The organism is Pseudomonas khavaziana, assembly GCF_036704165.1.
GTDB lineage: Bacteria > Pseudomonadota > Gammaproteobacteria > Pseudomonadales > Pseudomonadaceae > Aquipseudomonas > Aquipseudomonas khavaziana.
This window is the reverse complement of record NZ_CP129946.1, coordinates 5828308-6282323: the sequence shown is the minus strand read 5'-3', so window position 1 is coordinate 6282323 and position 454016 is coordinate 5828308. Positions and strand designations below refer to the sequence as shown.

Annotated in this window: 425 protein-coding genes, 7 tRNA genes, 3 rRNA genes, 1 other RNA gene, 4 pseudogenes and 1 riboswitch (2 of these 441 only partly in view); of the genes and pseudogenes, 255 read left to right on the top strand and 185 right to left on the bottom strand. The window is 59.8% G+C overall.

Annotated elements, in window-relative coordinates; translation table 11 throughout:
• Positions 1-77: the beginning of a transporter substrate-binding domain-containing protein gene (locus tag QYQ93_RS28175; protein WP_338475964.1), read on the bottom strand. It extends 709 nt beyond the left edge of the window; 77 of the gene's 786 nt are visible here — the first part of the coding sequence; its start codon is at positions 75-77; the stop codon falls past the left edge of the window.
• A gap of 254 nt (positions 78-331) precedes the next feature.
• Here QYQ93_RS28175 and QYQ93_RS28170 point away from each other — a divergent pair, with 254 nt between their 5' ends.
• From QYQ93_RS28170 to QYQ93_RS28135, 8 genes and pseudogenes are all read left to right on the top strand, one after another.
• Positions 332-1027 carry a FadR/GntR family transcriptional regulator gene (locus tag QYQ93_RS28170; RefSeq protein WP_043046941.1) on the top strand — a complete coding sequence of 232 codons (696 nt, stop codon included), beginning with the start codon at positions 332-334 and terminating at the stop codon, positions 1025-1027.
• Between the two features lie 119 nt (positions 1028-1146).
• Positions 1147-1476, top strand: a complete 330-nt coding sequence (gene trxA / locus QYQ93_RS28165) for a thioredoxin TrxA (RefSeq protein ID WP_003213989.1) — start codon at positions 1147-1149, stop codon at positions 1474-1476.
• A 367-nt stretch (positions 1477-1843) separates the two neighbouring features.
• Positions 1844-2227 carry a hypothetical protein gene (locus QYQ93_RS28160; RefSeq protein ID WP_338475963.1) on the top strand — a complete coding sequence of 128 codons (384 nt, stop codon included), beginning with the start codon at positions 1844-1846 and terminating at the stop codon, positions 2225-2227.
• A 239-nt stretch (positions 2228-2466) separates the two neighbouring features.
• Positions 2467-2636: pseudogene (locus QYQ93_RS28655) on the top strand (ISL3 family transposase); the annotation flags it as partial.
• A 549-nt stretch (positions 2637-3185) separates the two neighbouring features.
• Positions 3186-4445 carry a transcription termination factor Rho gene (rho, locus tag QYQ93_RS28150; RefSeq protein ID WP_003176825.1) on the top strand — a complete coding sequence of 420 codons (1260 nt, stop codon included), beginning with the start codon at positions 3186-3188 and terminating at the stop codon, positions 4443-4445.
• 155 nt (positions 4446-4600) lie between these two features.
• The gene (locus QYQ93_RS28145) at positions 4601-6583 is read left to right on the top strand and encodes an acyltransferase family protein (RefSeq protein ID WP_043046944.1); all 1983 of its coding nucleotides are present in this window, start codon (positions 4601-4603) and stop codon (positions 6581-6583) included.
• Between the two features lie 59 nt (positions 6584-6642).
• Positions 6643-8109 carry a 4-hydroxy-3-polyprenylbenzoate decarboxylase gene (gene ubiD / locus QYQ93_RS28140; RefSeq protein WP_057022754.1) on the top strand — a complete coding sequence of 489 codons (1467 nt, stop codon included), beginning with the start codon at positions 6643-6645 and terminating at the stop codon, positions 8107-8109.
• On the top strand, positions 8109-9077 hold the full coding sequence (locus tag QYQ93_RS28135) for a CDP-6-deoxy-delta-3,4-glucoseen reductase (RefSeq protein WP_338475962.1): 969 nt from the start codon (positions 8109-8111) through the stop codon (positions 9075-9077). Before ubiD ends, QYQ93_RS28135 begins: the two co-directional genes overlap by 1 nt.
• 58 nt (positions 9078-9135) lie before the next feature.
• Here QYQ93_RS28135 and QYQ93_RS28130 read toward each other — a convergent pair whose 3' ends face one another.
• The gene (locus QYQ93_RS28130; protein ID WP_043046947.1) at positions 9136-9618 is read right to left on the bottom strand and encodes a sn-glycerol-3-phosphate transporter; all 483 of its coding nucleotides are present in this window, start codon (positions 9616-9618) and stop codon (positions 9136-9138) included.
• Between the two features lie 422 nt (positions 9619-10040).
• Between QYQ93_RS28130 and QYQ93_RS28125 the strand changes: the two genes are divergently transcribed.
• Positions 10041-10694 carry a gamma-glutamylcyclotransferase gene (locus QYQ93_RS28125; RefSeq protein WP_338475960.1) on the top strand — a complete coding sequence of 218 codons (654 nt, stop codon included), beginning with the start codon at positions 10041-10043 and terminating at the stop codon, positions 10692-10694.
• On the opposite strand, the gene glpT is transcribed toward QYQ93_RS28125, so the two are convergent.
• A complete protein-coding gene (gene glpT / locus QYQ93_RS28120; protein ID WP_043046949.1) occupies positions 10691-12028 on the bottom strand; it encodes a glycerol-3-phosphate transporter in 1338 nt (445 codons plus the stop codon). The two genes, QYQ93_RS28125 and glpT, sit on opposite strands and share 4 nt — an antisense overlap.
• 292 nt (positions 12029-12320) lie before the next feature.
• A complete protein-coding gene (locus tag QYQ93_RS28115) occupies positions 12321-13298 on the bottom strand; it encodes an NADPH:quinone oxidoreductase family protein (protein WP_338475958.1) in 978 nt (325 codons plus the stop codon).
• A gap of 150 nt (positions 13299-13448) precedes the next feature.
• Here QYQ93_RS28115 and QYQ93_RS28110 point away from each other — a divergent pair, with 150 nt between their 5' ends.
• Positions 13449-13856, top strand: coding sequence for a flagellar basal body-associated protein FliL (locus QYQ93_RS28110; protein ID WP_043046951.1), 408 nt, complete (start codon positions 13449-13451; stop codon positions 13854-13856).
• A gap of 117 nt (positions 13857-13973) precedes the next feature.
• Here the strand turns inward: QYQ93_RS28110 and QYQ93_RS28105 are convergent, their stop codons facing one another.
• The 4 genes from QYQ93_RS28105 to QYQ93_RS28090 form a co-directional block, all read right to left on the bottom strand.
• Positions 13974-15092, bottom strand: coding sequence for an ABC transporter permease (locus tag QYQ93_RS28105; RefSeq protein WP_338475957.1), 1119 nt, complete (start codon positions 15090-15092; stop codon positions 13974-13976).
• Positions 15092-17809 carry a ribosome-associated ATPase/putative transporter RbbA gene (gene rbbA, locus QYQ93_RS28100; RefSeq protein ID WP_338475956.1) on the bottom strand — a complete coding sequence of 906 codons (2718 nt, stop codon included), beginning with the start codon at positions 17807-17809 and terminating at the stop codon, positions 15092-15094. Before rbbA ends, QYQ93_RS28105 begins: the two co-directional genes overlap by 1 nt.
• On the bottom strand, positions 17806-18771 hold the full coding sequence (locus QYQ93_RS28095; protein ID WP_043046954.1) for an HlyD family secretion protein: 966 nt from the start codon (positions 18769-18771) through the stop codon (positions 17806-17808). Before QYQ93_RS28095 ends, rbbA begins: the two co-directional genes overlap by 4 nt.
• Before the next feature lie 69 nt (positions 18772-18840).
• A complete protein-coding gene (locus QYQ93_RS28090) occupies positions 18841-19290 on the bottom strand; it encodes an EVE domain-containing protein (RefSeq protein ID WP_338475955.1) in 450 nt (149 codons plus the stop codon).
• Between the two features lie 194 nt (positions 19291-19484).
• On the opposite strand from QYQ93_RS28090, the gene QYQ93_RS28085 reads away from it, so the two are divergent.
• The gene (locus QYQ93_RS28085) at positions 19485-19634 is read left to right on the top strand and encodes a hypothetical protein (RefSeq protein WP_010207387.1); all 150 of its coding nucleotides are present in this window, start codon (positions 19485-19487) and stop codon (positions 19632-19634) included.
• Positions 19635-19647: 13 nt separating this feature from the next.
• Here the strand turns inward: QYQ93_RS28085 and QYQ93_RS28080 are convergent, their stop codons facing one another.
• The 4 genes from QYQ93_RS28080 to QYQ93_RS28065 form a co-directional block, all read right to left on the bottom strand.
• Positions 19648-20277, bottom strand: coding sequence for a 5-formyltetrahydrofolate cyclo-ligase (locus QYQ93_RS28080; RefSeq protein ID WP_338475953.1), 630 nt, complete (start codon positions 20275-20277; stop codon positions 19648-19650).
• Positions 20278-20334: 57 nt separating this feature from the next.
• A non-coding RNA gene (ssrS, locus tag QYQ93_RS28075) (6S RNA) lies at positions 20335-20513 on the bottom strand.
• A 30-nt stretch (positions 20514-20543) separates the two neighbouring features.
• Positions 20544-20861: a cell division protein ZapA gene (locus tag QYQ93_RS28070; RefSeq protein ID WP_034116333.1), complete on the bottom strand. Its 318-nt coding sequence runs from the start codon at positions 20859-20861 to the stop codon at positions 20544-20546.
• Entirely contained in the window at positions 20858-21067 is a 210-nt protein-coding gene (locus QYQ93_RS28065) for a TIGR02449 family protein (protein WP_003177365.1), read from the bottom strand. Before QYQ93_RS28065 ends, QYQ93_RS28070 begins: the two co-directional genes overlap by 4 nt.
• 138 nt (positions 21068-21205) lie before the next feature.
• Here QYQ93_RS28065 and QYQ93_RS28060 point away from each other — a divergent pair, with 138 nt between their 5' ends.
• The 8 genes from QYQ93_RS28060 to gcvH all read left to right on the top strand — a co-directional run bounded on the left by QYQ93_RS28060 (position 21206) and on the right by gcvH (position 30188).
• On the top strand, positions 21206-21763 hold the full coding sequence (locus tag QYQ93_RS28060) for a YecA family protein (protein ID WP_043046957.1): 558 nt from the start codon (positions 21206-21208) through the stop codon (positions 21761-21763).
• A gap of 20 nt (positions 21764-21783) precedes the next feature.
• On the top strand, positions 21784-23106 hold the full coding sequence (gene pepP / locus QYQ93_RS28055; RefSeq protein WP_338475952.1) for a Xaa-Pro aminopeptidase: 1323 nt from the start codon (positions 21784-21786) through the stop codon (positions 23104-23106).
• A complete protein-coding gene (gene ubiH, locus QYQ93_RS28050) occupies positions 23103-24290 on the top strand; it encodes a 2-octaprenyl-6-methoxyphenyl hydroxylase (protein ID WP_338475951.1) in 1188 nt (395 codons plus the stop codon). The genes pepP and ubiH overlap by 4 nt, the downstream gene beginning before the upstream one ends.
• Positions 24291-24351: 61 nt before the next feature.
• Positions 24352-25569 (top strand): 2-octaprenyl-3-methyl-6-methoxy-1,4-benzoquinol hydroxylase, encoded by a 1218-nt coding sequence (locus QYQ93_RS28045; protein WP_338477299.1) that lies wholly within the window; start codon positions 24352-24354, stop codon positions 25567-25569.
• Between the two features lie 162 nt (positions 25570-25731).
• On the top strand, positions 25732-26736 hold the full coding sequence (locus QYQ93_RS28040) for an extracellular solute-binding protein (protein ID WP_043046961.1): 1005 nt from the start codon (positions 25732-25734) through the stop codon (positions 26734-26736).
• 160 nt (positions 26737-26896) lie between these two features.
• A complete protein-coding gene (locus tag QYQ93_RS28035) occupies positions 26897-28513 on the top strand; it encodes an iron ABC transporter permease (protein ID WP_338475950.1) in 1617 nt (538 codons plus the stop codon).
• A 156-nt stretch (positions 28514-28669) separates the two neighbouring features.
• Positions 28670-29752, top strand: a complete 1083-nt coding sequence (gene gcvT / locus QYQ93_RS28030) for a glycine cleavage system aminomethyltransferase GcvT (RefSeq protein WP_043046963.1) — start codon at positions 28670-28672, stop codon at positions 29750-29752.
• 52 nt (positions 29753-29804) lie between these two features.
• On the top strand, positions 29805-30188 hold the full coding sequence (gene gcvH, locus QYQ93_RS28025; protein WP_217880805.1) for a glycine cleavage system protein GcvH: 384 nt from the start codon (positions 29805-29807) through the stop codon (positions 30186-30188).
• A 122-nt stretch (positions 30189-30310) separates the two neighbouring features.
• On the opposite strand, the gene QYQ93_RS28020 is transcribed toward gcvH, so the two are convergent.
• The 6 genes from QYQ93_RS28020 to QYQ93_RS27995 all read right to left on the bottom strand — a co-directional run bounded on the left by QYQ93_RS28020 (position 30311) and on the right by QYQ93_RS27995 (position 35567).
• Positions 30311-31453: a DegT/DnrJ/EryC1/StrS family aminotransferase gene (locus QYQ93_RS28020; protein WP_043046965.1), complete on the bottom strand. Its 1143-nt coding sequence runs from the start codon at positions 31451-31453 to the stop codon at positions 30311-30313.
• Positions 31454-31613: 160 nt separating this feature from the next.
• A complete protein-coding gene (locus QYQ93_RS28015; RefSeq protein WP_034116324.1) occupies positions 31614-31928 on the bottom strand; it encodes a DUF2388 domain-containing protein in 315 nt (104 codons plus the stop codon).
• Between the two features lie 68 nt (positions 31929-31996).
• Entirely contained in the window at positions 31997-32443 is a 447-nt protein-coding gene (locus QYQ93_RS28010) for an NfeD family protein (RefSeq protein ID WP_043046967.1), read from the bottom strand.
• A 10-nt stretch (positions 32444-32453) separates the two neighbouring features.
• The gene (locus QYQ93_RS28005) at positions 32454-33374 is read right to left on the bottom strand and encodes an SPFH domain-containing protein (protein WP_003195285.1); all 921 of its coding nucleotides are present in this window, start codon (positions 33372-33374) and stop codon (positions 32454-32456) included.
• A gap of 76 nt (positions 33375-33450) precedes the next feature.
• Positions 33451-35145: a GspE/PulE family protein gene (locus QYQ93_RS28000; protein ID WP_043046968.1), complete on the bottom strand. Its 1695-nt coding sequence runs from the start codon at positions 35143-35145 to the stop codon at positions 33451-33453.
• An 83-nt stretch (positions 35146-35228) separates the two neighbouring features.
• Positions 35229-35567 (bottom strand): hypothetical protein, encoded by a 339-nt coding sequence (locus QYQ93_RS27995; protein ID WP_338475948.1) that lies wholly within the window; start codon positions 35565-35567, stop codon positions 35229-35231.
• Positions 35568-35694: 127 nt separating this feature from the next.
• On the opposite strand from QYQ93_RS27995, the gene QYQ93_RS27990 reads away from it, so the two are divergent.
• The gene (locus QYQ93_RS27990; protein WP_043046970.1) at positions 35695-36165 is read left to right on the top strand and encodes an Lrp/AsnC family transcriptional regulator; all 471 of its coding nucleotides are present in this window, start codon (positions 35695-35697) and stop codon (positions 36163-36165) included.
• A 127-nt stretch (positions 36166-36292) separates the two neighbouring features.
• On the opposite strand, the gene QYQ93_RS27985 is transcribed toward QYQ93_RS27990, so the two are convergent.
• A complete protein-coding gene (locus QYQ93_RS27985) occupies positions 36293-37660 on the bottom strand; it encodes an inorganic triphosphatase (RefSeq protein ID WP_043046971.1) in 1368 nt (455 codons plus the stop codon).
• 158 nt (positions 37661-37818) lie between these two features.
• On the opposite strand from QYQ93_RS27985, the gene argE reads away from it, so the two are divergent.
• Together argE and argA are read left to right on the top strand one after the other, a co-directional pair.
• Positions 37819-38967 (top strand): acetylornithine deacetylase, encoded by a 1149-nt coding sequence (argE, locus tag QYQ93_RS27980; RefSeq protein WP_043046972.1) that lies wholly within the window; start codon positions 37819-37821, stop codon positions 38965-38967.
• 133 nt (positions 38968-39100) lie between these two features.
• On the top strand, positions 39101-40399 hold the full coding sequence (argA, locus tag QYQ93_RS27975; RefSeq protein WP_043046973.1) for an amino-acid N-acetyltransferase: 1299 nt from the start codon (positions 39101-39103) through the stop codon (positions 40397-40399).
• A gap of 101 nt (positions 40400-40500) precedes the next feature.
• Here the strand turns inward: argA and tauA are convergent, their stop codons facing one another.
• On the bottom strand, positions 40501-41487 hold the full coding sequence (gene tauA, locus QYQ93_RS27970; RefSeq protein ID WP_043046974.1) for a taurine ABC transporter substrate-binding protein: 987 nt from the start codon (positions 41485-41487) through the stop codon (positions 40501-40503).
• A 369-nt stretch (positions 41488-41856) separates the two neighbouring features.
• Between tauA and QYQ93_RS27965 the strand changes: the two genes are divergently transcribed.
• From QYQ93_RS27965 to QYQ93_RS27930, 8 genes are all read left to right on the top strand, one after another.
• Entirely contained in the window at positions 41857-43197 is a 1341-nt protein-coding gene (locus QYQ93_RS27965) for an OprD family porin (protein ID WP_217880812.1), read from the top strand.
• Between the two features lie 274 nt (positions 43198-43471).
• A complete protein-coding gene (locus QYQ93_RS27960; RefSeq protein ID WP_338475946.1) occupies positions 43472-44110 on the top strand; it encodes a peroxiredoxin in 639 nt (212 codons plus the stop codon).
• Positions 44111-44432: 322 nt separating this feature from the next.
• Positions 44433-45026: an NADPH-dependent FMN reductase gene (gene ssuE / locus QYQ93_RS27955; protein ID WP_043046976.1), complete on the top strand. Its 594-nt coding sequence runs from the start codon at positions 44433-44435 to the stop codon at positions 45024-45026.
• Between the two features lie 95 nt (positions 45027-45121).
• Positions 45122-46090 carry a sulfonate ABC transporter substrate-binding protein gene (locus tag QYQ93_RS27950; RefSeq protein WP_338475945.1) on the top strand — a complete coding sequence of 323 codons (969 nt, stop codon included), beginning with the start codon at positions 45122-45124 and terminating at the stop codon, positions 46088-46090.
• 25 nt (positions 46091-46115) lie between these two features.
• A complete protein-coding gene (gene ssuD / locus QYQ93_RS27945) occupies positions 46116-47264 on the top strand; it encodes an FMNH2-dependent alkanesulfonate monooxygenase (protein ID WP_005792361.1) in 1149 nt (382 codons plus the stop codon).
• Between the two features lie 9 nt (positions 47265-47273).
• Positions 47274-48062: an aliphatic sulfonate ABC transporter permease SsuC gene (gene ssuC, locus QYQ93_RS27940; RefSeq protein ID WP_043046979.1), complete on the top strand. Its 789-nt coding sequence runs from the start codon at positions 47274-47276 to the stop codon at positions 48060-48062.
• Entirely contained in the window at positions 48059-48865 is an 807-nt protein-coding gene (ssuB, locus tag QYQ93_RS27935; protein WP_043046980.1) for an aliphatic sulfonates ABC transporter ATP-binding protein, read from the top strand. The genes ssuC and ssuB overlap by 4 nt, the downstream gene beginning before the upstream one ends.
• 28 nt (positions 48866-48893) lie before the next feature.
• Positions 48894-49109 carry a TOBE domain-containing protein gene (locus tag QYQ93_RS27930; protein ID WP_003176783.1) on the top strand — a complete coding sequence of 72 codons (216 nt, stop codon included), beginning with the start codon at positions 48894-48896 and terminating at the stop codon, positions 49107-49109.
• A 136-nt stretch (positions 49110-49245) separates the two neighbouring features.
• On the opposite strand, the gene QYQ93_RS27925 is transcribed toward QYQ93_RS27930, so the two are convergent.
• The gene (locus tag QYQ93_RS27925; protein WP_338475944.1) at positions 49246-49875 is read right to left on the bottom strand and encodes a TetR/AcrR family transcriptional regulator; all 630 of its coding nucleotides are present in this window, start codon (positions 49873-49875) and stop codon (positions 49246-49248) included.
• Positions 49876-50103: 228 nt separating this feature from the next.
• Positions 50104-51480 carry a glutamine synthetase family protein gene (locus tag QYQ93_RS27920; protein WP_003213894.1) on the bottom strand — a complete coding sequence of 459 codons (1377 nt, stop codon included), beginning with the start codon at positions 51478-51480 and terminating at the stop codon, positions 50104-50106.
• Positions 51481-52089: 609 nt separating this feature from the next.
• Here QYQ93_RS27920 and QYQ93_RS27915 point away from each other — a divergent pair.
• From QYQ93_RS27915 to QYQ93_RS27885, 7 genes are all read left to right on the top strand, one after another.
• A complete protein-coding gene (locus QYQ93_RS27915; protein ID WP_003195249.1) occupies positions 52090-53448 on the top strand; it encodes a glutamine synthetase family protein in 1359 nt (452 codons plus the stop codon).
• A 58-nt stretch (positions 53449-53506) separates the two neighbouring features.
• Positions 53507-54871 carry an aspartate aminotransferase family protein gene (locus QYQ93_RS27910; protein ID WP_338475943.1) on the top strand — a complete coding sequence of 455 codons (1365 nt, stop codon included), beginning with the start codon at positions 53507-53509 and terminating at the stop codon, positions 54869-54871.
• Positions 54872-55067: 196 nt separating this feature from the next.
• Positions 55068-56162, top strand: coding sequence for a polyamine ABC transporter substrate-binding protein (locus QYQ93_RS27905; RefSeq protein ID WP_043047043.1), 1095 nt, complete (start codon positions 55068-55070; stop codon positions 56160-56162).
• Between the two features lie 240 nt (positions 56163-56402).
• The gene (locus tag QYQ93_RS27900) at positions 56403-57497 is read left to right on the top strand and encodes a polyamine ABC transporter substrate-binding protein (protein WP_338475941.1); all 1095 of its coding nucleotides are present in this window, start codon (positions 56403-56405) and stop codon (positions 57495-57497) included.
• A gap of 66 nt (positions 57498-57563) precedes the next feature.
• Positions 57564-58706 (top strand): ABC transporter ATP-binding protein, encoded by a 1143-nt coding sequence (locus QYQ93_RS27895; RefSeq protein WP_043046984.1) that lies wholly within the window; start codon positions 57564-57566, stop codon positions 58704-58706.
• Positions 58703-59623, top strand: coding sequence for an ABC transporter permease subunit (locus tag QYQ93_RS27890; RefSeq protein ID WP_043046985.1), 921 nt, complete (start codon positions 58703-58705; stop codon positions 59621-59623). Before QYQ93_RS27895 ends, QYQ93_RS27890 begins: the two co-directional genes overlap by 4 nt.
• Positions 59620-60504: an ABC transporter permease subunit gene (locus QYQ93_RS27885; RefSeq protein ID WP_003195236.1), complete on the top strand. Its 885-nt coding sequence runs from the start codon at positions 59620-59622 to the stop codon at positions 60502-60504. The genes QYQ93_RS27890 and QYQ93_RS27885 overlap by 4 nt, the downstream gene beginning before the upstream one ends.
• 130 nt (positions 60505-60634) lie before the next feature.
• Here QYQ93_RS27885 and QYQ93_RS27880 read toward each other — a convergent pair whose 3' ends face one another.
• Positions 60635-61276, bottom strand: coding sequence for an HD domain-containing protein (locus QYQ93_RS27880; protein WP_338475940.1), 642 nt, complete (start codon positions 61274-61276; stop codon positions 60635-60637).
• A 228-nt stretch (positions 61277-61504) separates the two neighbouring features.
• Between QYQ93_RS27880 and QYQ93_RS27875 the strand changes: the two genes are divergently transcribed.
• Entirely contained in the window at positions 61505-62470 is a 966-nt protein-coding gene (locus QYQ93_RS27875) for a GlxA family transcriptional regulator (RefSeq protein ID WP_217880817.1), read from the top strand.
• On the opposite strand, the gene QYQ93_RS27870 is transcribed toward QYQ93_RS27875, so the two are convergent.
• Positions 62448-62801 carry a carboxymuconolactone decarboxylase family protein gene (locus QYQ93_RS27870; protein ID WP_034128991.1) on the bottom strand — a complete coding sequence of 118 codons (354 nt, stop codon included), beginning with the start codon at positions 62799-62801 and terminating at the stop codon, positions 62448-62450. The genes QYQ93_RS27875 and QYQ93_RS27870 overlap by 23 nt on opposite strands.
• A gap of 99 nt (positions 62802-62900) precedes the next feature.
• Between QYQ93_RS27870 and QYQ93_RS27865 the strand changes: the two genes are divergently transcribed.
• Positions 62901-63809 (top strand): AraC family transcriptional regulator, encoded by a 909-nt coding sequence (locus QYQ93_RS27865; protein ID WP_338475936.1) that lies wholly within the window; start codon positions 62901-62903, stop codon positions 63807-63809.
• Between the two features lie 108 nt (positions 63810-63917).
• Here QYQ93_RS27865 and QYQ93_RS27860 read toward each other — a convergent pair whose 3' ends face one another.
• A complete protein-coding gene (locus QYQ93_RS27860) occupies positions 63918-66272 on the bottom strand; it encodes a penicillin acylase family protein (protein WP_338475935.1) in 2355 nt (784 codons plus the stop codon).
• Between the two features lie 26 nt (positions 66273-66298).
• The gene (locus QYQ93_RS27855; RefSeq protein WP_338475933.1) at positions 66299-66874 is read right to left on the bottom strand and encodes a DUF6436 domain-containing protein; all 576 of its coding nucleotides are present in this window, start codon (positions 66872-66874) and stop codon (positions 66299-66301) included.
• Positions 66875-66973: 99 nt separating this feature from the next.
• Here QYQ93_RS27855 and QYQ93_RS27850 point away from each other — a divergent pair, with 99 nt between their 5' ends.
• The gene (locus tag QYQ93_RS27850) at positions 66974-67915 is read left to right on the top strand and encodes an alpha/beta hydrolase (protein WP_338477298.1); all 942 of its coding nucleotides are present in this window, start codon (positions 66974-66976) and stop codon (positions 67913-67915) included.
• Between the two features lie 105 nt (positions 67916-68020).
• Here QYQ93_RS27850 and QYQ93_RS27845 read toward each other — a convergent pair whose 3' ends face one another.
• A complete protein-coding gene (locus QYQ93_RS27845) occupies positions 68021-68773 on the bottom strand; it encodes a DUF2059 domain-containing protein (protein WP_338475932.1) in 753 nt (250 codons plus the stop codon).
• Positions 68774-68904: 131 nt separating this feature from the next.
• Here QYQ93_RS27845 and QYQ93_RS27840 point away from each other — a divergent pair, with 131 nt between their 5' ends.
• Entirely contained in the window at positions 68905-69537 is a 633-nt protein-coding gene (locus QYQ93_RS27840; RefSeq protein ID WP_338477297.1) for a 2OG-Fe(II) oxygenase, read from the top strand.
• A gap of 132 nt (positions 69538-69669) precedes the next feature.
• On the opposite strand, the gene QYQ93_RS27835 is transcribed toward QYQ93_RS27840, so the two are convergent.
• Entirely contained in the window at positions 69670-70164 is a 495-nt protein-coding gene (locus tag QYQ93_RS27835) for a transporter substrate-binding domain-containing protein (protein WP_338475931.1), read from the bottom strand.
• A 134-nt stretch (positions 70165-70298) separates the two neighbouring features.
• On the opposite strand from QYQ93_RS27835, the gene QYQ93_RS27830 reads away from it, so the two are divergent.
• Complete coding sequence (locus QYQ93_RS27830; protein ID WP_043046994.1) at positions 70299-70739, top strand: DUF4399 domain-containing protein; 441 nt, start codon at positions 70299-70301, stop codon at positions 70737-70739.
• Positions 70740-70803: 64 nt separating this feature from the next.
• Here the strand turns inward: QYQ93_RS27830 and serA are convergent, their stop codons facing one another.
• Positions 70804-72033: a phosphoglycerate dehydrogenase gene (gene serA, locus QYQ93_RS27825; RefSeq protein ID WP_034116292.1), complete on the bottom strand. Its 1230-nt coding sequence runs from the start codon at positions 72031-72033 to the stop codon at positions 70804-70806.
• A 205-nt stretch (positions 72034-72238) separates the two neighbouring features.
• Here serA and QYQ93_RS27820 point away from each other — a divergent pair, with 205 nt between their 5' ends.
• Together QYQ93_RS27820 and QYQ93_RS27815 are read left to right on the top strand one after the other, a co-directional pair.
• The gene (locus QYQ93_RS27820) at positions 72239-73633 is read left to right on the top strand and encodes an FAD-binding oxidoreductase (protein ID WP_043046995.1); all 1395 of its coding nucleotides are present in this window, start codon (positions 72239-72241) and stop codon (positions 73631-73633) included.
• A gap of 21 nt (positions 73634-73654) precedes the next feature.
• On the top strand, positions 73655-74320 hold the full coding sequence (locus QYQ93_RS27815; protein WP_043046996.1) for a fumarylacetoacetate hydrolase family protein: 666 nt from the start codon (positions 73655-73657) through the stop codon (positions 74318-74320).
• A 74-nt stretch (positions 74321-74394) separates the two neighbouring features.
• Here QYQ93_RS27815 and QYQ93_RS27810 read toward each other — a convergent pair whose 3' ends face one another.
• Positions 74395-74619 (bottom strand): hypothetical protein, encoded by a 225-nt coding sequence (locus tag QYQ93_RS27810; RefSeq protein WP_338477304.1) that lies wholly within the window; start codon positions 74617-74619, stop codon positions 74395-74397.
• On the opposite strand from QYQ93_RS27810, the gene QYQ93_RS27805 reads away from it, so the two are divergent.
• Together QYQ93_RS27805 and QYQ93_RS27800 are read left to right on the top strand one after the other, a co-directional pair.
• Positions 74567-75493 carry an SdiA-regulated domain-containing protein gene (locus QYQ93_RS27805; protein WP_338475929.1) on the top strand — a complete coding sequence of 309 codons (927 nt, stop codon included), beginning with the start codon at positions 74567-74569 and terminating at the stop codon, positions 75491-75493. The genes QYQ93_RS27810 and QYQ93_RS27805 overlap by 53 nt on opposite strands.
• A gap of 120 nt (positions 75494-75613) precedes the next feature.
• The gene (locus QYQ93_RS27800) at positions 75614-76522 is read left to right on the top strand and encodes an SdiA-regulated domain-containing protein (RefSeq protein WP_043046998.1); all 909 of its coding nucleotides are present in this window, start codon (positions 75614-75616) and stop codon (positions 76520-76522) included.
• On the opposite strand, the gene QYQ93_RS27795 is transcribed toward QYQ93_RS27800, so the two are convergent.
• A complete protein-coding gene (locus tag QYQ93_RS27795) occupies positions 76523-78469 on the bottom strand; it encodes an autotransporter domain-containing protein (protein ID WP_338475928.1) in 1947 nt (648 codons plus the stop codon).
• Between the two features lie 323 nt (positions 78470-78792).
• Positions 78793-79464, bottom strand: a complete 672-nt coding sequence (gene rpiA / locus QYQ93_RS27790; protein ID WP_032878877.1) for a ribose-5-phosphate isomerase RpiA — start codon at positions 79462-79464, stop codon at positions 78793-78795.
• 137 nt (positions 79465-79601) lie between these two features.
• On the opposite strand from rpiA, the gene ilvA reads away from it, so the two are divergent.
• Entirely contained in the window at positions 79602-81116 is a 1515-nt protein-coding gene (gene ilvA, locus QYQ93_RS27785; protein ID WP_043047000.1) for a threonine ammonia-lyase, biosynthetic, read from the top strand.
• 41 nt (positions 81117-81157) lie between these two features.
• Entirely contained in the window at positions 81158-81571 is a 414-nt protein-coding gene (locus QYQ93_RS27780; RefSeq protein WP_043047001.1) for a DUF2269 family protein, read from the top strand.
• A gap of 110 nt (positions 81572-81681) precedes the next feature.
• Here the strand turns inward: QYQ93_RS27780 and QYQ93_RS27775 are convergent, their stop codons facing one another.
• A complete protein-coding gene (locus tag QYQ93_RS27775; RefSeq protein WP_338475927.1) occupies positions 81682-82338 on the bottom strand; it encodes an HAD family hydrolase in 657 nt (218 codons plus the stop codon).
• A 143-nt stretch (positions 82339-82481) separates the two neighbouring features.
• Between QYQ93_RS27775 and QYQ93_RS27770 the strand changes: the two genes are divergently transcribed.
• Positions 82482-82961: an RNA pyrophosphohydrolase gene (locus QYQ93_RS27770; protein WP_003176750.1), complete on the top strand. Its 480-nt coding sequence runs from the start codon at positions 82482-82484 to the stop codon at positions 82959-82961.
• A 22-nt stretch (positions 82962-82983) separates the two neighbouring features.
• Positions 82984-85263 (top strand): phosphoenolpyruvate--protein phosphotransferase, encoded by a 2280-nt coding sequence (ptsP, locus tag QYQ93_RS27765; protein WP_043047003.1) that lies wholly within the window; start codon positions 82984-82986, stop codon positions 85261-85263.
• Positions 85264-85388: 125 nt separating this feature from the next.
• Here the strand turns inward: ptsP and QYQ93_RS27760 are convergent, their stop codons facing one another.
• Entirely contained in the window at positions 85389-86135 is a 747-nt protein-coding gene (locus tag QYQ93_RS27760) for an NRDE family protein (protein ID WP_043047004.1), read from the bottom strand.
• A gap of 217 nt (positions 86136-86352) precedes the next feature.
• Between QYQ93_RS27760 and lgt the strand changes: the two genes are divergently transcribed.
• Together lgt and QYQ93_RS27750 are read left to right on the top strand one after the other, a co-directional pair.
• Complete coding sequence (gene lgt / locus QYQ93_RS27755; protein WP_043047005.1) at positions 86353-87165, top strand: prolipoprotein diacylglyceryl transferase; 813 nt, start codon at positions 86353-86355, stop codon at positions 87163-87165.
• 58 nt (positions 87166-87223) lie between these two features.
• Positions 87224-88057, top strand: a complete 834-nt coding sequence (locus QYQ93_RS27750; RefSeq protein ID WP_043047006.1) for a thymidylate synthase — start codon at positions 87224-87226, stop codon at positions 88055-88057.
• A gap of 203 nt (positions 88058-88260) precedes the next feature.
• On the opposite strand, the gene cadR is transcribed toward QYQ93_RS27750, so the two are convergent.
• Positions 88261-88701, bottom strand: coding sequence for a Cd(II)/Pb(II)-responsive transcriptional regulator (cadR, locus tag QYQ93_RS27745; RefSeq protein WP_043047007.1), 441 nt, complete (start codon positions 88699-88701; stop codon positions 88261-88263).
• 85 nt (positions 88702-88786) lie between these two features.
• Here cadR and QYQ93_RS27740 point away from each other — a divergent pair, with 85 nt between their 5' ends.
• The 10 genes from QYQ93_RS27740 to QYQ93_RS27695 all read left to right on the top strand — a co-directional run bounded on the left by QYQ93_RS27740 (position 88787) and on the right by QYQ93_RS27695 (position 99272).
• Positions 88787-91087: a heavy metal translocating P-type ATPase gene (locus QYQ93_RS27740; protein ID WP_338475926.1), complete on the top strand. Its 2301-nt coding sequence runs from the start codon at positions 88787-88789 to the stop codon at positions 91085-91087.
• 16 nt (positions 91088-91103) lie between these two features.
• Positions 91104-91967: a LysR family transcriptional regulator gene (locus QYQ93_RS27735; RefSeq protein ID WP_005792324.1), complete on the top strand. Its 864-nt coding sequence runs from the start codon at positions 91104-91106 to the stop codon at positions 91965-91967.
• A gap of 247 nt (positions 91968-92214) precedes the next feature.
• Positions 92215-93279, top strand: a complete 1065-nt coding sequence (locus QYQ93_RS27730; protein WP_043047009.1) for a putative 2-aminoethylphosphonate ABC transporter ATP-binding protein — start codon at positions 92215-92217, stop codon at positions 93277-93279.
• A gap of 1 nt (position 93280) precedes the next feature.
• Positions 93281-94993, top strand: a complete 1713-nt coding sequence (locus tag QYQ93_RS27725) for a putative 2-aminoethylphosphonate ABC transporter permease subunit (RefSeq protein WP_338475925.1) — start codon at positions 93281-93283, stop codon at positions 94991-94993.
• A 22-nt stretch (positions 94994-95015) separates the two neighbouring features.
• Positions 95016-96029, top strand: coding sequence for a putative 2-aminoethylphosphonate ABC transporter substrate-binding protein (locus QYQ93_RS27720; RefSeq protein ID WP_043047011.1), 1014 nt, complete (start codon positions 95016-95018; stop codon positions 96027-96029).
• 123 nt (positions 96030-96152) lie between these two features.
• A complete protein-coding gene (locus QYQ93_RS27715) occupies positions 96153-97283 on the top strand; it encodes a TIGR03364 family FAD-dependent oxidoreductase (RefSeq protein ID WP_338475924.1) in 1131 nt (376 codons plus the stop codon).
• A gap of 112 nt (positions 97284-97395) precedes the next feature.
• Positions 97396-97953 (top strand): hypothetical protein, encoded by a 558-nt coding sequence (locus QYQ93_RS27710; RefSeq protein WP_043047013.1) that lies wholly within the window; start codon positions 97396-97398, stop codon positions 97951-97953.
• A gap of 228 nt (positions 97954-98181) precedes the next feature.
• Complete coding sequence (locus QYQ93_RS27705) at positions 98182-98517, top strand: hypothetical protein (RefSeq protein WP_338475923.1); 336 nt, start codon at positions 98182-98184, stop codon at positions 98515-98517.
• On the top strand, positions 98486-98737 hold the full coding sequence (locus tag QYQ93_RS27700; protein ID WP_338475922.1) for a hypothetical protein: 252 nt from the start codon (positions 98486-98488) through the stop codon (positions 98735-98737). The genes QYQ93_RS27705 and QYQ93_RS27700 overlap by 32 nt, the downstream gene beginning before the upstream one ends.
• A 4-nt stretch (positions 98738-98741) precedes the next feature.
• Positions 98742-99272, top strand: coding sequence for a hypothetical protein (locus QYQ93_RS27695; protein WP_338475920.1), 531 nt, complete (start codon positions 98742-98744; stop codon positions 99270-99272).
• 3 nt (positions 99273-99275) lie between these two features.
• On the opposite strand, the gene QYQ93_RS27690 is transcribed toward QYQ93_RS27695, so the two are convergent.
• Positions 99276-100643: a DUF3482 domain-containing protein gene (locus QYQ93_RS27690; RefSeq protein ID WP_043047015.1), complete on the bottom strand. Its 1368-nt coding sequence runs from the start codon at positions 100641-100643 to the stop codon at positions 99276-99278.
• On the bottom strand, positions 100636-102015 hold the full coding sequence (locus QYQ93_RS27685; protein ID WP_338475917.1) for a DUF2868 domain-containing protein: 1380 nt from the start codon (positions 102013-102015) through the stop codon (positions 100636-100638). The genes QYQ93_RS27690 and QYQ93_RS27685 overlap by 8 nt, the downstream gene beginning before the upstream one ends.
• A 69-nt stretch (positions 102016-102084) precedes the next feature.
• Between QYQ93_RS27685 and QYQ93_RS27680 the strand changes: the two genes are divergently transcribed.
• Together QYQ93_RS27680 and QYQ93_RS27675 are read left to right on the top strand one after the other, a co-directional pair.
• The gene (locus QYQ93_RS27680; RefSeq protein ID WP_043047017.1) at positions 102085-102597 is read left to right on the top strand and encodes a dihydrofolate reductase; all 513 of its coding nucleotides are present in this window, start codon (positions 102085-102087) and stop codon (positions 102595-102597) included.
• A pseudogene (locus tag QYQ93_RS27675) lies at positions 102575-102697 on the top strand (outer membrane lipoprotein carrier protein LolA); the annotation flags it as partial. The gene QYQ93_RS27680 and the pseudogene QYQ93_RS27675, both read left to right, overlap by 23 nt.
• A 12-nt stretch (positions 102698-102709) precedes the next feature.
• Here the strand turns inward: QYQ93_RS27675 and QYQ93_RS27670 are convergent.
• On the bottom strand, positions 102710-104101 hold the full coding sequence (locus QYQ93_RS27670; RefSeq protein WP_217880842.1) for an L-cystine transporter: 1392 nt from the start codon (positions 104099-104101) through the stop codon (positions 102710-102712).
• Positions 104102-104343: 242 nt separating this feature from the next.
• On the opposite strand from QYQ93_RS27670, the gene QYQ93_RS27665 reads away from it, so the two are divergent.
• The 4 genes from QYQ93_RS27665 (at position 104344) to QYQ93_RS27650 (ending at position 109668) form a co-directional block, all read left to right on the top strand.
• Positions 104344-105405 (top strand): haloacid dehalogenase-like hydrolase, encoded by a 1062-nt coding sequence (locus QYQ93_RS27665; RefSeq protein ID WP_338475915.1) that lies wholly within the window; start codon positions 104344-104346, stop codon positions 105403-105405.
• A gap of 206 nt (positions 105406-105611) precedes the next feature.
• Positions 105612-106145 (top strand): RNA polymerase sigma factor, encoded by a 534-nt coding sequence (locus tag QYQ93_RS27660; protein ID WP_043047020.1) that lies wholly within the window; start codon positions 105612-105614, stop codon positions 106143-106145.
• Positions 106142-107089, top strand: a complete 948-nt coding sequence (locus QYQ93_RS27655) for a FecR family protein (protein WP_338475914.1) — start codon at positions 106142-106144, stop codon at positions 107087-107089. Before QYQ93_RS27660 ends, QYQ93_RS27655 begins: the two co-directional genes overlap by 4 nt.
• Before the next feature lie 131 nt (positions 107090-107220).
• A complete protein-coding gene (locus tag QYQ93_RS27650) occupies positions 107221-109668 on the top strand; it encodes a TonB-dependent siderophore receptor (protein ID WP_338475913.1) in 2448 nt (815 codons plus the stop codon).
• 189 nt (positions 109669-109857) lie between these two features.
• Here QYQ93_RS27650 and ilvD read toward each other — a convergent pair whose 3' ends face one another.
• Positions 109858-111699: a dihydroxy-acid dehydratase gene (ilvD, locus tag QYQ93_RS27645; protein ID WP_043047023.1), complete on the bottom strand. Its 1842-nt coding sequence runs from the start codon at positions 111697-111699 to the stop codon at positions 109858-109860.
• Positions 111700-112108: 409 nt separating this feature from the next.
• Here ilvD and QYQ93_RS27640 point away from each other — a divergent pair, with 409 nt between their 5' ends.
• Complete coding sequence (locus QYQ93_RS27640) at positions 112109-112567, top strand: REP-associated tyrosine transposase (RefSeq protein WP_043047024.1); 459 nt, start codon at positions 112109-112111, stop codon at positions 112565-112567.
• A 129-nt stretch (positions 112568-112696) separates the two neighbouring features.
• On the opposite strand, the gene QYQ93_RS27635 is transcribed toward QYQ93_RS27640, so the two are convergent.
• On the bottom strand, positions 112697-113893 hold the full coding sequence (locus QYQ93_RS27635) for a class I SAM-dependent rRNA methyltransferase (protein ID WP_015886370.1): 1197 nt from the start codon (positions 113891-113893) through the stop codon (positions 112697-112699).
• A gap of 310 nt (positions 113894-114203) precedes the next feature.
• On the opposite strand from QYQ93_RS27635, the gene QYQ93_RS27630 reads away from it, so the two are divergent.
• A complete protein-coding gene (locus QYQ93_RS27630; protein WP_200893555.1) occupies positions 114204-115016 on the top strand; it encodes an HDOD domain-containing protein in 813 nt (270 codons plus the stop codon).
• Positions 115017-115037: 21 nt separating this feature from the next.
• Complete coding sequence (mutM, locus tag QYQ93_RS27625; RefSeq protein WP_057014188.1) at positions 115038-115850, top strand: bifunctional DNA-formamidopyrimidine glycosylase/DNA-(apurinic or apyrimidinic site) lyase; 813 nt, start codon at positions 115038-115040, stop codon at positions 115848-115850.
• A gap of 137 nt (positions 115851-115987) precedes the next feature.
• On the opposite strand, the gene QYQ93_RS27620 is transcribed toward mutM, so the two are convergent.
• The 5 genes from QYQ93_RS27620 to QYQ93_RS27600 form a co-directional block, all read right to left on the bottom strand.
• Positions 115988-116239 carry a YfhL family 4Fe-4S dicluster ferredoxin gene (locus QYQ93_RS27620; protein ID WP_003195146.1) on the bottom strand — a complete coding sequence of 84 codons (252 nt, stop codon included), beginning with the start codon at positions 116237-116239 and terminating at the stop codon, positions 115988-115990.
• Between the two features lie 102 nt (positions 116240-116341).
• On the bottom strand, positions 116342-116821 hold the full coding sequence (gene coaD / locus QYQ93_RS27615; RefSeq protein ID WP_003176711.1) for a pantetheine-phosphate adenylyltransferase: 480 nt from the start codon (positions 116819-116821) through the stop codon (positions 116342-116344).
• Between the two features lie 103 nt (positions 116822-116924).
• Positions 116925-118520: a GMC family oxidoreductase gene (locus tag QYQ93_RS27610; RefSeq protein WP_338475912.1), complete on the bottom strand. Its 1596-nt coding sequence runs from the start codon at positions 118518-118520 to the stop codon at positions 116925-116927.
• 37 nt (positions 118521-118557) lie between these two features.
• Complete coding sequence (locus tag QYQ93_RS27605) at positions 118558-119103, bottom strand: hypothetical protein (RefSeq protein ID WP_043047029.1); 546 nt, start codon at positions 119101-119103, stop codon at positions 118558-118560.
• 29 nt (positions 119104-119132) lie between these two features.
• Positions 119133-120560 (bottom strand): coniferyl aldehyde dehydrogenase, encoded by a 1428-nt coding sequence (locus QYQ93_RS27600; protein ID WP_338475911.1) that lies wholly within the window; start codon positions 120558-120560, stop codon positions 119133-119135.
• A 145-nt stretch (positions 120561-120705) separates the two neighbouring features.
• Between QYQ93_RS27600 and QYQ93_RS27595 the strand changes: the two genes are divergently transcribed.
• The gene (locus QYQ93_RS27595; protein ID WP_005792294.1) at positions 120706-121377 is read left to right on the top strand and encodes a TetR/AcrR family transcriptional regulator; all 672 of its coding nucleotides are present in this window, start codon (positions 120706-120708) and stop codon (positions 121375-121377) included.
• Between the two features lie 33 nt (positions 121378-121410).
• Positions 121411-122265 (top strand): sulfurtransferase, encoded by an 855-nt coding sequence (locus tag QYQ93_RS27590; protein ID WP_043047031.1) that lies wholly within the window; start codon positions 121411-121413, stop codon positions 122263-122265.
• A gap of 120 nt (positions 122266-122385) precedes the next feature.
• On the opposite strand, the gene QYQ93_RS27585 is transcribed toward QYQ93_RS27590, so the two are convergent.
• The 4 genes from QYQ93_RS27585 to QYQ93_RS27570 form a co-directional block, all read right to left on the bottom strand.
• Entirely contained in the window at positions 122386-123381 is a 996-nt protein-coding gene (locus tag QYQ93_RS27585; protein ID WP_217880849.1) for a hydrolase, read from the bottom strand.
• 115 nt (positions 123382-123496) lie between these two features.
• Positions 123497-124102 (bottom strand): 16S rRNA (guanine(966)-N(2))-methyltransferase RsmD, encoded by a 606-nt coding sequence (gene rsmD, locus QYQ93_RS27580; protein ID WP_043047033.1) that lies wholly within the window; start codon positions 124100-124102, stop codon positions 123497-123499.
• Positions 124102-125592: a M16 family metallopeptidase gene (locus QYQ93_RS27575; protein WP_043047034.1), complete on the bottom strand. Its 1491-nt coding sequence runs from the start codon at positions 125590-125592 to the stop codon at positions 124102-124104. The genes rsmD and QYQ93_RS27575 overlap by 1 nt, the downstream gene beginning before the upstream one ends.
• Positions 125585-126940, bottom strand: coding sequence for a M16 family metallopeptidase (locus tag QYQ93_RS27570; protein ID WP_043047035.1), 1356 nt, complete (start codon positions 126938-126940; stop codon positions 125585-125587). The genes QYQ93_RS27575 and QYQ93_RS27570 overlap by 8 nt, the downstream gene beginning before the upstream one ends.
• Before the next feature lie 338 nt (positions 126941-127278).
• Between QYQ93_RS27570 and ftsY the strand changes: the two genes are divergently transcribed.
• The 4 genes from ftsY to rpoH all read left to right on the top strand — a co-directional run bounded on the left by ftsY (position 127279) and on the right by rpoH (position 131326).
• Positions 127279-128655: a signal recognition particle-docking protein FtsY gene (gene ftsY, locus QYQ93_RS27565; protein ID WP_338475908.1), complete on the top strand. Its 1377-nt coding sequence runs from the start codon at positions 127279-127281 to the stop codon at positions 128653-128655.
• Positions 128652-129323 (top strand): cell division ATP-binding protein FtsE, encoded by a 672-nt coding sequence (ftsE, locus tag QYQ93_RS27560; protein WP_003195112.1) that lies wholly within the window; start codon positions 128652-128654, stop codon positions 129321-129323. The genes ftsY and ftsE overlap by 4 nt, the downstream gene beginning before the upstream one ends.
• Positions 129320-130342 carry a permease-like cell division protein FtsX gene (ftsX, locus tag QYQ93_RS27555; RefSeq protein ID WP_043047037.1) on the top strand — a complete coding sequence of 341 codons (1023 nt, stop codon included), beginning with the start codon at positions 129320-129322 and terminating at the stop codon, positions 130340-130342. The genes ftsE and ftsX overlap by 4 nt, the downstream gene beginning before the upstream one ends.
• A 129-nt stretch (positions 130343-130471) precedes the next feature.
• Positions 130472-131326, top strand: a complete 855-nt coding sequence (gene rpoH, locus QYQ93_RS27550) for an RNA polymerase sigma factor RpoH (protein WP_003176698.1) — start codon at positions 130472-130474, stop codon at positions 131324-131326.
• A 123-nt stretch (positions 131327-131449) separates the two neighbouring features.
• Here rpoH and mtgA read toward each other — a convergent pair whose 3' ends face one another.
• The gene (gene mtgA / locus QYQ93_RS27545; RefSeq protein WP_338475907.1) at positions 131450-132172 is read right to left on the bottom strand and encodes a monofunctional biosynthetic peptidoglycan transglycosylase; all 723 of its coding nucleotides are present in this window, start codon (positions 132170-132172) and stop codon (positions 131450-131452) included.
• Between the two features lie 74 nt (positions 132173-132246).
• Here mtgA and QYQ93_RS27540 point away from each other — a divergent pair, with 74 nt between their 5' ends.
• The 4 genes from QYQ93_RS27540 to trmB all read left to right on the top strand — a co-directional run bounded on the left by QYQ93_RS27540 (position 132247) and on the right by trmB (position 134485).
• Positions 132247-132621 (top strand): DUF423 domain-containing protein, encoded by a 375-nt coding sequence (locus QYQ93_RS27540; protein WP_043047039.1) that lies wholly within the window; start codon positions 132247-132249, stop codon positions 132619-132621.
• Positions 132622-132700: 79 nt separating this feature from the next.
• Entirely contained in the window at positions 132701-132901 is a 201-nt protein-coding gene (gene thiS, locus QYQ93_RS27535; RefSeq protein WP_032878918.1) for a sulfur carrier protein ThiS, read from the top strand.
• Positions 132902-132955: 54 nt separating this feature from the next.
• Positions 132956-133750, top strand: a complete 795-nt coding sequence (locus QYQ93_RS27530) for a thiazole synthase (protein WP_032884143.1) — start codon at positions 132956-132958, stop codon at positions 133748-133750.
• A 9-nt stretch (positions 133751-133759) separates the two neighbouring features.
• Positions 133760-134485: a tRNA (guanosine(46)-N7)-methyltransferase TrmB gene (trmB, locus tag QYQ93_RS27525; RefSeq protein ID WP_032878921.1), complete on the top strand. Its 726-nt coding sequence runs from the start codon at positions 133760-133762 to the stop codon at positions 134483-134485.
• A gap of 1139 nt (positions 134486-135624) precedes the next feature.
• Here the strand turns inward: trmB and QYQ93_RS27515 are convergent.
• The 9 genes from QYQ93_RS27515 to QYQ93_RS27475 all read right to left on the bottom strand — a co-directional run bounded on the left by QYQ93_RS27515 (position 135625) and on the right by QYQ93_RS27475 (position 142352).
• Entirely contained in the window at positions 135625-135948 is a 324-nt protein-coding gene (locus QYQ93_RS27515) for a DUF3392 domain-containing protein (protein ID WP_043046299.1), read from the bottom strand.
• 20 nt (positions 135949-135968) lie between these two features.
• Complete coding sequence (gene hemW, locus QYQ93_RS27510; protein WP_043046298.1) at positions 135969-137171, bottom strand: radical SAM family heme chaperone HemW; 1203 nt, start codon at positions 137169-137171, stop codon at positions 135969-135971.
• Positions 137168-137761: an RdgB/HAM1 family non-canonical purine NTP pyrophosphatase gene (rdgB, locus tag QYQ93_RS27505; RefSeq protein WP_338475905.1), complete on the bottom strand. Its 594-nt coding sequence runs from the start codon at positions 137759-137761 to the stop codon at positions 137168-137170. Before rdgB ends, hemW begins: the two co-directional genes overlap by 4 nt.
• On the bottom strand, positions 137758-138195 hold the full coding sequence (locus QYQ93_RS27500; RefSeq protein ID WP_043046296.1) for a DUF4426 domain-containing protein: 438 nt from the start codon (positions 138193-138195) through the stop codon (positions 137758-137760). The genes rdgB and QYQ93_RS27500 overlap by 4 nt, the downstream gene beginning before the upstream one ends.
• Positions 138196-138216: 21 nt before the next feature.
• A complete protein-coding gene (gene metW, locus QYQ93_RS27495; RefSeq protein WP_005792273.1) occupies positions 138217-138837 on the bottom strand; it encodes a methionine biosynthesis protein MetW in 621 nt (206 codons plus the stop codon).
• Positions 138838-138862: 25 nt separating this feature from the next.
• Positions 138863-140005: a homoserine O-succinyltransferase MetX gene (metX, locus tag QYQ93_RS27490; RefSeq protein WP_043046295.1), complete on the bottom strand. Its 1143-nt coding sequence runs from the start codon at positions 140003-140005 to the stop codon at positions 138863-138865.
• A gap of 194 nt (positions 140006-140199) precedes the next feature.
• Positions 140200-140787 carry a YggT family protein gene (locus tag QYQ93_RS27485; protein ID WP_003195087.1) on the bottom strand — a complete coding sequence of 196 codons (588 nt, stop codon included), beginning with the start codon at positions 140785-140787 and terminating at the stop codon, positions 140200-140202.
• A gap of 25 nt (positions 140788-140812) precedes the next feature.
• A complete protein-coding gene (gene proC, locus QYQ93_RS27480) occupies positions 140813-141631 on the bottom strand; it encodes a pyrroline-5-carboxylate reductase (protein WP_338475904.1) in 819 nt (272 codons plus the stop codon).
• Positions 141632-141665: 34 nt separating this feature from the next.
• On the bottom strand, positions 141666-142352 hold the full coding sequence (locus QYQ93_RS27475) for a YggS family pyridoxal phosphate-dependent enzyme (protein ID WP_043046293.1): 687 nt from the start codon (positions 142350-142352) through the stop codon (positions 141666-141668).
• Between the two features lie 57 nt (positions 142353-142409).
• On the opposite strand from QYQ93_RS27475, the gene QYQ93_RS27470 reads away from it, so the two are divergent.
• The gene (locus QYQ93_RS27470; RefSeq protein ID WP_338475903.1) at positions 142410-143444 is read left to right on the top strand and encodes a type IV pilus twitching motility protein PilT; all 1035 of its coding nucleotides are present in this window, start codon (positions 142410-142412) and stop codon (positions 143442-143444) included.
• Positions 143445-143584: 140 nt separating this feature from the next.
• Here QYQ93_RS27470 and QYQ93_RS27465 read toward each other — a convergent pair whose 3' ends face one another.
• Positions 143585-144223, bottom strand: a complete 639-nt coding sequence (locus QYQ93_RS27465; RefSeq protein ID WP_338475902.1) for a C40 family peptidase — start codon at positions 144221-144223, stop codon at positions 143585-143587.
• A 249-nt stretch (positions 144224-144472) separates the two neighbouring features.
• Between QYQ93_RS27465 and QYQ93_RS27460 the strand changes: the two genes are divergently transcribed.
• Positions 144473-144901 (top strand): TM2 domain-containing protein, encoded by a 429-nt coding sequence (locus QYQ93_RS27460; protein ID WP_124379799.1) that lies wholly within the window; start codon positions 144473-144475, stop codon positions 144899-144901.
• A gap of 155 nt (positions 144902-145056) precedes the next feature.
• Here QYQ93_RS27460 and QYQ93_RS27455 read toward each other — a convergent pair whose 3' ends face one another.
• From QYQ93_RS27455 to gshB, 7 genes are all read right to left on the bottom strand, one after another.
• The gene (locus QYQ93_RS27455; protein ID WP_338475901.1) at positions 145057-146328 is read right to left on the bottom strand and encodes a dihydroorotase; all 1272 of its coding nucleotides are present in this window, start codon (positions 146326-146328) and stop codon (positions 145057-145059) included.
• A complete protein-coding gene (locus tag QYQ93_RS27450; RefSeq protein WP_034116232.1) occupies positions 146325-147329 on the bottom strand; it encodes an aspartate carbamoyltransferase catalytic subunit in 1005 nt (334 codons plus the stop codon). Before QYQ93_RS27450 ends, QYQ93_RS27455 begins: the two co-directional genes overlap by 4 nt.
• 24 nt (positions 147330-147353) lie before the next feature.
• Positions 147354-147860, bottom strand: a complete 507-nt coding sequence (gene pyrR / locus QYQ93_RS27445) for a bifunctional pyr operon transcriptional regulator/uracil phosphoribosyltransferase PyrR (RefSeq protein WP_043046285.1) — start codon at positions 147858-147860, stop codon at positions 147354-147356.
• A gap of 148 nt (positions 147861-148008) precedes the next feature.
• Positions 148009-148446 (bottom strand): Holliday junction resolvase RuvX, encoded by a 438-nt coding sequence (gene ruvX / locus QYQ93_RS27440; protein ID WP_003195067.1) that lies wholly within the window; start codon positions 148444-148446, stop codon positions 148009-148011.
• A complete protein-coding gene (locus tag QYQ93_RS27435) occupies positions 148446-149015 on the bottom strand; it encodes a YqgE/AlgH family protein (protein ID WP_043046282.1) in 570 nt (189 codons plus the stop codon). The genes ruvX and QYQ93_RS27435 overlap by 1 nt, the downstream gene beginning before the upstream one ends.
• A 215-nt stretch (positions 149016-149230) precedes the next feature.
• On the bottom strand, positions 149231-150136 hold the full coding sequence (locus QYQ93_RS27430) for an energy transducer TonB (protein WP_338475900.1): 906 nt from the start codon (positions 150134-150136) through the stop codon (positions 149231-149233).
• Positions 150137-150213: 77 nt separating this feature from the next.
• Positions 150214-151167 carry a glutathione synthase gene (gene gshB / locus QYQ93_RS27425; protein WP_043046278.1) on the bottom strand — a complete coding sequence of 318 codons (954 nt, stop codon included), beginning with the start codon at positions 151165-151167 and terminating at the stop codon, positions 150214-150216.
• A 239-nt stretch (positions 151168-151406) separates the two neighbouring features.
• Here gshB and pilG point away from each other — a divergent pair, with 239 nt between their 5' ends.
• The 7 genes from pilG to QYQ93_RS27390 all read left to right on the top strand — a co-directional run bounded on the left by pilG (position 151407) and on the right by QYQ93_RS27390 (position 163041).
• A complete protein-coding gene (pilG, locus tag QYQ93_RS27420; RefSeq protein WP_043046275.1) occupies positions 151407-151814 on the top strand; it encodes a twitching motility response regulator PilG in 408 nt (135 codons plus the stop codon).
• 46 nt (positions 151815-151860) lie between these two features.
• Positions 151861-152226, top strand: coding sequence for a twitching motility response regulator PilH (pilH, locus tag QYQ93_RS27415; RefSeq protein WP_014720320.1), 366 nt, complete (start codon positions 151861-151863; stop codon positions 152224-152226).
• An 11-nt stretch (positions 152227-152237) separates the two neighbouring features.
• A complete protein-coding gene (locus tag QYQ93_RS27410) occupies positions 152238-152762 on the top strand; it encodes a chemotaxis protein CheW (RefSeq protein WP_124413237.1) in 525 nt (174 codons plus the stop codon).
• Positions 152759-154810, top strand: coding sequence for a methyl-accepting chemotaxis protein (locus tag QYQ93_RS27405; RefSeq protein WP_338475899.1), 2052 nt, complete (start codon positions 152759-152761; stop codon positions 154808-154810). Before QYQ93_RS27410 ends, QYQ93_RS27405 begins: the two co-directional genes overlap by 4 nt.
• 160 nt (positions 154811-154970) lie before the next feature.
• Positions 154971-160784 (top strand): Hpt domain-containing protein, encoded by a 5814-nt coding sequence (locus QYQ93_RS27400; protein WP_338475898.1) that lies wholly within the window; start codon positions 154971-154973, stop codon positions 160782-160784.
• Positions 160777-161232, top strand: a complete 456-nt coding sequence (locus tag QYQ93_RS27395) for a chemotaxis protein CheW (RefSeq protein ID WP_043046267.1) — start codon at positions 160777-160779, stop codon at positions 161230-161232. Before QYQ93_RS27400 ends, QYQ93_RS27395 begins: the two co-directional genes overlap by 8 nt.
• 138 nt (positions 161233-161370) lie before the next feature.
• On the top strand, positions 161371-163041 hold the full coding sequence (locus QYQ93_RS27390; protein ID WP_419178660.1) for a BCCT family transporter: 1671 nt from the start codon (positions 161371-161373) through the stop codon (positions 163039-163041).
• Positions 163042-163205: 164 nt separating this feature from the next.
• On the opposite strand, the gene QYQ93_RS27385 is transcribed toward QYQ93_RS27390, so the two are convergent.
• Positions 163206-163928: a 3'-5' exonuclease gene (locus QYQ93_RS27385; protein WP_422394035.1), complete on the bottom strand. Its 723-nt coding sequence runs from the start codon at positions 163926-163928 to the stop codon at positions 163206-163208.
• On the bottom strand, positions 163925-165805 hold the full coding sequence (locus tag QYQ93_RS27380) for a DUF294 nucleotidyltransferase-like domain-containing protein (RefSeq protein WP_043046263.1): 1881 nt from the start codon (positions 165803-165805) through the stop codon (positions 163925-163927). Before QYQ93_RS27380 ends, QYQ93_RS27385 begins: the two co-directional genes overlap by 4 nt.
• 227 nt (positions 165806-166032) lie before the next feature.
• Here QYQ93_RS27380 and QYQ93_RS27375 point away from each other — a divergent pair.
• Positions 166033-166458, top strand: a pseudogene (locus QYQ93_RS27375) (Na+/H+ antiporter NhaA); the annotation flags it as partial.
• Between the two features lie 130 nt (positions 166459-166588).
• Here the strand turns inward: QYQ93_RS27375 and QYQ93_RS27370 are convergent.
• A complete protein-coding gene (locus tag QYQ93_RS27370) occupies positions 166589-166876 on the bottom strand; it encodes a HigA family addiction module antitoxin (RefSeq protein WP_080888978.1) in 288 nt (95 codons plus the stop codon).
• A gap of 14 nt (positions 166877-166890) precedes the next feature.
• On the bottom strand, positions 166891-167169 hold the full coding sequence (locus QYQ93_RS27365; protein WP_043046259.1) for a type II toxin-antitoxin system RelE/ParE family toxin: 279 nt from the start codon (positions 167167-167169) through the stop codon (positions 166891-166893).
• Between the two features lie 508 nt (positions 167170-167677).
• On the opposite strand from QYQ93_RS27365, the gene QYQ93_RS27360 reads away from it, so the two are divergent.
• The 10 genes from QYQ93_RS27360 to madM all read left to right on the top strand — a co-directional run bounded on the left by QYQ93_RS27360 (position 167678) and on the right by madM (position 175320).
• Positions 167678-167932, top strand: a complete 255-nt coding sequence (locus QYQ93_RS27360) for a DUF6124 family protein (RefSeq protein WP_043046258.1) — start codon at positions 167678-167680, stop codon at positions 167930-167932.
• Positions 167933-168198: 266 nt separating this feature from the next.
• A complete protein-coding gene (mdcA, locus tag QYQ93_RS27355) occupies positions 168199-169869 on the top strand; it encodes a malonate decarboxylase subunit alpha (protein ID WP_338475897.1) in 1671 nt (556 codons plus the stop codon).
• Positions 169870-170703 carry a triphosphoribosyl-dephospho-CoA synthase gene (locus QYQ93_RS27350; protein ID WP_043046256.1) on the top strand — a complete coding sequence of 278 codons (834 nt, stop codon included), beginning with the start codon at positions 169870-169872 and terminating at the stop codon, positions 170701-170703. It begins immediately after the preceding gene.
• Positions 170703-171002, top strand: coding sequence for a malonate decarboxylase subunit delta (locus tag QYQ93_RS27345; RefSeq protein ID WP_043046255.1), 300 nt, complete (start codon positions 170703-170705; stop codon positions 171000-171002). The genes QYQ93_RS27350 and QYQ93_RS27345 overlap by 1 nt, the downstream gene beginning before the upstream one ends.
• Positions 170995-171837 carry a biotin-independent malonate decarboxylase subunit beta gene (locus tag QYQ93_RS27340; protein ID WP_043046253.1) on the top strand — a complete coding sequence of 281 codons (843 nt, stop codon included), beginning with the start codon at positions 170995-170997 and terminating at the stop codon, positions 171835-171837. The genes QYQ93_RS27345 and QYQ93_RS27340 overlap by 8 nt, the downstream gene beginning before the upstream one ends.
• A complete protein-coding gene (gene mdcE, locus QYQ93_RS27335; RefSeq protein ID WP_338475896.1) occupies positions 171834-172604 on the top strand; it encodes a biotin-independent malonate decarboxylase subunit gamma in 771 nt (256 codons plus the stop codon). The genes QYQ93_RS27340 and mdcE overlap by 4 nt, the downstream gene beginning before the upstream one ends.
• The gene (locus tag QYQ93_RS27330) at positions 172598-173194 is read left to right on the top strand and encodes a malonate decarboxylase holo-ACP synthase (protein WP_043046250.1); all 597 of its coding nucleotides are present in this window, start codon (positions 172598-172600) and stop codon (positions 173192-173194) included. The genes mdcE and QYQ93_RS27330 overlap by 7 nt, the downstream gene beginning before the upstream one ends.
• Entirely contained in the window at positions 173191-174090 is a 900-nt protein-coding gene (mdcH, locus tag QYQ93_RS27325) for a malonate decarboxylase subunit epsilon (RefSeq protein WP_338475894.1), read from the top strand. The genes QYQ93_RS27330 and mdcH overlap by 4 nt, the downstream gene beginning before the upstream one ends.
• A gap of 67 nt (positions 174091-174157) precedes the next feature.
• A complete protein-coding gene (madL, locus tag QYQ93_RS27320) occupies positions 174158-174550 on the top strand; it encodes a malonate transporter subunit MadL (protein WP_043046248.1) in 393 nt (130 codons plus the stop codon).
• Between the two features lie 5 nt (positions 174551-174555).
• Positions 174556-175320 carry a malonate transporter subunit MadM gene (gene madM / locus QYQ93_RS27315; protein ID WP_217880874.1) on the top strand — a complete coding sequence of 255 codons (765 nt, stop codon included), beginning with the start codon at positions 174556-174558 and terminating at the stop codon, positions 175318-175320.
• A gap of 223 nt (positions 175321-175543) precedes the next feature.
• Here the strand turns inward: madM and QYQ93_RS27310 are convergent, their stop codons facing one another.
• Complete coding sequence (locus QYQ93_RS27310; RefSeq protein ID WP_043046247.1) at positions 175544-176458, bottom strand: LysR family transcriptional regulator; 915 nt, start codon at positions 176456-176458, stop codon at positions 175544-175546.
• 146 nt (positions 176459-176604) lie between these two features.
• On the opposite strand from QYQ93_RS27310, the gene trhA reads away from it, so the two are divergent.
• Positions 176605-177222 carry a PAQR family membrane homeostasis protein TrhA gene (gene trhA, locus QYQ93_RS27305; protein ID WP_043046246.1) on the top strand — a complete coding sequence of 206 codons (618 nt, stop codon included), beginning with the start codon at positions 176605-176607 and terminating at the stop codon, positions 177220-177222.
• Positions 177223-177330: 108 nt separating this feature from the next.
• On the opposite strand, the gene QYQ93_RS27300 is transcribed toward trhA, so the two are convergent.
• A complete protein-coding gene (locus tag QYQ93_RS27300; RefSeq protein WP_043046245.1) occupies positions 177331-178233 on the bottom strand; it encodes a LysR family transcriptional regulator in 903 nt (300 codons plus the stop codon).
• Between the two features lie 108 nt (positions 178234-178341).
• Between QYQ93_RS27300 and QYQ93_RS27295 the strand changes: the two genes are divergently transcribed.
• Genes QYQ93_RS27295 through QYQ93_RS27285 form a run of 3 tightly spaced genes read left to right on the top strand, consistent with a single transcriptional unit; the run spans position 178342 to position 180871 of the window.
• Positions 178342-179583, top strand: coding sequence for a D-amino acid dehydrogenase (locus QYQ93_RS27295; protein WP_043046243.1), 1242 nt, complete (start codon positions 178342-178344; stop codon positions 179581-179583).
• Positions 179584-179593: 10 nt separating this feature from the next.
• Positions 179594-179944 carry a RidA family protein gene (locus QYQ93_RS27290; RefSeq protein WP_043046241.1) on the top strand — a complete coding sequence of 117 codons (351 nt, stop codon included), beginning with the start codon at positions 179594-179596 and terminating at the stop codon, positions 179942-179944.
• Positions 179945-179968: 24 nt separating this feature from the next.
• Positions 179969-180871 carry a transporter substrate-binding domain-containing protein gene (locus QYQ93_RS27285; protein WP_043046239.1) on the top strand — a complete coding sequence of 301 codons (903 nt, stop codon included), beginning with the start codon at positions 179969-179971 and terminating at the stop codon, positions 180869-180871.
• A gap of 9 nt (positions 180872-180880) precedes the next feature.
• Here the strand turns inward: QYQ93_RS27285 and QYQ93_RS27280 are convergent, their stop codons facing one another.
• Both QYQ93_RS27280 and QYQ93_RS27275 read right to left on the bottom strand, forming a co-directional pair.
• Complete coding sequence (locus tag QYQ93_RS27280) at positions 180881-181600, bottom strand: 16S rRNA (uracil(1498)-N(3))-methyltransferase (protein ID WP_338475893.1); 720 nt, start codon at positions 181598-181600, stop codon at positions 180881-180883.
• Between the two features lie 134 nt (positions 181601-181734).
• On the bottom strand, positions 181735-183141 hold the full coding sequence (locus QYQ93_RS27275) for an adenosylmethionine--8-amino-7-oxononanoate transaminase (protein WP_043046236.1): 1407 nt from the start codon (positions 183139-183141) through the stop codon (positions 181735-181737).
• 272 nt (positions 183142-183413) lie between these two features.
• Here QYQ93_RS27275 and QYQ93_RS27270 point away from each other — a divergent pair, with 272 nt between their 5' ends.
• Together QYQ93_RS27270 and QYQ93_RS27265 are read left to right on the top strand one after the other, a co-directional pair.
• Positions 183414-183965 (top strand): cytochrome b, encoded by a 552-nt coding sequence (locus QYQ93_RS27270; RefSeq protein ID WP_056782984.1) that lies wholly within the window; start codon positions 183414-183416, stop codon positions 183963-183965.
• Positions 183966-183997: 32 nt separating this feature from the next.
• Positions 183998-184597, top strand: coding sequence for a YceI family protein (locus QYQ93_RS27265; RefSeq protein ID WP_043046234.1), 600 nt, complete (start codon positions 183998-184000; stop codon positions 184595-184597).
• A gap of 146 nt (positions 184598-184743) precedes the next feature.
• On the opposite strand, the gene QYQ93_RS27260 is transcribed toward QYQ93_RS27265, so the two are convergent.
• From QYQ93_RS27260 to ahcY, 5 genes are all read right to left on the bottom strand, one after another.
• Entirely contained in the window at positions 184744-186633 is a 1890-nt protein-coding gene (locus QYQ93_RS27260) for a DEAD/DEAH box helicase (protein WP_043046232.1), read from the bottom strand.
• A gap of 222 nt (positions 186634-186855) precedes the next feature.
• On the bottom strand, positions 186856-187659 hold the full coding sequence (locus tag QYQ93_RS27255; RefSeq protein WP_043046230.1) for a substrate-binding periplasmic protein: 804 nt from the start codon (positions 187657-187659) through the stop codon (positions 186856-186858).
• A 63-nt stretch (positions 187660-187722) separates the two neighbouring features.
• Entirely contained in the window at positions 187723-188805 is a 1083-nt protein-coding gene (locus QYQ93_RS27250; protein ID WP_043046228.1) for a hypothetical protein, read from the bottom strand.
• Between the two features lie 78 nt (positions 188806-188883).
• Positions 188884-189729, bottom strand: coding sequence for a methylenetetrahydrofolate reductase [NAD(P)H] (metF, locus tag QYQ93_RS27245; protein WP_043046227.1), 846 nt, complete (start codon positions 189727-189729; stop codon positions 188884-188886).
• Positions 189730-189907: 178 nt separating this feature from the next.
• On the bottom strand, positions 189908-191317 hold the full coding sequence (gene ahcY, locus QYQ93_RS27240) for an adenosylhomocysteinase (RefSeq protein WP_043046226.1): 1410 nt from the start codon (positions 191315-191317) through the stop codon (positions 189908-189910).
• Between the two features lie 21 nt (positions 191318-191338).
• A riboswitch (S-adenosyl-L-homocysteine riboswitch) is annotated at positions 191339-191445 on the bottom strand.
• Between the two features lie 198 nt (positions 191446-191643).
• On the opposite strand from ahcY, the gene QYQ93_RS27235 reads away from it, so the two are divergent.
• The 3 genes from QYQ93_RS27235 (at position 191644) to QYQ93_RS27225 (ending at position 195027) form a co-directional block, all read left to right on the top strand.
• Positions 191644-192048 carry an acyl-CoA thioesterase gene (locus QYQ93_RS27235; protein WP_043046224.1) on the top strand — a complete coding sequence of 135 codons (405 nt, stop codon included), beginning with the start codon at positions 191644-191646 and terminating at the stop codon, positions 192046-192048.
• 100 nt (positions 192049-192148) lie between these two features.
• Complete coding sequence (locus tag QYQ93_RS27230; RefSeq protein ID WP_338475891.1) at positions 192149-194068, top strand: patatin-like phospholipase family protein; 1920 nt, start codon at positions 192149-192151, stop codon at positions 194066-194068.
• A 71-nt stretch (positions 194069-194139) separates the two neighbouring features.
• Entirely contained in the window at positions 194140-195027 is an 888-nt protein-coding gene (locus tag QYQ93_RS27225) for a formate/nitrite transporter family protein (protein ID WP_043046222.1), read from the top strand.
• Here QYQ93_RS27225 and QYQ93_RS27220 read toward each other — a convergent pair.
• Positions 195021-196280, bottom strand: a complete 1260-nt coding sequence (locus QYQ93_RS27220; protein WP_043046221.1) for a cation:proton antiporter — start codon at positions 196278-196280, stop codon at positions 195021-195023. The two genes, QYQ93_RS27225 and QYQ93_RS27220, sit on opposite strands and share 7 nt — an antisense overlap.
• A gap of 103 nt (positions 196281-196383) precedes the next feature.
• On the opposite strand from QYQ93_RS27220, the gene QYQ93_RS27215 reads away from it, so the two are divergent.
• On the top strand, positions 196384-197217 hold the full coding sequence (locus QYQ93_RS27215; RefSeq protein WP_338475890.1) for an EamA family transporter: 834 nt from the start codon (positions 196384-196386) through the stop codon (positions 197215-197217).
• A gap of 31 nt (positions 197218-197248) precedes the next feature.
• Entirely contained in the window at positions 197249-197635 is a 387-nt protein-coding gene (locus QYQ93_RS27210; protein ID WP_043046220.1) for an MAPEG family protein, read from the top strand.
• Between the two features lie 125 nt (positions 197636-197760).
• Here QYQ93_RS27210 and QYQ93_RS27205 read toward each other — a convergent pair whose 3' ends face one another.
• Complete coding sequence (locus QYQ93_RS27205) at positions 197761-198951, bottom strand: murein transglycosylase A (protein ID WP_043046218.1); 1191 nt, start codon at positions 198949-198951, stop codon at positions 197761-197763.
• A 129-nt stretch (positions 198952-199080) separates the two neighbouring features.
• On the opposite strand from QYQ93_RS27205, the gene QYQ93_RS27200 reads away from it, so the two are divergent.
• Positions 199081-199530, top strand: a complete 450-nt coding sequence (locus QYQ93_RS27200) for a c-type cytochrome (RefSeq protein ID WP_043046216.1) — start codon at positions 199081-199083, stop codon at positions 199528-199530.
• A 6-nt stretch (positions 199531-199536) separates the two neighbouring features.
• Here QYQ93_RS27200 and QYQ93_RS27195 read toward each other — a convergent pair whose 3' ends face one another.
• The 4 genes from QYQ93_RS27195 to QYQ93_RS27180 all read right to left on the bottom strand — a co-directional run bounded on the left by QYQ93_RS27195 (position 199537) and on the right by QYQ93_RS27180 (position 203950).
• Entirely contained in the window at positions 199537-199932 is a 396-nt protein-coding gene (locus QYQ93_RS27195; RefSeq protein WP_338475889.1) for a DUF1090 domain-containing protein, read from the bottom strand.
• A gap of 36 nt (positions 199933-199968) precedes the next feature.
• Positions 199969-201633: an NAD-dependent DNA ligase LigB gene (gene ligB / locus QYQ93_RS27190; protein ID WP_338475888.1), complete on the bottom strand. Its 1665-nt coding sequence runs from the start codon at positions 201631-201633 to the stop codon at positions 199969-199971.
• 111 nt (positions 201634-201744) lie between these two features.
• A complete protein-coding gene (metK, locus tag QYQ93_RS27185) occupies positions 201745-202935 on the bottom strand; it encodes a methionine adenosyltransferase (RefSeq protein ID WP_338475887.1) in 1191 nt (396 codons plus the stop codon).
• A gap of 19 nt (positions 202936-202954) precedes the next feature.
• Positions 202955-203950 carry an ArsR/SmtB family transcription factor gene (locus QYQ93_RS27180; protein ID WP_043046209.1) on the bottom strand — a complete coding sequence of 332 codons (996 nt, stop codon included), beginning with the start codon at positions 203948-203950 and terminating at the stop codon, positions 202955-202957.
• Between the two features lie 259 nt (positions 203951-204209).
• Between QYQ93_RS27180 and tkt the strand changes: the two genes are divergently transcribed.
• The 6 genes from tkt (at position 204210) to fba (ending at position 210603) form a co-directional block, all read left to right on the top strand.
• Complete coding sequence (gene tkt / locus QYQ93_RS27175) at positions 204210-206207, top strand: transketolase (protein WP_043046207.1); 1998 nt, start codon at positions 204210-204212, stop codon at positions 206205-206207.
• Positions 206208-206376: 169 nt separating this feature from the next.
• Positions 206377-207432 carry an erythrose-4-phosphate dehydrogenase gene (gene epd, locus QYQ93_RS27170; protein ID WP_043046205.1) on the top strand — a complete coding sequence of 352 codons (1056 nt, stop codon included), beginning with the start codon at positions 206377-206379 and terminating at the stop codon, positions 207430-207432.
• A gap of 17 nt (positions 207433-207449) precedes the next feature.
• Positions 207450-208613 carry a phosphoglycerate kinase gene (locus QYQ93_RS27165; RefSeq protein ID WP_338475885.1) on the top strand — a complete coding sequence of 388 codons (1164 nt, stop codon included), beginning with the start codon at positions 207450-207452 and terminating at the stop codon, positions 208611-208613.
• Between the two features lie 31 nt (positions 208614-208644).
• Entirely contained in the window at positions 208645-208872 is a 228-nt protein-coding gene (locus tag QYQ93_RS27160; protein ID WP_338475884.1) for a hypothetical protein, read from the top strand.
• Between the two features lie 63 nt (positions 208873-208935).
• A complete protein-coding gene (locus QYQ93_RS27155; protein WP_217880894.1) occupies positions 208936-209268 on the top strand; it encodes an MliC family protein in 333 nt (110 codons plus the stop codon).
• 270 nt (positions 209269-209538) lie between these two features.
• Positions 209539-210603, top strand: a complete 1065-nt coding sequence (fba, locus tag QYQ93_RS27150) for a class II fructose-bisphosphate aldolase (RefSeq protein ID WP_003177554.1) — start codon at positions 209539-209541, stop codon at positions 210601-210603.
• Between the two features lie 156 nt (positions 210604-210759).
• Here fba and QYQ93_RS27145 read toward each other — a convergent pair whose 3' ends face one another.
• The gene (locus tag QYQ93_RS27145; RefSeq protein WP_124421788.1) at positions 210760-211071 is read right to left on the bottom strand and encodes a hypothetical protein; all 312 of its coding nucleotides are present in this window, start codon (positions 211069-211071) and stop codon (positions 210760-210762) included.
• 333 nt (positions 211072-211404) lie between these two features.
• On the opposite strand from QYQ93_RS27145, the gene QYQ93_RS27140 reads away from it, so the two are divergent.
• On the top strand, positions 211405-211860 hold the full coding sequence (locus QYQ93_RS27140) for a hypothetical protein (protein WP_338475883.1): 456 nt from the start codon (positions 211405-211407) through the stop codon (positions 211858-211860).
• 308 nt (positions 211861-212168) lie between these two features.
• On the opposite strand, the gene QYQ93_RS27135 is transcribed toward QYQ93_RS27140, so the two are convergent.
• Positions 212169-212834 carry a polysaccharide lyase family 7 protein gene (locus tag QYQ93_RS27135; RefSeq protein WP_043046198.1) on the bottom strand — a complete coding sequence of 222 codons (666 nt, stop codon included), beginning with the start codon at positions 212832-212834 and terminating at the stop codon, positions 212169-212171.
• A gap of 310 nt (positions 212835-213144) precedes the next feature.
• Here QYQ93_RS27135 and QYQ93_RS27130 point away from each other — a divergent pair, with 310 nt between their 5' ends.
• The 3 genes from QYQ93_RS27130 to QYQ93_RS27120 are packed head-to-tail and all read left to right on the top strand — an operon-like array spanning position 213145 to position 216107.
• Entirely contained in the window at positions 213145-215250 is a 2106-nt protein-coding gene (locus QYQ93_RS27130) for a putative bifunctional diguanylate cyclase/phosphodiesterase (protein WP_043046197.1), read from the top strand.
• A 42-nt stretch (positions 215251-215292) separates the two neighbouring features.
• Positions 215293-215793 (top strand): M48 family metallopeptidase, encoded by a 501-nt coding sequence (locus QYQ93_RS27125; RefSeq protein ID WP_032879017.1) that lies wholly within the window; start codon positions 215293-215295, stop codon positions 215791-215793.
• Positions 215794-215810: 17 nt separating this feature from the next.
• Positions 215811-216107, top strand: a complete 297-nt coding sequence (locus tag QYQ93_RS27120) for a winged helix-turn-helix domain-containing protein (protein ID WP_043046195.1) — start codon at positions 215811-215813, stop codon at positions 216105-216107.
• A 100-nt stretch (positions 216108-216207) separates the two neighbouring features.
• Here QYQ93_RS27120 and QYQ93_RS27115 read toward each other — a convergent pair whose 3' ends face one another.
• Positions 216208-216660 (bottom strand): GNAT family N-acetyltransferase, encoded by a 453-nt coding sequence (locus QYQ93_RS27115; RefSeq protein WP_043046194.1) that lies wholly within the window; start codon positions 216658-216660, stop codon positions 216208-216210.
• A 198-nt stretch (positions 216661-216858) separates the two neighbouring features.
• Here QYQ93_RS27115 and QYQ93_RS27110 point away from each other — a divergent pair, with 198 nt between their 5' ends.
• Positions 216859-217596, top strand: coding sequence for a substrate-binding periplasmic protein (locus QYQ93_RS27110; RefSeq protein ID WP_338475880.1), 738 nt, complete (start codon positions 216859-216861; stop codon positions 217594-217596).
• Between the two features lie 94 nt (positions 217597-217690).
• Here the strand turns inward: QYQ93_RS27110 and yccS are convergent, their stop codons facing one another.
• From yccS to betI, 10 genes are all read right to left on the bottom strand, one after another.
• The gene (yccS, locus tag QYQ93_RS27105) at positions 217691-219874 is read right to left on the bottom strand and encodes a YccS family putative transporter (RefSeq protein ID WP_043046190.1); all 2184 of its coding nucleotides are present in this window, start codon (positions 219872-219874) and stop codon (positions 217691-217693) included.
• A 216-nt stretch (positions 219875-220090) separates the two neighbouring features.
• A complete protein-coding gene (locus QYQ93_RS27100; RefSeq protein ID WP_217880901.1) occupies positions 220091-221269 on the bottom strand; it encodes an NAD(P)/FAD-dependent oxidoreductase in 1179 nt (392 codons plus the stop codon).
• A 158-nt stretch (positions 221270-221427) separates the two neighbouring features.
• Positions 221428-222765, bottom strand: a complete 1338-nt coding sequence (dbpA, locus tag QYQ93_RS27095; protein WP_231501119.1) for an ATP-dependent RNA helicase DbpA — start codon at positions 222763-222765, stop codon at positions 221428-221430.
• A 130-nt stretch (positions 222766-222895) separates the two neighbouring features.
• Positions 222896-224323, bottom strand: coding sequence for a multidrug transporter subunit MdtD (gene mdtD / locus QYQ93_RS27090; protein WP_124402158.1), 1428 nt, complete (start codon positions 224321-224323; stop codon positions 222896-222898).
• A 36-nt stretch (positions 224324-224359) separates the two neighbouring features.
• Positions 224360-225250 carry an alpha/beta fold hydrolase gene (locus QYQ93_RS27085; RefSeq protein WP_043046186.1) on the bottom strand — a complete coding sequence of 297 codons (891 nt, stop codon included), beginning with the start codon at positions 225248-225250 and terminating at the stop codon, positions 224360-224362.
• A 170-nt stretch (positions 225251-225420) separates the two neighbouring features.
• Entirely contained in the window at positions 225421-226737 is a 1317-nt protein-coding gene (locus QYQ93_RS27080; protein ID WP_338475879.1) for a TldD/PmbA family protein, read from the bottom strand.
• Positions 226737-228179 carry a TldD/PmbA family protein gene (locus tag QYQ93_RS27075; protein WP_338475878.1) on the bottom strand — a complete coding sequence of 481 codons (1443 nt, stop codon included), beginning with the start codon at positions 228177-228179 and terminating at the stop codon, positions 226737-226739. The genes QYQ93_RS27080 and QYQ93_RS27075 overlap by 1 nt, the downstream gene beginning before the upstream one ends.
• 252 nt (positions 228180-228431) lie before the next feature.
• On the bottom strand, positions 228432-230135 hold the full coding sequence (betA, locus tag QYQ93_RS27070; RefSeq protein WP_043046183.1) for a choline dehydrogenase: 1704 nt from the start codon (positions 230133-230135) through the stop codon (positions 228432-228434).
• 142 nt (positions 230136-230277) lie between these two features.
• Positions 230278-231750: a betaine-aldehyde dehydrogenase gene (gene betB, locus QYQ93_RS27065; RefSeq protein ID WP_043046181.1), complete on the bottom strand. Its 1473-nt coding sequence runs from the start codon at positions 231748-231750 to the stop codon at positions 230278-230280.
• A gap of 110 nt (positions 231751-231860) precedes the next feature.
• Positions 231861-232454: a transcriptional regulator BetI gene (gene betI, locus QYQ93_RS27060; protein WP_043046178.1), complete on the bottom strand. Its 594-nt coding sequence runs from the start codon at positions 232452-232454 to the stop codon at positions 231861-231863.
• A 388-nt stretch (positions 232455-232842) separates the two neighbouring features.
• On the opposite strand from betI, the gene QYQ93_RS27055 reads away from it, so the two are divergent.
• The gene (locus QYQ93_RS27055) at positions 232843-234777 is read left to right on the top strand and encodes a BCCT family transporter (RefSeq protein ID WP_338477295.1); all 1935 of its coding nucleotides are present in this window, start codon (positions 232843-232845) and stop codon (positions 234775-234777) included.
• A gap of 186 nt (positions 234778-234963) precedes the next feature.
• Here QYQ93_RS27055 and choV read toward each other — a convergent pair whose 3' ends face one another.
• The 3 genes from choV to QYQ93_RS27040 all read right to left on the bottom strand — a co-directional run bounded on the left by choV (position 234964) and on the right by QYQ93_RS27040 (position 238000).
• Positions 234964-236142 (bottom strand): choline ABC transporter ATP-binding protein, encoded by a 1179-nt coding sequence (choV, locus tag QYQ93_RS27050; RefSeq protein ID WP_043046175.1) that lies wholly within the window; start codon positions 236140-236142, stop codon positions 234964-234966.
• The gene (choW, locus tag QYQ93_RS27045; protein ID WP_043046173.1) at positions 236139-236984 is read right to left on the bottom strand and encodes a choline ABC transporter permease subunit; all 846 of its coding nucleotides are present in this window, start codon (positions 236982-236984) and stop codon (positions 236139-236141) included. Before choW ends, choV begins: the two co-directional genes overlap by 4 nt.
• A gap of 68 nt (positions 236985-237052) precedes the next feature.
• Positions 237053-238000 carry a choline ABC transporter substrate-binding protein gene (locus QYQ93_RS27040; RefSeq protein WP_043046171.1) on the bottom strand — a complete coding sequence of 316 codons (948 nt, stop codon included), beginning with the start codon at positions 237998-238000 and terminating at the stop codon, positions 237053-237055.
• A gap of 413 nt (positions 238001-238413) precedes the next feature.
• Between QYQ93_RS27040 and QYQ93_RS27035 the strand changes: the two genes are divergently transcribed.
• Both QYQ93_RS27035 and QYQ93_RS27030 read left to right on the top strand, forming a co-directional pair.
• A complete protein-coding gene (locus QYQ93_RS27035; protein ID WP_043046169.1) occupies positions 238414-239790 on the top strand; it encodes an L-serine ammonia-lyase in 1377 nt (458 codons plus the stop codon).
• A gap of 505 nt (positions 239791-240295) precedes the next feature.
• Positions 240296-241399 (top strand): GlxA family transcriptional regulator, encoded by a 1104-nt coding sequence (locus QYQ93_RS27030; RefSeq protein ID WP_043046168.1) that lies wholly within the window; start codon positions 240296-240298, stop codon positions 241397-241399.
• Positions 241400-241509: 110 nt separating this feature from the next.
• Here QYQ93_RS27030 and QYQ93_RS27025 read toward each other — a convergent pair whose 3' ends face one another.
• The 5 genes from QYQ93_RS27025 to QYQ93_RS27005 all read right to left on the bottom strand — a co-directional run bounded on the left by QYQ93_RS27025 (position 241510) and on the right by QYQ93_RS27005 (position 245509).
• Entirely contained in the window at positions 241510-241773 is a 264-nt protein-coding gene (locus QYQ93_RS27025; protein ID WP_043046167.1) for a hypothetical protein, read from the bottom strand.
• A gap of 252 nt (positions 241774-242025) precedes the next feature.
• Complete coding sequence (locus QYQ93_RS27020) at positions 242026-242502, bottom strand: thioesterase family protein (protein WP_043046165.1); 477 nt, start codon at positions 242500-242502, stop codon at positions 242026-242028.
• A 12-nt stretch (positions 242503-242514) separates the two neighbouring features.
• On the bottom strand, positions 242515-243480 hold the full coding sequence (locus QYQ93_RS27015) for an L-carnitine dehydrogenase (RefSeq protein ID WP_043046163.1): 966 nt from the start codon (positions 243478-243480) through the stop codon (positions 242515-242517).
• A gap of 124 nt (positions 243481-243604) precedes the next feature.
• On the bottom strand, positions 243605-244492 hold the full coding sequence (locus QYQ93_RS27010) for a 3-keto-5-aminohexanoate cleavage protein (protein ID WP_124379727.1): 888 nt from the start codon (positions 244490-244492) through the stop codon (positions 243605-243607).
• 72 nt (positions 244493-244564) lie between these two features.
• Positions 244565-245509 (bottom strand): choline ABC transporter substrate-binding protein, encoded by a 945-nt coding sequence (locus QYQ93_RS27005; RefSeq protein WP_338475877.1) that lies wholly within the window; start codon positions 245507-245509, stop codon positions 244565-244567.
• Positions 245510-245703: 194 nt separating this feature from the next.
• Here QYQ93_RS27005 and QYQ93_RS27000 point away from each other — a divergent pair, with 194 nt between their 5' ends.
• The 3 genes from QYQ93_RS27000 to QYQ93_RS26990 all read left to right on the top strand — a co-directional run bounded on the left by QYQ93_RS27000 (position 245704) and on the right by QYQ93_RS26990 (position 248515).
• Positions 245704-246648, top strand: a complete 945-nt coding sequence (locus QYQ93_RS27000) for a GlxA family transcriptional regulator (RefSeq protein ID WP_043046157.1) — start codon at positions 245704-245706, stop codon at positions 246646-246648.
• Positions 246649-246716: 68 nt separating this feature from the next.
• Entirely contained in the window at positions 246717-247895 is a 1179-nt protein-coding gene (locus tag QYQ93_RS26995) for an AAA family ATPase (protein WP_338475875.1), read from the top strand.
• Between the two features lie 191 nt (positions 247896-248086).
• A complete protein-coding gene (locus tag QYQ93_RS26990; RefSeq protein WP_043046155.1) occupies positions 248087-248515 on the top strand; it encodes a hypothetical protein in 429 nt (142 codons plus the stop codon).
• A 6-nt stretch (positions 248516-248521) separates the two neighbouring features.
• On the opposite strand, the gene QYQ93_RS26985 is transcribed toward QYQ93_RS26990, so the two are convergent.
• Positions 248522-248938 carry a DUF3010 family protein gene (locus QYQ93_RS26985; protein ID WP_043046154.1) on the bottom strand — a complete coding sequence of 139 codons (417 nt, stop codon included), beginning with the start codon at positions 248936-248938 and terminating at the stop codon, positions 248522-248524.
• A 41-nt stretch (positions 248939-248979) separates the two neighbouring features.
• The gene (locus tag QYQ93_RS26980; RefSeq protein WP_043046153.1) at positions 248980-249381 is read right to left on the bottom strand and encodes a lysozyme inhibitor LprI family protein; all 402 of its coding nucleotides are present in this window, start codon (positions 249379-249381) and stop codon (positions 248980-248982) included.
• 218 nt (positions 249382-249599) lie between these two features.
• Here QYQ93_RS26980 and QYQ93_RS26975 point away from each other — a divergent pair, with 218 nt between their 5' ends.
• From QYQ93_RS26975 to QYQ93_RS26950, 6 genes are all read left to right on the top strand, one after another.
• Positions 249600-250577 carry a dipeptidase gene (locus QYQ93_RS26975; RefSeq protein WP_338475874.1) on the top strand — a complete coding sequence of 326 codons (978 nt, stop codon included), beginning with the start codon at positions 249600-249602 and terminating at the stop codon, positions 250575-250577.
• A gap of 75 nt (positions 250578-250652) precedes the next feature.
• Positions 250653-251183, top strand: coding sequence for a DUF5943 domain-containing protein (locus QYQ93_RS26970; RefSeq protein WP_003194877.1), 531 nt, complete (start codon positions 250653-250655; stop codon positions 251181-251183).
• 15 nt (positions 251184-251198) lie between these two features.
• The gene (gene dgcA, locus QYQ93_RS26965) at positions 251199-253259 is read left to right on the top strand and encodes a dimethylglycine demethylation protein DgcA (protein WP_043046149.1); all 2061 of its coding nucleotides are present in this window, start codon (positions 251199-251201) and stop codon (positions 253257-253259) included.
• A 172-nt stretch (positions 253260-253431) separates the two neighbouring features.
• Positions 253432-255375 (top strand): dimethylglycine demethylation protein DgcB, encoded by a 1944-nt coding sequence (gene dgcB, locus QYQ93_RS26960; protein WP_338475873.1) that lies wholly within the window; start codon positions 253432-253434, stop codon positions 255373-255375.
• Entirely contained in the window at positions 255375-256595 is a 1221-nt protein-coding gene (locus QYQ93_RS26955; RefSeq protein WP_338475872.1) for an electron transfer flavoprotein subunit alpha/FixB family protein, read from the top strand. The genes dgcB and QYQ93_RS26955 overlap by 1 nt, the downstream gene beginning before the upstream one ends.
• 10 nt (positions 256596-256605) lie before the next feature.
• Positions 256606-257376 (top strand): electron transfer flavoprotein subunit beta, encoded by a 771-nt coding sequence (locus QYQ93_RS26950; protein WP_338475871.1) that lies wholly within the window; start codon positions 256606-256608, stop codon positions 257374-257376.
• A gap of 93 nt (positions 257377-257469) precedes the next feature.
• Here the strand turns inward: QYQ93_RS26950 and QYQ93_RS26945 are convergent, their stop codons facing one another.
• A complete protein-coding gene (locus QYQ93_RS26945; protein WP_338475870.1) occupies positions 257470-258981 on the bottom strand; it encodes a lytic polysaccharide monooxygenase in 1512 nt (503 codons plus the stop codon).
• Positions 258982-259741: 760 nt separating this feature from the next.
• On the bottom strand, positions 259742-261037 hold the full coding sequence (gene gbcA / locus QYQ93_RS26940; RefSeq protein ID WP_043046145.1) for a glycine-betaine demethylase subunit GbcA: 1296 nt from the start codon (positions 261035-261037) through the stop codon (positions 259742-259744).
• A 281-nt stretch (positions 261038-261318) separates the two neighbouring features.
• Here gbcA and gbcB point away from each other — a divergent pair, with 281 nt between their 5' ends.
• Entirely contained in the window at positions 261319-262419 is a 1101-nt protein-coding gene (gbcB, locus tag QYQ93_RS26935) for a glycine-betaine demethylase subunit GbcB (protein ID WP_043046144.1), read from the top strand.
• A 159-nt stretch (positions 262420-262578) separates the two neighbouring features.
• A complete protein-coding gene (locus QYQ93_RS26930; protein ID WP_338475869.1) occupies positions 262579-264393 on the top strand; it encodes a flavin monoamine oxidase family protein in 1815 nt (604 codons plus the stop codon).
• A gap of 90 nt (positions 264394-264483) precedes the next feature.
• On the opposite strand, the gene QYQ93_RS26925 is transcribed toward QYQ93_RS26930, so the two are convergent.
• Positions 264484-264684 (bottom strand): hypothetical protein, encoded by a 201-nt coding sequence (locus QYQ93_RS26925; RefSeq protein WP_338475868.1) that lies wholly within the window; start codon positions 264682-264684, stop codon positions 264484-264486.
• Positions 264685-264867: 183 nt separating this feature from the next.
• Positions 264868-265908, bottom strand: a complete 1041-nt coding sequence (locus tag QYQ93_RS26920) for a threonine aldolase family protein (RefSeq protein WP_043046138.1) — start codon at positions 265906-265908, stop codon at positions 264868-264870.
• A 90-nt stretch (positions 265909-265998) separates the two neighbouring features.
• Here QYQ93_RS26920 and QYQ93_RS26915 point away from each other — a divergent pair, with 90 nt between their 5' ends.
• The 8 genes from QYQ93_RS26915 to fdhA all read left to right on the top strand — a co-directional run bounded on the left by QYQ93_RS26915 (position 265999) and on the right by fdhA (position 276006).
• Positions 265999-266727, top strand: a complete 729-nt coding sequence (locus QYQ93_RS26915) for a TraX family protein (protein ID WP_338475867.1) — start codon at positions 265999-266001, stop codon at positions 266725-266727.
• Between the two features lie 237 nt (positions 266728-266964).
• Positions 266965-268218: a serine hydroxymethyltransferase gene (gene glyA / locus QYQ93_RS26910; RefSeq protein ID WP_043046135.1), complete on the top strand. Its 1254-nt coding sequence runs from the start codon at positions 266965-266967 to the stop codon at positions 268216-268218.
• Between the two features lie 22 nt (positions 268219-268240).
• Entirely contained in the window at positions 268241-269491 is a 1251-nt protein-coding gene (locus QYQ93_RS26905) for a sarcosine oxidase subunit beta (protein ID WP_010207084.1), read from the top strand.
• Between the two features lie 156 nt (positions 269492-269647).
• Positions 269648-269950: a sarcosine oxidase subunit delta gene (locus QYQ93_RS26900; protein WP_338475866.1), complete on the top strand. Its 303-nt coding sequence runs from the start codon at positions 269648-269650 to the stop codon at positions 269948-269950.
• Positions 269947-272964 carry a sarcosine oxidase subunit alpha gene (locus tag QYQ93_RS26895; RefSeq protein ID WP_217880923.1) on the top strand — a complete coding sequence of 1006 codons (3018 nt, stop codon included), beginning with the start codon at positions 269947-269949 and terminating at the stop codon, positions 272962-272964. The genes QYQ93_RS26900 and QYQ93_RS26895 overlap by 4 nt, the downstream gene beginning before the upstream one ends.
• Before the next feature lie 52 nt (positions 272965-273016).
• Positions 273017-273646, top strand: a complete 630-nt coding sequence (locus QYQ93_RS26890; RefSeq protein ID WP_338475864.1) for a sarcosine oxidase subunit gamma — start codon at positions 273017-273019, stop codon at positions 273644-273646.
• 126 nt (positions 273647-273772) lie between these two features.
• Entirely contained in the window at positions 273773-274630 is an 858-nt protein-coding gene (purU, locus tag QYQ93_RS26885) for a formyltetrahydrofolate deformylase (RefSeq protein ID WP_005792124.1), read from the top strand.
• Between the two features lie 176 nt (positions 274631-274806).
• Positions 274807-276006, top strand: coding sequence for a formaldehyde dehydrogenase, glutathione-independent (fdhA, locus tag QYQ93_RS26880; protein WP_005792122.1), 1200 nt, complete (start codon positions 274807-274809; stop codon positions 276004-276006).
• 53 nt (positions 276007-276059) lie between these two features.
• Here fdhA and QYQ93_RS26875 read toward each other — a convergent pair whose 3' ends face one another.
• Together QYQ93_RS26875 and QYQ93_RS26870 are read right to left on the bottom strand one after the other, a co-directional pair.
• Complete coding sequence (locus tag QYQ93_RS26875) at positions 276060-276440, bottom strand: hypothetical protein (protein ID WP_043046127.1); 381 nt, start codon at positions 276438-276440, stop codon at positions 276060-276062.
• Between the two features lie 276 nt (positions 276441-276716).
• Positions 276717-277175 carry an anti-sigma factor domain-containing protein gene (locus QYQ93_RS26870; RefSeq protein ID WP_043046125.1) on the bottom strand — a complete coding sequence of 153 codons (459 nt, stop codon included), beginning with the start codon at positions 277173-277175 and terminating at the stop codon, positions 276717-276719.
• A 136-nt stretch (positions 277176-277311) separates the two neighbouring features.
• Between QYQ93_RS26870 and QYQ93_RS26865 the strand changes: the two genes are divergently transcribed.
• Together QYQ93_RS26865 and QYQ93_RS26860 are read left to right on the top strand one after the other, a co-directional pair.
• Positions 277312-277884 (top strand): DUF2780 domain-containing protein, encoded by a 573-nt coding sequence (locus tag QYQ93_RS26865; RefSeq protein WP_043046123.1) that lies wholly within the window; start codon positions 277312-277314, stop codon positions 277882-277884.
• A gap of 197 nt (positions 277885-278081) precedes the next feature.
• Entirely contained in the window at positions 278082-279182 is a 1101-nt protein-coding gene (locus tag QYQ93_RS26860) for a hypothetical protein (RefSeq protein WP_338475863.1), read from the top strand.
• A 261-nt stretch (positions 279183-279443) separates the two neighbouring features.
• Here the strand turns inward: QYQ93_RS26860 and QYQ93_RS26855 are convergent, their stop codons facing one another.
• A complete protein-coding gene (locus QYQ93_RS26855) occupies positions 279444-280322 on the bottom strand; it encodes an acyltransferase (protein ID WP_043051705.1) in 879 nt (292 codons plus the stop codon).
• 173 nt (positions 280323-280495) lie between these two features.
• On the opposite strand from QYQ93_RS26855, the gene QYQ93_RS26850 reads away from it, so the two are divergent.
• The 4 genes from QYQ93_RS26850 to creD are packed head-to-tail and all read left to right on the top strand — an operon-like array spanning position 280496 to position 284513.
• Positions 280496-280996, top strand: coding sequence for an ATP-dependent zinc protease (locus tag QYQ93_RS26850; RefSeq protein ID WP_043051706.1), 501 nt, complete (start codon positions 280496-280498; stop codon positions 280994-280996).
• 8 nt (positions 280997-281004) lie between these two features.
• Positions 281005-281673 (top strand): two-component system response regulator CreB, encoded by a 669-nt coding sequence (creB, locus tag QYQ93_RS26845; RefSeq protein ID WP_043051707.1) that lies wholly within the window; start codon positions 281005-281007, stop codon positions 281671-281673.
• Positions 281673-283112 (top strand): two-component system sensor histidine kinase CreC, encoded by a 1440-nt coding sequence (creC, locus tag QYQ93_RS26840; RefSeq protein ID WP_338475862.1) that lies wholly within the window; start codon positions 281673-281675, stop codon positions 283110-283112. The genes creB and creC overlap by 1 nt, the downstream gene beginning before the upstream one ends.
• Positions 283113-283163: 51 nt before the next feature.
• On the top strand, positions 283164-284513 hold the full coding sequence (gene creD, locus QYQ93_RS26835; protein WP_338475861.1) for a cell envelope integrity protein CreD: 1350 nt from the start codon (positions 283164-283166) through the stop codon (positions 284511-284513).
• A 65-nt stretch (positions 284514-284578) separates the two neighbouring features.
• On the opposite strand, the pseudogene QYQ93_RS26830 reads toward creD, so the two are convergent.
• The 9 genes and pseudogenes from QYQ93_RS26830 to QYQ93_RS26790 form a co-directional block, all read right to left on the bottom strand.
• Positions 284579-284668: pseudogene (locus QYQ93_RS26830) on the bottom strand (outer membrane lipoprotein carrier protein LolA); the annotation flags it as partial.
• A 22-nt stretch (positions 284669-284690) separates the two neighbouring features.
• A complete protein-coding gene (locus tag QYQ93_RS26825; protein WP_043051711.1) occupies positions 284691-285320 on the bottom strand; it encodes a glutathione S-transferase N-terminal domain-containing protein in 630 nt (209 codons plus the stop codon).
• Between the two features lie 161 nt (positions 285321-285481).
• Positions 285482-285664, bottom strand: coding sequence for a hypothetical protein (locus QYQ93_RS26820; RefSeq protein WP_043051712.1), 183 nt, complete (start codon positions 285662-285664; stop codon positions 285482-285484).
• On the bottom strand, positions 285661-286764 hold the full coding sequence (locus QYQ93_RS26815) for a PepSY-associated TM helix domain-containing protein (RefSeq protein WP_338475860.1): 1104 nt from the start codon (positions 286762-286764) through the stop codon (positions 285661-285663). Before QYQ93_RS26815 ends, QYQ93_RS26820 begins: the two co-directional genes overlap by 4 nt.
• A gap of 62 nt (positions 286765-286826) precedes the next feature.
• Positions 286827-289265: a TonB-dependent siderophore receptor gene (locus QYQ93_RS26810; RefSeq protein WP_338475859.1), complete on the bottom strand. Its 2439-nt coding sequence runs from the start codon at positions 289263-289265 to the stop codon at positions 286827-286829.
• 218 nt (positions 289266-289483) lie between these two features.
• On the bottom strand, positions 289484-290452 hold the full coding sequence (locus QYQ93_RS26805) for a FecR domain-containing protein (protein ID WP_217880935.1): 969 nt from the start codon (positions 290450-290452) through the stop codon (positions 289484-289486).
• The gene (locus tag QYQ93_RS26800; protein ID WP_043049751.1) at positions 290449-290967 is read right to left on the bottom strand and encodes an RNA polymerase sigma factor; all 519 of its coding nucleotides are present in this window, start codon (positions 290965-290967) and stop codon (positions 290449-290451) included. Before QYQ93_RS26800 ends, QYQ93_RS26805 begins: the two co-directional genes overlap by 4 nt.
• A 218-nt stretch (positions 290968-291185) precedes the next feature.
• Positions 291186-291893 (bottom strand): 3'-5' exonuclease, encoded by a 708-nt coding sequence (locus QYQ93_RS26795; RefSeq protein ID WP_043049750.1) that lies wholly within the window; start codon positions 291891-291893, stop codon positions 291186-291188.
• Positions 291890-293812: a putative nucleotidyltransferase substrate binding domain-containing protein gene (locus tag QYQ93_RS26790; RefSeq protein ID WP_043049749.1), complete on the bottom strand. Its 1923-nt coding sequence runs from the start codon at positions 293810-293812 to the stop codon at positions 291890-291892. Before QYQ93_RS26790 ends, QYQ93_RS26795 begins: the two co-directional genes overlap by 4 nt.
• A gap of 243 nt (positions 293813-294055) precedes the next feature.
• On the opposite strand from QYQ93_RS26790, the gene QYQ93_RS26785 reads away from it, so the two are divergent.
• A complete protein-coding gene (locus QYQ93_RS26785) occupies positions 294056-294502 on the top strand; it encodes a response regulator (RefSeq protein ID WP_043049748.1) in 447 nt (148 codons plus the stop codon).
• 161 nt (positions 294503-294663) lie between these two features.
• On the opposite strand, the gene QYQ93_RS26780 is transcribed toward QYQ93_RS26785, so the two are convergent.
• Positions 294664-296841: a malate synthase G gene (locus QYQ93_RS26780; RefSeq protein WP_338475858.1), complete on the bottom strand. Its 2178-nt coding sequence runs from the start codon at positions 296839-296841 to the stop codon at positions 294664-294666.
• A gap of 267 nt (positions 296842-297108) precedes the next feature.
• On the opposite strand from QYQ93_RS26780, the gene QYQ93_RS26775 reads away from it, so the two are divergent.
• On the top strand, positions 297109-297621 hold the full coding sequence (locus tag QYQ93_RS26775; protein WP_043049746.1) for a glycine cleavage system protein R: 513 nt from the start codon (positions 297109-297111) through the stop codon (positions 297619-297621).
• A gap of 222 nt (positions 297622-297843) precedes the next feature.
• Here QYQ93_RS26775 and rarD read toward each other — a convergent pair whose 3' ends face one another.
• The 5 genes from rarD to QYQ93_RS26750 form a co-directional block, all read right to left on the bottom strand.
• Positions 297844-298728 carry an EamA family transporter RarD gene (gene rarD / locus QYQ93_RS26770; protein WP_043049745.1) on the bottom strand — a complete coding sequence of 295 codons (885 nt, stop codon included), beginning with the start codon at positions 298726-298728 and terminating at the stop codon, positions 297844-297846.
• Between the two features lie 192 nt (positions 298729-298920).
• Positions 298921-299895: a serine/threonine protein kinase gene (locus tag QYQ93_RS26765; protein WP_034116112.1), complete on the bottom strand. Its 975-nt coding sequence runs from the start codon at positions 299893-299895 to the stop codon at positions 298921-298923.
• 168 nt (positions 299896-300063) lie between these two features.
• The gene (locus QYQ93_RS26760) at positions 300064-301962 is read right to left on the bottom strand and encodes a PhoX family protein (RefSeq protein ID WP_043049744.1); all 1899 of its coding nucleotides are present in this window, start codon (positions 301960-301962) and stop codon (positions 300064-300066) included.
• 79 nt (positions 301963-302041) lie between these two features.
• Entirely contained in the window at positions 302042-302806 is a 765-nt protein-coding gene (locus QYQ93_RS26755) for a TOBE domain-containing protein (protein WP_043049755.1), read from the bottom strand.
• Between the two features lie 57 nt (positions 302807-302863).
• On the bottom strand, positions 302864-303601 hold the full coding sequence (locus QYQ93_RS26750) for a ComF family protein (RefSeq protein ID WP_338475857.1): 738 nt from the start codon (positions 303599-303601) through the stop codon (positions 302864-302866).
• 91 nt (positions 303602-303692) lie between these two features.
• Here QYQ93_RS26750 and bioB point away from each other — a divergent pair, with 91 nt between their 5' ends.
• The 6 genes from bioB (at position 303693) to QYQ93_RS26720 (ending at position 308603) form a co-directional block, all read left to right on the top strand.
• Positions 303693-304748, top strand: coding sequence for a biotin synthase BioB (bioB, locus tag QYQ93_RS26745; RefSeq protein ID WP_043049742.1), 1056 nt, complete (start codon positions 303693-303695; stop codon positions 304746-304748).
• A gap of 79 nt (positions 304749-304827) precedes the next feature.
• A complete protein-coding gene (bioF, locus tag QYQ93_RS26740; protein ID WP_338475856.1) occupies positions 304828-306009 on the top strand; it encodes an 8-amino-7-oxononanoate synthase in 1182 nt (393 codons plus the stop codon).
• Entirely contained in the window at positions 306002-306733 is a 732-nt protein-coding gene (locus QYQ93_RS26735; protein ID WP_338475855.1) for an alpha/beta fold hydrolase, read from the top strand. The genes bioF and QYQ93_RS26735 overlap by 8 nt, the downstream gene beginning before the upstream one ends.
• Positions 306726-307538, top strand: coding sequence for a malonyl-ACP O-methyltransferase BioC (bioC, locus tag QYQ93_RS26730; RefSeq protein WP_043049739.1), 813 nt, complete (start codon positions 306726-306728; stop codon positions 307536-307538). The genes QYQ93_RS26735 and bioC overlap by 8 nt, the downstream gene beginning before the upstream one ends.
• Positions 307535-308215 (top strand): dethiobiotin synthase, encoded by a 681-nt coding sequence (bioD, locus tag QYQ93_RS26725; protein WP_043049738.1) that lies wholly within the window; start codon positions 307535-307537, stop codon positions 308213-308215. The genes bioC and bioD overlap by 4 nt, the downstream gene beginning before the upstream one ends.
• A 106-nt stretch (positions 308216-308321) precedes the next feature.
• On the top strand, positions 308322-308603 hold the full coding sequence (locus QYQ93_RS26720; protein WP_338475854.1) for a pyrroloquinoline quinone biosynthesis protein PqqE: 282 nt from the start codon (positions 308322-308324) through the stop codon (positions 308601-308603).
• 67 nt (positions 308604-308670) lie between these two features.
• Here QYQ93_RS26720 and QYQ93_RS26715 read toward each other — a convergent pair whose 3' ends face one another.
• Complete coding sequence (locus tag QYQ93_RS26715; RefSeq protein ID WP_338475853.1) at positions 308671-308868, bottom strand: hypothetical protein; 198 nt, start codon at positions 308866-308868, stop codon at positions 308671-308673.
• A 52-nt stretch (positions 308869-308920) separates the two neighbouring features.
• Here QYQ93_RS26715 and QYQ93_RS26710 point away from each other — a divergent pair, with 52 nt between their 5' ends.
• The 4 genes from QYQ93_RS26710 to QYQ93_RS26695 all read left to right on the top strand — a co-directional run bounded on the left by QYQ93_RS26710 (position 308921) and on the right by QYQ93_RS26695 (position 316094).
• Complete coding sequence (locus QYQ93_RS26710; RefSeq protein WP_043049735.1) at positions 308921-310726, top strand: phenylacyl-CoA dehydrogenase; 1806 nt, start codon at positions 308921-308923, stop codon at positions 310724-310726.
• Between the two features lie 317 nt (positions 310727-311043).
• Entirely contained in the window at positions 311044-312333 is a 1290-nt protein-coding gene (locus tag QYQ93_RS26705) for a GGDEF domain-containing protein (protein WP_338475852.1), read from the top strand.
• Positions 312334-312423: 90 nt separating this feature from the next.
• A complete protein-coding gene (locus QYQ93_RS26700; RefSeq protein ID WP_338475851.1) occupies positions 312424-314196 on the top strand; it encodes an acyl-CoA dehydrogenase C-terminal domain-containing protein in 1773 nt (590 codons plus the stop codon).
• 119 nt (positions 314197-314315) lie between these two features.
• Positions 314316-316094 carry an acyl-CoA dehydrogenase C-terminal domain-containing protein gene (locus QYQ93_RS26695; RefSeq protein WP_338475850.1) on the top strand — a complete coding sequence of 593 codons (1779 nt, stop codon included), beginning with the start codon at positions 314316-314318 and terminating at the stop codon, positions 316092-316094.
• A 226-nt stretch (positions 316095-316320) separates the two neighbouring features.
• Here QYQ93_RS26695 and QYQ93_RS26690 read toward each other — a convergent pair whose 3' ends face one another.
• Positions 316321-317220, bottom strand: a complete 900-nt coding sequence (locus tag QYQ93_RS26690; protein ID WP_043049731.1) for a LysR family transcriptional regulator — start codon at positions 317218-317220, stop codon at positions 316321-316323.
• Positions 317221-317429: 209 nt separating this feature from the next.
• Here QYQ93_RS26690 and QYQ93_RS26685 point away from each other — a divergent pair, with 209 nt between their 5' ends.
• The gene (locus QYQ93_RS26685) at positions 317430-318698 is read left to right on the top strand and encodes an aspartate aminotransferase family protein (RefSeq protein ID WP_338475849.1); all 1269 of its coding nucleotides are present in this window, start codon (positions 317430-317432) and stop codon (positions 318696-318698) included.
• Positions 318699-318879: 181 nt separating this feature from the next.
• Positions 318880-319038 (top strand): YqaE/Pmp3 family membrane protein, encoded by a 159-nt coding sequence (locus QYQ93_RS26680; protein WP_003194776.1) that lies wholly within the window; start codon positions 318880-318882, stop codon positions 319036-319038.
• 5 nt (positions 319039-319043) lie between these two features.
• On the opposite strand, the gene pqqE is transcribed toward QYQ93_RS26680, so the two are convergent.
• The 14 genes from pqqE to rpsU form a co-directional block, all read right to left on the bottom strand.
• Positions 319044-320174 (bottom strand): pyrroloquinoline quinone biosynthesis protein PqqE, encoded by a 1131-nt coding sequence (pqqE, locus tag QYQ93_RS26675; protein ID WP_043049729.1) that lies wholly within the window; start codon positions 320172-320174, stop codon positions 319044-319046.
• Positions 320167-320442, bottom strand: coding sequence for a pyrroloquinoline quinone biosynthesis peptide chaperone PqqD (gene pqqD, locus QYQ93_RS26670; protein WP_338475847.1), 276 nt, complete (start codon positions 320440-320442; stop codon positions 320167-320169). The genes pqqE and pqqD overlap by 8 nt, the downstream gene beginning before the upstream one ends.
• Positions 320439-321191, bottom strand: coding sequence for a pyrroloquinoline-quinone synthase PqqC (pqqC, locus tag QYQ93_RS26665; protein ID WP_043049727.1), 753 nt, complete (start codon positions 321189-321191; stop codon positions 320439-320441). The genes pqqD and pqqC overlap by 4 nt, the downstream gene beginning before the upstream one ends.
• Before the next feature lie 11 nt (positions 321192-321202).
• Positions 321203-322114, bottom strand: a complete 912-nt coding sequence (gene pqqB / locus QYQ93_RS26660) for a pyrroloquinoline quinone biosynthesis protein PqqB (RefSeq protein WP_014720194.1) — start codon at positions 322112-322114, stop codon at positions 321203-321205.
• A 71-nt stretch (positions 322115-322185) separates the two neighbouring features.
• Complete coding sequence (gene pqqA, locus QYQ93_RS26655; RefSeq protein WP_003194766.1) at positions 322186-322260, bottom strand: pyrroloquinoline quinone precursor peptide PqqA; 75 nt, start codon at positions 322258-322260, stop codon at positions 322186-322188.
• Positions 322261-322418: 158 nt separating this feature from the next.
• A complete protein-coding gene (pqqF, locus tag QYQ93_RS26650; RefSeq protein WP_338475845.1) occupies positions 322419-324794 on the bottom strand; it encodes a pyrroloquinoline quinone biosynthesis protein PqqF in 2376 nt (791 codons plus the stop codon).
• Between the two features lie 48 nt (positions 324795-324842).
• On the bottom strand, positions 324843-325637 hold the full coding sequence (locus tag QYQ93_RS26645; protein WP_043049726.1) for a carbon-nitrogen hydrolase family protein: 795 nt from the start codon (positions 325635-325637) through the stop codon (positions 324843-324845).
• Positions 325638-325647: 10 nt separating this feature from the next.
• Positions 325648-327330, bottom strand: coding sequence for a flavin monoamine oxidase family protein (locus QYQ93_RS26640; RefSeq protein ID WP_043049753.1), 1683 nt, complete (start codon positions 327328-327330; stop codon positions 325648-325650).
• A 167-nt stretch (positions 327331-327497) separates the two neighbouring features.
• Positions 327498-327944, bottom strand: coding sequence for an Lrp/AsnC family transcriptional regulator (locus QYQ93_RS26635; protein ID WP_338475844.1), 447 nt, complete (start codon positions 327942-327944; stop codon positions 327498-327500).
• 111 nt (positions 327945-328055) lie between these two features.
• A tRNA-Ile gene (locus QYQ93_RS26630) sits at positions 328056-328132 on the bottom strand.
• Positions 328133-328147: 15 nt separating this feature from the next.
• The gene (locus tag QYQ93_RS26625) at positions 328148-331891 is read right to left on the bottom strand and encodes an EAL domain-containing protein (RefSeq protein WP_338475843.1); all 3744 of its coding nucleotides are present in this window, start codon (positions 331889-331891) and stop codon (positions 328148-328150) included.
• 121 nt (positions 331892-332012) lie between these two features.
• Positions 332013-333863, bottom strand: a complete 1851-nt coding sequence (gene rpoD / locus QYQ93_RS26620; protein ID WP_046069802.1) for an RNA polymerase sigma factor RpoD — start codon at positions 333861-333863, stop codon at positions 332013-332015.
• Between the two features lie 67 nt (positions 333864-333930).
• A complete protein-coding gene (gene dnaG / locus QYQ93_RS26615; protein ID WP_043049722.1) occupies positions 333931-335901 on the bottom strand; it encodes a DNA primase in 1971 nt (656 codons plus the stop codon).
• 443 nt (positions 335902-336344) lie between these two features.
• The gene (rpsU, locus tag QYQ93_RS26610; RefSeq protein ID WP_002551877.1) at positions 336345-336560 is read right to left on the bottom strand and encodes a 30S ribosomal protein S21; all 216 of its coding nucleotides are present in this window, start codon (positions 336558-336560) and stop codon (positions 336345-336347) included.
• A gap of 203 nt (positions 336561-336763) precedes the next feature.
• On the opposite strand from rpsU, the gene tsaD reads away from it, so the two are divergent.
• Positions 336764-337789: a tRNA (adenosine(37)-N6)-threonylcarbamoyltransferase complex transferase subunit TsaD gene (gene tsaD / locus QYQ93_RS26605; RefSeq protein WP_043049720.1), complete on the top strand. Its 1026-nt coding sequence runs from the start codon at positions 336764-336766 to the stop codon at positions 337787-337789.
• Between the two features lie 32 nt (positions 337790-337821).
• Here the strand turns inward: tsaD and plsY are convergent, their stop codons facing one another.
• Complete coding sequence (gene plsY, locus QYQ93_RS26600) at positions 337822-338391, bottom strand: glycerol-3-phosphate 1-O-acyltransferase PlsY (RefSeq protein ID WP_043049719.1); 570 nt, start codon at positions 338389-338391, stop codon at positions 337822-337824.
• A 74-nt stretch (positions 338392-338465) separates the two neighbouring features.
• Between plsY and folB the strand changes: the two genes are divergently transcribed.
• Together folB and folK are read left to right on the top strand one after the other, a co-directional pair.
• A complete protein-coding gene (folB, locus tag QYQ93_RS26595) occupies positions 338466-338819 on the top strand; it encodes a dihydroneopterin aldolase (RefSeq protein WP_043049718.1) in 354 nt (117 codons plus the stop codon).
• Complete coding sequence (gene folK, locus QYQ93_RS26590) at positions 338810-339328, top strand: 2-amino-4-hydroxy-6-hydroxymethyldihydropteridine diphosphokinase (RefSeq protein ID WP_043049717.1); 519 nt, start codon at positions 338810-338812, stop codon at positions 339326-339328. The genes folB and folK overlap by 10 nt, the downstream gene beginning before the upstream one ends.
• Before the next feature lie 72 nt (positions 339329-339400).
• Here folK and QYQ93_RS26585 read toward each other — a convergent pair whose 3' ends face one another.
• From QYQ93_RS26585 to QYQ93_RS26535, 11 genes are all read right to left on the bottom strand, one after another.
• Entirely contained in the window at positions 339401-340633 is a 1233-nt protein-coding gene (locus QYQ93_RS26585; protein ID WP_338475841.1) for a multifunctional CCA addition/repair protein, read from the bottom strand.
• Between the two features lie 63 nt (positions 340634-340696).
• Positions 340697-342262: a SpoVR family protein gene (locus QYQ93_RS26580; protein WP_338475840.1), complete on the bottom strand. Its 1566-nt coding sequence runs from the start codon at positions 342260-342262 to the stop codon at positions 340697-340699.
• On the bottom strand, positions 342259-343530 hold the full coding sequence (locus QYQ93_RS26575; protein WP_034116083.1) for a YeaH/YhbH family protein: 1272 nt from the start codon (positions 343528-343530) through the stop codon (positions 342259-342261). The genes QYQ93_RS26580 and QYQ93_RS26575 overlap by 4 nt, the downstream gene beginning before the upstream one ends.
• A 113-nt stretch (positions 343531-343643) precedes the next feature.
• Positions 343644-345566, bottom strand: a complete 1923-nt coding sequence (locus tag QYQ93_RS26570; protein ID WP_003194732.1) for a PrkA family serine protein kinase — start codon at positions 345564-345566, stop codon at positions 343644-343646.
• 285 nt (positions 345567-345851) lie between these two features.
• Entirely contained in the window at positions 345852-346181 is a 330-nt protein-coding gene (gene glpE, locus QYQ93_RS26565) for a thiosulfate sulfurtransferase GlpE (RefSeq protein WP_043049714.1), read from the bottom strand.
• Positions 346182-346190: 9 nt separating this feature from the next.
• Positions 346191-347042 (bottom strand): symmetrical bis(5'-nucleosyl)-tetraphosphatase, encoded by an 852-nt coding sequence (locus QYQ93_RS26560; RefSeq protein WP_338475838.1) that lies wholly within the window; start codon positions 347040-347042, stop codon positions 346191-346193.
• The gene (gene apaG / locus QYQ93_RS26555) at positions 347042-347422 is read right to left on the bottom strand and encodes a Co2+/Mg2+ efflux protein ApaG (protein WP_043049712.1); all 381 of its coding nucleotides are present in this window, start codon (positions 347420-347422) and stop codon (positions 347042-347044) included. The genes QYQ93_RS26560 and apaG overlap by 1 nt, the downstream gene beginning before the upstream one ends.
• Before the next feature lie 213 nt (positions 347423-347635).
• Entirely contained in the window at positions 347636-348448 is an 813-nt protein-coding gene (gene rsmA / locus QYQ93_RS26550) for a 16S rRNA (adenine(1518)-N(6)/adenine(1519)-N(6))-dimethyltransferase RsmA (RefSeq protein ID WP_043049711.1), read from the bottom strand.
• Positions 348445-349434, bottom strand: coding sequence for a 4-hydroxythreonine-4-phosphate dehydrogenase PdxA (gene pdxA, locus QYQ93_RS26545; RefSeq protein ID WP_338475837.1), 990 nt, complete (start codon positions 349432-349434; stop codon positions 348445-348447). The genes rsmA and pdxA overlap by 4 nt, the downstream gene beginning before the upstream one ends.
• Entirely contained in the window at positions 349431-350765 is a 1335-nt protein-coding gene (locus QYQ93_RS26540; protein WP_152625184.1) for a peptidylprolyl isomerase, read from the bottom strand. The genes pdxA and QYQ93_RS26540 overlap by 4 nt, the downstream gene beginning before the upstream one ends.
• Positions 350746-353547 carry an LPS-assembly protein LptD gene (locus QYQ93_RS26535; protein ID WP_338475836.1) on the bottom strand — a complete coding sequence of 934 codons (2802 nt, stop codon included), beginning with the start codon at positions 353545-353547 and terminating at the stop codon, positions 350746-350748. The genes QYQ93_RS26540 and QYQ93_RS26535 overlap by 20 nt, the downstream gene beginning before the upstream one ends.
• A gap of 130 nt (positions 353548-353677) precedes the next feature.
• Here QYQ93_RS26535 and QYQ93_RS26530 point away from each other — a divergent pair, with 130 nt between their 5' ends.
• From QYQ93_RS26530 to QYQ93_RS26520, 3 genes are read left to right on the top strand one after another with little or no spacing between them, the layout of a single operon-like run.
• On the top strand, positions 353678-354703 hold the full coding sequence (locus tag QYQ93_RS26530) for an aminoglycoside phosphotransferase family protein (protein WP_124421786.1): 1026 nt from the start codon (positions 353678-353680) through the stop codon (positions 354701-354703).
• Complete coding sequence (murU, locus tag QYQ93_RS26525) at positions 354700-355374, top strand: N-acetylmuramate alpha-1-phosphate uridylyltransferase MurU (RefSeq protein ID WP_338475834.1); 675 nt, start codon at positions 354700-354702, stop codon at positions 355372-355374. The genes QYQ93_RS26530 and murU overlap by 4 nt, the downstream gene beginning before the upstream one ends.
• A 1-nt stretch (position 355375) precedes the next feature.
• A complete protein-coding gene (locus QYQ93_RS26520) occupies positions 355376-356143 on the top strand; it encodes a TerB family tellurite resistance protein (protein ID WP_338475832.1) in 768 nt (255 codons plus the stop codon).
• Positions 356144-356288: 145 nt separating this feature from the next.
• On the opposite strand, the gene QYQ93_RS26515 is transcribed toward QYQ93_RS26520, so the two are convergent.
• Positions 356289-357263 carry an alpha/beta hydrolase family protein gene (locus tag QYQ93_RS26515; RefSeq protein ID WP_338475831.1) on the bottom strand — a complete coding sequence of 325 codons (975 nt, stop codon included), beginning with the start codon at positions 357261-357263 and terminating at the stop codon, positions 356289-356291.
• A gap of 227 nt (positions 357264-357490) precedes the next feature.
• On the opposite strand from QYQ93_RS26515, the gene QYQ93_RS26510 reads away from it, so the two are divergent.
• The 4 genes from QYQ93_RS26510 (at position 357491) to trpE (ending at position 361762) form a co-directional block, all read left to right on the top strand.
• Complete coding sequence (locus tag QYQ93_RS26510) at positions 357491-358639, top strand: iron-containing alcohol dehydrogenase (RefSeq protein ID WP_338475830.1); 1149 nt, start codon at positions 357491-357493, stop codon at positions 358637-358639.
• A gap of 83 nt (positions 358640-358722) precedes the next feature.
• A complete protein-coding gene (gene rpe, locus QYQ93_RS26505) occupies positions 358723-359397 on the top strand; it encodes a ribulose-phosphate 3-epimerase (protein WP_043051161.1) in 675 nt (224 codons plus the stop codon).
• Positions 359394-360212 (top strand): phosphoglycolate phosphatase, encoded by an 819-nt coding sequence (locus QYQ93_RS26500; protein WP_338475829.1) that lies wholly within the window; start codon positions 359394-359396, stop codon positions 360210-360212. Before rpe ends, QYQ93_RS26500 begins: the two co-directional genes overlap by 4 nt.
• 68 nt (positions 360213-360280) lie before the next feature.
• Positions 360281-361762, top strand: a complete 1482-nt coding sequence (gene trpE / locus QYQ93_RS26495; RefSeq protein ID WP_217880970.1) for an anthranilate synthase component I — start codon at positions 360281-360283, stop codon at positions 361760-361762.
• Between the two features lie 122 nt (positions 361763-361884).
• Here the strand turns inward: trpE and estP are convergent, their stop codons facing one another.
• Entirely contained in the window at positions 361885-363807 is a 1923-nt protein-coding gene (gene estP / locus QYQ93_RS26490; protein ID WP_338475828.1) for an esterase EstP, read from the bottom strand.
• A 410-nt stretch (positions 363808-364217) separates the two neighbouring features.
• Here estP and QYQ93_RS26485 point away from each other — a divergent pair, with 410 nt between their 5' ends.
• From QYQ93_RS26485 to QYQ93_RS26470, 4 genes are all read left to right on the top strand, one after another.
• Positions 364218-364811, top strand: a complete 594-nt coding sequence (locus QYQ93_RS26485) for an aminodeoxychorismate/anthranilate synthase component II (RefSeq protein ID WP_043051165.1) — start codon at positions 364218-364220, stop codon at positions 364809-364811.
• 9 nt (positions 364812-364820) lie between these two features.
• Positions 364821-365870 (top strand): anthranilate phosphoribosyltransferase, encoded by a 1050-nt coding sequence (gene trpD / locus QYQ93_RS26480; RefSeq protein ID WP_043051166.1) that lies wholly within the window; start codon positions 364821-364823, stop codon positions 365868-365870.
• Positions 365867-366703 carry an indole-3-glycerol phosphate synthase TrpC gene (gene trpC, locus QYQ93_RS26475; RefSeq protein WP_043051167.1) on the top strand — a complete coding sequence of 279 codons (837 nt, stop codon included), beginning with the start codon at positions 365867-365869 and terminating at the stop codon, positions 366701-366703. The genes trpD and trpC overlap by 4 nt, the downstream gene beginning before the upstream one ends.
• A gap of 142 nt (positions 366704-366845) precedes the next feature.
• Positions 366846-367541, top strand: coding sequence for a lipoate--protein ligase family protein (locus tag QYQ93_RS26470; RefSeq protein ID WP_338475826.1), 696 nt, complete (start codon positions 366846-366848; stop codon positions 367539-367541).
• Here the strand turns inward: QYQ93_RS26470 and crp are convergent.
• Entirely contained in the window at positions 367538-368182 is a 645-nt protein-coding gene (gene crp, locus QYQ93_RS26465) for a cAMP-activated global transcriptional regulator CRP (RefSeq protein WP_043051169.1), read from the bottom strand. The two genes, QYQ93_RS26470 and crp, sit on opposite strands and share 4 nt — an antisense overlap.
• 244 nt (positions 368183-368426) lie before the next feature.
• Here crp and QYQ93_RS26460 point away from each other — a divergent pair, with 244 nt between their 5' ends.
• Positions 368427-368849 (top strand): OsmC family protein, encoded by a 423-nt coding sequence (locus tag QYQ93_RS26460; RefSeq protein WP_043051170.1) that lies wholly within the window; start codon positions 368427-368429, stop codon positions 368847-368849.
• Between the two features lie 69 nt (positions 368850-368918).
• Here the strand turns inward: QYQ93_RS26460 and coq7 are convergent, their stop codons facing one another.
• The 6 genes from coq7 to hemJ form a co-directional block, all read right to left on the bottom strand.
• Positions 368919-369566 (bottom strand): 2-polyprenyl-3-methyl-6-methoxy-1,4-benzoquinone monooxygenase, encoded by a 648-nt coding sequence (gene coq7 / locus QYQ93_RS26455; protein WP_043051171.1) that lies wholly within the window; start codon positions 369564-369566, stop codon positions 368919-368921.
• A gap of 85 nt (positions 369567-369651) precedes the next feature.
• Entirely contained in the window at positions 369652-369990 is a 339-nt protein-coding gene (locus tag QYQ93_RS26450) for a histidine triad nucleotide-binding protein (RefSeq protein WP_043051172.1), read from the bottom strand.
• 46 nt (positions 369991-370036) lie between these two features.
• On the bottom strand, positions 370037-370825 hold the full coding sequence (locus tag QYQ93_RS26445) for an SDR family NAD(P)-dependent oxidoreductase (RefSeq protein WP_043051173.1): 789 nt from the start codon (positions 370823-370825) through the stop codon (positions 370037-370039).
• Between the two features lie 63 nt (positions 370826-370888).
• On the bottom strand, positions 370889-371851 hold the full coding sequence (locus QYQ93_RS26440) for a DUF805 domain-containing protein (protein WP_338475825.1): 963 nt from the start codon (positions 371849-371851) through the stop codon (positions 370889-370891).
• A gap of 68 nt (positions 371852-371919) precedes the next feature.
• Positions 371920-372882 carry a nitronate monooxygenase family protein gene (locus tag QYQ93_RS26435; RefSeq protein ID WP_338475823.1) on the bottom strand — a complete coding sequence of 321 codons (963 nt, stop codon included), beginning with the start codon at positions 372880-372882 and terminating at the stop codon, positions 371920-371922.
• A 24-nt stretch (positions 372883-372906) separates the two neighbouring features.
• On the bottom strand, positions 372907-373335 hold the full coding sequence (gene hemJ / locus QYQ93_RS26430; protein ID WP_043051176.1) for a protoporphyrinogen oxidase HemJ: 429 nt from the start codon (positions 373333-373335) through the stop codon (positions 372907-372909).
• Between the two features lie 135 nt (positions 373336-373470).
• Here hemJ and argC point away from each other — a divergent pair, with 135 nt between their 5' ends.
• Positions 373471-374505 carry an N-acetyl-gamma-glutamyl-phosphate reductase gene (gene argC, locus QYQ93_RS26425; protein ID WP_043051177.1) on the top strand — a complete coding sequence of 345 codons (1035 nt, stop codon included), beginning with the start codon at positions 373471-373473 and terminating at the stop codon, positions 374503-374505.
• A 165-nt stretch (positions 374506-374670) separates the two neighbouring features.
• A complete protein-coding gene (erpA, locus tag QYQ93_RS26420) occupies positions 374671-375021 on the top strand; it encodes an iron-sulfur cluster insertion protein ErpA (RefSeq protein ID WP_003176443.1) in 351 nt (116 codons plus the stop codon).
• A 75-nt stretch (positions 375022-375096) separates the two neighbouring features.
• Here the strand turns inward: erpA and QYQ93_RS26415 are convergent, their stop codons facing one another.
• Complete coding sequence (locus QYQ93_RS26415) at positions 375097-376188, bottom strand: anhydro-N-acetylmuramic acid kinase (protein WP_338475822.1); 1092 nt, start codon at positions 376186-376188, stop codon at positions 375097-375099.
• Between the two features lie 3 nt (positions 376189-376191).
• A complete protein-coding gene (locus tag QYQ93_RS26410) occupies positions 376192-377604 on the bottom strand; it encodes a peptidoglycan DD-metalloendopeptidase family protein (RefSeq protein WP_338475820.1) in 1413 nt (470 codons plus the stop codon).
• A gap of 209 nt (positions 377605-377813) precedes the next feature.
• On the opposite strand from QYQ93_RS26410, the gene tyrS reads away from it, so the two are divergent.
• The 55 genes from tyrS to bfr all read left to right on the top strand — a co-directional run bounded on the left by tyrS (position 377814) and on the right by bfr (position 420309).
• Positions 377814-379013 carry a tyrosine--tRNA ligase gene (tyrS, locus tag QYQ93_RS26405; RefSeq protein WP_043051180.1) on the top strand — a complete coding sequence of 400 codons (1200 nt, stop codon included), beginning with the start codon at positions 377814-377816 and terminating at the stop codon, positions 379011-379013.
• A 496-nt stretch (positions 379014-379509) separates the two neighbouring features.
• A 16S ribosomal RNA gene (locus tag QYQ93_RS26400) occupies positions 379510-381046 on the top strand.
• Between the two features lie 83 nt (positions 381047-381129).
• Positions 381130-381206 (top strand) — tRNA-Ile (locus tag QYQ93_RS26395).
• Between the two features lie 30 nt (positions 381207-381236).
• A tRNA-Ala gene (locus QYQ93_RS26390) sits at positions 381237-381312 on the top strand.
• Positions 381313-381559: 247 nt separating this feature from the next.
• Positions 381560-384451 (top strand): 23S ribosomal RNA (locus tag QYQ93_RS26385).
• Between the two features lie 157 nt (positions 384452-384608).
• Positions 384609-384724: ribosomal RNA gene (gene rrf, locus QYQ93_RS26380) — 5S ribosomal RNA — on the top strand.
• The 16S, 23S and 5S rRNA genes sit together here with 2 tRNA genes alongside, the layout of an rRNA operon.
• A gap of 161 nt (positions 384725-384885) precedes the next feature.
• Positions 384886-385845: a bifunctional biotin--[acetyl-CoA-carboxylase] ligase/biotin operon repressor BirA gene (gene birA / locus QYQ93_RS26375; protein ID WP_043050072.1), complete on the top strand. Its 960-nt coding sequence runs from the start codon at positions 384886-384888 to the stop codon at positions 385843-385845.
• Positions 385835-386584 (top strand): pantothenate kinase, encoded by a 750-nt coding sequence (locus tag QYQ93_RS26370; RefSeq protein ID WP_043050071.1) that lies wholly within the window; start codon positions 385835-385837, stop codon positions 386582-386584. Before birA ends, QYQ93_RS26370 begins: the two co-directional genes overlap by 11 nt.
• Positions 386585-386591: 7 nt before the next feature.
• A complete protein-coding gene (locus tag QYQ93_RS26365) occupies positions 386592-387038 on the top strand; it encodes a hypothetical protein (protein WP_043050070.1) in 447 nt (148 codons plus the stop codon).
• A 141-nt stretch (positions 387039-387179) separates the two neighbouring features.
• Positions 387180-387264 (top strand) — tRNA-Tyr (locus QYQ93_RS26360).
• Between the two features lie 23 nt (positions 387265-387287).
• Positions 387288-387361, top strand: a tRNA-Gly gene (locus QYQ93_RS26355).
• Positions 387362-387387: 26 nt separating this feature from the next.
• A tRNA-Thr gene (locus QYQ93_RS26350) sits at positions 387388-387463 on the top strand.
• A 163-nt stretch (positions 387464-387626) separates the two neighbouring features.
• Positions 387627-387702, top strand: a tRNA-Trp gene (locus QYQ93_RS26345).
• 45 nt (positions 387703-387747) lie between these two features.
• Complete coding sequence (gene secE, locus QYQ93_RS26340) at positions 387748-388116, top strand: preprotein translocase subunit SecE (RefSeq protein WP_003194658.1); 369 nt, start codon at positions 387748-387750, stop codon at positions 388114-388116.
• A 9-nt stretch (positions 388117-388125) separates the two neighbouring features.
• Positions 388126-388659 (top strand): transcription termination/antitermination protein NusG, encoded by a 534-nt coding sequence (nusG, locus tag QYQ93_RS26335; RefSeq protein ID WP_003176436.1) that lies wholly within the window; start codon positions 388126-388128, stop codon positions 388657-388659.
• A gap of 117 nt (positions 388660-388776) precedes the next feature.
• Complete coding sequence (gene rplK, locus QYQ93_RS26330; RefSeq protein ID WP_003176435.1) at positions 388777-389208, top strand: 50S ribosomal protein L11; 432 nt, start codon at positions 388777-388779, stop codon at positions 389206-389208.
• Entirely contained in the window at positions 389208-389903 is a 696-nt protein-coding gene (gene rplA / locus QYQ93_RS26325; protein ID WP_003176434.1) for a 50S ribosomal protein L1, read from the top strand. Before rplK ends, rplA begins: the two co-directional genes overlap by 1 nt.
• Positions 389904-390102: 199 nt before the next feature.
• Positions 390103-390603: a 50S ribosomal protein L10 gene (gene rplJ, locus QYQ93_RS26320; RefSeq protein ID WP_003232405.1), complete on the top strand. Its 501-nt coding sequence runs from the start codon at positions 390103-390105 to the stop codon at positions 390601-390603.
• A gap of 78 nt (positions 390604-390681) precedes the next feature.
• Entirely contained in the window at positions 390682-391047 is a 366-nt protein-coding gene (gene rplL / locus QYQ93_RS26315; RefSeq protein WP_003176432.1) for a 50S ribosomal protein L7/L12, read from the top strand.
• A gap of 219 nt (positions 391048-391266) precedes the next feature.
• Entirely contained in the window at positions 391267-395340 is a 4074-nt protein-coding gene (gene rpoB, locus QYQ93_RS26310; RefSeq protein WP_046069767.1) for a DNA-directed RNA polymerase subunit beta, read from the top strand.
• Positions 395341-395404: 64 nt separating this feature from the next.
• On the top strand, positions 395405-399604 hold the full coding sequence (gene rpoC / locus QYQ93_RS26305) for a DNA-directed RNA polymerase subunit beta' (RefSeq protein WP_005791982.1): 4200 nt from the start codon (positions 395405-395407) through the stop codon (positions 399602-399604).
• A 216-nt stretch (positions 399605-399820) separates the two neighbouring features.
• Complete coding sequence (gene rpsL, locus QYQ93_RS26300; RefSeq protein ID WP_002555494.1) at positions 399821-400192, top strand: 30S ribosomal protein S12; 372 nt, start codon at positions 399821-399823, stop codon at positions 400190-400192.
• 118 nt (positions 400193-400310) lie between these two features.
• Entirely contained in the window at positions 400311-400781 is a 471-nt protein-coding gene (gene rpsG / locus QYQ93_RS26295) for a 30S ribosomal protein S7 (protein WP_002555493.1), read from the top strand.
• A gap of 30 nt (positions 400782-400811) precedes the next feature.
• Complete coding sequence (gene fusA / locus QYQ93_RS26290; RefSeq protein ID WP_043050068.1) at positions 400812-402917, top strand: elongation factor G; 2106 nt, start codon at positions 400812-400814, stop codon at positions 402915-402917.
• 30 nt (positions 402918-402947) lie between these two features.
• Entirely contained in the window at positions 402948-404141 is a 1194-nt protein-coding gene (gene tuf, locus QYQ93_RS26285) for an elongation factor Tu (protein WP_003176426.1), read from the top strand.
• Between the two features lie 159 nt (positions 404142-404300).
• A complete protein-coding gene (gene rpsJ, locus QYQ93_RS26280) occupies positions 404301-404612 on the top strand; it encodes a 30S ribosomal protein S10 (RefSeq protein WP_003186070.1) in 312 nt (103 codons plus the stop codon).
• An 81-nt stretch (positions 404613-404693) separates the two neighbouring features.
• Complete coding sequence (gene rplC / locus QYQ93_RS26275; protein ID WP_003176425.1) at positions 404694-405329, top strand: 50S ribosomal protein L3; 636 nt, start codon at positions 404694-404696, stop codon at positions 405327-405329.
• A gap of 12 nt (positions 405330-405341) precedes the next feature.
• A complete protein-coding gene (gene rplD, locus QYQ93_RS26270) occupies positions 405342-405944 on the top strand; it encodes a 50S ribosomal protein L4 (protein ID WP_003176424.1) in 603 nt (200 codons plus the stop codon).
• Positions 405941-406240, top strand: a complete 300-nt coding sequence (rplW, locus tag QYQ93_RS26265) for a 50S ribosomal protein L23 (protein ID WP_002555488.1) — start codon at positions 405941-405943, stop codon at positions 406238-406240. The genes rplD and rplW overlap by 4 nt, the downstream gene beginning before the upstream one ends.
• 14 nt (positions 406241-406254) lie before the next feature.
• Positions 406255-407079 (top strand): 50S ribosomal protein L2, encoded by an 825-nt coding sequence (gene rplB, locus QYQ93_RS26260; RefSeq protein WP_003210080.1) that lies wholly within the window; start codon positions 406255-406257, stop codon positions 407077-407079.
• 16 nt (positions 407080-407095) lie between these two features.
• Positions 407096-407371 carry a 30S ribosomal protein S19 gene (gene rpsS, locus QYQ93_RS26255; protein ID WP_002555486.1) on the top strand — a complete coding sequence of 92 codons (276 nt, stop codon included), beginning with the start codon at positions 407096-407098 and terminating at the stop codon, positions 407369-407371.
• Positions 407372-407382: 11 nt separating this feature from the next.
• On the top strand, positions 407383-407715 hold the full coding sequence (gene rplV, locus QYQ93_RS26250; protein ID WP_003103908.1) for a 50S ribosomal protein L22: 333 nt from the start codon (positions 407383-407385) through the stop codon (positions 407713-407715).
• A 13-nt stretch (positions 407716-407728) separates the two neighbouring features.
• Complete coding sequence (gene rpsC / locus QYQ93_RS26245; RefSeq protein ID WP_003176422.1) at positions 407729-408415, top strand: 30S ribosomal protein S3; 687 nt, start codon at positions 407729-407731, stop codon at positions 408413-408415.
• Positions 408416-408427: 12 nt separating this feature from the next.
• Complete coding sequence (rplP, locus tag QYQ93_RS26240; RefSeq protein ID WP_003176421.1) at positions 408428-408841, top strand: 50S ribosomal protein L16; 414 nt, start codon at positions 408428-408430, stop codon at positions 408839-408841.
• Positions 408841-409032, top strand: a complete 192-nt coding sequence (gene rpmC / locus QYQ93_RS26235; RefSeq protein WP_002555481.1) for a 50S ribosomal protein L29 — start codon at positions 408841-408843, stop codon at positions 409030-409032. Before rplP ends, rpmC begins: the two co-directional genes overlap by 1 nt.
• 2 nt (positions 409033-409034) lie before the next feature.
• Positions 409035-409301: a 30S ribosomal protein S17 gene (rpsQ, locus tag QYQ93_RS26230; RefSeq protein WP_003444370.1), complete on the top strand. Its 267-nt coding sequence runs from the start codon at positions 409035-409037 to the stop codon at positions 409299-409301.
• Between the two features lie 23 nt (positions 409302-409324).
• On the top strand, positions 409325-409693 hold the full coding sequence (rplN, locus tag QYQ93_RS26225; protein WP_002555479.1) for a 50S ribosomal protein L14: 369 nt from the start codon (positions 409325-409327) through the stop codon (positions 409691-409693).
• Positions 409694-409704: 11 nt separating this feature from the next.
• Entirely contained in the window at positions 409705-410019 is a 315-nt protein-coding gene (gene rplX, locus QYQ93_RS26220; protein ID WP_003176416.1) for a 50S ribosomal protein L24, read from the top strand.
• 22 nt (positions 410020-410041) lie between these two features.
• Entirely contained in the window at positions 410042-410581 is a 540-nt protein-coding gene (rplE, locus tag QYQ93_RS26215; RefSeq protein ID WP_003194642.1) for a 50S ribosomal protein L5, read from the top strand.
• A 13-nt stretch (positions 410582-410594) separates the two neighbouring features.
• The gene (gene rpsN, locus QYQ93_RS26210) at positions 410595-410900 is read left to right on the top strand and encodes a 30S ribosomal protein S14 (protein ID WP_003176414.1); all 306 of its coding nucleotides are present in this window, start codon (positions 410595-410597) and stop codon (positions 410898-410900) included.
• 208 nt (positions 410901-411108) lie between these two features.
• The gene (gene rpsH, locus QYQ93_RS26205) at positions 411109-411501 is read left to right on the top strand and encodes a 30S ribosomal protein S8 (protein WP_003176413.1); all 393 of its coding nucleotides are present in this window, start codon (positions 411109-411111) and stop codon (positions 411499-411501) included.
• Positions 411502-411513: 12 nt separating this feature from the next.
• Complete coding sequence (gene rplF / locus QYQ93_RS26200; protein ID WP_003194640.1) at positions 411514-412047, top strand: 50S ribosomal protein L6; 534 nt, start codon at positions 411514-411516, stop codon at positions 412045-412047.
• A gap of 10 nt (positions 412048-412057) precedes the next feature.
• Entirely contained in the window at positions 412058-412408 is a 351-nt protein-coding gene (rplR, locus tag QYQ93_RS26195; protein ID WP_003186037.1) for a 50S ribosomal protein L18, read from the top strand.
• Positions 412409-412411: 3 nt separating this feature from the next.
• Positions 412412-412912, top strand: a complete 501-nt coding sequence (gene rpsE, locus QYQ93_RS26190; protein WP_003176409.1) for a 30S ribosomal protein S5 — start codon at positions 412412-412414, stop codon at positions 412910-412912.
• A gap of 2 nt (positions 412913-412914) precedes the next feature.
• Positions 412915-413091, top strand: coding sequence for a 50S ribosomal protein L30 (gene rpmD / locus QYQ93_RS26185; protein ID WP_003176408.1), 177 nt, complete (start codon positions 412915-412917; stop codon positions 413089-413091).
• 3 nt (positions 413092-413094) lie between these two features.
• Positions 413095-413532 carry a 50S ribosomal protein L15 gene (gene rplO, locus QYQ93_RS26180; RefSeq protein WP_003176407.1) on the top strand — a complete coding sequence of 146 codons (438 nt, stop codon included), beginning with the start codon at positions 413095-413097 and terminating at the stop codon, positions 413530-413532.
• Complete coding sequence (gene secY, locus QYQ93_RS26175; protein ID WP_003194637.1) at positions 413533-414861, top strand: preprotein translocase subunit SecY; 1329 nt, start codon at positions 413533-413535, stop codon at positions 414859-414861.
• Between the two features lie 27 nt (positions 414862-414888).
• Positions 414889-415005, top strand: a complete 117-nt coding sequence (rpmJ, locus tag QYQ93_RS26170; RefSeq protein ID WP_002555468.1) for a 50S ribosomal protein L36 — start codon at positions 414889-414891, stop codon at positions 415003-415005.
• Between the two features lie 129 nt (positions 415006-415134).
• Complete coding sequence (rpsM, locus tag QYQ93_RS26165; RefSeq protein WP_003194635.1) at positions 415135-415491, top strand: 30S ribosomal protein S13; 357 nt, start codon at positions 415135-415137, stop codon at positions 415489-415491.
• A 30-nt stretch (positions 415492-415521) separates the two neighbouring features.
• Positions 415522-415911, top strand: a complete 390-nt coding sequence (gene rpsK, locus QYQ93_RS26160; RefSeq protein WP_002555466.1) for a 30S ribosomal protein S11 — start codon at positions 415522-415524, stop codon at positions 415909-415911.
• 18 nt (positions 415912-415929) lie between these two features.
• Positions 415930-416550, top strand: a complete 621-nt coding sequence (gene rpsD / locus QYQ93_RS26155) for a 30S ribosomal protein S4 (protein ID WP_003176404.1) — start codon at positions 415930-415932, stop codon at positions 416548-416550.
• Between the two features lie 22 nt (positions 416551-416572).
• Positions 416573-417574: a DNA-directed RNA polymerase subunit alpha gene (locus QYQ93_RS26150; RefSeq protein ID WP_003176403.1), complete on the top strand. Its 1002-nt coding sequence runs from the start codon at positions 416573-416575 to the stop codon at positions 417572-417574.
• 41 nt (positions 417575-417615) lie between these two features.
• Positions 417616-418002 (top strand): 50S ribosomal protein L17, encoded by a 387-nt coding sequence (gene rplQ / locus QYQ93_RS26145; protein ID WP_003176402.1) that lies wholly within the window; start codon positions 417616-417618, stop codon positions 418000-418002.
• 238 nt (positions 418003-418240) lie between these two features.
• Positions 418241-419689: a catalase gene (locus QYQ93_RS26140; RefSeq protein ID WP_043050067.1), complete on the top strand. Its 1449-nt coding sequence runs from the start codon at positions 418241-418243 to the stop codon at positions 419687-419689.
• A gap of 155 nt (positions 419690-419844) precedes the next feature.
• Positions 419845-420309: a bacterioferritin gene (bfr, locus tag QYQ93_RS26135; RefSeq protein WP_003176400.1), complete on the top strand. Its 465-nt coding sequence runs from the start codon at positions 419845-419847 to the stop codon at positions 420307-420309.
• Between the two features lie 65 nt (positions 420310-420374).
• On the opposite strand, the gene uvrA is transcribed toward bfr, so the two are convergent.
• A complete protein-coding gene (gene uvrA, locus QYQ93_RS26130; RefSeq protein ID WP_338475816.1) occupies positions 420375-423209 on the bottom strand; it encodes an excinuclease ABC subunit UvrA in 2835 nt (944 codons plus the stop codon).
• A 178-nt stretch (positions 423210-423387) separates the two neighbouring features.
• Here uvrA and QYQ93_RS26125 point away from each other — a divergent pair, with 178 nt between their 5' ends.
• The 3 genes from QYQ93_RS26125 to tam all read left to right on the top strand — a co-directional run bounded on the left by QYQ93_RS26125 (position 423388) and on the right by tam (position 426225).
• Complete coding sequence (locus QYQ93_RS26125) at positions 423388-424782, top strand: MFS transporter (protein ID WP_338475815.1); 1395 nt, start codon at positions 423388-423390, stop codon at positions 424780-424782.
• A gap of 9 nt (positions 424783-424791) precedes the next feature.
• Positions 424792-425307, top strand: a complete 516-nt coding sequence (locus QYQ93_RS26120; RefSeq protein ID WP_043050064.1) for a single-stranded DNA-binding protein — start codon at positions 424792-424794, stop codon at positions 425305-425307.
• A 156-nt stretch (positions 425308-425463) separates the two neighbouring features.
• The gene (gene tam, locus QYQ93_RS26115; RefSeq protein ID WP_338475814.1) at positions 425464-426225 is read left to right on the top strand and encodes a trans-aconitate 2-methyltransferase; all 762 of its coding nucleotides are present in this window, start codon (positions 425464-425466) and stop codon (positions 426223-426225) included.
• Between the two features lie 21 nt (positions 426226-426246).
• Here the strand turns inward: tam and QYQ93_RS26110 are convergent, their stop codons facing one another.
• Positions 426247-426810 carry a cysteine hydrolase family protein gene (locus QYQ93_RS26110; protein ID WP_338475813.1) on the bottom strand — a complete coding sequence of 188 codons (564 nt, stop codon included), beginning with the start codon at positions 426808-426810 and terminating at the stop codon, positions 426247-426249.
• Between the two features lie 96 nt (positions 426811-426906).
• On the opposite strand from QYQ93_RS26110, the gene QYQ93_RS26105 reads away from it, so the two are divergent.
• From QYQ93_RS26105 to QYQ93_RS26095, 3 genes are all read left to right on the top strand, one after another.
• Positions 426907-427878, top strand: coding sequence for a GlxA family transcriptional regulator (locus tag QYQ93_RS26105; protein ID WP_338475812.1), 972 nt, complete (start codon positions 426907-426909; stop codon positions 427876-427878).
• A 172-nt stretch (positions 427879-428050) separates the two neighbouring features.
• Positions 428051-429160 (top strand): DUF3182 family protein, encoded by a 1110-nt coding sequence (locus QYQ93_RS26100; RefSeq protein WP_338475811.1) that lies wholly within the window; start codon positions 428051-428053, stop codon positions 429158-429160.
• The gene (locus tag QYQ93_RS26095; protein ID WP_043050059.1) at positions 429150-429905 is read left to right on the top strand and encodes an alpha/beta hydrolase family protein; all 756 of its coding nucleotides are present in this window, start codon (positions 429150-429152) and stop codon (positions 429903-429905) included. The genes QYQ93_RS26100 and QYQ93_RS26095 overlap by 11 nt, the downstream gene beginning before the upstream one ends.
• Positions 429906-429909: 4 nt before the next feature.
• Here the strand turns inward: QYQ93_RS26095 and QYQ93_RS26090 are convergent, their stop codons facing one another.
• From QYQ93_RS26090 to QYQ93_RS26075, 4 genes are read right to left on the bottom strand one after another with little or no spacing between them, the layout of a single operon-like run.
• Positions 429910-430866, bottom strand: a complete 957-nt coding sequence (locus QYQ93_RS26090; RefSeq protein ID WP_338475810.1) for a lysylphosphatidylglycerol synthase domain-containing protein — start codon at positions 430864-430866, stop codon at positions 429910-429912.
• Complete coding sequence (gene clsB / locus QYQ93_RS26085) at positions 430856-432118, bottom strand: cardiolipin synthase ClsB (protein ID WP_338475809.1); 1263 nt, start codon at positions 432116-432118, stop codon at positions 430856-430858. The genes QYQ93_RS26090 and clsB overlap by 11 nt, the downstream gene beginning before the upstream one ends.
• Entirely contained in the window at positions 432115-432891 is a 777-nt protein-coding gene (locus QYQ93_RS26080) for an endonuclease/exonuclease/phosphatase family protein (RefSeq protein WP_046069754.1), read from the bottom strand. The genes clsB and QYQ93_RS26080 overlap by 4 nt, the downstream gene beginning before the upstream one ends.
• Positions 432888-433814 (bottom strand): DUF72 domain-containing protein, encoded by a 927-nt coding sequence (locus QYQ93_RS26075; protein WP_043050055.1) that lies wholly within the window; start codon positions 433812-433814, stop codon positions 432888-432890. Before QYQ93_RS26075 ends, QYQ93_RS26080 begins: the two co-directional genes overlap by 4 nt.
• Positions 433815-434094: 280 nt before the next feature.
• On the opposite strand from QYQ93_RS26075, the gene QYQ93_RS26070 reads away from it, so the two are divergent.
• A complete protein-coding gene (locus QYQ93_RS26070; RefSeq protein WP_338475808.1) occupies positions 434095-436185 on the top strand; it encodes a mechanosensitive ion channel family protein in 2091 nt (696 codons plus the stop codon).
• Between the two features lie 108 nt (positions 436186-436293).
• Here the strand turns inward: QYQ93_RS26070 and QYQ93_RS26065 are convergent, their stop codons facing one another.
• Positions 436294-440541, bottom strand: coding sequence for a DEAD/DEAH box helicase (locus QYQ93_RS26065; RefSeq protein ID WP_338475807.1), 4248 nt, complete (start codon positions 440539-440541; stop codon positions 436294-436296).
• A gap of 166 nt (positions 440542-440707) precedes the next feature.
• Between QYQ93_RS26065 and QYQ93_RS26060 the strand changes: the two genes are divergently transcribed.
• Positions 440708-441592 (top strand): sugar nucleotide-binding protein, encoded by an 885-nt coding sequence (locus QYQ93_RS26060; protein ID WP_043050052.1) that lies wholly within the window; start codon positions 440708-440710, stop codon positions 441590-441592.
• Positions 441593-441717: 125 nt separating this feature from the next.
• On the opposite strand, the gene QYQ93_RS26055 is transcribed toward QYQ93_RS26060, so the two are convergent.
• From QYQ93_RS26055 to QYQ93_RS26035, 5 genes are all read right to left on the bottom strand, one after another.
• On the bottom strand, positions 441718-442416 hold the full coding sequence (locus QYQ93_RS26055; protein ID WP_043051135.1) for an OmpW/AlkL family protein: 699 nt from the start codon (positions 442414-442416) through the stop codon (positions 441718-441720).
• A gap of 94 nt (positions 442417-442510) precedes the next feature.
• The gene (locus QYQ93_RS26050; RefSeq protein WP_043051134.1) at positions 442511-443032 is read right to left on the bottom strand and encodes a DUF3299 domain-containing protein; all 522 of its coding nucleotides are present in this window, start codon (positions 443030-443032) and stop codon (positions 442511-442513) included.
• An 11-nt stretch (positions 443033-443043) separates the two neighbouring features.
• Complete coding sequence (locus QYQ93_RS26045) at positions 443044-444309, bottom strand: ABC transporter permease (RefSeq protein ID WP_338475805.1); 1266 nt, start codon at positions 444307-444309, stop codon at positions 443044-443046.
• Between the two features lies 1 nt (position 444310).
• Positions 444311-445021: an ABC transporter ATP-binding protein gene (locus QYQ93_RS26040; RefSeq protein WP_057014535.1), complete on the bottom strand. Its 711-nt coding sequence runs from the start codon at positions 445019-445021 to the stop codon at positions 444311-444313.
• Between the two features lie 6 nt (positions 445022-445027).
• On the bottom strand, positions 445028-445627 hold the full coding sequence (locus QYQ93_RS26035) for a DUF2796 domain-containing protein (RefSeq protein ID WP_338475804.1): 600 nt from the start codon (positions 445625-445627) through the stop codon (positions 445028-445030).
• Between the two features lie 129 nt (positions 445628-445756).
• Between QYQ93_RS26035 and QYQ93_RS26030 the strand changes: the two genes are divergently transcribed.
• Positions 445757-446101, top strand: a complete 345-nt coding sequence (locus tag QYQ93_RS26030; RefSeq protein WP_338475802.1) for a hypothetical protein — start codon at positions 445757-445759, stop codon at positions 446099-446101.
• A 103-nt stretch (positions 446102-446204) separates the two neighbouring features.
• On the opposite strand, the gene trxA (QYQ93_RS26025) is transcribed toward QYQ93_RS26030, so the two are convergent.
• From trxA (QYQ93_RS26025) to QYQ93_RS26015, 3 genes are read right to left on the bottom strand one after another with little or no spacing between them, the layout of a single operon-like run.
• On the bottom strand, positions 446205-447077 hold the full coding sequence (gene trxA / locus QYQ93_RS26025; protein WP_338475801.1) for a thioredoxin: 873 nt from the start codon (positions 447075-447077) through the stop codon (positions 446205-446207).
• Positions 447078-447110: 33 nt separating this feature from the next.
• A complete protein-coding gene (locus QYQ93_RS26020) occupies positions 447111-447773 on the bottom strand; it encodes a class I SAM-dependent methyltransferase (RefSeq protein ID WP_043051128.1) in 663 nt (220 codons plus the stop codon).
• Entirely contained in the window at positions 447770-448225 is a 456-nt protein-coding gene (locus QYQ93_RS26015) for a YbaY family lipoprotein (protein ID WP_338475800.1), read from the bottom strand. The genes QYQ93_RS26020 and QYQ93_RS26015 overlap by 4 nt, the downstream gene beginning before the upstream one ends.
• 139 nt (positions 448226-448364) lie before the next feature.
• Between QYQ93_RS26015 and nrdR the strand changes: the two genes are divergently transcribed.
• The 8 genes from nrdR to QYQ93_RS25975 all read left to right on the top strand — a co-directional run.
• Positions 448365-448829, top strand: coding sequence for a transcriptional regulator NrdR (gene nrdR / locus QYQ93_RS26010; RefSeq protein WP_026082968.1), 465 nt, complete (start codon positions 448365-448367; stop codon positions 448827-448829).
• Entirely contained in the window at positions 448826-449962 is a 1137-nt protein-coding gene (gene ribD / locus QYQ93_RS26005) for a bifunctional diaminohydroxyphosphoribosylaminopyrimidine deaminase/5-amino-6-(5-phosphoribosylamino)uracil reductase RibD (RefSeq protein ID WP_043051126.1), read from the top strand. Before nrdR ends, ribD begins: the two co-directional genes overlap by 4 nt.
• Before the next feature lie 48 nt (positions 449963-450010).
• Complete coding sequence (locus QYQ93_RS26000; RefSeq protein WP_043051125.1) at positions 450011-450673, top strand: riboflavin synthase; 663 nt, start codon at positions 450011-450013, stop codon at positions 450671-450673.
• 15 nt (positions 450674-450688) lie between these two features.
• Complete coding sequence (ribBA, locus tag QYQ93_RS25995; RefSeq protein ID WP_003194579.1) at positions 450689-451780, top strand: bifunctional 3,4-dihydroxy-2-butanone-4-phosphate synthase/GTP cyclohydrolase II; 1092 nt, start codon at positions 450689-450691, stop codon at positions 451778-451780.
• Positions 451781-451868: 88 nt separating this feature from the next.
• Positions 451869-452345, top strand: a complete 477-nt coding sequence (gene ribE, locus QYQ93_RS25990; RefSeq protein WP_003194576.1) for a 6,7-dimethyl-8-ribityllumazine synthase — start codon at positions 451869-451871, stop codon at positions 452343-452345.
• Positions 452342-452842, top strand: coding sequence for a transcription antitermination factor NusB (nusB, locus tag QYQ93_RS25985; RefSeq protein ID WP_043051124.1), 501 nt, complete (start codon positions 452342-452344; stop codon positions 452840-452842). Before ribE ends, nusB begins: the two co-directional genes overlap by 4 nt.
• 17 nt (positions 452843-452859) lie before the next feature.
• Positions 452860-453825, top strand: coding sequence for a thiamine-phosphate kinase (gene thiL / locus QYQ93_RS25980; protein ID WP_338475799.1), 966 nt, complete (start codon positions 452860-452862; stop codon positions 453823-453825).
• Positions 453826-453877: 52 nt separating this feature from the next.
• Positions 453878-454016: the beginning of a substrate-binding periplasmic protein gene (locus tag QYQ93_RS25975; RefSeq protein WP_043051122.1), read on the top strand. Its footprint extends 587 nt past the window's final position; the window shows 139 of its 726 coding nt (coding positions 1-139); its start codon is at positions 453878-453880; its stop codon lies off the right edge, out of view.

Genomic DNA, 454016 nt, shown 5'->3' with positions numbered 1-454016 from the left:
TCAGCCTGGGCGGGAGCCTGGCTCAGCATCAGGCTGGCAAACAGGGCAGGGAGCAGGGCGCTGTAGCGCTTGGTCATGACGACTCTCCGAGAAAGGCGAAGGAATTTTCTGGATTTGCTCAGTGCACAGCCCATGCCACTCCTCTCGTAATGGCCTGCAACACTTGGATTTGCTCGGCGGCAGCGGTCTTACTGGTCTGAACAGTTGTTGTCGGTTTCGCACCCTTTTCGGGCGTCGGTAAAACTGTGCGAGCCCCTTTGGGGCGTGGCTTGCGGCCGGCTGTAAATAGCTTTACAACTAGCTGCACAGTGACTTGGAAACCTGGCTTTTTATGAATTCCATCGCCCAAGCCGTACCGGAGGCGGCCCTGCAAGCCATCCGCAAGCTGATCAAGGAGCAGGGCTTCGGGCCGGGCGACGCGTTGCCTTCCCAGCGTGACCTGGCGGTGCAATTAGGGGTGAGCCGGGCGTCGTTGCGCGAGGCATTGTCGTCCCTGAGTGCCTTGGGCGTGGTCAGCGTCCAGCCGGGTAAAGGTGTGTTCGTGCAAGATAGGCAAGAGGCGCCGGTATTCGCCTGGCCCTTTGCCGCACAGGCCACGCCCTTGGAGATTTTCCAGTTGCGGTATGCATTGGAAGGCTTTGCGGCGGGGTTGGCAGCGGTGACACTGACCATCGACGAGCTGGACGGGCTGGAGGACAATGTCGAAGCGATGCGCAAGGTGATCAAGACTGGTGACTTCAACGCGGCCGCCGCGCTGGATTTCGAGTTTCACCAGCGCATCCTGCTGGCCAGTGGCAACCAGGCGATGGTGAGCATCCTCAGTGCCAGCGCGGAGGTGTTCCTGGAGAGCCAGAAACTACCGTTCATCCGGCCGGAACGCGCCATGGAGACCTGGCAGGAACATCGCAAAATCCTGCGCGCCCTGGCCCGGCGTTCCAGTACGGCGGCCCAGAAAGCCATGCAGGAACACGTGAGCAAGGCGGCGTTGCGCACCGGCATAGCATTCGTGACGCCCGTCACGTCGTGAATGGTTATACCCACACTCATGCAGCGCCATAGCAAGACTCAATCAGACGCGGCTTCCTGAACGGGGGAAGGGCAGCTATGATGAGCAACGTTTTTTTTGCTTACATTCCGGAGACATCCATGAGCAACGATCTTATCAAGCACGTCACCGACGCGACCTTTGAGGCCGAAGTACTCAAGGCTCAAGGCCCGGTGCTGGTTGACTACTGGGCTGAATGGTGTGGCCCTTGCAAAATGATCGCTCCGGTCCTGGACGACATTGCAACCACCTACGAAGGCAAATTGACCATCGCCAAGCTGAACATCGACGACAACCAGGAAACCCCGGCCAAGCATGGCGTGCGCGGCATTCCTACGCTGATGCTGTTCAAGAACGGCAACGTCGAAGCTACTAAAGTGGGCGCGCTGTCGAAGTCCCAGCTGCAAGCTTTCCTCGACGCTAACATCTAAGCGTCGTCAATGTAAGACCTGCAAATACCCCGACTTGTCGGGGTATTTGCTTTTTCAGAGGCTGGAGAAATAGTTTTCTCAGCTCATCAGTTTTTTAGCGCTCTTGGTACGTCTTCGAGGCGACATCAAGAGTGTCCTGACGCGTGTAGTCTCATTCCTTATACCTGCTCGCTTATAAAACCTATAGAGCGTTAAGGAATATTTTTATTTCGAAAGCGTATAAATTACTGTCAGCTTTCACAGGTGTTTTTCCCGACAGAACGGCTAGTTTAAGGTTGTCGTCATAAATGCAGATTAGAAGGCGGCTTTTATGGCTAAAGCGTCTTCTTTTTTTTGCAATTATTACTTTGCCGAAGAGGTTTAAAAGATGAGCCGTTCTGGTTTCATGAAAGCAAATAACTATTATTCGAAAGATCGTTATGAAGCGTTTCAAGTGATTGGTGCTGACGAACCGAGTGGGTCGTGCTCCTTGATCTATAAAAGTTGGGGGGCGCCAGACCTCGTTGGGCTAGACGGTAGTTTTAATTTCAATAAGGACGCGCAGGTAACTGAGTTACGTTTTACTGCGCGCGGGGTCAAATTCGAACTGGAAGCACCTTATAAAGACGGTGAGCCCGATTTTTCCGAGTGGAAAGGCAAAAGGATTAGACCAGATAATTCGCATGGAGAGGCGTATTTCAAGGGGGAGTATGCAAGAAGTTATATACAGAATTGGGATGGACGTATCGAACTTGAACTGGGTCCCAAATGACGCTATGGCATGAGTTGCATTGCTTAAGTTACCCTCCGCTTCACCTTAAGCACTTGGTTTCGGTGAAGCCTAATCCCGCCCTTTGGAGCGTGCTTTGTATGACCTGTCCGATTGGCTCACAATATGCGTATGGCTAATTCCAGACTCTTCATGGAATGGCGGTAAAGCTAGAAGCAAAAGCGCCGTGTTGATTTATGAGGTTTGTGCGAGCAAAACACCTCTACAGCACCGACGTTCTTATGCGCGATATTCATACTTTCCTGCTCCTTTGGGAGGGCTTTTCTGTCGTCACTATCAAACCTGACGGCGACGCCCTTCAAATCGATCTGATCCCTCCGGTCGCCCAGTTTCTCACCTGCGGTGGTTGCCAAAAGTTTTGCTCAGCCACTCATGGTACTGTGATCGAATATGGCCGAGAGCTCATTGATCGGTTTTGTGTCGAGGACGCTAACCGATTGCGTCACGCCAAGCCTGCTCGCAAGGTCGTCAAGCGAATAGCGTACGATCATCGCGATAGTGAGTTTTTTCCATGAAGATCAAGAGCGTCTTCCCCCGTAATCCATGAAGAGCCTGATTCTAGCCCATTCAGCCCGCCGAGTAGGTTTGAGGCCGAGTGCCAGCTCGACGCAAGGGGGATGTAGACATCGGGCGGATCGATGGTTCGCCTTATTGCTGAAGGGCTCAGGCTTTTCGTTTTACAGACTCATTAATCGGTATCCAGAGCACCGCGCTTTTATACCAACTGAAATCTCAGGTTTTTTCGTGAAACAGGGCTAGACGCTCAGAAATTCAGGTGGTACATTCGGCCCCGCACTGGTTTCTCCACTGCCCCCTGCAAGCCGTCGCCGACGCATTCCTTTTCGATTAGTACGCGATCCTGTCGCCTTCTCTGCGGCGCGGCCTCATTAAGCCAAAAGCTTAATTTCCCCCCTCCATAAAATGATTACGTCATTCCTATATGAATCTGACTGAACTCAAGCAAAAGCCGATTACCGACCTGCTCCAGCTGGCCGAAGAAATGGGCATAGAAAATATGGCCCGTTCGCGCAAGCAGGACGTGATTTTCTCCCTGCTCAAGAAGCACGCGAAAAGCGGCGAGGAAATCTCCGGTGATGGCGTGCTGGAGATTCTCCAGGACGGCTTCGGCTTCCTCCGCTCCGCAGACGCCTCCTATCTCGCCGGCCCAGACGACATCTACGTCTCGCCGAGCCAGATCCGTCGCTTCAACTTGCGCACCGGTGACACCATCGTTGGCAAGATCCGTCCTCCGAAGGAAGGCGAGCGTTATTTCGCCCTGCTCAAGGTCGACACGATCAACTTCGATCGCCCCGAGAACGCGAAAAACAAGATTCTCTTCGAGAACCTGACCCCGCTGTTCCCGACCGTGCGCATGAAGATGGAAGCCGGTAACGGTTCCACCGAAGACCTGACCGGTCGTGTGATCGACCTGTGCGCCCCGATCGGCAAGGGCCAGCGTGGCCTGATCGTCGCACCGCCGAAAGCCGGCAAGACCATCATGCTGCAGAACATCGCAGCGAACATCGCACGTAATAACCCGGAAGTTCACCTGATCGTGCTGTTGATCGATGAGCGTCCGGAAGAAGTGACCGAAATGCAGCGCACCGTGCGCGGCGAAGTGGTTGCCTCGACGTTCGATGAGCCCCCAACCCGCCACGTGCAGGTTGCCGAGATGGTGATCGAGAAGGCCAAGCGCCTGGTCGAACACAAGAAGGACGTGGTGATCCTGCTTGACTCCATCACTCGTCTGGCACGTGCCTACAACACCGTGATCCCGAGCTCCGGCAAGGTGCTGACCGGTGGTGTCGATGCCCACGCCCTGGAGAAGCCCAAGCGTTTCTTCGGTGCTGCGCGAAACATCGAGGAAGGCGGCTCGCTGACCATCATTGCCACCGCACTGGTCGAGACCGGTTCGAAGATGGATGAAGTCATCTACGAAGAGTTCAAGGGTACCGGCAACATGGAGCTGCCCCTGGACCGTCGCATCGCTGAAAAGCGTGTGTTCCCTGCGATCAACATCAACCGTTCCGGCACCCGCCGCGAAGAGTTGCTGACCGCAGACGACGAACTGCAGCGTATGTGGATCCTGCGCAAGCTGCTGCACCCGATGGATGAAGTGGCTGCCATCGAGTTCCTGATCGATAAGCTGAAAACCACCAAGACCAACGACGAGTTCTTCTTGTCGATGAAGCGCAAGTAATACGGCGTTTCAGGTCCAAAAAAATGGCGCCCCTCAAGGGCGCCTTTTTTTATGCGTCGAGATTCTGCGGCATTTGTGGCATAAGTATCCGTTAAGTAACAAAAATTGACGCGTGACTACGCTAACTCCTTTCGTCACAGACTGATCACATTCTTATGACCACTCTTGCTTACCGCAGAGACATCGACGGCCTGCGTGCCATCGCTGTCCTCGCAGTCGTGTTATTTCATTTTGGCGTTCCTGGCATTACTGGCGGTTTTGTTGGCGTTGATGTGTTCTTCGTCATTTCCGGCTTTCTAATTACGTCAATTATCTGGCGGGAGCGCCAAGCTGGCCGCTTCAGTTTCATCGACTTCTGGGCTCGTCGCGCCCGGCGTATCTTGCCCGCGCTGTTTGTGATGATCGCCGCGACACTGGCAGTGGGTTGGTTTCTGTTGGCGCCCAAGGACTATGAGGAGCTGGGGCGGTCAGCACACTATCAGGTGACCTTTACCTCCAACTTGCTGTTCTCGCGTCAGCATGGCTATTTCGATGTGTCTTCAGACATCAAGCCCTTGCTGCATACCTGGTCGCTGGCGGTAGAAGAGCAGTTTTATATTTTCTTCCCGCTGTTGCTGGCGTTGCTATCCAGCCGCCTGAAACACTGGCGCCTGGCGCTGTTCGCGGTGTTGCTCGGGTCTTTCGGCATGAGCGTCTGGGCGGTTGAGCATGAGCCGCAAAAAGCCTTCTTCCTGCTGCATCTGCGGGCCTGGGAATTGTTGGCCGGCGCGATGCTGGCGGTGTTGCCCAAGCATGAGTGGCGCGCTTCGCCCGCTTTGGCACAAGGAGTCAGCCTGGCTTCCATGGCGCTGATTCTGATCGCTGTACTGGGTTATGACGCGAAAACGCCGTTTCCCGGCGCAACCGCTCTATTGCCTGTGCTGGGAGTCGTCGGCTTGATCTGGGCCAACGGCCAGCAGCACACCTGGGTAGGGCGGTTGTTAAGTACGCGAGTAATGGTAGGTATCGGGCTGATTTCCTATTCCTGGTACCTCTGGCACTGGCCTGTATTCGTGTATGCCAACTATGCCGCAGTGGATGGCTTGAGCGCCTTAGAACTGGCTGGGCTGATGTTATTTTCGCTGGTGCTGGGTTATCTGTCCTGGCGCTTCGTGGAAACGCCGTTCCGAGAAAAACGCTTGCTGGCAGGACGCAAGGCGATTCTGGCGTCAGCCTTGGTAGGCATTCTGGGGCTTGGCTTTACCGGCTTGGCGATACGCGAAGCTGACGGCGTGCCTTCGCGTTTGTCCGAACAGGCATTGCGTTTTGCCCAGGCCAAGAAGTGGAGCCCGGACCTGCTGGCGTGCATGGCTGACAAAGACACCCCCGATGATCGGCTGTTCTGCCATTTCGGTCCGAAAAGCCAATCTGTTTCAGCGCTGGTATGGGGCGACAGTCACGCCACTGCGCTGATACCCGCACTCAAAGTGGGTGCTGATCGCCACGATATCAGCCTGGTAGAAGCCAGTTTTGCCGGCTGTATCCCGCTGGATGGCCTGGAGAATATTGCCCGGTGCGCGCACTTCAATCAGCGCGTCGAGAAGGCCATGGCCGAGCAGACGTTCAGCGACGTGGTATTGGCGGCCCGTTGGAGTTTGTACGTCTATGGGCAAATGTCGGGTGACAAGGAGCATGCGCTCAAGGACCCCGGTACGGGTCAATATGTACGCGCCGTCGCCGAACAACGTTTTGCCCAGGGCCTGCGCGAACGCATCCAGAGTTTGCGTGCTGCCGGGCATCAGGTATGGCTGGTCAAGGAAGTGCCGCTGCAGGAGATCATCGTGCCTTATCGTCTGAGCCGCCTGGCGATGATGAACCGGCCAGTGGACCGTGAAGGGCTCGTCGTCGCCGAGCATGTGAAGCGCCAGGCCTTTATCACGCAGTTGTTTGACGAACTGGCGGCGGGCGACAGCGGTGTCAAGGTGCTGGACCCTGCGCCCCTGCTGTGCGGCGCCGATGGTTTGTGCCGGGTCGAACTCAATGGTCGAGCGTTGTATACCGACGATAACCATCTGTCAGACGTTGGTGCCCGGTACATCGAAGCCTTCCTGGAGCCATTGTTCAGTTCCTTGCAATCACGAGGGCTGACGGCCAATTAAGCTGCCAGTCGTTCTCAGAGCAGGTAGGATGTACGCCTATTTTACGGGTGGCATGTTTAATGAAATTCAAGGATCTTCGGGATTTCGTGCAGCAACTTGAGCAGCGCGGAGAGTTGAAACGTATCCAGATGCCGATTTCTCCGGTGCTGGAAATGACTGAGATTTGCGACCGCACCTTGCGCAGCAAGGGCCCGGCGCTGTTGTTCGAAAAACCGACTGGCTTTGATATTCCGGTACTGGGCAACCTGTTCGGCACCCCCGAGCGTGTGGCCTTTGGCATGGGCGCCGAGTCGGTCAGCGAACTGCGCGAGATCGGCAAGTTGCTGGCCTTTCTCAAGGAGCCCGAGCCGCCCAAGGGCTTGAAGGACGCCTGGTCGAAGCTGCCGATCTTTCGCAAGATCATTGCCATGGCCCCCAAGGTGGTCAAGGACGCGGTATGCCAGGAAGTGGTCATCGAGGGCGATGATGTCGACCTGGCCATGCTCCCGGTGCAGACCTGCTGGCCCGGCGACGTTGGGCCGCTGATCACGTGGGGCCTGACCGTCACCAAGGGCCCGAACAAGGACCGCCAGAACCTCGGCATCTACCGTCAGCAAGTCATCGGCCGTAACAAGGTGATCATGCGCTGGCTGAGCCATCGTGGCGGCGCTCTCGACTTCCGTGAGTGGTGCGAGAAGCATCCCGGCCAGCCATTTCCGGTTTCAGTCGCTTTGGGTGCCGATCCGGCCACCATCCTCGGCGCCGTGACGCCTGTGCCCGACAGCCTGTCCGAATACGCCTTCGCCGGTTTGCTGCGCGGTAACCGCACCGAATTGGTCAAGTGCCGCGGTAACGACCTGCAAGTGCCGGCCACCGCCGAAATCATCCTCGAGGGCGTGATTCACCCAGGCGAGATGGCCGATGAAGGCCCTTACGGCGATCACACCGGCTACTACAACGAAGTCGATAGCTTCCCGGTGTTTACCGTCGAGCGCATCACCCATCGGATCAAGCCGATCTACCACAGTACCTACACGGGCCGTCCGCCGGATGAGCCGGCCATCCTCGGCGTGGCGCTCAACGAAGTGTTCGTGCCGATCCTGCAAAAGCAATTCCCCGAAATCACCGACTTCTACCTGCCGCCGGAAGGGTGCTCGTACCGCATGGCGATCGTGACCATGAAGAAGTCGTACCCGGGACATGCCAAGCGGGTCATGCTGGGTGTGTGGTCGTTTTTGCGACAGTTCATGTACACCAAGTTCGTTATCGTCACTGACGACGACATCAATGCCCGGGACTGGAACGACGTGATCTGGGCCATCACCACGCGCATGGACCCCAAGCGCGACACGGTGATGATCGATAACACGCCGATCGACTACCTCGACTTCGCCTCGCCGGTCTCGGGGCTGGGCTCGAAGATGGGCCTGGATGCCACCCACAAGTGGCCGGGTGAGACCACTCGCGAGTGGGGTCGGGTGATCGTCAAGGATGAAGCCGTCACGGCGCGTGTCGATGCGATCTGGAAAGAATTGGGAATAGATTGATGCGTGTAACCCTGCAACCTTCCGGCGCTGTGCTGGAGCTGGACCCTGGCGAGCGAATCCTCGACGGCGCACGTCGCCTGGGCTATGAGTGCCCCCAAGCCTGCCGCAATGGTGTATGCCATGTGTGTGCGGCGTTGCTGGTGGAAGGGCGGGTACGCCAAGCCGGCGAGGTGCGTGATCATGGTGAGTTTTTCACCTGTATTGCCGAACCCTTGGAGGACTGCGTTGTGTTGTGGGATGGGGTACTGGCGCCGGGAGAGTTGCCGTTGCGCAAATTGTCGTGCCAATTGATTGAATGCATAGACGTCGGAGGCGATGTGTGGCGTGTACGCCTGCGGGCCCCGGCTGGCAAGGCAGTGCGTTACCACGCTGGGCAATACCTGATGATCGAGCGCGAGAATGGCGAGAAATCGGCGTTTTCCCTGGCGTCGGCGCCTCACGCCGGACGCGAGTTGGAGCTGCATGTACTGGCCCGCGAGGACAGCGCACGCAACCTCATTGAACAATTGCAGCGCAACCAGATGGCCCGTGTGGAACTGCCGTTCGGTGACACCCACCTGGCGGAGTTACCGGACGGGCCGCTGGTGCTGATGGCCGCCGGTACCGGCATGGCGCAGATGCACAGCCTGATCGAGCACTGCCGCGCTTCCGGCTTCAAGCACCCGGTGCACCTTTACTGGGGCGTGCGTCGCCCGGAAGATTTCTACCAGATCGAGCATTGGGAGCAATGGCAGCAATTGCCCAACCTGTTCCTGCACAAGGTGGTCAGCGACCTGTGTGGCTGGGAAGGGCGCTGTGGTTTGCTGCATGAAGCGGTATGCGAGGACATTGCCGACCTCAACAGCGTGCATGTCTACGCCAGCGGTTCACCGGCGATGATCTACGGCACCCTGGACGCACTGGTCAACGCCGGCATGGATGCGCACCGCATGCGCGCCGATGTGTTCGCCTACGCACCACGGCCTTGACCCTGCTCGTTCCCGCGCTCTGCGTGGGAATGCATCCTGGACGCTCTGCGTCCCGCCCTTAAAATCGCACCCCCGTGGTCACCATCGCTGCATTGAACCCCAGCAGCACCAGCTCTGCTGCCACCGGCCCATAGTGGGTGCCCACGGAAGGTATGATCACCGGCGCCACGCCGAATCGGTTCAACGGAATCTTGTCGCGATACTCGCCGCGATAGCCCTGGAGCAGCCCGCCGGTTAATTTCGCATACACCGGGTAGTCGGCCATGTCATAGCGCTTGCCCGCGTAGGCGTAGTACGAGCGCTGGCGGAACGAGTTGCGAAAGGTCACCCCGCCATACACCAGGCCCGACGCCTCGTTGCGTTCCAGGCCGATCAAATCCTGCTTGTTATTGTGCTCCGGGTCGGGTGCGAAGTGCCGGGTGTAGACACTGGTCTGGGCATACCAGAAGCCTTTGTCATCATTGGCAGGTGGGGTTTCGATAGCCAGTGCAGTGGTGGCCTGGGCCAGGAACAGCAGGCCAGGCAAGCGGAATGTCTTCATGGAGCGACCTCGATAGTCGATGTGATGAGCGGCTAAGTGGGTCGTAATCTGTGCGCTATTTTGACTGCTTCGCGCGTGCCCAGGCTGAACCGGGGCTGAAACTACCGAAATTACCGGTATAGATCCTGACGAATGGGCGGGTGCGCTTATGCTTTTGTATATTCTTTTAAGGTATTTATTCTGTCTGATGAATGCCTTTAAGCTATATGACAACGGGCGCATGGCCAGGGCTTCGCTGTCGCCTATAGACGTGATCACCGGTGAAACGCTACGCAGCACCGGCCCCGATGAGTTGGGCGCCGTATTGGCGCGGCGGCAATCTGGCCTATAGCACTTTTTCGCCGTACGGTTACAGCGGCGCGTTTTATTACGGTAAAGTCGCTTACAACTGGTAACACACAGGAGGCGCACCGCTTTTCGCCATGACCGCCATTGAAACCGATCTTTTGCAGTTGGCTTACCCTCCACGGCTCGATCTTGGGCCGCAACTCACTCACGAACAATTAATGAGCTCAATGCAGGCCACTATGGCCCGGCACAAGGGTGGGCCGGTGTGGCTGTTTGCCTATGGTTCGCTGATCTGGCGCCCTGAGTGCTCGTCGACCGAGCGGGTGCGTGCACGGGTTCACGGTTATCACCGTGGCCTGTATTTGTGGTCACACGAGCATCGCGGTACGCCGGAGCTGCCGGGGTTGGTCTTTGGGTTGGATCGCGGCGGTTCGTGCAGCGGATTTGCCTACCGCTTGCCGGAGGACCAGTTGGAGGCCTCGCTGTACGCCTTGTGGCAGCGCGAGATGCCTTACCCTTCTTATCGGCCACACTGGCTCAGCTGCCGATTGCAAGATGGCAGTACCGTGCAGGCGTTGGGGTTTGTGTTGGAGCGGCACTTGCCCAGCTATGCCGGCAACTTGCCCGATATTGTGCTCAATCACGTGCTGCAAAGCGCTTGCGGGCGTTACGGCACCACTCGCGATTATGTCGAGCAGACCGTGAACGCCCTGCGTAGCCACGCCATGCCAGATAAGAACCTGGAGGCGCGGCTCAAGCGTTGTACCAAGGATTGCCCGGGTGCTTAACGCGCCGAGCTGACGCTGTTGGTGTGCCACAGCGTGGGGATCAGGAACGCGATCGCCAGTACGCAGGCACCGACCAGCAACACGAACCCACCGTCCCAGCCGAAATGGTCCACCGTGTAGCCCATGGCCGCACTGGCTGCCACCGAACCACCCAGGTAACCGAACAAACCGGTGAAGCCCGCTGCGGTGCCGGCGGCTTTTTTCGGTGCCAGTTCCAGCGCCTGCAGGCCGATCAGCATTACCGGGCCGTAGATCAGGAAACCGATGGAGAACAGCGCGATCATGTCGATCATCGGGTTGCCCGGCGGGTTGAGCCAGTAAACCAGAGTCGCCACGGTCACCAGGGCCATGAACACGATGCCTGTCAGGCCACGGTTGCCACGGAAGATCTTGTCCGACATCCAGCCGCACAACAGCGTGCCCGGGATACCTGCCCACTCGTAGAAGAAATACGCCCAGGACGATTTATCGACCGTGAAGTGTTTGGCTTCTTTCAAGTAGGTCGGCGCCCAGTCCAGTACGCCGTAGCGCAACAGGTAGACGAACACGTTGGCGAAGGCGATGTACCAAAGCATTTTGTTGCGCAGCACGTACTTGACGAAAATTTCCTTGGCGCTGAATTCGTCTTCGTGGCTGGCGTCGTAGCCTTCCGGATAGTCGTTCTTGTACTGCTCAATCGGTGGCAGGCCCACCGATTGCGGGGTGTCGCGCATGGTGATGAAGGCAAACGCCGCCACCGCCAAGGCCACCGTAGCCGGCACGTAAAACGCCGCATGCCAGTCGTTGAACCACGCCATGCCCAGCAGGAACAGCGGGCCGATCAGGCCGCCGCCGACGTTGTGCGCCACGTTCCATACCGACACTACGCCGCCGCGTTCTTTCTGCGACCACCAGTGCACCATGGTTCGTCCGCTCGGCGGCCAGCCCATGCCCTGGGCCCAGCCGTTGATGAACAGCAGGATGAACATCATCGTCACGCTGGACGTTGCCCAAGGTGCGAAACCGAAAATGAACATCACACCCGCTGAAACCAGCAGGCCGAAGGGCAGGAAGTAGCGTGGGTTGGAGCGGTCGGAGACCAGGCCCATGAGGAACTTGGACAAGCCGTAGGCAATCGCGATCGCCGACATCGCCAGACCCAGTTCACCACGGGTGTAACCCTCGTCGATCAAGTAGGGCATGGCCAGGGAGAAGTTTTTGCGCAGCAGGTAATAGCCGGCGTAGCCGAAGAAAATACCGGCGAAGATCTGCCAGCGCAGTCGTCGATAGGTACTGTCTATTTTTTCTTCAGGCAGGGGCGCCTGGTGTGCGGCAGGACGAAAGAAAGCAAACATTCAAGAGCTCCAAATTTCTTGTTTTGACTGCGGATGCGAATGTTACAGTTTCGTTACCGAAAATAGCATCGCCTCTTATCTGCAAACACAGGAAACGGGAGCAATTGCATGTTCTTTTACGAACATGTCGCTAATGGATAAGTGTGGGTCGTGATCAGTTCTCTTTAACACTGAGGATCAAACTGTGGGAGGGGGCTTGCTCCCGATAGCGGTGGCTCAGTCACTAATGTACTCACTGACCGCCTGCTATCGGGAGCAAGCCCCCTCCCACATGGACCGCATTTCAAATCTGTCAGCGGGTTTGTACGACAACCTTTCCCACCGCCTTGCGCTGCCCCAGATCATTGATCGCCTGTGCTGCCTGTTCCAGCGGATACACCTGCGACACCAACGGCTTCAACCTGCCCTCGGCATACCACCCAAACAACTGCTGAAAGTTCGCCGCATTATCCTGCGGTTGGCGCTGGGCAAACGAGCCCCAGAATACCCCGACCACCGCTGCGCCCTTGAGCAACGCCAGGTTCACCGGCAGTTCAGGAATGCGTCCGCTGGCAAACCCCACCACCAGCAGCCGGCCGTTCCAGGCGATGGCGCGAACGGCTTGGTCGAACAGGTCGCCACCCACCGGGTCGTAGATCACATCGGCGCCATTGCCGTCAGTCAGGCGCTTGACCTCGTCCTTGAGGCTGGCTTCGCTGTAGTTGATCAGCTCATCGGCGCCGGCCGCCTTGGCCACCGCGAGTTTGTCGGCGCTGCTGGCGGCGGCGATCACCCGGGCGCCCATGGCTTTGCCGATTTCCACGGCGGCCAGGCCCACCCCGCCGGAGGCGCCAAGCACCAGCAGGGTTTCGCCGGGTTGCAGGTTGGCGCGCTGTTTGAGCGCGTGCATCGAGGTGCCGTAGGTCATGCTGAAGGCGGCAGCGGTGTTGAAGTCCATGCTTGGCGGGATCGGCAGCACGTTATAGCCGGGCACTGCGACCTGCTCGGCGAAGCTGCCCCAGCCTGTCAACGCCATCACGCGGTCACCGACTTTCAGGTGGCTGACTTTCTCGCCCACTTCACGGACCACGCCCGCCGCCTCGCCACCGGGTGAGAATGGAAAGGGCGGCTTGAACTGGTACTTGCCCTCGATGATCAGGGTGTCCGGGAAATTCACCCCGGCCGCGTGCACGTCCAGCAGGATCTCGTTCTTCTTGATCGCAGGGCTCGCGATTTCTTCCAGCACCAGGGTTTCGGCGGGGCCGAAGGCTTTGCACAGCACAGCTTTCATCGGACTATTCCTTTTGGCGTCGTGGCCGATAAGTGTAGGAGGGTACGCCCGCGGGTCAACGAGCATGCCCGGGCCTGATAAGCCGCCATAAGCTTGTGCTCAGCCTTGCTAGCGTTATGCTACTGGGCAACCGAATTCGAGGAATGAACTGTGAAAGCGTGGATCCTGTTGATGCTGGCCCTGACGTTGCCGATGGCAGCCCAAGCCGAGGAAGCCAAAGAAGGCGAGGCGCCCAAGGTCAGCTATATCAGCCTGACGCCGCCGTTTGTAGGCAATTACGGCCTGGATGGCACCGCGAAACTCAAGGTGTACAAGGCCGACATCGCCCTGCGCGTGACCGGCACCGAAGCAGCCGCCGCGGTCAAAGCCAACGATCCACTGATTCGTAACCAACTGGTGGCGCTGTTCACCCAGCAGACCAGCGAGGCCATGAGTACGGTCGAAGGCAAGGAAAAACTGCGCCAGGAAGCCCTGAAACAAACCCAGCAAGTGATGAACGATGAAACCGGCAAGCCCGTGGTTGAAGACCTGCTCTTCAACAACCTGATCATCCAGTAAGGCCGGCGCTTCGCGCCATTCGCGAGCAAGCCCGCTCCCACATTTGATCGAGTTCGACCTGAGAAATGCGATCAATGTGGGAGCGGGCCTGCTCGCGAAGAGGTCCTGCCAGGCGCCTCAGGAAGCCAGGCTTTTGCGAAACCGCGCCAACGCCACCGCAAAAAACACCAAGCCAATCGCCGCCAGCGCGAGCAAATCCGGCCACACCACGCTCAGCCCCGCATCCCTGAATAGAATCGCCGCACTCAAGCTCACAAAGTGCGTCGACGGCGAGCCCTGCATCACCCACTGCAACCACTCGGGCATGCTATCCAGCGGCGTACTGCCGCCAGAGAGCAACAGCATCGGGATGATCACCGGGATCGCCAGCAGGCCGAACTGCGGCGTCGAACGGGCGAGGGTAGCGAGGAAGATCCCCAGCGCGGTGCTCGCAAACAGATACAGCGCCGTCACCAACAGGAATAGGCTCATGGAGCCGGCCAACGGCACGCCGAGCAAGCCTATGACCACCAGTTCCAGGGATAGCCACGTACACAACACCACCACCAGCATATTGCTCCAGATTTTTGCCAGCATGATCTCCAGCGCGGTCAGGGGCAGCACCAGCAGGTGATCGAGGGTGCCGTGTTCGCGTTCGCGCAGCAGGGCGGTGCCGGTCAGCACGATGGCGAGGATGGTGATGTTGTTGACGATCTGGATCACCGCCAGGAACCAGCCACCTTCCAGGTTGGTATTGAACAGCGCCCGTGTGGTCAGCCGGGCCGGGGCTTTGCCGGCAGCGTCGGCCTGGCCGCTGTAGGTCAGCAGTTCGCGTTGGAAAATCCGCCCGATGTAACCGGCGCCCATGAAGGCCTGGCTCATTGCCGTGGCATCGACGTTCACCTGCACGCCCGGCTGGCGCCCCGCTAAAAGGTCGGCCTGGAAATTCGCCGGCACATTGACGACGAAGGTGTATTGGCCGCTGTCCATGACCTTGTCCAGTTGGTCGTAGGCCAGTGGCGCCGGCGCCTGGAATTCTGGTGGCTGCAGGGCCTCAGCCATTTGCCGTGAGAGCGCGCTGTGGTCTTCATCGACAAAGGCCACGCTGGCGTTGTGCACGCCAATCACCGAGCCGGCGGCGGGCATGTAGATCGCCACGGTGAAGGCGTAGAACAGAAACAGCAGTAACACGCTGTCGTGGCGCAGGCTGGTGAGTTCCTTGAGCCCAAGGCGCAGGATATGGGCGAGCTTGTGCATCAGGCCTCCTGCTTCTTGAGCATCACCAGGCTCAGCCCGGTAAAACCGACGAAAAACCCGAACAACGCCAGGCACTGCGGCCATAACTGGCGCAGGTCCAGAGCCTTGGTGAAGGTGCCCACCGCAATATCCAGAAAGTGCCCGGCGGGGAACAGCATGCCCATCAGTGCTGCCGCGCCTTCCAGGGAGGAGCGCGGCACGATCAGCCCGGAAAACTGGATGGTCGGCAGGCTGGTGATGATCATGGTGCCGAGGATCGCCGCGATCTGGGTGCGGGTGAATGCCGAGATCAACAGGCCCATGCTCGTGGTCGCCAGCACGTACAACAGGCCACCGAAGGCCAGGGTCAAGCCGTTGCCTTTAAACGGTACACCGAACAACCAGCGGTTCATCGCCACCAGCAGCGCCAGGTTGACCAGGCTGATGGCCAGGTAGGGCGCCTGTTTGCCCAGCAGGAACTCCAGACGCGTCAGCGGCGTGGCGTAGAAATTGGTGATCGAGCCCAGCTCTTTTTCGCGCACGATGCCCAGGGCGGTGAGCATCGCCGGAATAAATGCCAGGATCAGCGCCATTACGCCCGGACCGATAGCGTTCACGCTGACCACGTCTTGGTTATAGCGAAAGCGTGTTTCCAGCTTGACCGCGGCTTGTGTGCTGCGCGGCAGGCTGCTCAATTCGGCCAACTGCTGGAGATTGCCTTGGTGTACCGCTTCGACGTAGTTACGGCTGGTTTCGGCGCGAAACGGCATGCCGCCATCGATCCATGCAGCCACGATCGGTTGGCGCCCGGCGTACAGGTCGCGGCCAAAACCCGGTGGAATTTCCAAGGCCAGTTTGATTTCCGAGCGTTGCAGGCGCCGGTGCAATTCGTTGGCGTCGCGGATGGGGGCTTGCTCGGCGAAATAGCGTGAACTGCGAAATGCTTCCAGGTAGGCGCGGCTTTGCGGAGTCTGGTCCTGGTCGTAGACGGCGAAGGCGAGGTTTTCCACATCCAGGGAAATGCCGTAGCCGAAGATCACCATCATGAACATCGCCCCGAGCAAGGCGAAAGCCATACGTACCCTGTCGCGCAGCAACTCCTTGCCTTCGCGGCTGGCCACAGCCAACCAGCGCGCCAGGCTGAAACCGCGCTTGCTCACGGGGGGCGCGTGGGTATCGTTGACGGTTACACCGGGGGCGGCGGGTTCGGCCTCACCCTGGGCCTGTTCCAGGCAGGTGACGAAAGCCGCTTCCAGGGTGTCGCCGTGGAACTGCCGTTGCAGCGCCTCGGGTGTGTCGCAGGCCAACACCTTGCCGGCATGCATCAAGGAGATGCGGTCGCAGCGCTGGGCTTCGTTCATAAAGTGAGTGGACAGGAAGATGGTCACACCTTGTTCCCGCGACAACTCGATCAACAACCGCCAGAAATCATCCCGCGCTGCCGGGTCGACGCCCGAGGTGGGCTCATCGAGGATCAACACTTCCGGGCGATGCAGCACCGCAACCGCCAAGGACAAACGCTGGCGCAGGCCAAGGGGCAACTCGCCGGAGGGCTGCTCGGCGACTCCGCCGAGGTCGAAGCGTTGGATCAGTTCATCAATACGCGGGCCACTTTCGGCCTTGGGCAGGTCGAACAGTTGCGCATGCAGCACCAGGTTCTGACGCACGCTCAGCTCGCCATACAGCGAGAAGCTCTGCGACATGAAGCCTACGCGCTTGCGGGTGGCCAGGTCCTTGGCGTCCACCGGTTTGCCCAGCAGGATTGCACTGCCCTCGGTGGCCGGCATCAGGCCGGTCAGGACTTTCATGGTGGTGGTCTTGCCGCAGCCGTTGGAACCAAGGAAGCCGAAGATCTCGCCGCGGCCAATGGCAAAGCTGACCTTGTTTACTGCGGTGAAATCGCCAAAGCGCAGCGTCAGGTCGTGGGCCTGGATGGCGATATCGATGTTGCCGCCCGTGCGTGGTGGAATCACCAGTGGTTGGTTGTCGTGGGCGCTGTCGCCCTGGAAGTGAGTAAAGGCTTCATCCAGCTTGCCGCTGGGCGTGATCGCCGCCAGTTCGCGGCTCAGCCCGTCGGCGATCAACTTGCCACGGTCGAGCATCAGGCAATGATCGAACTGTTCGGCCTCTTCCATGTAAGCGGTGGCCACCAGCAGCGTCAGTTGCGGGCGCTCACTGCGTACGCTGTCGACCAGCTCCCAGAAACGCCGGCGTGACAGCGGGTCGACGCCAGTGGTGGGCTCGTCGAGGATCAACAGGTCCGGATCATGGATCAGCGCGCAGCACAGGCCGAGCTTCTGTTTCATACCCCCAGAGAGCTTGCCCGCCGGGCGCTCGGCAAAGCGTGCGAGGTCGGTGGCGAGCAACAGGTTGTGCATGCGCTGGTCGCAATCGGCTTTCGACAGGCCAAACAAGGTGGCGAAGAAACGGATGTTTTCGCTGATGGACAACTCGGGGTACAGGTTACCGCCCAGACCCTGGGGCATAAAGGCGATGCGCGGGTACAGGCTGTTACGGTGGCGACGGTCTTGAATGGAACCGCCGAGCACCTGTAACTGGCCGTCCTGCAGTTTTTTCACCCCTGCGATCAACCCCAGCAGGCTCGACTTGCCGGCGCCGTCCGGGCCGATCAACCCGCAGCGGGTGCCGGCTGGCAGGCTGAAGGCAATGTCGAGCAGTGCCTGTTGCTTGCCGTAGCGATGATTGATCCCCGTGGCGTGCAGCGCCAGGCCGCTCATTGCAGGTTGGCCGGCCAGTCGATATCGGCTGTGCGCACATAGCCCGCGCCAGGCATGCCCGGCTTGGCTTGTGGGACGGCACTGGGTTGAGTCAGGTGCAATTTGACACGGAACACCAGTTTCTGCCGCTCATCGCGGGTTTCCACTTCCTTGGGGGTGAACTGGGATTTGGCCGCGACAAAACTGATTTTGGCCGGCAGCGCCTGCAGGGGCAGGGCGTCGAGCAGAATGCGCGCTTCACTGCCGACGGTCAGGCGACCGGTCACGGAGGCGGGCAGGTAGAGGTTCATGTACTGGTCACTGGGGTCGATCAGCAGCAACACGCGCCCACCCGCACCGAGCACTTCACCTGGCTCTGCCAGGCGCAACTGGATGATGCCGTCGATGGGCGCACGCAGGCTGCTGTCGTCGATTTCGCTGGTGAGCTGGGCGACCTGAGCCTGGGCTGCGCCGATGGCGGCCTTCACCGCGTTGACCTGGGCCTGGGCGGCGATCACCGCCGCATTGCCGGTGTTCTGGCGTGCTTGCTGCTGGTCGATCAATTGGCTGCTGGCAAAGCCGCGCCGGTACAGCTCCTGGGTACGCTTGAGTTCCTGACTGGCCAGCAGCTGCTCGCTTTGGCGCAACTGCACGTTGGCTTCGGCGGCGGCGAAGTTTTCCTTGGCGCGCAACACCTCGGCTTCGGCCTGGGCGCGCTGGGCTTGCAGGGTGCGAGTGTCCATGCGCGCCAGCAGCTGGCCCTTGAGCACTGTGTCGCCTTCATCCACGCGCACTTCGGCCAGTCGCCCCGGGATCTTGGCGGCGATCTGCACTTCGGTGGACTCCAGCCGTCCGTTACCCATGCTCAAGCCTTCGGGCAGGCGGTCCTGGGTCGAGCGCCAGTAACCAAAGGCCCCGGCCCCCAGCAGCAGGACGATCAGGGCGATGGCGAAAAGACGGGAGGTACGGTGGTTCGTAGACATGGCTGCATCCTGCGGCGTTAGCGTCCCAGTGTGACGGGTTTACCCCGTGAGGGTCTTGATATCGGTCAGTTAAAGCAGATGAAGGACGGCCGCCCACTGTTCAGGCGTAACCGCCATGACCGAAAGCCGGCTGCCTTTCTGCACCAGCGGCATTTCGGCAAGGGCGGTTTGCTGCTTCAAATCGCCCAGGCTCAGCACCTTGGGGAAGGACTTGACGTGGGCCACGGTGATCGCGCTCCACGGGTTTTTCTCTGCGCTGGCCTTGGCGTCGAAATAAGGGCTGTCCGGTTCCAGGGCAGTGGGGTCCGGGTAGGCGGCCTCGATGATTTTGCCGATACCTGCAATACCGGGCTGCGGGCAACTGGAGTGATAGAAGAAAAATTCATCGCCCACGGCCATCGCCCGCAGAAAGTTGCGCGCCTGATAGTTACGCACTCCATCCCAGCGCGCCTGGCCGAGGGTTTCCAGGCCGTTGATGGAGAGTTCGTCGGGCTCGGATTTCATCAGCCAGTAGGCCATTTTTGTGCTCCTGAAAAAGGCATTGGGCAAGTTGTCGGGCAATTGCATGACAAACCGACAGTCGGTTGGCGTCAAGGTTTGCGTGTTGGTTCACGTTGCCGCAGAATGCGCGCTTTTAGGCTTGACGCAGCTGCAACGGACTACTTTGGAACGTTGTTGTCATCGTGTACGAGGTGCCTGAAGGGGGGCAATCGATGCAACGTAAACCGGATTTACTATGGATTTTGGTTATTTTGTTTGGTCTGGGCGTCGTGACCACCGGTTATGCCCAGAGCCTGTGGTCGAACAAGACCGATGCACCGGTTGAACTGGCTCAGCAGCAGCCACAACCGTTCAAGCGTTAACTCGAAGCATCCACTAAGGCGCCGCTGTTTCCAGCGGCGTTTCTGCGACATACCACCGCTTATCGGTCACCGTTCCTGCCAACGGCACATCCCAGCTTGCCTGCGCCAGTCGCCCGACTTTCTGGCATTCGTGGGCCAGCCCCAGCAGCGTCGGCTTGCGCCAGCTTTGGCGGCGAGCCAGGTAGGCCAGGCTGCGGTCGTAGAACCCGCCGCCCATGCCCAGGCGCCCGCCCATATCATCGAAGCCCACCAGCGGCAACAGCACCAAATCCAGCGCCCAGACCTGGCGTTGGCGATGGGCATTGACCCGTGGCTCAAGAATGCCAAAGCGGTTGGGCAACAACTTTTCCCCAGGCCGCACGCGCTGGAACACCATCTTGGTGCGCGGCCAGGCGCTGAGTACCGGCAGATAGGTGGCCCTGCCCCGGCGCTGGGCCGCACGCAGCAGCAGGCGCGGATCGATTTCACCGTCTGTCGGTAGATATAAGGAAATATGTTTGGCCCGGCGAAACAGGGGGTGCTGTGCCAGTTGCCGATACACCCCAAGGGCGGCCTGGCGCTGCTCGCTCGGTGTGAGGGCGCGGCGGGCCTTGCGCAACATGCGTCGAAGTTGCGGACGGGAAAGCGGCGCAGGTTCGGTCATGGTTTTCGGCTCATAAAACAATGCCAGTCCTGGGACTGGCATTGAGTTTGGAAATTCAGGCTCCCCGACAGAGCCGCTGTCGACTTAGCCCTTGAACCCGAAAGTTCAAGGTGGAAGAAGCAGTAGGCTTTAAGGCTTTCCGTCTAGCGGACATGCACACCAGCCCAACGTGCAACTTCCAGGGTAGTGCGAATCGGCTCAGGGACATCGCCGACTGGCAAACACGCCAGGGAGTGACGCGAGTATACCTTAAACAGGCTCGGCAATCAGCCCTTGGGTGTGTCTGAATCGGTAGAAAGCACCAGATCCACGCGCTCCAGCAGGTCGCGTACCTGCTCGCGGGTCGATCCGCTGGCCTGTACGTCAGGGCGCTCCTGCTTATGCAGCAGGTCGTGGGTGATATTCAGTGCGGCCATCACGGCGATGCGGTCGGCGCCGATGACTTTGCCGCTGCTGCGGATTTCACGCATCTTGCCGTCCAGGTAACGGGCAGCACTCACCAGGTTGCTGCGTTCTTCCTGGGGGCAGATGATCGAATATTCTTTGTCGAGGATCTGCACGGTTACGCTATTGCTTGAACTCATGAGTCTTGCTCCAGGGCCTTCAGGCGCGAAATCATCGATTCGACCTTACGCCGGGCGATTTCGTTTTTTTCAATGAGGTGAGCGCGTTCCTCGCGCCAGGTCTTTTCCTGAGCTAATAGGAGTCCGTTTTGACTCTTTAGTTGCTCGACCCGATCAATTAGCAGTTCGAGTCTGGCCATCAGCGCTTGCAGGTCGGTGTCTTCCATTGGGTTCCACTGGATTTGTCTGATGAATGGCAACTGCAGGATAAACGATCTGACGCCCTCGATAGTCTTGGTGCGTCTGCCGGTGCTAGGATACTGCGCTCCATTCTAGACATTGCGCCGTCTGGCGCCTAGCTCACCATGCCCATTCAGAATTCCCCGTACGACGCTTTTTCCAAACTGCTGAGCACCAGCGGTCACCCATGCTCGCCTGCCGAACTGCACGGCGTGCTGTTGGGCCGCAGTTGCACCGGCGTGGGCTTTGATGCCGACAACTGGCTGGCCGACGTGGCCGAGCTGTTGGAAACCGAACCCAACGAAAACGTGCGCAACGCGTTGATTGGCTTGCAAGAGATGGTCAAGGGCGAGCTGACCGGTGACGACGTCACCGTAGTCCTGTTGCTGCCGACCGACGACGCCCCTCTCACCGAGCGCGCCGCCGCCCTGGGCCAGTGGTGCCAGGGTTTCCTCCACGGTTTCGGCGTTAACGCCGGCGGCCTGGAGCTGAGCACCGATGCCAAGGAAGTGCTGCAGGACCTGGCAGCTATCTCCCAGGTGCAAGATGCCCTGGAAGAGTCCGAAGACGGCGAAGGCGACTATATGGAAGTCATGGAATACCTGCGCGTCGCGCCGTTGCTGCTGTTCACCGAGACCCGAAAGTCCGCTGAACCGGTCGCGGCCAAGCCGTCGTTGCACTAAGAAAGGAAGCCCATCTGCCCATGATTCATATCCCCAAAGCGGAATACACCCGTCGCCGCAAGGCGCTCATGGCGCAGATGGAACCCAACAGCATCGCGATCCTGCCGGCCGCCGCCGTGGCCATCCGCAACCGTGATGTCGAGCATGTGTACCGCCAGGACAGCGACTTCCAGTACCTGAGCGGTTTCCCCGAACCCGAAGCGGTGATCGTGCTGATGCCCGGTCGCCAACACGGCGAATACGTGTTGTTCTGCCGTGAGCGCAACGCCGAGCGCGAGCTGTGGGACGGCCTGCGCGCCGGCACTGAAGGCGCGATCCGCAACTTTGGCGCTGACGACGCATTCCCTATTACCGATATCGACGACATCCTGCCCGGCCTGATCGAAGGTCGCGATCGTGTGTACTCGGCCATGGGCAGCAATGCCGAGTTCGACCGGCATGTGATGGAGTGGATCAACGTGATCCGTTCCAAAGCGCACCTGGGCGCCCAGCCACCGAACGAATTCGTTGCCCTGGATCATCTGCTCCACGATATGCGCCTGTATAAATCGGCGGCAGAAGTGAAGGTGATGCGCGAAGCAGCACGGATTTCCTGCGCCGCCCACGTTAAGGCAATGCAGGCCAGCCGTGCCGGGCTGCATGAGTTCAGCCTGGAAGCTGAGCTTGACTACGAGTTCCGTAAGGGCGGCGCGAAAATGCCGGCCTATGGCTCCATCGTTGCCGCCGGACGTAACAGCTGCATCCTGCATTACCAGCAGAATGACGCGCTGCTCAAGGACGGCGACCTGGTGCTGATCGACGCCGGTTGCGAGATCGACTGCTACGCCAGTGACATCACCCGCACCTGGCCGGTCAACGGCAAGTTTTCGCCTGAGCAGAAGGCGATCTACGAGATTGTGCTGGCCTCTCAGGAAGCCGCTTTCAAGCAGATCGCGCCGAACAAACATTGGAACCAGGCCCACGAGGCGACCGTGCAGGTCATCACCGCCGGGCTGGTAGAGTTGGGGCTGCTGCAAGGTGACGTTGACGAGCTGATCGCCAGCGAGGCCTATCGCGCTTTCTACATGCACCGTGCCGGCCACTGGCTGGGCATGGATGTGCATGATGTGGGCGAGTACAAGGTCGGCGGTGAATGGCGGGTGCTGGAAGTCGGCATGGCCTTGACCGTCGAGCCGGGCATCTATATTTCCCCGGATAACCAGAACGTGGCAAAGAAATGGCGTGGCATTGGCGTACGCATCGAGGACGACGTGATAGTGACCAAGCAAGGCTGTGAAATCCTGACTGTCGGCGTGCCCAAGACCGTTGCCGAGATCGAAGCGCTGATGGCGGCTGCCCGATGAGCCGGGTCAACCTGGCAATCATCGGCGGCGGCCTGGTGGGCGCGAGCCTCGCCCTGGCGTTGCAGGCCGGGGCCAAGGCACGGGGCTGGAAGATTGTGTTGATCGAGCCCTTTGCGCCGGGTGACAGCTACCAGCCGAGCTACGATGCGCGCTCTTCGGCGCTGTCGTTTGGCGCTCGCCAGATTTACCAGCGCCTGGGCCTTTGGCAGGCCATCTCTCGGCGCGCCGAGCCGATCAAGCAAATCCATGTGTCGGACCGTGGGCGCTTCTCCACGGCACGTTTGTCCGCCATCGAAGAGGGCGTGCCGGCCCTGGGCTATGTGGTGGAAAACGCCTGGCTCGGCCAATGCCTGTGGCAAGGCCTGGACAAGGACGTGGTGAGCTGGCGCTGCCCGGCTGAAGTCACACGCATGGAGCCGCTGCCCGATGGCTATCGCCTGACCCTCAACGATGAAACCGTGCTGGAGTGCGACCTGGCCGTACTGGCCGATGGCGGCCGTTCCGGCTTGCGTGAGCAACTGGGTATTGGCGTGAAGACCCGGCCCTACAACCAGAGCGCACTGATCGCCAACATCACCCCGAGCGAAGCCCACAATGGCGAAGCGTTCGAGCGCTTTACCGATGAAGGGCCGATGGCCTTGCTGCCGCTGCCGGACAACCGTTGCGCGCTGGTCTGGACCCGCATCGGCATGGACGCCCAGCGCCTGGCCAGCCTTGACGAGCGCAGCTTCCTGAGCGAATTGCAGCGTGTGTTCGGGTATCGCCTGGGCACCCTCAAGCAGGTGGGTGCCCGTCACCTGTACCCGCTGACCCTGGTGGAAGCCGAAGAGCAAGTGCGCTCGCACCTGGCGGTGCTTGGCAATGCGGCGCACAGCCTGCACCCGATTGCCGGGCAGGGCTTCAACCTGTCCCTGCGCGATGCCAATGCCTTGGCCGAGGCCTTGCTGGCCGGGCCGGCCGTACCGGGCGACCTGGCGACCCTGCAAGGCTATCGCGAGCGCCAGCGCCTGGACCAGCAACTCACCGTGGGTTTCTCCGACCAGGTCACGCGCCTGTTTGGCAGCGGCCAGCCGTTGATGGCGCTGGGTCGCAACCTGGGCCTGCTGGGCCTGGACCTGTTGCCGCCGGCCAAACGCTGGTTCGCCCGCCAGGCCATGGGCTTGGGCACGCGCGCCGATGTTTGAACCGGCCCACTACTTTATCGGCGGCCTGTGCCGCACACGAGACAAGGCTTAAAGCATGGACATGCACGCAGATGTGCTGATTGTCGGGGCCGGAATGGTCGGGAGCGCCTTGGCGCTGGCGTTGCAGGGCAGTGGCCTGCAGGTGCTGCTGCTCGACGGCAGCCCGTTGAGCGTCAAACCGTTCGAGCCGGATGTGGCGTTTGAACCGCGGGTGAGCGCGTTATCCGCTGCCAGCCAGCGCATCCTTGAGCGTCTGGGCGTGTGGAACGGCATCGTCGCACGTCGCGCCAGCCCGTACGGCGAGATGCAGGTGTGGGACGGCAGCGGCACCGGGCAGATCCACTTCTCGGCGGCCAGCGTGCATGCCGATGTGCTTGGGCATATCGTCGAAAACCGTGTGGTGCAGGATGCCTTGCTGGAACGCCTGCACGACTGCGACCTCGGCCTGCTGGCCAGTGCGCGTCTTGAGCAGATGCGCCGCTCCGGCGATGACTGGCTGCTGACCCTGGCCGACGGCCGCAAGTTGCGTGCGCCGCTGGTGGTGGCCGCCGATGGCGCCAACTCCGCCGTACGCCGCCTGACCGGCACCCCGACCCGTGAGTGGGATTACCTGCATAACGCCATCGTCACCAGTGTGCGCAGCAGCCAGCCGCACCAGCGCACGGCCTGGCAACGCTTTACCGATACCGGGCCGCTGGCGTTTCTGCCGCTGGTAAGGGATGGGCAGGAAGATTGGTGCTCGATTGTCTGGTCGACCACGCCGGCTGAATCCGAGCGCTTGATGGCCTTGGATGATGAGCGCTTCTGCCGGGAGCTGGAGCGTGCCTTTGAGGGGCGCCTTGGCACTGTGGTCAGCGCCGACTCGCGCGTCTGCGTGCCGTTGCGCCAGCGCCATGCCAAACGCTATGTGGCCGAGGGCCTGGCGTTGATCGGCGACGCGGCCCATGTGATCCACCCGTTGGCAGGGCAGGGCGTCAACCTGGGCTTCCTCGACGCGGCGGTGCTGGCCGAAGTGTTGCTGGCGGCTACCGAGCGCGGCGAGCGCCTGGCGGATGTGAAGGTGCTGAGCCGTTACGAGCGGCGGCGCATGCCGCACAACCTGGCGTTGATGGCGGCGATGGAAGGCTTTGAGCGGCTGTTCCAGGCTGATCAACTGCCGCTGCGCTGGTTGCGTAACGCCGGCTTGAAAATCGTCGACCAGATGCCCGAAGCCAAGGCGGTGTTTGTGCGCCAGGCGCTAGGTTTGACTGGCGATCTACCAGAGCTCGCTAAACCCTGAATTGAAATACAGTCCCCTGTGGGAGGGGGCTTGCCGCCGATGAGGCCCTCATCCCTCGCGCATATTCGGGCTGTGCAACATCTGGTAACGCCTCCGCCGAGCGTTACCAAATGTGAGTCCTTATCATTTGCTCTCAATTTGCAAATGAGAGAGACCGCACCCATGTTGGCACCCAAGCGCCTCCTGACTGCCTTGGCACTCACCCTGATCGGCAGCACCACCGTGCAGGCGGCCGACGAAGTGGTGGTCTACTCCTCGCGTATCGACGAACTGATCAAGCCGGTTTTCGATGCCTACACCAAGAAGACCGGCGTGCAGGTCAAGTTCATCACCGACAAGGAAGCGCCGCTGATGCAGCGCATCAAGGCCGAAGGCGAGAACGCCACCGCCGATCTGCTGCTCACCGTCGACGCCGGCAACCTGTGGCAGGCCGAGCAAATGGGCATCCTGCAACCCTTCACTTCCGCCGTCATCGATAAGAATATTCCACTGCAATATCGCTCATCGGCCCATGCCTGGACCGGTTTGAGCCTGCGTGCGCGGACGATTGCCTATTCCACCGACCGGGTAAAACCGGGCGAACTGACCACCTACGAAGCCCTGGCCGACAAGCAGTGGGAAGGCCGCCTGTGCCTGCGTACGGCGAAGAAAGTCTACAACCAGTCGCTGACCGCCACGTTGATCGAAACCCATGGCGCGGCCAAGACCGAAGAGATCGTCAAGGGCTGGGTCAACAACCTGTCCACCGACGTGTTCTCCGATGACATTGCCGTGCTGGAAGCCATCAACGCCGGGCAGTGCGACGTGGGTATCGTCAACACCTACTACTACGGCCGCCTGCACAAGCAGAAGCCGGACCTGGCGGTGAAACTGTTCTGGCCGAACCAGGGCGACCGTGGTGTGCATGTGAACCTGTCGGGCATCGGCCTGACCAAGCACGCGCCGCACCCGGAAGCGGCCAAGGCACTGGTGGAGTGGATGACTACGCCTGAGGCGCAGAAAATCTTTGCCGACGTGAACCAGGAGTTCCCCGCCAACCCGGCGGTGCCGCCATCGGCGGAAGTGGCGAGCTGGGGCAAGTTCGTGGCCGATACCTTGCCGGTGGAAGTGGCGGGCAAGCGTCAGGCAGAGGCCATTCGCCTGATGGATCGCGCCGGCTGGAACTGAATGTGTAAATTGCCACAGATCTAAATCTGGGAGGGGGCTTGCTCCCGATAGCGGGGTATCAGTCTAATCATCATTGACTGGCACTCCGCTATCGGGAGCAAGCCCCCTCCCACGTTGTTTTGTGTTTGTCTTCGAATAGTCTGTTCATAGAGAGCTCTCCTTGGCCCACCCCGCCCAACGCCGCTGGTACCTGCCGGTCTTCACCGTCGCCGCCCTGGTGCTGCTGCCGCTGAGCGTGCTGTTACTGTCCTGGCAAAGCATCGACCACCAGATCTGGTCCCATCTCTGGGATACCCAGATGCCTCGATTGCTGGGCAACACTTTGACTCTGGTGCTCGGCGTCGGTCTTGGCGTGACGCTGTTGGGCGTCAGCCTGGCCTGGCTGACCAGTCTCTGCGAATTCCCCGGGCGACGCTGGCTCGATTGGGCGCTGATGCTGCCCTTTGCGATCCCGGCTTATGTGCTGGCCTTTGTGTTCGTAGGCCTGCTGGATTTCGCAGGGCCCGTGCAAACCCTGCTGCGCGAATGGTTCGGTGCCGGGCTGCGTTTGCCACGCGTGCGCTCCACCAGCGGCGTGATCATCGTGTTGGTGCTGGTGTTCTACCCTTACGTCTACCTGCTGGCGCGCACGGCGTTCCTGGCCCAGGGCAAGGGCTTGATGGAAGCGGCGCGGGTGCTGGGGCAGTCGCCCTGGCAAGCGTTCTGGCGCGTGGCCTTGCCGATGGCGCGCCCGGCGATTGGTGCTGGCGTGGCCTTGGCCTTGATGGAGACCCTGGCGGATTTCGGCGCCGTCTCGGTATTCAACTTCGACACCTTCACCACCGCCATCTACAAGACCTGGTATGGTTTTTTCAGCCTTTCCAGTGCCGCGCAACTGGCCAGCCTGTTGCTGCTGGTGGTGATGCTGGTGCTGTATGGCGAACGGCGCGCGCGTGGGGCGAGCCGACCGAGCAATGAGCGACCACGAGGCAAGGCGTTGTATCACCTGCGCGGGCTCAAGGCGGCTGCGGCCAGTGCTTGGTGTGGCCTGGTCTTCGCCTGCGCATTTGTGATCCCGATGCTGCAACTGGTGGCCTGGTTCTGGCAGCGCGGGCGCTTCGACCTGGATGAGCGTTATACCGGCCTGATCGTCCACACCCTCTACCTGGGCGGTATTGCGGCGCTGATCACCGTCAGCGTGGCGCTGGTACTGGCCTTTGCCAACCGCCTGGCGCCGACCCGGGCGATTCGCTCCGGCATCAGCCTGGCCAATGTCGGCTATGCCTTGCCGGGTTCGGTGCTGGCGGTGTCGATCATGCTGGCGTTCAGCTACCTTGACCGTGAGCTGGTGGTGCCGTTCTCCGGCTGGCTGGGCGGTTCGGGCAAGCCCTTGCTGCTGGGCAGCCTGTCTGCACTGGTGTTGGCGTACCTGGTGCGGTTTCTGGCGGTAGCGTACGGGCCGCTGGAAAACAGCTTGGCGCGCATTCGCCCGTCGCTGCCCGAAGCTGCACGCAGCCTTGGGGTGAGCGGCCCACGACTGTTTTGCAAAGTGTATCTGCCGTTATTGCTGCCGGGCACCTTGAGCGCGGCGCTGCTGGTATTCGTCGACGTGCTCAAGGAAATGCCTGCAACCCTGCTGATGCGCCCGTTCGGCTGGGACACGCTGGCGGTGCGCATCTTTGAGATGACCAGTGAAGGCGAATGGGCGCGGGCTTCCTTACCGGCCCTGACCCTGGTGCTGGTCGGGTTGTTGCCGGTCATCGGGCTGATCCGTCGCTCTGCCCGACAAATCGGTTAGGTGCCAGTCCTACAGCTTGAGGCTACAATGCGCGGCATTCGGTGCGCTCCGTCTTTCGGGTCGACCTGCTGTATGTGCCTGTGGGCCTTGTAATTCAAGGTGTTCGGCGCAGGTGGCAGCTCTGCGCACCTTCGCCAAGCCCGGAAGGAGAAACCCATGGGACAGCGTACGCCTCTGTATGACCTGCATCTCGCCCTCGGCGCGAAAATGGTCGATTTTGGCGGTTGGGATATGCCTTTGCATTACGGCTCGCAAGTTGAAGAACACCATCAGGTGCGACGCGACTGCGGGGTTTTCGATGTATCTCATATGACCGTAATCGATGTCAGCGGCCTTCAGGCCAAGGAATGGCTCCAGCACCTGCTGGCCAATGACGTCGATCGATTGCACGGCTGTGGCCGTGCGTTGTACAGCGCCATGCTCAACGAGCAGGGCGGGGTGGTGGACGACATGATCGTCTACCGCACCGAAAGCGGGTACCGATTGGTGGTCAACGCCGCCACCCGCGATCAGGACATGGCCTGGATGCAAGGGCAATTGGGCAGTTACCAAGTGCAACTGCATGAGCGCTCCGAGTTGGCCATGCTCGCCATACAGGGCCCCCACGCCCGGCAGAAAATCGCTGAACTGGTAACCCAGTCCCGTGGCACCCTGATCCATCAGCTCAAGCCGTTCGAAGGCCAGGCAGATGGTGACTGGTTTATCGCTCGCACTGGCTACACCGGTGAGGATGGCCTGGAAATTGTCCTGCCTGCCGACCAGGCCCCGGGTTTTTTCAACGATCTGGTGGGCGCCGGCATTTCTCCTATCGGTCTTGGCGCGCGCGATACCTTGCGCCTGGAAGCCGGCATGAACCTGTACGGCCAGGATATCCACCAGGCTGTTTCGCCCCTGGCGGCCAACATGGCCTGGAGCATTGCCTGGGAGCCCGTCGGGCGTAACTTCATCGGCCGCGCCGCCCTGGAAGCGGAAAAAGCCGCTGGTGTGCAGTTCAAGCTGGTGGGGCTGGTACTGGAGGAGCGCGGGGTTTTACGGGCTCATCAGGTGGTTCGTATCGCCAATGTTGGCGAAGGAGAGATCACCAGTGGTAGTTTCTCGCCTACGCTAAGCAAATCCATTGCCCTGGCGCGTGTGCCGACGGCGACTGCCGACCGGGCCGAAGTGGAAATCCGCGGTAAGTGGTACCCGGTGCGAGTGGTCAAGCCGACCTTCGTGCGCCATGGCAAAACCTTGATCTAACTATTTCCGGCAGGCCGAAGGCCGCTGACATTTCTTCTTGAGGACACAGACTATGAGCAATATCCCTGCCGACCTGCGTTTTGCCGAAAGTCACGAATGGGCCCGTCTGGAAGCCGACGGCACCGTGACCGTCGGGATCTCTGACCATGCACAGGAAGCCTTGGGTGATGTGGTGTTTGTTGAGCTGGCTGAGGTCGGCGCTACTTTTGAAGCCCAAGGCCAGGCGGGTGTGGTTGAGTCGGTGAAGGCCGCGTCGGATATCTACTCGCCGGTTGCTGGCGAAGTGATTGCAGTTAACGAAGAGCTGGGTGGTAGTCCGGAGCTGTTGAACTCTGCCCCCTACGATGCGTGGATCTTCAAGCTCAAGCCAAGCAACCCGGCCGAGCTGGACAAGCTGCTCGACGCTGCCGGTTACGCAGCCGCTATCAGCGAGTAAAAGCAAGACCCATGTGGGAGGAGGCTTGCCCCGATAGCGGTGGGTCAGTTAAAAATATGCTGACTGACACTCCGTCATCGGGGGCAAGCCCCCTCCCACATTTGATCGCGCTTGCCAAGTGGTCAGCCGGCTTTCAACACTGCTTTAACCGCCGCCACAGCCCGCTCTACATCCGCCTCCGTCATCGCCGTAAACATTGGCAACGACACGATCAAACGCCCGACACGCTCTGCCACCGGGTACATGCCTTCCTTGAAACCCTGCGCCCGATACAGGCTCAGCAGGTGGATGGGTGGGTAGTGATAGCCAATGCCGACGCCCTGGGCCTGCATCTGCTCCATGAACGTCGCACGTGCCGGCAGGCCATCGTGACGCTCCGGCAGCACCAGTTGGAACAGGTGCCAGTTGCTGTTTTCGAAGTCCGGCGGCGGTAGTTGCGCGCCGTATTTCTCTTCAAAATCACTGCCAAAGCACTTGAAGTAATGGCGCGCCAGGTTCTGGCGGTGGGCGGTGATCTTCTCGATATGCGCAAACTGCCCCAGGCCAATGGCTGCGGCAATGTCGGTCATATTGAACTTGCCGCCCAACACATCCACATCCAAGCCGTCGAAACCGCTGCGGGTCACGCCCTGCAGACGATATTTCTCTGCCAGGCGGGCTTCCTCGGCGTTGTTCAACACCAGGCAGCCACCCTCGGACGAGGTGATGTTCTTGTTCGCTTGGAAGCTGAACGATACGAAGTCGCCGGTGGCGCCAATTCGCTCTCCATCCCAACTGGAGCCCAGGGCCTGGGCTGCATCTTCGACGATACGCAGGTTGTACTTGTTCGCCATTGCGTAAAGCATCGGCATATCCAGGGGCAAACCGGCCAGGTAGACCGGGATGATCGCCTTGGTACGCGGGGTGATAGCCGCTTCGACCTGGGCCAGGTCAATGTTGCGGGTTACCGGGTCAATATCGGCAAATACGGGCGTGGCACCCACCTCGAGGATGACGTTGGCCGTGGCAACCCAGGAAATTGGCGTGGTGATGACCTCATCCCCAGGCCCGATGCCGGCGATGCGCAAGGCGATTTCCATGGTGCAGGTGCCCGAGTTGAAGGTACGCACCGGGCGCCCGCCAAAGTACTCCGACAACTGCGCTTCGAACGCCTGCACCTTCGGCCCGCTGGTGATCCAGCCGGAACGCAGGACATCGCCCACCGCCGAAATGGTGGCTTCATCAATGGTAGGTTTGGAAAACGGCAGGAAGGGCAGTTGGCTCATGTCGAAGAGGGCATCCGTTCGGTAGGCGATGAGTAATAGGGGGCTCAGTAGCACATGGTTGCATGGCGCGACTGAATATAGCCTGTCGCTCGTGAACGATTCGTCAGCGTGCAGGCAAAAAAATGCCGCTTGTAAAAGCGGCATTTTTTATCGGGCATGGTTACTCGGCTACGGCGTTCTTCGCGAGAATGGCGTTGGCCAGCTCCATGTCCGTGGCCTTGAGGCCAGGGTTGTCGGCGCGGACTTTCTGCATGGCCGCTTCCAGGTACGGGCCGCGAATGCCGCCGTCGCTGGCAACGAAGCTGCCTGCATCATCCTGGGCGGCAACGACCAGCTTGTGGTCCTTGAAGGTCAGGTACGTCGAGCCGGTGGTGGCGCCCGACGAGATGACATTACGCCAGAAGCTATCGGCCATGGCTGAGCCGACAGGAAGGGAAAGCACAGCGAGGGTGGCGACAGCATATTTGAGACGCATGATGGGTGACTCCGGTGGGTTATCTGTACGTTTTGATTGTAGTTAAGCCGATCGAGTTCCATCACTGACTAAACAGTTTCAACCTTTAAAATCACCCCTTCCAGGCCAACCACGCGTACTTGAGCGCCTGCAGGCGTGTCGGCGCCAGTGACCATCCATACCCCATCGCCGACCTTGACCTTGCCACGGCCATCCACAATTGCCTGGTGCACCACGAAGGTGCGCCCAATCAACTCGGTACCACGCTCATTCAGCCCCGGTTGATCGCTGGCCTTGGCACTGCTGCGCTGGCGTTTCCACCAGTACACCGCGGTCAATATCGACAACACGGCAAACAGCAGCAGTTGCCATTCCAGCCCGAGCGGCGGCACCAGGAACTTGATCACGCCCACAGCGGCGGCGGCGATACCCATCCACAGCAGGTAACCTCCGGCACCGAACACCTCAAGAATCAACAGCACGGTGCCAAGCGCCAACCAATCCCAGAACGACAAATGCAGCAGGAACTCCCACATAGTGATGGCCTCAGCCTTTCTGGTTGCCGAAAGTCGCCTTGACGATCTCGCCGATACCACCCACTGCGCCAATCACCTGGCTGGCTTCCAGTGGCATAAGGATGACTTTGCTGTTGTTGGCCGATGCCAGCTTGCCCAGGGCATCGATGTATTTTTGCGCAACGAAGTAGTTCACCGCCTGCACGTTACCCGACGCGATCGCCTCCGACACCACTTGTGTCGCCCGGGCTTCGGCTTCGGCCTGGCGTTCACGGGCTTCGGATTCCAGGAATGCCGCCTGGCGGCTACCTTCGGCTTCGAGGATCTGCGCCTGCTTCTTGCCCTCGGCCGTCAGGATCGCCGACGCCCGAAGGCCCTCGGCTTCGAGGATCTGTGCACGCTTGATCCGCTCGGCTTTCATCTGGCCGGACATGGCCGCCATCAGGTCGGCGGGCGGGCTGATGTCCTTGATCTCGATACGGGTGATCTTGATGCCCCACGGCGCGGTGGCTTCATCCACGGTGCGCAGCAGTTTTTCGTTGATACCGTCGCGCTGGCTCAGCATGGCATCCAGCTCCATGGAGCCGAGAACGGTACGGATATTGGTTTGCAGCAGGTTGCGGATGGCATGTTCGAGGTTGTTGACCTCGTAGGCGGCCTGGGCGGTGTTGACCACCTGGAAGAAGCACACGGCATCGATCTGCACGGTGGCATTGTCGGCCGTGATGACTTCCTGGGGCGGGATATCCAGCACGCTTTCCATCACGTTGATCTTGCGACCGATGCGGTCCATGACCGGGATGATGATGTTCAGGCCGGGCTTGAGGGTGTTGGTGTAGCGGCCGAAACGTTCGACGGTCCACTGGTAGCCTTGGGGCACCACTTTGAAACCCATGAACAGGATGGCGATGGCCAATCCCACGAAAAGAAGCAGTACGGTTCCGATCTGCATAACGATTCCCTATCTGAAGGTGTCAGTGAACGACATTAGGCCGATTGTAACGGTCTGGTCACGGATAAAGACGGTTTTACGGCCCGACAAACAAAGGATTTGTTTCTGAATCCCCAGGCGTGACCCGTAATACCTCTGTCATCGTGGTCAGGCCGGCCTTCACTTTATCGATGCCGGCCATGCGCAGGCTGCTCATGCCCTGCGCCAATGCCCCGCGGCGCAGTGCCTGTATGTCCGCGCCGGGAGTGACCAGACTCTTGAGCGCTGGGTCCATGGGCATGATTTCGTAGAGCCCGGCTCGGCCCCGATAACCGCTGTCACGACATTCCGCACAGCCAACCGCCTCGAAGCCGCCAACATCTTCCAGCGCTGCCGGGCGCTTGCAGTGGGTGCACAACACCCGCACCAGGCGCTGCGCCATAACGCCTATCAGCGTAGCCTTGATCAAATAATGAGCAATCCCCAGCTCTTGTAGGCGACTGATGGCGCTGGGTGCATCGTTGGTATGCAGGGTCGAGAGCACCAAGTGCCCGGTCAACGCGGCCTGGATCGCCATCTCTGCGGTTTCCTGGTCGCGTATTTCGCCGATCATGATGATGTCCGGGTCCTGGCGCAGCAGGGCGCGGATGCCGCTGGCGAAGGTCAGGTCGATGTTGTGCTGCACCTGCATTTGGTTGAAGGCCGGCTCGACCATTTCGATCGGGTCCTCCACGGTGCACAGGTTGACCTCCCGGGTCGCCAGTTGCTTGAGGGTGGTGTAGAGGGTGCTGGTCTTGCCCGAGCCGGTCGGGCCTGTGACCAGAATGATGCCATTGGTTTGACGGGTCATGGCGTGCCAGCGCTGCTGGTCTGTGCTCGACAAGCCCAACTGGTCGAAGTCCTTGAGCAATACCTGGGGATCAAAAATCCGCACCACCAGCTTTTCGCCAAACGCGGTCGGCAGGGTCGAGAGGCGCAGTTCCACCTCGACGCCCGCCGGGTTCCTGGTCTTGACGCGGCCATCCTGGGGCTTGCGTTTCTCGGCCACATTCATTCGCCCGAGGCTTTTCAAACGGCTGACCACCGCCTTGGTGACCTGGGGCGGAAATTGATAGACGTCGTGCAACAGCCCATCGATGCGAAAGCGCACCCGGCCCTGCTGGCGGCAGGGCTCGATGTGGATATCGCTGGCCCGTTGGGCAAAGGCGTACTGCAACAGCCAGTCGACGATGTTGACGATATGGGCGTCATTGGCCTCCGGCTCCTTGTCGCTGGCGCCCAGGCTGAGCAGTTCGCCGTTGCCGGGCGTCGTCATCTTTTGATCGGCGCCACTGACTGACTTGGCCAGGCGGTAAAACTCGTTGATGCAGCGCTGGATATCCCGGGGGTTGGCAACTACGCGCTTGATCGAACGCTTGAGCACCTGGGCGAGCCCGGCTTCCCAAGCACTGACATGGGGCTGGGCGCTGGCGACCGTGACGCTCTGCGCATCCACGGCCACTGCAAGAATGCCGTGGCGTTGGGCGAAGGCATGGGACATCAGGGGCACCACCGCCGCTACGTCGATCTGCAACGGGTCGATGCGCAGGTAAGGCTGGCCCACATGCCCAGCCAGCCATTGGGTCAGGCTCTCCAGGCAAGGGCCTTCGGCCGCGATGCATTCCAGAGGATGCAGGCTGCAGGGCGTTGCCGAAACGTTTTGCGCCGCCTGCGCCGTGATCAGCCCTTGCTCGATCAATGTCGGCAGCAATTGATGCAGTTCCAAGGGGTAATCGCGGGAGGCAACGGACATGCAGGTTTTCCTGGGAGGCTAGGGATGTAATCCCAGGCTAGCCAACCTCTGGACTTCCTCCTCCCTGGGTGTTTTGCAGGCTGTTACCCGGCACTTGCCGCCAGCGCTTGAGGCCGCTCGGAATCAACCGGCCACAGCTCCAAGGCGCATACGCTGATCAGGTTTCGAATCTTTTCACCGATCACTTGGGCGCGGTGCCAGCTCAGGCCGTCCATCACGATGTCGATGTTCAGCAGGTCGGCTTCCCGGTTCACACTGACCTGGGCTGGGGTCAGGAACTGCAGCGCAAAATAATTCAGCACCCGGCACAGCACGTCCGGTTCCGCTTCGGCGACGATGCGATAGTGCGCCTGGCAATGTGCGCTGTTGACAGCCCAGGCATCGACGCGGGTGGCAGGGTGGTTGGTTTCGACGGCATACATGCTGACTCTCCAGATTCGACTGGAGAAATTTTTACATTCGCCTCGGGAGAATTCTTATCTAAGATGAGCTGATTTTGTGGTTAATCAAATAGAACAATTCAAAATAAGATTATTTGCAGGTATTTCTATGCACAGTGAGTTGGACGTCTATGACCGCCGCATCCTGGCCCTGCTGCAAGAGGATGCCTCGCTCTCCAGCGCACAGATCGCCGAGCAGGTCGGCCTGTCGCAGTCACCCTGTTGGCGGCGCATTCAGCGGCTCAAGGAAGAGGGGGTGATCCGCGGCCAGGTCACCTTGCTGGATCGCAAGAAAATCGGGCTTAACACGCAAATTTTTGCCGAGGTCAAACTCAATGCCCACGGCCGCTCCAACTTCACTGAGTTCACCGAGGCGATCCGTGGGTTTCCGGAGGTGCTGGAGTGTTATGTGCTGATGGGCGCGGTGGATTTTCTGCTGCGTATCGTCGCGTCGGACATCGAGGCGTACGAACGGTTTTTCTTTGACAAATTGTCGATGGTGCCGGGGATCCAGGAGGTCAATTCGATTGTGGCGTTGTCGGAGATCAAGTCCACTACCAGCCTGCCAGTATTGCGCTGACAGGGAGGGCCCTTAATGTAGGAGCGAGCTTGCTCGCGAAAAACTCAAGAGCAACGTGGGTGCCAGGCTTTGCGCGTTATCGTTAACGATCTTCGCGAGCAAGCTCGCTCCTACAGGGTAGATAGCGTTACAGACGCAGCAGGGTCTTCCAGGCCCGATTCTGGTACACCGCAATCGCCTGATGCATACGCGCATCCAGCGACTCATCGGTAATCGGCTGGTTGGCCAGGTGTGCGAGCTTGTTCAGCTCGCCGTACAGGCGGTCCAGCTCCGGAATGTCCACCACATGACGCGCATGGTGCAGCCAGGCCTGGATGCGTTCGATGCGCGGCAGTTGCTCGGCCAGGTCTTCCGGCTGTTGCTGGTAGCGTGGCAGTTGCAGGGCGACGGCGTCGTCGGCCAACAGGCGTGGCAGCCAGTTGGTGATTTGCGCAGCGCCCTGGCGGTTACCGCGTACGTTACGCTCGGCGGTCCAGGTGCGGGCCAGCAGCCAGCGCGAAGTGTTCAGTGAGAACAGGCCCCAGCGAACGTCGGTCAATTCTTCGACGAACTGCTCCGGCGCGGCTTTACGAATGTCTTCATCGTCATCACCGGCCTGCACCAGCGGGCGCCAGTCTTCCAGCAGTGCATCCAGGGCGCTGCGCAGCTCACTGGTGGACTGGCGCGGGGCGGCCTGGCCGAGGCTGCCGATCAGGGCACGCAATTCGCCGAGATTTTCGACCCAGTCCTGCAGCAGGCGCCAGTGGCCGTTGAAACGGTATTGCTCGGCCAGGCGCTGGCTGCTGCCCAGCAGGTGCCACATGATTGCGGCGAAAGCATCGTCCAGCGGCATTTCGGCGTGGATCTGCGGCGCCGGCAGGCTCAGGGAGTAGCTGCTGGCATCGTACAGGCGATAGCCGCGCTCGGCCTTGCTGATGTCACAGGGCATCAGCGCCAGGGTTGCGGCCAGTTCGGCGGCCAGTTCCAGCAGGGCAGCGGGTTCGCCTTCGCGCAATTCCAGTTCCAGCTCGCAGATTTCTTCCTTCTGCTTGCCGACCACCACATGGCCCAGGTCCAGGGCGGCTTCGATCACCACCTTGGCTTTGCCGCGGCCCCAGGCGATTTCGGCACGTTCGCGGACGAAGTCGGTGGTGAAGATCGGCTTGAGGGTCTTTTTGTCCAGTTCGGCCAGTTGCTCGGGCCAGCATTCGCCGTCGAGTTTCTTCACGTCGAGCTTGGCTTTGGGCAGGTCCCAGTTGTACTCGTTGCGTTCCGACAAGCCGGCGACGCTTTGGCCACGGGTCTTGAGGGTCTGGATGATGTCGTCACCGTCCTTGCGCAGGCGCAGGGCAACCTTGGCCTGGGCCAGGTCGCGCTCGGGAGTGTCGAAGTACTGGTTCATCAACTCACGGCGTTCCCAGCCACTTTTGTTGCGTTTTTTCAGTAGCGGGTGCTCACGCAGCGCGGCGAGTGTTTCGCGGCTGACGCGGAGCTTGATTTCGGTTTCTTTCTGCATGGCCGGAAAATCCAGGATCGGGAGCGCAGCCGGAGAAAAGTGTGGCTGCCAAGGTCGTGCAGTGTACAGGACTGAGCCCGGCAACGTGCCGCAACGGTTTATTGTGTGGTGCAGATGCCTCTATAGTGAGCTTCATCCGGGAAGTTGGGAGACCGCGCATGCCGTTACCGTCCATGAAAGAGCAGTTCGCCGCCTTGATCGCCGCGCCGTCGGTGAGCTGCACCCAAGCGTCGCTCGACCAGACCAACCGCCCGGTGATCGATCTGCTCGCCGCGTGGCTGGGCGACTTGGGCTTTGCTATCGATATCCAGCAAGTCAGCCCTGGCAAATTCAACCTGCTCGCCAGTTTCGGCAGCGGCCCCGGTGGCTTAGTGCTGGCGGGCCATAGCGATACGGTTCCTTATGATGCGGCGCTGTGGAAGACCGATCCGCTCAAGCTGACGGAAGTCGATGGCCGTTGGGTAGGACTGGGCAGTTGCGACATGAAGGGATTTTTTGCCCTGGCCATTGAAGCGGTGTTGCCGTTGCTGGACCAGCCATTCAAGCAGCCGCTGCTGATCCTCGCCACCTGTGACGAGGAAAGCTCCATGTCCGGTGCACGCGCCCTGGCCGAGGCGGGGCGGCCGCTGGGACGGGCGGCGGTGATTGGCGAGCCGACGGGCCTCAAGCCGATCCGCCTGCACAAGGGCGTGATGATGGAGCGCATCGACATCCTCGGCCGCAGCGGCCACTCGTCGGACCCAAGCCTGGGCCACAGCGCCCTCGAAGCCATGCACGATGCCGTTGGCGAATTGCGTGGCCTGCGCCTGGCCTGGCAGCGTGAGTATCGCAATGCGCAATTCAGCGTGCCGCAACCGACCCTGAACTTCGGCTGCATCCACGGCGGCGACAACCCCAACCGCATTTGCGGCCAGTGTTCCCTCGAATTCGACCTGCGCCCTTTGCCGGGCATGGACCCCGAGGTGCTGCGTGCGGCGATCCGGCAGAAGCTCGAACCCCTGGCCGAGCGCCACAAGGTCAAGATCGATTACGCGCCGTTGTTTCCCGAAGTGCCGCCTTTCGAGCAGCCCGAAGACGCCGAGTTGGTGCGGGTGGCGGAACGTTTGACCGGTCATCGTGCCGAAGCAGTAGCGTTCGGCACCGAAGCGCCTTATCTTCAGCGCCTTGGTTGCGAAACCCTGGTGCTTGGCCCCGGCGACATCGCCTGTGCCCACCAGCCGGGCGAGTACCTAGAAATGTCACGCTTGACGCCTACAGTGCGTCTATTGCGGGAACTGATCGAACATTACTGCCTGAAACCTGCATAAATTAACCTTTGCCCATTCGTACATAAGGAGAGCGAGCGTGTCGCCAAGCCTGTTCCGACGATAACCATCAGCCCGCTGTGCGTTTTTGCGACTCATCCTTTTTCGGCTGCTTTTTATTACAGGCCCAGGTTCCATGCCCGAATACGTCAATTGGCTTCGCCACGCTTCGCCATACATCAACGCCCACCGCGACTGCACCTTTGTGGTCATGCTGCCCGGCGATGGTGTGGACCACCCCAATTTCGGCAATATCGTCCACGACCTGGTGCTGCTCCACAGCCTGGGTGTGCGGCTGGTGTTGGTGCACGGTTCGCGCCCACAAATCGAAACCCGCCTGCAGGCCCGCGGCCTGACCCCGGCTTACCACGAAGGCCTGCGCATCACCGATGCGTCGACGCTGGAGTGTGTGATCGATGCAGTAGGCCATTTGCGTATCGCCATTGAAGCGCGCCTGTCCATGGATATGGCCTCGTCGCCGATGCAGGGCTCGCGCCTGCGGGTGGCCAGCGGCAACCTGGTGACCGCGCGGCCGATTGGTGTGCTTGAAGGCGTCGACTACCACCACACCGGCGAAGTGCGCCGGGTCGACCGCAAGGGCATTAATCGCCTGCTGGACGAGCGCTCCATCGTGCTGCTGTCGCCGTTGGGTTATTCCCCCACCGGAGAGATCTTCAACCTGGCCTGCGAAGACGTCGCCACCCGCGCTGCCATCGATTTAGGCGCCGACAAGCTGCTGTTGTTTGGTGCCGACCTGGGCCTGATCGATGAAAACGGTCGTCTGGTGCGTGAGCTGCGCCCACAGCAAGTGCCAGCGCACCTGCAACGCCTGGGCAGCAACTATCAAGCCGAGCTGCTCGACGCCGCCGCGCAAGCCTGCCGGGGTGGAGTGGGGCGCAGCCATATCGTCAGCTATGCCGAAGACGGCGCCTTGCTCACCGAGCTGTTCACCCGGGACGGTGGCGGTACGCTGGTGGCCCAGGAACAATTCGAGCTGGTGCGCGAAGCGGCGATTGAAGACGTCGGCGGCTTGCTCGATCTGATCAGCCCATTGGAAGAGCAGGGCATCCTGGTACGCCGCTCGCGGGAAGTGCTGGAGCGTGAGATCGAACAGTTCAGCGTGGTCGAGCGCGAAGGCATGATCATCGCCTGCGCAGCGCTCTACCAGATTGCGGATTCGGATGCGGGGGAGTTGGCATGCCTGGCAGTCAACCCTGAATATCGCCACGGTGGGCGCGGCGATGAATTGCTGGAACGCATTGAGACCCGGGCCCGGGCCCAGGGGTTGAAGACGTTGTTCGTGCTCACTACTCGTACGGCCCACTGGTTCCGAGAGCGCGGGTTTGTGCCGAGCAGCGTGGACCGCCTGCCGTCGGCGCGGGCGTCTCTTTACAACTATCAGCGCAACTCCAAGATCTTCGAGAAGGCCTTGTAAATGTGGGAGGGGGCTTGCTCCCGATAGCGGTGGGGTCAGTTAACAGATAAGTCACTGACAGACCGCTATCGGGAGCAAGCCCCCTCCCACATTTGATCTGCTTAGCGGCTGATAAATTTGTCGGTCACATACGCCGAATAATCCGGCAACACCGTCTCCACCTTGCCTTGCTCCTTCAAGAACTTCGCCGTCTCCCCAATCGCCTTCGCCGTGCCGCCTTCAAGCAGCGCATCGGTGTGCTGCGCCTGTGTATCCGGGAACGTTGTACCGGCCAACAGCTCAGGAATGTCGATCGCATTGGCGCCGGTCAATCTAGCGATCTTCTGCACCGGCTCCGAGTCCACCGTCCAGCTGTCTTTATGGGCGGCATAATCGGCGAATGAGTCGAGGGTGACCTTGGCGAATTTAGCCACGACGTCAGGGTGTTTTTCCGCGAAATCCTTGCGCACGACCCACACTTCAAACGTTGGTGCGCCCCACTGGCCCACCTGCGCAGCGTCTGTCAGGGTTTTGCCGGTCTTGCGGATTTCGCCCAGGGCCGGTGACCACACGAAGGCCCCATCAATGTCACCGCGTTTCCAGGCGGCGGTGATCTCGGCCGGTTGCAGGTTCACCACTTTGACTTGTTTAGTGTCCAGCCCCCAGTGCTTCAGCGCGCCGAGCAGGCTGTAATGGGAGGTTGAGACGAAGGGCGTGGCGATGGTTTTGCCGATCAGGTCTGCGGGTTTGTCGATGCCACTGCCATTACGCACTACCAGGGCTTCAGAAGTGTTGATCTGTGCCGATACGATAAACGCGACGATGGGTAGATTGCGCGAAGCGGCTGCGGCGAGGGGGCTGGAACCGAGGTTGCCGATTTGTACATCACCCGAGGCAATGGCTGTGACTACCTCCGGCCCACTGTTGAACCGGCGCCAGGCGATTTTCTCACCAATGGTTTTTTCGTAGAGGCCGTCGGCCTGGGGGACTTTGCTGGGGTCGATGCCGGTTTGATAGCCGACGGTTAAATCGGCGGCACTGACACTAAAAGAAAGTATTAGCGATACAAAAACTGTAACAAATTGACGGGAGGATGTGCGTTTGGCCATGATGGCGTCGCCTTTTTGATCGTGAGTGACGTATGCACCGTACGGCCACACTAATCGATATAAAAAAGCACTGGTAAATACCCTTTAGGAATTAGCTTATGGAGCGGTGCGTCCATCCTGACCCGTCTGCTGCATGGAAAGTCTTATTCCTGGATCGTATGAAAAAGAATGAAATAATTCTTTTTGGGTGTATGAAAAACTCATTACCCTGCAGGGACCAAATCAACTGCGATTAGACCAAGGTAGTAGACACACAAGGTTACGATTGACTTGGTAGTCACTATCTGGCGCTAATCGCGCATCTGTGGATCCAGGGCGTCAGACCCGGGACCAAAGAAATACAAAAATTAGAAACGAGAGGAGCGGTACATGAAGAAGTCCACCTTGGCTGTGGCTGTAGCATTGGGCGCAATCGCCCAGCAAGCAGGCGCCGCCGGTTTCATCGAAGACAGCAAGGCCACACTGGGCCTGCGTAACTTCTACATCAACACCGATAACCGCGAAGGCGCTGGTGCGAACAAGAACGAAGAGTGGGGCCAAGGCTTCGATCTGCGTTTCATCTCCGGTTACACCCAAGGCACCGTCGGCTTCGGTCTTGACGCTATCGGCCTGCTGGGTGTTCGCCTGGATTCCGGCGGCGGCACCAACGGTGCGACTGCCAGCTCCTACGGCGGCACCATCTTCCCGAGCAAGTCCAATGGCGAAGCCGTTGATAACTACTCCAGCCTGGGCCTGACTGCCAAAGCCAAGATCTCCCAGACCGAACTGAAGCTGGGTACCTTGCAGCCTAAGCTGCCGGTGATCGTCACCAACGATGGTCGTATGCTGCCGCAGACCTTCCAGGGTGGCCAGATCACCTCCAGCGACATCAAGGACCTGACCCTGGTCGCCGGCCAGATCGAAAAAGCCAAGGGCCGTAACTCCAGCAACAATGAAAGCCTGTCCATCTCCGGCGCCAACAGCCGTGGTGCGAACTGGCGTTCGAGCAACAAGTTCTACTACGCCGGTGGTGACTACAAGATCACCAAGGACCTGACCGCCCAGTACTACTACGGCAACCTGGAAGACTTCTACAAGCAACACTTCCTGGGCCTGACCCATAACTGGGCTATCGGCCCTGGCGTGCTGAAGTCCGACCTGCGTTACTTCAACAGCTCCGACGACGGTAACAACGGCAACCAGTCCGCCTACTTCTCCACAGGTAACTACGGTGGCGTCAACAACGGTCGTGGCAAGGTGGATAACAACCTGTACAGCGGTCTGTTCCTGTACTCGGTTGCCGGTCACACCTTCGGTGGCGGTTACCAGGTCAGCAACGGCAGCAGCGACTTCCCTTGGCTGAACCAGGGTGACGGCTCGTCGGCCTACATCACCACCGACATGCAGATCCAGAAGTTCGCCCGTGCCGGCGAGCGTACCTGGCAAGCTCGCTACTCCTACGACTTCGCCAAGGTTGGTGTGCCTGGTCTGACCGCTGGTGTGGTTTACCTGAAAGGTGATCATATCGACACCGTCTCCAGCAACCGTACCGAGTTCACCGGCCAGTCCGAGTGGGAACGTGACATCACTGTTGCCTACGTCGTACCGGAAGGTCCGCTGAAGAACGTTGGCGTGGCGTGGAAAAACGCTATGTGGCGCAGCGATATCGCCAGCACACGTAACCAGGACGAAAACCGCCTGATCGTCAGCTACTCGATCCCGCTGTTGTAAGCCTGTAAAACCTTGCCCGGCGCAATGCCGGGCAAGGTGTGTTGCTTTTTTCAAGTCGGGCTCAACCCCCGCAAGCCCTTCCTGAACCCTCTTTTTACAGCGTCTCAAGGCCTTCTCGAACCTTGAAAACAATGTTGATCCCCGCTTGTACCCAAGTCCAGTGAACACATTTTTAATATTCCTTTATCGTCTAGATAAATCGATATTTATTCTTTTTAAAAAATCTTATATCCATGCACAGTGGGCTCCATAAGCACTCACCAGGAGCTACACCATGAGCCTACGACTGGGCGACATCGCCCCCGACTTCGAACAGGATTCCAGCGCCGGCAAGATTCGTTTCCACGAATGGCTGGGAGACAGCTGGGGTGTGCTGTTTTCCCATCCGGCGGACTTCACTCCGGTGTGCACTACCGAGCTGGGCTTCACTGCCAAGCTCAAGGACGAATTTGCCAAACGTGGCGTCAAGGCTATCGCCCTGTCGGTAGACCCAGTGGACTCGCACCACAAGTGGATCGAAGACATCAACGAAACCCAGAACACCATCGTCAACTTCCCGATCCTGGCCGATGCGGATCGCAAGGTCTCGGACCTCTACGACCTGATCCATCCGAACGCCAGTGACACGCTCACCGTGCGCTCCTTGTTCGTGATCGACCCGAACAAGAAGATCCGCCTGACCATCACCTACCCGGCCAGCACCGGGCGTAACTTCCATGAAATCCTGCGGGTGATCGACTCACTGCAACTGACCGACAACCACAAGGTCGCCACGCCGGCCAACTGGCAGGATGGGGATGAGGTGGTGATCGTGCCGTCGCTCAAGGATGAGGAAGAGATCAAGAAACGCTTTCCGAAGGGCTGCCGCGCGGTGAAGCCCTATCTGCGCCTCACCCCACAACCCAACCGTTAAGGCGTTACGCACAAGCTCTCTGTAGGAGCGAGCTTGCTCGCGAAAAACGTTAACGGTAACGCGTAGTTTCTGGATGAGCGCGGCGCCTATGAGTTTTTCGCGAGCAAGCTCGCTCCTACAACTGGTACTTACACAGCAGGGGGTTTTCAGGTCGTTTTAACGGCCTTTTTTTCGTCTGGTGATTGATCAATGGCTTATGTATTTATGGAATAAACAAATGAATAAATAAGATTTATAGATATATAAATCTGCTGCTAAGGTCTGTCCCATCTTGGCACCATCACATCGCGAACCGCTGACACTTGCTTAAGGAATTCCCTACATGCTGGTCGTAACACTTGGAGGCAGTCCCAGCCAGCGTTCCCGCTCCGGGGTGCTGCTGGATAAAACCCGCCAATGGCTGCAACGCCAGGGCGTGGAGGTGGTGAGTTACCAGATACGGGACTTCCCGGCCGAGGACTTGCTGCATGCGCGCTTCGACAGCCCCAAGGTCATCGATCTGCTGCAACAGGTGGCCAATGCCGACGGCCTGGTGATTGCCACGCCGGTGTACAAGGCGTCGTTTTCCGGCGCGTTGAAAACCGTGTTGGACCTGCTGCCTGAACGCGCCCTGGCTCATAAGGTGGTGTTGCCGATAGCCACCGGGGGCAGCATCGCCCACATGCTGGCGGTGGACTACGCGTTGAAGCCGGTGTTGTCGGCCCTCAAAGCCCAGGAATTGCTTCACGGTATTTTTGCCGAGGACAGCCAGATCGCCTATGGCGAAGGCAGCGTCCAGGCGCAACTGGTGCCAGTGCTCGAGCAGCGTTTGCACGAGGCCCTGGAACAGCTCTACAGCGCCATGGCCCGGCGCCCGAAACCACTGGACCCCGATGTATTGAATGAACGTTTGTTGAGCGCTCGCTGGAGCATCTGAGCCTTACCCAATATCGAGAAACACTCACCTTACTCAGCCGCCAACGGCCAAGCAGGTGCAGCCAAAACCCTAATCGCAACTGTGGAGAGAGCGCCATGCGCACTGTCATCTTGCGTCGTGGTCTGGTCGCACTGTTTGCTGCGGCTGTGTCCTTCGGCGCCATTGTTCAAGCCCAAGCCGCCGAGACCCTGCGGATCGGTTATCAGAAGTACGGCACCCTGGTGCTGCTCAAGGCCAAGGGCTCCCTGGAAAAACGCCTCGCCGCCCAAGGCGTGCAGGTGCAGTGGACCGAGTTCCCCGGCGGACCGCAGTTGCTCGAGGGCCTGAACGTCGGCGCCATCGACTTCGGCGTCACCGGTGAAACCCCACCGGTCTTTGCCCAGGCTGCCGGCGCTGATCTGCTCTATGTTGCCTACGAACCACCAGCGCCCACCAGCGAAGCGATCCTGGTGCCCAAGGACTCGCCGATCAAATCGGTGGCCGAGTTGAAGGGCAAAAAGGTCGTGCTCAACAAAGGCTCCAACGTGCACTACCTGCTGGTGCGTGCCTTGGCAGATGCCGGCCTCAACTACACCGACGTGAAGACGGTATTCCTGCCGCCCGCTGATGCCCGCGCCGCATTCGAGCGCGGCAGCGTAGACGCCTGGGTGATTTGGGACCCGTACCAGGCTGCCGCCGAGAATCAACTGCAGGCCCGCACCCTGCGTGACGGCACCGGCATCGCCGACAACCATCAGTTCTACCTGGCCACCAAGCCCTATGCCGAGCAACACCCTGAAGTGATCAAGGCATTGGTGGAAGAAGTGCGCGCAGTGGGCGAGTGGTCCAAGGCCAACCCTCAGCAGGTCACCGAACAAGTCGCACCACTGCTGGGCCTGCCAGCCGACATCACCCTGACCTCGGTGAAACGCCAGGGCTACGGCGCGCTGTTCCTGACGCCCGAAGTAGTCGCCGCCCAGCAAAAAATCGCCGACACCTTCTACCAACTCAAATTGATCCCCAAGCCCTTGAGCATCAAGGACGTGATCTGGACGCCATCCGCCACGGTTGCCAAAGCGCCGTAATCCGATTTCTTCAGGAGACAACTCCATGAGCCTCAATATTTTCTGGTTCCTGCCTACCCATGGCGACGGCCATTACCTTGGCACCGCCGAAGGCGCTCGCGCCGTCGACCACGGTTACCTGCAACAAGTGGCCCAGGCCGCTGACCGCCTGGGTTTCGGTGGGGTGTTGATCCCCACCGGTCGTTCCTGCGAAGACTCGTGGCTGGTGGCGGCCTCGCTGATTCCAGTGACCCAGCGCTTGAAATTCCTGGTCGCCCTGCGCCCCGGGATCATTTCCCCGACGGTGGCCGCACGCCAGGCCGCAACCCTGGACCGCTTGTCCGGTGGTCGCGCGTTGTTCAACCTGGTCACCGGCGGTGACCCCGAAGAGCTGGCCGGCGACGGCTTGTTCCTCAGCCACGAAGAGCGCTACCAGGCCTCGGTGGAATTCACCCGCATCTGGCGCCGAGTGCTGGAGGGCGAAACCGTGGACTACGACGGCGAGCACATCAGCGTCAAAGGCGCCAAGCTGCTTTACCCGCCGGTCCAGCAACCGCGCCCGCCGCTGTACTTCGGTGGCTCCTCCGAAGCCGCCCAGGACCTGGCAGCCGAACAGGTGGAAATGGTGCTGACCTGGGGCGAACCCCCGGCTGCGGTTGCGGAAAAAATCGCCCAGGTTCGCGCCAAAGCCGAAAAACTCGGACGTACTCTGCGTTTCGGCATTCGCCTGCATGTGATTGTGCGCGAAACCAACGAAGAGGCCTGGAAAGCCGCCGACAAACTCATCTCCCATCTGGATGACGACACCATCGCCCGCGCCCAGGCGTCCCTGGCGCGCTTCGACTCGGTCGGCCAGCAACGCATGGCGGCCTTGCATGGCGGCAGCCGTGACAACCTGGAAGTCAGCCCCAACCTGTGGGCAGGCGTCGGCCTGGTGCGGGGCGGTGCCGGGACCGCGCTGGTCGGCGATGGTCCGACGGTTGCAGCGCGGGTCAAGGAATACGCGGACCTGGGCATCGATACCTTTATTTTCTCCGGTTATCCGCACCTGGAGGAGTCTTATCGGGTCGCCGAGCTGTTGTTCCCGCACCTGGATATCGAGCGTCCCGAGCTCCCGAAAAGTGCTGGCTACGTCAGCCCGTTCGGCGAGATGGTCGCCAACGATATCCTTCCTAAAGCTGCGTCACAGAGTTGAGGCGCCGCCATGGACTTTGAAAAATTCAGCCATCGCGTGGCGCCCTGGGTGCTGCCGATCTTGTTGTTGGCGGTGTGGCAGTTGTCAGTTTCGGCGGGTTGGCTGTCGACGCGCATCCTGCCAGCGCCGAGTGCGGTGATCGAAGCCGGAGTCAACCTGGTGGTCAGCGGCGAAATCTGGACACACCTGGCCATCAGTGGCTGGCGTGCTGGCCTGGGCTTTGTGATCGGCGGCAGCATCGGTTTGGCCCTGGGCTTTATCACCGGTTTGTCGAAGTGGGGCGAGCGTTTGCTGGACAGCTCTGTGCAGATGATTCGTAACGTACCGCACCTGGCGCTGATTCCGCTGGTGATCCTGTGGTTCGGTATTGACGAAACCGCGAAGATTTTCCTGGTGGCTCTGGGCACGTTGTTCCCGATCTACCTGAACACCTACCACGGCATCCGCAACGTCGACCCGGCGCTGGTGGAAATGTCGCGCAGCTACGGTTTGTCCGGGTTCAGCCTGTTCTGGCAAGTGATCCTGCCGGGCGCGCTGCCGTCGATCCTGGTGGGCGTGCGTTTTGCCCTGGGCTTTATGTGGCTGACCCTGATCGTGGCGGAAACCATTTCGGCCAGCTCCGGTATCGGCTACCTGGCGATGAACGCCCGTGAATTCCTGCAAACCGACGTGGTGGTGCTGGCCATCGTCATGTACGCCATCCTCGGCAAACTCGCCGACCTGGCCGCCCGTGGCCTGGAACGTGTGTGGCTGCGCTGGCACCCGGCTTATCAAGTAAATAAAGGAGGTGCGGCATGACCGCTCAACAACCTCCACGCCTGTTGAAAGGCATCCCGCTGGCGGTGCGCAAGTTGCGCAAGGCCTTTGGTGCGCGGGAAGTGCTCAAAGAAATTGATCTGCATATTCCGGCGGGGCAGTTCGTGGCCGTGGTCGGTCGCAGTGGCTGCGGCAAAAGTACCTTGCTGCGCCTGTTGGCGGGCCTGGACAAAGCCAGTGGCGGCGAGCTGCTGGCCGGCTCCGCACCGCTGCACGAGGCCATTGAAGACACGCGTTTGATGTTCCAGGAAGCGCGTTTGCTGCCGTGGAAAAAGATCATCGACAACGTCGGCCTTGGCCTCACAGGCAACTGGCGCCCTCGAGCGCTGCAAGCCTTGGAAGCGGTGGGCCTGGCCGAGCGCGCTAATGAATGGCCGGCGGCCTTGTCCGGTGGCCAGAAGCAGCGTGTGGCATTGGCCCGTGCGCTGATCCACCAACCGCGCCTGTTGCTGCTCGACGAGCCGCTGGGGGCGCTGGATGCCCTGACCCGCATCGAGATGCAGCAATTGATCGAAAACCTCTGGCAGAAGCATGGCTTTACCGTGTTGCTGGTGACCCATGATGTCAGCGAGGCCGTGGCAATTGCCGACCGGGTGATTCTGATTGAAAACGGCGAAATCGGCCTCGACCTGAATGTCGACCTGCCACGCCCACGGGCCCGAGGTTCACATCGCCTGGCCGCACTGGAAGCCGAAGTGCTCAACCGCGTGCTGTCGCTGCCTGGTTCACCGCCGGAACCCGAACCTGTTTCACCGCTGCCGACGCAATTGCGTTGGGCGCAATAACTCACTTGCCCTTAGAAGGAACAACACCATGACTATCAAAGCCATTAACGTGCGTAACCAGTTCAAAGGCACCATCAAGGAAATCGTGGTCGGTGACGTACTGTCGGAAATCGATGTGCAGACTGCGTCCGGCATTGTTACTTCGGTGATCACTACGCGTTCGGTGAAAGAGCTGGAGCTGGTGATTGGCAGTGAAGTGATTGCCTTCGTGAAATCCACTGAGGTGTCGATTGCCAAGTTGTGATGTGTGTTGCTCTTGAGGCCCTTATCGGGAGCAAGTCGAATCGTCGCACCGCCCCTCCCACATTTAGATCTGTGAATACATTCAAAGTGTGGGAGGGGGCTTGCTCCCGATGGGGCCGGCCCAGCCAACACAAGGCTCACCGCTTGGGCAGATACGCCGGCAAATAAAGCCCCACATAAGCATCAAACACGCGCATCCCTTCCTCTGCCATACGCGGCGTGATCAGCCCATGCTGATGCACCGAGCGCGCATACACGCGGTCGCTCAGCTCCAGCGCCAGGGCAAATACATCCACGTTCTTGGGCAAGCTCGGCACTTCGAAGTGGCGGTTGAACACCTCCAGCATCAAGTCCCCCAACTCCAGATCATGCTGACGATCGGCCTGGGTCACCTCAGTCAACCCGTGCTGTGCCAGGATCAACTGACGTGCAGCCGCGTCCTGGTCGTAAACGTTGAGCATGCGCTGTTCAACGATGCAGGACAGGTCGCGCCAGTGCTTGAGTGAGTCATGTTCGATGGGCGCCTGGATGGCGGCGCGGAAGGCGGCGTGTACCTGGGCGGTCAACGCCTCCAGCAACGCCGGCACACTGGCGAAGAAGTGATACACCGACGACGGTGGAATCTGTGCTCGTTCGGCCACGCTGTAGATCGACAAACTCGCCACGCCTTCGGTGGCCAGCAAGGTGCGGGCGGCGTCGAGGATCGCGTCGATCCGCGCCTGGCTGCGGGCGCGGGGTTTGCGAGGGGCGGCGGGGCGGGTGGTCATGGATGTCTCCTACAAGGCAGCGGGCATTGTATGAGCAGGGAGGTGTGTTGTCTGCCAGGCCGCCATCGGGAGCAAGCCCCCTCCCACAGTTGACCCCATTCCAAATGTGGAACTCGGTCAGTGTGGGAGGGGGCTTGCTCCCGATGAGGTCGACTCGGTCTCCCAGGATAAACCCATAAAAAAACGCCACAGCCCAAGGCCTGTAGCGTTTTTTACTGCTGCAACCACTTACACGGTATGCAGGTACCAGTTGTACTCGAGGTCGGAGATGGAGTGTTCAAACTCCTCCAGCTCACTTTCCTTACAGGCAACAAAGATATCGATGTACTTAGGATCGATGTACTTGGCCATCACCTCGCTGTCGTCCAACTCACGCAGGGCATCGCGCAGGTTGTTCGGCAGGCTTTGCTCGTTCTGCTCGTAGCTGTTGCCTTCCACCGGTGCGCCTGGCTCGATCTTGTTGGTCAGGCCGTGGTGCACGCCCGCCAGGACCGAAGCCATCAGCAGGTAAGGGTTGGCATCGGCGCCGGCCACACGGTGTTCGATACGTACGGCATCGGACGAGCCGGTGGGTACGCGAATCGCTACGGTGCGGTTATCCAGGCCCCAGCACGGCGAATTGGGCACGTAGAACTGTGCACCGAAACGACGGTAGGAGTTGACGTTGGGGCACAGGAACGCCATCTGGGCGGGCAGGGTCTCCAGCACACCGCCGATTGCGTGACGCAATGCGGCGTTCTGCTCGGGATCCTCGCTGGCAAAGATGTTCTTGCCGTCCTTGTCCAGAATGGAGATATGCACGTGCAAGCCGTTGCCTGCCTGGCCTGGGTAAGGCTTGGCCATGAAGGTGGTGTCCATCTCATGGTCGTAGGCGATGTTCTTGATCAGGCGCTTGAGCAGTACCGCGTAGTCGCAAGCCTTGATCGGGTCGGCGACGTGGTGCAGGTTCACTTCGAACTGCGCCGGGGCGCTTTCCTTGACGATGGCGTCGGCCGGAATGCCTTGCTCCTTGGCACCTTCCAGGATGTCCTGGAGGCAGTCGACGTATTCGTCGAGGTCGTCGATCAGGTAGACCTGTGTCGAGTGCGGGCGTTTGCCGGAAATAGGCGAACGGGGCGGTTGTGGGCGGCCGTTCACGTTCTCCTGGTCGATCAGGTAGAACTCAAGCTCGAAGGCGGCGCAGATGGTCAGGCCGAGGTCGTCAAACTTGCTTACAACTTGGCGGAGCACTTCGCGCGGATCGGCGAAGAAAGGTTCACCTTCAAGTTCGTGCATGGTCATCAGCAGCTGCGCGGTAGGGCGCTTTTGCCAGGGTTCATTGCACAGGGTGTCGGGGATTGGATAACAGATTCGGTCAGCATCACCGATGTCCAGGCCCAGGCCGGTGCTTTCCACCGTCGAGCCGTTGATATCCAGGGCAAATAAAGAGGCAGGCAGGTTAATGCCCTTCTCGTAAACCTTGTGGAGGCTGGTGCGTTCGATGCGCTTACCGCGCACCACACCATTCATATCCGCAATTAGAAGGTCTACGTACAGAACCTCAGGATGATCCTTAAGGAACGCGTTCGCTTCGTTAAGCTGAACGGCACGCGGGGGTACCGACATGATGCAACACCTTTGTTGTTAAAAATATCAATCATTGATCTTTTCTGGTTTCAGTCAACCCGAACGGCATGCCGAAGTCAAGCGAGGGCTTTTTTGCCCTAAAAAAGCGCCGTGAGGGCTTTTTTGCGGGGTTTTGGGGCGGTTTTCCGGGTTTGATGTGCTTGGGACTCGCAAGCTTGAGCGGGCCGTGTTGTATTTTTTACGGGGGTGTTGTGTAAAAAAATGAACAAGGCTAAGCTCGATTCAAACCCATAACAGCAATAATACCGGGGTGCTTCATGTTTCTCCTGCCGCCACTTGGCGTCTTGGCCTGCTCCAGTCGGGCTTTTTCACCCGTTCATGTGTCCTGCGTGAACGCCTGTGCCCCGGTCAATATTCTTGACGCCCGGGCCGACCTCTTCTTTGCTTCTTCACTGCCCTCGAATTTGCCTCTCACTGGCTTGCGCCTGCGGGGTTGCTCATGATTCTGCACAAGTTTGGCGTGAGGAATGCAACGCTGCAGCAAATGGCAGGTAAGCTCCTACCCTGAATGTAAAAACGACGCGGATGCTGCGTCAACCAACGCCTGGCCTTTTAATGGATGCCAGGAAACCCAGCCCAGAGGCATTTATGAGTAACAACCTCGACCAGCTCACCGATTGGTTGAAAGACCACAAGATCACAGAAGTCGAATGCATGATTGGCGACCTCACCGGCATCACCCGGGGCAAGATCTCGCCGACCAACAAGTTCATCGCCGAAAAAGGCATGCGCCTGCCCGAGAGCGTTCTGTTGCAGACCGTGACCGGCGACTATGTCGAAGATGACATCTATTACGAATTGCTCGACCCGGCCGATATTGACATGATCTGCCGCCCCGACCAGAACGCGGTATTCCTGGTGCCATGGGCCATCGAGCCGACCGCCCAGGTGATCCACGACACCTACGACAAGCAAGGCAACCCGATCGAGCTGTCGCCTCGCAACGTACTCAAGAAAGTCCTCAAGCTCTACTCCGACCGCGGCTGGCAGCCCATCGTGGCGCCGGAGATGGAGTTCTACCTGACCAAGCGCTGCGAAGACCCGGACTTCCCGCTGCAGCCGCCGATTGGCCGTTCCGGCCGCCCGGAAACCGGTCGCCAGTCCTTCTCTATAGAAGCCGCCAACGAATTCGACCCATTGTTCGAAGACGTCTACGACTGGTGCGAACTGCAGGAGCTGGACCTCGACACCCTGATCCACGAGGACGGCACGGCGCAGATGGAAATCAACTTCCGTCATGGCGATGCCTTGTCCCTGGCCGACCAGATCCTGGTGTTCAAGCGCACCATGCGTGAAGCCGCGCTCAAGCACGATGTGGCCGCCACCTTCATGGCCAAGCCAATGACCGGCGAGCCCGGCAGCGCGATGCACCTGCACCAGAGCATCATCGACATCGCCACCGGCAAGAACGTGTTCTCCAATGAAGACGGGACCATGAGCCAGCTGTTCCTCAACCACATCGGCGGCCTGCAGAAATTCATCCCCGAGTTGCTGCCGTTGTTTGCCCCCAACGTGAACTCGTTCCGCCGCTTCCTGCCCGATACCTCGGCGCCGGTAAACGTGGAGTGGGGCGAAGAAAACCGCACCGTCGGCCTGCGCGTACCGGATGCCGGCCCGCAGAACCGCCGCGTGGAGAACCGCCTGCCGGGCGCCGATGCCAACCCCTACCTGGCGATTGCCGCCAGCCTGTTGTGCGGCTACATCGGCATGGTCGAAGGTCACAACCCGAGTGCGCCTGTAGTGGGCCGTGGTTATGAGCGGCGCAATCTGCGCTTGCCGTTGACCATCGAAGACGCCCTGGAGCGTATGGAAAACAGCAAGACCATCGAGAAATACCTGGGGCAGAAATTCATCACAGGCTACGTCGCGGTCAAGCGGGCCGAGCATGAAAACTTCAAGCGCGTGATCAGTTCGTGGGAGCGGGAATTCCTGCTCTTCGCCGTCTGATGCGCCGGGCGCGTCGTAGGAAAGACGCGCCTTCACCTGAAAAGTCTAGGAGATTGGTATGTCCAGCAATAACCCGCAAACCCGTGAATGGCAAGCCTTGAGCAATGATCACCACCTGGCGCCGTTCAGCGACTTCAAGCAATTGAAAGAGAAAGGCCCACGGATCATCACCAAAGCCCACGGCGTTTACCTGTGGGACAGCGAAGGCAACAAGATCCTCGACGGCATGGCCGGCCTGTGGTGCGTGGCGATCGGTTACGGTCGCGATGAACTGGCCGATGCCGCCGCCAAGCAGATGAAAGAGCTGCCTTACTACAACCTGTTCTTCCAGACCGCGCACCCGCCGGTGCTGGAACTGGCCAAGGCGATTTCCGACATCGCACCGGCCGGCATGAACCACGTGTTCTTCACCGGCTCCGGCTCCGAAGGCAACGACACCATGTTGCGCATGGTCCGCCACTACTGGGCGATCAAGGGCCAGCCGAACAAGAAAACCATCATTGCCCGCAAGAATGGCTACCACGGCTCCACCGTGGCCGGCGCCAGCCTGGGCGGCATGAACTATATGCATGAACAGGGCGACTTGCCGATCCCGGGCATCACCCACATCGCCCAGCCATACTGGTTTGGCGAAGGCGGCGACATGAGCCCCGATGAGTTCGGTGTGTGGGCGGCCAACCAGCTGGAAGAGAAGATCCTGGAACTGGGCGTGGACAACGTCGGTGCCTTTATTGCCGAGCCGATCCAGGGCGCCGGTGGCGTGATCGTGCCGCCAGCCACCTACTGGCCGCGCATCAAGGAAATCCTCGCCAAGTACGACATCCTGTTTGTTGCCGACGAAGTGATCTGCGGTTTTGGCCGTACCGGTGAGTGGTTTGGTAGCGATTTCTACGACCTCAAGCCACACATGATGACCATCGCCAAGGGCCTGACCTCGGGCTACATCCCCATGGGTGGCCTGATCGTGCGTGATGAAGTGGTCGAGGTGCTGAATGAAGGCGGCGATTTCAACCACGGATTCACCTATTCCGGTCACCCGGTAGCGGCGGCGGTGGCCCTGGAAAACATCCGCATCATGCGCGACGAAAAAATCGTTAACCGTGTTCAGGATGAAACGGCACCGTATTTGCAGAAACGTCTGCGGGAACTGGCAGATCACCCACTGGTGGGCGAAGTGCGCGGCGTGGGCATGCTCGGCGCGATCGAGCTGGTCCAGGACAAGGCCACGCGCAAGCGTTATGAAGGCAAGGGCGTCGGCATGATCTGCCGAACCTTCTGCTTCGAGAATGGCCTGATCATGCGTGCCGTAGGCGACACCATGATCATTTCGCCGCCATTGGTGATCAGCAAGGCTGAGATTGACGAGCTGGTCAGCAAGGCTCGCCAGTGCCTGGACCTGACTTTGGCGGCATTGCAGGGCTAAGTGCTAGGCTCAGTGCGCAGCGGCGTTCGGGCGCTGCGCACTGGGTAGTTATATGTGAGGCTTTGGTTGAAAGCCGGCCTCGGAACTTGCCAGACTGTCGCCCTGTTTTGTTGCCCTTTGGCTGGGCCGTAAAACATATAAAGCTTGTGGCCCAAAAAAGAAAAAATCGGAGCATCACCCAATGAAGGCATTAGGTTTGAAAAACGCTGGCAAGACCCTCCTCGCCTTGTCCCTGATGGGCGCAATGGCGGGCGCGGCCCAGGCAGACAGTAAAGTGCTGCACGTCTATAACTGGTCCGACTATATTGCACCGGACACCATCGCCAACTTTGAAAAAGAGTCGGGCATCAAGGTGGTGTACGACGTGTTCGACAGCAACGAGACCCTGGAGGCCAAGTTGCTGGCAGGCAAGTCCGGCTACGACATTGTCGTGCCGTCCAACAACTTCCTGGCCAAGCAGATCAAGGCCGGTGTGTATCAGGAACTGGATACGTCCAAGCTGCCTAACTACAGCAACCTGAACAAATCCCTGCTCAAGGCCGTGTCGGTCAGCGACCCGGACAACAAGCACGCGTTCCCGTATATGTGGGGCTCGATCGGCATCGGCTACAACCCAGAGAAGGTCAAGGCTGCGCTGGGCGTGGACAAGATCGATTCATGGGATGTGCTGATGAAGCCGGAAAACATCGCCAAGCTGAAAAGCTGCGGCGTAAGCTTCCTCGACTCGCCAACCGAAATGCTGCCGATTGCCCTGCATTACCTGGGCCTGCCGACCGACAGCCAGAAGAAAGCCGATCTCAAGCAGGCCGAAGACCTGTTCTTGAAGATCCGTCCTTCGATCGGCTATTTCCACTCGTCCAAGTACATTTCCGACCTCGCCAACGGCAACATCTGCGTGGCCGTGGGTTACTCGGGTGACATTCAGCAGGCCAAGTCCCGTGCAGCTGAAGCCGGTGGCAAAGTGAAAGTGGCCTACGACATTCCGAAAGAAGGCGCCGGCAGCTTCTTCGACATGGTCGCCATCCCCAAGGATGCCGAAAACGTCGAAGCGGCCTACACCTTCATGAACTACCTGCTCAAGCCCGAAGTCATGGCGTCGATCACCAACAGCGTGCGCTTCCCGAACGGTAACGAGAAGGCCACCGCACTGGTGGACAAAGACATCACCAGCGACCCGGGCATCTATCCGTCGGCGGACGTGCAGGCCAAGCTCTACGCGATTGCTGACCTGCCGGCTGCAACCCAGCGTGAAATGACACGCAGCTGGACCAAGATCAAGTCGGGTAAATAAGGCTAGGAACCTGTAGGAGCGAGCTCGCTCGCGAAAATCGTCAACGATAACGCGGGACCTCTGATAGCCCGCGTTGCCTGTGAGTTCTTCGCGAGCAAGCTCGCTCCTACAAACAGCGGCAACCGTACAGAAAATAAATGACAGAAAGTTTTGCCGGATCGGTTTATCGAGGGTAAGTTGCGCGCCGGTTTTGTTGCCGGGCAACAACTCTAAGGCCCAACTATTTAAGAGGACCTCCACTTGCCAATTTCTTTATTTCGCAAAGCCGTGCTGGTGGGTGCAGGTATCACGCTGGTTGCCAGCGTGCAGGCCGCACCGACGGTGCATATTTATAACTGGTCGGACTACATCGGCCCCGACACCCTGGCCAACTTCGAAAAGGCCAGCGGCATCAAGCCCGTGTATGACGTGTTTGACTCCAACGAAACCCTGGAAGGCAAGTTGCTCGCCGGGCGTACCGGCTACGATGTGGTGGTGCCGTCCAACCATTTTCTCGGCAAGCAGATCAAGGCCGGGGCGTTCCAGAAGCTCGACAAGTCACTGCTGACGAACTACGCCAACCTCGACCCGGTACTGCTCAAACGCCTGGAAAAGAATGACCCGGGCAACCAGTACGCGGTGCCATACCTGTGGGGCACCAATGGCATTGGTTACAACGTCGACAAGGTGAAGGAAGTGCTGGGCGTTGACCATATCGACTCCTGGGCCGTGTTGTTCGAGCCGGAAAACATGAAGAAACTCGCCACTTGCGGCGTGTCCTTCATGGATTCGGCAGACGAAATGCTGCCTGCGGTGCTCAACTACATGGGCCTGGACCCTAACAGCACCAACCCGGCCGACTACAAGAAAGCCGAGGAAAAACTGCTGAAAGTGCGGCCCTACGTGACCTACTTCCACTCCTCCAAATACATCTCGGACCTGGCCAACGGCAATATCTGCGTGGCGGCCGGCTTCTCCGGCGATGTGTTCCAGGCCAAGGCCCGTGCGGCTGAGGCAGGCAAAGGCGTAAATATCGCCTACGCGATCCCGAAAGAAGGCGGCAACCTGTGGTTTGACGTGCTGGCGATCCCCAAGGATGCCAGCAACGTCAAGGAGGCCCACGCCTTCATCAACTATTTGCTGCAGCCTGAGGTGATCGCTCAGGTCAGTGATCAGGTCGGTTATGCCAACCCTAACCCAGGGGCGGACAAGCTGATGGAGCAATCGATACGCACTGACGCAGCGGTCTACCCACCGCAGGCGGTTCTCGAGCGGACTTTCGTCAACTTCGAGCTACCCCCGAAAGTGCAGCGTTTAATGACCCGTAGCTGGACCAAGGTCAAGACGGGCAAGTAAGGCTCAAACTATCCTGGGTTCGCCCGCCTAAGGCGAACCGCACCGTTTTTTTTGGGAGTTTCGTAAATGGCAGTTGCCTCCGGCGCCTATAAGAAAGCCCTCGAGGGCGACCAGACACCGAAAAAGGTGCTGGTCAAAATCGACCGGGTCACGAAGAAGTTCGACGAGACGATTGCCGTGGACGATGTGTCCCTGGAAATCAAGAAAGGCGAGATCTTCGCCTTGCTCGGCGGTTCGGGTTCGGGCAAGTCCACCTTGCTGCGGATGCTCGCAGGTTTCGAGCGTCCGACCGAAGGCCGCATCTACCTCGACGGTGTGGACATCACCGACATGCCGCCCTACGAGCGGCCGATCAACATGATGTTCCAGTCCTACGCCTTGTTCCCGCACATGACCGTGGCGCAGAACATCGCGTTCGGCCTGCAGCAGGACAAGATCCCCAAGGCTGAAGTCGACGCCCGCGTGGCCGAGATGCTCAAGCTGGTGCAGATGAGCCAGTATGCCAAGCGCAAGCCGCACCAGTTGTCCGGCGGCCAACGCCAGCGTGTGGCATTGGCCCGTTCCCTGGCCAAGCGCCCGAAACTGCTGCTGCTCGATGAGCCCATGGGCGCATTGGACAAGAAGCTGCGTTCGCAGATGCAACTGGAGCTGGTGGAAATCATCGAGCGCGTCGGCGTAACCTGCGTGATGGTGACCCACGACCAGGAAGAGGCCATGACCATGGCCGAGCGTATCGCGATCATGCACCTGGGCTGGATCGCCCAGATCGGCAGCCCCATCGACATCTACGAAACCCCCACCAGCCGCCTGGTGTGCGAGTTCATCGGCAACGTCAACATCTTCGACACCCAGGTGGTGGATGACGCCGAAGGCCACGCGGTGCTCAAGTGCGCTGATCTGGACCGCGATATCTACGTGGGCTACGGCATCGCCACCGCGGTGGAAGACAAGTCGGTGACCTACGCCATCCGCCCGGAAAAACTGCTGGTCACCACCGAAATGCCGACCTGCGAGCACAACTGGTCCAGCGGCAAGGTGCACGACATCGCCTACCTGGGCGGGCACTCGGTGTTCTACGTGGAACTGCCGAGCGGCAAGCTGGTGCAGTCCTTCGTCGCCAACGCCGAACGCCGTGGCCAGCGTCCGACCTGGGGTGACCAGGTGTACGTATGGTGGGAAGACGACAGCGGCGTGGTACTTCGCTCATGAACATGAAGAAATTCAAGCGGCGCTTGGATCGCATCGTGCCCAATGGCAAGCAGGTGGTCATCGGGATTCCCTTCCTCTGGCTGTTTCTGTTTTTCGCACTGCCGTTTTTCATCGTACTGAAAATCAGCTTTGCCGAAGCCGATGTGGCGATCCCGCCCTATACCGAGATCTATACCTACGTTGAGCAAAAGCTGGAGGTGGTGCTGAACCTGGCCAACTACAGCTTGCTGGCGGGCGACGAGTTGTACATCGCCGCCTACCTGGGCTCGCTGAAGATGGCGTTTTTCAGCACGCTGCTGTGCCTGCTGATCGGCTACCCGATGGCCTACGCCATCGCTACCGCACGCAAAGAGATGCAGACCGTGCTGGTGCTGCTGATCATGATGCCGACCTGGACCGCGATCCTGATTCGCGTGTATGCGTGGATGGGCATCCTCAGCAACAACGGCTTGCTCAATGGCTTCCTGATGTCCATGGGGCTGATCAGCGAACCGTTGCAGATCCTCAACACCAACATCGCGGTGTATATCGGCGTGGTTTACTCATACCTGCCGTTCATGATCCTGCCGCTTTACGCCAACCTGGTCAAACACGACCAAAGCCTGCTGGAAGCCGCCTCCGACCTCGGTTCGAGCACCTTCAACAGCTTCTGGAAAATCACTGTGCCGCTGTCCAAGAACGGCATCATCGCCGGCTGCATGCTGGTGTTTATCCCGGTGGTGGGCGAGTTCGTGATTCCTGAACTGCTCGGCGGCCCGGAAACCCTGATGATCGGTAAAGTGCTGTGGCAAGAGTTCTTCAACAACCGTGACTGGCCGGTGGCTTCTGCCTTGGCCGTGGTGATGCTGGCGATCCTGATCGTGCCGATCATCCTGTTTAACCGCAGCCAGGCCAAAGAGCTGGAGGGCAAGATATGAAGCGCTTTCGTTTCTCCAGCTTCATGCTGGTCGCAGGCTTGTTGTTTATCTACCTGCCGATGTTGATCCTGGTGATCTATTCGTTCAACGAATCCAAGCTGGTGACGGTGTGGGGCGGTTGGTCGATCAAGTGGTACGTGGGCCTGCTGGACAACACCCAGTTGATGGGCTCGGTGGCACGCTCCCTGGAAATCGCCTGCTACACGGCGGTGGCCGCAGTGGCGCTGGGCACCTTGGCGGCCTTTGTGCTGACGCGCATCAGCCAGTTCAAGGGCCGCACGCTGTTCGGCGGCCTGGTGACGGCACCGCTGGTGATGCCGGAAGTGATCACCGGCCTGTCGCTGCTGCTGCTGTTCGTGGCCATGGCGCAGATGATCGGCTGGCCCCAGGAGCGTGGCATCGTCACCATCTGGATCGCGCACACGACGTTCTGTGCGGCGTATGTGGCGGTGGTCGTGTCGGCGCGCCTGCGTGAGCTGGACCTGTCGATCGAAGAGGCGGCTATGGACCTGGGCGCACGGCCGTGGAAGGTGTTCTTCCTGATCACCATCCCGATGATCGCGCCTTCGCTGGCGGCGGGCGGCATGATGTCCTTTGCGCTGTCGCTGGATGACCTGGTACTGGCCAGCTTCGTGTCGGGCCCGGGCTCGACCACCTTGCCGATGGAAGTGTTCTCGGCGGTGCGCCTGGGGGTCAAGCCTGAGATCAACGCCGTGGCGAGCCTGATTCTGTTGGCGGTATCGCTGGTGACCTTCCTGGTGTGGTTCTTCAGCCGCCGGGCCGAAGAGCATCGCAAGAAAGCCATCCAGCAAGCCATCGAAGAAGCCGCGGCGGATGGCTGGCAGCAGCCGGACAAGCGCCGGGCGCCAGCGCCGGTCTGACTGCCGGAACTGGGCTCAAAATGTGGGAGGGGGCTTGCCCCCGATAGCAGTGGGTCAGTAACAGATGCAGTGACTGACACTCAGCAATCGGGAGCAAGCCCTCTCCCACATTGATGGCACTCCAATTTGGTTATGCTGCCCAAGGCGACTTACGAATCACCTCGACAAAATTCATCGGCTTGAACCCCGGCTCCTGATCCAGCAGCACATCGGTCTTCACGTTGCCAAACGTAGTCTGCGGGCGGTGGCGCAAGCCGTCGGCGAACGCGCAGATGATGCACTCCTTGAACCCTTCACCCCGTGGATGCGCATGCACCACCGCTTCGCGCTGCGCGCTGCTGAACGCGGCGTAGTCCATGCCCAGCACGTCCATCTCCACCCCGGCGGTCACCAGCGCTACGGTGGGGCGCAGGTGTTTCGGCACGCCCGGCGTGGTGTGCAGGGCGATGGACAACCACACTTGTTCGATATCGTCATCGCTCAACCCATAAGGTTTGAGGAACGCAGCGGCGGCGTTGGCGCCGTCCACTTCGAAACGCTCGTCGTCACTGCGGTGGCCTTCCACCAGGCCCAGGTCATGGAACATCGCGCCGACGTAGAGCAACTCCGGGTTGTAGGCCAATTGCTTGCGCTCACCGCTCAACGCGCCGAACAGGAAGACGCGGCGCGAATGGTGGTAGAGCAGGTCCGATTCGACGTCGCGAATGTATTCGGTGGTGGCCCTGGCCAAGGCGCTGTCAGGGATCTGGATACCGGCTATGGTGGTGCTCATGGTGGATCTCCTCTGGAAAGCACCTAGTCTGGTCGCGAGTGCGTGACGCAGCTATCGCGATAAGGGAGCAATCTCGGCCAATGTGCTGGCACATCGCGCCAAAGACAAAGTCGGCTAAGGTGTGGCAGGTGATCGGTGGATCCAAAGCCTGTGAAGATCAAATGTGGGAGGGGGCTTGCCCCTCCCACAGGGGATTAGTGTTTTTCAAGTTAGAAAAGGTATGACTTCATGAGCAAAACCGTCGCCATCCTGATTTTCCCCGGCGTCCAGTCACTGGACGTGACCGGCCCGATGGACGTGTTCTGCGAGGCCAACCGCTTCCTGGCGCCCGAAGACCACTATCACCTGGAAGTCATCGGTTTCAGCCACGGCCCTATGGCGGCTTCCAACGGCCTGTCCTTGCAGGCCCACAAACACTACAGCGAAGCCCGGCAGCCCTACGACCTGCTGCTGGTCGCCGGCGGCCCGCAACTGCCCTTCGAAAACTTCGGCCCCCAGTTTGATGACTGGCTGCGCGCTGCCACTGCCAAGGCACGACGCTTCGGCTCGATCTGCAACGGTGCCTTCATGCTGGCCCGCGCCGGCCTGCTGGAGGGTAAAACCGTTACCACCCATTGGGGCGATGCCGCGGACCTGGCGCGTGTGTGCCCCTCGGCCCGGGTCGAAGCCGACCGCCTCTACGTGCAGGACGGCAACCTCTACACCTCGGCCGGGGTCACGGCAGGTATCGACTTGTCACTGTACCTGCTGGCCCAGGACCACGGCCCGGAAGTCGCGTTGAGCGTGGCCAAGCGCCTAGTGGTGTTCACCCAGCGCTCGGGCGGGCAATCGCAGTTCAGTCCGTTCCTCACGCCCCATGCCGAAACTACCTCGGCGGTGGCGCTGGTGCAGCTGTACGTGCTGGCCAACCTGACGGGAGACTTGACCATTGCCGACCTGGCCAAGGCGGCCAATATGAGTGCGCGCAATTTTTCCCGGGTGTTTGCCCGGGAAGCGCGGATTACGCCGGCGGAATTTGTCGAGAGGGCGCGCGTGGATGCGGCGCGGGTGATGCTTGAAAGTAGCCACGCACCGCTTAAAACCGTGGCCTATCAATGTGGCTTTCGCGACGCCCAGCACATGCGCAGTGTGTTCAACCGCCGGCTGGGCGTCACGCCGCAACAGTTCAGGCTTAACTTTGCGGCGCCGGTTTGAGCGTGTCGTAGGCTTCCAGGGCGCGCAACGAGTAGATGTAGGCCGCGCCTGCATTCAGCGAGATCGCGGTGGCCAGCGTGGCCGCCACTTCTTCGCGGGTTGCCCCGGCCTTGATGGCGGCATCGGCGTGCACGCCGATGCAACCGTCGCAGCGGGTGGTGATCGCCACCGCGATGGAAATCAGTTCACGGGTCTTGGCGTCGAGTACATTGTTTTCCTCGGCAGCTTCCCCCAGCGCCATGTAGGCTTTGACCATCTTCGGGTTGCTCTTGCCCAATGAACCAAAGGCTTTCTTCACGGTAGGCAGCAAGTCGGACCAGTTATTGAACATTGCAGTAACTCCTGAACAGGTTGGGTGTGAAGCCAGTCTGTAGCGTTGAAGGCTGCGGCTATTGTTCAATCCGCTCATCTTTTTGACCGATGCTCGCAAATGAATGCCATCGACACCCTTATCGCGCTGGCCAACCTGCGCGGCAGCCTGGATTTGCGTTGCCAGTTCCAAGGGGACTGGGCGTTGGACCATGCGCCGGAAAGCCTCGGCGTGGCGCCTTATCACATCGTGCTCAGCGGCACCTGCCGCGCCGAATTGTCTGGCGGGCAATATGTAACGTTGGAGGAGGGCGATATCCTGCTGATGCCCGGGGGCGGTACCCACTTGCTGCGCAGTCAGGGCGTGCGGATCCGCCCGATGCAGCCTCGTGTTATCGAAGGGGGGGCGTTGACCGTGCACCGTTTGGGCGGCGAACAGCCGGATGTGGATATGCTGTGTGGCAGCTTTCACTACAACCGCCAGTCGCTACTATTCGATGCATTGCCGGACTACCTGGTGGTGTCCAGTCGCCAGTGGCAAGGCGATGGACAGTTGGCGGCGCTGATTGCGTTGCTGCGCAGTGAAGCGGACGGGCAGCAAGTGGGCGCCCGTTCGTTTATCAATGCGCTGTCGTCAGCCCTGTTCACCTTGATCCTGCGCAGTTGGCTGAGCGATCAGGCGCCAGGGGCGGGTGCCTTCGCCTTGCTCGCCGACAAGCGCTTGAGCAAGGCCTGGCAAGCCATGCTGGCCGAACCTGGGCATGAATGGACCATCGATGGCCTGGCGTCGGCGGCCAGCATGTCCCGTGCGACCTTTATGCGTGCGTTCGTCAAAGTGGCAGGTGTATCGCCCTGGGTGTTGCTCACCCAATTGCGCATGGAGATGGCGTTCAACCTGCTGCATCAGTCACGCCTTAGCCTGATCGATATCGCCGCCCAGGTGGGTTATCAGTCCCAGGCGGCGTTCAGCAAGAAATTCAAGGACACCTACGGCCAAGCGCCAGGGCGTATGCGGGCGCACACCCTATGATCGTCCCACGCTCTGCGTGGTAACGCCGCTTGGGACGCTCTGCGTCCCGCTTCTAAGGGCGGACGCGGAGCGTCCATGGCTGCATTCCCACGCAGAGCGTGGGAACGATCATCGGGCGGGCAGCAGTTTCAAGGTGCCGCGGGTATTGGCCGTCACTTCCTCGTCACTGAAGTGCGCCTGCTCATACCTGCCCTCGATATAGCTCTGCGCCTGGTCGCCATAGTGCGTATCAAAGGGCACACCGCTTTGCCCCACCGGGTTGATGGTGAGGGCGTGGGTCGGGTCGGCGAAGTCGATCAGGCGCCGTGTCGACGGGCCGTAGGTCACAGGCCACGGTGCCGGGCCGATCGGGGCGGTCTGGTTGTTCGGCACTTCGTGGCTGCCCGGTGCCGGGAACGGGCCGACGTTGAAGAGCTTATCCAATGGCTTTTGCATGCCCAGCGGGTGGCCGTGGGTCAGGGTGTGGGCCTTGCCCCACTGCCACTGCGCCGGGTCATCGCCGAACGTAACCTTGAGGTGCGCGAGGCTATTGTCCCAGGCGAGCTTGACGGTGTCGGCCCGCTTGCCATTCCACCAGGGTGAGTCCGCCGAGGCGGCCAGGCGTGGCAGCGCGGCGTCGATCACGCGGGTGTTGATCAGGGTCTTGAACAGTGCATCGCCCAGTTTCGGCTGGAAGGTCGCTTCGGCGAGGTTGAACTGCAACTGGTTGAACAGCGTGGCACTGGTGGAGTCCAGCGGGTAGTCGCCTTTCCAGTTGGATAGTTGTTCCACCAGCTTCAACTCTGCCGGGTCCTTGACCACTTCGCGCAGCACCGGCAACAGCGGCGCCAGCAGGCGCGGGCCATAGGCGGTGGTGGTACCCAGTTGAAGGGCCTGGCTGTTGGTCACATCCCACTTCACGCTCTTGTCGCTCAACTGCGCGTTCAACTGCTGGCCACGGTCGGCCAGGTTGTAATAGCCGGGAATTTCCATGCCTGTAGGGGAGGCCGGCTGCGCGTTGGCCGACACCACATAGCCACGCGACGGGTTTTCTTCCTGGGGGTTGGCACTGAAGGGGTAGAAGCCCAGCTTGTCGGCCTGGGCGGTACTGCCATCGAGGATGAACGCCGGGTTGACCCCTGCCGGGCGCATCGGCAACTGCGCCGCCGCCCACCAGCCGATATCACCCTTGGCATTGGCCCATATGATGTTGAGGCCCGGTGCTGAGACCTTGGCCGCAGCGGCCCGCGCCTTGGCCAGGGTATCGGCGCGGTTGAGCTGGTAGAAGCCTTCGAGGATCGGGTTTTCGCTGTCGAGGAACGCCCACCACATGGCAATCGGCGTGCTGCCGGCGTTCTCGCCGAGCACGTCATTAATGATCGGGCCGTGGGGCGAGCGGCGCAGGACGAGGGTCACCGGCGCCTGGCCCTTGATCTGGATCTGCTGCTCGCTGCTGGTCATGTCGACCCATTGGTCGTGATACCAGACCTGGTTGGGGTTGTCCGGGTTGACCTTCTCGGCGACCAGGTCGAGGTCGTCGTTCTGGAACATGGTCAGGCTCCAGCCAAAATCCATGTTGTGCCCCAGGAACGCCACTGGCACCAGCGCGTTGTGATAGCCATACAACTCAAAACCGGGCGCTGACAGGTGCGCCTCGTACCACACCGACGGCACCGAGAAGCGGATATGGGGGTCACCCGCCAGCAGGGGTTTGCCGCTACGGGTGTGGCTGCCGCTGACGGCCCAGGCATTGCTGCCCTCGAACTGTGGCAGGCCGTTGTCGGCCAGGGCCTGTTCGCTCAGGGCGGCGATAGCGCCGAGGGTGTTCCAGTCGTCGTTCGCCAGGTTGAGGGCGCCTTTGGGTTGCCAGTCGAGGTCGAAGACTTTCAAGTAGTCGCTGCCCAAGCGGTCGCGCACGTAGGTCAGCACCGGCTCGGTACGAAAGGCCGCGGCAAAGCTGTAGGCCATGTACCCGGCAACGCTGATGCTGTCTTCGGCGGTGAACGGGCGCTTTGGGATGCCCAGCACATCGAACTCAATGGGGCTGGGATGGCTGGCCTGATATTGGTTGATCCCGTCCAGGTAGGCTTGCAGGGCTTTCGAGGAGGCTGAGTCAGGGTCCATGTGCTCGGCGTAGCTCGAGGCGCGTTCGCGAATACGCAGGCTGCGGAACAGCTTATCGGTCTCGAGCAGCTTCGGCCCCAGCACCTCGGCCAGCTCGCCCCGGGCCAGGCGCCGCATGATCTCCATCTGGAACAGGCGGTCCTGGGCATGCACATAGCCCAGGGCGCGGTACAGGTCGGCCTCGTTCTCGGCGCGGATATGCGGCACGCCACGATCGTCGTAGCGCACCGTGACCGAGCCTTGCAGGTGGGCCAGGGTCACCGTGCCCTGGCGCGTGGGCTGCTTGCTGTAGACGTACCAACCGGCGCCCAGGGCGACCAGCACAATCAGCACCGCGAAAACCTGCAAGACGCGCTTCATGAACATTCCTTACCAAAGTGGACGGGCTACAGATCCTTAGGCCACGAACAATAGCAGCCTACCGCGAGGGTGTGAGTGGCATTCACTTCGCGTCCGGTTCCAAGGGCCTTGAGAATCGGCTCGATAAAACTGTTGCTGGCGTTGCAGGTCAGCCCCTCGCTGTAGGGGCCGAAATAGGCCAGCTTGCCTGTGCGGTCCCAAATGCCCACTGCCGGGCTGGCGGGTATCCGATCGGCGCCGGGCAGGGCGTCGATGACTTTCATGTGGCGCAGGTTGTCGGGCAGCTGGCCGTGGCTGCCGGGTTTTTGCAAGGCATAGAACTCCACTCCTTGGGGCGCGTAGTGCTCGATCAGCTCGCCCAGGTGTTGCTGGTTACCAACATTGCACGGGCAGGCCGGGTCCCAGAAGTGCACCAGGCGAATCGGGCCAGGGCCACTGAGGGCGGCAGGCAGTTGCAGCGCGTCGCCGGAGAACACTGCCGTGTGTTCGCTGAAGGCGCGCAGGTAGCGGCCCTGGAACCATTCATACGCGGCCCACAGCACGCCGGCGCAGATAACCAGGATCAGACTGGCGAACAGGGCATTACGGTATGGCGGTCGCATTCAGAGGTATCCTCGCAGGTCGCGTAGCTTGCCATGCTTGTCCTGACAGATGAATATCGCAGCTCGATATTCATCTTCACCGCCAGTCTGGAAGCCTTTATGCCCGTCACCTTTGACCCTGATCATCTGCGCGAAAGCTTGTTGTCGTTGGTGGACGCGCAACCGCTCAGTGCCGAAGCGCGGGTCTACCAACGTTTCTATGGGCTCGACCTGGCCGCCCGCAAGGCGCCGGCCGTGAGTCGCCTGGGGCGTTTCGAGGTGGACGGGTTCGAAGTAGTGGCCCAGGTGTGGTGGCCGCCTGCGCCGGTGGCGACGATGTTCATGTTCCACGGCTTCTACGATCACATGGGACTGTATCGCCACGTGGTGGACTGGGCATTGGACCAGGGCTTCGTGGTGATTGCCTGCGACCTGCCGGGCCACGGTTTGTCCAGCGGACCCCGCGCCAGCATCGATGAGTTTGCGGTATATCAGCGGGTTGTGCAGGGACTGTTCGCCGAGGCCAAGGCCTTGCAATTGCCCCAACCCTGGCACCTGTTCGGGCAGAGCACCGGCGGCGCCATTGTGGTGGATCACCTGCTCAACCACGGTGTCGACAGCCCGGCCCAGGGCAAGACCTTTTTGCTATCGCCCTTGGTACGGCCGCGGGCCTGGGGTTGGTCCCAGGTCAGCTATTACCTGCTGCGCCCGTTCGTCAAAGGCATCGCCCGGCGTTTCAGCGATAACTCCAACGATCCTGACTTCAAGCCGTTCCTTGAAGCCGACCCGCTCCAGCCCCGCCAATTACCCACCGCCTGGGTGGGGGCGCTGGCGCGCTGGATCAAGCGCATCGAAGCCGCGCCACGCAGCGCCAGGCGGCCGGTGATCGTGCAGGGTGAGGAAGATATGACGGTGGATTGGCAGCACAACTTGCAAGTGCTGCGGGGTAAGTTCGACCGGCCCGAGGTGTTGATGCTCAAGCGGGGCCGGCATCACCTGGCCAATGAGATTCCAGAGATTCGCGAAGAATACTTCCGGTATTTGACGGACCATCTGAACTGATACGGTCCAAATGTGGGAGGGGGCTTGCTCCCGATAGCGCTGGGTCAGCTACACATAAGTTGACTGACACACTGCTATCGGGAGCAAGCCCCCTCCCACATTTTGTTACTGCGCCAGGCTTGAGGTGCTTTGGCCGACTGCCAGCCCTGCGCGAATGGCTGCCAGGGCGGCCTGGTAATACGCCTTACCCTGGGGCGACTCGGCAAACGTGGCGAACTCCTCCAGCTCCGGGTCGGACAAATCTCGGTAGACATACAGCAGCGTATTGTTCAGATCCTTATCAATCTGCGCCATCAGCCGCTCACGCTGTCCATTCAACATGCCTTGGGCCTGGCCTCCGCCAAGCAGGCCGGGGATCATCTGGCTCAAGCTGTCGGCCGCCACGCCGGCAATCGCCAGGCTGACTTCCGCCCCGGCTTCACGAGCAGGCAGTGCCTGGGCCAGGTGGCCGATGATCAGGTTGCGGGTGGCTTCGGCCTGGATTTTCGGCAGGCCCTGGGCGTTCTTCGCCAATTGGTCGCGTCGGGTGGCCAGCAATTCGGCGGCGACAATCTTGCGCCCCAGGGGCGATTGGAAAAACGCCAGGGCCGGTTGCGGGTCTGGCAGGTGCTTGCGCAGTTGCGCCTCGGCACGCTGGTCCATGGCCTGGGCGCCAAAGCGTTTATTGCTGTTGTCCACCAGCGCCTGGTACACCGCTGGTGGCAGGCTATTGCGATAGCGTTGCTGGGCGGCACTGAGGGCGTCATTGAAATGCGCACGTTGTTCGGCCCAGCCGGCGACCTTGTATAACTGGTCGTAGCCGTCTGCCCAGGCGGGCAAAACGCAGAGCATCAACACGGAAAATAACAAACGACGCATATGGACTCCTGTCAGTCGGCCACTATTGTCCGTGTCGGGCGTAGGATTTGTCGAGAAGTCCTATCAGTCACCTGACTAAAGTGTATTCAGACGCTCAGCGGCTCTGTCGGATTCACAGGCGTATGGATACTATGCGCGCCATGCAAATACCCCTCGATCACCCGCTGCTGCAACGCATCGTCGACGACCTGGCCGAAAAAGGCTGGTCGCAGCAGAATGGCTTCCTGCCCCAGGCTCTGACCCTGGAACTCGCTGCTGAGTGCCATAAACGTGCGGCTGAAGGTGAACTGGCACCGGCAGCGGTGGGGCGCGGGCCGGCTCAGGAGATTCGCGAGGGCATTCGCGGTGACCATATCCAGTGGCTGGAGGAAGGTGACGCGGCGGTCTGCGATACCTATATGGCGGTGATGGACAGCCTGCGCCTGGCGATGAACCGCAGCCTGTTCCTTGGCCTGGAAGATTTCGAAAGCCACTTCGCGATGTACCCGCCTGGGGCCTTTTACCTTAAGCATGTGGACCGTTTTCGCGATGATGACCGGCGCATGGTCTCGGCGGTGGTCTACTTGAACGACGCCTGGTTACCCGAACACGGCGGCCAGTTGCGCATGTACCTCAAGGGCGGCGTTGAATACGACGTGGTGCCGACCGGTGGTTGCCTGGTGGTGTTTTTGTCGGGCGAGGTGCCCCACGAGGTACTGCCTGCCTCGCGCGAACGCCTGTCCTTGACCGGTTGGTTTCGCCGGCGGGGTAATGAGCCGTTTTAAGCCGGCAAAGGATTCTGACGTCTTGCCTTGAACAAAATGTGGGAGGGGGCTTGCTCCCGGTAGCAGTGTGTCAGCTACAGGTTGGCTGCCTGACACACTGAAATCGGGGGCAAGCCCCCTCCCACATTTGACCTACTGTGTCTTGACTATCGGTGCACTGCTTTCAAACCACTTCTGCGCCATCGCCTTCAATCTGCCATCCGCCTTCACCCGTTCCAGGGCCAGGTCCAGACTGCTCTTGAACGCCGGGTTACCTTTCTGGAATGGGATCACAAGGTCCGGCTTCTCGCGATAAGCCGTGCTGAAATCGAACCGATCCTTGAGTTCGGCAGTCATAGCGATATGGTTTATAGCCACGTCGTACTTGCCGGTTTCCACACCTGGCAATAGGTCGTTGTCGTCGGTGGTGATAAAAGACGGGCGTACGTCCATTTCCTTGGCCAGTTGCTCACCCAGCTCCACTTCAAAGCCGGTGAGCTTGTCGCCGTCCTTGAAGTTGTAGGGCGCGGTGTTGGCTTCCAGGGCGATGCGCAGTTCACCGCGATCATTGACGTCGTCGATCAATTCGGCGTGAGCCAAGGGGCTCAGCAGGGGAAGCAAAAGTAACAGGCCAGGCGGAAAGCGCATGGTCACTCCTAAAGAATTCGTACGGGCGAGACGCCGTTCAGCATCGCTTTGCTATGGTGTCGAGTGCCTTGGACAGCAATTTGTCGCGAAGTTGTCATAACCCCACAGATTTCACCGAAAAACTGGAGAAGCGAATGAAAGCCCTTTTATCCCGCGCCACCCTGGCCAGCCTGTTGCTGGGTGCTTCGATGTTGGCCACAGCCGCCGACGGTATCCCGCGCAGTGCTGCACCGGAAGGTGCCAAGGTGTTTATCGTCTCGCCGAAAGATGGCGCCACCGTCGATAAAACCTTCACCGTGAAATTCGGCATGGAAGGCCTGAAACTGGCCCCAGCCACCGATCAGGCGCCAGGCACCGGCCACCACCATCTGCTGATCGACCAGAAAGAACTGCCGGATGCGAAGCTGCCGATCCCGGCCACCGACACTGTGATCCACTACGGCAAGGCCCAGACCGAGACTGAAGTGACCCTCACCCCAGGCAAGCACACCTTGCAACTGGTGGCTGGCGACAAACTGCACATGCAGTTCAACCCCACTGTAGCCTCTAAAGTGATCACGGTTAACGTGAAGTAAGATTTGTTCAGATGCAAAAAAGGGAGCCCCTCGGGGCTCCCTTTTTCGTGGTGCGATTGAAGCTTTAGAACAACACGCGGCTACGGATAGTGCCGTTGATGTGCTGCAATTTCTCTTGCGCCAGGTCCGAGTACTCGGCGTCGACGTCGATGACCACGTAGCCGACCTTCTCGTTGGTCTGCAGGAACTGACCGGAGATGTTGATGCCGTTTTCCGCGAAGACCTTGTTGATCTCCATCATCACGCCCGGAATGTTCTGGTGGATGTGCAGCAGGCGGTGCTTGCCCGGGTGAGCCGGCAGGGCCACTTCAGGGAAGTTGACCGACGATACCGAGGTACCGTTGTCGCTGTACTTGACCAGCTTTTCCGAGACTTCCAGACCGATGTTGGCCTGGGCTTCAGCGGTGGAGCCGCCGATGTGCGGGGTCAGGATCACGTTATCCAGGCCACGCAGCGGGCTTTCGAAGATGTCGTCGTTGGAGCGCGGCTCCACCGGGAACACGTCGATGGCGGCGCCGATCAGGTGCTTGTCCTTGATCGCCTCGGCCAGGGCGTCCAGCTCGACCACGGTGCCACGTGCAGCGTTGATCAGGATGCCGCCTTTCTTGATCGCGCGGATTTCCTTCTCGCCGATCATCCACTGGGTCTCAGCGGTTTCCGGGACGTGCAGGGTGACGATGTCGGACATGCCCAACAGCTCGGTCAGGCTCGACACCTGGGTGGCGTTGCCCAATGGCAGCTTGGTGAGGGTGTCGTAGAAGAACACCTGCATCCCCAAGCCTTCGGCCAGGACCGACAGTTGCGTGCCGATCGAGCCGTAACCGACGATCCCCAGCTTCTTGCCGCGGATTTCGAAGGAGTTGGCCGCGCTCTTGATCCAGCCGCCACGGTGGCAGGAAGCGTTCTTCTCGGGGATACCGCGCAGCAACAGGATAGCCTCGGCCAACACCAGCTCCGCCACGGAACGGGTGTTGGAGTACGGTGCGTTGAACACCGCGATGCCGCGCTCGCGCGCTGCGTTGAGGTCAACCTGGTTGGTGCCGATGCAGAAACAGCCGACAGCCACGAGTTTCTTGGCGTGGTCGAAGATCTCTTCGGTCAGCTGAGTGCGGGAGCGAATGCCGATAAAGTGCGCGTCGGCGATCTTTTCCTTGAGCTGGGCTTCCGGCAGAGAACTGGTGATGTACTCAATGCTGGTGTACCCGGCGGCTTTCAGAACGTCGACAGCCGATGGGTGGACGCCTTCCAGAAGAAGGAACTTGATCTTGCTCTTATCGAGAGAAGTCTTGCTCATCTGCGTAAACCTGTATCCCGGAGAAAATTGGCAGGGAGTCGGATCGCTTAAGCTGACCCGGACGGCAGGAAAGCCGTCACCGCAGAAACGCCCTTTGGGTCTGTCCTGCGGGGGCGGTATGCTAGCATACGCACCCCGCTAAACACCTATTCCTGCGACGTGAAGCGTTCTCAGGATGACCATGAATTGTTCGAGAGTTCTGTCGATGACCCATCCTGCCCTGATTGATGAGCTAAAGACCCTGGTTGAGCCCGGCAAAGTGCTGACCGATGCAGACTCCCTGGAGGCTTACGGCAAGGATTGGACCAAGCACTTCGCACCCGCGCCCAGCGCCATCGTGTTCCCCAAGACCACCGAGCAGGTGCAGGCCATCGTGCGTTGGGCCAATACGCACAAGGTAGCGCTGGTGCCGTCCGGCGGGCGTACCGGCCTGTCGGCAGCGGCGGTGGCGGCCAATGGCGAAGTGGTGGTGTCGTTCGACTACATGAACCAGATCCTCAATGTGAACCTCACCGACCGCACTGCGGTGTGCCAACCGGGGGTGGTCACCAAGCAACTGCAGAACGTCGCCGAAGAAAACGGCCTGTACTACCCGGTGGACTTCGCCTCGTCCGGTTCCAGCCAGATTGGCGGCAATATCGGCACCAATGCCGGCGGGATCAAGGTGATTCGCTACGGCATGACCCGCAACTGGGTGGCCGGCATGAAGGTGGTCACTGGCAAGGGCGATGTGCTGGAGCTGAACCGCGACCTGATCAAGAACGCCACCGGCTACGACATGCGCCAGCTGTTCATCGGCGCCGAAGGCACCCTGGGCTTTGTGGTCGAGGCCACCATGCGCCTGGATCGTGCACCGAAAAACCTCACCGCCATGGTGCTCGGCACCACCGACTTCGACTCGATCATGCCGGTGCTGCATGCGTTCCAGAGCAAGCTGGACCTGACGGCCTTCGAGTTCTTTTCCGACAAGGCCCTGGCTAAAGTCCTCGGCCGTGGCGATGTGCCGGCGCCGTTCGAAACCGAGTGCCCGTTCTACGCGCTGCTGGAATTTGAAGCCACCACCGAAGAAGTCGCCAACCACGCCCTGGAAACCTTTGAGCATTGCGTCGAGCAGGGCTGGGTACTGGACGGCGTGATGAGCCAGAGCGAAACCCAACTGCACAACCTGTGGAAGCTGCGCGAGTACATTTCCGAGACCATTTCCCACTGGACGCCGTACAAGAACGACATCTCGGTCACGGTCTCCAAAGTCCCGGCGTTCCTGAGTGAAATTGACGCGATAGTCGGTGAACACTACCCGGACTTCGAAATCGTCTGGTTCGGCCATATTGGCGATGGCAACCTGCACTTGAACATCCTCAAGCCGGAAAACCTGAGCAAGGATGAGTTCTTCGCCAAGTGCGCCACCGTGAACAAATGGGTGTTCGAAACCGTCGAGAAGTACAACGGTTCGATCTCCGCCGAACACGGGGTGGGCATGACCAAGCGCGATTACCTGACCTACAGCCGCTCGCCGGTTGAAATCGAGTACATGAAGGCAGTGAAAGCCGTGTTCGATCCGAACGGGATCATGAACCCCGGCAAGATCTTCGCTGTTTAACCGCACCTGAGGAGTCGTTCCATGAGCTACCAGCACAAGTATGTCGACGGCACCAATATCCACTTCCCTGTGGGTAAAGTGGTCTGCATTGGGCGCAATTACGCCGAACACGCCAAGGAACTGGACAACCCGGTGCCGACCGAGCCCCTGCTGTTCATCAAGCCGGGCAGTTGCGTGGTGCCGCTGGAAGGCGGTTTCAGCATTCCAACCGAGCGCGGTTCGGTGCACTACGAAGCGGAAATTGCTGTATTGATTGGCAAACCCCTGTCGACCAAACCGAGCCGTGAAGAAGTACTGGACGCCATCTCCGGCTTCGCCCCGGCCCTGGACCTGACCTTGCGCGACAAGCAGGCTGAGCTCAAAGCCAAGGGCCTGCCGTGGGAAATCGCCAAGTCCTTTGATGGCGCGGCGGTGATTGCACCTTTCGTGGTCAGCAGTACCTTTGAGGATATGACCGATATCGGCATTCGCCTGAGCATCAACGGCGAAGTACGCCAGGACGGCAACAGCGCGCAGATGCTCAACCCTATCGTTCCGATGATCCAGCATATGGCTGGGTGCTTCTCCCTGCAGGCGGGTGACGTGATCCTGACCGGCACCCCGGCTGGCGTCGGGCCGCTGAATGTGGGCGATGAACTGGTATTGGAGCTGGCGGGTGTGAACCGTTTCGAAAGCGTCGTTCGCTGACTGCCTGAAGAAATGCGGTGAAAAATGTGGGAGGGGGCTTGCTCCCGATAGCGGAGTGTCAGTCAAAATATCTGTTACTGATACACCGCAATCGGGAGCAAGCCCCCTCCCACATTGGTTTTGTGTATATCCCAAGTATGGGCTTTTGCATTTTTTTCACACACCACCCGGATAATCCCGAACTTCTCGCGCGGGCCTTTGAATCCTGTGCTATCCCCTACAGCTGACTTTCCGGAAAAGCGCTCAATGGCCGTGCCTCTGCCCAATTCGAAACCTTCGCTTCGCTCCCGCTTGTCCATGCGCTGGTATTCCTGGGTGTTTTTGGCCGGTGCCATTCTGTATGGGGTTGCCTGGGCCATGCATTGGGACGATCGCGGTGTGTTGTGGGTGCTGGAGCGCTTCGAGAGCCCGGCTGAACGCCAGGAGAGTGTGTGGCTCCCGGATTATCACGCGGTCATCGACGCCAAGTTGCTGCCCGGTATGGAGAAGGATGAGGCTTCGGACCTGTCCTACAACCCCCAGACCAAAACCCTGTTCTCCGTCATGGGCAAGAACCCGTTCCTGGTCGAACTGAGCCTGCAAGGCGATGTGCTGCGCAAGATGCCGCTCAATGGCTGGAACAATCCGGAAGGCCTGACGGTGATGGAAAACGGCCTGATGGCGGTGGTCGATGAGCGTCAGCACAGCCTGACCATTGTCAGGGTCGACGCCGCTACCACCGCGTTGAACAAGGCTGACTTCCCCAGTTATGACCTTGGCCCGTCCGCTGACCAGAACAAAGCCTTTGAAGCCGTTACGTGGGATAAGCGCAACCAGCAGCTCATACTGGGCGAAGAGCGCCCGCCGGCGCTGTTCACCTGGAAAAGCGATGGCAGCCAGCGCCTGGCTGGCAGCAAGGCCAAGCTGGCCAGTAGCGAACTGGACATGCGCAACCTCTCGGCGCTGGAGATCGATCCCCGTACAGGGCACTTATTGGCGCTGTCAGCCGACTCTCATCTGTTGCTGGAATTGGACGAGAAGGGCGAGCAAGTCAGCTTCATGACCTTGCTCGGTGGCTTCAATGGCCTGAAAGACACCATCCCACGCGCCGAAGGGGTGACCATGGACGAGAGCGGCAACCTGTACATGGTCAGTGAGCCAAACCTGTTCTATCGTTTTGAAAAGCAGAAATAACTGACGAATTACGTCAGACTTTTCTTTATAAGCGGCATTCGCCAGACAGTCCGGTGCGTTTAAGTTTAAATTCAGGCGACCTTGATATCTATTCGCCAGTTTTTCTTCTGAGCTTGCCCAATGCGTCGACTTGCCCGTCCCAAACCTGCTTTCTTCATCCTGCTGTTGCTTGCCCTGGTCGCCGCCGGGGTCGTGGCGCAGCAGTTCCGCCTGTTCGAGCGTGCCTGGTTCAACTGGCAGGTGTGGCGCCAGCCCGCCGATGAGCGCGCGATTGGCCTGGCGGACTATCGCGTCATCGTCGAAGGCCAGGTGATCGAAGGGCTCGACGACGACGTCTCAGCCCTGACCTACGACCCGGTGCGCAAAAGCCTGTTTACCGTCACCAATAAAAACGCCGAGCTGGTGGAGCTGTCCCTGGACGGCAAGATCCTGCGGCGCATTCCCCTGGTGGGCTTTGGCGATGCCGAGGCAGTGGAATTTATCAGCGACAACATCTACGTCATCAGCGATGAGCGCCAGCAGCGGCTGATCAAGGTGCACGTGGACGATGACACGCAATTTCTCGATGCCGCCGACGCCGAGCAAATGACCCTCGGCGTACACATTGGCGGCAACAAGGGTTTTGAAGGATTGGCCTACGACTCGGTAGGCAAGCGCCTGTTCGTGGCCAAGGAGCGCGACCCGATGCTGATCTACGAGGTCCACGGATTTCCCCATTTCAAGCCGGAAAAAACCTACTCGGTGCACGTGATCAACAACCCCAAGCGCGATGCCGGGTTGTTTGTACGCGACCTGTCGAGCCTGCAATACGACGAGCGCAGCGGGCATCTGCTGGCGCTGTCGGATGAATCATTCCTGGTGTTGGAGCTGGATATCGACGGTCGCCCATTAAGCAGTCTGTCGCTGCTTAAAGGGCGCCATGGCCTGAGCAAGCGCGTGCCCCAGGCCGAAGGGATCGCCATGGACGACGACGGCACCTTGTACATGGTCAGCGAGCCAAACCTGTTCTACGTGTTCAAGAAACCCTGATCAGAACATCCATTGCACGCCCAGTGAATAGCCGGTCTGGCTGCCTTCGGCATGCCCCAGGCGGCTATTGACCTCGGCATACACGCCCAATTCCGGAGTGATCGCCAATTGGCTGCCGATTTGCGCCCGGCCGAAGCTCTTGTCCACTGAACCGAGCCTGGCGGTGCGCGCCTGGCCATCGGCGCGAGCGCTCAGTTGCAGGTCGTCGAGGCGACCGTCGGCCAACTCCTTGACCCAGGCGATGTCGCCATACGGCAGCAGACTCAAGCCATAGGGCAGGGCGACCGCGCCACGCACGCGCCAGCCGAGGCTGGCTTCCAGGGAGTCGAAAGATTGTTCTTCGTACTCCAGGGCGGTGCGCAGGTTCTGTTTTTCGTGGAATTTGTCGATGCGGTAATGGCTGTAGTCCAGGCCGGCGAACGGCCCGCTCTTTAAGGCACCGAAGTCAAAGTCATAGCCGCCCAGGACCCGTGCGCCCAATGCCAGAGCGTTGGTCTCGCCGCTCAGTTGCTGATCGAGCAGGATCGGCCCGCCATTGGCCTGGATCACCAGGTTGCGCTTGGATTCGAAGCGCGTGCGGCCGACGCTCAGGTCGCCGGCCAGCCAGCTTGGTCCGCCATCGTTGAGCAGCGCATAGACGGCTGCCTGCCAGGTGTCACTATCCAGTTTGCCGCGATGCTCGAGTTTGTCGCGGCCATTGAGGTAGCTCAGGCTGGCGCCGATATTCAGGTTCGAGGTCAGTTGATAGTCGCCGAAGGCATGCAGGCCCAGGCGCCGGGCTTCGGAGTTGGGGGCGCTGTCGAAGCCACTGTCCGGGTTGTATTCGCCATCCACGCCGATTTCGCCATCAAAGCTGCCGACCTCACGGCTGGCGGCCTGCAGGGTCAGCCAGCGGCGATCATGCAGGCGCACCATGGCCTGATGCTGACGCTGCAGGTGGTCTTGCATATTGCGTGCGACTGCACCGCCAGACGCCGTTGAGGCCATCAGGTCGGCGTTGGTCAACTCCAGCACCAGGCGGCTGAGCAGGCGTGAATAGTCACGCAGGCGCTGGTCGATGCGCGCCTGGCCGAAGGCATCGGTGAGCACGGCCTTGTTGTCTTCGTTCGGGTCGTGCCAGGTCGAGCCTCCGGGGATTTTCGGGTTGTCGGTCTGGGTGTAGCCGTCCAGATCGCCCAGTTCCCAGTTGGTGGCCTCGACATAAAGGATCGGGATGTTCAGCGGTTCAAATGCCTCGCCATCGCTGCAACAGCCAGTGCCCTGGGGGTATTGCGGGTCCAGGCCGGGATTGGTGAACAGCGGGATGTTCAACTCCTTGGCGATCTGGAACGTATGCTCACGCAATGACGCCAAGGCCGGGTTGGCGGCGCTGTTCTGACCGGCGTGAGCGTACATCATGTCGCCGGTGATCAAGCTGTCGAGGTTGATCATCGCCAGCATATTGGCGCGCTGGCTGGCGCTGATCGAGTCGACAAAGGCGCGGGAGCCGCGTAAGCCCTCTTCTTCGGCGCCGAAGCCGACTATTTGCAGGCCATTTTCCAATTGCAGGCCGCCGAGGTTCCTGGCGACCTCGGTCAATACGCTGGCACCGGAACCATTGTCGTCCAGGCCTTGCAGGGTCGGGCGGCCAAAATAGGTGTCGAAATGTGCGCCAATCACCACGTACTGCGCCTTGGTGCCGGCGGCGTAGGCCACCACGTTTTGCGAAGCGCGGCTGCCGTTGTTCCAAGTGAAGTCCTGGCGGCTGATGGAGTAGGCCGTGCCCATCTGGCTCTGCATCCAATCCGCAGCGCCGGCGAAATTGGCCGTACCGCGATAACGACCGGGGTAGTCATTGATCAGTTTTTCCAGGGTGGTGTTGGCGTGCTGGCCGTAATCGTAGGCTTGGGCTTGCGCGGACAGCAGGGCACCGGCAACGCTGATGGCGAGGGCTAGGGGCTTTATCACAAGGTCTTCCTTGAGGTGATGGGAATGTTCAAAGCCCAGACCCTTTGCACAATGCGCGCCTCATTCCGTGGGCGGCTGCAAATTGGCGCATTGTTAAACGCGTGGGTCGCGTGGCTGTAATTTGTATCCGATTGGATACCAGGCGGGACTTGGCGTGCCGTGACCGAGCGCACGGTTTTGGAGGGGAGTGCTGCGAAAGGTAGCGTTTTTGTTACAGCGAGGGCTCTCAAATGTGGGAGGGGCTTGCTCCCGATAGCGGAGTGTCGGCTACAGATTAGCTGCCTGACACACTGCCATCGGGAGCAAGCCCCCTCCCACAGTTCTTAAGCCTTGAGGGTTTTCACGCCTTCCGGGGTGCCCAGCAGCAACACATCCGCCGGGCGCGCTGCGAACAGGCCGTTGGTGACCACGCCCACGATAGCGTTGATCTGCGTCTCCAGCTCCACGGGGTTGGTGATCTGCATATTGAACACATCGATGATGATGTTGCCGTTGTCGGTCAACACCCCTTCGCGGTACACCGGGTCGCCGCCCAGTTTCACCAGCTCGCGGGCCACGTGGCTGCGGGCCATGGGGATGACTTCCACCGGCAGCGGGAATGCGCCGAGCACCGGCACCAGCTTGCTGGCGTCGGCGATGCAGATGAAGGTCTTGGCCACAGCCGCGACGATTTTCTCGCGGGTCAGGGCTGCGCCGCCGCCCTTGATCAGGTTCAGGTGTTCGTCGCTTTCATCGGCGCCATCGACGTAGAACTCCAGGTCGCTCACGGTGTTGAGCTCGTACACCGGAATGCCATGGCCTTTGAGGCGGGCGGCGGTGGCTTCGGAGCTGGCGACTGCGCCATCGAACGCGCCCTTGTGCTGGGCCAGTGCGTCGATAAAGCAGTTGGCGGTGGAACCGGTGCCGACACCGACGATGCTCTTGTCGTCGAGTTTAGGAAGGATTAAATCGACGGCGGCCTGGGCCACTGCCTGTTTGAGTTGATCCTGGGTCATGCGGGCTCCGGAACGGCGGGGAATTATCGAGGGCGGCGAGTATAACCCAACAAAACCTCGGGATTCGTGTGGTCGCCCGGCCAAAAGCCGGGTTAGACTCACCGGTCCTGCCCAACCCGTGAAGTAGATGCCTGCCGATGCTTGAACACTACGTCAAAAAGATCCTCACCACGCGCGTTTATGACATTGCCGTGGAAACCCCCTTGCAGACTGCCCGCCAGCTCTCCGAGCGGCTGGGAAACAAGATTTGGCTCAAGCGCGAAGACTTGCAGCCGGTGTTCTCGTTCAAGATTCGCGGCGCTTATAACAAGCTGACCCAATTGAGCAGTGAAGAACGTGCCCGCGGCGTTGTCACGGCTTCGGCGGGCAACCATGCCCAGGGCCTGGCCCTGGCGGCCAAGGTGCTGGGCGTCAAGGCCACCATCGTGATGCCCAAGACCACCCCGGAGATCAAGGTCGAAGGCGTGCGCTCCCGTGGCGGCAAAGTGGTGTTGCACGGCGATTCCTTCCCGGAAGCGCTGGCCTATTCGCTCAAGCTGGTCGATGAAAAGGGCTACGTCTACATTCACCCCTACGATGATCCGCACACCATTGCCGGGCAGGGCACCGTGGCGATGGAAATCCTGCGCCAGCACCCGGGGCCGCTGGACGCGATTTTCGTACCGGTGGGCGGCGGCGGGCTGATTGCCGGCATCGCCGCGTACGTGAAGTACCTGCGCCCGGAAATCAAGATCATCGGCGTCGAGCCGGACGACTCCAACTGCCTGCAAGCCGCCATGGCTGCCGGCGAGCGCGTGGTGTTGCCCACCGTCGGGATCTTCGCCGATGGCGTCGCGGTGGCGCAGATCGGCCAGTACACCTTCGACATCTGCAAGGACTATGTCGATGAAGTGATCACCGTCAGCACCGATGAAATCTGCGCGGCGATCAAGGATATCTACGACGACACTCGCTCTATCACTGAGCCGGCAGGCGCGTTGGGCGTGGCCGGGATCAAAAAGTACGTCGAGACCCGTGGCGTCAGCGGCCAGACCTTTGTTGCCATCGACTCTGGCGCCAACGTCAACTTCGACCGCCTGCGCCATGTGGCCGAGCGTGCGGAGCTGGGCGAGGGCCGCGAAGCGATTATCGCCGTGACCATCCCCGAGCAGCCGGGCAGCTTCAAGGCGTTCTGCGAGGCCGTGGGCAAGCGCCAGATTACCGAATTCAACTACCGCTACCACACCGGCAGCGAGGCGCACATCTTCGTCGGCGTGCAGACCCATCCGGAAAACGATCCACGCAGTGCGCTGATCGCCAGCCTGACCAGCCAGGGATTTCCGGTGCTGGACCTGACCGAAAACGAACTGGCCAAGTTGCACATTCGCCATATGGTTGGCGGGCACGCGGCGAAAGTCAGCGATGAGCTGGTGTTTCGCTTCGAATTCCCGGAGCGGCCGGGGGCATTGTTCAACTTTCTTAACAAGTTGGGCGGGCGCTGGAACATCTCGATGTTCCATTACCGCAACCACGGCGCGGCCGACGGCCGTGTAGTTGCCGGGCTGCAGGTGCCGGCGGATGAGCGCCACCTGGTGCCGGCGGCCCTGGCTGAAATCGGTTATCCGTACTGGGATGAAAGCGAAAACCCGGCCTACCAGTTGTTCCTCGGGTGAGCGACTACGCTGACTGAGCGGCCTTTAAAGGAATCGAGACCATGGAAACGCTGACCACCCTCAAGGTTATCCACATCACCGCCACCGTGTTGCTGCTGCTCAGTGGCCTCGGCCTGGCCGTATTGGCCTGGCGTAAACGCAGCGCTGGCCCGGCGGTGACTGTGCAACGCCCGTGGGCGTTTGTCTGGTTGCTCATGGGCATTTGCCTGGTCAGCATGCCGTTCACCGGCTGGTGGCTGGTGCACCTGCTCGGCTGGCCATTGGGGCAAACCTGGATCCTGGGTTCCAGCATCCTCTACACCGTGGCGGCGCTGGCGTGGTTCTGGCTGGTGGCGCGGCTTAATCGCCTGCGCAAAGGCGAGGGCGGTAGCCTGAATTTTACCCTGGTGCTGGCGGTAGTCAGCCTGGTGGGGTTTGTGGCGATTGCCGGGCTCATGGGCGCCAAGCCGGTTTAGGGCTGTAGGCCGCGTCGGCTGCATCGGGGGCAAGCCCCTCCCACACTAGACCGCATTCCAAGGGATGTACGCGGGCAAATGTGGGAGGGGGCTTGCCCCCGATAGGGCCATCAGCTACGCAGCGTAATCACCGGCCAGCCGCGCTTCTGGGCTTCAGCGCGCAAATTCGGATCCGGATCCACTGCCACCGGATGCGTCACCTGCTCCAGCAATGGCAAGTCATTCATCGAGTCGCTATAGAAGTAGCTGTCCTCCAGGTTATGCCCGGTTTCTTCCAGCCAGCGATTCAAGCGCGTCACCTTGCCTTCGCGAAAGCACGGCACATCGGTGCTGCGCCCGGTGTAGCGGCCGTCCAGCATTTCGCACTCGGTGGCGATCAGGGTCTCGACGCCCAGCCGTGCGGCAATTGGCGCAGTGACGAAACGGTTGGTGGCGGTGATGATCACCAGCTTGTCGCCCGCGGCGCGGTGCTTGGCCAGCAACTCCACCGCCTTGGGCAGCATGATCGGCTCGATGCAGTCGCGCATATAGTCGTTGTGCCACTCGTCCAACTGGGCCATTTCGGTGCGGCCGAGGATTTCCAGGCAGAAGTTGAGGTAGGCAGCATTATCCAGCGTGCCGGCCAGGTAGTCCTGGTAGAACGCATCGTTGCGTGCCTTGTAGGCGATCGGGTCGAGAAACCCGCGCTCACACAGGTAATCGCCCCAGGCGTGATCGCTGTCACCACCCAGGAGCGTGTTGTCCAAGTCGAATAAAGCCAGGCGCATTGCAATTACTCGCTGAAAAGTCTGTAAAAAGGTGTCCAGAATACGGTCTTTTCACAAGAGTGCACATAAGGTAAGAAGCCTCGTTGCCGCTGGAACAACCTTTGTGGAACAATGCGACGACATGCGTTTGCGAGGTTGTTGCCGTGATCGACCCCGATGGTTTCCGTCCTAATGTCGGGATTATTCTTACGAATGATGCCGGACAGGTGCTATGGGCTCGCCGAATCAACCAAGATGCCTGGCAGTTTCCTCAAGGTGGAATCAACCCCGACGAAACCCCTGAAGACGCCTTGTACCGTGAGTTGAACGAAGAAGTCGGCCTTGAGCGTGAAGATGTGCAGATTCTGGCCTGTACCCGTGGCTGGTTGCGTTATCGTTTGCCGCAACGCCTGGTGCGTACCCACAGCCAACCGCTGTGCATCGGCCAGAAGCAGAAATGGTTTCTTTTGCGCCTGATCTCCAATGAACAGCGGGTGCGGATGGATTTGACCGGTAAACCGGAGTTCGATGGCTGGCGCTGGGTCAGCTATTGGTACCCGTTGGGCCAGGTGGTGACATTCAAGCGCGAGGTTTATCGTCGCGCTCTCAAAGAGCTTGCCCCGCGCCTTTTAGCGCGCGACTGACGACGGAGTTCGACCCCGAGCCATGCTCAATACGCTGCGCAAGATCGTCCAGGAAGTTAACTCCGCCAAGGATCTCAAGGCGGCGTTGGGGATTATTGTGTTGCGCGTCAAGGAAGCCATGGGCAGCCAGGTCTGCTCGGTTTACCTGCTGGACCCCGAGACCAACCGTTTTGTGCTGATGGCCACGGAGGGCTTGAACAAGCGCTCCATCGGCAAGGTCAGCATGGCGCCCAATGAAGGTCTGGTGGGCCTGGTGGGGACGCGTGAAGAACCCCTGAACCTCGAACATGCGGCCGACCACCCGCGTTATCGCTACTTTGCCGAAACCGGTGAAGAGCGCTACGCCTCGTTCCTCGGCGCGCCGATCATCCACCACCGCCGCGTCGTCGGCGTGTTGGTCATCCAGCAAAAAGAACGCCGCCAGTTCGACGAAGGTGAAGAAGCTTTCCTCGTGACCATGAGCGCGCAGCTCGCCGGGGTTATCGCCCACGCCGAGGCAACCGGTTCGATTCGCGGCCTGGGGCGCCAGGGCAAGGGCATCCAGGAAGCCAAGTTCGTCGGCGTCCCCGGTTCCCCGGGTGCTGCAGTGGGTACGGCGGTGGTCATGCTGCCGCCGGCCGACCTCGATGTGGTGCCGGACAAGACCGTCCACGACATCGACGCTGAAATCAAACTGTTCAAGACCGCCCTCGAAGGCGTGCGCGCCGACATGCGCAACCTGTCGAACAAGCTGGCCACCCAGCTGCGCCCCGAAGAGCGTGCGCTGTTCGACGTGTACCAGATGATGCTCGACGACGCGTCCCTGGGTAACGAAGTCAAGACCGTGATCAAGACCGGCCAGTGGGCGCAGGGCGCGTTGCGCCAGGTGGTCACCGATCACGTCAACCGCTTCGAAATGATGGACGACGCCTACCTGCGCGAGCGGGCCTCGGATGTGCGCGACCTCGGCCGCCGTCTGCTGGCGTACCTGCAGGAAGATCGCAGCACCAACATGGTCTTCCCCGACAACACCATTCTGGTCAGTGAAGAATTGACGGCCACCCAGCTCGGTGAAGTGCCTGAGGGCAAGCTGGTGGGCCTGGTCTCGGTACTGGGCTCGGGTAACTCCCACGTCGCGATCCTGGCTCGGGCCATGGGGATCCCGACGGTGATGGGTCTGGTGGACCTGCCGTATTCCAAGGTCGACGGCATCGACATGATCGTCGACGGGCATCGCGGTGAGGTGTTTACCAACCCCAGCGATGTGCTGCGCAAGCAATACGCCGAAGTGGTGGAAGAAGAGAAGCAACTGGCACAGGGCCTCGACTCGTTGCGCGAGTTGCCGTGCGTCACCCTCGACGGCCACCGTGTACCGCTGCTGGTCAACACCGGCCTGCTGGCGGATGTAGCACGTGCCCAGCAACGTGGCGCCGAAGGGGTGGGGCTGTATCGCACCGAAGTGCCGTTCATGATCAACCAGCGTTTTCCGAGTGAGAAGGAGCAGCTGGCGATTTATCGCGAGCAATTGCAGGCCTTCCACCCGCTGCCGGTGACGATGCGCAGCCTGGACATTGGCGGCGACAAGTCACTGTCCTATTTCCCGATCAAGGAAGACAACCCCTTCCTTGGCTGGCGTGGCATTCGCGTCACCCTCGACCATCCTGAAATTTTCCTCGTCCAGACCCGCGCCATGCTCAAAGCCAGCGAGGGTTTGAACAACCTGCGTATCCTGCTGCCGATGATCTCCGGCACCCATGAGCTGGAAGAGGCCCTGCACCTGATCCACCGGGCCTGGGGCGAAGTGCGCGATGAAGGTGCCGACGTGCCGATGCCGCCGATTGGCGTGATGATCGAAATCCCTGCGGCGGTGTACCAGGCCAAGGAACTGGCGCGGCAGGTGGACTTCCTCTCGGTAGGCTCCAACGACCTGACCCAGTACCTGCTGGCCGTGGACCGTAACAACCCACGGGTGGCCGACCTCTACGACTACCTGCACCCGGCCGTGCTGCAAGCCCTGCAACACGTGGTGCGCGATGCCCATGCCGAGGGCAAGCCGGTGAGCATCTGCGGCGAAATGGCTGGCGACCCGGCGGCGGCGGTGCTATTGATGGCGATGGGCTTTGACAGCCTGTCGATGAACGCCACCAACTTGCCGAAAGTGAAGTGGATGCTGCGCCAGGTTGAACTGGGCATGGCCAAGGATCTGCTCGCCCAGTTGATGACCATCGACAACCCGCAAGTTATCCACAGCTCGTTGCAATTGGCGCTGAAGAACCTGGGGCTGACCCGCATGATCAACCCGGCTTCTGCCAAAACCCTCTAGCGTCTGGCGCCGATCAAAATGTGGGAGGGGGCTCGCTCCCGATTGCAGGGTGTCAGCCAGGATATCTGGTACTGACCCACCGCTATCGGGAGCAAGCCCCCTCCCACATTGGTTTTGGGGGGTGGTTATAAATTGAGTTCGACTTCGCCGAGCCGTCCGCCATGCGGCCCAAAACTTCGCTCCACCATCTTTCGCTTTCCATCGGCACTCACAATCAGCGCCGTACTCGCCCGTGTCCCATAGCTGGGGCTGGAGATGAACACACTCGACAGCAGGCTTTCGGTCGCCAAGCCCACGCCGGTGTCCGGCAACTCGGCAAACGGCGCCGTTTGCGGATCGCTCAAAATCCCCAGCAAGGCTTCCGGCTGTGGGTCTTCCAATAACGCGCTGAACGCCGCCTTGGCCTTGACCAGCTTCGGCCACGGCGTATCCAGCCCTGCATTGGACAGCCCATAGACCCCCGGCGCGAGCAATGTGGGCTGGGTGTCATTGGCGTTGTAATGCCACAGCTCATCCCGCGTGCCAACCAGCAGGTTAAAACCAGCATATTCAATCGAGCGTCCGTTAACGTCAGCTAAATAATCGTCAATCGGCAGCGAACCGCTGAGAAACCGCGCAACCAATTCACCACGGGACTTGCGCGCCGGTGGCTGGTGCGGGTCGCGGATATTGGTCAGGGCAGCAAAACGCCCCTCGGCGCTGACGCCCAGCCAGGTCCCACCGGCTTCCTGGTCGCGGCCGGCGTACACCTGGGGCGCATCCGGCCACTGGGCCAGCGGCAGGCTGGGGCGGGCGTAGAACTCATCGCGGTTGGCCGCGACGATCAGCGGTTGGGCATGGCCCGGTCGCCAGGCGAAAACAATCAGGCACATTGGGAGATCCCTTGTGTGTTTTTCCCAACTCTACCCACAGATTCGCGAGCGTTCCATCGCAACGAAGTTGGGCCGCGCACCTTCCATCCGTTAACATGCCGGGCTGTTTGGTGTGTATGTGAACTTCTTAATTTGATATCGGCGCTGTAACGCAGGCTTAATCGCACCTCGGCATGGTCCGGTGCGTCATGACTAAATGTTTTAACGAGGAGTCGCAATGCTGCCTTACCCGCAGATCGACCCGGTGGCCCTGGCCATCGGTCCGCTGAAAATCCACTGGTACGGGCTGATGTACCTGATCGGCATCGGCGGTGCCTGGCTGCTGGCTTCCCGGCGCCTGAACCGGTTCGACCCGACCTGGACCAAGGAGAAGCTCTCCGACATGGTGTTCTGGATGTCGATGGGGGTGATCGTCGGCGGACGCCTGGGGTATGTGCTGTTCTACGACTTGTCGGCCTACATCGCCAATCCGACGCTGATCTTTGAAGTGTGGAAAGGTGGCATGGCCTTCCATGGCGGGTTTATCGGCGTGATGATCGCCGCCTGGTGGTTTGGCCGCCGTAATGGCAAGTCGTTCTTCCAACTGATGGACTTCGTCGCACCCTTTGTGCCGATCGGACTGGGCGCCGGGCGCATCGGTAACTTCATCAACGCCGAGTTGTGGGGCAAGCCGACCGACGTGCCATGGGCCATGGTGTTCCCGCCGTTCAGCGACCCGGCGCAACTGCCGCGCCACCCGTCGCAGCTCTACCAGTTCGCGTTGGAAGGTGTGGCCCTGTTCCTTATCCTCTACATCTTCTCGCGCAAGCCACGCCCGACCATGGCTGTTTCGGGCATGTTCGCGCTGTTCTACGGGATTTTCCGCTTTATCGTCGAATTCGTACGGGTGCCGGATGCACAGCTGGGCTACCTGGCGTGGGGCTGGCTGACCATGGGGCAGGTTCTCAGCCTGCCGATGATCCTCGCGGGCCTGGGCATGCTCTGGTGGGCGTACAATCGCCCGCAGCCGCTGAAGAACGCCGCGCTTTAAATTCGAATGCCGCGGCCCTTGCTTGACGGGCTGCGGCTTCAACGATACGGGTAACTACATGAAGCAATATCTGGAACTGCTGCACGACGTCGTGACCAATGGCCTGACCAAGGGCGACCGCACCGGCACCGGCACCAAGGCCGTGTTTGCCCGTCAGTATCGGCATAACCTGGCCGACGGCTTCCCGCTGCTGACCACCAAGAAGCTGCACTTCAAAAGCATCGCCAATGAACTGATCTGGATGTTGAGCGGCAACACCAACATCAAGTGGCTCAATGAAAACGGTGTGAAAATCTGGGACGAGTGGGCCACCGAAGACGGTGACCTGGGCCCGGTGTATGGCGAGCAGTGGACCGCCTGGCCGACCAAGGATGGCGGCACGATCAACCAGATCGACTACATGGTGCACACGCTCAAGACCAACCCCAACAGCCGCCGCATCCTGTTCCACGGCTGGAACGTCGAATACCTGCCGGACGAAACCAAGAGCCCCCAGGAAAACGCGCGCAACGGCAAGCAAGCCCTGCCGCCGTGCCACCTGCTGTACCAGGCGTTCGTGCATGACGGTCATCTGTCGATGCAGCTGTATATCCGCAGCTCCGACGTGTTCCTGGGCCTGCCGTACAACACCGCCGCGCTGGCGTTGCTGACCCACATGCTTGCTCAGCAGTGCGACCTGATCCCCCACGAGATCATCGTCACCACCGGCGACACCCACGCCTACAGCAACCATATGGAACAGATCCAGACCCAGTTGGCGCGCACGCCGAAAAAACTGCCGGAACTGGTGATCAAGCGTAAGCCTGCCTCGATCTACGACTACAAGTTCGAAGACTTCGAGATCGTGGGCTACGACGCTGACCCAAGCATCAAGGCCGACGTGGCTATCTAAAGCCTGCCTCGGTCGAGAATGTGGGAGGGGGTTCGCCCTAATGCCTGTAGGAGCGAGCTTGCTCGCGAAAAACCTATAGGCGCTGCGTTTTGTCAGGAGACACGCGTTATCGTTGACGTTTTTCGCGAGCAAGCTCGCTCCTACAGACGGCGATGACGCTTAACTGATGCCCCTCACACATTTTCATCCGGTTACTAGTTGAGTTAATGGCCGTGGCTTCGGCCTACATGCGAAGGCTCAGCCTCACTGGCCGCAATCCCTCCGCTGACTTCCAGCTGCTGCAAAATCCCGCACTGCTCCCCACCGCCGCAACGTTGGCGCAGGTCCAGCAACTGCTCCTGCAAGGCCAGCAACCCATCGATCCGCGCTTTGACGTGATGGATATGCTCGTCGATCAGCGCATTCACGCTTTCGCACTGGTCCTGGGGGCTGTCACGCAACCCCAGCAGGCTGCGGATTTCCTCGAGGGTCATGTCCAGGCTGCGGCAATTGCGGATAAAGGTCAGCCGCTCGGTGTGTGCCTGGGTGTACACGCGGTAATTGCCGTCGGTGCGTGCCGGGGGCGGCAGCAGGTTTTCCTTCTCGTAATAACGGATGGTTTCCACCGGGCAATCGGTGAGTTTGGCCAGTTCGCCGATCTTCATCGCAGCAATCTCCAAATGGGTGCTTGACCCTATAGTGGCTACAGGGTCTTTACTTGGCAACAGGCACCTTTACGGACGCGACCTGATGAGCCACTCCATTCACACCCCGCACAAGCACGACCACAAGCACGATCATGATCATGATCACCCGCACGATCATGGTCACGATCACCCACATGATCACGCCCCGGCAAAACTCACGCCGGTGGATAGCCACGGCCACTCGGGCTCCTGCTGCTCCGGCGCTGCCGGGCCTGCCGTGGTGACCCTGAGCGAAGCGCCCACCGCTGGCTCGCGACTGAGCACCTTCCGCATCGAAGCCATGGACTGCCCCACCGAACAGACGCTGATCCAGAACAAACTGGGCAAGCTCGCCGGTGTGCAGCAGCTGGAATTCAACCTGATCAACCGCATCCTCGGCGTCACCCATGACCTGCCGAGCACGGCGCCGATCATCGCGGCGATCAAGTCCATCGGTATGCAGGCCGACCCTATCGAGGAAGGCAGCCCCGCCGCCGCGCCGCCGGCCAAGAAGCATTGGTGGCCATTGGCGGTATCCGGCGTGGGTGCCTTGGGCGCCGAAGTGCTGCATTTCACCGGCGTAGCCCCGACCTGGGTGATCGCAATGGTGGCGCTGGTGTCGATCCTCAGCGGCGGCCTCACCACTTACAAAAAGGGCTGGATTGCCCTGAAAAACCTCAACCTGAACATCAACGCGCTGATGAGCATCGCGGTGACCGGCGCCATCCTGATTGGTCAGTGGCCGGAAGCGGCGATGGTGATGTTCCTGTTCACCGTGGCAGAGTTGATCGAGGCTAAGTCCCTGGACCGGGCGCGCAATGCCATCAGCGGCCTGATGCAGATGACGCCGGAACAGGCCACGGTACAACAGGCCGACGGTTCGTGGATGGAGCAAGAGGTTAAAAGTATTGAGCTGGGTGCGATCGTTCGGGTAAAGCCCGGCGAGCGCATTGGCCTGGACGGTGAGGTCACTGCCGGTCAATCCACCATCGATCAGGCGCCGATTACCGGGGAAAGCCTGCCGATTGAAAAAACCATCGGCGATAAAGTCTTCGCCGGCACCATCAACCAGGCCGGTTCCCTGGAGTACACAGTCACTGCGGCGGCCAACAACTCGACCCTGGCGCGGATCATCCACGCTGTGGAGCAGGCTCAAGGCGCACGGGCGCCGACCCAGCGGTTTGTTGACAGTTTTTCCAAGGTCTACACCCCGGCAGTTTTCCTGTTTGCCCTGGGCGTGGCAGTGATTCCGCCATTGTTCATGGCTGGCGTGTGGTTTGACTGGATCTATCGCGCCCTTGTGCTGCTGGTGGTGGCATGTCCCTGCGCATTGGTGATCTCCACGCCGGTGACCATCGTCAGCGGCCTGGCCGCGGCGGCGCGCAAGGGCATCCTGATCAAGGGCGGCGTGTATCTGGAAGGGGGCTACAAGCTCGACTACCTGGCCCTCGACAAGACCGGCACCATTACCCACGGCAAGCCGGTACAAACCGATTACCTGCCGCTGTTCCCCAATCTCGAAAACAGCGCTCCGGCCCTGGCCGCCAGTTTGGCCGGGCGTTCCGACCACCCGGTGTCCCTGGCGATTGCCAATGCTGCGTTGGATAAAAACCTGACGATTCATGCTGTGGATAACTTCGAGGCCCTGACCGGGCGCGGTGTGCGCGGCGATATCAACGGCCAGACCTATCACCTGGGTAACCACCGTTTGGTGGAAGACCTCGGCCTGTGCTCCCCAGCCCTGGAAGAAAAACTCTTCGCCCTGGAAAAGCAAGGCAAGTCCGTGGTGCTGCTGCTGGACAAATCCGGCCCGCTGGCGCTGTTTGCCGTGGCCGACACCGTCAAGGAAAGCAGCCGCGAAGCTATTGAGCAATTGCACGACCTGGGCATCAAGACCCTGATGCTCACCGGGGACAACACTCACACCGCCCAGGCGATTGCCAGTCAGGTCGGCATCGACCAGGCTCAGGGCGACTTGCTGCCCACCGACAAGCTGCAAGCTATCGAAACCCTTTACGGCCAAGGCCATCGGGTAGGTATGGTCGGCGACGGTATCAACGACGCCCCGGCCCTGGCGCGGGCCGAGATCGGCTTTGCCATGGCGGCTGCGGGCACTGACACGGCCATCGAGACCGCTGACGTAGCGCTGATGGACGACGATTTGCGCAAGATTCCGGCTTTCATTCGGTTGTCGCGGCAAACCTCGAGTATCCTCAAGCAGAACATCGCCCTGGCACTGGTGATCAAGGCGATCTTCCTGGCGGTGACATTCATGGGCATGGCGACCATGTGGATGGCGGTCTTTGCCGACATGGGCGTGAGCCTGCTGGTGGTGTTCAACGGCCTGCGCCTGTTGCGCAAATAGAGGATGCGAGGGTGGTGTGCTGAGTGCTGAGTTAAAGGCGTTTTTCATGGTCGCCCGCCTGGGCAGCATCACCCAGGCGGCGAAAAAGCTCGGCCTGAGCCAGCCCACCGTGACCACCCAGATTCGTAACCTGGAAAGCCAGTACGGCGTTGAGCTGTTCTATCGCGGCGGCCGTCGTCTCACCGTCAGTGACGAAGGTGCGCGGCTGCTGCCGATGGTCAAGACGTTGTTGCAGCAGGAAGCGGATATCGAGTTTTTCCTGCGCAATAATGGTCAGGTCCAGGGCGCGTTGCGGATTGCCGCGACGGCGCCGTATTACATTCTCGACCTGGTCAAAGCCTTTCGTGAACGCCTGCCGCACGTGGAAGTGTCGGTGGAAATCGGCAACTCCCAGCAGGTGCTCGAAGCGCTGGATGATTACCGCGTCGACGTTGCGGCCTCTTCGCAATTGCTGGACGACCCGCGCCTGATCCGCCGCGTGCTGGGCACCGACCCGCTGGTGCTGGCGGTGCATCGCAATCACCCGTTGGCCAAGCTTGAGCATGTGTCGTTGAGCGCGCTGGCCGGGCACACGCTGTTGATGCGTGAAGCCGGCTCCACCACCCGCAGGCTGACCGAAGAACTGTTGAAAAGCGGCGGTGTAGGGTATGGGCCGTTGCTGGAGATTGGCAGCCGTGAGTCGATTCGCGAGGCGGTGCTGCGCAATATCGGCATCAGCATCATCGCTCGTCAGGAAGTGCCCCATGATCCTCAATTGCGAGTGCTGACTATCGAGAATGCACCGCAGATCCCGGAGTATCTGTATTGCCTCAAGGAGCGCAAGGGCGCTCGGCTGCCGGCGGCGTTCCTTGGCCTGGCTCAGGAAATGTCGCCAATTTAAGTTCTGTGGCTGGCTTGAGGGCCAATCGGGAGCAAGCCCCCTCCCACATTTTGACCGCATTCTCATGTTGGAACCCGGTCAACTGTGGGAGGGGGCTTGCTCCCGATAGCGGTAGGACAGGCAACTCATCTCTGTGAATCCTACACAAATCCACCAATACCACTATCACCCCATTTTGCCTTTCTGCCATACCAGCTACGCATTGCCCGCCTAGCATGGCCTTCATCCGTTTGATGAGGTGCCTTGCATGAACACAGCCCTGACCCAACCCGGCGCGCCCATGAAGGTACGCGGGATCCAGAAACGCTTTGGCGCCTTCACCGCGCTGGACAACGTGTCCCTGGACGTCGCCGCTGGCGAGCTGGTGTGCCTGCTCGGCCCCTCCGGCTGCGGCAAAACCACCCTGCTGCGCTGCATCGCCGGCCTGGAACGCCAGGACAGCGGCGAGCTTTACCTGGGCGAGCGTGACGTTTCCCTGTTGCCACCCCAGGCGCGCGACTACGGCATCCTGTTTCAGTCCTACGCGCTGTTCCCCAATCTCAGCGTGGAAGCGAACATCGGCTATGGCCTCACCGGCAGCGGCCGTGATGAAGTACGCAAGCGCGTCGGGCAGATGCTTGAGCTGGTCGGCCTGCTCGGCAGCGAAAAGAAATACCCCGGCCAACTCTCCGGCGGCCAACAACAGCGGGTGGCCCTGGCCCGTGCACTGGCGCCGGCCCCGTCGCTGTTGCTGCTGGATGAACCGATGTCGGCCCTCGATGCCCGTGTGCGCGAGCATCTGTGCACTGAGCTGCGCCAACTGCAACGGCGCCTGGGCATCACCACCTTGATGGTGACCCATAACCAGGATGAAGCCATGTTGATGGCCGACCGCATTGCCGTGATGAACAACGGTAAGGTCGAGCAGTACGCCACGCCCCAGGAAATCTACGATCGCCCGGCCACGCCCTTTGTGGCTGAGTTTGTGGGCCAGGGCAATTGGTTGCCGTTCAGCCGTAACAGTGCCAGCCACGCCCAGGTCGGCGGCCTGAAGATGCGCCTGGCCGACGATGCAGGTATCGCCCAATCTGGCCGTCTGTTCTGCCGCCCGGAAGCCATCAGCGTCAACCCGACGGTGCATGAAGAAAATCTGTTCCCGGCCAAGGTTCGCGAAATTACCTTCCTCGGCAACCGCTGCCGCATGAGCTTTGAACTGGAACAGTTGCCCGGCCATCCGTTGCTGGCTGAACTCGCGCCCGAAGCCATGCCGCGCCTGGGCGCCCAGGATATCTGGGTGGCCTTGCCGCCGCGCAGCCTGCAGGTGTTTGCCTGAGATGGCCGCTGTCATGACACTGCCGGTAGCGCGTCAGGTGTCCCGCGCCGAGTGGGGCGACCGTCTCTTTGTGGTCGGCGGCAAATGGCTCTGGCTCGGCCTGTTGGTGGTGGCGGTCCTGCTGCCGTTGCTGGCGATCTTCTGGCGCGGCTTCAGCAGCGAAGCCGGGCAGGGCGGTGGGCTGGTAGCCGCGCGCGAACTGCTGACCAGCGCCAACTTCCACTGGTTGCTGGGCAATAGCCTGAAAGTTTCCCTTAGCGTGGCGGCCATCGTCGTACCGCTGGCCTATCTGTTTGCCTACGCCCTGCAACGCACGCTGATTCCCGGCAAGACCGTCTGGCGCGGCCTGTCGTTGCTGCCGTTGATGGCGCCATCGATGCTGCCGGGCATTGCCCTGGTCTATCTGTTCGGCAACCAGGGCATGTTGCGCGGCTTGCTCTCGGAGAATATCTACGGCTTCTGGGGCATTGTGCTCGGTGAAGTGATCTACACCTTTCCCCATGCGTTGATGATCCTGCTGTCGGCTTTGTCTCTGGCAGATGCGCGTTTGTTCGATGCGGCGTCTAGCATGGGCGCCAGCCCGGCCCGGGCGTTTCGCAGCATTACCTGGCCGGCCACGCGCCAGGCGGTGTTCGCCGCGTTCTGCCTGGTGTTCACCCTGACCATCACCGACTTCGGTGTACCAGTGGTGGTAGGTGGTGATTACCAGGTGCTGGCGCTGGAAGCCTACAAGGCGGTGGTCGGCCAGCAACAGTTTGGGCGTGGCGCGTTGATCGGTATGGTGTTGTTGCTGCCGGCGCTGTTCAGCTTCGGTGTGGATGCCTGGTTGCGCCGTCGGCATGGCGAAGCCATGAGCGGTCGCGCCCAGGTGTTTGTGCCCGCGCCATCGCGGCTGCGCGATGGCTTCTACCTGGCCATTGTGCTGCTCATCTGTGCGCTGTTGCTGCTGGTGTTCGGCATGGCGGTGTACTCCTCGCTGGTGAAGTTCTGGCCGTACAACCTGTCGCTGTCGCTCAACCACTACCAGTTTGAAGACACTGCCGGCGGCGGCTGGCTGGCCTATCGCAACAGCCTGACCATGGCGCTGTGCACGGCGTTGATCGGCAGCGTGCTGATCTTCACCGGCGCCTACCTGATGGAAAAGACCAAGGGCCAGAAAGGCCTGAACCTGGCGCTGCGCATGCTCAGTTTCGTGCCGATGGCCGTACCAGGTCTGGTGCTGGGCCTGGGCTACGTGTTCTTTTTCAACCTCAACGGCAACCCGTTGCATGTGTTCTACGGCAGCATGGCGTTGCTGGTGGTGTGCACCATTGCGCATTACCTGACCACCGCGCAGATGACCGCCACCACCGCCCTGCGCCAGTTGGACGCCGAGTTCGAAGCCGCGGCGTTGTCGCTCAAGGCGCCGCTGTATCGCCACTACCTGCGTGTCACGGTACCGATTTGCCTGCCGGCGCTGCTGGATATCCTGCGCTACCTGTTTGTGTCGGCGATGACCACCGTGTCCGCCGCGATCTTCCTCTACAGCCCCGACACCATCCTCGCCGCCGTCGCCGTGTTGAACATGGACGACGCCGGCAATGTGGGCGGTGCCGCGGCGATGTCGACCCTGATCCTGTTCACCTCAGGCAGCGTCTCGCTGCTGCTGGCGTGGGCCTCACGTGGCGCGCTGCGTCGCTCCCAAGCCTGGCGCCAGACCGCGCCCGGCCAATAAAACAACCTGAAGGAGGTGCTCCATGTTCAAGCCCCTGGCGCTGGTCGCTGCAGTCCTCACGGCATTCAGCCTGAATGCCTTCGCCAAGACCGAGCTGACCGTGTACACGGCCCTCGAAGCCGAGCAATTGAAGACCTACAAAAAAGCTTTCGAGCAGGCCAACCCCGACATCGAGATCAAGTGGGTGCGCGACTCCACCGGCATCATCACCGCCAAACTGCTGGCCGAGAAAGACCGCCCCCAGGCTGACGTAGTGTGGGGCCTGGCCGCTTCCAGCCTGGCGATTCTCGACCAGCAAGGCATGCTCGACAACTACGCACCCAAGGACCTGGACAAGATCGGCGAACACTACCGCGACGCCACCAACCCGCCAGCGTGGGTCGGCATGGACGTATGGGCCGCGACCATCTGCTTCAACACCATCGAAGCCCAAAAGCAGGGCCTGACCAAGCCGGTGAGCTGGCAGGACCTGACCAAGCCTGAGTACAAGGGCAAGATTGTCATGCCTAACCCGGCGTCCTCCGGCACCGGCTTCCTGGATGTCAGCGCCTGGTTGCAGACCTTCGGCGAGAAGCAAGGCTGGCAGTACATGGACGATCTGCACCAGAACATCGGCCAGTACGTTCACTCCGGCTCCAAGCCATGCAAACTGGCGGCGTCCGGTGAGTTCCCGATTGGGATTTCCTTCGAGTACCCGGCGGTTCAACTCAAACGCCAGGGGGCCCCATTGGACATCATCCTGCCGAAAGAGGGCCTGGGCTGGGAGATTGAAGCCACCGCGGTGATCAAAGGCAGCGCCCACGGCGACGCCGCGAAAAAACTCGCTGACTTCTCCGCCAGCCCAGCGGCGATGGAGTTGTACAAGGCCAACTTCGCCATCCTTGCCCAACCGGGTATCGCCAAGCCGCAGACCGAGTTGCCGGCCGATTACGAGCAGCGCCTGATCAAGAACGACTTTGCCTGGGCGTCGAAGAACCGTGACAGCATCCTGGCTGAATGGCGCAAGCGTTATGACGGTAAGTCGGAAAAACAGTAGCCGATCGTCCCCACGCTCTGCGTGGGAATGCCGCCCTGGACGCTCTGCGTCCGCTCTTGAACATCGTGACGCCGAGCGTCACCGGATGCATTCCCGCGCGGAGCGTGGGAACGAGAGGACAGTATGAGTAGTGATCTGTTAGTCATCGGCGCCGGCATCCTCGGCCTCTCCCACGCCTACGCCGCCGCCAAGCGCGGCCTCAAGGTCAAGGTGTTCGAGCGCAGCGCCACGCCCCTGGGCGCCTCAGTACGCAACTTCGGCCAAGCCCTGGTCACCGGCCAGCCGCCGGGCCAGATGCTCGACCTGGCTCGGGAAAGCCGTGATATCTGGGCACAGTGGGCGCAAGTTGCTGGTCTGCAGCTCAAGCGCAACGGTTCATACCTGTTCGCCCGCACCGAAGCCGAAGAGCATCTGTTGCAAGCCTTCTGCAGTGATCGTGCGCAAGAGCATGGCTACAACGTCGAACTGCTGCAAGGCGCAGCCATGAAAGATCTCTACGCCGGCCAGTTCCGCCATCACCGCGCTGCGCTGCACGGCAAGGACGACCAGCAACTGTATTCCCGCGAGGCGATCCCGGCGCTGGTCCAGTACCTGAGCCAGGAAATGAACGTCAAGTTTCACTTCTCTACCCTGGTACGCGACGTTGAGCCTGGCCAAGTGCACAGCACGGCCGGCAGCTTTCGCGGTGAGCAGATCATCGTCTGCTCAGGCCACGACTATCAAACCCTGTTGGCCGAATCCATGGCCCAACTCAACCCGCAGACCTGCCGCCTGCAAATGCTGCGCGCCCGGCCGACGCTCAACCTGAACCTGCAACACGCCCTGCTCACCGGCTTGAGTTGCGTGCACTACGGTGCCTTCGCCGACTTGCCGGAGGCCGCCGCGGTGCAGGCACAGATCCTGCGCGAAACGCCGCACCTGCATGAGCAGGGTATCCACTTGCTGATCAGCCCCACGCCCCATGGCGAACTGATCATCGGTGACTCCCACCACTACGACAGCGATCCGTCGCCCTTCAACGCTGAGCAGGTGGATGACTGGATGATCGAGTTGGCCGAGCACACCCTGGGGTGCAAGATCCAGGTGGTCGAGCGCTGGCAAGGCGTCTACGGAGCTCGCGGGCCGGGGCCGTTTTCGTTTGTGCGGGCGGCACCCGGTGTCAGCGCCGCGTTGATGCATAGCGGCGTGGGCATGAGCGTGGGGCCGGCGCTGGCCGAGCGAAATATCAGCTCACTGTGGGGAGGGGCGCGATGAACCCTGGGCCCGCAGCGTGAATTCATACGTCCAACGCGGAACGGGCGGCTATAGATGCGATGGCGCACGTCGGTACGCTCACGCCTCCATCAACCACGAATGAGAGCATTCGATGCGCTACTTAAAAGCCACTGCCCAGGACCGAAGCGGTAATGGACAGGCCGATACCGTCTTTCTGCATTTTTACGAACGCGGTGCCGGCGGGTTCGATGAGTTGATTCATGAGGCATTCGCTGTTGATATGAACGGTGATAAAAATGTGGACCTTCAAACTGTTGTAGACATCGACGTTGAAGGCAAAAGCATGGCCATCGACAGCCACTTGCTTACGTTATTCGCCAACACCTTTCTTAAGTTGGACTGGTTTAACGGTGGCGAAAGCTGGAAGCGCACCTTGGTGGTTGTCGCCGCCCATGAATACGAAAAACGCCCGCCCAATGGTGTGAAACTCCATTTTCTGGAGCGGCGCAGCACGGTGCGTAAACCTACGCTGGCTTTTCAAGCTGCCGCTTATGACGGTTACGGTAATGGTGTATTGGAATGGTTTACCAATACCGACGTGGACAAGAACGGAGTGGTGGATGAGGTTGATAAGGAACTGATCCGTTCCCTGTGCAGCAATTTCCTTGCATTTAAATGGTACACAGACCCGGTGTCAGCGGCATGTTGATGGGCATCGAGCCCTCGCGTTCGAGATGCGCAACTGAGACCGACAGGCCAGGCAGATGCCTCTTATGGTGCTGATACAGAGGCGTTGAAGTGCAAGCCTTTCTCGCTGTTGGCGAGCTCGTCCTACGTACCTTGAAGTCTGCTCCCGCAGGAAAAACTGTTTTGACGGCTAGTTTGAATTTTGAAGAGGCTGATAGCGTAATCATTCAGTTTTTATGGGTATTGAGTGATGCATTATTTGAAAGTTTTTGCTCAGGGGAGTGGCGGGCGCGATCACGCGGATAAAGTTGTTGTCAGGTTTTATAAAAAGAATAAATGCGGCGCTGATCGGTTAATGCATGAGGAAGTTGCCTTTAACCTGGATCGCGAGGGGGAATATGATCATGGTCTTTATGATTTGCGTCTCAATAGGAATATTAACGGAGATGGCAAGGAGAACTTCCTTGATCAACGCATTTTTCATTCATTTGTGAATGTATTTATGTTGCTCGGTTGGTTTGATTTTTTGCGCCGGCCATTCACATTGTTTAACCATGCACGTGAAGCATTACAGCGCCAACGCTAAACCCAATGCGATTGAATTGAATTTTCTTGAGTGCGCGGGTGAGCAGGAAACCCTTATTTATAAAGCCAGCGCTTATGACGGTGATGGGGATGCCGTGATGGACTCGTTTACCAACACCGATGTCAATCGAAATGGCAAGGTGGATGAGCTGGATAAGGCCTTGATCAGAGTGTTGTGCAAGCTCTTTCTAGAGTTCAAGTGGTATGCACACAAGGAGTAAACAAGTGCGTTATTTAAAGGTTATTGCACAGGACCAGACGGGGGATGGACGGGCAAATACCGTGCGGCTCCAATTCTACCAACATACCCAATGCGATCAGAGCCGCTTGGTCAATGAGGTCGTGGCCTATGATTTCACCTCAGATGGAAAAGTTGACTACAGCCGGGGAGACGTTACCAATAACGGTCAGGAAAGCAGCCTGGATAGGGTACTGCTGGACAGGTTTGCCAATGCTTATTTGAAGATCAATTGGATTAATCGCGGGACCGCTGCAAAGCGCTACATGAAGATTTTTTCCGAAGACTTTTACCAGGACGGCACACCCGACACCGTGCGCCTGCATTTGCATAAAGGGCCAGATCTGCTCAGTTCGGATGCTCAAATCTCTTGGAGCGCTGCCTATGATTTTGATAACAATGGCGAACTTGAGTGGAACATTCATTCCGATATCAATCGGGATGGTGTTATCGATGAGGTGGACAAGCATCTGGTCCAGCAACTGGCTGAACTTTACTTGAAGTTCAACTGGCACTAGTCGTCAATTCGCAGTGAGTTGCTGCGCCAGGGCCAGGATCTGCTCCTGGCGCTCAGCCTGGCTCAGTTTGGCGTGGGCGTTGAGGCTCGACCATTGCGGATGGGCGCGGGCCTTACCCAAGGCGTCGGGCAGCTTGCCCTCGCGCCAGGTTTTATCCTGGGGCGTGTCGACCTTGATGCTGTGCACCGCCGCATGGCCGCGCAGGTTGAGAGCCTTGAGCAGTTGGCGTTGGCGCAGGGCAAGCAGGCGCAGCACGCTGTCGTCGACGGTCAGCTCGCGCTGTCCCTTGATTTTGCCGAGCAGGCGGCTGCCGTAGCTGCGTGCGGTTTGCAACGCGCCACCGGCGATGGCACCGGCCAAAGCTGCAGCGCCGAGTGTCAGGCCGCCGACCAATAGATCCACACCCGCACCGGCCGCAGCGCCGGCGGCGATTCCACCACCGACCCGCACACCAAGGTGTTTGAGGGTCTCCGGGTTGAACAAGTCATCGCCCCAGCGCCCATCGAGCAGCGGCAGGTCACTGGCGGCGGCATCCTGGGGGCGGAAGCCGAACAACTTGAGCAAGGCTTCGACGCACTTCTGTTCGCGTTGGCGCACGGCTTTGCGCAGATCGCCGATGGCTTGCTGTTCATTCTCGGTGACCACGCTGCGACGGCAGGCGGCGCAGTCGATCAGCAGCTCGGCGATCAACCGCGCAGCGCTTTGCTGGCGGGCCAAGCGTTGGGCCTCCTGGTCTAGGATCAGGCGCTGCAACTGCGGCCGTGAGGTTTCCAACAGCAGGGCCAGGCTTTCATACAGCCGGCGCTCGCCGTCTTCCGGCGGTGCCACGCTGTCGAAACGCACCAACGCATGCAGGCCGAGGCGGGCCAGGGCTTCGCGCCAGTCCGGCTCGCGATGCTCGCTGCTGCTGACGAAGTTGAGCACCGGCAGCAATGGCTTGCCGCAACTGGCCAGCACCTGCAGCTCGTCACGGTACTTGGCCAGCACCGGCTCGCGGGCGTCGATTACATACAGGCCGGCGTCCGAGGCCAGCAGTTGGCGCAATACCTTGGCTTCCTGTTCGAAACGCTGACGGGCTTCGCTGCCTTCCAGGAAGCGCGCCAGGCGGGCCGGTCCGTCCAGGCGTTCGCCGGGGCGATCCAAGCGCTCCAGATAGTCGAGCAAAGCGATGGCGTCTTCCAGTCCGGGCGTGTCGTACAGTTCCAGCAAGGCTTCACCGTCCACCGACAAGCGTGCACCTTCGACATGCCGCGTGGTGCTGGGGCGATGGGAGACTTCGCCGAAGCCCACATCGCGGGTGAGAGTGCGCAGCAGTGAGGTCTTGCCGACGTTGGTGTGGCCGACCACGGCGAGTTTCAGCGGTTTAGTCATGACCGGTCTCCAGCCAGTTCAGCGGCGCGCAATCGGCAAACGTTAGATCAAGCTGTTGCAGCGCGGTGTGCCAATCACCCAGACGTTCGGCATCCAGAGCCTGGCCCGATGGTGCTTGCAGCAGCCACACACGGGTGGCGGCGGCGCTGCGTGCCAGTTCGGCGATCAGCGCCAGGCTGCCTCGGTCGGGTGAGCGCCGCGGGTCGCAGGCGATAGCCAGGCGAGCAGGCGGGAAACGGCTGAGTTGCTCCAGCAGTTTGTGACGTGATTCGCGGCTGTCGAGAATACCGGCGTCTTTTATGCTGGCCGGCAGCTTGGGCGGCCAAGGGTGTTGATCGTCCAGCTCGATGGCGACCAGCAAGGCGCCGTCACTGTCCATATCGCTGACGCCACCGCTGACGTGGTGCAGTTGCTCGGGCGCCACATCGTTGACCCCCAGGCGTTCGCTGCTGGGCATCAGGCGGTCGCGCAACTGGCTGTAGCCGGGCAGGTTGAGGTCCAGGCGCAAGGCGGCACGCCCGACCTTCCAGCGCCACAGGCAGAGCAGGGCGAGAATCAGTCGGGGCAGCAGGCCGTAGACCAGCAATACGCCCACCAGCCAGGCAGCCCAGGCTTGGCGGGCGCTTTCGATATTCAGCGCGGAATCGCCGCTGGCGCGGATCATGTCGACGCTCGGCACGTTGAAGCCCAGCAGCGCGGGCAGGGTGCCGAGGGCTTGGGTTACGGCGACAAAAGTGTCGGCACCGAGAATGGTGGTTTCCCATACAAAGCCGTAGCGCCGTGTGGCCAATAGCGTCAGCAAAATCACCAGGGCACTGAGCAATGCCAGCAGCCACAGGCTGTTGATCAGCACACCCACCGCCCAGCGATTGAGTTTTTGCCGTTGCAGCAACAGCAACAATGCCGGGGCTAATTGCGCGGCCTTGGCGTCACGCGCCAGTTTTTCGCTGAGCCACAACCACAGTCGCCCGAGACTGGCGCTGTGCTCGCCAGCAAACAGCAGGCCCAGGGCCCAGCTGATCAGCAAGATCAGGTTCAAACCGAGCAGGCTGCCCAGGGCCCAGAACACGTTGACTGGGGCCAAACCGTTACCCAGTGCGGCAAACGCCAAGCCGGCGCCGCTGATCACGGCCACCACCACCAGCAACACCAGCGCCAGGCGCGCGCCTTGCAGCCAGCGCGTGAGGGCGCCGGTCAGGCCATCGCGCTCGGCCAGGTGCAAGGCGCGCTGGGTGATCCGCGTCGGCAGGTCGCCCCCGGCCGTGCGGGCCAGGCGGTTGGCTTCCAAATCTTCCAGGGGGCCGGCGTGTTCTTCACGCAGGCGCACGGTTTCTGTCAGCCAGAGGTTGTGCAGGGGGGTCAGTGCAGTCACGCGCCATCCTGTTGTTTCAGTGAGGTTGGAGCATAACCGCTGGCTCGCGCCTCTGGTATTCTCGTCGCCATGAAAAAAACTCTCCCTTTAAGCCTGATCGCAGCCCTCGGTGAAAACCGCGTGATCGGCGTCGACAACAGCATGCCCTGGCATTTGCCGGGGGATTTCAAATATTTCAAGGCCACCACGCTCGGCAAGCCAATCATCATGGGGCGCAAGACCTGGGATTCCCTGGGCCGACCGTTGCCGGGGCGCTTGAACCTGGTGGTCAGTCGTCAGACCGATCTGGCGCTTGAAGGTGCGCAAGTTTTTCCGTCACTTGAAGCGGCGGTAGAACGCGCTGAGGAATGGGCCAAGGCCCAAGGCGTGGACGAGCTGATGCTGATCGGCGGCGCGCAGTTGTATGCGCAGGGGCTGGAGCAGGCCGATCGCTTGTATCTGACGCGGGTGGCGTTGAGCCCGGAAGGGGATGCGTGGTTTCCAGAGTTTGATACAACGCAGTGGAAGCTGGTGTCGAATGTCGAGAATCCAGCTGAAGGCGATAAGCCGGCTTACAACTTTGAGGTGTGGGAGCGCAACTAGTGTAGGAGCGAGCTTGCTCGCGAAGATCGTCAACGATGACGCGGGCATTCTGAATGAACGCGGCGCCCTCAGGTTCTTCGCGAGCAAGCTCGCTCCTACAGGTTATAAGCCTTTATGCCTGCGCCAGTTCGGCATGTTCATCGGCATTCAACAGCTTTTTATCCGTCTGCCCCATGATCTGGCTGGTAATCGCCCCCGCCGTCATCGAACCATTGACGTTCAACGCCGTGCGGCCCATGTCGATCAGCGGCTCCACGGAAATCAGCAGCGCCACCAGTGACACCGGCAAGCCCATGGCCGGCAGTACGATCAGCGCGGCAAAGGTCGCACCACCGCCTACGCCGGCAACGCCCGCCGAACTCAAGGTCACAATCGCTACCAGGGTCGCGATCCACAGCGGGTCCAGGGGATTGATGCCCACGGTCGGCGCGACCATCACCGCCAACATCGCCGGGTAAAGACCGGCGCAACCGTTCTGGCCGATGGTCGCGCCAAACGAGGCGGCGAAGCCGGCGATGGATTGCGGGATGCCCAGGCGACGGGTCTGTGCCTCGATGCTCAGCGGGATGCTCGCTGCGCTGGAGCGGCTGGTAAAGGCAAAGGTCAGCACCGGCCAGACCTTGCGGAAGAAGCGCAGCGGGTTGATCCCGGCCAGGGACAGCAGCAGGCCGTGCACCACGAACATCAGGCCCAGGGCCAGGTACGACACCACCACGAAACTGCCGAGCTTGATGATGTCTTGCAGGTTGGAGCCGGCGACCACCTTGGTCATCAGCGCCAATACGCCGTACGGGGTCAGCTTCATCACCAGGCGCACCAGGCGCATCACCCAGGCTTGCAGGGTGTCGATGGCGTTGACGACCTTCTGGCCTTTCTCCACGTCATCCTTGAGCAGTTGCAGTGCGGCGACCCCCAGGAAGGCGGCGAAAATCACCACGCTGATGATCGACGTCGGCTTGGCCCGGGCCAGGTCGGCGAACGGGTTGGCCGGCACGAACGACAGCAGCAATTGCGGGATATTCAGGTCGGCAACCTTACCGGCGTAATCACTCTGGATCACTTGCAGGCGCGCCATTTCCTGGGTACCGGCCACCAAGCCTTCGGCGGTGAGGCCAAACAGGTTGGTCAGGCCGATGCCGATCAGCGCCGCGATGGCGGTGGTGAACAGCAGCGTGCCGATGGTCAGGAAGCTGATCTTGCCCAATGACGAAGCGTTATGCAGACGCGCCACGGCACTGAGGATCGAGGCGAACACCAGTGGGATCACGATCATTTGCAGCAGTTGCACATAGCCGTTGCCGACCAGGTCAAACCAGCCGATGGAGGCTTTGAGCACCGGGTTGCCGTCGCCGTAGATCGTGTGCAAGGCCGCACCGAACAGCACGCCCAGGACCAAGGCGAAGAGCACCTTCTTGGCCAGGCTCCAGTTCGTACGACGGGTTTGTGCCAGGCCCAGCAAGAGGGCCACGAACACCAATAAATTGAGAATCAGGGGCAGATTCATTGAAGCTCCGTTGAGAAGGCAGCCAATCGCGTGAGCCTGCGATTGCGAACCGGGAAGCCTAACAGCATGAAATATAATGATTTAATACCGATATGGAATGGTAACTGTCGTTTTTGGAATAAGGCGCTGGCGCGCATGCGTATGGCCTTGGCGTGATCAAGACGCAAGCGGTCGCGCCCGGGCGATAACTGTCATACGGATTTGTTAGCGTCGATGTCTTTCACTTGAGGGAGACAACGCCTATGAAGCTCGCGCCGAAACTACTGATATCCGCCGCCTTCTGCCTCGGACTCGCCAGCCAGGCGTTCGCCGCCACCGAGTTGAAACACTGGCCGGCGCCTGCCGCCAAACAGTTGAACGCAATGATCGCCGCCAACGCCAACAAGGGTAACTATGCGGTGTTCGACATGGACAACACCAGCTACCGCTACGACCTCGAAGAGTCGCTGCTGCCGTACATGGAAAACAAGGGCCTGATCACCCGCGACAGCCTCGATCCTTCGCTCAAGCTGATGCCGTTCAAAGACACCGCCGAGCATAAGGAAAGCCTGTTCAGCTACTACTATCGCCTCTGCGAAGTGGACGACATGGTTTGCTACCCGTGGGTCGCCCAGGTGTTCTCCGGCTTCACCCTCAAGGAACTCAAGGTCCAGGTCGATGAGCTGATGGCGTCCGGCAAGCCGGTGCCGGTCAGTTACTTCGACGGCGATGCGGTGAAGAAGTCCGAAGTGCAGCCGCCGAAAGTCTTTACCGGCCAGGCCGAGCTATATAACAAGCTGATGGAAAACGGCATCGAGGTGTATGTGATGACCGCTGCTTCCGAGGAGCTGGTGCGCATGGTCGCCGCCGATCCGAAGTACGGATACAACGTCAAGCCCGAGAACGTCATCGGCGTCAGCACGCTGCTCAAGGATCGCAAGACCGGCGAGCTGACCACCGCCCGCAAGCAGATAGCCGCCGGCAAATATGACCAGGATGCCAACCTTGGCCTGGAGCTGACCCCTTACCTGTGGACCCCGGCAACCTGGATGGCCGGCAAGCACGCGGCGATCCTGACCTACATCGACGAATGGAAAAAACCGGTGATCGTCGGCGGCGATACGCCGACCAGCGACGGCTACATGCTGTTCCACGATGTGGACGTGGCCAAGGGCGGCATCCACCTGTGGATCAACCGCAAGGACAAATACATGACCCAGCTTAACGGCATGATCGCCAAGCACGCGGCGGCGCAAGCCAAGGAAGGACTGCCAGTGACGGCGGACAAGAACTGGGTGATCGTCAAGCCGGAGGACATCCAGTAAAACCGAGTCGCCCTTATCGCAGGCAAGCCGGCTCCCACATTTGAAAGTGTTCACAAATCAAAATGTGGGAGGGGGCTTGCCCCCGATGGCTATCTGAAGAACACCACAAAGCCCAGGGCAATAAATAGATATCAATTGCGAACCAATCTCATCTTCTGCTAGCGTGCGCACTCCCTGAACCGTCCGTTCTTTTTCAAGGTAGTGCTGTGTCCTCCTGGAATTCGCAGATCGCGCGCCTGTTCGCGGAGCAGAAGAAAGCCCTCGAAGCCTTCGTCACTCGGCGCACCGGCAGCGCCCAAGTGGCCGCCGACCTGACCCAGGAATCTTTCCTGCGCCTGGCGCGGCTGGATTCCGGCGACAAAATCGATAACCTTCCTGCCTTCCTTTTCACCATCGCCAGCAACCTGGTGCGCGATCATCAGCGCCAGGCCATCCGCCGCGAGCGCCTGGATGCCGGGGAGCCCAGCGATGAACTGCCGTGCAGCAACCCAGGTGCCGATGAGCAATTGGCGGCCTACCAGCAGGAACAGTTAATGCAGGCTGCCATCCTGGCGTTGCCCGAAGCGACTCGGCAGATCTTCCTGCTTTATCATGTCGACGAACTTTCCTATCGCGAGATCGGCGAGCGCTTGTCGATCAGCCCGCGCAGTGTGGAATATCAATTGCGTCGCGCCTTGATTGAATGCCGTGGCTATATCAAGACGCAGCTGGCTTGCGATGAACAAGGACGCCGGTCATGACCGACCTATCCACTGCCGATGAAATGTTCGACGAAGCCAGCGGCTGGTATTTTCGCCTGCAGGCCGACGACGTTACGCCCGCCGAACTGGACAGCTTCGCCGCCTGGCTCGGGCAGGGCGATGCCCAGGATCGGGCCTGGCAGGAAGTCCAGGTGCTGCTCGGTGGCCTGCGTGAACCGGCGCGCGTGGTGCGCCGTGCCGAACAAGCCGCCTGGCGCAAACCGGCGCGCCGCTGGGCCTATGCCGCCGCCGTTTTGCTGGCAGTGGGGCTTACGGTGCACAACACGCCCTGGCTCGACCGCCTGCGCGCCGACTACGTTACCGGCACCGGGGAGTCGCTTCGTATCGAACTGGCCGACGGCTCTCACCTGCAACTCAATACCGACAGCGCGGTGCAGGTGCGCATGAGCGCGGGCGAACGTCAGATCCGCCTGCTGCGTGGCGAAGGTTTTTTCGAAGTGACCAAGGACCCGGCGCGGCCGTTCGTGGTGCAGTCCGGTGGCGGTTGGGTGAAGGTGGTTGGTACTCAATTCAGCGTGATGAGACGTGATGCTCAAACTCGCGTGCAAGTGGCGCAGGGCAAGGTGCAGGTCAGTTCGGGTGGTGGTGAGCCGGTTTATCTGGAGCCAGGACGGGCGGTGGAATACCAGGACCGGCACCTGGCCGAGGTGCATGGCTTCGACCCGGTCCGCGGGTTTGCCTGGCGCCAGCGGCAACTGGTGTTCCGCCAGCAACCCCTGTCAGAAGTGGTCAGCGAGCTGAACCGGTACTGGCCGGGACAGACTTTGGTACTGGGCGATGCGTTGCGTAATCGGGTGGTATCCGGGGTGTTCGAAATCGACAAGCATGACGCTGTGATCAAGGCGCTGGAATACACACTCAATCTGCGCGCCGAGTACTACACCCCGTATTTATTGGTATTGCGTGAAGGCAAGGCGTCGTAATCACAACTTTCTCAAAAAACTTTCAGGGTTTCCCGTCAAGCGTTCGTCCTTGATCACTGAGGCGCAAATAGTAAGCACTCTCAAGTAGTGCGGCGCCGATCACAGACTTTTTGCACTGGGGAGCACTATCCATGGCACACCGATTCGCTGCACGGCCCTTGCTTGCACTGGCCATTTCCATCGCCAGCGGCGCCGCGCCGCTATATGTGCAGGCCACCGAGACTGCCCAGGCCCAGGCCTACCGTTTCGATATTGCAGGACAAAGCCTCGATGGTGCGTTGGCGGCGTTTTCGGCGGTGACGCGGGTGCAGGTACTGGTATCGGGGGAATTGACCCAAGGTGTAGTTTCGCCGGGTGTACGCGGCACGCTTGATCAGCGCCAGGCATTGGGGCAATTGCTCGGTGGGACGGGGCTGAGCGCGGCATTTATCAATGCCGACACCGTCACCCTGGAAAAACGTGTAGCCACAGGCTCTGCCATCGAGGTCGGTGCCACCACCATCAGCGCCGAACGCCTGGGCGCTACCACTGAAGGCAGCGGCTCCTACACTACGGGCGCCGTGACCCTTGGCAAAGGTGAACAAAAGCTCAAGGACATCCCACAATCGGTCAGCGTCATGACCCGCAAGCAGATGGATGACCAGAACACCACCAAGCTCTCCGAAGTGGTCAAGCGCACGCCCGGCCTGACCGCGACCAAATCCCCAGGCCCCGGCATGTTCATCTATTCCCGTGGCTTTGAAGTGGGCACCCTGGAATACGACGGGGTGCCGATTCCGCGTAACACCTACACACTGGGCAGTTACCTCACCGAAAACATGGCGATCTACGACCGCGTCGAAACCCTGCGAGGCCCGGCTGCATTGCTGCAAGGCGCCAATAGCCCCGGTGGCACCATGAACCTGGTACGCAAGCGCGGCCAGCAGGACCCGACCGTGACCATCACCGCCAAGGCCGGTTCGTGGGACCACTACGGCACCCAGGTCGACGCGGGTGGCCCACTCAACGCCGAAGGCACGTTGCGTGGCCGTTTCGTGGCGGACTATGACACCACTGATTCCTTCGTCGACTATGCCGGCGGCTGGAACCAGACGGTCTACGCCGCCGTCGATTATGACTTCACCCCCGAAACCACCGTCGGCGTGGGCATCAGTAACCAGAAAGGCCATTCGCGCCCCAACTTCATGTCGTTGCCGCGTTATGCCAACGGCAATGACATCGGTCTGCCGCGCTCGACCTTTGTCGGTGCCAGCTGGAACCGTGCCGTCAACAACCAGACCCAAGTGTTCGCCGACTTGGAACATCGCTTCAACGATGACTGGAAATTTAAGGCGGCACTGGTCGCCATGGATGAACACAATGACGCGACCTACCAAGCCACCTGGGACACAATTCCCAACCCCGGCGATGTGGGCAACGTTCGCTATGTGGACTGGGTGACCGACTTCAATACCAAGAGCCGTGGCGCTGACGCGTATGTAAACGGCAAGTTCGAAGGCCTGGGATTACAGCAGGAGGTGGTGCTGGGTGCCAACTACTCCAAACTCACCACCGATGACCAATGGGCGCGCGCGGCGACGGCGGGCGCTGATATCTTCAATATTGATCACAACCGCCCTCAGCGCGACAAAAACCAATTGTTCCAGGCGGGCAATGCATCCAAGAGTTGGTATGACATTCGCCAGAAGGGCATTTACGGCACCTGGCGTGTGAAGGTGCTGGACCCGCTGACGCTGATCCTGGGCGCTCGCACCAGTTGGTATGAGTACTCCTACTTGGGCCAGAATGGTATGCGCGGTGTGTATCAGGCGCCGGAAGAAAGCGCCACGCAGACCTCCGGCAAGGTCACGCCCTATGCCGGCCTGGTCTACGCCCTGAACGAACAATGGTCGGCCTACGCGAGCTACGCCGATGCCTTTGAGCCGCAAACCAACCTGACCACCTCGGGCTCTTTGCTCAAGCCCATCGAGGGCAAGAACTACGAGTTGGGTATCAAGGGCGAACTGGCGGACGGTCGGCTCAACACCTCGTTTGCGATCTTTCGCTATGACCAGCAAAACCGTGGCGTCCAGGACCTGCAAGGGCCGATGAACTGCAATGGCTGGTACTGCTCGGTTGCCTCGGGCAAGGTGCGTAGCCAAGGCTTCGAAGCCACCTTGAGCGGCGAGGTGTTGCCGGGGTTGCAACTGGTTTCCAGTTATACCTACAACACCACCAAATTCCTCAAAGACGACACCTTCGAGGGCAAGATATTCAGCACTTGGACACCCAAGCATCAACTTAAGGTCTGGGGTGATTACCAGTTGCCGGGCGACTGGCAAAAGTTCAGCGTGGGTGCCGGCGTGACTGCGCAAAGCAGCACCGAAGCCTATGACCGCACATTCAGCGTGCCGGGCAATGCACTGTGGGATTCGCGAGTGGCTTACAAAATCAATCAGGAATTCAGCGTGGCGGCGAACCTGAACAATATGTTCGACAAGAAGTATTACATCCCGGCCTACAACGCGAACTGGGGCAGCAACTACTACGGCGACCCACGCAATGTAATGTTCACCATGACTTACACCCCACAGTTCTAAAACCTGAAGCATCACTTCTGTGGAAGGGGGGCTTGCCCGCGAAGACGTTGGTCCAGCAAACATTGATGTTGGCTGACCCACCGCTATCGGGAGCAAGCCCCCTCCCACATGTTGATCATCATTGTGCTTTAGGTTATCTCCAGGCAAAAAAATGCCCCGCACCTGGCGGGGCATTTTCATGCGCGGGGCTTACAGGCCGTCGAGCATGGCTTTGTTGCGAACAGCACCCTTGTCGGCACTGGTGGCCAGCAACGCGTAGGCCTTCAACGCGGTAGTAACTTTACGCGGACGCTTTTCCACCGGCTTCCAGCCCTTCTTGTCCTGCTCGATCCGGCGGGCAGCCAGTTCTTCGTCGCTGATCAACAGGTTGATCGAGCGGTTCGGAATGTCGATCAGCACCTTGTCGCCATCCTGCACCAGGCCGATGGCGCCACCAGCAGCGGCTTCCGGCGAAGCGTGGCCGATGGACAAGCCCGAGGTGCCGCCGGAGAAACGCCCGTCGGTCAGCAGCGCACAGGCTTTGCCCAGGCCCTTGGATTTCAGGTAAGAGGTGGGGTAGAGCATCTCCTGCATACCCGGGCCGCCTTTGGGACCTTCGTAGCGGATGATCACGATGTCGCCTTCCTTGACCTCGTCGGCGAGGATGCCGCGAACCGAGCTGTCCTGGCTTTCGTAGATCTTGGCGCGGCCTTCGAAGACGTGGATGGATTCATCCACACCCGCGGTTTTCACTACGCAGCCGTCGAGGGCGATGTTTCCGTACAGCACGGCCAGGCCGCCTTCTTGGGAGTAGGCGTGCTCGACACTGCGGATGCAGCCGTTTTCACGGTCGGTGTCCAGGCTGTCCCAACGGGTCGACTGACTGAACGCGGTCTGGGTCGGGATGCCCGCCGGGCCTGCCTTGAAGAAGGTGTGCACGGCTTCGTCGTCGGTCTGGGTGATGTCCCACTTGGCGATGCCTTCGGCAATGGACTTGCTGTGCACGGTCGGCAGGTCGGTGTGCAGCAGGCCGCCACGGGCCAGGGAGCCGAGGATCGAGAAGATCCCGCCGGCGCGGTGCACGTCTTCCATGTGGTACTTCTGGATGTTCGGCGCGACCTTGCACAGCTGTGGCACGTGACGGGACAGGCGGTCGATGTCGCGCAGGTCGAAATCGATCTCGGCTTCCTGGGCGGCGGCCAGCAGGTGCAGGATGGTGTTGGTGGAACCGCCCATGGCGATGTCCAGGGTCATGGCGTTTTCGAACGCCTTGAAGTTGGCGATATTGCGTGGCAATACCGACTCATCGTTCTCGGTGTAGTAACGCTTGCACAGCTCGACGATGGTGCGGCCGGCCTGCAGGAACAGCTGTTCGCGATCGCTGTGGGTGGCGAGGGTAGAACCGTTGCCCGGCAACGCGAGACCTAAGGCTTCGACCAGGCAGTTCATCGAGTTGGCGGTGAACATGCCGGAGCACGAACCGCAGGTTGGACAGGCGCTGCGCTCGTATTCCGCGACCTTCTCGTCAGAAGCGCTGGAATCGGCGGCGATCACCATGGCGTCTACCAGGTCGAGGCCGTGGGAAGCGAGCTTGGTCTTGCCGGCTTCCATTGGCCCGCCGGAAACGAAGATCACCGGGATGTTCAGGCGCAAGGCAGCCATCAACATACCGGGGGTGATCTTGTCGCAGTTGGAGATGCACACGATGGCGTCGGCGCAGTGGGCGTTGACCATGTACTCCACGGAGTCGGCGATGATCTCGCGGCTCGGCAGCGAGTACAGCATGCCGTCATGGCCCATGGCGATGCCGTCATCCACGGCGATGGTGTTGAATTCTTTCGCTACACCGCCAGCGCGTTCGATTTCACGGGCGACCAGCTGGCCCAGGTCCTTGAGGTGCACGTGACCGGGTACGAACTGGGTGAAGGAGTTGGCAATCGCGATAATCGGCTTCTTGAAGTCGTCATCTTTCATCCCCGTGGCACGCCACAGTGCGCGCGCGCCGGCCATGTTGCGGCCGTGGGTGGATGTTTTCGAGCGGTAATCAGGCATTGGAGCACTCCGGGCGGCTAATCAAGTACTAAAGGGGAGTGAGCTTCTAATTGACGACTGGAACACCCGAAAAATGGCCGTGTGTCCGGAAGTTGCCACTCGCGTCGCGGGATCGCCGCGTGCTTGGGCCTCGAGCTCATAAACCCGCCGGGGGATGACTGGCGATGAATAGGGCCGATTCTACACCGCTGGCGGCTGGAGGGAATGGCCGTCTACCTGTAGGAGCGAGCTTGCTCGCGAAAATCGTCAACGATAACGCAGCGCTATCAGATAGCCCGTGGCGTCTATTCGTTCTTCGCGAGCAAGCTCGCTCCTACAATGGCAAGACATATCCAGAACCACTGTTTAACGGCTCGCTGGCCCGTTGGCTCCTACCGTTCATCTTCCAATCACAGAAGAGGACGAAGGAATGTCCACCCAGCAAAATGCTCATCGGCTGCGTAAAGGGCGTTACTCAGAATCGGGCTGTATCTACTTGCTAACGGCTGTCACCCATCAACGGCAACGCATTTTTCAAGACTGGTATATAGGTCGCTTGCTGGTTCGCGAATTCAGAAAGGCTCAGGAAGATGCAGATGCAACGTCACTAGCCTGGGTGGTCATGCCTGACCATTTCCACTGGCTGGTCGAGTTGCACAACGGCGATTTGCCCAGGCTCATGCAGCGGACCAAATCGCGAAGTGCCCGTGCAATCAATAAGGCAAGACAGTCCTTCGGAGTGCTTTGGCAAAAAGGCTATTTCGACCGGGCGTTGCGCCGTGAGGAGGACTTGAAGGCAATGGCTCGCTACATCGTCGCGAACCCATTGCGTGCGGGTTTGGTCGAGCACATTGGCCAATACCCACTATGGGATGCCATCTGGCTATGACGCATCGTTACCTGTAGGAGCGAGCTTGCTCGCGAAAATCGTCAACGATAACGCAGCGCTATCAGGTAGCCCGTGGTGTCTATTCGTTCTTCGCGAGCAAGCTCGCTCCTACAGATGACTCGGTTTCAATTAGCTATTGGGTAGCAACCGGCACGTAATGCTCTTGATATACCGTGTCTCGACAATCGCCGGATGCACCGGATGGTCCGGGCCCTGACCGCCACGTTCGAGCATCTGGATATTGCGGTCCAGATGGCGGGCGCTGGTCAGCAGGATGTTTTGCAGGTCGTCTTCCGGCAGGTGCATGGAGCACGAGGCGCTGACGAGGATGCCGTCTTTGCTGAGCAGGCGCATGGCTTGCTCGTTGAGGCGACGGTAGGCGCCTTCGCCGTTCTTCATGTCTTTCTTGCGCTTGATGAAGGCCGGTGGGTCGGCGACGATCACGTCGAAGCGTTCTTCGCTGGCTTTCAGTTCTTTCAGGGCTTCGAAAACGTCGCCTTCGATGCAGGTCATCTTCTCGGCAACGCCGTTCAAAGCGGCGTTGCGCTCCACGCCGTCGAGGGCGAAGGCCGACGCATCGACGCAGAACACTTCACTGGCGCCAAAGGCGGCGGCTTGCACGCCCCAGCCGCCGATGTAGCTGTACAGGTCGAGCACACGCTTGCCCTTGGCATACGGGGCCAGGCGGGCGCGGTTCATGCGGTGGTCGTAGAACCAGCCGGTTTTCTGGCCCTGGATCACCGGGGCTTCGAATTTCACGCCGTTTTCTTCCAGCGCCACCCACTCCGGCACCAGGCCGAAGACGGTTTCGACGTAGCGGTTGAGGCCTTCGGCGTCACGCGCGGCGGAGTCGTTCTTGAACAGGATGCCGCTCGGCTTGAGCACTTGGGTCAGCGCGGCGATCACGTCTTCTTTATGGGCTTCCATGGTCGCCGAGGCGATCTGTACCACCAGGATGTCGCCGAAACGGTCGACCACCAGGCCCGGCAGCAGGTCGGAATCACCGTAGACCAGGCGATAGAACGGCTTGTCGAACAGGCGGTCACGCAGGGACAGGGCGACGTTGAGGCGGTGCACCAGCAGCGACTTGTCCAACGGCAACTTGATGTCGCGCGACAGCAGGCGGGCGCAGATCAGGTTGTTTGGGCTCATGGCCACGATGCCGAGGGTCTTGCCGCCGGCCGCTTCCAGGATCGCCTGGTCGCCTGCCTGGAAGCCATGGAGTGGTGTGGCGGCCACGTCGATTTCGTTGCTGTAGACCCACAGGTGGCCGTTGCGCAAACGACGATCGGCGTTGGCTTTGAGACGCAGGCTTGGCAGGGACATGACGTCGCTCCGGAAAAAAGAGCGGGAGTATAGCGTGTTGTGCATTACTTGGAGACACCGCCGGACATGTGGGAGAGGGCTTGCTCCCGATAGCAGTGCATAAGCTGATATCCAAGTGGCTGATTCACCGCTATCGGGAGCAAGTCGAATCGTCGCACCGCCCCTCCCACATTTGATCGGGTTTCAGTTTGGGTTGTGGGTGTCGGCCGGGTCTTCATAAGGGTTAGAATTCGCGCCTAGCCCAGAGTGTGTACTTATGTCCCAAGAGCTTTCCGCCGAGCAGATCCAACAGGTCCTGCAAGGCATCAGCGTGCCGCCCCAACCGCAGATCATGGTGGATTTGCAGATGGAGCAGTACATGCCCGACCCGGACCTGGAAGTGATCGCACGGCTGATCGCCCAGGACCCAGGCTTGTCTGGCGCATTGCTCAAGATCGTCAACTCGTCGTATTACGGCTTGAGCAACAAGATTGCCTCGATCCAGCGTGCGGTTAACCTGCTGGGCAGCCGCTCGGTGATCAACCTGATCAATGCCCTGTCGATCAAGGGCGAGATGAGCGACGACACCATCGTCACCCTCAACCGCTTCTGGGACACCGCCCAGGATGTAGCCATGACCTGCCTCACCTTGGCCAAGCGCACCGGCTCCCAGACTGTCGATGAAGCGTATGCCTTGGGCCTGTTCCACGATTGTGGTGTGCCGCTGATGCTCAAGCGTTTCCCCAACTACATGGCGGTGCTGGAACAGGCTTACGCCAACGCCAGCTCGGATTGCCGCGTGGTCGATACCGAAAACAACGCGTTCAACACCAACCATGCAGTGGTCGGGTACTACACCGCCAAGTCCTGGCGCCTGCCGGAACATGTCACCGACGCGATCGCCAATCACCACAACGCCCTGGCGATTTTCAGCGATGAGACGTCGCGCAATCCGCAGCTTAAAAACCTGCTGGCGATTTTGAAGATGGCCGAGCATATCTGTTCGTCCTGTCGCGTGCTGGGCAACCAGGCGGTGGACCATGAGTGGAACGCGATTGGCCATCTGGTGCTGGATTACGTGGGCCTGTCGGACTACGACTTCGAGAGCCTGAAGTTGTCGATTCGCGAACTGGGCGCGCACTGACCCGTTATTCAAGAGGTACACATGCCCGAGTTACCAGAAGTCGAAACCACCCGGCGCGGGATTGCCCCGCATTTGGAAGGCCAGCGCGTCAGCCGCGTGGTGGTGCGTGAACGGCGCCTGCGCTGGCCGATCCCGGAAGACCTGGATGTGCGCCTGTCCGGGCAGCGCATCGTGCTGGTGGAGCGGCGGGCCAAGTACCTGTTGATCAATGCTGAAGTAGGCACCTTGATCAGTCACTTGGGCATGTCGGGCAACCTGCGCCTGGTGGAGGTGGGCATGCCTGCACTCAAGCATGAGCATGTGGACATCGAACTCGAATCCGGCCTGGCCCTGCGCTACACCGACCCTCGACGTTTCGGTGCAATGCTCTGGAGCCAGGACCCGCACAACCACGAACTGTTGATTCGCCTGGGGCCTGAGCCGTTGACCGAGCTGTTTGACGGCGAACGTTTATTCCAGCTGTCGCGCGGCAAATCGATGGCGGTGAAGCCGTTCATCATGGACAACGCGGTAGTGGTGGGGGTGGGCAATATCTATGCGACGGAAGCGCTGTTCGCGGCGGGTATTGATCCGCGGCGTGCGGCGGGTGGCATTTCACGCGGGCGCTATTTGAAGCTGGCGATTGAGATCAAGCGGGTGCTGGCCGCTGCTATCGAGCGGGGCGGTACTACGCTGCGGGACTTTATCGGCGGCGACGGGCAGCCGGGGTATTTCCAGCAGGAACTGTACGTGTATGGCCGTGGCGGCGAGGCGTGCAAGGTCTGCGGGACCGAGTTGCGCAATGTGGTGCTGGGGCAGCGGGCGAGTGTGTTTTGCCCAAGGTGCCAGAGTTGAGTGCTGTGTGCTGGCTGATATCGCCATCGGGAGCAAGCCCCCTCCCACACTAGAATGCGTTCACAAATCAAAATGTGGGAGGGGCGGTGCGACGATTCGACTTGCCCCCGATGAGGCCTTCACAGGCACTAAAAAACTTAAGCCTTACCGGTAATCTTGCGGTACTTCTCCATCAACTGCTCTTCAGTCTCAGGATGTGCCTCATCCAGCGGAATGCAATCCACCGGGCAAACCTGCTGGCACTGGGGTTCGTCGTAATGGCCAACGCACTGGGTGCACAGGTTGGGGTCGATCACATAGATCTCTTCGCCTTGGGAGATCGCAGCGTTCGGGCACTCGGGTTCGCAGACGTCGCAGTTGATGCAATCGTCGGTGATGATCAGGGACATGGAAACTCCTGCCAGGGCGCACGGCCAAGGCATCTGAAAACTAATGCGCGCAATTGTGCCGCATTGGCGCCCGCAGTGCGAGCAGGCGCCGCTTGAGCGGTCTTACTTCTTGAAGCGCAGGGTCAGTGCATCTGCCACCGCAGGATGGACGAACTTGGTGATATCTCCGCCCAACGCCGCGATTTCACGGACTAACGTCGAGGAAATGAACGAATAACGTTCCGACGGCGTAAGGAACAGGCTTTCCACATCCGGCGCCAGTTGGCGGTTCATGTTGGCCAGCTGGAATTCGTATTCGAAGTCCGACACCGCGCGCAGGCCACGCAGGAACACATTGGCGTTCTGCTCCTTGGCGAAATGCGCCAGCAGCGTCGAAAAGCCCACTACTTCCACGTTAGGTAGGTGCTTGGTGACCTCGCGCGCCAGCTCCACGCGCTGTTCCAGGGGAAACAGCGGGTTTTTCTTGGGGCTGGCCGCGACCGCGATGATCACATGGTCGAACAAGCGAGAGGCGCGTTCGACCAGATCGCCATGGCCTTTGGTAATCGGGTCGAAGGTACCTGGGTACAACACTCGGTTCATCGCGTCGTCCTGGCGGAGTCCGTTGGGGAACCGGATGGTATCGCAGCCATCCCGGTCGGCCAAGTCGACTTATGTAGATAGAGGTTGTCAATCCCAAGCTTTTTCATGCCGTTTTCAGACGTTCGGCCAATGCTGTCGCCAGTTGCGCGGTCAATCCGTACACCGACAATTGCGGGTTGGCGCCAATGCTGGTGGGGAACAACGAGCCATCGTGGATCGACAAGTTGCGCAACTGATGATGGCGGCCAAGGCTGTCGGCCACGGCGTTTTTCGGGTCTTCGCCCATGGCACAGCCGCCCATCACATGGGCGCTGCCCAGGGTTGTGCGGTGCAATTCCAGGCTCAAGCCGTCAATCACGCTGCGTGCTTCGGCCAAGGTGTTCACGAACCGTGCGTCGTGATGCAAGGGCTTGACCGATTTGGCCCCCGCGGCGAACTGGATCTCGGCCATGCTGTGGAAGGCCCGGCGCAGGCCATCCCAGGCGTAGGGTGAGACCTGATAGTCGAGCACTGGCGTGCCGTCACCACGCAGTTCCACAGTGCCGCCCAGGCTGTCGGGGTGAAAACCGTCGCGCAGCAGTGCGAGCATGGCGTGGGTGTGGGGCAGTCGATTCATGTCCAGTGCGTTCTGCGTGCCATAGCCCCCGAACAAGGTGCTGGCCAATCCAGGATGTAAGGGCGGCGCTTCAAGCTTGTAGGACATTTTGCCAGTGGTGCCGTCCTGCCATTGGAAATGGTCGGAATAGATCGACTGCGGCGCACCGTAGAACGGGTTGATCACTTCATCGAACAACCCGGCGGAGAAGTTGACCAGATGCAGAAAGGTGCGTTTGCCCAGCCGCGAATGCGGGTCGGGTGCGTCCGAGCGCATCAGCAGGGCCGGGCTGTTGATGCCGCCGCCCGACAATACGTAGTGCCTGGCCTTCACGCTGATCTTGCGTCCGGTGGGTGCCACGCAGCGTTCGTCCATCGCCACGCACTCCAGGCTGCTGATAGTGTCGCCGCTGTATTTGAGCTGTTCGGCGCGGGCCAGGTACAGCAGCTCGCCGCCGTTTTCCAGGGTGGAGGGGATAGTCGTCACCAGCATCGATTGCTTGGCGTTGACCGGGCAGCCCATGCCGCAATAACCCAGGTTGAAGCAGCCGCGCACGTTGCGTGGGATCACATGCCAGCTGTAGCCGAGTTTTTCGCAGCCTTTGCGGATCACATCGTTGTTGGCATTCGGCGGCAGCGCCCACGGCGCGATGCCCAGGCGCTGCTCCATTTTTTCGAACCAGGGCGCCATTTCGGCGCTGCTGTGACCCTTCACTGCGTATTCGCTGGCCCAGTGGGCGAGGGTGGCGTCGGGTGTGCGAAAGCTGGAGGTCCAGTTGATCAAGGTGGTACCGCCCACCGCCCGGCCTTGCAGGATAGTGATGGCGCCGTCCTTGCTCATGCGCCCGATGCCCTCCTGGTAAAGGCTGGCATAGGCTTCGTCCTCCAGCAGCTTGAAGTCGCTGCTGGTCTTGAGCGGGCCTTCTTCGATCAACAACACTTTGTAGCCGGCGGCGCTGAGGATTTCGGCGGTGGTGCCGCCTCCGGCACCGCTGCCGATAATGGCTACATCGGCTTCCAGGGTCAGGTCGCTGTCGAGGGCGGCGCCGTTGTGGGTTTTCCAGCCTCGGGCCAGGCCGTCGCGGAACAGATCGGGTACGGGCATCAGGTTCGTCTCTGGTTTTTATTGTGAGGGATGCGAATCAGATCTTCGGCGGGCCGGGGTAGCCGCAATGGGCCCAGGACGCGGGCCGGAAGTACCAGGCCATGATCACCAGCTTGAGCAGCGAGCCCTGGCCCATGCGCAGCAGGTTCAGGTAGCTGTTCTCCCAGCGGTGCAGGAAGTTGCGGATTTGTTCGCTGCTGGCGTTCTCCCAACTGCCCCAGATCCCGGTCAACGGGCCGCGGGTAATACCCATGCTCAGCACGTCAAATAACTGCTGGGTGAGCTTGAACATTTCTGGCGACAAGTGCTGCAGGCTGTAGTCGAGCTTTTTCAGGGTGTCGTCAATGCCAGCGACTACCGCCTCGGCGCTGGCCGCACCTTCCAGCAGCACCGGGATCACCGCACGCAAAAACGGCAGGTCACTGGCGCGCAGCATCGCAAAGCCACTGGCCGGCGTACTGCTGGAGCAGCCGCTGAGGCTGGCGCCAAGACCGGCAGTGGCGAGAAACGCGCTGGCGCACAGGCCGATTTTCAAGACGCCGCGCCGCGACAGCGCGGGTGATTCAGTCAGGCTGGGGTTCATTATTTTTATCGTCCCGAAGGTGGCGGTTATCAGCGGATAAACAGCTTCTGGATCAATTTCTGGATCGATTTGCCATAAGGTGGGTAGATCAACTTCGCCGCGTTCAGGCGTTGCTTGACCAGTACACCCTTGGCCTTGCTGAACGTCAGGAAACCCTCATGGCCGTGGTAATGGCCCATGCCCGACGGGCCGATGCCACCGAACGGCATGTCATCCTGGGCGACGTGCAGCAAGGTGTCGTTCAGGCATACGCCCCCGGAGTGGGTTTCGTGGAGCACGCGCTCCTGCTCGCCCTTGTTGTAGCCGAAGTAATAAAGCGCCAGTGGGCGCGGACGCTGGTTGATGTAGGCAAAGGCTTGGTCTAGGCCGCGATAAGGCACGATGGGCAAAAGCGGGCCGAAGATTTCGTCCTGCATCACGGTCATGTCGTCGCTGACATTCAATAGCAGGCTGTGGGCCATCCGCCGCGCCTGGCTTTGCTCGTACAGAGGGATCAGGGTGGCGCCCTTGTCGGTGGCGTCCTTGGCGTAGGCATTGAGCCGGGCCAGTTGCCGCTCGTTGATGATGGCGGTGTAGTCCGGGTTGTCGGCCAGGGTCGGATAGAACCCGCGAATGGCCTTGGAGTAAGCCTCGACAAACCCCTCCACGCGGTCTTGCGGAACCAACACATAGTCCGGCGCCACGCAGGTTTGCCCGGCGTTCAAGGCTTTGCCGAAGGCGATACGCTCGGCGGCGTCCTTGAGGGGTACATCGGCCGAGACAATGGCTGGCGACTTACCGCCCAGCTCCAGGGTGACCGGCGTGAGGTGCTCGGCGGCTGCGCGCATCACGTGCTTGCCAATGCTGGTGGCACCGGTGAACAGCAGGTGATCGAAGCGCAATCTGGAGAACGCCATGCCCACTTCGGCTTCGCCCAGCACCACGCACACCAGGTCTTCGGGGAAGATCTTGGCCAGCAACGCCTTGAGCAGTTCGCCGGTGGCCGGTGTGGATTCGCTGAGCTTGAGCATCACTCGGTTGCCGGCTGCCAACGCCCCGACCAGCGGACCAATGGCCAGGTACAGCGGGTAGTTCCACGGCACGATGACGCCAACTACGCCCAAGGGTTGATAAATGACCTTGGCCGAGGCGGGCTGGAAGGCAATGCCTACAGCGCGGCGGGAGGGTTTCATCCAGCCCTTGAGGTGCTTGGTGGCATAGTGAATGCCGTGCAGGCTTGGCATCAGTTCGGCGAACAGGGTTTCGTCCGCGCTGCGATGACTGAAGTCTTGGCTGATCGCCGTGATCAGCGCCTGGCGTTCATCGCTGAGCATGTCCCGCAAGGCCTTGAGCCATTGCTGGCGTTGCGCCGCCGGTGGCATTGGATTGGCGGCGTAGGCGCGACGTTGGGCGTCGAACAGGTCCTGGAGGTGATCCAGCGCCTGGGAATCTTGCAGGTAGGCAACGTTGGCAGACATGGCGCGGTCCCGGTTGTTATTGGTCTGCCTGGATTTTTAGAGTCATTACTCTAAATTGTCAAATAACATTGCAGTAACATCCGGATTTATCCTGGCCGGCATAGGCCGTAAGATGCCCCATCCCGTGTATAGAAGCTGATCCCCTATGGCACCACGAGTAAAGACCAGCGAGCGTATTGTGCAAACCAGCCTGGAGCTTTTTAACCAGCAGGGCGAGCGCAGCGTCAGCACCAACCACATTGCCGCCCATATGGAAATTTCCCCGGGCAACCTGTACTACCACTTCCCCAACAAGCAGGCGATCATCGCCGTGCTGTTTCGCGAATATGAAGCGTTGGTAGACAGTTTCCTGCGCCCGCCCCAGGGGCGCACGATGGTGGTGGAAGACAAGCGCTTTTATCTGCAGGCCGTGCTGGCGGGCATGTGGCGTTATCGTTTCCTGCACCGCGATCTTGAACATTTGCTCGAAAGCGACCCTGAACTGGCCACCGGCTACCGGCGGTTTTCCCAGCGTTGCCTGATCCAGGGCGGTGCCATCTACCAGGGGTTTGTCGATGCAGGCATTCTCAATATGGACCCGGTGCAAACCGAGGCGCTGACCCTGAACGCCTGGATCATCCTGACCTCGTGGGTGCGATTCCTGTGCACCACCAATGAGAAATCCACCCACCTGAGCGCCGAGGCGATCAAGCGTGGGGTGTACCAGGTGCTGGTGCTGGAGGCGGGGTTTGTCACGCCCCAGGCCAAAGAGGCGGTGGACGCCTTGTTCAAAGAGTTTTACGTGCCGTTGAACCAGGCACTTGAAGAAGTGAAGTAGGACCTTTCCCCTTTGTATTCACAGGAGTCCGTCATGCCGCTTGCCCAACTGATCAGCCCCCAGCAATTGGCCGAGCGCCAGAAGTCAGCCGGGCTGGTGATCCTGGATTGCCGCTTTGCCCTGGAAGACCCGGACTACGGACTGTGCAGTTACGCCGAAGGGCATATCGAGGGGGCGCAATATGCCGACCTGGAGCGTCACCTCAGTGGCCCGGTAACCAAGGGCGTGACCGGACGTCATCCTTTGCCAGCAGCAGACACGTTCGCCAAGCAGCTACGGGCCTGGGGCATCAGCGCCGACACCGATGTGGTGCTGTATGACGATGGCCCGGGCGCCTATGCGGCCCGCGCCTGGTGGCTTTTGGCCTGGCTGGGCAAGCGGGAGGGCGTGTTTATTCTCGACGGTGGTCTCAAGGCATGGCACAGCGCCGGTCTCCCCCTGAGCTTGGATGCACCGGTGATCGAGACGGGTACCTTTGCCGGAACACCGGATCCTCGGCTGGTACTGGATGCCGAACACTTGCACAAACGCCTGGGCCGACCTGGCTTGACCCTGATCGACGCCCGCGCCCAGCCGCGCTTTCGTGGAGAGGTTGAGCCCATCGATCCGATTGCCGGGCACATCCCTGGCGCGCAGTGCGCGGCATTCACGGAAAACCTGGGCAGTGACGGGCGCTTCCTGCCGACCGAGCAGCTCAAGCAACGCTTTGCTGCGCAGTTGCAGGGGCGCCCGCCGGAGGAGTTGGTGGCGTACTGCGGTTCGGGGGTGACGGCGTGCCATAACCTGTTTGCCCTGGCCTTGGCGGGATATCCGTTGGGCAAGTTGTATGCGGGGTCGTGGAGTGAGTGGATTACGGATCCGGCGCGGGAAATTGCAACAGGCGACTGAGCAATCGCCCCTGTAAACCCAATCAAAATGTGGGAGGGGGCTTGCTCCCGATAGCGGTGTAACAGTCAGCTTATCTTTAGCTGACCCACTGCAATCGGGAGCAAGCCCCCTCCCACATTTTTATCCATGTTGTGCCAGTAGCCATTGTGGGATGCGGCGTTCCAGGTAATAGCCTGGGCGCTTCAGCGAGCCCTCCACGAACCCCACATGCCCACCCTTGGCCAGCAGCTCAAACTCGGTGCACTCCGACAGCTCACTCGCCTCGGGGAGGCTATGAGCAAATACAAACGGATCATCGGCCGCCTGGATGATCAGCGTTGGTGTGCGGATATCGCCCAGGTAGTAGCGACTGGAGGCGCGGCGATAGTAATCCTCAGCACTCAGAAAACCATGCAACGGCGCCGTCACCCGCCCGTCGAAGTCCCAGAACGTGCGCATCTTTTCCAGGGAGCCCAGTGCCTCCAGGGTTTTGAGCCCTTCCTCGCGGCCATCCTGCAAAAACTGGCGCTGCTTGACGCGGATATACGCCAACATCTCGCGCATGAAATGTTTCTGATAGATCCGCGAAAACCCCAGGCCGATGCGATCAGCGCACTGATCCAGGCGAAATGGCACCGACACCGCCGCCGCGCCTTGCAGCTGCGAAGCCATGCCGGTTTCCCCCAGGTGCTTGAGCAATACATTGCCGCCCAGTGAATACCCTACGGCATACAAGGGTGCCAGCGGCCGCTTGGCACGCAGATGGGCAATCGCCGCCGCCAGGTCTTCGCTGGCGCCAGAGTGATAGCTGCGGGCAAGCAGGTTCGGCTCGCCGGAGCAGCCCCGCCAGTTCAATGCGACACTGGCCCAGCCTTGGGCGGCAAGGGCTTTTTGCAGGCCGGCCACGTAGGGTGAGTTGGACGAACCGGTGAGGCCATGCAACACCAGCACCAACGGTACCTGTGCATCGTGGGGGCCGTGCCAGTCGAGGTCGAGGAAGTCGCCGTCTTCCAGCCACAGACGTTCGCGCTGGCGCTCGATGTGGGTCGTCGGGCGCCACAGCGGCCCCCACAATGTTTGCAGGTGGGGGTTGCCGAGGCCGAAGGCGGGTTTGAAGCGGTCTGTAGATGGAATCATGAATTACTCGCTGCCGCCCTGTAGGAGCGAGCTTGCTCGCGAAAAACGTTAACGATAACGCAGCGCTATCAGACAGCCCGTGTCGCCTGTTCGACCTTCGCGAGCAAGCTCGCTCCTACAGAGAGCGGTGCCACAGCGCGTAATACACCCGCCCGGATTTCTGCTCCCGGTGCAGGCGCCAGCTGCCCGGCAGGCCGAGTGTGGAAGGCGCGGTCTCGCTTTCAGTGTAGACCCAGGCATCCGGCGCCAACCACTGGCGCTCTTCCAGCAATGCGCACACGGTCGGCAGCAGGTTCTGGTTGAACGGCGGGTCGAGAAACACCACGTCATATTCCGTGGCCGCCTGGGTTTCCAGATAGCGCAGCGCGTCAGCCGTCTGCACCTGGCCGGTAGTGCAGCGCAGCGTGCCCAGGTGCTCCTTGAGGCTGGACACTGCCACATTACTGGCATCCAGCGCCTGACCCTGGGCGGCGCCACGTGACAGCGCCTCCAGGAACAACGCGCCACTGCCGGCGAACGGATCAAGCACCTTGGCCCCGCCGATATACGGCGCGAGCCAGTTGAACAGGGTTTCACGCACGCGGTCCGGCGTCGGGCGCAGGCCGACGACGTCGGGGAAGCTCAGCTTGCGGCTGCCCCATTCACCGCCAATGATGCGCAGTTGGCCCACACCGTTATGTACGTTGTGGACAGGTTTTTTCGGGCGAGATGAACTGGCCATTAATGCTCCGGAACCCCGAGCGGCTGCTCGGCAGGTTTATCAGTGGGGGGCGGTAGTGGCTTCTGCGCAATCGTCGGGCCGGCGGTCACGATGACCATCTTGTCGGCGCTCAAGTGTTTGTTCATGGCTGCCTTGACCTGCTCTACGGTCAGGGCCTGGGATTGTTTCATGAAATCTTCCAGATAGTTCAGCGGCAGGTTGTAGAAACCCATGGCGCCCAACTGCCCGACGATATCGGCATTGCTCGCAGTGGACAGCGGGAAGCTGCCAGCCAGTTCGCGCTTGGCGTCATCCAGTTCTTTTTGCGTCGGGCCGGTCTTGAGGTAGTCAGCCAGCACGTCTTCAACCAGGCGCAGCGTGCCGCCGCTCATTTCGGCGCGGGTCTGCAGGTTGATCATGAACGGGCCGCGCACCTGCATCGGTGAGAAACCGGAGTACACACCGTAGGTCAGGCCGCGCTTCTCACGCACTTCACTCATCAAGCGGGTGCCGAAGCCGCCGCCGCCGAGGATCTGGTTGCCCAGGGATAAAGCAGCATAGTCCGGGTCGGCGCGGTCGATCCCCAGTTGCGCGAACAGCAGGTGGGTCTGCTTGGATGGGAACTCGATGCGGCTCAGGCCGGCTTTTGGCTCGGTCGGCTGGGCAATCTTGGCCATGGCCGGGCCTTTGGGTAGCGACGCAGAAACCTTGGCCGTCATGGCCTCGGCTTCAGGGCGGGTCAGATCGCCCACCACCGCAATCACCGCATTACCGGCCGCATAGGCTTTGGCGTGAAACGCCTGCAACTGCGCCAAGGTAATCTTCGGCACGCTCTCGGAGGTGCCTTCGCTTGGGTGCGCGTAAGGATGGTCGCCGTACAGGCGCTTGAACAGCTCAATGCTCGCCAGCTTGCCGGGGTTCTGCTTCTGGTACTCGAAACCGGCCAGGATCTGGTTCTTGATCCGTGCCAGGGAGTCCGCCGGGAACGTCGGCTGGCCGATCACTTGGTCAAACAATGTCAGGGCCGCTTCGCGCTTATCGCTGTCGCTCAGGCTGCGCAGGGAGACCAGTGCCATGTCGCGATAGGCGCCATTGCCAAAGTCGGCGCCCAGGCCCTCGAAACCACTGGCGATCTGGCTGACATTCTTGCCCGGCACGCCTTCGTTGAGCATGGCGTTGGTCATCAGCGCCAGGCCCGGCGTGTCGCCATCCTGGCTGCTGCCGGCGGCAAACAGGATGCGCATGTCGAACATCGGCAGTTCATGGGCTTCGACGAACAGCACCTTGGCGCCTTCGGCGGTGGTCCAGGTCTGCACATCGAGCTTGCGGTTGGTCGGCGCCTTGCCGTCCAGTTCTGCCAGGGATTGCAGGGTGCTGGCCGATTGGGCCTTGTCCAGGGCCTGGCTGGCGACCGACTCGCTCGGGCGCAGGAAGTACACGGCGCTGGCCGCCATCAAGGTGACGGCGATCAGCCCGGGCAGGATCAGGCGGCTGCTTTTACGATTACTCATGAGCGGTCTCCTCAGGCAAAACATGGGCGACGCTCAGACGTTCGCGGGTGAAATAGGTGCGGGCAGCTTTCTGGATATCTTCCGGCGTGACGCTTTGCAGTTCGGCCAATTCGCTGTCCATCAGCTTCCAGGACAGGCCGACGGTTTCCAGGGAGCCAATGGCCGTGGCCTGGCTGGTAATGGAGTCGCGCTGGTACACCAGGCCGGCAATCACCTGGGCACGGATCCGTTCCAGTTCTTCGGCAGTCGGCGGCTTGGCTTTCAACTCATCCAGCAGGCGCCACAGGCCGGCTTCGGCTTGGGCAACGGTCTTTTTCTTCTGCTGGTTGGGGGTGGCCGACAGCATGAACAGCGTATCGCCACGGGTATAGGCGTCGTAGTTGGTGGAAGCGGCCGACACCAGCTCCTCGCCACGTTCCAGTTGTTCGGAGATACGTGCGCTGTAGCCGCCGTCCAGCAGGGCCGAGATCAGGCGCAGGGCTTGCACCGAGCGTTTGTCTTCGGCAGTGGCCAGGCCAGGGACGTTGAAGCCCAGGAATACACTCGGCAGTTGGGTCTGCACGTGCAGGGTCAGCAGGCGCTCGCCAGGCTCGGGCAGCTCCATTGGGATCTTCGCCGGTGGCACATCCCGCTTGGGGATCGGGCCGAAGTAACGCTGGGCCAGGTTTTTCACCTCGTCCGGGGTTACGTCGCCGACCACCACCAGGGTGGCGTTGTTCGGTACATACCAGGATTGGTACCAGTGGCGCAGCTCCTCGACCTTCATGCGGTCCAGGTCAGCCATCCAGCCGATGGTCGGCGTGTGGTAGCCGCTGGCGGGGAAGGCCATGGCCTTGAAACGCTCGTAGGCCTTGGACATGGGGTTGTCGTCGGTGCGCAGGCGGCGTTCTTCCTTGATGACCTCGATTTCGCGGCTGAACTCGTCGGCAGGCAGGCGCAGGCTGGCCATGCGGTCGGCTTCCAGTTCGAAGGCCACGCCCAGGCGGTCGCGAGCCAGCACCTGGTAATAGGCGGTGTAGTCATCGCTGGTGAACGCGTTTTCTTCGGCGCCCAGGTCACGCAGGATCAGCGAGGCTTCGCCGGGGCCAACCTTGGCGCTGCCCTTGAACATCATGTGTTCCAGGGCGTGGGACAAACCGGTCTGGCCCGGGGTTTCATAGCTTGAACCAACCTTGTACCAGACCTGGGAAACCACCACTGGTGCGCGATGGTCTTCGCGCACGACCACTTTCAGGCCGTTATCCAGGGTAAATTCATGGGTGGGTTGTGGGTCGGCAGCGAAGGCTGAAAGGGGCAGACAAACTGTGCTGAGCAGCAGGCCTGCGGCGCGGCGGGCTAGAGCATTCATTCGTTTTTTAACCTGTTGGGCTGCCCGCTTGGTCTTAGCGTCGGCGGGCGAGGAGGTGCTAGGATACTGATCCGATTTAGGGACGGCCACTGCGGTCGTCATCTTGTCCCGGATCCAGTCGTAGGAATGTTGGAATAGAGGGTGTTTTTCCCCGACGATCTTCAACTTTTCGCCGATTTTATCGCTTCAATCCTATATTGAAACGATTTGCCAAGGCCTTTATTTACGCCTTACAAAATGTTGCGCATGAACAAGCGGGCGTTAAAGCAGTCTGTTCTGCATCGAATTTATTTACCGAGGCGCCCTGGCGCATCGCTACTTTGAGATAGCCGTCCTCCATGTTTGGTTCCAACGACGACAAGAAGAGCCCAGCTGCGGCTGGCGAGAAAAAAGGCCTGTTCGGATGGCTGCGCAAAAAGCCGCAGGAAACCGTCGTCGAACAGCCGCAGGTTCAACCCGAGCCCATTCCTGAGCCTTTAGTAGAAGCCGAACCGGTTGCCGATACTCCGGAGCCGGTGGTGTTGCCGATGGCCGAGCCGGTATTGCAGCCGGTGGTCGAGGCAGAGCTTGAGCCTGAACCCGAGCACAAACCGTGGCCGGAACTGCCGGTGGCCGAAGAGCCTGTGGCACTGGTTGAAGATGTGCAGGCCGAACATGTGGCTCCGCCGATCCCGGTGGTTATCGAGCCGCAGCCGGTGATTGTCGAAGCACCGGTCGAGCCGGCGCCCGTGCAGATTGCCGCTCCCGCTGTGATCGAAGAGCCAACCGTCCCTGCCGAAACCAGCAAGACCGGGTTCTTCGCCCGCCTCAAGCAGGGCTTGAGCAAGACCAGCGCCAGCATCGGCGAGGGCATGGCCAGCCTGTTCCTGGGCAAGAAGGTCATTGATGATGAGTTGTTGGAGGACATCGAGACCCGCCTGCTCACCGCCGACGTGGGTGTCGAAGCCACCGCGGTGATCATCCAGAGCCTGACCCAGAAGGTCGCGCGCAAGCAGTTGACCGACGCCGATGCCCTGTACAAATCCTTGCAGGCCGAACTGGCGGCGATGCTCAAGCCGGTGGAAGCGCCGCTGGTGATCACGCCGAACAAGCCGTTCGTGATCCTGGTGGTCGGCGTCAACGGCGCCGGCAAGACCACCACCATCGGCAAGCTGGCCAAGAAGCTGCAGGGCGAGGGCAAGAAAGTCATGCTCGCCGCCGGTGACACCTTCCGTGCCGCCGCCGTCGAGCAGTTGCAGGTATGGGGCGAGCGCAACAAGATCCCGGTGATCGCCCAGCACACCGGTGCCGATTCCGCTTCGGTGATCTTCGATGCCGTGCAAGCCGCCAAGGCCCGTAACATCGACGTGTTGATCGCCGATACCGCAGGGCGCCTGCACACCAAAGACAACCTGATGGAAGAGCTGAAGAAAGTCCGCCGTGTCATCAGCAAGCTCGACGCCGACGCGCCCCACGAAGTCTTGCTGGTACTCGACGCAGGCACTGGCCAGAACGCCATCAGCCAGGCCAAGCAATTCAACCAGACCGTGCAACTGACCGGCCTGGCATTGACTAAGCTCGACGGCACGGCCAAGGGCGGTGTGATTTTCGCCCTGGCTAAACAGTTCGGGTTGCCGATTCGTTATATCGGTGTCGGTGAAGGCATTGACGACCTGCGCACCTTTGAAGCCGAACCCTTTGTACAGGCACTGTTTGCCGAGCGGGAGCGTTCATGATTCGATTCGAGCAGGTCGGTAAACGCTATGCCAACGGGCATGTGGGCTTGCATGAGCTGAGCTTTCGCGTGCGGCGCGGCGAATTTCTGTTTGTCACCGGCCATTCCGGCGCTGGCAAAAGTACCCTGTTGCGCCTGTTGCTGGCCATGGAACGCCCAACCACCGGTAAGTTGCTGCTGGCAGGCCAGGACCTGGCGACCATCAGCAATGCACAGATTCCGTTCCTGCGCCGCCAGATCGGCGTGGTATTCCAGAACCACCAGTTGCTGTTCGACCGCACGGTGTTCAACAACGTGGCCCTGCCGTTGCAGATCCTCGGGCTGTCCAAGGCCGAGATCGTCAAGCGCGTGGATTCAGCCCTGGAGCGCGTGGCGTTGTCGGACAAGACCGATCTCTTCCCTGGCGACCTGTCCACCGGCCAGCAACAGCGTGTCGGTATCGCCCGCGCCATCGTCCATCGCCCGGCCTTGCTGCTGGCGGACGAACCCACCGGTAACCTCGACCCGCGCCTGGCGGCCGAGATCATGGGGGTATTTGAAGACATCAACCGCCTGGGCACCAGCGTACTGATCGCCAGCCACGACCTGGCCCTGATTGCCCGCATGCGCCATCGCATGCTGACCCTGCAACGCGGTCGCCTGATTGGTGATGGGGAGGCCGGCGTATGAGTGCTACACGTAGCCCTAAAGTGTCCGAACGCGTGGCGCCGAAACCGGCCGACCCGCAACCACCGAAGAAAAAGCGCGACGAAGACGACGGCCCGGACTTCGGTACCTTGCTGCATGCCTGGATCGAAAGCCATCGGGCCAGCCTGGTCGACAGCCTGCGCCGTCTGGGCAAGCAGCCGATCGGCAGCTTTTTCACCTGTCTGGTGATGGCCGTGGCGTTGAGCCTGCCGATGGGTTTGTCGCTGCTGCTTAATAATGTCGAGCGCCTGGGCGGGTCCTGGCAGCGTGCGGCGCAGATTTCGCTGTACCTGAACCTGGACGCCAGCAGCAAGGACGGCGAAGCGCTGCGCGACGAGATCAAGAACATCCCGGGGGTTGCCGAGGCCGAGTACATCAGCCGCGACCAGGCCCTTGAAGAGTTCCAACAGCAATCCGGCCTGGGCGAGGCGCTCAAGGAGCTGCCGCAGAACCCATTGCCTGGCGTGGTGCTGGTGACGCCGAACGAAGTCGATAAGCCGGCCTTGGAGGCCCTGCGACAAAAACTCGCAGAGATGCCGAAGGTGCAACAGGCGCAACTTGATCTAGTCTGGGTAGAGCGCCTGGCCGCGATCCTCAAGCTGGGCGACCGCTTTGTGTTCGGTTTGACGGTGTTGTTGGTGTCTGCATTACTTTTGGTGATAGGTAATACCATTCGTCTTCATATTGAAAACCGCCGCACCGAGATAGAAGTGATTAAACTGGTCGGCGGCACGGACAGCTATGTGCGTCGTCCTTTTCTGTACATGGGCGCGCTTTATGGCTTGGGTGCAGGGGTTTTGTCCTGGGGCGTACTGGCGTTTGGCCTTGATTGGCTGAACGACGCGGTTGTTGGGCTGGCCGGTTTGTATGGCAGTGATTTTGCCCTGGCTGGGGTGCCGGTTGCCGATGGTCTGAGTCTCTTGCTTGGCGCCGTCCTGTTGGGGTATATCGGTGCCTGGATTGCGGTAGCACGTCATTTACGTGAACTGGCGCCGAAGTAGTTAATGCCAGGGTAATGTGGTTTCGTTTGTATTGACCGTATCAGTGGTATAGGGAACTTGTCCTACGGTTCCCGGTCAATTTTCGCAGTGCTGAACTGCACGAGTTATGTGAGTCGGAGGTTTTTTCGTATGACCACTTCTTTGCAACCTGCTTATGCCTTGGTCCCGGGTGCGAACCTGGAGGCTTATGTGCACACGGTCAACAGCATTCCATTGCTGACGCCTGAGCAGGAGCGTGAACTGGCCGAGAGTCTCTACTATGAGCAGGATTTGGGGGCGGCTCGGCAGATGGTGCTCGCCCACCTGCGTTTTGTCGTACATATCGCCCGTAGCTATAGCGGCTACGGCCTGGCCCAGGCTGACCTGATCCAGGAAGGCAACGTCGGCCTGATGAAGGCTGTAAAGCGCTTCAACCCTGAAATGGGCGTGCGCCTGGTGTCATTTGCCGTGCACTGGATCAAGGCGGAAATCCACGAGTTCATCCTGCGCAACTGGCGCATCGTGAAAGTGGCGACCACCAAGGCCCAGCGCAAGCTGTTCTTCAACCTGCGCAGCCAGAAAAAACGCCTGGCGTGGCTGAACAACGAGGAAGTCCACCGCGTGGCCGAAAGCCTCGGCGTGGAGCCCCGTGAAGTGCGCGAGATGGAAAGCCGCCTGACCGGCCATGATATGGCGTTCGACCCAGCCGCCGAAGCGGATGATGACAGCGCCTTCCAATCGCCGGCCAACTACCTGGAAGACCACCGGTACGACCCGGCGCGTCAACTGGAAGACGCCGACTGGAGCGACAACTCCAACCACAACCTGCATGAAGCGCTGGAAGTACTGGACGACCGCAGCCGTGACATCCTCTACCAGCGCTGGCTGGCGGAAGAGAAAGCCACGCTGCACGACCTGGCGCAGAAGTACAACGTGTCGGCCGAGCGGATTCGTCAGCTTGAGAAAAGCGCGATGAACAAGTTGAAGCTGTCGATCGCCGCTTAACTGGCTATATGGTCAAAATGTGGGAGGGGGCTTGCTCCCGATAGCAGAGTGTCACTCGACATCAAAGTGGCTGATCTTCCGCTATCGGGGGCAAGCCCCCTCCCACAGTTGTTTTAAGTTGTGTCAGTTGGACCAGGGCGCTTTGCGAGGGGTATTCAGTTCCACCAGGTATCCAGCGCCACCCAACTGACTCATCTGCTGACGAATCCACGCCGCCCGCCGCGCCACATAAGCCGTCGGATGACTGGCACTCCACACCCGCGGATTGGGCAACACCGCCGCCAGGTAACTGGCCTGCTGCCTTGAAAGGCCCTTGGCGCTGACGCCAAAATGGTGCCGCGCCGCCGCCTCTGCGCCAAACACACCGTCATCCCACTCCACGCTGTTGAGATACACCTCAAGAATCCGCTCCTTGGGCCACAACACCTCGATCAAGCCGGTAAACCACGCCTCCAGGCCCTTGCGCAGATAACTGCGGCCGGCCCACAGGAACAGGTTCTTCGACACCTGCTGGCTCAACGTGCTGGCGCCGCGAATCGAACCGCCGCGCTCGTTGTGCAGAATCGCCGCCTGGATCGCGCCAAAATCAAAGCCCCAGTGCTGCGGGAAGCGCTGGTCTTCACCGGCCATCACCGCCACTTTCAGGTCGTCGGAAATCTCATCCCACGGCACCCAGGTGCGTTGCAGGTCAATGGGCTCGCCGTCGATCCAGGATTCGACCTTGCGCTCCACCATCAATGCAGTGAACGGCGGCGGAACGATCCTGAACAGCAGCACCAGCAACACACTGCCGATGGCAAACCATTTCACGACGTTGAGAAAGCGTTTGAAGAGGACACGCAGCATAGAGATGGCTTGGCCGAACCCGTTGAGCGGGCCATTATACAGACCCTGCCCGATGAGTCTGACTGGAGTTCCCAATGCTGCGTAGCTTTCTGATGCTGGCCGCCTTTTTCGGCTTTACCGGTGTTGCCCTGGGTGCGTTTGCCGCCCACGGCCTGAAAAATCGCCTGAGCGCCGAGTACCTGGCGATCTTCCATACCGGTGTGACCTACCAGTTGGTGCATGCCTTGGCACTGTTCGGTGTGGCCTTGCTGGCGGCGCATATTCCGGGCCGACTGGTCAATTGGGCGGGCATCTCGTTTACCGTCGGCATCCTGCTGTTCTCCGGCAGCCTGTATGTGCTGACCCTGACCGGCATCAGCAAACTGGGGATCATCACGCCGTTTGGCGGGCTGGCGTTCCTGCTTGGCTGGTTCTTCCTTGGCCTGGCGGCGTGGCGCTTGCAGCTTTGACCGCTTGACGCTTGGAGCTGACCCGCACGTCCCAATCGCGCTAGAATGCTGGCCCCTAAAAATGATGGCGGCCCGTGGCATGCGCATTCAGTTGAACGGTGAACCCTTTGAACTGCCCGACGGTGAAACCGTCGCGGCCCTGCTGACCCGCCTGGACTTGACCGGGCGTCGGGTCGCAGTGGAGCTCAATCTGGATATCGTCCCGCGCAGCCAGCACGCCGAGACCTCGCTGAAAGAAAACGACCAGGTCGAAGTGGTCCACGCCATCGGTGGCGGCTAACCTGCCACGGCCGCAACGCATTCTGCAGAACCTCATCCAAACAGAGGATTTCCCATGAGCATCGTTCGTAGCGACAAGCCTTTCGTCCTGGCCGGTCGTACCTACCAGTCCCGCCTGCTGGTCGGCACCGGCAAGTACCGCGACATGGAAGAAACCCGCCTGGCCATCGAAGCCTCGGGTGCCGAGATCGTCACCTTCGCCGTGCGCCGCACCAACCTTGGCCAGATCGAAGGCGAGCCGAACTTGCTCGAAGTGCTGTCGCCGGATCGCTACACCTTCTTGCCGAACACCGCTGGCTGCTATGACGCCATCGAAGCCGTGCGCACCTGCCGCCTGGCCCGTGAGCTGCTCGACGGCCACAACCTGGTGAAGCTGGAAGTGCTGGCCGACCAGAAAACCCTGTTCCCCAACGTGATCGAAACCCTCAAGGCCGCTGAAACCCTGGTCAAGGAAGGCTTCGACGTGATGGTCTACACCAGCGATGACCCGATCATTGCCCGTCAGTTGGCAGAAATCGGCTGTATCGCCGTGATGCCGCTGGCTGGTTTGATCGGTTCCGGCCTGGGCATCTGCAACCCGTACAACCTGCAGATCATCCTTGAAGAAGCCAAGATCCCGGTGCTGGTGGATGCGGGCGTGGGCACTGCCTCCGATGCAACCATCGCCATGGAACTGGGCTGCGATGCGGTGCTGATGAACTCGGCCATCGCCCACGCCCAGCAACCGATCATGATGGCCGAAGCCATGAAACACGCGATCGTCGCGGGCCGCCTGGCCTACCTCGCCGGGCGCATGCCGAAAAAACTCTATGCCAGCGCTTCTTCGCCGCTGGATGGTCTGATCAAGTAAGAGCTATTGATGACTGAATCAAACGAAACGCCGAACACCGTGGAAGCAGGCGACGAGTCCAAGCACCGCCGCATCAAGAGTTTTGTGATGCGCGCCGGCCGTATGACCGAAGGCCAGCAAAAGGGCCTGGAACAAGGTACTCCGCTGTTCGTTTTGCCCCTGGCCGATGCGCCGGTTGATTACGACCAAGTGTTTGGCCGTTCGGCCCCACGCTCCCTGGAAATCGGTTTCGGCATGGGCCACTCCCTGCTGGAAATGGCCGCGGCCGCACCGGAGCAGGATTTCATCGGTGTGGAAGTGCACCGTCCAGGCGTTGGTGCGTTGCTTAACGGCGTGCTCACCCAGGGCCTGACCAACCTGCGAGTCTACGACTGCGACGCGATTGAAGTGCTCAACCGCTGCATCGCCGACAACAGCCTCGACCGCCTGATGCTGTTCTTCCCGGACCCGTGGCACAAAGCCCGTCACCACAAGCGTCGTATCGTCCAGGCGTCTTTCGCAGAGCTGGTGCGCAGCAAGCTCAAGGTGGGCGGCATCCTGCACATGGCCACCGACTGGGAACCGTACGCGGAATACATGCTGGAGGTGATGAACGTCGCCCCTGGCTACCGCAACCTGGCGGAAGATGGCAAGTGCGTGCCGCGCCCGGCCGAGCGGCCGATCACCAAGTTCGAACGCCGTGGTGAGCGGTTGGGGCATGGGGTGTGGGATTTGAAGTTCGAGAAGCTGGCTTAAACAGTCATCAGCTTGAAATGCAATCAAATGAGGGAGGGGGCTTGCTCCCGATTGCGGTGTCAGCCACCAAATCTTTGGCTGATACACCGCAATCGGGAGCAAGCCCCCTCTTATCAAACTTCAAGTAATCTACTGATTTTAAAGGGTTAAAATTTAGTCCTAACGCTGGATATTTTGGAGTCGGCCCAGGTTGCTGCGCGACGGCGCCACGTCGACGATGTGACCGGGTTGTTGGGTTGTTGGGGCGAGTACATATCCGTTGCTTAGGTAACGGCCACTATAGGTTCCGCCCTTACGGCGGCTCACTTTGCAAAAGCGGCAAAGTAAGCAAAACGCTCTTGCCCCACCACTCGGCACCTCGCTTGGGCTCGGTGTGCCCGTAATCCGCCATGGATTTGGGGGGCCGCCGCCACGCGCCATCCATGGCGCGGGGCGGCTAAACCGGCATCCCTGCCGGTTTACCCCCCAAATCCCTGTCGAATTCCGGCCAGCGTGGTTTAACGGGGCGCCTTAGATCAAAAACACAGCGAGGCGGCCTTATAGCCGACCTGATCGTTGAAGCGTGCGCGTACCCCTGTGGGAGCGGGCTTGCCCGCGAAGGTCGTTAACGATGACGCGGGAAACCAGAAAGAACGCGGCGTTCTCAGGTTTTTCGCGAGCAAGCTCGCTCCTACAGAAAAGCACAAGCGCCGCCAGCGTATCTGCGATGCGCAGCGAGTCGCTCTTGATCTTGCTTTTGATCTTAGACGCCCCGTTAAACCACGCTGGCCGAACGCAGGCTTGAAGCCGTGGGTAACCCGGCAGGACGCCGGGTTAGCCGTCCTGGGCCAGGGATGGCCCATGACGGCGGCCCACGGATTCAAGCCGGAGTGAGGGCACACCGAGCCTAGGCGAGGTGCCGAGTGGTGGGGCATGTAGCGTTTTGCTTACTTTTGCGCCTTTCAAAAGTGAGCCGCTGTATAAAAGCGGAACCATAAGTGGCCGTTGCCCAAATAACGGATATGTACCCAGGCCGAAAACCAACATCCTGCTCGGCTGTCAGGCTGCCACGGGAACAAGCTCCCTAGTTTGCTGCGCGACAGCGTCACATCGAAGATGTGGTGGGGACTCCCACATTTGTATCTGTGTTGGGCCTGGGATCAGCGGCGGTCTGCCACCACCCCAATCAACACCAGCACCACGATCAGCACCGGCGCGAGGCTGTAGTTATTGAACTGGCTCAGCCCCCGCACAATCCACGGCGTAGCGTAGATCAATGCCGCACCGCTGCCGATCATGCACAGCAGGGCCATCAAGGGCACGCGCAAGGCGCCAGCGATGCTGCCCAGGCGCGCTTCGACCCAGCCCTTGATATCGGCGCCGAACAGCACCAGCAAGCAGCCCACAAGGGCCAGGGAGATTTCCGACAGGTTGCTACGGCTCCAGCGGGATACGGTGGCGAGCAGGTCGAGTACCAGATCCATTCGATTTCCTTAAAGAGCTATCAGCTCAAAAACTTCTGCAACAGGTCATTGAGAAAGAGTTGCCCGCGGTCGGTTGCCGCCAGGCGTGACGGTTCGACCTGCATCAAGCCACTTTGTTCTGCGTCGCGGCGGCCTTCGTCGAGGCTGGCCAGCTCGAGCCCGGTGCGTTCGGCGTAGAGTCTGGCATCGACGCCTTCGGTCAGGCGTAGGGCGTTCATCAGGAATTCGAACGGCAACTCCTCGTTGGTCAGTTCTTTCGCCCCGGCCTGGAAGCTTTTGGCCGGGTTGAGGTAGTCCTTGGGCGCACGGGTTTTCCAGGTGCGCACGATGCGCCCGTCCGGGTGGCTAAGCTTGCCGTGGGCGCCGGCGCCAATGCCGATGAAGTCGCCAAAGCTCCAGTAATTCAGGTTATGCCGCGCCGCACGGTCGGGTTGGGCGTAGGCCGACACTTCATATTGTGCGTAACCGTGCTCGGCGAGCAGTGCCTGGCCGGCTTCCTGGATATCCCACAACGTGTCGTCTTCCGGCAGCGCGGGCGGCTGGTTCCAGAAGACGGTGTTGGGTTCCAGAGTCAGCTGATACCAGGACAGGTGTGTCGGCTTGAGCGCAATGGCTTGGCGCAAGTCGCCCAAGGCGTCGTCCAGGGATTGGTTGGGCAAGCCGTGCATTAAGTCCAGGTTGAAGTTATCGAACCCGGCCTGACGCGCCATGTCGGCGGCGCGCACAGCTTCTTCGCCGTTATGGATGCGACCCAGGGCCTCAAGTTTTTCCTGCTGGAAACTCTGGATGCCGATGGACAGGCGATTGATCCCCAACTTGCGGTAGGCCACGAACTTCTCTTGCTCGAAGGTCCCGGGGTTGGCTTCCAGGGTGATCTCGATATCCGCGGCAAACGGGATGCGCGCTTGCACACCCCTGAGCAAGCGCCCCAACGCGGTGGCGCTGAACAGGCTAGGGGTGCCGCCACCGAAGAAAATCGAGCTCAGTTCCCGGCCATAAGCGGCGTGCAGGTCTTGATCCAGATCCGCCAACAATGCATCTACATACTCTTCTTCCGGCAGCACCTTGCTGGCGGTGTGGGAGTTGAAGTCGCAATAGGGGCATTTGCGCACGCACCAAGGGATATGGATGTACAGCGCCAGGGGCGGCAGGTGGGGCAGGGCCGCCCGTGGTGTTTGCGCGCCACCGTGGATCAGCGGCTGCGCAGAGGTGTTCTGGGTCATTTCAAGCCCAGGCGCTGGCGCAGCAAGGCCATGGCGCGGGCGCGGTGGCTGATCTGGTTCTTGTCGGCCGGGCTCAGTTCGGCGCTGGAAACATTGCGCTCCGGCACCCAGAACAATGGGTCGTAGCCAAAGCCATGTTCGCCGCTGGCGGCGTGCAGGATGCGCCCCTGCCACAAGCCTTCGCACAGGATCGGCAACGGGTCATCGGCATGTCGCACCAGGGCCAGTACGCAGACGAACTGTGCGCCGCGTTCGGCGTCCGGCACGTCCTTGAGGGCGTCGAGCAGTTTGGCATTGTTGGCTGCGTCACCCTTGCCGTCGGCATAACGGGCCGAATAGATGCCCGGGGCGCCGCCGAGAAAGTCCACCGCCAGGCCCGAATCATCCGCCAACGCCGGCAGGCCGGAGATACGCGCGGCATTGCGTGCCTTGAGGATGGCGTTTTCGACGAACGACAGGCCGGTCTCTTCCGGCTCGACCTGGCTGAACTCGCCAATCGAGCGCAGTTGCACGGATTCGCCGAGCATGGCCTGCAGTTCTTTGAGTTTGCCAGCGTTATGGCTGGCCAATATCAGTTGGGAGAGATTCATCGGTCGGCCGGAAACAGTTCTTGATTGAATTGGAAACCATGGGCTTTGCCGCCGGTTTCAACGTTGATGGTAAACGTCTTGTATTCGCGCTGCGTCACCGAATAGGGCGCGAGATAGCTGATCCCGCCTTTCTCTTCGATTTGCTTGAACGTCAGGATCTCGCTCTTGCCGCCCAGATCCTTGATGGTGCCGGTCACCTGGGCCGCGACCGGGGCCACGCCCTTGATCACAGTCACATTGATCAAGCCCTTCTCCTTGCTGCGCACCACGCCGACTTTCTGGGCGGTCTCCGGTGGCAGGAAGCTGGAGGTGAAGGTGTTGTAGTGGACGGTGATATCGCCAAAATCTTTCTTGCGGTTAGCATCGATGGTATCGGCGGCCATGGCGCTGGCGCCCAGGCATGCAGTCAATAGAAAAACAGCCAAACGACTCATGAACGTCCCTCTTGAAAATGATTAGACGGCAACTTTGTGGTCGGTCAGGCCAGGGCTGCTGACCCGGTAGATACCGATTTCGCCCAATAGATTGGGCCATAGCTTACTCGCCCAGCCGTGGCGGTGCTGTTGATCGACGGCAAGGCGGTTGATCACCTTGGCTTCACGCTCGCCACACAAGGCTTCGAAGTCTTCGAAGGTGCAGAAGTGAATATTCGGCGTGTTGTACCAGGTGTACGGGAGGAAATCCGAGACCGGCATGCGGCCCTTGGTGGCCAGGTACCAGCGGCAGCGCCAGTGACCGAAATTGGGGAAGGTGATGATGCATTGGCGGCCAACGCGCAGCATTTCGTCAAGGATGCGGTCCGGGTAGTGCACCGCTTGCAGGGCCTGGGTCATCACCACGATATCGAAGCTGTTGCTGGCAAAGTTGCCCAGGCCTTTGTCCAGGTCCTGCTCGATTACATTGATGCCCTTGGCCACGCACTGGGCGATGTTATCCGGGTCGTTTTCCAGGCCGTAGCCGGTAACTTGCTTGTTGTCGCGCAGCCAGCTCAGCAGTTCGCCATCGCCGCAGCCCAGGTCGAGCACGCGGCTGCCGGCGGGGATCCAGTCTTGGATGATTTCCAGGTCGGCTCTCATGGCGTTCTCCCAAAGCGTAAGCAATTCATATAAGCGTGATTCGATTCATGTAGTTGCGAAACGCCTGCAGGTAACGCGGGATCGGGATCAGGAAGGCGTCGTGGCCTTGCGGAGCATCGATCTCCAGGTAGCAGACGTCTTTCTTGGCGGCCATCAGGGCGTCCACCAGCTCACGGGAGCGGGCCGGTGAGAAGCGCCAGTCGGTGGTGAATGACATGACGCAGAACTTGGCCGTGACGTTCTCGAAGGTTTTCGCCAGGTCGTCGCCGTGATTGGCGGCCGGGTCGAAATAGTCCAGGGCCTTGGTCATCAGCAGGTAGGTGTTGGCGTCGAAACGCCCGGAAAACTCTTCGCCCTGATAACGCAGGTAGCTTTCCACCTGGAACTCGACGCTGTGGAAGTCGTAGTTGAGCTTCTCGCTCTTGAGGCCACGGCCGAATTTTTCGCCCATGGAGTCATCGGACAGATAGGTGATATGCCCCACCATCCGCGCCAGCATCAGGCCACGCTTGGGGATCACGCCGGCTTCCTGGAACGAACCGCCGTGGAACTCGGGGTCGGTGAGGATGGCCTGGCGCGCCACTTCGTTGAAGGCGATGTTCTGCGCCGACAGCTTGGGCGCCGAGGCGATGGCCAGGCAATGGCGCACACGGTCCGGGTAGCTGATGGTCCATTGCAGTGCCTGCATGCCGCCAAGGCTGCCACCAATCACCGCGGCCCACTGGCCGATGCCCAGCAGGTCCGCCAGGCGTGCCTGGCTGTGCACCCAATCTTCCACGGTCAACACCGGGAAGTCCGCGCCGAACGGCTTGCCGGTTTCCGGGTTGAGGCTGCTGGGGCCGGTGGAACCATTGCAGCCACCGAGGTTGTTGAGGCTGACCACGAAGAACTTGTTGGTGTCGATGGGCTTGCCGGGGCCGATGCAACTGTCCCACCAGCCGGGCTTGCGCTCGTCCGCAGAGTGGAAGCCGGCAGCGTGATGATGGCCGGACAAGGCGTGGCAGATCAGCACGGCGTTGCTCGCCGTGGCGTTCAGTTGGCCGTAGGTTTCGTAGATCAGGTCGTAGGCTGGCAGCGAACGGCCGCAGGCCAGGGCCAGCGGCTCGCTGAAATGCGCCACTTGCGGCACGACCAGTCCAACGGAATCGGGGGGAAAGGCAGCTGGCATCGACCCTGCTCTCGTTTAAATGAGGCGTAAGTCTAAAGAGCGGGGCCCCCAGCGGCAAGCAATGGTCTGTACCAGTACGCAGATACAAAATGTGGGAGGGGGCTTGCTCCCGATTGCGGTGTGTCAGCCGACATATAAGTCACTGATCCACCGCAATCGGGAGCAAGCCCCCTCCCACATTTTTACAGCATATTTCAGATCAGGCCGAACAGCTCTTTGGGCATGTAGGCAAAATACGCCAAGCGTGGAATCACCCAGCTTTGCAGCAGCTGGATCACGATAAACGCAAAGATCGGCGAGATATCCAGGCCACCCAGGTTCGGGATCAGGCGACGGAAGGGTGCCAGCACCGGTTCGGTGATCTGGGCTACCAATTCGGCGCCCGGACTACGGCTGCCCGGTGCGACCCACGACAGGATCACGCTGATGATCATCGACCAGAAAATGATCTTCAGGAACAGCGAGAAAATACCGATCAGGCCCCATGGCAACAGCAGCACGGTGAACGCCTGGTAGCCGTTAAGCATCAGGATCACCACGAACAGCAGGATCTGCAGCAGCAACGCCAGCACCAGCGAGGACATGTCCAGGCCGAACAGGCTCGGGATCACCCGGCGCAGCGGTTTGAGCAGTGGCTGCGTGGCCTTGACCACGAACTGGCACAGCGGGTTGTAGAAGTTGGCCCGCACCAGTTGCAGGATAAAGCGCATCAGCACGATCAGCAGGTACAGGCTGCCCAGGGTCTGGATGATGAAAATGGCAGCGTCATTGATTCCGAGCATGTTTGATTACCTTGGTAAGGGACGACTATTTGCCCAGTTGCTCAGCCATCTCGGCTGAACGATGTGCCGCGGCACCCAGTGCAGTTTCCACCAGGGCCTCAAAGCCTCCGGCTTGAAACGATTCGATGGCGGCTTGCGTAGTGCCGCCCGGGGACGTTACACGACGGCGCAGCTCGGCGGCATCGACATCGCTGCCCACGGCCATTTTCGCGGCGCCCAGGGCTGTTTGTTCGGCCAGTTGCTCGGCGACATCATGGGGCAGGCCCAGCTTGACGCCGGCTGCGGTCATGGCCTCGATCAACAGGAAGAAGTAGGCCGGACCGCTGCCGGAAACAGCAGTGACCGCATCCAGTTGTTGTTCCTGCTCCAGCCACACGGCGATGCCCACCGCAGACAGCAACTCCTCGGCCTGGTCGCGTTGTTGCGCCGTGACTTCGTGGGTGGCATACAGGCCGCTGACGCCTTGGCGCAGCAGCGCCGGGGTGTTGGGCATGCAGCGCACGATGGGCTGGGCACCGAGCCAGTTGTTCATGCTGGCGCAGGTGATCCCGGCAGCGATGGACACCACCAGTTGATGGGGCTGCAGGCTAGGGCGCAGGCTTTCGCACACGGCCTTCATGGCCTGGGGCTTGACCGCCAGTACGATCACGTCGACGCCATGGATGGCCTCGGCGTTGTCGGCGAACGTTTCGATGCCGTGCTCGGCGCTGACGCGCTCGCGGGTTTCGTCGCCCGGGTCGCTGGCGCGGATCTGCTCGGCGTCCAGGCCCTTGGCCCGCAGGCCGCCGATCAGGCTGGCCGCCATGTTACCGGCGCCGATAAAGGCAATACGCGTGTTGCTCATGACAGGTCCTTATTTTCGAGGGAAGTCAGCCATTTCACGCCTGGCCGTAGTCGCGGGCGCCAAACAGGGCGGTACCGATGCGCACCCAGGTGGCGCCTTGGGCGATGGCCGACTCAAGGTCATGGCTCATGCCCATGGAAAGTGTGTCGAGCGCCAGGTCCAGGCTGGCTTGCAGGTCGCGCACCCTGGCGAATGCTGCATCCTGTGCGGCCCTGTCTTCAGTTGGCTCGGGGATCGCCATCAGGCCACGCAGCTTCAGGCGCGGTAACGCGCTGATGGCATTGGCCAGGGCCGGCAGGTCGGCAGGTGTGCAGCCGGACTTGCTGGCTTCGCCGCTGACATTAACCTGGATGCAGATATTCAGCGGCGGCAGGTCGGCCGGGCGTTGTTCGGACAGGCGTTGTGCGATTTTCAGGCGGTCCACGGAATGCACCCAGGCGAAGTTCTCGGCGATGGCGCGAGTCTTGTTCGATTGAATGGGGCCGATGAAGTGCCAACTCAAGGGCAGGTCGGTCAACTCGGCCTGTTTGCCCAGGGCTTCCTGCAGGTAATTCTCGCCAAAGTCGTGCATACCGGCGGCATAGGCTTCGCGCACTGCCTGCGCGGGCTTGGTCTTGCTCACGGCCAGCAGGTGGATGCTGCTTGCGTCACGTTGCGCGGCCTCGGCTGCGGCGCGGATGCGCTGGCTAACCAGGCCGATGTTGTCTGCTATCGTCGACATTCAAGTTGCACCCGTGGATATGGAGTCCGCGGCATTCTACTGGAAATGGAAAGCCCTATGGATATCACGCAATTGCTGACGGCCAGCGTAAGCCGAGGCGCCTCCGACCTGCATCTGTCGGCCGGCCTGGCGCCGATGCTGCGCATCGATGGCGAAGTCTGGCCCATGGATTGGCCGAGGCTTGAGGCATCGCAAATGGTCGACCTGGTGTGCCCTTTACTGAGTAAACACCAACAAAAGGATTTCGAAACATCTCTTGAAACGGATTTTGCCTTCGAGTTGCCTGGAGTGGCGCGTTTCCGGGCAAACGTGTTCCGCCAGGATCGCGGCGTGGGTGCGGTATTTCGCACTATCCCGACCGAGGTCCAGAGCCTGGAAGACTTGGGGTTGGGCGAGGTTTTCCAGCGTATCGCCCAGCTTCCACGCGGCCTGGTACTGGTCACTGGGCCCACCGGTTCGGGTAAGTCCACCACCTTGGCGGCGATGATCGATCACCTTAACCAGCACCGACGCCAGCATATCCTCACCCTGGAAGACCCGATCGAATTTATCCACAGGCCGAAAATGGCCCTGGTCACCCAGCGCCAAGTGCACCGCGATAGCCACAGCTTTTCGGTCGCCCTGCGCTCGGCCCTGCGGGAAGACCCGGATGTGATACTGGTGGGTGAGCTACGCGACCTGGAAACCATTCGCCTGGCGCTGACGGCGGCTGAGACCGGACACCTGGTATTTGGCACTCTGCACACTTCATCGGCAGCAAAGACCGTGGACAGGCTGGTGGATGTCTTCCCGGCCGGGGAAAAGGCCATGGTCCGCTCAATGCTTTCGGAGTCGTTGCAGGCGGTGGTGTCCCAGGTGCTGCTGAAGAAGGTCGGCGGCGGGCGCGTGGCGGCTCATGAAATCATGTTGGGTACGCCGGCGATCCGGAACCTGGTCCGCGAAGACAAGGTGGCGCAGATGGTCTCGGCGATCCAGACCGGTGGGGCGTTGGGAATGAAGACGCTGGATATGAGTTTGAAGGCGTTGGTTGCGCGAGGCGTGGTCAGTCGAGACGATGCGCGAGAGAAGGCGAGGGTGCCTGGGGATATATAAAATCGGGAGATATAAGGAGATCCAAATGTGGGAGGGGGCTCGCTCCCGATAGCGGTGTATCAGTCAGCTTGTTTGTAGCTGACCCACTGCAACCGGGAGCAAGCCCCCTCCCACATTGTTTACTGTATTTCAGCTGAAGATCAGCGCTGCACGATCCGCAGGTTGCTGTTCTGCTCTTTCGGCAGCACCCGCTTGGCAATCACGTAGTTCTTGTCCCAGAACGGCTTTTTCAGCGTGTCGATGCTCACCGACTTGCCACGGCGTGGCGCGTGGATAAAGCGGTCGTTACCCAGGTAAATGGCAACGTGGTTGACCTGGCGGCTCTTCAACTTGAAGAACAACAGATCGCCCGGTTTCAGGTCTTTGCGATCAACCTTCAAGCCGTGGCCGGCCGCCATGGCGTTGGAAGTGCGTGGCAAATCCACCGCTTTTACATCGTTAAAGGCATATTTCACCAAGCCGCTGCAGTCGAACCCTTTACTTGGGCTGCTGCCGCCCCAACGATAAGGAGTACCGAGCACGTTGACGGCGCGGCTGAGCACGTTGCTGCTTTGCTTGGTGTTCACCGCCATCAGGCCGGGAGTTGCTTTACCGTGGGCCTTGCTCACTTGAGTCGGGCGGTTGACGGTCAGCTTTGCAGATTTGGCCGTGCTGGTTGTGCTGTGGACTTTAGGGGTGAAACCATTGACGTTCGGAAGTCGTTGCTCACGATTGGTGGCGTGGGCGGCCAGTGGCATTAATAGGCAGATGGTCAGCCATGTCTTGAAAAATGGTCGCATTAGGCGTGGCTCTTATGGGTTTGCGCGCAACTTTATAACAGCTTTTTGTGTCGTTCTCAGGCCGTTTGTCGACTGAACCTTGGGGTCAAATTCAGGAAAAACGCGACGAATTGCCGCAATTGTCCTACACAAGTCAGGTGGCATAAGGCTTTGAGGGCAGGAAGATACCATTTGCCGTACGTCGGGCGCTCGTAAAAAAGTCACAAAGAAAATGAAAAAATTTATCTATCGAAGCAAAAGAGGTACCTCATGAACACCTATCAACAGGTTGGTCAGCAGCAAGATACCCATAGCAAGGTGATCGGTTACCTGCTTTGGATTTTCGGTTTTACCGGGGCGCATCGCTTTTATTACGGCAAGCCCGTGACCGGCACGATCTGGTTTTTCACCTTCGGCCTGCTGGGCATTGGCTGGCTGATCGACTTGTTCCTGATCCCGGCCATGGACCGTGAAGCCGACCTGCGTTTTACCGCCGGGCCGATCGAATACAACGTCGCGTGGATTCTGTTGGCGTTCCTGGGTGTGTTCGGTGTGCACCGTATGTACCAGGGCAAATGGATCACCGGCCTGATCTACCTGCTGACCGGCGGTTTGTTCCTGCTGGGGGTGCTGTATGACTTCTGGACGTTGAATACGCAGATTTCGGTTCGTAATGCTGAGCGCAATAACGGGCGCTGATCTCTCGGCCATATAGAGAACAGAATGTGGGAGGGGGCTTGCTCCCGATAGCGGTGGATCAGCCAGCTCATCTTTAGCTGACCCACTGCAATCGGGAGCAAGTCGAATCGTCGCACCGCCCCTCCCACATTTACTGTGCTTACTTGATATTTGTTTTAAGCCTGGTAGCTGATCCGCCCATCCATGAAGGTGTACCGCACCGTCGCCGGCAGGCTATGGCCGATGAACGGGCAGTTTTCGCCCTTCGACAACCAGTGCTCCCCGGCCACCGTCGAGCTGCCCAGGTCAAACAGCACCAGGTCCGCTGGCGAACCGACTGCCAGCTTGCCCGCCGGCAGGCGCAGGGCCTGAGCCGGGCCGGCGCTCAAGCGTGCCAGCAGCGTTGGCAGGTCGAGCAAGCCGTCCTCCACCAACGTCATCGCCAGCGGCAGCAACAACTCCACGCTGCTGATGCCCGGCTCGGTCGCACCAAACGGTGCCAGTTTGGCGTCGCGCTCATGGGGCTGATGATGGCTGGAAATCGCCGATACCACCCCCGACTTCACCGCAGCCCGCAAACCATCACGGTCGGCCTTGGTTCGCAGGGGCGGCTGCACGTGATAGAGGCTGGAGAAGTCGATCAGCGCTTCATCCGTCAGGATCAGCTGGTACAAGGCGACATCTGCCGTCACCGGCAAACCTCGGGCCTGGGCCTGGGCAATCAGGGCCACGCCCCGGGCGCTGGTCAGTTGGCTGAAATGCGCGCGTACACCACTCTGCTCTACCAGCAGCAGGTCACGGGCCAGGGCCACGGTTTCGGCGGTTTCCGGAATGCCCGGCAAACCGAGGAAACTGGCGACTGCGCCTTCATGAGCCAGGCCGCCCTCGGCCAGGTCGCGGTCCTGAGAGTGGAAGATCACCGTCAAATCGAAGGTGGCTGCATACTCCAGGGCGCGGCACAGGGTGCGCGTGCTGCGGAAGTTGTCCAAGCCATTGCCGAAAGCCACGCAACCGGCGTCGCGCAGTGCGATCAGTTCGGCCAGTTGTTCGCCATCCAGGCCTTTGCTCAGGGCGCCGATAGGGAACACCTTGCAATTGCCGGCTTCGCGGGCGCGATCGAGGATCAGTTCGGTCACCGCCGAAGTATCCAGCACCGGCTTGGTATTGGGCGGGCAGCACAGGCTGGTCACGCCACCGGCTGCGGCGGCCTGGGTTTCGCTGATGATATTGCCTTTGCGGCTGTAGCCCGGTTCGCGCAGAGCGACGTTCAGGTCTACCAGCCCTGGTGCGGCCACCAGGCCCTTGGCGTCGATGCTCTCGACGGCGCCGAAGCCATCGGGCGCAGCGCCGATGGCGATGATCTTGCCGGCATCCAGATGTAGATCGGTAACTTGGTCCAGGCCGCTGGCCGGGTCGATGACTCGGGCGCCGAGAATGCTGAGCTTCACTGGGCCTGCTCCTGCTCGAATTGACGTTGCGCGGTTTGCCCGCTCATGGCCATGGACAACACAGCCATGCGCACGGCGATGCCGTAGGTCACTTGGTTCAAGATCACCGACTGCGGGCCGTCGGCCACCGCCGACTCGATTTCCACACCGCGGTTGATCGGCCCCGGGTGCATCACGATGGCGTCCGGCTTGGCGCCCGCCAGGCGTGCAGTGGTCAGGCCGAACAGGCGGTAGAACTCGCCTTCGCTCGGCAACAGGCCACCGGCCATGCGCTCGCGCTGCAGGCGCAGCATGATCACCACGTCCACATCCTTGAGGCCCTCGGTCATATCGGTGTAGACCTTCACGCCGTATTGTTCGATACCGATGGGCAACAGGGTCTTGGGTGCGATCACGCGGATATCCGGGCAACCCAGGGCCTTCAGGGCCAGCATGTTCGAGCGCGCCACCCGCGAATGCAGGATGTCGCCGACGATGGCCACCGAGAGGTTTTCAAAGCTGCCCTTGTGCCGACGGATGGTGAGCATGTCGAGCATGCCCTGGGTCGGGTGGGCGTGACGGCCGTCGCCGCCGTTGATGATCGCGACGTTCGGGCACACGTGCTCGGCAATGAAGTGTGCGGCGCCGGAGTCACCATGGCGTACCACGAACATGTCGGCTGCCATGGCTTCCAAGTTGCGCAGGGTGTCGAGCAGGGTCTCGCCCTTGCTCGCCGACGAGGTCGACACGTTCAGCGTGATCACGTCGGCCGACAGCCGCTGGGCTGCCAGCTCAAAGGTGGTACGGGTACGGGTGGAGTTCTCGAAGAACACATTGCAGATGGTTTTGCCGCGCAGCAGCGGGACCTTCTTCACCGCCCGGCCACCGACCTCGAGGAACGAGTCAGCGGTGTCGAGGATTTCGGTGAGCAGTTCGCGGGGCAAACCGTCGAGGGACAAGAAATGTTGCAACTGGCCCTGAGCATTGAGCTGCAGCGGGCGCTTGGCATCTAGAGGCGTCATCGCGGGGACTCTGTACAAGGCGGTTTAAAGGGCAAGGTCTTGCAGTTCGAGTTCGAGCGGCGTGGGACCGGACAATTTTACCCGCTGCTGGGCGCAAAGCGACAGGGTCGCGCCGACTACGTCCGGGCTGATCGGCAATTCGCCGGCGTCCAGGTCCAGCAGGCACACCAGGGTCACGCTGGCCGGGCGGCCGTAGTCGAATAGCTCGTTCAGGGCGGCGCGGATGGTGCGGCCGCTCATCAGCACGTCGTCGATCAATACCAGGTGCTGGCCTTCGATCTCGAACGGCAGGGCCGAAGGGCGCACTTGCGGGTGCAGGCCATTCTGGCTGAAGTCGTCGCGGTAGAAGGATACATCCAGCGTACCCAGGGGCGAATCGCTGCCCATCTCTTCCAGCAGCGCCTGGGCCACCCACACACCACCGGTACGAATGCCGATAAAACGCGGCTCGCTGACGGCGCGGTGTTCCAGGTGCGCCTTGAGGCGTATTGCCATCTGGCTGATCAGTTCGGCGGGGTTGGGCAAGCTCATGGTGGCTCCTTGTTAAGTGTGTAGGAGCGAGCTTGCTCGCGAAAAACGTCAACGATAACGCGTGAAAACCTGGAAGTGCGCGGTGCCTGTGAGTTCTTCGCGAGCAAGCTCGCTCCTACAAAAACGGCATAGCAGCAAGCCGCGTCAGTCAGGATTCAAATAAAGCCGTGTTTTCATCCAGCCAACCCTGCAACAGCAAGGCGGCGGCGATGGCGTCCACGGGGTTGTCGCGGTAGCTGCCCTTCTGCCCGCCACGGTCGCGGCGCTCGCCTTTGGCTTCAAAGGTGGTCAGGCGCTCGTCGTGGGTATAGAAGGGCAGGTTGTAGCGGCCATTGAGGCGGCGGGCGAACTTCTCGGCGCGCAGGCACATGTCGCTGGGCGTGCCGTCCATGTTCAAGGGCAGGCCGACCACCACCGCATCTGGCTTCCACTCTTTAATGAGGGCTTCAACCTGGTTCCAGTCCGGCACGCCGTTCTGGGCCTTGAGGGTGCACAGTTCGCGGGCCTGGCCGGTAATCACCTGGCCGACCGCTACGCCGATCTGTTTGGTGCCGTAGTCAAAACCGAGGATCAGACGCAAGGCCATCAGGCGTGCCCCGCCTGGCTGGTCAACAGGTTGAGGTTGACCCGCAGCTTGGCCGCGGCCGCTTCCAGGCGTAGTTCGCTGGCGGTGTTGAACAGGATGTCGGCGTCGAACGGGCAGGTCAGCCAGGCATTGCTGGCCAGTTCGGCCTCCAGTTGCCCGGCTTCCCAACCGGCGTAGCCGAGGGTGATCACGCTTTGCTCAGGGCCAACGCCGTCGGCGATGGCGAACAGCACATCCTGGGAAGTGGACAGTGACACGCCTTCAAGGTCGACCGTGGCCTGGAACTTCGGCCCGGTGGGGTGCAGCACAAAGCCGCGATCAGTCTGCACCGGCCCGCCGATGTAGATCGGCACGTCCTGGCAACAGGCCGGCGGATCGATCTCCGGGCGCAATTGCTCGAGGATATCGGCCAGGTTCAGCTCCTGCGGGCGGTTGACCACCAGCCCCATGGCACCATTGGCCGTGTGCTCGACGATGTAGGTCAAGGTCTGCGCAAAGTTCGGGTCGGCCATATGGGGCATGGCGATCAGGAATTGGTGCTTGAGGTAGGTCGGGCTGACGTTTTTCATGTCCGCTAGTGTGGCGTTGGAGGGGCGAACTGACAAGCTGGGAGTGAGCCCTGTGCTGTCTTTGTGGCGAGGGAGCTTGCTCCCGCTGGGTCGCGTAGCGGCCCTAAACCCGGTTATTGCGTTTCAATTTGGAAAAACTCTGTACCTGTATTGGGTCTGCTGCGCAGACCAGCGGGAGCAAGCTCCCTCGCCACAACGGGCCCGATCAACAGGGGTCAGTTACTGGACAACCGGTCGCCCTTGGCAAACTTCCAGGTGCGGATGATTTCCAGGCGGTCCACGTCATTCAAGTCGCCGCTGAACGGCGCAAAGGGCGCGGCCAGGCGCACGATGCGCTGGGCGGCCTGGTCCAGCAACGGTTGGCCGGAGGATTCCAGTACCTGCACTTCATAGAGCGAACCGTCACGGTTGATCGACACCAGCAAGCGCAAATTGCCATAGATTTGTTGGCGCCGGGCTTCTTCCGGGTAGTTGAGGTTGCCGATGCGCTCGACCTTCTTGCGCCACTCGTCCTTATACCAGGCACCTTTATCGCGCATGGTCGAGGCGGCGTTCAGGCGGTAGATGCGCGGACGCTTGGCGTACAGCTGTTGTTCATGGGCCAGTTCGGCTTCCAGGCTGGAAATTTCATCGGAGAGCGTCGAGCTGTCGAAGGTTGGCGCGGGTTTCACCGGTTCGGGCTTGGGTTCGGTCTTGGTCTTTTCGCGCTGGGTCGGGGCTTTTTGCGGCTTGGGTGCCGCGGTCGTTACGGCGGCCTTGGGCGCAGCCTGCTTGACCTCGGGCTTGGGCGCGGGCGGCGGGGTGACCTTATTGACTTTGTTGTCGTGGAAGGGCGCGACTTCGGTGGTCTTGGGCACCGCTTTCTTGTCGAGGGTGCCGCTGCCCTGCTGGTTGTCCTGGGCGAGAAAGTCGGCCTTCTCGGGCTTCTTTTCGCTTTTGAATGTCGCGAGGGTGATTTCCAGAGTCTTGGTGATCTGCTTGGGCTCGACCATGGTGAAGCCCACGCCCAGGAGCAAAGCCAGGTGAATCAATGCGGCAAGAAACAGGGTAAATCCGAGCCGATCAGCCGGGCGCACGCCTCTCTGGGTGAGTTCTGGGGGCAGATCGGACGGGAGCGTCATGACAAGAAAACCAACATCGCGCGTTTCACAGGTGGCGCATGATAACGCAATGTTGGTGTGTGTCCGGCTGTTCTATGTCACTTGGCTTGTAGCTTACGCTCAATGGCAGCCATCAGCATTTCGCCGATGTTCGTGCCAAATGCATTGTCAATCTCGCGAATACACGTTGGACTGGTGACGTTGATTTCAGTGAGATTCTCACCAATTACGTCTAGTCCGACAAACAGCAGGCCTTTTTCCCGTAGGGTTGGGCCGACTTGGGCGGCGATCCAGCGGTCCTTGTCCGATAACGGACGCGCTTCACCGCGACCCCCGGCTGCCAGGTTGCCACGGGTCTCGCCCGCAGCGGGGATGCGCGCCAGGCAGTAATCTACCGGCTCACCGTCGATCATCAGGATGCGCTTGTCGCCATCCTTGATCGCCGGCAGGTAGGCCTGGCCCATGATCTGCTGGGTGCCCAGCACCGTCAGGGTCTCGAGGATCACCGACAGGTTCGGGTCGCCGGCGCGGTGACGGAAGATCGAGGTGCCGCCCATGCCGTCCAGTGGCTTAAGAATGACATCGCCATGCTTGGCGGCGAATTCACGCAGTACATCGGCGCGGCGGCTGACCACGGTCGGTGGTGTGCACTGCGGGAACAGGGTGGCGAACAGCTTTTCATTGCAGTCGCGCAGGCTCTGCGGCTTGTTGACGATCAACACGCCAGCGCGTTCGGCCTGCTCCAGCAGGTAGGTGGAATATACAAATTCCATGTCGAACGGCGGGTCCTTGCGCATCAGGATTACGTCAAGGTCGCTCAGGGGGCTGTCGATCTCGTCCGAAAGCTCGAACCACTTCTCAGGGTTGGCGAACACTTGCAGCGGCCGCATGCGTGCGCGGGCCTCGCCGTCACCCTGGTACAGGTCGCGCTGTTCCATATAGAACAATGTCCAGCCGCGGGCCTGGGCAGCCAGGAGCATGGCCAGCGAACTGTCCTTTTTATAGGAGATGCTGGCGATAGGGTCCATGACAATGCCGACGCGAACGCTCATGGGGGATTTCCTCTAGCAAATTAGGGCGCATAAAAGTGGCGTCAGAGTGGCGCTGCGGCTGTTGTGGGTCAAGGAAAAACCACTGGGCGGGTGCCTCGATAGATTGCGCCCGGAGACTGTGCTAAAAAGACTGCCACAACGCAGCAGCCCTTGAATTCCAAGGCTTGCGGCGTTCATCCTGTGCAACATCAGGCAGTACGCACCGAAAACCGATTCGCTTTGGCGATGGTAGAGCAGATATGGAACAGCATTCCAGCGCCTTGAGGGTAATGGTGATCGACGATTCGAAAACGATCCGCCGCACCGCCGAGACCCTGTTGAAGAACATGGGGTGCGAGGTCATCACGGCCATCGACGGTTTTGATGCCCTGGCGCGGATTGTGGATCATCACCCGCACATTATTTTTGTCGACATCATGATGCCGCGCCTGGATGGCTACCAGACCTGCGCCCTGGTGAAGAACAACCCGACGTTCAAGACGATCCCGGTGATCATGCTGTCCTCCAAGGATGGCCTGTTCGACAAGGCCAAGGGGCGTATCGTGGGTGTCGATCAGTTTTTGACCAAGCCTTTCAGCAAGGAAGAACTGCTGGGTGCGATCAAGGCCTATGTGCCTGCCTTCGCCACAGTAGAACAAGCACACTGACGCCACCCCACAAGGGCTGGCGCCGACCAATGTAGTGGGGAAAACCATGGCACGTGTTCTGATCGTCGACGATTCGCCGACCGAAATGTACAAACTCACCGGCATGCTGGAAAAGCACGGCCACCAGGTCCTGAAAGCCGAAAACGGCGCAGACGGCGTGGCCCTGGCCCGCCAGGAAAAACCCGACGCCGTGCTGATGGACATCGTCATGCCGGGTCTCAACGGCTTCCAGGCCACACGCCAGTTGTCCAAGGAGCCGGAAACCAACGGTATCCCGATCATCATCATCACCACCAAGGACCAGGAAACCGACAAGATCTGGGGCGCACGCCAGGGCGCCAAGGACTACCTGACCAAACCGGTGGACGAAGAAACCCTGATCGCCACCCTGAACAAGGTACTGGCCGGCTAAGGCTCGCGATCATGACCGAGTCGCAAACCGCCTTCGAACTGCTGCTGGACATCGACCGCCGCTGCCGCCTGCTGGCCGCTGACCTGCCCTCCCAGGAAACCCGGCTGCAACGCTGGAGCGGGATTGGTTTTCGCCTGGGCGCACACTGGTACGTGGCGCCCATGGGCGAAGTCGCCGAAGTCTTGCATGAGCCGCGTTGCACCCTGATGCCCGGGGTCAAGCCCTGGGTCAAGGGCGTGGCCAACCTGCGCGGGCGCTTGCTGCCGGTGATGGACCTGGGCGGTTTCCTTGGCCTTGAGTTATCCAAGGCGCGCAAGCAACGGCGTGTATTGGTGGTGGAGTTCAACGACCTGTTCGTCGGGCTGCTGGTAGACGAGGTGTTGGGCATGCAGCATTTCCCATTAGACGCCTGGATGGCCAGCACCGCCTCCGGTGCCCCGTTTATCCAGGGCCAGTTCGACGGCGACCCGCAGTGGCAAGTCTTCAGCCCCTTCGCCCTGGCCCAGGCCCCTGGCTTCATGGATGTCGCCGCATGAGTACCGCTACCACGCCCAAACCCCAGACCGCGTCGCGCAGCCGTTCACAGATCATCGTGCTGTTTATCGCCTTGATCGTGTTCATCATGCTGTTGTTCGCCAACTTCGCGTACCTCAACACTCAGTCCACCTACGATAAACAGTACATCGGCCACGCCGGTGAACTGCGCGTGCTGTCCCAGCGCATCGCCAAGAACGCCACCGAAGCGGCCGCCGGCAAGGCCGCCGCGTTCAAACTGCTGGGCGATGCGCGCAATGATTTTGCCCAGCGCTGGGGCTATCTGAAAAAAGGCGACCCGCAAACCGGCTTGCCCGCCGCACCCAGTGCGGTACGCGCCGAAATGCGTGCGGTGCAGACCGACTGGGAAGCGCTGCTGAAAAACACCGATGCGATCCTTGCCAGCGAACAGACCGTACTGTCCCTGCACCAAGTGGCCGCAACCCTGGCTGAAACCGTGCCGCAATTGCAGATGGAATCGGAAAAAGTCGTCGATATCCTGTTGCAACGCGGCGCCCCGGCGAGCCAGGTAGCTTTGGCCCAACGCCAATCACTGCTGGCCGAACGTATCCTGGGGGCGGTCAATACTGTGCTCGCGGGAGACGAAACCGCGGTGCAGGCCGCCGACGCCTTTGGTCGTGACGCCAACCGTTTCGGCGTGGTGCTTAACGGTATGCTCAACGGCAACCCGGGGCTGCGCATCACCCAGGTCGAAGACCAGGATGCCCGTGCGCGACTGACGGAAATCGCCGAGCTGTTCGAGTTCGTCTCCGGCTCCGTGGATGAAATCCTCGAGACTTCGCCGCAGTTGTTCCAGGTACGGGCCTCGGCGAGCCATATTTTCAACTTGTCACAAACCCTGCTCGATGAAGCCTCGCACCTGGCCACCGGTTTTGAAAAACTTGCCGGCGGGCGCAGTTTCGACACCATCGGCGGTTATGTGCTGGGCTTGCTGGCGCTGACCTCGATCATCCTGATCGGCCTGGTCATGGTGCGCGAGACCAACCGCCAACTGCGTGAAACCGCGCAGAAGAATGAGCGCAACCAGAACGCGATCATGCGCCTGCTGGATGAAATCGAAGATCTGGCCGACGGCGACCTCACCGTCACCGCCTCGGTCACCGAAGATTTCACCGGCACCATCGCTGACTCCATCAACTACTCCGTGGACCAATTGCGCGACCTGGTCGCCACCATCAACCTCACCGCCGGGCAAGTCGCCGGGGCGGTGCAGGACACCCAGGCCACCGCCATGCACCTGGCCCAGGCGTCGGAGCATCAGGCCCAGCAGATTGCCGAGGCCTCGACGGCGATTGAGCAGATGGCCCAGTCCATCGACCAGGTATCGGCCAACGCCGCCGAATCCTCGGCGGTGGCAGAGCGCTCGGTGGAGATCGCCAACAAAGGCAACGAGGTGGTGCACAACACCATCCACGGCATGGACAATATTCGCGAGCAGATCCAGGACACCGCCAAGCGCATCAAGCGCCTGGGCGAGTCGTCCCAGGAAATCGGCGATATCGTCAGCCTGATCGACGACATCGCCGACCAGACCAACATCCTCGCCCTTAACGCGGCAATCCAGGCAAGCATGGCCGGGGATGCCGGGCGCGGTTTTGCCGTGGTGGCCGATGAAGTGCAGCGCCTGGCCGAACGCTCGTCGGCGGCCACGCGGCAGATCGAAACCCTGGTGCGGGCGATCCAGGCCGACACCAACGAAGCCGTCATCTCCATGGAGCAGACCACCACCGAAGTGGTGCGTGGCGCCCGCCTGGCCCAGGATGCAGGGGTGGCGCTGGAAGAGATCGAAGGCGTGTCGAAAACCCTCGCGGCGCTGATCCAGAGTATCTCCAACGCGGCGCAGCAACAGACCTCGTCGGCGGGGCAGATTTCCCTGACCATGAACGTGATCCAGCAGATCACCACCCAGACGTCGTCGGGTTCCACCGCCACCGCCGAAAGCATTGGTAACCTGGCGAAGATGGCCAGTCAGTTGCGTAGATCGGTGTCGGGGTTCACCTTGCCGCCACCCAAACAGGTCGATGATTGAAATACGATCAAACTGTGGGAGGGGGCTTGCTCCCGATAGCGGTGGATCAGCCGGCAGCTGTATTTACTGAACCACCGCTATCGGGAGCAAGCCCCCTCCCACATTGGATCTCCATTGTTTGTGAGATACCAGCAACCCACGAATTCAAAGCGGAGCAGTTATGGTTGATCGGCACGACTACGTGGCCCTCGAATGGGTCAAGGGCGACATTGCCGAAACCCTGAAGCAGGCCCGTTCGGCGCTCGATACATACGTTGAAACCGGAGAAGCCCTCGACGCATGCCTGGCTGGTATCCACCAGGTGCATGGTGCGCTGCAAATGGTCGAGTTCTACGGTGCGGCGCTGCTGGCCGAAGAGATTGAGGAACTGGCCCTGGCCCTCCAGGCCGGTCTTGTCAGCCAGCGCGAAGAGAGCATCCGCCTGCTGCAACAAGCCCTCGGCCAATTGCCGCTGTACCTGGACCGCGTACACAGCGCCCGCCGCGACTTGCCACTGGTGGTGCTGCCGCTGCTCAACGACCTGCGCAGCGCCCGTGGTGAAAGCCTGTTGTCGGAAACCAGCCTGTTCAGCCCGCAACTGCTGTCGATCACGCCGTTGCCTGATGAGGCACTGGCCCGGCGTGCAACACCGGACTTGCATGAGCAATTGCGCCAATGGCACCAAATGCTGCAACAAGCCCTCGCCGGGCTATTGCGCGAAGACCACGGCCCGAGCAACCTGGAAGACATGGCGCGGGTGTTCGCTCGCCTCGAAGCGTTGTGCCAGGGTGCGCCGTTGTTGCCGTTGTGGCAGGTCACCTCGGCGCTGGTCGAGGGCATGCTCACCGGCGTGATCGCCAACAGCCCGGCGTTGCGCAGCCTGCTCAAGGCCAGCGACAAGCAACTCAAGCGCCTGCTGGCCCAGGGCATCGGCGGAATCAACCAGCCGGCGCCGGATGAGTTGCTCAAGAGCCTGTTGTTCTACGTCGCCAAAGTCACCCGTCCGACGCCGCGCATGCAAAGCCTGAAAGAACGCTATGGCCTGGACGAAGCCTTGCCCGACAGTGCCGTGGTCGATGCCGAGCGTGCGCGACTGGCCGGGCCGGATCGCAATGCCATGGGCTCGGTGCTTGGCGCCTTGTGCGAGGAACTGGTGCGGGTCAAGGAGCGCCTCGACCTGTTCGTACGCAGTGACCGCCAACACACCAATGACCTCGACGCGCTGCTGGCGCCGCTGCGGCAGATCGCCGATACCCTTGCGGTTCTGGGGTTCGGTCAGCCGCGTAAAGTGATCATTGATCAACTCGCGGTGGTGTTGAGCCTGGTCCAGGGCCAGCGCGAACCCAGTGACTCGGTATTGATGGATGTGGCCGGTGCGTTGCTCTACGTCGAAGCGACGTTGGCCGGGATGATCGGCACGGTCGAACCGCAAAGCCGCGAAGAGAGTCGCCTGCCCACCACCGACCTGACCCAGATTCACCAACTGGTTATTCGTGAGTCTTGCCAGTGCTTGAAGCAGGCCAAGGAACTGGTGATCGACTGCATCGAGGCCCACTGGGACCGCCAGCGCCTGGAATCCCTGCCGCAGCTTTTGAGCCAAGTGCGCGGCGCCCTGGCGATGATTCCCCTGCCGCGGGCGGCGAGCCTGATGCGCGGTTGCACCGACTACGTCGATGAGCAGTTGATGGTCAATGACGCTGCGCCTTGCGAGGTGCAACTGGCGCATTTCGCCGAGGTGATCAGCAGCCTGGAATACTACCTCGAACGCATGCTCCAGGACCCTGACGCGGCCGGTGAAAAAGTGCTGGAACTGGCGACTCAGGGTTTGAGCGCGTTGGGTTACCTGCCGGCGGAAAAACCCTGGCGCCAGGCCCTGGCCGCGCCCGACGGCGCACTGCCCACCGAGATCGCACCGAGTCAGTCCCAATTTGATGCACTGGCCAGCCCCACTTCACGCCTCAACCCTCCGGCCCTGCAACGTCCGGGCAGCTTGTTGCCGCCGCCGGCCGATGAAGCGCCGGTTGACGATGAGCTGCGCGAAGTCTTCCTCGAGGAAACCGAAGAAGTTCTTGAGGTGCTGCATCGCAACCTGCCCAACACCACGGACAAAAGCGCCCAGGGTGAAATGCGCCGGGCCTTCCACACTCTCAAAGGCAGTGGCCGCATGGTGCGTGCCCTGGTGCTGGCCGAGTTGGCCTGGGCCGTGGAAAACCTGCTCAACCGTGTGCTGGAGCGCAGCGTGACCCTCGGCCCAGAGGTACAGCAGGTGCTGGATGAAACCGTGGCCCTGCTGCCGGAATTGATCGCCGACTTTGCCACCCACAACCAACGCCAGCGTGATGAAGTCGACGCCTTGGCTGCCCGTGCCCACGCCTTGGCCAGCAGCGCACCCGTGTCGACTGCCGAACCCCATGACCCGATGCTGCTGGAGATCTTCCGCAACGAAGCCCAGAGCCACCTGGACAGCCTTGATCACTTCCTGCAACAGGCTGCAGAGCATGTGCCGCTGCAGGTCAGTGATGAACTGCAACGCGCCCTGCACACCCTCAAGGGCAGTGCCTACATGGCCGGCGTGCTACCCATCGCCGAACTGGCGCGGCCGCTCGATCACCTGACCCGCGAATACAAGGCCCACCGCCTGCCGCTGGACCTGGATGAAGTGGAGCTGCTGCTTGAGGCCCAAGGGCTTTTTCAGCGCGGGTTGCGCGACCTGGGCAGCGATCCCCTGGCACCGATCAAAGGGGCGGCAGATCTGATCAGCCGTACCCAAAGCCTGCTGGACCAGCAGCTTGCAGCACTGCTCGACGGCCCAGGCACAGGCCTGCGTATCAAGCGCGACCCGCAACTGATCACCAATTTCCTGGCCCAGGGCATGGACATCCTGCTTGACGCCGAAAGCCTGCTGCGTCGCTGGCAGCAACACCCCGGCGAACGCCAGGAACTCAGTGCATTGCTGGATGAGCTGACCACCTTGGGGGAGGGCGCGCACATCGCCGACCTGCACCCCATCGATGCGCTGTGCGAAGCCTTGCTCGACCTGTATGGCGCCGTGGAAGAAAGCAGCCTGGCGGTCAGCGAGCGGTTTTTCCAGGAAGCCGAACTGGCCCATGAAGCGCTGATCAACATGCTTGACCAGTTGGCTGCCGGCCAGGAAATCAGCCCGGCGCCGGCCCGGGTGCTGGCCCTGCGCGAACTGCTGGATGACGCACTGGACCCGTCTGCCACCGGCCTGATCAAAAGTGACGGCAGCCGTGCGTTGAGTATTTCCGAGCTGGGTGTCGCCACTGCGCAACTGGATCAGCAAACAGCGATGGACGATGAGATTGTCGATATCTTCCTCGAAGAAGCCGTGGATATCCTCGACAGCGCCGGGCAGTCCCTCAAGCGCTGGCTACTTGAGCCCGACAGTGCGGCGCCGTTGTCCTCGTTGCAACGGGACCTGCACACCCTCAAGGGCGGTGCGCGCATGGCCGAAATCGAACCGGTGGGCGATTTGGCCTATGAGTTGGAATGCCTGTACGAGGGCTTGGTGGACCGCCGTTACAGTTACTCCGCCGAGTTGTCCCTGGTGCTGATGGCCAGCCATGAACGGCTGGCCTTGCAACTGGAGGAACTGCAGCATCAACAGCCCTTGAGCGACGCAGCCGAACTGATCGGCAAGCTGCGCGAGCTGCGCCAGAGCAGTACGCCAGCGGCCCCGGTTACGGCGCCGCCGGCCTCGGGTGCCGACCATGAGTTACTGGATATCTTCCTCGAGGAGGCCGCCGATATCCTCGACAGCTCAGGCAGTGCGCTGCTGCGTTGGCAGGCCGAGCCGGGCAGCCGCCAGGAAGTCGAAACCCTGCTGCGTGACCTGCATACCCTCAAGGGCGGCGCACGTATGGTCGAGATCGGGCCGATTGGCGACTTGGCCCATGAGCTGGAGTTCCTCTACGAAGGGCTATCCGCCGGTTTGCTCGCCCCGACCCCTGAGCTGTTTACGCTGTTGCAAGGTTGCCATGACCGCCTGGCGCAGATGATCGACGCCGTAGCGGATGGATTGCCCGTCGGCTCGGTGGACAAGCTGATCGAACGCATCAAGAGCCTGGTGCACCCCAGTGATGAGCCGGTCATGCCGGTGGCGTTACCGGCGGGCAAGGGTGAGGCGGCGATCGATCCCGCTGCCGACATGGTGAAAATCTCTGCGGATTTGCTCGACGATCTGGTCAACCTGGCCGGCGAAACCTCGATCTTCCGCGGCCGCATCGAGCAACAAGTCAACGATGCGCGCACCGCCTTGAATGAAGTGCAAACCACCATCGAACGCATGCGCGACCAACTGCGCCGTCTCGACAGCGAGACCCAGGGGCGCCTGCTCAGTCGCCAGCAGGCCGAGGCGGAGCGTCTGGGCTACGAAGAGTTCGACCCACTGGAAATGGATCGTCACTCGCAGTTGCAGCAATTGTCCCGAGCGCTGTCCGAATCGGCCTCCGACCTGCTCGACCTCAAGGACACCTTGGAGCAGCGCCATCAGGATGCCCATGAACTGCTCCAGCAACAGGCACGCATCAACACCGAATTGCAGGAGGGCCTGATGCGCACGCGTATGGTGCCTTTCGAGCGCATGCTGCCACGCCTCAAGCGCATCGTGCGCCAAGTGGCGCAGGAGCTGGGCAAGGATGTGGAGTTCATCGTCGGCAACGCCGAAGGCGAGATGGACCGCAACGTGCTCGAACGCATGGCGGCGCCACTGGAACATATGCTGCGCAATGCCGTCGACCACGGCCTGGAATCGCGCGAGGTGCGGTTGCAGGCGGGCAAGCCGGAAAAGGGGCGCATTACCCTGGACCTGACCCATGAAGGCGGCGACATCGTCTTCGACATGCGCGATGACGGTGCCGGCGTGCCCCTTGAGGCGGTGCGGCGCAAGGCGATCAAGCGCGGCTTGCTCGGCCCGGATCAAACCATCAGCGACCGCGACGTGCTGCAGTTCATCCTGCAACCGGGCTTTTCCACGGCAGAAAAAATCACCCAGATCTCCGGGCGCGGCGTGGGCATGGACGTGGTACATGAAGAAGTGCGCCAACTCGGCGGCTCGATGGTGATCGATTCGACCCCGGGCGTGGGCGTGCACTTTCGTATTCGCCTGCCGTTTACCGTGTCGGTCAATCGTGCGCTGATGGTGCAATGCGCGGACGACCAATATGCGATTCCGCTCAACACCATTGAGGGCCTGGTGCGCGTGTTGCCCCATGAACTGGCCGGGCACTACCAGCAAGACCCGCCGTACTATGAATATGCCGGCCAGCGCTACGAGTTGTTCTACCTGGGCGACCTGCTGCACACCGTCAGCCGCCCGAAACTGCTCGGTCAGTACCTGCCGGTGCCGGTGCTGCTGGTGCACTGCAATGAACGGCGCGTGGCGGTGCATGTGGACGCCATGGCCGGAACTCGGGAGATCGTAGTCAAGGGTCTGGGCCCGCAGTTCGCCGGAGTGCAAGGTTTGTCCGGCGCGACCATTCTTGGCGATGGCCGCGTGGTGTTGATCATCGACCTGCACGCGCATATCCGCGCCCGCCAACCGGCCCTGCCGGCCCAGGCGGTGGATGCGCCGCTGATCCTCAACGACCCGCTGAAAAAGCGCCCGCTGCTGGTGTTGGTGGTGGACGACTCGGTCACCGTGCGCAAAGTCACCAGCCGCCTGCTCGAGCGCAACGGCATGAACGTGCTCACCGCCAAGGACGGTATTGATGCCCTCGCGGTGCTTGAAGAACACACCCCGGACCTGATGCTGCTCGACATCGAAATGCCGCGCATGGACGGCTTCGAAGTGGCCATCCAGATCCGCAACGACCCACGCCTGATGCGCCTGCCGATTATCATGATCACCTCGCGCACCGGCCAGAAACACCGCGACCGCGCCATGGCCATTGGCGTCAACGACTACCTCGGCAAGCCGTACCAAGAGTCGGTGCTGCTGGAAAGCATCGCCTACTGGAGCAAGTCCCATGCTTGACCACCGCGCCAGCCAACTCACCGGCCTGTTGCTGCCCCTGGCCGACCGTCACCTGGTGCTGCCCAACGTCGCCATCGCCGAGCTGATCGACTTCCAACGCGGCGAGCCGGCCAGCGATGCACCGCCCTGGTATCTGCGGCAAGTGACCTGGCGCGATCGGCAAATCCCCCTGATCAGCTTTGAAGCCGTGTGCGGCGAAGCCAGCGTGACCGGCGAACGCTCGCGGATCGTGGTGTTGAATGCGTTGGGCGGCAGGCCTACGTTGAAATTCATTGCACTGGTGATTCAGGGCATTCCCCGCTCGTACAAGCTCGACAGCGAATTGAGCTATGTGGATGTGCCGTTGTGCCCTCTGGAACTGGCGGCGGTGCAGGTGGCGGAGCAGGTGGCGAAGGTGCCGGATTTGATGGGGCTCGAAGCGTTGTTGGTGGAGTCCGGCCTGGCTTGAACTGCGTGCGGGGCAGTGTTTTCGCACACATATGCCATCAAACTTGTAGGATGTGCGCCTAACGTCTCTCGTTAACCATAGGAACAGCGGAGCAGATAACAGTGCGCGCGAACGCACGTCATTTCCAAGGAGGCCTGTATGGCTGAAAAACCTATGGCTGATTTACCAGCCACCCCTCAACCCTCGGGCGAGGAAGGCATTCCTGCTCCAAGCGGGGCCGCCAACCTGATTGATACCGATTATGTAATCGGACAAGACAACATCAAAGGCGAGTTTTCTTTTTCGCTGGATATCCACGGTAAGGTCTTCATTATTTCGGCGGCGACGATCGTGCTGTTCGTCATTCTGACGCTGGCCTTGCAGAACGAAGTCGAGCCCCTGTTCAGCGCGATACGCAATTGGCTGACCGGCCACCTGGCCTGGTTCTTCATGAGTGTGGCCAACGTTTTCGTGGTGCTGTGCCTTGTGCTGATCGTTTCACCGCTGGGTAAGGTTCGCCTCGGCGGCCGCGATGCCAAACCGGACCATTCGTACATCGGCTGGTTTTCAATGCTGTTTGCCGCCGGCATGGGCATTGGCTTGATGTTCTACGGGGTCGCTGAACCCATGTCGCACTATGCGGCGTCCATGGGTGGTGTGACCCTTGATCCCAATGGCGTGCGCACCGATTGGGCGCCGCTGGGCGGTGCCGCCGGCGATATGAAAACGTCCGCCGACCTGGCGATGGCCGCGACCATATTCCACTGGGGCCTGCACCCGTGGGCGATTTATGCGATCGTCGCGCTGTCCCTGGCGCTGTTTTCGTATAACAAAGGTCTGCCGCTGTCGATACGCTCGATTTTCTACCCATTGCTGGGTGAACGTGTGTGGGGCTGGCCGGGGCATATCATCGATATCCTGGCGGTGTTCGCCACCTTGTTCGGCCTTGCGACCTCCTTGGGGATCGGCGCGGAACAGGCGGCTGCGGGTATCGAATACCTGTTCGGCATTCAGTCGACGAACCTGAGCAAGGTGGTGCTGATTGTCGTCATCACGATGATCGCCCTGTGGTCGGTGCTGTCCGGCCTCGACAAGGGCGTCAAGATGCTGTCCCAGATCAACATGGGGCTGGCCTTGCTGCTGTTGCTGTTTATCATTGTCGTGGGCCCCACCCTGGCTATCTTCACCGGGTTCTTTAAGAACCTGGTGACCTACGTCGAGTACTTGCCCGCGCTGTCCAACCCCTTCGGCCGCACCGACGCGCAGTTCACCCAAGGCTGGACTGCGTTCTACTGGGCCTGGTGGATCAGTTGGTCGCCGTTTGTCGGCATGTTCATCGCCCGCGTGAGCCGTGGCCGCACCGTGCGCGAATTCCTGATCTCGGTGCTGCTGGTGCCGTCGCTGGTTTCGGTGTTGTGGATGACCACCTTCGGCGGCACCGCCATCGACCAGACCACGCTGCAAGGATTCATGGGCGTCAAGGATGCCGTGCTGGAGCTCAAGTTGTTCGCCATGCTGGGACATTTGCCGCTCAAGGAAATCACCTCGTTCCTGGGGATTATCCTGGTCATCGTGTTCTTCATTACCTCTTCGGATTCGGGGTCGTTGGTGATTGACACCATCACGGCCGGCGGCAAGGTCGACGCGCCTGTACCGCAGCGAGTGTTTTGGGCGGTCATCGAAGGCGTGATAGCCATTGCCCTGTTGCTTGGCGGCGGACTGGTCGCGCTGCAAGCCATGGCGGTTTCCACCGGCTTGCCGTTCGCCATCGTGCTGATGTTGGGGTGCATTTCCCTGGTCAAGGGGCTGATGTCGGAACCGCGATCCTGAATGTAAAAAAGCCGCGCCCAGGGCGCCAATGCCCGTCAGTCAATAACACGCGCTCAACTGCGGCCAGGGAGCAAGCTCCCTGGCCACGGGTTACTCGCTGTCCGCGCCAGCTTTTACCTGATCGGCATCAGCGCTCCAGGGCGTACTTTTTTGCGCTCGGTGCATCAATCCCACAATGCTTGAATCGGCGTGCCCGGCACGTAGTGATGAGCGATCTGCGCCTGGAACAATTCCGCCGCGGCCAGCGCATCGGTGAGCGCGTGGTGGGCGTGGTAGCTCGGCAGGTGATAGCGTTCGCGGCTATCGGCGAGCCTGATCGAGGGTTGTGCACGGCGCAGCAGCCGGTCAAGCCAGCTTCGGTTGCCCCGGTGCATGCGCGCTTCCAGCTGCATGGTGTCAATGACCGGAAATTGCAGGCCTTCGCCTAATTGGCGGCGCAGTGCCTGGTCCAGAAAACCGCGTTCGATATTCCGGTAATGCACCACCATCACATTGCCGGCCATGGCTTCAAGCAACGCGTCCAGCACCTCGGACAAGGGCGGCGCATGCAATATGTCCGAATGAGTAATGTGATGGAACGTCACCGAGTGTTCGTTCAACTCCGACGGCGGTTTGATCACCCAGTAAAGCGCCTGGCCACAGCGTATGCGCTTGAGCGTAAACGGGATCAGGCCGATGCTGACGATACTGTGGGCGCCGGGGTTGAGCCCGGTGGTTTCGACGTCCATGGCCATTAACTGCACCTGCTCGATCGGCGTCTGCGGTGCAACCGTCCCGGCGCGATAGAACTTTTGCAGGCTCGGGTGGCGTGCTTCCTGCGCCAGAACCTGAAACCGGGCCGCCCAATCCAGCGGTGCGCAAGGCTCAGGTTTTGAAGAACGTTTCACGGGTTTGGCCGTCCTTTTGCCGGGTAGCGGAACCGCAGGAAGTTCTGCGCATTGTTCAACACTTGGAAGGCCTCCTTGAGGTTATGCCGCTCGCTGGTGGAAAAACGCTCCGGCTCGATGTAGTTGTCGGGCGTTTCGCCTTGCTCCATGGCTTCAGCCTGGTGGCGGATGCGCACCATGGACAGAAATTCCAGGGCGTAACGGAGATGCTCGACCGCCTCGGGTTGCATCAGTTGGGTGCCGCTGATCGCCTCAAGCCGGTCAAACGAGTTCTGCGCGGTGCTGGCACAGGCCAGGGCATGGATGCGGATCAGGTCGGTGAGCGGTGCGGTGCCGCGACCCTTGAGGTTGATGATACGTTTTTGTCGCCCATCCGTTTCCACCACGAACGTGCGGAAAAATCCCAAGGGCGGCGTGCGGTTCAGGGCGATGCGTGCCATAGCATGCAGGAAGGCCGGGTGGCGGCTGGATTTTTGCGCACACAGGGTTTTGAGCGTCTGCACCAGTTCAAGCTGGCCATACACGCCATCGAGATCGAAGAAAATGCAGCTGTTGAGCAGCGTTGCGGGGTTGGGTTTTTCTATCCACTGTTCAAAGTAGGCGCGCCACACGTGCAGCGGCTGGCGCCACTGATCGTTGGTCGCCATGATTGCGCCCTTGCAATAGCTGTAACCGCACGCGGCGAGGCCGTCGCTGACAAAGGCGGCGAGGCTGCGAAAATACCCGTCGTGCAACGCGGGGTCGAAGCTGTCGTCGAGTACCAGGGCGTTGTCCTGGTCGGTGACCAGCAACTGCTCATCGCGTGCCATCGAGCCCAGCACCATGAAGCAGTAGGGCACCGGCGGCGGGCCCAGTTTCTTTTCGGCAAGCTCCAGCAGGCGCTGGGTGAACGCTCGGCCAATACCTGAAATGGCACTGCCGATCATGTGCGCGGTGGCGCCATCGCGCACCATGCGGATATACGTACCGCGCAAATCACGCAGCAGCACGCGCAGGCCTTCGACCGAGGTTTGGTTGGAGATGCGATTGACCAGGTACAGGCTGCTCTGGGACTCGTAGCGGATGATGTCCGACAAGTTGATCAAGCCCAGGGTACGGCCCTTGTGCACCACCGGCAGGTGATGGATATTGCGGCGCAGCATCACCAGCATGGCTTCGAACACCGAGTCGTCAGCCTGTATCGCCGCAGGGTCGACGGTCATGATCTCGCTGATCGCGGTGGCGGTGTCGCTGCGCGCCGCTGCGACCACGCGGGTGCGCAGGTCGCGGTCGGTCACAAGGCCGACCATCTTGGCATGCGACCCGTCGTTGGGTGCCATGACGACCACGCATGAAACGCTCTGTTCGGTCATCACCTTGGCGGCTTCGTGCACGGACGTGTCGGCGCTCACCCACACCAGCGAGCGCGAGATCAGCGCACGACTTTTCAGCTGGATCAGCTCGCTTGCCCGACCCTGGGACTCCACTGCGCTCTTAAGCCGGGAGTGCCCTTCGGCTTCGACGAAGTCGGCAAAGGTGTCGTGTTGGGCGCACAACTCGGCGAACAGCTCGGCGGGGATAAAGTAGATCAGGCTGTCTTCCAGCGCCTTGGCCGGAAAGCGCACCTTATTGCTGCGCAACAAACCGGCCTGGCCGAAGATATCGCCCTCGACCAGGCGGTTATAGAGCTCGCCGTTGCGGCGGTAAATTTCCACTGCGCCGCTGCGCACGTAATGCAGATGCTGGACAACCGCACCCGCTTCAAGAATGTCGGAACCTGCCTTGAAGTAACTGACCTCAATGCGCCGGGCGATAGCCTCAAGCGACTCGAGCGGCAGCGCATCGAAAGGCGGGAAACGGTGAAGGTGGTCGCGAATCTCCTGTAACTCGATCTGCATGGAACCTCGGAGATGAAAGTAATGGAAAAAGCCGCCATCAATGGCCGTCGCTGCCCAACCTTACCATCTGCGATCCGTGGCGGATGAAGCGGCGCAGACGCCAGAGGGGATTAAAGCCGGCGCATAAGGGTTTGCATCCCATATCATCGCCGCGGGTGCTGTGTCGCGTGTCGCGCATTGCGGGTTAAATTCAAGCGTTGGTCGGGCCGCCATCGGAGTCACAGCCAGTGCCTGGAAAAGAACCGCTCTCGTCCGCTATTCCCCGTCCGCAAGTCTTAACCGAGCGTGCCCTGTCCGCGCTGGAGCGGTTTTCCCATATCGAAGCGGTCAGCGGCATCGCGCTGCTGGTGGCGGCCCTGGTCGCCCTTACCTGGGCCAACAGCACTATATGCCGCCAGCTATGAGCACCTTTGGCATACCCAGATAACGTTGGGCTTTGGCGAGTGGAGTGTGTCCAGGTCGACGGTCTGATGACGATTTTCTTTCTGGTGGTGGGCGCCGAGATACGCCAGGAAATCCACGACGGTGCCTTGGCCAGCTTCAAAATGGCCATCTTGCCGCTGGGCGCGCCCTTGGGGGGGGTACCGGCCCTCATTTACCTGGTGATCAACCACAGCACCGAGGCTAGCCATGGCTGGGCCGTGCCGACCGCGTAAGTGGAGATGGCCTGGTGCTGAATAGACGTGGGCGGGGGCTGCGGTAGCGGTGTTTCAGTGACTAAATCAACGCTCACTCAACGTATCGCAGACCGCTTCCACACTGAACTGCGCCCATCTCCAGGCCTTAGTCAATCCGCGCAAACCGCTCAATCACGGGCTGCTCCCGATGCTCGGCCTGCCATAAGTCGTAGGCACTTTGCATCGACAACCATAACTGGGCTTTACTCACGCCAGCCCGTTCCAACCGAACGGCAAGGTCCGGGCTGACCGGGGCGTGGCCATGCAGGATCCTTGAAAAAGTCTCACGGGCGAAACCAAGGCGTCGCGCCATCTCGGTAATGGTGATGCCCAGGGCGGGGATCACATCTTCAAGCAATATTTCACCTGGGTGAGGTGGGTTGTGCATACCCATATCAATGCCTCTACTCAGTGGTAGTCAAGATAGTCGACCAGTTCGACCTGATCGTCGAACATCCGAAAAATGATGCGCCAGTTACCACTTATGCTGACGGACCAGTAGTCGAGCAGGTCGCCCTTCAAACGATGGAAGCGCCAGCCGGGCAGGTCCAATGCATCTGGGTGCTCGGCTTTGTCCAGAATGAGCAGAACGCGGCGCAAGCGCTTTGCATGATTTGCGTTGATGCCCTTGGTTGAACCGGTCTCATAGAAGGCCCTGAGTCCCTTATGTTTCCAGCTAACGATCATGGCACGATTGTGATGTGATGCATCACACTCTGCAATGGCCTTGCATCGGGTTTAACGGTCGGATTCATGATGTCTGCCCGTGGCACGATTCGGATGGAAAAGGCTAGAGAGGCGAGTTCCGAGCAACAACCTGAAAAGCCTGTCGGAGTATTCTTTGACGCCTATCGGAATGATGGGGGCGGGTGGGGGCTTCGGATTTTTCCTGCAAGATTTTGGGCCGTGCATGAACTTGTGGTGAGAGGTCCGCACGCCTAGTCTTCGTCCCGTCATCGCAAAAAACGGTGACACGGACGTGCAAGTCCGACGAAACTGTTTAGGCGTGCAAACGCCCAGCCATCCAACGGGCGTTTTTTGTGCTCGCTGCTTTATGGCGGCTGCGCGCAGGAGGTCTTCGGATCTGCTGGGTGTCCTAAACAGGCCCGGTCTTGCACACCTGCGCACGGTCGCCACCCTCATTCGCGTGCAAGCGAACGGTGGCGCTCCTTACTCACTGTTTAGGAGTTTCATCATGGTCAAACCTACTCCCAATCCACCCCTCTTCACCGTCAACCCCCACCAAAACACCGAAACCCTGCTGGTCAATGCCAGCGAAACCCTGTCCTCCCTCAATGCACTCACCTGCAACCTGGCCTTTGACCTGGACACTTCCCAGCGCGCCATCATGCTCGGGATTCAGCAAATGGCAGAGTTTGGGCAGTTGTTGGTCGATAGGGCACTTGAGCAAATCAGCCCTTCGCCGGAATTTTCAAACGGTCCCAAATAGGGACTGATCGGTCCTTGTTTGGGACCGATATCTAACAAACAACACTGAGCAAATGTGGGAGGGGCGGTGCGACGATTCGACTTGCTCCCGATAGCGGTGGGTCGGCCAGTAAATTTGTGGCTGATACATCGCAATCCGGAGCAAGCCCCTCCCACATTTTCAGCTTTGTTACTCCAGGCGTAACGGTCTGTCGCTGAGCTTGATTGATAGCACCCAAATTCACTCCTAAGGTACAGCCCCACGACAGCAAACCCCGTGGAGCGACCATGACAACAACCATCACCCCCGACTCGCGCTGGACGCGGCGGCGCGACGAGAAGCAGCGGCGGCTCGGGCTGGTCAAAAAAATTGCAGACGGGGCGGTGCTGCCCAGTGACAAGATCGTCGAGGCCCTGGAAGCGTTGATCCTGCCGGGTGACCGCGTGGTGCTGGAGGGCAACAATCAGAAGCAAGCCGATTTCCTCTCGCGCTCCCTGGCCAAGACCGACCCGGCCAAGCTCCATGATTTGCACATGATCATGCCCAGTGTCGGGCGTGCCGAGCACCTGGACCTGTTTGAAAAAGGCATCGCCCGCAAGCTGGATTTCTCTTTTGCCGGCACTCAATCCCTGCGCATCAGCCAGTTGCTGGAAGACGGCCTGCTGGAAATCGGCGCGATCCATACCTACATCGAACTCTATGCGCGCCTGGTGGTGGACCTGATCCCCAATGTGGTGCTCTCGGCCGGTTTCATGGCTGACCGGGCCGGCAACATCTACACCGGCGCCAGCACCGAAGACACCCCGGCGCTGATCGAACCCGCGGCGTTCAGCGATGGCATCGTCATTGTGCAGGTCAACCAGTTGGTGGATGACGTCACCGACTTGCCTCGTGTGGACATCCCCGCAAGCTGGGTCGATTTCGTGGTGGTGGCCGACAAGCCGTTCTACATCGAGCCGTTGTTCACCCGCGACCCGCGCCATATCAAGCCGGTGCATGTATTGATGGCGATGATGGCGATCCGTGGCATTTACGAAAAACACAATGTGCAGTCGCTCAACCATGGCATTGGCTTCAACACTGCCGCTATTGAGTTGATCCTGCCCACCTACGGCGAATCCCTGGGTCTGAAGGGCAAGATCTGCCGCAATTGGACCCTCAACCCACACCCCACGTTGATCCCGGCGATTGAAAGCGGTTGGGTCGAGAGCGTGCACTGCTTCGGCACCGAGCTGGGCATGGAAAACTACATCGCCGCCCGCCCGGATGTGTTCTTCACCGGTCGCGATGGCTCGATGCGCTCCAACCGCATGTTCTGCCAATTGGCCGGCCAGTACGCGGTAGACCTGTTTATCGGCGCCACCCTGCAAGTGGATGGCGACGGGCATTCCAGCACGGTGACCCGTGGCCGCCTCGCTGGTTTCGGTGGTGCGCCGAACATGGGCCACGACCCGCGTGGTCGTCGGCACGGCACACCGGCCTGGCTGGACATGCGCCACGACGATGCGCCCGAAGCCTTGCTTGAACGCGGCAAAAAACTCGTGGTGCAAATGGTCGAAACCTTCCAGGAAGGCGGCAAACCCACCTTTGTCGACACCCTCGACGCGGTGGAAGTGGCACGCAAAAGCGGCATGCCACTGGCGCCGATCATGATCTACGGCGACGACGTTACCCACTTGCTCACCGAAGAAGGCATTGCCTACCTCTACAAAGCGCGCTCCCTGGAAGAACGTCAGGCAATGATCGCCGCCGTCGCCGGGGTGACCGCCATCGGTATGCGCCATAACCCCAAAGACACCGCCCGCATGCGCCGCGAAGGCTTGATCGCCCTGCCCGAAGACCTGGGTATCCGCCGCACCGACGCCACCCGCGAGTTGCTCGCTGCCAAGAGCGTAGCCGACCTGGTGGAATGGTCCGGTGGCTTGTACAACCCGCCCGCCAAATTCAGGAGCTGGTAAATGCGTGCCCTCAAACTGCATGAAATCAGTCTCGCTGATCGCCTGGCGGATATGGCCGTCGATGCGCTGATCGATGAAGCGGATTTGTCGCCCAAACCCGCTCTGGTAGACCGTCGCGGCAACGGTGCCCACAGCGATTTGCATCTGGGCCTGATGCACGCGTCGGCGCTGTCGCTGTGGCCGATGTTCAAGGAAATGGCCGAGGCCGCGTTTGAAATCGGCGAAGTTGGCCTGCCCCTGCGTGAAGCCCTTGGCCGTATTGGCCGCGACGGTGAGCAAGCGATGCTCGCCACTACCAACGGTGTGAACACCCACCGCGGTGCGATCTGGGCCCTCGGTTTGCTCACCGCCGCAGCGGCCCTGGAACCCCGTGCCGTCACGCTGAACGCAGCCAAGCTGGCCTTGCTCAATGATCGTCACGCCCCTCAACCCATGAGCCACGGCGCCCAGGTCGCCCAGCGCTACGGCGCCCGCGGTGCCCGCGAAGAAGCGCAATTGGGTTTTCCCGCCGTGATGCAACGCGGCCTGCCGCAATTGCATAAAAGCCGCGGGCAAAACGCCGGTGAACAGAATGCGCGCCTGGACGCTTTGCTGGCGATCATGACCGAGCTGGCCGATACCTGCGTGCTCTACCGCGCCGGCACTGAAGGCCTTCAAGCCATGCAGCAAGGCGCCCAGGCCGTGCTCGATGCCGGCGGCAGTGCAACCCTTGCTGGCCGCCGCCAACTGCACGCCCTGGACCAGCAACTCCTGGCCCTGAATGCCTCCCCTGGCGGTGCTGCCGACTTGCTGGCCGCTTGCCTGTTTATCGACCGCCTCGACGGAGTGTTGTGATGGAAACCTTATCCTTTGAATTCCCTGCCGGGCAGCCGCCCAAAGGCCGTGCGCTGGTGGGGTGTGTCGGTTCGGGCGACCTCGAAGTGTTGCTGGAGCCGGGCACTCCCGGCACGCTGACGATCCAGGTGCAGACCTCGGTCAACGGCGCCGAGCAACGCTGGCGGCATCTGTTCGAACGCATTTTTCAAGAGCAGGCGCCGCCTGCGTTGAAGATTGATATCCACGATTTCGGTGCCACCCCCGGCGTGGTGCGTTTGCGCCTGGAGCAAGGTTTCGAGGAGGTCGGCCATGACTGATTTGCTCAACAAACACAGCTTTGTCGAACTCGGCGCACGGCAACGGGCCAAGGCGTTGCTGGATGCCGGTACTTACCGTGAGCTGATCGACCCGTTTCAACGGGTCATGTCGCCGTGGCTCAGCCGCCAGGGCGTGGTGCCCCAGGCCGATGACGGCGTGGTGATTGCCAAGGGCAGCATCGCCGGCTTGCCGGTGGTGGTCGCCGCTATCGAAGGTAATTTCCAGGGCGGCAGCCTCGGCGAAGTCGGCGGCGCGAAGATCGCAGGCGCTCTGGAACTGGCCGCTGAGGATAACCGCAACGGCATCCCGACCCGCGCCGTGCTGCTGCTGGAAACCGGCGGCGTGCGTTTGCAGGAAGCCAACCTGGGTCTTGCGGCGATTGCCGATATTCACGCGGCGATTGTCGACCTGCGCCAGTACCAGCCGGTGGTTGGCGTGGTGGCGGGCAGTGTCGGTTGTTTCGGTGGCATGTCCATCGCGGCCGGCCTGTGCAGTTACCTGGTCGTCACCCGCGAAGCACGCCTGGGTTTGAACGGCCCGCAGGTGATCGAACAGGAGGCCGGCCTGGAAGAATACGACTCCCGCGACCGGCCTTTCATTTGGAGCCTTACCGGCGGCGAGCAACGTTTTAACAGTGGCTTGGCCGACCGTTACGTGGCGGACGATGTGGCGCAGATCCAGCAGACTGTCAGCGCGCTGTTACAGCAAGGTGCGCCCCAAGAGCAACGCAGCCGCCGCGCTGATTTCTATCTGGCGCGCCTGGCTGAATTGGACGCCACCGTACAAATCGAGCCGGCTACGGTGCGCGCTCTGTATCAGGGAGAACGCCCATGAGAGGGTTGCAGTGGTTCAACGCTTTGAGCGCTGGCGCGACACCCGTAGAGGGTTTGCCGGACTCGTTGAAAGTCGCAGACGGCGTATTGGGTGAACAGGCGGTGCGCTTTATCGCCGTGGTCACCGATGCCAATAACCGCTTCCCGCGTGCGCGCAATGGCGAAGTCGGTTTGCTGGAAGGTTGGGGGCTGGCCAAGGCCGTCGATGAAGCCATCGAAAAGGGGGACAAACGCCCGCTGATCGCCATTGTCGACGTGCCTAGCCAAGCCTACGGCCGTCGTGAAGAAGCCCTCGGCATCCACCAGGCCCTGGCCGCCGCCGCCGACAGCTACGCCCGCGCACGCCTGGCCGGGCACCCGGTGATTGCATTGCTGGTGGGCAAGGCCATGTCCGGCGCGTTTCTGGCCCACGGTTACCAGGCCAATCGCTTGATCGCCCTGCGCGATCCTGGCGTGATGGTGCACGCCATGGGCAAGGCTTCGGCCGCACGGGTAACGCTGCGTAGCGTCGAAGAGCTCGAAGCCCTGGCCGCCAGCGTGCCGCCGATGGCCTATGACATCGACAGCTATGCCAGCCTGGGTTTGCTCTGGGAGACTTTGTCGGTGAGCCAGATTGAACAGCCGACGCCGGACGATGTGGTACGGGTCAGCGATTGCCTGGTGCAGGCGATCAAAGATGTCGCGCAGCCTGATTTAAAAGGACGTCTCGGTGCGACTAATCGCGCCGCCTCAAGCCACGTACGCCAACTGCTGCGGGAACAATGGTGAACGCCCACGATTTGCTCTGGGGCATGACCCCCGCACATCTCCCCGCTGGCGCTCCGGCCTGGGCGCGGGACGCGCTGAGCGCCGGTCATCCCGTAGTGGTGCGGCGCGCCATTACCGAAGCGGGTCAAGTGGCGGTTGGCGTACGTGGGCGTCTACGTGAGCAGCGTTATGGGGCGGTGATGCCTGTTGCTGCGGTGCAACGGCGCGTGGTGCCCGAAGACTTGCGCCAGGTGATCTCGCCACGGGATTTACCGGCGCTGCGGGCGCTCCATCAACTGCGGCCAGTGTTGGCGCAGTATCACTGGGGCGTCAGTGGCAGCGCCGGGTTTGAATTGGCGAGCGGCGTCGAAGCGTTGCATGCCATGAGTGACCTGGATTTGATCCTGCGCACCCCCGAACCGCTTGATCGCAACGCGGCGCGTGCATTGCTGGCGAAACTCGACACCGCGCCGTGCGCCGTGGACCTGCAACTGCAAACCCCGTTTGGTGCCGTGGCCTTGCGCGAATGGGCCGGCGGATCTCGTCGTGTGCTGCTCAAAACCAGCAGTGGCGCGCACCTTGTACCCGACCCTTGGCAGGCTGTGGCATGAGCAGCCTCTTGGTGTTTCCGGGGCAGGGCGCCCAACGCGTGGGCATGCTCCAGGCGCTGCCAGTCGAGGTTCTGGAAGAAGCCAGTGATGCCTTGGGTGAAGATGTTCGCCAGCTCGATTCGGCGCAGGCCTTGGCGAGCACGCGTGCGGTGCAACTGTGCCTGCTGATCGTCGGCGTTGCCTATGCCCAGCAGTTGCGCCATACGCCTGACTACGTGGCGGGCCTGTCCATCGGCGCTTACCCGGCCGCCGTCATCGCCGGCGCCCTGGATTTCGCTGATGCGCTGAAACTGGTCAGCCTGCGTGGCGAGCTGATGCAACAGGCTTATCCACAGGGCTACGGCATGACCGCCCTGATCGGACTCGATTTATCCACGGTTGAAGCCTTGCTGGCAGATATCCACAGCGCCGCAACTCCGGTGTACCTGGCCAATATCAACGCCGACAACCAGACCGTGATCGCCGGCAGCAATGAGGCGATGCAGCGTGTCGCCGAGCGCATCAAAGGCAACGGCATCGCCAAGCGTCTGGCAGTGAGCGTGCCGTCCCACTGTGCGCTGCTGGAAGCGCCGGCCAAGGTGCTTGCCCAAGCGTTCGTCCCACTCAAGGAGCCGCGCATCACCTACCTGAGCAGCACCCGCGCACGACCCATCCACAACCCCGAGCAACTGCGCGACGACCTGGCCTTCAACATGTGCCGCGTTGTCGACTGGCGCGGCACCGTGCAAAGCGCCTACGAGCGCGGTGTGCGCCTGCAAATCGAACTGCCCCCGGGCGCGGTGCTCACCGGTCTGTCACGCCGCGTTTTCGAACAAGGCACGGTGATCGCCTGCGAAGGCGCACGCCTGGATACCTTGCAGGCCCTGCTGCAAGAGGAGGAACGCCGCCAACGATAAAGCAGCACCCAAGGCTTTCGAAGCACAACAACAACAATTTCGAACGAGCACTTTGAGGACAACAATAATGATTATCTACGGTGTGGCGTTTCTGGCGCTGTGTACCTTGGCTGGCCTGTTTGTGGGTGAGCTGCTGGGCAAATGGATGGGTATCCCGGCCAACGTCGGCGGGGTGGGTATCGCCATGTTGCTGTTGATCGGGCTGGGCAGTTACCTCGGTAAGCGCGGCTTGTTTACCGGCAAGTCGGAGCAGGGCGTGAGCTTCTGGGCCGCGATCTATATCCCGATTGTGGTGGCGATGGCGGCCCAGCAAAACGTATATGGCGCCATCAGCGGCGGGCCCATGGCGATTCTGGCCGGGACCGTTGCGGTGGTGCTGGGCTTTGCCTTGGTGCCGGTGCTGGTACGCATCGGCAACCGCGAGCCTGCTGCGGTTGTTCCCACCAAAGAAGCCGGGTGACCGTCATGTACGAATCGATGATGAAAGTGATCACCGGCTACGGCTTGATCAGTGGTTTTGCCGTGATCGGCCTGACCATGTGGGTCTCCTACTGGATTTCCGACACCTTTACCAAAGGCCGCCTGCATGGCTCGGCGATCGCCATTCTGCTGGGCTTGGCGCTGTCGTATGTGGGCGGAGCCTTTACCGGCGGCTCGAAGGGTGTGGTGGATATTCCGTTGTTGTCAGGTATCGGCCTGTTGGGTGGTGCCATGCTGCGGGACTTTGCCATTGTCGCCACGGCGTTTGGCGTGAGTGTCGATGAGCTCAAGCGCGCTGGATATGTTGGCGTACTGGCGTTGTTTGTCGGCGTGGGTTCGTCGTTTATTGCCGGGGTCGGAGTGGCGATGGCGTTCGGTTATACCGATGCGGTGAGCCTCACCACCATCGGCGCCGGAGCTGTGACTTATATTGTCGGCCCGGTGACCGGCGCGGCGATCGGTGCCAGTTCCGAGGTGATGGCGCTGTCGATTGCAGCCGGGTTGATCAAGGCGATTCTGGTGATGGTGATGACACCGTTCGTGGCGCCGCTGATCGGGCTGAACAACCCGCGCAGTGCGGTGATCTTCGGCGGCTTGATGGGCACTTCCAGCGGTGTGGCGGGCGGGTTGGCGGCGACTGATCCGAAGTTGGTGCCTTATGGGTGTTTGACCGCGGCGTTTTATACAGCGCTGGGGTGTTTGTTGGGGCCGTCGTTGTTGTTTTTGGTGATGAGGGGGTTGGTGGGCTGACTTGGGATTTTCGCTGTTTGGTCTGGCGCTATCGGGGGCAAGCCCTAATGCCAGTCAGTTAAGCCCTTTTGTAGGAGCGAGCTTGCTCGCGAAACACTCACAGGCGCCGCATTCATTCAGCAAGCACGCGTTTTCGTTAACGTTTTTCGCGAGCAAGCTCGCTCCTACAGAGGGCGATGTACGCTTAACTGACTGGCATTAGGGCTTGCCCCCGATAGCGGTCTCAAACCTGGCGATTGGCATACATTCGACACTCCGCCAACAACGCCAGCAGGTTCGGGTCACGCTCCTTGGCCTTCAAGAACACCACGCCGATCTGCTGCTGCAACCGATACCTGGGTTGCAGCGGTATCAGCTTCACGCGGTTCTCATACACCGCCGCAATCCGCCCAGGCAGCAGCGCATAACCCACCCCCGAGCTGACCATGCTCAGCAAGGTGAAGATATCGTTTACCTGCATCGCCACCTTCGGTTCAAACCCCGCTTGCTTGAACACCCGGTTGCCGTCCTGGTGTGTGGCGAAGCCCTGTGTGAGGGTGATGAAGGTGGCGTCGCGTACGTCGGCCAGGTCGATTTGCTGGTTGCGGTCCAGGGGCGAGTCGGCGGGGGTGGCCAGGAAAATGTCATCGCTGAACAGGGCGATCTGCTCACAGTCAGGGTCGTTGGCGTGTTCGTCGAGGGAGATGAGGATCGCGTCGACTTCCATGTTCTTGAGTTTGTAGAGCAGGTCGAAATTGGAGCCGAGGATCAGGTCTATGTTGAGTTCGCTGCGGCGGATTTTCAGGCCCATGATCAGTTGCGGTACGGTTTTTACCGTCAGCGAATACAGCGAGCCGAGCTTGAAACGCTCGGCGGAGAAGCCGGCGGCTTCGCGGGTCAGGCGTACGCTGTCGACCACATCGGCCACCAGTTTCTGTGCGCGTTCTTCGAGCACGTAGGCGCTTTCCAGTGGTGTGAGGTTGCGGCCTTCATGTTTGAACAGCGGGCAGCGCAGGGCATTTTCCAGGGAGTGGATGGCGCGGTGCACACTGACGTTGCTGGTTTGCAACTCGGCGGCGGCGCGGGCCAGGTTGCCGGTGCGCATGAACGCCAGGAAGATTTCCAGCTTCTTGAGGGTGAACTCTTCGTCGATCAGCATGGCCATGGGCTCTTGTTCGATTGCCTGCGATTGTGCCCGCAAACGCGTGCGCCGTCCTCGGAACGTCACAAGCCGCTTGCACTCTTATGCGCAAGGCTGGACGCTTGCCAGCCTGTTCTTGAAGGTTATGGGGAGGTCGGTGACAGATGTACCACGGGGAACGATTCAACGCCTGGAGCCATTTGCTCGGTGCAGTCGCGGCGTGTATTGGCGCCGTGTGGATGTTGGTGGTGGCGAGCCTGGACGGCAGCCCCTGGAAAATCGTCAGCGTGGCGATCTATGGCTTTACCCTGATGGTGCTGTACAGCGCGTCGACGGTGTACCACAGCGTGCGGGGGCGACGAAAAGCGATCATGCAGAAGGTCGATCACTTTTCCATCTACCTGTTGATCGCCGGCAGCTACACGCCGTTCTGCCTGGTGACCCTGCGCGGGCCCTGGGGCTGGACGCTGTTCGGGATTGTGTGGGGGCTGGCGGTGATCGGCATCCTGCAAGAGATCAAGCCGCGCTCGGAGGCGCGGATTCTGTCCATCGTGATCTACGCGGTAATGGGCTGGATCGTGCTGGTGGCGGTCAAGCCGCTGATAGCGGCGCTGGGCACGGCCGGGTTTATCTGGTTGGCGTCGGGCGGCGTGTTGTACACCGTGGGCATCATCTTTTTTGCCCTGGAAGATCGCCTGCGCCATTCCCACGGGATCTGGCATTTGTTTGTAATTGGCGGCAGCCTCCTGCATTTTGTGGCGATCATGCATTACGTGCTCTGAATATGTGAGGGGGCTTGCTCACGATGGCGGTGAGTCAGTCTATACAGGTGCTGGCTGATCTATTGCGATCGGGAGCAAGCCTCCTCTCACAATGGGTCTTCGGTGGTATTAGAGACGTGCCAATAGCTCACAGGCGCGACTACCGAAAATCTGCAGCAGCTTGGCCAGCATATGCGGCGGTGGCTCGTTGGCGCGGGTCAGGGCGTATAGGGTGATCGGCAGGGGTGGCGTGAGGGTGCGGATGCAGGTGGTTGCCGTCGATGCGCCGAGGGCGGTAAAGGGGTCAATGACTGTCAGGCCGGCGCCTGACTCCACCATCGCCCGGGCCAGGGAATAGGTTTGCACCGAGATGGTCACGCGTGGCGGTGGATCGACGTTCTCCAGGTAGCTGTCCAGCTTGGTCGCCAACGGATCAGCACTGGAAAGCCCGATCAATGGCGCGCCCGCCAGTTCGCTCAGCGGCAATGGCTGGTTGATTTCAGCCGCCGACCAATAGCCCTTGGACGCCAATGCAACCAGCACGCCATTGGCCAGCACCTGTGTGGTCAACCCAGGATGACCGGAAAAGTTGAGGGTCAGCGCCAGGTCGATTTCGCGCATCAACAGCTTTTGGACCAGCTCACGGCTATGGTCGCTGGACAGCTCGCAAGCCATGTCGGGGTATTCGCGCTTCCATTCCAGAATGGCCGGAGGCAGCAGCGACAAGGCCAACGCCGGAATCGCACCAATGCGTACGCTTTGCCCCGGGGCGCGGCGCAGGCTCTTGGCTAGACGCCTTACACCTTGCAAGCTCTCGGTGACTTTCTCGACTTCGCTTTCCAGTGCCAGGGCTTCCGGCGTGGGCTGCAATTTGCCGCGCACCCGCAGAAACAGCGCAAAGCCCAGCTGCAGTTCGGCGTGCTGTAACACTTTGGTCACTGCTGGTTGCGAGACGTGCAGCAGCTGCGCGGCGGCGCTGATCGAGCCAGTCTGGCGAATGGCCTGGAAGATTTCGATATGACGCAAGCGCATGGCAAGTCCATAACCTTTGTTTATAGGTGACCCATCTTTATTCATTGTCGGTGGTCTGTCACCTGCGCCTACGCTTGGTCCTCAGTTAATCAACGGTCGGGGGCTGGGATGGCCAGGCAGGTTTGTATCATCGGTGGTGGGGTTATCGGCTTGGCCAGTGCTTATGCTTTGGTACGGGCTGGCCATGAGGTAACGGTGATCGACGCCCGCGATACCTTGGGCAGCGAAACCAGTTTCGCCAACGGTGGGCAGCTGTCTTATCGCTATGTTGCGCCATTGGCCGACGCTGGCGTGCCGCTGCAGGCGATTGGGTGGCTGTTGCGCGGCGACTCGCCGCTGAAGCTGCGCCCACGGCTTGACCTCCAGCAATGGCGATGGATGGCCGCGTTCATCGGTGCCTGCCGGGGCTCGGTGAACAAGCGCAACGCTGCCCACTTGCTGCGGCTGGCGAGCCTGAGTCAAGGCACCTTGCAGCAATGGCGTGTCGATGATCGCCTGGATGGCTTCGACTGGCGGCGCAACGGCAAGCTGGTGACCTTTCGCAATGCCGAGACGTTTGAGCGTGCACGCAGCAAGGTCGCCGACGTCCTGCAGCAGCAGGTGCTGTCTGCGGTGGATTGTACGCACCTGGAACCTGCGTTGGCGGCGGGTGGGTTTGTCGGCGGCATCTATACCCCGAATGAGGAAGTGGCGGACTGTCATGCCTTTTGCCAACAGCTGGCAGCTCGGTTAAAGGCTTCAGGGCGCTGTACATTTTTGCTGGGTCGCAAGGTTACCGGGATTCGTCACGCCGACGGTACGGTGCAGGCCATCGAAATGGGCCACGACGTGATGCCGGTCGAACAGTTGGTGCTGGCTGCCGGGCATCGCAGCGCCGAGTTGGCGTTGCCGCGCTTGTCGCTGCCGCTGTACCCGCTCAAAGGCTACAGTCTGAGCGTGCCGATCGGCGCGCAGCACAACGCGCCGAACGTGAGCATCACCGACTATGACCGCAAGATCGTCTACGCGCGCATCGGTGAGCAACTGCGGATCGCGGCCATGGTGGATATTGTCGGCTTTGATGCGCGTCTTGAGCCCAAGCGCCTGGCCTTGATAAAGCGCCAGGCGCTGGAGACGTTTCCCTTGGCCGGTGATTACGCCCACGCGGTCGAATGGGCCGGTATGCGCCCGGCAACACCGACGGGCGTGCCATTGATCGGCGCCAGCGTCTACCGCAACCTGTGGTTGAACCTGGGGCACGGCGCGCTTGGTTTTACCCTGGCCTGTGGCAGCGGCCAGCTATTGGCTGAATTGATCAGCCAGCATGTTCCTTCCATTGATATGCAGGGCCTGGCGCCCCGCGCCGCTTGAGGATGCAGCCATGACCATCACCCGAATCAACAGCAACGAGCGTCTTAGCGGTGCCGTGACCTTCAAGGACCTGGTGTTTCTCTCGGGCCAGGTGCCGGGCGATGGCCAGGACGTGGCCAGCCAAACCCGAGAAGTGTTGGCCAAGATCGACGCGCTGTTGGCCGAGGCGGGCAGCGACAAGGATCACCTGCTCAACGCGACGATTTACCTGAAGGACATCGGTACCGGTTTTACGCCGATGAATGAAGCCTGGTCCGCATGGCTCTCGCCGGGAATGGCGCCCACGCGCACCACCCTGCAAGCAGCGCTGGCGCGCCCGAGTGTGCTGGTGGAAATCAGCGTGATTGCAGTACGTAAATAACCGACCTACCAACGGAGAATAACAATGAAAAAAATCCTGTTGACCGGCTGCACCCTGGGGCTTTTGCTGGGCGCACAGGCCCATGCGACTGAAACGTCTCTGACGGGCGCTTTGAGCAAGATCGCCAGCGCCAAGTCCATCACCCTGGGCTATCGAGATGCGTCGGTGCCGTTTTCCTACGTGGGAGATCAGAGTGGCAAGCCGATGGGCTATTCGGTGGATCTGGCGAACAAGATTGTCGAGCGCATCCAACAGAAAATCGGGCTGAGCGACCTCAAGGTGAAGTACAACCTGGTGACGTCCCAGACCCGAATTCCACTGGTGCAGAACGGCACCGTCGACCTGGAGTGCGGCTCCACTGGTGTGACGGCCGAGCGGCAAAAGCAGGTGGCGTTCTCGTATGGTTTTATCTACGTCAAAGGCCAGTTGCTGACGGCCAAGGACAGCGGCATCAAGGGCTTCGCAGACCTCAAGGGCAAGAACGTGGTGACCACCGCCGGCACCACCAACGAGCGCTTTCTCAAGAGTTACAACGCCGAGCATAAGGCCGATATGTTTGTCATCAGCGCCAAGGACCATGGCGAAGCCTTCAAGATGCTTGAGACCGGCCGTGCGGCGGCGTTCTATATGGATGATGCGTTGCTTTATGGCGAGCGCGCCAAGGCCAAGGACCCGCACCATTGGGCAGTGGTGGGTGAGGAGCAATCCCGGGAGATCTACAGCTGCATGGTGCGCAAGGACGACCCGCAGTTTCTCGCGGTGGTCAACGAAACCTTGGGCGATTTGTACCGCTCAGGAGAGATCAACGGGATTTACCAGCGCTGGTTTGAACAGCCGATTCCGCCGAAGGGCCTGAACCTGGAATTCCCGATGACCAGCGAGTTGAAGGCGATCATTGCGCAGCCGGTGAGTGATCCGGTGGAGTGATCGCTCCGTTTAGAAATCACCCCAGAGTTGCTGGGCGACCGACAGCGCCACCACGGGCGCGGTTTCGGTACGTAATACCCGTGGACCCAACCGCGCAGCATGGAAGCCAGCGCCTTGGGCGGTGTCGACTTCGCCGTCGGTCAAGCCACCTTCCGGCCCGATCAGAAATGCCAGGCTCGCCGGCTTCGCGTGACTGATCATCGGCTCGGCGACTGGGTGCAACACCAGTTTCAGGTCGGCTTCAGTTTGCTTCAGCCAGTCGGCCAGCAACACTGGTGCGTGAATCACCGGCACCGTAGAACGCCCACATTGCTCGCACGCGCTGATTGCCACTTGGCGCCAGTGCAGCAGGCGTTTGTCGGCGCGTTCGTCCTTGAGGCGCACTTCGCAACGCTCGCTGAAGATCGGCGTGATCGCATTGACGCCCAGTTCCGTGGCTTTCTGGATCGCCCAATCCATACGCTCACCCCGGGACAGGCCCTGGCCGAGGTGGATGTGCAGCGGCGATTCGGCCTGGCCGGCAAAGCTTTCTGTCAGTTGCACAGTGACGCGTTTCTTACCGACTTCCAGCAAAATACCCCGGAACTCCTGGCCAGAGCCGTCGAACAATTGCACGGCATCGCCTTCACCCATGCGCAACACACGGCTGATGTAATGCGCCTGGGCCTCGGGCAGTTCGTGATCGCCCAGGCTCAGTGGGGTGTCGGTGAAAAAGCGGGACAGTCTCATTTCTGTTCTCTGAAAAGGTGTATGTAGGAGCGAGGGGGACGCCTAGTTCTTGCTCGCGAAAAACGTATATCCGACGCAGCGGTGCGCTTGGAATGCCTTCGCGAGCAAGCTCGCTCCTATAAGGATTTAGGCAGTCAACCCGGATCACGGAAGCCTGGGTGAAAATCTTTCGGCACTGCCACACTGACTTTGCTGTTAGTGGCGATATCAATCCCCTCGCTGGCCACCTCGGCCAGAAAGTCGATCTGCTCCGGGGTAATCACATACGGCGGCAGGAAATACACCACGCTGCCCAACGGCCGCAACAGCGCGCCGCGTTCCAGGGCATGCTCGAAGACCTTCAGGCCACGGCGTTCCTGCCATGGGTAGGCGGTCTTGGTGGCTTTGTCCTGCACCATCTCGATGGCCAGCACCATGCCGGTCTGGCGGATTTCCGCGACATGGGGATGGTCCACCAGGTGCGCGGTGGCGGTGGCCATACGCTGGGCCAGGGCTTTGTTGTTTTCGATGACGTTGTCTTCTTCGAAAATATCCAGGGTTGCCAAGGCCGCCGCGCATGCCAGGGGATTGCCGGTGTAACTGTGGGAGTGCAGGAAGGCGCGCAGGGTCGAGTAGTCGTCGTAGAACGCGTCGTAGACATCGTCGGTGGTGACCACGGCGGCCAGTGGCAGGTAACCGCCAGTGAGGGCCTTGGACAGGCACAGGAAGTCAGGGCGGATGCCGGCCTGTTCACAGGCGAACATGCTGCCGGTGCGACCGAAGCCCACGGCGATTTCATCGTGGATCAGGTGTACGCCATAGCGGTCGCAGGCTTCGCGCAGCAGCTTGAGGTATACCGGGTGGTACATGCGCATGCCGCCGGCGCCCTGGATCAGTGGCTCGACGATGACCGCCGCGACGGTGTCATGGTTGTCGGCCAGGGTCTGTTCCATGGCCAGGAACATGTTGCGCGAATGTTCTTCCCAGCTCATGCCGTCGGGGCGCAGGTAGCAGTCCGGGCTCGGCACCTTGATGGTGTCGAGCAGCAGTGCCTTGTAGGTTTCGGTAAACAGCGGCACGTCGCCCACCGACATCGCGGCGATGGTTTCGCCATGGTAGCTGTTGGTCAGGGTGACGAAGCGCTTCTTGTTTGGCAGGCCGCGGTTGAGCCAGTAGTGAAAGCTCATCTTCAACGCGACTTCGATACAGGATGAACCGTTATCGGCATAGAAGCAGCGCGTCAGGCCTTCAGGCGTCATCTGCACCAGGCGTTCAGACAGCTCGATCACCGGCTGGTGACTGAATCCGGCGAGGATCACGTGTTCCAGTTGATCGACCTGATCCTTGATGCGCTGGTTGATACGCGGGTTGGCGTGGCCAAACACATTGACCCACCAGGAACTGACAGCATCGAGGTAGCGCTTGCCTTCGAAGTCCTCCAGCCATACGCCTTCACCGCGCTTGATCGGGATCAGCGGCAGTTGCTGGTGGTCTTTCATCTGGGTGCAGGGATGCCACAGCACCGCGAGGTCGCGTTGCATCCACTGGTTATTCAAGCCCATCGGTGATCTCCTCGAAGCGGTCCTGCGGCCTGCGCAGGTGTAACAATCGGGCAAGCCTATGCAATGGTGGCTTGGGTCACAAGCCATTACGGGCAAATTCGCGGTAAATGCAGGACGGTCTGTCACGTTTCCAGGGAATAGTCTTAATCCCTTGTTAATTTATGATACCTAGCCTCTTCATCGTATTTCTCGATATTTCAAAGCGAAATTTTCCGCTTTAATTCGATAGGTAAAACGCTAGTCTTGGGCACAGTTCTTACGGGATTAAGTACATGCAGCTACGCAATTCGCCCGCTCGCTACGGTTGGGTCAGCATGGTTCTCCACTGGGGAGTTGCCTTGGTGGTGTTCGGTTTATTCGCATTGGGCCTGTGGATGGTCGGCCTCGACTACTACAGCGCCTGGCGCAAAGATGCGCCTGACTTGCACAAGAGCATTGGCATCACGCTGTTTGCCATCATGCTGGTACGTATCGTCTGGCGCCTGGTCAGCCCGCCGCCACCGCCGCTGGCCAGCTATAGCCGCATGACACGGATCGGTGCTGCATTTGGGCACGCGTTCCTGTATCTGGGGCTGTTTGCCGTGATGATTGCCGGTTACCTGATTTCCACCGCCGACGGTGTCGGTATCCCGGTGTTTGGCCTGTTTGAAATTCCTGCCCTGGTTTCCGGTCTACCGGACCAGGCAGATACCGCCGGTTGGGTGCATCTGTACCTGGCCTGGGTGTTGGTGGTCTTCGCCGGCTTGCATGGCGTGGCTGCGTTGAAACACCACTTTATCGATCGTGATGCGACCCTGACACGAATGCTGGGGCGCAAAGCCTGATGTTCAACCTCGACTCACAAGGAATAGAAAGCATGTTGAAAAAAACACTCGCTGCTCTGGCAATCGGTTCTGCCCTGCTGTCCGCTGGTTCGGCGATGGCCGCTGACTATGTGATCGACAAGGAAGGCCAGCACGCCTTCGTCGATTTCAAGATCAGCCACCTGGGCTACAGCTACATCACCGGTACCTTCAAGGACCTGGACGGCAAATTCAGCTTTGACGCTGCCAAGCCAGAAGACGCCAAGATTGAAATGAATGTCCGCACCGCCAGCGTGTTCTCCAACCACGCCGAGCGCGACAAGCATGTCAACAGCGCAGACTTTCTGGATTCGGGCAAATTCCCTGACGCCAAGTTCGTCTCCACCAGCGTCAAGCCAACCGGCAAGAACGCTGATGGCAAGCAGACTGCTGATGTCACTGGCGACCTGACCTTCCATGGCGTAACCAAGCCTATCGTGGTCAAGGCTACGTTCCTGGGCGAAGGCAAGGATCCATGGGGTGGTTACCGTGCAGGCTTTGAAGGCACCACCTCGATCAGCCGTAAAGAGTTCGTTCCGAAGGGCATGGACGTAGGTCCACAGTCCGACGTGGTTCAGCTGTACATCACCTTTGAAGGTGTGAAAGCGAAGTAATGCTTCGTATGTAGGAGCGAGCTTGCTCGCGAAGGCCGCAAGGACACCGCGTTAAACCAGGATGCTCGCGTTATCGTTGACGACCTTAGCAAGCAAGCCCGTTCCTACAGGCAAAAAAAACCCGTATCTCGCGATACGGGTTTTTTTTATGCCTCGCGGTTGCGGGTCAGCAACGCTGGTTTTTCACCCCGAGGACGACCTGGCAGTTGGTCCAACTGCTCGGGTGTCGGGAAACGATCGGCTTTCGACTCCTTGTGGATGATCTTCGGCGCCGGGCCACCACGCGGGTTTTGCACCGCTGGCTCAGACAGGCGCGGCTGGTCATCACGGGCCGGGCGGCGATTGTTGCTGCGCGAATCTTCACGACGCGCCTGGCCGTCACGTGGTGCACCATTGCGCGGGCCGCTGCGCTTGGCAGGCGGAGTACCGGTAGTCCCGCCGCTGCTGTTGCGCGGGCCGTTCTGGCGACCGCCTTGTGGCTGGCCGCCACGGGGAGCACCCGCACCAGCGCCTTGTGCCGGGGCGCCTGGACGACGACCACGGCCCTGGGCGGGCTTGGCCTGAGGCACGTAGTCGACGCGGTTACCGAAGTTGTCCACATCGTCGTCGAGGAACTCGTCCGGGGCACGGTCAGCGGCGGCGCGCGGCGGCTGGCTCGGCTGGCGCTGTTCGCGGGCCGGAGTACCTTCGCGAGGCTTCTGCTCACGGGCCGGGCGTTCGCCACGGCTGCTGGTCGCGGATTTTTCCTTGCCCTTGTCCTTGCCTTTGTCGCGACGGCCACCGCCACCACCGCCGCCGTTCGGGCCATCGCCCTTCGGACCGCGTGGGTTACGTGGGTTGCGCACATCCGGACGCTCGCGGGCTTCAGGCTTCTCGGCCTCCACGGCGCTGGCATCGAAGCCCATCAGGTCGCCGTCGGCGATTTTCTGCTTGGTCATGCGCTCGATGCTTTTCAGCAGTTTTTCTTCGTCCGGCGCGACCAGGGAAATGGCCTCGCCCGAACGACCGGCACGGCCAGTACGGCCGATACGGTGCACATAGTCTTCATCGACGTTGGGCAGCTCGAAGTTGACCACGTGTGGCAACTGGTCGATATCCAGGCCGCGTGCGGCGATATCGGTGGCGACCAGGATACGTACGGAGCCGGCCTTGAAATCGGCCAGGGCCTTGGTGCGTGCGTTCTGGCTCTTGTTGCCGTGGATGGCGACGGCGGTGAGGCCGTGTTTGTCCAGGTACTCGGCCAGGCGATTGGCGCCGTGCTTGGTGCGGGTGAAGACCAGTACCTGTTCCCACGCGCCGTGGGTGATCAGGTGTGCCAGCAGCGCACGCTTGTGGCTGGCGGCCAGGCGGAATACGCGTTGCTCGATACGCTCGACCGTGGTGTTCGGCGGCGTGACTTCGATGCGTTCCGGGTTGTGCAGCAGCTTGCCGGCCAGGGCGGTGATGTCCTGGGAGAACGTTGCCGAGAACAGCAGGTTCTGGCGTTTTGCCGGCAGGCGGGCGAGGACCTTCTTCACGTCATGGACAAAGCCCATGTCGAGCATGCGGTCGGCTTCGTCCAGCACGAGGATTTCCACGTGGGACAAATCGACGCTGCCTTGGCCGCACAGATCAAGCAAACGGCCGGGGCAGGCCACCAGCACGTCGACGCCACGGGACATGGCCTGAACCTGGGGGTTCATGCCGACGCCGCCGAAGATGCAGGCGCTGACGAACTTCAAGTCGCGGGCATACAGCTTGAAGCTGTCATGCACCTGGGCTGCGAGTTCGCGGGTTGGGGTCAGGACCAGTACGCGCGGTTGGCGCGGGCCATGACGCTGGGATTTGTCCGGGTGACCGTTGGGAAACAACCGCTCCAGGATCGGGAGGGCGAAACCGCCGGTTTTACCAGTACCTGTCTGAGCCGCGACCATCAGGTCGCGACCTTGCAACACGGCGGGAATGGCCCGCTGTTGCACCGGAGTAGGCTCGGTATAGCCCGCCGCCTCGATGGCGCGGACTAAAGCCTCGGAGAGACCGAGGGAAGCAAAGGACATGAGTAATCCTGTTTTAGTTAGGGCTTGGCCCAAAGGGATAATCTTGCCGGGCGTGAATGGCGCTTAGGGGAGCGAAATCCCGTCCGGTCCTGCTGCGTCTGGTGGGCACGCCACCGGCTCGCGCGGGCTGCAAAGCTGCGCAGTAGCTGGGTTGGGTGCCTTTTTCAAGACCCGAGCGGCCGGGCGTAAGCCTGGCGGAAAGGCCGGAGTATAACAGAGCAATCACGGTGCGCTGCTTTCCTGCTGCTCAACGGCGCGTCCTGACGCTGATATAGGCGCCTTTTGTGTGTGCATTCCACCATATTTGGCGCTCAAGGCGGCATAGGCCGGCTCTTGCTTGAAGCGCTTGAGCTCGGCGGCAAAGCGTTGTACCAGCAGGTCCATGCCCGCGCCACGCCGCACCGCGAGAAATTGCGGCTGGCGGCTGACCACCACCGACGCCTGGCTGACCTTGCCCTCAAGGCCCAGCGCCTTGATCACGTGTTGCCCGACCCGTCGGTCAGTAACCACCAGATCGATGCGCCCGAGCATGAGCTTACCGAAATTGGCTTCATGGCTGGGTGCGGGCTCACGCTCAAAGGCGCTGGAGTCGCTGAATGCATCGCCATAGAGGTAGCCGGGGGAAATGCCGACGGTCAGGCCACGCAGGTCATCGAGGGTTTCGGCGGGATGCGGGCGGTCGTTGGCGTAGAACAGCACGAACTCGACTTGCGACAATGGCTCACCGGGGTAGAGCAACAAGGCGTCACGGTCGTGGCTGTGGAAAATATCCAGCGCGCCGTCAGCGTGGCCCTGATCGAGCATCGCCAGGCAGCGCTTCCAGGGCAGGAACTGCCATTGCACCTCGACGCCAAGTCGCTGGAACACGATCACGGTGGTTTCATAGTCCAGGCCAGCCATGCGGCCGTGGTCATCGTAGACGTAGGGGGCCCAGGGCTCGGTAACAATGCGCAATTTCTCGCCATTAGCGGCCAGGCTCAGGCAAGCAAAAAGCGCAGCGGTCAACAGCTTGAAAATGACGGGCATGCCCTCAGGTTACGATGCTCCTGGGCGAAAGAGAAGCTCTGGCATGCGCATTGGCGGACGGTCCTATTTCGCCGGAACGTCGAGCAGGTGTTCGTGGATCGCGGCGCGGCGCTCACCCAGGATCAGGCGCACCAAGGGGTTGGCGAACCAGTGCTCCAACTGGTGGGCATCGATTGGGCGCTTCTGGCGTTCCTCCTGGTTTTGTCGGGCCTTATCCCACCAAACCGGACCGCAGGCCTGGTCGAACTCGTTTTCGTGTTCGTAGCAACCGTAAAGAATTTCGCGGATGAACTGTCGCTGGTGCTTGGGCAGCAACAGGGTGATGAGCTTATACATCAAGCGCTGCAAGCGTGGTGGACGTGGCAGATGCGAGGACACCTGACGCGTGTCGGCCAGGGCTTGGGCACTGGTAGGAGCGCTGGCGTGCTTGGCGATCCACGCCTTGACCTTGGCCCGGAACAGCTGCTTACGGCTCCAGTAATGATGGATCAGGTCCGGGCACTCGCGCACCTTGACAGTGCGATAGGCGGCGATGGATAGGCAGAATTCCTCCAGGGTATACGCGCCCTGGGCATGGGGGAACAGCTCATCCATCAACTCAATGGAGCGATCGAGGATGTGCGCATCCTGCTGGGTCAGGCCCATGACGCCGGAATTGAGGGTCATCATGTCATCGTCGGCCACGCCCATATCCAGCAGGCGCTGGCGCAGAGCCGTGTAGAGGATGCTTTCGTGATTATCGCCGTACTTGGTGTAGAAGGCATTGCACAGCAGGGTGCCGGGCTGGACGCGCTCGAACAGCGCCATGGGCGAGTGGTGGAAGAAGGTGTCGGTGTCGATCAGCAGCGCCACCGGGGACTCTTGCAACACTTGGCGCAGCACCACGTGTTTGGTGCGAAAGTGATAGCCGTGGGGCTCGCTCCAGCGTTTGCGGGTGGCCTCGTCAAGAGGGCGCACGCGCACCGGCAGCAGGCGATAAGGTTCGGGATTGTCGCTGAATACCTGGATGTCTACGTTTGCGTCCGGAGTCTCCTGCAGGAACGCAAGTGCGCTGGCAATGCTGAACACCGCCTCCTGGTGGTAGGTCTCGGCACCGAAGACCAGGTAGACCAGTTGCGGACGGGAAGGCGAGGACACTGTATTCATGGACTACGGGGTTCCGTGGATAACGTAAAACGACAAAGGCCCTCGTCTGGACGAGGGCCTTGGCACAACCGGAAAGCTCTAGCGTGGCAGCTTGAGGTTGTTCCAAATGGCAAGGCTGGGTTCAGCCTGATTCAGGGTATAGAAGTGCAACCCTGGCGCGCCACCTTGCAACAATTGCTCACACATCTCGGTAATGACCTGCTCGCCGAACGCCTGGATGCTTTTGACATCGTCGCCATAGGCTTCCAGTTGTTTGCGCACCCAGCGTGGGATCTCGGCGCCGCAGGCGTCGGAAAAGCGCGCCAGCTTGCTGTAATTGGTGATTGGCATGATGCCCGGCACGATCGGGATGTTCACACCCATCGCCCGTACACGCTCGACGAAGTAGAAGTAGCTGTCGGCGTTGAAGAAGTACTGGGTAATCGCACTGTTGGCGCCGGCATTGGCCTTGCGCACGAAATTCTGCAAATCGTCCTCGAAATTGCGCGCCTGGGGGTGCATTTCCGGGTAGGCGGCCACTTCGATATGGAAGTGATCGCCACTTTCTTCACGGATAAAACTCACCAGCTCGTTGGCGTAGCGCAGCTCGCCGCTGGCCATGCCCATGCCTGAGGGCAGGTCGCCACGCAGGGCGACGATACGCTGGATACCGGCTTGCTGGTAATGGGTCAGCAGGCCGCGCAGGTCGTTCTTACTGTCGCCCACGCACGACAAGTGCGGAGCGGCGGGAATTTTGACTTGGCTTTCCAACTGCAGCACGGTGTTGATCGTGCGGTCGCGGGTCGAACCACCGGCGCCGTAGGTGCAGGAAAAGAAGTCGGGGTTGTAGCTGGCCAGCACCTTGGCGGTGGCCATCAGTTTTTCATGCCCAGCATCGGTCTTGGTCGGGAAGAACTCGAAGCTGTAGCGACGGTCTTGGGACATGGTCATACCCTTTGAAACCCAGAATTGCGGAGTGTGTACACCGTCGATGTGGGAGGGGGCTTGCTCCCGATGGCGGTGTGTCAGTTAATAATATATTGACTGGCCCACCGCCATCGGGAGCAAGCCCCCTCCCACATTAAAGCCCGCTCCCCCAAAGGGAGAGTGGGCAGCAGGTGTATCAGTAGCGGTAAGCGTGCGGCTTGAATGGGCCTTCAACCGTCACGCCGATGTAGTCGGCCTGGGTCTTGGTCAGTTGAGTCACCACGCCGCCGAAGCCGCGGACCATTTCCAGGGCCACTTCTTCGTCGAGTTTCTTCGGCAGCACTTCCACGGTCAGGCGCTCGGCTTTCTGGGCTGGCGACAGGTCGGCGTACTTCTGTTGGAACAGGAAGATCTGCGCCAGTACCTGGTTGGCAAACGAGCCGTCCATGATGCGGCTTGGGTGGCCGGTGGCGTTGCCCAGGTTAACCAGGCGGCCTTCGGCCAGCAGGATCAGGTAGTCATCGTTCTGCGGGTCGAACTGACCGGCACCGGTACGGTGAACCTTGTGAACCTGCGGCTTCACTTCTTCCCATGCCCAGTTCTTACGCATGAAGGCGGTGTCGATCTCGTTGTCGAAGTGACCGATGTTGCACACCACGGCGCGCTTTTTCAGGGCCTTGAGCATGTTTGCATCGCACACGTTCACGTTACCGGTGGTGGTGACGATCAGATCGATCTTGCCCAGCAGGGCTTTGTCGATGCTTGCTTCGGTGCCGTCGTTGATGCCGTCGATGAACGGTGAAACCACTTCGAAACCGTCCATGCAGGCTTGCATGGCGCAGATCGGGTCGACTTCGGAAACCTTGACGATCATGCCTTCCTGGCGCAGGGACTGGGACGAACCCTTGCCCACGTCACCGTAGCCGATCACCAGGGCTTGCTTGCCCGACAGCAGGTGGTCGGTGCCGCGCTTGATCGCGTCGTTCAGGCTGTGACGGCAGCCGTACTTGTTGTCGTTCTTGCTCTTGGTCACCGAGTCGTTGACGTTGATGGCCGGGATTTTCAACTCGCCCTTGGCCAGCATGTCCAGCAGGCGGTGCACGCCGGTGGTGGTTTCTTCGGTCACGCCGTGGACGCGGTCGAGGATCTGCGGGTACTTCTTGTGCAGCAGCTCGGTCAGGTCACCGCCGTCGTCGAGGATCATGTTGGCATCCCATGGCGCGCCATCCTTGAGGATGGTTTGCTCCAGGCACCACTCGTACTCTTCTTCTGTCTCGCCCTTCCAGGCAAATACCGGGATACCGGCGGCAGCGATGGCGGCAGCGGCCTGGTCCTGGGTCGAGAAGATGTTGCAGGACGACCAACGCACTTCGGCACCCAGTGCAACCAGGGTCTCGATCAGCACGGCGGTCTGGATGGTCATGTGGATGCAGCCGAGGATCTTCGCGCCCTTGAGCGGTTGCTCGGCGGCGTACTTGCGACGCAGGCCCATGAGGGCAGGCATTTCGGATTCGGCGATAAAGGTTTCGCGACGGCCCCAGGCAGCGAGGGACATGTCGGCGACTTTGTAGTCGGTGAAATCTGCAGGCGTGATGACAGCGCTCATGAAGAGCCTCCATTCGTAGTGTGCGAATGGGCGCCGTTGTGCGTTTAGTATCAGGCCAGGGCAACCAGGCCGGACAACGCCCCATCCGAGCCTGACAGGTTGAACCTGCTGCAGCGCCCCTCGGACAGGTGGCGGGAGAACGGTATCAACTGAAGATGACCGTTTTGAAGCGGGAGCGATTATAGCCGTGTACGGCGCACTTCCCAAGCCTTTCTGTCGGCCGCATGAAGATCGCTCATGGGGGTGATAGGCAATGGTTCATAGAGCTTGGGACCGCGCTCTGCCATGATGTTGCCCATCATTTGGCAAGACGCTTTGGAGTGACCATGAACTTCCACACCCGCAAATGGGTAAAACCCGAAGACCTCAACCCCAACGGCACCCTGTTTGGCGGTAGCCTGCTGCGCTGGATCGATGAAGAAGCGGCCATCTATGCGATTGTCCAGCTCGGCAACCAGCGCGTGGTGACCAAGTACATTTCCGAAATCAACTTTGTCAGCGCCTCGCGTCAGGGCGACATCATCGAACTGGGCATCACCGCTACCGAGTTTGGCCGCACCTCGATCACCCTGACCTGCGAAGTGCGTAACAAGATCACCCGCAAAAGCATCCTGACCGTGGAAAAAATGGTCTTCGTCAACCTCGGCGAAGACGGTTTGCCAGCGCCTCACGGCCGTACCGAAATCAAGTACGTGAAGGACCAGTTCAAGGACGACGGTCTCTCTGAGTAACAGCTGCATGGCATGATTTGCGTTACCAGTTTCTACCGCATGGATCGTTCCGAGGCTCTCTCATCACTCAGGCCTACACCCTGTAGAGAGAGCCTCGTGTATGAATGTCTCAAAGCCCGTTGTACAGAATCAGCCACTGCTACCTCTAAACCTCGATCAAGAGGTGAAGACGCCCTTGGTCAAAAGCGCGGGCGCAAGCAAGGTCAGCGTTTTTCGCCACGGCGACGGGCGTGTGGAGGTCGCACTGTCACCGCCCCCCCCGGCACACCTGGTGCTCAGTGGTGGTGGTGCCAAGGGCATCGCCTTTCCAGGGGTGGTGCAGGCCCTTGAAGAGGCCGACAAACTGAAAGACATCAAGGTGGTTTCCGGCTCATCTGCCGGTGCGATCTCTGCAGCGGTGCTCGCCAGTGGCATGGACGCCAAGGCATTCACCGAGTTGTCGAACAACCTCGACCTGCCCAGCTTGCTCAACAGCAAAAACCCGGTCCTGGCCTGGCTGCAGGGTGTCAGTTCCCAGCTTGGCAAGCTCGCCGGCAAGCTGCCTGGCCCGGTGGGTAATATTTCTCAACTGTTGCTGACCATGTTGCCGCGCCTGCAAAGCGACGCACAGCCACTGGAGGAATTGATCCGCGACCAGTCACGTCAATCCATACTCGCCCATATCGCGGACATACCCGAGGCCAAACGGCCGACTGAAGTCACCGAAATCGCCAACCGGCTCAGCGCGGGAGCAGGGCCTGCCTTTCGCGATCTGGAGGTGTTGAGTCGCCATATCCCGGCGATCAAGCAGCTCAACATCACGGGTACTGGCATGTTCGATGGCCGCCCGCAATTGGTGGTGTTCAATGCCAGCTTGACGCCGGATATGGATATTGCTCGTGCGGCGCATATTTCCAGTGCGCTGCCGGGCCTGTTCAGTAGTCCATCCGAGCAAGGCCATGGGTTCCAGGCCGAAGCTGAAATCACGGCTTTTCAGGATGGTGGACTGTTGCTCAATACGCCGGCTTCCGGGGTTATCGAACGTTCTTTCCCGGAGAGTCCCCTGAGCAAGGACGAAACGCTGATCGTAAAATTCGAGTCTGAAAAAACCGCTGATTCGTCCAACAGCGGCAGCTTTTTCAGTTTTCTGGGCGACACCTTCTCGGGGGCACCGCATACCGCTGCGCAAGCCTACCAGGACGACCGGCTCAAAGCGTTCGAGGATCAATCGATAACCTTGCCGCTGAATTCGGAAAAAGGTGATTTTCGCGGCCTGCTTAACGGCACGGTCAACTTCACCATGACCCCTGAGCAGAAGCAGCACCTGCAGGCCAAGGCTCACCAGGCAGTGTCAGGGCATCTGGAAAAGCGCGAGTTGGTGCGTGAGCGTCATGAGTTCGCCTCCCTGGACGATGCTGTGATGGCGATGGATGATCAAATGCTCGCCGGCGTGCAGGATGAGCTGCACAAGGATCCGGCTGGCGCAGACGCGTTGCGGTTTCGCCAGCAGGCACAACAGGCGCTGCAAGCGTTGGACGCCGCGATCAGCGAAGCCAATCAGTCCAGCACGTCGCTGGTGATTACACCGATGCTGGCCTCGGCGCTACGCAATCTGGATGCCCTGGCTGGCAGGCCCGAGCATATCGAGTGGCTGGGCAAACGCTTGAATGCGCCGGGCCATCGTAATTTCCAGCAGTTGTTGCAGGTGGGCGCCAGACTGGCGTCGAGCAATTCTTCGAGCCTGTCCAAGGTGTTGAGCAGCGCCGTTACTGAAATGCAAAGACGGGATGTCGGGGTGAAGGGCGAGAATTTTACCAGGGAGGTCATTTACCCGTCGTTGTACCTTCCCGGCCAGCCGCCCGCCAACGTTGAGTTGTTGCAGCGCGCGGCGCGAGATCTGCGCGACGCAACCACACCGGCTGACTTCAACAGCGTGCTCAACGGCATCATCAAATACTATCAACCCCACGATAAGCCCTGGAACACTCTGGTCAGTTCCCCTGCGGTAGACCAGGCAAAGGCCTGGCTTATTCCGGTTTAGCTGCCGAGCCATTGAACAGCCATCGTTGCGGCAGGTCGTAGTTTCAGGCACCTCTCGGACTCTGGAACATCATGGCCACTCAAGCAGACGGCAAGACCCCCAACCTGTCGCAGGAAGAGCAACAGGACGTCGACAAGAACCAGCCGCCGCGAGCGGCGGTTCTGCACGAAATCATCCGCACCCAGGGCGACCAGGAACTGGAACGCAGTGTCGCCGCCTTGTGGTGGTCGGCACTGGCGGCCGGGCTCACCATGGGGCTGTCATTGATGGCCATGGGGTTGCTCAATTCGCGGCTGCCGGACGGTGAAGGCTTCAAGGTGATAGCCAGCTTCGGCTATTGCGCGGGGTTTCTCGCAGTGATACTGGCGCGTCAGCAACTGTTTACCGAAAACACCCTGACTGCGGTGCTGCCGGTGATGAGCAAGCCTACCCTGGGCAATGCCGGTCGTCTGTTGCGCCTATGGTCAGTGGTGTTGGTGGGCAACCTGTGCGGCACCTTGTTGGTGGCCTACGTAATGTTGCACCTGCCGATCTTTGACACCAAGACTGACCTGGCCTTCCTCGATATCGGGCGCAAGATCATGGAAAACGATCCTGGACAGATGTTTGCCAAGGGCATTGTGTCCGGCTGGATGATCGCCACCATGGTCTGGATGATCCCTTCGATGGAAAGTGCGAAGATGTGGATCATCATCCTGATCACTTACCTGATGGCGCTGGGGGATTTCACCCATATCGTCGTCGGCTCGGCGGAGGTGTCCTACCTGGTATTTGCCGGCGAACTGCCGTGGAAGGACTTCTGGCTGATCTTTGCCGGGCCGACGCTGGCGGGCAACATCATCGGTGGCAGCTTCATCTTCGCACTGATCAGTCACGCGCAGATCCGCAGTGAAAGCAGCCTGCCGGGCAAAGCGGCTGCGGATCCAAGGCATCCGCAGCAGATCAACAAGGATCAGTGAGGTTCAGGCGCGGCCTGGGGCTCGTCCCGGGTCACGTGCTTGACCAGCTTGCCGATGCTCAAGCCCTGCAACAGGATCGATGACAGCACCACGATGTAGGTGATGCTCAGCAGCAGGTCACGCTCCGGGCCGAGCGGCAAGGCGAGGGCCAGTGCCACCGAGACGCCACCACGCAAGCCACCCCAGGTCAGGATGCGGATGGTGCCGCGTGGCACCGTGCGCCAGCGCCGCAACAGCAGGATGGCAGGGGCCACCGTCAACAGGCGTGACAGCAGGATCGCCAGCGCCAACAGGCTGGCTGCGAACACGTGCAACCAGTTGAATGGCAATAGCAGCAACTCCATGCCAATCAGCGCAAACAACAGGGCGTTGAGCATGTCGTCAAGCAGTTCCCAGAAGCCATCGAGGTAACGACGGGTCATGTCGTTCATCGCCAGCTTGCGCCCCAGGTTACCGATGATCAGTCCCGCGACGACCATCGCAATCGGCGCCGAGACGTGCAGTTCCGAAGCCATGGCCGAGCCGCCGATCACCAGGGCGAGGGTCAGCATGACTTCGATCTGATGCTGTTCGATGCTCTTGATCATCAGGTACACGAGGTAGCCGATCAGCCCGCCAAAGACCACGCCACCAATGGCTTCGTGGGCAAATAGCATAGCGGTGGCGCTCACGGTCGGCGTCTCGCCCAACTGCGCGATGCCCAGCAGCACGGTAAACACCACCACGGCGGTGCCGTCGTTGAACAGCGACTCGCCGACGATGGTGGTTTTCAACGGTTTCGATGCATTGGCGGTACGCAGTACGCCAAGCACCGCAATCGGGTCGGTGGGGGAAATCAGTGCGCCGAAGAGCAGGCAGTAAAGGAAGCTTACGTGCCAGCCAAACAGGGCGAAGATGTAGTACGCCAGGCTGCCGATCACGACGGTGGCGATCAGCACACCAAAGGTTGCCAGCAGGCCGATGGGCCAGCGATAGCTGCGCAGGTCGTTCAAGTTGACGTGCAAGGCGCCGGCGAACAGCAGGAACGAGAGCATCCAGTTCATCAGTAGATCGCCGAAATCGATCTGGCCGATCAGTTGCTGGACGCGTTCCTCCAGGCCAGGGAAGCCGAGCACGCTCAGGCCTTGCAGGATCAGCGAGAAGATCAGCGCGGTGACCATCACGCCGATGGTTGGCGGCAGGCCGATGAAACGGAAGTTCACATAGGTGAGCAGGGTGGTAAGGCAAATGAAGGCGGCGACAAGTTCAAGCATCCGGGATCCTTGGAGCGGGGAAATGTAGGCACACGAGGTGCGCCGAAGCAGGGTTTAGTATAAACAGGTGCAGTTACATGAAGAATCAATTGCGGAGGTCCTGGTGGTAGCGACAGCTCTGGTGCTGGTAGCGGCGCTGTTGCATGCGACGTGGAACACCTTGATCAAGTTCAGTGGCGAACGCTTGTTGATCATCGCCTGCATGGACAGCGTGGCGCTGCTGTTCGTGGTGGTTGCGGTAGGGTTTGTGGCCTTGCCGCCGCTGGACATCTGGCCGTGGATCATCGCCTCGGCACTGTTTGAATTGCTCTACCGCTATTTGTTGATCCAGGCCTATCGGGTCGGTGACCTGGGCCTGGTGTATCCGCTGATGCGCGGCTTATCGCCTTTGGTCGTGCTGATGCTGACCCTGGTGTTTGCCGGCGAGGTGCTGAGTACCCAGCAGATCCTGGGCATTTTGCTGATCCCGTTCGGCATGTTGTGCCTGTTGTGGCAGGGTGGGGGCGGTGATCGGTTGCCGTGGTCAATGCTGCCTGTGGTGTTGCTGATTGGTCTGTGCATCGGTTGCTACACCTTTCTGGATGGACAGGCATTGCGGCGTTGGTCGCACCCATTCGATTACCTGGTCTGGCTGACGCTGCTCAGCGCTTGGCCGTTTCCGTTACTGGCGTTGGTGCGCAGGCGCGCAGCGTTCAGCCTGTTCTGGCGCACCCAGTGGCGGTTGGGGCTGAGCGTGGGGTTATGTGTATTGTTGAGCTACGCTTTGGTGCTTTGGGCCATGCAGTTGGGCTCGATTGCCGAGGCCGCCGCGCTGCGGGAAGTCAGCGTGATTCTGGTGGTGCTGTTCGGCATGCGTTATTTGAAAGAACCTTTCGGCCGGCCACGGCTCATAGCCTGTGGGTTGGTATTGATCGGCATGTTCGTGATGAAATTCTAACCGTCAGATAAATCCAAAAAAGGAATGAGTGATGACAGTGGCTTTCTGGTGTGTGTTGATCGCAATTTTTCTGCCATATCTGTGCACGGGTGTGGCCAAGTTCAGCGGCGGCAAGTTCGGGCCCCGGCAAAACCACGACCCGCGGGCCTTCCTTGATACCCTCGAAGGCTTCGCCAAACGCGCCCACAGTGCCCAGCTCAACAGCTTTGAAGTAACCCCGGCGTTTGCTGCGGCAGTGATCATCGCGCACCTGGCCGGTACAGCAGAACTGGTGACGATCAATGTGCTGGCGGTGCTGTTTATCACCAGCCGTCTGCTGTACATCATTTGCTACCTGGCGGACTGGGCGATCTTACGTTCGCTGGTGTGGTTTGTTGGGATGGTGTTGATTGCGAGTTTCTTCTTCGTCTCGATCTAACGCTTGACGCAGAAACCTTGTGGGAGGGGGCTTGCTCCCGATGGCGGCGTATCAGTCGACATATTCATCGGCTGTTACATCGAATCGGGGGCAAGCCCCCTCCCACATTTGATCTTCAGCGTTTGTCAGGTACCAGCTGGCGCCTCTGGTAACTGGGGGAGTGGCGCACCCTTTGGCCACAGCATCCAGATCTGTCCCTGTTGCTTCATATTCCCTGCCAGCTCGCCTGCCGCATCGCCCGTGCCCCAGAACAGGTCTGCCCGCACTTCGCCAGTGATTGCGCCGCCGGTGTCCTGGGCTGCGACGGGCCGGATGATCGGTGAACCGTCGGGTTTGGTGGTCGACAGCCACAGCAGGCTACCCAGCGGGATCACCTTGCGATCCACCGCCACGCTATAGCCGGCGGTCAACGGCACGTTCAGCGAACCGCGCGGGCCTTCGTTGCTGTCGGGGCGGGCGCTGAAGAAAACGTAGCTGGGGTTGCTCGCCAGCAGCTCTGGAATGCGCTGCGGGTGTGCCTTGGCCCAGGCACTGATGGCGCCCATGGTCACTTCTTCTTTTTTCAGCTCGCCTTGCTCTACCAGCCAACGGCCAATAGGGCGATAGGGGTAGCCGTTCTGGTCGCCATAACCGACACGCAGTTGGCGACCGCCCGCCAGTTGAATACGCCCCGAACCCTGGATCTGCAAGAATTGCAGGTCCATCGGGTCAGTCAGCCAGGCAATCGGCTTGGCGGTCGAACCTTGGCTGTTGAGGGTGCTGGCGTCGTCGTAGGGCTTGAGTACGCGGCCTTCCAGGCGCCCGCGCAGGCGCTTGCCCTTGAGTTCCGGATAGATGCTTTCCAGATTGACGATGATCAGGTCATCCGGCACACCGTATACCGGCACGTGGGCGCTGGCGGTTTTGGTCAGGCTGCCAGGGTAGACCGGCTCGTAATAGCCGGTGATCAAGCCATGTGGCGTGTTGTCAGCCGAACGCAGGCCGAATACATCCAGATGCTCCTTGAGGAAGCCACGGACCGCCACGGCATCGCCCGGTACGCTGGCCGCTGCCGCGCAAGTTGTGCCCCACACCGGATCGGCCTTGAGGCGCTGGCAGGCACTGCGCCAGGATTCAAACCCGGCCAGCAAGTCGCTGTCGGCGACAACCGGCAAGGCTTCCCAAGGCGCACTCACATAGGTGGCGACGGCGTGAGGCTTGGCTTCTTCTTTGGCGACTTCTTTGTCGGTGTCTTTACCTGCATCACAGCCGGCCAGCAGCGCGATCATCGGCAGAGCCCACGCCAGGCGGCTCCAGGGTTTCAAGGTGATATTCATTTAGGCAATTCCTGAAACGATTGCCCGTGCGTCGCTGCAGGCGGGCAAACCTTATTATTAATAGGGCTATTGGTCTTTGTGGGCGGTGCGAGGATACTGGCCGCCGTTTTCCGTGACCTTGAAGCCATCATGATGTTAAAAAAACTCACCGTTGTACTGCTGGCCTGCCTGGCCTTGTCCGCCTGTGGCGGTGTCGACCCCAATTCCCCGCTGGGCCAGCGCAAGGCGATCTTCAAGCAGATGCTCAAGACCGGCGAAGACCTGGGCGGCATGTTGCGTGGACGTATTCCGTTCGACGGCGTCAAGTTCGCCGAGGGCGCGGTCAAGCTGGATGCCTTGTCCCATGAACCGTGGAAGCATTTCCCGAGTGTGCGCGAAGAAGACCACACCAGCGCCAAGGACGATGTCTGGCAAAAACAGGCGCAATTCCAGCAACTGGCCCGCGACCTTGAGGCGGCCACCGGTGAATTGGTGATCGCCAGCCAAGTGCAGCCCTACAAGGCCAGCAATCTCCAGCCTGCGGTGCAGAAAGTCGAAGATACCTGCAGCGCCTGCCATAAACAGTTCCGCGATCATTGATCGTTTTTACTGGTCGAGTTCTTCCACCGCGTCATGCAGTTCTTTGCGCGACTCGGCCAGTTTGTCCTTTCGCTTGTTGATCTTGTCCGGGTCGCCTTTTTTCATGGCCTTGTCGAGGTCGGCCTGACGGCGGGAGACTTCGTGCTTGGCGTCGAGCACCTTGTTTTCGCGTTCTTTTTTCAAGGCGGCGTCGGTGCAGTTGGCGGTGACTTCGCTCAGGGCTTTCTCCAGCCCGGCCTGTTGGGCGCTATTGCCGTGGGCTTTGGCTTGTTCGATCTGGGTGCTGATGGCCTGGCGCTTGGCGGCACAGCCGGTGAGCGGTTGCGCTTCTTCGGCGGCCAACAGTGGCGTGGCCGTGAAGCTTGCGAGGGTCAGTAAGGCAAGGGGGGCGAGAAATTTCATATAAAGCTCCAAGGTCGCAATCAGGTGGCTGGGGGGTCAAAACCCATCTATCCCGGCCCCACGTAATGTTTCAGCCAAGGCTCGTACCTGCGGGTCGCGAAAAAAAGCGCTGAGTTGCGCCGCACGTCCCGGGCCGATGCCGTCCGAGGCCAGCCAGGCTTGGGTGTCTTTGGCAACCAACGCCTGCCAGTCGCCTTCCAGGTTGTTGCGCGCCGCGGGCGGCACGCCCAGGGCCTTGAGCCATTGTGAAAAAGGGCGTTGCCGGGCGCTTTGAATATTGTCGAGCACCCGCGCGCGGGTGCGATCACCGAAGCCCTCAATGGTAGCAAGCTGCGCCGCATCCAGGGTTAACCAATCGAGAAAGCCTGCGATTAGACCCGCCTGGATCAATATGTTCCAGGTTTCACGGCCCATATGCGGCAAGGCCAGGCCCTGTTTGCTGCTCAGCCAGGTCAGGCGGGCAAGCAATTGATCTTCGCAGCCGGGGTCCAATTGCCAGCAGCTCAGGGCGTGAAAGGCTCGGGTATCGGGAACCTGCACATCCACCCTTGTGGCGTTGCGCAGGACCACCTCATCCAACCGGGGAATCACCTGGCCTGCCAGGCTGATGGACACTTGGTCGCCAGGACGGATATCCAGGGACTCCCAACGTTTCAATGAACTGGCGCTGACCCGGCTGATCTGCCGATCATCCAGGCGCACGGGTTCCAGCTCGAGGATGGGGGTAATACGCCCGGTACGCCCGACCTGGAACGCTATGTTGCGCACCAGCGCCAGGGCTTTCACCGGCGGATACTTCCAGGCCACCGCCCAATAGGGGGCGCTGGCCTGCCAGCGTTCGGCGGGCGCCCGCGCGGCCTGGTGCAGCACCACGCCATCACTGGCGAAGGGCAGTGGCGCGTTGTACCAGTGCGTGCGCCAATATGCAGCTTTGCTGATGTTCTCGATAGGGTGGCTGTAACGCTGGCTGTCGGTAAAACCCCAGTGCGTCAAGGTAGCCAGGCGTTCGTTGAAATCGCTCGGACCATCGGGCCAGGCCCAGACGAATAAGCCGATCCTTGCTGCCTCGGCATCGCTCAACTGTCGACGGTTCATCAGGCCAGCCACTTTGCTGCGTGCACTGAGCCCACCCTTCATCGATTGCACGTGGTGGTTCAGGCGCCAGTAAAGTTCGCCTTGCAACACCACATCCACTGCGTCTGGCAACTGTTGCACGATGCCCGGGATCCTGCGCCCGGAGGCTGACCAGTCGTGCCCCAGCAGGCCGTCGCCCCGGCTGATGAGCTGGTGCAAGCGACCCTGTCGATACACCAGCGTCACCCCGACGCCGTCGACCTTGGGCTGGACCCATACATCGTGACGGGTGCTGAGCCAGTCACTGACTGCCGACTCGTCCAGCAGCTTGCCCAGGCCGGTGTGCGCGACCGGATGGCGTAATGTGCCGCGTGAACTGGCCAGCGGATTATCAGCCTTCGGGAGGGGCTGGTGAGCGCATTCGTACCAGTGCACCAGGCGCTGACGGGCCTGGTCGTAGAGTTCGTCACTGATGGGGGAATGGCCCTGGCGGTGGTAACTGTCGTCCCACTGGCTGACCTGTCTGGTCAAGGTATCGAGTTGCGCGTGAGCGTCATCGGGGCACGCCTCTGCCCACGTCCAGGCGGGTAGAATACTGAGAAAAAAAGCCATGAACCTATGCATCATGAGCATCCTTGCTCGAAGAAGGGTGCCCAGCCTAAGTCATCCAAGTGCCCACAAAAAAGCCCCGACTGCTCGGGGCTTTTTACCGGGTGTTTCTGTCTGTCGCGCGAACGCTTACAGGCCGGCGGCAGTGCACAGGTCGTTAGCGCGGTCGGTTTTTTCCCAGGTGAAGGTGCTGAAGGTGTCGTCGCCAACGGTCTTCTGCGCCGGGGTACGACCGAAGTGGCCGTAGGCTGCGGTTTCCTGGTACATCGGGTGCAGCAGGTCAAGCATGGTGGTGATCGCGTAGGGGCGCAGGTCGAAGATCTCACGTACGAGCTTGACGATCTTGTCATCGCTGATCTTGCCGGTGCCGAAGGTATTCAGCGAAATCGACGTCGGCTGGGCTACGCCGATGGCGTAGGAAACCTGGATTTCGCAGCGCTCGGCCAGGCCGGCAGCCACAATGTTCTTGGCCACATAGCGACCGGCGTAAGCCGCGGAACGGTCAACCTTGGAGGGATCCTTGCCGGAGAACGCGCCGCCGCCGTGACGGGCCATGCCGCCGTAGCTGTCGACGATGATCTTGCGCCCGGTCAGGCCGCAGTCGCCCACCGGGCCGCCGATGATGAACTGGCCGGTCGGGTTGATATGGAACTGGGTGTCCTTGGTCAGCAACTCGGCAGGCAACACGTGCTTGACGATCAGCTCCATCACGCCTTCGCGCAGGTCGGCATAGGACACGTCGGGGTTGTGCTGGGTCGACAATACAACGGCGTCGATCCCCACGACCTTGCCGCCTTCGTAGCGGCAGGTCACCTGGGACTTGGCGTCCGGGCGCAGCCATGGCAACAATCCGGATTTACGCGCCTCGGCCTGACGCTGCACCAGCTGGTGCGAGAAGGTGATCGGCGCCGGCATCAGCACGTCGGTCTCGTTGCTGGCGTAGCCGAACATCAGGCCCTGGTCGCCGGCGCCCTGGTCTTCAGGCTTGGCACGGTCAACACCCTGGTTGATGTCAGGCGACTGCTTGCCGATGATGTTCATCACGCCGCAGGTCGCGCCATCGAAGCCGACGTCGGAGCTGTTGTAGCCAATATCGGTGATCACGTCACGAACGATCTGCTCCAGGTCGACCCAGGCGGTGGTGGTGACTTCGCCGGCGATGATCGCCACGCCCGTTTTCACCAGCGTCTCGCACGCCACGCGGGCGAACTTGTCTTCAGCGATGATAGCGTCCAGCACCGCGTCAGAGATCTGGTCGGCGATTTTGTCCGGATGCCCTTCAGACACGGACTCGGAGGTGAAAAGGGAGTATTCGCTCATCTCGATGTTTTCCTGATATTTACCGATGGTGAGTGTCGCCAGCCGGCCGCTGAAAATGGCGGACCTGAATCTGGAAACCATTACGTAAACCTACATAGAGGCTTTCCCCGGGAACGAGTCCCGCAGCGGTGGCCCAACGGGCCAGATCGTCCTGTTCAAAACCCAGCCAGAGATCACCGCAGGCCTCCTTGGCCCAATTCTGGTTGTGGCTGCATAAATCCGTCACCAGCAGGCTACCGCCGGGGTGCAGCAACCCGGCCATTTGCTTGAGGGCATCGGCCGGGGCGGCGAAATGGTGCAAGACCATGTTCAGTACCACGCAATCGGCCCGCAGGCCGGTGTCGCCCAGGGCGTCGGCCAACTGCAGGCGCACATTGCCCAAGGCTTCGCGTTCACACAACTGGCGCGCCAATTCCAGCATCGCCGGGCTGTTGTCCAGCGCCGTGACCTGCACAAAGCGGCGCGCCAGTTCCGGCAGGAAACCGCCGTCGCCAGGGCCGACTTCCAGGGCCGTGGCCTTATCACTGAAGCTCAGCTTGTCCAATAGCGCCAGCACGCTTTCGCGGTATTGGGCCAGCCCGGCGATCAGGTCCTGCTGGGCGCGAAACTTGTCGGCAACCCGGGAAAAAAAGTCCTGGCTGGCGGCGGCGCGTTGCCCGTGCACCTGGCCGATCCGCGCTTGCACATCGCTTGGCAGCCCCAGGTTGTCCACTTCCTCAAGCAAGGCCGCGTGCAGTTTGCCGCCCAGCTGTTCGGTGTGGGGCAGGGCGCGGCGGTAAAAGATCGCATTGCCTTCGCGGCGGGTGGCCACCAGGTCGGCCTGGGCCAGCACCTTCAAATGGTGGCTCATGCCGGACTGGCCGATGGCGAAAATCTGCGCCAGTTCCAATACGCCGAAAGAATCGTTGGCCAGTGCACGCAATACGTTCAAGCGCAACGGATCGCCAGCGGCCTTGCACAAGGCTGCAAGCTCATCGCCATCGTCAGGACGCAGGGAGGGCACGGGTAGGTTCATAAGGCCAGCAGTCTAGTGACGGGTTGGGATCCCCGCAAGGCCAATATCAAAAAGTTTTGATATTGATCGATAAGTGGCGGTTATAAGCCACCGCTATAACCCCTAGACGAATCTGTGGCAGGGTTCTGCAAGGGATAACTGTAGAAACCTTGGGAAAAAGCCCTTCAAGTGACTATCTGTCATTGCCCGCAGGCGGTGGCTGAGGGAAAATGCCGGTCCTTTTTTCCGTTTCTTTTAAGCAAACTCCAGGAGATCAGCGATGCCCAGCCGTCGTGAGCGTGCCAACGCCATTCGTGCCCTCAGCATGGATGCCGTGCAAAAAGCCAACAGCGGCCATCCCGGTGCCCCGATGGGCATGGCGGATATCGCCGAGGTACTTTGGCGTGACTACCTGAAACACAACCCGAGCAACCCGTCGTTCGCCGACCGTGACCGCTTCGTGCTGTCCAACGGCCACGGCTCGATGCTGATTTACTCGCTGCTGCACCTGACCGGCTACGACGTCACCATCGACGACCTCAAGAGCTTCCGCCAGCTGCACAGCCGCACCCCGGGCCACCCGGAATTCGGCTACACCCCAGGCGTGGAGACCACTACCGGTCCCCTGGGCCAAGGCCTGGCCAACGCCGTAGGCTTTGCGCTGGCGGAAAAAGTCCTGGGCGCGCAGTTCAACCGCCCCGGCCACGACATCGTCGACCACCACACCTACGTGTTCCTGGGTGATGGCTGCATGATGGAAGGCATTTCCCACGAAGTTGCATCCCTGGCCGGTACTCTCGGCCTGGGCAAGCTGATTGCATTCTACGATGACAATGGCATTTCCATTGACGGCGAAGTCGAAGGCTGGTTCACCGATGACACCCCGAAGCGTTTCGAAGCCTACAACTGGCAGGTGATCCGCAATGTCGACGGCCACGATCCGGAAGAAATCAAGATCGCCATCGACACCGCGCGCAAGAGCGCGCAGCCGACCCTGATCTGCTGCAAGACCACCATCGGCTTCGGCTCGCCGAACAAGCAAGGTAAAGAAGACTGCCACGGCGCCCCACTGGGTGACGCGGAAATCGCCCTGACCCGCGAAGCGCTGAAGTGGAACCACGGCCCGTTTGAAATCCCGGCCGACATCTACGCCGAATGGGATGCCAAGGAAAAAGGCCTGGCCACCGAAGCCGAATGGGACCAGCGTTTCGCTGCCTACTCCGCCGAATTCCCGGAATTGGCCAACGAGCTGGTACGCCGCCTGGCCGGTGACCTGCCTGCCGACTTCTCGGCGAAAGCCTCGGCCTACATCGCCGAAGTCGCGGCCAAGGGCGAGACCATCGCCAGCCGTAAAGCCAGCCAGAACACCCTGAACGCGTTTGGCCCGCTGCTGCCTGAGATTCTCGGCGGCTCGGCCGACCTGGCCGGTTCCAACCTGACCCTGTGGAAAGGCTGCAAAGGTGTATCGGCAGAAGACGCCAGCGGCAACTACATGTACTACGGCGTGCGCGAGTTCGGCATGAGCGCCATCATGAACGGCGTGTCCCTGCACGGCGGCCTGGTGCCATACGGCGCGACCTTCCTGATGTTCATGGAATACGCCCGTAACGCCGTGCGCATGGCCGCACTGATGAAGAAACGCGTGATCCATGTGTACACCCACGACTCCATCGGCCTGGGCGAAGACGGCCCGACGCACCAGCCGGTCGAGCAACTGACCAGTCTGCGTACCACGCCGAACCTGGATTGCTGGCGCCCAGCCGACGCGGTCGAATCCGCCGTGGCCTGGAAGCATGCCATCGAGCGCAAGGACGGTCCTTCGGCGCTGATCTTCTCGCGTCAGAACCTGCAACACCAGGTGCGTACCGACGCGCAGATCGCCGACATCAGCCGTGGTGGCTATGTGCTCAAGGACTGCATCGGCGAGCCGGAGCTGATCCTGATCTCCACTGGTTCCGAAGTGGGCCTGACCGTCCAGGCCTACGACAAGCTGACCGCCCAGGGCCGCAATGTGCGTGTTGTATCCATGCCGTGCACCAGCGTGTTCGAAGCCCAGGACGCCGGCTACAAGCAGTCGGTGTTGCCTTTGCAGGTCAGCGCGCGTATCGCTGTCGAAGCGGCCCACGCCGACTACTGGTACAAGTATGTGGGCCTGGAAGGCCGCGTGATCGGCATGACCACCTACGGTGAGTCGGCGCCGGCGCCAGCGTTGTTCGAAGAGTTCGGTTTCACCCTGGAAAATATCTTGGGTCAGGCTGAAGAGCTGCTGGAAGACTAAGGCGCTAACGCGGTGGCCCACTGGTCACCGCCTCTACTGTAGGAGCGAGCTTGCTCGCGAAGATCGTTAACGATAACGCAGTGTTTCTGGTTTAACGCGGCGCTCTCAAGTTCTTCGCGAGCAAGCTCGCTCCTACAGTGGTTTGTGTCGCCCACAATGCGAGAACCCCATGCCCCAACCGCGTCCTTACAAAGTTGCACTCAACGGCTACGGCCGCATTGGTCGTTGCGTCTTGCGTGCGCTGTTCGAGCGAGGGACGGCGGCCGGGTTTGAAATTGTTGCGATCAACGATCTGGCCGATATGGCCAGCATCGAATACCTGACACGCTTTGACTCCACTCACGGGCGCTTTCCCGGCGAAGTGCGGGTCGACGGCGATTGTCTGCATATCAATGGCGACTGCGTAAAAGTGTTGCGCAGTGCCACGCCCGAGGGCATCGACTGGGCGGCGCTGGGCGTCGACCTGGTGTTGGAATGCTCCGGTGCCTATCACACCCGTGCCGATGGCCAGCGTTTTCTCGATGCCGGCGCGCCGCGCGTGCTGTTCTCCCAGCCGATGGCCAGTGAGGCGGATGTGGACGCCACCATCGTCTACGGCATCAACCAGGATTGCCTGACCGGCGATGAACTGCTGGTGTCCAACGCCTCGTGCACCACCAACTGCAGCGTGCCGTTGTTGCGCCTGCTGGATCAGGCGATTGGCCTGGATTACGTGTCGATCACCACGATTCACTCGGCGATGAACGACCAGCCGGTAATCGACGCCTATCACCACGAAGACCTGCGCCGTACGCGTTCGGCGTTCCAGTCGGTGATTCCGGTGTCCACAGGTTTGGCTCGCGGCATCGAGCGACTGTTGCCGGAACTTGCCGGGCGAATCCAGGCCAAAGCCGTACGGGTGCCGACGGTGAATGTGTCTTGCCTGGATATCACCATGCAAACCGTCAGCGACACCGATGCGACGGAGGTCAACCGGATCCTGCGCGAGGCCGCCACCAGCGGCCCGCTCAAAGGCTTGCTGGCCTACACCGAGTTGCCCCACGCCAGTTGCGATTTCAACCATGACCCGCATTCGGCGATTGTCGATGCCAGCCAGACTCGCGTTTCCGGCCCGAGGCTGGTGAACATCCTGGCCTGGTTCGACAACGAGTGGGGCTTTGCCAACCGAATGCTGGATGTTGCGGAACATTATCTGCACATCGCCTCTAAACAACCTCAACAGTAATTCAGGAACTGCGACCCATGACCGTGTTGAAGATGACCGACCTCGATCTGCAAGGTAAGCGCGTACTGATCCGCGAAGACCTCAACGTCCCAGTCAAGGACGGTGTTGTCACCAGCGACGCGCGAATCCTGGCCTCGCTGCCGACCATCAAGCTGGCCCTGGAAAAAGGCGCGGCCGTGATGATCTGCTCCCACCTGGGTCGCCCGACCGAAGGTGAGTTTTCTGCTGAAAACAGCCTCAAGCCGGTAGCTGAATACCTGAGCAAGGCCCTGGGCCGTGATGTGCCGTTGGTGGCTGACTACCTGGGTGGCGTTGATGTTAAGCCTGGCGACATCGTGCTGTTCGAAAACGTGCGCTTCAACAAGGGCGAGAAGAAGAACAGCGACGAACTGGCCCAGCAATATGCCGCGCTGTGCGACGTATTCGTGATGGACGCTTTCGGCACTGCGCACCGTGCCGAAGGTTCGACCCACGGTGTGGCCAAGTTCGCCAAAGTCGCCGCTGCCGGCCCGCTGCTGGCCGCTGAGCTGGATGCATTGGGCAAGGCCCTGGGTGCTCCGGCCCAGCCGATGGCCGCCATCGTTGCCGGCTCCAAGGTCTCCACCAAGCTCGATGTGCTCAATAGCCTCAGCCAGATCTGCAACCAGCTGATTGTCGGCGGCGGCATTGCCAACACCTTCCTGGCCGCAGCCGGCCATCCGGTGGGCAAGTCCCTGTATGAGCCGGATCTGTTGGATACCGCCCGCGCCATCGCCGCCAAAGTCAGCGTGCCATTGCCGGTGGACGTGGTCGTTGCCAAAGAGTTCGCTGAAAGCGCCGAAGCCACCGTCAAGCTCATCGCTGACGTGGCCGCTGACGACATGATCCTGGATATCGGCCCGCAAACTGCGGCCAACTTCGCCGAACTGCTCAAGGCATCCCAGACTATTCTGTGGAATGGCCCGGTGGGCGTGTTCGAGTTCGACCAGTTCGGCAACGGCACAAAGGTACTGGCCAAGGCGATCGCCGAAAGCTCGGCTTTCTCCATCGCCGGCGGTGGCGACACTCTGGCGGCCATCGATAAATACGGCGTTGCTGATCAGATCTCCTACATTTCTACCGGTGGCGGCGCCTTCCTCGAGTTCGTCGAGGGCAAGGTGCTGCCAGCCGTGGAAGTGCTGGAAACCCGAGCCAAGGGCTAAGGCTCGCGTGATCAGGAAAAGGAGTGTTCCCATGATCAAGTCGTTGGCACTGGTAATCGCAGCGGGCCTGCTGGCCGGCTGCGGCAGCACGCCAAATGCGGCGCCCGAGGCGGATAACGCCAAGGCACCGCTGAAAAAAAGCTGTTACCAGGCTGACTGGCAAGCCGAGACCATGCCGGTGATCAACAAGCGCATCGGCAACGAACGGCTGGAGAAATACGATTCCGCGCCCAACGGTCAGGAACAGGGCTGCCCATGACGGGTCTGATCCACTAACCGACAGTAAAGGCGGCCTTCCGGGGTCGCCGTTCGAGGATTGGCAATGAAAGGCGTTTTCGCCCTGGCAGCCCTGGCCCTGTTGGCTGGCTGCAGCAGCATGAACATGTTTAACAAGGCAGAGCCTGCCGATAAGTGGACCACCTGGACCTGCGACAGCAAGGCCGAGGTCAACTGGCGCTTCGCCAACCAGGCCCGTAGCGAGGTGGATGTACGCCTCGGTGGTTCGGACCAGGTTTACCGTCTCAAGCAGGACGTGGCGGCCTCGGGCGCGCTGTACAGCGATGGCCAGTTGGCGTTTCACACCAAGGGTGAGGAAGGCCTGGTTTACTGGGTGGCCACCGATGATTTGATCGGGCGCGGCTGTAAGGCCAATTGAGAACTCTCATGAAATGAGACCCAAATGTGGGAGGGGGCTTGCCCCCGATAGCGGTCATCCTGACACCTGTGTGCGGGCTGACACACTGCAATCGGGGGCGAGCTCCCTCCCACATTGATTCGGTTTCAGATTGGAATTTGAGTCGGCTACACCAGCAATAACGATTCAGCAGCACAAGGCTCAACCCCTTGATCTGCAATAACTTGAATAGCAGCCGCCGCTACGGCAGGCTTGCACGATTAACGACCCTCGACCGGGAGAGACAACACAATGGCACTTATCAGCATGCGTCAAATGCTGGACCACGCAGCCGAATTCGGCTACGGCGTCCCAGCCTTTAACGTCAACAACCTTGAGCAGATGCGCGCCATCATGGAAGCCGCTGACAAGACCGACTCCCCAGTGATCGTCCAGGCTTCGGCCGGTGCGCGCAAATACGCCGGCGCCCCGTTCCTGCGTCACCTGATCCTCGCCGCCATCGAAGAATTCCCGCATATCCCGGTGTGCATGCACCAGGACCACGGCACCAGCCCTGACGTGTGCCAGCGCTCCATCCAGCTGGGTTTCAGCTCGGTGATGATGGATGGCTCCCTCGGCGAAGACGGCAAGACCCCGACCGACTACGAATACAACGTACGCGTCACCCAACAAACCGTCGCCATGGCTCACGCCTGCGGCGTATCGGTTGAAGGCGAGCTGGGCTGCCTGGGTTCGCTTGAAACCGGCATGGCCGGCGAAGAAGACGGCATCGGCGCCGAAGGCGTGCTGGATCACAGCCAGATGCTGACCGACCCGGAAGAAGCTGCCGACTTCGTCAAGAAGACCCAGGTCGACGCCCTGGCCATCGCCATCGGCACCAGCCACGGCGCCTACAAGTTCACCAAGCCACCTACTGGCGACGTGCTGGCCATCGACCGCATCAAGGAAATCCACAAGCGCATCCCCAACACCCACCTGGTGATGCACGGCTCTTCCTCGGTACCCCAAGAGTGGCTGGCGATCATCAACCAGTACGGCGGCGACATTAAAGAAACCTACGGTGTACCGGTTGAAGAAATCGTCGAAGGCATCAAGTACGGCGTGCGCAAGGTCAACATCGATACTGACCTGCGCCTGGCCTCCACCGGTGCGATGCGTCGCCTGATGGCCACCAACCCGAGCGAGTTCGATCCGCGTAAGTTCTTCGGTGCTACCGTGACTGCGATGCGCGATGTGTGTATTGCGCGCTACGAAGCGTTTGGTACTGCGGGTAATGCTTCGAAGATCAAGCCGATCTCGTTGGAAGCGATGTACCAGCGTTATTTGAAGGGTGAGTTGAACGCTAAGGTGAACTGAGCCTTCGACGTTAATAAAAAGAACCCACAGTGTGTGGGTTCTTTTTTTGGTTTCGTTAAAAAGCCATAAGCTTTTAATTTATTACGCTGGTATGCTTGGAAAGAATCATGTCGTGCGCATGAAAAAAGTCGAATAGCAACTGTTTTTAATCGATTGTTACTGTCGGCCCAGCCCGAAGCCCTGAAATGTCCAAACCCCATTTGGGCCTGCGAAGTTACGACCGCCACTTAACGTTCTAAAGTCGGAAGTATTGAAGGTCCAGCTTTCAGAGTTGTTTCCGATAGTGCCTGTCAACATAATAGTCGTGGTGGTTGCTCCGATGGTTTGATGTCCTGTGAGTGTGCCGGTTTGTCCATTCACGCTGGCAGTGGCTGTAACTGGACCGCCGGTGTCATCACTGCTAGTAACATATAGGTAAATGTGAGCGCCGCCGTAAGAGCCGAAGTAGTTTCCGACGAGTTGACCCATGATGATATTCCTTTCATTCGATTTAAAGTTTAGTTTGTATTTTTTCTCCTCAGTGATACGTGAGAAATACTAAGAGATTTTCTAAGGGGAGTGACCTGTCAAAGATGACAGTTTTTTATAACGGTTGGCTATTGGTTATATGGCTTTAACTGTTTAAGGAAAGCAGATTTATTTAGCCAAGGGATAGGTTCTCCGAAGCTACGCCTTTTAAAGCTATTAATATTCCATTGCTTATTTCGAATTTCAATTTAAAACTGTCAAAGTTGACAGTATCGTTCGCCGCTAATTTCCGCACACTGGGGGGACAGTAAATCAACCAGGGAAGAATACGCTATGAACCATTCACATCTTTTAAAGTGGTTTCCAAGCATCACTGTAGCCACCGCATTAGCGCTGACGGGGAATGCCTATGCTGCGCCTCTAACGTGCCCGGATGTCTCAACTATCAAGGCGGTGAGCATTCAATTTTCAGATGGCAAGCAGGAGTGGAATGGCGAGCAGCTCATTGAAGATAGCTCGATGGCTGCGGAATTTGAATTTTTAGGCGCGGCGATCAAGCAGGGAACAGACAGCGAAACGAAGTTGCCTTATAGCTATGTGATCTGCAATTACGGAGGCAAAGGCAAGGATGACTATTTAAGACTTTCCAAGCGATTTACCTTACCTCCAGTGGCTAAAGGCAATGCTTGGAGCGAGGAAAAGGAATGTAAAAATGACAATGTCACAAACTGTGCTTTTGAGTTGGTGAATTCAAAAGGTCCGGCGAAATTTACATTGCCTTCTCAGTAGTTAGGCGAAGCTCTCATAACAAAGACGGCCATCGGCAAGAATGCCGGGCCTGTCTCGACGGGGGGCGGTTTTAACTCTGTAGGGCTGCGAAAACCTATCGCCGATCAATGCCAGCGAAGGGGCGAACTCTAAGCGGCGAGTTGGTTGACCGCAACGGTACTGTAGGACGAGCGCCGCATCCTCGGGCCAGGCAGGGTAAATGTGGGAGGGGGCAGGCCCTCTCCCACAGGTGGACTGCGGCGGGTTCAAGGCCTGGGAACGGCCCTTGGGTTTATCGGACCTTGCCTACTCAAGGTTGGCCGGTCCGTCTATTCATGGTCAATATCCAGTTTCGCAAACGTCACCCGTGCCCCTTCCTGGCTGTCCCCACTGTTGTCCTGCACATACACCCCGGCCTTGAAGTACAACGGCTTGTCGCCCCAGGCCGCGCCTATGCGTTCATTCCACTCGCTGTCGGCGGCATACACGCTGAGCAGCCCGGCTTTGTTGAGGTTGATCACGTAGGTGAAGCTCTTCTCCAGCGGCACATTGGAGGCGACGATGATCACCCGGCTCTCGGCTTCATCCGGGCGCATGCGCACCTTGGCGACGATGTTGCCGGTCTGGGTTTTTTCCTTGAATTGGTACTCCAGCTTGATCAGCGGTTTCTGGCTGTCATAGGCGTGGATCTGGCCGATCACGATCTTGCCGGAGGAGGGCACTTGATTGACCGCCAGGGTGGCGCGCAGAAAGTTGTCGGCCTCGGGGTAGGTCCAGTTGCGCAGGCGGCCATCGGCGTAGGTTTCGCGCAGTTCGCTACGCGGGTAGATGGCGTTTTCGGTGCGGGTGCCCGTGACGGGAGTCCAGAACTGCACGTCGCTGCCTTCGGCCTGGAAGTATTGATCGTTGAAGCCGCTCAGTAGCCTCGGGGTGTCGATGGTTGTGGGCGGGGAGCCGACCGGAATGCTCAGGTTCCAGGTGGAAAGGTCGATCATGGTGTTGGCCTTTTACAGAGGGTGAAAGCGTTGGCCCGCAGGCCTTACCGGTTCTTTATAGGCGCTGCTCGTACGATTGTTAAACAATTGCTGGCAATTTATTGGCGTCAGAGGAGTGCCAAAAAGCCATGTTGCCCATGAATCGCGGGCTACAGGGCCTTACCGTTAGTCGGCTTCCTTGGCTTTGGTGCAATGAGGGCATCCGCGTCACTTCTGCTTTTTTGGAACCGGGGCTAGAGTGAGCCCTCAGTGTTTATCCGGCCTTTGTATCAGAAGTGACCGGTGCAGCTCCCTAAGGAAGAGACGTAGCATGGATGGCGCTCCACAACCCGGCGATGCAAGTTCGGTTCTCCTGGTGGTCGATGACTACCCGGAAAACCTCGTCAGCATGCGTGCGCTGTTGCAACGTGAAGACTGGCAGGTGATCACCGCTACGTCCGGTATGGAGGCCTTGGAGTTGCTGCTGGCCCATGACGTCGACTTGGTGCTGCTGGACGTGCGCATGCCCGGTATGGACGGCTTCGAGGTGGCGCGCTTGATGCGTGGCAGCCAACGTACGCGCATGACGCCAATTATCTTTCTGACAGCCACCGCCCAATCCCCCGCGGCAGTGCTTGAAGGCTATGCCAGCGGGGCGATCGACTACCTGTTCAAACCGTTTGACCCGCATATCCTCAAGCCTAAGGTGCAAGCCTTGCTTGAGCATCAGCGCAACCGCCGTGCCTTGCAGCGCCTGAGCCATGACCTGGAACTGGCCCGCGCCTTCAATGCCTCGGTGCTGGATAATGCCGCCGAGGGCATCCTGGTGGTGGGTGAAGCCAGTGTGATCGAGTACGCCAACCCGGCCATTTCACGACTCTTGAATGCCACGATGGATGAGCTGCAGGGTGAGAGTTTCCTGAGTTTCCTGCAAAAACCCCATGTGCCCGCCTGGTTGGGCTTCCCGATGTACGAGGCGTATCGCAGAGGCGAGACATGGCGCCAGCATGATGCCATTTTGCGTACGGGGCGCGGCCAGCAGGTGCCGGTGGCATTGTCCTGTGCACCCTTACCCGCCGAACAGAAGGCTATGGTCGTGACGGTGTTGGACATGTCTGAGGTTCGCCATCTTCATCAGCAACTGGAATTCCAGGCCGTGACCGACCCGTTGACCGGGCTGCTGAATCGACGTGGGTTCCATCAGGCGGTAGAGAACACCTTGTTGCGCAACGAACGCAACGAGCAGGCGCTGGTGTTGTTGTATCTGGACCTGGATGGCTTCAAGCGGGTCAACGATACGCTGGGCCACGACGCTGGCGACCGAGTGCTGCGCTGGGTGTCGGAGCAGATGCAAGCCTGCCTGCGTTCCTACGACATTCTCGGGCGCATGGGCGGGGACGAGTTCACCGCGTTGCTTGAGCTGGAATTTCCCGAACAGGCGGCGAAGATCGCGGAAAAGCTCATCGAGCGGGTCTCTGTGTGCCAGCAGGTCGACGGTTTGGAGGTAATGCTCGGGGTCAGTATCGGGATCGCGACGTTCCCGGATTGTGGCTCGGACCTGAACGGCCTGTTGCGAGCGGCGGACATTGCGATGTACGAAGCCAAGCGGGCCGGCCGTCAGCAGTATCGTTATTACGACCAGGAAATGAACGGCCGTGCCCGTTCGCGGCTGATGCTTGAAGACAGCGTGCGCACCGCCATTCAAAACAAGGATTTCACCCTGGTGTACCAGCCCCAGGTTTGTGTAGTGGACGGACGTTTGCGTGGCGTCGAGGCGTTGTTGCGCTGGCAGCATCCGAGCGTCGGCGATGTACCGCCGGGTTTGTTCTTGCCGCTGCTGGAAGAGGCGCGTTTGATCAGCCAGTTGAGCGCCTGGATCTACCAGCAAGTCGCCGCCCAGCGCCAAGCCTGGCAGGGAGTCTTCGACCCTGAGCTGGTGTTGAGCGTGAGCCTGAGCAGCAGCCAGTTCAATATGCCCAACCTGGCCAGCCAACTGCAGCAGATTCTGGACCGATATGGGCTGCAGGGGCGGCAACTGGAGGTGGAAATCGGCGAGAACTGCCTGATGAGTAACCTGGAGGAGTCGACCAAACAGCTGCAGCTATTGCGCCGGATTGGGGTGCGTATTGCCCTGGATGACTTTGGTTCAGGTCACTGTTCACTGGCCCATTTGCGGGACTTGCAGTTCGATACCCTCAAGCTTGACCCGCAACTGGTGGCGCGCCTGCCCGGTTCGACGCGGGATGCGGCGATGGCACGCAGCATCATCCAGTTGTGTGGGCATTTTGATGTGCTGGTGATTGCCGAGGGGGTGCAGACCCTTGAGCAAATCCAGTGGCTCAAGGCCAATGGTTGCACACACATCCAGGGGCCGTGGGCTGCGGCGCCTTTGATGGCCGAGGACATTGCGGGTTGGGCGTACCCGCGTTTGCCTTGAATTGGCTACACTGGCGCCCGTCCGAATTGCCTTGCAGACCCCATGACCGCATTGAAATACCTCCAGGCCTATCCCGCTGCGCTACAGGAGCAAGTGCGCCAACTGATCGCCAAAGACCAGTTGGGCGCCTACCTGGAACAGCGTTACCCCGAACGCCATGCCGTACAGAGCGACAAGGCCCTTTACGCCTACGCCCTGGCGTTGAAGCAGGAGCACCTGCGCAATGCACCTTCTATTGATAAGGTGCTGTTCGATAACCGTCTGGACCTGACCCATCGTGCCCTGGGTTTGCACACCACGATTTCGCGGGTGCAGGGCGGAAATCTCAAATCCAAGAAAGAGATTCGCATCGCTTCGCTGTTCAAGGAGGCGGCGCCGCAGTTCCTGCGCATGATCGTGGTGCACGAACTGGCGCACTTCAAGGAATCGGACCACAACAAGGCGTTCTACAAACTCTGCCAATACATGATGCCGGACTACCATCAGGTGGAGTTCGACCTGCGGGTCTATCTCACCTGGCGAGACCTGCAAGGCAAACCCTGAGCACAAGGCGACTGACCATGGATGTGAGCAAGACCAAAAGCAGCTTCTACCGGCGCCTGTACGTGGCGTACCTGATCGACAGCCAGTTGGCCAGCAGCGTGCCGGCGCTCACCGAAGCCACCGGCATGCCCCGGCGTACCGCCCAGGACACGATTGCGGCGTTGGCGGACCTGGATATCGTCTGCGAGTTTGAGCAGGAAGAAGGGGCGCGCAACCATGCCGGGCATTATCGGATTCGTGAGTGGGGCGCGATTGATCGGCGGTGGATCGAGGCCAATCTTGCGTCGATCAAGCAGGTGTTGGGTTATCCCTGAGTTCGGCGGTGGCGGTGGCGCTATCGGGGGCAAGCCCCCTCCCACATTTGATCTGCGAATACATTCAAAGGTGGGTGGGGCCTTGCCCCCGATGAGGCCCTCAAACCCGCCGCATACCGATATGTGGAATATCGTCTTCCAGGTATTCCTCGCCCGCCACCACAAATCCATACCGCGCGTAATAGCCCTGCAAATGCGCCTGCGCCGACAGGTAAACCGGCGTTTGCGGCCAGATATCCTCTATACGCTTGAGCGCTTCATCCATCATCTGATGCCCCAGCCCGCTGCCCCGTGCCACCTTTGCTACGATAACGCGGCCGATCACCACATCGCCGCCCTGGGACTCCGGGTCGAGTAAGCGCAGGTAGGCCACCAGCTCATCATTTTGCCAGGCCATGAGGTGGTGAGTGTCACCCGCCAGGTCCTGGCTATCTATGTCCTGGTAGACGCATTTTTGTTCGACGACGAAGACCTCGCTGCGCAGGCGCAGGATGGTGTACAGCTGTTCCTTGCCCAAGTCGTCGTGATGTTTGCAGACCCAATCAACCGTCATGATGTGCGCTCTTATAAAGACCTGCCAGGGATAGTAAGCGCGACGGGCGCTGGTGTCTAAATTCGGCCATTTTGTGAATGGCGTCAATTTGCCATCATTCTGTGCATGCGCCGCGGGCTTCTTTGTGTAATCTGCAATGCAAGCTCATTGATGAGCTACTGTTATCAGGCCATCGCCTGCCCGCCAAGGACTTTAAGCATGCCGAGATTGACTCGTGCCGTTGCTTTGATCGCAGTGCTGCTGCTGGCGCAACCGGCGCTGGCACAACGTTTGCGCCTGGTGGCGGATGGCTGGCCACCGTTTACTGATGCCACCTTGGTCAATGGCGGCTTGGCTACTGATATCGTCCGCACGGCCCTGGCCCGCGCTGGGTATGCCAGTGATTTTGAACAGGTGCCATGGGCGCGCGCATTGAAGGGTGTAGGGGATGGGCGCTACGACGTGCTGATCAACGCCTGGTATAACAAGGACCGCACGCACCTGGGGCAGTTTTCCGGCGAGTACTTGCTTAACCGTGTGCGCTTTCTCAAGCGTAGCGACGATGCCATCGAATATCACAGCCTGGACGCACTGCACGACGAGGCCATCGCCGTGGTGCGCGGTTACGCCTACTCGGCGGCGTTCGATCAAGACACCCAGCTGCAGAAAGTGCCAGTGCACAACTTCGCCATGGCCGTGCGCATGCTGGCTGCGCAGCGTGTGCGACTGACGCTGGAGGATGAATACGTAGCGCGCTATTACCTGGCGCGGGAGTCGCCGCGGGTGCGCGATGCCGTGGTCTTTGTGGGCAAGCCATTGAGCCAGAACAGCCTGCACATCCTGGTCAGCCTGAAGAACCCCGAGCATGCCCAGATCGTCGCCGGTTTTGATCGGGAGATTGCCAGGATGAAGGCTGATGGCAGTTATGCGCGGTTGATGAAGGCGCATGGGATGTAGCGTTCTTGCGGGCCTCATCGGGAGCAAGCCCCCTCCCACAAGGGACCGGCGTACACCAATCGAATGTGGGAGGGGGGTTGCTCCCGATAGCGGCCTAAGCCGCGCGGGTATCTTTGATCAAATGCGCCGCCAACGTGCGCAACGGCCCCAACTGCCGGCAAATCAACGCCAACTGCGTCTGTACCAACCGTTGCCCTTCGTCGATCTCATCGGGCATTTGCTCCAGCTCTGCCGCCAGTGCTTCCTCGGCATCACTTTGAATCGCAATCGGCTGTTTATTCGCCAGCCCACTGGCGATCTCGTCGATGCTCAACGCCAGGGCCTGCCCGGCGCCGTCGATCAAATGCTCGCGCACATCGGCCGGCAGCTGGGTTTCGCGGTGCGCACCCAGCCCCGACAAATAGCTGAGCAGGGTGTGGGACAGCACCAGGAAGCGAAAGCCCACATCGGCTTCCTTACGGAAGTGCCCCGGCTCCATCAGCATATTCGCCAGGGTGGTGGACAACGCGGCATCGGCGTTGTGGGCGTTGCGGCGGGCCAGGCGATAGGCCAGGTCGTCGCGTTTGCCGGCGGCGTATTGCTGCATGATCTGGCGCAGGTAGATGCTGTTGCAGGTCAGAGTGTTGGCCAGCACTTTGTTCAGGCGCCGGCCTTGCCAGTCCGGCAGGAACAGGAATACCGCCAGGCCCGCGATCAGGCTGCCGAGCAAGGTATCGAACAGGCGCGGCAGGAACAGCCCGTAGCCATCGCCCACCTGGTTGAAGCAGAACAGCACCATCAGGGTGATCGCCGCCGTGGCCAGGGTGTAGCGCGTGGTGCGGTTGATAAAGAACACCAGGCCCGCGGCGATGGCGAACATTGATTGCACCACGGGGTTGGGAAACAGGTCGAACAGCGCCCAGGCCACGGTGAGGCCGATGGCGGTACCGATGATGCGCTGGCCGAGCTTGCGCCGCGTAGCACCGTAGCTGGGCTGGCAGACAAACAGGGTGGTGAGGATGATCCAGTAACCCTGGGACGCGTGGATCGCATGCAGGGTGCCGTAGCCGATGGTCAGCGCCAATGACAGGCGCAAGGCGTGGCGAAACAGCAGTGAGGTCGGCGTCAATTGGGTGCGCAGGCGTGTCCACATTTCCTTGAGGTTGCGCGGGGCGCGGTCCAGCAGGTTGCTGTCGGTGGCGTCGGCCAGGGCATCGGGGTTGCTGGCATCGCCCAGCAGGCGGTCGAGGGTGGACAGGTTGGCCGCCAAGGCGCGCAGCGAGCGCAACAGGCCACGCCAGGCCGGGTTGCTCTGGATGCGCAGGTGTTCCAGGGAGGCGTTGAGGTCGCCCAGGGCTTCGGCGAAGCTATCGTCATAGATGAACGGCTGGCGCAGTTGGATCGACTCGGCCAGGGTCTGGCACGCCTTGCCTTGCTGGCGCAGCAGGCGCTGGCAGCGGAACAGCACATCGCTGTGGAAGAAGGCTTCGGTGAGGGCGTTGTAGGGGTAGTGGGAGGAACTGGCGCGCTCGTGGATGTCCTGGGCCAGGAAATAGAGTTTCAGGTAGCGGCTGACCTTCGAGCCCGGCCGGCCGTTGCCGACGCGGTGCAGGATGATTTCCTTGGCCGCATTCAACGCCGCGACCACCCGGCCATTTTGCTGGGCCAGTTCCAGACGGCGTGCTTCCACATCCAGCTGGCGTATCGGTTCGAATAAGGATGACTTGAGCTTGAGGTAACGCCCCAGCTCACGGAACAATCGCGCCAGGCTCTGCTGCACCGGCTGGTTGGAAAACAGTACCTGCCACAGCACCGACAGCACCCCGTACCAGGCGGCGCCGGCCACCAGCAGCAACGGTTCATGCCAGAAGTCGGTGACGGCGCCGCCGCGCTGGTCGACGCCGATCATGGTGTAGACCGACAGGATCAACGTAGCCGAGGCAATCGCGCCATAGCGCTCACCCAACGCGCCCAGCATGGTCAGGCAGAAACTGGCCAGGGCCAGGGCGATGGCAAAGATCCAGGGATAGGGGAACAGCAGCTCCACCGACAGCGCAGCGATGCTGAAACACACCAGCGTCACCGCCAAGGCATTGAGGCGGCCTTGCCAACTGTCATCGGTCTCGGCCAGGGCGCTGGCGATAATCCCCAGGAACAGCGGGATCAGCAGCGTCATTTCATCCTGGTACCAACACAGCGCCATGCTGCCGGTGAGGGCGATGAACACCCGTACGCTGTAGCTGAATTTATCCAGCGCCCACAGGCGCCGCATGGACTGCTTGAACGAGGTCGATGACATGAAGTCTGGAGTCTTCCGGGACAGTGTCGCTAAATTGAGCTATCAAGGACGCCACGGCAAGGGTGCTGATCACATCCAACAGCAAATTTTTCAAGTTCACTACAAAACCAATGTGGGAGGGGGCTTGCTCCCGATGGCGGCGTGTCAGTCAGTACATCTGTTGCTGATACACCGTCATCGGGAGCAAGCCCCCTCCCACATTTTTGCTGCGTTGTGTCAGACGTATTGTGCGGCTGCGTAACCAGATGCCCAGGCCCACTGGAAATTGAACCCGCCCAGGTGGCCGGTCACATCCAGCACTTCACCGATAAAGTACAAGCCCGGGCTTTTCAGTGACTCCATAGTCTTGGACGACACCTCCCGCGTATCCACTCCACCTAAGGTTACCTCAGCAGTGCGATAGCCCTCGGTGCCGGCCGGTACGAGTTGCCAGCTCCCAAGTTTTTGCGCGATGTCGGCAATTTCAGCGTGGGTGTACTGCTTCATCGGTTTGGATTCGAACCAGCTTTGGGCCAGCAGGTTGGCCATCTTCTTGGTGAAAATCTCCCCCAGCAGGGTCTTTAACTCACTGTTGGGATGCTCGGCCTGTTGCTGTTGCAGCCAGTCATGGGCGTCATGATCGGGCAACAGGTTGATTTCCACCGTGTCGCCCGATTCCCAGTAGGAAGAGATCTGCAAAATCGCCGGCCCGCTCAGGCCACGGTGGGTGAACAGGATGTTCTCGCGAAAACTCTGGTTGTTGCAGCTGACCAGGCAATCCACCGAAGTGCCGGACAGCTCGCCGCATAATTCCTTGAGCTGGTCGGTGATGGTGAACGGCACCAGCCCGGCGCGGGTCGGCAGCAGTTCATGGCCGAATTGCCTGGCGACTTGATAGCCAAAACCGGTGGCGCCCAGCGTTGGGATCGACAAACCGCCAGTGGCAATCACCAGGGATTCGCAGCGCAATTCGCCCAGGGTGGTCTGCAGCTGGTAGCCGCTGTCGAGCTTGGCAATCTCCTCAATCGAAGTGTCCAGGTGCAGGCTCACGCCGGTCTGGATGCATTCATCGAGCAGCATGCCGAGGATGTCGCTGGACTTGTTATCGCAGAACAGCTGGCCGAGTTTCTTCTCGTGGTAGGGCACGCCGTGCTTGGCGACCAGCGCGATAAAATCCCACTGGGTATAGCGCGCCAGGGCCGACTTGCAGAAGTGTGCATTGTGCGAAAGGAAGTTGGCCGGCTCGGTGTACATATTGGTGAAGTTACAGCGCCCACCACCGGACATCAGGATCTTCTTGCCGGCTTTGTTGGCGTGGTCGATCAGCATCACCTTGCGCCCGCGTCCGGCAGCAGTCAGTGCGCACATCAAGCCTGCGGCGCCGGCGCCAATGATCACAACTTCGGTCGAGCGCAAAACGGTGTCCTCATACAAATTCTGGTTGAAATACAGTTAAATGTGGGAGGGGGCTTGCTCCCGATGGCGGTGTGTCAGTCAGTACATCTTTCACTGACACACCGCCATCGGGAGCAAGCCCCCTCCCACATTGGATCTTCATTGGATTAAAGGTCGTTTTACAGGATCCGCACGCGCAACGACCGGCCCTTGATCTTGCCGTCATTCAAGCGCTGCAACGCCTGCTTGGCGATCCCGCGTTCCACGGCCACGAATGCCTGGAAATCAAAGATCGCGATCTTGCCGACCTGGGCGCCCGGGATGCCGGCTTCACCGGTCAACGCGCCGAGGATGTCGCCTGGGCGGACCTTGTCTTTACGCCCGGCGGCGATGCACAGGGTGCTCATCTGCGGCAGCAGCGGGCCACCGCTTTGCGGCTTGAGGTTGTCCAGTTGGTCCCAGTTCAGCGGCGACTTCTGCAGTTGCTCGATAGCCTGGGCGCGGTGCGCTTCGGACGGCGCCACCAGGCTGATGGCAATGCCGGTCTCGCCGGCACGACCGGTACGGCCTACACGGTGGATATGGATTTCCGAGTCGCGGGCCAATTCGACGTTGATCACCATGTCCAGCGAGTCGATGTCCAGACCACGGGCGGCGACGTCAGTGGCGACCAGCACGGAGGTGCTGCGGTTGGCGAACATGGCCAGTACCTGGTCACGGTCGCGCTGTTCCAGGTCACCGTGCAGGCCGACGGCGGAAATGCCTTTGGACGTCAGGTGATCCACGGTTTCCTGCACTTGCTGCTTGGTGAAGCAGAACGCCACGCAGGAAGCCGGACGGAAGTGCGCCAGGACCTTGGTCACCGCATCCATGCGTTCTTCCGGGGAGATCTCGTAGAAGCGCTGCTCGATCTGGTCATCGGAGTGAAACGCTTCGGCCTTGACCTGTTGCGGCGCACGCATGAACTTGGACGCCAGTTGCTTGATGCTGACCGGGTAGGTGGCCGAAAACAACAGGGTCTGGCGGCGGGGCGGGGTCTTGCTGATGATGTCTTCGATGGCGTCGTAGAAGCCCATGTCGAGCATGCGGTCGGCTTCGTCGAGAATCAGCGTGTTCAAGCCGTCGAGCACCAGCGAGCCTTTGCGCAGGTGCTGCTGGATACGGCCCGGGGTGCCGACGATCACGTGGGCGCCATGCTCCAGGGAAGCGATCTGCGGACCGAGGGACACGCCGCCGCACAGGGTCAGCACCTTGATGTTGTCTTCGGCGCGGGCCAGGCGACGGATTTCCTTGGCGACCTGGTCGGCCAGCTCACGGGTCGGGCACATTACCAGCGCCTGGCAACCGAAGTAACGTGGGTTGATCGGGTTCAACAGGCCGATGCCGAAGGCGGCGGTCTTGCCGCTGCCGGTCTTGGCCTGGGCAATCAGGTCCAGCCCCTTGAGGATCACCGGCAAGCTTTGCGCCTGGATCTGCGTCATCTCGACATACCCCAGCGAGTCGAGGTTAGCCAGCATGGCGGCGGACAGGGGCAAAGTATTAAAAGCGGTGGCGATGGTAGTCACGGGACTGGCTCTGCAAAACAAAATGTCGCGCAGTGTACCAGCCCCGTGGGATTTTCCCTGCAAGTTCTCGACGAGAAGCCCGTCAGTGCTCGATATCGTGCTCGCGGCTGACTACCCTTTTGCCGTCTTTTGGCGACAATTGCAGGAAGATCGCCGCCGCCAGCATCGCCATGATGCCCACAGTAAGGAAGGTCAACTGGAAGGCCCCGAGCACGCTTTCCACGCCGTCGTTGCCCGCCTCGGCGGTAAAGCCGCCGAGCAATGCACCGGCGCAGGCCACGCCCAGGCTCAGGGACAATTGCGCCACCACCGACAACAAGCTGTTGCCACTGCTGGCCTGGGCGTCGTCGAGATCGATCAGGGTCACGGTGTTCATCGCGGTAAATTGCAGGGAGTTGATCGCCCCCAGCACCGCCAGCATGGCCAACAGCAACGGGTAGGGCGTGTGCTCGCTGACCAGGCCCATGCTCGCCAACATGAGGCCCAGGGCCAAGGTGTTGCCGGTCAGTACGATACGGTAGCCAAGGCGCTCGATCAGCGGCCGGGCCACGGACTTGGCAAACATCGCCGCCGCCGCCAGCGGCAGCATGCTCATCCCGGCTTCCGACGGCGAGTAGCCCAGCGCCACCTGCAACAGCAGTGGCACCAGGAACGGTAATGCGCCGCTGCCCAATCGCGCAAACAGGTTGCCGAGAATGCCCACGGCAAAGGTGCGGGTCTTGAACAGTATTGGGGAGAACAGCGGGTTATCGATATGCCCGGCGCGTAACCAGTACGCCGCCAGGCACGCCAGCCCGCCGAACAGCAGCAACATTACCCGCAGGTGCGGCAGGTGCAGTTCGCCCAGGCCTTCCATGGCGATGGTGATCAACACCATGGCTGCGCCGAACAGCAGGAAACCCAGGCCGTCGAAGCGCGTGCGCTCGCTGCCGCGCAGGTCGGGGATGAACTTCCACACGGCGTAACAGCCGATCATGCCCACCGGCAGGTTGATCAGGAAGATCCAATGCCAGGTCAGGTACTGCACCATCCAGCCGCCCATGGTCGGGCCCAGCAACGGGCCGAGCAGGCCGGGGATGGTGATGAAGCCCATGATGCGCACCAGCTCGGAGCGCGGATAAGCCCGCAGTACCACCAAGCGCCCCACCGGCAGCATCAGTGCACCGCCCAAGCCCTGGATCACCCGTGCACCCACCAGCATGGTCAGGCTGCTGGACAATGCACACAGCAGCGAGCCGATGCTGAATAGCATGATCGCGCCAAAGAAGATTTTCTTGGTGCCGAAGCGGTCGGCGATCCAGCCCGATGCAGGAATCAGCAAGGCGACGGTGAGCATGTAGGCGATCACCACCCCCTGCATGCGCAACGGGTTTTCTGCCAGGTCCCGGGCCATGGCCGGCAGCGCAGTGTTGAGGATCGTCCCATCCAACGACTGCATGAAGAAGGCAATCGCTACCACCCAGGGTAGCCAGCGGGCGGTCTTGGCATCGAGAGGGGCGCGATTCGGCATGGAGACCCTTTTGGTTAGCAGGCTATGTGTTGGCGATTATGCGCTAACCCTTAAGCTTTTTCCCACTGGCGGTTCATCCATGTCCGATAACGCTGCATGCTCTCCGACGAGAAAATCCAACAACGCGCGGTGCACTGCCAATGCCGCCTCGCGGGACTCCAGGTCCAGTAGGTGGCCGGTGTGTGCGGCAACGGCGAAGCTGCTGCGGCCTACATACTGTTTGAACAATTGGGCGTCCGTGGCCGGGGTGTATTCATCCAGGGTGCCGTTGAGAAAGTGCACTGGGGTTTTAATCTGCTGGAGTGCGGGCAGGTAGTTGCCATCGCCCAAGTCCAGTACCTGGTGGATATGAAAGCGTGCCTGGCGGTACTCAGTGGTGGCCATGCTCGACAGGTGCCGGTGGTTGTTGCGCTTGAGGCGGGGAGACAGGTATTTGCCGACTGTTTCGTTGAGCAGGTGGCCGACCGCAGACTTGTCATCGGCCTCGATCAACACGCGTACGCGCTCCACGTATTCGAGCATGGCCTGGTTGAGGTTGGGCGCCAGGGCCATCACCACCGAGCTTTCGATGGAGGGCGGGTTGTGCGCCAGGGTCAGCAGCGTGGAAATGCCACCCCACGAGGCCGAGACCAGATGGTTGACCTCGAAGCGTTCCACCAGGGCGCGCAGGATTTGCACCTCGTCATCCTTGGTGACCAGGTCGAGGTCGGTATTGTGCTCGCGGGAGTAGCCGGAGAACGGCAGGTCGAACAGCAGCACATTGAAATGCTCGGCCAGGCACTTGCTGGTGCGGGCAAAGGAGCGGGTGGTAGAGAGCGCGCCGTTGACCATCAGTACGGTTTTCTTTTCCGGATTGTTTCCTAGCTGCTCAACATGAACGTTGTAGTGCTTGACCAGCTTTTCAATGACAAAACTTCCATGGTTCATGTCAACGCTCCAGCTTGCCCTTTCCCAGGCAAGGTCGTGCTCTCGTGGGTGAGGTGGCGGGGGGCCACTAACCGTTATATCGAGGTTTTTTGCAGGCGACAACAGACCGCACAGAAGAGATGCAGCCCTCTGTGGGAGCGAGCAAGCTCGTTCCCACAGAGGGCTGGTTATTACAAGGTCAGCGTCAGGCGTTTTACCAAGGCGCCAGGAAGAAGGCTGGAGGCCGTATTGCGCTGGCTGTAGGTACTGGCCGACAGCAGCAGCTCCCGATCAGCGCTCAGCGCTTCCAATTGCGAACCGAGCAACTGGAAGACGCTGTCATCAAAACGCATGGTGCTGACCGGCGCCTTGATCTTGCCGTCTTCCACCCAGAACGTGGCGAAGCGCGTCATGCCGGTCAGGCGTGCCGCCGGCAGGTCGGAATAGTTCAGGTACCACAGGTTGCTGATATACAGACCGGTGCCCAACTGCTTGAGGATATCGGCCTGGGCCAGGTTGCCTGGCGCCATCTGCAAGGCGCTGGGCGACTCATCGCTGCTCGCGCCGTTGGCGCTCAAGCCATATTCGGCGGCGCTGCGCGAATTCACCAGTTGGCCTTGCGCCTTGCCGGCGCCGATCAGGGTGACGTCCTCGCGTGGGTAGCCCTCGGTGGAAAACGCCTGGCTCAGGGAGCCGCTGATCTGCTCACCTAGCGTCACCAGCGGGCTCAGTGATTGCTCACCGGCATACAGGCGTTGCAATGAACTGCCTTTGCTGGCGATGGCCTGGGCGGAGAACCCTCCCCAGGTGATGATGCTGATGATCTCTTCCAGCGCCGCCGGGGCGAGGTAGGCACGGTACTGGCCGGGCGCCAGGTTGTGCAGCGGGCGACCGAGAAACGCCAGCTGCTCGCGCGCTTGCTGCAAGCGGGCGGTGAATTCAGCACTGTTCCAGGTGTGCCCGGCATAGCTGGCTTTTACCGCTTCGCCATTGGCGTGGAACAGGCTGAAATCGAAGTTGAAGCTATTGGCCCGATGCCAGCCGAATGCACCCTCCGAGCTGGCGAACCCACGGCTGATGGGCCCGGCTGCGTAGAAACCGACCAGGTCCACACCTTCGGCAGCCTGGCTGATGTCTTGCAGCACCTTGGCCAGGTCCGGCAGTGGTCGCAGTTGTTCGTTGTGGCTTTGCCAGGCGTTGTGGTTAAGCAGCAGGTACGGATCCTGGGGCAGCAGCGGCAGGGTCTGGCGTAGCTGTTCCAGGCCATCGGCGAGGCGCTGGCGGTCCAGTTCCGGCTCGCCGGACAAGGTGATGCCAAGGTCCGCATGGCGACCATCGTCGATCAGCTTGAGGTTCAGGCTGGCCTGTTGCACCTGTCCGGCCTGGCGCACCTTGGCGTGGTTCAAGCGTACGAACTCGGACGCCTCATCCGCGTAGCCGAGGTGAAATTGTTCCTTGTCGGTGATGGCTTGCTTGAGCCAGTCCACCAATGCCTTGAAATTATCCATCAGGCATCTCCCCCAAATACGTCGACGTTACTGAACACGCAGGCCGGCGATGCATGGCCGACGCGGATCACCTGGTTGGGTTCGCCTTTGCCACAGTTCGGCGTGCCCAATACCTTGAACGTGCTGGCATCGCCGACGGCGCTGAGCTTGCGCCAGAATTGCGCGGAAATCGCCCGGTAGTTAGGGTTCTTCACCACGCCCTTGAGTTCGCCGTTTTCGATCAACTGGCCCCACTCGCAGCCGAACTGGAACTTGTTGCGCGCATCGTCGATGGACCATGAACGGTTGGTCGACATCAGGATGCCGTGTTCGATGTCGCCCACCAGTTGCGCGAAGCTTTTATCGCCGGCCTCGATATTCAGGTTGGCCATGCGATCGATGGGCGGGCGGTTCCAGCCGCAGGCGCGGCTGTTGGCGACGCCTGGCAAGTCGGCGCGAAATTGCGACAACGCACCGCCCAAGGGCTTGAGCAGCAGGCCATCGCGGATCAGGAATTGCTTGCTGGCGCGGGTGCCGTCGTCGTCGTGGCTGTAGCTGGCGAGTTGTTCGGGGATGTCCGGGTCGAAGGTCACGTTGAGCAGCGGTGAGCCGTATTGCAGATGGCCGAAGTCGCTGGCCTTCACAAAGCTGGTGCCGGCGTAATTGCGCTCATCACCGAGGATACGGTCCAGCTCCAGCGGGTGGCCGATGGATTCGTGGATCTGCAGGATCATCTGGTCGGGCATCAACAGCAGGTCGCGTGGGCCGTGGGGCGTGTTCGGTGCGAGCAGCAATTGCAGGGCTTCGTCGGCCACCTGGCTGGCAGCGCCGACCAGGCCAAAACGCTGGATCACGCCGGCACTGCCTTGCTGGCCGAAGTTGGTACCGCCCAGGGTTCGGGTCTGGCTGTCGTCGCCATCGAAGGCGGTGACGCTCAGGCCGGGAAAGACGAAACGCTGGGCCTGGCGCAATTGCGCGCCGGCGCTGTTGAGGTAAATCTGTTCAACCTGGGTGGTACCCAGACTGACTTCCCAGGTCACCAGGCGCTCATCCTTGGGCACGGCGGCAGACTCATCGCCCAGCAGTTGGTAGCAATCGCTCAGCGACGGGAAGGGCTGCTCGAGGTCGGGAGACAGGTAGTCGCCGACATCACTGGAAACTGGCTGCTGGTGCAGGTCGAGCAGGGCGTGGGGCTGGATCAGCCGGGCTTGCTGTTCGGCGCGGTCAAGGGCGGCTTGCAGGCCGGCCAGGGAAATATCGTTGGTCGCGGCGTAGGCTTCCACGCCATTGAGACGCACGGTGAGCATGGCGCCTTCGTCGTGACCCAAATGTGGCGGTTCGGCGACGTTCTTGCGCACTGACAGGTACTGGCCGGATTCGCGCACGTAGCGCAGCGAGAAGAATTCAGCGCGGGTGCGCAGGGCGCTGAAGTGCTTTTTGAGTATGGTGTGGTGTTCGAACATGGGGCCTTCCTTGTGGGCGGCTCGGCGCGCGGCAGGCCAACAGAGTAGGCCGGGCCGCAGAGCTGATCAAGGAAAGTGTAGGGGGGAGGTTTTGTAGTGTCTGTCAGGGCCTCATCGGGAGCAAGTCGAATCGTCGCACCGCCCCTCCCACACTGACTGTATTTACACATCTGGATTTGTGAACACAGTCAGTGTGGGAGGGGCGGTGCGACGATTCGACTTGCTCCCGATGAAGGCACCGCAGTGTTTCAGTTACTGCGCAGTCGGCCCCACTTCACGCAACGGCTTGCCACGCACCGGCGCATCGCCTGCCACGTAGTAGTCGGCGCTGCTGCGCGGCAGTGGCTTGCGGCCACGGATCTTGTCGGCGATTTTCTCGGCGATCATGATCGTCGGCGCGTTCAAGTTGCCAGTGGTGATGATCGGCATGATCGACGCATCCACCACCCGCAGGCCCTGCATGCCATGCACGCGGCCTTCGCCATCCACCACGGCCATCTCGTCGGTGCCCATCTTGCACGAGCAGGACGGGTGGAACGCGGTTTCGGCGTGCTCGCGGATGAACTTGTCCAGTTGCTCATCGGTTTGCACTTCGATGCCCGGGCTGATTTCGCGGCCACGGTAGGGATCCAGCGCCGGCTGCTGCATGATTTCACGGGTCAGGCGGATGCCGTCGCGGAATTCCTGCCAGTCCTGCTCGGTGGCCATGTAGTTGAAGAGGATGCTCGGGTAGTCCCTTGGGTTCTTCGACTTCAATTGCACGCGGCCACGGCTAGGCGAACGCATGGAGCCCATGTGTGCCTGGAAACCGTGCTCTTTCACACCGTTGCTGCCGTTGTAGTTAATCGCCACCGGGAGGAAGTGGTACTGGATGTTCGGCCATTCGAATTCCGGACGCGAACGGATAAAGCCCCCGGCTTCGAACTGGTTGCTGGCACCGATGCCGGTGCCGTTGAACAGCCATTCGGCACCAATCGCAGGCTGGTTGTACCAGAGCAATGATGGGTACAGCGACACCGGCTGGGTGCACGCATATTGCAGGTACAGCTCAAGGTGGTCCTGCAGGTTTTCGCCGACGCCTGGCAGGTCGTGGACCACCGGGATGTCGAGGCTTTCGAGCAGTTTGGCCGGGCCGACGCCGGAGCGTTGCAGCAGTTGCGGCGAAGCGATTGCGCCGCTGCACACCAGCACTTCTTTACGCGCGCGGGCTTCGACGCGCTCTTCGGCGGCGCCGATCAGGTAGCGCACGCCTACGGCTCGCTTGCCTTCGAACAACACTTTGTCGGTGAGGGCGTGGGTGACGATGGTCAGGGTCGAACGCTTTTTAGCCGTGTCCAGGTAGCCGCGCGCGGTGCTGGCGCGACGGCCGTTCGGCGTGACGGTACGGTCCATCGGGCCGAAGCCTTCTTGCTGGTAACCGTTCAAGTCTTCGGTACGCGGGTAGCCGGCTTGTACGCCGGCTTCGACCATGGCGTGGAACAGCGGGTTGTTGCCCGCTTTCGGCGTGGTCACGCTGACCGGGCCTTCGCCACCGTGGTAGTCGTTGGGGCCGATGTCACGGGTCTCGGCCTTGCGGAAATACGGCAGGCAGTCGAGGTAGGTCCAGTCTTCCAGGCCCGGCAGTTTCGCCCAGTTGTCGTAGTCCATGGCGTTGCCACGGATGTAGCACATGCCGTTGATCAGCGACGAACCACCCAGGCCCTTGCCGCGGCCGCATTCCATCCGGCGACCGTCCATGTGTGGCTCTGGATCGGTTTCATAGGCCCAGTTGTAGCGGCGGCCCTGCAGCGGGAAGGCCAGGGCGGCTGGCATCTGGGTACGGAAGTCGAGGCGGTAGTCGGGGCCACCGGCTTCGAGCAGCAAAACGGTGACGCCTTCGTCTTCGGTCAGACGGGTCGCCAGGGTGTTACCGGCGGAGCCGGCACCCACAATGATGTAATCGTATTCTTGGGACATTGGATGCACCCTCTTTGAAGTCTAGTCAGGTCAGGCCTCATCGGGGGCAAGCCCCCTTCCACATTTGATCGGGTTCACACAGTCAAAGGTGGAAGGCGGCTTGGCCCGATGGCGGCCTTACAGGCAATACAAGGCTCGGCTCTTAGAACACCGAGGCGTAATCGCCCAGCTCAACCTGTACCGATTTGATGCGGGTGAAGTTGTTCAGCGAGCTGATGCCGTTCTCACGGCCCACACCGGATTGCTTGTAGCCACCGACCGGCATCTTGGCGTCGGACTCGCCCCAGGCGTTGATCCAGCAGATACCCGCTTCCAACTGATGAATCACGCGGTGAGCGCGGTTCAGGTCTTTGGTTACCAGGCCAGCAGCCAGTCCGAAGTCGGTGTCGTTGGCGCGGCGGATCACTTCTTCTTCAGTTTCATAGGTGAGGATGCTCATCACCGGGCCGAAGATTTCTTCACGGACGATGGTCATCTCGTCGGTGCAATCGGTGAACACGGTCGGGGCCACGAAGGCACCCTTGGCGAAATCGCCGTCAGTCAAGCGGTCGCCGCCGCACAGCAGGCGGGCGCCTTCTTCCTTACCTTTGGCGATATAGCCCAGCACGCTTTCCATGTGGGCGAAGCTGACCAGCGGGCCGAAGTTGGTGTTGTCGTCCTGCGGGTCACCCACACGGATGCGCGCAACGCGTTCAAGGATCTTGGCTTCAAACGCGGCCTGCAGGTGCTTGGGCACGAACACACGGGTGCCGTTGGTGCAGACCTGGCCGGAGCTGTAGAAGTTGGCCATCATCGCGATGTCGGCGGCGCGATCCAGGTCGGCATCTTCGAACACGATCAGCGGCGACTTGCCGCCCAGTTCCATGGTCACTTCCTTGAGCGATGAGCTCGAAGCGCTGGCCATGACTTTCTTGCCGGTGTCGGTGCCGCCGGTGAACGAGACTTTCTCGATGCGCGGGTGCTCGGTCAGCCAGGTGCCGACTTCACGACCGCTGCCGGTCAAGACGTTGAACACGCCCGCTGGAACGCCGGCTTCGGTGTAGATCTCGGCCAGTTTCAGGGTGGTCAGCGAAGTGACTTCGCTTGGCTTGAAGATCATCGCGTTACCGGCCGCCAGGGCCGGGGCGGACTTCCACAGGGCGATCTGGATCGGGTAGTTCCATGCGCCGATACCGGCGACCACACCCAGCGGTTCGCGGCGGGTGTAGACGAACGAGGTGTCACGCAGCGGGATCTGCTCGCCTTCGATGGCAGGCACCAGGCCGGCGTAGTATTCCAGCACGTCGGCGCCGGTGACGATGTCGACGTACTTGGTTTCGGAGAAGGCTTTACCGGTGTCCAGGGTTTCCAGGGCGGCCAGTTCATCGTTGCGCTCGCGCAGGATGTCGACAGCACGACGCAGGATGCGCGAACGCTCCATGGCGGTCATGGCAGCCCAGACCTTCTGGCCTTTTTCAGCGCTGACCACGGCACGCTCGACGTCTTCTTTCGTGGCGCGTTGCACTTGGGCGAGAACTTCACCGTTAGCCGGGTTGATGGCTTCGAAGGTGGCATCGCTGCCAGCGTCGCTGTAGCCGCCGTCAATGTAGAGTTTTTGCAGGTCGAAACGGGCCATAAAGTCCTCGCAAGTGCATAAGTGGTTGGCGTTACCCGCCGAACAGTGGGCCATGGGGTTGTGGCAACACTGAGCGGCGGACGTTCAGGGGTTGAGCGTTTATAAGTGCTCTAACTCACCTGCTTGGCCAATTGGAAATCCATGTATTCGTAAGCGATCCGTTGCGCCTGCTCCGTGTCGAAAGCGTCTCCCGACAGGGCGCCGCGCAACCACAAACCGTCGATCAACGCCGCCAGGCCGCGGGCTGCGCTGCGAGCCTCGGACAACGGCATCGCACGGCGGAACTGGCAACACAGGTTGGAATACAGGCGGTGATCGTTGATCCGCTGCAACCTGTGCAATGACGGGTGATGCATGCTGGTGGCCCAGAAGGCCAGCCAGGTTTTCATTGCCGGGCCGTTGACCTGGCTGGCGTCGAAGTTGCCTTCGATGATCACCTGAAGGTGTGCCCGTGGGCTGTCATCCTTCAAGGCGCGCCTGCGTTCCTGGACGTTCTCGATCAGCGCATTCATCAGGTAGCGCATGGTCGCTGCGATCAGGCCGTTCTTGTCCTGAAAGTAGTGACTGATGATGCCGTTCGAGACGCCGGCCAGACGCGCAATCAGCGCAATGCTGGCATCTCCCATCCCGACCTGATCGATGGCCGTCAAGGTGGCTTCGATCAATTGCTGGCGGCGTATGGGTTGCATACCGACCTTGGGCATGTAGCACCTCTCCTTAGGCCTGCCGATGGGCGAAGAACGTCCGTCGGCTTGAGGGCCAGTCTATTTTGTTTTGATTGAACGTTCAATCAACAAAGAATAAGATCTGCGACAAATGGTCGCTACCTACAGATGTTTCCTACCTGCTGGCCGCAACCGCTGACACCTGCAAAACCCTTGAAACAGGCCATACCAGAGCCTGATCACCGCTTCGGCGGGCTCAAGAATTTCGGGGTGTCTTTATAACACCCGTCCGTCGACTGCCGAAAAATCGATGTCCCGGGATAACCGCTGCCTTGTGTTTCTCTCTCGCACTGCCTGGAGCATCTGCGCCATGAGTTCTGCCTCTCTTATAAAGACCCCGCCGGAAAAGGTCCGGGTCAACGGTTGGGTGTTCTACACCTCCACCGCGCTGATTCTGTTGTTGACCGCCATCCTGATCATCGCCCCGCAGGAGGCCGGGCGCATGCTCGGCGTCGCCCAGGCCTGGCTTTCCAAAAGCTTTGGCTGGTACTACATGGTGGTCATCGCCGCCTACCTGGTGTTTGTGGTCGGCCTGGCGTTTTCGTCCTACGGAAAATTGAAACTGGGTAGTAAAGACGACACCCCGGACTTCAGTTACGGCGCCTGGGCCGGCATGTTGTTCTCGTCGGGCATCGGTATTTCGCTGTTGTATTTCGGTGCGTCCGAGCCGTTGGACCATTACTTCAACCCGCCCGAGGGCGCTGCGGCCAGTAATGGTGCGGCCCGCCAGGCGCTGCAACTGACCTTCCTGCACTGGGGCCTGCACGGCTGGGCGATCTATGCGCTGGTCGGCCTGGCTGTTGCGTACTTTGCCTACCGTCACAATCAGCCGCTGGCCTTGCGTTCGGCGCTGTACCCACTGATGGGCGAGCGTTGGGTCAAGGGCGCGGCGGGCCACGCGGTAGACGGTTTCGGCATGTTCGTGACCCTGCTGGGCCTGGTGACCAACCTGGGGATCGGCTCGATGCAGGTGTCGTCGGGGCTGGAAAACCTGTTCGGCATGGAGCACAGCAACACCAACCTGTTGATCGTGATCATCGTAATGAGCACCGTGGCGACCATCGCCGCTGTGTCGGGTGTGGAAAACGGCATTCGCCGTCTGTCCAACCTGAATATCGTGCTGTTCAGCGGCTTGCTGATCTTCGTGCTGCTGTTCGGCCCGACCCTGCACCTGCTCAACGGCCTGGTGCAGAACACCGGTGATTACCTCAACGGCATCATCCTGAAAACCTTCGACCTCTATGTGTATGAAGGCGACGGTGCCAAGACCGAACGCTGGATGGGCCTGTGGACCCTGTTCTACTGGGCCTGGTGGATTTCCTGGGCGCCATTCGTGGGCATGTTCATCGCACGTATTTCCCGGGGTCGTACCGTGCGTGAGCTGGTGGCCGGCGTGTTGCTGATCCCGCTGGGCTTCACCTTGGCGTGGTTGTCGATCTTCGGTAACTCGGCCCTGGATCTGGTGTTGAACCATGGTGCCGTGGAGTTGGGCAAGACGGCGCTGGAACAGCCCTCCATGGCCATCTACCAACTGCTTGAGCATTACCCAGCGTCGAAAGTCGTCATCGGCGTGTCGATTTTCGTGGGCTTCGTGCTGTTCCTGACCCCGGCGGACTCCGGCGCGGTGATGATGGCCAACCTGTCCTGCAAAGGCGGCAATGTGGATGAAGATGCGCCGCACTGGTTGCGAATCTTCTGGTCGGTGGTGATCACCCTGGTGACCATCGGCCTGCTGTTTGCCGGTAACTTCGAAGCCATGCAAACCATGGTCGTGCTGGCGGGGCTGCCGTTTTCGGTGGTGCTGATCCTGTTTATGTTCGGTTTGCACAAGGCCATGCGCCAGGATGTGGCCATCGAACAGGAGCAGGCGCAATTGGCTGAGCGCGGGCGTCGTGGTTTCAGCGAGCGTCTGACCGCCCTGGACCTGCAACCGAGCCAGGCCACCGTGCAACGTTTTATGGACAAGCACGTAACGCCAGCGCTGGAAGAAGCGGCGGTTGCGCTGCGTGATCAAGGGTTGGAAGTGCAGACGCTGTTGGGCAAATCCAAGCGCTGCATCGGCGTACGCATCGAGATGCAAGAGGGCAACCCGTTTGTCTATGAAGTGAGCCTGGATGCTTACTCGTCGGCGCCCAACGACTTGCCCGAAGAAGAACGCACCCGCTACTACCGTGCCGAGGTGTACCTGCACAACGGGCCGCAGGAATATGACCTGATGGGCTTCACCCAGGAGCAGATTACCCGGGATGTGCTCGATCAGTTCGAAAGCCATCGGCAGCTCCTTGGCCGTGTCTATAGCTGATAGTCGAAGCCTGGTGGTGTCCTCACTGACACCACCTGCTCTGTGTTGAAATAGAGATTAAATGTGGGAGGGGGCTTGCTCCCGATAGCGGTGTCTCAGTAGCAGATGTACTGACTGACACACTGCATCGGGAGCAAGCCCCCTCCCACATTGACCCAGTTGCTACAGTTGGTTTTTGAGTGTCTGTCAGCCCAGATTCTTGCCTAGCAGGGCATGGTAAAGCTCACTGTCGCCCAGGATTCCCACCACCTTGTTGTTGTCGTGCAGCACCAGTTTGTTGCCTGTCTGGTAGCGAATCTGCAACGCATCGCGCATGCCGATATTGGAGTCCACCAGCGTCGGTACCCGGCCCAAATCTTCCACCGCTTGCCCCGGTGCCCAGTTCTGCAAATTCATCACCACGCCGTTCTGGCGTGCGCCCTGGATGGTGTTGCCTTCCGCCAGGTCCAGCCATGAGTCGCCGCCCGGATCCAGGCACACCGAACCATTGACCCGCGTGCAGTTATCCAGCGTGCGCATCAGGCTGCGCCCGCACAGTACGTTCAGCGGATTGGTGTGGGCGACGAAGGTGCGCACATAGTCGTCCGCGGGGTTCAGCACGATTTCTTCCGGCACGCTGTACTGGATGATCTTGCCGTCTTTCATGATCGCGATTCGGCTGCCGAGCTTGAGCGCCTCATCGAGATCGTGGCTGACGAACACAATGGTCTTGCTCAGCTTGCGTTGCAGTTCCAGTAGTTCATCTTGCAGGCCCTGGCGAATCAGTGGGTCGAGGGCCGAGAAGGGTTCGTCCATCAGCAGGATATCGGCGTCCATCGCCAACGCGCGGGCCAGGCCGACACGCTGCTGCATGCCGCCGGACAGCTCATCGGGCTTCTTGTTGCGCCATTGGCTCAAACCCACCAGTTCGAGCTTTTCATCCACCAGGGTGCGCCGTTCTTTTTCCGGGCGACCCTGCATTTCCAGGCCGAAGCTGATGTTCTCGCGTACCGTCAGCCAGGGCATCAGGGCAAACTTCTGGAAGACCATTGCGATGCGCTTGGTGCGCATCATTTTCAGCTCGGCGGGGGTGCAAGAGGCGATGTCTATCTGGCGCCCTTCATGCTCCACAAACAGTTGGCCACGGCTCACGGTGTTGAGGCCGTTGATGCAGCGCAACAGGCTCGACTTGCCGGAGCCCGACAGGCCCATCAGCACACAGATCTCGCCTTTCTCGATATCCAGGCTGGCGTTTTCGACGCCGACGATCTGCCCGGTCTTTTTCAGGATTTCGTTACGGCTCATGCCCTGGTCCAGCAGCTTGAGCGCCTCGCGTGGGTCTTTGGAGAAGATCACGTCGACTTTGTCGAATCGGATAATGCTCATGCATCACCCCCTACTTTAGCGTCGGGTTGTTTGCAGATACGGTCGAGCATGATGGCGAGCAGCACGATGGCCAGGCCTGCCTCAAAGCCCAAGGCGATATCGGCCGTGTTGAGTGCGTTGACCACCGGCTTGCCGAGGCCGTCGGCACCCACCAGTGCGGCAATCACCACCATCGACAACGACAGCATGATGCATTGGGTAATACCGGCGGCGATGCTCGGCATGGCGTGGGGCAGTTCAATGCGCGAGAGTAACTGGCGGCGCGAGCAGCCGAAGGCCTTGCCGGCGTCCATCAGCTCTTGCGGCACATCGCGGATACCCAGGTAGGTCAGGCGGATCGGCGCGGCGATCGCGAACACCACCGTGGAAATCAGCCCAGGCACCACACCCAGCCCGAAGAGGGTCAGGGTAGGGATGAGGTAGACGAAGGTCGGTACGGTCTGCATCAGGTCGAGTACCGGCCGCATCATGGTGTAGAACATCGGCTTGTGCGCGGCAACAATGCCCAGCGGCACGCCGATGACCACGCAAACCAGGGTGGCGAACAGCACCTGTGCCAGGGTCTCCATGGTTTCCTGCCAGTACCCCAGGTTGAGGATCAGCAGGAAGGAGGCAATGACAAAGACCGTCAGGCCCCATTTACGTTGGATAAAGTGAGCCAGCAGCGCAATCAGACCGATCAATGCCAGTGGATTGAACCAGGTCAGCGCAAACGTCACGCCGTGGATCATCGTTTCCAGTGTCGATGCGATTGCGTCGAAGTAGTTGGCACCGTTTTGGGTCAACCAGTCGACGAAGGCAGCGATGTACTGGCCTAGTGGGATTTTCTGTTCAGTCAGCATGGTAGTGAATGTCCACATGCGAAGGGAAAACATCCCGGGCCAGCGCACCGGCCCGGGGTCAGCGGGTGCTATTTGGCGAGGTAAGCTTTAACGGCGTCGAGCCCTGGTTTGCCATCAACGGTGGTGACACCGGCGAGCCAGGTGTCGAGCACTTGCGGGTTCTTCTGCAGCCAGGCCTTGGCGGCGGCGTCGGCCTTCATCTTGTCGTCCAGGACGTTACCCATCAGGGTGCTTTCCATGTCCAGCGTGAACACCAGGTTTTTCAGCAACTGGCCGACGTTGCTGCATTCCTGGGTGTAGCCCTTGCGCGTATTGGTGTAGATGGTGGCCTGGCCGTAGTTGGGGCCGAACGAGTCGTCCCCTCCGGTCAGGTACTTCATCTTGAAGCGCGTGTTCATCGGGTGCGGTTCCCAGCCGAGGAACACGATGGCCTGGTTGCGCTTGGAGGCGCGTTCGACCTGGGAAAGCATGCCGGCTTCGCTGGACTCGACCACTTTGAACCCTGCGGTCTTGAGACCGAAGGCGTCTTTGTCGATCAGCGTCTGGATTGTGCGGTTGCCGTCGTTACCCGGCTCGATGCCATAGATCTTGCCGCCCAGCTCGTCCTTGAACTTGGCAATATCGGCGAAGTCTTTCAGGCCTTTGTCGTACAGCGCCTCGGGCACCGCCAGGGTGTACTTGGCGTTCTCCAGGTTGGCGCGTACGGTTTCCACGGTGCCGGCATCACGGTACTGCTTGATGTCGTTTTCCATGGTCGGCATCCAGTTGCCGAGGAAAATGTCCATGTTCTTGCCGTCAGCCAGGGACTTGTAGGTCACCGGTACCGAAATCATCGTGGTGCGCGGCTTGTAGCCCAGGCCCTTGAGGATTTCGCTGGTGGTCGCGGTAGTGACGGTGATGTCGGTCCAGCCGACATCGGAGAAATTGACGGTCTTGCACTGTTCCGGTTCTGCAGCGTGTGCCAGCGCTGGCAGACTCAACATGGCGGCCAACAACAACGAGGGTGAAGCTTTCATAGGGCTCTCCTGTGTTTTTTCTGGCGGCGTAGGCCGCACTTTATAAGTGTTGCGGTTGGAGCGTGCGACAACAGCTCTGGCACGGTGCCTTGCAAACGAGTCGTAACTGATCATGTACCAGTGAAAATCTGACGCCTACAGGGGGCGTCGTATCCAGTACAGGGAGGGTCGCATCCAGTACCGATGACGTCGCTTACAGGTTTTTCCGAAGGTAAAACTGCTGTTTTCATCCCTCTGCACCGCAAAAAACGGCCAAAACAGGCGATCACACGCGAGCGACGCTGGTGAGCATGGATGCGTCGGTGTGAGACGCCGTGAGCGGCGACAAAAGCTTGATGATGCCGCCATCTGGGCGATCTGAGCGTAGCACCTCGTTCAAGCCCGGCCCGTGCTTATCGAGGAGTTATACGTTAATGGCTATCAGCGTTTTCGACCTGTTCAAGATCGGCATCGGGCCATCGAGTTCTCATACCGTCGGCCCCATGCGCGCCGCGGCGCTGTTCGTCCAGGCATTGCGTGAACGTGACTTGCTGGAACAGGTGCGGCGTGTCGAGGTTCAGCTCTACGGCTCGCTGTCGGCCACCGGCATCGGCCATGGCAGCGACACCGCCACCATCATGGGCCTGATGGGCGAGTGGCCCGACGCAATCGACCCATCGCAGATCGGCGTGCGCATCCACACTTTGCGCGAAACCGACACTCTGCTGCTCGACGGTCGCCTGCCGGTGCCTTTTGTATGGGCGCGGGACATGCGCCTGCTCGACGAAAACCTGCCATTCCATCCCAATGCCATGACCCTGGTGGTATGGGGCGATGACGGCGAACTGCACCGTGATACCTACTATTCGGTCGGCGGTGGGTTTGTGGTGGATGAGGCCCAGGCCCAGAGCGGGGTGGCGGACATGGATCGCACCGAACTGCCCTACGATTTCTCCAGCGCAGTGGAGCTGTTGCAGCTGTGCAAGACCCATAACCTGCGCGTCGCCGAGCTGATGCTGGCGAATGAAAAAACCTGGCGTTCCGAAGAGGAAATCCGCAGTGGCCTGATGAAGCTCTGGCGCGCCATGCAGGATTGCGTGGAGCAGGGCCTCAAGCACGAAGGCATCCTGCCCGGCGGCTTGAACGTGCGCCGCCGCGCGGCCAAGTTGCACCGCAGCTTGCAGGAACTGGGCAAACCCAATGTGATCGGCTCGACCCTGAGCGCCATGGAATGGGTGAACCTGTTCGCCCTTGCGGTCAACGAAGAGAACGCTGCCGGCGGGCGCATGGTCACGGCACCGACTAATGGCGCGGCGGGGATCATTCCGGCGGTGCTGCACTACTTCATGAAGTTCAGTGAGGAAGTCACCGAAGCCAACGTGGTCGACTATATGCTCGGCGCGGCGGCGGTGGGCATTCTATGCAAGAAGAACGCCTCGATCTCCGGTGCTGAAGTCGGCTGTCAGGGCGAGGTCGGTTCCGCCTGTGCCATGGCTGCGGCCGGCTTGGCCGAGATTCTCGGCGCCACACCTGAGCAGGTGTGCAACGCCGCTGAAATCGGCCTGGAACACAACCTCGGCCTGACCTGCGACCCGGTGGGCGGGCTGGTGCAGGTACCGTGCATCGAGCGCAATGCGATTGCGGCGGTCAAGGCGATCAACGCGGCGCAAATGGCCCTGCGTGGCGACGGCCAGCACTTTATTTCCCTGGACCGGGTGATCCGCACCATGCGCGATACCGGCGCGGATATGCATGACAAGTACAAAGAGACCTCGCGGGGTGGGTTGGCAGTGAGTGCTGTTGAGTGCTGAGACCGAGTCGCCTGCATCGGGAGCAAGCCCCCTCCCACATTTTTGACCACATTCTCATGTTGGAACTCGGTCAAGTGTGGGAGGGGGCTTGCTCCCGATAGCGGTGGTCTGGTCAACACTGCTCAAAAAGTGAACATTCCAACCAAAAACGCCACCTTTTAGCGCGTCGCAAATAGATAAGTAGCTTCCGAACTATTCCTACACGATCACCCGCGCAATGTGCTTTGGGTGACAGACTTCTCCTACGCTCGCAAAGCGCCTTCCCACAAGTGCTACCGATCTGCTCACACCCCTTGAACATCACTCGTAATCCGACCTGTCGGGCTGCCCGGGCGCGGGCTTATATAGACGCGTCAACAGGTCGTTTTCAGGAGTTATTGAATAGCCATCCAATTTAGGCATGGCATTTGCTCTATCAATTCAAAGCGTCGCCTTCCTGAGGACGACCGCCATAACAAGAGCCTCGCCTGAGGCCAACACCCGCTTTGTGTGAGGAGATACCGCGATGACGTCGTTCAACTCCGGGGCCCAACCCCAGAACCGTGCGCCTCAATCCATTGGCTTTTTGCTGCTGGACAATTTCACGCTGATTTCCTTGGCTTCGGCAGTGGAACCGCTGCGCATGGCCAACCAGTTGTCCGGCCGCGAGCTGTACCGCTGGACGACCCTGAGCGTCGACGGCAACCAGGTATGGGCCAGCGATGGCCTGCAGATCACCCCCGATGCCTCCATGCATAAAGCGCCGGCCCTGGACATTGTCATCGTGTGCGGCGGCGTGGGTATCCAACGCACCGTCACCCGTGAACATGTGTCGTGGCTGCAAAGCCAGGCGCGCCAGTCCCGACGTCTCGGCGCGGTGTGTACCGGCAGCTGGGCCCTGGCTTGCGCGGGGTTGCTCGACGGTTTTGATTGCAGTGTGCACTGGGAATGCCTGGCGTCGATGCAGGAAGCCTTCCCGCGGGTATCCATGAGCACACGCCTGTTCACCCTCGACCGCAACCGCTTCACCAGCTCCGGTGGCACCGCGCCGCTGGACATGATGCTGCACCTGATCAGTCGCGACCACGGCCGTGAATTGTCGGCGGCGATCTCCGAGATGTTTGTGTACGAGCGCATCCGCAACGAACAGGATCACCAACGCGTGCCACTCAAGCACATGCTCGGCACCAACCAGCCGAAGCTGCAGGAAATCGTCGCGCTGATGGAAGCCAATCTGGAAGAGCCGATCGACCTGGATGAACTGGCGGTATATGTCGCCGTGTCGCGTCGACAGCTGGAGCGGCTGTTCCAGAAATACCTGCATTGTTCGCCATCGCGCTACTACCTCAAGCTGCGCCTGATCCGCGCGCGGCAATTGCTCAAGCAAACGCCGATGTCGATCATCGAAGTGGCGTCGGTGTGCGGGTTTGTCTCCACGCCGCACTTCTCCAAGTGCTACCGCGAGTACTTTGGCATACCGCCGCGCGATGAGCGCGTCGGTTCCAACACCACCCAGCAAGTGGCGATGATGCCGATTCCGCAGGCGTTGGTGCTGTCACCGTTGTCGGGGCCGATGTCGGCGTTGAGCCAGGCCAGGAATGAGTCGACCTTCGCGAGTGTAAGGCTCTAGACCGAGTCGTCTGCATCGGGAGCAAGCCCCCTCCCACATTTGACTGTGTTCACAAATCCAAATGTGGGAGGGGCGGTGCGACGATTCGACTTGCTCCCGATAGCGATCTATCAGGCACCAGAATTCTGTTTGAACTGCATCAAAGCCGGCAACAACTGCTTGTCGATCGCCTGCCTTACCGCCGGCAATATCGTCGCGCTGCCGCTGTACATCTTTTCAACCATGCCCTTGAGCGCCTTGGCTCGCGCCTCGCTCAAACCGCGCACTGCACACTCACATGCCTGCTCGGCGCTGGCACCACTGGATACTTCAAAACCCAGTGAGCGCAGTTGGCCCAGCAGGTCATCCTGGTCAATCAAATCCGCGTGCATCATGACGTTCATCCTGGTGTAGGGAGCGGGAACTGACTTGGATTCTGGTAGGCCCCCGGCCGGTCGGCAAGGGCAGAATCAACGAATGGCTCGGATGGCTATGAACAGGTCGTTTTCGGGTCACTCACCTTTAGAAGGATTCGGCACACTCAATCCCAGGCACGCAGCTTGATGGTTTGGTCACCCTCGGGATGCACGGCTCACACAAGGCACTCTGCCCCGATCCAGTCACGGCTGGACCGGGGCTTTTTTTGCTCAGTTCCTGACCGGCAAACCGATGACGCGGCCGAGCAGGGCAGGTTTTGGCAGCTCGGCCTGTGCAGCGCTGATGGCCGTGAGTTTTTCCAGCGTGGCCGCAGTGAACGGCGCCGCATGTGGGCCGGCGAGGTCAACGTGCAGCAACATCTGTTCGTTGCCCGCCAGCTCGCGGTCTTCGCCCACCCTATACAGGCTGTGGTAGAGGTGCAGGCGCTTGGCGTCGTGGGCGATCAGTTGGGTACGCACTTCAACCTCGGCGCCCAGTTTCACTTCGTGCAGGTAGTTCAGGTGCAGCTCCAAGGTGAACAACGAATGACCGCTGGCTTCACGGTTGTCGCTGTCCAGGCCCAGGGTGTCCATCAGCGCGTCGGTGGCGTAGCTGAAGATCAGCAGGTAGAACGCGTCGCGCAGGTGGCCGTTGTAGTCCACCCACGCTGGAAGGACCTGGGTGGTATAGGTGGTCAATGCGGGCATTTTAGGGTCCTGTTATTCGGCGAAGCTCATGCCGTGCTTGGCCTTGGTTGTCTTTACGGCTTCCAGCACCGCCAGCAGGCAGTCATCACGATAGCGCTCCAGCGCCGAGATGCTGTGGTTACCCAACTGTTCGCTGGTGCCATCGACCACATCATCAATCAGTTTTTCTGTCAGTTCAGGCGCTGGTAGATAAGTCCACGGCAACTGCAACGCCGGCCCGAACTGTGCCATGAAGTGGCGCATGCCGGCATCACCGCCCGCCAGGGTGTAGGTGAGGAAGGTGCCCATGAACGACCAGCGCAAGCCGGCACCAAAGCGAATCGCGTCATCGATTTCACCGGTGGTCGCCACGCCGTCATTGACCAGGTGCAACGCCTCGCGCCACAGCGCTTCGAGCAGACGGTCAGCAATAAACCCGGGCACCTCCTTGCGCACATGCAACGGGCGCATGCCGAGGGCTTCATACACCTTGATCGCGGCCTGGATCGCTTCGGGGGCGGTGTTTTTGCCGCCGACCACTTCCACCAGTGGCAGCAGGTAGACCGGGTTGAACGGGTGGCCGACCACGCAGCGCTCCGGGTGTGTGGAACCTTCGTAAAACTCACTCGGCAACAGCCCGGACGTGCTCGAACCGATCAGTGCATTGGGCTTGGCCGCCGCGCTGATCCGGCTATGTAGATCCAGTTTCAGCTCCAGGCGTTCCGGGGCGCTTTCCTGGATGAAATCGGCGTCTTTGACGCATTCTTCGATGGTGCTCACAAAGCGCAGCCGGCCTTGGGATGCACCAGGCGCCAATCCTTGTAGCTCAAGGGCACCCCAGGCGTTGGCGACGCGTTTGCGCAAGGCAACCTCGGCTCCGGGCGCCGGATCCCAGGCCACTACGTCCAGGCCGTGGGCCAGGGCGCGGGATACCCAGCCGCTGCCGATTACACCGCTGCCCAGGGCTGCGAAGGTTTTGATTTCAGTGATAAAGCTCATTGGCGCATTCCTAAAGAGTTCGGTGATCCCCTGTGGGAGGGGGCTTGCTCCCGATAGCGGTGTGTCAGTTGATGCATTCGGCACTGATCCCCCGCCATCGGGAGCAAGCCCCCTCCCACATTTTTTAACCGCGTTTGGTCAGGCCCATCTTGATTCGGCCCTCGGCCGGGGTCATGACTCGCGCACCCAGCCTGCTGAGGATTTCGCTGGCGCGTTCCACCAGTTGGCCATTGGTGGCGAGCACGCCTTTGTCCAGCCAGAGGTTGTCTTCCAGGCCGACCCGTACGTTGCCACCCAGCAGCACCGCTTGCGCCGCCATCGGCATCTGCATGCGGCCAATCCCGAAGCCGGCCCACACCGCGTCGGCGGGCAGGTTGTCGACCATGGCTTTCATGGTGGTGGTGTCGGCCGGTGCGCCCCAGGGGATGCCCAGGCAGAGTTGGAACAGCGGGTTATCGAGCAGGCCTTCCTTGATCATCTGCTTGGCAAACCACAGGTGGCCGGTGTCGAAGATTTCCAGCTCGGCCTTTACGCCCAGCGCCTGGATACGCTTGGCACCGGCCCGCAGTTGCGCCGGAGTGGACACGTAAATGGTGTCGCCATCGCCGAAATTGAGGGTGCCGCAGTCCAGGGTGCAGATCTCCGGCAACAGCTCCTCGACGTGGGCCAGACGGGTCAGCGGGCCGACCAGATCGGTGTTGGGGCCGAACGCCATCGGATTTTCGCCGCCGCCGATCTCCAGGTCGCCGCCCATGCCGGCGGTGAGGTTGACGATGATGTCGATGTCGGCCTCACGGATGCGCTCCATCACTTCGCGGTACAGCGCCACGTCGCGGCTGAACTTGCCGGTTTGTGGGTCGCGTACATGGCAATGCACCACAGTGGCGCCGGCCTTGGCGGCTTCTACGGCGGCGGCGGCGATCTGTTTGGGCGTGACCGGCACGTGGGGGCTCCTGGCGGTCGTGTCGCCAGCACCGGTGAGTGCGCAGGTGATGATGACGTCGTGGTTCATAGGCGGTTCCTTACGGGCGTAGTTGTGCCGTTCGCAGCCGTTACGGGCTGCGAAGCGGTGATGAACAGTGGGTTATTGGTTGGTCAATTGCAGGTGGGTCGCAGCCGGTTTGCCGTCAAAGGTGGTCACCCCTTCCAGCCAGCGCGCCTGGTCCTGCGGGTGATCCTTGAGCCACTGCCTGGCGGATTCGATAGCGTCCTTGTGATCCAGCAACGGCTGCATCATCCGGCTTTCGTCGGCGGCGGTGAACGTCAGGTTGGTCAGCAGTTTGTGCACGTTGGGGCACTGCTCGGCATAGCTCGGCGCTGTCACGGTCCAGACAGTGGCCTTGCCTTCGTTCGGGCCCAGGGCGTCTTCACTGCCGGTGAGGTAAGTCATCGCTACATTGATGTTCATCGGGTGCGGCGCCCAGCCGAAGAACACCACGGCCTCCTTGCGCCGCACGGCACGGTCCACGGCGGCGAGCATGCCGGCTTCGCTGGACTCCACCAACTGGAACTTACCCAGGCCGAACTGGTTCTTGGTGATCATTGACTTGATCTGGGTGTTGGCGCCTGAGCCTGGCTCGATGCCGTAGATCTTGGCGCCCAGCTCTTTCTCGAACCTGGCGATGTCGGCGAAGGTTTTCAGGCCCTTGTCCGCCAGGTAGGTGGGTACCGCCAGGGTGGCGCGGGCGTCTTCCAGGCTGGGCTTGTCGAGGACCTTGACTTGTTTGGCGTTGACGAACGGCGTGATGGTCTGGGTCATCAGCGGGTTCCAGTAGCCGAGGAACAGGTCCAGGCGCTGGTCGCGGATGCCGGCGAAGATGATTTGCTGGGAGGCGCTGGTTTGCTTGGTCTTGTAGCCGAGGCCGTCGAGCAGCACTTGAGCCATGGCGCTGGTGGCGATGACGTCGGTCCAGTTCACCACGCCCATGCGCACGTTCTGGCAAGAAGCGGCGTCCGCTGCCATCACGTGGGTACTCAAAATAGCGCTGGCGCTGAGTGCAAGCGCACAACGGCTGATCAGTCGGTTCATGGTGGATCCCTCGGCAGGTCGTTATTGTGGGGTCCGGCGTCTTTGTGCGCCGTGGCATCAAGTTACGCAGCTTGAGTGCCAACAAAACGCACGGCGGCGACCGACTCTTGCACTGCAGCGACCTGTGCTCTTGAATGGCTGATTGAACTGGCGTATCACAGTGACCACGCTGCCCGTACTACGAGAGCGCCACCATGTCCCAGGATTTCTACTTCTTGCTGATGCCGGGTTTTTCGGCCATCGGCTTTATTTCCGCACTGGAACCGCTGCGGGTCGCCAACCGCTTTCGCGGCGAGCTGTACCGTTGGCATATATTGAGCGCCGATGGCGGCGCGGTGCTGGCGAGCAATGGCATGTCGGTCAACGCTGATGCTGCACTGGAGCCGCTGAAAAAGGGCGCGACGTTGTTGGTGGTGGCCGGCTTCGAACCCTTGCAGTTCGCCACGCCGGCCCTGGAACACTGGCTGCGTCGTCTCGACCACGACGCAGTGACCCTCGGTGCCATCGACACTGGGGCCTGCGTGCTGGCCGAGGCGGGCCTGCTCGACGGTCACCGCCTGACCCTGCACTGGGAAGCCATCGACGCCTTCAAAGAGTCCTATCCACACCTAAGCGTGACCCAGGAACTGTTCGAAATAGACCGCCGCCGCATCACCTGCGCCGGCGGCACCGCGTCCATCGACCTGATGCTCGACCTGATCGCCCAGGCCCACGGCCCGGAGTTGGCGATCCAGGTCTCGGAGCAATTCGTGCTCGGCCGCATCCGCCCACGCAAAGACCACCAGCGCATGCAGATCGCCACGCGCTATGGCATCAACAACAAGAAGTTGGTGCAGGTGATTGGCGAGATGGAGCAACACACTGAACCGCCCCTGAGCACCCTGGCCCTGGCCGAGGCGATCAAAGTTACCCGGCGCCAGTTGGAACGGCTGTTTCGTCTGCACCTGAACGACACGCCGAGCAACTTCTACCTCGGCCTGCGCCTGGAGAAAGCCCGGAAACTGCTGCGCCAGAGCGGCATGAGTGTGCTGGAGGTGAGCATTGCGTGCGGTTTTGAGTCGCCGTCGTATTTCACCCGTAGCTATCGAGCCAGGTTTTCCAAGTGCCCGAGAGAGGATCGGCGACGGGAGATGGTTTGACGGGCAATTATAGTTAATTATACTCGCAGCTATAATTTATAGGCTCCTCCATAATTGAGTATAAAACCATGTCCAAGCACAGCGGCTTTGTGTTCCGCCGCCCCACCTTGGCAAGCAGCATTGCCGATGGCCTGGTGGGGGCCGGTATCCAGGATTTCACTTCTGGCCTGTTTCTCGCGGCCCCGCGCCGTACGGGCAAAAGTACGTTTCTGCGTGAAGATCTCGTCCCGCAATGTCAAGCCCGTGGCTGGTTGGTTGTGTATGTCGACCTGTGGGCCGACAAGGAAAAAGATCCTGCCGACCTGATCGCCAGTGCTATCGCCGGTGCCTTGGTGCCCTTTGAAAAGGGTGTACGCAAGCTGGCGAAAAATATCGGTATCGAAAAACTCAGTTTTTTACGCACGTTGTCCTGGGATTTCACCACGCCGCAACTACCGGCCGGGGCGACGCTTACGCAAGCGCTGGAGTTACTCCACAGCGCCGCCGAAAAAACCGTGGTGCTGGTGATCGATGAGGCGCAACACGCGCTGACCACTGAGGCTGGCCTCAATTCGATGTATGCACTCAAGGCCGCGCGCGATCAGCTCAATCAGGGCCGCGAAGGCGAGGGCAGTGGCTTGCGCCTGGTGTTTACCGGCTCTAACCGCGACAAGCTCGCGCATTTGGTGCTGGGTAAAAGCCAACCGTTTTTCGGCTCCAGCATCACGCCGTTCCCCTTGCTGGGCAAAGAGTTCACCCAAGCTTACACGGCGCACCTCAACGCTCATCTGGCCAAGACCAACCAGTTCAAAGCGGCGGATATCGACGAAGCGTTTGAGTTGGTAGGCCGTCGTCCCGAGATGCTGCGCACCATCATTGGTGAAGTGGCACTGGAACTGGGGGAGGCGAGCAACCTGGGCCAACTGTTGCACAGTCGCGCCGAACTGCTACGCGCCGGGGTGTGGACCGAATTCGAAAGCGCCTGGAACGCCCTGACCGTCCCGCAACGTGCCGTGTTGGAAGTGATGGTGGAGCGTTCACACGCCAATGAGCCATTTGCGCCATTCTCTGACAGCACCCTTACGGCGGTCAGCAAGAAACTGGCGGATATGGGCAGTGACGTGGTGCCGGGCACCCAGACCATCCAGGCGTGTATCGACGCCTTGCGCGACAAGGAGCTGGTGTGGAAGTCGAGCCGGGGAGGCTATGCCTTGGAGGACAAGTCGTTCGGTGATTGGCTACGGCATAAAAGCCGTACATCACATTAAGACAGTGTCAGACGTATCTTGTACGGAACGTCCAAAAAGCTGTCGGAAGTTTCTTGTTTTTTGCCGTTAACTACGACCTATAGAAAGAGCCTGCTAACGTCCAAGGGTCTCCATGTTGCTTCTGGCCAAGTGCTTTGAAAATCGAAGCGCCTACGCCAGGAGCGCCACTACGTAACCCCTGAGAGGTTGGCATGCTGAAAAAACTCGTTGCTGTGATGGCCCTCGTTTCCACTCCGTTGTGGGCTGCCCAGGCGCCAGTGCCTTTTACTGGCGCCGATTACAGCGGGCGTTATGAATGTAACGGCCAGGATAAACATATCGGCAACTTCAAGGGCGTTGTCGAGATGAAACTCGATGCCAAACAAAGCACTGGCAAGTACGCCGCCTATACCTTCACCCTGACCCTGGAGGACAAGTCCCGCTATGAAGGCATGGCCGCCGGCACCTCGGATACGCTGGGCATCTACTTTGCCCACACCGATCCGGCCTTGAAAGACTTTGGCGTGGGCGTGGCACAAGTAACGCCGACCCCGGAAGGCAAAGTCTCCTTCGTTAAATACTATTACGGTCCTGAATACGAAGGCGGCGGGCACGGCTTGGAGCACTGCGTCAAAAGCTGATCGCGGTTATTTCTTCATCAGGCATGAGCACGCGGTCTTATAGGCTTCGTGCTGATACTTGTTGAGCGTCGCCGGCAGGTCAAAGGTGTGCTTCTTGTTTTGCGCATTGATGGTCTGCGGCGACAGCAGCGTCACCTCAACCCCCTCCAGCAATTGAAACACCCCTTCAATCTTGAACGTCGTCGGGCCGCCGGCGAATTCACCTTTCTTGCTGCGCTTCTTGATCGCGATGCGCTGGATGCTGTTGTCCTGCACGAAGGCCTTTACCTGGGCGGCGAAGGCTTTGACGTTGGCGGCCTCATCGTCGTCATCCAGGGCGATTTTCTTGGTGGCCAGGGCGACGTGGGTCAGCGTCTGGTGGTCCAGGGCGGCGAGGGCGATGATGGCTTCGCTGCCTTTGATTTCGATGCCGCAGAGGGTCATGGATGGCCTTGGTCAGAAAGAGAATGGTGAGGGATTGTCGCTTATTCCTGCCCAATCGACTCCAAAAACTCCGACCGTTCATCACTCATCCGTGCCAGGCAATCATTCTGCGCAATCGCGTATTCCTTGCTGCCATTCACCGCCGGAAAGGTGTCCACCGCGCAATCGGCGTCACGCAATTTTTCCCATTTCTGCTGGGCGTCCTTCAGACGTGCGGTAATGTCGGCCAGCTTGGTCTTGTCGCTGCCATAGATCGAACCCATGCGTTCCAGCAGGCCCTGGTAGTTATCCTTGAGCAGTTGCTCGGCAGTGGTTTTGTTGTAGGCGGCGCAGGCCAGGGTCTGTTTGTCGTTTTCGATGCCGTCGCACGGTGTGCTGTCGGTGTCTTCGGCTGCGTGGGCGGTGGTTGCGATGAGTGCCAAAGCCAGGAAAATCGATTTCATTGCGCCGTCTCATATCAGGTGATGCGCAATTCTGGCTCAAGCGTAAGACAAAGAACAGCCGCCCAGCAGGCATGTCTACATAGCCTTTGTCGCGGATTGACGCTTTCGGCAATTCCCCTGTCGTTTTTGCACCCGGCTCGGGTTGTCCCTGGGCATATGCTGGCCCCAAAGCGCCGGCATACGATTCGGCGCATGAATCGCCAATAAGGGGACGCCTGATGAGCCCAGCCGAATTGCACGCCGACAGCATCGTTATCGACGGGCTGATCATTGCCAAGTGGAACCGCGACCTGTTCGAGGACATGCGCAAAGGTGGCCTGACCGCTGCCAACTGCACCGTGTCGGTGTGGGAAGGGTTCCAGGCCACGATCAATAACATTGTTGCCAGCCAGACCCTGATCCGTGAGAACGGCGACCTGGTGATCCCGGTAAAAACCACCGCCGACATCCGCCGCGCCAAGGAACAAGGCAAGACCGGCATCATCTTCGGCTTCCAGAATGCCCATGCGTTTGAAGACCAGCTCGGCTACGTGGAGATCTTCAAGCAGCTCGGCGTGGGGGTGGTGCAGATGTGCTACAACACCCAGAACCTGGTGGGCACCGGCTGCTATGAGCGCGATGGCGGCTTGTCGGGTTTCGGTCGCGAAATCGTCGGCGAGATGAACCGCGTGGGCATTATGTGCGACCTGTCACACGTCGGGTCCAAAACCTCCGAGGAGGTGATCCTCGAGTCTAAAAAGCCGGTGTGTTACTCCCACTGCCTGCCGTCGGGCCTCAAGGAGCACCCGCGCAACAAGTCCGATGAAGAGCTCAAGTTCATCGCTGACCATGGCGGTTTTGTCGGCGTGACCATGTTCGCGCCGTTCCTGGCCAAGGGTATCGACTCGACCATCGAAGATTACGCCGAAGCCATCGAATACACCATGAATATCGTCGGCGAAGACGCCATCGGCATCGGCACCGATTTCACCCAGGGTCATGGCCAGGATTTCTTTGAAATGCTGACCCATGACAAGGGCTACGCCCGCCGCCTGACCAGCTTCGGCAAGATCATCAACCCGCTGGGCATCCGCACCGTGGGCGAGTTCCCCAACCTCACCGAAACCCTGCTCAAACGCGGCCACAGCGAGCGCGTGGTACGCAAGATCATGGGCGAGAACTGGGTCAACGTGCTCAAGGACGTCTGGGGCGAATAAGCCACCACTGACACTTCTTCCCCCCGCCATCCGACGCCGGGGGCATCAAAACAAATTTTCTGGAGTTAAGTTTCCATGGCCAAGATCGCCCCGCAATTACCTATCGAAGTTGACAGCGAAACCGGTGTCTGGACCTCTGATGCCCTGCCGATGCTGTACGTGCCGCGGCATTTCTTCGTCAATAACCACATGGGTATCGAAGAAGTACTGGGCGCCGACGCCTATGCCGAAATCCTTTATAAGGCCGGCTACAAATCCGCCTGGCACTGGTGTGAAAAAGAAGCCGAATGCCACGGCCTGGAAGGTGTAGCGGTGTTCGAGCACTACATGAAGCGCCTGTCGCAGCGCGGCTGGGGCCTGTTCAAGATCCAGGACATCGACCTGGATAAAGGCACCGCCAGCGTCAAGCTTGAGCACTCGGCGTTCGTCTACGTGTACGGCAAGGTCGGGCGCAAAGTCGACTACATGTTCACCGGCTGGTTTGCCGGGGCCATGGACCAGATTCTGCAAGCGCGCGGCAGCAACATCCGCACCGTCGCCGAACAAGTCTACGGAGGCTCCGAAGAGGGCCACGATGATGGTTTGTTCACCGTCAAGCCGTTGTAAGCCGAGGACCGTGCCATGGCTTTCGAAGCAATGTTCCAGCCGATTCAGATCGGCAAACTGACTATCCGCAACCGCGTACTCAGCACTGCCCATGCCGAGGTGTATGCCACCGACGGCGGCATGACCACCGACCGCTATGTGAAGTACTACGAAGAGAAAGCCAAGGGCGGTATTGGCCTGGCGATCTGCGGCGGCTCCTCGGTGGTGGCCATCGACAGCCCCCAGGAGTGGTGGAGCTCGGTGAACCTGGCTACCGACCGCATCATCCCGCACTTCCAGAACCTGGCCGACGCCATGCACAAGCATGGCGCCAAGATCATGATCCAGATAACCCACATGGGCCGTCGCTCGCGTTGGGACGGCTTCAATTGGCCGACCCTGATGTCGCCGTCCGGCGTACGTGAGCCGGTGCACCGTGCCACCTGCAAGACCATCGAGCCGGAAGAAATCTGGCGTGTGATCGGCAACTACGCCCAGGCCGCGCGGCGTGCCAAGGCTGGTGGACTGGACGGTGTGGAGTTGTCTGCGGTGCACCAGCACATGATCGACCAATTCTGGAGCCCTCGGGTCAACAAGCGTACCGATGAATGGGGCGGTTCTTTCGAAGGCCGCATGAAGTTCGGCCTGGAAGTCTTGAAAGCCGTGCGTGCAGAAGTCGGTGATGACTTCTGCGTGGGCATGCGCCTGTGCGGTGACGAATTCCATCCAGACGGCCTGTCCCATGAGGACATGAAGCAGATCGCCAAGTATTACGACGACACCGGCATGCTCGATTTCATCGGCGTGGTGGGCTCGGGTTGCGATACCCACAACACCCTGGCCAACGTCATCCCGAACATGAGCTATCCGCCGGAGCCTTTCCTGCACCTGGCGGCCGGCATCAAGGAAGTGGTCAAGGTTCCGGTGCTGCACGCGCAGAACATCAAGGACCCGAACCAGGCCACGCGCATTCTGGAAGGCGGCTATGTGGACATGGTCGGCATGACCCGTGCGCATATCGCCGACCCGCACCTGATCGCCAAGATCAAGATGGGCCAGATCGACCAGATCAAGCAGTGCGTGGGCGCCAACTACTGCATCGACCGCCAGTATCAGGGCCTGGATGTACTGTGCATCCAGAACGCCGCGACCTCCCGTGAATACATGGGCGTGCCGCACATCATCGAAAAAACCACCGGGCCTAAACGCAAAGTCGTGGTGGTCGGTGCCGGCCCGGCCGGGATGGAAGCTGCGCGGGTCGCCGCCGAACGTGGTCACGACGTGACTCTGCTCGAGAAGAAAGAATTTATCGGCGGGCAGATCACCACTGCCTCGAAAGCCCCGCAACGCGACCAGATCGCCGGCATTACGCGCTGGTACCAACTGGAGCTGGCACGCTTGAAAGTCGACCTGCGCCTGGGCGTGGCGGCGGATGCCGAGACCATCCTGGACCTGCGTCCGGATGTAGTGGTGCTGGCCGTCGGCGGACATCCGTTCATCGAGCAGAACGAGCACTGGGGTGCCGCCGAAGGTTTGGTGGTGAGCAGTTGGGATGTACTCGACGGCAAAGTCGCGCCAGGCAAGAACGTGCTGGTGTACGACACCATCTGTGAGTTCACCGGCATGTCGGTGGCCGACTTCCTGGCCGACAAAGGCTGCCAGGTGGAAATCGTCACCGATGACATCAAACCCGGCGTGGCAGTTGGCGGTACGTCGTTCCCGACTTACTACCGCAGCATGTACCCCAAGGAAGTGATCATGACCGGCGACATGATGCTGGAAAAGGTCTATCGCGAGGGCGACAAGCTGGTGGCTGTGCTGGAGAACGAATACACCGGCGCCAAAGAGGAACGGGTGGTCGACCAGGTGGTGGTGGAGAACGGCGTGCGTCCGGACGAAGCCATCTATTACGGGCTCAAGGAAGGGTCGCGCAACAAGGGCCAGATCGACGTCGAAGCCTTGTTTGCGATCAAGCCGCAACCGTGCCTGAGCGAGGCGGGCGAGGGGTACTTGCTGTTCCGCATCGGTGACTGTGTGGCGCAGCGTAATACCCACGCTGCGATCTATGACGCCCTGCGCCTGTGCAAGGATTTCTGACCCGACACCGAACCAATGTGGGACTGGGTCCAAATGTGGGAGGGGGCTTGCTCCCGATAGCGGTGGGTCAGCTACAACAGTATCAACTGACACTCCGCCATCGGGAGCAAGCCCCCTCCCACATTCAAGGCCAGTTTCACAGTAGACCTGTGTGGTCTGTGGGAGCTTCATCATGTTGAACACCTTGCTGCCAATCCTCTTGTTTGCTGCCCTGGGCCTTGCGGTCCTTGGCGCCCTGCGCCGCGTGAACATGTGGCGCCGTGGGCGTGCATCCAAAGTCGACTTGCTTGGCGGTCTTTTGGCCATGCCCAAGCGCTACATGGTCGACCTGCACCACGTTGTCGCCCGCGACAAATACATCGCCAACACCCACGTCGCCACGGCGCTTGGCTTTGTGTTGTCGGCGCTGCTGGCGATTGTGGTGCACGGCTTCGGCCTGCAGAGCCGCATTCTTGGCTATGCGCTGCTGCTGGCGTCGACATTGATGTTTGTCGGCGCGATCTTTATGTACCTGCGCCGCCGCAATCCGCCAGCGCGCCTGTCCAAAGGCCCGTGGATGCGCCTGCCGAAGAGCCTGATGGCTTTCTCGGTGAGCTTCTTCCTGGTGACCTTGCCGGTGGCCGGGATCCTGCCAGCGGACTTCGGCGGTTGGCTGCTCGCTGCGCTATTGAGTGTGGGCGTGCTGTGGGGCGTGTCCGAGATGTTCTTCGGCATGACCTGGGGTGGGCCGATGAAGCACGCCTTCGCCGGCGCCCTGCACCTGGCTTGGCACCGTCGCGCCGAGCGCTTTGGCGGTGGCCGCTCCACGGGGTTGAAACCCCTGGACCTCAGCGATAAATCTGCACCGCTGGGCGTGGAAAAACCCAAGGATTTCGCCTGGAACCAACTGCTTGGTTTCGACGCCTGCGTACAGTGCGGCAAATGCGAAGCCGCGTGCCCGGCGTTCGCTGCCGGCCAGCCGCTGAACCCGAAAAAGCTGATCCAGGACATGGTGGTCGGCCTGGCCGGCGGTACCGATGCCAAGTTCGCCGGCAGCCCGTATCCGGGCAAGCCCATAGGTGAGCATGGCGGCAACCCCCATCAACCGATCGTCAATGGTTTGGTGGACGCCGAGACCTTGTGGTCGTGCACCACCTGCCGCGCCTGTGTGGAAGAGTGCCCGATGATGATCGAGCACGTGGACGCCATCGTCGACATGCGCCGTCACCTGACCCTGGAAAAAGGCGCCACGCCGAACAAGGGCGCCGAAGTCCTGGAAAACCTGATCGCCACCGATAACCCGGGCGGCTTCGCACCTGGCGGCCGGCTGAACTGGGCCGCGGACTTGAACCTGCCGCTGCTGAGCGACAAAGGCAGCTGCGAGGTGCTCTTCTGGGTCGGTGATGGTGCCTTTGACATGCGCAACCAGCGCACCCTGCGCGCATTCGTCAAAGTGCTCAAGGCCGCCAAGGTCGACTTCGCGGTGCTCGGCCTGGAAGAGCGCGACAGCGGAGACGTAGCGCGGCGCCTGGGCGACGAGGCGACTTTCCAACTGCTGGCCTCACGCAATATCCAGACCCTGGCCAAGTACAGCTTCAAGCGTATCGTCACCTGCGACCCCCATAGTTTCCATGTGCTGAAAAACGAGTACGGTGCGTTCAACGGCAATTACCTCGTGCAACACCACAGCACCTTCATGGCCGAGCTGATCGGCGATGGCGCGCTGAACCTGGGCCAGCACAAAGGCAACAGCGTGACCTACCACGACCCTTGTTACCTGGGCCGCTACAACGGCGAATACGAGGCGCCGCGCCAAGTGCTTCGGGCGTTGGGGATCGAGGTCAAGGAAATGCAACGTTCGGGCTTCCGTTCGCGCTGCTGCGGTGGTGGTGGCGGCGCGCCGATCACCGATATTCCCGGCAAGCAACGTATCCCGGATATGCGCATGGATGACATCCGCGAAACCGGCGCCGAGCTGGTGGCTGTAGGTTGCCCGCAATGTACGGCGATGCTTGAGGGCGTGGTCGAACCACGGCCATTGATCAAAGACATCGCGGAGCTGGTGGCCGACGCTTTGCTTGAGGACCCGGCACCGATCAAGACCCCGATCAAACGTGAACCTGCGGAGGTGCACTGATGAGCGACATTATCCGCCGTGACCCACGGGCCGAATGGATCGCCCGTAACCGCCTGCACCCGCTGCATGCGGCCATGCAGCCGGTACAACACAGTTGGATGGGCCCTAACGGGATCATCCGCAAGAATGTGCATGGCGTCGGTTTTATCGGCCCCAACGGCATCAAGCGTATCGACCGCAGCGGCGCCCAGCAGGGCGGCGCAGCCAAGCGCACGGCAGCAGTAGAAGTGCAATTACCGCTGCATCAGGTGCCAGCGCCTGCGTTCTACATCAACGTGGTGCCGGACATGGTCGGTGGCCGCCTGAGCAGCCACGACCGTGACCTGCTTGGCCTGGCGCGGCAACTGGCCGGCAGCGACGGCGCAGTGCTGGCGGTGGTGTTCGGCGAACACAAGGAAGCCGGGTTTTCCACAGCCGGCGTCGACCGCCTGCTGGTGTTGGAGGGCCATGAATTCGACGGTTATTCACCCGAGCAGCGTGTGCAAGGTTTGCGTGCTGTGGATAACCAGTTCAACCCGCGTCACTGGTTGCTGCCGGATAGCCGCAGTGGCGGTGGCGAGTTGGGCCGGCGCTTTGCCGCCAGCCTCAAGGAGCGCCCGGCCACGCGGGTGTGGCAAATCAAGGATCAATCGTGCATCGGCCGCGCCGGCGCAGGTCAGGAAGACTTGGCCCGACCACTGCCACGCTTGATTCTGGCTGCTGCCGAATGTGCCGACCCGGTCAGTGATACACGCCATGAAGTGTTGCCCGTGGAGTTATCCACAAGCCTGGCGCGCAGCCTGCCACGCATCGAAGATCTCGGCGCGGTAGCGGTGGACCCGGCGGCGATTCCCATGGCCGAGGCCGAGTTCATTTTCTCCGGCGGCAACGGCGTCAAGGACTGGGCGCTGTTCCATCAGACCGCCGCGGCCCTGGGCGCCACCGAAGGCGCCTCGCGGGTGGCAGTGGACGATGGCTTCATGGCGCGTGATCGGCAGGTGGGCGCCAGCGGCACCTGGGTCACGGCGAGGGTATACGTGGCCGTGGGCATCTCCGGGGCGATCCAGCACCTGCAGGGCATCGGTGCCTGTGACAAGGTGGTTGCGATCAACCTGGACCCGGGTTGCGACATGATCAAGCGTGCCGACCTGTCGGTAATCGGCGAGAGCGCCGCGATTCTGCAAGCCTTGATCGACGCGGTCGAGGCCTACCGCAACGGCGCCAAGCGCGATGCAGCTTAGGGACATGACCATGACAAGTAACGTAATCAGCCTGGTGTCCATCGGCGCCCACCCTACCTCCGGGCGACCACGGCGTGCCGAGCAGGACGCGCGCGCCGTCGAGCTGGGCCTGCAGTTGGCCGGAGATAAGTTGCAAGTGCTGCACGCTGGCAACATCGCCGAGCCGACCTTGCGCAGCTACCTGGGCATGGGCCTGGCGCAACTGCAGGTACTGGAACAACCACCAGGTTCCGATGCCTTGCCGGTACTCAGTGAGTATCTGCGCGATGCCGGTGCCCAAGTGGTACTTACCGGCAGCCAGGCCGAAACCGGCGAAGGCTCGGGAATGCTGCCGTATCTGTTGGCCGAACAATTGGGCTGGCCGCTGATTGTAGGGTTGGCCCAGGTGGAGTCCATCGACGCTGGCATAGCCCACGTGTTGCAGGCGTTGCCCCGTGGGCAGCGACGGCGCTTGAAAGTGCGTCTGCCGTTTCTCGCGACGGTGGATAACGCCGCGCCCAAGCCCCGCCAGAGCGCCTATGGCCCGGCTCAACGCGGGGAGCTGGCGGCCCATGAAGTCGAGATCGAGCAGGATGAGTTATTCACAGGGGCGCAACTGCAACCAGCCAAGCCGCGACCCAAGCGCCTCAAGGTGATCAAGGCCAAGAGTGGCGCCGACCGTATGAAAGCGGCGACGGCCAAGGCCAGCGGAGGCGGTGGACGAGTGCTCAAGGGCGTCAGCAATGAAGAGGGCGCCCAGGCGATTCTCCAATTACTGCTTGAGGAGGGCGTGGTTCGCTGAGCAGTGGGGGGAACGCAGGTGCCGCATTCAAGTGATACAGGGCAAAAAACGCCGCACGGTCTGTGCGGCGTAGTGAGGCGGGGATACGTGGTCTTATTGCTCGTCCCACGCCTCTTGCCAGGCCAGGCCCTTGCCGGGCTCGTAATATTGTGGCGATCCTGAGCACCACGCGGCGTATTTGCACTTATAGTTTTTACCCTGATGGGAGTAGGTTTTGCCCGCTTCGTGTAGACCTCCCGGCACATAGGCCGGGTACTGTCCAGGGTCTGCGGGGAGAACGGTAAAGCCAAATTCAGCCGTGTCGGTTTTGCCATTTTCCTGGTCTTTAACCGTCAGCCTTGCCTTGAGCGGTGTCGGTTCGGAAACCGTTTGGGCTTGGCCACTGACTGTCGCAGCGTCTTCTGCGCCAGTCATGCCCGGAACTGCCCACTCATAACGCACAGGGCCGTTGGCGCCAGTCGATTGCGTACCGCTGAACGTAAAGGCCTGTCCCGATTTCAGGGATGTCGGGCCGTTGATGCGTGCCACCGGTGGCGCCGGATCCACCGGGCCGGGATCTTGCCCGGCAATAATCGACATCGCCTGGCTGTAATCTTTTACCGTGGCAAACGTCGCGTTGATCAGCGGGTTTTGCTGGTTGAACACGATATCCTGGCCATTTCGCTCGCCAATTCTGGCAATGGCGGGATCGATTTTATCGGCTATTTCCTTGCCCCATTTGCCGGGCGCCAAATTAGCCGTGGTGATCTTATGGGTGATATCCACCAGCTCCTTTCTCTCACCCTTGTTATCAAAGATGCGGAAGTGTACGGAGTCGCCTGGCTTCAGGGTCTGCATCTCTGCGGCGATAAATGTGCCGATATTGTGAAATTGCTCGGGTATGCTTCCTCCCTGGAAACTCACATCCGCACACGAGATAAAAAACTCTCCATTCGGGTCATTCCTTACCCAAATACCGACGATCAGGCCGTTACCCGATAGGCCCGTTGGAATCGTTCTGGCAATTTCGAAGAAACCTGCTGCCCCCGCTATTCTGGGTGGCGTCTGCCAGTCTGTCCTGGCGACAGTGAACGTCTCGACCTGGCCCAACTGCACCAGATCACTCCATTTCAGTGTGTCAGTGGCCGTATTGAAGCCGACCCTGCTGACAAACGCATAAAATTTGCTGGGCACGTGGGGAGCCGTACCGATCAGACGCATGGTCAATGAATGTCCGGGTACGACATCCGTCTTGGTCCAGTAGGGCGTAGGTTGGTCCAGGCTGGCTTTTCTAGGGTCATTTGCAGAACAGATCAGCCCATCTTTGATTACGGCCTTGATTTGATCCAGCGAGGGGTTGTTGATGCCAGGAATATGAGCGACTTCATTCCATTGTTGGGCTGCAAATACTTTTTCGGCGGGGGTGTTAAATATCCTGGCGGATTCTCGGCAACCCCTGTCGACGATGGCGGAGCCATCCTCGGATTGCCAGTAGCCCCCGGTTGCCTGGCAGTTCACTGCGCGTGACGGCGGAATGTCCAGCGAACCATGTGCCCACCCTACAAGCGGTAGCAGACACATCACCGCCAGCGCCCCTGTACCAAGTTTTTTCGTGAATATATTCATGCGCGTATTCCTTCAATTCAGATAGTCAGTTCCGAACTGCTGGAACGATCGATGTGTGTATCAAGTGCTGGGTCATTGCACCCGCACGGGCAGTCACCTCATCGGTTCGACGGGCTGCACACTGATGAGTGTAGATGAACGGCGAAACGGGGGCGGTGGCAAAGCGTCTGGCTGACTAAGTGTTACCCACAAACACTGTGAGCCTGGCTGTGGATAAGATGTTTGCTATTAGCTGCAGCCCTTATGAGACAAGGGGTTAGTGGCGTTGGTCAAAATTTGATCAAGGTCGCGTATTTGCCCTCTGAACATGTTGGATAGCTAGATTTATGCGAATCTGGCGTGCTTTTCCACAGCATTGCCAAAGTTGCCCCCAAGGTCTGTTGGCGGTTCTGTGGATAAGGTGTTTGCGTACCGCTGAAAGCCACGTAGGTTAAGGGCTTCAAAGAGTTGATCAATATTTGACCAGATGCTGCCTAAACTCTTGAACTTGATTAAGTCACGGATTTTCCTGAGTTAATTTGGGTAGCGCCAAGTACTTGCCCACAATAGCTGTGGGTGCCTCTGTGGATAAGTTGTTGGGCGAAGGCTGGAGGCCCCAACAGCAGAGGGCTTGGCTATTGTTGGTCGAATTTTGAACGGCTGAGAATTTAATGTAGGAGGGGGCTTGCCCCGATCGCAGTAGCTCAGCCAACTACGTCATTGGCTGGTGCGCCGCTATCGGGGGCAAGCCCCCTCCCACAGTTGGTCTACGGCATGTCAGTTATTCGTGTGCAGCCACACCTTTGAGGTACGGCGCTGGAGCCGCGCCCAGGTTGTTCAACATGCGCTCGCTGTACCAATCCACAAAGTTCACTACACCAAACTCATAGGTCTTGGAGTACGGGCCCGGCTGGTAAGCGGTGGAGTTGATGCCACGTTGGTTCTCTTCGGCCAGCCGACGGTCCTGGTCGTTGGTGGCGTCCCATACCTGGCGCATGCGCTCCACGTCGTAGTCCACGCCTTCCACGGCGTCCTTGTGCACGATCCACTTGGTGGTGACCATGGTTTCCTGGGCGCTGATCGGCCATACGGTGAACACAATGATGTGATCACCCATGCAGTGGTTCCAGGAGTGCGGCAGGTGCAGGATACGCATAGAGCCCAGGTCCGGGTTCTTGATACGGCCCATGAGCTTGGCGCAGCCCTGTTTGCCGTCCAGGGTCATGGACACGGTGCCCTTGAGCAGCGGCATGCGCACAATGCGGTTACGCAGGCCGAAGCTGGCGTGGGCGTAAGGAATCTTCTCCGCATCCCAGGCGGCGGCCGAGGCAGCCACGTGGTCCTTGAAGGCCTGGTCGGCGCGTGGGTCGGTGACATCGTCCCACTCCAACAGGGTCTTGAGCAGTTCGGGGTGCGACGCGTTGCAGTGGTAGCACTCGCGGTTGTTTTCCAGCACCAGCTTCCAGTTGGCTTTTTCGAACAAGGTGGTCTGGATCGCCACCTTGGTGTTTTCCATGTCGTAGGGTTCCATGTAGTGATTCAGGGTCGACAGGAAGTCATCGATGGCCGGCGGGTTCTCGGCCAGGCTGATAAAGATGTAGCCGCCGGCAGTCTTCACGTTCACCGGCTTGAGGCCGTACTGCTTCATGTCGAAGTCTGCGCCCATCTCGGTGCCGGCGAACAGCAGGCGACCGTCCAGCTCGTAGGTCCACTGATGGTAGTGGCAGACCAGCTTGGCGACCTTGCCCTTGTCGCTGGTGCACAAGCGTGAGCCACGGTGGCGGCACACGTTGTGGAATGCATGCACCACGCCTTCGGCGCCACGGATCACGATGATCGGGTTCTTGCCCACTTGCAGGGTCAGGTAGTTGCCCTTGGCGGGGATTTCGCAGGTCATGCCGGCGATCAACCACTCTTTCTGGAAGATCTCCTGCATGTCGATATCAAACAGCCGCTCATCAGAGTAAAACGGCTGCGGCAGCGAATAGGTGCGTTCGCGCTCGTGCAGCATTTGCGCGGTGGCCTTGCGTGCGGGTTCCAGCGGATCGCCCAAGCTTAAGGTTGCGGTGACGTCCATCGTATGTGTCCTCGTGGCCATTCTGTGTGGCCGGGATAAGTGGCTACGGTTGTTGCGTTGCAAGGCGTAAAGAAAGCGTCTTTGTTGGGAGCGAGTGTGGGCCCGGCGTTGCGTCGAACCTTATCCATGGGCGACATGGCCCAATCTGATCCCGACGCGCAACCCCCGGTAGTTGGGGGCTGGTCGCCGTAAGTATGTGAATGTCGCAGATAGGTAAATGGGTGGCCCCGGCGTTACGCAGAATCGCCACCATAAGGCCGACGTCGGCGGTGGAGAACAACATGTCTAGCAATTTCCTGAATCCGGTAACCACCCAGACCTGGGCCAATGGTCGACACATCGTCCGTTGCGTCAAAGTCATCCAGGAAACCTGGGACGTGCGCACCTTCTGCTTCATGGCTGACCAGCCGATCCTGTTCTTTTTCAAGCCCGGGCAATTCGTTACCCTGGAGCTGGAAATCGAAGGCCAGCCGATCATGCGCTCGTACACGATTTCCAGTTCGCCCTCGGTGCCCTACAGCTTTTCGGTGACCATCAAGCGCGTACCGGGCGGCAAGGTCTCCAACTGGCTGCACGACACGCTGCATGAAGGGCAGGAGCTGGCGGTGCACGGCCCGGTGGGGCTGTTCAATGCCATCGACTTTCCCAGCCCGAAAGTGCTGTACCTCAGCGGCGGCGTCGGTATCACCCCAGTCATGTCCATGGCTCGTTGGTTCTACGACACCAACGCGAATGTCGACATGACCTTTGTTCACAGCGCCCGCTCGCCCAAGGACATCATCTACCACCGCGAACTGGAGCACATGGCGTCGCGGATCGACAACTTCAGCCTGCACCTGATCTGCGAGAAGCATGGATTGGGCGAACCGTGGGCCGGTTATCGTGGTTACCTGAACCACAAGATGCTGGAACTGATGGTGCCGGATTTCCTCGAGCGCGAAGTGTTCTGCTGCGGCCCGACGCCCTACATGAGCGCGGTGAAGCGCCTGCTCGAAGCCGCTGGTTTCGATATGGCGCGCTATCACGAAGAGTCCTTTGGCGCGACACCACCGGAGGCGCGGGCTGATGCGGTGGAACAGGCCGAACAAGCGGCTGATGCGCCGGAGATCGACTTGGCGGACCTGCACCAGGTGGAGTTCATTGCCTCCGGCAAGAGCATCCGTGTGGCACCAGGCGAAACGGTGCACGCCGCGGCCGCCAAGCTCGGCCTGCTGATCCCCAAAGCCTGTGGCATGGGTATCTGTGGGACATGCAAGGTGATGAAGCTGGGCGGCGAGGTGGAGATGGAGCACAACGGCGGGATTACCGAGGAAGACGAAGCCGAAGGCTACATCCTGTCGTGCTGCAGTGTGCCGAAGGGGGATGTGCGGATTGAGTTCTGACGGTCAATGCGCACCCACGGCGTAAGCTCGCGTTTTTCGCTTCTTGATGATGTAGAGGTTTTCCTTGTGAGCAGCTACGCTTTGGAATGAACGCGTCGTTGTCGCCCTTCGTTATAAGGTAGTAGGTGGACGTCCCTTGGCACACTAGGAGCTTCCACTATGTCGGCGATTCCCGCACGTACTCGGGGGGCGGCGCGTTTATTGGTCAATGACGTCAACGCGCTTGCCCCTGACTTCCCTTTTCACTACGGCCGTTTCCTCCGTCACGGTGCTAGTACTGGTGCGCCGTTGTGGAACATTTCCAGCGCAGCGGTTGGTCGCCACGTGTTGATTGTGGGGGCGGGAGTCGCCGGTATGGTGGCAGCTTATGAGGCTATGCGCATAGGTTTGCATCCGGTGGTGGTGGAGGCTGGTGACCGCATTGGCGGGCGGTTCTATTCCCATGTGGCGGGTGACCGCCAAAATCCCGCTAACAGCGTGATATGCGAGTTGGGCGCGATGCGCTTCCCGATTTCGGGCAAGGCGTTGATGCACTATTTCGACAAAGTTGGTATGACGCCCAACTCGACTGACTTTCCCAGTGCGGGCTCGCCTGTAACCCCCAGCACCTTGGTCGACTATAAACAGCAGCAGGTCTATTACGAAGGCAACGATCTGCCCGCCGAATATGCCGCCATCCAGCAGAAATTCGGTGGCTTTCTGCATCAGGATCCAATCAAGTTTGCGGAAATGGAAACGGCAATGGCCGAGGAGACCCTTGATCAAGCGAAGATCAAGACGCTATGGAATGCGATCCTGGACGCCGGATGGGACAATCTCAGTTTTTTTGCAGCCATGGTGGAGCAAGCCGGCTGGAGCCGTGAAGAGCTTGAGCAATTCGGCCTGGTCGGCTTCGGTACCGGCGGGTGGAACTCTGGCTTTTCAGCCAGCTTTCTTGAGGTACTGCGGGTGCTGTACACCGGCCTGGATACCAACCATAGGTTGATGTACGACGGTGCCAGCGAGTTACCTTTGCGGTTATGGTCGCGCAGCCCAACGGTCTGGGGCGATACGATGGTTCACTGGCCCGCGGGCACCACTGTCGAGGGCCTGAGCACTCGGATTATTCCCCAGGTGTTCAACCAGGAGGTGCGACATATCATAAGGCGGGCTGATGGCCAGTTCGATGTCTGGATTTTTGATCACGTCCAGGGAAGCAGCCGCTCATACCTGTTTCCCGCGGTGGTCTATACGCCTCACAAACGGATACTGGACAAGTTCCGTTACATGGACGGCGCCACTCGCCTTGATCAGATGAATGACCTTCTCTCTCCCCAGGAGTGGGAAGCGGTGATGTATACCCATTACATGCGCTCGACGAAGGTTTTTGCGCAAACCAGACGGCCTTTTTGGACCGAGGTCTGTGCAGACGGGCAATACCGCATGAGTGTGACGGTCTCGGACCGACTCTCCCGCGGCACGTACTTGCTGGACTATGCCCCCAGCCAAGGCGCATATAGGGGCAGCGGGGTGTATCTGACTTACACTTGGAATGAAGACAGCATGAAGTTCCTAGGGGATCGCCAATTACCTTTGCCGTCCCATGTGCAGTTATGCACAAGCTTGCTGGATTCGCTTTATGCGCCCCATCAGTTAGACCTTGCAGCAGAGTTTGGAATGGTTGATCCCTTTGTCGAAATCAATTGGGAAGAACAACCGTTTTTTCTCGGCGCCTTCAAAATCAACCTGCCGGGGCAGTATGAGTATCAGCGCCTGTTGTTTTCTCAGTTTATGAAGGGTGTGTTCAGCCATAACCTCGATGGTTTTATTCTCGCTGGAGATGATGTGTCGTTTACCGGAGGGTGGGCCGAAGGTGCGGTGACGACTGCTCTGAATGCTGTTCATAAGCTGGCGCTGATCGCGGGTGGGGGGGCAGCGCTTGAAAACCCTGGCCCCATCGATGAGTGGAACAAGCTCCAGCCCAAGACGTTATGAGCGGGTCGTGATGATGCGGTCTTGAACCGAGTCATTCCAGTTCCGCGCCGCAGGTCATGAGCCTCCGGCACGGTCCTTAGGCGTTGAGGGTTATTGAGCGTAGATATGAACCACGAAATGTTGGCCTGATGCTGTCAATTCATAGACCTTGTCGTAGATCCTCAACGTCCTGGACGGCTCGCGGATAGTGTCCCCGACCTTTGCGTGCGTCCTGAACTCATCCCAATCAATCACCGTGGTACTGGCAGTGTCGTCGCTTTTAAGGATGCTGGTATTGCTTTGATATTCCATGGTTTGGCTCTCTGCTGGATTTCCGTTTCCGGCCGATTTCTCAGCTGGCAGTTGTTCCCGAAAGGTGGCCTCTGCAGCGGCATCTTCTTGCGGGTAACCAGAGGCTAGTCAACAAAATTCAAACGCGCTGCTGTCAGAAATATCAAAAAACAATCTCAGCTTTCCGCCATTATCCCTCACGGTTTACGCACCCATCACTATCCGAATATCCGCAGCCAATTCTCTTACACGCTCTTCCTCGGTATCCCACGCGCACATGAACCGCGCGCCACCTTTGCCGATGAAGGTGTAGAAGCGCCAGCCCTTGGCCGTCAACGCCGCAATGGCCGGCTCCGAGAGTTGCAGGAACACGCCATTGGCTTGTACCGGGAACATCAGTTCCACACCGGGGATGTCCGATACCAGGCTGCTCAGCAGTTGCGCGCAGTGGTTGGCATGGCGTGCATGCTTGAGCCAGGCATCGTTTTCCAGCAGACCCACCCATGGGGCCGACAGAAAGCGCATTTTCGATGCCAGCTGGCCAGCCTGCTTGCAGCGGTAGTCGAAGTCTTCAGCCAGCTTGTGGTTGAAGAACAGGATGGCTTCACCCACTGCCATGCCGTTTTTGGTCCCGCCAAAGCACAGCACGTCTACACCGGCTTTCCAGGTCAGGTCAGCTGGTGAGCAACCGAGGAATGCACAGGCGTTGGCGAACCGCGCGCCGTCCATATGCAGGTTCAGGCCCAGCTCCTTGCAGGTGACGCTGATAGCGCGGATTTCCTCAGGGGTGTAGACGCTGCCGACTTCGGTGGCCTGGGTCAGGGTGACCACACGCGGCTTGGGGTAGTGGATGTCCTGGCGCTTGAGGGCAATCTCGCGGATTGAATCCGGGGTCAGCTTGCCGTTTTCAGTGCGAGCGACGAGCAGCTTGGAGCCGTTGGAGAAAAACTCCGGCGCGCCGCATTCGTCGGTTTCGACGTGGGCAGTTTCCGAGCAAATCACGCTATGGTAGCTCTGGCACAGCGAGGACAGTGCCAGGGAGTTGGCTGCCGTACCGTTGAAGGCGAAGAACACTTCGCAGTCGGTCTCGAACAGTTTGCGAAAACCATCGGCGGCTCGGTGGGTCCATTCATCATCGCCGTAGGCGCGTTGATGGCCGTGGTTGGCTTGTTCCATGGCGGCCCAGGCTTCCGGGCAAATGCCGGAATAGTTGTCACTGGCGAATTGTTGGCTCTTGTCGGTCATGGCCCATTCCTGTGGTCGATGTTGGTGCGCACTTTAACCAAGATTGTGAGGAAGGCGCACGCCCTGTAAATGCAAAGTCACTGGGGAATTATGCACGGTACTCTAACGGCTCCTGTAGGACGCGTCCGCGATGGCGCATTGGACTTGCTCAAGTGGCTAGCGCTGCTGAGCATGGTGCTGGACCACCTGCGCTACGTCGGGTTAAGCCTGGATGGCCTGTATGTGCCGGGGCGCCTGGCGTTCCCGTGGTTTTGCCTGGCGATTGCGGCCAATGTGCATCGGCTCCGGAACGCTCCGGTGACCGGTCATTGGCGCTACTTGGGTTGGTTGCTGCTGTTTAGCGTGATCAGCGAAGTGCCGTATCGAATGTTTATCGATGATGCCGATACATTGAATGTGTTGCCGACCCTGGCGCTGGGCCTGTTGGTTGCCCGAGGTTGGCAGCAGAAGACGTTGGTTGATCGAGGATTGGCGCTGATCGCCGTTACAACGGCGGCGGTATGTTCAACTCAGTTGATGTTCGGTTTCTTTGGTGTATTGCTGCCATTGGCGATGCTGTTGGTGTTCCGTCGTCCTTGGTATTTGAGCGTGTTGCCGGGTTTGGTCTGTGTGGCGGCCAACCAATGGCAAATCTTGCTCAATAGCGGCACGCCTGTGGCGCTCTTGGGATTAGGCGCGTGCCTGATCGCGCCATTGGCGGGCTTGGTCTTATTGCGACACGCCCGCAGTGCCTCACCGCCAGCAATGCGCCGTTGGGCCTACACCCTTTATCCGCTGCACTTCCTGCTGTTGCTACTCGTCCGTCAGATCATCGCCTAACCCCTATGGGAGGGGGCTTGCCCCCGATAACGGTGGGTCAGCCAGCATCTATGCGAGCTGGTCCAAAGCCATCGGGGGCAAGCCCCCTCCCACATTTGTTCGGTGTTGTTCCAATCAATGTCGTAAACGCACCTTTGCGTGGCGTGCGCAGGCATTTGGCCTGTCTGCGCCAGCCCTACCATCGCATCAAAGGGCCCTGCACGGGCCTCAACAATACGAAAGGCTGGGAGAGACGCGATGTTCAGCAAACAAGACCAGATCCAGGGATATGACGACGCACTGCTGGCGGCGATGAATGCCGAGGAGCAGCGCCAGGAAGATCATATCGAGCTGATCGCGTCGGAGAACTACACCAGCAAGCGCGTGATGGAAGCTCAAGGCAGCGGCCTCACCAACAAATACGCCGAAGGCTATCCGGGCAAGCGCTACTACGGTGGCTGCGAGCATGTGGATAAGGTCGAAGCCCTGGCCATCGAACGCGCCAAGCAGCTGTTCGGCGCCGATTACGCCAACGTGCAGCCGCACTCCGGTTCCTCCGCCAACAGCGCGGTGTACCTTGCGTTGATCAACGCCGGCGACACCATCCTGGGCATGAGCCTGGCCCACGGCGGCCACCTGACCCACGGCGCCAAAGTGTCGTCCTCGGGCAAGCTGTACAACGCGGTGCAATACGGCATCAACACCGACACTGGCTTGATCGACTACGATGAAGTCGAGCGTCTGGCGGTGGAGCATAAGCCGAAGATGGTCGTGGCAGGTTTTTCTGCCTACTCCAAGACCCTGGATTTCCCACGCTTTCGTCAGATCGCCGACAAAGTAGGCGCGCTGCTGTTCGTCGACATGGCTCACGTCGCCGGCCTGGTTGCCGCTGGCCTGTACCCGAACCCGCTGCCTTACGCCGACGTGGTCACAACCACCACCCACAAGACCTTGCGCGGTCCACGGGGCGGCTTGATCCTGGCCAAGGCCAACGAAGCCATTGAAAAGAAACTCAACGCCGCGGTGTTCCCTGGCGCCCAGGGTGGCCCGCTGATGCACGTGATCGCCGGCAAGGCCGTGTGTTTCAAGGAAGCGCTGGAGCCTGGCTTCAAGGCTTACCAGCAGCAAGTGATCGATAACGCCCAGGCCATGGCCGAAGTGTTCATCAAGCGTGGCTACGATGTGGTCTCCGGCGGCACCGACAACCACCTGTTCCTGGTCAGCCTGATCCGCCAGGGCCTCACCGGCAAAGAGGCAGATGCCGCCCTCGGCCGCGCCCACATCACTGTCAACAAGAACGCCGTGCCGAATGACCCGCAGTCGCCGTTCGTGACCTCGGGCCTGCGTATCGGTACCCCAGCGGTAACCACGCGCGGTTTCAAAGTGCCGCAGTGCGTCGAGCTGGCTGGCTGGATCTGCGACATCCTCGACAACCTCGGCGACGCCGATGTCGAGGCCAACGTGGCCAAGCACGTGTCTGCCCTGTGCGCTGATTTCCCGGTTTATCGCTGAGCGCGGTTTTGGAGTAATGACTATGCAACGCTACTCAGGCTTCGGCCTCTTCAAGCACTCCCTCAGCCATCACGAAAACTGGCAGAAGATGTGGCGCACGCCGACCCCTAAAAAGGTCTACGACGTGGTTATCGTCGGCGGCGGCGGGCATGGTCTGGCGACCGCCTACTACCTGGCCAAGGAGCACGGCATCACCAACGTGGCCGTGGTCGAGAAGGGCTGGCTCGGTGGTGGTAACACTGCGCGCAACACCACCATCGTGCGTTCCAACTACCTGTGGGACGAGTCGGCGCATTTGTATGAGCATGCGATGAAGCTCTGGGAAGGCCTTTCCCAGGACCTGAACTACAACGTGATGTTCTCCCAGCGCGGCGTCTACAACCTGTGCCACACCCTGCAAGACATCCGTGATTCCGAGCGTCGCGTCAGCGCCAACCGCCTCAACGGCGTGGATGGCGAGTTGCTGAATGCCAAGCAGGTAGCGGATGAAATTCCGTACCTGGATTGCTCGAAAAATACCCGCTACCCCGTCTTGGGCGCCACTGTGCAACGACGCGGCGGCGTAGCCCGTCACGATGCTGTGGCCTGGGGCTTTGCCCGCGCTGCTGACGCCTTGGGCGTGGACCTGATCCAGCAGACCGAAGTGATCGGGTTCCGCAAGGAAAACGGCGTGTGCATCGGTGTGGAAACCAACAAGGGCTTTATCGGCGCCAAGCGCGTCGGTGTGGTCACTGCCGGTAACTCCGGGCACATGGCCTCGCTGGCGGGCTTCCGCCTGCCGATCGAATCCCACCCGCTGCAAGCCCTGGTGTCGGAGCCGATCAAGCCGATTATCGACAGCGTGATCATGTCCAACGCCGTGCACGGTTATATCAGCCAGTCCGACAAGGGCGACCTGGTGATCGGCGCCGGTATCGACGGCTACAACGGCTACGGCCAACGCGGCTCGTACCCGGTGATCGAGCACACCATCCAGGCCATCGTCGAGATGTTCCCGGTGCTGTCGCGGGTGCGCATGAACCGCCAGTGGGGCGGCATCGTCGACACCACGCCGGACGCCTGCCCGATCATTTCCAAGACCCCGGTACCGAACATGTTCTTCAACTGCGGTTGGGGCACCGGTGGCTTCAAGGCCACCCCAGGCTCAGGCAACGTATTTGCCGCCAGCCTGGCCAAGGGTGAAATGCACCCATTGGCCGCGCCTTTCTCCATCGACCGTTTCCACAACGGTGCGTTGATCGATGAACATGGCGCCGCAGCCGTCGCCCACTAACAAAGCGCCATGAAAACTACTGCGCTCGGCAATACTGCGTTAAAAACAGGCTCGAAATGCTCACTTAGTAAACTAAGCTCCGCTTTCTCCCCTGTTTTTGCCTTGTCTTGCCTTCGCTCGCTACGTTTTCACGGCGCTTGAGAGGAGAAATTCCCTATGTTGCATATCTTCTGTCCTCACTGTGGCGAACTGCGCTCCGAAGAGGAATTCCACGCGTCCGGCCAAGCGCATATCCCGCGTCCGCTGGACCCGAACGCCTGCACCGATGAAGAGTGGGGCGACTACATGTTCTTCCGCGACAACCCCCGTGGCCTGCACCACGAGCTGTGGATCCATGCCGCCGGTTGCCGCCAGTATTTCAACGCTACCCGCGACACCGTCACCTACGAAATTCTTGAAACCTACAAGATTGGCGAAAGACCCCAGTTCACCGCCAAGGCTTCTGGAGAGAAGGTATGAGCCAGATCAATCGCCTGTCCAACGGTGGCCGCATCGACCGCAATAAGGTCCTGACTTTCAGCTTCAACGGCCAGACTTACAAAGGCTTTGAAGGCGATACCCTGGCCGCCGCGTTGCTGGCCAACGGCGTCGACATCATCGGTCGCAGCTTCAAGTATTCGCGCCCACGGGGCATCTTCGCTGCCGGCGCCGAAGAGCCGAACGCAGTGCTGCAGATCGGCGCCACCGAAGCCACCCAGATTCCCAACGTGCGTGCTACCCAGCAGGCGCTGTACCAGGGGTTGGTCGCCACCAGCACCAACGGCTGGCCGAGCGTCAACAACGACATGATGGGGATTCTCGGCAAGGTCGGCGGCAAGCTGATGCCGCCGGGTTTTTACTACAAAACTTTCATGTACCCGCAATCGTTCTGGATGACCTACGAGAAGTACATCCGTAAGGCCGCCGGTCTTGGCCGCTCGCCGACCGAGAATGATCCGGACACCTACGACAACTTCAACCATCACTGCGATGTGCTGGTAGTGGGCGCAGGCCCTGCCGGTCTCGCTGCTGCACTGGCGGCCGCTCGCAGCGGTGCGCGGGTGATCATCGCCGATGAGCAGGAAGAGTTCGGTGGTTCGCTGCTCGACTCTCGCGAAAGCCTCGACGGCAAGCCGGCCACCGAATGGGTTGCCAGCGTGATCGCTGAACTCAAAGCCCTGCCGGACGTGGTGCTGCTGCCCCGCGCGACCGTCAATGGTTACCACGACCATAACTTCCTGACCATTCACGAGCGCCTCACTGATCACCTCGGTGACCGTGCGCCGATTGGGGTGGTGCGCCAGCGCATCCACCGCGTACGTGCCAAGCGCGTGGTGCTGGCGACGGGTGCGTGCGAGCGTCCATTGGTGTACGGCAACAACGACGTGCCGGGCAATATGCTCGCTGGTGCGGTTTCTACCTACGTGCGTCGCTATGGCGTGGCACCGGGTAAAAAGCTGGTGCTGTCGACCAACAATGACCATGCCTACCGCGTAGCGCTGGACTGGTTCGATGCCGGTCTGCAAGTGGTGGCCGTGGCCGATGCGCGCCACAACCCCCGCGGCGCCCTGGTTGAAGAAGCCCGCGCCAAAGGCATTCGCATCCTCACCGGCAGCGCCGTGATCGAAGCCCGTGGCAGCAAGCATGTGACCGGTGTGCGCGTCGCCGCCATCGATGTCAAAGCGCATAAGGTCACCAGCCCCGGCGAATGGCTGGACTGCGACCTGGTGGCCAGTTCCGGCGGCTACAGCCCGGTGGTTCACTTGGCCTCGCACCTGGGCGGCAAGCCGACCTGGCGCGAAGACATCCTCGGTTTCGTACCGGGTGAAGCACCACAGAAACGCGTATGCGTCGGCGGCATCAACGGCGTCTATGGGCTTGGCGATTCCCTGGCCGATGGTTTTGAAGGCGGCGTGCGCGCCGCCAGCGAAGCCGGTTTTGCCCCGGTGGAAGGTACGCTGCCAAAGGCCTTGAGCCGCCTGGAAGAACCGACCCTGGCGCTGTTCCAGGTGCCCCACGAGAAAGCTACCGCACGGGCGCCAAAGCAATTTGTCGACCTGCAAAATGACGTCACCGCTGCTGCCATCGAACTGGCCACGCGCGAAGGTTTCGAGTCGGTGGAACACGTCAAGCGCTACACCGCACTGGGCTTTGGCACTGACCAGGGCAAGCTGGGTAACGTCAACGGCCTGGCGATTGCCGCACGCTCGCTGAACGTGACCATCCCGCAGATGGGTACCACCATGTTCCGTCCCAACTACACGCCTGTGACCTTTGGTGCGATAGCGGGACGTCACTGTGGGCACATCTTCGAACCGGTGCGCTACACCGCCTTGCACGCCTGGCATGTGAAGAATGGCGCTGAATTTGAAGACGTCGGCCAGTGGAAACGCCCCTGGTATTTCCCGCGCAACGGTGAAGACTTGCATGCCGCGGTGAAACGCGAATGCCTGGCGGTGCGCGACAGCGTCGGCCTGCTGGATGCCTCCACCCTCGGCAAGATCGATATTCAGGGCCCGGATGCCCGCGAGTTCCTCAACCGCATCTACAGCAATGCCTGGACCAAGCTCGACGTGGGCAAGGCGCGCTACGGCCTGATGTGCAAGGAAGACGGCATGGTCTTCGACGACGGCGTCACTGCCTGTCTGGCCGACAACCACTTCCTGATGACCACCACCACCGGTGGCGCGGCGCGCGTTCTCCAGTGGCTGGAAATCTACCAACAGACCGAATGGCCGGACCTTAAGGTGTACTTCACCTCGGTCACCGACCACTGGGCGACCATGACGTTGTCAGGCCCCAACAGCCGCAAGTTGCTGAGTGAGGTCACCGACATCGACCTGGACAAGGACGGCTTCCCGTTCATGACCTGGAAGGAAGGCCTGGTTGGCGGCGTACCGGCGCGGGTATTCCGTATTTCGTTTACCGGTGAGCTGTCGTACGAAGTCAACGTGCAGGCCGACTACGCCATGGGCGTGCTGGAACAGATCGTCGAGGCCGGCAAGAAGTACAACCTGACCCCGTACGGCACCGAGACCATGCACGTATTGCGTGCCGAGAAGGGCTTCATCATCGTTGGGCAGGACACCGACGGCTCGATGACCCCGGACGACCTGAACATGGGCTGGTGCGTGGGCCGCACCAAACCGTTCTCGTGGATCGGCTGGCGTGGCATGAATCGCGAAGACTGCGTGCGTGAAGAGCGCAAGCAACTGGTGGGCTTGAAGCCGATTGACCCTAACGTGTGGCTGCCGGAAGGCGCGCAGTTGGTGTTCGATCCGAAGCAGACGATCCCGATGAAGATGGTCGGCCATGTCACTTCAAGCTATGCGCACAACTCCCTGGGTTATTCGTTCGCCATGGGTGTGGTGAAGGGCGGCTTGAAGCGCATCGGCGAGCGGGTGTTCTCACCGCAGGCCGATGGCAGCGTGATTGAGGCGGAGATTGTGTCTTCGGTGTTCTTCGATCCGAAAGGAGATCGCCAGAACATCTGATAGACCGCGTCGCGGCCATCGGCCTCACAACAGAATTCAGGAAAGGTGCTTTATGACAGCAGCCAACGTTTACCAACAACGCCCCACCACCAGCGCCAAGGCCGAGTCGTCGCTGCATCATGCCGACCTCGCCAGCCTGGTTGGCAAGGGCCGCAAGAACGCCGGCGTGACCGTGCGCGAAAAAAAGCTTCTCGGCCACCTGACCATCCGCGGCGATGGCCATGATGCTGCCTTCGCCGCTGGCGTACACAAGGCCGTCGGCATTGAGCTTCCCGGCCCGCTGAGCGTGGTCGTCAAAGGCGAAACCAGCCTGCAATGGCTCGGCCCGGATGAGTGGTTGCTGATCGTGCCAGGCGGTGAAGAATTCGCCGCCGAACAGAACCTGCGCGCCGCCCTGGGTGAGCTGCATATCCAGGTCGTCAATGTCAGCGGCGGCCAGCAGCTCCTTGAGCTCAGCGGCCCCAACGTGCGCGACGTGCTGATGAAGTCCACCAGCTACGACGTACATCCCAACAACTTCCCGGTGGGCAAGGCAGTGGGCACGGTGTTCGCCAAGTCGCAACTGGTGATCCGCCATACCGCTGAAGACACCTGGGAGCTGGTGATCCGTCGCAGCTTCTCGGATTACTGGTGGTTGTGGTTGCAGGATGCCTCGGCCGAATTCGGCCTGAGCGTCCAATGATCTCTGTAGGAGCGAGCTTGCTCGCGAAGAACTCAAAGGCGCCGCGTTCATTCAGGATGGGCACGTTATCGTTAACGTTTTTCGCGAGCAAGCTCGCTCCTACAGTAGTTTGAGGAGTTACCCGCTATGAGCCGCGCACCCGATACATGGATTTTGACCGCCGACTGCCCCAGCGTGCTCGGCACGGTGGACGCGGTCACCCGCTATTTGTTCGAGCAGGGCTGCTATGTCACTGAACACCATTCGTTCGATGACCGCCTCTCCGGCCGGTTTTTCATTCGTGTGGAATTCCGTCAGCCTGATGGTTTCGACGAGCAGGCGTTTCGCGACGGCCTGGCGACACGTGGTGAAGCCTTCGGCATGATTTTCGAGCTGACCGCGCCGAACTACCGGCCGAAAGTAGTGATCATGGTCTCCAAGGCCGATCACTGCCTCAACGACCTGCTCTATCGCCAGCGCATCGGGCAACTGTCGATGGACGTGGTTGCGGTGGTCTCCAACCATCCCGATCTCAAGCCGTTGGCCGACTGGCACCAGATTCCCTACTACCATTTTCCGCTGGACCCCAACGACAAACCGTCCCAGGAGCGCCAGGTGTGGCAGGTGGTGGAAGACACCGGCGCCGAGCTGGTCATCCTTGCGCGCTACATGCAGGTGCTGTCGCCGGAACTGTGCCGCAAGCTGGATGGCAAGGCCATCAATATCCATCACTCGTTGCTGCCGGGTTTCAAGGGCGCCAAGCCCTATCACCAGGCCTATAACAAGGGCGTGAAGCTGGTGGGCGCGACGGCGCATTACATCAACAACGATCTGGATGAGGGCCCGATCATCGCCCAGGGGGTGGAGGTGGTGGACCATAGCCACTATCCCGAGGACTTGATTGCCAAGGGGCGGGATATCGAAGGGCTGACCTTGGCCCGGGCAGTTGGCTATCACATTGAGCGGCGAGTATTTTTGAACGCCAATCGGACGGTGGTGCTCTGACTGGCGCCATCGGGAGCAAGCCCCCTCCCACAGGAGAATGCATTTGTGGGAGGGGGCTTGCCCCCGATGAGGTCCTCACAAACAACGCAAGAACAGCATCTGTACCCGAGCACTTAAACGCGCTGCCCATCCAAAGGTGCAACGCAGTTCCACAAAAACAACAGCGAGGTGAAAGCATGTCTGGTAATCGTGGTGTCGTGTATCTCGGCAATGGCAAGGTCGAAGTACAGAAAATCGACTATCCAAAAATGCAGGACCCCCGTGGCAGGAAGATCGAGCACGGCGTCATCCTGCGCGTGGTCTCCACCAACATCTGCGGCTCCGACCAACACATGGTGCGCGGCCGCACCACTGCCCAGACCGGCCTGGTGCTCGGACACGAGATCACTGGCGAAGTGATCGAGAAGGGCAGCGACGTTGAAAACCTGAAAATCGGCGACCTGGTTTCCGTACCGTTCAACGTGGCATGCGGCCGCTGCCGCTCCTGCAAGGAACAACACACCGGCGTATGCCTGACCGTCAACCCGGCCCGCGCCGGTGGTGCCTATGGCTATGTAGACATGGGCGACTGGACCGGTGGCCAGGCCGAATACGTGCTGGTGCCGTACGCCGACTTCAACCTGCTGAAACTGCCGGATCGCGACAAGGCCATGGAGAAAATCCGCGACCTGACCTGCCTCTCCGACATCCTGCCCACTGGTTATCACGGCGCTGTCACTGCCGGAGTTGGCCCAGGCAGCACCGTCTACATCGCCGGTGCCGGCCCGGTCGGCCTGGCGGCGGCGGCATCGGCACGCCTGCTGGGCGCGGCGGTTGTGATCATCGGCGACGTCAACTCAATCCGCCTGGCCCACGCCAAGGCCCAGGGCTTTGAAATCGTCGACCTGTCCACCGACACCCCTCTGCACGAACAGATTGCCGCGTTGCTCGGCGAGCCCGAAGTGGACTGCGCCGTTGACTGCGTGGGCTTTGAAGCACGTGGACACGGTCACGACGGCGTCAAGGCCGAAGCCCCGGCCACCGTGCTCAACTCGCTGATGGGCGTGGTGCGCGTGGCCGGCAAAATCGGTATCCCTGGCCTCTACGTCACCGAAGATCCAGGTGCTGTCGATGCCGCCGCAAAAATGGGCAGCCTGAGCATTCGCTTTGGCCTGGGCTGGGCCAAATCCCACAGCTTCCACACGGGGCAGACGCCGGTGATGAAGTACAACCGCCAGTTGATGCAGGCGATCATGTGGGACCGTATCAATATTGCCGAGATCGTCGGCGTGCAGGTGATCAGCCTGGATGATGCGCCACGTGGGTATGGCGAATTCGATGCGGGCGTACCGAAGAAGTTTGTGATTGATCCGCACAAGCTGTTCAGTGCGGCATAAAGCCCCCGGGCAAATGAAAAGGGCGGCCTGTTGCAGGTCGCCCTTTTTACCGTTTACTCGGGTGCAGTGAGCCTCAAGTTCGGATCAGCCACTTCGCCGTTTTCAATGAGGCGTTTTCCGCCGTAATCGCAGTGGACCTTGCCGTCGCGTACGTTGACGGCTTCTGCCTTCAGTTCGTACTTCGGGTCCAGATAGTCATCGTCGGTCCCGGCAGTTTGTCCTGTCCATTTCTTGTCGTTGGTATTCGCGGTGTATTGATAGCCTTCACCGTAAGGCGGCGGAAGGTCGGGGTCGGTATAGGGTTTGGATTGGATATCGCGTCTGGCCGGGCATTGGCCAATATCGGTGGCCGCAGGTGGCGAAGCACGGTCTTGCACGGTGGATATGCCGAGAGCACCGAAGGCGGAAATAACGTTGGGTATTGATCCAGTCATGGTCGTTCAGCTCCTGTGTTAATAAGCCTGGAAAGGTTTATTGAGTGAGCTGTGGGGATGTTTCGGTTCCCTGGGAATGCTTACCGCGATGTAGCAAAAGGGCGACTTGAATTCGCCCTTTTTGCCTCTGGAGCTTAAACCTGCAAACGCCGGCTTATCACACCTGCGGGAGCGCGCTTGCTCGCGAAAAACGTCAACCATAATGCGTATTTTCTGAGTGAGCACGGCGCCTGTAGGTCTTTCGCGAGCAAGCTCGCTCCTACAATCAGGGCGGAGTCAGCGAGCAGCCAATGCACCCTGGTAGACGGTCGGGCCTGTAGGTTGTTTGCTGATGGAGCCACCCTTGGTCTCCGAACTCACCATCAACTCCACCGGTTTGCTGATGGTTTCCTGTTGGCGAGGATTGAGACCGATGATGCCTTTGCCGTCCTCCGGCAACAGGCCAAGCGACACCGGTGTGCCATCTTTAGGGATTGCCCACAGTTCCAGGCTCTGGTCCGGTGCTGGCGCCGTGGAGGCAATCGGCTGCACTTCCAGATAATCCTTGTGAGCCATGATCTGTGCCGCCGGCTGTTGGGTCGTGGTCACCAAAGTCGCCGCCGATTTGACGCTGTCCTGGGTGTAGAGCGCGCCGCCGATACCAGCAACCATCACCACACAGGCGCCGATGAACAGGCGAGGGCGGCTCCAGAATGGAGGCTTTTGCTCAATCACTTGGGGTTGGATCGCAGTCATAAGTCTCTTCCTGACAAATTTTGTACTCAGTGCATGGACCCACTTATCCCCGTTGGGTTCCGAAGGCGCCTTGGAACAACCGACGAGATACCCAGTCCAACGCCTGCTTTTGCTCCCACATTCAGAGGTTGTCTTGATGAAGATTTCACGCGGTTTCGCCCTTTCTTGCCTGATGACCCTGGCAGCAGGCCCGGTGTTCGCCGCAGGCTTCAGCCTTGGCGACGCGGCCAATGCCATCTCGGGCATGCAAGGCGGTAACAACAAGGCCGCAGCCGCTGCACCGTCGTCTGAGACAGCCGGCCTGCTCAGCGCCCTGACTTCGCAACTCAACATCACCCCCGAACAGGCTGTCGGTGGTACTGGTGCGATGCTGGGCCTGGCCAAGAATAAACTCAGTGGCAACGACTTTTCGCAGCTAGGAAACAGCGTGCCAGGCCTCGACCAGCTCTCTGGGAACAACGCATTGGGTAGCCTCGGCGCCTTGAGCGGCATGCTTGGCCAGAGCGGCGGCAGCAAGACCAGCGGTCTTGATGGTTTGCTGGGTAACGTGAAGAACACTAACGACCTGAATACGGCGTTCAGTGCACTGGGTATGGACAGTGGCATGGTGAGCCAGTTTGCCCCGGTGATCCTCAAATACCTGGGCGGGCAGGGCGCCAGCGACTCTGTGTTGGGCAAGCTTGCCCAGGCTTGGGGGGCCGGCGGTTAAGCTGCCTTTCTCCAAGGGGCGTGTTTCCTATAACTATTTCTGACTCATCTTTCATGATGAGTTGGATGTAGGCGAAATAAACTGTAGTGAATCAGTAGGAACGGTAGGAAAGTTAGGTGCCACGTAGTAGTCACCTTCGTAACATCACAGCAGTGCTGTTTGAAGGGTAATGGACAGACTAACTACATGGTGACCTGATGAGCTCTATTAACAATCTGCTACAAACCTCGTTCCAGCCATACAACCAGGTTGGCACCAATGTACCGGCCAGCAAGCCTGGGCCGATCGACCACAATGTGTTGCATTCCCTGGGATTGAGCGCGAATCTGCTGCAGAACTTGCGCAACGATCTGAGTGCCTTCGTTAATGGGTCGAATCCTGAGCGGGCACTCAACAACTTGATGTCTGGGCTGCAACAAATCTCGGGTGTTATCAATGCTCGGGCCAAAGAGTGGCCTTCAGACAACCCGATGCCTGAAGGCGGCAGGTACCTTGTGAAAGGCGCGGACGGCCAGGCGAAAGAAATCACCCCTGCCAAAGAGTGGCCTTCAGACAAACCGATGCCTGAAGGCGGCATACAACTTGTGAAGGGCGCGGACGGCCAGGCGAAAGAAATCACCCCTGCCAAAGAGTGGCCTTCAAACAACCCGATGCCTGAAGGCGGCAAGTACCTTGTGAAGGGCGCGGACGGCCAGGCGAAAGAAATCACCCCTGCCAAAGAGTGGCCTTCAGACAAACCGATGCCTGAAGGCGGCATACAACTTGTGAAGGGTGCGGACGGCCAGGCGAAAGAAATCACCCCTGCCAAAGAATGGCCTTCAAACAAACCGATGCCTGAAGGCGGCATACAACTTGTGAAGGGCGCGGACGGCCAGGCGAAAGAAATCACCCCTGCCAAAGAATGGCCTTCAAACAACCCGATGCCTGAAGGCGGCAAGTACCTTGTGAAGGGCGCGGACGGCCAGGCGAAAGAAATCACCCCTGCCAAAGAATGGCCTTCAAACAACCCGATGCCTGAAGGCGGCATACACCTTGTGAGGGGTGAGGATGGCCAACCAAAAGAGGTCGATACATCCAGAGTGCCGCTTAGCGATTGGACAAATGTGCCTTCGTCTGTCCAGGCTTCCGCTGACTCAGTGATTTCCAATCTCAAGGGGCTGTTGGACGCCGAGGCGGCTGGAGGCGATATTTCGCAAGAGGCGGCAGGTATGCTCACGGCATTGCGTTCCCTTTTTGGTAATGCCAACCCCACTCAAGCACGAGAGGCTGTGTACAACAGCATAGTAGGGTGGGATTGAGCTTTAGCTTCGTTACGGTAGGGTTAACACCACGACGACATTGAAGCGTTCATTTGAGAAGTTTTTGAATACACGATGATCCTTCTCCCTTCCAGAGCTGGCTGGCTCAGCTCTGGGGGGCTTGCGAAACATCGGATCGTTCTCGTAGTCCCCCCCCGGTCACACCGCTGGATCCAGCTCTCGGGTACGGATGTCAATGACCATCTTTGGTCCTTCCGCGCTGAACCAGTGGCTGGCGCAACGTAATGACCTTTCGCAGGTTCATTTAAGAACCTCACCTATCCTCCGATCTTTCTCCATCCAGAGCTGGTTCACCCAGTTCTGGACGGTCTGGCGAAACGCCGGGTCATTCTCGTAATCCCCTTGCCACAGCGCCGGGTCGAGCTCGCGGGTGCGGATATCAATGATTACCTTCGGCACCGCGCCGCTGATCAAGTCCCAGAACCCAGGAATCTTTTGCTGTGGATAGACCACGGTCACATCAAGCACCGCGTCCAGCTGTTCACCCATCGCCGCCAGTACAAACGCCACGCCGCCCGCCTTGGGTTTGAGCAGGCGAGTAAAAGGTGAATTCTGCTGCTTGTGCTTGGTCGCGTTGAAGCGCGTACCTTCCAGGTAATTGACCACTGTCACCGGCTGGCGCTTGAACAGCTCGCAGGCCTCTTTGGTGATCTTCAAGTCCTGCCCCGCCAGTTCCGGGTGCTTGGCCAGGAACGCCTTGGTGTAGCGCTTCATGAACGGGTAGTCCAGCGCCCACCAGGCCAGGCCGAGGAAGGGCACCCAGATCAGCTCTTTTTTCAGGAAGAACTTGAAGAACGGCGTGCGCCGGTTCAGTGCCTGGATCAGCGCCGGGATGTCGACCCAGGATTGGTGGTTGCTGATGACGAGGTAGGAGGTGTCGCCGCGCAAGTCATCGCCACCGCGGATATCCCATTGGGTCGGGATGCACAGCGAAAAGATCAGCTTGTCGATCTCGGCCCAGGTCTCGGCGATCCACATCACCGCCCAGGACATGTAGTCGCGAAAGCGACCCGGGGCCACCAGCTTGAGCAGGGCAAACACCATCAGTGGCCCGAACAGTACCAGGGTGTTGAGCAATAGCAGCAGTGTGACGAAACAGCCGGTGAGCAGGCGGCGCATAAATAACTCTTGGAATCTTGTGGGCGGGCCATCATAAGCAAGGTGAGTCTAGAGGCCAAATCGCAAATCGGTGCACGAATGTTTCACAATGTGCCGTGTAGGGTGGCAGTCACTAACTAAGTGCCGCGTTTGCGGTCTAGAATCCGCCTACTTCTTTCCGAGGAACTCACTTCGTGAAACTGTTATTTGCCTCCCTAGCTCTAGTGGCCCTGCCTGTCATGGCCGCTGAACCGACCCTCTACGGTCGCTACGAATACATTCAGTTGCCGGAGATCGGCGAAACCTTCAAGGCCAAGATGGACACTGGTGCGCTGACCGCCTCGCTGTCGGCCCGGGACATCGAGACCTTCACCCGCGACGGCGATGATTGGGTGCGTTTCCGCCTCGGCGGCAAGGACGCCGGCAACAAGATCTACGAGCATAAGGTGTCGCGCATCAGCAAGATCAAGAGCCGTGCCGACGAAGACGATGACAAGGACGAACCCTCGGTGGCCAAGCGCCCGGTAGTCGATCTGGAAATGTGCCTGGGCAACGTCAAGCGCACCGTCGAGGTCAACCTCACCGACCGCAGCAGCTTCAATTACCCGCTGCTGATTGGCGCCAAGGCCCTGCGTGAATTTGGCGCGGCGGTGAACCCTGCACGTCGCTACACTGCCGACAAACCGGACTGCTGATTGAATCCATGCCGCACATCCTGATTGTCGAAGACGAAGCGGCGATAGCCGACACGCTGATCTTTGCCTTGCAAGGCGAGGGCTTCACCACCACCTGGCTGACCCTCGGCCAGGCGGCGCTGGAGCATCAGCGCCAGAGCCCGGCCGACCTGATCATCCTCGACATCGGCCTGCCGGACATCACCGGCTTTGAAACCTGCAAGCAACTGCGTCGGTTCAGCGAAGTGCCAGTGATGTTTCTCAGTGCCCGGGATGCCGAAATCGATCGGGTGGTAGGGCTGGAAATCGGTGCCGACGATTATGTGGTCAAGCCCTTCAGCCCACGGGAAGTGGCGGCGCGGGTCCGGGCGATCCTCAAGCGGGTCGGCCCAGGCGTGGCGCCGACGCAGTTCCAGGTCGACCTGGAGCGCATGCAGATCAGCTATCGCGGACAACCCTTGAGCCTTACTCGCCACGAGTTCCGCTTGCTGCAAAGCCTGCTGGAACAACCCGAGCGCGTGTTCAGCCGCGAACAATTGCTGGACGCGGTGGGTGTGCCGGCCGATGCGGGTTACGAGCGCAATATCGACAGCCATATCAAGAGCCTGCGCAGCAAACTGCGCAGCGTGGCGGCAGACGCCGAGCCGATCCAGACTCATCGCGGCCTCGGCTACAGCTACAGCCCGAGTAACGGCTGATGCGCCTGGGGCTGCGGATCTTCCTGGTGTATGCGCTGTTTATCGGGCTGACTGGTTACTTTGTGCTCAATACGGTGATGAAGGAAATCCGCCCCGGCGTGCGCCAGTCCACCGAAGAAACCCTGGTGGACACCGCCAACCTGCTGGCTGAAATCCTGCGCGAGGATGTGAAGAACGGCACTCTCGGCCAGAGTCATTGGCCGGCGCTGCTCAAGGCCTATGGCAGCCGCCAGCCGGGAGCGACGATCTGGGGCCTGCCGAAAAACCAGGTCAACCACCGCATCTACGTCACCGATGCCAAGGGCAAGGTGCTGCTTGACTCCACGGGCGAAGCGGTGGGCCAGGACTATTCGAAATGGAACGACGTGTACCTGACCCTGCGCGGCGAATACGGTGCGCGCTCCACCCGCAGCGCTGTGGAGGATCCTGCCTCATCGGTGATGCACGTGGGCGCGCCGATTCGCGATAACGGCCAGATTATCGGCGTGGTCACCGTGGCCAAGCCCAACAGTTCATTGCAACCCTATGTGGACCGCACCGAGCGCCGTCTGCTGTGGTACGGCGCCGGGCTGGTGGTGCTCGGCTTGCTGCTGGGCGCTGTGTTGTCATGGTGGTTGAGCGTGGCGCTGCGGCGGTTGACGGCTTACGCCGAGGCGGTCAGCGAAGGGCGGCGCGCCGAGTTGCCCCATTATCGGGGCGGCGAGTTGAAGCAGTTGTCCACCGCCGTGGAGCACATGCGCACGCAGCTGGAGGGAAAGGCTTATGTCGAGCGTTACGTGCACACCCTGACCCATGAACTGAAAAGTCCGTTGGCAGCGATTCGTGGCGCGGCGGAGCTGTTGCAGGGCGATATGACCCGTGAACAGCAGCAGCGTTTTGTCGGCAACATCGACAGCGAAAGTGCGCGCCTGCAGCAGTTGATCGAGCGCTTGCTCAACCTGGCCCAGGTGGAACAACGCCAGGGGCTGGAAGAGCAGTCGAGCATCCCGCTGGCGGCCATGGTCGAGGACGTACTCAAGGCCCAGTGTGCTCGGATCGAAGGCGCCGGCTTGCACGTCGAGCAAGCGATTGCCGCCGACGTGAAGGTGTTTGGCGAACCCTTCCTGCTGCGCCAGGCCTTGGGCAATCTGCTGGACAACGCCCTGGATTTCACCCCGCCCGGCGGTGCGCTGCGGTTCAGCGCGCAGGTGCGGCATAACGACGTGCAGGTCAGCCTGTTCAATCAGGCCGAGGCCATTCCCGACTATGCCTTGCCGCGTTTGAGCGAGCGCTTCTACTCGCTGCCACGCCCGGCCAGCGGGCGCAAAAGCACTGGCCTGGGTCTCAACTTTGTCGAGGAAGTGATGAAGCTGCACGGCGGTTCGTTGCAGATCGGCAATGTACCTGGCGGGGTGCAAGCGGTGCTGCATCTCCACACAGTCTCCACATTGCCCACATAAATCCCCCACACGTCTTCCCCAGACTCTCCCCATTCAAACAGGGAGAGACCCATGAACCGCAGCCTGCTTTTCAAACTTGGCGCGATTGCGCTGCTGATCCTGCTGTTGTTGATTCCGTTGTTGATGATCAACGGCATCATCAGCGACCGCCAGCAACTGCGCGACGGCGTCTTGATGGACATCGCCCGCAGTTCCAGCTACGCCCAGCGCCTGGCCGGGCCGGTCATGGTGGTGCCGTATCGCAAGACCGTGCGTGAATGGAAGTTCAATGAAAAGCTCAACAAACGCTATGAAGAAACCCGTGAAGAGCGTGGTCGTCTGTATTTCCTGCCGGACCGCTTTGAACTTGACGGCAAAGTGCAAACCGAACTGCGTTCACGGGGCATCTACCAGGCGCGATTGTTCCATGCCGACAACCGTATCAGCGGGCGTTTCGAGTTGCCTGCACAGTTGGGCATCACCGAAAACTTTGCCGATTACCGTTTTGAACCGGCGTTCCTGGCGGTGGGCATCAGCGATATTCGCGGGATTGAAAACGCCCTGAAGCTGGAACTGGGTGACCAACGCCTGGAATTTTCGCCGGGCTCCCAAGTGGACTGGCTGGGCGAGGGCGTGCATGTGACGTTGCCGGAGCAGGACGGCAAGCAACCTGCGGTACTGGAGTTTGCCTTCGACCTGCGCCTGCAGGGCACCGAGCAACTGCAAGTGGTGCCGGTGGGCAAGGCCAGCCAGGTATCGCTGGCGTCCAACTGGCCGCACCCGAGTTTTATCGGCAACTTCCTGCCGGTTCAACGTGACGTCTCTGACAAAGGGTTTACCGCTGGTTGGCAGACTTCATTCTTCTCCACCAACCTGGAGCAGGCCCTGCAAAACTGCCTGGACGGGCAAGGCTGTGAAGACTTCACCAACCGCAGCTTTGGCGTGAACTTCATCGACCCGGTGGACCAGTACCTCAAGAGCGACCGTGCGATCAAATACGCGCTGCTGTTTATCGCCCTGACCTTTGCTGGTTTCTTCCTGTTCGAAGTGCTCAAGAGCCTGGCGGTGCACCCGATCCAGTACGCGCTGGTGGGCGTCGCGCTGGCGTTCTTCTACCTGCTGCTGTTGTCGTTGTCCGAGCATGTGGGCTTTGCCCTGGCTTATCTGATATCCGCCAGTGCTTGCGTTTTGTTGATTGGTTTCTATGTGTGCCATGTGCTGCGCAGCGTTGCCCATGGGCTGGGGTTCTCGGCGGGGTTGGCGGCATTGTATGGCTTGCTGTACGGGCTGCTGAGTGCCGAGGATTACGCGCTGCTGATGGGCTCGCTGTTGCTGTTTGGCCTGCTGGGTACGGTGATGGTGCTGACGCGCAAACTGGATTGGTATGGGGTGGGTAAGCGTAAGGTGGAGGAGGAGCAATGATTGGGTTGCGCGAAGATCAGCAAATGAAGGTGAGGATGGTCAACGTCCTCAATCACACCGCCGCTCACTGTAGGAGCGAGCTTGCTCGCGAAGAACGCATGGACACCGCGTTCAGTCAGGTGACCCGCGTTATCGTTGACGATTTTCGCGAGCAAGCTCGCTCCTACAGAGGGCTCGTCAAACCGGCGGCTGGGTCTGCAGCATCGAAGCCCGCTGACTGACCTCGGCGTACCAGGCGGCGAGCTTGGGATTGTCCGAGCGCCATTGCAGGCCTGGGTGACGGAAGTCCAGGTAACCCAGGGCACAGGCCACGCTGATGGCGGCAATATCGAAATGGCTGGTCAGTTCGGCGATCGCGTCCTGTTCCAGCTCCGCGAGGGCGCGGCGGATCTTGTTGCGCTGTTCATCCAGCCATTGGTTCCAATGCTTTTCCACCGGGCGCATGGCGGTCTCGTAACGCACTAGCACGGCGGCATCCATGATGCCGTCGGCCATCGAGGCCAGGGTCAGGCGCCGCCAGCGGGCCGAGCCATCGCGGGGGATCAGCGGGTTGCCGACGTGCTGGTGGTCGAAGTAATCGAGGATTACCCGGCTGTCATGCAGTACCGAACCGTCGGCCAGGCGCAAGGCCGGGATCTTGCCCACGGGGTTGCCTTGCACCACTTGGGCGTCCGGGTTGACCGGGGTCGGCAAGCAGGTATGCAGGGCCACGCGGTCCTGCTGGCCGGTCTCGATCAGCAGCACGCGGACTTTGCGTACGAAGGGTGAAGCGGGGTTGTGGAACAATGTCATGCTGGGGGCGGACATGGGCATTCCTCGAAATGGACTGTGGCTAGCGTAGAGGCTTGCGCAGTGGCTGGCGAGGGGGATTTTGTGATCCTGAGGGCCTCATCGGGGGCAAGCCCCCTCCCACAGTGGACGGCGTTCACAAATCAAATGTGGGAGGGGGCTTGCCCCCGATGAGGCCCTCAGCCGCGCCACTTGCCCAACGCCCAGGCACCAATGGCCGCAGGTATGCCCAACCCCACCCAACTCAACGAATCCCACACCCCGTCCCCCAGCAGCGCCGCAAACAACCCCGCGGCGCTGAGCAGGCCAATCCCCATTGGTATGCCAAACACCTTCCAGAAATTCGACTGCCGCGGCTTCATACCTTGGCCGCCTTGCGCCGCACGATCCACAGGTAAATCCCGCTCACCAGCACGACGATGGTCAGCACATCCAGCACCGCCCACAGGATCTTCATCGGCATGCCGCCGTAATCACCGAAGTGCAGCGGTTGGGACAGGCCCATGGCGTCCATGTACCACGGTCGCTCGGCGATGGCGGTAACGGCCAGGGTGCTGGCGTCAATCAGCACTGGCGTGAGCAGATGAGAAGTCAGGTGGGTGCTGCCCTTCATGAATACGGCGTAGTGGTGTTCACTGGAAAAGCGTGTACCGGGGAAGGCGATAAAGTCCGGCTCCATACCGGGCGCGGCCTTGGCGGCAATGCTCAGCAGCTCAGTGGTCGGTGCGCGATGGGTCAGCGGCGCGGCGGTTTTGTAGGGTTCGATCATGGCGCTGAGGCTGTCCTGGCGCCAGGCGGCGATGAGCAGGTCGGCGCAGGCACTGATCACGCCGGTCACGCCCACGACCAGCGCCCAGGTCAGGGTAACCACGCCAATCAGGTTGTGCAGGTCGAGCCAGCGCAGGCGGGTGGACTTGTCCTGGCGCACGGTGGCAAATTTCAAGCGGCGCATGAACGGCAGGTACAACACCGTGCCCGAAATAATCGCCAGCACAAACAGAATACCCATGAATGCCAGCAGCAACTTGCCCGGCAGGCCGGCGAACATATCCACATGCAGGCGCAACAGGAACAGGGTAAGGCCGCCATTGGCCGAGGGCATTTCGACCGTTTCGCCGGTTCGGGCATCGAGCATGAAGGTATGGGACGAATTCGGCTCGGTGCCTGCCGTGGCCGCCATGATCGCGATCACGCCGTTCTTGTCGTCTTCGTCCCAGGCCAAGTACTGCATGGCCTCGCCGGGACGATGAGCCTGGGCCTTGGCCACCAGCTGTTCAAGGTTGAGCCGGGGCGTATCGGCGGGCATCTGCGCCAACTCGGGCTCGTTGCCCAGCAGATGGTCGATCTCATGGTGGAACACCAGCGGCAGGCCAGTGAGGGCGAGCAGCAGCAGGAATACGGTGCAGATCAGGCTGGTCCAGGTGTGGATGAAGGACCAGCGGCGGATGGTTTTGCTTTTCATCACGGCTCCAAGGCAAAAAGGCCGCAGTTCAGGCGGCCCTTCATAAGCGGTTTTTCACCGTCTTAGAATTTGTAGTTCACGCTGGCGACCACGTTGCGCTGGTCACCGTAGTAGCAATAGAAACCGTCGCAGGTGGACAGGTAGTCCTTGTTGAAGATGTTCTTGGCGTCCACGGCCACTGTGACACCCTTCATGGCGCTGTTCACACGGCCTAGGTCGTAGTGCACCGAGGCGTCGTAGACAGTGTAGGAGCCTACGTGGCCGAGTTCGGTGTTGGCGGCGTTACCGTAGGTATCGCCAACGTAGCGCACGCCTGCACCTACACCGAAGCCGTCCAGTAATCCACTGCGCCACGTATAATCGGCCCATCCTGTCGCCTGGTTGCGTGGTAACTGGTTCATGCGATTGCCTTCTTCGCCGGTCGCGCCCTTGGTGATCTCGCTATCGTTATAGGTGTAGGAACCTACCAGTTTGAGGCTGTCGGTGACGTCGGCACTGGCTTCCAATTCCAGACCGCGATTGCGCACTTCACCGATCTGGCGCGTGATGCTGCCCTCAGTCACCGTGGAGTTCTTTTGGGTCAGGTCAAATACTGCTGCTGTAAACAAGGCCTTTGTGCCCGGTGGCTGGTACTTGATCCCTGCTTCGTACTGTTTACCTTCAGTCGGCTTGAAAGCCCCGGTGGTGGCCACTTGTGTACCGGTACCCGCTTGGAACGATTCGGCGTAGGACAGGTACGGCGTGATGCCGTTATCGAACACATAGCTCAGTGCGGCATTTGCGCTGAAATGCTTGTCGCGTTGTGTGTTGGTGACGTCGTTCAGGTTATGGAAAGTAGTGCCGGTGTGTACCCAGTCTTCACGCCCGCCAAGCGTCAGTCGCCAGTTGTCCAGCGCCATCTGGTCTTGGACATATAGGCCGGTCTGTTGGGTCTTCTGGGTGTAGTCATACATGGTGAAGTACTGAACATTGGAGAAGTCCTGTCCATACACCGGGCGGTTGAAATTGATGGTTGGCACGCCGGTCGAACCCCAGTCCCAGCGCGCATTGCTGGTGGAGCGCTGATGGTCCAGGCCTAGCAGCAGTGTGTGGTTCACGGCGCCAGTGTTGAAGTCGGCCTGCAAGTTATTGTCGACAGCGAACTGACTGATGTCCTCATCGACCTTGCCGGCTGAGCGACGCACGTTGCCGTCAGCGTCTACCGCGGTTTCCGGGCCATTGGGGAAGAACGCACCGCCGGCGGTCAGGCCCTGGAACGACAAGTCGTTCTTGGTATAGCGCAGGTTTTGGTGGAACTGCCAAGTGTCGTTCAGGCGCGTTTCAAATGCATAACCCAGTGCGTAGTAAGTGCGGTCATAGAATTCCCAGTCTGGATCGCCCAGATTCTTATGATGGGAAATCTTGCCGGCTGGCGAACTCAATTTGGTGCCCTGCAATGGCAGGAACTGACCGGTAATACCGGTATCGTCGCGGGTGAACTGTGTGAGTAACGTCAGCTTGGTGCCGTCGTTGATATTCCACGTGAGGCTGGGGGCAACGTTGTATCGCTTGTCGGGGATGTGGTCTACCGCGGTATTACTGTCGCGCACTACGCCGCTGATTCGGTAGAGGAACTGGCCTTCGTCGTCGATTTTTCCGGTGCTATCGAAGTTGATCTGCTTGTGGTTATTGCTGCCGGCCTGCACTTCAATTTCGTTTGAACTTTCGGTCTGGGGGCGGCGGCTGACCATATCCAGCAGGCCGCCGGGTGGAGTTTGCCCGTAGACCGACGACGCCGGGCCTCGCAGCACTGCGATGCGCTCCAGATTCCAAGTGTCGATTTTTGGCGTTGCGTAGTTACCTTTGGGCAATGGCAGGCCATCAAGGAATTGAGTCGGGACAAAACCGCGCACCAGCAACCAGTCACTGCGCGAGTCGGAGCCATAGCCACTGCTCTGTACGCCTGCGGTGTAGCGCAGGGCGTCGTTGAGGTTGAGAACGGAGCGGTCTTCCATTTGCTGGCGAGTAATGACCGTGACGGAACGGGGCAGCTCGGCGATAGGGGTGTCAGTTTTTGTGCCCGCTGCTGTGCGGGTAGCAACATAACCCTCCACCGGCCCCCAAGCGCTCTCATAGTTGCCCTGGCCGGTGATATTGGTAGTCGGCAAGGCCACGACGCCTTCTGGAACCGGCACCAAGGTGTAAGTGCCCGCACTGCTTTGTTCCAACTGCAACCCAGTACCGCGCAACGCTTCACGCAGCGCGCCCTGCGCATCGAACTGGCCCTTGACCGGGGCCGAGGTCTTGCCGGCGGCAAGTGTCGGGTTGAGGGTCAGCGCCAGGCCGGCCTGGCTGGCGATCTGGTTCAGGGTGGCGGCCAATGGCGCGGCCGGCAGGTTGTAGGCACGCATGCTGGAGGCTTGTTCAGCGGCGGCCAGTGCGGTGCTGGTCAGCGGGGTGCCGAGGGCGATGGCCAGGGCTAACAGGCTGGGGCGCAACAAGGTGTCTAGCATGCGGGACATAGGGCGGCTCCTGAATGGAAATATTTCTCAATTGCCTAGGTGCCGAACGAGAAGCGAAAAGTGATAGGGCCAGGTGAAACTATTTTTTTGGCGGTTTGTTTCAGGGCCTCATCGGGAGCAAGCCCCCTCCCACAGTTGACCGCGTTTTACCTGGCTGAACGCGGTCAACTGTGGGAGGGGGCTTGCTCCCGATGGCGATTGCCCGGTCACCACAGAATCTAAGGCTTGGCAGTTACGGTCACCCACCACGGCGTGTGCTGCTCGATCTGCACGGGCAAGGTCGGCAACAGCGCATTCAACGCCAGGGTGGTGTCGTGCAGCGGGAAGCTGCCGGTGATGCGCAGGTCGGCTACGCCTTTATCCACACCCAGGTAGCCGGTGCGGTAGCGACTCAGTTCATTGACCACATCCCCCAGGCGGGCGTTGTCGACCACCAGCATGCCGCGGGTCCAGGCATCGGAGGCCGGGGTGACGGCCAGTGTCGGGCCCAGGCCGTCGCTGCGCATCAACACCTGCTGACCGGCCTTGAACACCTGTTCTTGATGCAGCGCCTCAGGTTGGGCAGCCACCGCAGAGTGCAATACGCTCAGGCGCGTGGCCTGGTCTTCGCGCTTGACGATAAACCGCGTGCCCAGCGCTCGCAGACTGCCGTCGCGGGTTTGCACATAGAACGGGCGCGCATCGTCGTGGCCGGTTTCGACGAGGATTTCGCCTTCCTGCAACACAATCAACCGGCGTTTTTCGTCGAAGCGCACATCAATGGCGCTATGGGTGTTGAGGTTGATCTGCGTGCCGTCTGCCAGTTTCAGTGTACGTTGCTCGCCGGTGGCGGTGCGCTGGTCGGCCAGCCAATAGTGGATCGGCACGTACCGCTCGCCGGCAAACAGCGCCAGGCCGCACACCAGCACGATACTCGCCAGGCCACGGCCCAGCTTGCGCACGCGCTGGCGAATGCCTTGGCGCGATTGTAGCAACGCCGCCCGCGCCGGGCCCGAGGCCACGCTGAAACGCTGGTCGAGCATGCCCAATTGGCGCCAGGCGCGGGCATGTTCCTCATCGCTGGCCAACCATTTGGCGAATTCCTCGCGTTCCACCGCGCTGCCCTCGCCCGAGTCGAGGGACAGTTGCCAGGCAATCGCGGCATCCAGCACCCGCGCTGACACCGGTTTGGCACTGACGGCGGTCACGACGGCTCGCCGTACAGCGCGATGTAGCACTGGCGAATGCCCTGGGCCAGGTACTGGCGCACACGGGGCACCGACACGCCGAGGCGCCGGGCGATTTCTGCATGGCCCAGGCCGTCGAGGCGGTTATAGAGGAAAGCGGCGCGGGCCTTGCTCGACAGCCTGCCGAGCAGACGGTCGATGGCCTTGAGGTCTTCGAGGATCAGGTGCTGTTCTTGCGGCGAAGGGTGTTCGCTTTCCGGGATCAGCATCAATTCGGTGAGGTAGGCCTGTTCCAGGGCGGCGCGGCGGAAGTAGTCGAACAGCAAACCCTTGGCAATGGCCACCAGGAACGCCCGGGGTTCACGAGGTTCGCGCAGCTCATCCCGGCCCAGCAGGCGCATGAAGGTGTCCTGGCTCAGGTCTTCGGCGCGGCTTGGGCAGGCCACGTTGCGCCGCAGCCAGGCCAGCAGCCAGCCGCGATGGTCGCGATACAACGCGCCAACAAGCTCACTGTGTGGAGTCTGGACCGACGACACGGCATCACCGAATAAATAAGGGGCTTTAACTAACGAGAATTATTCGCGATTGTGTCAGAGGCGTGAGGTGGGTGCAATTGGCGTCTGTCGGGAGATCGTTCCTACGCTCTGCGTAGGAATGCATCCCGTGACGCTCCGCGTCACAGCCAACAATGGGGCGCAGAGCGTCCCTGGCGGCATTCCCACCCAGAGCGTGGGAACGATCCCTGCACCGAATCCTACAGAGAAGGGGATTGTTGACGGCGTTTCCATTGGGCCAAACGCTCTTGCAGGGCCTGGGGCGTGTCGATCTGCTGCTGCCTGGCACGGCTGAACAAGATCAGCATCAGCTCCGCCGTAGCCAGTGCGTCGGCGCTGGCGTGATGGCGTTCGCCTGCTTGAAGCTTGAAGTGGTTGAGCCAGTCGTCCAGGCCGGCTTCGCGCAGTGTGACGTCGGGGCACAACAGAGGAGCCAGGTCGGCTACATCCAGAACGGGATGGGCCAGTCGATAACCCAGGCTGTCCTTGAGCGCCCGGCCCAGCATGTGTTGATCGAAGGGCGCATGGAAGGCCAGCAACGGGCTGTCGCCCACGAACGTCATGAAATCCAGCAGTGCCTCGGTCGGGTCGCTGCCGGCGGCAATCGCGCTGGGGCCGAGCCCGTGGATCAACACGCTGGGGCTGAGCTTGCTGTCGGTACGTTGCAGGGTGCGTTCAAACAGTTGGGAAAAATCCACCGCACCGTCCTCGATGACCACGGCGCCGATGGACAGCACCTGGTCACGATTAAGGTTCAGGCCGCTGGTTTCCAGGTCTACCACTACCCAGCGCTGGCTGCGCAGCGAGCCGTCGCCCAATGCGCCAGGCTTGGGCAATTGCGCCAGGCGCTGCTGTTGCGCGGCATCCAGCCCAGGTTTTTTCTTGTGTAACCAACTGAACAGACTCACAGCTGATACCGCAAGGTCAGGCTGCTTTGCAGGCGCTGGGCCTGGCGCAGGGCTTCACGCAGGATACGCCGGTCCAGATGGTTGAGGCTGTCGGGGTCGACGCGGTTGGAATAGGGCAGGTTTTCACGGGTCTGCAACTGGTGCTGCTGCATACGGGTCTGCTGGATAAAGTGGTAGGCCTCTTCATAGGCGGCACCATCCAGCGGCTCGATCACTTGCTTGGCCACCAACTGGCGCAGGCGTTCCAGGGTGTTGTTGGCGTGGATGCCATTGGCCAGGGCCAGCAAGCGCGCACCGTCTACGAAGGGGGTAAGGCCCTGCACCTTGAGATCCAGGGTAGCTTTCTCGCCGCCTTTGCGGGTCAGCACGAACTCGCGCAAACGTCCTACCGGCGGGCGCTGGCGCAGTGCGTTTTCGGCCAGCATGCGCTGGAACAAACGGTTATCGGCCACCTGGTCGAGAATGCCCTGGCGCAGTTGCTCGCAACCGCGCTCATCGCCCCACACCACGCGCAAATCAAAATAGATACTTGAGCCCAACAGATTTTCCGGCGTCGCCTCACGAATAAATGCACCGAAGCGCCGTGCCCACTCCACTCGCGACAAACACAGCTCGGGGTTGCCGGCCATGATATTGCCCTTGCACAGGCTGAAGCCGCACAGCGCCAGGCTCTGGTTGATGTGCTGCGCCAGGGGCAGCAAGCGGCCACGGATCTCGGCGGCTTCGACAGCGTCCCTGGCCTCGAACAGGATGCCGTTGTCCTGGTCGGTGTACAGTGTTTGCTCGCGGCGGCCTTCGCTGCCGAAACACAGCCAACTGAACGGCACACCGGGGTCGCCTTTTTCCACGAGGGTCAGTTCGATCACGCGGCACACGGTGTGGTCGTTGAGCAGCGTAATGATGTGGGTGATCTGGGTGGACGACGCGCCATGGGCGAGCATGCGCTCCACCAACTGGCCAATCTCACCGCGAATCGCCACCAGGTTTTCCACTCGGGGCGCGTTGCGGATGGTGCGGGCCAGGTGCACCAGGTCCACACGTTGCAGGGAGAACAGGTCACGCTCGGATACTACGCCACACAGGCGTTGGTCCTTGACCAGGCACACATGGGCGATATGCCGCTCGGTCATGGCGATGGCCGCATCGAAGGCGCTGTGGTCCGGACTCAGGAAAAATGGCGCCTGGGTCATATGAGCGTCAATGCCCTGGCTGAAATCGCTGGTGCCATCGGCCACCACCTGGCGTAGATCACGCAGGGTGAAAATGCCCAGTGGCGCCTTGTGCTCGTCGACAATCACAATGCTGCCGACTTGCTGCTCGTGCATCAGCGTCACCGCTTCACGCAAAGGCGTGTGCGGGCTGCAGGTGACCGGGTGGCGCATGGCCAATTCGCCCAGTCGAGTGTTCAGCGAGTATTGGGTGCCGAGGGTTTCCACGGCTTTTTGCTGTACCTGCTGGTTGACCTGATCGAGCAGGCTGCTGACCCCACGCAAAGCGAAATCCCGAAACGCGCTGGAAAGGGCGAACAGCTTGATGAACGCGGGCTTGTTCAGTAACAGGCAAAAGGTGTCTTCGGCGGCTTTATGTTCAGTGCGGGTAGCGCGCTCGCCCAGCAACGCGGCGAGGGGGAAGCACTCGCCGGTGGTGATTTCGAAGGTGGTGTCGGCCGAGTCCGGTCGTTCGCCGACGACGCGGCCCTGCTTGACGATATAAAAGTGCTCGACCGGGCCACCAGAGGGTTTGAGGATGCTGTCGCCGGGTCCGTAGAAGCGTAGTTGGCACTGTTCCACCAGAAATGCCAGGTGCGCCTGCTCCATCTGGTTGAATGGCGGGAAGCGTTGCAGGAATTGCAGGGTGCCGTGGATGTTTTGCAACACCGCAGTTTTTCCTGCCTGTGCGAATGCATCAGCTTTACTCATAACAGTGACCGCAGTTTTTTGTCGTTATCGTGCTGCATGGTCGACGCCTGCACGGCGGGTGCCCATTGGACGTAAGTCTAGGTTGATGAGAACCGCGCAAAACTAGGGAAAAGCCTTACATGACTATCGTCCGAACCCCGTAGAACGCCCACTAGGCAAACTTTCCGACGAAGTGCACATTGTTCGCCCTTCCGCAGATGTCTGACGAGTGCTGGGAGATTGATTAGAACCGCTGAGAAACGTATGACCGACCACGATATTTTGAGTGATGCCGAGCGCGAGGCGCTGAGCGCCGTGATGCTGGAGCCTGATTTACCGCCACAACGCGTGCTGATCGTGGACGACGACAAGGATGCGCGTGAACTGCTGGCGGAGATCCTGGGGCTGGACGGTATTCGCTGCATGACCGCCGACAGTGGTGCGGCGGCGTGGGATTTGTTGAAATCGAGCAGCTCCATCGGTTTGCTGATCACTGACCTGCGCATGCAGCCCAGCAACGGTCTGGAGTTGATTCGCCAGGTGCGTGAGTCTACCCGGGCGGCGCTGCCCATCATCATCATGTCGGGGGACGCGGAGGCGCCGGATGTGATCGATGCGATGCATTTGAGCGTGGTGGATTTCTTGCTCAAGCCGATTGATAGCGTGAAGTTGGCGAAGTTGGTGAAGCGGGAGTTGGGGATGGCATCCTGATTTTTGTGAGGCTGTGATGGCCTCATCGGGAGCAAGCCCCCTCCCACATTTTGAACTGCGAACACTTCAAGAATGTGGGAGGGGGCTTGCTCCCGATTGCGCTAGTTCAGTCACCCTCAACCCAACTAAAAAGCCCTGATCTCTCGATCAGGGCTTTTTCATTACAGGCCGTTTTTAGCCTTGAACTCCCGACGCCTGCGGTGCAACACCGGCTCGGTATACCCATTAGGCTGCTTGGTCCCCTCAATCACCAACTCCACCGCCGCCTGGAACGCGATGTTGCTGTCGAAATCCGGCGCCAGTGGGCGGTATAACGCGTCACCGGCATTCTGGCGGTCCACCACCGGCGCCATGCGCTTGAGGCTTTCCATCACCTGGGCTTCATTGACAATGCCGTGGCGCAACCAGTTGGCGATGTGCTGGCTGGAGATACGCAGGGTGGCGCGGTCTTCCATCAGGCCGATGTCGTTGATATCCGGCACTTTCGAGCAGCCGACGCCCTGGTCGATCCAACGGACCACATAACCAAGGATGCCCTGGGCATTGTTGTCCAGTTCGTTGCGGATCTCTTCCTCAGACCAGTCGGTGTTGCTGGCCAGGGGAATGGTGAGGATGTCATCCACCGACGCACGCTCACGCTTGGCCAGTTCGGCCTGGCGGGCGAATACATCGACCTTGTGATAGTGCAGCGCATGCAGCGCCGCTGCGGTTGGCGACGGCACCCAGGCGGTGTTGGCGCCGGCCAGTGGGTGGGCGATTTTCTGTTCGAGCATCGCGGCCATCAGGTCGGGCATCGCCCACATGCCTTTACCGATCTGTGCACGACCTTGCAGGCCAGTGCTCAAGCCGATATCGACGTTCCAGTTCTCGTAGGCGCCGATCCATTTTTCCGCCTTCATGGCCGCCTTGCGCACCATCGCGCCGGCTTCCATGGAGGTGTGGATTTCATCGCCGGTGCGGTCGAGGAAGCCGGTGTTGATAAACACCACGCGCTCGCTGGCCGCCTTGATACAGGCCTTGAGGTTGACCGTGGTGCGGCGCTCCTCGTCCATGATCCCGACTTTGAGGGTGTTGCGTGGCAGGTTGAGCACGTCTTCGATGCGACCGAACAGCTCGTTGGTGAAGGCGGCTTCTTCCGGGCCGTGCATCTTCGGCTTGACGATGTACACCGAGCCGGTGCGGCTGTTTTTGCGTGTGTTGTTGCCATTGAGGCTATGGATCGCCGCCAGGCTGGTGAGCAGGCCGTCGAGAATGCCTTCCGGCACTTCGTTGCCGTCTTTGTCGAGGATTGCGTCGATGGTCATCAGGTGGCCAACGTTGCGCACGAACAGCAGCGAACGGCCGTGCAGCGTCACGTCCTGACCATCCACGCCGGTGTACACGCGATCAGGGTTCATGGTGCGGGTGAAGGTCTTGCCGCCCTTGGCGACTTCTTCGGCCAGGTCGCCCTTCATCAGGCCGAGCCAGTTGCGGTAGATCACCACCTTGTCATCGGCATCCACGGCGGCGACGGAGTCTTCGCAGTCCATGATGGTGGTCAGCGCGGCTTCCATCAGCACGTCTTTGACGCCCGCCGCATCGGTCTGGCCGACTGGGGTGCTGGCGTCGATCTGGATCTCGAAGTGCAGGCCGTTGTGCTTGAGCAGGATCGCAATCGGCTCGGCCGCCGGGCCCTGGAAGCCGATCAATTGCGCATCGTCGCGCAGGCCGCTGTTGCTGCCGCCTTTGAGGCTGACGATCAGCTTGCCATCGACGATTTTGTAACCTGTAGAGTCGACGTGGCTGCCGGCGCTGAGCGGTGCGGCTTCGTCAAGGAACGCACGGGCGAAGGCGATGACCTTGTCGCCACGCACTTTGTTGTAGCCCTTGCCCTTCTCGGCGCCGTCGGCTTCGCTGATGGCGTCGGTGCCATAGAGCGCGTCATACAACGAGCCCCAGCGCGCATTCGAGGCGTTGAGGGCGAAGCGGGCGTTCATCACCGGCACTACCAGCTGGGGGCCGGCCATGTGCGCGATTTCATCGTCGACGTTTTGGGTCGAGGCCTGGAAGTCTGCGGCTTCTGGCAGCAGGTATCCGATGTCTTGCAGGAAGGCTTTGTAGGCCACAGGGTTGTGGGCCTGGCCGGCGTGGGTCTGGTGCCAGGTATCGATCCGCGCCTGGAAATCGTCGCGTTTGGCGAGTAGGGCTTTGTTCTTCGGTGCCAGGTCGTGGATAACCTTATCGGCACCGGCCCAGAACTGGTCGGCAGTGATGCCGGTACCGGGAATGGCTTCGTTGTTCACGAAGTCGAACAGGACTTTGGCGACCTGCAGGCCACCGACTTGAACGTGTTCAGTCATTGCTTGCCTCACTCTGCGGAGCTTATGCGCTTTTTCAGATTTTCATTATGTAGTGCACGGTTGGGCATACTACATGATGACTTGCGGTTGTGAAAATTAGACTAAATACGTCGTTTAGCGACCCACTTTGGTCGTACGGTCACAGTGGAGAATCAGATGTTCTCAAAAAACTATTGGATTGTTCCAGATAAATATAAAAATGGTACACGATTTGTTTTCGAGGGCTCCCGGGTCCACCTTGTAGATTGAATTCCAGAGGGCGTTGCCATGGACCATCTTGTACTCACAATTATCGCTGCCGACAAACCCGGGCTGGTGGAACGCATCGCGCAGACCATTGCCGCCCACGGCGGTAACTGGCTGGAAAGCCGCATGGCACATATGGCCGGGCAGTTTGCCGGGATCCTGCGGGTCAGCGTGCCGGCCGAGCAGCGTCAGGCGTTGGTGGGCGCGTTGGAGGATTTATCCACGCATGGCATACGTGCGCTGGTGGGCGAGGGCAGCACCGGGCAAGCGTCGGTGTCCAAGTCGATTGTGATGACGCTGGTGGGCAATGATCGCTCGGGCATTGTGCGTGAGATCACCGCGCTGTTGAGCCAGCAGGGCGTCAATCTGGAACGCCTGAGTACCGATGTGCGCCCGGCGCCCATGAGTGGTGATCCGCTGTTTAATGCCGAAGCGTCCTTGCAGGTGCCAGCGAGCCTGTCGCTGGAGACTTTGCAAGCATCGCTGGAAACCTTGGCCGATGACTTGATGGTGGAGCTGCGTCAGGAGGAGTAACGATCCACAAGGTTATGCATGGAAATCTTGCATGGGCCTGTGGATAACCTGTAGAGACCCGGCGCCAGCCCACGCCGGCCGTGCTTCTCCGCTATTTGAGCAAAAAACGAGCAGTTTCAAGGACTTGTGCACACATGGCGGGGATCAGGTTGTGGATAACCTTGGGGTGGAACGCTGCAAGCCACGAAGGCCGTGGCTTGCAGGGGGTTGTACATTATTTGATCAGCGTTTGCGCACGCTCAGCCAGGCATCCAGGCTGTACACCACCAGGCCGGCCCAGATGAAAGCGAAGGCCATCAGTGTGGCCGGCGCCAGATGTTCGCCGAACAGCAATACGGCTTCCAACAGCACCAGGGTCGGCGCGACGTATTGTAAAAAGCCCAGTGCGGTGTAGGGCAAATGCCGAGCGGCGGCGTTGAAACACACCAGTGGGATCAGCGTGACCGGGCCTGCGGCCACCAGCCACCAGGCTTCGGAGGTGCTCCAGAATTCCAGTTGCGCACTATGGGCCGACGGGTTGAACAGCAACCACGCCACGGCAATCGGCACCAGCATCCAGGTCTCCACCACCAGCCCGGGCAATGCCTTGACCGGCGCCTGCTTGCGAATCAGGCCATAGAAACCGAAGGTCAACGCCAGCACCAGCGACACCCATGGCAAGCTGCCGACCTGCCAGACCTGTTGCGCAACGCCCACCGCCGCCAGGCCCACCGCTATCCATTGCAGGCGCCGCAGGCGTTCACCGAGGATCAGCATGCCCAGCAGCACATTCACCAGCGGGTTGATGTAGTAACCCAGGCTGGCCTCGAGCATGCGCCCGCTGTTCACCGACCATACGTAGGTCAGCCAATTAGCCGCAATCAACGAACCGCTGAGAGCCAGGATCGCCAGGCGCTTGGGGTTGTCGCGCAACTCGCGGAACCAGCCGGGATGTTTCCACACCACCAGCAGCAAACCGCCGAACAGCGCTGACCACAGCACACGGTGCACGATGATTTCGGCGGCGGGTACGCTGGCGATGGCTTTGAAGTAGAGCGGGAACAGACCCCAGATGACGTAGGCACTCAGGCCCAGGATGTACCCCTTGCGAGGGTTGGCGGCTTGCATTGCAGAATCCTTGCTTAGGCAGCTAACAAAGCGCGATTGTAAGAATATTTGTCAGACAATGGCGACCTGCTTGGTAATGGGGATTTTTATGTGGGAGGGGGCTTGCTCCCGATTGCAGTGGGGTCAGCTACAGAAACGCTGGCTAATACACCGCTATCGGGAGCAAGCCCCCTCCCACATAAAGCAAAGCAGTCAGAAGAGTTTAAGGGGTTCTTCGTTGAGGGCCGATAGCTGCTCACGCAACGCCAGCACCTGATCGCCCCAATACCGCTCGCTGCCGAACCACGGGAAGCTGTGGGGGAACGCCGGGTCATCCCAGCGGCGTGCCAGCCAGGCGCTGTAGTGCATCAGGCGCAGGGCGCGCAGAGGTTCGATCAGGGCCAGTTCGCGCGGGTCGAAGTCGTGGAATTCCTGGTAGCCGTCCATCAGTTCCGACAGCTGGCCCAGGCATTCCTGGCGGTCGCCGGCGAGCATCATCCACAGGTCTTGCACCGCCGGGCCCATGCGGCAGTCGTCAAGGTCGACGATATGGAACATCTCGTCGCGGCACATCATGTTGCCCGGGTGGCAATCGCCGTGCATGCGGATGTTCTTGTGCGGCGTGGCCTTGTACACCTCTTCCACGCGCTTGAGCAGATCACGGGCCACGGACTCGTAGGCCGGCAGCAGGCTCTTGGGAATGAAGTTGCCTTCAAGCAAGGTGTTGAGGGAATCGTGACCGAAATTCTTCACGCCCAGAGCTTCACGGTGTTCGAACGGGCGGGTGGAACCCACTGCGTGCAAACGGCCCAGCAATTGCCCGAGGCGATAGAGCTGGTCGAGATTGCCCGGCTCAGGCGCCCGGCCGCCACGGCGCGGGAACAGAGTGAAGCGGAAACCTGCGTGTTCGAACAGGCTTTCGCCGTTGTGAATCAGCGGCGCTACGACCGGTACTTCGCATTCGGCCAGTTCGAAGGTGAAGCGGTGTTCTTCCAGGATCGCCTCGTTGGTCCAGCGCTGGGGCCGGTAGAACTTGGCAATCAGCGGCTCGGCGTCTTCGATACCCACTTGGTACACGCGGTTTTCGTAGCTGTTGAGTGCCAATACGCGTGCGTCGCTGAGGAAACCGATGCTTTCAACGGCGTCAAGGACCAGGTCAGGGGTGAGGGTTTCAAACGGGTGGGCCATGCGAACTCCTGCGCGCAGCAGGGCGCCGCGTCGGGCCGGGTATGGTAACGCACCGGGGCAGGGATAGGTGGTGGCTGTGCTATTGCAATCGGGGGCAAGCCCCCTCCCACACTTGAATGTATTCGCAATTCAGAATTGTGGGAGGGGGCTCACCCCCATGAGGCCCTGTCAGGCGCCGACAACCCCACCATCATCCCGCCGAATCGCCACCACCGACGAACGCGGCTTGCCATTGGGCAAATGCTCCGGCCAGGTCGAACCACCGGTTTCACCCGGATGCTGAATCCCCACGAACAAGGTCTTCTGGTCCGGCGCAAAGCTGATGCCTGTCACCTCACACGCCACCGGCCCAACCATGAAACGGCGGATTTCCCCGGTGCTCGGGTCGGCACACAGCATCTGGTTATTGCCCATGCCCGCGAAGTCGCCGGCATTGCTGTAGTCGCCATCGGTCAGGATCCACAGGCGCCCCGCTTTGTCGAAACCCAGACCGTCGGGGCTGTTGAACATGTTCTGGGGGCTGATATTGGATGAACCACCCTTCGGCGTACCGGCGTGCACGCCAGGGTTGCCGGCCACCACGAACAGGTCCCAGGTGAAGTCCGTGGCGCCGTGGTTATCGGCGTCGGCCTTCCAACGCAGGATCTGGCCGTAGAGGTTTTTCTCCCGTGGGTTGGGCCCGCCCACCGGCTGGCCGTCTTCGCCGCGTTTGGCGTTGTTGGTCAGGGTGCAATAGACCTGGCCGTCGGTGGGGCTGACCACGATCCATTCCGGGCGGTCCATGCGTGTGGCTTTCACCACGCTGGCGGCCAGGCGTGCGTGAATCAGCACCTCGGCCTGGTTGGCGAAACCGCTGCTGGCGTCGATGCCGTTTTTGCCATGGGTGAGTTCAACCCATTGACCTTTGCCTTTGGGACGATCGGCATCGCCGTCGCCCGCGTCGAAGATGGCCACGTACAAGGTGCCGTGGTCGAGCAGGTCTTTGTTGGCTTTCGGATTGTCGTGGTTGATCTGATCGCGGCTGACGAATTTGTAGATGAACTCACCGCGCTCATCGTCGCCCATGTACACCACGGCGCGGCCGTCGCGGGTCTCGGCGAGGGCGGCGTTTTCGTGCTTGAAGCGACCCAGTGCGGTGCGCTTGACCGGAGTGGATTGCGGATCGAATGGGTCGATTTCCACTACCCAGCCATGGCGATTGAGTTCATTGGGGTTTTGGGCCATGTCGAAGCGTGGGTCGTGCGGGTGCCAGTTGATGTCTTTGCTGGCGGCTACCACGCCGTAGCGCTTCTGCCCGGCGTCGAAAGCTTGTTGCGGGTTGCTGCTGCCGAAGCAGTCGGTGAAGTTCTCTTCGCAGGTCAGGTAGGTGCCCCAGGGGGTCTTGCCGTTGGCGCAGTTCTGGAACGTGCCGAGGACTTGCTTGCCGCTTTTGTCGGCGCGGGTTTTCAGCCAGTCATGGCCGGCGGCGGGGCCGCTCAAACGGATCGGTGAATTGCCGTGGATGCGCCGGTTGTAGCGCGAGTCCTGGACGAACTGCCAGGTGTCGCCCTTGCGCCGTACTTCGATGACCGACACGCCTTCGCTGGCCAGGGCCTTGCGTACCTCTTCAGCCGATTGCGGTGCACCGCCGTGGGCGAAGAGGTAGCGATAGTTGGTGTACTCGTTGTTGATCGCCATCAGCGCGCGGTTGTTGTCGCCCGGGAAGGGAAACAGGCTCATGCCGTCGTTGTGGTCGCCGAACTGTTGTTCCTGCGCCTTGGCCGTACCATTGCCGGACGGGTCGAAAGCCGGCGCGTTCTTGTGCAGTGGCTGGCCCCAACTGATCAACACCGAAGCGCTGTAGCCAGGGGGCAGGGTGATGGTGTCGCTGGTGGCGGCGGCGATGCTGGCGAAGCCCAGCAATGGGCTGGCAGATGTGGCATTCACAGCCAGGGCGCTGCGGCTCAGCAAGTTGCCACCCAGGAACATCGCCGCGCCGCACAGGGCACCTGCGCCGATAAAGCGACGACGGGTGAGGCCGACCATCTGTTCAAGGTCAGTGGCTTGGTTTTCTTCTAATAGGCTCATCTCAGGCTCCCTGCGGTTTTTGCAGACACCTTAAGCAGCACTTGTGACCAGATTGTTGCAGTTTGAAGACGTTCGCCCACTACACCGGCGTGCCGAGCAGCACGTTGCTGGGGGCAAATTGCACGCGGATTGGCTGACCCTCGATCGCATTGAGGGCCTGGAGCGCAGCGGGCGGTGCCAGCGCGCATAGCACCTGGCCGTTGGGCAGGGCGACACGCACCTCACTGGGGCCGTCCTGCGCGTCGAGAATCGTCTCGATCACACCGCTCATGCAATTGTGTCCAGGTGTTTCAGTCTGCCCGATCGCCAGTAACTCAAGCCACCCGGCCTTGATCAGGGCGACCACTTCCACGCCGATCTGCAGTTCCAGTCGTTGGGTGCTGTCGTGGGTGATCTGCGCGTCCAGATGCAGACCGCCGGCCAGCTGCAGGCGAATCATGTCATTGCGCCCATGGCTGTCGATGGCGCTGACCTGGCCGTGCAATTGGTTGCGCGCACTGGTGCGCAGCATCAAGCGGCCGAGCAGGTTGAAGTCACTGGCCGCTTCGTCCGAACCGAGCAGCTCGGCCTGCAACACTTGCAGGCGCTGATAGAGGCGCAACACCCGTTCACCTTCTTGCGTCAGCTTGGCGCCGCCACCACCCTTGCCACCGACGCTGCGTTCAACCAGCGGTTTTTGCGCCAGGTTGTTCAGCTCGTCGATGGCGTCCCAGGCAGCCTTGTAACTCAAACCGGCGCTTTTGGCCGCACGGGTGATGGAACCCTGCTCGGCGATATGCCCCAGCAGGGCAATGCGCTGGGGGCGACGGATGATGTGCTGGTTGAGGGGGCTGGGCAGGGACATGGGCATACGTCTGGATGAGATGAGCGGACGTTGCCGTCCTGGCGCAGGAGAGTCAAGTCAGGCGCCGGGTCTGGGTGTGCGGGCCAGGCAATAGATGTCTACCTGGCGTGCGCCGGCACCTATCAACAATCGCGCCAGGCTGTGGGCCGTGGCGCCGGTGGTGAGTACGTCGTCTACCAATGCCAGGTGTTGCCCTGCTACGTGGACGTCCGGTGCCAGGGCAAAGGCGTTGAGCAGGTTGCGTTTGCGCGCCTTGGCATCCAAGTCTTGCTGCGCGACGGTTTCATGAGGGCGTAATAACGCGTGTTCATGGTAGGGAATATCGAGAGCTTTACTGAGCCAGCGGGCCACCATCAACGCTTGATTAAAGCCGCGCTCGCGCAGACGTTTACGGGCCATGGGCACCGGCAACAGGCGGTCGGGTCGGTCAAGTTCAGCGTTGTCGAAGCGGTGTTGCAGGTGTTGCGCTAGCAGGCGTGCCAGCATGCGCCCCAGCGGCCAACGGGCCTGATGCTTGAAGCGGCTGATGAGGGTGTCGATGGGAAAGTTATAGGCCCATGGCGTGACGACCTGCTTGAAAGCCGGTGGGTGCCTCTGGCACTGCCCGCATATCAACCCTTCCATCGGCAAGGGCAGGGCGCAGCGCTCACACTGCTCTATCAGCCATGGCAATTCTGTTTCGCAGGCATTGCACACACTTTCGGCTGACTCAGTGCATTCATCGCAGATTAGGCAGTTTTGTATGATTTTTGACCAGATGTAGACTTGGTGTTTGTGCTCAGGTTGACAGTGCATGATTCTTCCTTAAATATGCCGGCATCCGTGTCGTGCCTGTGGGTATTGCCCTTCCCGCAGCGCTTGCCAAAGCATAATCAAGGAATCGCCCATGAGCGCCAGCACCTCTGCCACCCTGCGTCACGATTGGTCCTTAGCCGAAGTCAAAGCCCTGTTCGTGCAGCCATTCAATGACCTGTTGTTCCAGGCGCAGACCGTGCACCGCGCGCATTTCGACGCCAATCGCGTGCAGGTATCGACCTTGCTGTCGATCAAGACCGGCGCCTGCCCGGAAGATTGCAAATATTGTCCGCAGTCGGGCCACTACAACACCGGCCTGGAAAAAGAAAAGCTGATGGAAGTGCAGAAGGTCCTCGAAGAGGCCGCCCGCGCCAAGGCCATCGGCTCGACGCGCTTCTGCATGGGCGCGGCGTGGAAACACCCGTCGGCCAAGGACATGCCCTACGTGTTGGAGATGGTCAAAGGCGTGAAGGCCATGGGCCTGGAAACCTGCATGACCCTCGGGCGCCTCGACCAGGACCAGACCGAGGCCCTGGCCCAGGCTGGCCTGGATTACTACAACCACAACCTCGATACCTCGCCGGAGTTCTACGGCTCGATCATCACCACGCGCACTTACGGCGAGCGCCTGCAAACCCTGGCCTATGTGCGTGATTCTGGGATGAAGATCTGCTCGGGCGGCATCCTCGGCATGGGCGAGTCCCTTGACGACCGCGCCAACCTGCTGATCCAGTTGGCCAACCTGCCCGAGCACCCGGAGTCGGTGCCGATCAACATGTTGGTAAAGGTTGCCGGTACGCCGTTGGAGAACGCCGACGACATCGACCCTTTCGATTTCATCCGCATGCTGGCGGTGGCACGCATCCTCATGCCGAAATCCCACGTGCGCCTGTCCGCCGGCCGCGAGGCCATGAACGAGCAGATGCAGGCCCTGGCGTTCTTTGCCGGCGCCAACTCGATCTTCTACGGCGACAAACTGCTGACCACCGCCAACCCGCAGGCTGACAAGGACATGCAACTGTTCGCACGCCTGGGCATCCTGCCCGAAGCTCGCGAAGAGCACGCCGATGAAGTGCACCAAGCGGCGATCGAGCAGGCGCTGGTGGAGCAAAAGAGCAGCGAGCAGTTCTATAACGCTGTCGTCTGATTGAAATGGGGGCCCAATGTGGGAGGGGGCTTGCTCCCACATTATTTGATCCAGTTGAACCCGCCAAATCGAGGCCTGCATGTCTTTTGATCTCGCCGCGCGCCTCGCTGCCCGCCGTGCCGAACATCTATACCGTCAACGCCCGCTGCTGCAGAGCCCTCAAGGGCCCGAAGTGGTGGTGGATGGCCAGCCATTGTTGGCGTTCTGCAATAACGATTACCTGGGCCTGGCCAATCACCCGCAGGTGATCGAGGCCTGGCGCGCCGGAGCGGCCCGTTGGGGCGTGGGCGGTGGCGCTTCGCATCTGGTGGTGGGCCACGCCACGCCGCACCATGAGTTGGAAGAAGCCCTGGCTGATTTGACCGGGCGCCCGCGTGCGCTGCTGTTCACTACCGGCTACATGGCCAACCTCGGCGCGGTCACGGCATTGGTGGGGCAGGGCGATACGGTGCTGCAAGATCGCCTCAACCACGCGTCATTGCTGGATGCCGGCTTGCTATCCGGAGCGCGGTTCAACCGCTACCTGCATAACGACGCGGGCAGCCTGGCCAAGCGCCTGGAGAAGGCCACTGGCAGTACGCTGGTGGTCACCGATGGTGTGTTCAGCATGGACGGCGACCTGGCCGATCTGCCCGCGCTGGCCCGTGAAGCCAAGGCCAAAGGTGCCTGGCTGATGGTGGATGACGCCCATGGGTTTGGCCCGCTGGGCGCCCATGGAGGCGGTATCGTCGAACATTTTGGCTTGAGCCAGGACGACGTGCCGGTGCTGGTTGGCACCTTGGGCAAGGCCTTCGGCACCGCCGGGGCATTTGTGGCTGGCAGCGAGGACTTGATCGAAAGCCTGATCCAGTTTGCCCGCCCGTATATCTACACCACCAGCCAACCCCCGGCACTGGCCTGCGCCACCCTGAAAAGCCTGGAGCTGTTGCGCCATGAACAGTGGCGCCGCGAGCACCTCAACGGGTTGATCCGCCAGTTCCGCCAGGGCGCCGAGCAGATGGGCCTGACGTTGATGGATAGTTTTACGCCGATCCAGCCGATCCTGATTGGTGACAGCGCCCGGGCGTTGCGCCTGTCGCAAATGTTGCGCGAGCGCGGCCTGATGGTAACTGCGATCCGCCCGCCTACCGTGCCCGCCGGAACTGCTCGCTTACGGGTGACATTAACGGCAGCCCACAGCGAGGCGCAGGTGCAGCTATTGTTAAACGGGTTGGAAGAGTGTTTCCGCTTGTTAGGCGCCTCGGAGCGCGACCATGCGTAATCGACTGATATTGCTGCCCGGCTGGGGGCTTGGTGTGTCGCCGCTGGAGCCGCTGGCCGCTGCACTGCACGGCCTGAACGAGCATCTGCGGGTACAAATCGAGCCTTTGCCGGCGCTGGATTCCAGTGATGTGGGTGAATGGCTCGACGAGCTCGATGCCACGCTGCCGGACAACGTCTGGCTCGGTGGTTGGTCCTTGGGCGGCATGCTCGCTTCAGAACTGGCGGCGCGGCGCGGCGAGCGTTGCTGCGGTCTGCTGACTCTGGCGAGCAACCCCTGTTTCGTCGCCCACGACGGCTGGCCCCACGGGATGCCGGCCGAGACCTTCGATGCATTCCTGGCGGGCTGCAATGCCGACTCCCAGGTCACGCTCAAGCGCTTCGGCCTGCTGTGCGCCAAGGGCGCTGCAGACCCCCGCGGACTGTCGCGATTGCTGGTCAGCGGTGCGCCGAATACATCCCCAAGCGTGTTGATGCCAGGCCTGGAGCTGCTGGCCCAACTGGATACCCGAGCCGCCTTGCAGGCATTTCGCGGGCCGCAGTTGCATGTGTTTGCCGGCTTGGATGGGCTGGTGCCTGCCGAAGCCGCCAGTGACCTGCTGGCATTGCTCTCCGATGTAGAAGTCGGCCTGATTGAACAGGCCGGTCACGCGTTTCTCCTGGAAGACCCCCACGGTGTAGCGGGGGCCATCCAGGCTTTTTTGCATGAGTGTGTTGATGACTGATTTATCCCATCCCTGTCTGCCGGGCGCATTGCCGGACAAGCGCCACGTCGCCGCCTCGTTTTCCCGTGCAGCGGCCAGCTACGACAGCGTGGCCGAGTTGCAGCGGGCGGTGGGGCATGAATTGCTCAACCGTTTGCCGTCCAACCTTTGGCCACAACGCTGGCTGGATATGGGCTGCGGCACGGGCTATTTCAGCCGGGTACTGGGTGAGCGTTTGCCTGTAAGCGAAGGCATCGCGCTGGATATCGCCGAAGGCATGCTCAACCATGCGCGGCCTTTGGGCGGTGCGCAGCACTTCATCGCCGGTGATGCGGAACGCTTGCCGCTTAAGGCTGACAGCGTCGAGTTGCTCTTCTCCAGCCTGGCGGTGCAATGGTGCGCACATTTCGATGCAGTACTCAGTGAAGCTCGTCGGGTATTGCAACCGGGCGGTGTGCTGGCCTTCGCGAGCCTGTGCACAGGCACCCTGGATGAACTGCGCGAAAGCTGGCGGGCGGCGGACGGCTTGGTCCACGTCAATCGCTTCCGCACTTTCGAGGCTTATCAACAACTGTGTGCGGCCAGTGGTTTGCGGGTGATAAGCCTGGAGCGGCAGCCCCATGTGCTGCATTACCCGGATGTGCGCAGCCTGACCCACGAACTCAAGGCTTTGGGCGCCCATAACCTCAATCCTGGCCGCCCGGGAGGGTTGACGGGCCGCGCACGGATTATGGCATTGGTCGAGGCTTACGAGCAGTTGCGCCAGGCCCAGGGCCTGCCCGCTACCTACCAAGTGGTGTATGCCGTATTGGAGAAACCTGCATGAGCGCCGCTTATTTCATCACCGGCACCGACACCGATGTGGGCAAAACCACTATTGCGGCTGGCCTGCTGCATGCCGCCAGGCTGGCAGGTAAAAGTACGGCAGCCGGAAAACCGGTGGCGTCGGGTTGCCAACTGACTGCCCAAGGCTTGCGCAATGCCGATGCCTTGGCGCTGTTGGCCGAATGTTCCGTGTCGCTGAGCTATGCCGAGGTCAACCCGGTAGCATTCGAGCCGGCTATCGCGCCGCATCTGGCTGCGCGCGAGGCGGGTGTCGCGTTGACGGTGCAATCACTGCTCAAACCCATGCAGCAAGTCCTGGCACGGGGGGCAGATTTCACCTTGATCGAAGGCGCGGGCGGTTGGCGCGTACCCTTGGCTGACCAGGCCAACCTGTCGGATCTGGCCATAGCGCTCAAGCTGCCGGTGATCCTGGTGGTTGGGGTGCGCCTGGGTTGTATCAGCCACGCGTTGCTCACCGCCGAAGCCATCGCACGGGACGGCTTGCCGCTGGCGGGTTGGGTGGCGAACATCATCGACCCCAAGACCTCCCGTCTGGAAGAAAATCTCGCAACCCTGGCTGAGCGCTTGCCGGCGCCTTGCCTGGGAAGGGTGCCGAAACTCAAGCACGCCGGGGCGGCTGCAGTGGCCGAATACCTTGAATTGGACCTGCTTGACTGATTTTGGCTATCGCTCAGGCAATGTGCCATTATTGTTTTTGACGGGCCTTTTACCCGGATGTCTGCTTCAATCCATGTTCACGATTCTCTAAAGGCAGGTTTACGCCATGGAAATCTCTGGCAGCAGCGCGTTTTATTCCGGCCTGAACAGTATTCAGACCGGACAGAACCGTGTCGACCAGGCGGCGGGCAAGATTGCCAGCGCCGCGACGACGCAGCCATCAGGTGCACAAAGTGATCGCCTGCAAGCCAATGATCGCGCCCAGCCGTCGAATTCGGCGAGCAATATGGTGGAAATGGCCCAGGGCAAGTTTCAAGTGGAGTTGGGGGCGAAAGTCGCCAAGGCTTCGAATGAAATGCTCGGCACTCTGATCGACACCTACGCCTGATCCCGCCCCACCCTGTAGGAGCGAGCTTGCTCGCGAAAAACGCCAACGATAACGCGTACCGCCTGGACTAGCATGGTGTGCTGATGTCCTTCGCGAGCAAGCTCGCTCCTACAAAAAACTTCATCTTTCCTGAAATTCTGTGTGGCATCCCGCCGCAGGCCTCGCCGTGCCTGGCGATGACCTGCATCAAGACAAACGGCAGCTGGCCGATGCTTGACAACCCTAGGTCGTAAACGTATGTTTCAAACACCTGTTTGACCGCCATAACAAATCCACGCGGTTGTTCATCCCAGATACATCAGCAGAGGTTTATCGCTATGCCTGACTACAAGGCCCCCTTGCGTGATATTCGCTTCGTTCGTGACGAACTGCTCGGTTATGAAGCGCACTATCAGAGCCTGCCGGCGTGCCAGGACGCTACCCCGGACATGGTTGACGCCATCCTCGAAGAAGGCGCCAAGTTCTGTGAGCAAGTGCTGGCACCGTTGAACCGCGTGGGCGACATCGAAGGGTGTACCTGGAGTGAGTCAGGCGTCAAAACCCCTACTGGCTTTAAAGAAGCCTACAAACAATTCGTCGAAGGCGGCTGGCCAAGCCTGGCCCACGATGTGGAGCACGGCGGCCAAGGTCTGCCGGAATCCCTGGGCCTGGCGGTGAGCGAAATGGTGGGGGCCGCCAACTGGTCGTGGGGCATGTACCCAGGGCTCTCCCACGGTGCGATGAACACCATTTCCGAGCACGGCACCCCTGAGCAGCAAGAGGCTTACCTGACCAAACTGGTGTCGGGCGAATGGACCGGCACCATGTGCCTGACCGAGCCGCACTGCGGCACCGACCTGGGCATGTTGCGCACCAAGGCCGAGCCTCAGGCCGACGGTTCCTACAAAGTCTCCGGTACCAAGATCTTCATCTCGGCCGGTGAACACGACATGGCCGACAACATCGTCCACATCGTACTGGCCCGCCTGCCGGATGCACCGGCCGGCACCAAGGGTATCTCGCTGTTTATCGTGCCCAAGTTCCTGCCCAACGCCGATGGTTCAGTGGGTGAACGCAATGCCGTGACCTGTGGCTCCCTGGAACACAAGATGGGCATCCACGGCAACGCCACCTGCGTGATGAATTTCGACGCGGCCACCGGTTTCCTGATCGGCCCGGCGAACAAAGGCCTGAACTGCATGTTCACCTTCATGAACACCGCTCGCCTGGGGACTGCGCTGCAGGGCCTGTCCCACGCCGAGATTGGCTTCCAGGGCGGCTTGAAATATGCCCGTGATCGCTTGCAGATGCGCTCCCTGACTGGCCCGAAAGCGCCGGACAAAGCCGCCGACCCGATCATCGTGCACCCTGACGTGCGCCGCATGCTGCTGACCATGAAAGCCTTCGCCGAAGGCAACCGTGCGATGGTGTACTTCACCGCCAAGCAAGTGGATATCGTCAAGTACGGCACCGACGACGAAGCCAAGAAACAGGCCGACGGCTTGCTGGCGTTCATGACTCCAATCGCCAAGGCGTTCATGACCGAAGTCGGTTTTGAGTCGGCCAACCACGGTGTACAGATCTACGGCGGCCACGGCTTTATCGCCGAGTGGGGCATGGAGCAGAACGTTCGCGACAGCCGCATTTCGATGCTGTACGAAGGCACCACCGGCATCCAGGCCCTGGACTTGCTCGGCCGTAAAGTGCTGATGACCCAGGGCGAAGCGCTCAAGGGCTTCACCAAGATCGTGCACAAGTTTTGCCAGGCCAACGAAGGTAACGAGGCTGTCAAAGAGTTCGTTGCTCCGCTGGCGGCGTTGAACAAAGAGTGGGGCGAGTTGACCATGAAGGTCGGTATGGCTGCGATGAAAGACCGTGAAGAAGTCGGTGCCGCCTCGGTGGACTACCTGATGTATTCCGGTTATGCGTGCCTGGCTTACTTCTGGGCCGACATGGCACGCCTGGCTGCCGAGAAGCTGGCTGCCGGCACCACCGAAGAAGCGTTCTACACTGCCAAGTTGCAGACCGCACGTTTCTACTTCCAGCGCATCCTGCCGCGTACCCGCACCCACGTGGCGACCATGCTGTCGGGCGCCAGCAACCTGATGGACATGAAAGAAGAAGACTTCGGCCTGGCTTACTAAGCCTTACCGGGCTCTTTAAAAAACCGCCGCCTCCTTCGGGACGCGGCGGTTTTTTTGCACTTGTGTAGGAGCGAGCTTGCTCGCGAAGGTCGTTAACGATAACGCGGGCATTCTGGATAAGCGCGGTGCCTATGGGATCTTCGCGAGCAAGCTCGCTCCTACAGAAGGCGTGTATAAAAAACCGCAGTGATGCACTCAGGGATTGCAACCCGCTGCCGTTACAGTGATGGCAATGTGATACATGGTCGGTCGGTTGTGCTTTACTGATCGATTAGAGGCACAGTGCCATTATTTGTTAGCGGGTCGGAGCTTTACCCTTGTCACGCGTCTCCGCTGTACGTTTCAGCCATTTCCTCCCTTCGCTGCTGCTGTTGCTGGCTGGGCTTTCGGCTGCGTACGTCAAGGACCTCAGTGTCTTCTTCACCTCGTTGTTCAACGTGCTGCCCACCCTGGTCTTGCTGCTGGGCGGTGCCTACTGTGCGGTGTATCGACGCCAGCGTGAACTGTTCCTGATGATCACGGTGTACGTTGCCTATTTCCTGCTGGATACCCAGACCGATTTCTACCGCGACAATGGCCGCGTGCGCGAAGACGCTGCGGTGGTGTTTCATCTGTGTTGCCTGTTGTTGCCGTTGCTGTTCAGCATCTACGCGCTGTGGCAGGAGAAGACCCATTTGTTCCGTGATTTCATCGCACGCGCCGCGGTGTTACTGGCGGTAGGCAGCGTGGCATTGGCCCTGGAGCAAAGTTATCCCCAGGCGGTACTCGACTGGCTGGCGGAGATTCGCTGGCCGGTGCTGCATGGCGCCTGGATGAGCCTGATCCAACTGTCATACCCCATGTTCCTGATCGGCTTCATCACCCTGGCCGCACAGTACTGGTACCAGCCGCGCCCGCTGCACGCCGCGCAACTGGTGGGGTTGCTGGGGATGTTCTGGATGTTGCCGCAAACCTTCATCCTGCCATTCACCCTTAACATCATGTGCAGCCAGGTGATGCTGATGATCGCCGCCGGTGTGGCTCACGAGGCCTATCAAATGGCATTTCGCGACGAGCTGACCGGCTTGCCCGGGCGACGGGCTCTCAACGAGCGCATGCAGCGGCTGGGGCGCAGCTATGTGCTGGCGATGAGCGATGTGGATCACTTCAAGCGTTTCAATGACACCCATGGCCATGACGTGGGAGACCAGGTGTTGCGTCTGGTGGCGAGCAAGTTGTCCAAGGTCAGCGGCGGCGGGCGAGCCTACCGGTATGGCGGTGAAGAGTTTGCCGTGGTGTTTGCCGGCAAGACCCTGGATGAATGCATGCCGCATCTGGAGGAGATCCGCGAGATCATCGCCGGCTACGCTATCAAGTTGCGCAACCCGGACCGCCCCCATGACGACCATCAAGGCCGCCAGCGGCGTGCGGGTAGCGGTGCATCCAGTGTGTCGGTGACGGTCAGCATCGGTGTGGCCGAGCGCCAGGCCGATCAGCGCAGCCCCGAGGAAGTGCTCAAGTCCGCCGACCAGGCGTTGTACGCCGCCAAGGGCGCGGGGCGTAACTGTGTGGTCGCGGCCGGCCAGACCCGGCGTGGCGCGGTACGCATGCAAAGCGCTGCCGGTTGAGTAATGGCGCTGTATTCAGCAGCGCTACAGTGATTGTCCACAGGCGGTGCCGGCAGTAGCTTGAAAGCATCTGCTGCCGGAGACATTGCCATGCCTGAGTACAAAGCTCCCTTGCGCGACATGCGCTTTCTGATCGACAACGTGTTCGATTTCCACGGCCATTACGCGGCCCTGGGCGCAACGGACGCCAGCCCGGACATGGTCAGTGCGATCCTTGAGGAAGGCGCGAAGTTCTGCGAAAACGTGCTCGCGCCACTCAACCGCAGTGGCGATGAAGAGGGCTGCCATTTCGACAATGGCGTGGTGACCACACCCAAGGGCTTCAAGGAAGCCTTCGCCCAATACGTGGCAGGCGGCTGGCACGGCGTGGCGGCGGACCCGGCCTACGGTGGCCAGGGCTTGCCCCATTCCCTGGGCCTGGTGTTGAGCGAGATGATCGGTTCCAGCAATACCTCCTGGGGCATGTACCCGGGCCTGACCCACGGCGCCATGTCGGCCATCCACGCCCACGGTACCGACGAACAGAAAGCTACCTACCTGACCAAGCTCACTGCTGGCGAATGGACCGGCACTATGTGCCTGACCGAAGCCCACTGCGGCACCGACCTGGGCCTGATCAAGACCCGCGCCGTGCCCCAGGCCGATGGCAGCTATGCAATCACCGGCAGCAAGATCTTCATCTCGGCCGGTGAGCACGACATGAGCGCCAATATCATCCACCTGGTGTTGGCCAAGTTGCCGGATGCGCCTGCGGGTACCAAGGGAATTTCGTTGTTTATCGTGCCCAAGTTCCATGCGTGCTCCGGTGAGCGCAACGCAGTGCACTGCGGCTCCATCGAACACAAGATGGGCATCAAGGCTTCGGCCACGTGCGTGCTGAATTTCGATGGCGCCAAGGGTTTTTTGATCGGCGAGGCGAACAAGGGCCTCAACTGCATGTTCACCATGATGAACCACGCCCGCCTGGGCACCGGCATGCAGGGCCTGTGCAATGGTGAAGCAAGTTTCCAGGGCGCGATCAAATATGCCAGCGAGCGCCTGCAAATGCGCTCGCTGACCGGCGCCAAAGCCCCGGAGAAAGCTGCTGACCCGATTATCGTGCATGCTGATGTACGCCGCATGCTGCTGACCATGAAAGCCTTTAACGAGGGCAACCGCGCACTGACCTACTTTACCGCGCAACTGCTCGATACTGCTCATCTGGGCAGCGACGCCGGCCATCGCCAGGAGGCCGAAGACTTGTTGGCCTTCCTTACGCCGATCTGCAAGGCTTTCATGACCGAAACCGGTCTGGAGGTGACCAACCATGGCATGCAGGTATTTGGCGGCCATGGCTATATTCGTGAGTGGGGCATGGAGCAACTGGCACGCGATGCGCGGATTGCGCCGATCTATGAAGGCACCAACGGTATCCAGGCCCTCGATTTGCTGGGGCGCAAAGTGCTGGGTAGCCAAGGCAAACTGCTGCGCGGGTTTACCAAGATCGTGCATAAGTTCTGTGGCGCGCAGGCCGAGCATCCGCAATTCAGGGCTCATGTGACGCAGCTCAATCAGCTCAATCAGGAGTGGGGTGAGTTGACCACCAAAGTCGGGATGGCGGCGATGAAAAATCCCGACGAAGTGGGCGCCGCGGCGATGGATTACCTGATGTACAGCGGCTATATCATCCTGGCTTACCTGTGGTTGCGCATGGCGATTGCCGCTCAGTCTCAGGACGACGCCGCGTTCACCCAGGCCAAGCTGGCCACGTGCGATTTCTACTTCAAGCGTTTGCTGCCGCGTACCACCACCCACCGCGCCGCCGTGGAAGCGGGCAGCGAATGCCTGATGAGTCTTTCCGGGGCGGCATTCCAGCTGGAGTGACTTAAAAATACCTGTCGGTCACAAGTGGACCCTATGTGTCTGAAAAGTTGTTCGGGTACACTCGGAGCTTGTAAAACCGATCCTATCGAATCACTTTTCACGTTCTCACGAGGTTTGCCATGGCTGATTACAAAGCGCCGTTGCGTGATATGCGCTTCGTCCTCAACGAAGTTTTTGAGGTCGCCAAGACTTGGGCCCAGTTGCCGGCGTTGGCAGACAGCGTTGATGCCGAGACCGTTGAGGCGATCCTCGAAGAAGCCGGCAAAGTCACCGCCAAATCCATCGCCCCCCTCAGCCGCGGCGGCGATGAGCAAGGCTGCCACTGGAAGGACAGCGCAGTCAGCACCCCGGACGGCTTCCCCCAGGCCTACAGCACCTATGCCGAAGGCGGTTGGGTGGGAGTGGGCGGCGACCCGACCTATGGCGGCATGGGCATGCCCAAGGCGGTGTCGGCGCAGGTCGAAGAAATGATCAACTCGTCGACCCTGGCATTCGGCCTGTACCCGATGCTGACTTCCGGCGCCTGTGTATCGATCAACACCCACGCCAGTGAAGCGCTCAAGGCGGCCTACCTGCCGAAGATGTATTCCGGTGAGTGGGCCGGTTCCATGTGCTTGACCGAAGCCCATGCCGGCACCGACCTGGGGATGATCCGCACCAAGGCCGAGCCTCAGGCAGACGGTTCCTACAAAGTCAGCGGCACCAAGATTTTCATCACCGGTGGCGAACACGATCTGACCGAAAACATCATCCACCTGGTGCTGGCCAAGCTGCCGGATGCACCGGCCGGGCCCAAGGGCATCTCGTTGTTTCTGGTGCCGAAGTTCCTGGTCAATGCCGATGGCAGCCTGGGCGCGCGTAACCCGGTGACCTGTGGTTCGATTGAACACAAGATGGGGATTCAGGCGTCCGCGACCTGCGTGATGAATTTCGATGAGGCGGTGGGTTACCTGGTGGGTGAGCCCAACCGCGGCCTGGCGGCGATGTTCACCATGATGAACTATGAGCGCCTGGGGGTGGGGATCCAGGGCTTGGCCTCCGGCGAGCGTTCCTATCAGAACGCGATTGAGTATGCCCGCGACCGCTTGCAGAGCCGCTCCCCACTGGGGACACAGGCCAAGGACAAAGTGGCAGACCCGATCATCGTACATCCGGATGTACGCCGCATGCTGCTGACCATGAAGGCAGCAAACGAAGGCGGTCGGGCGTTCTCCACTTATGTGGCGACGCAGTTGGACATCGCCAAGTTCAGTGACGATGCAGCTGCTCGGGAGCGCGCGGATAACCTGGTGGCATTGCTGACCCCCGTTGCCAAGGCCTTCCTCACCGACCTGGGCCTGGAAACTACCGTGCTCGGCCAGCAAGTATTCGGCGGCCATGGCTACATCCGCGAGTGGGGCCAGGAGCAGTTGGTGCGTGACGTGCGCATCACCCAGATCTACGAAGGCACCAATGGCATTCAGGCCCTGGACTTGATGGGCCGCAAGATCGTCGGCAGCGGCGGTGCTTTCTACACCCTGTTCGCCGATGAGATCCGCCAGTTCATCGCTGAGTCGGGCCCAGAGTTGGCCGAGTTCACCAAGCCGCTCAGCGCTGCGGTGGATAACCTGGATGAATTGACGGCGTGGGTGCTGGATCGCGCCAAGCACAACCCGAATGAAATCGGTGCGGCGTCGGTGGAGTACCTGCATGCGTTCGGCTACATGGCCTATGCCTACATGTGGGCGCGCATGGCCAAGGCCGCGTTGGGCAAGGAGACCGAGGAAGCGTTCTACGCCAGCAAACTGGGCACCGCACGCTTCTACTTCGCCCGCTTGTTATCGCGTATCCACTCGTTGAGTGCGTCGGTAAAAGCCGGTAGCGAATCGTTGTTCCTGATGGATGAGTCCTTGTTTTAAGAGCGCGGAGGGCGTGTAAGCATTCTCTTACATGACGTGCTGCTATTCGTCCTCTATCGCCAAATTGGATCCACGGCTAATCTACTTCACATGGACGTCGCGCAGGAAGCGCAAAGCAACAACACGGACACGTAGGATTCTGCCAGGACGGCGGAGTGAAATGGATGTCAGGGAAACAGTCTGCAAAGCCCCGCTTCGGCGGGGTTTTCTTTTGCCCGCGAAAAAGTCAGGCGCCTGCCTGCGGGGCATTCATCACATCTTCGAGCAAGGTGCGCAGCAACGCCATCGTCGCCTGCTGGCGCTGCACGTCGCGGCATACCAAGCCTACTTTCAGCGCCACCCTGGGTTCACTCAACGGTTTCCACAGCAGCGCCTTGCTGTTGTGTTCGTCCTGGGAGCGGCCCGGCAGTACCGTCGCCAGCCGGGTGTGAGGCAGGCTGTCGAGAATGCCCACCATGGTATTGAGTTCGGCCTGCACCTGCGGGCGCCGTCCCAGGTTGGCCACCTGGCCCTGCCAGATCTGCCTGACTTGAAACTCCTCCCCCAGCAGCAACATCGGCAGTTCGGCTGCCTGTTTCAACGAGACTTTCCTGAATTCGCGCAACGGATGGTCTTCGGGAATCACCACCTTCAACTCATCTTCATACAGCAACACGCCGTGCAGGCCCGGCTGACGTGGCGGCAGGTAGCTGATGCCAATGTCGAGGGCGCCGTTGAGCAACCGGCGCTCGATCTCAAGCCCGGTCAATTCATAGATCTGCACCACCAGATGGGGCTGGGCCTTGCGCACGCGCTCGAGCATCTGCGGTACCAGGCTAGTGTGCACGGTTTGCAGCACGCCGATGGCCAGGGTGCGCATGGCCTGGCCTTTGAAGTTGCGCAGCGCCTCGACGGCTTGCTGCATGCCATCAATGAGCGGCAGTGCATGGTTGTATAGAGTGTGCGCCGCCAGGGTTGGTAGCAGGCGTTTGCTGCTGCGCTCGAACAGGCTCACATCGAGGTTCTGCTCCAGTTGGCGAATCTGTTGCGACAAGGCTGGCTGAGAGATCGACAGGCGCTCCGCTGCACGGCCTACGTGGCCTTCTTCATACACCGCGACGAAATAACGCAGTTGCTTGAAATCCATAAGATTTGCTTATCGAAAAAGCTGGAAAATCGAAATGGCCGATGGCCCTGTAGACGCCTAGTCTAGCGCCTATTCGCAGGGCTTACAGGGCCGGATCGGACAATGAATAGCGTTTGTGTTGACAGCGTTTGCATAGGCAAGGCAAAAAATCTCCAGGTGGATTGGCCAGGGTGTGCCGACCAAAGTCCGGTTGCCATCGGGGCTGACTTGTGAACCTGTTCAACATGCGCCGGCCAGCGCCGAGCCTTGACGATCTGATCCTGGATCCGCCGCACGACAACCGTTCCACTGAATCCCTCATGCCCACAGTGGCGCGTCCGCCTCAAGTGTTCGTGCGTGGCCAAGGCTCCTGGCTGTGGGACAGCGATGAGTGTGCCTACCTGGATTTCAGCCAAGGCAATGCTGCCAATAGTCTCGGCCATAGCCCGCAGGTGTTGATCAAGGCCCTGGCGGAGCAAACTCAGGCGCTGATCAACTCCGGCAACGGCTTGCACAATAGTGTCCAACTCAATCTCGTCGAGCGTCTTTGCCGGCATACCGGCAGCGACCAGGCTTATCTGCTCAACAGCGGCGCGGAAGCCTGCGAGGCGGCGATCAAGCTGGCGCGCAAATGGGGGCAACTGCATCGCGGGGGGGCCTATCGCATTATCAGCGCGAGCAACGGTTGCCATGGTCGTAGCTTCGCTGCCCTGGCGGCTTCGGCAGGTCTATCGGATAACCGCTTCGAACCACAACTGCCAGGCTTCAGCCACGTCCCTTTCAACGATCTTCCCGCTTTGCATGCCGCGGTAGATGCCCAGACGGTAGCCATCATGCTTGAGCCGATCCAGAGCGAAGCCGGCGTGATCCCTGCGACCGAGCACTACCTCAAGGGCGTCGAGCGGCTGTGTCGCGAACTGGGGATCCTGCTGATCCTCGACGAAGTGCAAACCGGTATCGGCCGTTGCGGCACTGTGCTCGCCGAACAACAGTACGGCGTACGCGCCGACATCATCGTCCTGGGCAAAGGCCTGGGCGGCGGTGTGCCATTGGCGGCGCTGCTGGCGCGGGGCAAAGCCTGTTGCTTGGATGTGGGGGAATTGGGCGGCTCCCACCATGGCAATGCGCTGATGGCTTCGGCCGGTGTGGCCGTGACGGATACAGTGCTGGAGTACGGCTTCTTAGAGCATGTACGCGAGTCGGGTTGCTACCTGGGCGAAGGTCTCGCCCGCCTGGCCTATCGTTATGGCCACGGCCCATTGCGCGGAAATGGCCTGATGTGGGGACTGACATTATCGGATGACTCCGCTGATGCGGTAGTAAAAGCCGCCTTGCAGGAGGGACTGATCCTGAACGCCCCGCAATCCGACTGTCTGCGCTTCACCCCGGCCCTGACCGTCAGCAAAAACAATATCGACGAAATGCTCCAACGCCTGGCCCGCGCCTTTTCACGGGTGCGCACTGCCCAACTGCAATGTCGCAGGGGCATTGCCGTTTAACCCTGTATTTCAGAACCGTCTCGCGGCATACGCGGCGCCTCCAGCCTGATTCTTTTGGCTGGGGGCGTTTTTTGTCTGCTCAATAAAGGATGGCGCAGTGCCAGATCCCACTGAACCCTCACGAACCCCCGAGGTCGATTAGCTACACGGCTCACACGAGCCGATTTTATGGAGCTGACCCATGGACATCATTCGTATCATCATCGCCATTCTGCTGCCGCCACTGGGTGTGTTCCTGCAAGTAGGTTTCGGCGGTGCCTTCTGGCTGAATATCCTGCTGACCCTGTGCGGTTACTTTCCCGGCATCATTCACGCGGTGTACATCATCGCCAAGCGCTGAGGCCCTCAGCCTTTTGCAATGAGCCGTGAGTTGCGCTCATTGCGAAAGGCCAGTTGCTCGATGGTCTGGGTGGCGTGTTCGGCTTCTTCCCGTGCCTGAAGGATGATGCCGTGCTGCTCGGACTTGCTGCACACAGGGTCGGCATTGCTGGCGTCCCCGGTCAGCATGAAGGCCTGGCAACGGCAGCCGCCGAAGTCCTTTTCCTTTTCATCGCATGAACGGCACGGCTCGGGCATCCAGTCGTAGCCACGAAAGCGGTTGAAGCCAAACGAGTCGTACCAGATGTGCTGCATGCTGTGGTCGCGCACATTGGGAAATTGCACCGGCATCTGTCGGGCGCCGTGACAGGGCAGGGCAGTGCCGTCCGGTGTCACGGTCAGAAAGATGCTGCCCCAGCCGTTCATGCAGGCTTTCGGGCGTTCCTCGTAGTAGTCCGGCGTCACGAAGATCAGCTTGCACGGGTGCCCTTCGGCTTCCAGCTTGGCGCGGTATTCGTTGGTGATGCGTTCGGCGCGCACCAGTTGTTCCCGGGTCGGCAACAAGCCCACGCGGTTGAGCTGGGCCCAGCCATAGAACTGGCAAGTGGCGAGTTCGACAAAATCTGCCTCCAGCGCAATGCACAGCTCGATGATGCGGTCGATCTTGTCGATGTTGTGCCGGTGGGTAACAAAGTTCAGCACCATAGGGTAGCCATGGGCTTTCACCGCACGGGCCATTTCCAGCTTTTGCGCGAAGGCCTTTTTCGAACCGGCCAGCAGGTTGTTCACCTGTTCGTCGCTGGCCTGGAAGCTGATCTGGATGTGATCCAGGCCGGCTTTCTTGAAGTCGCTGATCTTTTGCTCGGTCAAGCCAATGCCGGAGGTGATCAAGTTGGTGTAGAAGCCCAGCTTGCGGGCTTCAGCGATCAGCTCGGCCAGGTCCTGTCGCACCAGCGGCTCACCGCCGGAGAAACCCAGCTGCGCGGCGCCCATCTCGCGGGCTTCGCGAAACACCTTGATCCACTGCTCGGTGCTCAGCTCCTTGCCCTGCTCGGCAAAATCCAGCGGATTGGAGCAATACGGGCACTGCAACGGGCAGCGGTAAGTCAGCTCGGCCAGCAGCCACAGCGGCAAGCCGACCTCTGGTTTTTCAGGCAAGGGTAATCCAGTGCTCAGCACGGGCGACCTCCATGAATTGCTCGATATCTTCACCGAGCTCAGGCACACCGGGGAATTGCTTATCCAGCTCGGCGATGATCGCTGCCACGTCGCGCTCGCCGTCGATCAAGTCACCGATCAATGCGGCGCTATCGTTGAGCTTGATCATGCCTTCAGGGTAGAGCAACACATGGCCTTTCTGCGCGGGTTCGTACTGGTAGCGATAGCCCTGGCGCCAGGTCGGTTTTTTGCTGCGATCAAAGTTCATAGGGCGATCCCTTTATGCCAGACCCGCTGCTCGGTCACGCTGTGATAGGGCGGGCGTTTGAGTTCGTAGGCCATGCTCATGGCATCGAGCATGCTCCACAGGATGTCCAGTTTGAACTGCAGGATCTCCAGCATTCGTTCCTGTCCCTCACGGGTGGTGTAGTGCTGCAGGGTAATCGCCAGGCCGTGTTCCACGTCGCGACGGGCCTGGCCCAGGCGGGTGCGGAAGTATTCGTAGCCGGCCGGGTCGATCCACGGGTAATGCTGCGGCCAACTGTCGAGGCGCGACTGGTGGATCTGCGGCGCGAACAGTTCGGTCAGCGAGCTGCTGGCGGCTTCCTGCCAGCTGGCGCGGCGGGCGAAGTTGACGTAGGCGTCCACCGCAAAGCGTACGCCGGGCAGCACCAGTTCCTGGGAGCGCAGTTGGTCCGGGTCGAGGCCCACGGCTTGGCCCAGGCGCAGCCAGGCTTCGATACCGCCGTCTTCACCGGGGGCGCCGTCGTGGTCAAGCAGGCGTTGGATCCACTCGCGGCGGATCTCCCGGTCCGGGCAGTTGGCCAGGATCGCGGCGTCCTTCAGCGGGATATTCACCTGATAGTAGAAGCGGTTGGCGACCCAGCCCTGGATTTGCTCGCGGGTGGCGCGGCCTTCGTACATCGCCACATGATAGGGGTGATGGATATGGTAGAAGGCGCCCTTGGCTCGCAGGGCTGCTTCGAATTCAGCCGTGGTCAACGCTGTATCAGTCATTTTGGTCGCTCCTACAATTCAATGCTCATGCCGTCGTAAGCCACTTCGACATTGCGCCGCACCAGCTCGGCTCGCTCGGGAGAGTCTTCATCGAGGATCGGGTTGGTGTTGTTGATGTGGATAAGCACCTTGCGCTGCTTGGGCAACTGCTCCAGCACTTCCAGCATGCCGCCAGGGCCGTTCTGTGCCAGGTGGCCCATCTCGCGTCCGGTACGGGTGCCGACGCCGCGACGCTGCATTTCATCGTCATCCCACATTGTGCCGTCCACCAGCAGGCAATCGCTGCCGGCCATGATGTCCAGCAACGGTGCGTCGACCTTGCCCAGGCCTGGGGCGTAGAAGAGCTTGCCGCCGGTGCGCAGGTCTTCGACGATCAGGCCGATATTGTCGCCTGGGTGTGGGTCGAAGCGGTGCGGCGAGTAGGGCGGTGCAGCGCTACGCAACGGCAGCGGGGTGAAACGCAGGTTGGGACAGGCCGGGATGGTGAAGCTGGCGTCCAGCTCGATGCGGTTCCAGGCCAGGCCGCCGTTCCAGTGGGTCAGCATGGTGAACAACGGGAAGCCGGTGCTCAGGTCTTCATGGACCATGTCGGTGCACCACACTTGGTGTGGGCAGCCTTCGCGCAGGCTCAATAGGCCGGTGGTGTGGTCGATCTGGCTGTCCATCAGGATGATCGCGCTGATGCCGGTGTCGCGCAGGGCGCGGCCGGGTTGCATGGGCGCAAAACCCTGGAGTTGCGCACGGATGTCCGGCGACGCATTGCACAGTACCCAATTCACGCCATCGTCGGAGATCGCGATGGACGACTGGGTGCGCGCATGGGCCCGTAGGCTGCCATCGCGAAAACCTGCGCAGTTCACGCAGTTGCAGTTCCACTGCGGGAAGCCACCGCCGGCGGCGGAACCTAGAATCTGGACAAACATGATCGCTCCATCAGGCAAAGCTCGAAACAAAAACGCCTCGGGCGAACCGAGGCGTTGTATTACTCAGCCAATCAACGGCTGGCGAAGTACATGGTGACTTCGAAACCGATACGCAGATCAGTGTAAGCAGGTTTGGACCAGGTCATATTCTTACTCCTATCAAGGGATGGGACGTTCACTACCAAGTAATACATATAGTCCACCTCCCATTGGAGATGTTCAGATATTGCCAGGGAATATTACGCAATTCTTTTCAAGTTAGCGCTGTCTGGGTGGAAAAAGCCTGTTGCAGGGTTGGCAATGATCATTGCGCAGCTTGCCAATCATCGTTGACATGCGGCCCGTTCGCCACGCAGCGCCAGCCGCCAGCAGCGTTATTGAGCTGCTGGGCTGCGCGTTGCAAGTCCTCGCGTGTGCGGCTTTGAATCAGATGATGAAGTTGATCCAGGTATCCCGACGAATGACCCGCCCGGTGCGCGTGCCAAAGCAAGTCGGCGGCTTGGCTGACGGGCAGTGCCTGGGCTGTGAACTGCTGCGCCAGGGCCTGGTTGCCCAAGACTGGACTGCGTTCGATCAAGGACGGCAGTTGCCCCAGGAAGGTATGCAGTTGCTCGACAATCCCGTCCAGGGACGTGCTGGGCGATTGCACGCCAAACAACAGGCCGGTTTGCCCGTTGATTTGTCGGATACCACTGAACACGGCGTAGCCGATTTGCAGCTCGACTCGCAAACGCTGATAGAACGGCGCCTGGAGCACATGCCCGAGTAACCGCCATGTGGCTTCATCGACCAGCGATAGACTCGGCGTTGGGCAAAACAGCAACAAGGCGGCTTCGCTGGAGTCGGTGTTGACCTCGTGCCAGAGGTGTTGGCCGTCGATTGGCTGAGGTGTATACGGGATGTTCGCCGGCTGCCCTGGCAAATGGGCGGCTGCGATTTTGATTGCCGCTTGACTCGCGGTGGGTAGGCCAGAGCCCAGCCCCTGCCAGCGTGCGCCAGACCACGACGCTTGTGCTTCCAAGGGCTCGGGCTGCACCCCGGCGCAGCAAGCAGGCAACGCCTTGAGCAATTCACGAATGGCGATCAGCGGCACAGGTTCGGGCGGGGATAGCGGTTCATCGCACCTGTTCAGGCAACGTGCCAGTTCTTCGAGCACCGCCGGCATCGGTTCGTGAAGACCATGCATTTTCACCAGCCAATCATTGGCAATGGTTTCGCAAGACAACTCGACGCCCGCCTGGCGAGCATGTTCGCGCAACGACTGCAGCGCGGGTTCGAGCCCGGTGGGAACGCCAGCGTCAAACCGCCAGTGCAGGTACAACGCGCCTTCGTCGGTGTCATCCGCCAACGCCTGGCTGAATATCAACGCCGTTAGCTCCCTGCGACCCCGTGAGCGATCCTGGGCAAAGCTACGCAAGCCACGGTGGGCGCTGGTTTGGCCACGGATCAGGCCGGCGCGTTCTTCCTTGGCTGGCGGGCGCAGCAGGGGGTTGTTCGGTGGCAGCTGCCAGTTGTGCTCAAAGGCAGGCAGGTGCAGTGCATCGAGCATGGCCTTGAGGGCTGTGACGCCTTGCTCCGAAAGGCCTTCGCTATCGTTGCGAGCCAATGCCAGGGCGCCTTGGACCTGTTGTTGACGAGCGTTGAGCAAGGCGAACTCTTCGCGTAAGGCTGTCCAGTCGCTGCGTGCGAAAAAACTCAGCCAGTCGTACAGCAACGCTTCAATCTGCGTGGCCGATTCATTCCTGGTATCGAGGGCGAAGTCGATATCCAGCACCGCTTGGCCCGCGAAGTGATACAGCACGGACGCGTGCACTGCGGTGGCCAATTGTCGTGCTTTGAGCTGCGCGAGCAACCCGCCTGGTGCCGAAGCGTTGAGCCAGGTGCAGAGGAACTCCAGCGCTTGGCGTGGGGCGTTACAGGTGATGATCTGATGCAGGTGCTGATTGGCAATGTGTTGATAGCTGTGTGCTGGGCCGTGCATCAAGGCGGGGGGAGCGGCTTGCGGATGCAGTGGCCCCGGGGTCAGTTCGTCACTGAACTGCTGGGCCAAGGCTTGCAGGTCTGCCAGCGATTGTGGGCCGGCAAGGCTCAAGGTCATCTGCCCACTTTGATAGAAATGCCCGTGGAAGTCGCGCAGGGCGTGCTGAAAGGCGTCACTTTCCACCGGCAGGCTGTCGCGGTTGCCGGCGTGAAAACCTCGTAGCGGATGATCCGCCGCCAGTCCCTTCATCAATGCCACTTGTAGTTGAGCCTGGGCATCCTGGGACCAGGCCACAAACTCCGCCTCCAGCACTTCGCGCTCACGCCGTTGATCATCGAGTGTCAAACGTGGATGGGCCAGCATATCCGCCAAGCGTGCCAGCCCATCTGCAAAGGTCGAAACCGGCAATTCGAAGAAGAAATCAGTGGTGCGCTCACGGGTGCTGGCGTTGACCTGTCCACCGTGGCGTTGCACATAGGCCATTAGCCCTTCGCCCGCCGGAAAGCGCTCGGTACCGAGAAAGAGCAGATGCTCAAGAAAATGCGCCAGCCCCGGCCAGGCCAATGGCACGTCATGACTGCCAGCAGCCACCCGTAAAACCGCGGCGCAACGTTTCAGGCGCGGCGCATGTCGCAGGGCAACCCGCAGGCCATTGGCCAGGGTCAGGTGGATAGGGTGAGGGTGAACCGGCGCAGGCATGGGCACTTCCGAGGCATGGGAAGTGCCTATGCTAGCAAACCCACCGGGTCAGGGCTTGTGCAGTGCGCCGTAGAGTTCCGGGCGACGGTCGTGCAGGTAGTAATTGGCGGCGCGGGCGTCGAGGATCGATTGACGATCCAGCGTGCCGACAATCAATGCTTCATCCAGGCTGGCCTGGGCGATTCGCTGGCCATCCGGCGCGGCAATGCTGCTTTGCCCGCAGTACTGAATATCGCCTTCATGCCCGCAGTAATTGGCGTAGGCCACGAAACATTGGTTCTCGAAGGCTCGTGCACGCACAGTGACGTCGGCGACAAAGTCGAACGGCACCATGTTGGCAGTGGGCACCAGGATCAGTTCGGCACCGGCCATGGCCAGGCGCCGGGTGTTTTCCGGAAACTCAAGGTCATAGCAGATCAGCATGCCTACCTTCCACCCGTTCAATTCCACCACGGGGAAATCATCCGGACCGGCACTGAACATCGAGTGATCGAGGTCGCCAAACAGGTGGGTCTTGCGGTAGTTGCACAAGCGCTTGCCCTGGGCGTCGATCAACTGCACGGCGTTGTAGACCTGGCCATCTTCGGCCCGCTCCGGGTAGCCGTATAGAATCGCCAGCCCGGCACTCTGCGCCAGTTCGGCAATCGCCTGTGCCGACGGGCCATCCTGCGCCTCAGCGAGGGCACCAACGGCTTCGGCGCCGATGTTATAGCCGCTGAGAAACATCTCCGGCAGCACCAGCACATCGGCGTCGCACGCTTCATGGGCTACCTGGTGCAGGCGCTGGAGGTTGGCGGCCACATCCAGCGGCAGCGGCGGGCATTGGTACAGGGCGACACGCATGGTCAACTCCTTACTCGGCGAGGGCGATTGGCCCGATTTCATCGAACACATCACCTGGCCCCGGGTTCTCTGGGTGGGTGCTGCCACCGAAGTGGGTCATGATGCCCCAGACCGCATTGAGCGAGGTCTGTACTGCGCCTTCCACCCAGGCCGGGGTCCAGGAAACATCATCGCCGGCGATGAAGATCCCACGTTGTTCGGCGGGCATGTCCTTCTGCATGAAGTGCGCATACATGCGCTGGTTGTAGCGATAGTGACCGGGCAGGGCGCCTTTGAACGCGCCGAGGAAATGCGGGTCGGCTTCCCAGGATACGGTAATCGGGTCGCCGATGATGCGCGCCTTGATATCGACTTTCGGGTAGATCTTATTCAGCGCGTCGAGGGCCAGCTTGACGCGCTTATCGATAGGCTGGGGCAGCATTTTCAGCGCATCGCTCATCCAAGAGTAGGACAGGCAGATCACGCCCGGCTTGTCGTCACCGTTATCGAACAGATAGGTGCCGCGGGTCAGGCGATCGGTGAGGGTCATGCTCATCAGGTCGCGACCGGTCTGCGGGTCTTTGTCTTTCCAGAATGGGCGGTCGACCATCACAAAGGTTTTCGATGACTGCATGTAGCGCGTGCGGTCCAGGGCCATCCACATTTTTTGCGAGAACAGGGTTTCGTCGCATTCGATCTGGGTGGTCAGCAGCCAGCTCTGGCAGGTGGTTAATACCGCGGCATATTCACGGGTGTCGCCGTAGTTGTCGGTGACAGCGAAACGGCCGTCGGCGGCGTGGGCAATGCGTTTCACGCCTGCCCGTGGTGCGCCTCTATGCAGCGAGCTGAGGCTGGTGCCGGCGGGCCAGTGGGCGCAGCGTTCCGGCACGTGGCGCCAGATGCCCATGGGCACTTGCGCCACGCCGCCGACGACCAGGTGTTGATGGTCATCGCAATTGGTCATCACCACACGGAAGATTTCCAGCATGGAGTTGGGGAAGTCCGAGTCCCAGCCACCCGTGCCGAAACCGACCTGGCCAAACACCTCGCGATGATGGAACGACAATTTGGCGAAGGCCTTGGAGGTAGCAACGAAATCGTAGAAGGTACGGTCATCCCACAGCGGCACCAGCTTGTTCCACAGAGCCTTGAGGCGTGGTACATCGCGGTCGCGGATCGCCTGCTGGATATCACCGAACTGCGAGCCGGCTTCCAGGGCATCGGCCCAGGCATCGGCCACTTCCTGGAACAGAGCCGGCAAATCCGAGAGTTTTTGTGCGTAGTGGGTCTGGCCTTCCAGATCGATCACGGTACTGCCGGACGCCGGGGTCAGTGGATTGGGGAAGGGTTTGGTCTCCAGGCCCAGCTTGTCCACGTAATGGTAGAACGCGGTGGACGACACCGGAAAACGCATGCCACCCAGCTCGGCGATGATGCCCTCGGCGCCTTCAAACGCCTGGGAGCGTAAACGCCCACCCATCTTCGAGGCTTCATACACCACCGGCTTGAGGCCCAGCTTCATCAGCTCGTAGGCTGCAACCAGGCCAGCGATACCGGCCCCCACGATCGCCACCTCGGCGCCATGGTGGGCGGCGGGAATACTGCCCAGCCCGGCGGGGTGTTCGATCCAGTCATCAAAGGCAAACGGGAAATCCGGACCAAAAATGGTGATGGGTTTCTTGCCGTCTGCGGGGTGGCGATTGGTCTTGCTGATGGTGCTGGACGGAATGCTCATGGCTGACCTTACTGACGGCTCGGCGGGATATGGCCCGTTGAGTATAGGAAAAGATGGCAGCCAGTTTAGGGAGCGTTGCGCTCGTTAATAAGACGCAATGTGTCGTCGGATTGCACTGATTTTTGTCAATCTGACGAAGCCAGTGGTCAGATTGCTTGTCCGCGATCCAGTTTGTTGCTGAGGATGATCGAGGTGGTGGTTTTTTCCACACCGTCGACAGTACCGATCTGGTCGAGCAACTGGTCCAACTGCTCCGGCGAATCGGTGCGCAGCCAGGCCACATAATCGAACTCGCCACTCACCGCGCACAACTGCTGTACTTGCGCCATGGCACTCAGCCTGCGCAGCACCTCTTTGCCGGAACGCGGTTGTACGGTAATCCCCACATAAGCCTGTAACCCCCCATCTGCAACGCGTTGGCCCAGGCGCACGCCGTAACCGGTGATCACCTGGGTTTTCTCCAGGCGTGCCAGGCGCGACGTCACCGTGGTGCGCGCAATGCCCAACTGCCGGGCGAGCATGGCCACGCTTTCGCGAGCGTTGAGCTGCAAGGCGGCGATGAGCTGGCGGTCGATTTCGTCTAGGGGGGACAAGGGGAGGCTCCAGTGCGGACGGCAATGAGCAAGCATGGTACAGGCTTGGTCCGGCTGAAAGAACTGCTACGCCAGACACGCAAAAGCCGCGCAATGCGCGGCTTTCTTGTTTGGTGGGCCCAGTAGGACTCGAACCTACGACCAAGGGATTATGAGTCCCCTGCTCTAACCAACTGAGCTATAGGCCCTCAGTAGGCCGCGGATTATAACGATGGTTTCTTCAGTGTGCCATCCGAAAAATCCTCCTGCCTTGTACGAAGGAAGTTTGCGGCAAAAAGCGCCGGTGGCAGGGGCAGGCTGACGATGTAGCCTTGCATCTGTTCGCACCCTTCTGCGGCGAGGAAGGCTTGCTGTGCGGTGTTCTCCACACCTTCGGCGATGATGGTGAATTGCATGCTGTGGCCGAGGGCGATGATGGCGCGCACGATGGCGACGTCGTGGGGGTCATCGGGCAGGCCGCGGACGAAGGATTGGTCGATCTTGAGGAAGTCCAGGGGCAGGCGCTTGAGGTAGCTGAGGGAAGAATAACCGGTGCCGAAATCGTCGATTGCCAATTGGACACCCAGGCGCTTGAGTTGGTGCAGCACCCCCAGGGCTTCTTCGGCCTGGCTCATGATGAAGTTTTCGGTGATCTCCAGCTGCAGGCAGCCGGGTTCCAGGCGGTAATCGCGCAGCAACTGTTCGATGCGTGACAGCAGCTTGGGGTGCCGCAATTGAGCGCCAGCAAGATTGACCGACAGTGGACCGAAATCGTCGAAAGCCTGTTGCCATACATGCAGCTGGCGGCAGGCCTGTTCCAGTACCCAGTCGCCAATCTGCAGGATCATGCCGTTCTCTTCGGCCAGGGCAATGAAGTGTTCAGGCGGGACTTCGCCCAAGGTCGGGTGGTGCCAGCGTATCAACGCTTCGGCGCCGATCAGTTCCTGGGTCACCAGGCTGCGCTTGGGTTGGTAATACAGGCTCAATTCGTCACGTTCGATGGCGCGACGCAGCTCGTGTTCCAGCGCTACGCGTTCATTGGCCTGGGCGGTCAGGTCGCGGGTGTAGTGTTCGACCCGGTTGCGGCCCTTGGCTTTGGAGCGGTACATCGCGGCATCGGCGTTTTTGACCAGGGTGGCGACGTCGGTGCCGTCCTGTGGATACAGGCTGGTGCCGATACTGGCGCTGATAAAGAACTCGTGCTCTGCGGCCTGGAACGGCGGTGTAAAGCAATCGAGCAGTTTATTCGCAAGGTGCTGGGCATCGCTGGCCTGTTGCAAACCGGGAAGCAGGATGATGAATTCATCGCCACCCAGGCGGGCCACGGTGTCCACGTCCCGCAGTTGCTCCTTGAGGCGTACGGCGATGTCTTTGAGCAGCAGGTCGCCTATCGGGTGGCCTAGGCTGTCATTGATGTGTTTGAAGCGGTCCAGGTCGAGAAACAACACCGCTCCCTGTTTGCCGCTTTCCTGTTGGCCGTTGAGGGCGGCCTGCAACCGACTCTCGAACAGGGTGCGGTTGGGCAGGCCGGTCAGCGGATCATGGTGGGCCTGATAATCCAGGCGCGCCTGGGCCAGCTTGAGGCTGGAAATGTCAGCAAACACGGCCACGAAATGTGTGATCAATTGGTCGTGGTTACGCACGGCGCTGATGGTCAGCCAACTTGGGTACACCTCGCCGTTTTTGCGGCGGTTGGAGATCTCACCTTGCCAGTGGCCATGGGCCGTCAGTTGGTGCCACATGGCCGCATAGAAAGCGCTGTCATGCAGGCCGGAGGCGAGCAGGCGCGGGGTATGGCCGAGGGCTTCGGCCTCGCTGTAGCCGGTAATCTCACTGAAGGCGCGATTGACGGCGCTGATGTTCTGGCGGGTGTCGGTGATCAACACGCCTTCGGCGGTGCTTTCGAAGACCGTGGCGGCTTGTTGCAATTTTTCCTGCATTAACTGGCGTTCGGTGATGTCCCGGGCGATGGTCAGCATGCAATCGTCGTCGCCGATCGGTAGAGGGCGGCTGGACACCTCGCAGAGACGAATCTGGCCGTCGGCGCGACGAATACGGCAAATGAAATCGCGGACAAAGCCGTCGCGTCGCATTAACTCCAGCAGCTGTTTACGTTCGTTGAGGTCGACCCAGATACCCAGGTCCAAAGTTGACTGATCAAGTGAAGTGGCGCTGGTGAAGCCGGTCAGGTGGCTGAAACCTTCGTTTACCTCAATCAGCAGTCCATCGCTCTGGCGGCTCAGCAGCAGGCCATCAGGGGAGGCATGGAACGCCTTGGCAAATTTCTCTTCGGAGGTTTGCAGCCGCTGTTGGGTTTCCTTGAGTTGAGTGATGTCGCGCACCACCACTACCAGCGCTTCGGTGGTATCGAGTTGGAAGGGCTCAGCCGAGATCAGCCCGGTAAATGCCTGGCCGTTGCTGCGGTGAAATTGCATTTCCAGATTGCGGATACTGGTGGTCTGCACCCGGTGCAGCAAGTCCGGTTCTACCCCTTGAATGCCCCATATATTCAGTTCCGTAGCGGTTTTGCCTATGACCTCGTTGGCGCTCAGGCCAATCTGGTCCTCGAATGCCTTATTGACCTCCAGCAAGCAGCCATCGGACAGCCGCGCAATCACCAGGATGTCCGGACATTGCTGAAACACTGAGGCAAACTTCTGCTCGGACAGTTGCAGGGCTTCCTCGGTGCGTTTGGCTTCACTGATGTCGATCATCAAGCCACGTAGCACTGGCTCATGGCCATGTTCGATCAGGCTGACGATATCGCGAACCCACAGGCAGCGGCCATCAGCGGTAATCACTCGGTAGTCGACGCTATGATCGCGGTTGGCACGGGTTTCCCTGTAGCAATACGCCTCGGCTCGGGTCAGGTCGGCGGGATGGATAATATTGCGCCAGAATCCAGGAATCAGCCAATGGGCGCGGGGATAGCCGAGCAGGTCTTCGGCATGGGGTGACACATAGCTGTAGGTGAAATCGCTGATGCTCGCTTCCCAGGCAATGGCAGACAAGCTTTCCACCAGGCCACGATAGTGGTATTCGCTGCTACGCAGTTCTTGCTCAAGGGCGACCCGACGGGAGATTTCCGAGCTGAGCCGGCGGTTGATCCGAATCACTACTGCCAACACGGTGCTCAGTAGCAATACCGCTGGCAGACCGTACGTCAGCAGGTCTGCCCAGAGTGTGCGGTGATCCGTGAAGCTGCCGACCCAGTGTTGCTGGATCGCATCGGTTTCGGCCGGGCTTAGGTCGGCGAGGACTTTGTCCAGGATGCCCACCAGTATTTTTTCATCCCGCGGGACGCCCATCGCCAGTTGGTAGCGGTAGGGCGTTTCACCACTGACGTACAAACCATCGAGTTTGAGTTGGCGCAGGCTCCAGACACTGGAGGCCAGGTCGCCGACTACCGCATCCACTTCATCGGTGGCCAGGGCTTGCAGCGTCGAGCTGACGTTGGGCATTGCGACGAGATTCAGGTCCGGATGATGGGTACGCAGCAACTCATGGGGCGCGTAGTTTTCCACTACGGCAATTTTCAGTCCGTACAAATCCTTGAGGTTGCGTGGTTTCGCGCCACCTTCATGGGCAAGGATGACAATGGGAAAGTCCAGGTAGGGACGTGTGAAGGCCAGGAAGCTTTGGCGCTCCGGGGTGGACATGATGCCCGGTAGCAGGTCGAGCTGGTTGCTTTGGGCTTGTTCAAGCACTGCGGTCCAGTTGGCTGGCTCGACCAGCTTGATCCGCACGCCCAGGCGGTCCTGGATCAGGCGTACATAATCAGCGGCCAGGCCCTGGTAACGGCTGTTTTCATCACGGTACTCGAAGGGGGGCCAGGACGCGTCCACGCCAAGGCGCAGCTCCTGATGGTCCGTCAACCAGCTACGCTCATCATCCGTAAGAGTCAACGCGCCAGCCGTTGCGGTCCAGGTCAGCAGCGACAGTAGTAACACGGTCGGCAATCTGGGCATAACGGTCTCGTTATGGCACGGGGAATGATTCGAGTGTAGACGGGCATTTCAGAGGAGGGGCGTTGCAAAGAATTTTATCTATGCAAAACAAAACCCCCGGCCTGGGCCGGGGGTTCTGGTATCACTCGTCGAGGAAGGAGCGCAGATGCTCGCTTCGCGTCGGGTGGCGCAACTTGCGCAGCGCCTTGGCTTCGATCTGACGAATCCGCTCGCGGGTCACGTCAAACTGCTTACCGACTTCCTCAAGGGTGTGGTCGGTATTCATGTCGATGCCGAAACGCATGCGCAGTACCTTGGCTTCACGGGCAGTGAGGCCGGACAGTACGTCGCGGGTCGCCTCTTTCAAGCTCTCAACGGTGGCAACATCGATTGGCGACTGCATGGTCGAGTCCTCGATGAAGTCACCCAGGTGGGAGTCTTCGTCATCACCAATCGGCGTTTCCATGGAGATCGGCTCTTTAGCGATCTTCAATACCTTGCGGATTTTATCCTCAGGCATTTCCATGCGTTCGCCCAGCTCTTCCGGGGTCGGTTCGCGACCCATTTCCTGCAACATCTGCCGGGAAATACGGTTGAGCTTGTTGATGGTCTCGATCATGTGCACCGGGATACGGATGGTGCGGGCCTGGTCGGCGATCGAGCGAGTGATCGCCTGACGGATCCACCAGGTGGCATAAGTCGAGAACTTGTAGCCGCGACGGTATTCGAACTTGTCCACTGCCTTCATCAGGCCGATGTTGCCTTCCTGGATCAGATCGAGGAACTGCAGGCCACGGTTGGTGTACTTCTTGGCAATGGAGATCACCAGACGCAAGTTCGCTTCAACCATCTCTTTCTTCGCGCGGCGGGCCTTGGCCTCACCGATCGACATGCGACGGTTGATGTCCTTGATCTCGGCAATCGTCAGACCGGTTTCGGTCTGCAACGCGATCAGCTTCTGCTGGCAGCGGATGATATCCGGCTGCAGGCGACCGATGGCTTCGGCGTATTTCGCCTTGCCCTTGGCCAGTGCGTCGGTCCAGCTTTCGTCAACTTCGTTGCCCGGGAACTGGCGCAGGAAATCAGTACGCGGCATACGCGCATCACGCACACAGAGCTGCATGATTGCACGCTCTTGGGCGCGCAAACGCTCAAGGGCACTGCGAACGCGCTCAACCAGGCCTTCGAACTGCTTGGGCACCAGCTTGATCGGCATGAACAGCTCAGCCAGGGCTACCAGCTCGGCGATTGCCTGCTTGTTGCCACGACCGTGCTTCTTCAAAGCCTTGCGGGTGATTTCCATTTGATCGGAAACCGCACCAAAACGCTGGGCCGCGACAACAGGATCCGGGCCGCTTTCGACTTCATCTTCGTCGTCGCTGCTGGCTTCAGCCTCATCGTCGTCGGTGTCGTCGTCTGCTTTAGGGGCTTTCGGGTCGACAGGCGGCGGTACTTCGGCAGCAGGCGGCGCAATGCCGTCGTCCGGGTCGATATAACCGCTCAGGACGTCGGACAGGCGGCCACCTTCGGTGGTGACGCGAGTGTACTCGGAGAGAATGTGGTCAACCGTGCCAGGGAAGTGCGCGATTGCGCCCATCACTTCACGGATGCCCTCTTCGATACGCTTGGCGATTTCGATTTCGCCTTCGCGTGTCAGCAGCTCGACGGTACCCATTTCACGCATATACATGCGTACAGGGTCCGTCGTGCGGCCGATATCGGTCTCTACTGCAGCCAGCGCGGCAGCAGCTTCCTCAGCGGCGGCCTCGTCGGTATCAGCGTCGGCCAGCATAAGGGAGTCCTTATCTGGCGCGACTTCGAATACGTTGATCCCCATGTCGTTAATCATGCGGATGATGTCTTCCACCTGCTCTGGATCTGAAATATCCTCAGGCAGGTGGTCGTTGACCTCCGCGTAAGTCAGGTAACCCTGCTCACGACCTAGTGTGATCAACTCTTTGATACGAGACTGCTGTTGCGCTTTTCCGGACATAACACCCTATCCACTGAAGGTCTTGGCGGGCAAAAAACAAGCCGAGGATTATACCCGAGCTATGACCTCACACGCCAGCTGAGGTCGGGTTTGATGCGGAAACATTCTGTTTTAAGAGGTCACGCATCTGTTTTGCTATCTGAATTTGCTCTTCAGCCGACAATCCCGGCTGCCTGGCTCTCTTGATGAGTTCATCTAGGGTCTGCGTATGTTGACCCGTAGATAACCTATTAATGGTGTCTAAAAACTGTTGTTCAAGGTTATCGCCGTCAATTAGCCACTCCTTTTCCGCCAGGGCTTTCAATAAACGGCCTTGTTCCGTGCCGTGCCAACGAGCCATCAGCTGAATTGAGTTTAGCTTAGGATTTTTTTGCACCGCCTCTATCAAGGCAATAAGCACCTGGGCATAGGTATTGCTCTCGTTGGCAAAATGGTCGGCGCTTTCAACCTTGCCCGCCAATTGCGGGTGGTGAATCAATGTACGCAGCGCAATAAGTGTCGGGGCTTCTACCGCCACCGGCGTGCGTGGAGCGTAGGCTTCATCGCGATCACCGCGCTTGCCGTTTTTGCTCCAGGGTTTCTTGTCCCATTTTTTGCCGCCTGCGCCGGGTTTCTTCGACGTCCACTCCTGCTGGGGCGCAAAGGCCTCCTGGGGTTGGTGGAAGTCGGCATAGTCCGGCATGGCGTCGTAATCCATGCCGGGGTCGTAGGCCGGCGGCGCATCCTGTGGTGCGCTGTGCACCAGCTGACTTACGGCTTCGCCGCTCAGGCCGGTGATTTCCAGCAGGCGCTGACGCATCAGGGTGCGCAAGTTGGCGCCCGGGACCTTGTCGATCAGCGGCGCGGCGAGGGTGGCCATATGGGCCTTGCCTTCGAGGGAGCGCGGGTCGGCTTCTTCGGTCAGTTGTTGGAAAAAATAATCTGCCAGTGGTTGCGCATGTTGATTGATGCGCGCACGGAACGCGTCGGTGCCTTCCGAGCGCACCAGTGTATCCGGGTCCTCGCCTTCGGGCAGGAACAGGAAGCGTGCGCGGCGCCCGTCCTGCAGGCTCGACAGCGTGGCCTCCAGCGCTCGCCAGGCGGCGTTGCGGCCGGCCTGGTCGCCGTCGAAGCAGAACAGCACGCTGGGCACCACGCGAAACAGGCGCTTCAAGTGTTCTTCGCTGGTGGCGGTGCCGAGGGTTGCCACTGCGTTGCGCAGGCCTTGCTGGGCCAGGGCGATCACGTCCATGTAGCCTTCAACCACGATGATCTCGTCGAGGTTGCGGTTGTTCTTGCGCGCTTCGAACAGGCCGTAGAGTTCCTGGCCCTTGTGGAACACCGGGGTCTCCGGGGAGTTCAGGTACTTGGGCTTATCGTCCCCGAGCACACGGCCACCAAAGGCGATGATACGGCCACGGCTGTCGCGGATCGGGAACATCACGCGGTCGCGAAAGCGATCGTAGCGCTTGCCGGTTTCGGCGTTCTCCACCAACAAGCCGGCATCGATCATGGCTTTTTGCTGGAGGGTATCGCTGCTCAGGTGCTTGTATAGATTGTCCCAGCCCGGCGGGGCGAACCCCAGGCCGAAGTCGCGGGCGATTTCACCGGTAAGGCCGCGGCTCTTGAGGTAGTCGACGGCGGCCTTGCGCTGCGGATGGCTCTTGAGCGCCTGACGATAAAAATCAGCAGCGGCCGTCAACAGCGGATAGAGCGGCGAGTCGGTGGGCTGCCTGGGTTTGTGCGGGCGGCCGCTTTCTTCGCGGGGGATTTCCATGCCGGCGGCTTTGGCCAGGTCCTCGACGGCCTGGGGGAAATCCAGGTTGTCATGGTCCATCAGGAAGCCAAGGGCGTTACCGCCGGCGCCGCAACCGAAGCAGTAATAGAACTGCTTGTCGGGGCTGACGCTGAACGATGGGGTTTTTTCTTTATGGAACGGGCAGCAGGCAGTGTAGTTTTTGCCGGCTTTTTTCAGTTGTACGCGTGAGCTGACAACATCGACGATGTCGGTGCGGTTCAGAAGGTCGTCAATAAAGCTCTGGGGAATCAGCCCGGCCATGGCGTTCTCGTCATCACTGCGTGTAAATGAGGGCCCGTGAAGTGTTCAAGCGCACGTATCGAGTGCTCGATCATCATTGTCTGCATGGGTTGTCAGGAAGTGTATCTGCCGAGCATTCACTGACGATAGTTTCTGATCAGTTTTCGGCATGGAAATGTTGCCCGGGCGTCCGGTCCTGGCCGATGAAAGGCCTCGGAAACGCATCGATGGGCACAGCCGACACATTTGATCGCCTGCTTGAAGAATAGGTGTGCTCGTCAGTAGCCTTGTTAGGCTCGTCAGAAGAGACGCGCACTGCTGGCAAAAGAGCCAGCCCTGACGTTTGAAGCAGTGTCTCGGTCGCATGTGCGGCGTCGACGGTGAAGCATCAAGCGATATCCGCAAATGCCAACAGCCCGGCTGAGGGCCGGGCTTGGCAGAAGCTTGCTACGAACGTCTGTGTATTAGTACAGACGAACGGCGCGGCGCTGTTCGCGCTGAACTTTCTTGGCGTGACGCTTAACAGCGGCTGCTGCTTTACGCTTACGCTCAGAAGTTGGCTTCTCATAAAATTCGCGGCTACGAACTTCAGCCAGAACACCGGCTTTTTCGCAGGAGCGCTTGAAACGACGCAGAGCTACGTCGAAGGGTTCGTTCTCTTTTACTTTGACGGCTGGCATCCAGAGCTACCTTCTTTCATTACCGGGAATCAACGTTCTCGTCGCAAAAAATTCGCGGCTGAGGTCGTCGGTTTTTAAGGGTTGCGGATGTTAACCCCTCATTGCCCGGAATGCAAAGCCTCTGATCGAAAACCGCTAGTCGGGAGGGGGAGCGGGGACTATCATGCGCGCCTTCGAATTCAGCCTCTACAAGGCGCAAACCCATGCTAGTACTGGGACTTGAAACCTCCTGCGACGAAACCGGCGTCGCCCTATACGACAGTGAACGCGGGCTTTTGGCCGACGCGCTGTTCAGTCAGATCGACCTGCACCGCGCCTATGGTGGCGTGGTGCCGGAGCTTGCCAGCCGTGATCACGTCAAGCGCATGCTGCCGTTGATTCGCCAGGTGCTGGACGAGGCCGATTGTGTGGCGACCGAGATCGATGCCATCGCCTACACCGCGGGCCCTGGATTGGTCGGAGCCCTTCTGGTTGGGGCCTCTTGTGCCCAGGCGCTGGCTTTTGCCTGGGGCATTCCGGCTCTTGGCGTGCACCATATGGAAGGCCATTTACTGGCGCCCATGCTGGAAGAAACACCACCGCAGTTCCCGTTCGTCGCTTTGTTGGTTTCGGGCGGCCATACGCAGCTGGTTCAGGTCGATGGTATCGGCCAATACACCTTGCTGGGTGAGTCCCTGGACGACGCTGCCGGCGAAGCTTTCGATAAAACTGCGAAGATGATGGGGCTCAATTATCCAGGTGGCCCGGAAATCGCCCGTCTTGCCGAGAAAGGCGTGGCGGGTCGCTATATTTTCCCGCGGCCGATGTGTGATCGGCCCGGCCTGATGTTCAGTTTCAGTGGGTTGAAAACCTCTGCATTGAACACATGGCAGCAGAGCGTCAGTGCCGGGGACGACGGTCAGCAAGCCCGTTGCGACATCGCGCTGGCATTCCAGCAGGCCGTGGTGGAGACTTTGACCATCAAGTGCAAGCGCGCCTTGAAGCAGGCGGGTATGAAGCGACTGGTGATTGCCGGTGGCGTCAGTGCCAACAAGGCGCTGCGGGCGTCCTTGGAAAAAATGCTTGGTGACATGAATGGCCATGTGTTCTATGCACGTCCGGAGTTCTGCACCGATAACGGCGCCATGATCGCCTATGCCGGTTGCCAGCGCCTGCAGGCCGGGCAGCATGAGAGTCTGGCGATCAGCGTGCAGGCGCGCTGGCCGATGGAGCAACTGCCGCCATTGTAAGGCTCTACCTGAACCTGGTTCATCTGGGGTAATTAAAAATGCCGTTCGCGACCGGCAAACAGGTCGCGTAGATTGCCGCGGTGACGCCAGACGATCAGCAGTGTCAGCACACTCATCGGCAGCAAGGCTTCCGGTGCCTGCCAGGCCAACAGCGGCAGGGTCAGCGGTGTAGCGATCAGCGCGGCCAGCGAGCTGGTTCGGGTCAGGTAGAAGGTCAGCAGCCAGGCGAGCATGGCCAGTAACGCTGCCGGTGGGTAGATGCCCAGCAGCATCCCGGCTGCCGTAGCAACACCTTTACCGCCGCGAAAGCGGAAGTACAGTGGGAACAGGTGGCCCAGGACGGCGCATACGCCCACCCAGGCCTGCTGTTGCAAGGTCAGGCCGAGGACGCTCGCGATCAGCACGGGCAACAAGCCCTTGCACACGTCGCCCAGCAGGGTAAGGATGGCGAGCTTCTTGCCGGCCAGGCGCAACATATTGGTGGCACCGGCATTGCCCGAGCCACTCATTCGCGGGTCGGGATTTCCCGTCAGGCGGCTGAGCAAAATGGCGAAGGACAGCGAGCCGAGCAGGTAGGCGAGAATCGCCAGTGACCAAAACATGCTAACTATTCCGGGCGAGGACGCCCTGATTCTAACGGGGCATCGCGCCCTTGTCGTGCTGCGGAGAAGAGTACTTGGACAGAGTGTTTATCGAAGGCCTGGAAGTCGACACCGTGATCGGGGCCTACGACTGGGAGCGCGGGATCCGGCAATGCCTGCGCCTGGACCTGAACTTCGCCTGGGATAATCGCCCGGCCGCCGCTGGTGATGACCTGACCCTGGCGCTGGATTACGCCAGTGTTTCCTCCCGTATCCAGGCTTTTGCCGAGCAGTCCCAGTATCAGTTGGTAGAAACCTTCGCCGAGCGCCTCGCCGAAGTGCTGATGAGCGAATTCCAGATTCCCTGGCTGCACCTCAAATTGACCAAGCCGGGCGCCGTGCCGGCTGCCAAGGGCGTGGGCGTGGAGATCGAGCGCGGATGTCTTTGACTCGGATTTACCTTGGGCTTGGCAGCAATATCGAGCGCGAAAGCCGTCTGAGCGCCGGCCTGGATGCCCTGGCGGGTTTCTTGACGGACATGCGCTGTTCGCCAGTGTTCGAAAGCCAGCCAGTGGGGATCAAGAGTGGGCCTTTTTTCAATCTGGTGGTGTCGGCTTATACCGACTTGCCGTTGATGGAGCTGGATCGCCGGCTGAAATTCATCGAGGCCGATAACGGTCGCTATGCGCCTGATCGCAAAGGCCTGCCGCTGGACATCGATGTGTTGCTGTATGGCGATTTGGTGGGAAATTTCGATGGGTTGATCCTGCCGCGGGCAGAAATCCTGAGAAATGCTTTCGTGTTGTGGCCGTTGTCGATGATGGCGCCCGATCGTGTGCACCCTGAGGCCGGCAAGACAATGGCCGAGCTGTGGCGCGATGCTCAGATCGACCAGGTGCTGGCGCCTGTCGGCTTTAAGTGGCAAGGCCGACAACTGACACCGCCAGCTCTCTTGTAGGGGTCGAGCTTGCTCGCGAAAAACCTGAGGGCGCTGCCTTATCGTTGACGTTTTTCGCGAGCAAGCTCGCTCCTACAAAGGCTTGTGTTGTTCCTTGTAGGCTTTCAGCACGGTCAGCCGTTCGCGCTTGAGTGCCGCTCCCAGCTCTGGGCCTTTGAAACCTTTTTCCAGCAATGGTGCAACCGGTACTTCGCGTGCAACCTTTGCCGCGCCGCGCAAATAATCTGCCTGTGGATAAATGCGTTGTTCAAAGCCTTTGCGGCCCCGGGCATCCATTTCGCAGGCTACTACAAACTCTTCGAAGCGCTGCGGCCGCCGGTACAGGTCAAAACTCTGCAGTAATTCCAGTAATGTCGAGGCTTTGAGTTCCAGTGCGCGATGACCGTGGGTATGAAATTCGCCCACCAGCAATGCCAATTCCTGGCAATCCCTGGGCACCTTGAAGCGCTCATTCACCGCCTTGATCAGCTTTAAGCCGCGGTGTTCGTGGGCAATATGCTGCGGCAACTTATCCACAGGCGTCAGGCCTTTGCCCAAATCGTGCAGCAGGCAGGCCCAGCGTACTGTCAGTGGTTGTTTGTGCAAAGCGGCTTGTTCCAGCACGCTCAAAGTGTGAACGCCGGTATCGATTTCCGGATGATGCGCCTCGGGTTGGGGCACACCAAACAGTGCGTTTACCTCCGGTATCAGGGTCTTCAGCGCATCGCAGTCGCGTAGTACCTGAATAAATACCTGGGGTTGATCTTCCATCAGTGCTCGTGAGATTTCTTTCCAGCTGCGCTCGGGGGTAAGGGCCTCGAGTTCGCCGGAATCACTGAGCTGACGCATCAATTCCAGCGTCTCAGGTGCGACCTTGAAGCCTAGGTGTGCATAACGTGCGGCAAAGCGGGCAACACGCAGCACTCGGAGTGGATCCTCAGCGAATGCGGGAGAAACATGACGCAAGATGCGCGCTTCAAGATCGCGTTGGCCGTGATAAGGATCGGTCAGGTTGCCATCGTCATCTTCCGCCATGGCATTGATCGTCAGGTCACGCCGGATCAGGTCCTCTTCCAGCGTAACGTCGGGGCTAGCGTGAAACACAAAGCCACCGTAACCCCGGCCGCTCTTGCGTTCGGTGCGGGCGAGGGCGTATTCGTCACCGTTTTTTGGGTCGAGGAATACCGGGAAATCGGCGCCCACTGGCTTATAGCCTTTGGCGAGCATTTCCTCGGTGGTTGTGCCGACGACGACGCGGTCGATATCGGTGACCTTGATGCCCAGAAGGCGATCACGCACGGCGCCGCCGACTTTGTAGATTTTCATGAAAAAGCCTCCATTAGCGCCACAGGATAACGCCTGTGCCTGGCCAATGGAGGCTTTGCTGCTTCAGAGATGAACGACGGCCATGTCCAGGCGGCCGTAGTCATTGTCGCTGTGATCGCTGCGCGGCGGCACATGATGGGTTTTCATGACCTGATCGCCCTGTAGCGTTTCCAGGTGGATGTCGAACCCCCACAGTCGATGCAGGTGCTTGAGCACTTCCTCGGTGGATTCGCCCAAAGGCTTGCGATCATGCTGCTGGTGACGCAGGGTCAGCGAACGGTCGCCGCGTACATCGATGCTGTAGATCTGCACGTTAGGCTCGCGATTGCCCAGGTTGTACTGGGCGGCCAGGGTTTCGCGAATGATGCGATACCCCGGTTCGTCGTGGATGGCCGGGACCACCAGATCGTCCTTGAGGTCGTCATCGAGGATACTGAACAGCTTGAGGTCGCGAATTACCTTGGGCGAGAGATATTGCAAGATAAAACTCTCATCCTTGAAGCTGCTCATGGCGAACTTGATGGTTGATAACCAGTCACTGCCGGCGATTTCCGGGAACCAGCGGCGATCTTCGTCCGTTGGATGTTCGCACATGCGGCGTATATCGCGGTACATGGCAAAGCCCAGGGCATAGGGGTTTATGCCGTTGTAATACGGGCTGTCGAAGCCGGGCTGGAATACCACACTGGTGTGGGAGGTCAGGAATTCCATCATGAAGCCATCTGTGACCAAGCCCTCGTCGTACAGGTCATTCATCAGAGTGTAATGCCAGAAGGTCGCCCAACCTTCGTTCATCACCTGGGTCTGGCGCTGTGGATAAAAGTATTGGGCGATCTTGCGCACAATGCGCACGATCTCGCGCTGCCAAGGCTCCAGCAGCGGTGCGTGTTTTTCCAGGAAGTACAGGATGTTTTCCTGAGGTTCGGTGGGGAAGCGCGCATTGTCCTTGTCGTTGTTTTTGTCGGCGCGTTTGGGGATGGTACGCCACAGGTCATTGATCTGTTTCTGCAGGTGCTCCTCGCGCTCCTTCTGGCGCAGGCGCTCTTCCTCGGCCGAGATCGGATACGGGCGCTTGTAGCGGTCGACCCCGTAATTCATCAGTGCATGGCAGGAGTCCAGCAGGTCTTCCACCGCATCGATACCGTGGCGTTCCTCACATTGCATGATGTACTGCTTGGCAAACACGAGGTAGTCGATGATCGAGCTGGCGTCGGTCCAGGTGCGAAACAGGTAGTTGCCCTTGAAAAAACTGTTGTGCCCATAACAGGCATGAGCCACCACCAGCGCCTGCATGCAGATGGTGTTTTCTTCCATCAGGTAGGCGATGCACGGGTCGGAGTTGATCACGATCTCGTAGGCCAGGCCCATCTGCCCTCGCGTGTAGGACTTCTCGGTGCTGAGGAAGTGTTTGCCGTAGGACCAATGGTGGTAACCCAGCGGCATGCCCACGGAGGCATAGGCATCCATCATTTGCTCGGCGGTGATGACCTCAATCTGGTTGGGGTAGGTATCCAGGGCATAACCCGCCGCAATGCGGCTGATTTCCCGGTCATAAGCCTGGATCAATTCAAAGGTCCACTCGGAGCCGGTGGAAATGGGTTGGCGCTTGTTCTCTTTTTTGGCGGTCATGTCACTAACCTGCGCTGGAAGAGTTCACGGAAGACCGGGTAGATATCGCCGGCCGAGACCAGTTGCTGCTGGGCGAACGTATCGGCAAAGGCTTCGCCGATGCGCTCGTATTCGAACCACAGGGCCTGGTGCTCACGGGGGGTGATTTCGACGTAGGTGTAGTACTGCACGAACGGCATGATCTGGTTGATCAGGATGTCGCGGCAGATCGGCGAGTCGTCGTTCCAGTTGTCGCCATCGGAAGCTTGGGCGGCGTAAATGTTCCAATCGTTGGCGGGGTAGCGCTCGGCCATGATCTCCTGCATGAGCTTAAGTGCACTGGAAACGATGGTGCCGCCGGTTTCCCGCGAGTAAAAGAACTCTTCTTCATCCACTTCCCGGGCGCTGGTGTGATGGCGAATGAACACGACGTCGATCTTGTCGTAGTTCCGTTTCAGGAACAGGTACAGCAGGATAAAAAAGCGCTTGGCAATATCCTTGGTCGCCTGGGTCATGGAGCCGGACACGTCCATCAGGCAGAACATCACGGCCTTGGAACTGGGGTTGGGCTGTTTGACCAGCAGGTTGTATTTCAAATCAAAGGTATCGAGGAACGGTACGCGGTGGATGCGTGCGCTGAGTTTCTCTATTTCTGCCTCGATTTCCTGGATATCGCCGAAGTTATCCGGTTCTTCACGCTTCAAGCGCGCCAACTCCTCCTTGGCCTGCTTCAGTTTTGCGCGGCTGCTGCCGGACAGGGCGATGCGCCGGGCATGGGCTGAACGCAAGGTGCGGATGATGTTGATGCGCGATGGGTTACCCTCGTTGCTGATCCCGGCGCGTACAGTCTTGAAGGTGTCGGTCCCGGTCAGGTTGCGTTTGACCAGGTTGGGCAGTTCCAGATCCTCGAACATGAACTCAAGGAATTCTTCCTGGGTGATCTGGAATACGAATTCATCCATGCCTTCCCCGGAGTTGCCGGCCTTGCCCGGGCCTTTACCGCCACCCCCACCTTGTGGGCGCTGGATGTGTTCGCCGGTGGTGAATTCCTTGTTGCCGGGGTGCACGACGGTCTGTTTGCCGCCGCGGCCGTGGTGAAGCACCGGCTCGTCAATGTCCCGCCCCGGGATACTGATTTGTTCGCCGTGCTCCATGTCAGTGATGGAGCGGCGGCTAACGGCCTCTTCGACGGCCTTTTTGATGTGGTCACGGTAACGCCGCAGGAAACGCTGGCGGTTTACCGTGCTCTTGTTCTTGCCATTGAGGCGTCGGTCGATCACATAGCTCATAGGGAGCCCTCCGGGCAGCTTCACGTTACAAGCTTCAAGCGGCTAGCTGGAAGCTTCGGGACAAGCGGTCGGCTGCCAGGCCAATGGCCTGGCAGTGCACACTTGTCGCTGCCTTACTGCGATTTACGCACCCGCAGATACCACTCGGAGAGCAGCCGTACCTGTTTGTCGGTGTAGCCGCGCTCGACCATTCGAGTAACGAAGTCGTTGTGTTTTTGCTGATCCTCCTTGCTGGCCTTGGCGTTGAAGCTGATGACCGGCAGCAGGTCCTCGGTGTTGGAGAACATTTTCTTCTCGATGACCACCCGCAGCTTCTCGTAGCTGAGCCAGGTAGGATTCTTGCCATTGTTGTTGGCACGGGCACGCAGTACGAAGTTGACGATTTCGTTGCGGAAATCCTTCGGATTGCTGATGCCGGCTGGCTTCTCGATTTTTTCCAGTTCCTCGTTGAGGGCTACACGGTTGAGGATCTCGCCGGTTTCCGGGTCGCGGTACTCCTGGTCCTGAATCCAGAAATCGGCATACAGCACGTATCGGTCGAAGATGTTCTGGCCGTACTCGCTGTAGGACTCCAGGTATGCGGTCTGGATTTCCTTGCCGATAAATTCGATGTAGCGCGGTGCCAGGTATTCCTTGAGGAAGCGCAGGTAGCGTTCACGGGTTTCGGCCTGGAATTGTTCCTGTTCAATCTGCTGTTCCAGTACATAGAGCAGGTGCACCGGGTTGGCCGCAATCTCATGGGGGTCGAAGTTGAAGACCTTGGACAGGATCTTGAATGCAAAGCGAGTCGACAGGCCATTCATGCCCTCGTCCACGCCCGCTGTGTCGCGGTATTCCTGGATCGACTTGGCCTTGGGATCGGTGTCCTTGAGGTTTTCGCCGTCGTATACGCGCATCTTCGAATAGATATTCGAGTTTTCCGGCTCCTTGAGGCGCGACAGTACGGTGAACTGGGCGAGCATCTTCAGGGTGTCGGGTGCGCAGTGGGCCTTGGCCAGGGAGCTGTTGAACAGCAGCTTGTCGTAGATCTTGATTTCATCGCTGACCCGCAGGCAGTACGGCACCTTGACGATATAGATGCGGTCGATGAAGGCTTCGTTGTTCTTGTTGTTGCGGAAGGTGTGCCATTCAGATTCGTTGGAGTGGGCCAGCAGGATCCCGGTAAACGGAATCGCGCCGAGGCCTTCGGTACTGTTGTAGTTGCCTTCCTGGGTGGCGGTGAGCAGGGGATGAAGCACCTTGATCGGTGCCTTGAACATTTCCACGAATTCCATCAGGCCCTGGTTGGCCCGGCACAGTGCGCCCGAGTAGCTGTAGGCGTCGGCGTCGTTCTGCGGGAATTCTTCGAGTTTGCGGATATCGACCTTACCCACCAGCGCCGAGATGTCCTGGTTGTTTTCATCGCCTGGTTCGGTCTTGGCGACGCCGATCTGGTTGAGGATCGACGGGTAGAGTTTTACTACGCGGAACTGGCTGATATCGCCGCCGAATTCGGCCAGGCGTTTGGTAGCCCACGGCGACATGATGGTATTGAGATAGCGCCGCGGAATGCCAAAGTCTTCTTCAAGGATCGCGCCATCTTCCGTGGCGTTGAACAGGCCCAGGGGCGACTCGAAGACCGGCGAGCCCTTGATCGCGTAGAAAGGCACCTTCTCGATCAATTGCTTGAGTTTTTCGGCCAGGGACGACTTACCGCCGCCGACGGGGCCGAGCAGGTAGAGAATCTGCTTCTTCTCTTCCAGGCCTTGGGCGGCATGGCGGAAGTAGGACACGATCTGGTCGATGCATTCTTCCATGCCATGGAAGTCTTCAAAGGCCGGGTAGCGGCGGATCACCTTGTTGGAGAATATCCGCGACAGGCGCGAATTGTTGGCGGTTTCCACCAGCTCCGGCTCGCCGATCGCCAGTAGCAGGCGTTCGGCGGCTGAGGCGTAGGTGCTGCGGTCCTGCTTGCACAGCTCGAGATACTCTTGAAGGGTGAGTTCCTCCTGCTGCGTGGACGCGAAGCGTTGTTGGAAGTGGCTGAAAATACTCATGACGTCGTCACCTCGCTCGATACGTGGAGCCGACGCCGGATCAATCAGTCGATGCTGGCAGTCATTGGCGCATGCCAATAGCTGTTTTCCCCCCAGAACACCCTGAAACGCTACCGATGACCCGTACGCCGGTGTACCGGCTCTCCCCTGATTCGGATGGCCTGCGCTTAAGGATAGTTCGGAATCTGGGAGGTCAAGGCGCGATGCGCAATTAGTTTGGTTGCGCCGTTCGTCAGAAACGGCGCAAGCCCAAGCGTCACGCGGGATAGCGGGGTGTAAAAAAAATTATTGCGAATCGCCGGAAGAAATTTCCGAAGGGTAGGTCGCACGCCACAGCTCAAAGCCGCCGTCCAGACTGTAGACGTCGGAGAAGCCCTGGCTGATCAGGTAGGCGGCTGCGCTCTGGCTGGAGTTGCCGTGGTAGCAGGCTACGATCAGCGGCGCATCGAGGTCGGCGGCGCGGATGAAATCGGCAATGTTTACGTTATCCAAATGCTTGGCGCCACTGATGTGAGCCGCCGCGTAAGTAGGCTGGTCGCGGATATCGACGACCACTGCACCTTGCTCGCGCAGCGCTTGGGCTTCTTGGGGAGGGATACGTTTGAAATCGGTCATGGCGGGCTCCTATGGCTTGGCGGCGGCCGGCTGGGTATTGGAAAGGAGGGGCTCACACTGGCAGCCGAAGCGCTCGCCGGTGTCGATGTTCATCAGGGTCATGGCGCCGCCCCACACGCAACCGGTGTCAAGGGCGAACACGCCGGGCTCGTCGCACTTGCCTTCCAGGGCGGCCCAGTGACCGAAGATGATCCGGGTGTCACGGGTCTTGCGTTCCGGGTGGGCGAACCAGGGCTGATAGCCTGGTAGCGCCGTGTCGGCGCCTTCCTTGCTCTTGAGATCCAGCTTGCCTTCGGCGGTGCAGAAACGCATACGTGTGAAATAGTTAGTGATCACGCGCAGGCGGGCCACACCGGTGAGGTCGTTGTCCCACTTCACCGGGTCATTGCCGTACATGCCGTCGAGGTACGCCGTATACAGGTTGTCGTCAGCCAGTGCACTTTCGACTTCGGCGGCGCACTTGAGGGCTTTCTTCAACGTCCATTGGGGCGGGATGCCCGCATGCACCAGGGCGATATTGCGGCCTTCGTCGTAATGCATGATTTTCTGGCGGCGCAGCCAGTCGAGCAGCTCGATGCGGTCGGGTGCTTCGAGAATTTCCCGCAAGGTATCGCCCTTTTTCAGACGCTCGATATTATTGCCGACGGCCAGCAGGTGCAGGTCGTGGTTGCCCAGTACACACACCAGGGAATCACGCAGGTTATAGAGATAGCGCAGGGTTTCCAGGGACTGGGGGCCACGGTTGACCAAATCCCCCACCAGCCACAGGCGATCCTCAGCCGGGTCGAAGGCTACGCGCTCCAGCAGGCACTTGAGGGGCTCCAGGCACCCTTGCAGGTCACCGACCGCGTACGTCGCCATCAGTGCAGGGCTCCGGGCACCGCGAGGCGGAAGGGCTTGATGGTGGCGTCGAACAAGTGGCCATCGGTGGCCTTCATTTGATACGAACCTTGCATGGTGCCGACTTTGGAGGTCATCACCGTGCCGCTGCTATAGGTATGGCTGGCGCCGCTGTCGATCAAGGGTTGCTGGCCCACCACGCCGGCGCCGCGCACTTCCTCGACCTGGCCGTCACCGTCAGTGATCACCCAGTGCCGTGACAGCAGCTTGGCCGGTACCAGTCCGTTGTTTTTTACTGTGACGGTGTAGGCAAAGGCGAAACGGTTATGTTCAGGTTGCGATTGGTCCGCCAGGAAGCGGGTGACGACGCTGACGTCGATCTGGTAGCGAGGATCGGACATGCAAGAGGCCTTAAAAGCGGAAGACAGCAGATGCGGCTCAGTCTAGGCCATCTGGTGGGCACTAGGCCAGACATGCCGTCTGGGATGACGTGATCCAAAATGTGGGAGGGGGCTTGCTCCCGATAGCGGTGTGTCAGTTGAAAATGTATCCACTGATACTCCTCTATCAGGAGCAAGCCCCCTCCCGCATTTGGATCATGTTGTCCTTTTGTCTTATTCCGCTGTTGGAGCAGGTTGTATAGCCAGTTGGTCGGCCAAACGCACGAACGCGGCAAGGTCCAGCTGCTCGGGGCGCAGGCTGCCATCGACGCCGGCGGCCTCGATTTCAGCGGTGCTCAGCAGGGCCTTGAGGGTATTGCGCAGGGTCTTGCGACGTTGGTTGAACGCTTCGCGTACCACGCGTTCCAGCAATTTATGGTCCTTGGCCGGATGTGGCAGCACGGCGTGAGGCACCAGGCGCACGATGGCCGAGTCGACCTTGGGTGGCGGGTTGAACGCGCCAGGACCCACGTTGAACAGGTGCTCCACACGGCAGTGGTACTGGACCATGATCGACAGGCGGCCCCAGTCACCGCCGCCGGGGCCGGCAGCCAGGCGTTCCACCACTTCTTTTTGCAGCATGAAGTGCATGTCGCGGATGATCCCGGCGTTGTTCAGCAGGTGAAAAATCAGCGGCGTGGAAATGTTGTATGGCAGGTTACCCACTACCCGCAGGCTATTGGGCGCGGCGTTGAGGCTGTTGAAGTCGAACTTCAGTGCGTCGCCCTGGTGCAGGTTGAAATTGGGCTTGCCGGCGAACTGCTGGTTGAGGATCGGGATCAGGTCCTTGTCCAGCTCAACCACGTCCAGTTGCCCGCCACTGGCCAGCAGGCCCTGGGTCAGCGCGCCCTGGCCCGGGCCGATTTCCAGCAGGCGGTCCTCGGGCTTGGCATGGATGGAGCGCAGGATGCGGTCGATCACGCCAGCGTCGTGCAGGAAGTTCTGCCCGAAGCGCTTGCGCGCCCGGTGTTGGTAATGCTCAGTCATATACGGGTCTCGGCCATCTGATAGGCGGTTTCCAGGGCCACGTGCAGGCTGCCGGTATCGATCTTGCCGCTGCCCGCCAGGTCCAGGGCAGTGCCATGGTCGACGGAGGTGCGGATGATCGGCAGGCCCAGCGTCACGTTGACTGCAGCGCCGAAGCCTTTGTATTTCAGCACGGGCAGCCCCTGGTCATGGTACATCGCCAGCACTGCGTCGCAGTGCTCCAGATATTTGGGGGTAAACAGAGTGTCTGCGGGCAATGGACCGCGCAGGTCCATGCCTTCTTGGCGCAGGCGCTCTAATGTCGGTTCAATGATGTCGATTTCTTCATGGCCCAAGTGACCGCCTTCACCGGCGTGGGGGTTGAGCCCGCAGACCAGGATACGCGGTTGGGCAATGCCGAATTTCTGTTGCAGGTCGGCGTGCAGGATGCGCGTGACACGTTCGAGGCGCTCGGCGGTTATGGCGTCGGCGATTTCACGCAGCGGCAGATGAGTTGTCACCAAGGCGACGCGCAGGCCGTGGGTGGCGAGCATCATGACTACTTGAGCGGTGTGGGTCAGTTCGGCGAGGAATTCGGTATGGCCGGAGAAGGCGATGCCGGATTCGTTAATCACGCCTTTGTGTACCGGAGCGGTGATCATGCCGGCGAAGTCACCGTCGATACAGCCTTGGCCCGCACGGGTCAGGGTTTCCAGCACAAACGCCGCATTGGCCTTGTCCAGTTGCCCGGCAACAACCTTGGCGTGCAGCGGGGTATCCCACACATACAGGCTGCCTGCGGGCGCCGGCAGGTCGGGCCAGTCGCCCGGCGCCACGCCCAGCAGGGTGACAGCCACACCCAGTTGCGCGGCCCGCTCGAGGAGCAGGTCGCGGCTGGTGATGGCAATCAGGGGGTGTGGCTGGAGTTGCGAGGCAAGCAGCAGGCAAAGGTCTGGACCAATGCCGGCCGGCTCGCCGGGTGTCACCGCGAAACGCTGGGGTTTCACTGGGTGGCCTGGTCGGTGCCTGTTTGCTCGGCGCCTGGCAGCTTGTTTTCTACATAAGCTTCGTCACGGATCTGACGCAGCCAGGTTTGCAGCTCTTCATCGTATTTGCGGTTACGCAGTACGGTCAGGGCTTGCTGCTCGCGGGCCTGGTTGGTGTTGTCCGTGGCGCGACGGCCAAGGACTTCCAGTACATGCCAGCCGTATTGGGTCTTGAAGGGTTTGGACAATACGCCTTGCGGGGTATCGGCCATGACCTGCTGGAACTCTGGTACCAGGGCTTTTGGGTCGATCCAGTTCAAGTCGCCGCCGTTGAGGGCAGAACCTGGGTCTTCCGAGAAGCTTTTGGCCAGGGTGGCGAAGTCTTCACCGTTTTCGATACGGTCGTAGATCTTCTGCGCCAGTTCCTTGGTTTGTGCCTCGGTGCGGATTTCGCTCGGTTTGACCAGGATGTGGCGAACATGTACTTCGTCTTTGAGCGAGGTCTCGCCGCCGCGCTTGCCCAGCAGCTTGAGGATAATGAAACCGCCTGGCGTACGTGCCGGTTGGGTGATGTCACCCACGTTCATGGCGCTCAGTTCACGGTCGAACGGAGGTGGCAGTTGCGCGGCTTTACGCCAGCCCATGTCACCGCCGTCCAGTGCGTTATCACTGCCGGAGACGGCAATCGCGGTCTGCGCAAAGTCAGCGCCGGCCTTCAGACGGTCGTACACCGCTTGAGTCTTGGCCGCTGCGGCATTCAGTTGCTCGGCGCTGGCGCTGTCTGGCGTTGGAATCAGGATATTGGCCAGGTGCAGTTCTTCGGAGAGCTGCATCTTGCCAAGGTCCGAGGCCAGGAAGTTCTTCACTTCCTGTTCGGACACCTGGACTCGTTCGGCCACACGGCGCTGGCGCACACGGCTGATGATCATCTCGCGCTTGATCTGGTCACGGGCGTCCTCATAGGACAACCCGTCGTGAGCCAGGGCGGCGCGGAACTGGTCGATGCTCATGTTGTTGCGTTGAGCGATGGTGCCGACGGCCTGGTTCAGTTCTTCATCCGAGATTCGGATACCGGAGCGTTCGCCGATCTGCAATTGCAGGTTTTCGACGATCAGACGCTCCAGCACCTGGGGCTCCAGGACACTGGTCGGCGGCACGCCACCGCCACGCTTGGCGATGGTTTGCTGGACTTCCTTGACCCGTTGGTCCAACTGGCTCTGCATGATCACGTCGTTATCGACGATGGCCGCTACTTTATCCAGCTGCTGGACCGCGGCGTGTGCCGTAACAGTACCCAGGAACAGCGCGCCCAGCACTAGCGGGCGCAAACACTCAGAAAGCTTTGTCTTCACGTTCACGATAACCTTCAATGCCTTTGTCGAGGAAGCTCTCTACCTTGGCGCCGGTCAGGCCGCCGAGTCCTTTAAGGACGATCTGGAGGAAGAGCCCGTGGTCACCCTTTTCGTTCTGCGGGGCGATCTGGCTGTATTCGTCATTGGAAACCCAGTAGCGGTTGATGACGCGCAGTTTCCAGCAGCAGTTGTCGTACTCGAAACCACCGAAGGCTTCCAGGGTACGGTTGCGGGCATAGTCATACTGCCAGCGGGTGATCAGATTCCACTGCGGAATGATCGGCCACATCATCGAGAAGTCGTGTTGCTGGATTTTGTAGTAATCCTTCACAAAGTTCGGATCACCTTCTTGGCCGAAGTCACCACCGAACTGCCATTTCCCGGTCAACTGGTTGTAGACCACTTGGTCGTTACGATAGCGGTAGCCGAGGTTGACCACCTTGTTCGGGTTATCTTCCGGCTGATAGTGGAACATTGCGCTGCCGGAGCGAGGACTATGGCTATCGGTATCCCAGTTGTAGTCGGCAGTTGCGCGCCAGTCGCGGTTGAAGCGGAACTCGTATTCCAATGCGATTGGAGAAACATTGGAGTGCGCATCATCGCGCGTCTTGGCATCAACGCCTGGCAATTGAACTTCACGGTCCTTGAAGTACACCGCTTGACCGATGGATGCACGCTGACGTTCGAAGCCATTTTCTTCGATCCAACGGCTGGTAAGGCCAAACGACAGTTTATTCTCGTCGCCAATACGGTCTGAACCACTGAAGCGGTTATCCCTGAACAGCGAGGAGTAGCTGAAAGAGTTTTCGCTGGTGTCGAAGACCGGGATGTCCCTTTGGTCTTTGTTCGGCACATAGAGGTAGAACGCGCGAGGTTCGAGTGTCTGGTTGTAGTCTTTGCCGAACCAATTGGTCGTGCGGTCGAAGTACAGGCCGCTGTCGATGCTGGCAATAGGCACAGAGCGATCTTGCGAGCTGTTAAATGTCTGGCCGGCCAGGGCCATTTGGTCCTTGCCTTTACCATCCAGGTCCAAGTCATATTTGGTATAGACGTACTTCAACTTCGGCGTGATAAAGCCGTAGCTCCAGTTCATCGGGTACGAGACGGCTGGCGCAACGTTCAGACGGGTACCGTTTGCACGGGTCAGACCTGTCACGTTTTCATCCAGGCGTCTCTCACCAATGGTGCCATCCGCATTAAACGGGCCACCATCTTGGTCGCGAACTCTACCGCTGCGCAAGTCACGATCAAACCTGACTGCTTCGGTCTCATAAGAGAAGTTCAGGCCAGCCGGTTGAAACGGTAGCGTACCGTTAAATGTAATTTGCGGTAGTCGATCATACGGAGTGATCTGGGAAATCGTCGCCAGTTGGTACGACTGCAAGTTAACAGCGGCCTGATAGCTGTCGCCACGGTAGCTCACAGTACCCTGCTGGTTCAGGAAGTCCTGACTCTCAACGCCTTCCTGATAGGACTTCAAGTCCTGGAAGTAAAACGGATCGCTGATCTTGGTGTAATCAACCAGTGTCGACAAGCGTGAATCCAGCCCACCTCTATGCTGCCAATTGAGCATATAGCGAGTTTTTTCGGAGTCGGTCTGCTTGCTTCGCTCATCGTTGTCATCGTTGAGATACGCCCCACCAAACTGCCCTTCACTCGACTTGGTCAGATAGCGGAACTCGCCCTCCATCAACAAGCCGCGCTTGGTCATGTATTGCGGGTACAACGTAGCGTCATAGTTCGGCGCCAGGTTGAAGTAGTACGGCGTCACCAGGGTGAAGCCCGTCTCGCCACCGGTGCTGAAGCTCGGCGGCAGGAAGCCGGATTGACGACGGTCGTCGATCGGGAAGTAAATGTAAGGGGTGTACAGGATCGGGATGTTCTTGACCCGCAACGTCGCGTTGGTGGCTGTACCGAAACCGGTGGCCGGGTTCAACGTGATGTTGTTGCCCTTGAGCTGCCAGGCGTTGCTGTCTGGCTCGCAGGTGGTGTACGTACCGTCCTTGAGACGGATGATCGCGTTCTCGGCACGCTTGGCGTACAGCGCGTTACCGCGGATGCGTGACTTGTGCATCACGTATTCGGCGTTGTCGATCTGGGCGGCACCGGTGTCCAGCTGCACTTCTGCATGGTCGCCGACAATCAGCGCACCGTTGTCGCGCAAACGCACCTTGCCGTTCAGCTCGCCACGGTTCTCGGCCTGGTACAGGCTGGCTTCGTCCGACTCCAGCTGCATGCTGCCCTGGCGCATGACCACGTCACCGGCCAGGGTCGCAACCTGCTGCTCCTGCTCGTAACGAGAGGCCTTGGCACCGATGAAGGTCGGCGCATCGCTCTTGTTCGTCTTGTCATTCATGCCAGGACGAACAGGCTCGATGTAGGCACCACTGCAGTAAGGACCGGTTTCGGCCAGCTGTGCTGCGGTCAGCTTCTCGCGAGGCACCCAGTCCAGATGGCTGTAGTCGGCGCTGCGCGAACGCAGACCACGGCCCTTGGATTCAGTGACCAGCATGGTCTTCGGTTCGGCGTCGACCTTGCCGCCGGCTTCGCCTTGCGGCGTACCGTTGGCCGAGCTGACGGCGGAACCGTCATGCACCGGGCGCGGCGGCAGCGGGGCGGCGGCGGTCTTCGGCGCACAATCCCAGGCACCCGAAGCGGAGACCGAGCAGTCATACTGCTCAGCGGCTACCACGTGTGAAGTGGCGAAAGGTTGCATGGCCAGCAGACTGCCGGTTACCAGCAACGGAAATTTTCTACGAAACGCGGGGGATTTCAATGCCATCTTATTAGTCCGGGCTTCCTGCGTGCCATCTGCCCGCGGTTTGGGCCGCACGCCTCTCGATGGTCTGAAAAAGATGCGTGATAATAAAGCATGCCCCGCTTGACGGCTAGCGCCGTCGGAGACCTCTGTAATGCCCGAGCAAGATCTACGTTTACAACAGCTGGAAGTCTGGCTGGATGAGCAGTTGCCCATCCTATTCAACGCCCAGGACTGGGGCGCCGTACCCCCGGCCACATTGACCGCGGCCAGCAGTGACGCGAGTTTCAGGCGCTACTTCCGCTGGGAGGGCGGTGACCATACGTTCGTTGTCATGGACGCGCCACCTCCCCAGGAAAACTGCAAACCTTTCGTCGATATCGCGCATCTGCTGGCGAAATCCGGAATAAATGTGCCGAAAATTTATGCAGAAGATTTGCCCCGTGGCTTTCTTTTGCTTAATGACCTGGGCAGAAAAACCTATCTGGACGTGATTGACGGTGAAAACGCCGATCAATTATTTGCCGATGCCATCGATGCGCTGCTCGCGTTCCAGCAACTGCCGATGGACCAACCACTGCCCTGCTACGACGTGGCCTTGTTGCGCCGCGAGCTGGAATTGTTCCCGGAGTGGTATGTACGCCGGCACTTGGGGATCGACTTTGATACCGAGCAACAGGCCCTCTGGCAGCGTGTCAGCGAGCAGTTGATCGACAGTGCCCTGGCGCAGCCCAAGGTGCTGGTGCATCGCGACTATATGCCGCGCAACCTGATGATCAGCGAGCCCAGCCCTGGCGTGCTGGATTTCCAGGACGCGGTCTACGGGCCGGTGACCTACGACATTACCTGCCTGTTCAAGGACGCCTTCATCAGTTGGCCCCAGGCCCGTGTGCGGGATTGGCAGCGCGGCTACTGGGAGCGTGCCGGCAAGTTGGGGATTCCCGTGCAGGATGATTTTGAAGACTTCCTGCGCGCCAGCGACCTGATGGGCGTGCAGCGCCACCTCAAGGTCATCGGCATCTTTTCGCGCATTTGCCACCGCGACGGTAAGCCACGCTACCTGGCGGACGTGCCGCGCTTCTTAGCTTATATAGAAGCAGTGCTCGCCGACCGGCCTGAGTTGAGCGAACTGGGCGAGTTGCTTGCCAGCCTGCGCCAACCCGCCGAGGCGAGCGTATGAAGGCCATGATCCTGGCGGCGGGCAAAGGCGAGCGCATGCGTCCGCTCACCCTGCATACGCCCAAGCCGCTGGTACAGGCAGGTGGCAAGCGTCTGATCGAATATCACCTGGAAGCGCTGGCCAAGGCCGGCTTCACCGATATCGTGATCAACCACGCCTGGCTCGGCCAGCAGATCGAGAGCTACCTGGGCGATGGTGCGCAGTTCGGCCTGCGCATCCGCTATTCACCGGAGGGTGAACCGCTGGAAACCGGCGGCGGGATTTTCCAGGCCCTGCCGTTACTGGGGGATGAACCGTTCCTGGTGGTCAATGGCGATATCTGGACCGACTACGACTTCGCCCGTCTCAAGCAACCGCTCAAGGGCCTGGCGCACCTGGTGATGGTCGACAACCCTGCGCATCATCCTTCGGGTGGTGATTTTTATCTGGATCAGGGTGTGCTTCATGATGCGGCGCCCGGTGCCGATAACCTGACCTTCAGTGGCATATCAGTGCTCGACCCTCAATTGTTCGCGGGTTGCAGCGCGGGTGCCTTCAAGCTGGCCCCGCTGTTGCGGGCGGCCATGGCTAAAGGGCGGGTAACGGGGGAACACATGACAGGACATTGGATTGATGTCGGCACGCTGGAGCGCCTGGCACAGGTCGAAACTCTGCTGACAGCGGGGCAGTAGGATGTTGTGGCCAGGGACGCTGATTGGCGCCGGGGCTGGCTTTGCCATTGCCAGTATCCCGGGGGCCTTGTTGGGTGCATTGCTGGGGCAGGCGTTGGATCGTCGCCTGCAGCTGCACAGTTGGGCGCAGTTGCGCGAGCGCCTGGGCGGGCGTCCGGCATTGCGCAACGACGAATTGTTGTTTGTGCTGTTGGGGCGACTGGCCAAGAGCAATGGACGGGTTGTCGACGGGCATATCCAGCAGGCGCGTCAGGAAATGCGCTCGTTGGACATGAGCGAGCCGGCCCAGCGCCGCGCCATCATGGCATTCAACCGTGGTAAGTCCGGCAGTGTCCATGTACGCAGTTATTTGCGTGTGCTCAAGGCCCAGCCCCATGCGGCGGAAGGCGTCTTGCGTGCTTGTTGGCGCATGGCCTGGGCGGATGGCCGGGCGGATGATGCCGAGCGCGACCTGATCGACCAGTGGGGCAAGTGGCTGGGCTGGACACCGCAACAACTCCAGGCGCTGGCAGTCGATTACGCGCCGGAGCGTAAGCCATTGGCAAGTCGTGGCGGAGCTTATCAGGAGGCGTTGCGGATTCTAGGCGTGACGGCAACCACCGAACCCTCGGTGATCAAGCGCGCCTACCGCCGCCTGCTCAGCCGTCACCACCCGGACAAGATCGCCGGCAGCGGTGCCAGCCCCGCGCAGGTACGGGAGGCGACGGAGCGCACCCGGGAGCTGCATAACGCCTATGCATTGATTCGCGAGCGGCGGGATTTTCGCTGAGGCGATTGGCCTGAAAACACAAGCTAATGTGGGAGGGGGCTTGCCCCCGATTGCGAGCTGTCAGCCAATGAATATGTTGACTGATACACCGCTATCGGGAGCAAGCCCCCTCCCACATTGGTCTATATTGATTTCGAATTTGTGATCAGTTGGCGCCGGCCTGCGGGCTCAGCCACCCACGAACCCGCCGATACAACTGTTCCTGCTCTGCTGCGCTGTTGCCTGGCAAAGCCGTAAGCGACACCTGTTTGTAGCCGTCATTCTTCGCCCGCTTGGCCGCCTGGATACGCTCCTGGGCGTTTTTACGTTCCGAGGCGCCATCTTGATAGAACACATCCGCCGTAGGCACCTTCAAGCTCGGCGCCAGTTGTTGCAGGTCTGGTTGACGGGCGGCGGGCGTCTTTCCGGCCACCATGACCAATTTCTGCACCTGTGAGGGTTGTTTCTCGCTCAGGTAACGTGCCGCCCACCAGGCGCCGGTGCCATGGCCGAGCAATACCACGCTGCGGGCGCTCTGGGTCTGGGCAAAGGCGACGGCGGCATCGATACGGTCGAAGATGCGCTTGGCGTCGGTCTTGTCCTGTTCATCCGCACCCGGCACCACCGCTGGGTCAGTGCCTTCCGCCTCGGCGCTGGCGGCCTGTTCGACGGGTTTGGCGGCCGTGCTGCCCTCTTTACTGCTGGTATCGACCGCAGCCTTGGGCGGCTCGATGACGCGTGGGGGCAGTGTGTCAACATTCACGTCCGGCAACGACAGGCTCAGGGTACCCCAGTGGGCGTCCGGTAACTTGCTCCGCAAGGGCGCGATGGCTTGCGGCCAGTCAGCGTTCTCCCCGGCCCCTGGCACAATAATCACCACGCCTTCAGCTTCGGCACTGTTGGCGGGCTTCCAGAGTGCCAGGAACGAATCGCTGCCGGCTTGCAACTGTTGTTGTTGCTCATGGGGAACCTGCCGCTCGAGCGCGCTGGCTTCTGCCTGGCTGCGTTCGGGCAGGGGATGGCGCTCAACGGGTTTTTCGTCCGCGGGCGCCGCTGCGTCGGCGGCCTGTACTGGCAAAGCGTTGGTCAGTAGTAGCGACAGGCACAATGCTGGCAGTGCCGAACGGTGGAGAAAAAGCATCGTTGATTCCCGGCCAGAAGTGGTTCCAGCAGCCTAATGGGTTGGTCGGTATTTGTCAGCGTCGCGAGGAGTGGTTTTCGCTTTCAGCGGGTTATCGACTGTTGGTGCTTTACCTTGAAGGGTAGGGCGATGTCTGAGCCCTCTGACCATTCAACCAATGAATGGCAGACAACACCCTGTGAACAGCTATTCTTGTGCAAGCCCAACATTAATAAGAGGCCGCGCACATGAGTACTTCCTCATTCAAGATCGCCCACAAACTGCTGACCGGCGCGGGCGCCATTGAACAACTGGCCGCTGAGCTCACGCGCCTGGATGTCGATAACCCGCTGATCGTCACCGACGCCGCGCTGGTCAAGTCCGGCACCGTGGCGTTGGCCCTGGAGCACCTGGGTGATCGCGCCTACGAAATTTTTGATCGTGTGCTGCCTGACCCGGAAATCGCCATCGTCGAAGACTGCATGCGTGCCTATCGCGAGGGCGGGCATGACGGTCTTATTGGCGTGGGCGGCGGCAGTGCCATTGATATTGCCAAGAGCGTGGCAGCCTATGCCGGCTACCACGGCGCGCTGGCGGACTTGTTCGGCGTCGACCAGGTGCCGCGTAAGGGCCCGCCGCTGATCGCCATCCCCACCACGGCCGGTACAGGCTCGGAAGTGACCAATGTGGCGATCCTTTCCGACAAGGCCGCACAGCTGAAAAAAGGCATCGTCAGCGACTACCTGCTGCCGGATGTGGCGCTGATCAGCCCGCAAATGACCCTGACCTGCCCGCGCAGCGTCACTGCCGCCAGTGGTGTGGACGCCCTGGTGCACGCCATCGAATCCTACCTGTCACTGAATGCCTCGCCAATTACTGACGCCCTGGCCATCGGTGCGATCAAGTTGATTGCCCGCGCGCTGCCCAAGGCTTACGCCAACCCGGCCAATCTGCAGGCCCGTGACGACATGGCCACCGCCAGCCTCATGGCCGGCATGGCCTTTGGTAACGCTGGGGTCGGCGCCGTGCATGCGCTGGCGTATCCGCTGGGTGGGCGCTTCAATATCGCCCATGGTGTGAGCAATGCGCTGCTGCTGCCCTATGTGATGCATTGGAACAAATTGGCATGTGTTGAACGAATGCAGGATATTGCTCAGGCCATGGGTGTGAACGTGGCCGGCTTGAGTGTCAACGATGCTGCCGACCTTGCCGTGGAGGCCATGACGCGCTTGTGTGCCGCAGTGGAGATCCCGGCGGGGCTGCGCAGTTTCGGAGTGCCCGAGGATGCCATTGCGTCCATGGCCACGGAGGCGGCAGGTATCGAGCGCCTGATGCGCAATAATCCGCGTCAGCTCAGCGCGGCGGATATCGAGAAAATCTACCGGGCGGCTTATTAACCATTGAGATAGGTCACCGTGCGCGCAGCAAAGCATGAGGTATACAATGCGCGCCATCGTGATTTAGCTCAAAAAGGTGCGTCATGCAGCCCTTCGTCATCGCTCCATCGATTCTCTCCGCCGACTTCGCCCGCCTGGGTGAAGAAGTGGACAAAGTGTTGGCCGCCGGCGCCGACTTCGTGCACTTCGATGTCATGGACAATCACTACGTGCCCAACCTGACCATCGGCCCGATGGTCTGCGCCGCGCTGCGCAAGTACGGCGTCACCGCACCGATCGACGCGCACCTGATGGTCAGCCCTGTGGACCGCATTATTGGTGACTTCATTGAGGCCGGTGCGACCTACATCACCTTCCACCCGGAAGCCACTCTGCACGTAGACCGTACCCTGCAACTGATCCGCGAAGGCGGCTGCAAGGCGGGCCTGGTGTTCAATCCGGCCACCCCGCTGAGCGTGCTTGAGTACGTGATGGACAAGGTCGACATGGTCTTGCTGATGAGCGTCAACCCAGGCTTCGGCGGGCAGAAGTTCATTCCTGGCACCTTGAACAAGCTGCGCGAAGCTCGCGCACTGATCGATGCGTCCGGTCGCGATATCCGCCTGGAAATCGACGGTGGGGTTAACGTCAACAACATCCGTGAGATCGCTGCTGCTGGCGCTGACACCTTCGTGGCTGGCTCAGCGATCTTCAATGCCCCGGACTACCAGGCCGTCATCGACAAGATGCGCGCCGAACTGGCGCTGGCGCGTCCATGAGCGGCTTTGAGCAGTTGTTCCCCGGCAAACTGCCACGGCTGGTGATGTTCGATCTGGACGGTACCTTGATCGATTCGGTGCCCGACCTGGCGGCCGCGGTGGATCAGATGCTGCTCAAGCTGGGGCGCAAGCCGGCGGGGGTCGAATCGGTGCGTGAATGGGTGGGCAACGGTGTGCAGATGCTGGTGCGCCGGGCCCTTGCCAACCATATCGACGCCGAAGGCGTGGATGACGTCGAGGCCGAACACGCCCTGGAGTTGTTCAATGTGGCCTATGAAAATGGCCATGAGCTCACCGTTGTCTACCCCGGTGTGCGTGACACGCTCAAATGGTTGAGCAAGCAGGGGGTGGAAATGGCCTTGATCACCAACAAGCCGGAGCGTTTTGTCGCACCTTTGTTGGACCAGATGAAGATCGGTCGTTATTTCCGCTGGATCATCGGTGGCGATACCTTGCCGCAGAAGAAGCCAGACCCGGCTGCGCTGTTCTTCGTGATGAAAATGGCCAATATCCCCGCGTCCCAATCATTGTTTGTCGGCGATTCGCGCAGCGATGTACTGGCGGCAAAGGCCGCCGGAGTCAAGTGCGTGGCCCTGAGCTACGGCTACAACCATGGGCGGCCGATTGCAGAAGAATCGCCGGCCCTGGTGATTGACGACCTACGACTGTTAATCCCCGGTTGCCTGGGAGCGGGCGCTGAGATAACGTTGCCCGACATTGATCCGTCCCCTTCTGGAAACGCCATCGTGGTGGTTACTCGCAAACTCTGGATGAAAGTCATCAAGGCCCTGGCCCGCTGGCGTTGGCGCGCCTGACTGATCCTCGCCGCGCTGCGGCACGTTTGCCTACCTGACCGTTTGTCCCTCATGCCACGAGGCACCCCATGATCCGTGAAGAATTCCTGCGTTTGGCCGCTGCCGGCTATAACCGTATTCCCCTGGCCTGCGAAACCCTGGCCGACTTCGATACGCCACTGTCGATCTACCTGAAACTGGCCGACGAGCCCAATTCCTACCTGCTCGAGTCGGTACAGGGCGGCGAGAAGTGGGGCCGTTACTCGATCATCGGCTTGCCATGCCGCACCGTGTTGCGGGTACACGACCATCATGTGAGCATCACCCATGACGGTGTCGAGATCGAAAGCCATGACGTAGACGACCCGCTGGCCTTTGTCGAAACCTTCAAGGCACGCTACAACGTGCCAACTATTCCTGGCCTGCCGCGTTTCAACGGTGGGTTGGTGGGGTATTTCGGCTACGACTGCGTGCGTTATGTAGAAAAGCGCCTGGGGAAATGTCCGAATCCGGACCCTTTGGGTGTACCGGACATTTTGCTGATGGTGTCCGACGCGGTGGTGGTGTTCGACAACCTTGCCGGCAAGATGCATGCGATTGTTCTTGCCGACCCTGCCCAAGAGGCCGCCTTCGACCAAGGCCAGGCCAGCCTTGAAGCGTTGCTGGAAAAACTGCGTCAGCCGATCACCCCGCGTCGCGGCCTGGACCTCAGCCGACCACCGGCTGCCGACCCGGTGTTCCGTTCCAGCTTTACCCAGGCCGACTACGAGCGTGCGGTCGACACCATCAAGGAATATATCCTTGCCGGTGACTGCATGCAGGTGGTGCCGTCGCAACGTATGTCCATCGACTTCAAGGCTGCGCCGATTGACCTCTACCGGGCGCTGCGTTGCTTCAACCCGACCCCCTACATGTACTTCTTCAATTTTGGCGACTTCCATGTCGTAGGCAGTTCGCCGGAAGTGCTGGTACGTGTCGAAGACAACCTGATCACCGTGCGCCCGATCGCCGGTACTCGCCCGCGTGGTGCGACCGAAGAAGCGGATGTGGCGCTGGAAGAAGACCTGCTCAGCGACGACAAGGAAATCGCCGAACACCTAATGCTGATCGACCTGGGCCGCAACGATACCGGGCGAGTTTCGGAAATCGGCTCGGTGAAATTGACCGAGAAGATGGTCATCGAGCGCTATTCCAACGTGATGCATATCGTGTCCAACGTTACCGGCGAACTGAAAGCTGGATTGACGGCGATGGATGCGTTGCGGGCGATCTTGCCGGCGGGCACGCTGTCGGGTGCGCCGAAGATCCGCGCCATGGAAATCATCGATGAACTGGAGCCGGTCAAGCGTGGTGTCTATGGCGGTGCCGTGGGGTATTTTGCCTGGAACGGCAATATGGACACTGCGATTGCGATCCGCACCGCGGTGATCAAGGACGGCGAGCTGCATGTGCAGGCCGGAGGAGGGATTGTGGCTGACTCGGTGCCGGCCCTTGAATGGGAAGAAACCCTGAACAAGCGCCGGGCGATGTTCCGTGCCGTGGCTTTGGCAGAGCAAACTCCACAAGACTAAAGCTGAAATAAAAAATGTGGGAGCGGGCTTGCCCGCGATGGCGGTGTGTCACTCGAGATATTCAGTGACTGATCTACCGCCATCGCAGGCAAGCCAGCTCCCACATTTGTTTTGTGCAGTATTTAGAAATCCAGACTGACCCCGACATTGACCCCTTGCTGGGTCAAATTGTCATCCTTCCTGAGGTTATACGCCGCCCGCAACGCCAGGTCCTGAGTCAGCTTGTGGCTGACACCCAGGCTCAAACGGTCAGAGTTGCTGCGAGGCGTATACCCGTCCAGCTTGAAGTCGATTCCCTGCACGCTGTTGAGCGAAATATTCACCTTCTGGGTGTCATTTTCGAACTCGTGCTCGTGGGCCACTTCGCCGAACACCTGGGTTTGCGGTGTGATGCGGTAGCTGCCCTGCAGGCCGACGCCAAGACGCTTGGAGTCGCGTTGTTGATCATCGAAGGTCAGTGCGGTGGAGCGACTGTTTTTTTCCGAATAACCATTCACTTCGACGCGTGCATAGTCGGCGCTGATGAACGGCGACAGGTGCCAGTCGCTGCCCGGTGCAGCAAGGTCATAGCCCAGTCGGCCGCTCAAGGCCCAGAGCCAGCCATCGGTATCGCCTTTTTCGGACGCTTCGTTCACGCCCAAGGCGAACTTGCGCTTGAGGCTGTCGAAGTCCAGCTTGCCGCCGGTCACGGCGGCATCGGCCCACCAGTGATTTTGCTGGTATTGAGCGAAGGCCGTGCCCATGTAGCTGTTGAGCTTGTAGTCCGAATCGTTGGTGCCAGCTTCCAGTGTCTGTCGATACAGGCCGGCGGCAACACCTACGCGCCAGCTTTCATCGAGTCGGTAGCTGCCGCCGATATTCAGGTTGTAGCCGCTGCCGTCGCCACTGGCCGAACTGCTCTGGTCGTCGAAATCCAGACGCTGCCCACCGCCGGCCACGATTGCACGCCATTGACCGACGGCTTGCCAGTTGCCGTTGTCTGCTTGCCATTGATTGCGCAGCTCGTCCTGGTGGGCGCGCAATGTGCCTTGGGCCATTTCCGGCAGCAAGGTCAGCTCCCAAGGCGCCGCCAGCAGCGAGTAGGCGTAGTCGGCAATCAATTGTTGCCCCGCCACCGTAGGGTGGACCGAGTCGTTGTAGATCAGCTTGGTCGGGTCCGGGTTGGTACCACCAATGCCATAGGTTGGGTTAGCGGTGCAGCTGTTGCCGCTGAAACAGGTGCCGGTCAAATTCTGCCCCGTGGCCAGGCCGAAGTGCGCTGGATCGGCGAAAGCTTCCTTCAACAGCAATGGGATATTCAACGGGATAACCTGGGCGTCGACGTGCGACAGGCGCTGAACCAATGACTGGTTGAATATATTGCTCAGGGCCGAGGTCGCGGCCTGCTGCGGGGTGCCATTGATGGCGGGCGTCAACCCAAGGTCGGGCAACATCCACACCATGATGTAACGCGCACCGGCTTGTTGCAGCGCCTGGGCGCTGTCAGCCAGGCGCCCGCCGGCGGCGACCGCTTGTTCCGGGCTGAGTACGCGGCCTTGGAGGAAGTCATTGCCGCCGCCGGAGAGAAAGTACAGTGCATTGGGGTCGGCCCGTCCGCCGTTGGCTGGCAGATATCCCTGGCGGCTGCGCAAAACTGTGCCCGCACCAGGGTTGCCGGGTGGGATGGCGGCATCTGAAACCGAGGTAATGGAGTCGAGGATATCGTCGGTACGGTAGCCACCGACGGCCCAGTTGTTGCCATCTGGCAAGCCCTGGGCTGCGCGAACCGGTGAGGTGGAGGCGTTCAGGTCGTTGGGGGCTACTCCCAGTTTCGCGCCCAACAGGGTCGATGAAACCAGGCCGTATTCACCCTGGAATGTCGGGCCTGTACGGTTGGTAAAGCGTAGCGTGGAGCCATTCGAGCCATCGGGAAACTGGCCGGCATCAGCCAGGCTGTCACCAAAAACCACCATCGTTGAATATGGCGACGGAGCTGCGAACGCCTGGGCGCATGCCAATGACAAGATACAACCGGCAAGGGGTGCGAAAAATGCTGGTCTGAACATGCAAGGTTCCATTTGGTTGTTTTTGTATCGGAACTCAAACACTAGCAAAACTTCTGATAATTTCTGTAGGGATATACCGAATTTGCCTACTCGCCTTCCCGTATTTACGGCTCCATATTGCACCGCTGGCTAGGCTACGTTACTGTGCCTGAACGTATAAATGAGACCCTCCCCGTGTTGATCATCAGCAAACTCTTGATGCGAGTAGTCAAGGCACACGCCCGTTGGCGTTGGCGCGCCTGACATTTTTCTCCGCCGGCCCGGCCGGACCTGTAACGATTTGCCTTCTTCACCCGTTGTCTGACGCCCCTTGCCGGCTACCCCTGGCAATCGGAACGTGCGTGGCAGCGGGTCACTCTCTAGGAAGGCCGTCATTTGAAATCAGTGAATTCAAGAGGCTTGAACCCCACATGTTGCTGATGATTGATAACTACGACTCCTTTACCTACAACGTTGTGCAATACCTTGGCGAGCTCGGTGCCGAGGTCAAGGTCGTGCGCAACGATGAACTGACCGTCGCCGAAATTGCCGCCCTGAATCCGGAGCGTATCGTGGTTTCGCCAGGCCCTTGCACGCCGACCGAAGCGGGCATCTCTCTTGAAGCCATCAGCTATTTCGCCGGCAAGCTGCCGATCCTGGGCGTATGCCTGGGCCATCAGTCCATCGGTCAGGCGTTTGGCGGTGACGTTGTACGTGCGCGCCAGGTCATGCATGGCAAGACCAGCCCGGTGTTCCATAAGGATCTCGGCGTGTTCCGTGGCCTGAACCTGCCCGTGACGGTGACCCGTTATCACTCGCTGGTGGTCAAGCGCGAAACCTTGCCTGAATGCCTGGAGTTAACCGCCTGGACCCAGCTGGAGGACGGCTCGGTCGATGAGATCATGGGCCTGCGTCACAAGACACTGAATATCGAAGGGGTGCAGTTTCACCCTGAATCAATCCTGACCGAGCAGGGCTACGAGCTGTTCGCCAACTTTCTCAAGCAGAGCGGCGGCACGCGCTAAGGACTTTTCATGGATATCAAGACTGCCCTGAACCGTATCGTCGGCCATCTGGACCTGAGCACCGCCGAAATGAGCGATGTGATGCGCGAGATCATGACCGGTCAATGTACCGACGCGCAGATCGGCGCCTTTATGATGGCAATGCGCATGAAGAGCGAAAGCATCGACGAAATTGTCGGTGCGGTGTCGGTGATGCGTGAGCTGGCGGACAGGGTCGAACTCAAGACCCTCGACGGCGTTGTCGATGTGGTCGGCACCGGCGGTGACGGTGCGAACATTTTCAACGTGTCGACAGCCTCGTCTTTTGTGGTGGCTGCGGCTGGCTGCACCGTCGCCAAACATGGTAACCGTGCGGTATCCGGCAAGAGCGGCAGTGCCGATTTGCTGGAAGCGGCGGGTATCTACCTGAACCTCACGCCGGTACAAGTAGCACGCTGCATTGACAGCGTTGGCATTGGCTTCATGTTTGCCCAGTCCCATCACGGCGCGATGAAGCACGCTGCCGGCCCACGCAAGGACCTCGGCCTGCGTACCCTGTTCAACATGCTTGGCCCGCTTACGAATCCGGCCGGTGTGAAGCATCAGGTGGTGGGTGTGTTCAGTCAGGCGTTGTGCCGGCCACTGGCCGAAGTCTTGCAGCGTCTGGGCAGCAAGCATGTGCTCGTGGTGCATTCCAAGGATGGCCTGGACGAATTCAGCTTGGCGGCGCCGACCTTTGTCGCAGAGCTGAAGAACGATGAGGTCACTGAGTATTGGGTCGAACCTGAGGACTTGGGCATGAAGAGCCAGAGCTTGCACGGCTTGGCGGTGGAAAGCCCGGCAGCTTCTCTGGAACTGATTCGTGATGCTCTGGGGCGCCGTAAGACCGAAAACGGTCAGAAGGCCGCGGAGATGATTGTTCTGAATGCTGGCGCGGCACTTTACGCAGCCGACCACGCCTATAGTCTTAAGGAAGGTGTCGCCTTGGCCCACGATGCGCTGCACACTGGTCTGGCTCGTGAGAAGCTCGAAGAGCTGGGAGCCTTCACTGCCGTATTCAAGATGGAGAATGAAGGATGAGTGTGCCGACCGTTCTGGAAAAGATCCTGGCCCGCAAGGCCGAAGAGGTGGCCGAGCGCCGCGCCCGCGTGAGCCTGGCCGAGCTGGAGGCGCAGGCGAAGGCCGCCGATGCGCCACGAGGTTTTGCCAATGCCTTGATCGCCCAGGCCAAGCTCAAGCAGCCTGCCGTGATCGCCGAGGTGAAAAAAGCCTCGCCGAGCAAAGGCGTCATTCGCGAAAACTTTGTACCGGCTGAAATCGCCGCCAGCTATGAGAAGGGCGGGGCGACTTGCTTGTCCGTGCTGACCGATATCGACTACTTCCAGGGGGCCGACCTGTTCCTGCAGCAGGCTCGTGGTGCATGCAAGTTGCCGGTGATCCGCAAGGACTTCATGGTTGACCCTTACCAGATCGTCGAAGCCCGAGCCTTGGGCGCTGACTGCGTGTTATTGATCGTCTCCGCACTGGATGACGTGAAAATGGCCGAGTTGGCGGCGGTGGCCAAAAGCGTCGGTCTTGATGTATTGGTTGAAGTGCATGACGGCGACGAGCTTGAGCGCGCACTGAAAACCCTCGACACGCCGCTGGTGGGGGTCAACAACCGTAACCTGCATACGTTTGAAGTCAGCCTGGAAAATACCCTGGATCTGTTGCCGCGTATTCCCCGTGATCGCTTGGTGATTACCGAGAGTGGCATCGTCAATCGTGCCGACGTGGAGTTGATGGAAATCAGCGGCGTTTACTCGTTCCTGGTGGGCGAGACGTTCATGCGTGCCGAGAACCCGGGGGCGGAATTGCAACGCCTGTTTTTCCCGGAGCGTGGCGTGACAGTCAGCGGTTCGACATTAGACTGATTGAAGTGCGCAATAAAATGTGGGAGGGGGCTTGCCCCGATAGCATTCTTTCAGTTGATGATCAGTCGGCTGAAGGTTCGCTATCGGGAGCAAGCCCCCTCCCACATTGGGTCTTGTGTTTAATCTGAAAGGTAGGTGCTCGATGATTCAGCCCGTGATCATGACTGTCGAAGCGGGCCTTGCCGCCGAGCAACAGCTGTTGGCAGCCGTTGGCGCGGGCGAGCAGGACTTCGGGCTGTTGTTCTGGCAGCCCAGCGACCAGGCGTTGGTCATGCCGCGCCGTTTGAGTCGGCTGCCAGCATTTGCAGTGGCCAGCCAAGTCTCGGCGGAGGCCGGTTGGCCGGTGTTGCTGCGCGAAACTGGGGGTGAGCCTGTGCCGCAGTCCGCTGCCACAGTAAATATCGCCCTGGTGTATGCGCCACCGCGGAGTGAGAGCGACCAAGGGCGGATCGAAACCGGTTACCAGCGCTTGTGCCAGCCGATCTGTGATTTTCTTCTCGAGTTGGGCGGCGATGCCTCCGTTGGTGAAATCGACGGAGCGTTTTGCGACGGTCGCTATAACGTCAATCTCAACGGTCGCAAGATGGTGGGTACCGCCCAGCGCTGGCGACAGAGCGGTGGCCGTCCGGTGGGCTTGATCCATGGTGCCATGCTGCTGGATAACGAGCGCGAGGAATTAATTGAAGCAGTCAACCGTTTCAATCAAACCTGTGGCCTGGAACAGCGGGTGCGTGCCGAGAGCCATATCGCCTTGCACGAAGCGTTTCCCGCACCGGATGCGATCAGTCGGCTCGACCGGTTGTACCGTCAGATGCTGGCCAGCTTCCTGCAGGTTTAGCGGGTACCGAATACCACCATCGTCTTGCCTTTGACGTGTACCAGGTTACGCTCTTCCAGATCCTTGAGCACACGGCCGACCATCTCCCTTGAGCAACCGACAATACGCCCTATCTCCTGGCGCGTGACCTTGATCTGCATACCGTCGGGATGGGTCATGGCGTCGGGCTGTTTGCACAACTCCAGCAAGCAGCGCGCTACACGACCGGTGACATCGAAAAACGCCAGGTCGCCGACCTTGCGCGTGGTATCACGCAGGCGTTGGGCGATCTGACCGCTCAGGGCATACAAGATATCCGGATCATGCTGGGCCAGTTCGCGAAATTTCGTATAGCTGATCTCGGCGACTTCGCACTCAACCTTGGTGCGCACCCAGGCACTGCGCTCCTGTTCTTTGCCCGCCTGCTCAAACAGCCCCAACTCCCCGAAGAAATCTCCAGTGTTCAGGTACGCGATGATCATTTCGCGACCGTCTTCATCCTCGATCAGGATGGTGACCGAGCCCTTGATAATGAAAAACAGGGTTTCTGAGCGCTCGCCGGCGCAGATGATGTTGTGTTTGGCCGGATGCCGTCGGCGCTGGCAATGCATCAACAGCTTGTCGAGGTTCTTGATCTTGGGTGTGGGAGTAAGAGCAACCATGGTTGTTTCCCGAAAGACTGCGCGGTGGTTGACGTTGTTTTTATCCAGCGGCCTCAATATTGATACGCACTGTAAAAATCATGGCAATGCGCCATTGATTTGGCGCCAGCTTACCAGACACATTCTGTCTCGATCAGCGAAATTGCTTGGCAAACGCTGTCATTTAACAAATTCAGGCGGAGCGCTGTGGTTTTGAGGCCCTGTGCTAAGCTGGCGACCCTTTTTTAGCAGTGGAGTCTGGGCGATGAAGGCACGCATCCAATGGGCGGGCGAAGCCATGTTCCTCGGTGAGTCGGGTAGCGGTCATGTGGTGGTCATGGACGGCCCGCCGGAAGCCGGTGGCCGTAACCTGGGGGTACGCCCGATGGAAATGTTGCTGCTGGGGGTTGGTGGTTGCAGCAATTTCGATGTGGTCAGCATCCTGAAGAAGTCGCGCCAGGCTGTGGAAAGCTGCGAAGCCTTCCTGGACGCCGAGCGCGCCACTGAGGATCCCAAGGTATTTACCAAGATCCATATGCATTTCGTGGTCAAGGGACGTGCGCTCAAGGAAGCTCAGGTCAAGCGTGCCATTGAGCTGTCCGCCGAGAAGTATTGCTCGGCGTCGATCATGCTCGGTGCCGCAGGTGTGGTCATTACTCACGATTACGAAATCATCGAGTTGGGCTGACTGCTGGAATCGCAGGCAAGAGAAAGGGCGCTTCAAGCGCCCTTTTTTCCGGTTTGAATTTGATGCACTTTAGATTCTATAAGTGCTTTTGGTCATGACCTTGGCCATCAGGCTCATGCCGAACCTCACCGGGGCTGGGAAGCGGAAGCCGCCGGCGTCTAGAGCGCTTTCTGCATGGTGTTCTTCATCGATGCGCATTTGCTCAAGAATCGCCCGGGACTTGTCGTCTTCGGCCGGCAGCTGCTCCAGATGTTCATCCAGGTGCTTGCAGACCTGATGTTCGGTCGCGGCGACAAATCCGAGGCTGACTTTGTCGCTGATCAACCCGGCGGCAGCGCCGATACCAAACGACAGACCATAAAACAGAGGGTTCAGCACGCTGGGATGACTGCCCAACTGGCGGATACGCTGTTCGCACCAGGCCAGGTGATCGATCTCTTCCTCCGCTGCATGTTCCATCGCTGCACGTACCTGCGGCAACTTGGCGGTCAGCGCCTGGCCCTGATACAGCGCCTGGGCACAGACTTCACCGGTATGATTGATACGCATCAGGCCGGCGACGTGACGGGTGTCCGTTTCGCTCAACTGCGCATCGGGCTGCACAATGGCGGGCGATGGGCGGTACGGTTGGCCGCTGAATGGCAGCAGCGTGCGCATGGCCATATCGGCTTGCAGCAACAGACGGTCAATCGGCGAGTAGTGACGTTGGGTAGTCATGCTGACCTCCGGGAAGAATCTCGGCGGCCAGTTTACCGCAAGAGAGGGCAAAGCGTTTGCGCTGAGTCAATTTGACCCTCGCCCCTCAGCCTGGCGGCCAGTTCATCTGGCGCTGACCGAGCACATGCATATGGATGTGATAAACAGTCTGCCCACCCATCTCGTTGCAGTTCATTACGACCCGAAAACCCTGTTCACAACCCAACTCCAGCGCCAGTCGCTGGGCTGTAAACAGGATATGGCCGGCCAGGGCCTTATCATCTTCGGTCAGGTCATTCAGGGTACGAACGGGCTTTTTCGGGATAACCAGAAAATGTACCGGTGCTTGCGGGGCAATATCGTGGAAGGCGAGGACTTGATCATCTTCGTAGATGATGTTCGCGGGTATTTCTCTGTTGATGATCTTGGTGAACAGAGTATCCACAGCTGTTTCTCCATTATAAAAATGCAGGGTGAGTGTACCCAGGCGATCAGCGCGGGCAATAGGCTTTGTTGATGGCGCCGGCAATCTTGCGGGTCAGCCAACGCGGGCTGAGGCGCGGGCTGAATGCGAGCCAGCGGTTGCGGCGCCCGGGAATGATGATGGCTTTGTTCTTTTCCAGCGCGCGCACGGTGTAGAGCGCGACTTCTTCCGGGCTCATCAGTTGCTGGCTGCGGTCAAGTTTGGCCGTATCCATCTGCGCAGTGCCGAAGAAGGCGGTGCGCGTAGGGCCTGGGCAAAGTACCGAGACCTTGATGCCACACGTCTTCAACTCTTCGCGCAAGCCTTCTGAAAAGTGCAGTACATAGGCTTTGCTGGCGTAGTAGCTGCTCATCCAAGGGCCTGGCTGAAAGGCTGCAACCGACGCGACATTTAGAATCTGCCCGCCACCGTGCAGCGCCATGGCATTGCCAAGGGCATGGCACATGCGGGTGAGGGCCAGGATGTTGACTTCGATCAGGTCCTGCTCGGTCATCCAGTCCTGGGCCAGGAACGGCCCGCTGGTGCCAATGCCAGCGCAGTTGATCAGCAGGTCAATCTGTCGCTCACCTTCTTCAAGCTCCAGCAAAAAACCGGACAAACGCAGCGGCTCACCCAAGTCGCAGGCACGAAACAACACCTCGACGCCGAAGCGTTGAGTCAACTCCAGGGCAATGCTTTCCAACTGATCACGCTGGCGGGCCACCAGAATCAAGCTGCGGCCGCGTCGAGCCAGGGCTTCGGCCAAGGCCAGGCCGATGCCGCTGGAGGCGCCGGTGATCAGAGCGTAACGGGTCATGCCTTTCTCCATCGCAACGCCGCCTGGCCTGTGACAGTGGCGTCACAGGCGGCGGGCGTTTCTTCACTGTTCTGGAGAGTCTACAGGTTCGGCTGCGTCGTCAGCACTTTGCGCTGCGGCTTCATCTACGATGACGCTTTGATCAACGTCTTCATCGGAGATGATGGAGCTGCTTTCGTAGCTGCTGTCCATGTTGGCTTCAAGTTGGTCCAGATAGCCGTTCATGCCCAGGGTCAGGCCGATGATGAGCATCAACGGAATAAACGCCAGCCATAGCGAGGCCAGGATTTTCACCGCTGTAGAGTTGGGTGGTGGCGGTGCGCCGTATTGGTTGGCTCCCGCGTTGCCCGGCAATACCAGCAACAGGATGGGGAAAACGCTATTGACCAGTGGCACCAGGTTCAGCAGGTACAGCCAGCCAGACCAGCCCAGGTCGTGCAGACGTTGCACGCCGATTTGTACGCTTACCACGACGAGGGCAACAAATAACGCGAAACCCAGCAGCGAGCCGAGAATGATGGCGATGGTTGGCGAGGCAGTCGCCACCGCGAAGCCGACGGTACTGATGATGCCAGCAGCCACCAGCATCGCGACGGTCAGTGCCAGCGTCCAGGCCAGGTAACGCAGGCGGCCGATGCGCCCGTGGATGGTGAAGACCTTGAGGGTGGCGAACTCCGGCAAGTCATCGCCAACCGCAGCGCGTGGCGGGGCATAAGGTGAAGCTTCGGAGCGGGAAAAGTCGGAGCCAGGAGAGCTCGTCTCGTGGGTTTCGGCCAGGCTAAATGCTACGGGTTGTTCGGCTTCGATGCGTGCGTCGACCCCGGCGTTTTTCAATGCCGTCAGATAGGTTTCGGCATCGGGGCGGGAAAGGTCGCGTTTGAGCGCGACCGGGCGGCCGGTAAAGAGTTTTTCAATCGCCTCGACATCACTCTTGAACAGCTCGGCGAGGTTCAGCTTGGCGGTGGTGCTTTCGACACCCGGGAGCAAGGCTCCGTCAAACACAATCTTGAAACGGCTGTCGCTCATGCGGGCATCCTTGTCACTTAATCAGGGAGGGTGTGCAGGCCCGTCCAATTGGCGGGCCGTGCAGTGGGTCAGCGTGGCCAGCGCAGTTGCGCAGCATGCTCGCGTGCTTCGCGGTATTCGGCATCCAGGCGGGCGACGAGTTCATCGACGCTGGGTAAATCATCGATTTCACCGACGCCCTGACCGGCGGACCATACAGTTTTCCACGCTTTGGCCTCATCACTCAATGGTTTGAGTTTGGAGCCGAAATTGACTTCACCTTTGCCTTGCAGTGCGGCGAGGTCGAAACCGGCATTTTCCAGGCTCTGGCGCATAAAGCTCGCAGGTACGCCGGAGACTGCCGGAGTGTGCACGATGTCGGCGGCGCGCGATGTGAGCAGCATCTCTTTATAGGCATCTGGCGCGTGGCTTTCGGTAGTACCGATAAAGCGCGTGCCGAAATACGCCAAGTCGGCTCCCAGCAACTGGGCGGCGAGAATTTCGTGGCCGTGGTTGAGGCAACCGGCCAGCAGCAGGGTTTTGTCGAAGAATTGGCGAATTTCGGCAATCAGCGAGAAGGGACTCCAAGTGCCAGCATGGCCGCCGGCCCCGGCGGCTACGGCGATCAGGCCATCGACCCCCGCCTCAGCGGCTTTCTCGGCATGGCGTCGGGTGGTGACGTCATGAAACACCAAACCGCCGTAGCTGTGGACGGCATCGACCAATTCCTTCACCGCACCGAGGCTCGTAATGACGATGGGCACCTTGTGCTCCACACAAATCGCCAAATCGGCCTCCAGCCGTGGGTTGCTGTTATGCACGATCAGGTTTACGGCATAGGGCGCTGGGTTGTCCAGCCGCGCCAGGCCCGCTTCGATTTCTTCCAGCCAGGCCCTGAAACCGCTGCTCTCACGTTGGTTGAGCGCCGGGAAGCTCCCGACCACTCCGTTGCGACAGCAGGCCAGGACCAGTTGCGGGTTGGAGATCAGAAACATCGGCGCAGCCACCACGGGCAGGCGCAGACGTTGTTCCAGCAAAGCGGGCAGCGACATTGGAGGTTCCCCGAGTAATTGAAATTAGAACGGTTTGACCACGACCAAAATTACGATAGCCAGCAACATCAGAACCGGCACCTCATTGAACCAGCGATAAAAGACATGGCTGCGGGTGTTCTCGCCACGGGCGAAGCGTTTTACCTGCGCGCCGCACATATGGTGGTAGCCGATAAGTAGCACGACCAGGGTCAACTTGGCGTGGATCCAGGCACCGGATTGGAAAATGCCGGGGTTGAGCGCCAGCATCCAGATGCCGAAGATCAGTGTGGCAACCATCGCCGGGCCCATGATGCCCCGGTACAGCTTACGCTCCATGACGCTGAAGCGTTCTTTGCTGACGGTGTCGTCGCTTTGGGCATGGTAGACGAACAGGCGCGGCAGATAGAACAGCCCGGCAAACCAGCAGACGATGCTGACGATGTGTAAGGCTTTGATCCATAGATAGAGCATTTTTAGTTATTCCCAGGTTCACGGTAGCCAAGATAGTAGTGGCTCATGCGCCCGTACGTCACGTTGACGGTTGTCGCAGGACGATGCGGCCCCTATTATCGACGGCTTTCCAGTGGGTTCGTTGAGGGCAGGTTTATGGTCAAGGTCGGTATCGTCGGCGGCACGGGTTACACCGGTGTCGAATTGCTGCGTCTGTTGGCCCAGCATCCGCAGGCTGAGGTGGTGGTCATCACTTCCCGATCCGAAGCTGGGCTGGCCGTGGCCGATATGTACCCGAACCTGCGAGGCCACTATGATGGCCTGGCGTTCAGCGTGCCGGATATCAAGACCCTGGGCGCTTGCGATGTGGTGTTCTTTGCCACGCCTCACGGTGTTGCCCATGCGTTGGCGGGTGAGTTGTTGGCGGCCGGTACAAAGGTCATCGACCTGTCGGCGGACTTCCGCCTGCAGGATGCCGATGAGTGGGCCAAATGGTATGGCCAACCCCACGGTGCGCCGCAGTTGCTGGAGGAGGCGGTCTACGGCCTGCCGGAAGTCAATCGTGAGCAGATCAAGCAAGCACGCCTGATTGCGGTACCGGGTTGCTATCCGACTGCGACGCAACTGGGCTTCCTGCCATTGTTGGAAGCGGGCTTGGCGGATGCTTCGCGCCTGATCGCCGATTGCAAGTCGGGTGTCAGCGGGGCGGGGCGCGGCGCGGCGGTAGGTTCTCTGTACTCTGAAACGTCGGAAAGCATGAAAGCCTATGCGGTAAAAGGGCATCGTCACTTGCCAGAAATCCGCCAGGGACTGCGTCGCGCTGCCGGTAAGGATGTGGGCCTGACCTTTGTGCCGCACCTGACGCCGATGATCCGTGGGATTCACTCCACGCTGTATGCGACCGTTACTGACCGCTCGGTAGACTTGCAGGCATTGTTTGAAAAACGTTACGCCAGTGAGCCGTTCGTCGATGTGATGCCAGCGGGCAGTCATCCGGAAACCCGCAGTGTGCGTGGCGCCAATGTGTGCCGTATTGCAGTGCATCGCCCGCAGGATGGCGACCTGGTCGTGGTGCTTTCGGTGATCGACAACCTGGTCAAGGGCGCGTCGGGCCAGGCGGTGCAGAACATGAACATCCTGTTCGGCCTGGATGAGAAGCTGGGCCTTTCTCACGCAGGCATGCTGCCTTAACGCTCATAGACCGTTACGCAAAAGGCCCGCTGATCGGGCCTTTTGCGTTTTTGATGACGGCTGTGCAGATTGATATACCGTAACAATAGTTGACCGCTTTTCTAGGAGAAGCGGATAATACCGGCCATTACGCATATGACGGCGCTACGCCGGGAGATTATCAGCATGAGCGTTGAATCCTTCACCCCCACGGCTTTGCAATTTACCCACGGTGCTGCGCACAAGGTGAAGAGCCTGGTCGATGAAGAGGGTAATGATCGCTTGAAGCTGCGCGTATTCGTTACGGGCGGCGGTTGTTCAGGGTTTCAGTACGGTTTTACCTTCGATGAAGATGTGGCCGATGACGACACCATCGTCGAGCGCGAGGGCGTCAGCCTCGTCGTGGACCCGATGAGTTTCCAGTACCTGGCAGGTGCCGAGGTGGATTACCAGGAAGGTCTGGAAGGCTCGCGTTTCGTGATCAAGAACCCTAATGCCACCACTACCTGTGGTTGTGGGTCTTCGTTCTCGATCTGATCGGTCACCTCGTCCGCAACAAAAAAACGCCGCCGGGCTTTGATTAAGCCAGGCGGCGTTTTGCTGTCTGGGCATTCAGGCGGGGTAGATCGCGCCGAGTACCCGAAGGCCGCTAGCACCGGTGACACTGGGGCGGTTGGCGGCAATGCCTTCCAGGCAGCAATGAGCCAGCCACGCGAAGGCCATGGCTTCTACCCAGTCGGGGTCTACGCCGTAGGTGGCTGTGCTGCTGACGTGGGTGGAGGGCAGCAGCGCTGTCAGGCGATCCATCAGTGTTTTGTTATGGGCGCCGCCGCCGCAGATCAGCAAGGTCTGTGTGGTTGGTTGGGCGCTTTGCAGGGACTCGACGATAGTGAGGGCTGTCAGTTCCAGTAGCGTGGCCTGTACGTCCTGAGGTTCAAACACAGGCAAACGGGCAAGGTGCCCCTGCAACCACGCGAGGTTGAACACTTCGCGCCCCGTACTTTTTGGGCCTTTGGTCAAGAAGAACGGGTCGCTGAGCAATGTGTTGAGTAGCCGGGGCTGGACCTTGCCGCTGGCAGCCCATTGCCCGTCGCGATCAAAGTGTTCGCCGCGCTGCAGGTGAATCCAGGCATCCAGGAGGACGTTGCCCGGGCCGCAGTCGAAGCCGGCGACAGGCTTGTTCGTCTCAATCAGGCTGAGGTTACTGAACCCGCCAATATTCAACACCGCGCGGTTGCCCGTGTGTTCGCCGAACAAGGCTTCATGAAACGCAGGGACCAAGGGCGCACCCTGGCCGCCAGCGGCAACATCACGGCTGCGGAAGTCGCTGACTACGGTGATGCCGGTCATCTCGGTGAGCAGGGCGGGGTTGCCGATCTGCACGGTGAAGCCTCGGGCTGGTTCGTGGCGAATCGTCTGGCCATGGCTGCCAATCGCGCGGATGTCCTGAGGCTTGAAATCGTGCTGTTCCAGCAAGGTGCGGATACCTTGGGCGGCCAGCGTTACCCACTGTTGCTGGGCAATAGCAGACCGGGCGATTTCATCCGGGCCGCTGGCGCACAGGCTCAATAGCTCAGTGCGCAAGGTGTCGGGCATAGGGATGTAAAGGGTGGCGATCAGATTAATCGCCGTGCCCTGCTCAATAAGAGCGATATCCAGGCCGTCGAGGCTGGTCCCGGACATCACGCCGATATAGAGCGGCATACCCTAACGCTTCGCCGAAGCCAGCAAGGTGGAACGCTCTTGATCCATTCGCGCCATCAGCGGTTGGCTCTGTTGCATGAAGCGTGCGCGCTCGGCTTTGGCGATGGGGTCGGCCATCGGCAGCTTCTGGCCCAGTGGGTCAACGTGTACGCCATTGACCTGGAACTCATAGTGCAAGTGCGGCCCGGTGGACAGGCCAGTAGTGCCGATGTAGCCGATTACTTGGCCCTGTTTCACGTTGCCGCCAGTCTTGACGCCCTTGGCGAACCCTTGCATGTGGCCATACAGCGTGCGGTAGGTATTGCCGTGTTGGATGATCACCGTATTGCCGTAACCGCCGCGACGTCCCGCCAACAGCACTTTGCCGTCGCCGGCTGCCTTGATAGGCGTACCGCGCGGAGCGGCATAGTCGACGCCCTTATGCGCGCGGATTTTGTTCAGAATTGGATGCTTGCGACCCATGGAGAAACGCGAGCTAATACGGGCGAAGTCCACGGGCGTACGGATGAAGGCCTTACGCATGCTGTTGCCATCAGCCGTGTAATAGCTGCTATTGCCTTGTTTGTTCGTGTAGCGCACAGCGGTGTAGGTTTTGCCGCGGTTGGTGAAACGTGCAGAGAGAATGTTGCCTGTGCCTACTACTTTGCCGTTGGCGACTTTCTGCTCGTAGATCACGTCGAATTCGTCACCCTGGCGGATGTCCTGGGCGAAGTCGATGTCGTAGCCAAATACGCTGGCCATGTCCATGGTCATGCTGTGGGACAGGCCGGCGCGCGCAGCCGATTGTGACAAGGAGCTGTTGATCACCCCATGGACGTAGGCGGAACGCATAACTGGCTTGGTGGTGATGCGGTTGAAGGCGAAGCCTTTGGCACCTTTGCTCAGGCTGATGCTTTCCAGGTCACTGAGGCTGGTGTGCAGGTTGTTCAACTGGCCGTCTGGCGTCAGTTCAAATTCAAGCTTTTGGCCGCGTTTGAGCTGGGTGAATTGCTTGGCTTGCTTATCGCTGGCCAGCACTTCATTCACCGCAGCGGCAGGCAGGCCAACTTTTTCGAACAGGGTGGATAGCGTGTCGCCTTTGCCCACGATGACTTCGCGATGCTGGGGATTCTTGGCGGCGGCAGCCGCAGGTGCTTCCTGGGCAGCTTGCTGGGTGTCTTCGGGAGCGCTTTCGATCTGTGCGAAAGGTGATTCAGTTGCAGTGTTTGTGGCTTGTTGGGCGTCGGAAGCGTCTTGATCTTGTGTCAGTTGCTCAACAGGGCTTTCCAGGTCAAGGCTAAGGGATGTTCGTTTGGCTTCCACGTCACTGGAAGGGAATACCAGGAGTGCCAGGCTGAGAAGGGCGGCGATACCACTTGCGGCGAGCAGGTGGGTCTTCGGGTAAAGCGGCGGCGCTTTAGACGGTTCAGTGGTCATAGGTAATTTTGACTTTGAAGATGAAATGGAAAAGATGAATGACATGATGAAGATGAAATAACTGTATAAAATATAACCAAATCATCTGTGGCGCAAGCTCGCGAATGCCGGGCTTGCTGAACGGTGTCCGTGCGCAGGGCAAAACTTGTAATTAGTCCCTGATCTTGTATGGTTGGTTCCCTTTTGAATCTGAGCCTTGCGGGTCTGTTATGAAGTCGGTTGAAGAGCAGCTAGCGCTGATAAAACGTGGTGCGGACGAACTGTTGGTCGAGTCTGAGCTGATTGAAAAGCTCAAGCGTGGCCAGCCCCTGCGTATCAAGGCTGGCTTTGATCCGACCGCGCCGGATCTGCACCTGGGTCACACCGTGCTTATTAATAAGCTGCGTCAGTTCCAGGAGTTGGGTCACCAGGTCATCTTCCTCATTGGTGACTTCACCGGAATGATTGGTGATCCGAGTGGCAAGAGCGCAACGCGCCCGCCGCTGACTCGCGAGCAGGTGCTCGATAATGCCGAGACCTATAAGACGCAGGTATTCAAGATCCTTGATCCAGCCAAGACCGAGGTGGCGTTCAACTCAACCTGGATGGACAAGATGGGGCCGGCAGACTTCATTCGCCTGACCTCCCAGTACACTGTGGCGCGCATGCTCGAGCGCGATGACTTCGACAAACGCTACTCCACCAATCAGCCAATCGCGATCCATGAGTTCCTTTACCCGCTTGTTCAGGGGTATGACTCGGTAGCGCTGCGTGCGGATGTCGAGCTGGGCGGCACTGATCAGAAGTTCAACCTGCTGATGGGGCGTGAGCTGCAGCGTGCGTATGGTCAGGAGGCTCAGTGCATTCTGACCATGCCGTTGCTTGAGGGGTTGGATGGCGTCAAGAAGATGTCCAAGTCCTTGGGTAACTATGTTGGCATTCAGGAAGCGCCGGGTGTGATGTACGGCAAGCTGGTTTCCATTCCGGATGCTTTGATGTGGCGTTACTTCGAACTGTTGAGCTTCCGCTCGATGGACGAAATTAACGCGCTGCGTGCGGATGTAGAGGCGGGTGCCAACCCTCGCGATGTGAAGATCAAGCTGGCAGAAGAGATTGTTGCGCGCTTCCATGGCGAGGAGGCTGCGGCCAATGCCCACCGCGCTGCGGGTAATCGTATGAAGGATGGCGAACTGCCTGACGACCTGCCGGAGATTGAGTTGACGGCTGTTGAGGCGATGCCGATTGCGGCTGTCCTTAATAAGGCGGGCCTGGTAAAGAACTCGGCGGTCGCTCGTGATCTCTTGGGGTCGGGCGGCGTGCGTATAGATGGTGAGGTAGTAGATCGCACCTTTGTATACGAGCTGGGCGCTACCCATGTGTGCCAGGCAGGAAAGAAGGCATTTGCGCGTATTACGCTCAAATCCGAATAAGTCTGAAATTAGGTGTTGACGGCGAATTATATCTGTCTATAATTCGCCCCACTTCCGGCGCAGTCGAAACGGAAAACTCCTTGGTAAACAACGGGTTATGAAGTTTTCGGCAGCAAGTTGCTTCAGTTCATCGAAGCCAAAAGGAAGTTGAAAAAGAGGTGTTGACAGCAGCGTGTAACGCTGTAGAATTCGCCTCCCGCTGATGAGAGATCAGAAGCGCAAGTGGTTGAAGTTGTTGAAGAAATCTTCGAAAGCTTCTGAAAATAATCACTTGACAGCAAATGAGGCTGCTGTAGAATGCGCGCCTCGGTTGAGACGAAAGCTCTTAACCAACCGCTCTTTAACAACTGAATCAAGCAATTCGTGTGGGTGCTTGTGGAGTCAGACTGATAGTCAACAAGATTATCAGCATCACAAGTTACTCCGCGAGAAATCAAAGATGTAACCAACGATTGCTGAGCCAAGTTTAGGGTTTCTTAAAAACCCAAAGATGTTTGAACTGAAGAGTTTGATCATGGCTCAGATTGAACGCTGGCGGCAGGCCTAACACATGCAAGTCGAGCGGTAGAGAGAAGCTTGCTTCTCTTGAGAGCGGCGGACGGGTGAGTAATGCCTAGGAATCTGCCTGGTAGTGGGGGATAACGTTCGGAAACGGACGCTAATACCGCATACGTCCTACGGGAGAAAGCAGGGGACCTTCGGGCCTTGCGCTATCAGATGAGCCTAGGTCGGATTAGCTAGTTGGTGGGGTAATGGCTCACCAAGGCGACGATCCGTAACTGGTCTGAGAGGATGATCAGTCACACTGGAACTGAGACACGGTCCAGACTCCTACGGGAGGCAGCAGTGGGGAATATTGGACAATGGGCGAAAGCCTGATCCAGCCATGCCGCGTGTGTGAAGAAGGTCTTCGGATTGTAAAGCACTTTAAGTTGGGAGGAAGGGTTGTAGATTAATACTCTGCAATTTTGACGTTACCGACAGAATAAGCACCGGCTAACTCTGTGCCAGCAGCCGCGGTAATACAGAGGGTGCAAGCGTTAATCGGAATTACTGGGCGTAAAGCGCGCGTAGGTGGTTTGTTAAGTTGGATGTGAAATCCCCGGGCTCAACCTGGGAACTGCATTCAAAACTGACTGACTAGAGTATGGTAGAGGGTGGTGGAATTTCCTGTGTAGCGGTGAAATGCGTAGATATAGGAAGGAACACCAGTGGCGAAGGCGACCACCTGGACTGATACTGACACTGAGGTGCGAAAGCGTGGGGAGCAAACAGGATTAGATACCCTGGTAGTCCACGCCGTAAACGATGTCAACTAGCCGTTGGGAGCCTTGAGCTCTTAGTGGCGCAGCTAACGCATTAAGTTGACCGCCTGGGGAGTACGGCCGCAAGGTTAAAACTCAAATGAATTGACGGGGGCCCGCACAAGCGGTGGAGCATGTGGTTTAATTCGAAGCAACGCGAAGAACCTTACCAGGCCTTGACATCCAATGAACTTTCTAGAGATAGATTGGTGCCTTCGGGAACATTGAGACAGGTGCTGCATGGCTGTCGTCAGCTCGTGTCGTGAGATGTTGGGTTAAGTCCCGTAACGAGCGCAACCCTTGTCCTTAGTTACCAGCACGTTATGGTGGGCACTCTAAGGAGACTGCCGGTGACAAACCGGAGGAAGGTGGGGATGACGTCAAGTCATCATGGCCCTTACGGCCTGGGCTACACACGTGCTACAATGGTCGGTACAGAGGGTTGCCAAGCCGCGAGGTGGAGCTAATCCCAGAAAACCGATCGTAGTCCGGATCGCAGTCTGCAACTCGACTGCGTGAAGTCGGAATCGCTAGTAATCGCGAATCAGAATGTCGCGGTGAATACGTTCCCGGGCCTTGTACACACCGCCCGTCACACCATGGGAGTGGGTTGCACCAGAAGTAGCTAGTCTAACCTTCGGGAGGACGGTTACCACGGTGTGATTCATGACTGGGGTGAAGTCGTAACAAGGTAGCCGTAGGGGAACCTGCGGCTGGATCACCTCCTTAATCGACGACATCAGCTGCTCCATAAGTTCCCACACGAATTGCTTGATTCATTGAAGAAGACGATAAAGAAGCAGCCCGAAATTGGGTCTGTAGCTCAGTTGGTTAGAGCGCACCCCTGATAAGGGTGAGGTCGGCAGTTCGAATCTGCCCAGACCCACCAATTTTGTGTGGGAAACGCCTGTAGAAATACGGGGCCATAGCTCAGCTGGGAGAGCGCCTGCCTTGCACGCAGGAGGTCAACGGTTCGATCCCGTTTGGCTCCACCACTACTGCTTCTGTTTGTATAAAGCTTAGAAATGAGCATTCCATCGTTGTGATGGTGAATGTTGATTTCTAGTCTTTGACTAGTTCGTTCTTTAAAAATTTGGGTATGTGATAGAAAGATAGACTGAACGTTACTTTCACTGGTAACGGATCAGGCTAAGGTAAAATTTGTGAGTTCTCTTAATTGAGAAATTCGAATTTTCGGCGAATGTTGTCTTCACAGTATAACCAGATTGCTTGGGGTTATATGGTCAAGTGAAGAAGCGCATACGGTGGATGCCTTGGCAGTCAGAGGCGATGAAAGACGTGGTAGCCTGCGAAAAGCTTCGGGGAGTCGGCAAACAGACTTTGATCCGGAGATGTCTGAATGGGGGAACCCAGCCATCATAAGATGGTTATCTTGTACTGAATACATAGGTGCAAGAGGCGAACCAGGGGAACTGAAACATCTAAGTACCCTGAGGAAAAGAAATCAACCGAGATTCCCTTAGTAGTGGCGAGCGAACGGGGACTAGCCCTTAAGTGGCTTTGAGATTAGCGGAACGCTCTGGAAAGTGCGGCCATAGTGGGTGATAGCCCTGTACGCGAAAATCTCTTAGTCATGAAATCGAGTAGGACGGAGCACGAGAAACTTTGTCTGAATATGGGGGGACCATCCTCCAAGGCTAAATACTACTGACTGACCGATAGTGAACTAGTACCGTGAGGGAAAGGCGAAAAGAACCCCGGAGAGGGGAGTGAAATAGATCCTGAAACCGTATGCGTACAAGCAGTGGGAGCCCACTTTGTTGGGTGACTGCGTACCTTTTGTATAATGGGTCAGCGACTTATTTTCAGTGGCGAGCTTAACCGAATAGGGGAGGCGTAGCGAAAGCGAGTCTTAATAGGGCGTCTAGTCGCTGGGAATAGACCCGAAACCGGGCGATCTATCCATGGGCAGGTTGAAGGTTGGGTAACACTAACTGGAGGACCGAACCGACTACCGTTGAAAAGTTAGCGGATGACCTGTGGATCGGAGTGAAAGGCTAATCAAGCTCGGAGATAGCTGGTTCTCCTCGAAAGCTATTTAGGTAGCGCCTCATGTATCACTGTAGGGGGTAGAGCACTGTTTCGGCTAGGGGGTCATCCCGACTTACCAAACCGATGCAAACTCCGAATACCTACAAGTGCCGAGCATGGGAGACACACGGCGGGTGCTAACGTCCGTCGTGAAAAGGGAAACAACCCAGACCGTCAGCTAAGGTCCCAAAGTTATGGTTAAGTGGGAAACGATGTGGGAAGGCTTAGACAGCTAGGAGGTTGGCTTAGAAGCAGCCACCCTTTAAAGAAAGCGTAATAGCTCACTAGTCGAGTCGGCCTGCGCGGAAGATGTAACGGGGCTCAAACCATACACCGAAGCTACGGGTATCACGTAAGTGATGCGGTAGAGGAGCGTTCTGTAAGCCTGTGAAGGTGAGTTGAGAAGCTTGCTGGAGGTATCAGAAGTGCGAATGCTGACATGAGTAACGACAATGGGTGTGAAAAACACCCACGCCGAAAGACCAAGGTTTCCTGCGCAACGTTAATCGACGCAGGGTTAGTCGGTCCCTAAGGCGAGGCTGAAAAGCGTAGTCGATGGAAAACAGGTTAATATTCCTGTACTTCTGGTTATTGCGATGGAGGGACGGAGAAGGCTAGGCCAGCTTGGCGTTGGTTGTCCAAGTTTAAGGTGGTAGGCTGGAATCTTAGGTAAATCCGGGATTCTAAGGCCGAGAGCTGATGACGAGTCATCTTTTAGATGACGAAGTGGTTGATGCCATGCTTCCAAGAAAAGCTTCTAAGCTTCAGGTAACCAGGAACCGTACCCCAAACCGACACAGGTGGTTGGGTAGAGAATACCAAGGCGCTTGAGAGAACTCGGGTGAAGGAACTAGGCAAAATGGCACCGTAACTTCGGGAGAAGGTGCGCCGGTGAGGGTGAAGGACTTGCTCCGTAAGCTCATGCCGGTCGAAGATACCAGGCCGCTGCGACTGTTTATTAAAAACACAGCACTCTGCAAACACGAAAGTGGACGTATAGGGTGTGACGCCTGCCCGGTGCCGGAAGGTTAATTGATGGGGTTAGCTAACGCGAAGCTCTTGATCGAAGCCCCGGTAAACGGCGGCCGTAACTATAACGGTCCTAAGGTAGCGAAATTCCTTGTCGGGTAAGTTCCGACCTGCACGAATGGCGTAACGATGGCGGCGCTGTCTCCACCCGAGACTCAGTGAAATTGAAATCGCTGTGAAGATGCAGTGTATCCGCGGCTAGACGGAAAGACCCCGTGAACCTTTACTATAGCTTTGCACTGGACTTTGAATTTGCTTGTGTAGGATAGGTGGGAGGCTTTGAAGCGTGGACGCCAGTCTGCGTGGAGCCAACCTTGAAATACCACCCTGGCAACTTTGAGGTTCTAACTCAGGTCCGTTATCCGGATCGAGGACAGTGTATGGTGGGTAGTTTGACTGGGGCGGTCTCCTCCTAAAGAGTAACGGAGGAGTACGAAGGTGCGCTCAGACCGGTCGGAAATCGGTCGTAGAGTATAAAGGCAAAAGCGCGCTTGACTGCGAGACAGACACGTCGAGCAGGTACGAAAGTAGGTCTTAGTGATCCGGTGGTTCTGTATGGAAGGGCCATCGCTCAACGGATAAAAGGTACTCCGGGGATAACAGGCTGATACCGCCCAAGAGTTCATATCGACGGCGGTGTTTGGCACCTCGATGTCGGCTCATCACATCCTGGGGCTGAAGCCGGTCCCAAGGGTATGGCTGTTCGCCATTTAAAGTGGTACGCGAGCTGGGTTTAGAACGTCGTGAGACAGTTCGGTCCCTATCTGCCGTGGACGTTTGAGATTTGAGAGGGGCTGCTCCTAGTACGAGAGGACCGGAGTGGACGAACCTCTGGTGTTCCGGTTGTCACGCCAGTGGCATTGCCGGGTAGCTATGTTCGGAATAGATAACCGCTGAAAGCATCTAAGCGGGAAACTAGCCTCAAGATGAGATCTCACTGGGACCTTGAGTCCCCTGAAGGGCCGTCGAAGACTACGACGTTGATAGGTTGGGTGTGTAAGCGCTGTGAGGCGTTGAGCTAACCAATACTAATTGCCCGTGAGGCTTGACCATATAACACCCAAGCAATTTGACTACTCTAACGAGCATCAGATTGCGGTGTGTGAAGACGCAATGAACCGAAAGTTCGACGCTCACAAAGCACCGACAGCTGTCACATACCCAATTTGCTGAAGCGAGACCAACTGGTCACGACTCAGTACCCGAATTTCTTGACGACCATAGAGCATTGGAACCACCTGATCCCATCCCGAACTCAGTAGTGAAACGATGCATCGCCGATGGTAGTGTGGGGTTTCCCCATGTGAGAGTAGGTCATCGTCAAGATTAAATTCCGAAACCCCAATTGCGAAAGCAGTTGGGGTTTTGTTTTGGGCGCTCGGAAATCAAAAAATGTCGCTTATGTCTTGAATGCTAACGAGCGGCCTTTCTATGCAATGACCCTACGCATGGCTATTATGCGTGCCTCATTGTGAGGCGATACCTGCATGCTGATGTTGTTGAAACTTCTGAAAGACGGTCGATTCCATTCTGGAGAGGCGCTTGGCGCTGCCCTGGGGGTTAGTCGAAGTGCTGTGTGGAAGCAGCTCCAGCATCTTGAGGCCGAGATGAATCTGCCCATTCATAAGGTCCGTGGACGTGGATATCAATTAGCTGCGCCGCTGGTGTTTTTGAATGCTGAGGAGATTTCTCTGGAGGCAGCTTCTTCAGCCTGGCCGGTTCACATTTACGATTCCGTTGATTCCACTAATGCCGAGGCTTTGCGTCTTGTGGAGTCAGGCTGCGTGCCACCCTTTGTTGTATTGGCGGAGCAACAAACGGCTGGAAGGGGAAGGCGTGGCCGAAAATGGGTCAGTCCGTATGCGCAAAATCTTTACTACAGTCTCGTGCTGCGCATTGAAGGCGGTCTGCGGCAGTTGGAGGGGCTAAGCCTTGTGGTGGGTTTAGCTGTCATGCAAACCCTGCACGAGTTGGGCGTCCAGGGCGTGGCCTTGAAGTGGCCAAACGATGTCTTGGTTGGAAATAAGAAAATTTCTGGCATCTTGCTCGAGTTAGTCGGAGATCCTGGAGATATATGTCATGTTGTGCTGGGCATCGGTATCAACGTGAATATGCAGAAGGCAGTTGAGGTCGATCAGCAGTGGACCTCGATGCAGCTTGAGACCGGAACCCCTATTGATCGCAACCGCCTTGCGGCGCGCCTTGGGGGGCAACTGCAGGCCTATCTAGACCGACATAAGGCTACTGGTTTTGCCGGTTTGCAAGAAGAGTGGGAGAAGCATCACCTGTGGCAGGGCAGGAGTGTATGTCTCATTGCTGGCGTAAACCGGATTGAAGGGGTGGTGCTGGGTGTGGATCGTCAGGGCGCGTTGCGTTTGAATGTCGATGGAGTTGAGAAAATATATAGCGGTGGTGAGCTAAGCCTGAGGTTGCGTGATGATTCTTGAGCTCGACTGTGGAAACAGCTTCATTAAGTGGCGTGTGCTTGAGTCGAGTGAGGCAAACGCTTGCGCGGAAGGCATCGCCGGTTCGGATGTGTCATTAATTGATAGCCTGGTGGCTCTTCCCGATCTTCTGCTTACGCGTTGCCGATTGGTGAGTGTCCGTGCGCTTGAGGAAACCGACCAGCTGGTAGCTGCGTTGGTGGATGCATTTGGCGTTAGCGTTTCATGTGCTGCCCCTGCGCGGGAAATGGCTGGGGTGCGTAACGGCTACGAAGATTTCGAGCGTCTTGGGCTTGATCGCTGGTTGGCGATGCTCGGGGCATTCAAATTGGCTTCAGGCGCATGTCTGGTTCTCGATTTCGGCACGGCGGCGACCGCAGATTTCATCGGTCCGGATGGTGAGCACTTGGGAGGATTCATTTGCCCAGGCATGCCCCTCATGCGCAATCAACTGCGAACCCATACGCGTAAGATACGTTACGGCGACGCGGCGGCGGAGAGGGCCCTGGAGCGACTTTCTCCTGGGCGGACTACCGTAGAAGCCGTCGAGCGCGGCTGTACGCTCATGCTTAGAGGGTTTGTGCTGACACAGCTCGAGTTGGCGCGAAGCTACTGGGGTGACGATTTCACCGTCTTCCTGACTGGAGGGGATGCTGAGTTGGTTTCTGATGCTGCGCCTCGCGCTCGACTGATCCCGGACCTTGTGTTTGTTGGTCTGGCGATGGCGTGTCCTTTGTCTTGAGGTGATTATGCGCTGGCTGTTTTTGCTTTTACTTGTCCTCAATGCTTTCTATTACGTCTGGCATCAGCAAGAGGCTCCATTGCGTGCCAAGGATGTCACGCCTTTGAGTCTTTATCGTGGGACGCAGCAAGACATTCGGCTCTTGAGTGAATCTGCAGATGGGGTGGCTCGGCGTGATCGAATAAAGCCGTCTGATGGGCAAAATACCTGTCTATACATCGGTGGGTTCTCTGATCGGCGCCAAGCCCTATCTGTCGAGCAGCGGCTGACAAGCCTGGATATAAAGGTCAAGGTTCAATTGTTGAGTGCGCCAGATACCTCGGGTTACTGGTTGCGTGTCGCCCCTGAAAGCCGACGCCTGGCTGATGATCTGCCGTTTGAAAACCTTGCTAAGGAATTCAATGAGTTAAAACATAAAATAATGCAGTGCGAAGGCATTGCAACTCTCGAATAGTTTGCATAGAATGGCGCCCGCTTCGCAGTGAAGACCTTTAAGGGGTACATGGCGAAGCGAAGGTCACGCAGCTAACCTCATATTTTTTATGAGAAAATGCTTGACAGAAGGCCGGCTTGATGTAGAATGCCGGCTCGCTTAGGAGGGGTTCCCGAGCGGCCAAAGGGATCAGACTGTAAATCTGACGTCTACGACTTCGAAGGTTCGAATCCTTCCCCCTCCACCATTTTAGCGTGAGCTGCAAGCTCCGCGGGTATAGTTTAGTGGTAGAACCTCAGCCTTCCAAGCTGATGATGCGGGTTCGATTCCCGCTACCCGCTCCAAGTTTGCAGGTTGTGCACGGTGTTTTGCTCTTGTAGCTCAGTTGGTAGAGCACACCCTTGGTAAGGGTGAGGTCAGCGGTTCAAATCCGCTCAAGAGCTCCATATAACAAGGCAGATATGAAAATATCTGCCTTTGTTTTAACAGCTGCCTCGGCTTGTTTCGTGTTGTGTCTGGCGTTGATTGTCGGATGATTTCAAGTCTGTTGGGGTTGGTTGTTGTAAAGTCTTTTTCAGGCCTGCATAATGGTCGGCCTGATTTTGTTTTAGGTCAGTAGCTCAATTGGCAGAGCGACGGTCTCCAAAACCGTAGGTTGGGGGTTCGATTCCCTCCTGACCTGCCAGATTCACGTGGTGTGTCTGGCTTTCTTTTCACAGGATCTTCATAGATGACTCCTAAGGCTGAAGCTCAAAGCTCTCGTTTCGATCTGGTCAAGTGGCTCGCTGTAGTCGCCTTGGTGGTCGTAGGCGTTGTTGGCAATCAGTACTATTCTGCTTCGCCGATCCTGTACCGTGTGCTCGCTTTGCTGGCCCTTGCTGCTGTAGCTGCCTTTGTAGGCCTGCAGACTGCCAAAGGCAAGTCTTTCGCGGTCCTGGTAAAGGAAGCTCGCACCGAAATACGTAAAGTCGTTTGGCCGACTCGCCAAGAAACCACGCAGACCACATTGATTGTCGTGGCTGTTGTTCTGGTTATGGCGTTGCTGTTGTGGGGGCTTGATTCCCTGCTCGGCTGGCTTGTTTCCTTGATTGTTGGCTAAGGGTGTCCCGTGGCTAAGCGTTGGTACGTTGTGCATGCTTACTCGGGTTACGAGAAGCATGTTATGCGCTCTTTGCTGGAGCGCGTAAAGCTTGCAGGCATGGAAGATGGCTTTGGCGAGATTCTGGTCCCCACTGAAGAAGTGGTTGAGATGCGCAATGGCCAGAAGCGCAAAAGTGAACGCAAGTTCTTCCCTGGCTACGTGCTGGTTCAGATGGACATGAATGAAGGTACTTGGCACTTGGTCAAGGACACTCCTCGTGTCATGGGTTTCATTGGCGGTACCGCTGATAAGCCTGCTCCTATCACTGACAAAGAGGCGGAAGCAATTCTGCGTCGTGTTGCTGATGGTAGTGACAAGCCCAAGCCGAAGACATTGTTCGAGCCGGGTGAGGTTGTTCGTGTGACTGATGGTCCGTTTGCTGATTTCAATGGCACCGTCGAAGAAGTTAACTACGAAAAGAGCCGGATCCAAGTGGCAGTGCTCATTTTCGGTCGCTCTACTCCGGTAGAGTTGGAGTTCAGCCAGGTCGAGAAGGTCTAGCTGAGCAAGCATCCCAACCCCGCAGCCTTAGGCTGTGGGGTTTTGTCGTCACTGGGATAAACGCGCAAGTAACCGGGGAGCCTTTCGAGGCGTTTGAACCCGTAATTGGAGTGCCTCATGGCCAAGAAGATTACCGCTTACATCAAGCTGCAAGTGAAGGCCGCTCAGGCCAACCCAAGTCCACCCGTCGGCCCAGCTCTGGGTCAGCACGGCGTGAACATCATGGAATTCTGCAAGGCCTTCAACGCCCGTACTCAGGGTCTTGAGCCAGGTCTGCCGACTCCAGTGATCATCACTGTATACAGCGACCGTAGCTTTACTTTCGAAACCAAGTCGACCCCGGCTTCGGTTCTGCTGAAGAAGGCTGCTGGTCTGACTAGCGGTTCCGCTCGTCCGAACACCGTTAAGGTTGGCACCGTAACTCGTGCTCAGCTGGAAGAGATCGCGAAAACCAAAAACGCGGATCTGACTGCAGCTGATATGGATGCAGCCGTGCGTACCATCGCCGGTTCTGCTCGTAGCATGGGCCTTAACGTGGAGGGTGTGTAATGGCTAAGCTGACCAAGCGCCAAAAGGCTATCGCCGGCAAAATCGAAGCAGGCAAGTCCTACAACTTTGTAGACGCTGCTGCCCTGCTGACCGAGCTGTCGACTGTCAAGTTCAGCGAGTCTGTTGACGTTGCTGTAAATCTGGGTGTTGACCCACGTAAATCTGACCAGGTCGTTCGTAGCGCTACTGTGCTGCCACACGGTACTGGCAAGACTGTACGTGTTGCCGTCTTCACCCAGGGCCCGGCAGCTGAAGCTGCTCTGGCCGCTGGCGCTGATCGCGTTGGCATGGACGACCTGGCTGCCGAAATGAAAGGTGGCGACCTGAACTACGACGTAGTTATTGCCTCCCCGGATGCAATGCGCGTTGTAGGCCAGTTGGGTCAGATCCTCGGTCCACGTGGTCTGATGCCTAACCCTAAAGTCGGCACCGTAACGCCAGACGTAGCTACCGCGGTTAAAAACGCCAAGGCTGGTCAGGTTCGTTATCGCACCGACAAAAACGGCATCATTCACACCTCCGTTGGCAAAGTCGGCTTCGATGCCGTCAAGCTGAAGGAAAACGTTGAAGCCCTGATCGCTGATCTGAAGCGTATCAAGCCAGCTTCCTCGAAAGGTATCTACGTCAAGCGCGTTACCCTGAGCACCACTATGGGCCCAGGTCTGGTCATCGACCAAGGCTCGCTGGACGTATAAGACACAAATTGGCGCAAGCGATTGCGCCAATTGAAAGATTGGGGTCCCTGCCTGGCGGGGGCTATCCAAGACCGTAGGCGACGCGAGTCTTAAACCAACAAGCCTACGCAGATGGTGCTCCCGGTTCCTTACCGAATCAGACACCAAAACGACATCCGGCTTCGGCCAGATGAAACGGTAACAAGCAGGAGTTAAACCCGTGGCAATTAATCTCGAAGACAAGAAGGCCATCGTCGCTGAAGTCAACGAGGCTGCCAAAGCTGCTCTGTCCGCTGTCGTGGCTGATGCCCGTGGTGTGACAGTAGGCGCTATGACCGGACTCCGTAAAGAGGCTCGTGAAGCTGGCGTATACGTACGTGTTGTACGTAACACCCTGCTCAAGCGCGCCGTTGCTGACACTGAATACAGTGTTCTCAACGACGTGTTCACCGGCCCGACTCTGATCGCATTCTCCAAGGATCATCCGGGCGCTGCTGCCCGTTTGTTCAAAGAGTTCGCCAAGAGTCAGGATAAGTTCGAGATCAAGGCAGCTGCGTTCGAGGGCAAGTTCCTCGCAGCTAACCAAATCGACGTACTGGCAACACTGCCGACCCGCGACGAAGCCATTTCGCAGCTGATGAGCGTGATTCAAGGCGCTACCAGCAAGCTGGCTCGTACTCTGGCTGCAGTTCGCGAGCAAAAAGAAGCTGCCGCAGCCTAAGGCTGAGCAAATTCTCTCGCGTATTTTTGTTTATTTCGATGGCCGCGTAGGCCGTCCCCCAATTCAGGAAATACAGCAATGTCTATCTCCCAAGACGATATCCTCAACGCCGTAGCTGAAATGTCGGTTCTGCAGGTTGTTGAGCTGATCAAAGCTTTCGAAGAAAAATTCGGCGTTTCCGCTGCCGCTGCTTCCGCTGGCCCAGCTGTTGCTGCTGTTGCTGCTGAAGAGCAAACCGAATTCAACGTCATGCTGCTGGAAGCTGGCGAGAAGAAAGTAAACGTGATCAAGGCAGTACGTGAACTGACCGGTCTGGGCTTGAAAGAAGCCAAGGCTGTAGTTGACGGCGCTCCTGCCCAGGTTCTGGAAGCTGTGTCGAAAGACGCTGCTGACAAAGCCAAAGCTACTCTGGAAGAAGCAGGCGCTAAAGTCGAGCTGAAGTAAGCATCGACCTTGCGTCTCCAGCCCAAGCGTTAAGCTGAAGGCTGATGGCTGGTGGCTCTTGCCACCGGCCTTTTTCCGTTCTTGGCTGTCGACTCGGTCGCCGCCATTAACGCGCTGTAGCCACCCGATGCGGTGGTGCAAACCATGGGGTTTGCAAGATTTTCTGGCTGCTCCCGTCGGGAGGGCCAAACAAGCAGGTGACCAAGCTGGGGAACGCTGATGGCTTACTCATATACTGAGAAAAAACGTATCCGCAAGGACTTTAGCAAGTTGCCGGACGTCATGGATGTCCCGTACCTTCTGGCTATCCAGCTGGATTCGTATCGTGAATTCTTGCAGGCGGGAGCGACCAAAGATCAGTTCCGCGACGTGGGCCTGCATGCGGCCTTCAAATCCGTTTTCCCGATCATCAGCTACTCCGGCAATGCTGCGCTGGAGTACGTCGGTTATCGCCTGGGCGAACCGGCATTTGATGTCAAAGAATGCGTGTTGCGTGGCGTTACGTACGCCGTACCTTTGCGGGTAAAAGTCCGCCTGATCATTTTCGACAAAGAATCGTCGAACAAAGCGATCAAGGACATCAAAGAGCAAGAAGTCTACATGGGCGAAATCCCATTGATGACTGAGAACGGTACCTTCGTTATCAACGGTACCGAGCGTGTAATCGTTTCCCAGCTGCACCGTTCCCCGGGCGTGTTCTTCGACCACGACCGCGGCAAAACGCACAGCTCCGGCAAACTCCTGTACTCCGCGCGGATCATTCCGTACCGCGGTTCGTGGTTGGACTTCGAGTTCGATCCGAAAGACTGCGTGTTCGTGCGTATCGACCGTCGTCGCAAGCTGCCGGCCTCGGTACTGCTGCGCGCGCTCGGCTATACCACCGAGCAAGTGCTGGACGCTTTCTACACCACCAACGTATTCAGCCTGAAGGATGAAACCCTCAAGCTGGAGCTGATCGCTTCGCGTCTGCGTGGTGAAATTGCTGTCCTGGACATCCAGGATGAAAAAGGCAAGGTCATCGTTGAGGCTGGCCGTCGTATCACTGCGCGCCACATCAATCAGATCGAAAAAGCCGGTATCAAGGAGCTGGAAGTACCTCTGGACTATGTCCTGGGCCGTACTACCGCCAAGGTCATCGTTCACCCGGCCACAGGCGAAATCCTGGCTGAGTGCAACACCGAGCTGAACACCGAGATCCTGGCTAAAATCGCCAAGGCCCAGGTCGTTCGCATCGAGACCCTGTACACCAACGACATCGACTGCGGTCCGTTCATCTCCGACACACTGAAGATCGATTCCACCAGCAACCAATTGGAAGCGCTGGTCGAGATCTATCGCATGATGCGTCCTGGCGAGCCACCAACCAAAGACGCTGCCGAAACCCTGTTCAACAACCTGTTCTTCAGCCCTGAGCGCTATGACCTGTCTGCGGTCGGCCGGATGAAGTTCAACCGTCGTATCGGTCGTACCGAGATCGAAGGTTCGGGTGTGCTGTGCAAGGAAGACATCGTTGCGGTCTTGAAGACCCTGGTTGACATCCGTAACGGCAAAGGCATCGTCGATGACATCGACCACCTGGGTAACCGTCGTGTTCGCTGCGTAGGCGAAATGGCTGAAAACCAGTTCCGCGTTGGCCTGGTACGTGTTGAGCGTGCGGTCAAAGAGCGTCTGTCGATGGCTGAAAGCGAAGGCCTGATGCCGCAAGATCTGATCAACGCCAAGCCAGTGGCTGCGGCGGTGAAAGAGTTCTTCGGTTCCAGCCAGCTCTCGCAGTTCATGGACCAGAACAACCCGCTCTCCGAGATCACCCACAAGCGCCGTGTCTCTGCACTGGGCCCGGGCGGTCTGACCCGTGAGCGCGCAGGCTTCGAAGTCCGTGACGTACACCCGACGCACTACGGTCGTGTTTGCCCGATCGAAACGCCGGAAGGTCCGAACATCGGTCTGATCAACTCCTTGGCCGCTTATGCGCGCACCAACCAGTACGGCTTCCTTGAGAGCCCGTATCGTGTGGTGAAAGAGGGTCTGGTCACCGACGAGATCGTCTTCCTGTCCGCCATCGAAGAAGCTGATCACGTGATCGCTCAGGCTTCGGCCACGATGAACGACAAGAAAGTCCTGATCGACGAGCTGGTAGCTGTTCGTCACTTGAACGAGTTCACGGTCAAGGCGCCGGAAGACGTCACCTTGATGGACGTTTCGCCGAAGCAGGTAGTATCGGTTGCAGCGTCGCTGATCCCGTTCCTGGAACACGATGACGCCAACCGTGCGTTGATGGGTTCCAACATGCAGCGTCAAGCTGTACCGACCCTGCGTGCCGACAAGCCGCTGGTAGGTACCGGCATGGAGCGTAACGTAGCCCGTGACTCCGGCGTTTGCGTCGTGGCTCGTCGTGGTGGCGTGATCGACTCTGTTGATGCCAGCCGTATCGTGGTTCGTGTTGCCGATGACGAAGTTGAAACCGGTGAAGCTGGTGTCGACATCTACAACCTGACCAAGTACACCCGCTCTAACCAGAACACCTGCATTAACCAGCGTCCGCTGGTGCGTAAGGGTGATCGCGTTCAGCGTAGCGACATCATGGCCGATGGCCCGTCCACCGACATGGGTGAGCTGGCACTGGGTCAGAACATGCGCATCGCGTTCATGGCCTGGAACGGTTACAACTTCGAAGACTCCATCTGTCTGTCGGAGCGCGTTGTTCAGGAAGACCGTTTCACCACGATCCACATTCAGGAACTGACCTGTGTGGCACGTGACACCAAGCTTGGGCCAGAGGAAATCACTGCGGACATCCCTAACGTGGGTGAAGCTGCACTGAACAAGCTGGACGAAGCCGGTATCGTTTATGTAGGTGCTGAAGTTGGCGCAGGCGACATCCTGGTCGGTAAAGTCACTCCGAAAGGCGAGACCCAGCTGACGCCGGAAGAAAAACTGCTGCGTGCCATTTTCGGTGAAAAAGCCAGCGACGTTAAAGACACCTCCCTGCGTGTACCTACCGGTACCAAGGGTACTGTCATCGACGTACAGGTCTTCACCCGCGACGGCGTTGAGCGTGATGCTCGTGCACTGTCCATCGAGAAGACCCAGCTCGACGAAATCCGCAAGGACCTGAACGAAGAGTTCCGTATCGTTGAAGGCGCGACCTTCGAACGTCTGCGTTCCGCTCTGGTAGGCCACAAGGCTGAAGGCGGTGCAGGTCTGAAGAAGGGTCAGGACATCACCGACGAAATCCTCGACGGTCTTGAGCACGGCCAGTGGTTCAAACTGCGCATGGCTGAAGATGCTCTGAACGAGCAGCTCGAGAAGGCTCAGGCCTATATCGTTGATCGTCGCCGTCTGCTGGACGACAAGTTCGAAGACAAGAAGCGCAAACTGCAGCAGGGCGATGACCTGGCTCCAGGTGTGCTGAAAATCGTCAAGGTTTACCTGGCAATCCGTCGCCGCATCCAGCCGGGCGACAAGATGGCCGGTCGTCACGGTAACAAAGGTGTGGTCTCTGTGATCATGCCGGTTGAAGACATGCCGCACGATGCCAATGGCACCCCGGTCGACGTCGTCCTCAACCCGTTGGGCGTACCTTCGCGTATGAACGTTGGTCAGATCCTTGAAACCCACCTGGGCCTCGCGGCCAAAGGTCTGGGCGAAAAGATCAACCGCATGATCGAAGAGCAGCGCAAGGTCGCAGACCTGCGTAAGTTCCTGCACGAGATCTACAACGAGATCGGCGGTCGCAATGAAGAGCTGGATACCTTCTCCGACCAGGAAATCCTGGATCTGGCGAAGAACCTGCGCGGCGGCGTTCCAATGGCTACCCCGGTGTTCGACGGTGCCAAGGAAAGCGAAATCAAGGCCATGCTCAAGCTGGCAGACTTGCCAGAAAGCGGCCAGATGCAGCTGTTCGACGGCCGTACCGGCAACAAGTTCGAGCGTCCGGTTACTGTTGGCTACATGTACATGCTGAAGCTGAACCACTTGGTAGACGACAAGATGCACGCTCGTTCTACTGGTTCGTACAGCCTGGTTACCCAGCAGCCGCTGGGTGGTAAGGCTCAGTTCGGTGGTCAGCGTTTCGGGGAGATGGAGGTTTGGGCACTGGAAGCATACGGTGCTGCATACACTCTGCAAGAAATGCTCACAGTGAAGTCGGACGATGTGAACGGTCGTACCAAGATGTACAAAAACATCGTGGACGGCGATCACCGTATGGAGCCGGGCATGCCCGAGTCCTTCAACGTGTTGATCAAAGAAATTCGTTCCCTCGGCATCGATATCGATCTGGAAACCGAATAACACGTGACGCGAATCGAGAGCGGAGCCGTTTGGCCCGCTCTCTGCTCCGCCAGGAGGAAAGGCCTTGAAAGACCTACTGAATTTGCTGAAAAACCAGGGTCAAGTCGAAGAGTTCGACGCCATCCGTATTGGGTTGGCATCGCCTGAGATGATCCGTTCGTGGTCGTTCGGTGAAGTTAAAAAGCCGGAAACCATCAACTACCGTACGTTCAAACCTGAACGTGACGGCCTGTTCTGCGCCAAGATCTTTGGCCCGGTCAAGGATTACGAGTGCCTGTGCGGTAAGTACAAGCGCTTGAAGCACCGTGGTGTGATCTGCGAGAAGTGCGGCGTTGAAGTTGCACTGGCCAAGGTTCGTCGTGAGCGCATGGCGCACATCGAACTGGCTTCGCCAGTTGCCCACATCTGGTTCCTGAAATCACTGCCGTCCCGTATCGGCTTGCTGATGGACATGACCCTGCGTGATATCGAACGCGTTCTCTACTTCGAGAGCTATGTCGTTATCGATCCAGGCATGACCACCCTTGAAAAGGGGCAGCTGCTGAACGATGAGCAGTACTTCGAAGCGCTGGAAGAATTCGGTGACGATTTCGATGCCCGCATGGGTGCCGAAGCTGTCCGCGAACTGCTGCACGCCATCGACCTGGAGCACGAGATTGGTCGCCTGCGCGAAGAAATTCCGCAAACCAACTCCGAAACCAAGATCAAGAAACTGTCCAAGCGTCTGAAGTTGATGGAAGCCTTCCAGGGTTCCGGCAACTTGCCAGAGTGGATGGTGCTGACCGTTCTGCCGGTTCTGCCGCCAGACCTGCGTCCGCTGGTACCGTTGGACGGTGGTCGTTTCGCGACGTCCGACCTCAACGACCTGTACCGCCGCGTGATCAACCGTAACAACCGCTTGAAGCGCCTGCTTGATCTGTCCGCTCCGGACATCATCGTGCGCAACGAAAAGCGTATGTTGCAAGAAGCGGTCGATGCCTTGCTCGACAACGGTCGTCGTGGCCGCGCTATCACCGGTTCCAACAAGCGTCCCTTGAAATCCCTGGCTGACATGATCAAGGGTAAGCAAGGTCGTTTCCGTCAGAACTTGCTCGGTAAGCGTGTTGACTACTCCGGTCGTTCGGTAATTACCGTAGGCCCGACCCTGCGTCTGCACCAGTGCGGCCTGCCTAAGAAGATGGCACTCGAGCTGTTCAAGCCGTTCATCTTCGGCAAGCTGGAAATGCGCGGTCTCGCGACCACCATCAAAGCGGCCAAGAAAATGGTCGAGCGCGAACTGCCAGAGGTTTGGGACGTTCTCGCTGAAGTGATTCGCGAACACCCGGTTCTCCTCAACCGTGCACCGACCCTTCACCGTCTGGGTATCCAGGCGTTTGAACCAGTACTGATCGAAGGTAAGGCTATCCAGCTGCACCCTCTGGTCTGTGCTGCGTACAACGCCGACTTCGACGGCGACCAAATGGCCGTGCACGTACCGCTGACGCTGGAAGCCCAGTTGGAAGCGCGTGCGTTGATGATGTCGACCAACAACATCCTGTCGCCAGCCAACGGTGAGCCAATCATCGTTCCGTCGCAGGACGTTGTATTGGGTCTGTACTACATGACCCGTGAAGCGATCAACGCCAAGGGCGAAGGTCGTGTGTTCGCTGACCTGCAAGAAGTTGACCGTGTATTCCGTGCCGGCGAAGCCGCACTGCATGCCAAGGTCAAAGTGCGGATCAACGAAACGGTCAACGACCGTGACGGCGGCAGCGTGAGCAACACCCGTATCGTCGACACCACTGTCGGCCGTGCGCTGTTGTACCAGGTTGTGCCAAAAGGTCTGTCGTACGATGTCGTCAACCTGCCGATGAAGAAAAAGGCGATCTCCAAGCTGATCAACCAGTGCTACCGCGTGGTCGGTTTGAAAGAGACCGTTATCTTCGCTGACCAGTTGATGTACACCGGTTTCGCTTACTCGACTATCTCCGGCGTTTCCATCGGCGTTAACGACTTCGTTATCCCGGATGAAAAAGCTCGCATCATCAGTGCCGCCACCGACGAAGTGAAAGAGATCGAGAGCCAGTACGCCTCCGGCCTGGTAACCCAGGGCGAGAAGTACAACAAAGTGATCGACCTTTGGTCCAAGGCCAACGACGAAGTATCCAAGGCGATGATGGCCAACCTCTCGAAAGAGAAAGTCATCGACCGTCACGGCGACGAAGTCGACCAGGAATCTTTCAACTCGATGTACATGATGGCCGACTCGGGTGCGCGGGGTTCTGCTGCGCAGATCCGTCAGCTCGCCGGTATGCGTGGCCTGATGGCCAAGCCGGACGGTTCCATCATCGAAACGCCGATTACCGCGAACTTCCGTGAAGGTTTGAGCGTACTCCAGTACTTCATCTCCACTCACGGTGCTCGTAAGGGTCTTGCGGATACCGCGTTGAAAACCGCTAACTCCGGTTACCTGACACGTCGTCTGGTAGACGTTGCACAAGATCTGGTTGTAACCGAGATCGATTGCGGCACCGAACACGGCCTGCTGATGACTCCGCACATTGAAGGCGGTGACGTTGTAGAGCCGCTGGGTGAACGCGTATTGGGTCGTGTGATTGCCCGTGACGTGTTCAAGCCAGGTACCGAGGAAGTTATCGTTCCTGCCGGCACTCTGGTAGATGAAAAGTGGGTCGAGTTCATCGAACTCAACAGCATCGACGAAGTGATCGTTCGCTCGCCGATCAGCTGCGAAACCCGTTATGGCATCTGCGCCAAGTGCTACGGCCGTGACTTGGCTCGTGGTCACCAGGTGAACATCGGTGAAGCGGTCGGCGTTATCGCTGCCCAGTCCATCGGTGAGCCGGGTACCCAGCTGACCATGCGTACGTTCCACATCGGTGGTGCGGCAAGCCGGACCTCCGCAGCCGACAGCGTACAGGTTAAGAATGGCGGTACCGTCCGTCTGCACAACCTCAAGCACGTTGAGCGAGTGGATGGCCACCTGGTCGCTGTGTCCCGTTCCGGTGAGCTGGCAATCGCTGACGACTACGGTCGTGAGCGCGAGCGTTACAAGCTGCCGTACGGTGCTGTGATTTCGGTTAAAGAAGGTGACAAGGTCGACGCTGGCGCAATCGTGGCCAAGTGGGATCCGCACACTCACCCAATCGTTACCGAAATGAAAGGTACCGTGACCTACGTGGGCATGGAAGAAGGCATCACGATCAAGCGTCAGACTGACGAATTGACCGGTATGACCAACATTGAAGTACTCGACGCCAAGGATCGCCCAGCTGCCGGTAAAGACATCCGTCCTGCCGTGAAGATGGTCGACGACAACGGCAAGGATCTGTTGCTGCCAGGCACTGACGTAATCGCTCAGTACTTCCTGCCAGCCAACGCCCTGGTCGGTGTAGCGGATGGTGCGAAGATCGCGATCGGTGATGTTATCGCGCGTATCCCGCAAGAAACTTCGAAAACTCGAGACATCACCGGTGGTTTGCCGCGTGTTGCCGACTTGTTCGAAGCTCGTCGTCCGAAAGAAGCGTCGATTCTGGCTGAAGTCAGCGGCACCATCGCGTTCGGTAAAGAGACCAAGGGCAAGCGCCGTCTGGTCATTACCCCGAACGACGGTAGCGATCCGTATGAAGAGCTGATTCCGAAGTGGCGTCACCTGAACGTCTTCGAAGGCGAACAAGTAAACCGCGGCGAAGTTATCTCCGACGGCCCGAGCGATCCACACGACATCCTGCGTCTGCTGGGTGTGAGTGCGCTGGCCAAATACATCGTCAACGAGATCCAGGACGTTTACCGTCTGCAGGGCGTGAAGATCAACGACAAGCACATCGAGACCATCTTGCGTCAGATGCTGCGTAAAGTTGAAATCGCTGAATCCGGCGATTCCAGTTTCATCAAGGGCGACCAGATGGAACTGACTCACGTACTGGTAGAAAACGAGCGCCTGGCGAACGAAGAGAAATTCGTTTCCAAGTTCACTCGCGTGCTGCTGGGTATCACCAAGGCGTCGTTGTCCACTGAGTCGTTCATCTCGGCGGCCTCCTTCCAGGAGACCACTCGCGTACTGACCGAAGCAGCGGTAACCGGCAAGCGCGATTACCTGCGTGGCCTGAAAGAAAACGTGGTTGTGGGTCGTCTGATCCCAGCCGGTACCGGTTTGGCTTACCACAGCGAGCGCAAGCGTCGCCGTGATGCTGACAAGCCGTTGCGCGTAAGCGCCAGTGAAGTGGAAGCTGCACTGACCGAAGCACTGAACTCAAGCGGTAACTGAGTTCTGCAGTAGATAAGTCTGGGCCCTGGCAGTCCCATTCGTCGGATCGAGGCATTTTTGCCCCGGTTCAACGAGAGGGGAGGTCGGGGCCTTGCCTTGACTGGGGACAAGATCCTCTTTAGACTCTTGTACCCCTAAATTTGGCGGGAATTCGTTCCTGCCATTTTGCTTTTCTTGCAAGACAATAGCGTCGCAAGACAACAGTGGAGCTAGTAGATGGCAACTATCAACCAGCTGGTACGTCAGCCGCGTAAGCGTATCGTCGAGAAATCCGACGTGCCTGCGCTGCAGAACTGCCCGCAACGTCGTGGCGTATGCACCCGTGTGTATACCACCACGCCGAAAAAACCTAACTCGGCACTGCGTAAAGTATGCCGTGTGCGTCTGACCAACGGTTTCGAGGTTTCCTCGTACATCGGCGGTGAAGGCCACAACCTGCAAGAGCACAGCGTGGTACTGATCCGCGGCGGTCGTGTAAAAGACTTGCCGGGTGTTCGTTACCACACCGTACGCGGCTCCTTGGATACTTCCGGCGTTAAAGGTCGTAACCAGGGTCGTTCGAAGTACGGTACCAAGAAGCCTAAGTAGTAGCGGCTTTTTGTAAAACTGAATCATCTTATTTTCTGAGTCGATAAGAGTAAGGTCGGAGGCGTCCCGAAAGGGCACCGATTCCGAGCGAACCTGAAGACCGTTTGAGGGCTTATCCATGCCAAGAAGACGCGTAGCAGCCAAGCGCGAAGTGCTTGACGATCCAAAATACGGAAGCCAAATCCTGGCCAAGTTCATGAACCACGTGATGGAAAGCGGCAAGAAAGCTGTTGCCGAGCGTATCGTTTATGGCGCGCTGGAAAAGGTTAAAGAACGCAAGAACAGCGACCCCCTGGAAATCTTCGAGAAAGCTCTCGACGCCATCGCTCCGCTGGTCGAAGTGAAGTCGCGCCGTGTAGGCGGTGCTACTTACCAGGTTCCGGTTGAAGTTCGCCCGTCCCGTCGTAACGCTCTGGCAATGCGCTGGTTGGTAGACTTCGCCCGTAAGCGCGGCGAGAAGTCTATGGCTCTGCGTTTGGCCGGCGAATTGTTGGACGCTGCTGAAGGTAAAGGTGCTGCTGTTAAGAAGCGTGAAGACGTGCACCGTATGGCTGAAGCTAACAAAGCTTTCTCGCACTACCGCTTCTAATTTTAGCTTCACTAATTTTGCGAGGGCTTTATGGCTCGTACTACTCCGATTAGCCGCTACCGTAACATCGGTATCGTTGCTCACGTGGATGCTGGTAAAACCACCACCACCGAGCGCGTACTGTTTTACACCGGCAAAAGTCACAAGATGGGCGAGGTGCATGATGGCGCCGCGACCACAGACTGGATGGTTCAGGAGCAGGAGCGTGGTATTACCATTACTTCTGCTGCTATTACCGCCTTCTGGAAAGGTTCCGAGAAGCAGTACAAGGATGAGCACCGCTTCAACGTAATCGATACCCCGGGCCACGTAGACTTCACTATTGAAGTTGAGCGTTCCCTGCGCGTACTCGACGGCGCTGTCGTTGTGTTCTGCGGTACCTCGGGTGTTGAGCCGCAGTCGGAAACCGTATGGCGCCAAGCCAACAAATACGGTGTTCCACGCCTTGTTTACGTAAACAAGATGGACCGTGCCGGTGCAAACTTCCTGCGCGTGATCGGCCAGATCAAGCAGCGCTTGGGTCACACTCCGGTGCCAATCCAGTTGGCTATCGGTTCCGAAGATAACTTCCAGGGGCAGATCGATCTGCTGACCATGGAAGCTGTCTACTGGAACGATGCCGACAAGGGTATGGTCCCTGTTCGCAAGCCTATCCCTGCCGAGCTGCAGGAACTGGCTGACGAATGGCGCAACAACATGGTTGAGGCTGCTGCCGAAGCCAATGAAGAGCTGATGAACAAGTACCTCGAAGGTGAAGAGCTCACCAACGTGGAAATCAAGGCCGCTCTGCGTCAGCGTACTATCGCTGGTGAAATCGTCCTGGCTGTTTGCGGCTCCTCGTTCAAGAACAAGGGTGTTCCCCTGGTTCTCGATGCTGTGATCGACTACCTGCCTGCACCAATCGATATTCCTGCCATCAAGGGTACTGACCCGGATGACGAGACCATCGAGCTGGAGCGTCATGCAGACGATGCAGAACCGTTCTCCGCTCTGGCATTTAAAATTGCCACTGACCCATTCGTGGGTACCTTGACCTTCGTCCGCGTTTACTCGGGCGTGTTGAACTCCGGCGACGGCGTGATCAACTCGGTTAAAGGCAAGAAAGAGCGCGTGGGTCGTATGGTGCAAATGCACGCAAACGCCCGCGAAGAGATCAAGGAAGTACGCGCTGGAGACATCGCGGCCTTGATCGGCATGAAGGACGTCACCACTGGTGAAACCTTGTGCAACGCTGACAAGCCAATCATCCTGGTTCGCATGGACTTCCCGGAGCCGGTTATTTCGGTTGCCGTAGAGCCTAAGACCAAGGATGACCAGGAAAAAATGGGTATCGCTCTGGGCAAGCTTGCTCAGGAAGATCCATCTTTCCGCGTCAAGACTGATGAAGAGACTGGTCAAACGATCATCTCGGGCATGGGCGAGCTTCACCTGGACATCCTGGTTGACCGGATGCGCCGTGAGTTCAATGTCGAAGCCAACATCGGTAAGCCTCAGGTTTCCTATCGTGAGCGCATCACGAAGAACTGTGAAATCGAAGGCAAGTTCGTTCGTCAGTCCGGCGGTCGTGGTCAGTTCGGTCACTGCTGGATCCGTTTTGCGCCTGCTGACGAAGGTCAGGAAGGTCTGCAATTCGTGAACGAAGTAGTAGGTGGTGTTGTTCCTAAGGAATACATCCCTGCTATCCAGAAGGGTATCGAAGAGCAGATGAAGAACGGTGTTGTTGCCGGCTATCCGCTGATCGGCCTGAAAGCAACCGTTTTTGACGGTTCTTACCACGACGTCGACTCCAACGAGATGGCGTTTAAGGTGGCTGCCTCCATGGCAACCAAGCAACTGGCCCAGAAGGGCGGTGGTGAGTTGCTTGAGCCAATCATGGCGGTAGAAGTTGTTACACCTGAAGACTATATGGGTGATGTCATGGGCGACCTTAACCGTCGTCGCGGCATGATCTTGGGTATGGAAGACACGGTTTCCGGCAAAGTGATTCGCGCTGAGGTTCCGTTGGGTGAGATGTTCGGTTATGCGACCGACGTTCGCTCCATGTCCCAGGGTCGCGCAAGCTACTCTATGGAATTCAAAAAATACAACACAGCTCCGGCGCACATCGCTGAAACTGTATCCAAAAAACAAGGCTGATTCAGTCCTTTAGGCAAGGAGTTAATTGTCGTGGCTAAAGAAAAATTTGATCGTTCCCTACCGCACGTCAACGTTGGCACCATCGGTCACGTTGACCACGGTAAAACCACTCTGACTGCTGCTCTGACTCGCGTTTGCTCCGAAGTATTCGGTTCTGCAATCGTTGATTTCGATAAAATCGACAGCGCACCAGAAGAAAAAGCTCGTGGTATCACCATCAACACCGCGCACGTTGAATACAACTCGCTGATCCGTCACTACGCTCACGTTGACTGCCCAGGTCACGCTGACTATGTGAAGAACATGATCACCGGTGCTGCCCAGATGGACGGCGCAATCCTGGTTTGTTCGGCCGCTGATGGTCCGATGCCACAAACCCGTGAGCACATCCTGCTGTCCCGTCAGGTTGGCGTTCCGTACATCGTGGTTTACCTGAACAAGGCTGACCTGGTAGACGACGCTGAGCTGCTGGAACTGGTTGAGATGGAAGTGCGCGATCTGCTGAGCACTTACGACTTCCCAGGTGACGACACTCCGATCATCATCGGTTCTGCTCGTATGGCTCTGGAAGGCAAAGACGACAACGAAATGGGCACTACGTCCGTTCGTAAGCTGGTTGAGACTCTGGACAGCTACATCCCAGATCCAGTCCGTGTTATCGACAAGCCGTTCCTGATGCCAATCGAAGACGTATTCTCGATCTCCGGTCGCGGTACTGTTGTAACTGGCCGTATCGAGCGCGGTATCGTCAAGGTTCAAGATCCACTGGAAATCGTTGGTCTGCGTGACACCACTGTCACCACCTGCACCGGTGTTGAAATGTTCCGTAAACTGCTCGACGAAGGTCGTGCTGGCGAGAACTGCGGCGTTCTGCTGCGTGGTACCAAGCGTGACGACGTTGAGCGTGGCCAGGTTCTGGTCAAGCCGGGTTCGGTTAAGCCGCACACCAAGTTCGAAGCTGAAGTGTACGTGCTGAGCAAAGAAGAAGGCGGTCGTCACACTCCGTTCTTCAAAGGCTATCGTCCACAGTTCTACTTCCGTACTACCGACGTAACTGGTAACTGCGAACTGCCGGAAGGCGTAGAAATGGTAATGCCAGGCGACAACATCAAAATGGTTGTCACCCTGATCAAAACCATCGCTATGGAAGACGGTCTGCGTTTCGCAATCCGTGAAGGCGGCCGTACCGTTGGTGCTGGCGTTGTAGCTAAAATCATCGAGTAATTATCTCTTCTGAGATAGCTCTGATGTTTTGAAAAGGCCCCCGCTCAGCGGGGGCCTTTTTTATTGGGTTGACACCTATCAGGGCCGTCTATAGAATTGCGCCTCCTTTTAACGGGCGTATTGCGCTCGCTGGGAATAGCAGCCGGAGTCTGAAATCCAATGCAAAATCAGCAAATCCGTATCAGGTTGAAGGCTTTTGACCATCGCCTGATCGACCAATCCACCCAGGAAATCGTGGAAACCGCGAAACGTACTGGTGCTCAAGTGCGTGGTCCAATTCCACTGCCTACCCGTAAAGAGCGGTTCACCGTTCTGGTCTCCCCGCACGTCAACAAAGACGCGCGTGACCAGTACGAGATCCGTACTCATAAGCGCGTACTGGACATCGTCCAGCCAACGGATAAAACCGTTGATGCACTTATGAAGCTCGATCTGGCGGCCGGTGTGGAAGTACAGATCAGCCTCGGCTAAGACTTGGGTCTTAGTCGTGTAACGCTCTGAAATGGGCGGCCATAGCGGGTGAAAGCCCCGTACACTCATGAGGTTTACAACATGACTATTGGTGTAGTCGGTCGTAAATGCGGTATGACCCGTATTTTCACCGAAGAAGGTGTCTCCATTCCGGTCACGGTCATTGAGATCGAACCGAATCGCGTCACCCAGTTCAAAACTGAAGAAACCGATGGCTATCGTGCAGTGCAAGTCACTGTCGGCGAGCGTCGTGCTTCGCGCGTGACTGCTGCTCAAGCAGGTCACTTCGCTAAAGCAAACGTTGCAGCTGGTCGCACCGTTATGGAGTTCCGTCTTGAAGACGGCGACTACAAGGCTGGCGATCTGATCAACGCTGAAATCTTCGCCGCTGGTCAACTGGTTGATGTAACCGGTCAGTCCAAGGGTAAAGGCTTCCAGGGTACGATCAAGCGTTGGAATTTCCGTGGTCAAGACAACACTCACGGTAACTCCGTTTCCCACCGCGTCCCGGGCTCTATTGGCCAGTGCCAGACTCCTGGTCGTGTATTCAAGGGCAAAAAAATGTCCGGTCATATGGGCGCTGAGCGCGTGACCGTGCAGTCCCTCGAAGTAGTGCGCGTCGACGCTGAACGCAATCTGTTGTTGGTCAAGGGTGCTGTTCCTGGCGCTACTGGCGGCAACCTGGTTGTACGTCCAGCGGCCAAGGCTCGCGGTTAAGGGGAAGCTGACATGCAATTAAATGTAAATGACGCTCAAGCGATTGAAGTTTCCGAACTGACATTTGGCGGCGAATTCAACGAGACGCTGGTTCACCAAGCAGTCGTGGCCTACATGGCCGGCGGCCGTCAAGGTAGCAAGCAGCAAAAGACCCGTTCCGACGTTCGTGGTGGCGGTAAGCGCCCTTGGCGTCAGAAAGGTACTGGCCGTGCTCGTGCCGGTACTATCCGTAGCCCAATCTGGCGCGGCGGCGGTACCACTTTCGCAGCTCGTCCTCAGGATCACTCTCAGAAGCTCAACAAGAAGATGTACCGCGCAGCACTGCGCTCCATCCTTGCTGAACTCGTGCGTACTGATCGCCTGGTCGTGGTTCAAGACTTCGCTGTTGAAAGTCCAAAAACCAAAGATCTGCTGGGCAAACTGAACAACATGAGCCTGACCGACGTTTTGATCGTGTCCGAAGCTGTTGATCAGAACCTGTACCTGGCTGCTCGCAACCTGCCACACGTTGATGTACGTGACGTGCAAGGTTCCGATCCAGTTAGTCTGATCGCATACGACAAGGTGTTGATCACCGTGTCGGCCGTGAAGAAATTCGAGGAGCTGCTGGGATGAACCAGGAACGCGTATTTAAAGTTCTGCTTGGCCCGCACGTTTCCGAAAAGGCTACGGTTCTGGCTGACAAGAAAGGCCAGTTCGTTTTCAAGGTTGCAACTGACGCAACCAAGCTGGAAATCAAGAAGGCCGTCGAAAGCCTGTTCAGCGTGAAAGTAGAGCGTGTTACTACCCTGAATGTTCTGGGTAAGAGCAAGCGCACTGCTCGCGGTCTGGGCAAGCGTAATGACTGGAAGAAGGCAGTTATCTCCCTTCAGCCAGGCCAAGATCTCGATTTCAGCAGCAGTGCTGAGTAAGGAAGGGGTGCATCATGGCAATCGTTAAATGCAAACCGACTTCCCCTGGCCGCCGTTTTGTGGTCAAGGTGGTCAACCAGGAGCTGCATAAAGGCGCTCCTCACGCACCGCTGCTCGAGAAGAAATCGAAGACTGGTGGTCGTAACAACAATGGTCGTATTACCACTCGTCACATCGGTGGTGGCCATAAGCAGCATTATCGTCTGGTCGACTTCCGTCGCAACGACAAAGATGGCATCGCTGCCACTGTCGAGCGTATCGAATACGATCCAAACCGTACTGCTCACATCGCTCTGCTGCTGTACGCAGATGGCGAGCGTCGCTACATCATCGCGCCTAAAGGCGTGAGTGCTGGCGACCAGCTGATCGCAGGTGCCCTGGCACCGATCAAGCCGGGCAACGCTCTGCAACTGCGTAACATTCCAGTTGGTAGCACCGTACACGGCATCGAATTGAAGCCAGGTAAAGGCGCGCAAATCGCTCGTTCCGCTGGTGCTTCGGCTCAGCTGATCGCTCGTGAAGGTGTCTACGTGACCCTGCGTCTGCGTTCTGGTGAGATGCGTAAAGTGCTGGCTGAATGCCGTGCGACCCTGGGTGAAGTCTCGAACTCCGAGCACAGCCTGCGTTCGTTGGGTAAAGCTGGTGCCAAACGCTGGCGTGGCGTTCGCCCAACCGTTCGTGGTGTTGCCATGAACCCGGTTGACCACCCACACGGTGGTGGTGAAGGTCGTACCTCTGGTGGTCGTCATCCGGTATCGCCATGGGGCTTCCCGACTAAGGGCGCGAAGACTCGTGGTAATAAGCGTACCGACAAAATGATCGTCCGTCGTCGCAAGTAAATAGAGGGATACGACAGTGCCACGTTCTCTGAAAAAAGGTCCTTTTATTGATCTTCACCTACTGAAGAAGATCGAAGTGGCGGCGGAAAAGAACGATCGCAAACCAGTTAAAACCTGGTCGCGTCGTTCGATGATCCTGCCACAAATGGTCGGTCTGACCATCGCAGTACACAACGGTCGCCAACACGTCCCAGTTCTCGTTAACGAAGACATGGTCGGCCACAAACTAGGCGAGTTTGCCGGTACCCGCACTTATCGTGGGCACGTGGCAGACAAGAAAGCCAAGCGTTAAGGGGTAAGGAAATGGAAGTAGCCGCTAAGTTGTCGGGCGCTCGAATCTCCGCCCAGAAAGCCCGCTTGGTCGCCGACCAGATCCGCGGGAAGAAGGTGGGCGAAGCGCTCAACCTGTTGGCTTTCAGCAGTAAGAAAGCCGCCGAGATCATGAAGAAAGTGCTGGAGTCGGCCGTAGCCAACGCCGAGCATAACGAAGGCGCAGACGTTGATGACCTGAAGGTCAGCACCGTTTTCGTCAACGAAGGGCGTTCGCTGAAGCGCATCATGCCGCGTGCCAAAGGCCGTGCTGATCGCATCGTCAAGCGGTCTTGCCATATCACTGTCAAGGTTGCTGACAAGTAACGGAGTCGAAGAGATGGGTCAGAAAGTACATCCCATTGGCATTCGCCTGGGAATCGTCAAGGAGCACACCTCCGTCTGGTACGCAGACGGTCGGACTTATGCGGACTATTTGTTCGCTGATCTGAAGGTGCGTGAGTATCTCCAAGACAAACTAAAAAGCGCGTCCGTAAGCCGTATCGATATCCATCGTCCGGCGCAAACTGCACGTATCACCATCCACACCGCTCGTCCAGGTATCGTTATCGGGAAGAAAGGTGAAGATGTTGAGAAACTGCGTCAGGACCTGACCAAGCAAATGGGTGTGCCTGTGCACATCAATATCGAAGAGATCCGTAAGCCGGAGCTCGACGGTATGCTGGTTGCGCAGAGCGTAGCTCAGCAGCTGGAACGCCGCGTAATGTTCCGTCGCGCTATGAAGCGTGCCGTACAGAACGCCATGCGTATTGGTGCCAAAGGCATCAAAATCCAAGTGAGCGGTCGTCTCGGCGGTGCTGAAATCGCACGTACTGAATGGTATCGCGAAGGTCGTGTGCCACTGCACACCCTGCGTGCCGACATCGACTATGCCAACTACGAAGCTCACACCACTTACGGTGTGATCGGTGTAAAGGTTTGGATCTTCAAAGGCGAAGTAATTGGTGGTCGCCAAGAAGAACTGAAACCACAAGCACCAGCGCCTCGTAAAAAAGCTGCTAAGTAAGGGGTACGCCAAATGTTGCAACCTAAGCGTACGAAGTTCCGCAAGCAGATGACAGGCCACAACCGTGGTCTGGCTCAGCGCGGTAGCAAAGTCAGCTTCGGCGAGTTCGCGCTGAAGTCTGTAGCTCGTGGTCGTCTCACCGCTCGTCAGATCGAGTCAGCGCGTCGTGCTCTGACCCGTCACGTAAAACGTGGCGGCAAGATCTGGATCCGTGTATTCCCGGACAAGCCGATCTCCAAAAAACCTCTCGAGGTTCGGATGGGTAAAGGTAAGGGTAACGTGGAATACTGGGTAGCCCAGATTCAGCCAGGCAAAGTCCTGTATGAAATCGAGGGCGTTTCTGAAGAGCTGGCGCGTGAGGCTTTCGCCCTGGCTGCTGCAAAGCTGCCGCTCGCCACCTCCTTTGTTAAACGGACGGTGATGTGATGAAAGCGAATGAACTTCGTGAAAAATCCGCACAGCAGCTGAACGAGCAACTGCTCGGCCTGCTGCGCGACCAGTTCAATCTGCGCATGCAGAAAGCAACTGGCCAGTTGGGGCAGTCTCATCTGCTCTCGCAAGTTAAGCGTGACATCGCTCGCGTGAAGACTGTGCTCAACCAGCAGGCAGGTAAGTGATCATGGCTGAAGCCGAAAAGACTGTCCGTACGCTGACTGGCCGTGTTGTCAGCGACAAGATGGACAAAACCATCACCGTTTTGATCGAGCGTCGCGTTAAGCACCCGATCTACGGTAAATATGTTAAGCGTTCGACTAAGCTGCACGCGCACGACGAAACCAACCAGTGCCACATCGGCGACAAAGTCACTATTCGTGAAACTCGTCCGCTGGCCAAGACCAAGTCTTGGGCACTGGTTGATATTCTCGAACGCGCTGTGGAAGTCTAAGGACTAGGGGTCGGAGAAATTATATGATTCAGACTCAATCCATGCTCGATGTGGCCGATAACAGCGGCGCTCGCCGTGTTATGTGCATCAAGGTGCTGGGTGGCTCCCATCGTCGTTACGCTGGTATCGGTGACATCATCAAAGTTACCGTGAAGGAAGCAATTCCTCGCGGTAAGGTGAAAAAAGGCCAAGTGATGACTGCTGTTGTAGTCCGCACTCGTCACGGCGTACGTCGTGCAGATGGCTCCATTATCCGCTTTGATGGCAACGCTGCTGTTCTTCTGAACAACAAGCAAGAGCCTATCGGCACCCGTATCTTTGGGCCAGTGACCCGTGAACTTCGTACTGAGAAGTTCATGAAGATCGTCTCGCTCGCCCCAGAAGTGCTGTAAGGAGATCCGACATGCAAAAGATTCGTCGTGACGACGAGATCATCGTGATCGCCGGCAAAGACAAAGGTAAGCGCGGTAAGGTGCTTAAGGTTCTCGCCAATAACCGTCTGGTTATCGGTGGTCTGAACCTGGTCAAGCGTCATACCAAGCCTAACCCGATGTCGGGCGTGCAGGGCGGTATCGTCGAGAAAGAAGCTCCGCTGGACGCTTCTAACGTCGCCATCTTCAACGGTGAAACCAACAAGGCTGACCGCGTTGGTTTCAAAGTAGAAGACGGTAAGAAAATTCGTGTCTTCAAGTCGACCCAAAAAGCGGTTGATGCTTGAACACTGCTAGGTAGATTAGACCATGGCACGACTACAAGAGATTTACCGGAAGGAAATCGCCCCTAAGCTTAAGGAAGAACTTAAGCTCGGGAACGTGATGGAAGTTCCGCGCGTCACCAAAATCACCCTGAACATGGGTCTGGGCGAAGCGATCGGCGACAAAAAAGTCATCGAGCACGCTGTTGCTGACCTGGAAAAGATCACCGGTCAAAAAGTCGTTGTGACTTACGCTCGGAAATCCATCGCTGGCTTTAAAGTCCGTGAAGGTTGGCCGATCGGCGTCAAAGTGACTCTGCGCCGTGAGCGTATGTACGAATTCCTGGATCGTCTGCTGTCGATCTCCCTGCCTCGGGTACGCGACTTCCGCGGCCTGAATGCCAAGTCCTTCGATGGTCGTGGTAACTACAGCATGGGCGTTAAAGAGCAGATTATCTTCCCGGAAATCGACTACGACAAGATCGATGCTCTCCGCGGTCTGGACATCACCCTGACCACCACTGCCAAGAACGATGATGAAGGCCGCGCTCTGCTGCGTGCGTTCAAATTCCCGTTCCGCAACTGATTGGAGTAGGACCATGGCCAAGATGAGCATGAAAAACCGCGAGCTGAAGCGTCAGCTCACGGTTGCCAAGTACGCCAAGAAGCGTGCAGCACTGAAAGCAATCATCGTTGATCTGAACGCAAGTCCAGAAGCGCGTTGGGAAGCTACAGTTGCTCTGCAGAAGCAGCCACGTGACGCAAGCGCTTCGCGCATGCGTAACCGCTGCCGCCTGACCGGTCGTCCACACGGCGTTTACCGCAAGTTCGGCCTCGGCCGTAACAAACTGCGTGAAGCGGCAATGCGTGGTGACGTACCAGGTCTGGTTAAAGCCAGCTGGTAAGTACTTTCAACGTCCAGGTGGTCGGAATCGCGAGATACTGACCGCCGGTGACCTTGAATCTGGATCAAGCCCCTTTTGGGGCTTGTTTCATTTCTGGAGTATGTCTAAAATACGCGGCTCGCCTGAGCCCGTGTTTTTTGTGCTCGGAGATTCTCGGCGACATATGTAGCCGCAAGGCTAATTTTTTTGTATTAGGAGCGTCTAGCCCATGAGTATGCAGGACCCGTTAGCGGACATGCTAACTCGTATCCGTAATGCCCAGATGGCTGAAAAGTCCGTCGTAAGCATGCCATCTTCCAAGTTGAAGGTAGCTGTTGCCAAAGTCCTGAAAGACGAAGGCTACATTGCGGGTTATCAGATCAGCAGCGAAATCAAACCACTGCTGTCCATCGAGCTGAAGTACTTCGAAGGCCGTTCGGTCATCGAGGAAGTGAAGCGCGTTAGCCGTCCAGGCCTGCGTCAGTACAAGTCCGCTGAAGATCTGCCGAAAGTTCGTGGCGGTCTGGGCGTGTCTATCGTCTCCACCAACAAAGGTGTGATGACGGATCGTGCTGCGCGCGCTGCCGGTGTCGGCGGCGAAGTTCTTTGCACTGTGTTCTAAGGGGGGATAAGCATGTCACGCGTCGCTAAGAACCCCGTTAAGCTGCCAGCCGGTGTCGAAGTCAAATTCGCAGGCCAACAGCTTTCGGTGAAGGGTGCCAAGGGTACTCTTGAACTGAACATCCATTCGTCCGTTGAGATCGTTGAAGAAGCTGGTGAGCTGCGTTTCGCTGCTCGCAATGGCGATCAACAAACTCGCGCAATGGCCGGTACCACGCGTGCGTTGGTAAACAACATGGTCCAAGGCGTAAGCCAAGGCTTCGAGCGTAAGCTCCAGCTGGTCGGTGTTGGTTACAAAGCGCAAGCAAAAGGCACGGTTCTGAACCTTGCCCTTGGCTTCTCGCACCCTGTGGATTACGAACTGCCAGCGGGCATCACTGCTGAGACTCCTAGCCAGACCGATATCCTGATCAAGGGCATCGACAAGCAGCTGGTAGGTCAAGTGGCCGCTGAGATCCGCGACTTCCGTCCACCAGAGCCGTACAAAGGCAAAGGTGTGCGCTACGCGGACGAAGTCGTCCGTCGTAAAGAAGCCAAGAAGAAGTAGGGCATAGCAAATGACCGACAAAAAAGTTACTCGACTGCGTCGCGCTCGCAAAGCACGCCTGAAAATGCACGAACTCGAAGTCGTGCGTCTCTGCGTGTTCCGCTCGTCGCAGCACATCTACGCCCAGGTCATCTCGGCCGACGGCAACAAAGTCCTGGCAAGCGCCTCGACTTTGGATAAAGAACTGCGTGATGGTGCCACTGGCAACATCGACGCGGCCACAAAGGTTGGCCAGCTGGTCGCTACGCGTGCTAAGGCCGCTGGCGTCTCGCAAGTGGCTTTCGACCGCTCTGGCTTCAAGTACCACGGTCGCGTGAAAGCGCTGGCTGATGCTGCTCGTGAAGCTGGGCTGGAGTTCTAAGTTATGTCAAATAACGACCAAAAGCGCGACGAAGGCTACATTGAGAAGCTGGTTCAAGTTAACCGCGTAGCCAAAACCGTTAAAGGCGGCCGTATCTTCACTTTCACCGCGTTGACCGTGGTGGGTGATGGTAAAGGGCGTGTTGGCTTCGGCCGTGGCAAGTCACGTGAAGTGCCTGCTGCGATCCAGAAGGCAATGGAAGCTGCTCGTCGCAACATGATCCAAGTTGATCTGAACGGCACCACTCTGCAGTACGCAATGAAGTCCGCCCATGGCGCTTCGAAGGTGTACATGCAGCCTGCTTCTGAAGGTACCGGTATCATCGCTGGCGGCGCTATGCGTGCTGTCCTCGAGGTTGCTGGCGTTCAGAACGTTCTGGCCAAGTGCTACGGCTCGACTAACCCGGTAAACGTGGTTCACGCCACTTTCAAGGGTCTGAAGGCTATGCAATCTCCTGAGTCCATCGCTGCCAAGCGTGGTCTGACTGTCAAGGAGATCTTCTGATCATGGCTACCGTTAAAGTAACGCTGATCAAAAGCATGACCGGCCGCATCCCTAACCACAAACTGTGTGTTAAAGGTTTGGGTCTGCGTCGCATCGGTCACACTGTAGAAGTCCAGGATACTCCCGAGAATCGCGGGATGATCAACAAGGCTTACTACATGCTGCGTGTAGAGGGTTAATCGATGAAACTCAATGATCTGAGTCCAGCGCCGGGTTCCCGTCGCGAAAAGCATCGTCCGGGCCGTGGTATCGGTAGCGGTTTGGGTAAGACTGGTGGCCGTGGCCACAAAGGTCAAACCTCCCGCTCCGGTGGCACCATCGCTCCAGGCTTTGAAGGCGGTCAACAGCCGCTGCATCGTCGCCTGCCTAAGTTCGGTTTCGTATCCCTGAAAGCCATGGACCGCGCAGAAGTGCGTCTGTCCGAGCTGGCTAAAGTGGAAGGCGACATCGTTACTGTGCAGACCCTGAAAGATGCCAACGTGATCAACGTCAACGTACAGCGTGTGAAAATCATGCTGTCCGGTGAAGTGACTCGCGCTGTCACTATCGGCAAGGGAATCGGCGCCACCAAAGGTGCGCGTTCGGCTATCGAAGCAGCTGGCGGCAAGTTCGAGGAATAAATGGCTAAGCAAGGTGCTCTCTCAGCGCTCGGCAAAGGCGGTATGTCTGAACTTTGGGCTCGTCTGCGTTTTCTGTTCCTGGCGATTATCGTCTACCGAATAGGCGCACACATCCCGGTTCCAGGTATCAACCCGGACCGACTCGCAGACCTGTTTCGACAGAATGAGGGGACCATTCTTAGCTTGTTCAACATGTTTTCCGGCGGCGCGCTGGAGCGGATGAGCATCTTTGCACTGGGGATCATGCCGTACATCTCGGCATCGATCATCATGCAACTGATGACAGCCGTCAGCCCGCAACTGGAGCAGTTGAAGAAGGAAGGTGAAGCTGGCCGTCGCAAGATTAGCCAGTACACCCGCTACGGCACTGTCGTCCTCGCCCTGGTTCAAGCTATCGGCATGTCCGTTGGCCTGGCCGGGCAGGGCGTTGCGTTCACTGGTGACTTTGGCTTCCATTTCGTTGCAGTATCCACTTTTGTGGCTGGTGCGATGTTCATGATGTGGCTGGGTGAGCAGATTACTGAGCGTGGTGTTGGCAACGGTATCTCGATGTTGATTTTCGCAGGTATCGTCGCCGGTCTTCCGAGAGCAATCGGGCAGTCTTTCGAGTCTGCGCGTCAGGGTGATATCAATATCTTCGCCTTGGTTGCCATCGGTTTGCTGGCAGTAGCGATTATCGGTTTTGTGGTGTTCATTGAGCGTGGCCAGCGTCGTATTGCTGTTCACTACGCCAAGCGTCAGCAGGGCCGTAAGGTCTTTGCTGCGCAGACCAGCCACTTGCCGCTGAAAGTGAATATGGCCGGCGTTATTCCGGCAATTTTCGCGAGCAGCATCTTGCTGTTTCCGGCTTCGTTGGGTACCTGGTTTGGTCAGTCCGAAAATATGGGCTGGCTGCAGGACCTCTCTCAGTCGATCGCTCCTGGTCAGCCGTTGAATATTCTGCTGTTTAGTGCAGGGATTATTTTCTTCTGCTTCTTCTATACGGCGTTGATGTTCAATCCGAAAGACGTAGCGGAAAACCTGAAGAAGTCCGGTGCCTTTATTCCGGGCATCCGTCCAGGTGAGCAGTCGGCACGCTACATTGATGGCGTTCTGACTCGTTTGACCCTGTTCGGTGCTCTATATATGACGGCCGTGTGCTTGTTGCCCCAGTTCCTGGTGGTTGCAGCAAACGTTCCGTTCTACCTTGGCGGGACCTCGTTGCTGATCGTGGTCGTGGTTGTGATGGACTTCATGTCCCAAGTACAATCGCACCTCGTTTCGCACCAGTACGAATCCCTGATGAAGAAAGCCAACCTGAAGGGTTACGGCAGCGGCATGTTGCGCTGAGTACCCATAAGGTTCGAGGAGTTGGTGATGAAAGTTCGTGCATCGGTGAAAAAGCTGTGCCGTAACTGCAAGATTATTCGCCGCGAAGGTGTTGTTCGAGTAATTTGCAGCGCGGAACCGCGTCACAAACAGCGCCAAGGCTGAGTGTGATCCGCTTGAAGCCCGGCAGCTAGTGCGCTGCCGGGTTGATTATTTGTTATTACAGCGATATTATCTCGCGCCCTATTTCTTGGCTTCCGGGGCGTAGGTAGCTGTCAATTGGAGTCCCACTGAATGGCCCGTATTGCAGGCGTTAACATTCCAGATAACAAGCACACTGTTATCTCGCTGACCTACATCTATGGTGTTGGTCGCACTACTGCGCAGAAAATTTGCGCAGTTGCTGGGGTAAACCCAGCCGCTAAGATCAAGGATCTGAGCGACGAGCAGATTGAACAGCTGCGTGGCGAAGTGGCGAAGTTCACCACTGAAGGTGACCTGCGTCGCGAAATCAACATGAAAATCAAGCGTTTGATGGACCTCGGTTGCTATCGCGGTCTGCGTCATCGTCGTGGTCTTCCAGTACGCGGTCAGCGTACCAAGACTAACGCGCGTACCCGTAAAGGTCCGCGTAAGCCGATCCGCAAGTAATCGCCCCAGCGAATCGACAGGAAAATTATCATGGCAAAACCTGCTGCTCGTCCTCGTAAAAAAGTTAAAAAGACAGTGGTTGATGGCATCGCCCACATCCATGCATCTTTTAACAACACCATCGTGACCATCACCGACCGTCAAGGTAACGCGCTTTCTTGGGCTACCTCCGGTGGTTCGGGTTTCCGCGGTTCCCGCAAGTCCACCCCGTTTGCTGCTCAAGTAGCTGCTGAACGTGCTGGTCAAGCTGCGCTGGAATACGGCCTGAAAAACCTCGACGTTAACGTCAAAGGTCCAGGTCCAGGTCGTGAGTCTGCTGTCCGTGCTTTGAACGGCTGTGGCTATAAGATCGCCAGCATCACCGACGTGACGCCAATCCCGCACAACGGGTGCCGTCCGCCGAAGAAGCGCCGCGTGTAATCCAGGAGATTGTAAAGAATGGCTCGTTACATTGGTCCAAAATGCAAACTCGCTCGTCGCGAGGGCACCGATCTCTTTCTGAAGAGCGGCGTGCGCGCGATCGAATCGAAGTGCAACATTGAAGCAGCACCTGGTATCCACGGCCAACGCCGCGGTCGCCAGTCCGATTACGGCACCCAACTGCGTGAAAAGCAGAAGGTCCGTCGTATTTACGGCGTTCTCGAGCGTCAGTTCAGCGGCTACTACAAAGAAGCTGCTGGCAAGAAAGGTGCAACCGGTGAAAACCTGCTGCAACTGCTCGAATGCCGTCTGGACAACGTTGTATACCGTATGGGCTTTGGTTCGACTCGTGCCGAATCCCGTCAGCTGGTATCGCACAAGTCGATCAGCGTTAACGGTCAGACCGTAAACGTTCCGTCCTACCAGGTTCGTGCTGGTGACGTGGTCGCAGTTCGCGAGAAAGCAAAAAACCAACTTCGCATTGTCCAAGCTCTCGATCTGTGTGCCCAACGTGGCCGCGTAGAATGGGTAGAAGTAGACACTGAGAAGAAGTCGGGCGTTTTCAAGAACGTTCCTGCTCGCAGTGATCTGTCCGCCGACATCAACGAAAGCCTGATTGTCGAGCTCTACTCCAAGTAAGGGCTAGAAAATAGGTGCATCCATGCAGATTTCGGTAAATGAGTTCCTGACACCCCGCCACATTGATGTGCAGGTTGTCAGTCCAACCCGCGCCAAAATTACTCTCGAGCCTCTCGAGCGTGGTTTTGGCCACACCCTGGGCAACGCGCTGCGCCGCATCCTGTTGTCCTCAATGCCCGGCTGTGCAGTAGTCGAGGCCGAGATTGACGGTGTGCTCCACGAGTACAGCGCCATCGAAGGTGTACAGGAAGACGTAATTGAAATCCTGTTGAACCTTAAAGGTCTGGCTATCAAGCTGCACGGCCGTGACGAAGTTACGCTGACCTTGTCGAAGAAGGGTTCGGGGGTGGTTACCGCTGCCGATATTCAGCTGGATCATGATGTCGAGATCGTTAACCCCGATCACGTAATCGCTAACCTGGCGTCTAACGGCGCCCTGAACATGAAGCTCACTGTAGCTCGTGGTCGTGGTTATGAACCGGCCGACTCGCGTCAGAGCGATGAAGACGAAAGCCGCAGCATTGGTCGCTTGCAGCTTGACTCTTCGTTCAGCCCGGTTCGCCGTATCGCATACGTGGTGGAAAACGCCCGTGTCGAGCAGCGGACTAACCTGGACAAGCTGGTTATTGATCTGGAAACCAACGGTACCCTGGATCCTGAAGAGGCTATCCGCCGCGCTGCAACCATTCTGCAACAGCAGTTGGCTGCGTTCGTCGACCTCAAGGGTGACAGCGAACCAGTGGTAATCGAGCAAGAAGACGAGATCGATCCGATCCTGCTTCGCCCGGTTGACGATCTGGAACTGACTGTACGTTCGGCTAACTGCCTTAAGGCGGAAAACATTTACTACATCGGCGACCTGATTCAGCGTACCGAAGTAGAACTGTTGAAGACTCCGAACCTGGGCAAGAAATCCTTGACTGAAATCAAGGACGTTCTGGCCTCCCGCGGTCTGTCCCTCGGCATGCGCCTCGACAACTGGCCGCCTGCAAGTCTTAAGAAGGACGACAAGGCGACTGCCTGATCGTCGTAATCACCGAACGTGAGTTTGGTAAGGAATGAACCATGCGTCATCGTAAAAGTGGTCGTCACCTGAGCCGTACCAGCTCGCACCGCAAGGCCATGTTCCAAAACATGGCGGTGTCGCTGTTCGAGCACGAGCTGATCAAAACTACACTGCCGAAAGCTAAAGAACTGCGTCGCGTTGCTGAGCCGCTGATCACTTTGGCCAAGACAGACAGCCTGGCTAACCGCCGTCTGGCTTTCGACCGTACTCGTTCGAAAGCTATCGTTGGTAAGCTCTTCAACGACCTGGGCAAGCGTTACGCTACCCGTGAGGGTGGCTACCTGCGCATCCTCAAGTGCGGTTTCCGCGCTGGCGACAACGCGCCTATGGCGTACGTCGAGTTGGTTGATCGTGCTACTGCTGGCGAAGCTGTATCCGCCGAGTAAGACGACAAGCTATAACGAAGAACCGGGCCTAGTGTCCGGTTTTTTGTGCGCGTAAGAAAAGCTCAATAGATACAAGCTTTCACTCATCGGCGCTGGGTACTATGACTATTGGGGAGTTATTAGTTATTTTCTATTGATGCTTACGATTTAATGAATTTGTACACGTCATGTTGATGATCAATACTCCCTCCAAGCCGATTAGCCGGCAGTTCCAAGCCCGACCTGAGGAAGATTGCGCATGAGCCAGAATAAAGTCCTTACCACCGCCAGCGGCGCCCCCGTCGCAGACAACCAGAACTCGCGTTCCGCCGGTCCTCGCGGGCCGTTGCTGCTCGACGATTTTCACCTGATCGAGAAGCTCGCTCACTTCAACCGTGAAAACATCCCTGAGCGTCGTGTGCACGCCAAAGGGTCGGGTGCCTACGGTACGTTCACTGTGACAAAAGACATCACCCAGTACACCAGCGCCAAGCTGTTCGAATCGGTTGGTAAGCAAACGCCGACCTTTCTGCGGTTCTCCACTGTAGGTGGCGAGCGCGGTTCGGCTGACACCGAGCGCGATCCACGTGGCTTCGCCTTGAAGTTCTACACCGAAGAAGGCAACTGGGACATCGTGGGTAACAACACCCCGGTGTTCTTCATCCGCGACCCATTGAAATTCCCGGACTTTATCCACACCCAGAAACGCCTGCCGCAAAGCAACTTGAAAAGCGCGCAGATGATGTGGGACTTCTGGTCGCACTCTCCTGAGGCGCTGCACCAGGTCACCATCCTGTTTTCGGACCGCGGTATTCCAGACGGTTATCGTCACATGCATGGCTTCGGTAGCCACACTTACAGCCTTATCAATGCCAAGGGCGAACGTCATTGGGTGAAATGGCACTACAAGACCAAGCAAGGTATCAAGAACCTGGCGCCAGCCGAGGCTGCCCGACTTGCAGGGACTGATCCTGACTATGCCCAGCGTGATCTGTTTGGGGCGATTGAGCGCGGTGACTTCCCGAAATGGCGCGTCTGCATCCAGATCATGACTGAGGCCCAGGCGAATGCTCACTACGAGAACCCGTTTGACGTGACTAAGACCTGGTCGCAAAAAGAGTTCCCGTTGATTGAAGTGGGTGAGCTGGAGCTCAACCGCAATCCGCAGAACTACTTCGCTGAAGTGGAACAGGCTGCATTCGGCCCAAGCAACATGGTTCCAGGTGTTGGCCTGTCGCCGGACCGCATGCTGCAAGGTCGGGTTTTCGCTTACGCAGATGCCCACCGCTACCGTGTTGGCACCAACCACCAGCAATTGCCGGTGAATGCGCCACGCAACCCGGTGAACAGCTACCAGCGTGACGGTTCGATGGCCTTCGGCAGTAACGGTGGTGCGGCTCCCAACTACGAACCAAACAGCTACGCCGATGCGCCGAAACAAGCCCCGCAATATGCAGAACCTGCATTGGCCCTGAGCGGCGCCGCGGATCGTTACGATCATCGTGAAGACACCGACTACTACAGCCATGCGGGTGCGTTGTTCCGCCTGATGAACGATGAGCAAAAAGCCCTGCTTACCAGCAACATTGCCGGTGCGATGGCGGGAGTTTCCAGCGATGTGGTCCAGCGTCAATTGCAGCATTTCTACAAGGCCGACCCGGCTTATGGAGAAGCAATCGCAAAGGCACTGGGTGTATCGCTTAACTGACTCTAAACGATAAGCAGAACCGCCCTCATTTGGGCGGTTTTTGCGTTATTTCAGCTACTTTTCTCAGGAAATCTTCACTTTTCTGCCGTTGATCCCGTGACCTTCAAGTCATCATGGTTCAAACTACAGCCTTTCAAGTAGGGAGATGTAGGGCGATGCAAGGTCACCCCGACGTAATCGATTACCTCAACACGTTGCTGACGGGCGAACTGGCAGCTCGTGACCAATATTTCATCCACTCGCGTATGTACGAAGACTGGGGCTTCACCGAGCTCTACGAGCGTATCAACCACGAGATGGAAGAAGAGGCACAGCATGCTGACGCGCTGATGCGCCGTATCCTGATGCTCGAAGGTACGCCACGCATGCGTCCCGATGACTTGGATGTGGGCACAACGGTACCTGACATGCTCGCTGCCGACCTGCGTCTCGAATACAAGGTCCGTGCGGCCCTGTGCAAGGGCATCGAGCTGTGTGAGCAGCACAACGACTATGTCACCCGGGAAATACTGCGTGTCCAGTTGAATGACACCGAAGAAGATCACACCTACTGGCTGGAAAAGCAGTTGGGCCTGATCAAGTTGATTGGCCTGGAGAATTACCTGCAGTCGCAGTTCTAACGTCCGGCTACAAAAAAGCCCCTGTCACCGCAACGTGACAGGGGCTTTTTATTGGGGCCTGAAAATCAGGCCCGGTCGCGCGCCAACAACGGCTTCAAGTAATAACCCGTGTGTGACTGCGACATCTCGGAGACTTGCTCCGGTGTGCCCACGGCGATGATCTGGCCACCCTTGGAGCCACCTTCCGGCCCCAGGTCCACCAACCAGTCAGCGGTCTTGATTACATCGAGGTTGTGCTCGATCACCACCACGGTATTGCCGTGGTCGCGAAGGCGGTGCAGTACGTCAAGCAATTGCTGGATATCCGCGAAGTGCAGGCCGGTGGTCGGCTCATCGAGGATGTACAGGGTCTTGCCGGTATCGCGCTTGGACAGCTCGCGAGACAACTTGACCCGCTGCGCCTCGCCCCCCGATAAGGTGGTCGCCGATTGCCCCAGCTTGATATACGACAGGCCCACATCCATCAACGTCTGCAGCTTGCGCGCCAATGCGGGGACCGCATCGAAGAACACCCGCGCTTCTTCGATGGTCATCTCGAGAGTTTCGTGGATGCTCTTGCCCTTGTACTTGATCTCCAGGGTCTCGCGGTTGTAGCGCTTGCTCTTGCACACGTCGCACGGCACGTAGATGTCCGGCAGGAAGTGCATCTCTACCTTGATCAGGCCGTCGCCCTGGCATGCTTCACAGCGCCCGCCCTTGACGTTGAACGAGAACCGGCCAGGCCCATACCCTCGCGAACGGGACTCCGGAACGCCAGCAAACAGCTCGCGAATCGGTGTAAACAACCCGGTGTAGGTCGCCGGGTTGGAACGCGGTGTGCGGCCGATCGGGCTCTGGTCAATATCGACCACCTTGTCCAGGTGTTCCAGGCCCTTGATGCTGTCATGGGCAGCCGCTTCCAGGGTGGTCGCGCCGTTCAGGGCGGTGGCACTCAATGGGAACAACGTGTTGTTGATCAGGGTCGACTTGCCCGAGCCGGAAACACCGGTCACGCAGGTCAGCAGGCCCAGCGGAATCTCCAGGTCGACATTGCGCAGGTTGTTCCCGCGCGCGCCTTTAAGATGCAGCGCCATTTTCTTGTTACGCGGAGTACGCTTGGCAGGTACTTCGATCTTCACCCGGCCAGACAAATACTTGCCGGTCAACGAATCGGGGTGGGCCATTACTTCGGCAGGCGTGCCCTCGGCAACGATATGTCCGCCATGCACGCCAGCGCCTGGGCCGATATCGACCACATAATCTGCCAGCCGGATAGCGTCTTCATCGTGCTCGACCACAATCACGGTGTTGCCGATATCCCGCAGGTGTTTCAACGTACCCAGCAGGCGATCGTTATCCCGCTGGTGCAACCCAATCGAAGGCTCGTCGAGGATATACAGCACGCCTACCAGGCCCGCACCAATCTGGCTGGCCAAGCGGATCCGCTGTGCTTCACCACCCGACAAGGTATCGGCGCTGCGATCCAGAGACAGGTAGTCCAGGCCGACGTTGATCAGGAACTGCAACCGCTCGCGAATCTCCTTGAGGATCTTGTCGGCAATCTCCCCGCGACGCCCGGTCAGCTTGAGCACGCCAAAATATTCGCACGCATCGCCAATCGGTAGATTGGTCACCGCCGGCAGGGTTTTCTCGCCTACCCATACATGTCGTGCTTCACGGCGCAGGCGCGTGCCACGGCAATCCGGGCAAGGCTGGGTGCTGAGGAATTTAGCCAGTTCTTCACGCACGCTCGCCGATTCGGTTTCGCGGTAGCGGCGCTCCAGGTTCGGCACGATGCCTTCGAACGGGTGCGAGCGCTTGACGATATCGCCGCGGTCGTTCAGGTACTTGAAGTCGACGTTCTGCGAACCGCTGCCGTGGAGAATGACCTTCTGCTGGTCGGCCGGCAGTTGGTTGAACGGCACTTCCAGGCTGAACTTGTAGTGGGACGCCAACGACCCGAGCATCTGGAAGTAGTAGACGTTACGCCTGTCCCAGCCACGTATCGCCCCCTCGGCCAGGGTCAGGTCGCCATTGACCAGGCGCTTGATATCGAAAAACTGCTTCACGCCCAGGCCATCGCACGTCGGGCAGGCGCCGGCCGGGTTGTTGAAGGAAAACAGCTTGGGTTCCAGCTCGCTGATGGCATGGCCACAGATCGGGCAGGCGAAGCGCGCGGAGAAGATGATCTCTTCGCCCGGCTCGTCATCCATGGGTGCTACCAAGGCAATGCCATCGGCCAGCTTCAGCGCGGTCTCGAAGGATTCCGCCAAACGCTGCTGCAAGTCGGCGCGGACCTTGAAGCGGTCGACCACCACATCGATCGAATGCTTTTTCTGCTTGTCGAGCTTCGGCGCTTCATCCAGCTCATAAAGCTTGCCGTTGATGCGTGCGCGTACGAAGCCTTGGGCCCGAAGCTCTTCGAAGACCGAAAGGTGTTCGCCTTTGCGCTCGCGGATAACGGGCGCCAGCAGCATCAGCTTGGCGCCTTCCGGCTGGGCCAGCACCAGGTCGACCATTTGGCTGACGGTCTGGGCTTCCAGAGGAATGTCGTGGTCCGGGCAACGCGGAATACCAACCCGCGCGTACAGCAGGCGCAGGTAGTCGTAGATCTCGGTAATGGTGCCCACGGTGGAACGCGGGTTGTGGGAGGTCGACTTCTGCTCGATGGAAATCGCCGGCGACAGGCCTTCGATGGTGTCGACGTCGGGCTTTTCCATCATCGACAGGAACTGCCGGGCATAGGCCGACAGCGATTCCACATAACGACGCTGACCTTCGGCATACAGCGTGTCGAACGCCAGGGACGACTTGCCGGAGCCGGACAAACCGGTGATGACGATCAGTTTGTCCCGGGGCAGGGTCAGGTCGATGTTCTTCAGGTTGTGGGTTCTAGCCCCACGAATCAGGATCTTGTCCAAGATGGCCTCGCACGGCGGGCGTAAATAATGCCGGAGTATACGGCTAAAGACTGGATGAATATACACTGTCAAAAGGCCGCTTGCAGCCCTACATGAAAGCTGCGCGGCAAAGCGCCGCATATACCCTCTCAATCGATGGGACTGGTAGAATCGCCGCCGGTTCACACGAGGTTTTTCCATGCACGATCCCCACAGCGAACGCATGAGTAGCGGCGAGACCCGAGCGGCAAGCGGTCTGGCCCTGGTGTTCGCCTTCCGTATGCTGGGCATGTTTATGGTGTTGCCGGTACTGGCGACCTATGGAATGGATCTCGCAGGCGCGACCCCCGCTTTGATCGGCCTGGCGATTGGCGCCTATGGCCTGACCCAGGCGATTTTCCAGATTCCGTTCGGGATCATTTCCGACCGCATTGGTCGCCGCCCGGTGATTTACCTCGGCTTGATCGTGTTCGCCCTCGGCAGCGTGCTCGCGGCCCAATCCGACTCGATCTGGGGCGTGATCGCCGGGCGCATCCTGCAGGGCGCGGGCGCGATTTCCGCTGCGGTCATGGCCTTGCTGTCGGACCTGACCCGTGAACAGCACCGCACCAAGGCCATGGCCATGATCGGCATGACCATCGGCCTGTCGTTCGCCGTGGCCATGGTGATCGGCCCTTTGCTGACCCGTGCGTTTGGCTTGCACGGGCTATTCCTGGCCACTGGAGGCATGGCGTTGTTCGGTATCGTGATCGTGGCCTTTATGGTGCCGCGCTCCACTGGCACGCTGGCCCATCGTGAATCCGGTGTCGCCCGCCAGGCGTTGCTGCCCACGCTCAAACACCCAGACCTGCTGCGCCTGGATTTGGGTATCTTCGTGTTGCACGCCATGTTGATGTGCAGCTTCGTCGCCTTGCCCCTGGCCCTGGTGGAAAAAGCCGGCCTGCCCAAGGAGCAGCATTGGTGGGTGTACCTTACCGCGCTGCTGATTTCGTTCTTCGCCATGATCCCGTTCATCATCTATGGCGAGAAGAAACGCAAAATGAAACGAGTTCTGCTCGGCGCCGTCGCGACGCTGCTGCTCACTGAGCTATTCTTCTGGAAGTTCGGCGATAGCTTGCGAGCACTGGTCATCGGTACCGTGGTGTTCTTCACCGCGTTCAACCTGCTGGAGGCCTCGCTGCCGTCGTTGATCAGTAAGGTTTCACCGGCCGGTGGCAAGGGCACGGCCATGGGGGTGTATTCCACCAGCCAGTTCCTCGGCTCTGCGCTGGGCGGCATCATGGGGGGCTGGATGTTCCAGCATGGCGGTTTGTCGGTTGTCTTCCTAGGATGCGCCGGGCTGGCTGCACTTTGGCTGGTCTTTGCTGTTACCATGCGCGAACCTCCCTACGTCACAAGCCTGCGTTTGCCGCTATCGCCCGAGGCGATCCGCGAAGCCGGCCTGGTAGAGCGCCTGAAGGCCGTCGTAGGGGTAACGGATGCAGTCGTGGTCGCTGAAGAGGCGGCCATTTACATCAAATTGGACACCGAATTATTGGATCGCGCGACGCTCGAGCAACTGGTCAACCCAGTGCCGACAGCGCGCCCAGCCTAGGAGAACGTTATGGCCCGTGGGGTTAACAAAGTCATATTGGTCGGTACTTGCGGCCAGGATCCCGAAGTTCGCTACTTGCCTAACGGTAATGCCGTGACCAACCTGAGTCTGGCGACCAGCGAACAGTGGACCGACAAGCAGACCGGCCAGAAGGTCGAGAAAACCGAATGGCACCGTGTGTCGATGTTCGGCAAGGTCGCTGAGATCGCCGGTGAGTACCTGCGCAAAGGTTCGCAGGTCTACATCGAAGGCAAACTGCAAACCCGCGAGTGGGAAAAAGACGGTATCAAGCGCTACACCACCGAAATCGTGGTCGACATGCAAGGCACCATGCAGCTGCTGGGTGGCCGTCCACAGGGCGACCAACAAGGCCAGGGCGGCATGTCCAACTCGGCACCGCGTCCACAGCAGTCGCGTCCGCAGCCAGCCCAGCAGCCACAGCGTGAATCGCGCCCAGCGCCACAACAGGCTGCCCCGCAACCGGCCCAGGATTTCGACAGTTTTGATGACGATATTCCGTTCTGAGGAAGGTCCAAGGCCCCCGGAATGAACAAAACCCCCGCTAGCGAAAGCTTCGGGGGTTTTTTTTCGCCTATGCCCAGGCGACGTCCACTGGATACATTTGTTCTCATGGGGCACTCGATTTAGGCTGTAGCCCGCCTCTAAAACAAGGAGAGACGTATGAGCTGGTCCGCCAAGCAATACACGCTGTTCGAACAGCAACGCACTCGCCCCGTCCGTGACCTGGTCGCGGCCATTCCCACACCTGACGTGCGCACAGCCGTTGACTTGGGGTGTGGGCCGGGCAACTCCACTGAAGTGCTGGCCGAACGCTTCCCCGAGGCGCAGGTGACCGGCATGGACAGCTCCGATGACATGTTGGCCGATGCGCGCAAGCGCCTGCCGGCGCTGAACTTCGAGCTGGCAGATATCGGCGCCTGGAGTCCGGCACAGAGTTTCGATGTGATCCTGGCCAATGCCTCGCTGCAATGGCTGCCCGACCACGCCACGCTCTACCCGCACTTGGTCAACCAACTGAACCCAGGCGGCACGCTGGCGGTGCAAACACCCGATAACCTTGACGAACCTGCTCATCGGCTGGCCCGCGAAGTCGCGGCCGACGGCCCATGGTCCTCGAAGATCGGTGCGGTCAAACACAATGAGCGGCACACCGCGAGCTACTATTACGAACTGCTGAGCAAGCATTGCAGTGCCGTGGATGTGTGGCGCACCACTTATCAGCACCCGCTGGCGGATCACGCGGCGGTAGTGGAGTGGTTCAAGGCGTCGGCATTGCGGCCCTTTCTCGCGCCGTTAAGCAGTGATGAAAAAGCCGCTTTCCTGCAGGCATACCAGGCGCGAATCACCCAGGCCTACCCGGCCCTGGCCGATGGCACTGTATTGCTGCCATTTCCCCGCCTGTTCGTCATTGCTACACGCTAAAGCCATCGACCCGAGGGGCGGTCACGCGGCCGCCGCTTGCGCCTTCAAGAATTCATCCGCCGACACCACGCCCGCATAGCCGAAGGCCAGGGCCGCCATGTATGCCCCTTGCACCTGAGCCGCCGGGATGACCTGCCCGTTGAATTCCTGATCGCGAGTGGCACACGCGTCATGGATCACCGTGACTTTGTAACCAAGGTCCGCCGCCGCCCGCACCACCGCATCCACGCACATATGGCTCATGCTACCGACTACCACCACCTCGGTGATGCTGCGCTGTTCCAACAAAGTGCGCAGGTTGGTTTGGCGAAACGCATTCACGAAGTGCTTGAGCACGACCGGTTCATCGCCCTCGTTCAACACCTTGGCATGCAAATGCGCGCCTTCGGAGCCCGGTGTAAAGAACGGTGCGTCGGCGCCTTCGAATTCATGCCGAACATGAATCACTGCATCGCCGGCCTGGCGAAACGCCTCTAGCACTTGCGCCGCCTTGTCCGCCGCGGCTTCCACACCGTCGAGGGGCCACTTGCCCTGGGGGAAGTAGTCGTTCTGGATATCGATTAGGATGAGCGCCTGCTTGGCCATGTGTATTGCCTCGTGATGGGTTGATGGGCCTAGTATCTTAGCTGGCGATCAGGCCGAGGATTGGCTGCACCGACAATTACAGGGGTAAAACTGACAATGGGCGTGGAACGCGGGACCGTCGAGCTGGGGGTGTTGATCTACCAGGGGGCGCAAATGGCGGCGGTGCATGGCCTGACCGACCTGTTCGGGGTGGCTAATCGCATCGCCGCCGAGCATCGAACCGGGCAACTGCCGCTGTTGCGGGTCAGCCACTGGCAGGTGGATGCCCAAGGTACGCCTGCGCGCGGGTTTGACAGTCACCCAGGTCCGGACCAAGCGATGATGGCCGTGCTGGTGCCCCCGTCGATTGGCGAGTTCACCGAAGACCAGGCGCCGCCGGCGCTGCTGGAGTGGATCCGCCAGCAGCATGCCGCCGGCACGGTGCTTGGCGGCGTGTGCATCGGCTCGATCATGCTGGCGCGCAGCGGCCTGTTGGATGGGCGCAGCGCCACCACCCACTGGTCATCCGCGAAAACCTTCGCGGCTCGTTACCCGGCGGTGCGCCTGGACGCGGATAAACCCATTGTCGATGACGGCGACCTGATCACCACCGCTGGGCTGATGGCCTGGTCCGAGCTGGGCCTGCGCCTGGTCGACCGGCTGATGGGCCCAAGCATCGCGGCCGACACGGCGCGGTTTCTGGTGATCGAACACAGCGACAGCGCCAGCCAGTGCGGCAGCAACTTTGCGCCGATTCTCAGGCACGGCGACAGTGCGATCCTCAAGGTCCAGCATTGGCTGCAAGCCAGTGGCGCGGTGGATGTGGGCGTGGCGGCGATGGCACGGGAGGCGAACCTTGAAGAGCGCACGTTCCTGCGGCGTTTTCGCACTGCGACCGGATTGAAGCCCACCGAGTACTGTCAGCACCTGCGGGTAGGCAAGGCGCGACAAATGCTGGAGTTCACTAACGGCACCATCGACTATATTGCCTGGACCGTGGGTTATCAGGACCCCAGCGCTTTTCGAGCGATTTTCAAGAAGATCACTGGCCTGGCCCCCAGTGATTACCGCAACCGATTTGGTGTTTGAATCGTGCAGAACGCAGTGTGGTGTAACGCGTGTCGTGCAGAATAAAACAGGCTAACGGCCATCACTTTTCCCGCAACTGATTGATTTAACGACCATCCTTATTACCCGTGCGTTGGCCTGATCCATGCAGCCTCCTTGCTACACATATGGGCGGGATAGCCAAGGGGAACGCATGACCCCAACGAATTGCAAGAAGCTGGTGGTCGCACACTCAACGCGAGAGCGCGCGCCGCAGCATGAAGTTGAAACCAACCGCGCCTTGGCTCGCTGGCTGGCGCAGATCCTGGGACTCAAGTTCGGTGGCAGTTACGACTCCGATTTGCACGCCGGGCGTGATCTGTATCTTTTACCTACACAAACTCTGGTTGGGCCCGCTCAAGCGCGTGAACTCAATATCAAGGGGCCCGAAGATTTGTGGGGCGGTTATGTCGATCACGATTTCATCTGCACCAAAGCTATCAGCCACGGCCTGCTGAGTCCTGAGGCAACAGCGCCTGAAGGTTGGTCGCCGCTATTCTGCCAGCGCGTGCGTAACGTGGTGTTGGATGGGCTGAGCGTGTTCAGTCTTGAAGACGCAAGACCCGCCGCCACGCGCCTGCTCTACAGTGGGCCGATCCGCCTGAAACCGGTGCACGCCTGTGCCGGACGTGGTCAGGAAGTTATCCACAGCCTCGATGAATTCGACGCAATCTTGGCACGTCCAGAAGCGAGCAAGATGTTCAGCGAGGGCGTGGTGCTGGAACAGGACCTGCACGACGTGGTCACCCACAGTGTGGGCCAGAGCTTTATCGGCGATCACGTATTCAGCTACTGCGGCGAGCAGTACCTGACCCAGGACGGGCAGGGCGAAGAGGTTTACGGCGGCTCTAACCTCTTGGTCATCCGCGGTTACTACGAAGACCTGCTCAACCTCGACTTGCCAGAGGATGTGCGTGAAGCCATCGAGCAGGCTCGGGTGTTCGACAACGCTGCCGACGAGGCCTACCCGGGCTTCTACGCCTCGCGGCGCAACTACGACATTGCCCAGGGCCTGGACAACGACGGCCAACGCCGCAGTGGCGTACTCGAGCAATCCTGGCGCATGGGCGGCGCGAGCAGCGCGGAGGTCGCGGCGCTGCAGAGCTTTATCAACAACCCGGGCCTAAAAGCCATCCGTGTGTCCTCGGTGGAAACCTACGTGGAGCAAGCGCTGCCGGCGGATGCCATCGAGGTGTACCGAGGCCCGGCCGAAAACAGCGACTTTCTTCTTAAGTATGTGACGGTTAAACCTTATGACGGCTAGAAGCGAGAGCATCACCATCGATATAGACGACGAACAGATGAGCGGGACATTTCTCAGCCCCAAATCCAAAGTGCCTGGCGTGTTATTCGTGCACGGCTGGGGGGGTAGCCAGGAGCGCGACCTGGAGCGAGCCAAAGGCATTGCTGGCCTGGGCTGCGTATGCCTGACCTTCGACCTGCGCGGCCACGCCGGCACCGGCATTCCCTTATCCCGCGTTACCCGTGAAGACAACCTGCGCGACCTGCTGGCCGCCTACGACCGCCTGCTGTCTCACCCGGCTATCGATACCTCGGCGGTGGCGGTGGTTGGCACCAGCTATGGCGGCTACCTGGCGGCCATCCTCACCTCGCTACGCCCAGTGCGTTGGCTGGCGCTGCGGGTGCCCGCTCTGTACCGCGACCAGGAATGGCTCAAGCCCAAGCGCGACCTGGATAAAGCCGACTTGATGGATTACCGCGGCACCCTCGTGCATGCCGAGACCAACCGTGCCCTGCATGCCTGCGCACAATTTACTGGCGATGTGCTGATCGTCGAATCGGAAACCGACGATCATGTGCCCCACGCCACCATCATGAGCTATCGCGCGGCGTGCCAGCAGACCCATTCCCTGACCCACCGGATCATCGATGGTGCCGATCATTCCCTGAGTGACCCGGTGTCGCAACAGGCCTACACCTCGATCCTGGTGGACTGGATTACCGAGATGGTGGTGGGCGAGCGGTTAAGCATCATTCAATCCCGCTGACGCGCTAAGCGGGTGTTTTCTTCACCCGCAGGGCCTTGGCCTTGGCTTCCACGCCCAGGTACATCACCAACGCAATCAACAGCGGGCAAATGAAGTAAATCGCCCGATACGCGATCAGCCCTGCCAGTAAACTCCCTCGCGACGCCTCGTGTTGCAGCAGGCCGATAAACACTGCCTCTAACACCCCAAGCCCGGCAGGTATATGGGTGACCACGCCGGCAATCGCGCTGATCAGCAGCACCCCCAACACCAGCGGGTAATCCAGTTTGGCCGGCAGCAGGGTAAAAATCACCGCTGCCATCAGCGACCAGTTCAAGGCGCCCAGGGCCAGTTGCAGGCAGGCCATGCGCAGCGACGGCAGGTTGATCTCGACGCCACGGATCGACCATGCGCGTTTTTTCGAAAACCGGCATGCCGCCAGATACCCTAGGCTCGCGATTACCAACAACACGCCGACACCTTGCAAGGCGCCACTGCTGAGCTTCCAGCCGGGCGGCATGGTAACCAGCCCGCTGCTGAACACCACCCCGGCCAGAGCCATATAGCCAAACCAATTGGTGGCCAGGCTCAGGCCGAGGATCTTGGCGATATTGCTGGTGCTCACGCCCAGTCGGGAATACAACCGATAGCGCATGGCGATGCCGCCTACCCAGGCGCTGAGGTTGAGGTTGAACGCGTAGCTGATGATGCCCACCGGCAGGATCTGTTTCCAGCGCAGCGGCTGGCGAATGTAGGTGCGGCCGATCAGGTCGAAACAGGCGTAGACGATAAAACTGCACAAGGTCAGTGCGCCCGCGATGAGCAACGTGCGCAGCTTGAAGTCGCTCAGGGTCTGGAACACTTCGCTCCAGTCGATACGCCGGGCGAGCAGGGTGAACAGCACGATCAGCAGCAGGAAGAATGCAATCGTCAGCGGTTTCTTCCAGCGCTTGAACCGCGAACCGCTGGTTTCAGGCGTCATGGGGCCTACTCTCAAAAGGTTTCAGGCGCGGCTTGTGCGCTGGCAACCAGCCGGTCAGCGCAGGGAAGTGGCGCATCACATGGAACACCAGGAACCCCACGGTCAGGCGCCAGAGCCACAGGCGCGGCTTGCGCTTTGCGGGAATGGTCTGGCAATGATTGCTGGCGAGTGTTTCCAGGCTTTCGTACAGTTGCTGATTGAAGGCTCGGTCGCGAATCAGCACATTGGCTTCCAGGTTCAATGCCAGGCTCAGCGGGTCGAGGTTGCTGGAGCCCACGGTGCTCCATTCGTCGTCCACCAGCGCAACCTTGCCGTGCAACGGGCGTTGGCAGTATTCGTGAATTACCACGCCATCCTTGAGCAGATAGTCGTAGAGCATGCGCGCCGCCAGCTTGGCCAGCAGCACATCGGGCTGGCCCTGCATGATCAATTGCACATGTACGCCACGGCGCGCCGCGTTACGAATCTCGCGCAGCAGGCGATAGCCAGGGAAGAAGTAGGCGTTGGCGATCACCACTCGCTGGCGGGCTTGGCTCAGGGCATGGATATACGCCTCTTCGATGTCGTCGCGGTGCTGGATATTGTCGCGATAAATCAGACGCACCAGGCCGTCACCTTGTTCGTTGGTCCAGGGTGAAGGCCGTTGCTGGCGCCGTCGCCAGCCACGACGGCTGCGCACCTGGCGGCCACTTTGGGCCAGGGCGAAATGGTGCAGGTCAGCCACGGCTGGGCCGATCACCTGCACTGAATAATCCTGCTTGGCCTCGGGGCCGAAGTCCGCCAAGTGGTCGGCGGAAAAATTGATCCCGCCGATAAACGCCACGTTGGCGTCCACTACCACAATCTTGCGGTGCAGGCGGCGGAACCAGTTGGTGCGAATGCCCAGGGTCTTGGAGGCTGGGTCGAACATCTGCACCATCACGCCAGCCTCGGCCAATTCACTGAGAAAGGCCGGGCTCAGCTCGCCGCAACCAAAGCCATCGAGGCTGACCACCACTTTCACCCCGCGCTGCGCCGCTTCGATAAGGATGCCTTGCAGCTCGTGGCCAACCTTGTCTTCAAACAGGATGAAGGTCTCCAGCAGGATTTCGCGCTGGGCGCCGCGCAAGGCGTCGAACACGGCGGGAAAGTAGGCCTCGCCATTTTCCAGCAACTCCACACGGTTGCCGCTCTGCCAGCCGTAATCCAGGTCGCGCGCCTTGCTGTCGTCCGGCGGCTGGTCGGTGGCGATATGCTCTACCGCAACGTTCATAGCTCAATCTCCACCGACAGGGGCACATGGTCCGACAGGTGAGACCAGGGCCGCGTGGTGAGCACGCGGGGATTATGGATCGTCAGGTTGCGCACATAGATGCGGTCCAGAGGCAGCAATGGCAGGCGTGCCGGAAAGGTGCGTGCCGGCTTGCCATGGGCATGCACAAACACCTCATGGAGGCCACTTTGGCTCAGGTCGGCCTTTTGGCGCCAGTCGTTGAAATCGCCGGCGACCACCAACGGCGCATCGGCCGGGATCTCGCGGATGCGCTGCTCCAGCAAGCGCAATTGCTGCTGGCGATGTACCTCGCGCAAGCCCAGGTGGATGCAGATCGCATGTATCTCGCGCTCGCCACCCGGCAAGCGCAGCACGCAATGCAGCAGGCCACGGTTTTCGTGGCCGCTTTGGGAAATATCGAGGTTGTCGTAGCGAATGATCTGGAATTTCGACAGCAGCGCATTGCCGTGGTCGCCATGGGGGTAGACCGCATTGCGACCGTAGGCAAATTGCGGCCAGATGCTGTCGGCGAGGAATTCGTACTGGGGCATTTTTGGCCAGTCGCTGTAGCGCTGGGGATGACGTTCGTGGGTGCCGTGGATTTCCTGCAGGAACACCATGTCGGCGCCCACGCTGCGCACTGCCTCACGCAACTCGGGCAAGATGAAGCGCCGATTCAAGGCCGTGAAGCCCTTGTGGATATTGACCGTCAGCACGGTGAAACGAGTGATGGGAGTGGTCGGCGTGATCGGAATCAATTCGGGCTGGGTCATGGCAATACTCCGGGTTCCGGCAACTTGCCGGGCTCGGTGGCCAGGTGCTTGTCCAGTTCGAAACGCTGCAGCAATTGGCGTGCATCGAAGGGCGCACGTACCTTGATGTCGTTGTCGAAAAAGCAGAACACGTCGCGCTGTTTACGGGCGCGAGGCTTATGCTGGGGAGCGACGAGGTGCGCGTCCGCAGGTTGCTTGCCATGGGCCCAGCGCTCGATGCGATCGCCCCAGCGCTTGAGCGCTTCGGCGCTATAGCCACTGGCATACAACTGCTTGTCGCCGTGCAAGCGCAAGTACATGAAGTTGGCAGTGACGTCTTCGAGATATGGCCACTTGCCGGCGGTGTCCGCAACCACCAGAGCGACGCCGTGTTTGTCCAGCATCTGCACAAACTCCGGCACGGCAAAACTTTTGTGGCGAATCTCCACCGCATGGCGCAACGGCTTCTTGGCATAGGCTTTCATGCTGGCCTTGCCGTTCAGGCGTGACTCATGTTGGCGGGCCAGGGCGGCGGCCTGATAGGTATCGGTGGGGAGTTCGGCTAGGAAGGTTTCAAACAGCGCGGCGTCGAACTTGAAGCTGGGCGGGAACTGCCAGAGGATGGGGCCGAGTTTTTCCTTCAGCTCCAATACCCCGGAGGCGAAGAAATTCGCCATCGGCTTGTGCACCTCCCGCAGGCGAAGGATATGGGTGATATACCGCGGCGCCTTGACGCTGAACACAAAGCCCTCAGGCGTATCGGCATACCATTCGGCGTAGCGCTTGGGGGTTTGCAGCGCGTAGAACGAGCCGTTGATTTCAATGCTGTTGACGGCACGTGACGCAAACTGCAGCTCGCGTTTCTGGGTCAGCCCCTCGGGGTAGAAGTCCCCGCGCCAGGGCGTGTAGCGCCAGCCGGAAATGCCGATATGAATCGCCGCCATGCTTGCTCCCGTAAATGATGGGTGGATTGACCTCCGTTATGGGATGACTGCGATATTTGCCTGAAAGTTTCCACGTTCCTACAGACGGTATGGGGTACCAAATGTGGGAGGGGGCTTGCCCCCGATAGCAGAGTGTCAGTCAACAGATTCCCCGACTGATGCGCCGCTATCGGGGCAAGTCCCTCCCACCGTTTTAAATCACATGCCCAAAAAGCGCAGGGAACGATCCAAGGCCAAACCCGTCAGTTCCTTACAGACCCTGCTGAAGGAGCCCGCTGTTTTGCTGAATCTAAAGACTGCATTACTGCTCGCCGCGCTGGTGCTGTGCGGCAACGGCGCACTGCAAGCCGCGGCCACTGCGCCTGCCACCGAAACGCCGGCCAAACCGGAGCTGTTGGTGGAGGGCGGGCTGCTCGGGGCCATCAGTTCCAGTATCGATGACGTGCAGGACAAGCTCGACCTCAACCAGAACCTTGTCGACGCCTGGCGCCTGCGTGCCGATCGGGCGGCGGATGAAGTAGGGCGCCTGGTCGACCAGGCCGCCGCGCGCTCGCCGTGGAGTGTGGCCGGCGATTTTCTGTTGTTGTCCGGGGTGTGGATCGGTGCCTTTGCCGTGTTGACGTTACTGGGGCACTGGGTCGTGCAGCGCTCCAGCCGCCGCCCGTTCGTCGCACGACGCCAGCGCTTGCAAGGCTTGCTCGGCTACATCGTGCCCTACACGATTCCAGCGTTGATCTGCCTGCCGCTGACCCTCTATGTAAGCCACTTCTTGGCCGCTTCGGTGGGCCGTGCGCTGGCGCTGTGTTTTGCCTATGCCACCAGCAGCGGCATCTTTTCGACCTCGATGCTGCTGTGCGTCATTGTGATGTTTAACGTCGGGCACAAGCGGCCCGCCGTGCAGATTATTCGAGACTACTGCCCCAAGCCGCTGTTCCTGATCGGCTTCCTTGCCGCCCTCAGCGACGCGTTGACCAGCCCGCAGATCGCTCGTCAACTGGGCGGTAATATCACCAGCAGTATCGCGGTATTTACCGGCCTGTTTGCCGCAGTAATTTTTGGTGTGCTGGTGGTACGCCTGCGCCGTCCGGTGGCCCATTTGATCCGTAACCGCCCGTTGGCCCAGCGCCTCAAGCATCCGGCCTTGCAGCAATCGCTGCGGGTGTTTTCCGGGCTTTGGTACTGGCCGATCCTGTTGATGGTCCTGGTGTCCGCGGTGAACCTGATCGGCGCCGGCGACGACAACCAAAAGGCCCTGCGTTGCGCACTGCTCACCACGCTGCTGCTGATCGGCACAGTGTTTCTCAGCACCGTGCTGCAACACCTGTTCAAGTCCCGCAGCCAAGTGTCGATCCAACGCAGCAGCGCCTACAAGGAGCGCTTCCTCAGTTTGCTGCACGCGATCCTGCGTATCGTTATGGCCATTGCCTTTATCGAAATCCTCGGGCGTATCTGGGGCGTATCGCTATTTGAGTTCGCCCAGCGCAACTCGGTGGGCCGGGCCATCAGTGATTCCCTCAGCAGCATCGGCCTGATCCTGTTGGTGACCTGGCTGTTCTGGGTGGTGCTCGATACGGCGATCCAGGAAGCGCTCAAGCCGCCGGTGAATAAACGCTCCGGCCGCCAGCCCAGCACCCGGGTGAAAACCATCCTGCCGCTGCTGCGCAATGCGGTGAAGATTATCCTGGTGGTGATTTGCGCGATCACCACCATGGCAAATCTTGGCATCAACGTCGCGCCGTTGCTGGCGGGTGCCGGGGTGGTGGGCCTGGCCATCGGTTTCGGCTCCCAGCAGTTGGTGCAGGACGTGATTACCGGCCTGTTCATCATTATCGAAGACACCCTGTCCATCGGCGACTGGGTGGTGCTCGACTCCGGCCATGCGGGCACCGTCGAAGGCCTGACCATTCGCACCCTGCGCCTGCGCGACGGCAAGGGTTTTGTGCATTCGGTGCCGTTCGGGCAGATCAAGGCGGTCACCAACCAGTCGCGGCAGTTCGCCTATGCCTTCTTCTCGGTGCAGTTCACCTACGACACCGACGTGGACAAGGCCGTGGAGCTGATCCGCGAAGCGGGCCAATCGATTCGCGACGACGTGTTCCTCAAGTACAACCTGCAAGGGCCGCTTGAAGTATTTGGCGTGGACAAGATGGACCTCAATGGCGTGGTGCTCACCGCACAGTTCCGTACGGTGTCGGGTGGGCAGTATGCGGTCAGCCGGGCGTTTAACCAGCGGTTGAAAAAACTTGTGGATAACTGTGATGAGGTGCACTTTGCGCAGACTTATCCACAGCAGGTGTTGTTGCCTAAGCGTGTGGCGCAGGGGGAAGAGCCGGATGCGCTGGTGCTGAGCGAGCAGCCCAGGTCTCAATGATGAAAGTGGCTGTTCTGGCCTCATCGGGAGCAAGCCCCCTCCCACACTTGAAATGTGTTCACGCATCTAAATGTGGGAGGGGGCTTGCTCCCGATGAGGCCCTCAAGTTCAGCGCCTGATCAACTTCTCCTGCACCGCCTGCTGATCCACCTCCAGCAACACCTGTTGCTTGCCGGCGACCATCACCGCCGCCGGCACCCCATCACGATAGACAACCCGATTACCGCTCACCGCTGGCACCTTGGCTCCCGGCAACAGCGTGCCGACAAGATTCAACGGATCGGCCCCACACACCGCAATCAAACTCCCATCATGGGGCCGCCGCCTCACCTCGCGCAGCAACGGTATCGCCTCCGGCAATGCAAACTGCTCCCCCGCCAACCCACTGACAAACCGCCCGCCACGGATCTCACCTCGCGCCTCCAACCGATGGAAAGTGCGCAGCAGTTCGCGCCAACTCGGTAACCAATCCGCCTCGCGCTCCAGCAGCCGCCAGAACACCACGCCATAACGGCGCAGCAGGGTCATCGCCACATGCTCCAGGGTCTCGGCCGAATGCGCGCCGGCGGCGGTCGCCGAGCGGCGAACCAAGGCCCAACGCCCGGCGTCGTCCATACCGCCGACAAACGCCCCGCGCCCACGTCGACTGCTGCGCGCCTGGCGTTTGCTGGCGGGGGTGGTCAAGGCGCGCAGGCCGGCGAAGCTGTCAGCATTCACCAAGCCGGCGCCTACCAATTCCTGCAAGGCTGTCTCCAGCTCGCTGCGCAGCAAATGGGCCTCGTGTACCAGTTCATCGAAAAACAGCGCGCCATGCTCGCGCAGGGCCAGGTGGACCTTCTGCGCCTTGGGTGACAATGTGGTGCTATCGGTAGGCTCGGTCAGCCCGCTCCACAACGCTACCTGGCTACGGGGGAGCAAAACCACCGGGGTGCTGCGCAACGCCATGGCGCCGGCCTTGTTGCTCAGGCGCGTCCAGACCAGCTTGCCGCTGCGGCACAGGTCATCGAGCCAGGTCGATGAGTAATCCTTGATGCGGGCGCTGAGCAGGTCTGTGTCCCAGGCTGACGTGGCGGCGGCATAGCCTTCGAACTGGCCGACGATTTGCGGCAACACGGCGCTGCCCTGGCCGCGGGTGCTGTCGGACAGGTGCTGCCAATCGAACAGAAAGCGCATGAAATCCTGCAATGCCACCGGCTCGATTTCCCGGCGCAGGCGCTTGACCGTGTAGCGATGAATGCGCGCCAGCAAATGACGTTCGCACCATTGTTCTTCAGTCACGCCGGGGCTGAAGTGGCCGCGCAGCACGTAGCCTTCCTGTTCCAGGCGTGCCAGGGCCTGGGTAATCGACACCACCGGTAAGGCCAGGGGCGCTGCGATCTCGACCAGGGTCAGCGGGCCAAAACCACTGAGGCGCGCACGCAGCACTTCCACCAGCGCTTCATCGAAGGACCAGGGCTCATCGAACCCCGGCAGCAACGGCAGATCGTTGGGATACAACGCCTGCAAACAGCTCAAGCGCTCCACGGCGACCCACATGCCGTTGGGCAACTGATAGGCCCGCCCGGCCTTGCGCAATGCCTGCAACCATTGGGCCCATTGCGGCGTAACTTCGCCCGCTGCAATGCACGCCAGGCTCATCAACGCTTCATGCATTTCATCCAGGCCATTGGGCGCCGGCCAGGCTTCTTCGCGTACACCGGCGATGGCGTCGGCATCCAGGGCGCTCAAGTCGTCAGTGCTCTGCGGGTCGCTCCAGCGGCGGTTGAGCACGGCCTGGGTGCGGCGCTCTTCCAGGGGCGCGTCGTCGAGGAAGGTATAGGGTTTTGCGCTGAGGATTTCTGCGGCCATGGGCGAGGGCGCGGGCAGGTCGCGGCTGATCAACCGCACGTCGCCGCGTTCCATGCGCCGCAGCAGCGCCAGCCAGGCGTCGCTGTCCATGGCCTCGTGCAGGCAGTCGTCGAGGGTTTGCTCCACCAGCGGGTGGTTGGGGATTTCGCGTTCGCCGGCGAGGTTTTCCAGGCAGGCGATCTGGTCGGGGAATACGCTGGCGATCAGGTCTTCGCTCTTCATGCGCTGGATCTGCGGTGCCACCTTGCGCCCACCGGTATAACGCGGCAGCGCCAGGGCCACGCCGGCATTCCAGCGCCAGCGCACACCGAACAGTGGCGCATCCAGCACGGCCTGGATCAGGATGTGCTCGGCACTGTTGCTGTTGAGGTAACGCCACACCTCATCCAGCGCGAAGCTGTGACTGGTGGACAACGACAGCACGATGGCATTTTCACTGGCCGCCGCTTGCAGCTCGAAATTGAAGGTACGGCAAAAGCGCTTGCGCAAGGCCAGGCCCCAGGCGCGGTTGATGCGGCTGCCAAACGGCGTGTGGATGATCAGTTGGGTGCCGCCGGATGCATCGAAAAACCGTTCCATGATCAATGTGTCCTGGGACGGCAGGGCGCTCAGGGCCTGGCGCGACCGGGCGAGGTAGTCCAACAGTTGATCGGCGCTGGCGACATTGAGGCCCAGGGTGCCGGTAAGCCAGTCGAGGGCCGGTTGCAGGTCGCCGGGCGTGGCACCGAGCAAACTGTCCAATTGCCCTTGCAAGCGGGCCACGGCCACCGATAACTCGTTGCTGCGCCCGGGGGCTTCACCCAACCAGAACGGAATGGTCGGAGGTTGGCCCTGGGCATCCTCGACCCGCACCTTGCCGGCTTCGACCCGCAGGATGCGATAGGAGGTATTGCCGAGCTGGAAGATATCCCCGGCGATGCTTTCCACCGCAAAGTCTTCGTTGACGCTGCCGATATTCAGGCTTTGCGGCTCCAGCAACACGCTGTAGTCGGCATTGTCGGGGATCGTGCCGCCGCTGGTTACCGCGGTGAGCCTGGCGCCACGGCGGCCGCGCAGGGTGTGGGTCACGGCGTCGCGGTGCAGGTAGGCGCTGCGCATGCCGTGGCGGCCGTTGTAGCCCTCGCTGAGCATCTGCAAAAGGGCCTGGTAGTGGCGTTCATCCAGTTCGGCATAGGGCGCGGCGCGGTGGATAAGCGCCAGCAGCGCCTGTTCCGGCCATTCCTGGGCGCTGACCTCGGCGATGATTTGCTGGGCCAGTACGTCGAGCGGTGCCACCGGAATATGCAAGGTATCCAGCTCGCCACGGCGCACGCAGTCGAGCAGCGCGGCGCACTCGATCAGGTCGTCGCGGGTGGTGGCAAACAGGCGCCCCTTAGGCGTGCCGCCGACCTGGTGCCCGGAGCGGCCAACCCGTTGCAGAAAACCGTTGATCGAACCCGGCGAGCCGATCTGGCACACCAGGTCGACCTCGCCGATATCAATCCCCAGCTCCAGGGACGCCGTGGCGATCAACACTTGCAGTTCGCCGGCCTTGAGGCGCTGTTCGGCGTCCAGGCGCATCTCCTTGGCCAGGCTGCCATGGTGAGCGGCCACGGCGGTTTTGCCCAGGCGCTCGCTCAAATGCCGGGCCAGGCGTTCGGCCAGGCGCCGGGTATTGACGAATACCAGCGTGGTGCGGTGTTCACGGGCCAATTGCGCGAGGCGATCGTAGACCAACTCCCACACGTCGTTGGCCATCACCGCCGAGAGCGGCACCGGCGGCACTTCGATCGCCAGGTCACGGGGGCGGGCGTGGCCGATATCCACAATGGCGCAATCACGTTCGGTGCCGACTAAAAAGCGTGCGACGGCTTCGATGGGTTTTTGCGTGGCCGACAAACCGATACGGGTCAATGGCTCGGCACACAGCCCTTGCAGGCGCTCCAGGCTCAAGGCCAAGTGGCTGCCGCGCTTGCCGGCGGCGATGGCGTGGATCTCATCGACGATCACCGTACGTGTGCTGGCGAGCATGTGCCGGCCAGAATCCGAGCCGAGCAGCACGTAGAGCGATTCCGGAGTGGTGACCAGGATATGCGGTGCGCGTTTGCGCATCTGGGCGCGGTCTTTTTGCGGGGTGTCGCCGGTGCGCACAGCGGTGCGGATTACCAGCGGCGGCAGCCCCCGCTTCTCCAGATGTTCGGTAATGCCGGCCAGCGGGTTTTGCAGGTTGATCTGGATATCGTTGGATAGCGCCTTGAGCGGCGACACATACACCACCAGGGTTTGGTCCGGCAGTTCGCCGCCGTTGGCCAGGCCTTGGTGCACCAGGTCGTCCAGCACCGCCAGGAAGGCCGTCAGCGTCTTGCCGGAGCCGGTGGGCGCGGCGATCAGTGTCGAGCGGCGCTGGCGGATCAACGGCCACGCCTGGGCCTGGGCGTTGGTCACCGAAGGAAAGGTACTACGGAACCAAGTGCTGACGGCGGGGTGAAAGCCGTGCAAACCCTTGTCCGTTGATTCGGGAAGGTTCATTCACCCTATATGCAACCGGCGGGGCCAAGTTGCAACCCCGCACTTTATCCGTGACGGTTGCGCTACAAACCCGCAAAATGCAACGATTCTGGCAACTACCTACGGCAAGGCGCACATGCCTGTCGATAATAACCATCGTTCCAAACAGACCGGGCCTGCTCAATCTATGCGAATGCGCCTTATGTTACTGGGCGGCGGGAATGCCCTCGGGCAGGCGCTGATTCGCCTCGGTGCAGAGGAAGACATCGGTTTCCTCGCACCCAAACCGCCCCAAGACGGCTGGGATGCCGCAAGCCTCACCCAATTGCTCGACGACACCCGTCCCGATGCGTTGATCAATCTCGCCTACTATTTCGACTGGTTCCAGGCCGAAGCCGTAAGCGAAACCCGCCTGGCCGGCCAGGAATTCGCCATCGAGCGCCTGGCCGAACTGTGCCAGCACCACAGCATCACCCTGCTGCAACCGTCCAGCTATCGCGTGTTCGATGGCTCCCGCGCCACCGCCTACAGCGAGAAAGACGAGCCGGTACCCCTGGGCCTGCGCGGCCAGGCGCTGTGGCGTATCGAACAAAGCGTGCGCGCCACCTGCCCACAGCATGTGCTGCTGCGCTTTGGCTGGTTGCTGGATGACAGCGTTGACGGCACTCTCGGGCGTTTTCTGGCCCGTGCCGAGAAATCCGATGAGTTATTGATGGCGGACGACCGTCGCGGCAACCCGACGCCGGTGGACGATGCTGCACGGGTGATCATCTCAGTGCTCAAGCAGCTCGATTGTGCGGCGCCGTTGTGGGGCACCTATCACTACGCCGGGCATGAAGCGACCACGCCATTGGCCCTGGGCCAGGCAATCCTCACAGAAGCGCGCAACTTCCACGCCCTGGCCATTGAGTCTCCCACTGCCCAGGCCCACGCGGCGCGGCCGGACGCGGCAGAAGAACCGCAGCACGCGGTGTTGGCCTGCAAGAAGATCCTCCACACCTTTGGCATCAAGCCTCGGGCGTGGCGGGCAGGGTTGCCGGCGTTGCTGGACCGGTTCTACCGCCACAGCTGACACCACACAAACCAAAATGTGGGAGGGGGCTTGCTCCCGATAGCAGAGTGTCAGTCAACAGATTCATGGACTGATCCACCGCTATCGGGAGCAAGCCCCCTCCCACATTGGTTATGCAGTGTTGCTTAGAACTTGTAGCCGATACCCACCATGTAAACCATTGGGTCCACGTCCACATTGACCTTGGCGCGAGTGCCCTGGCCCAGCGCATTGTTATCCACAGTCGCCTTGGTGCTGATATCGATGTAGCGCGCCTGGGCGTTGATCATCCATTTGTCGTTGATCATGTAGTCGGCGCCGATCTGTGCGGCCCAGCCCCAGGAGTTCTCGGCCTTGAAGTTGCTGAAACCGGCTTGTTGGGCGCGACCGCCGACGTGTTCGTCGTAGATCCAGGTGTAGTTGATACCGGCACCCACGTAGGGCTGGAACGCCGACTTGTTGTCCAGCGGGTAGTACACGACGCTCAGGGTCGGCGGCAGGTGTTTGAGCGAGCCGAGTTTACCGTTGGCGGCGCCCAGGGCGGTGTTCTTGAGTTTCACGTCATGCTCGAACGGCGTGGCGGCCAGCAGTTCGATACCCACGTGGTCGGTGATCATGTAAGCGAAGTTCAAGCCCAGCTGGGTGTCGCTGCTCATGGTCGCCTTGCCGCCCAGGTTGGTGCCAGCCAATGGGCCCTGGTCAACCTTGACTTTGCCGCTGTCGGCGTCCGGGTTCACGGTGATTGCACCGGCACGCACCAGGATATCGCCCGCTTGGTGAGCGTGTGCGACCGGGGCGACGAGGGCGAGCGCGAAGAGGGACGCGCCGAGCAGAGACTTGTTCATGGGAGCTCCAGAGGACGTTTAAAAGTTGTACGTCCAATGGTAAAGATCGTTCCGTCCGGTCTTTTGACTCAGCTCAATGAAAGGGCGATCAGCGCTACTCCTGCAGCTCGTACATGTAAATCTTCTCGGCATCCATCTGGTAACCGGCGTCGGCCAGTTCGCTTGACGACGGCTTGACCTGCATTGCACCTTCGATCCAGTACGGCTGATACAGCTCATCGAGCTTCACGCCGACTTCGCTTTTGACATGCACGATCTGGTTCGACGGTGGCGGCGGCACATGGATGCATGCGCCAAAATACGGCACCAGCAGGAACTCAGTAGTGCGACCTTCCTCGCTGACTTCCAGCGGCACGATATATCCCGGCAGGCGAATATGCTGGCCGTCGAGACCTTGCACCACCGGCGCATTGGGCAGGTCCTGCTTGGCCGCGGGCGCAGCTTCCACGGACAAGGCATCGGCCATGTTCGACAGGTCGTGCAGCGGTTTCATATTGGGGATTTCCGGCGGTGCGTCCGGCGGGATCATCTCCTGCCAGGACAAGTCCCTGGGCGGCTCATCCGCCCACACGGGCACGCTCACCAGCAGCAACAGGGCAAACAGGGCACGACGCATCGAAGCCTTCCTCATAAACGGATGGACAGGCCATCGGCCAAAGATTGTCGATAGGCACGCCACGCGGGCACGCTGCCCATCAACAGCGCTGCCGCGAGAATACCCGCCAGCAGGGTCCATTCATATTCGCTCGGCCATGACATCGGCAGGTCCAGGCCGTAATTAGCCTGCAGGTAACCCCGTGACGCGGCGATGCACAGGTACAGCAGCCCCACGCCTGCCGTTACGCCGGCCAAGGCCAGGGCAAAGGCTTCGAAGATCAACAGGGTTGCAATATGCCACGGGCGCGCGCCCACCGAACGCAGGATCGCCATCTCGCGACGGCGTTCGTTGAGGCTGGTGAGAATAGCCGTGAGCATGCCGATCAAACCGGTCAGCACCACGAACAGCGAGATCACGAACAAGGCTTTCTCGGCGGTGCCCATCATGCTCCACAGCTCTTGCAGGGCCACGCCCGGCAGGATCGCCAGCATCGGCTCGCCACGGAACTCGTTGATCTCCCTTTGCAGGGCGAAGGTGGAAATCTTGTTGTTCAGGCCGAGCATGAATGCGGTGATGGCTTGTGGGGTCAGGTCCATATTGCGCGCCTGGTCGGCGCTGACGCGGCCTTTGCCCTGGGCCGGCACGCCGTTGTGCCAGTCGATATGGATCGCTTCCATGCCGCCCAGGCTGATATGCAGCGTGCGGTCCACCGGGGTGCCGGTGCGCTTGAGGATACCGACCACGGTGAAGGGTTTGTCGTCGTGCTTGACCAGGCTGACCACCGCCACGCCGTGGGCCAGCACCAGCTTGTCGCCGAGCTGGTAATGCAGGGCATCGGCGACTTCGGCACCGAGCACCACTTCGAACGGGTCGGTGGCGAACGCGCGGCCGCTGGCCAGTTCGAGGTTTTGCTTGCGCCCGTACTGGTAATGCTCGAAGTAGGATTCGTTGGTGCCCATCACCCGGTAGCCGCGATGGGAGTCACCCAGGGAAATCGGAATCGCCCATTTCACCTGGGGGTTGGCGGCGAAGTGCTCGTAGCTGTCCCAACGAATATTGTTGGTGGCGTTGCCGATACGGAACACCGAGTACAGCAGCAGGTTCACTGAGCCCGAACGTGCACCGACGATCAGGTCGGTACCGCTGATGGTGCTGGCGAAACTGTTGCGTGCCTCGACGCGCACGCGCTCCACTGCGAGCAACAAGCAAACGGAAAGCGCGATGGCGAAAGCGGTGAGGATCGCGGTAAAGCGGCGGTTAGCCAGGCTGGCCATGGCTAGACGAAACAGATACATCTCAAACCTCTGCGGGCGTGGCGGCGCGATTGAGTTCGGCCAGCGACAGGTTGCGGTCGAACAGCGAGGCCAGGCTCTGGTCGTGGCTGACAAACAACAGGCTGGCGCCAGCGTCGCGGCATTCAGCGAACAGCAACTGGATGAAGGCTTCGCGGGCGTCGTAGTCCAGGGCCGAGGTGGGTTCGTCGGCGATCACCAGCTCCGGTTGGCCGATCAACGCACGTGCCGCGGCGACCCGTTGTTGCTGGCCGATGGATAGCGAGTCGGCGCGCCGCTCAAGCAGATCCTTGTCCTTCAAACCCAGGTGCGCAAGCAAGGTCGCGGCCGCCTGGTCGACACTGCCGTGGCGCTGCCGGGCCCGCTGTGCGCGCAGCTTGGAAAAGTGGCAAGGCAGCTCGACGTTTTCACGCACTGACAGAAACGGCAGCAGGTTGAATTGCTGGAAGATGTAGCCGGTGTGGTCGACGCGGAATCGATCCCGGGCGCCGGCCGAGAGTTCGGTCAATTCCTGGCCGAGCAGGCGGATGCTGCCCTGGCTGGGTTTCTGCACGCCACCCAAGAGCCCCAGCAGCGTGGTCTTGCCACTGCCGCTCGGGCCCTTGAGAAACAGGGTTTCCCCGGGCTCCAGGCGGAACGCGGGAATGTCCAGCAACTGTGGGTGACCGGGCCAGTTGAAGCCCAGGTTGGACAGTTCGATCAATGGGTGGGTCATGTGAACTCAGAACTTCAGGGTGGCTGCGGTGGCCGTCGCGTCAACACCTTGCTGACCGCTTGGGCCGATCAGTTGTACCTGAATTTTCGTGGTTGCAGGGAAGGTCTTGAACACTTGGCTCAGGTCGAGGTTGTCCAGGGCCGTCGGCGTGGCGCAGGTGAACTGGTAATGGGCGTGGATCTCGCTGTGGTCGTGATGATGCTCGTGGGCGGCAGCGCCTTTGCCGTCGGTGGCGTGGTCATCGTCGTCCTGCTCGGCTTCGGGCTTGTCACCGAACAGCGGGCTGTTGAGTTCCTGGCTGCTGACCTTGCAACCTGCGGCCTTGGGCAGGTTGAACAATGCCAGCGGGTTCTCCAGCTGCTTGCGCGCGGCGGCGACCTTGGCTTTGTCGGCGGCGCTGGTCGCGGCATGCTCGAACCCCACCAGGTTCATGGCCGGGCTGTCCAGTTCAAGCTCCAGAGCCTGGCCGTCCAGCACCGCGTTGAGGCGAGCGACGCCATGTTCGTGGGCGCCAAGGCTGCCATGCTCGTGGTCATGATCTTCGTGAGCATGTGCGACTGCCAGTGGCAGCAGGGCAAACGGCAAAGCGAGCAGCAAACGGCGCATGGGACGGCTCCAGGATGAAAGTTATGTTATGTGATCTTATAACAATAAGTTTGAGAGTTTGACCGCCCGCTTGGCGTTGCGCAAGCGGCATGGGAGCATGCCCATCAGAAAAATGCAGGAGGAAGGACGATGTTGCGAATTCGTGGAACCGTCGGCGACCTGCCGGTGGACTTGACCCTGGAACTGGATGACGGCGATTGGGCGCGGTTGGGCGCACAGCTAAAGGCGGCCCCAATACCCAGCGCGCCACCCGTGGCACCGGTGAAACAGAATGAGGACCTGTGGCAGAACGCCCAGGATCTGCTGCGCAAGGCCGGGCAACTCAATGGCCTGGAGTTGCTCGACCAACTGGAAGGGTTGGCTGGCGATGCCGGGGCAGGCAAGCGCCTGCTGGTACGCCTGCGCCACAGCGCCAAGGTCAAGGTGAGCAGCGGCGGGGATACGCCGCTGTACACCTGGGTTGACCCTTTGTAGGAGCGAGCTCGCTCGCGAAAAACTCATAGGCGCCGCGTTCATTCATGAAGCGCGCCTTATCGTTGAAGTTTTTCGCGAGCAAGCTCGCTCCTACAGGGTAGGGTTAGTACAGCGCGGCGAACAACTTGCGGCGGTACACAGTGACCAGCGGGTGGTCATTGCCCAACAGTTCGAACACCTGCAGCAAGGTCTTGTGGGGCAAGCCTTCGCTGTAGCTGCGGTTGCGGATAAACAGCTTGAGCAGGCCTTCCAGCGCCCCATCGTATTGCTGGCGCGCCAGTTGCTGGATCGCCAGCTGGTAGGCCGCTTCATCGTCCTGCGGGCTTTGCGCCAGGCGGCTTTTCAGGTCGGCAGCATCCGGCAAGTCCGCAGCCTGGCGCAGGAAGGTGATTTGCGCCTTGGCCCCGGCCAGGGCGGCCTTGTGTTCGTCACCCTTCACCGCGTCGAGCACGGCCTGGGCTTCGCCCAACTCACCGCGTTCGGCCAGGCAGCGTGCGTACAGGATCAGTGCCGGGGCGTTGGTATTGTCCTCGCCCAACAGCGCCACCAGCAGCGCTTCGGCTTCGCTGATACGCCCTTCGCTGAACAACGCTTGGGCCTGTTCCAGCGGATCCGCCGCAGCCGGTGGTGGCATCTGCACATGGGGTTCCAACATGGCCCGCACCGCCGACTCCGGCTGTGCACCGGCAAACCCGTCCACCGGCTGGCCATCCTTGAACAGCACCACCGTCGGCAGGCTTTGAATGCCGAAACGCGCGACGATGTCCTGTTCGGCCTCGCAATCGACCTTGGCCAGCAGCAACTCGCCCTGATAACTCTCGGCAATCTGCGCCAGCATCGGCATCAGCGCCTTGCACGGCGCACACCACTCGGCCCAGAAGTCCACCAGCACGGGTTTTTCAAAAGAGTTCTGAATCACCGCCTGGTCGAAGTTGGCGGTGGTGACGTCAAAGATGTACGGCGTGGGCTCACTCATGGTGCGTCTCGAATAAAGCGGGAATGGGGGCAACTATAAGGGCTGGCGCCGCGAATGGTACAGACTCACCTTGCGAAACTCCCAAGGCTCGGCCAGATCCGGAAGGGTCAGCGCATCCAGGATATCCAGCTGTTGATAATGTGGGTGACGGAAGTCCCGCACCCGCGAATCTGCCACCAGCGCTTCGCGACCACGGCTGAGGAATTGATCCAGCAGCGGCAGGTTGGCGCGGTCGTAAAGTACGTCGGCCACCAGGATCAGGTCGAAGCGGTCGGCTTCGGCGAAAAAGTCTGCCGAATAGCCCAGTTCCACCTGGTTGAGTTCGGCGTTTGCGCGGCATGATGCCAGGGCCAGCGGGTCGAGATCACAGGCCACCACTTCCAGGGCGCCGGCTTTTACCGCGGCAATCCCGGCCACGCCGGAGCCGGCGCCGAAATCCAGCACGCGTTTGCCCGCGACCCACTCGGGATGCGCCGCCAGGTAACGTGCCAACGCCAGGCCGCTGGCCCAGCAAAAACTCCAGTAGGGTGGCTCATGCAGGATGCGCCGGGTTTCCTCCTGGCTGAAGGCACGGTCCATGTTGTCGGCGTCGAGCAGCCACAACGACAACTCAGTGCCCGGGAGCGGGCAGGACACCAATTGCGCGTCGCCGATCAACTCGCTCAGGGCACGTTGCAGGTGCAGCGGTGGCGTCATGGCGCCTTGACGAGTTGCAGGGGGCCGGTGGTCTGGGTGATCGCCTGGGTGACGCGAACGGCTGGCAGGTGCAGGATCAACTGGCCGGACTGGCTGGCGCGGCCACGCAATTCAACCCGCGCACCGACCGGGAAGGCTTCAGGGTTGAAGCGCAGGCGGAAGGCCAGCGGCTTGCCATTGCCGCTCAGCACGCTGCTGGCGAGCAGTTGCTGCGGGCGCGAACGGTCGTCGATCACCAGCAGTGCCATCTCGACTTCGGCGCCGGCGGGCACGTTGGTCAGGCTGCCGCTGATTTCCCGCTGATAGGCGGGCAGGGGGCCGAGGTCTTCAATGCCCGGGACTTTCTTCTCCTGCGCCGGTGTCGGTTGAGGCGCGGCCGGCTTGGGGGCTTCGCTGCTGCAGGCGACCAGAAAACTGAACAGGGTGAGTAGAACAAGTGGTCGTAACTGCATGTACGGCTCCAGAAAGGACAAAATCCGTGGTTTAAAAATAAGAAACATATAAGCCTGCCTATATACCGTAAAGGCTATGGCTTGTCTTGCCACAGGGATGCGCTAACATGGCCCTCCCATTTTTTGTTGCCTGCCAACCATGCACTGTCCCTTCTGCGGTGCCAACGACACCAAGGTCATTGATTCACGTCTGGTCGCCGAGGGCGATCAAGTGCGTCGCCGGCGCGAATGCCTGGCCTGTGGTGAACGTTTCACCACCTTCGAAACCGCCGAACTGGTATTGCCCCGTCTGATCAAGTCCGACGGCAGCCGCCAGCCTTTCGACGAAGAAAAACTGCGCGCCGGTATGCAGCGCGCCCTGGAAAAACGCCCGGTGAGTGTCGAGCGCCTGGAAGCGGCGCTGGTGCACATCAAGCACAAGCTGCGTGCGACCGGCGAGCGCGAGGTCAAGAGCCTGGTCGTCGGCGAGCTGGTGATGGGCGAGCTGCAAAAGCTCGACGAAGTCGCCTATATCCGTTTTGCCTCGGTGTATCGACGCTTCCAGGACCTCAATGAGTTCCGCGAAGAAATCGACCGCCTGGCCCGTGAGCCGGTGAAAAAATGAACCCACCCAGCGCTGAACAGGCGGTCCTTGACGCCCATTACATGGCCCGCGCCCTCGAATTGGCGCGCAAGGGCCTGTACACCACTCACCCCAACCCGCGGGTAGGCTGCGTGATTGTGCGTGACGGGCAGATTGTCGGCGAAGGCTGGCACGAGCGCACCGGCGAGCCCCACGCCGAGCCGAATGCCTTGCGCGCCGCCGGTGACAAGGCCCGTGGCGCGACGGTGTACGTCACCCTTGAACCGTGCAGCCACCATGGCCATACGCCGCCCTGCGCCGATGCGCTGGTGACGGCTGGCGTGGCGCGGGTGGTCGCCGGCATGCAGGACCCCAACCCGGAAGTGGCCGGGCGCGGTATGCAGCGCCTGGCCCAGGCCGGTATCGAGGTGCGCAGCGGCGTATTGGAAGCTGAGGCGCGGGCGCTCAACCCGGGCTTTCTCAAGCGCATGGAGCAAGGCCTGCCGTTTGTGCGGGTCAAGTTGGCCATGAGCCTGGACGGCCGCACCGCGATGGCCAGCGGCGAAAGCCAATGGATCACCGGCTCCGCTGCCCGCGCCGCCGTCCAGCGCCTGCGCGCCGAGGCCAGTGTGGTGTTGACCGGTGCCGACACGGTGCTGGCTGATGATGCGCGCTTGACCGTACGTGCCGCTGAGCTGGGTTTGGATGAAGCCACCACCGCCCTGGCCATGTCGCGCCCGCCGTTGCGCGTGTTGATCGATGGTCGCCTGCGGGTGCCGCTCAACGCTCCCTTCTTCAAGGCCGGACCGGCATTGGTCATCACCTGCGTTACCGCGCAAAACCAGTACCCCCGTGGCCCCGAGTGCCTGGTGGTGCCGGGCGTGGACGGCCAGGTCGACCTGCGTTCCGCCCTATTGGCGTTGGCCGCACGTGGCGTCAACGAGGTGCTGGTGGAAGCCGGCCCGAGCCTGGCGGGTGCGTTTGCCCAACAGGGCCTGGTGGACGAATACGTGATTTTCATCGCCGGTAAATTCCTCGGCTCCGCCGCCCGTCCGCTGCTGGACTGGCCGCTTGAAAAGCTGGCCGACGTTCCTCGACTCAAGATCACTGAAATGCGTGCTGTAGGCGACGACTGGCGAGTCACTGCCATTCCCGTCCCGGCAGCGAGCGTATAATTCCCGGCCTGCGCTTGAGCGCCCGCCCCTCGTTTTCAGGAGAACGACATGTTCACCGGCATTATCGAAGCCATCGGCAGCATCCGTGCAATGACCCCCAAAGGTGGCGACGTCCGCCTGCTGGTTGAAACCGGCAAGCTGGACCTGGGCGACGTCAAGCTGGGCGACAGCATTGCCGTCAGCGGCGTGTGCCTGACCGTCGTCGACCTGCCGGGTAATGGCTTTGCCGCCGACGTCAGCCGGGAAACCCTGGACTGCACCGCGATGAACGACCTCAAGGCCGGCAGCCCGGTCAACCTGGAAAAAGCCCTGACGCCTACCACGCGCCTGGGCGGTCACCTGGTCAGCGGCCATGTCGACGGTGTCGGTGAAGTGGTGGCCCGCAGCGAAAATGCGCGTGCCGTGGAATTCCGTATCCGCGCGCCAAAAGAGTTGGCCAAGTACATCGCCCACAAAGGCTCGATCACCGTCGACGGCACCAGCCTGACCGTGAACGCCGTCAATGGCGCCGAATTTGAACTGACCATCATTCCCCACACCTTGAGCGAAACCATCATGGCGTCATACCAGCCAGGTCGTCGGGTGAATCTTGAAGTCGACTTGCTTGCCCGTTACCTGGAGCGCCTGCTGATGGGCGAAAAGGCCGCAGAGCCTGCATCCGGGAACATCACTGAAAGTTTTCTGGCCGCTAACGGCTACCTGAAATCCTGACCAAGGGGGTGCCGCGTGGCGCTCAATAGCATCGAAGAACTGGTTGAAGACATCCGCCAAGGCAAGATGGTCATCCTTATGGATGACGAAGATCGCGAGAACGAAGGCGATATCATCATGGCCGCCGAGGCTTGCAAGCCTGAGCACATCAACTTCATGGCCAAGCACGCCCGCGGGCTGATCTGCATGCCCATGAGCCGCGAACGCTGCGAATTGCTCAAGCTGCCACTGATGGCGCCGCGCAATGGCTCGGGTTTCGGCACCAAGTTCACCGTATCGATTGAAGCTACCACGGGCGTCACCACCGGTATTTCCGCCGCTGACCGTGCGCGCACCGTGCAAGCTGCTGCCGCGAAAGACGCCAAGGCCGAAGACATCGTCAGCCCGGGCCATATCTTCCCGCTGATGGCCCAGCCGGGCGGCACCCTGGCACGCGCCGGCCACACCGAAGCCGCCTGCGACCTGGCGCGCATGGCCGGTTTCGAGCCGAGCGGGGTGATCTGCGAAGTGATGAACGACGACGGCACCATGGCACGTCGCACTGAGCTTGAAGCCTTTGCCGCCGAACACAACCTCAAGATCGGCACCATCGCCGACCTGATTCACTACCGCATGATCCACGAGCGTACCGTTCAGCGGATTGCCGAGCAGCCGCTGGACAGCGAACTGGGCCAATTCAATTTGGTGACCTATCGTGATTCAGTGGAAGGCGACGTACACATGGCCCTGACCCTGGGCAATATTTGCGCCGAAGAACCGACACTGGTGCGGGTGCACAATATGGATCCCCTGCGCGACCTGCTGATGGTCAAGCAACCGGGTCGTTGGAGCCTGCGCGCCGCCATGGCTGCGGTTTCCGAGGCGGGCAGCGGTGTGGTGTTGTTGCTCGGTCACCCATTGGATGGCGATGTCTTGCTGGCGCATATCCGCGAAACCGCTGACGCCGTGCCGGTGAAAAAACCGACCACCTACAGCATCGTCGGTGCCGGTTCGCAGATCCTGCGCGACCTCGGTGTGCGCAAGATGCGCCTGATGAGCGCACCGATGAAATTTAATGCGATATCCGGATTCGACCTGGAAGTTGTAGAATACGTGCCCTCCGAATAAAGGCTGGCGATTTCTGCCCCTTGTTCGCGGTTAAATCATCACTGAGGGACGCACTTTTCGCGTCCCGGCTCTTTAAGAGATTTGTCGAATGACCCTGAAGACCATCGAAGGTACCTTCATCGCCCCCAAAGGCCGCTATGCCCTGGTGGTTGGCCGCTTCAACAGCTTCGTGGTTGAAAGCCTGGTAAGCGGTGCCGTTGACGCCTTGGTTCGCCACGGTGTGAGCGAGAGCGACATCACCCTTATCCGTGCCCCTGGCGCCTTCGAAATTCCACTGGTTGCGCAAAAAGTTGCTCAACAGGGCGAATACGCGGCGATCATCGCCCTGGGCGCGGTCATTCGTGGCGGTACCCCGCACTTCGAATACGTGGCCGGCGAATGCACCAAGGGTCTGGCCCAGGTGTCCATGGAGTTCGGCGTACCGGTTGCCTTTGGCGTGCTGACCGTTGACTCCATCGAACAAGCCATCGAGCGCTCCGGCACCAAGGCCGGTAACAAAGGCGCTGAAGCTGCCTTGTCCGCGCTGGAAATGGTCAGCCTGCTGTCGCAGTTGGAGGCCAAGTGATTTCCGACGAGAGCGATCGTTTCAACCCGCGCGACGAGCGTCCAGCCGATGCCGGCAAGCCCTCGAAAAGCGAAAAGCGCCGTGCGGCCCGTCAGCTCGCCACCCAGGCGCTGTACCAGCGTCACATGGCCGGCACTTCGCTGAACGAGATCGAAGCGCAATTTCGCGTCGATAACGACTTCACCTTTGCAGACCAGAGCTACTTCCACGACATCCTGCACGGTGTTCCGGCCAACCAGACCGAGATCGATGCTGCGCTGTCGCCATGCCTGGACCTGACCCTCGAAGAGCTGGACCCGGTCGAGCTGGCGGTACTGCGCCTGTCCACCTGGGAGCTGCTCAAGCGCGTTGACGTACCGTACCGCGTGGTGATCAACGAAGGCATTGAACTGGCGAAAGTCTACGGTTCGACCGACGGCCACAAGTTCGTCAACGGCGTACTCGACAAGCTGGCCCCGCGCCTGCGCGAAGCCGAAGTGAAGGAACACAAGCGCTGATTCGCGCTTGAGTTCCCATGGGTGAGTTCGAGCTGATCCGCACGTTCTTCGCCGCCGCGCCCTGTGCGCAGGGCGGTGAAGGCATTGCCCTGGGGATCGGCGACGACTGCGCCTTGCTGGCGCTCCCAGCCGGAGAGCAACTGGCTGTTTCTACCGATACGCTGGTGGCCGGCGTGCATTTTGCCGACCCCTGTGACCCGTTCCTGCTCGGCCAGCGCTCGCTGGCCGTGGCGGTGAGCGATTTGGCCGCCATGGGCGCCAATCCCCTCGCATTCACCCTTGCCCTGACCACTCCGAGCATCGACGCCGATTGGCTGCAACGTTATGCCCAAGGCTTGAACGCCATGGCGCAAAGCTGCGGTGTGGGCTTGGTGGGAGGGGATACCACCCGTGGGCCGTTGAGCCTGACCCTTACTGTGTTTGGCCGTGTGCCGGCGGGGCAGGCGTTGACGCGCAGCGGAGCGCGGCCGGGTGACCTGCTATGTGTCGGCGGTGAACTGGGCAACGCCGCCGGTGCCTTGCCGCTGGTATTGGGGCAACGCACTGTCGACGCTGCCATCGCAGCGCCGTTGCTGGCGCACTACTGGTCGCCGCAACCGCAGTTGGCCTTGGGGCTGGCGCTTCGGGGGCGGGCGACCTCGGCCATGGACATTTCCGATGGGCTATTGGCCGATTGTGGGCATATCGCCAAGGCCTCGGCGGTCCGCCTGGTGGTCGAACGTCACAGGTTGCCGTTGTCCACAGCCTTGCTGACGTTCGTCGGCGAAGACCAGGCCCGTGTGGCGGCGTTGAGCGGCGGCGATGACTACGTGCTGGCGTTCACTTTGCCAGCGTCTCAGTTGGTGCCGTTGCAGACGGACGGTTGGCCAATACATGTGATCGGTCGGGTCGAGGCCGGGCAGGGCGTGACGCTGCTCGATGCCAATGGGCAGGACGTCACTCCGGCAGTGCGCGGCTATCAGCATTTTCGCCGGGCCCCCTAAGCCGCGTCCTGCGCTACCCTTTAATAGGTTTAATCCAGAAGAGGCCGTCACTATGGCTGTACGCCGCTGGCTGCTGATCGTGCTGTGTGCCTGTGCCTTCATGGCCCAGGCGGACGAGATGCCTGTGCCTGGCAAGATCGTGCTGGCCAGTGAGCAGTGGAACGACTACACCAACCAGGATGGCAGCGGCC

Bases quoted from the DNA above. Each gene is read 5' to 3' on its own strand.
- QYQ93_RS27345 (WP_043046255.1), top strand. From the start codon at position 170,703: ATGGAAACCTTATCCTTTGAATTCCCTGCCGGGCAGCCGCCCAAAGGC.
- QYQ93_RS27270 (WP_056782984.1), top strand. From the start codon at position 183,414: ATGCAGCTACGCAATTCGCCCGCTCGCTACGGTTGGGTCAGCATGGTT.
- QYQ93_RS26775 (WP_043049746.1), top strand. From the start codon at position 297,109: ATGGACCATCTTGTACTCACAATTATCGCTGCCGACAAACCCGGGCTG.
- erpA (WP_003176443.1), top strand. From the start codon at position 374,671: ATGAGCGTTGAATCCTTCACCCCCACGGCTTTGCAATTTACCCACGGT.
- rplF (WP_003194640.1), top strand. From the start codon at position 411,514: ATGTCACGCGTCGCTAAGAACCCCGTTAAGCTGCCAGCCGGTGTCGAA.
- QYQ93_RS26015 (WP_338475800.1), bottom strand. From the start codon at position 448,225: ATGCAGTTACGACCACTTGTTCTACTCACCCTGTTCAGTTTTCTGGTC.
- bioB (WP_043049742.1), top strand. From the start codon at position 303,693: ATGAGCGCCAGCACCTCTGCCACCCTGCGTCACGATTGGTCCTTAGCC.
- QYQ93_RS28130 (WP_043046947.1), bottom strand. From the start codon at position 9,618: ATGAAGACATTCCGCTTGCCTGGCCTGCTGTTCCTGGCCCAGGCCACC.
- ftsX (WP_043047037.1), top strand. From the start codon at position 129,320: ATGAGTGCTACACGTAGCCCTAAAGTGTCCGAACGCGTGGCGCCGAAA.
- QYQ93_RS27200 (WP_043046216.1), top strand. From the start codon at position 199,081: ATGATGTTAAAAAAACTCACCGTTGTACTGCTGGCCTGCCTGGCCTTG.
- QYQ93_RS26515 (WP_338475831.1), bottom strand. From the start codon at position 357,263: ATGCTTTTTCTCCACCGTTCGGCACTGCCAGCATTGTGCCTGTCGCTA.
- QYQ93_RS26720 (WP_338475854.1), top strand. From the start codon at position 308,322: ATGGAAATCTCTGGCAGCAGCGCGTTTTATTCCGGCCTGAACAGTATT.
- argC (WP_043051177.1), top strand. From the start codon at position 373,471: ATGGTCAAGGTCGGTATCGTCGGCGGCACGGGTTACACCGGTGTCGAA.
- QYQ93_RS26580 (WP_338475840.1), bottom strand. From the start codon at position 342,262: ATGACCGCCAAAAAAGAGAACAAGCGCCAACCCATTTCCACCGGCTCC.
- rplW (WP_002555488.1), top strand. From the start codon at position 405,941: ATGAACCAGGAACGCGTATTTAAAGTTCTGCTTGGCCCGCACGTTTCC.
- QYQ93_RS27160 (WP_338475884.1), top strand. From the start codon at position 208,645: ATGATCAAGTCGTTGGCACTGGTAATCGCAGCGGGCCTGCTGGCCGGC.
- QYQ93_RS27155 (WP_217880894.1), top strand. From the start codon at position 208,936: ATGAAAGGCGTTTTCGCCCTGGCAGCCCTGGCCCTGTTGGCTGGCTGC.
- fdhA (WP_005792122.1), top strand. From the start codon at position 274,807: ATGTCTGGTAATCGTGGTGTCGTGTATCTCGGCAATGGCAAGGTCGAA.
- QYQ93_RS26915 (WP_338475867.1), top strand. From the start codon at position 265,999: ATGCACGGTACTCTAACGGCTCCTGTAGGACGCGTCCGCGATGGCGCA.
- QYQ93_RS26755 (WP_043049755.1), bottom strand. From the start codon at position 302,806: ATGTCCCTGCCCAGCCCCCTCAACCAGCACATCATCCGTCGCCCCCAG.
- QYQ93_RS27330 (WP_043046250.1), top strand. From the start codon at position 172,598: ATGGTGAACGCCCACGATTTGCTCTGGGGCATGACCCCCGCACATCTC.
- rdgB (WP_338475905.1), bottom strand. From the start codon at position 137,761: ATGAATCTCTCCCAACTGATATTGGCCAGCCATAACGCTGGCAAACTC.
- QYQ93_RS27470 (WP_338475903.1), top strand. From the start codon at position 142,410: ATGGATATCACGCAATTGCTGACGGCCAGCGTAAGCCGAGGCGCCTCC.
- QYQ93_RS26105 (WP_338475812.1), top strand. From the start codon at position 426,907: ATGGGCGTGGAACGCGGGACCGTCGAGCTGGGGGTGTTGATCTACCAG.
- QYQ93_RS26820 (WP_043051712.1), bottom strand. From the start codon at position 285,664: ATGAAGCCGCGGCAGTCGAATTTCTGGAAGGTGTTTGGCATACCAATG.
- QYQ93_RS27845 (WP_338475932.1), bottom strand. From the start codon at position 68,773: ATGCGTCGTTTGTTATTTTCCGTGTTGATGCTCTGCGTTTTGCCCGCC.
- QYQ93_RS26415 (WP_338475822.1), bottom strand. From the start codon at position 376,188: ATGCCGCTCTATATCGGCGTGATGTCCGGGACCAGCCTCGACGGCCTG.
- QYQ93_RS27020 (WP_043046165.1), bottom strand. From the start codon at position 242,502: ATGCCCGCATTGACCACCTATACCACCCAGGTCCTTCCAGCGTGGGTG.
- QYQ93_RS28070 (WP_034116333.1), bottom strand. From the start codon at position 20,861: ATGAGTTCAAGCAATAGCGTAACCGTGCAGATCCTCGACAAAGAATAT.
- QYQ93_RS27135 (WP_043046198.1), bottom strand. From the start codon at position 212,834: ATGATCGACCTTTCCACCTGGAACCTGAGCATTCCGGTCGGCTCCCCG.
- rsmA (WP_043049711.1), bottom strand. From the start codon at position 348,448: ATGACTGAGCATTACCAACACCGGGCGCGCAAGCGCTTCGGGCAGAAC.
- hemJ (WP_043051176.1), bottom strand. From the start codon at position 373,335: ATGCTCTATCTATGGATCAAAGCCTTACACATCGTCAGCATCGTCTGC.
- trxA (WP_338475801.1), bottom strand. From the start codon at position 447,077: ATGAGTGAGCCCACGCCGTACATCTTTGACGTCACCACCGCCAACTTC.
- rbbA (WP_338475956.1), bottom strand. From the start codon at position 17,809: ATGAGCGGCCTGGCGCTGCACGCCACGGGGATCAATCATCGCTACGGC.
- rpoB (WP_046069767.1), top strand. From the start codon at position 391,267: ATGGCTTACTCATATACTGAGAAAAAACGTATCCGCAAGGACTTTAGC.
- mdcE (WP_338475896.1), top strand. From the start codon at position 171,834: ATGAGAGGGTTGCAGTGGTTCAACGCTTTGAGCGCTGGCGCGACACCC.
- QYQ93_RS26785 (WP_043049748.1), top strand. From the start codon at position 294,056: ATGACCGACCACGATATTTTGAGTGATGCCGAGCGCGAGGCGCTGAGC.
- QYQ93_RS26890 (WP_338475864.1), top strand. From the start codon at position 273,017: ATGACAGCAGCCAACGTTTACCAACAACGCCCCACCACCAGCGCCAAG.
- QYQ93_RS26815 (WP_338475860.1), bottom strand. From the start codon at position 286,764: ATGAAAAGCAAAACCATCCGCCGCTGGTCCTTCATCCACACCTGGACC.
- QYQ93_RS27130 (WP_043046197.1), top strand. From the start codon at position 213,145: ATGGATGGCGCTCCACAACCCGGCGATGCAAGTTCGGTTCTCCTGGTG.
- bioC (WP_043049739.1), top strand. From the start codon at position 306,726: ATGACTGATTTATCCCATCCCTGTCTGCCGGGCGCATTGCCGGACAAG.
- QYQ93_RS26575 (WP_034116083.1), bottom strand. From the start codon at position 343,530: ATGAGCTATGTGATCGACCGACGCCTCAATGGCAAGAACAAGAGCACG.
- betI (WP_043046178.1), bottom strand. From the start codon at position 232,454: ATGCCCAAGGTCGGTATGCAACCCATACGCCGCCAGCAATTGATCGAA.
- QYQ93_RS26520 (WP_338475832.1), top strand. From the start codon at position 355,376: ATGTTGTGGCCAGGGACGCTGATTGGCGCCGGGGCTGGCTTTGCCATT.
- QYQ93_RS26125 (WP_338475815.1), top strand. From the start codon at position 423,388: ATGCACGATCCCCACAGCGAACGCATGAGTAGCGGCGAGACCCGAGCG.
- QYQ93_RS27650 (WP_338475913.1), top strand. From the start codon at position 107,221: ATGGCACACCGATTCGCTGCACGGCCCTTGCTTGCACTGGCCATTTCC.
- QYQ93_RS26750 (WP_338475857.1), bottom strand. From the start codon at position 303,601: ATGCACTGTCAACCTGAGCACAAACACCAAGTCTACATCTGGTCAAAA.
- QYQ93_RS27880 (WP_338475940.1), bottom strand. From the start codon at position 61,276: ATGAGCACCACCATAGCCGGTATCCAGATCCCTGACAGCGCCTTGGCC.
- mdtD (WP_124402158.1), bottom strand. From the start codon at position 224,323: ATGCCGAATCGCGCCCCTCTCGATGCCAAGACCGCCCGCTGGCTACCC.
- QYQ93_RS27040 (WP_043046171.1), bottom strand. From the start codon at position 238,000: ATGAAAGCTTCACCCTCGTTGTTGTTGGCCGCCATGTTGAGTCTGCCA.
- QYQ93_RS27710 (WP_043047013.1), top strand. From the start codon at position 97,396: ATGCGCTACTTAAAAGCCACTGCCCAGGACCGAAGCGGTAATGGACAG.
- QYQ93_RS27670 (WP_217880842.1), bottom strand. From the start codon at position 104,101: ATGAATCTGCCCCTGATTCTCAATTTATTGGTGTTCGTGGCCCTCTTG.
- rpsD (WP_003176404.1), top strand. From the start codon at position 415,930: ATGGCTCGTTACATTGGTCCAAAATGCAAACTCGCTCGTCGCGAGGGC.
- QYQ93_RS28135 (WP_338475962.1), top strand. From the start codon at position 8,109: ATGCGTGTAACCCTGCAACCTTCCGGCGCTGTGCTGGAGCTGGACCCT.
- coq7 (WP_043051171.1), bottom strand. From the start codon at position 369,566: ATGACTACCCAACGTCACTACTCGCCGATTGACCGTCTGTTGCTGCAA.
- QYQ93_RS27340 (WP_043046253.1), top strand. From the start codon at position 170,995: ATGACTGATTTGCTCAACAAACACAGCTTTGTCGAACTCGGCGCACGG.
- QYQ93_RS28090 (WP_338475955.1), bottom strand. From the start codon at position 19,290: ATGGCCTACTGGCTGATGAAATCCGAGCCCGACGAACTCTCCATCAAC.
- QYQ93_RS27260 (WP_043046232.1), bottom strand. From the start codon at position 186,633: ATGTCCTTTGCTTCCCTCGGTCTCTCCGAGGCTTTAGTCCGCGCCATC.
- tam (WP_338475814.1), top strand. From the start codon at position 425,464: ATGAGCTGGTCCGCCAAGCAATACACGCTGTTCGAACAGCAACGCACT.
- QYQ93_RS28010 (WP_043046967.1), bottom strand. From the start codon at position 32,443: ATGTGGGAGTTCCTGCTGCATTTGTCGTTCTGGGATTGGTTGGCGCTT.
- QYQ93_RS27635 (WP_015886370.1), bottom strand. From the start codon at position 113,893: ATGTCCCTGCCAAGCCTGCGTCTCAAAGCCAACGCCGATCGTCGTTTG.
- QYQ93_RS27590 (WP_043047031.1), top strand. From the start codon at position 121,411: ATGCCGCTTGCCCAACTGATCAGCCCCCAGCAATTGGCCGAGCGCCAG.
- QYQ93_RS26945 (WP_338475870.1), bottom strand. From the start codon at position 258,981: ATGAATATATTCACGAAAAAACTTGGTACAGGGGCGCTGGCGGTGATG.
- QYQ93_RS27885 (WP_003195236.1), top strand. From the start codon at position 59,620: ATGAAGCGCTTTCGTTTCTCCAGCTTCATGCTGGTCGCAGGCTTGTTG.
- QYQ93_RS26985 (WP_043046154.1), bottom strand. From the start codon at position 248,938: ATGACCCTCTGCGGCATCGAAATCAAAGGCAGCGAAGCCATCATCGCC.
- QYQ93_RS27840 (WP_338477297.1), top strand. From the start codon at position 68,905: ATGCGCGCCATGCAAATACCCCTCGATCACCCGCTGCTGCAACGCATC.
- QYQ93_RS27620 (WP_003195146.1), bottom strand. From the start codon at position 116,239: ATGTCCCTGATCATCACCGACGATTGCATCAACTGCGACGTCTGCGAA.
- rpsE (WP_003176409.1), top strand. From the start codon at position 412,412: ATGTCAAATAACGACCAAAAGCGCGACGAAGGCTACATTGAGAAGCTG.
- QYQ93_RS27855 (WP_338475933.1), bottom strand. From the start codon at position 66,874: ATGCGACCGCCATACCGTAATGCCCTGTTCGCCAGTCTGATCCTGGTT.
- QYQ93_RS28085 (WP_010207387.1), top strand. From the start codon at position 19,485: ATGCAACGTAAACCGGATTTACTATGGATTTTGGTTATTTTGTTTGGT.
- QYQ93_RS27870 (WP_034128991.1), bottom strand. From the start codon at position 62,801: ATGTTCAATAACTGGTCCGACTTGCTGCCTACCGTGAAGAAAGCCTTT.
- plsY (WP_043049719.1), bottom strand. From the start codon at position 338,391: ATGTTTTGGTCACTGGCGATTCTCGCCTACCTGCTCGGCTCGCTGTCC.
- thiS (WP_032878918.1), top strand. From the start codon at position 132,701: ATGCGCATTCAGTTGAACGGTGAACCCTTTGAACTGCCCGACGGTGAA.
- QYQ93_RS27910 (WP_338475943.1), top strand. From the start codon at position 53,507: ATGTCCAGCAATAACCCGCAAACCCGTGAATGGCAAGCCTTGAGCAAT.
- QYQ93_RS27080 (WP_338475879.1), bottom strand. From the start codon at position 226,737: ATGGATAATTTCAAGGCATTGGTGGACTGGCTCAAGCAAGCCATCACC.
- ribE (WP_003194576.1), top strand. From the start codon at position 451,869: ATGACCCTGAAGACCATCGAAGGTACCTTCATCGCCCCCAAAGGCCGC.
- QYQ93_RS27665 (WP_338475915.1), top strand. From the start codon at position 104,344: ATGAAGCTCGCGCCGAAACTACTGATATCCGCCGCCTTCTGCCTCGGA.
- QYQ93_RS27465 (WP_338475902.1), bottom strand. From the start codon at position 144,223: ATGCGACCATTTTTCAAGACATGGCTGACCATCTGCCTATTAATGCCA.
- QYQ93_RS27700 (WP_338475922.1), top strand. From the start codon at position 98,486: ATGCACGTGAAGCATTACAGCGCCAACGCTAAACCCAATGCGATTGAA.
- pqqF (WP_338475845.1), bottom strand. From the start codon at position 324,794: ATGCCTGCGCCGGTTCACCCTCACCCTATCCACCTGACCCTGGCCAAT.
- pyrR (WP_043046285.1), bottom strand. From the start codon at position 147,860: ATGAGCTTGCCCAACCCCGCCGAACTGATCAGCCAGATGGCAATACGC.
- QYQ93_RS27995 (WP_338475948.1), bottom strand. From the start codon at position 35,567: ATGTATGCCGTCGAAACCAACCACCCTGCCACCCGCGTCGATGCCTGG.
- madM (WP_217880874.1), top strand. From the start codon at position 174,556: ATGTACGAATCGATGATGAAAGTGATCACCGGCTACGGCTTGATCAGT.
- QYQ93_RS27405 (WP_338475899.1), top strand. From the start codon at position 152,759: ATGAGTACCGCTACCACGCCCAAACCCCAGACCGCGTCGCGCAGCCGT.
- QYQ93_RS26955 (WP_338475872.1), top strand. From the start codon at position 255,375: ATGAGCGACATTATCCGCCGTGACCCACGGGCCGAATGGATCGCCCGT.
- QYQ93_RS26980 (WP_043046153.1), bottom strand. From the start codon at position 249,381: ATGAAATCGATTTTCCTGGCTTTGGCACTCATCGCAACCACCGCCCAC.
- rplX (WP_003176416.1), top strand. From the start codon at position 409,705: ATGCAAAAGATTCGTCGTGACGACGAGATCATCGTGATCGCCGGCAAA.
- QYQ93_RS27865 (WP_338475936.1), top strand. From the start codon at position 62,901: ATGAATGCCATCGACACCCTTATCGCGCTGGCCAACCTGCGCGGCAGC.
- QYQ93_RS27835 (WP_338475931.1), bottom strand. From the start codon at position 70,164: ATGCGCTTTCCGCCTGGCCTGTTACTTTTGCTTCCCCTGCTGAGCCCC.
- metK (WP_338475887.1), bottom strand. From the start codon at position 202,935: ATGAGCGAATACTCCCTTTTCACCTCCGAGTCCGTGTCTGAAGGGCAT.
- QYQ93_RS26530 (WP_124421786.1), top strand. From the start codon at position 353,678: ATGCCCGAGCAAGATCTACGTTTACAACAGCTGGAAGTCTGGCTGGAT.
- QYQ93_RS26030 (WP_338475802.1), top strand. From the start codon at position 445,757: ATGTTGCGAATTCGTGGAACCGTCGGCGACCTGCCGGTGGACTTGACC.
- QYQ93_RS27800 (WP_043046998.1), top strand. From the start codon at position 75,614: ATGCGTCGACTTGCCCGTCCCAAACCTGCTTTCTTCATCCTGCTGTTG.
- QYQ93_RS26585 (WP_338475841.1), bottom strand. From the start codon at position 340,633: ATGAAAATCTACAAAGTCGGCGGCGCCGTGCGTGATCGCCTTCTGGGC.
- QYQ93_RS28145 (WP_043046944.1), top strand. From the start codon at position 4,601: ATGACCACTCTTGCTTACCGCAGAGACATCGACGGCCTGCGTGCCATC.
- QYQ93_RS26445 (WP_043051173.1), bottom strand. From the start codon at position 370,825: ATGACCCGTTACGCTCTGATCACCGGCGCCTCCAGCGGCATCGGCCTG.
- creB (WP_043051707.1), top strand. From the start codon at position 281,005: ATGCCGCACATCCTGATTGTCGAAGACGAAGCGGCGATAGCCGACACG.
- rsmD (WP_043047033.1), bottom strand. From the start codon at position 124,102: ATGGCCAGTTCATCTCGCCCGAAAAAACCTGTCCACAACGTACATAAC.
- QYQ93_RS27365 (WP_043046259.1), bottom strand. From the start codon at position 167,169: ATGATCGTTAGCTGGAAACATAAGGGACTCAGGGCCTTCTATGAGACC.
- QYQ93_RS27715 (WP_338475924.1), top strand. From the start codon at position 96,153: ATGAGTAGTGATCTGTTAGTCATCGGCGCCGGCATCCTCGGCCTCTCC.
- rpsG (WP_002555493.1), top strand. From the start codon at position 400,311: ATGCCAAGAAGACGCGTAGCAGCCAAGCGCGAAGTGCTTGACGATCCA.
- QYQ93_RS26020 (WP_043051128.1), bottom strand. From the start codon at position 447,773: ATGACGCCACCGCTGCACCTGCAACGTGCCCTGAGCGAGTTGATCGGC.
- QYQ93_RS27145 (WP_124421788.1), bottom strand. From the start codon at position 211,071: ATGGGTCAACTCGTCGGAAACTACTTCGGCTCTTACGGCGGCGCTCAC.
- rplA (WP_003176434.1), top strand. From the start codon at position 389,208: ATGGCTAAGCTGACCAAGCGCCAAAAGGCTATCGCCGGCAAAATCGAA.
- QYQ93_RS27000 (WP_043046157.1), top strand. From the start codon at position 245,704: ATGTCCCAGGATTTCTACTTCTTGCTGATGCCGGGTTTTTCGGCCATC.
- creD (WP_338475861.1), top strand. From the start codon at position 283,164: ATGAACCGCAGCCTGCTTTTCAAACTTGGCGCGATTGCGCTGCTGATC.
- mutM (WP_057014188.1), top strand. From the start codon at position 115,038: ATGCCCGAGTTACCAGAAGTCGAAACCACCCGGCGCGGGATTGCCCCG.
- trxA (WP_003213989.1), top strand. From the start codon at position 1,147: ATGAGCAACGATCTTATCAAGCACGTCACCGACGCGACCTTTGAGGCC.
- QYQ93_RS27585 (WP_217880849.1), bottom strand. From the start codon at position 123,381: ATGATTCCATCTACAGACCGCTTCAAACCCGCCTTCGGCCTCGGCAAC.
- yccS (WP_043046190.1), bottom strand. From the start codon at position 219,874: ATGTCATCGACCTCGTTCAAGCAGTCCATGCGGCGCCTGTGGGCGCTG.
- clsB (WP_338475809.1), bottom strand. From the start codon at position 432,118: ATGAACGTTGCGGTAGAGCATATCGCCACCGACCAGCCGCCGGACGAC.
- gshB (WP_043046278.1), bottom strand. From the start codon at position 151,167: ATGAGCGTTCGCGTCGGCATTGTCATGGACCCTATCGCCAGCATCTCC.
- birA (WP_043050072.1), top strand. From the start codon at position 384,886: ATGCTGATGTTGTTGAAACTTCTGAAAGACGGTCGATTCCATTCTGGA.
- QYQ93_RS27780 (WP_043047001.1), top strand. From the start codon at position 81,158: ATGGAAACGCTGACCACCCTCAAGGTTATCCACATCACCGCCACCGTG.
- rpsN (WP_003176414.1), top strand. From the start codon at position 410,595: ATGGCCAAGATGAGCATGAAAAACCGCGAGCTGAAGCGTCAGCTCACG.
- QYQ93_RS27530 (WP_032884143.1), top strand. From the start codon at position 132,956: ATGAGCATCGTTCGTAGCGACAAGCCTTTCGTCCTGGCCGGTCGTACC.
- QYQ93_RS27515 (WP_043046299.1), bottom strand. From the start codon at position 135,948: ATGGATCTGGTACTCGACCTGCTCGCCACCGTATCCCGCTGGAGCCGT.
- mdcH (WP_338475894.1), top strand. From the start codon at position 173,191: ATGAGCAGCCTCTTGGTGTTTCCGGGGCAGGGCGCCCAACGCGTGGGC.
- QYQ93_RS26790 (WP_043049749.1), bottom strand. From the start codon at position 293,812: ATGAGTAAAGCTGATGCATTCGCACAGGCAGGAAAAACTGCGGTGTTG.
- QYQ93_RS28005 (WP_003195285.1), bottom strand. From the start codon at position 33,374: ATGCAGATCGGAACCGTACTGCTTCTTTTCGTGGGATTGGCCATCGCC.
- QYQ93_RS26535 (WP_338475836.1), bottom strand. From the start codon at position 353,547: ATGGCATTGAAATCCCCCGCGTTTCGTAGAAAATTTCCGTTGCTGGTA.
- QYQ93_RS26760 (WP_043049744.1), bottom strand. From the start codon at position 301,962: ATGAGCCTATTAGAAGAAAACCAAGCCACTGACCTTGAACAGATGGTC.
- pilG (WP_043046275.1), top strand. From the start codon at position 151,407: ATGGAACAGCATTCCAGCGCCTTGAGGGTAATGGTGATCGACGATTCG.
- ahcY (WP_043046226.1), bottom strand. From the start codon at position 191,317: ATGAGCGCTGTCATCACGCCTGCAGATTTCACCGACTACAAAGTCGCC.
- QYQ93_RS27280 (WP_338475893.1), bottom strand. From the start codon at position 181,600: ATGAGACTGTCCCGCTTTTTCACCGACACCCCACTGAGCCTGGGCGAT.
- bioF (WP_338475856.1), top strand. From the start codon at position 304,828: ATGTCTTTTGATCTCGCCGCGCGCCTCGCTGCCCGCCGTGCCGAACAT.
- rpsH (WP_003176413.1), top strand. From the start codon at position 411,109: ATGAGTATGCAGGACCCGTTAGCGGACATGCTAACTCGTATCCGTAAT.
- QYQ93_RS26500 (WP_338475829.1), top strand. From the start codon at position 359,394: ATGAGCGGCTTTGAGCAGTTGTTCCCCGGCAAACTGCCACGGCTGGTG.
- QYQ93_RS26925 (WP_338475868.1), bottom strand. From the start codon at position 264,684: ATGGAATATCAAAGCAATACCAGCATCCTTAAAAGCGACGACACTGCC.
- QYQ93_RS26370 (WP_043050071.1), top strand. From the start codon at position 385,835: ATGATTCTTGAGCTCGACTGTGGAAACAGCTTCATTAAGTGGCGTGTG.
- QYQ93_RS27760 (WP_043047004.1), bottom strand. From the start codon at position 86,135: ATGTGCCTGATTGTTTTCGCCTGGCGACCGGGCCATGCCCAACCGCTG.
- QYQ93_RS27430 (WP_338475900.1), bottom strand. From the start codon at position 150,136: ATGACGCTCCCGTCCGATCTGCCCCCAGAACTCACCCAGAGAGGCGTG.
- lgt (WP_043047005.1), top strand. From the start codon at position 86,353: ATGCTGCCTTACCCGCAGATCGACCCGGTGGCCCTGGCCATCGGTCCG.
- QYQ93_RS27310 (WP_043046247.1), bottom strand. From the start codon at position 176,458: ATGCTGATCGACGAAGAGTTCACCCTCAAGAAGCTGGAAATCTTCCTG.
- hemW (WP_043046298.1), bottom strand. From the start codon at position 137,171: ATGACCCAGAACACCTCTGCGCAGCCGCTGATCCACGGTGGCGCGCAA.
- QYQ93_RS26140 (WP_043050067.1), top strand. From the start codon at position 418,241: ATGAGCCAGAATAAAGTCCTTACCACCGCCAGCGGCGCCCCCGTCGCA.
- QYQ93_RS27285 (WP_043046239.1), top strand. From the start codon at position 179,969: ATGAAAAAAATCCTGTTGACCGGCTGCACCCTGGGGCTTTTGCTGGGC.
- QYQ93_RS27390 (WP_419178660.1), top strand. From the start codon at position 161,371: ATGGCTGAAAAACCTATGGCTGATTTACCAGCCACCCCTCAACCCTCG.
- QYQ93_RS26695 (WP_338475850.1), top strand. From the start codon at position 314,316: ATGGCTGATTACAAAGCGCCGTTGCGTGATATGCGCTTCGTCCTCAAC.
- QYQ93_RS27125 (WP_032879017.1), top strand. From the start codon at position 215,293: ATGACCGCATTGAAATACCTCCAGGCCTATCCCGCTGCGCTACAGGAG.
- QYQ93_RS27610 (WP_338475912.1), bottom strand. From the start codon at position 118,520: ATGCCCGTACCCGATCTGTTCCGCGACGGCCTGGCCCGAGGCTGGAAA.
- QYQ93_RS27015 (WP_043046163.1), bottom strand. From the start codon at position 243,480: ATGAGCTTTATCACTGAAATCAAAACCTTCGCAGCCCTGGGCAGCGGT.
- QYQ93_RS27195 (WP_338475889.1), bottom strand. From the start codon at position 199,932: ATGAAATTTCTCGCCCCCCTTGCCTTACTGACCCTCGCAAGCTTCACG.
- ilvD (WP_043047023.1), bottom strand. From the start codon at position 111,699: ATGCCTGATTACCGCTCGAAAACATCCACCCACGGCCGCAACATGGCC.
- QYQ93_RS26810 (WP_338475859.1), bottom strand. From the start codon at position 289,265: ATGTCCCGCATGCTAGACACCTTGTTGCGCCCCAGCCTGTTAGCCCTG.
- QYQ93_RS26990 (WP_043046155.1), top strand. From the start codon at position 248,087: ATGCTGAAAAAACTCGTTGCTGTGATGGCCCTCGTTTCCACTCCGTTG.
- fusA (WP_043050068.1), top strand. From the start codon at position 400,812: ATGGCTCGTACTACTCCGATTAGCCGCTACCGTAACATCGGTATCGTT.
- proC (WP_338475904.1), bottom strand. From the start codon at position 141,631: ATGAGCAACACGCGTATTGCCTTTATCGGCGCCGGTAACATGGCGGCC.
- trmB (WP_032878921.1), top strand. From the start codon at position 133,760: ATGACTGAATCAAACGAAACGCCGAACACCGTGGAAGCAGGCGACGAG.
- QYQ93_RS27655 (WP_338475914.1), top strand. From the start codon at position 106,142: ATGACCGACCTATCCACTGCCGATGAAATGTTCGACGAAGCCAGCGGC.
- QYQ93_RS26905 (WP_010207084.1), top strand. From the start codon at position 268,241: ATGCAACGCTACTCAGGCTTCGGCCTCTTCAAGCACTCCCTCAGCCAT.
- QYQ93_RS26625 (WP_338475843.1), bottom strand. From the start codon at position 331,891: ATGCCCAGATTGCCGACCGTGTTACTACTGTCGCTGCTGACCTGGACC.
- QYQ93_RS27220 (WP_043046221.1), bottom strand. From the start codon at position 196,280: ATGCTTGAACTTGTCGCCGCCTTCATTTGCCTTACCACCCTGCTCACC.
- QYQ93_RS27985 (WP_043046971.1), bottom strand. From the start codon at position 37,660: ATGCAGAAAGAAACCGAAATCAAGCTCCGCGTCAGCCGCGAAACACTC.
- QYQ93_RS26090 (WP_338475810.1), bottom strand. From the start codon at position 430,866: ATGACGCCTGAAACCAGCGGTTCGCGGTTCAAGCGCTGGAAGAAACCG.
- QYQ93_RS27360 (WP_043046258.1), top strand. From the start codon at position 167,678: ATGGTCAAACCTACTCCCAATCCACCCCTCTTCACCGTCAACCCCCAC.
- QYQ93_RS26735 (WP_338475855.1), top strand. From the start codon at position 306,002: ATGCGTAATCGACTGATATTGCTGCCCGGCTGGGGGCTTGGTGTGTCG.
- QYQ93_RS26680 (WP_003194776.1), top strand. From the start codon at position 318,880: ATGGACATCATTCGTATCATCATCGCCATTCTGCTGCCGCCACTGGGT.
- trpC (WP_043051167.1), top strand. From the start codon at position 365,867: ATGAGTGTGCCGACCGTTCTGGAAAAGATCCTGGCCCGCAAGGCCGAA.
- QYQ93_RS26920 (WP_043046138.1), bottom strand. From the start codon at position 265,908: ATGACCGACAAGAGCCAACAATTCGCCAGTGACAACTATTCCGGCATT.
- QYQ93_RS27775 (WP_338475927.1), bottom strand. From the start codon at position 82,338: ATGCGCCTGGCTTTATTCGACTTGGACAACACGCTCCTGGGTGGTGAC.
- tauA (WP_043046974.1), bottom strand. From the start codon at position 41,487: ATGGCCAAACGCACATCCTCCCGTCAATTTGTTACAGTTTTTGTATCG.
- gcvH (WP_217880805.1), top strand. From the start codon at position 29,805: ATGAGCAATATCCCTGCCGACCTGCGTTTTGCCGAAAGTCACGAATGG.
- QYQ93_RS27600 (WP_338475911.1), bottom strand. From the start codon at position 120,560: ATGTCTGCCAACGTTGCCTACCTGCAAGATTCCCAGGCGCTGGATCAC.
- QYQ93_RS27830 (WP_043046994.1), top strand. From the start codon at position 70,299: ATGAAAGCCCTTTTATCCCGCGCCACCCTGGCCAGCCTGTTGCTGGGT.
- QYQ93_RS26075 (WP_043050055.1), bottom strand. From the start codon at position 433,814: ATGGCGGCGATTCATATCGGCATTTCCGGCTGGCGCTACACGCCCTGG.
- metW (WP_005792273.1), bottom strand. From the start codon at position 138,837: ATGAGAGCCGACCTGGAAATCATCCAAGACTGGATCCCCGCCGGCAGC.
- rplR (WP_003186037.1), top strand. From the start codon at position 412,058: ATGACCGACAAAAAAGTTACTCGACTGCGTCGCGCTCGCAAAGCACGC.
- rplL (WP_003176432.1), top strand. From the start codon at position 390,682: ATGTCTATCTCCCAAGACGATATCCTCAACGCCGTAGCTGAAATGTCG.
- purU (WP_005792124.1), top strand. From the start codon at position 273,773: ATGAGCCGCGCACCCGATACATGGATTTTGACCGCCGACTGCCCCAGC.
- rpsJ (WP_003186070.1), top strand. From the start codon at position 404,301: ATGCAAAATCAGCAAATCCGTATCAGGTTGAAGGCTTTTGACCATCGC.
- QYQ93_RS27890 (WP_043046985.1), top strand. From the start codon at position 58,703: ATGAACATGAAGAAATTCAAGCGGCGCTTGGATCGCATCGTGCCCAAT.
- mtgA (WP_338475907.1), bottom strand. From the start codon at position 132,172: ATGCTGCGTGTCCTCTTCAAACGCTTTCTCAACGTCGTGAAATGGTTT.
- ilvA (WP_043047000.1), top strand. From the start codon at position 79,602: ATGCTTGAACACTACGTCAAAAAGATCCTCACCACGCGCGTTTATGAC.
- QYQ93_RS27815 (WP_043046996.1), top strand. From the start codon at position 73,655: ATGAGCTACCAGCACAAGTATGTCGACGGCACCAATATCCACTTCCCT.
- QYQ93_RS26510 (WP_338475830.1), top strand. From the start codon at position 357,491: ATGAGTACTTCCTCATTCAAGATCGCCCACAAACTGCTGACCGGCGCG.
- QYQ93_RS26080 (WP_046069754.1), bottom strand. From the start codon at position 432,891: ATGACCCAGCCCGAATTGATTCCGATCACGCCGACCACTCCCATCACT.
- ftsY (WP_338475908.1), top strand. From the start codon at position 127,279: ATGTTTGGTTCCAACGACGACAAGAAGAGCCCAGCTGCGGCTGGCGAG.
- betB (WP_043046181.1), bottom strand. From the start codon at position 231,750: ATGGCCCGTTTCGACCTGCAAAAACTCTACATTGACGGCGGCTACAGC.
- secY (WP_003194637.1), top strand. From the start codon at position 413,533: ATGGCTAAGCAAGGTGCTCTCTCAGCGCTCGGCAAAGGCGGTATGTCT.
- QYQ93_RS26995 (WP_338475875.1), top strand. From the start codon at position 246,717: ATGTCCAAGCACAGCGGCTTTGTGTTCCGCCGCCCCACCTTGGCAAGC.
- QYQ93_RS26095 (WP_043050059.1), top strand. From the start codon at position 429,150: ATGACGGCTAGAAGCGAGAGCATCACCATCGATATAGACGACGAACAG.
- rpsQ (WP_003444370.1), top strand. From the start codon at position 409,035: ATGGCTGAAGCCGAAAAGACTGTCCGTACGCTGACTGGCCGTGTTGTC.
- pqqB (WP_014720194.1), bottom strand. From the start codon at position 322,114: ATGTTTGTCCAGATTCTAGGTTCCGCCGCCGGCGGTGGCTTCCCGCAG.
- QYQ93_RS26110 (WP_338475813.1), bottom strand. From the start codon at position 426,810: ATGGCCAAGCAGGCGCTCATCCTAATCGATATCCAGAACGACTACTTC.
- QYQ93_RS26065 (WP_338475807.1), bottom strand. From the start codon at position 440,541: ATGAACCTTCCCGAATCAACGGACAAGGGTTTGCACGGCTTTCACCCC.
- QYQ93_RS27475 (WP_043046293.1), bottom strand. From the start codon at position 142,352: ATGTCGACGATAGCAGACAACATCGGCCTGGTTAGCCAGCGCATCCGC.
- QYQ93_RS27640 (WP_043047024.1), top strand. From the start codon at position 112,109: ATGTCCACCCAGCAAAATGCTCATCGGCTGCGTAAAGGGCGTTACTCA.
- rplE (WP_003194642.1), top strand. From the start codon at position 410,042: ATGGCACGACTACAAGAGATTTACCGGAAGGAAATCGCCCCTAAGCTT.
- choV (WP_043046175.1), bottom strand. From the start codon at position 236,142: ATGAGCATTATCCGATTCGACAAAGTCGACGTGATCTTCTCCAAAGAC.
- QYQ93_RS27110 (WP_338475880.1), top strand. From the start codon at position 216,859: ATGCCGAGATTGACTCGTGCCGTTGCTTTGATCGCAGTGCTGCTGCTG.
- thiL (WP_338475799.1), top strand. From the start codon at position 452,860: ATGGGTGAGTTCGAGCTGATCCGCACGTTCTTCGCCGCCGCGCCCTGT.
- QYQ93_RS26970 (WP_003194877.1), top strand. From the start codon at position 250,653: ATGGCCAAGATCGCCCCGCAATTACCTATCGAAGTTGACAGCGAAACC.
- QYQ93_RS28020 (WP_043046965.1), bottom strand. From the start codon at position 31,453: ATGAGCCAACTGCCCTTCCTGCCGTTTTCCAAACCTACCATTGATGAA.
- QYQ93_RS28065 (WP_003177365.1), bottom strand. From the start codon at position 21,067: ATGGAAGACACCGACCTGCAAGCGCTGATGGCCAGACTCGAACTGCTA.
- ssuD (WP_005792361.1), top strand. From the start codon at position 46,116: ATGAGCCTCAATATTTTCTGGTTCCTGCCTACCCATGGCGACGGCCAT.
- rho (WP_003176825.1), top strand. From the start codon at position 3,186: ATGAATCTGACTGAACTCAAGCAAAAGCCGATTACCGACCTGCTCCAG.
- QYQ93_RS27250 (WP_043046228.1), bottom strand. From the start codon at position 188,805: ATGAATACAGTGTCCTCGCCTTCCCGTCCGCAACTGGTCTACCTGGTC.
- ubiD (WP_057022754.1), top strand. From the start codon at position 6,643: ATGAAATTCAAGGATCTTCGGGATTTCGTGCAGCAACTTGAGCAGCGC.
- madL (WP_043046248.1), top strand. From the start codon at position 174,158: ATGATTATCTACGGTGTGGCGTTTCTGGCGCTGTGTACCTTGGCTGGC.
- QYQ93_RS28080 (WP_338475953.1), bottom strand. From the start codon at position 20,277: ATGACCGAACCTGCGCCGCTTTCCCGTCCGCAACTTCGACGCATGTTG.
- QYQ93_RS27850 (WP_338477298.1), top strand. From the start codon at position 66,974: ATGCCCGTCACCTTTGACCCTGATCATCTGCGCGAAAGCTTGTTGTCG.
- QYQ93_RS27265 (WP_043046234.1), top strand. From the start codon at position 183,998: ATGTTGAAAAAAACACTCGCTGCTCTGGCAATCGGTTCTGCCCTGCTG.
- rpsU (WP_002551877.1), bottom strand. From the start codon at position 336,560: ATGCCAGCCGTCAAAGTAAAAGAGAACGAACCCTTCGACGTAGCTCTG.
- QYQ93_RS26440 (WP_338475825.1), bottom strand. From the start codon at position 371,851: ATGAGCGACAGCCGTTTCAAGATTGTGTTTGACGGAGCCTTGCTCCCG.
- rpmD (WP_003176408.1), top strand. From the start codon at position 412,915: ATGGCTACCGTTAAAGTAACGCTGATCAAAAGCATGACCGGCCGCATC.
- folK (WP_043049717.1), top strand. From the start codon at position 338,810: ATGTCTTTGACTCGGATTTACCTTGGGCTTGGCAGCAATATCGAGCGC.
- QYQ93_RS26035 (WP_338475804.1), bottom strand. From the start codon at position 445,627: ATGCGCCGTTTGCTGCTCGCTTTGCCGTTTGCCCTGCTGCCACTGGCA.
- QYQ93_RS27005 (WP_338475877.1), bottom strand. From the start codon at position 245,509: ATGAACCGACTGATCAGCCGTTGTGCGCTTGCACTCAGCGCCAGCGCT.
- QYQ93_RS27950 (WP_338475945.1), top strand. From the start codon at position 45,122: ATGCGCACTGTCATCTTGCGTCGTGGTCTGGTCGCACTGTTTGCTGCG.
- dbpA (WP_231501119.1), bottom strand. From the start codon at position 222,765: ATGCTGGCTAACCTCGACTCGCTGGGGTATGTCGAGATGACGCAGATC.
- argE (WP_043046972.1), top strand. From the start codon at position 37,819: ATGCCGTTACCGTCCATGAAAGAGCAGTTCGCCGCCTTGATCGCCGCG.
- QYQ93_RS27225 (WP_043046222.1), top strand. From the start codon at position 194,140: ATGGCCACTCAAGCAGACGGCAAGACCCCCAACCTGTCGCAGGAAGAG.
- QYQ93_RS26690 (WP_043049731.1), bottom strand. From the start codon at position 317,220: ATGGATTTCAAGCAACTGCGTTATTTCGTCGCGGTGTATGAAGAAGGC.
- QYQ93_RS27595 (WP_005792294.1), top strand. From the start codon at position 120,706: ATGGCACCACGAGTAAAGACCAGCGAGCGTATTGTGCAAACCAGCCTG.
- QYQ93_RS28170 (WP_043046941.1), top strand. From the start codon at position 332: ATGAATTCCATCGCCCAAGCCGTACCGGAGGCGGCCCTGCAAGCCATC.
- rpoH (WP_003176698.1), top strand. From the start codon at position 130,472: ATGACCACTTCTTTGCAACCTGCTTATGCCTTGGTCCCGGGTGCGAAC.
- dnaG (WP_043049722.1), bottom strand. From the start codon at position 335,901: ATGGCCGGGCTGATTCCCCAGAGCTTTATTGACGACCTTCTGAACCGC.
- QYQ93_RS27115 (WP_043046194.1), bottom strand. From the start codon at position 216,660: ATGACGGTTGATTGGGTCTGCAAACATCACGACGACTTGGGCAAGGAA.
- QYQ93_RS28060 (WP_043046957.1), top strand. From the start codon at position 21,206: ATGCCCATTCAGAATTCCCCGTACGACGCTTTTTCCAAACTGCTGAGC.
- QYQ93_RS26150 (WP_003176403.1), top strand. From the start codon at position 416,573: ATGCAGATTTCGGTAAATGAGTTCCTGACACCCCGCCACATTGATGTG.
- epd (WP_043046205.1), top strand. From the start codon at position 206,377: ATGCCCCAACCGCGTCCTTACAAAGTTGCACTCAACGGCTACGGCCGC.
- tsaD (WP_043049720.1), top strand. From the start codon at position 336,764: ATGCTAGTACTGGGACTTGAAACCTCCTGCGACGAAACCGGCGTCGCC.
- QYQ93_RS27400 (WP_338475898.1), top strand. From the start codon at position 154,971: ATGGTTGATCGGCACGACTACGTGGCCCTCGAATGGGTCAAGGGCGAC.
- QYQ93_RS27120 (WP_043046195.1), top strand. From the start codon at position 215,811: ATGGATGTGAGCAAGACCAAAAGCAGCTTCTACCGGCGCCTGTACGTG.
- QYQ93_RS26470 (WP_338475826.1), top strand. From the start codon at position 366,846: ATGATTCAGCCCGTGATCATGACTGTCGAAGCGGGCCTTGCCGCCGAG.
- QYQ93_RS27275 (WP_043046236.1), bottom strand. From the start codon at position 183,141: ATGGGCTTGAATAACCAGTGGATGCAACGCGACCTCGCGGTGCTGTGG.
- QYQ93_RS27820 (WP_043046995.1), top strand. From the start codon at position 72,239: ATGACCCATCCTGCCCTGATTGATGAGCTAAAGACCCTGGTTGAGCCC.
- coaD (WP_003176711.1), bottom strand. From the start codon at position 116,821: ATGAACCGAGTGTTGTACCCAGGTACCTTCGACCCGATTACCAAAGGC.
- QYQ93_RS27915 (WP_003195249.1), top strand. From the start codon at position 52,090: ATGAGTAACAACCTCGACCAGCTCACCGATTGGTTGAAAGACCACAAG.
- rplP (WP_003176421.1), top strand. From the start codon at position 408,428: ATGTTGCAACCTAAGCGTACGAAGTTCCGCAAGCAGATGACAGGCCAC.
- QYQ93_RS27705 (WP_338475923.1), top strand. From the start codon at position 98,182: ATGCATTATTTGAAAGTTTTTGCTCAGGGGAGTGGCGGGCGCGATCAC.
- QYQ93_RS28000 (WP_043046968.1), bottom strand. From the start codon at position 35,145: ATGTCCGTTGCCTCCCGCGATTACCCCTTGGAACTGCATCAATTGCTG.
- QYQ93_RS27460 (WP_124379799.1), top strand. From the start codon at position 144,473: ATGAACACCTATCAACAGGTTGGTCAGCAGCAAGATACCCATAGCAAG.
- rplN (WP_002555479.1), top strand. From the start codon at position 409,325: ATGATTCAGACTCAATCCATGCTCGATGTGGCCGATAACAGCGGCGCT.
- QYQ93_RS27575 (WP_043047034.1), bottom strand. From the start codon at position 125,592: ATGAGTAATCGTAAAAGCAGCCGCCTGATCCTGCCCGGGCTGATCGCC.
- bfr (WP_003176400.1), top strand. From the start codon at position 419,845: ATGCAAGGTCACCCCGACGTAATCGATTACCTCAACACGTTGCTGACG.
- QYQ93_RS27720 (WP_043047011.1), top strand. From the start codon at position 95,016: ATGTTCAAGCCCCTGGCGCTGGTCGCTGCAGTCCTCACGGCATTCAGC.
- QYQ93_RS27690 (WP_043047015.1), bottom strand. From the start codon at position 100,643: ATGACTAAACCGCTGAAACTCGCCGTGGTCGGCCACACCAACGTCGGC.
- QYQ93_RS26950 (WP_338475871.1), top strand. From the start codon at position 256,606: ATGACAAGTAACGTAATCAGCCTGGTGTCCATCGGCGCCCACCCTACC.
- QYQ93_RS27030 (WP_043046168.1), top strand. From the start codon at position 240,296: ATGACGTCGTTCAACTCCGGGGCCCAACCCCAGAACCGTGCGCCTCAA.
- QYQ93_RS26050 (WP_043051134.1), bottom strand. From the start codon at position 443,032: ATGCGTCGTGCCCTGTTTGCCCTGTTGCTGCTGGTGAGCGTGCCCGTG.
- rpsC (WP_003176422.1), top strand. From the start codon at position 407,729: ATGGGTCAGAAAGTACATCCCATTGGCATTCGCCTGGGAATCGTCAAG.
- rplB (WP_003210080.1), top strand. From the start codon at position 406,255: ATGGCAATCGTTAAATGCAAACCGACTTCCCCTGGCCGCCGTTTTGTG.
- QYQ93_RS27540 (WP_043047039.1), top strand. From the start codon at position 132,247: ATGCTGCGTAGCTTTCTGATGCTGGCCGCCTTTTTCGGCTTTACCGGT.
- QYQ93_RS28015 (WP_034116324.1), bottom strand. From the start codon at position 31,928: ATGCGTCTCAAATATGCTGTCGCCACCCTCGCTGTGCTTTCCCTTCCT.
- QYQ93_RS26780 (WP_338475858.1), bottom strand. From the start codon at position 296,841: ATGACTGAACACGTTCAAGTCGGTGGCCTGCAGGTCGCCAAAGTCCTG.
- betA (WP_043046183.1), bottom strand. From the start codon at position 230,135: ATGTCCCAAGAATACGATTACATCATTGTGGGTGCCGGCTCCGCCGGT.
- QYQ93_RS27960 (WP_338475946.1), top strand. From the start codon at position 43,472: ATGAGCCTACGACTGGGCGACATCGCCCCCGACTTCGAACAGGATTCC.
- crp (WP_043051169.1), bottom strand. From the start codon at position 368,182: ATGGTTGCTCTTACTCCCACACCCAAGATCAAGAACCTCGACAAGCTG.
- QYQ93_RS26365 (WP_043050070.1), top strand. From the start codon at position 386,592: ATGCGCTGGCTGTTTTTGCTTTTACTTGTCCTCAATGCTTTCTATTAC.
- QYQ93_RS26570 (WP_003194732.1), bottom strand. From the start codon at position 345,566: ATGAGTATTTTCAGCCACTTCCAACAACGCTTCGCGTCCACGCAGCAG.
- rpmC (WP_002555481.1), top strand. From the start codon at position 408,841: ATGAAAGCGAATGAACTTCGTGAAAAATCCGCACAGCAGCTGAACGAG.
- glpT (WP_043046949.1), bottom strand. From the start codon at position 12,028: ATGTTTGCTTTCTTTCGTCCTGCCGCACACCAGGCGCCCCTGCCTGAA.
- ssuC (WP_043046979.1), top strand. From the start codon at position 47,274: ATGGACTTTGAAAAATTCAGCCATCGCGTGGCGCCCTGGGTGCTGCCG.
- QYQ93_RS27210 (WP_043046220.1), top strand. From the start codon at position 197,249: ATGACAGTGGCTTTCTGGTGTGTGTTGATCGCAATTTTTCTGCCATAT.
- ligB (WP_338475888.1), bottom strand. From the start codon at position 201,633: ATGATGCATAGGTTCATGGCTTTTTTTCTCAGTATTCTACCCGCCTGG.
- QYQ93_RS26485 (WP_043051165.1), top strand. From the start codon at position 364,218: ATGTTGCTGATGATTGATAACTACGACTCCTTTACCTACAACGTTGTG.
- fba (WP_003177554.1), top strand. From the start codon at position 209,539: ATGGCACTTATCAGCATGCGTCAAATGCTGGACCACGCAGCCGAATTC.
- QYQ93_RS26975 (WP_338475874.1), top strand. From the start codon at position 249,600: ATGAGCCCAGCCGAATTGCACGCCGACAGCATCGTTATCGACGGGCTG.
- QYQ93_RS27235 (WP_043046224.1), top strand. From the start codon at position 191,644: ATGAACTTCCACACCCGCAAATGGGTAAAACCCGAAGACCTCAACCCC.
- QYQ93_RS26410 (WP_338475820.1), bottom strand. From the start codon at position 377,604: ATGACCACTGAACCGTCTAAAGCGCCGCCGCTTTACCCGAAGACCCAC.
- ribD (WP_043051126.1), top strand. From the start codon at position 448,826: ATGAACCCACCCAGCGCTGAACAGGCGGTCCTTGACGCCCATTACATG.
- dgcB (WP_338475873.1), top strand. From the start codon at position 253,432: ATGTTGAACACCTTGCTGCCAATCCTCTTGTTTGCTGCCCTGGGCCTT.
- QYQ93_RS28105 (WP_338475957.1), bottom strand. From the start codon at position 15,092: ATGCACAAGCTCGCCCATATCCTGCGCCTTGGGCTCAAGGAACTCACC.
- rplO (WP_003176407.1), top strand. From the start codon at position 413,095: ATGAAACTCAATGATCTGAGTCCAGCGCCGGGTTCCCGTCGCGAAAAG.
- QYQ93_RS26870 (WP_043046125.1), bottom strand. From the start codon at position 277,175: ATGACTGCGATCCAACCCCAAGTGATTGAGCAAAAGCCTCCATTCTGG.
- dgcA (WP_043046149.1), top strand. From the start codon at position 251,199: ATGGCTTTCGAAGCAATGTTCCAGCCGATTCAGATCGGCAAACTGACT.
- QYQ93_RS27370 (WP_080888978.1), bottom strand. From the start codon at position 166,876: ATGGGTATGCACAACCCACCTCACCCAGGTGAAATATTGCTTGAAGAT.
- rplK (WP_003176435.1), top strand. From the start codon at position 388,777: ATGGCCAAGAAGATTACCGCTTACATCAAGCTGCAAGTGAAGGCCGCT.
- rpsK (WP_002555466.1), top strand. From the start codon at position 415,522: ATGGCAAAACCTGCTGCTCGTCCTCGTAAAAAAGTTAAAAAGACAGTG.
- cadR (WP_043047007.1), bottom strand. From the start codon at position 88,701: ATGAAGATCGGCGAACTGGCCAAACTCACCGATTGCCCGGTGGAAACC.
- QYQ93_RS27990 (WP_043046970.1), top strand. From the start codon at position 35,695: ATGCACAGTGAGTTGGACGTCTATGACCGCCGCATCCTGGCCCTGCTG.
- rpe (WP_043051161.1), top strand. From the start codon at position 358,723: ATGCAGCCCTTCGTCATCGCTCCATCGATTCTCTCCGCCGACTTCGCC.
- gcvT (WP_043046963.1), top strand. From the start codon at position 28,670: ATGGGACAGCGTACGCCTCTGTATGACCTGCATCTCGCCCTCGGCGCG.
- QYQ93_RS27350 (WP_043046256.1), top strand. From the start codon at position 169,870: ATGCGTGCCCTCAAACTGCATGAAATCAGTCTCGCTGATCGCCTGGCG.
- QYQ93_RS28045 (WP_338477299.1), top strand. From the start codon at position 24,352: ATGCACGCAGATGTGCTGATTGTCGGGGCCGGAATGGTCGGGAGCGCC.
- ssuE (WP_043046976.1), top strand. From the start codon at position 44,433: ATGCTGGTCGTAACACTTGGAGGCAGTCCCAGCCAGCGTTCCCGCTCC.
- QYQ93_RS27300 (WP_043046245.1), bottom strand. From the start codon at position 178,233: ATGCGCTTGCGTCATATCGAAATCTTCCAGGCCATTCGCCAGACTGGC.
- QYQ93_RS27180 (WP_043046209.1), bottom strand. From the start codon at position 203,950: ATGAACCTACCCGTGCCCTCCCTGCGTCCTGACGATGGCGATGAGCTT.
- QYQ93_RS27805 (WP_338475929.1), top strand. From the start codon at position 74,567: ATGGCCGTGCCTCTGCCCAATTCGAAACCTTCGCTTCGCTCCCGCTTG.
- QYQ93_RS26900 (WP_338475866.1), top strand. From the start codon at position 269,648: ATGTTGCATATCTTCTGTCCTCACTGTGGCGAACTGCGCTCCGAAGAG.
- QYQ93_RS27810 (WP_338477304.1), bottom strand. From the start codon at position 74,619: ATGGACAAGCGGGAGCGAAGCGAAGGTTTCGAATTGGGCAGAGGCACG.
- QYQ93_RS26715 (WP_338475853.1), bottom strand. From the start codon at position 308,868: ATGGCGGTCAAACAGGTGTTTGAAACATACGTTTACGACCTAGGGTTG.
- rpsL (WP_002555494.1), top strand. From the start codon at position 399,821: ATGGCAACTATCAACCAGCTGGTACGTCAGCCGCGTAAGCGTATCGTC.
- QYQ93_RS26045 (WP_338475805.1), bottom strand. From the start codon at position 444,309: ATGTATCTGTTTCGTCTAGCCATGGCCAGCCTGGCTAACCGCCGCTTT.
- QYQ93_RS26060 (WP_043050052.1), top strand. From the start codon at position 440,708: ATGCGAATGCGCCTTATGTTACTGGGCGGCGGGAATGCCCTCGGGCAG.
- QYQ93_RS27205 (WP_043046218.1), bottom strand. From the start codon at position 198,951: ATGAATATCACCTTGAAACCCTGGAGCCGCCTGGCGTGGGCTCTGCCG.
- rarD (WP_043049745.1), bottom strand. From the start codon at position 298,728: ATGCAAGCCGCCAACCCTCGCAAGGGGTACATCCTGGGCCTGAGTGCC.
- secE (WP_003194658.1), top strand. From the start codon at position 387,748: ATGACTCCTAAGGCTGAAGCTCAAAGCTCTCGTTTCGATCTGGTCAAG.
- QYQ93_RS26120 (WP_043050064.1), top strand. From the start codon at position 424,792: ATGGCCCGTGGGGTTAACAAAGTCATATTGGTCGGTACTTGCGGCCAG.
- QYQ93_RS26930 (WP_338475869.1), top strand. From the start codon at position 262,579: ATGTCGGCGATTCCCGCACGTACTCGGGGGGCGGCGCGTTTATTGGTC.
- QYQ93_RS26825 (WP_043051711.1), bottom strand. From the start codon at position 285,320: ATGTCCGCCCCCAGCATGACATTGTTCCACAACCCCGCTTCACCCTTC.
- QYQ93_RS27035 (WP_043046169.1), top strand. From the start codon at position 238,414: ATGGCTATCAGCGTTTTCGACCTGTTCAAGATCGGCATCGGGCCATCG.
- mdcA (WP_338475897.1), top strand. From the start codon at position 168,199: ATGACAACAACCATCACCCCCGACTCGCGCTGGACGCGGCGGCGCGAC.
- QYQ93_RS27725 (WP_338475925.1), top strand. From the start codon at position 93,281: ATGGCCGCTGTCATGACACTGCCGGTAGCGCGTCAGGTGTCCCGCGCC.
- QYQ93_RS27085 (WP_043046186.1), bottom strand. From the start codon at position 225,250: ATGAACCATGGAAGTTTTGTCATTGAAAAGCTGGTCAAGCACTACAAC.
- serA (WP_034116292.1), bottom strand. From the start codon at position 72,033: ATGAGCAAGACTTCTCTCGATAAGAGCAAGATCAAGTTCCTTCTTCTG.
- QYQ93_RS27435 (WP_043046282.1), bottom strand. From the start codon at position 149,015: ATGAAAAACGTCAGCCCGACCTACCTCAAGCACCAATTCCTGATCGCC.
- trpE (WP_217880970.1), top strand. From the start codon at position 360,281: ATGATCCGTGAAGAATTCCTGCGTTTGGCCGCTGCCGGCTATAACCGT.
- QYQ93_RS27025 (WP_043046167.1), bottom strand. From the start codon at position 241,773: ATGATGCACGCGGATTTGATTGACCAGGATGACCTGCTGGGCCAACTG.
- QYQ93_RS26460 (WP_043051170.1), top strand. From the start codon at position 368,427: ATGAAGGCACGCATCCAATGGGCGGGCGAAGCCATGTTCCTCGGTGAG.
- QYQ93_RS27295 (WP_043046243.1), top strand. From the start codon at position 178,342: ATGGCCAGGCAGGTTTGTATCATCGGTGGTGGGGTTATCGGCTTGGCC.
- QYQ93_RS27255 (WP_043046230.1), bottom strand. From the start codon at position 187,659: ATGCCCGTCATTTTCAAGCTGTTGACCGCTGCGCTTTTTGCTTGCCTG.
- rpiA (WP_032878877.1), bottom strand. From the start codon at position 79,464: ATGACCCAGGATCAACTCAAACAGGCAGTGGCCCAGGCCGCCGTCGAT.
- QYQ93_RS28040 (WP_043046961.1), top strand. From the start codon at position 25,732: ATGTTGGCACCCAAGCGCCTCCTGACTGCCTTGGCACTCACCCTGATC.
- QYQ93_RS26765 (WP_034116112.1), bottom strand. From the start codon at position 299,895: ATGGCCCACCCGTTTGAAACCCTCACCCCTGACCTGGTCCTTGACGCC.
- rplD (WP_003176424.1), top strand. From the start codon at position 405,342: ATGCAATTAAATGTAAATGACGCTCAAGCGATTGAAGTTTCCGAACTG.
- gbcA (WP_043046145.1), bottom strand. From the start codon at position 261,037: ATGGACGTCACCGCAACCTTAAGCTTGGGCGATCCGCTGGAACCCGCA.
- QYQ93_RS27605 (WP_043047029.1), bottom strand. From the start codon at position 119,103: ATGAACCCCAGCCTGACTGAATCACCCGCGCTGTCGCGGCGCGGCGTC.
- rpmJ (WP_002555468.1), top strand. From the start codon at position 414,889: ATGAAAGTTCGTGCATCGGTGAAAAAGCTGTGCCGTAACTGCAAGATT.
- pilH (WP_014720320.1), top strand. From the start codon at position 151,861: ATGGCACGTGTTCTGATCGTCGACGATTCGCCGACCGAAATGTACAAA.
- QYQ93_RS26560 (WP_338475838.1), bottom strand. From the start codon at position 347,042: ATGGCGACGTACGCGGTCGGTGACCTGCAAGGGTGCCTGGAGCCCCTC.
- QYQ93_RS27730 (WP_043047009.1), top strand. From the start codon at position 92,215: ATGAACACAGCCCTGACCCAACCCGGCGCGCCCATGAAGGTACGCGGG.
- QYQ93_RS27860 (WP_338475935.1), bottom strand. From the start codon at position 66,272: ATGAAGCGCGTCTTGCAGGTTTTCGCGGTGCTGATTGTGCTGGTCGCC.
- tyrS (WP_043051180.1), top strand. From the start codon at position 377,814: ATGAAGTCGGTTGAAGAGCAGCTAGCGCTGATAAAACGTGGTGCGGAC.
- QYQ93_RS27875 (WP_217880817.1), top strand. From the start codon at position 61,505: ATGAGCAAAACCGTCGCCATCCTGATTTTCCCCGGCGTCCAGTCACTG.
- QYQ93_RS26865 (WP_043046123.1), top strand. From the start codon at position 277,312: ATGAAGATTTCACGCGGTTTCGCCCTTTCTTGCCTGATGACCCTGGCA.
- QYQ93_RS26895 (WP_217880923.1), top strand. From the start codon at position 269,947: ATGAGCCAGATCAATCGCCTGTCCAACGGTGGCCGCATCGACCGCAAT.
- rplV (WP_003103908.1), top strand. From the start codon at position 407,383: ATGGAAGTAGCCGCTAAGTTGTCGGGCGCTCGAATCTCCGCCCAGAAA.
- QYQ93_RS27750 (WP_043047006.1), top strand. From the start codon at position 87,224: ATGAAGCAATATCTGGAACTGCTGCACGACGTCGTGACCAATGGCCTG.
- QYQ93_RS27920 (WP_003213894.1), bottom strand. From the start codon at position 51,480: ATGTCGGTACCCCCGCGTGCCGTTCAGCTTAACGAAGCGAACGCGTTC.
- tkt (WP_043046207.1), top strand. From the start codon at position 204,210: ATGCCCAGCCGTCGTGAGCGTGCCAACGCCATTCGTGCCCTCAGCATG.
- estP (WP_338475828.1), bottom strand. From the start codon at position 363,807: ATGTTCAGACCAGCATTTTTCGCACCCCTTGCCGGTTGTATCTTGTCA.
- QYQ93_RS26710 (WP_043049735.1), top strand. From the start codon at position 308,921: ATGCCTGACTACAAGGCCCCCTTGCGTGATATTCGCTTCGTTCGTGAC.
- QYQ93_RS28095 (WP_043046954.1), bottom strand. From the start codon at position 18,771: ATGTCTACGAACCACCGTACCTCCCGTCTTTTCGCCATCGCCCTGATC.
- QYQ93_RS26055 (WP_043051135.1), bottom strand. From the start codon at position 442,416: ATGAACAAGTCTCTGCTCGGCGCGTCCCTCTTCGCGCTCGCCCTCGTC.
- rpsM (WP_003194635.1), top strand. From the start codon at position 415,135: ATGGCCCGTATTGCAGGCGTTAACATTCCAGATAACAAGCACACTGTT.
- argA (WP_043046973.1), top strand. From the start codon at position 39,101: ATGCCCGAATACGTCAATTGGCTTCGCCACGCTTCGCCATACATCAAC.
- QYQ93_RS26875 (WP_043046127.1), bottom strand. From the start codon at position 276,440: ATGACTGGATCAATACCCAACGTTATTTCCGCCTTCGGTGCTCTCGGC.
- QYQ93_RS26700 (WP_338475851.1), top strand. From the start codon at position 312,424: ATGCCTGAGTACAAAGCTCCCTTGCGCGACATGCGCTTTCTGATCGAC.
- trpD (WP_043051166.1), top strand. From the start codon at position 364,821: ATGGATATCAAGACTGCCCTGAACCGTATCGTCGGCCATCTGGACCTG.
- QYQ93_RS27680 (WP_043047017.1), top strand. From the start codon at position 102,085: ATGAAAAAAACTCTCCCTTTAAGCCTGATCGCAGCCCTCGGTGAAAAC.
- QYQ93_RS27450 (WP_034116232.1), bottom strand. From the start codon at position 147,329: ATGACGCCTCTAGATGCCAAGCGCCCGCTGCAGCTCAATGCTCAGGGC.
- QYQ93_RS26435 (WP_338475823.1), bottom strand. From the start codon at position 372,882: ATGTCGCTGCCCGCTTTGCTGGAACAACGTCTGCGCCTGCCCGTGGTG.
- QYQ93_RS28125 (WP_338475960.1), top strand. From the start codon at position 10,041: ATGACCGCCATTGAAACCGATCTTTTGCAGTTGGCTTACCCTCCACGG.
- QYQ93_RS27075 (WP_338475878.1), bottom strand. From the start codon at position 228,179: ATGTTCGAACACCACACCATACTCAAAAAGCACTTCAGCGCCCTGCGC.
- QYQ93_RS27500 (WP_043046296.1), bottom strand. From the start codon at position 138,195: ATGAGTCGTTTGGCTGTTTTTCTATTGACTGCATGCCTGGGCGCCAGC.
- choW (WP_043046173.1), bottom strand. From the start codon at position 236,984: ATGCTGACTGAACAGAAAATCCCACTAGGCCAGTACATCGCTGCCTTC.
- QYQ93_RS27290 (WP_043046241.1), top strand. From the start codon at position 179,594: ATGACCATCACCCGAATCAACAGCAACGAGCGTCTTAGCGGTGCCGTG.
- QYQ93_RS26855 (WP_043051705.1), bottom strand. From the start codon at position 280,322: ATGCGCCGCCTGCTCACCGGCTGTTTCGTCACACTGCTGCTATTGCTC.
- QYQ93_RS27395 (WP_043046267.1), top strand. From the start codon at position 160,777: ATGCTTGACCACCGCGCCAGCCAACTCACCGGCCTGTTGCTGCCCCTG.
- glyA (WP_043046135.1), top strand. From the start codon at position 266,965: ATGTTCAGCAAACAAGACCAGATCCAGGGATATGACGACGCACTGCTG.
- apaG (WP_043049712.1), bottom strand. From the start codon at position 347,422: ATGTCCGATCCTCGCTACCAGATCGACGTCAGCGTCGTCACCCGCTTC.
- QYQ93_RS26645 (WP_043049726.1), bottom strand. From the start codon at position 325,637: ATGCGTGTCGCCCTGTACCAATGCCCGCCGCTGCCGCTGGATGTGGCC.
- nrdR (WP_026082968.1), top strand. From the start codon at position 448,365: ATGCACTGTCCCTTCTGCGGTGCCAACGACACCAAGGTCATTGATTCA.
- ptsP (WP_043047003.1), top strand. From the start codon at position 82,984: ATGCTCAATACGCTGCGCAAGATCGTCCAGGAAGTTAACTCCGCCAAG.
- rpoD (WP_046069802.1), bottom strand. From the start codon at position 333,863: ATGTCCGGAAAAGCGCAACAGCAGTCTCGTATCAAAGAGTTGATCACA.
- QYQ93_RS27140 (WP_338475883.1), top strand. From the start codon at position 211,405: ATGAACCATTCACATCTTTTAAAGTGGTTTCCAAGCATCACTGTAGCC.
- creC (WP_338475862.1), top strand. From the start codon at position 281,673: ATGCGCCTGGGGCTGCGGATCTTCCTGGTGTATGCGCTGTTTATCGGG.
- metX (WP_043046295.1), bottom strand. From the start codon at position 140,005: ATGCCAGCTGCCTTTCCCCCCGATTCCGTTGGACTGGTCGTGCCGCAA.
- QYQ93_RS27740 (WP_338475926.1), top strand. From the start codon at position 88,787: ATGAGCCACTCCATTCACACCCCGCACAAGCACGACCACAAGCACGAT.
- QYQ93_RS27965 (WP_217880812.1), top strand. From the start codon at position 41,857: ATGAAGAAGTCCACCTTGGCTGTGGCTGTAGCATTGGGCGCAATCGCC.
- QYQ93_RS27930 (WP_003176783.1), top strand. From the start codon at position 48,894: ATGACTATCAAAGCCATTAACGTGCGTAACCAGTTCAAAGGCACCATC.
- QYQ93_RS27165 (WP_338475885.1), top strand. From the start codon at position 207,450: ATGACCGTGTTGAAGATGACCGACCTCGATCTGCAAGGTAAGCGCGTA.
- QYQ93_RS27380 (WP_043046263.1), bottom strand. From the start codon at position 165,805: ATGCAGATCGAGTTACAGGAGATTCGCGACCACCTTCACCGTTTCCCG.
- QYQ93_RS27570 (WP_043047035.1), bottom strand. From the start codon at position 126,940: ATGAATGCTCTAGCCCGCCGCGCCGCAGGCCTGCTGCTCAGCACAGTT.
- QYQ93_RS27895 (WP_043046984.1), top strand. From the start codon at position 57,564: ATGGCAGTTGCCTCCGGCGCCTATAAGAAAGCCCTCGAGGGCGACCAG.
- gbcB (WP_043046144.1), top strand. From the start codon at position 261,319: ATGTCTAGCAATTTCCTGAATCCGGTAACCACCCAGACCTGGGCCAAT.
- rplQ (WP_003176402.1), top strand. From the start codon at position 417,616: ATGCGTCATCGTAAAAGTGGTCGTCACCTGAGCCGTACCAGCTCGCAC.
- pqqD (WP_338475847.1), bottom strand. From the start codon at position 320,442: ATGAACTTTGATCGCAGCAAAAAACCGACCTGGCGCCAGGGCTATCGC.
- QYQ93_RS27410 (WP_124413237.1), top strand. From the start codon at position 152,238: ATGACCGAGTCGCAAACCGCCTTCGAACTGCTGCTGGACATCGACCGC.
- pqqC (WP_043049727.1), bottom strand. From the start codon at position 321,191: ATGACTGATACAGCGTTGACCACGGCTGAATTCGAAGCAGCCCTGCGA.
- pepP (WP_338475952.1), top strand. From the start codon at position 21,784: ATGATTCATATCCCCAAAGCGGAATACACCCGTCGCCGCAAGGCGCTC.
- QYQ93_RS27925 (WP_338475944.1), bottom strand. From the start codon at position 49,875: ATGACCACCCGCCCCGCCGCCCCTCGCAAACCCCGCGCCCGCAGCCAG.
- QYQ93_RS27230 (WP_338475891.1), top strand. From the start codon at position 192,149: ATGAATGTCTCAAAGCCCGTTGTACAGAATCAGCCACTGCTACCTCTA.
- glpE (WP_043049714.1), bottom strand. From the start codon at position 346,181: ATGACCGATTTCAAACGTATCCCTCCCCAAGAAGCCCAAGCGCTGCGC.
- QYQ93_RS27485 (WP_003195087.1), bottom strand. From the start codon at position 140,787: ATGCTCGGAATCAATGACGCTGCCATTTTCATCATCCAGACCCTGGGC.
- ftsE (WP_003195112.1), top strand. From the start codon at position 128,652: ATGATTCGATTCGAGCAGGTCGGTAAACGCTATGCCAACGGGCATGTG.
- QYQ93_RS26000 (WP_043051125.1), top strand. From the start codon at position 450,011: ATGTTCACCGGCATTATCGAAGCCATCGGCAGCATCCGTGCAATGACC.
- ruvX (WP_003195067.1), bottom strand. From the start codon at position 148,446: ATGGCCTTGCGTCTGATCCTCGGTTTTGACTACGGCACCAAACAGATC.
- bioD (WP_043049738.1), top strand. From the start codon at position 307,535: ATGAGCGCCGCTTATTTCATCACCGGCACCGACACCGATGTGGGCAAA.
- QYQ93_RS27010 (WP_124379727.1), bottom strand. From the start codon at position 244,492: ATGAACCACGACGTCATCATCACCTGCGCACTCACCGGTGCTGGCGAC.
- QYQ93_RS26860 (WP_338475863.1), top strand. From the start codon at position 278,082: ATGAGCTCTATTAACAATCTGCTACAAACCTCGTTCCAGCCATACAAC.
- QYQ93_RS28160 (WP_338475963.1), top strand. From the start codon at position 1,844: ATGAGCCGTTCTGGTTTCATGAAAGCAAATAACTATTATTCGAAAGAT.
- QYQ93_RS26100 (WP_338475811.1), top strand. From the start codon at position 428,051: ATGACCCCAACGAATTGCAAGAAGCTGGTGGTCGCACACTCAACGCGA.
- murU (WP_338475834.1), top strand. From the start codon at position 354,700: ATGAAGGCCATGATCCTGGCGGCGGGCAAAGGCGAGCGCATGCGTCCG.
- QYQ93_RS28115 (WP_338475958.1), bottom strand. From the start codon at position 13,298: ATGAAAGCTGTGCTGTGCAAAGCCTTCGGCCCCGCCGAAACCCTGGTG.
- trhA (WP_043046246.1), top strand. From the start codon at position 176,605: ATGTACCACGGGGAACGATTCAACGCCTGGAGCCATTTGCTCGGTGCA.
- ssuB (WP_043046980.1), top strand. From the start codon at position 48,059: ATGACCGCTCAACAACCTCCACGCCTGTTGAAAGGCATCCCGCTGGCG.
- metF (WP_043046227.1), bottom strand. From the start codon at position 189,729: ATGTCCCAAGACCGTCGCTACAGCTTCGAGTTCTTCCCGACCAAGACC.
- QYQ93_RS26040 (WP_057014535.1), bottom strand. From the start codon at position 445,021: ATGACCCACCCATTGATCGAACTGTCCAACCTGGGCTTCAACTGGCCC.
- rplC (WP_003176425.1), top strand. From the start codon at position 404,694: ATGACTATTGGTGTAGTCGGTCGTAAATGCGGTATGACCCGTATTTTC.
- ubiH (WP_338475951.1), top strand. From the start codon at position 23,103: ATGAGCCGGGTCAACCTGGCAATCATCGGCGGCGGCCTGGTGGGCGCG.